This is a genomic window from Mycobacterium marseillense (genome assembly GCF_010731675.1).
Taxonomy (GTDB): Bacteria; Actinomycetota; Actinomycetes; order Mycobacteriales; family Mycobacteriaceae; genus Mycobacterium; species Mycobacterium marseillense.
Window position 1 is genome coordinate 458,140 of the sequence record NZ_AP022584.1, and the last position, 461,373, is coordinate 919,512.

General features: G+C 67.4%; 407 protein-coding genes, 1 tRNA gene, 1 other RNA gene and 12 pseudogenes (1 of these 421 only partly in view). 251 read left to right on the forward strand and 170 right to left on the reverse strand.

Going from position 1 to position 461,373, the window contains the following annotated elements; translation table 11 throughout:
* The first annotated feature begins 308 nt into the window (after positions 1–308).
* A complete protein-coding gene (locus tag G6N26_RS02035; protein WP_083019952.1) occupies positions 309–1,100 on the forward strand; it encodes a DUF732 domain-containing protein in 792 nt (263 codons plus the stop codon).
* A 26-nt stretch (positions 1,101–1,126) separates the two neighbouring features.
* Here the strand turns inward: G6N26_RS02035 and G6N26_RS02040 are convergent, their stop codons facing one another.
* Positions 1,127–1,864 carry an adenosylcobinamide amidohydrolase gene (locus tag G6N26_RS02040; protein WP_083019950.1) on the reverse strand — a complete coding sequence of 246 codons (738 nt, stop codon included), beginning with the start codon at positions 1,862–1,864 and terminating at the stop codon, positions 1,127–1,129.
* An 83-nt stretch (positions 1,865–1,947) separates the two neighbouring features.
* Here G6N26_RS02040 and G6N26_RS02045 point away from each other — a divergent pair, with 83 nt between their 5' ends.
* Both G6N26_RS02045 and G6N26_RS02050 read left to right on the forward strand, forming a co-directional pair.
* Positions 1,948–2,577, forward strand: a complete 630-nt coding sequence (locus G6N26_RS02045; protein WP_083019948.1) for a nitroreductase family protein — start codon at positions 1,948–1,950, stop codon at positions 2,575–2,577.
* A gap of 28 nt (positions 2,578–2,605) precedes the next feature.
* Entirely contained in the window at positions 2,606–3,724 is a 1,119-nt protein-coding gene (locus G6N26_RS02050) for an epoxide hydrolase family protein (protein WP_067172541.1), read from the forward strand.
* A gap of 5 nt (positions 3,725–3,729) precedes the next feature.
* On the opposite strand, the gene G6N26_RS02055 is transcribed toward G6N26_RS02050, so the two are convergent.
* The gene (locus G6N26_RS02055) at positions 3,730–4,125 is read right to left on the reverse strand and encodes a VOC family protein (RefSeq protein WP_083019946.1); all 396 of its coding nucleotides are present in this window, start codon (positions 4,123–4,125) and stop codon (positions 3,730–3,732) included.
* Between the two features lie 187 nt (positions 4,126–4,312).
* Between G6N26_RS02055 and G6N26_RS02060 the strand changes: the two genes are divergently transcribed.
* Both G6N26_RS02060 and G6N26_RS02065 read left to right on the forward strand, forming a co-directional pair.
* Positions 4,313–4,516, forward strand: a complete 204-nt coding sequence (locus G6N26_RS02060; protein WP_131813340.1) for a hypothetical protein — start codon at positions 4,313–4,315, stop codon at positions 4,514–4,516.
* Positions 4,517–4,556: 40 nt separating this feature from the next.
* Positions 4,557–5,504 carry a cobalamin biosynthesis protein gene (locus tag G6N26_RS02065; RefSeq protein WP_083019945.1) on the forward strand — a complete coding sequence of 316 codons (948 nt, stop codon included), beginning with the start codon at positions 4,557–4,559 and terminating at the stop codon, positions 5,502–5,504.
* Here the strand turns inward: G6N26_RS02065 and G6N26_RS02070 are convergent.
* From G6N26_RS02070 to G6N26_RS02080, 3 genes are read right to left on the reverse strand one after another with little or no spacing between them, the layout of a single operon-like run.
* Positions 5,486–6,316: an SURF1 family cytochrome oxidase biogenesis protein gene (locus G6N26_RS02070; protein ID WP_083019943.1), complete on the reverse strand. Its 831-nt coding sequence runs from the start codon at positions 6,314–6,316 to the stop codon at positions 5,486–5,488. The two genes, G6N26_RS02065 and G6N26_RS02070, sit on opposite strands and share 19 nt — an antisense overlap.
* Positions 6,316–6,750 (reverse strand): low molecular weight protein-tyrosine-phosphatase, encoded by a 435-nt coding sequence (locus G6N26_RS02075; protein WP_415621349.1) that lies wholly within the window; start codon positions 6,748–6,750, stop codon positions 6,316–6,318. Before G6N26_RS02075 ends, G6N26_RS02070 begins: the two co-directional genes overlap by 1 nt.
* Before the next feature lie 55 nt (positions 6,751–6,805).
* Positions 6,806–7,489, reverse strand: a complete 684-nt coding sequence (locus tag G6N26_RS02080; protein ID WP_179960275.1) for an HAD-IA family hydrolase — start codon at positions 7,487–7,489, stop codon at positions 6,806–6,808.
* 90 nt (positions 7,490–7,579) lie between these two features.
* On the opposite strand from G6N26_RS02080, the gene cobC reads away from it, so the two are divergent.
* From cobC to G6N26_RS02100, 4 genes are read left to right on the forward strand one after another with little or no spacing between them, the layout of a single operon-like run.
* Positions 7,580–8,608 (forward strand): Rv2231c family pyridoxal phosphate-dependent protein CobC, encoded by a 1,029-nt coding sequence (gene cobC / locus G6N26_RS02085; RefSeq protein ID WP_083019939.1) that lies wholly within the window; start codon positions 7,580–7,582, stop codon positions 8,606–8,608.
* A complete protein-coding gene (locus tag G6N26_RS02090; RefSeq protein WP_083019937.1) occupies positions 8,605–9,753 on the forward strand; it encodes a Nif3-like dinuclear metal center hexameric protein in 1,149 nt (382 codons plus the stop codon). The genes cobC and G6N26_RS02090 overlap by 4 nt, the downstream gene beginning before the upstream one ends.
* Positions 9,750–10,487, forward strand: a complete 738-nt coding sequence (locus tag G6N26_RS02095) for a zinc ribbon domain-containing protein (protein WP_083019935.1) — start codon at positions 9,750–9,752, stop codon at positions 10,485–10,487. The genes G6N26_RS02090 and G6N26_RS02095 overlap by 4 nt, the downstream gene beginning before the upstream one ends.
* The gene (locus tag G6N26_RS02100) at positions 10,484–11,623 is read left to right on the forward strand and encodes a bifunctional RNase H/acid phosphatase (RefSeq protein WP_083019933.1); all 1,140 of its coding nucleotides are present in this window, start codon (positions 10,484–10,486) and stop codon (positions 11,621–11,623) included. Before G6N26_RS02095 ends, G6N26_RS02100 begins: the two co-directional genes overlap by 4 nt.
* 3 nt (positions 11,624–11,626) lie before the next feature.
* Here the strand turns inward: G6N26_RS02100 and G6N26_RS02105 are convergent, their stop codons facing one another.
* The 4 genes from G6N26_RS02105 to G6N26_RS02120 all read right to left on the reverse strand — a co-directional run bounded on the left by G6N26_RS02105 (position 11,627) and on the right by G6N26_RS02120 (position 15,763).
* A complete protein-coding gene (locus G6N26_RS02105) occupies positions 11,627–13,579 on the reverse strand; it encodes an aconitate hydratase (protein WP_083019931.1) in 1,953 nt (650 codons plus the stop codon).
* Between the two features lie 323 nt (positions 13,580–13,902).
* On the reverse strand, positions 13,903–14,307 hold the full coding sequence (locus G6N26_RS02110; RefSeq protein ID WP_067172566.1) for a VOC family protein: 405 nt from the start codon (positions 14,305–14,307) through the stop codon (positions 13,903–13,905).
* A complete protein-coding gene (locus tag G6N26_RS02115) occupies positions 14,261–15,103 on the reverse strand; it encodes an AraC family transcriptional regulator (protein ID WP_083019965.1) in 843 nt (280 codons plus the stop codon). Before G6N26_RS02115 ends, G6N26_RS02110 begins: the two co-directional genes overlap by 47 nt.
* An 84-nt stretch (positions 15,104–15,187) precedes the next feature.
* Positions 15,188–15,763: a helix-turn-helix domain-containing protein gene (locus tag G6N26_RS02120; RefSeq protein WP_067172568.1), complete on the reverse strand. Its 576-nt coding sequence runs from the start codon at positions 15,761–15,763 to the stop codon at positions 15,188–15,190.
* 46 nt (positions 15,764–15,809) lie between these two features.
* On the opposite strand from G6N26_RS02120, the gene G6N26_RS02125 reads away from it, so the two are divergent.
* On the forward strand, positions 15,810–16,439 hold the full coding sequence (locus G6N26_RS02125) for a class I SAM-dependent methyltransferase (RefSeq protein ID WP_083019929.1): 630 nt from the start codon (positions 15,810–15,812) through the stop codon (positions 16,437–16,439).
* 3 nt (positions 16,440–16,442) lie between these two features.
* Here G6N26_RS02125 and G6N26_RS02130 read toward each other — a convergent pair whose 3' ends face one another.
* The gene (locus G6N26_RS02130; RefSeq protein WP_083019927.1) at positions 16,443–17,153 is read right to left on the reverse strand and encodes a 2OG-Fe(II) oxygenase; all 711 of its coding nucleotides are present in this window, start codon (positions 17,151–17,153) and stop codon (positions 16,443–16,445) included.
* An 87-nt stretch (positions 17,154–17,240) separates the two neighbouring features.
* On the opposite strand from G6N26_RS02130, the gene rnpB reads away from it, so the two are divergent.
* Positions 17,241–17,642, forward strand: an RNA gene (rnpB, locus tag G6N26_RS02135) — RNase P RNA component class A.
* Positions 17,643–17,728: 86 nt separating this feature from the next.
* Here the strand turns inward: rnpB and G6N26_RS02140 are convergent.
* From G6N26_RS02140 to G6N26_RS02150, 3 genes are all read right to left on the reverse strand, one after another.
* The gene (locus G6N26_RS02140; protein ID WP_083019963.1) at positions 17,729–19,306 is read right to left on the reverse strand and encodes a CYTH and CHAD domain-containing protein; all 1,578 of its coding nucleotides are present in this window, start codon (positions 19,304–19,306) and stop codon (positions 17,729–17,731) included.
* Positions 19,307–19,397: 91 nt separating this feature from the next.
* Positions 19,398–19,643 carry a hypothetical protein gene (locus G6N26_RS02145; RefSeq protein ID WP_083019925.1) on the reverse strand — a complete coding sequence of 82 codons (246 nt, stop codon included), beginning with the start codon at positions 19,641–19,643 and terminating at the stop codon, positions 19,398–19,400.
* A gap of 91 nt (positions 19,644–19,734) precedes the next feature.
* On the reverse strand, positions 19,735–20,943 hold the full coding sequence (locus G6N26_RS02150) for an FAD-dependent oxidoreductase (protein ID WP_083019923.1): 1,209 nt from the start codon (positions 20,941–20,943) through the stop codon (positions 19,735–19,737).
* Between the two features lie 128 nt (positions 20,944–21,071).
* On the opposite strand from G6N26_RS02150, the gene G6N26_RS02155 reads away from it, so the two are divergent.
* Complete coding sequence (locus G6N26_RS02155; protein ID WP_372460810.1) at positions 21,072–21,455, forward strand: heme-binding protein; 384 nt, start codon at positions 21,072–21,074, stop codon at positions 21,453–21,455.
* Positions 21,456–21,465: 10 nt separating this feature from the next.
* On the opposite strand, the gene G6N26_RS02160 is transcribed toward G6N26_RS02155, so the two are convergent.
* On the reverse strand, positions 21,466–22,647 hold the full coding sequence (locus G6N26_RS02160) for a glycoside hydrolase 5 family protein (protein WP_194164301.1): 1,182 nt from the start codon (positions 22,645–22,647) through the stop codon (positions 21,466–21,468).
* A gap of 212 nt (positions 22,648–22,859) precedes the next feature.
* Positions 22,860–23,705, reverse strand: a complete 846-nt coding sequence (panB, locus tag G6N26_RS02165) for a 3-methyl-2-oxobutanoate hydroxymethyltransferase (RefSeq protein WP_083019961.1) — start codon at positions 23,703–23,705, stop codon at positions 22,860–22,862.
* A gap of 190 nt (positions 23,706–23,895) precedes the next feature.
* Between panB and G6N26_RS02170 the strand changes: the two genes are divergently transcribed.
* From G6N26_RS02170 to G6N26_RS02195, 6 genes are all read left to right on the forward strand, one after another.
* Positions 23,896–25,452, forward strand: a complete 1,557-nt coding sequence (locus G6N26_RS02170; protein WP_083019921.1) for an alpha/beta hydrolase — start codon at positions 23,896–23,898, stop codon at positions 25,450–25,452.
* A gap of 144 nt (positions 25,453–25,596) precedes the next feature.
* Positions 25,597–27,159, forward strand: a complete 1,563-nt coding sequence (locus G6N26_RS02175; RefSeq protein WP_095577025.1) for an alpha/beta hydrolase — start codon at positions 25,597–25,599, stop codon at positions 27,157–27,159.
* Between the two features lie 93 nt (positions 27,160–27,252).
* Positions 27,253–28,596 carry a type I glutamate--ammonia ligase gene (gene glnA / locus G6N26_RS02180; RefSeq protein ID WP_083019920.1) on the forward strand — a complete coding sequence of 448 codons (1,344 nt, stop codon included), beginning with the start codon at positions 27,253–27,255 and terminating at the stop codon, positions 28,594–28,596.
* Positions 28,597–28,657: 61 nt separating this feature from the next.
* Positions 28,658–31,645: a bifunctional [glutamine synthetase] adenylyltransferase/[glutamine synthetase]-adenylyl-L-tyrosine phosphorylase gene (locus G6N26_RS02185; protein ID WP_067172593.1), complete on the forward strand. Its 2,988-nt coding sequence runs from the start codon at positions 28,658–28,660 to the stop codon at positions 31,643–31,645.
* Positions 31,642–32,286 (forward strand): PaaI family thioesterase, encoded by a 645-nt coding sequence (locus G6N26_RS02190; protein WP_067172596.1) that lies wholly within the window; start codon positions 31,642–31,644, stop codon positions 32,284–32,286. Before G6N26_RS02185 ends, G6N26_RS02190 begins: the two co-directional genes overlap by 4 nt.
* Positions 32,283–33,143, forward strand: a complete 861-nt coding sequence (locus G6N26_RS02195) for a TIGR03619 family F420-dependent LLM class oxidoreductase (protein ID WP_067172600.1) — start codon at positions 32,283–32,285, stop codon at positions 33,141–33,143. The genes G6N26_RS02190 and G6N26_RS02195 overlap by 4 nt, the downstream gene beginning before the upstream one ends.
* On the opposite strand, the gene G6N26_RS02200 is transcribed toward G6N26_RS02195, so the two are convergent.
* Positions 33,140–33,415 carry a hypothetical protein gene (locus G6N26_RS02200; protein WP_083019918.1) on the reverse strand — a complete coding sequence of 92 codons (276 nt, stop codon included), beginning with the start codon at positions 33,413–33,415 and terminating at the stop codon, positions 33,140–33,142. The two genes, G6N26_RS02195 and G6N26_RS02200, sit on opposite strands and share 4 nt — an antisense overlap.
* A gap of 510 nt (positions 33,416–33,925) precedes the next feature.
* Between G6N26_RS02200 and G6N26_RS02205 the strand changes: the two genes are divergently transcribed.
* From G6N26_RS02205 to G6N26_RS02220, 4 genes are all read left to right on the forward strand, one after another.
* A complete protein-coding gene (locus tag G6N26_RS02205) occupies positions 33,926–34,396 on the forward strand; it encodes a hypothetical protein (RefSeq protein ID WP_169925538.1) in 471 nt (156 codons plus the stop codon).
* On the forward strand, positions 34,393–34,572 hold the full coding sequence (locus G6N26_RS02210) for a hypothetical protein (protein WP_083019912.1): 180 nt from the start codon (positions 34,393–34,395) through the stop codon (positions 34,570–34,572). The genes G6N26_RS02205 and G6N26_RS02210 overlap by 4 nt, the downstream gene beginning before the upstream one ends.
* A 142-nt stretch (positions 34,573–34,714) precedes the next feature.
* On the forward strand, positions 34,715–35,104 hold the full coding sequence (locus tag G6N26_RS02215) for a hypothetical protein (RefSeq protein ID WP_163648677.1): 390 nt from the start codon (positions 34,715–34,717) through the stop codon (positions 35,102–35,104).
* A gap of 112 nt (positions 35,105–35,216) precedes the next feature.
* Positions 35,217–35,543: a tyrosine-type recombinase/integrase gene (locus tag G6N26_RS02220; RefSeq protein WP_372509297.1), complete on the forward strand. Its 327-nt coding sequence runs from the start codon at positions 35,217–35,219 to the stop codon at positions 35,541–35,543.
* A gap of 6 nt (positions 35,544–35,549) precedes the next feature.
* On the opposite strand, the gene glnA (G6N26_RS02225) is transcribed toward G6N26_RS02220, so the two are convergent.
* The gene (gene glnA / locus G6N26_RS02225; RefSeq protein WP_083019910.1) at positions 35,550–36,986 is read right to left on the reverse strand and encodes a type I glutamate--ammonia ligase; all 1,437 of its coding nucleotides are present in this window, start codon (positions 36,984–36,986) and stop codon (positions 35,550–35,552) included.
* Positions 36,987–37,230: 244 nt separating this feature from the next.
* Between glnA (G6N26_RS02225) and G6N26_RS02230 the strand changes: the two genes are divergently transcribed.
* A complete protein-coding gene (locus G6N26_RS02230) occupies positions 37,231–37,653 on the forward strand; it encodes an RDD family protein (protein ID WP_083019908.1) in 423 nt (140 codons plus the stop codon).
* A 121-nt stretch (positions 37,654–37,774) separates the two neighbouring features.
* Here G6N26_RS02230 and G6N26_RS02235 read toward each other — a convergent pair whose 3' ends face one another.
* The 5 genes from G6N26_RS02235 to sucB are packed head-to-tail and all read right to left on the reverse strand — an operon-like array spanning position 37,775 to position 42,964.
* A complete protein-coding gene (locus G6N26_RS02235; RefSeq protein ID WP_067172613.1) occupies positions 37,775–38,527 on the reverse strand; it encodes a DUF4191 domain-containing protein in 753 nt (250 codons plus the stop codon).
* Positions 38,528–38,565: 38 nt separating this feature from the next.
* Positions 38,566–39,507 (reverse strand): lipoyl synthase, encoded by a 942-nt coding sequence (lipA, locus tag G6N26_RS02240; protein WP_067172616.1) that lies wholly within the window; start codon positions 39,505–39,507, stop codon positions 38,566–38,568.
* Positions 39,504–40,205, reverse strand: coding sequence for a lipoyl(octanoyl) transferase LipB (gene lipB / locus G6N26_RS02245; protein WP_067172619.1), 702 nt, complete (start codon positions 40,203–40,205; stop codon positions 39,504–39,506). Before lipB ends, lipA begins: the two co-directional genes overlap by 4 nt.
* Positions 40,206–40,265: 60 nt before the next feature.
* Complete coding sequence (locus tag G6N26_RS02250) at positions 40,266–41,183, reverse strand: TIGR01777 family oxidoreductase (RefSeq protein WP_083019907.1); 918 nt, start codon at positions 41,181–41,183, stop codon at positions 40,266–40,268.
* An 8-nt stretch (positions 41,184–41,191) separates the two neighbouring features.
* Positions 41,192–42,964 (reverse strand): 2-oxoglutarate dehydrogenase, E2 component, dihydrolipoamide succinyltransferase, encoded by a 1,773-nt coding sequence (gene sucB / locus G6N26_RS02255; RefSeq protein WP_083019906.1) that lies wholly within the window; start codon positions 42,962–42,964, stop codon positions 41,192–41,194.
* A gap of 196 nt (positions 42,965–43,160) precedes the next feature.
* On the opposite strand from sucB, the gene G6N26_RS02260 reads away from it, so the two are divergent.
* Entirely contained in the window at positions 43,161–44,939 is a 1,779-nt protein-coding gene (locus G6N26_RS02260) for an SDR family oxidoreductase (RefSeq protein ID WP_083019905.1), read from the forward strand.
* A 6-nt stretch (positions 44,940–44,945) separates the two neighbouring features.
* Here G6N26_RS02260 and G6N26_RS02265 read toward each other — a convergent pair whose 3' ends face one another.
* Positions 44,946–45,290, reverse strand: coding sequence for an aminopeptidase (locus G6N26_RS02265; RefSeq protein WP_067172633.1), 345 nt, complete (start codon positions 45,288–45,290; stop codon positions 44,946–44,948).
* 151 nt (positions 45,291–45,441) lie between these two features.
* Here G6N26_RS02265 and G6N26_RS02270 point away from each other — a divergent pair, with 151 nt between their 5' ends.
* Positions 45,442–45,891, forward strand: coding sequence for an SRPBCC family protein (locus tag G6N26_RS02270; RefSeq protein WP_083019959.1), 450 nt, complete (start codon positions 45,442–45,444; stop codon positions 45,889–45,891).
* Entirely contained in the window at positions 45,888–47,483 is a 1,596-nt protein-coding gene (locus G6N26_RS02275; RefSeq protein ID WP_163648701.1) for a phytoene desaturase family protein, read from the forward strand. The genes G6N26_RS02270 and G6N26_RS02275 overlap by 4 nt, the downstream gene beginning before the upstream one ends.
* 66 nt (positions 47,484–47,549) lie before the next feature.
* Here G6N26_RS02275 and G6N26_RS02280 read toward each other — a convergent pair whose 3' ends face one another.
* Complete coding sequence (locus G6N26_RS02280; protein WP_083020513.1) at positions 47,550–49,097, reverse strand: leucyl aminopeptidase; 1,548 nt, start codon at positions 49,095–49,097, stop codon at positions 47,550–47,552.
* A 50-nt stretch (positions 49,098–49,147) separates the two neighbouring features.
* Between G6N26_RS02280 and gcvT the strand changes: the two genes are divergently transcribed.
* A complete protein-coding gene (gene gcvT, locus G6N26_RS02285; RefSeq protein ID WP_067172643.1) occupies positions 49,148–50,251 on the forward strand; it encodes a glycine cleavage system aminomethyltransferase GcvT in 1,104 nt (367 codons plus the stop codon).
* Positions 50,252–50,306: 55 nt separating this feature from the next.
* Positions 50,307–51,413 (forward strand): branched-chain amino acid aminotransferase, encoded by a 1,107-nt coding sequence (locus G6N26_RS02290; RefSeq protein WP_067172646.1) that lies wholly within the window; start codon positions 50,307–50,309, stop codon positions 51,411–51,413.
* 76 nt (positions 51,414–51,489) lie between these two features.
* On the opposite strand, the gene G6N26_RS02295 is transcribed toward G6N26_RS02290, so the two are convergent.
* From G6N26_RS02295 to G6N26_RS02310, 4 genes are read right to left on the reverse strand one after another with little or no spacing between them, the layout of a single operon-like run.
* Complete coding sequence (locus tag G6N26_RS02295; protein ID WP_083020514.1) at positions 51,490–52,251, reverse strand: adenosylcobinamide-GDP ribazoletransferase; 762 nt, start codon at positions 52,249–52,251, stop codon at positions 51,490–51,492.
* A complete protein-coding gene (cobT, locus tag G6N26_RS02300; RefSeq protein ID WP_083020515.1) occupies positions 52,248–53,309 on the reverse strand; it encodes a nicotinate-nucleotide--dimethylbenzimidazole phosphoribosyltransferase in 1,062 nt (353 codons plus the stop codon). The genes G6N26_RS02295 and cobT overlap by 4 nt, the downstream gene beginning before the upstream one ends.
* Entirely contained in the window at positions 53,309–53,845 is a 537-nt protein-coding gene (locus G6N26_RS02305; RefSeq protein ID WP_083020516.1) for a bifunctional adenosylcobinamide kinase/adenosylcobinamide-phosphate guanylyltransferase, read from the reverse strand. The genes cobT and G6N26_RS02305 overlap by 1 nt, the downstream gene beginning before the upstream one ends.
* Before the next feature lie 27 nt (positions 53,846–53,872).
* Positions 53,873–54,505, reverse strand: coding sequence for a DUF3043 domain-containing protein (locus G6N26_RS02310; protein WP_232067562.1), 633 nt, complete (start codon positions 54,503–54,505; stop codon positions 53,873–53,875).
* 242 nt (positions 54,506–54,747) lie between these two features.
* Here G6N26_RS02310 and G6N26_RS02315 point away from each other — a divergent pair, with 242 nt between their 5' ends.
* On the forward strand, positions 54,748–55,824 hold the full coding sequence (locus tag G6N26_RS02315; RefSeq protein ID WP_067172704.1) for a glycerate kinase family protein: 1,077 nt from the start codon (positions 54,748–54,750) through the stop codon (positions 55,822–55,824).
* A gap of 96 nt (positions 55,825–55,920) precedes the next feature.
* Positions 55,921–56,277 (forward strand): HesB/IscA family protein, encoded by a 357-nt coding sequence (locus G6N26_RS02320; RefSeq protein WP_067172662.1) that lies wholly within the window; start codon positions 55,921–55,923, stop codon positions 56,275–56,277.
* A 78-nt stretch (positions 56,278–56,355) separates the two neighbouring features.
* Here G6N26_RS02320 and G6N26_RS02325 read toward each other — a convergent pair whose 3' ends face one another.
* Positions 56,356–57,045 (reverse strand): Rv0361 family membrane protein, encoded by a 690-nt coding sequence (locus tag G6N26_RS02325; RefSeq protein ID WP_083020518.1) that lies wholly within the window; start codon positions 57,043–57,045, stop codon positions 56,356–56,358.
* 183 nt (positions 57,046–57,228) lie between these two features.
* On the opposite strand from G6N26_RS02325, the gene G6N26_RS02330 reads away from it, so the two are divergent.
* A complete protein-coding gene (locus G6N26_RS02330; RefSeq protein WP_083020519.1) occupies positions 57,229–58,203 on the forward strand; it encodes a carbohydrate kinase family protein in 975 nt (324 codons plus the stop codon).
* Between the two features lie 140 nt (positions 58,204–58,343).
* On the opposite strand, the gene asnB is transcribed toward G6N26_RS02330, so the two are convergent.
* On the reverse strand, positions 58,344–60,311 hold the full coding sequence (gene asnB, locus G6N26_RS02335) for an asparagine synthase (glutamine-hydrolyzing) (RefSeq protein ID WP_083020520.1): 1,968 nt from the start codon (positions 60,309–60,311) through the stop codon (positions 58,344–58,346).
* 146 nt (positions 60,312–60,457) lie between these two features.
* Here asnB and ctaC point away from each other — a divergent pair, with 146 nt between their 5' ends.
* The 4 genes from ctaC to G6N26_RS02355 all read left to right on the forward strand — a co-directional run bounded on the left by ctaC (position 60,458) and on the right by G6N26_RS02355 (position 63,742).
* Positions 60,458–61,552 carry an aa3-type cytochrome oxidase subunit II gene (gene ctaC, locus G6N26_RS02340; protein WP_082991480.1) on the forward strand — a complete coding sequence of 365 codons (1,095 nt, stop codon included), beginning with the start codon at positions 60,458–60,460 and terminating at the stop codon, positions 61,550–61,552.
* Positions 61,553–61,565: 13 nt separating this feature from the next.
* Complete coding sequence (locus G6N26_RS02345) at positions 61,566–61,985, forward strand: cytochrome c oxidase subunit 4 (RefSeq protein ID WP_067172677.1); 420 nt, start codon at positions 61,566–61,568, stop codon at positions 61,983–61,985.
* Between the two features lie 189 nt (positions 61,986–62,174).
* Entirely contained in the window at positions 62,175–63,098 is a 924-nt protein-coding gene (locus G6N26_RS02350; RefSeq protein ID WP_163648703.1) for an MmpS family transport accessory protein, read from the forward strand.
* The gene (locus tag G6N26_RS02355) at positions 63,098–63,742 is read left to right on the forward strand and encodes a DUF2561 family protein (RefSeq protein ID WP_083018478.1); all 645 of its coding nucleotides are present in this window, start codon (positions 63,098–63,100) and stop codon (positions 63,740–63,742) included. Before G6N26_RS02350 ends, G6N26_RS02355 begins: the two co-directional genes overlap by 1 nt.
* 205 nt (positions 63,743–63,947) lie before the next feature.
* On the opposite strand, the gene qcrB is transcribed toward G6N26_RS02355, so the two are convergent.
* From qcrB to ctaE, 4 genes are read right to left on the reverse strand one after another with little or no spacing between them, the layout of a single operon-like run.
* Positions 63,948–65,636 carry a cytochrome bc1 complex cytochrome b subunit gene (gene qcrB, locus G6N26_RS02360; RefSeq protein ID WP_067173732.1) on the reverse strand — a complete coding sequence of 563 codons (1,689 nt, stop codon included), beginning with the start codon at positions 65,634–65,636 and terminating at the stop codon, positions 63,948–63,950.
* Positions 65,633–66,844, reverse strand: a complete 1,212-nt coding sequence (gene qcrA / locus G6N26_RS02365; RefSeq protein WP_067173729.1) for a cytochrome bc1 complex Rieske iron-sulfur subunit — start codon at positions 66,842–66,844, stop codon at positions 65,633–65,635. Before qcrA ends, qcrB begins: the two co-directional genes overlap by 4 nt.
* Positions 66,841–67,704 carry a cytochrome bc1 complex diheme cytochrome c subunit gene (qcrC, locus tag G6N26_RS02370; protein ID WP_095577043.1) on the reverse strand — a complete coding sequence of 288 codons (864 nt, stop codon included), beginning with the start codon at positions 67,702–67,704 and terminating at the stop codon, positions 66,841–66,843. Before qcrC ends, qcrA begins: the two co-directional genes overlap by 4 nt.
* Positions 67,705–67,733: 29 nt before the next feature.
* Complete coding sequence (ctaE, locus tag G6N26_RS02375) at positions 67,734–68,345, reverse strand: aa3-type cytochrome oxidase subunit III (protein WP_055401014.1); 612 nt, start codon at positions 68,343–68,345, stop codon at positions 67,734–67,736.
* Positions 68,346–68,485: 140 nt separating this feature from the next.
* Here ctaE and trpD point away from each other — a divergent pair, with 140 nt between their 5' ends.
* Entirely contained in the window at positions 68,486–69,577 is a 1,092-nt protein-coding gene (gene trpD / locus G6N26_RS26025) for an anthranilate phosphoribosyltransferase (RefSeq protein WP_163648706.1), read from the forward strand.
* Here trpD and G6N26_RS02385 read toward each other — a convergent pair.
* A pseudogene (locus tag G6N26_RS02385) lies at positions 69,515–71,386 on the reverse strand (DEDD exonuclease domain-containing protein); the annotation flags it as partial. The gene trpD and the pseudogene G6N26_RS02385 sit on opposite strands and share 63 nt — an antisense overlap.
* 106 nt (positions 71,387–71,492) lie before the next feature.
* On the opposite strand from G6N26_RS02385, the gene G6N26_RS02390 reads away from it, so the two are divergent.
* The 4 genes from G6N26_RS02390 (at position 71,493) to pimB (ending at position 75,142) form a co-directional block, all read left to right on the forward strand.
* Complete coding sequence (locus G6N26_RS02390) at positions 71,493–71,747, forward strand: hypothetical protein (protein ID WP_232067525.1); 255 nt, start codon at positions 71,493–71,495, stop codon at positions 71,745–71,747.
* Between the two features lie 181 nt (positions 71,748–71,928).
* Entirely contained in the window at positions 71,929–73,074 is a 1,146-nt protein-coding gene (ripC, locus tag G6N26_RS02395; RefSeq protein WP_067173717.1) for a peptidoglycan hydrolase RipC, read from the forward strand.
* A 58-nt stretch (positions 73,075–73,132) separates the two neighbouring features.
* On the forward strand, positions 73,133–73,948 hold the full coding sequence (locus G6N26_RS02400; protein ID WP_083018470.1) for a hypothetical protein: 816 nt from the start codon (positions 73,133–73,135) through the stop codon (positions 73,946–73,948).
* 63 nt (positions 73,949–74,011) lie between these two features.
* Positions 74,012–75,142 (forward strand): GDP-mannose-dependent alpha-(1-6)-phosphatidylinositol monomannoside mannosyltransferase, encoded by a 1,131-nt coding sequence (pimB, locus tag G6N26_RS02405; protein ID WP_083018467.1) that lies wholly within the window; start codon positions 74,012–74,014, stop codon positions 75,140–75,142.
* Between the two features lie 13 nt (positions 75,143–75,155).
* On the opposite strand, the gene G6N26_RS02410 is transcribed toward pimB, so the two are convergent.
* Complete coding sequence (locus G6N26_RS02410; RefSeq protein WP_083018464.1) at positions 75,156–76,958, reverse strand: AMP-dependent synthetase/ligase; 1,803 nt, start codon at positions 76,956–76,958, stop codon at positions 75,156–75,158.
* A 175-nt stretch (positions 76,959–77,133) separates the two neighbouring features.
* Between G6N26_RS02410 and G6N26_RS02415 the strand changes: the two genes are divergently transcribed.
* The 5 genes from G6N26_RS02415 (at position 77,134) to G6N26_RS02435 (ending at position 80,525) form a co-directional block, all read left to right on the forward strand.
* Positions 77,134–77,523, forward strand: coding sequence for a polyketide cyclase / dehydrase and lipid transport (locus tag G6N26_RS02415; protein WP_083018463.1), 390 nt, complete (start codon positions 77,134–77,136; stop codon positions 77,521–77,523).
* Positions 77,524–77,639: 116 nt separating this feature from the next.
* Positions 77,640–78,077, forward strand: a complete 438-nt coding sequence (locus tag G6N26_RS02420) for an SRPBCC family protein (protein ID WP_083018461.1) — start codon at positions 77,640–77,642, stop codon at positions 78,075–78,077.
* Positions 78,070–79,341: an ArsA family ATPase gene (locus G6N26_RS02425; protein WP_197746766.1), complete on the forward strand. Its 1,272-nt coding sequence runs from the start codon at positions 78,070–78,072 to the stop codon at positions 79,339–79,341. The genes G6N26_RS02420 and G6N26_RS02425 overlap by 8 nt, the downstream gene beginning before the upstream one ends.
* Positions 79,338–79,709: a hypothetical protein gene (locus G6N26_RS02430; protein WP_083018458.1), complete on the forward strand. Its 372-nt coding sequence runs from the start codon at positions 79,338–79,340 to the stop codon at positions 79,707–79,709. Before G6N26_RS02425 ends, G6N26_RS02430 begins: the two co-directional genes overlap by 4 nt.
* Positions 79,710–79,796: 87 nt before the next feature.
* Positions 79,797–80,525: a lysophospholipid acyltransferase family protein gene (locus G6N26_RS02435; RefSeq protein WP_083018456.1), complete on the forward strand. Its 729-nt coding sequence runs from the start codon at positions 79,797–79,799 to the stop codon at positions 80,523–80,525.
* Here G6N26_RS02435 and G6N26_RS02440 read toward each other — a convergent pair.
* Positions 80,522–81,814 carry a glycosyltransferase 87 family protein gene (locus tag G6N26_RS02440; protein WP_179960276.1) on the reverse strand — a complete coding sequence of 431 codons (1,293 nt, stop codon included), beginning with the start codon at positions 81,812–81,814 and terminating at the stop codon, positions 80,522–80,524. The two genes, G6N26_RS02435 and G6N26_RS02440, sit on opposite strands and share 4 nt — an antisense overlap.
* Positions 81,815–81,931: 117 nt before the next feature.
* Between G6N26_RS02440 and G6N26_RS02445 the strand changes: the two genes are divergently transcribed.
* The 3 genes from G6N26_RS02445 (at position 81,932) to G6N26_RS02455 (ending at position 84,760) form a co-directional block, all read left to right on the forward strand.
* Complete coding sequence (locus G6N26_RS02445) at positions 81,932–82,792, forward strand: hypothetical protein (RefSeq protein WP_179960335.1); 861 nt, start codon at positions 81,932–81,934, stop codon at positions 82,790–82,792.
* A gap of 10 nt (positions 82,793–82,802) precedes the next feature.
* Entirely contained in the window at positions 82,803–83,297 is a 495-nt protein-coding gene (locus G6N26_RS02450; protein WP_067173686.1) for a polyadenylate-specific 3'-exoribonuclease AS, read from the forward strand.
* A gap of 74 nt (positions 83,298–83,371) precedes the next feature.
* Positions 83,372–84,760, forward strand: coding sequence for a class II 3-deoxy-7-phosphoheptulonate synthase (locus tag G6N26_RS02455; RefSeq protein ID WP_067173684.1), 1,389 nt, complete (start codon positions 83,372–83,374; stop codon positions 84,758–84,760).
* A gap of 24 nt (positions 84,761–84,784) precedes the next feature.
* On the opposite strand, the gene G6N26_RS02460 is transcribed toward G6N26_RS02455, so the two are convergent.
* The gene (locus G6N26_RS02460; RefSeq protein WP_179960277.1) at positions 84,785–86,068 is read right to left on the reverse strand and encodes a protein kinase domain-containing protein; all 1,284 of its coding nucleotides are present in this window, start codon (positions 86,066–86,068) and stop codon (positions 84,785–84,787) included.
* Between the two features lie 80 nt (positions 86,069–86,148).
* Here G6N26_RS02460 and G6N26_RS02465 point away from each other — a divergent pair, with 80 nt between their 5' ends.
* On the forward strand, positions 86,149–86,553 hold the full coding sequence (locus tag G6N26_RS02465) for an Rv2175c family DNA-binding protein (RefSeq protein WP_067173679.1): 405 nt from the start codon (positions 86,149–86,151) through the stop codon (positions 86,551–86,553).
* 5 nt (positions 86,554–86,558) lie between these two features.
* Here G6N26_RS02465 and G6N26_RS02470 read toward each other — a convergent pair whose 3' ends face one another.
* Positions 86,559–88,100 carry an alpha-(1->6)-mannopyranosyltransferase A gene (locus G6N26_RS02470; RefSeq protein ID WP_083018452.1) on the reverse strand — a complete coding sequence of 514 codons (1,542 nt, stop codon included), beginning with the start codon at positions 88,098–88,100 and terminating at the stop codon, positions 86,559–86,561.
* A gap of 4 nt (positions 88,101–88,104) precedes the next feature.
* Positions 88,105–89,154 carry a bifunctional (2E,6E)-farnesyl/geranyl diphosphate synthase gene (idsA2, locus tag G6N26_RS02475; protein WP_067173675.1) on the reverse strand — a complete coding sequence of 350 codons (1,050 nt, stop codon included), beginning with the start codon at positions 89,152–89,154 and terminating at the stop codon, positions 88,105–88,107.
* 262 nt (positions 89,155–89,416) lie between these two features.
* On the opposite strand from idsA2, the gene G6N26_RS02480 reads away from it, so the two are divergent.
* Positions 89,417–90,313, forward strand: a complete 897-nt coding sequence (locus tag G6N26_RS02480; protein WP_067173672.1) for a mycobacterial-type methylenetetrahydrofolate reductase — start codon at positions 89,417–89,419, stop codon at positions 90,311–90,313.
* Here the strand turns inward: G6N26_RS02480 and lppM are convergent.
* Positions 90,310–90,972, reverse strand: coding sequence for a lipoprotein LppM (gene lppM, locus G6N26_RS02485; RefSeq protein ID WP_139799153.1), 663 nt, complete (start codon positions 90,970–90,972; stop codon positions 90,310–90,312). The two genes, G6N26_RS02480 and lppM, sit on opposite strands and share 4 nt — an antisense overlap.
* A 128-nt stretch (positions 90,973–91,100) precedes the next feature.
* Entirely contained in the window at positions 91,101–91,709 is a 609-nt protein-coding gene (locus tag G6N26_RS02490) for a GNAT family N-acetyltransferase (protein ID WP_067173671.1), read from the reverse strand.
* Between the two features lie 339 nt (positions 91,710–92,048).
* Here G6N26_RS02490 and G6N26_RS02495 point away from each other — a divergent pair, with 339 nt between their 5' ends.
* The 5 genes from G6N26_RS02495 (at position 92,049) to G6N26_RS02515 (ending at position 97,818) form a co-directional block, all read left to right on the forward strand.
* Complete coding sequence (locus tag G6N26_RS02495; protein WP_008256119.1) at positions 92,049–92,453, forward strand: DUF3040 domain-containing protein; 405 nt, start codon at positions 92,049–92,051, stop codon at positions 92,451–92,453.
* Positions 92,454–92,881: 428 nt separating this feature from the next.
* Entirely contained in the window at positions 92,882–93,313 is a 432-nt protein-coding gene (gene mraZ / locus G6N26_RS02500; RefSeq protein ID WP_067173668.1) for a division/cell wall cluster transcriptional repressor MraZ, read from the forward strand.
* A complete protein-coding gene (gene rsmH / locus G6N26_RS02505; protein ID WP_139799152.1) occupies positions 93,288–94,496 on the forward strand; it encodes a 16S rRNA (cytosine(1402)-N(4))-methyltransferase RsmH in 1,209 nt (402 codons plus the stop codon). The genes mraZ and rsmH overlap by 26 nt, the downstream gene beginning before the upstream one ends.
* Positions 94,496–95,746, forward strand: a complete 1,251-nt coding sequence (gene ftsL, locus G6N26_RS02510; protein ID WP_083018450.1) for a cell division protein FtsL — start codon at positions 94,496–94,498, stop codon at positions 95,744–95,746. Before rsmH ends, ftsL begins: the two co-directional genes overlap by 1 nt.
* A gap of 68 nt (positions 95,747–95,814) precedes the next feature.
* Positions 95,815–97,818, forward strand: coding sequence for a peptidoglycan D,D-transpeptidase FtsI family protein (locus G6N26_RS02515; RefSeq protein ID WP_083018488.1), 2,004 nt, complete (start codon positions 95,815–95,817; stop codon positions 97,816–97,818).
* 72 nt (positions 97,819–97,890) lie between these two features.
* On the opposite strand, the gene G6N26_RS02520 is transcribed toward G6N26_RS02515, so the two are convergent.
* Positions 97,891–99,012 (reverse strand): FAD-dependent monooxygenase, encoded by a 1,122-nt coding sequence (locus G6N26_RS02520; RefSeq protein ID WP_067166186.1) that lies wholly within the window; start codon positions 99,010–99,012, stop codon positions 97,891–97,893.
* 73 nt (positions 99,013–99,085) lie between these two features.
* Between G6N26_RS02520 and G6N26_RS02525 the strand changes: the two genes are divergently transcribed.
* The 16 genes from G6N26_RS02525 to G6N26_RS02600 all read left to right on the forward strand — a co-directional run bounded on the left by G6N26_RS02525 (position 99,086) and on the right by G6N26_RS02600 (position 116,429).
* Positions 99,086–99,691 carry a TetR/AcrR family transcriptional regulator gene (locus tag G6N26_RS02525; protein ID WP_197746762.1) on the forward strand — a complete coding sequence of 202 codons (606 nt, stop codon included), beginning with the start codon at positions 99,086–99,088 and terminating at the stop codon, positions 99,689–99,691.
* 65 nt (positions 99,692–99,756) lie between these two features.
* A complete protein-coding gene (locus G6N26_RS02530; protein ID WP_083018486.1) occupies positions 99,757–101,325 on the forward strand; it encodes a UDP-N-acetylmuramoyl-L-alanyl-D-glutamate--2,6-diaminopimelate ligase in 1,569 nt (522 codons plus the stop codon).
* Complete coding sequence (locus G6N26_RS02535; protein WP_083018446.1) at positions 101,322–102,872, forward strand: UDP-N-acetylmuramoyl-tripeptide--D-alanyl-D-alanine ligase; 1,551 nt, start codon at positions 101,322–101,324, stop codon at positions 102,870–102,872. The genes G6N26_RS02530 and G6N26_RS02535 overlap by 4 nt, the downstream gene beginning before the upstream one ends.
* Positions 102,869–103,948, forward strand: a complete 1,080-nt coding sequence (gene mraY, locus G6N26_RS02540; protein ID WP_067166176.1) for a phospho-N-acetylmuramoyl-pentapeptide-transferase — start codon at positions 102,869–102,871, stop codon at positions 103,946–103,948. The genes G6N26_RS02535 and mraY overlap by 4 nt, the downstream gene beginning before the upstream one ends.
* Complete coding sequence (gene murD, locus G6N26_RS02545) at positions 103,948–105,405, forward strand: UDP-N-acetylmuramoyl-L-alanine--D-glutamate ligase (RefSeq protein WP_083018444.1); 1,458 nt, start codon at positions 103,948–103,950, stop codon at positions 105,403–105,405. Before mraY ends, murD begins: the two co-directional genes overlap by 1 nt.
* Positions 105,406–105,412: 7 nt before the next feature.
* Positions 105,413–107,119: a putative lipid II flippase FtsW gene (gene ftsW / locus G6N26_RS02550; protein WP_083018442.1), complete on the forward strand. Its 1,707-nt coding sequence runs from the start codon at positions 105,413–105,415 to the stop codon at positions 107,117–107,119.
* Positions 107,116–108,339: an undecaprenyldiphospho-muramoylpentapeptide beta-N-acetylglucosaminyltransferase gene (gene murG / locus G6N26_RS02555; protein WP_083018440.1), complete on the forward strand. Its 1,224-nt coding sequence runs from the start codon at positions 107,116–107,118 to the stop codon at positions 108,337–108,339. Before ftsW ends, murG begins: the two co-directional genes overlap by 4 nt.
* The gene (gene murC, locus G6N26_RS02560) at positions 108,336–109,817 is read left to right on the forward strand and encodes a UDP-N-acetylmuramate--L-alanine ligase (protein WP_083018438.1); all 1,482 of its coding nucleotides are present in this window, start codon (positions 108,336–108,338) and stop codon (positions 109,815–109,817) included. The genes murG and murC overlap by 4 nt, the downstream gene beginning before the upstream one ends.
* A complete protein-coding gene (locus G6N26_RS02565) occupies positions 109,814–110,764 on the forward strand; it encodes a cell division protein FtsQ/DivIB (protein WP_054585459.1) in 951 nt (316 codons plus the stop codon). Before murC ends, G6N26_RS02565 begins: the two co-directional genes overlap by 4 nt.
* Positions 110,765–111,030: 266 nt before the next feature.
* Positions 111,031–112,188, forward strand: a complete 1,158-nt coding sequence (gene ftsZ / locus G6N26_RS02570; RefSeq protein WP_008256146.1) for a cell division protein FtsZ — start codon at positions 111,031–111,033, stop codon at positions 112,186–112,188.
* 101 nt (positions 112,189–112,289) lie between these two features.
* The gene (gene pgeF / locus G6N26_RS02575; RefSeq protein WP_067171281.1) at positions 112,290–112,997 is read left to right on the forward strand and encodes a peptidoglycan editing factor PgeF; all 708 of its coding nucleotides are present in this window, start codon (positions 112,290–112,292) and stop codon (positions 112,995–112,997) included.
* Positions 112,998–113,002: 5 nt separating this feature from the next.
* Positions 113,003–113,779 carry a YggS family pyridoxal phosphate-dependent enzyme gene (locus G6N26_RS02580; RefSeq protein ID WP_083018484.1) on the forward strand — a complete coding sequence of 259 codons (777 nt, stop codon included), beginning with the start codon at positions 113,003–113,005 and terminating at the stop codon, positions 113,777–113,779.
* A 66-nt stretch (positions 113,780–113,845) separates the two neighbouring features.
* Positions 113,846–114,490: a cell division protein SepF gene (locus G6N26_RS02585; RefSeq protein WP_083018436.1), complete on the forward strand. Its 645-nt coding sequence runs from the start codon at positions 113,846–113,848 to the stop codon at positions 114,488–114,490.
* A gap of 165 nt (positions 114,491–114,655) precedes the next feature.
* Complete coding sequence (locus tag G6N26_RS02590; RefSeq protein WP_003878110.1) at positions 114,656–114,946, forward strand: YggT family protein; 291 nt, start codon at positions 114,656–114,658, stop codon at positions 114,944–114,946.
* A gap of 263 nt (positions 114,947–115,209) precedes the next feature.
* Positions 115,210–116,010, forward strand: a complete 801-nt coding sequence (wag31, locus tag G6N26_RS02595) for a DivIVA-like cell division protein Wag31 (RefSeq protein ID WP_067171278.1) — start codon at positions 115,210–115,212, stop codon at positions 116,008–116,010.
* Between the two features lie 92 nt (positions 116,011–116,102).
* Positions 116,103–116,429 (forward strand): hypothetical protein, encoded by a 327-nt coding sequence (locus G6N26_RS02600; RefSeq protein WP_067171275.1) that lies wholly within the window; start codon positions 116,103–116,105, stop codon positions 116,427–116,429.
* Between the two features lie 3 nt (positions 116,430–116,432).
* Here G6N26_RS02600 and G6N26_RS02605 read toward each other — a convergent pair.
* From G6N26_RS02605 to G6N26_RS02630, 6 genes and pseudogenes are all read right to left on the reverse strand, one after another.
* A pseudogene (locus G6N26_RS02605) lies at positions 116,433–117,116 on the reverse strand (phosphoribosyltransferase); the annotation flags it as partial.
* A gap of 309 nt (positions 117,117–117,425) precedes the next feature.
* Positions 117,426–117,860 carry a type II toxin-antitoxin system VapC family toxin gene (locus G6N26_RS02610; RefSeq protein WP_046286737.1) on the reverse strand — a complete coding sequence of 145 codons (435 nt, stop codon included), beginning with the start codon at positions 117,858–117,860 and terminating at the stop codon, positions 117,426–117,428.
* A gap of 3 nt (positions 117,861–117,863) precedes the next feature.
* Positions 117,864–118,318 (reverse strand): annotated as a pseudogene (locus tag G6N26_RS26030) (type II toxin-antitoxin system Phd/YefM family antitoxin).
* 487 nt (positions 118,319–118,805) lie between these two features.
* A complete protein-coding gene (locus G6N26_RS02620; protein ID WP_036428816.1) occupies positions 118,806–119,384 on the reverse strand; it encodes a carboxymuconolactone decarboxylase family protein in 579 nt (192 codons plus the stop codon).
* Positions 119,381–120,517, reverse strand: coding sequence for a zinc-dependent alcohol dehydrogenase (locus tag G6N26_RS02625; RefSeq protein WP_046286738.1), 1,137 nt, complete (start codon positions 120,515–120,517; stop codon positions 119,381–119,383). Before G6N26_RS02625 ends, G6N26_RS02620 begins: the two co-directional genes overlap by 4 nt.
* Positions 120,514–120,882 (reverse strand): annotated as a pseudogene (locus G6N26_RS02630) (acetyl-CoA acetyltransferase); the annotation flags it as partial. The gene G6N26_RS02625 and the pseudogene G6N26_RS02630, both read right to left, overlap by 4 nt.
* 275 nt (positions 120,883–121,157) lie before the next feature.
* Between G6N26_RS02630 and G6N26_RS02635 the strand changes: the two are divergent.
* The 5 genes and pseudogenes from G6N26_RS02635 to G6N26_RS26035 form a co-directional block, all read left to right on the forward strand.
* On the forward strand, positions 121,158–121,682 hold the full coding sequence (locus G6N26_RS02635; RefSeq protein WP_008256180.1) for a TetR/AcrR family transcriptional regulator: 525 nt from the start codon (positions 121,158–121,160) through the stop codon (positions 121,680–121,682).
* Positions 121,683–121,735: 53 nt separating this feature from the next.
* Positions 121,736–122,173, forward strand: a complete 438-nt coding sequence (locus tag G6N26_RS02640) for a PaaI family thioesterase (RefSeq protein ID WP_046286743.1) — start codon at positions 121,736–121,738, stop codon at positions 122,171–122,173.
* Positions 122,173–123,084 carry an alpha/beta fold hydrolase gene (locus G6N26_RS02645; protein WP_046286740.1) on the forward strand — a complete coding sequence of 304 codons (912 nt, stop codon included), beginning with the start codon at positions 122,173–122,175 and terminating at the stop codon, positions 123,082–123,084. The genes G6N26_RS02640 and G6N26_RS02645 overlap by 1 nt, the downstream gene beginning before the upstream one ends.
* A gap of 92 nt (positions 123,085–123,176) precedes the next feature.
* Complete coding sequence (locus G6N26_RS02650; protein ID WP_174682934.1) at positions 123,177–123,755, forward strand: TetR/AcrR family transcriptional regulator; 579 nt, start codon at positions 123,177–123,179, stop codon at positions 123,753–123,755.
* A gap of 147 nt (positions 123,756–123,902) precedes the next feature.
* Positions 123,903–124,327 (forward strand): annotated as a pseudogene (locus tag G6N26_RS26035) (IS1380 family transposase); the annotation flags it as partial.
* Positions 124,328–124,395: 68 nt separating this feature from the next.
* Here the strand turns inward: G6N26_RS26035 and G6N26_RS02655 are convergent.
* On the reverse strand, positions 124,396–125,361 hold the full coding sequence (locus G6N26_RS02655; RefSeq protein ID WP_059087303.1) for a helix-turn-helix transcriptional regulator: 966 nt from the start codon (positions 125,359–125,361) through the stop codon (positions 124,396–124,398).
* A gap of 162 nt (positions 125,362–125,523) precedes the next feature.
* On the opposite strand from G6N26_RS02655, the gene G6N26_RS02660 reads away from it, so the two are divergent.
* From G6N26_RS02660 to G6N26_RS02690, 7 genes are all read left to right on the forward strand, one after another.
* Positions 125,524–125,844, forward strand: coding sequence for a 2Fe-2S iron-sulfur cluster-binding protein (locus G6N26_RS02660; protein ID WP_012394830.1), 321 nt, complete (start codon positions 125,524–125,526; stop codon positions 125,842–125,844).
* Between the two features lie 71 nt (positions 125,845–125,915).
* Positions 125,916–127,256 carry a cytochrome P450 gene (locus tag G6N26_RS02665; protein WP_046285458.1) on the forward strand — a complete coding sequence of 447 codons (1,341 nt, stop codon included), beginning with the start codon at positions 125,916–125,918 and terminating at the stop codon, positions 127,254–127,256.
* Positions 127,253–128,455, forward strand: a complete 1,203-nt coding sequence (locus G6N26_RS02670; RefSeq protein ID WP_046285459.1) for an NAD(P)/FAD-dependent oxidoreductase — start codon at positions 127,253–127,255, stop codon at positions 128,453–128,455. The genes G6N26_RS02665 and G6N26_RS02670 overlap by 4 nt, the downstream gene beginning before the upstream one ends.
* Positions 128,456–128,716: 261 nt before the next feature.
* Positions 128,717–129,127, forward strand: a complete 411-nt coding sequence (locus tag G6N26_RS02675; protein ID WP_016889191.1) for an SCP2 sterol-binding domain-containing protein — start codon at positions 128,717–128,719, stop codon at positions 129,125–129,127.
* Between the two features lie 48 nt (positions 129,128–129,175).
* Positions 129,176–130,792, forward strand: coding sequence for a fatty acid--CoA ligase (locus tag G6N26_RS02680; protein ID WP_081288818.1), 1,617 nt, complete (start codon positions 129,176–129,178; stop codon positions 130,790–130,792).
* Between the two features lie 46 nt (positions 130,793–130,838).
* Complete coding sequence (locus tag G6N26_RS02685; protein WP_046188899.1) at positions 130,839–131,945, forward strand: NDMA-dependent alcohol dehydrogenase; 1,107 nt, start codon at positions 130,839–130,841, stop codon at positions 131,943–131,945.
* A 277-nt stretch (positions 131,946–132,222) separates the two neighbouring features.
* On the forward strand, positions 132,223–133,323 hold the full coding sequence (locus G6N26_RS02690; protein ID WP_046285460.1) for a BtrH N-terminal domain-containing protein: 1,101 nt from the start codon (positions 132,223–132,225) through the stop codon (positions 133,321–133,323).
* Positions 133,324–133,658: 335 nt separating this feature from the next.
* Here G6N26_RS02690 and G6N26_RS26390 read toward each other — a convergent pair whose 3' ends face one another.
* Entirely contained in the window at positions 133,659–133,940 is a 282-nt protein-coding gene (locus G6N26_RS26390) for a hypothetical protein (RefSeq protein ID WP_163648679.1), read from the reverse strand.
* Between the two features lie 36 nt (positions 133,941–133,976).
* Here G6N26_RS26390 and G6N26_RS26395 point away from each other — a divergent pair, with 36 nt between their 5' ends.
* Positions 133,977–134,285 carry a PaaI family thioesterase gene (locus G6N26_RS26395; RefSeq protein WP_046285462.1) on the forward strand — a complete coding sequence of 103 codons (309 nt, stop codon included), beginning with the start codon at positions 133,977–133,979 and terminating at the stop codon, positions 134,283–134,285.
* Between the two features lie 165 nt (positions 134,286–134,450).
* Here G6N26_RS26395 and G6N26_RS02705 read toward each other — a convergent pair whose 3' ends face one another.
* Positions 134,451–135,137, reverse strand: a complete 687-nt coding sequence (locus tag G6N26_RS02705; protein ID WP_046285463.1) for a TetR/AcrR family transcriptional regulator — start codon at positions 135,135–135,137, stop codon at positions 134,451–134,453.
* 73 nt (positions 135,138–135,210) lie between these two features.
* On the opposite strand from G6N26_RS02705, the gene G6N26_RS02710 reads away from it, so the two are divergent.
* Positions 135,211–136,080 carry a metal-dependent hydrolase gene (locus G6N26_RS02710; protein ID WP_046285464.1) on the forward strand — a complete coding sequence of 290 codons (870 nt, stop codon included), beginning with the start codon at positions 135,211–135,213 and terminating at the stop codon, positions 136,078–136,080.
* Between the two features lie 166 nt (positions 136,081–136,246).
* Here the strand turns inward: G6N26_RS02710 and G6N26_RS02715 are convergent, their stop codons facing one another.
* Entirely contained in the window at positions 136,247–136,879 is a 633-nt protein-coding gene (locus G6N26_RS02715) for a TetR/AcrR family transcriptional regulator (protein ID WP_095562669.1), read from the reverse strand.
* A 128-nt stretch (positions 136,880–137,007) separates the two neighbouring features.
* On the opposite strand from G6N26_RS02715, the gene G6N26_RS02720 reads away from it, so the two are divergent.
* The 10 genes from G6N26_RS02720 to G6N26_RS02765 all read left to right on the forward strand — a co-directional run bounded on the left by G6N26_RS02720 (position 137,008) and on the right by G6N26_RS02765 (position 149,470).
* Positions 137,008–137,874, forward strand: coding sequence for an SDR family NAD(P)-dependent oxidoreductase (locus tag G6N26_RS02720; RefSeq protein ID WP_046285465.1), 867 nt, complete (start codon positions 137,008–137,010; stop codon positions 137,872–137,874).
* A gap of 1 nt (position 137,875) precedes the next feature.
* Positions 137,876–138,799: a hypothetical protein gene (locus G6N26_RS02725; RefSeq protein ID WP_046285466.1), complete on the forward strand. Its 924-nt coding sequence runs from the start codon at positions 137,876–137,878 to the stop codon at positions 138,797–138,799.
* Positions 138,796–140,295, forward strand: coding sequence for a flavin-containing monooxygenase (locus G6N26_RS02730; RefSeq protein ID WP_046285467.1), 1,500 nt, complete (start codon positions 138,796–138,798; stop codon positions 140,293–140,295). Before G6N26_RS02725 ends, G6N26_RS02730 begins: the two co-directional genes overlap by 4 nt.
* 47 nt (positions 140,296–140,342) lie before the next feature.
* Positions 140,343–141,860 carry a flavin-containing monooxygenase gene (locus G6N26_RS02735; RefSeq protein WP_046285468.1) on the forward strand — a complete coding sequence of 506 codons (1,518 nt, stop codon included), beginning with the start codon at positions 140,343–140,345 and terminating at the stop codon, positions 141,858–141,860.
* On the forward strand, positions 141,857–142,822 hold the full coding sequence (locus tag G6N26_RS02740; RefSeq protein WP_046285469.1) for an alpha/beta hydrolase: 966 nt from the start codon (positions 141,857–141,859) through the stop codon (positions 142,820–142,822). The genes G6N26_RS02735 and G6N26_RS02740 overlap by 4 nt, the downstream gene beginning before the upstream one ends.
* Positions 142,823–142,883: 61 nt before the next feature.
* On the forward strand, positions 142,884–144,419 hold the full coding sequence (locus G6N26_RS02745) for a flavin-containing monooxygenase (protein ID WP_046285470.1): 1,536 nt from the start codon (positions 142,884–142,886) through the stop codon (positions 144,417–144,419).
* Positions 144,420–144,534: 115 nt separating this feature from the next.
* On the forward strand, positions 144,535–145,992 hold the full coding sequence (locus tag G6N26_RS02750; protein WP_047037865.1) for a cytochrome P450: 1,458 nt from the start codon (positions 144,535–144,537) through the stop codon (positions 145,990–145,992).
* The gene (locus tag G6N26_RS02755) at positions 145,989–146,642 is read left to right on the forward strand and encodes a transglutaminase-like domain-containing protein (RefSeq protein WP_012394811.1); all 654 of its coding nucleotides are present in this window, start codon (positions 145,989–145,991) and stop codon (positions 146,640–146,642) included. The genes G6N26_RS02750 and G6N26_RS02755 overlap by 4 nt, the downstream gene beginning before the upstream one ends.
* 14 nt (positions 146,643–146,656) lie before the next feature.
* Positions 146,657–148,282 (forward strand): fatty acid--CoA ligase, encoded by a 1,626-nt coding sequence (locus tag G6N26_RS02760; protein WP_046286959.1) that lies wholly within the window; start codon positions 146,657–146,659, stop codon positions 148,280–148,282.
* 66 nt (positions 148,283–148,348) lie between these two features.
* Positions 148,349–149,470, forward strand: coding sequence for an acyl-CoA dehydrogenase family protein (locus G6N26_RS02765; RefSeq protein ID WP_179960279.1), 1,122 nt, complete (start codon positions 148,349–148,351; stop codon positions 149,468–149,470).
* Positions 149,471–149,605: 135 nt separating this feature from the next.
* On the opposite strand, the gene G6N26_RS26040 is transcribed toward G6N26_RS02765, so the two are convergent.
* Positions 149,606–150,085: a transposase gene (locus G6N26_RS26040; RefSeq protein WP_081288816.1), complete on the reverse strand. Its 480-nt coding sequence runs from the start codon at positions 150,083–150,085 to the stop codon at positions 149,606–149,608.
* A 356-nt stretch (positions 150,086–150,441) separates the two neighbouring features.
* Here G6N26_RS26040 and G6N26_RS02775 point away from each other — a divergent pair, with 356 nt between their 5' ends.
* Positions 150,442–150,978: an HD domain-containing protein gene (locus tag G6N26_RS02775; RefSeq protein ID WP_012394808.1), complete on the forward strand. Its 537-nt coding sequence runs from the start codon at positions 150,442–150,444 to the stop codon at positions 150,976–150,978.
* A 10-nt stretch (positions 150,979–150,988) separates the two neighbouring features.
* On the opposite strand, the gene G6N26_RS02780 is transcribed toward G6N26_RS02775, so the two are convergent.
* Both G6N26_RS02780 and G6N26_RS02785 read right to left on the reverse strand, forming a co-directional pair.
* Positions 150,989–151,456: an NUDIX hydrolase gene (locus G6N26_RS02780; RefSeq protein WP_012394807.1), complete on the reverse strand. Its 468-nt coding sequence runs from the start codon at positions 151,454–151,456 to the stop codon at positions 150,989–150,991.
* Positions 151,457–151,461: 5 nt separating this feature from the next.
* Positions 151,462–152,280, reverse strand: coding sequence for a hypothetical protein (locus G6N26_RS02785; protein ID WP_012394806.1), 819 nt, complete (start codon positions 152,278–152,280; stop codon positions 151,462–151,464).
* A gap of 240 nt (positions 152,281–152,520) precedes the next feature.
* Here G6N26_RS02785 and G6N26_RS02790 point away from each other — a divergent pair, with 240 nt between their 5' ends.
* From G6N26_RS02790 to G6N26_RS02805, 4 genes are all read left to right on the forward strand, one after another.
* A complete protein-coding gene (locus G6N26_RS02790) occupies positions 152,521–152,865 on the forward strand; it encodes an SCO3933 family regulatory protein (RefSeq protein WP_011893911.1) in 345 nt (114 codons plus the stop codon).
* A gap of 89 nt (positions 152,866–152,954) precedes the next feature.
* Entirely contained in the window at positions 152,955–154,388 is a 1,434-nt protein-coding gene (locus G6N26_RS02795) for an FtsK/SpoIIIE domain-containing protein (protein WP_046284113.1), read from the forward strand.
* Positions 154,385–155,914, forward strand: a complete 1,530-nt coding sequence (locus G6N26_RS02800; protein WP_095562670.1) for a replication initiator — start codon at positions 154,385–154,387, stop codon at positions 155,912–155,914. The genes G6N26_RS02795 and G6N26_RS02800 overlap by 4 nt, the downstream gene beginning before the upstream one ends.
* Before the next feature lie 186 nt (positions 155,915–156,100).
* Positions 156,101–157,747, forward strand: coding sequence for a recombinase family protein (locus tag G6N26_RS02805; RefSeq protein WP_012394803.1), 1,647 nt, complete (start codon positions 156,101–156,103; stop codon positions 157,745–157,747).
* On the opposite strand, the gene G6N26_RS02810 is transcribed toward G6N26_RS02805, so the two are convergent.
* Positions 157,729–157,814: transfer RNA gene (locus G6N26_RS02810), tRNA-Leu, on the reverse strand. The two genes, G6N26_RS02805 and G6N26_RS02810, sit on opposite strands and share 19 nt — an antisense overlap.
* Positions 157,815–157,926: 112 nt before the next feature.
* Between G6N26_RS02810 and G6N26_RS02815 the strand changes: the two genes are divergently transcribed.
* Both G6N26_RS02815 and G6N26_RS02820 read left to right on the forward strand, forming a co-directional pair.
* On the forward strand, positions 157,927–159,300 hold the full coding sequence (locus G6N26_RS02815; RefSeq protein WP_067169293.1) for a M20/M25/M40 family metallo-hydrolase: 1,374 nt from the start codon (positions 157,927–157,929) through the stop codon (positions 159,298–159,300).
* A 36-nt stretch (positions 159,301–159,336) separates the two neighbouring features.
* Positions 159,337–159,867, forward strand: coding sequence for a YbhB/YbcL family Raf kinase inhibitor-like protein (locus G6N26_RS02820; protein ID WP_083018432.1), 531 nt, complete (start codon positions 159,337–159,339; stop codon positions 159,865–159,867).
* A gap of 94 nt (positions 159,868–159,961) precedes the next feature.
* On the opposite strand, the gene G6N26_RS02825 is transcribed toward G6N26_RS02820, so the two are convergent.
* The 3 genes from G6N26_RS02825 to G6N26_RS02835 are packed head-to-tail and all read right to left on the reverse strand — an operon-like array spanning position 159,962 to position 162,365.
* A complete protein-coding gene (locus G6N26_RS02825) occupies positions 159,962–161,023 on the reverse strand; it encodes a quinone-dependent dihydroorotate dehydrogenase (RefSeq protein WP_163648877.1) in 1,062 nt (353 codons plus the stop codon).
* A gap of 29 nt (positions 161,024–161,052) precedes the next feature.
* Positions 161,053–161,322, reverse strand: coding sequence for a DUF5703 family protein (locus G6N26_RS02830; RefSeq protein WP_067169302.1), 270 nt, complete (start codon positions 161,320–161,322; stop codon positions 161,053–161,055).
* Entirely contained in the window at positions 161,319–162,365 is a 1,047-nt protein-coding gene (locus G6N26_RS02835) for a YncE family protein (RefSeq protein ID WP_139799151.1), read from the reverse strand. Before G6N26_RS02835 ends, G6N26_RS02830 begins: the two co-directional genes overlap by 4 nt.
* 110 nt (positions 162,366–162,475) lie before the next feature.
* Between G6N26_RS02835 and G6N26_RS02840 the strand changes: the two genes are divergently transcribed.
* The 18 genes and pseudogenes from G6N26_RS02840 (at position 162,476) to G6N26_RS02930 (ending at position 206,240) form a co-directional block, all read left to right on the forward strand.
* A complete protein-coding gene (locus G6N26_RS02840; RefSeq protein ID WP_067169308.1) occupies positions 162,476–162,778 on the forward strand; it encodes a hypothetical protein in 303 nt (100 codons plus the stop codon).
* A gap of 117 nt (positions 162,779–162,895) precedes the next feature.
* Positions 162,896–163,648 (forward strand): histidine phosphatase family protein, encoded by a 753-nt coding sequence (locus G6N26_RS02845; RefSeq protein WP_067169310.1) that lies wholly within the window; start codon positions 162,896–162,898, stop codon positions 163,646–163,648.
* Between the two features lie 61 nt (positions 163,649–163,709).
* Entirely contained in the window at positions 163,710–164,297 is a 588-nt protein-coding gene (locus G6N26_RS02850; RefSeq protein WP_064937468.1) for a DUF3090 domain-containing protein, read from the forward strand.
* On the forward strand, positions 164,281–165,096 hold the full coding sequence (locus G6N26_RS02855) for an SCO1664 family protein (RefSeq protein ID WP_263643884.1): 816 nt from the start codon (positions 164,281–164,283) through the stop codon (positions 165,094–165,096). The genes G6N26_RS02850 and G6N26_RS02855 overlap by 17 nt, the downstream gene beginning before the upstream one ends.
* 88 nt (positions 165,097–165,184) lie before the next feature.
* A complete protein-coding gene (locus tag G6N26_RS02860; RefSeq protein ID WP_082991404.1) occupies positions 165,185–165,952 on the forward strand; it encodes a 3'(2'),5'-bisphosphate nucleotidase CysQ in 768 nt (255 codons plus the stop codon).
* Positions 165,953–165,996: 44 nt separating this feature from the next.
* Positions 165,997–167,232: a cysteine--1-D-myo-inosityl 2-amino-2-deoxy-alpha-D-glucopyranoside ligase gene (mshC, locus tag G6N26_RS02865; protein WP_083018426.1), complete on the forward strand. Its 1,236-nt coding sequence runs from the start codon at positions 165,997–165,999 to the stop codon at positions 167,230–167,232.
* 544 nt (positions 167,233–167,776) lie between these two features.
* Positions 167,777–170,434 (forward strand): helix-turn-helix transcriptional regulator, encoded by a 2,658-nt coding sequence (locus tag G6N26_RS02870; protein ID WP_083018480.1) that lies wholly within the window; start codon positions 167,777–167,779, stop codon positions 170,432–170,434.
* Positions 170,435–170,551: 117 nt separating this feature from the next.
* Positions 170,552–170,734, forward strand: coding sequence for a hypothetical protein (locus tag G6N26_RS02875; RefSeq protein WP_083018424.1), 183 nt, complete (start codon positions 170,552–170,554; stop codon positions 170,732–170,734).
* A 130-nt stretch (positions 170,735–170,864) separates the two neighbouring features.
* Positions 170,865–173,531, forward strand: coding sequence for a helix-turn-helix transcriptional regulator (locus tag G6N26_RS02880; protein WP_232067526.1), 2,667 nt, complete (start codon positions 170,865–170,867; stop codon positions 173,529–173,531).
* A 319-nt stretch (positions 173,532–173,850) separates the two neighbouring features.
* On the forward strand, positions 173,851–174,084 hold the full coding sequence (locus tag G6N26_RS02885) for an MbtH family protein (RefSeq protein WP_067169325.1): 234 nt from the start codon (positions 173,851–173,853) through the stop codon (positions 174,082–174,084).
* A gap of 17 nt (positions 174,085–174,101) precedes the next feature.
* A pseudogene (locus G6N26_RS02890) lies at positions 174,102–192,005 on the forward strand (amino acid adenylation domain-containing protein).
* Positions 191,996–193,474 (forward strand): MFS transporter, encoded by a 1,479-nt coding sequence (locus G6N26_RS02895; RefSeq protein WP_083018775.1) that lies wholly within the window; start codon positions 191,996–191,998, stop codon positions 193,472–193,474. Before G6N26_RS02890 ends, G6N26_RS02895 begins: the two are co-directional and overlap by 10 nt.
* Positions 193,475–193,920: 446 nt before the next feature.
* A complete protein-coding gene (gene pks2 / locus G6N26_RS02900) occupies positions 193,921–200,283 on the forward strand; it encodes a sulfolipid-1 biosynthesis phthioceranic/hydroxyphthioceranic acid synthase (protein ID WP_083018777.1) in 6,363 nt (2,120 codons plus the stop codon).
* Between the two features lie 54 nt (positions 200,284–200,337).
* Positions 200,338–201,615 carry a cytochrome P450 gene (locus G6N26_RS02905; protein ID WP_083018779.1) on the forward strand — a complete coding sequence of 426 codons (1,278 nt, stop codon included), beginning with the start codon at positions 200,338–200,340 and terminating at the stop codon, positions 201,613–201,615.
* The gene (locus G6N26_RS02910; protein WP_067172332.1) at positions 201,597–201,935 is read left to right on the forward strand and encodes a hemophore-related protein; all 339 of its coding nucleotides are present in this window, start codon (positions 201,597–201,599) and stop codon (positions 201,933–201,935) included. The genes G6N26_RS02905 and G6N26_RS02910 overlap by 19 nt, the downstream gene beginning before the upstream one ends.
* A 16-nt stretch (positions 201,936–201,951) precedes the next feature.
* Positions 201,952–202,719 carry a siderophore-interacting protein gene (locus G6N26_RS02915; RefSeq protein ID WP_083018781.1) on the forward strand — a complete coding sequence of 256 codons (768 nt, stop codon included), beginning with the start codon at positions 201,952–201,954 and terminating at the stop codon, positions 202,717–202,719.
* A 2-nt stretch (positions 202,720–202,721) separates the two neighbouring features.
* Complete coding sequence (locus G6N26_RS02920) at positions 202,722–204,461, forward strand: AMP-binding protein (protein ID WP_083018783.1); 1,740 nt, start codon at positions 202,722–202,724, stop codon at positions 204,459–204,461.
* 900 nt (positions 204,462–205,361) lie between these two features.
* Complete coding sequence (locus tag G6N26_RS02930) at positions 205,362–206,240, forward strand: SDR family oxidoreductase (protein ID WP_067172340.1); 879 nt, start codon at positions 205,362–205,364, stop codon at positions 206,238–206,240.
* Here G6N26_RS02930 and G6N26_RS02935 read toward each other — a convergent pair.
* Entirely contained in the window at positions 206,237–207,682 is a 1,446-nt protein-coding gene (locus G6N26_RS02935) for an amino acid permease (protein WP_067172342.1), read from the reverse strand. The genes G6N26_RS02930 and G6N26_RS02935 overlap by 4 nt on opposite strands.
* A gap of 81 nt (positions 207,683–207,763) precedes the next feature.
* On the reverse strand, positions 207,764–208,666 hold the full coding sequence (locus tag G6N26_RS02940; protein ID WP_179960280.1) for a PAC2 family protein: 903 nt from the start codon (positions 208,664–208,666) through the stop codon (positions 207,764–207,766).
* Positions 208,667–209,087: 421 nt separating this feature from the next.
* Here G6N26_RS02940 and metH point away from each other — a divergent pair, with 421 nt between their 5' ends.
* Positions 209,088–212,867, forward strand: coding sequence for a methionine synthase (gene metH / locus G6N26_RS02945; RefSeq protein ID WP_083018786.1), 3,780 nt, complete (start codon positions 209,088–209,090; stop codon positions 212,865–212,867).
* 5 nt (positions 212,868–212,872) lie between these two features.
* On the opposite strand, the gene G6N26_RS02950 is transcribed toward metH, so the two are convergent.
* Positions 212,873–213,583: a TetR/AcrR family transcriptional regulator gene (locus G6N26_RS02950; RefSeq protein ID WP_082991468.1), complete on the reverse strand. Its 711-nt coding sequence runs from the start codon at positions 213,581–213,583 to the stop codon at positions 212,873–212,875.
* A gap of 94 nt (positions 213,584–213,677) precedes the next feature.
* Here G6N26_RS02950 and G6N26_RS02955 point away from each other — a divergent pair, with 94 nt between their 5' ends.
* Positions 213,678–214,127 carry a hypothetical protein gene (locus tag G6N26_RS02955; RefSeq protein WP_067172350.1) on the forward strand — a complete coding sequence of 150 codons (450 nt, stop codon included), beginning with the start codon at positions 213,678–213,680 and terminating at the stop codon, positions 214,125–214,127.
* Between the two features lie 16 nt (positions 214,128–214,143).
* Here G6N26_RS02955 and G6N26_RS02960 read toward each other — a convergent pair whose 3' ends face one another.
* From G6N26_RS02960 to G6N26_RS03005, 10 genes are read right to left on the reverse strand one after another with little or no spacing between them, the layout of a single operon-like run.
* Positions 214,144–214,908 carry a mannan-binding family protein gene (locus tag G6N26_RS02960; protein ID WP_169925531.1) on the reverse strand — a complete coding sequence of 255 codons (765 nt, stop codon included), beginning with the start codon at positions 214,906–214,908 and terminating at the stop codon, positions 214,144–214,146.
* On the reverse strand, positions 214,908–215,585 hold the full coding sequence (locus G6N26_RS02965; RefSeq protein WP_083018790.1) for a tetratricopeptide repeat protein: 678 nt from the start codon (positions 215,583–215,585) through the stop codon (positions 214,908–214,910). The genes G6N26_RS02960 and G6N26_RS02965 overlap by 1 nt, the downstream gene beginning before the upstream one ends.
* 31 nt (positions 215,586–215,616) lie before the next feature.
* Entirely contained in the window at positions 215,617–216,876 is a 1,260-nt protein-coding gene (locus G6N26_RS02970) for an MlaD family protein (RefSeq protein ID WP_083018792.1), read from the reverse strand.
* A complete protein-coding gene (locus G6N26_RS02975; RefSeq protein ID WP_083018794.1) occupies positions 216,873–218,093 on the reverse strand; it encodes an MlaD family protein in 1,221 nt (406 codons plus the stop codon). Before G6N26_RS02975 ends, G6N26_RS02970 begins: the two co-directional genes overlap by 4 nt.
* Positions 218,090–219,229, reverse strand: a complete 1,140-nt coding sequence (locus tag G6N26_RS02980; RefSeq protein WP_083018796.1) for an MlaD family protein — start codon at positions 219,227–219,229, stop codon at positions 218,090–218,092. The genes G6N26_RS02975 and G6N26_RS02980 overlap by 4 nt, the downstream gene beginning before the upstream one ends.
* Complete coding sequence (locus G6N26_RS02985; protein ID WP_083018798.1) at positions 219,226–220,281, reverse strand: MlaD family protein; 1,056 nt, start codon at positions 220,279–220,281, stop codon at positions 219,226–219,228. Before G6N26_RS02985 ends, G6N26_RS02980 begins: the two co-directional genes overlap by 4 nt.
* Positions 220,274–221,329: an MlaD family protein gene (locus tag G6N26_RS02990; protein ID WP_067168466.1), complete on the reverse strand. Its 1,056-nt coding sequence runs from the start codon at positions 221,327–221,329 to the stop codon at positions 220,274–220,276. The genes G6N26_RS02985 and G6N26_RS02990 overlap by 8 nt, the downstream gene beginning before the upstream one ends.
* Positions 221,326–222,909 carry an MlaD family protein gene (locus G6N26_RS02995; RefSeq protein ID WP_083018800.1) on the reverse strand — a complete coding sequence of 528 codons (1,584 nt, stop codon included), beginning with the start codon at positions 222,907–222,909 and terminating at the stop codon, positions 221,326–221,328. Before G6N26_RS02995 ends, G6N26_RS02990 begins: the two co-directional genes overlap by 4 nt.
* Positions 222,910–222,932: 23 nt before the next feature.
* Complete coding sequence (locus G6N26_RS03000; RefSeq protein ID WP_067168464.1) at positions 222,933–223,796, reverse strand: ABC transporter permease; 864 nt, start codon at positions 223,794–223,796, stop codon at positions 222,933–222,935.
* A 1-nt stretch (position 223,797) separates the two neighbouring features.
* Complete coding sequence (locus G6N26_RS03005; protein WP_067168463.1) at positions 223,798–224,637, reverse strand: MlaE family ABC transporter permease; 840 nt, start codon at positions 224,635–224,637, stop codon at positions 223,798–223,800.
* Between the two features lie 304 nt (positions 224,638–224,941).
* On the opposite strand from G6N26_RS03005, the gene G6N26_RS03010 reads away from it, so the two are divergent.
* From G6N26_RS03010 to G6N26_RS03030, 5 genes are all read left to right on the forward strand, one after another.
* Positions 224,942–225,544, forward strand: a complete 603-nt coding sequence (locus G6N26_RS03010; protein WP_083018802.1) for a TetR family transcriptional regulator — start codon at positions 224,942–224,944, stop codon at positions 225,542–225,544.
* Positions 225,545–225,601: 57 nt separating this feature from the next.
* The gene (locus tag G6N26_RS03015; RefSeq protein WP_067168461.1) at positions 225,602–225,883 is read left to right on the forward strand and encodes a phosphoribosyl-ATP diphosphatase; all 282 of its coding nucleotides are present in this window, start codon (positions 225,602–225,604) and stop codon (positions 225,881–225,883) included.
* 2 nt (positions 225,884–225,885) lie between these two features.
* Positions 225,886–226,740 (forward strand): ATP phosphoribosyltransferase, encoded by an 855-nt coding sequence (gene hisG / locus G6N26_RS03020; protein ID WP_067168460.1) that lies wholly within the window; start codon positions 225,886–225,888, stop codon positions 226,738–226,740.
* Positions 226,741–226,859: 119 nt separating this feature from the next.
* A complete protein-coding gene (locus G6N26_RS03025) occupies positions 226,860–227,378 on the forward strand; it encodes a DUF4126 domain-containing protein (protein ID WP_179960281.1) in 519 nt (172 codons plus the stop codon).
* On the forward strand, positions 227,375–228,745 hold the full coding sequence (locus G6N26_RS03030) for an FAD-containing oxidoreductase (protein ID WP_083018806.1): 1,371 nt from the start codon (positions 227,375–227,377) through the stop codon (positions 228,743–228,745). The genes G6N26_RS03025 and G6N26_RS03030 overlap by 4 nt, the downstream gene beginning before the upstream one ends.
* An 18-nt stretch (positions 228,746–228,763) precedes the next feature.
* On the opposite strand, the gene G6N26_RS03035 is transcribed toward G6N26_RS03030, so the two are convergent.
* Complete coding sequence (locus tag G6N26_RS03035) at positions 228,764–229,660, reverse strand: RecB family exonuclease (RefSeq protein ID WP_067168457.1); 897 nt, start codon at positions 229,658–229,660, stop codon at positions 228,764–228,766.
* A 74-nt stretch (positions 229,661–229,734) separates the two neighbouring features.
* On the opposite strand from G6N26_RS03035, the gene trmI reads away from it, so the two are divergent.
* On the forward strand, positions 229,735–230,580 hold the full coding sequence (gene trmI / locus G6N26_RS03040) for a tRNA (adenine(58)-N(1))-methyltransferase TrmI (protein WP_067168456.1): 846 nt from the start codon (positions 229,735–229,737) through the stop codon (positions 230,578–230,580).
* Here the strand turns inward: trmI and G6N26_RS03045 are convergent.
* Positions 230,577–230,876 (reverse strand): DUF503 domain-containing protein, encoded by a 300-nt coding sequence (locus G6N26_RS03045; protein WP_067168455.1) that lies wholly within the window; start codon positions 230,874–230,876, stop codon positions 230,577–230,579. The genes trmI and G6N26_RS03045 overlap by 4 nt on opposite strands.
* Before the next feature lie 8 nt (positions 230,877–230,884).
* Positions 230,885–231,514, reverse strand: a complete 630-nt coding sequence (gene lppK, locus G6N26_RS03050; RefSeq protein WP_067168454.1) for a lipoprotein LppK — start codon at positions 231,512–231,514, stop codon at positions 230,885–230,887.
* Positions 231,515–231,823: 309 nt separating this feature from the next.
* Here lppK and arc point away from each other — a divergent pair, with 309 nt between their 5' ends.
* Both arc and G6N26_RS03060 read left to right on the forward strand, forming a co-directional pair.
* Positions 231,824–233,653, forward strand: a complete 1,830-nt coding sequence (arc, locus tag G6N26_RS03055; RefSeq protein WP_083018863.1) for a proteasome ATPase — start codon at positions 231,824–231,826, stop codon at positions 233,651–233,653.
* Between the two features lie 34 nt (positions 233,654–233,687).
* Positions 233,688–235,493: a hypothetical protein gene (locus G6N26_RS03060; protein WP_083018808.1), complete on the forward strand. Its 1,806-nt coding sequence runs from the start codon at positions 233,688–233,690 to the stop codon at positions 235,491–235,493.
* A 7-nt stretch (positions 235,494–235,500) separates the two neighbouring features.
* Here the strand turns inward: G6N26_RS03060 and G6N26_RS03065 are convergent, their stop codons facing one another.
* Positions 235,501–236,106 (reverse strand): hypothetical protein, encoded by a 606-nt coding sequence (locus G6N26_RS03065; protein ID WP_083018810.1) that lies wholly within the window; start codon positions 236,104–236,106, stop codon positions 235,501–235,503.
* Positions 236,107–236,229: 123 nt separating this feature from the next.
* Here G6N26_RS03065 and dop point away from each other — a divergent pair, with 123 nt between their 5' ends.
* The 11 genes from dop to G6N26_RS03125 all read left to right on the forward strand — a co-directional run bounded on the left by dop (position 236,230) and on the right by G6N26_RS03125 (position 248,410).
* Positions 236,230–237,738, forward strand: a complete 1,509-nt coding sequence (gene dop, locus G6N26_RS03075; protein ID WP_083018812.1) for a pup deamidase/depupylase — start codon at positions 236,230–236,232, stop codon at positions 237,736–237,738.
* Positions 237,739–237,867: 129 nt separating this feature from the next.
* Positions 237,868–238,062 carry a ubiquitin-like protein Pup gene (locus tag G6N26_RS03080; protein ID WP_067168450.1) on the forward strand — a complete coding sequence of 65 codons (195 nt, stop codon included), beginning with the start codon at positions 237,868–237,870 and terminating at the stop codon, positions 238,060–238,062.
* Positions 238,059–238,934, forward strand: a complete 876-nt coding sequence (prcB, locus tag G6N26_RS03085; protein WP_067168449.1) for a proteasome subunit beta — start codon at positions 238,059–238,061, stop codon at positions 238,932–238,934. The genes G6N26_RS03080 and prcB overlap by 4 nt, the downstream gene beginning before the upstream one ends.
* On the forward strand, positions 238,931–239,704 hold the full coding sequence (gene prcA, locus G6N26_RS03090; protein WP_067168448.1) for a proteasome subunit alpha: 774 nt from the start codon (positions 238,931–238,933) through the stop codon (positions 239,702–239,704). The genes prcB and prcA overlap by 4 nt, the downstream gene beginning before the upstream one ends.
* A 221-nt stretch (positions 239,705–239,925) precedes the next feature.
* Entirely contained in the window at positions 239,926–241,284 is a 1,359-nt protein-coding gene (gene pafA, locus G6N26_RS03095) for a Pup--protein ligase (protein WP_095577084.1), read from the forward strand.
* Between the two features lie 147 nt (positions 241,285–241,431).
* Positions 241,432–242,430 carry a helix-turn-helix transcriptional regulator gene (locus tag G6N26_RS03100; RefSeq protein ID WP_083018814.1) on the forward strand — a complete coding sequence of 333 codons (999 nt, stop codon included), beginning with the start codon at positions 241,432–241,434 and terminating at the stop codon, positions 242,428–242,430.
* Positions 242,427–243,398, forward strand: coding sequence for a helix-turn-helix transcriptional regulator (locus tag G6N26_RS03105; protein ID WP_083018816.1), 972 nt, complete (start codon positions 242,427–242,429; stop codon positions 243,396–243,398). Before G6N26_RS03100 ends, G6N26_RS03105 begins: the two co-directional genes overlap by 4 nt.
* A 94-nt stretch (positions 243,399–243,492) precedes the next feature.
* A complete protein-coding gene (tatA, locus tag G6N26_RS03110) occupies positions 243,493–243,771 on the forward strand; it encodes a Sec-independent protein translocase subunit TatA (RefSeq protein WP_083018818.1) in 279 nt (92 codons plus the stop codon).
* 55 nt (positions 243,772–243,826) lie between these two features.
* Positions 243,827–244,783, forward strand: a complete 957-nt coding sequence (gene tatC / locus G6N26_RS03115) for a twin-arginine translocase subunit TatC (protein ID WP_139799165.1) — start codon at positions 243,827–243,829, stop codon at positions 244,781–244,783.
* A gap of 19 nt (positions 244,784–244,802) precedes the next feature.
* Positions 244,803–247,583 carry a DEAD/DEAH box helicase gene (locus G6N26_RS03120; RefSeq protein WP_083018822.1) on the forward strand — a complete coding sequence of 927 codons (2,781 nt, stop codon included), beginning with the start codon at positions 244,803–244,805 and terminating at the stop codon, positions 247,581–247,583.
* A gap of 65 nt (positions 247,584–247,648) precedes the next feature.
* Positions 247,649–248,410, forward strand: coding sequence for a DUF4333 domain-containing protein (locus G6N26_RS03125; RefSeq protein WP_067168442.1), 762 nt, complete (start codon positions 247,649–247,651; stop codon positions 248,408–248,410).
* 7 nt (positions 248,411–248,417) lie between these two features.
* Here the strand turns inward: G6N26_RS03125 and G6N26_RS03130 are convergent, their stop codons facing one another.
* A complete protein-coding gene (locus tag G6N26_RS03130) occupies positions 248,418–249,374 on the reverse strand; it encodes a 5'-3' exonuclease (protein WP_083018824.1) in 957 nt (318 codons plus the stop codon).
* 119 nt (positions 249,375–249,493) lie between these two features.
* Between G6N26_RS03130 and G6N26_RS03135 the strand changes: the two genes are divergently transcribed.
* Entirely contained in the window at positions 249,494–250,621 is a 1,128-nt protein-coding gene (locus G6N26_RS03135) for a M24 family metallopeptidase (RefSeq protein ID WP_083018826.1), read from the forward strand.
* 118 nt (positions 250,622–250,739) lie between these two features.
* Here the strand turns inward: G6N26_RS03135 and G6N26_RS03140 are convergent, their stop codons facing one another.
* Positions 250,740–251,150: a F420-dependent biliverdin reductase gene (locus tag G6N26_RS03140; protein WP_067168439.1), complete on the reverse strand. Its 411-nt coding sequence runs from the start codon at positions 251,148–251,150 to the stop codon at positions 250,740–250,742.
* 35 nt (positions 251,151–251,185) lie between these two features.
* Here G6N26_RS03140 and G6N26_RS03145 point away from each other — a divergent pair, with 35 nt between their 5' ends.
* From G6N26_RS03145 to G6N26_RS03160, 4 genes are read left to right on the forward strand one after another with little or no spacing between them, the layout of a single operon-like run.
* Complete coding sequence (locus G6N26_RS03145; RefSeq protein WP_083018827.1) at positions 251,186–251,935, forward strand: SDR family NAD(P)-dependent oxidoreductase; 750 nt, start codon at positions 251,186–251,188, stop codon at positions 251,933–251,935.
* Positions 251,936–251,954: 19 nt separating this feature from the next.
* On the forward strand, positions 251,955–253,127 hold the full coding sequence (gene cbiE, locus G6N26_RS03150) for a precorrin-6y C5,15-methyltransferase (decarboxylating) subunit CbiE (RefSeq protein ID WP_083018829.1): 1,173 nt from the start codon (positions 251,955–251,957) through the stop codon (positions 253,125–253,127).
* Complete coding sequence (gene cobM / locus G6N26_RS03155; RefSeq protein WP_067168436.1) at positions 253,124–253,879, forward strand: precorrin-4 C(11)-methyltransferase; 756 nt, start codon at positions 253,124–253,126, stop codon at positions 253,877–253,879. Before cbiE ends, cobM begins: the two co-directional genes overlap by 4 nt.
* Complete coding sequence (locus G6N26_RS03160) at positions 253,879–254,607, forward strand: cobalt-precorrin-6A reductase (RefSeq protein WP_083018831.1); 729 nt, start codon at positions 253,879–253,881, stop codon at positions 254,605–254,607. Before cobM ends, G6N26_RS03160 begins: the two co-directional genes overlap by 1 nt.
* Here the strand turns inward: G6N26_RS03160 and sigC are convergent.
* Together sigC and G6N26_RS26050 are read right to left on the reverse strand one after the other, a co-directional pair.
* Positions 254,596–255,150: an RNA polymerase sigma factor SigC gene (gene sigC / locus G6N26_RS26045; RefSeq protein WP_225323297.1), complete on the reverse strand. Its 555-nt coding sequence runs from the start codon at positions 255,148–255,150 to the stop codon at positions 254,596–254,598. The genes G6N26_RS03160 and sigC overlap by 12 nt on opposite strands.
* Positions 255,151–255,387: 237 nt before the next feature.
* Positions 255,388–255,957 (reverse strand): annotated as a pseudogene (locus tag G6N26_RS26050) (DUF2275 domain-containing protein); the annotation flags it as partial.
* A 174-nt stretch (positions 255,958–256,131) separates the two neighbouring features.
* On the opposite strand from G6N26_RS26050, the gene G6N26_RS03170 reads away from it, so the two are divergent.
* A complete protein-coding gene (locus G6N26_RS03170; RefSeq protein ID WP_083018833.1) occupies positions 256,132–257,784 on the forward strand; it encodes a PPE family protein in 1,653 nt (550 codons plus the stop codon).
* 64 nt (positions 257,785–257,848) lie between these two features.
* Here the strand turns inward: G6N26_RS03170 and G6N26_RS03175 are convergent, their stop codons facing one another.
* Genes G6N26_RS03175 through cobG form a run of 3 tightly spaced genes read right to left on the reverse strand, consistent with a single transcriptional unit; the run spans position 257,849 to position 261,115 of the window.
* Positions 257,849–259,363 (reverse strand): precorrin-2 C(20)-methyltransferase, encoded by a 1,515-nt coding sequence (locus G6N26_RS03175; RefSeq protein WP_083018835.1) that lies wholly within the window; start codon positions 259,361–259,363, stop codon positions 257,849–257,851.
* Positions 259,360–259,986, reverse strand: coding sequence for a precorrin-8X methylmutase (locus G6N26_RS03180; protein ID WP_083018837.1), 627 nt, complete (start codon positions 259,984–259,986; stop codon positions 259,360–259,362). The genes G6N26_RS03175 and G6N26_RS03180 overlap by 4 nt, the downstream gene beginning before the upstream one ends.
* Positions 259,987–260,005: 19 nt before the next feature.
* Positions 260,006–261,115: a precorrin-3B synthase gene (cobG, locus tag G6N26_RS03185; RefSeq protein WP_083018865.1), complete on the reverse strand. Its 1,110-nt coding sequence runs from the start codon at positions 261,113–261,115 to the stop codon at positions 260,006–260,008.
* A gap of 102 nt (positions 261,116–261,217) precedes the next feature.
* On the opposite strand from cobG, the gene G6N26_RS03190 reads away from it, so the two are divergent.
* From G6N26_RS03190 to G6N26_RS03205, 4 genes are all read left to right on the forward strand, one after another.
* Positions 261,218–262,045, forward strand: a complete 828-nt coding sequence (locus G6N26_RS03190; protein WP_083018839.1) for an ABC transporter permease — start codon at positions 261,218–261,220, stop codon at positions 262,043–262,045.
* 11 nt (positions 262,046–262,056) lie between these two features.
* Positions 262,057–262,818: an ABC transporter ATP-binding protein gene (locus tag G6N26_RS03195; protein WP_083018840.1), complete on the forward strand. Its 762-nt coding sequence runs from the start codon at positions 262,057–262,059 to the stop codon at positions 262,816–262,818.
* Between the two features lie 98 nt (positions 262,819–262,916).
* Complete coding sequence (locus G6N26_RS03200) at positions 262,917–263,591, forward strand: alpha/beta hydrolase family protein (protein ID WP_169925532.1); 675 nt, start codon at positions 262,917–262,919, stop codon at positions 263,589–263,591.
* Positions 263,592–263,767: 176 nt separating this feature from the next.
* The gene (locus tag G6N26_RS03205) at positions 263,768–265,282 is read left to right on the forward strand and encodes a molybdopterin-dependent oxidoreductase (protein WP_179960336.1); all 1,515 of its coding nucleotides are present in this window, start codon (positions 263,768–263,770) and stop codon (positions 265,280–265,282) included.
* A 4-nt stretch (positions 265,283–265,286) separates the two neighbouring features.
* Here G6N26_RS03205 and G6N26_RS03210 read toward each other — a convergent pair whose 3' ends face one another.
* On the reverse strand, positions 265,287–265,487 hold the full coding sequence (locus G6N26_RS03210) for a hypothetical protein (RefSeq protein ID WP_009953345.1): 201 nt from the start codon (positions 265,485–265,487) through the stop codon (positions 265,287–265,289).
* A gap of 56 nt (positions 265,488–265,543) precedes the next feature.
* Here G6N26_RS03210 and cobN point away from each other — a divergent pair, with 56 nt between their 5' ends.
* Positions 265,544–269,119 (forward strand): cobaltochelatase subunit CobN, encoded by a 3,576-nt coding sequence (gene cobN, locus G6N26_RS03215; protein WP_083018846.1) that lies wholly within the window; start codon positions 265,544–265,546, stop codon positions 269,117–269,119.
* A gap of 84 nt (positions 269,120–269,203) precedes the next feature.
* Here cobN and G6N26_RS03220 read toward each other — a convergent pair whose 3' ends face one another.
* Positions 269,204–270,007, reverse strand: a complete 804-nt coding sequence (locus G6N26_RS03220; protein ID WP_083018848.1) for an SDR family NAD(P)-dependent oxidoreductase — start codon at positions 270,005–270,007, stop codon at positions 269,204–269,206.
* Positions 270,008–270,023: 16 nt separating this feature from the next.
* Positions 270,024–270,671 carry a TetR/AcrR family transcriptional regulator gene (locus tag G6N26_RS03225; protein WP_083018850.1) on the reverse strand — a complete coding sequence of 216 codons (648 nt, stop codon included), beginning with the start codon at positions 270,669–270,671 and terminating at the stop codon, positions 270,024–270,026.
* Positions 270,672–270,798: 127 nt separating this feature from the next.
* Between G6N26_RS03225 and G6N26_RS03230 the strand changes: the two genes are divergently transcribed.
* A complete protein-coding gene (locus G6N26_RS03230) occupies positions 270,799–271,179 on the forward strand; it encodes a PPOX class F420-dependent oxidoreductase (RefSeq protein WP_083018852.1) in 381 nt (126 codons plus the stop codon).
* A gap of 3 nt (positions 271,180–271,182) precedes the next feature.
* Here G6N26_RS03230 and G6N26_RS03235 read toward each other — a convergent pair whose 3' ends face one another.
* Complete coding sequence (locus tag G6N26_RS03235) at positions 271,183–271,890, reverse strand: dienelactone hydrolase family protein (protein WP_083018854.1); 708 nt, start codon at positions 271,888–271,890, stop codon at positions 271,183–271,185.
* Between the two features lie 73 nt (positions 271,891–271,963).
* On the opposite strand from G6N26_RS03235, the gene G6N26_RS03240 reads away from it, so the two are divergent.
* The 3 genes and pseudogenes from G6N26_RS03240 to lnt all read left to right on the forward strand — a co-directional run bounded on the left by G6N26_RS03240 (position 271,964) and on the right by lnt (position 277,079).
* On the forward strand, positions 271,964–272,476 hold the full coding sequence (locus tag G6N26_RS03240; protein WP_083018856.1) for an FxsA family protein: 513 nt from the start codon (positions 271,964–271,966) through the stop codon (positions 272,474–272,476).
* A 200-nt stretch (positions 272,477–272,676) separates the two neighbouring features.
* Complete coding sequence (locus G6N26_RS03245) at positions 272,677–274,209, forward strand: amidohydrolase (protein ID WP_139799167.1); 1,533 nt, start codon at positions 272,677–272,679, stop codon at positions 274,207–274,209.
* Positions 274,202–277,079 (forward strand): annotated as a pseudogene (lnt, locus tag G6N26_RS03250) (apolipoprotein N-acyltransferase). The gene G6N26_RS03245 and the pseudogene lnt overlap by 8 nt, the downstream one beginning before the upstream one ends.
* A 9-nt stretch (positions 277,080–277,088) precedes the next feature.
* Here lnt and G6N26_RS03260 read toward each other — a convergent pair.
* Positions 277,089–277,424 carry an RNA polymerase-binding protein RbpA gene (locus G6N26_RS03260; protein WP_007770897.1) on the reverse strand — a complete coding sequence of 112 codons (336 nt, stop codon included), beginning with the start codon at positions 277,422–277,424 and terminating at the stop codon, positions 277,089–277,091.
* A 173-nt stretch (positions 277,425–277,597) separates the two neighbouring features.
* On the opposite strand from G6N26_RS03260, the gene G6N26_RS25885 reads away from it, so the two are divergent.
* From G6N26_RS25885 to G6N26_RS03275, 3 genes are all read left to right on the forward strand, one after another.
* Entirely contained in the window at positions 277,598–277,948 is a 351-nt protein-coding gene (locus G6N26_RS25885; protein ID WP_179960282.1) for a hypothetical protein, read from the forward strand.
* Between the two features lie 427 nt (positions 277,949–278,375).
* Positions 278,376–290,924, forward strand: a complete 12,549-nt coding sequence (locus G6N26_RS03270; RefSeq protein WP_163648710.1) for a type I polyketide synthase — start codon at positions 278,376–278,378, stop codon at positions 290,922–290,924.
* Between the two features lie 29 nt (positions 290,925–290,953).
* Complete coding sequence (locus G6N26_RS03275; RefSeq protein ID WP_083017080.1) at positions 290,954–293,563, forward strand: sugar epimerase family protein; 2,610 nt, start codon at positions 290,954–290,956, stop codon at positions 293,561–293,563.
* Here the strand turns inward: G6N26_RS03275 and G6N26_RS03280 are convergent.
* The 10 genes from G6N26_RS03280 to G6N26_RS03320 all read right to left on the reverse strand — a co-directional run bounded on the left by G6N26_RS03280 (position 293,560) and on the right by G6N26_RS03320 (position 302,002).
* Positions 293,560–294,786, reverse strand: coding sequence for a cytochrome P450 (locus tag G6N26_RS03280; protein WP_083017082.1), 1,227 nt, complete (start codon positions 294,784–294,786; stop codon positions 293,560–293,562). The two genes, G6N26_RS03275 and G6N26_RS03280, sit on opposite strands and share 4 nt — an antisense overlap.
* Positions 294,787–294,802: 16 nt before the next feature.
* The gene (locus G6N26_RS03285) at positions 294,803–295,984 is read right to left on the reverse strand and encodes a cytochrome P450 (protein ID WP_083017084.1); all 1,182 of its coding nucleotides are present in this window, start codon (positions 295,982–295,984) and stop codon (positions 294,803–294,805) included.
* Positions 295,985–295,995: 11 nt separating this feature from the next.
* Positions 295,996–296,418 carry a VOC family protein gene (locus tag G6N26_RS03290; protein ID WP_083017086.1) on the reverse strand — a complete coding sequence of 141 codons (423 nt, stop codon included), beginning with the start codon at positions 296,416–296,418 and terminating at the stop codon, positions 295,996–295,998.
* Positions 296,415–297,464 carry an NAD(P)H-dependent amine dehydrogenase family protein gene (locus tag G6N26_RS03295; RefSeq protein ID WP_083017088.1) on the reverse strand — a complete coding sequence of 350 codons (1,050 nt, stop codon included), beginning with the start codon at positions 297,462–297,464 and terminating at the stop codon, positions 296,415–296,417. The genes G6N26_RS03290 and G6N26_RS03295 overlap by 4 nt, the downstream gene beginning before the upstream one ends.
* A 13-nt stretch (positions 297,465–297,477) precedes the next feature.
* Positions 297,478–297,909 carry a hypothetical protein gene (locus tag G6N26_RS03300; RefSeq protein WP_064940975.1) on the reverse strand — a complete coding sequence of 144 codons (432 nt, stop codon included), beginning with the start codon at positions 297,907–297,909 and terminating at the stop codon, positions 297,478–297,480.
* A gap of 12 nt (positions 297,910–297,921) precedes the next feature.
* Positions 297,922–298,647: a hypothetical protein gene (locus G6N26_RS03305; protein ID WP_067169939.1), complete on the reverse strand. Its 726-nt coding sequence runs from the start codon at positions 298,645–298,647 to the stop codon at positions 297,922–297,924.
* Positions 298,644–298,772: a hypothetical protein gene (locus tag G6N26_RS26320; RefSeq protein ID WP_007770904.1), complete on the reverse strand. Its 129-nt coding sequence runs from the start codon at positions 298,770–298,772 to the stop codon at positions 298,644–298,646. Before G6N26_RS26320 ends, G6N26_RS03305 begins: the two co-directional genes overlap by 4 nt.
* A gap of 17 nt (positions 298,773–298,789) precedes the next feature.
* Entirely contained in the window at positions 298,790–299,584 is a 795-nt protein-coding gene (locus tag G6N26_RS03310; protein WP_083017090.1) for a CbbQ/NirQ/NorQ/GpvN family protein, read from the reverse strand.
* 24 nt (positions 299,585–299,608) lie between these two features.
* Positions 299,609–301,135, reverse strand: coding sequence for a nitric oxide reductase activation protein NorD (locus G6N26_RS03315; RefSeq protein ID WP_083017092.1), 1,527 nt, complete (start codon positions 301,133–301,135; stop codon positions 299,609–299,611).
* A 219-nt stretch (positions 301,136–301,354) separates the two neighbouring features.
* Positions 301,355–302,002, reverse strand: coding sequence for a hypothetical protein (locus tag G6N26_RS03320; protein ID WP_095532428.1), 648 nt, complete (start codon positions 302,000–302,002; stop codon positions 301,355–301,357).
* A gap of 390 nt (positions 302,003–302,392) precedes the next feature.
* On the opposite strand from G6N26_RS03320, the gene G6N26_RS03325 reads away from it, so the two are divergent.
* Entirely contained in the window at positions 302,393–303,496 is a 1,104-nt protein-coding gene (locus G6N26_RS03325; protein ID WP_083017094.1) for an NAD(P)H-dependent amine dehydrogenase family protein, read from the forward strand.
* Between the two features lie 7 nt (positions 303,497–303,503).
* Here G6N26_RS03325 and G6N26_RS03330 read toward each other — a convergent pair whose 3' ends face one another.
* Positions 303,504–304,103 (reverse strand): TetR/AcrR family transcriptional regulator, encoded by a 600-nt coding sequence (locus G6N26_RS03330; protein ID WP_067169924.1) that lies wholly within the window; start codon positions 304,101–304,103, stop codon positions 303,504–303,506.
* A 209-nt stretch (positions 304,104–304,312) separates the two neighbouring features.
* Here G6N26_RS03330 and G6N26_RS03335 point away from each other — a divergent pair, with 209 nt between their 5' ends.
* From G6N26_RS03335 to G6N26_RS03350, 4 genes are all read left to right on the forward strand, one after another.
* Positions 304,313–305,101 (forward strand): SDR family NAD(P)-dependent oxidoreductase, encoded by a 789-nt coding sequence (locus tag G6N26_RS03335; RefSeq protein ID WP_067169996.1) that lies wholly within the window; start codon positions 304,313–304,315, stop codon positions 305,099–305,101.
* A gap of 62 nt (positions 305,102–305,163) precedes the next feature.
* Positions 305,164–306,246 carry an NAD(P)H-dependent amine dehydrogenase family protein gene (locus G6N26_RS03340; RefSeq protein WP_083017096.1) on the forward strand — a complete coding sequence of 361 codons (1,083 nt, stop codon included), beginning with the start codon at positions 305,164–305,166 and terminating at the stop codon, positions 306,244–306,246.
* Positions 306,247–306,313: 67 nt separating this feature from the next.
* Positions 306,314–307,066: a mycofactocin-coupled SDR family oxidoreductase gene (locus tag G6N26_RS03345; RefSeq protein ID WP_232067527.1), complete on the forward strand. Its 753-nt coding sequence runs from the start codon at positions 306,314–306,316 to the stop codon at positions 307,064–307,066.
* Positions 307,067–307,210: 144 nt separating this feature from the next.
* Positions 307,211–307,831 carry a hypothetical protein gene (locus G6N26_RS03350; protein ID WP_083017099.1) on the forward strand — a complete coding sequence of 207 codons (621 nt, stop codon included), beginning with the start codon at positions 307,211–307,213 and terminating at the stop codon, positions 307,829–307,831.
* Between the two features lie 12 nt (positions 307,832–307,843).
* Here G6N26_RS03350 and G6N26_RS03355 read toward each other — a convergent pair whose 3' ends face one another.
* Positions 307,844–308,473: a TetR/AcrR family transcriptional regulator gene (locus tag G6N26_RS03355; RefSeq protein ID WP_067169911.1), complete on the reverse strand. Its 630-nt coding sequence runs from the start codon at positions 308,471–308,473 to the stop codon at positions 307,844–307,846.
* Positions 308,474–308,565: 92 nt separating this feature from the next.
* On the opposite strand from G6N26_RS03355, the gene G6N26_RS03360 reads away from it, so the two are divergent.
* Positions 308,566–309,789 (forward strand): cytochrome P450, encoded by a 1,224-nt coding sequence (locus G6N26_RS03360; protein ID WP_169925514.1) that lies wholly within the window; start codon positions 308,566–308,568, stop codon positions 309,787–309,789.
* Positions 309,789–310,772 carry an SDR family NAD(P)-dependent oxidoreductase gene (locus G6N26_RS03365; RefSeq protein ID WP_225323291.1) on the forward strand — a complete coding sequence of 328 codons (984 nt, stop codon included), beginning with the start codon at positions 309,789–309,791 and terminating at the stop codon, positions 310,770–310,772. Before G6N26_RS03360 ends, G6N26_RS03365 begins: the two co-directional genes overlap by 1 nt.
* On the opposite strand, the gene G6N26_RS03370 is transcribed toward G6N26_RS03365, so the two are convergent.
* The gene (locus tag G6N26_RS03370) at positions 310,762–311,442 is read right to left on the reverse strand and encodes a hypothetical protein (protein ID WP_179960283.1); all 681 of its coding nucleotides are present in this window, start codon (positions 311,440–311,442) and stop codon (positions 310,762–310,764) included. The genes G6N26_RS03365 and G6N26_RS03370 overlap by 11 nt on opposite strands.
* Positions 311,443–311,521: 79 nt before the next feature.
* Between G6N26_RS03370 and G6N26_RS03375 the strand changes: the two genes are divergently transcribed.
* The 5 genes from G6N26_RS03375 (at position 311,522) to G6N26_RS03395 (ending at position 316,623) form a co-directional block, all read left to right on the forward strand.
* Positions 311,522–313,039 (forward strand): carboxylesterase/lipase family protein, encoded by a 1,518-nt coding sequence (locus tag G6N26_RS03375; RefSeq protein WP_067169904.1) that lies wholly within the window; start codon positions 311,522–311,524, stop codon positions 313,037–313,039.
* A gap of 18 nt (positions 313,040–313,057) precedes the next feature.
* On the forward strand, positions 313,058–315,070 hold the full coding sequence (locus G6N26_RS03380; protein WP_083017105.1) for a DUF7064 domain-containing protein: 2,013 nt from the start codon (positions 313,058–313,060) through the stop codon (positions 315,068–315,070).
* Positions 315,067–315,561: a gluconokinase gene (locus tag G6N26_RS03385; RefSeq protein WP_067169898.1), complete on the forward strand. Its 495-nt coding sequence runs from the start codon at positions 315,067–315,069 to the stop codon at positions 315,559–315,561. Before G6N26_RS03380 ends, G6N26_RS03385 begins: the two co-directional genes overlap by 4 nt.
* A gap of 69 nt (positions 315,562–315,630) precedes the next feature.
* Positions 315,631–316,020: a TA system antitoxin ParD family protein gene (locus tag G6N26_RS03390; protein ID WP_067169894.1), complete on the forward strand. Its 390-nt coding sequence runs from the start codon at positions 315,631–315,633 to the stop codon at positions 316,018–316,020.
* Between the two features lie 24 nt (positions 316,021–316,044).
* Complete coding sequence (locus G6N26_RS03395) at positions 316,045–316,623, forward strand: AAA family ATPase (protein ID WP_067169891.1); 579 nt, start codon at positions 316,045–316,047, stop codon at positions 316,621–316,623.
* A 76-nt stretch (positions 316,624–316,699) separates the two neighbouring features.
* On the opposite strand, the gene G6N26_RS03400 is transcribed toward G6N26_RS03395, so the two are convergent.
* Complete coding sequence (locus G6N26_RS03400) at positions 316,700–317,767, reverse strand: DoxX family protein (RefSeq protein ID WP_067169888.1); 1,068 nt, start codon at positions 317,765–317,767, stop codon at positions 316,700–316,702.
* Between the two features lie 95 nt (positions 317,768–317,862).
* Between G6N26_RS03400 and pncA the strand changes: the two genes are divergently transcribed.
* Both pncA and G6N26_RS03410 read left to right on the forward strand, forming a co-directional pair.
* On the forward strand, positions 317,863–318,423 hold the full coding sequence (gene pncA / locus G6N26_RS03405) for a pyrazinamidase PncA (RefSeq protein WP_155524097.1): 561 nt from the start codon (positions 317,863–317,865) through the stop codon (positions 318,421–318,423).
* Complete coding sequence (locus G6N26_RS03410; RefSeq protein ID WP_083017109.1) at positions 318,423–319,223, forward strand: ketosteroid isomerase family protein; 801 nt, start codon at positions 318,423–318,425, stop codon at positions 319,221–319,223. The genes pncA and G6N26_RS03410 overlap by 1 nt, the downstream gene beginning before the upstream one ends.
* An 11-nt stretch (positions 319,224–319,234) precedes the next feature.
* Here G6N26_RS03410 and G6N26_RS03415 read toward each other — a convergent pair whose 3' ends face one another.
* Entirely contained in the window at positions 319,235–319,585 is a 351-nt protein-coding gene (locus tag G6N26_RS03415) for a DoxX family protein (RefSeq protein ID WP_067169877.1), read from the reverse strand.
* Positions 319,586–319,750: 165 nt separating this feature from the next.
* Between G6N26_RS03415 and G6N26_RS03420 the strand changes: the two are divergent.
* The 6 genes and pseudogenes from G6N26_RS03420 to G6N26_RS03445 form a co-directional block, all read left to right on the forward strand.
* Positions 319,751–320,666: pseudogene (locus G6N26_RS03420) on the forward strand (sigma-70 family RNA polymerase sigma factor); the annotation flags it as partial.
* Positions 320,667–320,734: 68 nt separating this feature from the next.
* Positions 320,735–322,060: an ABC transporter substrate-binding protein gene (locus G6N26_RS03425; protein WP_083017112.1), complete on the forward strand. Its 1,326-nt coding sequence runs from the start codon at positions 320,735–320,737 to the stop codon at positions 322,058–322,060.
* A 5-nt stretch (positions 322,061–322,065) separates the two neighbouring features.
* Positions 322,066–323,025: a carbohydrate ABC transporter permease gene (locus G6N26_RS03430; RefSeq protein ID WP_232067564.1), complete on the forward strand. Its 960-nt coding sequence runs from the start codon at positions 322,066–322,068 to the stop codon at positions 323,023–323,025.
* A gap of 22 nt (positions 323,026–323,047) precedes the next feature.
* Positions 323,048–323,854, forward strand: a complete 807-nt coding sequence (locus G6N26_RS03435; RefSeq protein WP_263644002.1) for a carbohydrate ABC transporter permease — start codon at positions 323,048–323,050, stop codon at positions 323,852–323,854.
* Between the two features lie 2 nt (positions 323,855–323,856).
* A complete protein-coding gene (locus tag G6N26_RS03440) occupies positions 323,857–324,927 on the forward strand; it encodes an ABC transporter ATP-binding protein (RefSeq protein ID WP_083017251.1) in 1,071 nt (356 codons plus the stop codon).
* 66 nt (positions 324,928–324,993) lie between these two features.
* Positions 324,994–325,959 carry a patatin-like phospholipase family protein gene (locus G6N26_RS03445; protein ID WP_067169860.1) on the forward strand — a complete coding sequence of 322 codons (966 nt, stop codon included), beginning with the start codon at positions 324,994–324,996 and terminating at the stop codon, positions 325,957–325,959.
* A 21-nt stretch (positions 325,960–325,980) separates the two neighbouring features.
* Here the strand turns inward: G6N26_RS03445 and G6N26_RS03450 are convergent, their stop codons facing one another.
* Positions 325,981–326,268: a DUF3349 domain-containing protein gene (locus G6N26_RS03450; protein ID WP_083017114.1), complete on the reverse strand. Its 288-nt coding sequence runs from the start codon at positions 326,266–326,268 to the stop codon at positions 325,981–325,983.
* Between the two features lie 222 nt (positions 326,269–326,490).
* Between G6N26_RS03450 and G6N26_RS03455 the strand changes: the two genes are divergently transcribed.
* The 11 genes from G6N26_RS03455 (at position 326,491) to G6N26_RS03505 (ending at position 336,617) form a co-directional block, all read left to right on the forward strand.
* Positions 326,491–327,324 carry a DUF3097 family protein gene (locus tag G6N26_RS03455; protein WP_083017116.1) on the forward strand — a complete coding sequence of 278 codons (834 nt, stop codon included), beginning with the start codon at positions 326,491–326,493 and terminating at the stop codon, positions 327,322–327,324.
* Between the two features lie 73 nt (positions 327,325–327,397).
* Positions 327,398–329,017: an iron uptake transporter permease EfeU gene (gene efeU, locus G6N26_RS03460; protein ID WP_083017118.1), complete on the forward strand. Its 1,620-nt coding sequence runs from the start codon at positions 327,398–327,400 to the stop codon at positions 329,015–329,017.
* Positions 329,018–329,054: 37 nt separating this feature from the next.
* A complete protein-coding gene (gene efeO / locus G6N26_RS03465) occupies positions 329,055–330,239 on the forward strand; it encodes an iron uptake system protein EfeO (RefSeq protein WP_179960337.1) in 1,185 nt (394 codons plus the stop codon).
* Positions 330,240–330,241: 2 nt separating this feature from the next.
* Positions 330,242–331,558 (forward strand): iron uptake transporter deferrochelatase/peroxidase subunit, encoded by a 1,317-nt coding sequence (gene efeB, locus G6N26_RS03470; protein ID WP_083017120.1) that lies wholly within the window; start codon positions 330,242–330,244, stop codon positions 331,556–331,558.
* A 163-nt stretch (positions 331,559–331,721) separates the two neighbouring features.
* Positions 331,722–332,246 carry an OsmC family protein gene (locus tag G6N26_RS03475; RefSeq protein WP_083017122.1) on the forward strand — a complete coding sequence of 175 codons (525 nt, stop codon included), beginning with the start codon at positions 331,722–331,724 and terminating at the stop codon, positions 332,244–332,246.
* A 5-nt stretch (positions 332,247–332,251) separates the two neighbouring features.
* The gene (gene cynS, locus G6N26_RS03480) at positions 332,252–332,755 is read left to right on the forward strand and encodes a cyanase (RefSeq protein ID WP_083017254.1); all 504 of its coding nucleotides are present in this window, start codon (positions 332,252–332,254) and stop codon (positions 332,753–332,755) included.
* Entirely contained in the window at positions 332,752–333,819 is a 1,068-nt protein-coding gene (locus G6N26_RS03485; protein WP_083017123.1) for an acyl-CoA dehydrogenase family protein, read from the forward strand. Before cynS ends, G6N26_RS03485 begins: the two co-directional genes overlap by 4 nt.
* Before the next feature lie 10 nt (positions 333,820–333,829).
* The gene (locus tag G6N26_RS03490; protein ID WP_083017125.1) at positions 333,830–334,450 is read left to right on the forward strand and encodes an RNA polymerase sigma factor; all 621 of its coding nucleotides are present in this window, start codon (positions 333,830–333,832) and stop codon (positions 334,448–334,450) included.
* Positions 334,447–334,716: a hypothetical protein gene (locus G6N26_RS03495; RefSeq protein WP_083017127.1), complete on the forward strand. Its 270-nt coding sequence runs from the start codon at positions 334,447–334,449 to the stop codon at positions 334,714–334,716. Before G6N26_RS03490 ends, G6N26_RS03495 begins: the two co-directional genes overlap by 4 nt.
* On the forward strand, positions 334,713–335,627 hold the full coding sequence (locus G6N26_RS03500; protein WP_083017129.1) for a formate/nitrite transporter family protein: 915 nt from the start codon (positions 334,713–334,715) through the stop codon (positions 335,625–335,627). Before G6N26_RS03495 ends, G6N26_RS03500 begins: the two co-directional genes overlap by 4 nt.
* Positions 335,628–335,726: 99 nt before the next feature.
* Entirely contained in the window at positions 335,727–336,617 is an 891-nt protein-coding gene (locus G6N26_RS03505) for a universal stress protein (RefSeq protein WP_083017131.1), read from the forward strand.
* 5 nt (positions 336,618–336,622) lie between these two features.
* On the opposite strand, the gene G6N26_RS03510 is transcribed toward G6N26_RS03505, so the two are convergent.
* Complete coding sequence (locus G6N26_RS03510) at positions 336,623–337,918, reverse strand: acyltransferase family protein (RefSeq protein ID WP_083017133.1); 1,296 nt, start codon at positions 337,916–337,918, stop codon at positions 336,623–336,625.
* Positions 337,919–338,015: 97 nt separating this feature from the next.
* On the opposite strand from G6N26_RS03510, the gene G6N26_RS03515 reads away from it, so the two are divergent.
* Entirely contained in the window at positions 338,016–338,987 is a 972-nt protein-coding gene (locus G6N26_RS03515) for an aldo/keto reductase (RefSeq protein ID WP_083017135.1), read from the forward strand.
* On the forward strand, positions 338,987–339,964 hold the full coding sequence (locus G6N26_RS03520; protein ID WP_139799118.1) for an NAD-dependent epimerase/dehydratase family protein: 978 nt from the start codon (positions 338,987–338,989) through the stop codon (positions 339,962–339,964). The genes G6N26_RS03515 and G6N26_RS03520 overlap by 1 nt, the downstream gene beginning before the upstream one ends.
* Here the strand turns inward: G6N26_RS03520 and G6N26_RS03525 are convergent.
* From G6N26_RS03525 to G6N26_RS03535, 3 genes are all read right to left on the reverse strand, one after another.
* Positions 339,961–341,061: an NAD-dependent epimerase/dehydratase family protein gene (locus tag G6N26_RS03525; protein ID WP_083017139.1), complete on the reverse strand. Its 1,101-nt coding sequence runs from the start codon at positions 341,059–341,061 to the stop codon at positions 339,961–339,963. The genes G6N26_RS03520 and G6N26_RS03525 overlap by 4 nt on opposite strands.
* A gap of 7 nt (positions 341,062–341,068) precedes the next feature.
* Complete coding sequence (locus tag G6N26_RS03530) at positions 341,069–341,587, reverse strand: nuclear transport factor 2 family protein (RefSeq protein WP_083017141.1); 519 nt, start codon at positions 341,585–341,587, stop codon at positions 341,069–341,071.
* Between the two features lie 62 nt (positions 341,588–341,649).
* Positions 341,650–342,456, reverse strand: a complete 807-nt coding sequence (locus tag G6N26_RS03535) for an acyl-CoA thioesterase (RefSeq protein ID WP_067169826.1) — start codon at positions 342,454–342,456, stop codon at positions 341,650–341,652.
* A 125-nt stretch (positions 342,457–342,581) separates the two neighbouring features.
* Here G6N26_RS03535 and G6N26_RS03540 point away from each other — a divergent pair, with 125 nt between their 5' ends.
* From G6N26_RS03540 to G6N26_RS03560, 5 genes are all read left to right on the forward strand, one after another.
* Positions 342,582–342,971, forward strand: a complete 390-nt coding sequence (locus G6N26_RS03540; protein WP_067169823.1) for a DUF1801 domain-containing protein — start codon at positions 342,582–342,584, stop codon at positions 342,969–342,971.
* Between the two features lie 80 nt (positions 342,972–343,051).
* On the forward strand, positions 343,052–344,299 hold the full coding sequence (locus tag G6N26_RS03545; RefSeq protein ID WP_083017143.1) for an acyl-CoA dehydrogenase family protein: 1,248 nt from the start codon (positions 343,052–343,054) through the stop codon (positions 344,297–344,299).
* Positions 344,296–345,162, forward strand: coding sequence for a hypothetical protein (locus G6N26_RS03550; RefSeq protein ID WP_083017145.1), 867 nt, complete (start codon positions 344,296–344,298; stop codon positions 345,160–345,162). The genes G6N26_RS03545 and G6N26_RS03550 overlap by 4 nt, the downstream gene beginning before the upstream one ends.
* Before the next feature lie 91 nt (positions 345,163–345,253).
* Entirely contained in the window at positions 345,254–346,177 is a 924-nt protein-coding gene (locus G6N26_RS03555; RefSeq protein WP_083017147.1) for a TIGR03564 family F420-dependent LLM class oxidoreductase, read from the forward strand.
* Between the two features lie 80 nt (positions 346,178–346,257).
* Positions 346,258–347,040, forward strand: coding sequence for an SDR family oxidoreductase (locus tag G6N26_RS03560; protein ID WP_067169812.1), 783 nt, complete (start codon positions 346,258–346,260; stop codon positions 347,038–347,040).
* Positions 347,041–347,119: 79 nt separating this feature from the next.
* Here G6N26_RS03560 and G6N26_RS03565 read toward each other — a convergent pair whose 3' ends face one another.
* From G6N26_RS03565 to G6N26_RS03595, 7 genes are all read right to left on the reverse strand, one after another.
* Positions 347,120–350,023: an MMPL/RND family transporter gene (locus tag G6N26_RS03565; RefSeq protein ID WP_083017149.1), complete on the reverse strand. Its 2,904-nt coding sequence runs from the start codon at positions 350,021–350,023 to the stop codon at positions 347,120–347,122.
* A complete protein-coding gene (locus G6N26_RS03570; protein WP_269475017.1) occupies positions 350,020–350,454 on the reverse strand; it encodes an MmpS family transport accessory protein in 435 nt (144 codons plus the stop codon). The genes G6N26_RS03565 and G6N26_RS03570 overlap by 4 nt, the downstream gene beginning before the upstream one ends.
* Before the next feature lie 301 nt (positions 350,455–350,755).
* Positions 350,756–351,364, reverse strand: a complete 609-nt coding sequence (locus G6N26_RS03575; RefSeq protein WP_067169804.1) for a TetR family transcriptional regulator — start codon at positions 351,362–351,364, stop codon at positions 350,756–350,758.
* A gap of 191 nt (positions 351,365–351,555) precedes the next feature.
* Positions 351,556–352,482: an alpha/beta hydrolase gene (locus G6N26_RS03580; protein ID WP_083017151.1), complete on the reverse strand. Its 927-nt coding sequence runs from the start codon at positions 352,480–352,482 to the stop codon at positions 351,556–351,558.
* Positions 352,483–352,602: 120 nt separating this feature from the next.
* Positions 352,603–353,274 (reverse strand): enoyl-CoA hydratase-related protein, encoded by a 672-nt coding sequence (locus tag G6N26_RS03585; protein WP_083017154.1) that lies wholly within the window; start codon positions 353,272–353,274, stop codon positions 352,603–352,605.
* Between the two features lie 28 nt (positions 353,275–353,302).
* A complete protein-coding gene (locus tag G6N26_RS03590; RefSeq protein WP_083017155.1) occupies positions 353,303–353,941 on the reverse strand; it encodes a TetR/AcrR family transcriptional regulator in 639 nt (212 codons plus the stop codon).
* A 54-nt stretch (positions 353,942–353,995) separates the two neighbouring features.
* Positions 353,996–355,630 carry a PPE domain-containing protein gene (locus tag G6N26_RS03595; protein ID WP_083017158.1) on the reverse strand — a complete coding sequence of 545 codons (1,635 nt, stop codon included), beginning with the start codon at positions 355,628–355,630 and terminating at the stop codon, positions 353,996–353,998.
* Between the two features lie 466 nt (positions 355,631–356,096).
* On the opposite strand from G6N26_RS03595, the gene G6N26_RS03600 reads away from it, so the two are divergent.
* From G6N26_RS03600 to G6N26_RS03625, 6 genes are all read left to right on the forward strand, one after another.
* Positions 356,097–357,122 (forward strand): CobW family GTP-binding protein, encoded by a 1,026-nt coding sequence (locus G6N26_RS03600; protein WP_083017160.1) that lies wholly within the window; start codon positions 356,097–356,099, stop codon positions 357,120–357,122.
* A 26-nt stretch (positions 357,123–357,148) separates the two neighbouring features.
* Positions 357,149–357,976, forward strand: coding sequence for an acyl-CoA thioesterase (locus tag G6N26_RS03605; RefSeq protein ID WP_067169793.1), 828 nt, complete (start codon positions 357,149–357,151; stop codon positions 357,974–357,976).
* A 240-nt stretch (positions 357,977–358,216) separates the two neighbouring features.
* A complete protein-coding gene (locus G6N26_RS03610; RefSeq protein ID WP_095577121.1) occupies positions 358,217–358,447 on the forward strand; it encodes a DUF6400 family protein in 231 nt (76 codons plus the stop codon).
* A gap of 880 nt (positions 358,448–359,327) precedes the next feature.
* A complete protein-coding gene (locus tag G6N26_RS03615) occupies positions 359,328–360,254 on the forward strand; it encodes a tyrosine-type recombinase/integrase (protein WP_232067530.1) in 927 nt (308 codons plus the stop codon).
* Complete coding sequence (locus G6N26_RS03620) at positions 360,251–360,598, forward strand: helix-turn-helix domain-containing protein (RefSeq protein ID WP_020729198.1); 348 nt, start codon at positions 360,251–360,253, stop codon at positions 360,596–360,598. Before G6N26_RS03615 ends, G6N26_RS03620 begins: the two co-directional genes overlap by 4 nt.
* 76 nt (positions 360,599–360,674) lie before the next feature.
* Complete coding sequence (locus G6N26_RS03625) at positions 360,675–362,081, forward strand: hypothetical protein (protein ID WP_169925515.1); 1,407 nt, start codon at positions 360,675–360,677, stop codon at positions 362,079–362,081.
* Positions 362,082–362,103: 22 nt separating this feature from the next.
* On the opposite strand, the gene G6N26_RS03630 is transcribed toward G6N26_RS03625, so the two are convergent.
* Positions 362,104–362,418, reverse strand: coding sequence for a type II toxin-antitoxin system Phd/YefM family antitoxin (locus G6N26_RS03630; protein ID WP_083017162.1), 315 nt, complete (start codon positions 362,416–362,418; stop codon positions 362,104–362,106).
* A gap of 109 nt (positions 362,419–362,527) precedes the next feature.
* On the reverse strand, positions 362,528–365,884 hold the full coding sequence (locus G6N26_RS03635) for an NACHT domain-containing protein (RefSeq protein ID WP_083017164.1): 3,357 nt from the start codon (positions 365,882–365,884) through the stop codon (positions 362,528–362,530).
* A 271-nt stretch (positions 365,885–366,155) separates the two neighbouring features.
* Here G6N26_RS03635 and G6N26_RS03640 point away from each other — a divergent pair, with 271 nt between their 5' ends.
* Both G6N26_RS03640 and G6N26_RS03645 read left to right on the forward strand, forming a co-directional pair.
* Positions 366,156–367,568: a HEPN domain-containing protein gene (locus G6N26_RS03640; RefSeq protein WP_232067531.1), complete on the forward strand. Its 1,413-nt coding sequence runs from the start codon at positions 366,156–366,158 to the stop codon at positions 367,566–367,568.
* A 231-nt stretch (positions 367,569–367,799) separates the two neighbouring features.
* Positions 367,800–368,585 (forward strand): hypothetical protein, encoded by a 786-nt coding sequence (locus G6N26_RS03645; RefSeq protein ID WP_020729194.1) that lies wholly within the window; start codon positions 367,800–367,802, stop codon positions 368,583–368,585.
* Between the two features lie 550 nt (positions 368,586–369,135).
* On the opposite strand, the gene G6N26_RS25890 is transcribed toward G6N26_RS03645, so the two are convergent.
* Positions 369,136–369,819 carry a hypothetical protein gene (locus tag G6N26_RS25890; RefSeq protein ID WP_179960284.1) on the reverse strand — a complete coding sequence of 228 codons (684 nt, stop codon included), beginning with the start codon at positions 369,817–369,819 and terminating at the stop codon, positions 369,136–369,138.
* A gap of 38 nt (positions 369,820–369,857) precedes the next feature.
* Positions 369,858–370,529, reverse strand: a complete 672-nt coding sequence (locus G6N26_RS03655) for a hypothetical protein (protein WP_083017168.1) — start codon at positions 370,527–370,529, stop codon at positions 369,858–369,860.
* A gap of 493 nt (positions 370,530–371,022) precedes the next feature.
* On the opposite strand from G6N26_RS03655, the gene G6N26_RS03660 reads away from it, so the two are divergent.
* The gene (locus tag G6N26_RS03660) at positions 371,023–371,841 is read left to right on the forward strand and encodes an alpha/beta fold hydrolase (RefSeq protein ID WP_067169788.1); all 819 of its coding nucleotides are present in this window, start codon (positions 371,023–371,025) and stop codon (positions 371,839–371,841) included.
* An 88-nt stretch (positions 371,842–371,929) separates the two neighbouring features.
* Here the strand turns inward: G6N26_RS03660 and G6N26_RS03665 are convergent, their stop codons facing one another.
* Positions 371,930–372,538 (reverse strand): LGFP repeat-containing protein, encoded by a 609-nt coding sequence (locus G6N26_RS03665; RefSeq protein WP_083017170.1) that lies wholly within the window; start codon positions 372,536–372,538, stop codon positions 371,930–371,932.
* Positions 372,539–372,983: 445 nt separating this feature from the next.
* Between G6N26_RS03665 and G6N26_RS03670 the strand changes: the two genes are divergently transcribed.
* On the forward strand, positions 372,984–373,466 hold the full coding sequence (locus tag G6N26_RS03670) for an SRPBCC family protein (RefSeq protein WP_083017172.1): 483 nt from the start codon (positions 372,984–372,986) through the stop codon (positions 373,464–373,466).
* A gap of 48 nt (positions 373,467–373,514) precedes the next feature.
* Here the strand turns inward: G6N26_RS03670 and G6N26_RS03675 are convergent, their stop codons facing one another.
* Positions 373,515–374,417, reverse strand: coding sequence for an alpha/beta fold hydrolase (locus G6N26_RS03675; protein ID WP_372509283.1), 903 nt, complete (start codon positions 374,415–374,417; stop codon positions 373,515–373,517).
* 53 nt (positions 374,418–374,470) lie between these two features.
* Between G6N26_RS03675 and G6N26_RS26055 the strand changes: the two genes are divergently transcribed.
* Positions 374,471–375,085 (forward strand): TetR/AcrR family transcriptional regulator, encoded by a 615-nt coding sequence (locus G6N26_RS26055; RefSeq protein ID WP_036458997.1) that lies wholly within the window; start codon positions 374,471–374,473, stop codon positions 375,083–375,085.
* 165 nt (positions 375,086–375,250) lie between these two features.
* On the opposite strand, the pseudogene G6N26_RS26490 reads toward G6N26_RS26055, so the two are convergent.
* The 4 genes and pseudogenes from G6N26_RS26490 to G6N26_RS03700 form a co-directional block, all read right to left on the reverse strand.
* Positions 375,251–375,592: pseudogene (locus G6N26_RS26490) on the reverse strand (pyridoxal-phosphate dependent enzyme); the annotation flags it as partial.
* A 217-nt stretch (positions 375,593–375,809) separates the two neighbouring features.
* Entirely contained in the window at positions 375,810–376,238 is a 429-nt protein-coding gene (locus G6N26_RS03690) for a cellulose-binding domain-containing protein (RefSeq protein WP_082991412.1), read from the reverse strand.
* A gap of 131 nt (positions 376,239–376,369) precedes the next feature.
* Positions 376,370–377,155, reverse strand: coding sequence for a 2-keto-4-pentenoate hydratase (locus G6N26_RS03695; RefSeq protein WP_083017258.1), 786 nt, complete (start codon positions 377,153–377,155; stop codon positions 376,370–376,372).
* A gap of 182 nt (positions 377,156–377,337) precedes the next feature.
* Entirely contained in the window at positions 377,338–377,919 is a 582-nt protein-coding gene (locus G6N26_RS03700; RefSeq protein ID WP_083017176.1) for a dihydrofolate reductase family protein, read from the reverse strand.
* A gap of 258 nt (positions 377,920–378,177) precedes the next feature.
* On the opposite strand from G6N26_RS03700, the gene G6N26_RS03705 reads away from it, so the two are divergent.
* Positions 378,178–378,888, forward strand: coding sequence for a cutinase family protein (locus tag G6N26_RS03705; RefSeq protein ID WP_036459000.1), 711 nt, complete (start codon positions 378,178–378,180; stop codon positions 378,886–378,888).
* Between the two features lie 134 nt (positions 378,889–379,022).
* Here the strand turns inward: G6N26_RS03705 and G6N26_RS03710 are convergent, their stop codons facing one another.
* From G6N26_RS03710 to G6N26_RS03725, 4 genes are all read right to left on the reverse strand, one after another.
* Entirely contained in the window at positions 379,023–379,847 is an 825-nt protein-coding gene (locus tag G6N26_RS03710; RefSeq protein ID WP_083017178.1) for a PPOX class F420-dependent oxidoreductase, read from the reverse strand.
* Between the two features lie 181 nt (positions 379,848–380,028).
* Entirely contained in the window at positions 380,029–380,337 is a 309-nt protein-coding gene (locus G6N26_RS03715; protein ID WP_036459002.1) for a hypothetical protein, read from the reverse strand.
* Between the two features lie 113 nt (positions 380,338–380,450).
* Positions 380,451–381,104: a zeta toxin family protein gene (locus tag G6N26_RS03720; protein WP_036459004.1), complete on the reverse strand. Its 654-nt coding sequence runs from the start codon at positions 381,102–381,104 to the stop codon at positions 380,451–380,453.
* Between the two features lie 13 nt (positions 381,105–381,117).
* Positions 381,118–381,474: a type II toxin-antitoxin system prevent-host-death family antitoxin gene (locus G6N26_RS03725; RefSeq protein WP_036459101.1), complete on the reverse strand. Its 357-nt coding sequence runs from the start codon at positions 381,472–381,474 to the stop codon at positions 381,118–381,120.
* Between the two features lie 214 nt (positions 381,475–381,688).
* Between G6N26_RS03725 and G6N26_RS03730 the strand changes: the two genes are divergently transcribed.
* Complete coding sequence (locus G6N26_RS03730; RefSeq protein ID WP_263644008.1) at positions 381,689–382,231, forward strand: FKBP-type peptidyl-prolyl cis-trans isomerase; 543 nt, start codon at positions 381,689–381,691, stop codon at positions 382,229–382,231.
* 29 nt (positions 382,232–382,260) lie between these two features.
* Here G6N26_RS03730 and G6N26_RS03735 read toward each other — a convergent pair whose 3' ends face one another.
* Positions 382,261–382,704 (reverse strand): limonene-1,2-epoxide hydrolase family protein, encoded by a 444-nt coding sequence (locus G6N26_RS03735; protein ID WP_036459006.1) that lies wholly within the window; start codon positions 382,702–382,704, stop codon positions 382,261–382,263.
* Positions 382,705–382,923: 219 nt separating this feature from the next.
* Between G6N26_RS03735 and G6N26_RS03740 the strand changes: the two genes are divergently transcribed.
* A complete protein-coding gene (locus G6N26_RS03740) occupies positions 382,924–383,538 on the forward strand; it encodes a hypothetical protein (RefSeq protein WP_067169768.1) in 615 nt (204 codons plus the stop codon).
* Positions 383,539–383,568: 30 nt separating this feature from the next.
* On the opposite strand, the gene G6N26_RS03745 is transcribed toward G6N26_RS03740, so the two are convergent.
* Positions 383,569–384,330, reverse strand: coding sequence for an SDR family NAD(P)-dependent oxidoreductase (locus G6N26_RS03745; RefSeq protein WP_067169766.1), 762 nt, complete (start codon positions 384,328–384,330; stop codon positions 383,569–383,571).
* A 64-nt stretch (positions 384,331–384,394) separates the two neighbouring features.
* Entirely contained in the window at positions 384,395–384,862 is a 468-nt protein-coding gene (locus G6N26_RS03750; protein ID WP_067169965.1) for a lipocalin-like domain-containing protein, read from the reverse strand.
* 263 nt (positions 384,863–385,125) lie between these two features.
* Here G6N26_RS03750 and G6N26_RS03755 point away from each other — a divergent pair, with 263 nt between their 5' ends.
* The gene (locus G6N26_RS03755; RefSeq protein ID WP_036459011.1) at positions 385,126–385,809 is read left to right on the forward strand and encodes a GAP family protein; all 684 of its coding nucleotides are present in this window, start codon (positions 385,126–385,128) and stop codon (positions 385,807–385,809) included.
* A 51-nt stretch (positions 385,810–385,860) separates the two neighbouring features.
* On the forward strand, positions 385,861–386,628 hold the full coding sequence (locus G6N26_RS03760) for a class I SAM-dependent methyltransferase (protein ID WP_067169758.1): 768 nt from the start codon (positions 385,861–385,863) through the stop codon (positions 386,626–386,628).
* Here the strand turns inward: G6N26_RS03760 and G6N26_RS03765 are convergent.
* The gene (locus tag G6N26_RS03765) at positions 386,625–387,860 is read right to left on the reverse strand and encodes an osmoprotectant NAGGN system M42 family peptidase (RefSeq protein ID WP_067169755.1); all 1,236 of its coding nucleotides are present in this window, start codon (positions 387,858–387,860) and stop codon (positions 386,625–386,627) included. The genes G6N26_RS03760 and G6N26_RS03765 overlap by 4 nt on opposite strands.
* Positions 387,861–387,942: 82 nt before the next feature.
* Positions 387,943–388,824: an HpcH/HpaI aldolase/citrate lyase family protein gene (locus G6N26_RS03770; protein WP_067169752.1), complete on the reverse strand. Its 882-nt coding sequence runs from the start codon at positions 388,822–388,824 to the stop codon at positions 387,943–387,945.
* A 179-nt stretch (positions 388,825–389,003) separates the two neighbouring features.
* Between G6N26_RS03770 and G6N26_RS03775 the strand changes: the two genes are divergently transcribed.
* Complete coding sequence (locus G6N26_RS03775; RefSeq protein WP_067169749.1) at positions 389,004–389,927, forward strand: class I SAM-dependent methyltransferase; 924 nt, start codon at positions 389,004–389,006, stop codon at positions 389,925–389,927.
* Between the two features lie 8 nt (positions 389,928–389,935).
* On the opposite strand, the gene zwf is transcribed toward G6N26_RS03775, so the two are convergent.
* On the reverse strand, positions 389,936–391,435 hold the full coding sequence (gene zwf / locus G6N26_RS03780) for a glucose-6-phosphate dehydrogenase (RefSeq protein ID WP_067169746.1): 1,500 nt from the start codon (positions 391,433–391,435) through the stop codon (positions 389,936–389,938).
* Between the two features lie 143 nt (positions 391,436–391,578).
* Here zwf and G6N26_RS25705 point away from each other — a divergent pair, with 143 nt between their 5' ends.
* On the forward strand, positions 391,579–391,749 hold the full coding sequence (locus tag G6N26_RS25705; RefSeq protein ID WP_165605056.1) for a hypothetical protein: 171 nt from the start codon (positions 391,579–391,581) through the stop codon (positions 391,747–391,749).
* 4 nt (positions 391,750–391,753) lie between these two features.
* Here the strand turns inward: G6N26_RS25705 and G6N26_RS03785 are convergent, their stop codons facing one another.
* The 3 genes and pseudogenes from G6N26_RS03785 to hrpA form a co-directional block, all read right to left on the reverse strand.
* Positions 391,754–392,731, reverse strand: a complete 978-nt coding sequence (locus G6N26_RS03785) for a DUF1444 domain-containing protein (RefSeq protein ID WP_083017180.1) — start codon at positions 392,729–392,731, stop codon at positions 391,754–391,756.
* Positions 392,732–392,826: 95 nt separating this feature from the next.
* Positions 392,827–394,253 (reverse strand): annotated as a pseudogene (locus G6N26_RS03790) (FAD-dependent monooxygenase).
* 199 nt (positions 394,254–394,452) lie between these two features.
* On the reverse strand, positions 394,453–398,373 hold the full coding sequence (gene hrpA / locus G6N26_RS03795; RefSeq protein ID WP_083017181.1) for an ATP-dependent RNA helicase HrpA: 3,921 nt from the start codon (positions 398,371–398,373) through the stop codon (positions 394,453–394,455).
* 138 nt (positions 398,374–398,511) lie between these two features.
* Here hrpA and G6N26_RS03800 point away from each other — a divergent pair, with 138 nt between their 5' ends.
* From G6N26_RS03800 to G6N26_RS03810, 3 genes are all read left to right on the forward strand, one after another.
* Positions 398,512–399,534 carry a YihY/virulence factor BrkB family protein gene (locus tag G6N26_RS03800; protein ID WP_083017183.1) on the forward strand — a complete coding sequence of 341 codons (1,023 nt, stop codon included), beginning with the start codon at positions 398,512–398,514 and terminating at the stop codon, positions 399,532–399,534.
* Positions 399,535–399,592: 58 nt separating this feature from the next.
* Positions 399,593–400,366, forward strand: coding sequence for an enoyl-CoA hydratase/isomerase family protein (locus G6N26_RS03805; protein WP_083017185.1), 774 nt, complete (start codon positions 399,593–399,595; stop codon positions 400,364–400,366).
* A 67-nt stretch (positions 400,367–400,433) separates the two neighbouring features.
* Positions 400,434–401,096, forward strand: a complete 663-nt coding sequence (locus G6N26_RS03810; RefSeq protein ID WP_165605055.1) for a cutinase family protein — start codon at positions 400,434–400,436, stop codon at positions 401,094–401,096.
* A 6-nt stretch (positions 401,097–401,102) separates the two neighbouring features.
* Here the strand turns inward: G6N26_RS03810 and G6N26_RS03815 are convergent, their stop codons facing one another.
* Together G6N26_RS03815 and G6N26_RS03820 are read right to left on the reverse strand one after the other, a co-directional pair.
* Positions 401,103–401,777 (reverse strand): IF2 family translation initiation factor, encoded by a 675-nt coding sequence (locus G6N26_RS03815; RefSeq protein ID WP_067169727.1) that lies wholly within the window; start codon positions 401,775–401,777, stop codon positions 401,103–401,105.
* 26 nt (positions 401,778–401,803) lie between these two features.
* Positions 401,804–402,361 carry a general stress protein CsbD gene (locus G6N26_RS03820; protein ID WP_067169724.1) on the reverse strand — a complete coding sequence of 186 codons (558 nt, stop codon included), beginning with the start codon at positions 402,359–402,361 and terminating at the stop codon, positions 401,804–401,806.
* A 306-nt stretch (positions 402,362–402,667) separates the two neighbouring features.
* Here G6N26_RS03820 and G6N26_RS03825 point away from each other — a divergent pair, with 306 nt between their 5' ends.
* The 4 genes from G6N26_RS03825 (at position 402,668) to G6N26_RS03840 (ending at position 404,647) form a co-directional block, all read left to right on the forward strand.
* Positions 402,668–403,684: a zinc-dependent alcohol dehydrogenase family protein gene (locus G6N26_RS03825; RefSeq protein ID WP_067169721.1), complete on the forward strand. Its 1,017-nt coding sequence runs from the start codon at positions 402,668–402,670 to the stop codon at positions 403,682–403,684.
* A gap of 44 nt (positions 403,685–403,728) precedes the next feature.
* Positions 403,729–403,983 carry a hypothetical protein gene (locus G6N26_RS03830; protein ID WP_067169718.1) on the forward strand — a complete coding sequence of 85 codons (255 nt, stop codon included), beginning with the start codon at positions 403,729–403,731 and terminating at the stop codon, positions 403,981–403,983.
* Positions 403,984–404,186: 203 nt separating this feature from the next.
* Positions 404,187–404,402, forward strand: coding sequence for a DUF3072 domain-containing protein (locus G6N26_RS03835; protein WP_067169715.1), 216 nt, complete (start codon positions 404,187–404,189; stop codon positions 404,400–404,402).
* The gene (locus G6N26_RS03840; RefSeq protein WP_083017187.1) at positions 404,399–404,647 is read left to right on the forward strand and encodes a hypothetical protein; all 249 of its coding nucleotides are present in this window, start codon (positions 404,399–404,401) and stop codon (positions 404,645–404,647) included. The genes G6N26_RS03835 and G6N26_RS03840 overlap by 4 nt, the downstream gene beginning before the upstream one ends.
* 8 nt (positions 404,648–404,655) lie before the next feature.
* Here the strand turns inward: G6N26_RS03840 and G6N26_RS03845 are convergent, their stop codons facing one another.
* Positions 404,656–405,501, reverse strand: a complete 846-nt coding sequence (locus G6N26_RS03845; RefSeq protein ID WP_083017188.1) for an MOSC domain-containing protein — start codon at positions 405,499–405,501, stop codon at positions 404,656–404,658.
* 101 nt (positions 405,502–405,602) lie between these two features.
* Positions 405,603–406,988, reverse strand: coding sequence for a PPE family protein, SVP subgroup (locus G6N26_RS03850; protein WP_083017190.1), 1,386 nt, complete (start codon positions 406,986–406,988; stop codon positions 405,603–405,605).
* Positions 406,989–407,478: 490 nt separating this feature from the next.
* On the opposite strand from G6N26_RS03850, the gene G6N26_RS03855 reads away from it, so the two are divergent.
* Complete coding sequence (locus tag G6N26_RS03855; RefSeq protein WP_067169707.1) at positions 407,479–408,525, forward strand: class I SAM-dependent methyltransferase; 1,047 nt, start codon at positions 407,479–407,481, stop codon at positions 408,523–408,525.
* 16 nt (positions 408,526–408,541) lie between these two features.
* On the opposite strand, the gene G6N26_RS03860 is transcribed toward G6N26_RS03855, so the two are convergent.
* Together G6N26_RS03860 and G6N26_RS03865 are read right to left on the reverse strand one after the other, a co-directional pair.
* Positions 408,542–410,032 (reverse strand): FAD-dependent oxidoreductase, encoded by a 1,491-nt coding sequence (locus G6N26_RS03860; protein ID WP_083017192.1) that lies wholly within the window; start codon positions 410,030–410,032, stop codon positions 408,542–408,544.
* A 61-nt stretch (positions 410,033–410,093) separates the two neighbouring features.
* Positions 410,094–410,846, reverse strand: a complete 753-nt coding sequence (locus G6N26_RS03865; RefSeq protein WP_083017194.1) for a hypothetical protein — start codon at positions 410,844–410,846, stop codon at positions 410,094–410,096.
* A 138-nt stretch (positions 410,847–410,984) separates the two neighbouring features.
* On the opposite strand from G6N26_RS03865, the gene G6N26_RS03870 reads away from it, so the two are divergent.
* The 3 genes from G6N26_RS03870 (at position 410,985) to katG (ending at position 415,057) form a co-directional block, all read left to right on the forward strand.
* Positions 410,985–412,214 carry a L,D-transpeptidase gene (locus G6N26_RS03870; protein ID WP_083017262.1) on the forward strand — a complete coding sequence of 410 codons (1,230 nt, stop codon included), beginning with the start codon at positions 410,985–410,987 and terminating at the stop codon, positions 412,212–412,214.
* A gap of 111 nt (positions 412,215–412,325) precedes the next feature.
* Positions 412,326–412,766, forward strand: a complete 441-nt coding sequence (locus tag G6N26_RS03875) for a Fur family transcriptional regulator (protein WP_067169696.1) — start codon at positions 412,326–412,328, stop codon at positions 412,764–412,766.
* 50 nt (positions 412,767–412,816) lie between these two features.
* A complete protein-coding gene (gene katG, locus G6N26_RS03880) occupies positions 412,817–415,057 on the forward strand; it encodes a catalase/peroxidase HPI (protein ID WP_067169693.1) in 2,241 nt (746 codons plus the stop codon).
* An 88-nt stretch (positions 415,058–415,145) separates the two neighbouring features.
* Here katG and G6N26_RS03885 read toward each other — a convergent pair whose 3' ends face one another.
* Positions 415,146–415,943, reverse strand: a complete 798-nt coding sequence (locus G6N26_RS03885; RefSeq protein ID WP_083017196.1) for a DUF1906 domain-containing protein — start codon at positions 415,941–415,943, stop codon at positions 415,146–415,148.
* Positions 415,944–416,233: 290 nt separating this feature from the next.
* Here G6N26_RS03885 and G6N26_RS03890 point away from each other — a divergent pair, with 290 nt between their 5' ends.
* The 3 genes from G6N26_RS03890 to G6N26_RS03900 are packed head-to-tail and all read left to right on the forward strand — an operon-like array spanning position 416,234 to position 419,299.
* Complete coding sequence (locus tag G6N26_RS03890) at positions 416,234–417,484, forward strand: glycosyltransferase family 4 protein (RefSeq protein WP_083017198.1); 1,251 nt, start codon at positions 416,234–416,236, stop codon at positions 417,482–417,484.
* Positions 417,478–418,236 (forward strand): class I SAM-dependent methyltransferase, encoded by a 759-nt coding sequence (locus G6N26_RS03895; RefSeq protein WP_067169683.1) that lies wholly within the window; start codon positions 417,478–417,480, stop codon positions 418,234–418,236. Before G6N26_RS03890 ends, G6N26_RS03895 begins: the two co-directional genes overlap by 7 nt.
* Positions 418,223–419,299, forward strand: a complete 1,077-nt coding sequence (locus tag G6N26_RS03900) for a prenyltransferase (protein ID WP_083017201.1) — start codon at positions 418,223–418,225, stop codon at positions 419,297–419,299. Before G6N26_RS03895 ends, G6N26_RS03900 begins: the two co-directional genes overlap by 14 nt.
* Before the next feature lie 16 nt (positions 419,300–419,315).
* On the opposite strand, the gene G6N26_RS03905 is transcribed toward G6N26_RS03900, so the two are convergent.
* A complete protein-coding gene (locus G6N26_RS03905; RefSeq protein WP_083017203.1) occupies positions 419,316–419,978 on the reverse strand; it encodes a class I SAM-dependent methyltransferase in 663 nt (220 codons plus the stop codon).
* Positions 419,979–420,097: 119 nt separating this feature from the next.
* Between G6N26_RS03905 and G6N26_RS03910 the strand changes: the two genes are divergently transcribed.
* A complete protein-coding gene (locus G6N26_RS03910) occupies positions 420,098–420,793 on the forward strand; it encodes a cutinase family protein (RefSeq protein WP_095577129.1) in 696 nt (231 codons plus the stop codon).
* A 22-nt stretch (positions 420,794–420,815) separates the two neighbouring features.
* On the opposite strand, the gene G6N26_RS03915 is transcribed toward G6N26_RS03910, so the two are convergent.
* Positions 420,816–421,967 carry an LLM class flavin-dependent oxidoreductase gene (locus G6N26_RS03915; protein WP_067169668.1) on the reverse strand — a complete coding sequence of 384 codons (1,152 nt, stop codon included), beginning with the start codon at positions 421,965–421,967 and terminating at the stop codon, positions 420,816–420,818.
* Positions 421,968–422,031: 64 nt separating this feature from the next.
* Here G6N26_RS03915 and G6N26_RS03920 point away from each other — a divergent pair, with 64 nt between their 5' ends.
* The 5 genes from G6N26_RS03920 (at position 422,032) to G6N26_RS03940 (ending at position 425,823) form a co-directional block, all read left to right on the forward strand.
* Positions 422,032–422,805, forward strand: a complete 774-nt coding sequence (locus G6N26_RS03920; protein ID WP_067169663.1) for an enoyl-CoA hydratase/isomerase family protein — start codon at positions 422,032–422,034, stop codon at positions 422,803–422,805.
* Between the two features lie 130 nt (positions 422,806–422,935).
* Positions 422,936–423,592: a TetR/AcrR family transcriptional regulator gene (locus G6N26_RS03925; protein WP_179960286.1), complete on the forward strand. Its 657-nt coding sequence runs from the start codon at positions 422,936–422,938 to the stop codon at positions 423,590–423,592.
* 125 nt (positions 423,593–423,717) lie between these two features.
* Positions 423,718–424,359: a carboxymuconolactone decarboxylase family protein gene (locus G6N26_RS03930; protein ID WP_067169661.1), complete on the forward strand. Its 642-nt coding sequence runs from the start codon at positions 423,718–423,720 to the stop codon at positions 424,357–424,359.
* 1 nt (position 424,360) lies between these two features.
* Positions 424,361–425,056 (forward strand): GntR family transcriptional regulator, encoded by a 696-nt coding sequence (locus G6N26_RS03935; protein ID WP_067169656.1) that lies wholly within the window; start codon positions 424,361–424,363, stop codon positions 425,054–425,056.
* On the forward strand, positions 425,053–425,823 hold the full coding sequence (locus G6N26_RS03940) for an SDR family NAD(P)-dependent oxidoreductase (protein ID WP_083017207.1): 771 nt from the start codon (positions 425,053–425,055) through the stop codon (positions 425,821–425,823). The genes G6N26_RS03935 and G6N26_RS03940 overlap by 4 nt, the downstream gene beginning before the upstream one ends.
* Here G6N26_RS03940 and G6N26_RS03945 read toward each other — a convergent pair.
* The 5 genes from G6N26_RS03945 to G6N26_RS26060 all read right to left on the reverse strand — a co-directional run bounded on the left by G6N26_RS03945 (position 425,770) and on the right by G6N26_RS26060 (position 432,291).
* The gene (locus G6N26_RS03945; RefSeq protein WP_163648715.1) at positions 425,770–426,711 is read right to left on the reverse strand and encodes an LLM class flavin-dependent oxidoreductase; all 942 of its coding nucleotides are present in this window, start codon (positions 426,709–426,711) and stop codon (positions 425,770–425,772) included. The two genes, G6N26_RS03940 and G6N26_RS03945, sit on opposite strands and share 54 nt — an antisense overlap.
* Entirely contained in the window at positions 426,708–427,907 is a 1,200-nt protein-coding gene (locus G6N26_RS03950; RefSeq protein ID WP_083017212.1) for an LLM class flavin-dependent oxidoreductase, read from the reverse strand. Before G6N26_RS03950 ends, G6N26_RS03945 begins: the two co-directional genes overlap by 4 nt.
* A gap of 108 nt (positions 427,908–428,015) precedes the next feature.
* Positions 428,016–429,389 (reverse strand): 4-hydroxyphenylacetate 3-hydroxylase N-terminal domain-containing protein, encoded by a 1,374-nt coding sequence (locus G6N26_RS03955; protein WP_083017214.1) that lies wholly within the window; start codon positions 429,387–429,389, stop codon positions 428,016–428,018.
* A gap of 17 nt (positions 429,390–429,406) precedes the next feature.
* The gene (locus G6N26_RS03960) at positions 429,407–431,719 is read right to left on the reverse strand and encodes an acyl-CoA dehydrogenase (protein ID WP_083017216.1); all 2,313 of its coding nucleotides are present in this window, start codon (positions 431,717–431,719) and stop codon (positions 429,407–429,409) included.
* 119 nt (positions 431,720–431,838) lie between these two features.
* The gene (locus G6N26_RS26060; RefSeq protein ID WP_232067533.1) at positions 431,839–432,291 is read right to left on the reverse strand and encodes a hypothetical protein; all 453 of its coding nucleotides are present in this window, start codon (positions 432,289–432,291) and stop codon (positions 431,839–431,841) included.
* A gap of 387 nt (positions 432,292–432,678) precedes the next feature.
* Between G6N26_RS26060 and G6N26_RS03970 the strand changes: the two genes are divergently transcribed.
* On the forward strand, positions 432,679–432,978 hold the full coding sequence (locus G6N26_RS03970; protein ID WP_083017218.1) for a PE family protein: 300 nt from the start codon (positions 432,679–432,681) through the stop codon (positions 432,976–432,978).
* 408 nt (positions 432,979–433,386) lie between these two features.
* Here G6N26_RS03970 and G6N26_RS03975 read toward each other — a convergent pair whose 3' ends face one another.
* The gene (locus G6N26_RS03975) at positions 433,387–433,593 is read right to left on the reverse strand and encodes a hypothetical protein (RefSeq protein WP_131813321.1); all 207 of its coding nucleotides are present in this window, start codon (positions 433,591–433,593) and stop codon (positions 433,387–433,389) included.
* A 253-nt stretch (positions 433,594–433,846) separates the two neighbouring features.
* Between G6N26_RS03975 and G6N26_RS03980 the strand changes: the two genes are divergently transcribed.
* Positions 433,847–434,695 (forward strand): glycoside hydrolase family 16 protein, encoded by an 849-nt coding sequence (locus tag G6N26_RS03980; protein WP_083017220.1) that lies wholly within the window; start codon positions 433,847–433,849, stop codon positions 434,693–434,695.
* A gap of 10 nt (positions 434,696–434,705) precedes the next feature.
* Here G6N26_RS03980 and G6N26_RS03985 read toward each other — a convergent pair whose 3' ends face one another.
* The 6 genes from G6N26_RS03985 to G6N26_RS04010 all read right to left on the reverse strand — a co-directional run bounded on the left by G6N26_RS03985 (position 434,706) and on the right by G6N26_RS04010 (position 440,317).
* Positions 434,706–435,551: a class I SAM-dependent methyltransferase gene (locus G6N26_RS03985; RefSeq protein WP_083017222.1), complete on the reverse strand. Its 846-nt coding sequence runs from the start codon at positions 435,549–435,551 to the stop codon at positions 434,706–434,708.
* A 157-nt stretch (positions 435,552–435,708) separates the two neighbouring features.
* On the reverse strand, positions 435,709–437,163 hold the full coding sequence (locus G6N26_RS03990; protein ID WP_083017224.1) for an aldehyde dehydrogenase family protein: 1,455 nt from the start codon (positions 437,161–437,163) through the stop codon (positions 435,709–435,711).
* Between the two features lie 111 nt (positions 437,164–437,274).
* Positions 437,275–437,685 carry a VOC family protein gene (locus G6N26_RS03995; RefSeq protein ID WP_083017226.1) on the reverse strand — a complete coding sequence of 137 codons (411 nt, stop codon included), beginning with the start codon at positions 437,683–437,685 and terminating at the stop codon, positions 437,275–437,277.
* A gap of 4 nt (positions 437,686–437,689) precedes the next feature.
* Entirely contained in the window at positions 437,690–438,142 is a 453-nt protein-coding gene (locus tag G6N26_RS04000; RefSeq protein WP_083017228.1) for a helix-turn-helix transcriptional regulator, read from the reverse strand.
* A gap of 16 nt (positions 438,143–438,158) precedes the next feature.
* Positions 438,159–439,061, reverse strand: a complete 903-nt coding sequence (locus G6N26_RS04005) for an NAD-dependent epimerase/dehydratase family protein (protein ID WP_067169621.1) — start codon at positions 439,059–439,061, stop codon at positions 438,159–438,161.
* A 71-nt stretch (positions 439,062–439,132) separates the two neighbouring features.
* Complete coding sequence (locus G6N26_RS04010; protein ID WP_067169618.1) at positions 439,133–440,317, reverse strand: acyl-CoA dehydrogenase family protein; 1,185 nt, start codon at positions 440,315–440,317, stop codon at positions 439,133–439,135.
* A gap of 76 nt (positions 440,318–440,393) precedes the next feature.
* Here G6N26_RS04010 and G6N26_RS04015 point away from each other — a divergent pair, with 76 nt between their 5' ends.
* Together G6N26_RS04015 and G6N26_RS04020 are read left to right on the forward strand one after the other, a co-directional pair.
* Entirely contained in the window at positions 440,394–440,774 is a 381-nt protein-coding gene (locus G6N26_RS04015) for an NYN domain-containing protein (RefSeq protein WP_083017266.1), read from the forward strand.
* A 77-nt stretch (positions 440,775–440,851) separates the two neighbouring features.
* Positions 440,852–441,745: an NAD(P)H-dependent flavin oxidoreductase gene (locus G6N26_RS04020; RefSeq protein WP_232067565.1), complete on the forward strand. Its 894-nt coding sequence runs from the start codon at positions 440,852–440,854 to the stop codon at positions 441,743–441,745.
* Positions 441,746–441,757: 12 nt separating this feature from the next.
* Here G6N26_RS04020 and tpx read toward each other — a convergent pair whose 3' ends face one another.
* Positions 441,758–442,252 carry a thiol peroxidase gene (gene tpx, locus G6N26_RS04025; RefSeq protein WP_067169612.1) on the reverse strand — a complete coding sequence of 165 codons (495 nt, stop codon included), beginning with the start codon at positions 442,250–442,252 and terminating at the stop codon, positions 441,758–441,760.
* Between the two features lie 119 nt (positions 442,253–442,371).
* Between tpx and G6N26_RS04030 the strand changes: the two genes are divergently transcribed.
* Positions 442,372–443,322, forward strand: coding sequence for a GlxA family transcriptional regulator (locus tag G6N26_RS04030; protein WP_067169948.1), 951 nt, complete (start codon positions 442,372–442,374; stop codon positions 443,320–443,322).
* Between the two features lie 18 nt (positions 443,323–443,340).
* Positions 443,341–444,108 (forward strand): DJ-1/PfpI family protein, encoded by a 768-nt coding sequence (locus G6N26_RS04035; RefSeq protein WP_083017232.1) that lies wholly within the window; start codon positions 443,341–443,343, stop codon positions 444,106–444,108.
* A gap of 33 nt (positions 444,109–444,141) precedes the next feature.
* Here the strand turns inward: G6N26_RS04035 and G6N26_RS04040 are convergent, their stop codons facing one another.
* Positions 444,142–444,618: a nuclear transport factor 2 family protein gene (locus tag G6N26_RS04040; protein WP_067169606.1), complete on the reverse strand. Its 477-nt coding sequence runs from the start codon at positions 444,616–444,618 to the stop codon at positions 444,142–444,144.
* A 59-nt stretch (positions 444,619–444,677) separates the two neighbouring features.
* Between G6N26_RS04040 and G6N26_RS04045 the strand changes: the two genes are divergently transcribed.
* Entirely contained in the window at positions 444,678–445,457 is a 780-nt protein-coding gene (locus tag G6N26_RS04045; protein WP_067169602.1) for an SDR family oxidoreductase, read from the forward strand.
* 7 nt (positions 445,458–445,464) lie between these two features.
* On the opposite strand, the gene G6N26_RS04050 is transcribed toward G6N26_RS04045, so the two are convergent.
* Positions 445,465–446,139: a hypothetical protein gene (locus tag G6N26_RS04050; protein WP_067169600.1), complete on the reverse strand. Its 675-nt coding sequence runs from the start codon at positions 446,137–446,139 to the stop codon at positions 445,465–445,467.
* A 39-nt stretch (positions 446,140–446,178) separates the two neighbouring features.
* Positions 446,179–448,023 carry a fatty acyl-AMP ligase gene (locus G6N26_RS04055; protein WP_067169597.1) on the reverse strand — a complete coding sequence of 615 codons (1,845 nt, stop codon included), beginning with the start codon at positions 448,021–448,023 and terminating at the stop codon, positions 446,179–446,181.
* A 212-nt stretch (positions 448,024–448,235) separates the two neighbouring features.
* On the opposite strand from G6N26_RS04055, the gene G6N26_RS04060 reads away from it, so the two are divergent.
* On the forward strand, positions 448,236–448,703 hold the full coding sequence (locus G6N26_RS04060; protein ID WP_067169594.1) for an SRPBCC family protein: 468 nt from the start codon (positions 448,236–448,238) through the stop codon (positions 448,701–448,703).
* A 60-nt stretch (positions 448,704–448,763) separates the two neighbouring features.
* On the opposite strand, the gene G6N26_RS04065 is transcribed toward G6N26_RS04060, so the two are convergent.
* The 4 genes from G6N26_RS04065 to G6N26_RS04080 form a co-directional block, all read right to left on the reverse strand.
* Positions 448,764–449,927, reverse strand: a complete 1,164-nt coding sequence (locus G6N26_RS04065; protein WP_067169590.1) for an LLM class flavin-dependent oxidoreductase — start codon at positions 449,925–449,927, stop codon at positions 448,764–448,766.
* Positions 449,928–450,099: 172 nt separating this feature from the next.
* A complete protein-coding gene (locus tag G6N26_RS25895) occupies positions 450,100–450,510 on the reverse strand; it encodes a hypothetical protein (RefSeq protein WP_067169587.1) in 411 nt (136 codons plus the stop codon).
* 408 nt (positions 450,511–450,918) lie between these two features.
* Entirely contained in the window at positions 450,919–453,207 is a 2,289-nt protein-coding gene (aceA, locus tag G6N26_RS04075; protein ID WP_067169584.1) for an isocitrate lyase ICL2, read from the reverse strand.
* Between the two features lie 131 nt (positions 453,208–453,338).
* Complete coding sequence (locus G6N26_RS04080; RefSeq protein WP_083017236.1) at positions 453,339–454,058, reverse strand: MBL fold metallo-hydrolase; 720 nt, start codon at positions 454,056–454,058, stop codon at positions 453,339–453,341.
* Positions 454,059–454,143: 85 nt separating this feature from the next.
* On the opposite strand from G6N26_RS04080, the gene G6N26_RS04085 reads away from it, so the two are divergent.
* Positions 454,144–454,590 carry an SRPBCC family protein gene (locus G6N26_RS04085; RefSeq protein ID WP_067169944.1) on the forward strand — a complete coding sequence of 149 codons (447 nt, stop codon included), beginning with the start codon at positions 454,144–454,146 and terminating at the stop codon, positions 454,588–454,590.
* 62 nt (positions 454,591–454,652) lie between these two features.
* Complete coding sequence (locus G6N26_RS04090; protein ID WP_067169579.1) at positions 454,653–455,255, forward strand: YbhB/YbcL family Raf kinase inhibitor-like protein; 603 nt, start codon at positions 454,653–454,655, stop codon at positions 455,253–455,255.
* A 10-nt stretch (positions 455,256–455,265) separates the two neighbouring features.
* Here G6N26_RS04090 and G6N26_RS04095 read toward each other — a convergent pair whose 3' ends face one another.
* A complete protein-coding gene (locus G6N26_RS04095; RefSeq protein WP_083017238.1) occupies positions 455,266–456,834 on the reverse strand; it encodes a phytoene desaturase family protein in 1,569 nt (522 codons plus the stop codon).
* A 104-nt stretch (positions 456,835–456,938) separates the two neighbouring features.
* Between G6N26_RS04095 and G6N26_RS04100 the strand changes: the two genes are divergently transcribed.
* From G6N26_RS04100 to G6N26_RS04115, 4 genes are all read left to right on the forward strand, one after another.
* The gene (locus G6N26_RS04100) at positions 456,939–457,538 is read left to right on the forward strand and encodes a TetR/AcrR family transcriptional regulator (protein ID WP_067169576.1); all 600 of its coding nucleotides are present in this window, start codon (positions 456,939–456,941) and stop codon (positions 457,536–457,538) included.
* Between the two features lie 80 nt (positions 457,539–457,618).
* A complete protein-coding gene (locus tag G6N26_RS04105) occupies positions 457,619–458,590 on the forward strand; it encodes an NAD(P)H-dependent flavin oxidoreductase (protein ID WP_169925517.1) in 972 nt (323 codons plus the stop codon).
* A 78-nt stretch (positions 458,591–458,668) separates the two neighbouring features.
* Positions 458,669–459,298, forward strand: a complete 630-nt coding sequence (locus G6N26_RS04110; RefSeq protein ID WP_067169570.1) for a nitroreductase family protein — start codon at positions 458,669–458,671, stop codon at positions 459,296–459,298.
* Positions 459,298–459,792, forward strand: a complete 495-nt coding sequence (locus G6N26_RS04115; protein ID WP_067169568.1) for an SRPBCC family protein — start codon at positions 459,298–459,300, stop codon at positions 459,790–459,792. The genes G6N26_RS04110 and G6N26_RS04115 overlap by 1 nt, the downstream gene beginning before the upstream one ends.
* A gap of 84 nt (positions 459,793–459,876) precedes the next feature.
* Here G6N26_RS04115 and G6N26_RS26495 read toward each other — a convergent pair whose 3' ends face one another.
* Positions 459,877–460,104 (reverse strand): hypothetical protein, encoded by a 228-nt coding sequence (locus G6N26_RS26495; RefSeq protein ID WP_232067637.1) that lies wholly within the window; start codon positions 460,102–460,104, stop codon positions 459,877–459,879.
* On the opposite strand from G6N26_RS26495, the pseudogene G6N26_RS26405 reads away from it, so the two are divergent.
* Positions 460,020–460,454: pseudogene (locus G6N26_RS26405) on the forward strand (hypothetical protein); the annotation flags it as partial. The gene G6N26_RS26495 and the pseudogene G6N26_RS26405 overlap by 85 nt on opposite strands.
* A gap of 235 nt (positions 460,455–460,689) precedes the next feature.
* Positions 460,690–461,373: the 5' portion of an FAD-dependent oxidoreductase gene (locus G6N26_RS04125; protein WP_083017245.1), read on the forward strand. Its footprint extends 279 nt past the window's final position; 684 of the gene's 963 nt are visible here — the first part of the coding sequence; its start codon is at positions 460,690–460,692; the stop codon falls past the right edge of the window.

A 461,373-nucleotide genomic window follows, 5' to 3' on the forward strand; every position in this document is an offset into this window, starting at 1 on the left:
CGGGACTTCGGAATAGCGCGCAGGATCGGCGGAAGCAGCGCGCTCGCCGCTACGAACCTGAGCACGGCGACGTTTCCTTGCACCGCCTTCCAAGCGCCAGCCGACGAACGGATCGACCACCGCGCCGATCAGCAAGCGGTGGCGACCCCAGAACGACCGGCGCCGGCGCCGGTATGGGCGCCAGTTCTGCCGCGCCCCGGTTCGCGCATCCGCTCACGCCGCTACCCCCTCAGCTACCCACACCCGTGGCGTAGATCAATATCCAATGCCCGTCAGCTGACGGGCCCTAGCAGAACGGAAACAATGCCATGTTTACGGGCACCACCAGCCACGCCGGCGCTCTGGTCACTGCCGTCCTGGCGCTGACCGGCACTGCGATTCTGCGCGGTGGCGCAGCAGCGGCCGACCCAAACCAAGACGACCAATTTCTGGCACTACTCGATAGTGCGGGCATCCCGGCCCTCGAGGGCGTACCGAGCCTGATCGACACCGCCCATAAGGTCTGTCGCGCAATAGATGCTGGCTCTTCGGCGGAAGCCGTGGTGGATGCGATGGTGCGGTATGCCTACAGCCAGGACCCGCCCGAGCGCCTCTACGCGCCCGGCCGCCTGGCGCGCACCGAGGCCAAATTCGTCACCGCGGCAGTAGGGGCCTACTGCCCGTATAACCGCGGCAAGGTAGCTTCCATCACGGCCAATCCAGCGTCGAACTGGAAGGAGCCGACGCACCGGGGGGCCGTGCATACGGCCGGCGCGGTCACCTCGGCGGGCGCCGCGCCCGGCTCGCGGAGCGGGGCGGTTCCCACCGGAGACATTTTCCAGCCGAACCCGCCGGCGCTTCCGACGCCGCCGCCGGTCGCGGATCTGCGCACGCCACCCCAGCCGATCGCGACGCCGCCCCGACCGCGGCAGTTGGCTCCTCGACCGCTGCAGCCGGCGCCCCGACCGCAGCAGCCGGCGCCGCCACCGCAGCAGCCGGCGCCGCCACCGCAGCAGCCGGCGCCGCCACCGGAACTCGCGCCGCCTCTACCGCCGGAACTGCCGCCGCCTCCACCGCCGGCGCCACCGATGCCGCCGGGATTTGTCAGACTCGCACCGTGAGACCCCCGTGCCGGGCGGCTTGAGCCCTACTCGGTGGGCCGGTACTCGGGCCCCGAAATCCAGGACCGGGCGCCGGCGAGCACCGCCGCGTGCACCGCCCGGGCGATGCGCGCGCCGAACACCGAGCGCGGCCCGCCGTAGGTCTCCTCGGCCCCGTCCGTCGGGCAGTGCACGACGACCGCATCCGAGGCGGTTCCGGTGGCGCGCACCCCGACCTCGTGCAACGCCTGCGTCTTGGCCTCCGTGGCGGTGGCCACGGCGTTGACCAGGGCCGCCCCGGACAGCCGCACCGGCACCGCGACCACGATGTTGATGGTCCCCACCCGGTACCCGTCGCCGTCGGTGAGCGGCCGGTACTCGACGATCTCGTACTCCGTGAACACCCGCGTGCGCAGGCCGGCCGGCACCTCCCGGCGGAAGTGCCGGTCGGGCGCGGCCGCCCAGGCGGGGCTGGACAGCCCGACCGTCGCGGTGGTGTGCACGTCGCCGTCGGAGGCGAGGTGGTGACGAGTCACGTCGACCGCGGTCAGCAGCCCGCATCCGGTGCCGACCAGCCCGAGCGCGGCGCCGATCTCGGTCAGGTGCCGGTCCGGATCGGTCCGGCCGTAATCGAGGGGGACCGTCGCGTTGACCAACCAATCGCGGGCGCCGATGCCACCGCCGAGCGGGCCCGACGAGATGCACAGTCGCGGTTCGCCGAATTGCCAGACGAGCAACGGGATCGATCGTGTGTGTTCGACCCGCGCGGTCAGCCTGGGATCCATGCTCACATCCTCGCGTGCGGCGAGTCAGCTATGACGCGCGGCCGTGTTGAATCGTGGGCATGACCCCACGAGCACCCCTGAGCATGCCCCTCGAAGAGGCGATGCGGACCCAGCGCGCGATCCGTCGCCTCAAGCCCGACCCGGTGGACGACGCCCTCGTGCTGCATCTTCTCGAACTCGCGATGAAGGCGCCGACCGGTTCGAACGCGCAGAACTGGGAGTTCATCGTCGTCAAGGACCGCGAAGTAGTCGCGAAACTGGGCCGCTTGAACCGCAGAGCCATGAACGCCTTCGGGCCCCTGTACAGGAGGACCCTGCAGCGCCGCGGGGACGACAAGATGCTGCGGGTATTGAAAGCCGTGCGATGGCAGGCGGACCACTTCGACGACACCCCAGTGGTCGTGGTGGCGTGCCTCAAGGGCGTGGTTTGGGCGTGGCCCCCGATAGGCGCGAGCAGTGCCTACGGTTCCATCTATCCCGCGATACAGAACCTACTGCTGGCGGCGCGTGCGGCGGGGTTGGGTGCCGCACTGATCACCATGCCGCTGTGGAGCACGCTCTTGGCCAGGCGCGCTTTGGGTTTGCCGCGCAGTGTGACTCCGTGCGCGGTGATTCCGCTGGGCTGGCCGATGGGCAAATACGGTCCCACCACGCGTCGGCCGGTCGGAGAACTCGTTTCGCTGGACCGATACGGGAACCGGGCGTTCCTATAGTCGCGTCGAGCGTGCATAGAGTGAGCGGGTGAAACCGTTTCGAATCGATGTCTCCGATGATGTTTTGAACGATTTGCGCGCGCGGCTCGCCCGAACCCGTTGGCCCGAGGCCGAATGCGTGGACGACTGGAGCCAGGGGATGCCGCTCGCCTACACCCGCGAACTGGCCGAGTATTGGGCCAACGATTACGACTGGCGGGCGCGGGAGGCCGCACTCAATCGCTTCGACCACTTCATCACCGAGATCGACGGGCTCGACATCCATTTCATCCATCAGCGCTCGCCCCACGAGGGCGCGTTCCCGTTGGTCATCACTCATGGCTGGCCGGGCTCGATCGTGGAGTTTCACAAGGTGATCGAGCCGCTGACCAACCCCGCGTCGGGTCGCGCCGAGGACGCCTTCCACGTGGTGTGCCCGTCGCTGCCGGGCTACGGGTTCTCCGGCAAACCCACCGGCACGGGGTGGGGCGTGGAAAAGATCGCCCAGGCGTGGGAAACGCTGATGCTGCGCCTCGGCTACGAGCGCTATGGCGCCCAGGGCGGCGACTGGGGCGCCGCGGTGACCACCCAAATCGGTCGCAATCGCGGCCATTGCGCGGGCATTCACCTGAACATGCCGGTCGGTAGGCCCACCAAGGAGGCGCTGTCGAATCCCACCGACGAGGAGCGCCAAGCCATGGCCGGGCTGGCCAATCACCGCAAATGGGGCACCGGCTATTCCAAGCAGCAGTCCACCCGGCCGCAAACGCTGGGCTACGGGCTGGCCGATTCCCCGGTGGGCCAGCTGGCGTGGATCGTCGAAAAGTTCTGGGACTGGGCGGATTGCGACGGGCACCCCGAGAACGCCGTCAGCCGCGACGAACTGCTCGACAACGTGATGGTCTATTGGGTGACCAACACGGCCGCGTCGTCGGCCCGCCTGTACTGGGAGAGCTTCGCGGTCTGGGGTGGGGGAGACCGCGTCGAATTGCCCACGGGCGTCGCGGCTTTCCCCGGCGAGCTGTTGAAGGCGCCGCGCAGCTGGTGCGAGCCGATTTACAACATCACCCACTGGACCGACATGCCGCGCGGTGGGCATTTCGCGGCGTTCGAGGAACCGGACCTGTTCGTCGAGGATCTGCGCGCCTTTTTCGCGACGCTGCGCTGAGCGAATCAGCCTGGCGGGGCGAAGAACTCGAGCGCGATGCCGTCGGGGTCGCGGAAGCTGAGCCCCGAGCCGTAGGGTGCATCCACGATGCCGCCGTGGTCGATGCCCAGTTCGCCCAGCCGGGTGACCCAGTACTCCAGCTCGGCGCGGCCGGCGCAGCCGAAGCCGATGTGGTCCAGGCCGACGCGGTGTTCGCTGAACTGTTCGTCGGGGGCCGCGTGGTCGTGCTGGTGAATGCCGAAGACGGTGCCGCCGTCAAGCATCCACACCTGGTGCCGGAAGCCGGCGTCGGCGTGCTCATCGAGGATCGGGTCGGCGCCGAGCAGGTTGCGATACCACGGGCCGCTGACTGCGATGTTACGCACTGTGATTGCCACGTGGTTGAGCGCTGGAAAAGCCATAGTGACGACTCTAGCCCTCGACGACCCGGCGGGCCCTGCGTGCCCGAGACCTACTGCTGCACAAATGGATTCGATCAACGCAGGCCCGCGGTGAGCCGGGCCGCGGAATTCGCGGTCGCCACCGCCGGCTCGAGACAATCGACGATCTCGACGTGATATCCGCCGAGAAATGGGCACGCGCTGACTGATGAGCACTGAACCTGGCAATGCAAGCCCCCCGCCGCCTGACCCGCCGAACCTGTCACCGGGCGGCAAATGGGGCGTCGCCCCGTCCAGCAGGCCGCAGATGACCCGCGCCGGCGACAGGTTCAAATACGGCCTAGGCCCGTGGTGGGCGCTGGCCGTCCTGATCGTGATGGTCATCGTCGTGGTGGTCGTGGCGCTGGCCTAGCGGACATCGCCGCCGACCTCCGGTGTGAGACGCTGCCGAGGTGTTTGCAACGCACCCCCGCGTGGTTGGCGTGCTGGTCGGCTACCTGGCCGATCGCGCGCTGGGCGACCCGCGACGCGGCCATCCCGTCGCCGCGTTCGGCACGGGCGCCGCCGCGCTGGAGAACCTGACCTACCGCGAGAGCAGGGCGGCCGGCGCAGTCCACGTGGGCGTGCTGATCGGGTCGTTGGGCCTGCTCGGCGCGGCGGCGCAACGGGCCGCCGGGCGCGGCGGGCGGCCGTGGTCGATCGCGGTGACCGCCGCGGCCACCTGGGTCGCGCTGGGGGGAACGTCGTTGGCGCGCACCGGGCTGGCCATGTCCGAGCTGCTGGAGCGCGGCGACGTCGAGGGCGCACGTGGGCTTTTGCCCTCGTTGTGCGGGCGGGACCCCGCGTCGTTGGGCGTCGCGGGCCTGACCCGGGCGTCGCTGGAATCGATCGCCGAGAACACCTCCGACGCCCAGGTGGCGCCGCTGCTCTACGCGGCGGCCGGCGGTGTGCCCGCGGTGCTGGCGTATCGCGGCATCAACACCCTGGACGCCATGGTCGGTTACCGCTCGCCGCGCTACCTCCGATTCGGTTGGGCCGCAGCGCGATTGGACGACGTGGCCAACTACATCGCCGCGCGGGTGACCGCGTCGTTGGCGGTGGTGCTGGCGCCCCTGGTCGGCGGCTCAGCGTCGGGCGCGGCGCGCGCATGGCGGCGCGACGCCGGCCGCCATCCCAGCCCCAACGCCGGCGCCGTCGAGGCGGCGTTCGCCGGGGCCCTGGGTGTGCGCCTGGGCGGGCCCACCCAATACCGTCACGAGCTGCAGATCCGGCCCACGCTCGGCGACGGCCCCGAACCCACGGTGGCCGACCTGCGGCGGGCGGTCACGCTGTCGTCGCTGGTGCAAGCGGGTGCCGCGCTGCTGGCCGGAGTGCTGTCGGGTTACCGGCGGCGTCCGTAGCGGTCGGCGAGTTTGTCCTCCACGGTCTGCGGCGCCTCGGGGGCGGGCGCCGACTCCGCGGCGGCTGACTGCGTTTCCTGGCGGCGGACGCGAATCTCGGAATACACGAAGTAGCCCAGCCCGATCGGGGCGAGGATGCCGAACGCGATCCACTGGATCCCGTAGGACAGGAACGGCCCGGCGTCGAGCTGGGGCACGCCGACCACGCCGAGCCCACCGGGCTGACCGTCGATCAACTGCAGATAGGACCCGGCCAGCGGGACCTTCGTCAGCACCGCGACCTGCTCGGTGTCGATCGAATACACCTGCTGCACACCGTCTCCCACGAAGGGATCCTTGCCCGCCACGGCGGGCTCGGAGTTGCGCAGCCGCGCCGTGATGGTCACCGTGTCGGCGGGCGGGCCGGGGATCGGCGGAACGCGAGATCCCTCCAACGGGCGCACGTAACCGCGGTCGACCAGCACGGTGGGCCCACCATCGACGGCGAAGGGCGCCAGCACCTCGAAGGCCGGCTTGGAGTCGATCACCCGCAGCCGGGCCAGCACCTGGACGTCGGGCAGGTAATGCCCGGTCGCGGTGACCTGGCGCCACTGATCCCCCGGGGCCGCCGAGTTCTGCTGCGGCAGCAGGGTTTTCACCGGGACGGGCGCGGTGTTCAGGGAATGCTCGATCTGGTGGTTCTCCCGCGAGGTCCGGCTGTGTTTTCCCAGCTGCCAGGGCGCGAGCACCGTGAAGCACAGATAAGCGAACGCGACGACCACCAGCGCCAGCACGATCCAGCCCGGCCGCAGCACAAACTCCAGCCTGCGCATCACCCCGAGCCGTTCTGCGCGAGGCGTTCGTCGACCCAGTCGTGCAGGCCGGGCAGCGCGGCGTCGATGACGGTGTAGACGCGTTCGAAGTCGCTGGTGTCGCCGTAGTAGGGGTCGTCGACGTCGGGGGTGTGGGCGCCGGTGCGCGGATCGAAAGACCGCAGCATCTTGACGCGGTCCTCGTCGGCGCCCAGGTGCCGAAGCATGCGGGCGTGGTTGCGGTCCAGGGCTACCACCAGATCGGCCGCCAGGTGCTCGGCGTCGACCTGCGCGGCGCGGTGGTCGCAGGCGTAGCCGTGGGCGCGCAGCACGCCGACGGCCCGCTCGTCGGCGCACTCGCCGACATGCCAGTTGCCGGTGCCGGCGCTGCTCACCCGCACCGCGTCGGCCAGACCGCGGCGGCGCAGCTGGTCGGCGAACATTTTCTCGGCCATCACCGACCGGCAGATGTTGCCGGTGCAGACGAAGGTGATGTGCAGGGGTTCGCGGTCAGACACCCAGCGCCCTCCGCAACTCGTCCATGCTCGCGGCGTGCGTGACGCCGTCGAGACCCGCGGCCCCGTCGGGGAAGTCGGCCCGGCCGTAACCCCAGCCGACCACCACGGTGTCGATACCGTGCGCGGCCGCGCCATGCGCGTCGTGGCTGCGGTCACCGACCATCAGCACCCGCTCGGGCAGGGGCGTCAGCTGCGAAAGCGCGTGGGCCAGCACCTCGACCTTGGCCTTGCGGGAGCCGTCGGGGCTGGCCCCGGCGATGACCTCGAAATGCTGGTCGAGCCCGAAATGGGCGAGGATGCGCCGCGCGGTCGGTTCCAACTTGGAGGTGGCCACGGCCAGCCGGACGCCGGCCGCGCGCAGATCGACCAGCAGCGCCTCGATCCCGTCGAAGAGCGCGTTCATCGCCCACCCCCGGGTGCCGTACTCCGCGCGGAAGGCCGCGATCGCCTCCTCGGCGTCGTCGCCCAGCTCCATGGACCGGAAGGTGTCGTCCATCGGCGGGCCCACGATCTGGGCGACGAGGTCGCCGGGGGGCACGGGTGCGCCGATGTGGTTGAGCGCATGCAGGAAGCTGGCCACGATGCCCTCCGCGGAGTCGGTCAGCGTGCCGTCGAGATCGAAGATCACCAGCTGCGCCCCCGGGGCGCGGGGATCGGCTGACGTTGTGCCTGTCACCTCACCATTGTCCTCGATGGGCGCGGCCGGCTGCGACGGTGTTGCCGGTGTACGTCCGGCCGGTCCACGCGGCGCACTAGTGTTTCACGGATGGCGAGTCTGAACCTGAGCCCGCCTGCGGCGCGCTACCACGGTGATCAGGCCGTCGCGCCCGGGATGCTGGACTTCGCCGTCAACGTCCGGCACGGCCAGCCTCCGGACTGGCTGCTGCGACGGCTGGCCGCGCGGCTGCCCGACCTGGCGCGCTACCCGAGCCTCGACGACATCCACGCGGCGCAGGACGCGGCCGCCCGGCGGCACGGCCGGGCCCGCGACGAGGTGCTGCCGCTCGCCGGGGCGGCCGAGGGATTCGCCCTGCTGGCCAACCTGCGCCCGGCGCTGGCGGCGATCATCGCGCCGGCGTTCACCGAGCCGCAGGCGGCGCTGAGTGCCGCCGGTGTGCCGGTGCACCACGTAGTGCTGCCGGCGCCCTTCGGCCTCGCGGGTGCGGTTGTCCCCGAGGACGCCGACCTTGTCGTCGTGGGCAATCCCACCAATCCGACCTCGGTGCTGCACGGCCGCGAGGAGTTGCTCGCGTTGCGCCGGCCCGGCCGGATCCTGGTGGTCGACGAGGCCTTCGCCGACTCGATTCCCGGCGAGCCGGAATCGCTGGCCGGTGACGCGCTGCCCGACGTGCTGGTGCTGCGCAGCCTGACCAAGACCTGGGCGCTGGCCGGACTGCGGGTGGGTTACGCGCTGGGATCGCCGGAGGTGTTGGCGCGGTTGACCGCTCAGCGGGCGCACTGGCCGGTGGGCACGCTGCAGCTGACGGCCATTGCGGCGTGTTGCGCACCGGAGGCGGTTGCCGAGGCGGCGACCGGGGCGGCGCGACTGGAGCAGCTGCGCGCCGAGATGGTCGCCGGGCTGGCGTCGGTGGGCGCCGACGTGGTCGACGGCCGGGCCCCGTTCGTGTTGTTCGGCACGCCGGAGGCGGTTGCACTGCGAAAACGACTGCATGACAGGGGAATTGCCATCCGTCGCTGTGATACTTTCGTCGGGCTGGATGACCGGTACTTGCGGGCCGCGGTGCGCCGCGAGTGGCCGCTGCTGGTGCAAGCGATCGCGGAGGCCCATCGGTGAGCGTCACGCTGGCCGATGTCATCGCGGTGCTTGATGAGGCCTATCCGCCGCGGCTCGCCGAATCATGGGATTCGGTGGGCCTGGTGTGCGGTGACCCCGACGACGCGCTGGAGTCGGTCACCGTCGCGGTCGACGCGACACCCGCCGTCGTCGACGAAGTTCCCGACGCCGGGCTGCTGCTCGCCCATCACCCGCTCCTGTTGCGGGGGGTGGACACCGTCGCTGCCAGCACGCCCAAGGGCGCGCTCGTACACCGGCTGATCCGGACCGGGCGTTCACTGTTCACCGCGCACACCAACGCCGACTCGGCCAATCCGGGCGTGTCCGACGCGCTGGCCGCCGCCCTCGGGCTCCGGGTCGAGGCCGCGCTGGAGCCGGCGACGGGTGCGCCCGGCCTGGACAAGTGGGTCATCTACGTGCCTCAGGAGAACGCAGAAGCGGTGCGGGCGGCGGTGTTTGAGGCCGGGGCCGGTCACATCGGCGACTACTCGCACTGCAGCTGGAGCGTCACCGGCATCGGCCAGTTCCTGCCGCACGAAGGCGCCTCGCCCGCGGTGGGCAGCGTCGGCAACGTCGAGCGGGTCACCGAAGACCGGATCGAGGTCGTCGCGCCCGCGCGGGCCCGGGCTGCGGTGCTGGCGGCCCTGCGCGCCGCTCATCCCTACGAGGAGCCCGCGTTCGACATCTTCGCGATGGTCCCACCGCCCGGCGACGCCGGGCTGGGCCGCATCGGCACGCTGGCCCGCCCGGAACCGTTGCGCGACTTCGTCTCCCGCGTGCACGTGGCGTTGCCGCGGACATCCTGGGGGGTGCGGGCGGCGGGCGACCCCGACCTGCCGGTGTCACGGGTCGCCGTCTGCGGCGGCGCGGGCGATTCGCTGCTGGCCGCCGCGGCCGGGGCCGGGGTGCAGGCCTACGTCACGGCCGATCTGCGGCATCACCCGGCCGACGAGCACCGCCGGGCCTCGGATGTGGCCCTGATCGATGTGGCACATTGGGCAAGTGAATTCCCGTGGTGCGAACAGGCCGCCGAGTTGCTGCGGTCGCGTTTCGGTGCGGAGCTTGCGGTGCGGGTGAGCTCGATTCGCACCGACCCTTGGAATGTCGAGCACGCTGACAACGAGTCCGGGGGAGAAGAGTCATGAAGGCCGAAGTGGCACAGCAACGTTCGCTGCTCGAGTTGTCGAAACTGGATGCCGAGCTGTCCCGCCTCACGCATCGGGCCGCGCACCTGCCGGAGCAGGAGGCGTGCCGGCGCATGCAGGAGGAATACGACACCGCCGGCGATCGGCAGGGCGCGGTGCGGATTGCCCTGGAAGACATCGACGCTCACGTCAAGCGCCTCGAATCCGAGATCGATGCGGTGCGCCAGCGCGAAGATCGAGACCGGGCGCTGCTGCAGTCAGGAGCGACCGACGCCAAGCAACTGGCGGACCTTCAGCACGAGCTGGAGACCCTGCAGCGTCGCCAGACCAGCCTGGAGGATTCCCTGCTGGAGGTGATGGAACGTCGTGAGGAGCTGCAGGCCCAGCTGGACACCGAGCAGAAGGCCCTTGAGACCCTGGAGGTCGACATGGCCGGCGCGCGGCAGGCACTCGACGCCGCGCTTGCCGAGATCACCGAAGCCCGCGAGCTGCATTCGTCACGACGCGATTCGCTGAGCGCCACGCTGGACCCGGCCCTGTCCGCCCTCTACGAACGGCAGCGCGCCGGAGGAGGGCCGGGCGCTGGGCAGCTGCTGGGAAAGCGGTGCGGGGCCTGCCGGCTCGAGATCGACCGCGGCGAACTGTCCCGCATTTCGGCCGCCGCCGAAGACGACGTGGTGCGATGCCCGGAATGCGGCGCGATCCTGCTGCGGGTCAAGGGGTTCGATCAGTGAAAGTTGTCATCGAGGCCGACGGTGGTTCGCGCGGCAACCCGGGGCCGGCCGGCTATGGCGCCGTGGTGTGGACCGAGGACCGCACGACCGTGTTGGCCGAGAACAAGCAGGCCATCGGCCGCGCCACGAACAACGTGGCCGAATACCGCGGGCTGATAGCCGGTTTGGACGACGCCCTGAAGCTGGGCGCCCGCGAGGCGGCGGTGTATCTGGATTCCAAGCTGTTGGTGGAGCAGATGTCCGGGCGCTGGAAGGTCAAGCATCCCGACCTGATCGAGCTGAATGCGCAGGCCCGACGGTTGGCGGCGCGGTTCGACAGGATCGGTTACTCGTGGATTCCGCGGGAGCGTAATTCGCACGCCGACCGGTTGGCCAACGAGGCGATGGACGCCGCGGCTGGGGCCAACGGCGCGGCGGAAAACCCCGAGCCGGCCGAAAAGCCCGAGCCCTCCGGTGCTGAGGCGGTGAAAACCGTTGCGGCGCCGGCGCCGGCGCCGACGGCGCCGGGCTGGACGGGTGCGCGCGGCACCCCCACCCGGTTGTTGCTGCTGCGCCACGGGCAGACGGAGCTGTCGGTGCAGCGCCGCTATTCCGGGCGCGGTAACCCGGCGCTGACCGAAGTGGGGCGACGGCAGGCCGACGCGGCGGCGCGGTATCTGGCTCAGCGCGGCGGGATTTCGGCGGTCTTCGCTTCCCCGCTGCAACGGGCCTACGACACCGCGGCGGCGGCGGCCAAGGCCCTGGGCCTGGATGTGACCGTCGACGACGACCTGATAGAGACCGATTTCGGTGCCTGGGAGGGGTTGACGTTCGCCGAGGCCGCCGAGCGCGACCCGGAGCTGCACCGCCGTTGGCTGCGTGACACCAGCACCGCCCCACCGGGCGGCGAGAGCTTCGATACGGTCGCCGATCGGGTGTTGCGGGACCGGGAACGGATTGTCGCCGCACACCAGGGCACCACGGTGCTGGTGGTGTCGCACGTGACGCCGATCAAGATGCTGTTGCGGGAGGCGCTGGACGCCGGGCCCGGCATCTTGTACCGGCTACACCTCGACCTGGCGTCGCTGAGCATCGCCGAGTTCTATTCCGACGGAGCCTCTTCGGTGCGGTTGGTCAACCAGACGGCTTACCTGTAAACGTCACTTTTGCTCTTGGTTGAGTCGAGGGATCAGGCCGCCGGCCAAGACGTCCTTGACCTGTCGTGGCGAGAGCCGATGCCGCACAGAGAATGACGATCCCTTGCTGACATTCTCGACCTGCAGGGCATCCCCTTGGTCCAGCGCGGTCAGATTCTGGATGCGGAGGGTGTCGTCTTGGTCGATCGAATCGTAGTCACCGGGATTGTCGAATTCGAGCGCCAAAATTCCATAGTTGGCCAGGTTCTGCCAGTGGATGCGTGCGAAGGACTTGGCGATGACGACGCGCAACCCGAGGTAGCGCGGTGCGATCGCGGCGTGCTCACGCGACGAGCCCTGGCCGTAGTTGTCCCCAGCGACGATGATGTGCCCGCCGTCGCCGGCCTGTTGAGCCCGCTCGGGGTAGGAGTCGTCGACCCGGGTGAAGCTGAACAGTGCGAGCTTCGGGATGTTGGACCGAAGCGGAAGAGCCTGCACGCCGGCCGGTGAGATTTCGTCGGTGGAGATGTTGTCGCCGACCTTGAGCAACACCGGCGCCTCGACTTCGTCCGGCAGCGGCGACAACTCGGGCAGGCTCGAGATGTTGGGCCCCTTCACGGGCTCGACACGTTGTGCCTCCTCGGCGTCCGGCGGAGGCACCAGCATTGCGGTGTTGACGGAGTTGCACTCGGGCAGATCAAGTTTCGGGTACTCCATCTGCTCCTCTTTGGCCCAGTCCCGCGGATCCGTGATCACTCCCGTCAGCGCCGATGCCGCGGCCGTCTCGGGCGAACACAGCCACACCGCGTCCTCCTTGGTGCCAGACCGGCCGGGGAAGTTGCGGGGCATCGTGCGCAGCGAGTTGCGACCGACCGCGGGAGCCTGACCCATGCCGATGCACCCCATGCAGCCCGCCTGGTGAATGCGCGCGCCGGCCACCACCAGATCCAGCGTCGCGCCCATCTTGGTCAGGTCGGCCAAGATCTCGCGCGACGTCGGGTTGATGTCGAAGCTGACCTGCGGGGCCGTCTGGCGTCCCGCCACCATCGCGGCCGCGATCGCGAAATCCCGCAGCCCGGGGTTGGCGCTCGAACCGATCACCGCCTGGGCGACGCCCTCGCCGGCCACCTCGCGGACCGGTACCACGTTGCCCGGTGACGACGGTTTGGCGATCAGCGGCTCGATCTGCGACAAGTCGATCGTGTCCTCGACGTCGTAGCCCGCGTCATCGTCGGCCAGCAACTCAACCCAGTCGTCCTCGCGCCCCTCGGCGCGCAGGAATTCGCGAACGGCCTCGTCGCTGGGAAACACCGTCGTGGTGGCCCCGAGTTCGGCGCCCATGTTGGCGATGACGTGGCGGTCCATCGCCGTCAGCTTCGCCAAACCGGGACCGTGATACTCGATGATCCGGTTCACCCCGCCCTTTACGTCGTGGCGGCGCAACATCTCCAAGATCACGTCTTTGGCTGAACACCACTGGGGCAGCTCACCCTCGAGCCGCACACCCCATACCTCGGGCATCCGGATGTGCAGTGGTCGCCCGGTGATCGCGAGCGCCACCTCGAGACCACCGACGCCGATCGCGAGCATGCCCAGCGATCCCGCCGCCGGAGTGTGAGAATCGGAGCCCACCATCGTCTTGCCGGGGATGCCGAAGCGCTGCATGTGAGTTGGGTGCGAGACCCCATTGCCCGGTTTGGAGAACCACAGGCCGAAGCGTTGCGCCGCGGTGCGCAGGTACTCGTGATCCTCGGCGTTCTTCTCGTCGCCCTGCAGCAGGTTGTGGTCGACGTACTGCACACTCACCTCGGTGCGGGCGCGATCGAGCCCGAGCGCCTCGAGTTCCTGCATCACCAGCGTGCCGGTCGCATCCTGGGTCAGCGTCTGGTCGATCCGGATCGCGATCTCTTGCCCCGGGGTCATCTCCCCGGATTCCAGATGAGAGCTGATCAGCTTGTGAGCGACGTTCATGGCCATACTTCGTTGCCTCCTACGCCATGCGTGATGACCTCACGCTGTGGAGTACCCCGAAGCGGTTGTTTTAGTGCGATTAGTGCGCGGCGGCGGTCGCCGGCTCGGCCACACGGTAGCTTCGCTGCGTGCGGCCAACTCAGGCAGCAGGGCCGGGCTATTTCGTCGGGCCAACGGTCACGGCGTTCGCAGTCGTTGTGCACTCTTGAAATTCACGCAATCCCAGGCGCAGTTCCATGCGGTTGCATCTCGACCTGGAGATCGTTGAGCATCGCCGAGTTCTATTCCGGCGGAGCATCTTCGGTGCGGTTGGTGAACCAGACGCGTATCTAGGCGGCTGAGGGCGACGCGCCGCCGTAGTCGCCGAAGGACCACAGGTTGCCTTCGGGATCGCGGACGGTGAATTCGCGTGCGCCGTAATCGGTTTCGTCGAGCGGGCGCACGATCTCGGCCTTACGCTGCAGCACCCGTTCGTAGAGCGCGTCGGGATCGGTCGTGACGACGTAACCGCCGGCGGTGCCCGGTTCGCGGCACCATTGCGCGTCGGGCTTGTAGGTGCCCAGCATGATCCCGCCGGAGCCGTGCGGCCAGTTCAGTTGCGCATGATCGACGGTCTCGCCCTGGCCGTAGCGCGCCGCGAGGACGAAGCCGAATGTGTCGATGTAGTAATCGATCAGCTTGGGCGCGTCATGGGCCTGCAATGTCAACCAGACGGTCGGATTCGAAGCGGTCATGGTCCCACTGTGCGCCGAACGAATGGCCGCCGTCTTGAATGTTTCGGAACTCGTCGGCCAGCCAGCGTCGCGGCGGCACACCGGCGAACCGGACGAATTCGCGGGTCATGTGCGCCTGGTCGCTGTACCCCGTGGCGGCCGCGACCGCCGCCAGGTCGACGCGTCCGTACCGGCGCGCCGACGCGGCGATGCGCGCCGTCGCGTGCTGGAACCGCATGAGCATCGCCACCGTCTTGGGCGAGCGGCCGACCTCCTGACCGAACAGCGTCGTCAGATACCGGGTGGTCACGCCGACCGTATCCGCCAAGGTGGCCACCGGTATCCGGCCCCGGCTGCGTTCCAGCAGGTGCCAGGCGTACGCGACCTCGGGACGCACGCTCGCGCTCTCGCGACGCCGCCGCGCCTCGATGAGGTAGTGGGCCACCAGGGCGAACACGTCCGGCCAGCCGTCCGCCTCGCTGACGCGGTCATGCAATTCGTGCCCGCCGCGATCCAACACCGCGGTCGCGTCGTACTCGGCGACGGGAAGCTCGGCGCTCGGCACGCCGAACAGCGCGCGTGAGGCCAGCGGATGCACCGCCAGCTGCACGCCGGCCTGGCCGCGGCGCTGTCGCACGTGGCTGGCCTGCACGTGCAGGCCGCTCAGCAGCAGCGGGTTGGGGCGCGCGACGGCCAGTGCGCCGGCAGTGGCGCCGGCTTCCACCCCGTCGTCGAGGCTGACGATGAAGGTCAACGTCGAGGACGGCATGCCGCGGTGCACCGTCTCGGGAACGTCGAGGGTCCGGTATCCGACCATGGACGTCACGCCCGGCGCACTGCGCGGCGCCGCCACGTGGTATTCCGAGCCCCGGTCCACCACACCACGCTAACGCCGCAGCGGTCAGCTGTGCAGGTGCAGCCGCTCGCCGTGCGGGCCGAAGATCACGATGGCCTCCACCGGCCCGTCCACCACGCCGAACCAGTGCGGCGTCCACGTCGAGAATTCGACGGCCTGGCCCGGGTCGATGGTGAAGTCACGGTCGCCGAGGATGAGCCGCATCCGGCCGGACAGCACGTACATCCAGTCCTGACCCTCATGCACGGGCAGGTCGGCGGGCGGATTGCGGCGGCGGGCGCTGACGCGAACCTTGAACGCGTGCAGGCCACCGGCCGGGCCCTGGCGGGTCAGCGGCCAGTAGGTGACGCCGTGGTGGGTGTGCGCGGCGCCACGCACCCGCGGGTCCGGCGCCGGCGAGGTCTGCAGCAACTCGTCGGTGCTCACCGACAGGGCCCGGGCCAGCCGCGGCAGATGATCCAGCGCCAAGCGCCGTTTGCCGGACTCGAGGCGGCTCAGCGTCGAGACGTCGATGCCCGCCCGCTCGCCGACCTCCTGCAGCGTCATGCCGCGCTGCGCGCGCAGCTCCCGGAGCCGCCGCCGCACCACGAGGTCGATATCGGGAGTGGTTTTTGCCTGCATGGCAATCCAGCTTGGCAAAACGATCGGGGGTGGGCAAGCTCGCGGTATGGACAGTTCGTGCAAACCCGATGATGCCCAGCAGTTCTGGGAAGAGCGCTACCGGTCGATCGAGCGGGTGTGGAGCGGACGGGTCAACGCCCGGCTCGCCGAGGTGGCCGCAGACCTGCCGCCCGGCCGCGCCCTGGACCTGGGCTGCGGGGAGGGGGCCGACGCGCTGTGGCTCGCCGACCGCGGCTGGCGGGTGGTGGCCGTCGACGTCTCCGACACCGCGCTGCAACGCGCCCGCGCGGCCGCCTCGGAGCGGAATATACTGGCCCGCATCGACTTTGAGCGCCACAACCTCAACGAGAGCTTCCCGCAAGGGATGTTCGACCTGATCTCCGCCCAGTATTTTCATTCACCGGCCCGCCTGGATCGCGAAGACGTGTTGCGGCACGCCGCCGACCGGGTGAGTCCCGGCGGCGTGCTGCTGATCGTGGACCACGGGGCGGTGCCGCCGTGGGCGCAGCACCACGATCACTCCTTCCTCGGTATCGAGGAGGTGATCGCCTCGTTGCGGCTGGACACCGCCGCGTGGACGCGGTTGCGCGCCGACGCCGTCGAGCGCGAGATGACCGTCAACGGGGAAACGGCCAGGGTGCCCGACAACGTGATCGCGTTGCGGCGAGACCGATAACCCCTACGCCGCGTCGTGAAAGATCAATCCCATGGCGTAGCGCTGCCCACTGCGAACCACAGACACGCCGTGGCGCACCGGCGCCGCGGACCAACCGCGCGCCGAGCGCACCGGCCGTTCCCGCGTAGTGAAGACGTAGCCGTGCCCCTGCGGCAATTGTGTTGCCGTGCCGCGGGATTGCGCCCGCAGTCGCTGTTCGACCAGCAGGAATTCACCGCCGGTGTAGTCGGTGGCCGGGTCGCTGAGATTGATCACCACCTGCAGGGGGAACACCAGCTCCCCGTAGAGGTCCCGATGCAGCGCATTCCAGTCGCCCGCACCGTACTTCAGCATCAGGGCGGTGGATCGGGTCTGGCCGGCGGCGTGGCAGGCCGCCAGCCAATCGTCGAGGCGGTCCGGCCAGGGCGTGTCCCGGCCGAGCCTGCCCCACCAGTCGCGGGCGATCGGCAGCAGCCGGGGATAGAGCGCCTGTTTGAGTTCCTCGATCGGTTCGGGATAGGGCGCGTGGAAATAGCGGTACTGCCCGGACCCATAGCGTTTGGGCGCCATGTCGATCGTGGAGCGGAACAGGGCGTCGTCGGCATAGAGCTTGCGCAGCCGCGCCGCCTCGCTGGAGGTGACCAGTCGCGGCAGCAGTGCCCCGCCGTGCTCGTCGACCGCGGCGGCGATGGCCTCCCAATCACCCGAGTCGACGCGGCTTCTCCATCGGGACATCCGCGTCCTTCCGATTCGTGATCCGAGTCCACGGTAAACGGTTGCTGGCCCCGGCATCGCGCAGGTAGTACCGTTTATCGTCGCGGACGAGTTGGCCGGGCGGCCGCGGACCGTCGCAAGGCGGTTCGAGGAAAGTCCGGACTTCACAGAGCAGGGTGATTGCTAACGGCAATCCGAGGTGACTCGCGGGAAAGTGCCACAGAAAACAGACCGCCACCCTCGCGGTGGTAAGGGTGAAACGGTGCGGTAAGAGCGCACCAGCATCCCGGGTGACCGGGGTGGCTCGGCAAACCCCACCCGAAGCAAGGCCAAGAAGGCCGCACCTCTGGTGCGGCCGCGCAGGCGTTTGAGGGCTGCTCGCCCGAGCCTGCGGGTAGGCCGCTCGAGGCACCCGGTGACGGTGTGTCCAGATGGATGGTCGCCGCCGCACCGCCGTTGCTCACGCGCGGCGGTGGGGAACAGAATCCGGCTTACAGGTCAACTCGTCCGCCCGCCCCCCGCGAAACTGCAACTAGCGACCCATTCGCCGAGTGGAGGTGTCGGTAGTTGCAGTCTCGCGACCCGGCACACGCGCGCTAGTGCCCCGCCTTGCGTACCGCTTTGGCGAGTTTGCGTAGGGCGCCGTCGAGGTCTGCGCGGCACCGCTGCGCCAAGTCGGCCTCCCGCTGATACAGCAGGCCGTAGGTGAAGGTGTCTTCGCCGGCGGCGTGGGCGATTTCCGCCTCCTGGCGCAGGTGCTCCCGGCTGACCACGCTGTCTTGATGATCACCGAGCAGCGACTGCACGGCCTTGGCCTGCTCGGACACCTTGTCCGCGCCGGTGGCGGCCGCGGTGTATCGAAGTCGCTTGGCGCGCTTGCGGATTCGGTGTATCGCCTCGTCGCGGTGGTGGTGGTCGTCGGGCTGTTCCCGGTCGACCTGGGCGGCGGCCTTCGCGGCCTTGCGGACCTTCTTGTAGGCGGCGTCGATCGTCACCGGAGCCTGTTCCTCGGCAGTGGCGGCGCCGGGGGTCGCGGCCGCGATCGCGTCCAGGGAGTCGAGCAACCGGAAGTAGCGCTGCGAGCGCATTGCGATCAACGACCGGCGCAGCCCGGTCTGGTAGCGACGCTGGGCGCCCCCGACCAGGCGTTCGCGCACCGGGCCGCGCACCAATTCCGGTGTGAGCCCGTCCAAGTCACGTTCGTAGCGCTCGGCGAGCACCTCGGCGTCGCGCGCTATCCCCAGAATCCCGGCGAGCTCACGCAGCTCGTCGAGGACCCATCCCTCGTCGGGCAACCCGAACGAATCCTGGTAATCGCGCAGCAGGCTGCGCAGCTTGCGGGTGGTCACCCGCATCTGGTGGATGGAGTCATACGCGTCGGCGCGCACCGCGCGATCCCACACCAGCAACTCGCGGACCTGCTCGGCGATGGCGCGTTGCAACGGATCCTCGGACGGCTGCGCGCCGTCCAGCGGTGGCGGGGTGCCCAGCACCCGCGCCAGCTTGGAGCCGTGGCCGGCGGGTGCGGCGCCGGCGTCCAGCAGCCGGTTGCTCAACCGGTTCAGCAGCTCGGTGGCGGCGGCGCCGTTGGATCGGTTGCCCGCCTCGAGCAGCTCCAACTCCCACTCCCGCCATTCCAGCTCGGTGGGCGCTGCACCGGTTTCGTCGATGGTGTCGGCAGGGCTGTCCTCGGGGCCCCGCGTCGACCACGCGGTGACGTGGTCGTTGCTGAACTCGGCCAGCGCGACGCCCGCGGCGTCGTACAGCACCTGGCTCTCGCGCTCGGTGGTGATGCGCGCGACCGGCTGCAGCGGCCGGTCGCGGACGATGGCCAGCACGACGTCCGTCAGCTCGGTGGGCACCGTGTTGTTGCCGTCGGGTCCCGAGGCGTCCAGCGGGGTGCGAATCTCGGTGCGCGCGTCGGGCCCGGCCGGCAGCTTCAAATGCCAGCCCGCGTCGGAGCCGCCGGTGCGGCGACGCAGCGTGATCTTGTTGCGCGCGAGGTCATGTGCGGGCGTGTCGAAGTACGTCGCATCCAGGGTTTGCGTCGGCGACTTCTCGACGTGGGCGACCGCGGCGATCCCTTCGAACGACGGCGACACGGTGGACTCGACGACGTCGAACTTGCGCTCTACCTCCAGGTGACGCGAGGTCTGCGGCGTTTTTGCAGGCATCTTCGGCTCCGTTGACGGCGCGTCGCCGCGGCCTTGAACGTGGTGGACGGTGGGGATGAGACCCATAGCCTGCCATACGGAGGTGACGACGTTATGGCGGCGGAGGAGGGGCCGTCGTCTCGTCCTCCGGCAGCGGCGCATAGACCGCGGGCGGCGGGGCGTAGCGGGCGATGTTGTCGGCGATGTTGGTACAGCCACTCACCGAGATGCGTCGGCCCGCGCCCACGCACACGGTCGCCTCCACCCGATCGGCGGACGGCACCGCGGTAAGGATCGCGGGGACGGCAACCACGCCCGAGAACACCAGCAATGCGGCAAGCCCGCGGCGGCGATTCATCTGCAATCTCCTTCCGACCCTCAGTGCATTGTGCCGTCGTGCGGCCCCTGGCGGGCCGAGATTCTGAATATCGACGCCGCCGCCGGACCGGTCAGGCGGTGTGCATGTCCGGAGTGCGGACGTGTTCGGGCCGCAGGCCGCGTCCGAAGGCGATCGGCGGGATGGATTGCAGCGGGCCGCGACCCACGATCGCGGGAATGGGGATGGGGGACAGGTCGCCGTTCAAGTTGGGGGCGATCGCCCGGTCCTGGGCGACCACCTGAATGGCCTGGATGACCCGGGCTGGCAGCTCGCGGCGGCGCTGCACCTTGGCGAGGTCGGTGTCGCGCAGCCGGCCTTCGCGCAGCGGGGCGCTCAGGATGTTGGCCGCCGCCACCGCGTCGGCGACGGCGAGGTTGATCCCGACGCCACCGATCGGTGACATGGCATGGGCCGCATCGCCGATGCAGAGCAGGCCGGTGCGCCACCACGTCTTGAGCCGGTCCACCCGCACGTCGAGCTGACTGGTCTCGTCCCAGGAGCGAAGGTCGTTGACGTGTTCGCGTAGCTGAGGCCGTGCCGTCACGATGCGCTCTTTGAATGCCTCGAGCGATCCGTCGCGGGGGTTCGATCCCTTCGGCATTAGATGGGCGATCTGCCAGTAGTCGCCCCGGTAGATCAGGGCCATGATGAAGCCTTTGCGGGCCACGCCGTACAGCTCCTGCGGATCGCCGGGACGCCAGTTCAGCCGGAACCACAGCACGTCCATCGGCGAGTGCGCCCGGGCGACCTCCAGCCCGGCCGCGGCCCGGACCGCCGATTTGCGCCCGTCCGCGCCGACCACCAGGTCGCAGCGCACCTCGAGCTCGGGCGTGCGCACCCCGACCACCCGGCCGCCGTCGAAGATCAGGTCTTTGACCTCGGCGTTGCGGATCAGCGTGAATTCCGGGTAGGCGGAAGCTTTTTCGGCGAGAAAGTCGAGGAAGTCCCACTGCGGCATCAACGCGATGTAGGGCTGCTTGAAACCCAGCCGTTTGAGCACACCGAAGTTGCCGAAGGTGCGAATGGACCCGTCGGTGTCAAACGCGACCCGGTCGACTTTGGTGTGCGGCAGCCGCAGCAGCTCGTCGACCAACCCGAGCTCGTCCATGATCCGCAGGGTGCTCGGATGCACCGTGTCGCCGCGGAAGTCGCGCAGGAAGTCATTGTGTTTCTCCAAAACCACAACCCGAATTCCGGCGCGGGCGAGCAAGAGCGCGTGAACCAGGCCGGCGGGGCCCCCACCGGCGACACATACCTGGGTCTGAAGGACTTCCGCCACGGCCCGACCCTACCGCGCGCCCGCAATTGTTTGCCGTCTGATTCGCGCGTGTGCGCCGCCGAAACCCCTTATGGTGTGCGGTACGAATACCGCTCGCCTTGCGCGATGGTCGACGAAGGAGCGTGTGCATGGGGTCTTTTGTTCGCCCGGCAGCCCGGGCCGTTGCCGGCGGCATGGCGGCCTGCGCGGCCAGTGTGGCAATGCTTTTCCCGGCGGCCGGTTCGGCAGCGGCGGACGTGCCGATGGACGATCCGGAGCCGGCCCCCGTGTCGTCGCTGCCCAATTGCACGGCGGCCGATCTGGCCCAGGTTTCGGCGGGCGTCGCCGCGGCCACGTCGGCCTACCTGTTCACGCATCCGGACGTCAACGCGTACTTCACCAGTTTGAAGGGCCAACCGCGCAGCGACATGCGTGATCAGTTGAAGCAGTACATGGATGCCAACCCCCAGACCCATACCGACCTCGAGGGCATTCGCCAGCCGCTGACGGACTTCCAGAATCGGTGCCGCTGACGCATCGCGGTCAGCCGGCCGGCGGCGGCTGCAGATGCATCGCCAGGTCGCTCAACTCGAGGATCGTCTGAATCTCGGTGTCGCGGAACGGCCGTCCGTCGGGGCCGAGCAGGTCGTGAAACCATTCCTGCGGCATCGCCGGATCCGGGTTCGGCTGGTCCCAGGAGTCCCAGGGAAAGTACGTCTGGGTCTTGCCGGCCACGAATCCCCAATTGAATGCGCCGACGCCGGCGCGCTTGGCGATCGGCAGGATGTTTTGCACCGTGCTGCCCAGCGGCCGGGCCATGTACTCGGTGCACAGGATCGGCCGCCCGAGCGGGACGAGCTGGTCGATGCGCCTCTCGAACTCCGCCGGTTCGCCGTAGCAGTGGAAGGTGATGACGTCGGAGTTGTCGAGCTGGATGCCGGCGATGACGCTGCGGCTTGCCGGGTCGGCCCACTCGCCGTGCCAGACGCCGCTCGTCAACGGCTGGCGCGGATCGACCAGCCGCGCCCACTCGAACACCTGAGGGAGCAGGTTGGCGACCAGGTCGAGCTTGTCCTTGCGCTCCACCGACGCGTAGGTGTCCGCGGGATTGTCCGGTTCGTTCCACAGGTCCCAGCCCAAAATGCGGTCGTCATTGCGGAATTGGGTCAGGACGCCGGTGACATACCCGCGCAGGGTGCGGACGTAGCCGCGGTCGTCGAGGCGCGCGGCGCCCGGGCTCTGCACCCAACCGGAGTTGTGGATACCGGGCCGGGGCGCGCGCTGCGGACCCGGCTGCGGGAACGGATCCCAACACGAATCGAACAAGACGAACAGCGGTTTGATGCCGTGGTGGGCCGCGATGTCGACGAACCGCGCGAGACGGCCCTGGAACCCGCGGTGGTCCTGCGCCCAGAGCAGGTCGTGCAGGAAGACCCGCACCGCGTTGAAGCCGTTGGACTGGGCCCAGCCCAATTCGGTGTCGATGCGCCGGGGATCGAACGTGTCGGCCTGAAACATCTCCAGCTGGTTGATGGCGTTGGACGTGATGTAGTTCGCGCCCACCGGCCAACCCTGCGCTTGATACCAGCGGTTGGCCCGCTCGGGCGACCAGCGGCTGGCCTGCGGTGAGGTGCGCGGGGGCTGCGCTGACGCATGTGGTGCGCGGGCCAAAGCAATGCCTCCTGCCGCTAACAGCGGCAACTTCAACACCATTCGACGGTGCACGAAGTCACCTCGGTTCCCCCGGTCGATGTGGTTCACCCTTGCTCGTAGAGTATGGATCGTTTCTCTAAAGCAATCGTACATCCCTGTCACACAACGCATTTCGGCGGTTTCATAGTGACTGGGATAACGCCGTCAACCAGCCGGGACCCTCAGATCGGCGGTCTGAGAGCGCGGCGCAGCGCGCCGACTATTCTTCAATCCTACGCGGCCAATCAGAAGCAGTGTTCGTCGGCCGGGAAAACCCCGCCGGCCACCTCGTGCGCATATTGCGTTGCGGCCCGGCGCAATTCCCCGCCGATGTCGGCGAAGCGCTTGACGAAACGGGCGGCCTTGCCGCTGCTCATGCCGGCCATGTCCTGCCACACCAGGACCTGCCCGTCGCAGTTCGGTCCGGCGCCGATCCCGATGGTCGGGATGGTCAGCTTGCCGGTGATCTGCGTGGCCAACTCGGCCGGCACCATCTCCATCACCACCGAGAACGCCCCGGCCTCGGCGACGGCGATCGCGTCCGCGACGGTCTGTTCGGCCGCGTCGCCGCGGCCCTGGACCCGGAAGCCGCCCAGGCTGTTCACGCTCTGCGGGGTGAACCCGATGTGCGCCATCACCGGGATGCCCGCGGCGGTCAGGCAGGCGATCTGCTCGGCGACCCGTTCGCCGCCCTCGAGCTTCACCGCGTGCGCGCCGCCCTCTTTCATGAACCGCGTAGCGGCGGCCAGCGCGGCGGCGGGCCCGGCCTCGTAGCTGCCGAACGGCAGGTCCGCGACGACCATGGCGTGCTGGGCGCCGCGCACCACGCCGCGGACCAACGGGATCAGTTCGTCGATCGACACCGGCACGGTGGTGTCGTAGCCGTAGACGACGTTGGCCGCGGAGTCGCCGACCAGCAGGACCGGGATGCCCGCCTCGTCGAAAATGCGGGCGGTCGAATAGTCGTAGGCCGTGAGCATGGCCCACTTGTGCCCTTCGGCCTTCATCTTCTGCAGGTGGTGGGTGCGAATCTTGGTGAGCGGCTGCGCGGGCGCAGACGAGTTGGCACCGTAAACGTTGTGCTCAGACATCATTGTCCCTAATGGGTGGTCGGGTCGATCCTCGTGGCCCAATGCGGGTCCCCGGGTTCGTCTGACGGGTGTCATTCTGCCATTTCTTCGGCGCGGTTGAAACGGCGCGACAGTGTGAGACAGGCCATGCTCCGGGCGCGGCGGTGCCGCTGATCAGGATCTCCGGTTTCCTCTGGCAGCATATGTTGGCATGGGTTTGTCTCGCCGCGGTATGAGCGCGCGCACGCTGCTGATCTGGACGTCGATCGCTGCCGTTGCGCTGCTTGTGGCGGGCTGCGAGCGCGTGGTGGTGGGCCGCGCCGTCATGTCCGAGCCCAAGCTGGGGCAGGCGGTGGAGTGGACGCCGTGCCGGGCCGCGAACCCGAAGATCAAGCTGCCGGCCGGCGCGTTGTGCGGCAAGCTGGCGGTGCCGGTCGACTACGACAACCTCGACGGCGACGACGCCACGCTGGCGATGATTCGTTTTCCCGCGACCGGGGACAAGATCGGTTCGTTGGTGATCAACCCCGGCGGGCCGGGGGAGTCCGGCATCGAAGCGGCGCTCGGCGTCGTCCAGTCGTTGCCGAAGCGGGTCCGCGAACGCTTCGACCTCGTCGGCTTCGATCCCCGCGGGGTGGGCGCGTCGCGACCGGCGGTCTGGTGCAACTCCGACGCCGACAACGACCGGCTGCGCACCGAGCCGAACGTGGACTACAGCCCGGCCGGTGTGGCCCACATCGAGGACGAGACCAAGCAGTTCGTCGGTCGCTGCGTCGACAAGATGGGCAAGGGCTTTCTGGCCAACATCGGCACGGTCAACGTCGCCCGGGACCTCGATGCCATCCGGGCGGCGCTGGGCGATGACAAGCTGACCTACCTCGGCTACTCCTATGGCACCCGGATCGGCTCGGCGTATGCCGAGGCCTACCCGAACAAGGTGCGCGCGATGATTCTCGACGGCGCCGTCGACCCCAACGCCGATCCCATCGAAGCCGATCTGCGGCAGGCCAAGGGATTCCAGGACGCGTTCAACAACTATGCCGCCGACTGCGCGAAGCAACCGACGTGCCCGCTGGGCACCGACCCGGCCAAGGCCGTCGACGTCTACCACAGCCTGGTCGACCCGATGGTCGACCCCGACAACCCCATGATCGGCCGGCCGGTCCCGACCAACGACCCGCGCGGACTGAGCTACAGCGACGCCATCGTCGGCACCATCATGGCGCTGTACTCACCCAACTTGTGGCACCACCTGACCGACGGCCTGTCCGAACTCGTCGACCACCACGGCGACACCCTGCTCGCCCTGGCCGACATGTACATGCGCCGCGACGTGCACGGCCACTACACCAACGCCACCGACGCGCGGGTGGCCGTCAACTGCGTGGACCAGCCGCCGATTACCGACCGGGCCAAGGTGATTGACGAAGACCGCCGCTCCCGGGAGATCGCACCGTTCATGAGCTACGGGCAGTTCACCGGCCACGCCCCGCTGGGCACCTGCGCGTTCTGGCCCGTGCCGCCGACGAGCAAGCCGCACACGATCTCCGCGCCCGGGCTGGCGCCGACGGTGGTGGTGTCGACCACCCACGACCCGGCGACCCCCTACAAGGCCGGCGTGGATTTGGCCAACCAGCTGCGCAGCTCGCTGCTGACCTACGACGGAACCCAGCACACGGTCGTCTTCCAGGGCGACGGGTGCATCGACAACTATGTGACGGCCTATCTGGTCGGCGGCACCACCCCGCCCAGCGGCGCCAAGTGCTGAGCCGCGCGATCATTTCCGCGCCGAACGTGCACTCACGGCGGGATTTTCGTCGATTCGTCGCCGTGAGCGCACGCTCGGCGAGCGAGGCAGCCGAGACCAAGGCGTAATCATTTCGCGCCGCCACGGGTACCCGCGGCTGCAACGATGACAGCCATGTCGCGCCTGAGATCCGTGAGCTCGGCGCTGCTTTCATTCGGTCTGGTGCTCACCGGCTGCGCCGGACTGCCGGTGGCCGGCGCGACGCCCGAACCCGGGGCCGGGCAAACCCCGGCCCCCAACCCGCCGGCGGCCGCGGTTCCGCAGGGCTGGGGAAGCTGCGACCAATTCGTCTCGGACACAAGCGATATCCCCGCCGCGCGATGCACCACGGTGTCGGTCCCGATCGACTACAACAACCCCGGCGGCGCCCAGGCCAAACTGGCGGTCATCCGCGTGCCCGCGACCGGACAACGGATGGGATCGCTGCTCGTCAATCCCGGCGGACCCGGCGGCTCGGCGGTCGACATGGTGGCCGCGATGGCGCCGGACCTGGAGAACTCGGCGATCCGGCGCAACTTCGACCTGGTCGGCTTCGACCCACGCGGGGTGGGCCACTCCACCCCGCCGCTGCGCTGCCGCACCGACGCCGAGTTCGACGCGTATCGGCAAGAACCGATGGTCGACTACAGCCCGGCCGGCGTCGCGCACATCGAGCAGCTCTACCGGCAGCTGGCCCAGCAGTGCGTCAACCGGATGGGCGCCGCGTTTTTGGCCAACACCGGCACCGCGTCCGTCGCGCGTGACATGGACGCGGTGCGCCAGGCGCTGGGCGACGAACAGATCAACTACCTGGGATACAGCTACGGCACCGAGCTGGGCACCGCCTACCTGGAGAAGTTCAGCAACCACGTGCGGGCGATGGTGCTCGACGGTGCCATCGACCCGACGGTCGGGCCCATCGACGAGAACGTCAACCAAATGGCCGGATTCCAAACCGCTTTCAACGACTACGCCACCGACTGCGCCCGCTCGCCGGGCTGCCCGCTGGGCACCGACCCGTCCCAATTCGTCGCCCGCTACCACGCCCTGGTCGACCCGCTGGCCACCAAGCCGGGCCGCACCGCGGACCCGCGCGGGCTGAGTTACGCCGACGCGACCACCGGCACCGTCAACGCGCTCTACACGCCGACGCACTGGAAATACCTGACCAGCGGCCTGCTCGGCCTGGCGCGCGGCACCGACGCCGGCGACCTGCTGCTGCTCGCCGACGACTATCAGGGGCGAGACCGCACCGGGCATTACTCCAACGACCAGGACGCGTTCAACGCGATCCGCTGCGTCGACGCCCCGAATCCGACCGACCAGGCCAGCTGGGTGACCGCGGATCAGCGGATCCGCCAGGCCGCGCCCTTCCTGAGCTACGGACCGTTCACCGGAAACGCTCCCCGCGATTTGTGCGCGCTGTGGCCCGTCCCGCCGACGTCGGCGCCGCACGCCGCGCCGCCCATGGCGCCGGGCAAGGTCGTCGTCGTCTCCACCACGCACGACCCGGCGACCCCGTATCAGGCCGGGGTGAACCTCGCCCGCCAGTTGGGCGGACCGCTGATCACCTACGACGGCACGCAGCACACCGCGGTCTTCAATGGCGACCAGTGCGTGGACAACGCCGTGGTGCGCTACCTGGTCGCGGGCGCGCCGCCGCCGGCGTCCTACCGCTGCGGCTCCTGACCAGCCCTGGGCGGCCCCGCGCGCGACCATCGCAACGCTTCTGAGCGGGCATCGGTAACACAGAATTAACAGCCGTTGCATACTGTTCGAGTTATGGATCGCCAGAAGGAATTCGTGCTGCGCACGCTCGAGGAACGAGACATCCGCTTCGTTCGGCTGTGGTTCACCGATGTGCTCGGCTTCCTCAAGTCGGTCGCCATCGCCCCGGCCGAACTCGAAGGCGCCTTCGAGGAGGGCATCGGCTTCGACGGCTCCTCGATCGAGGGCTTCTCGCGGGTCTCGGAATCCGACACCGTGGCCAACCCCGACCCGTCCACCTTCCAGGTGCTGCCGTGGGCCTCGCCCAGCGGCCACCACCACTCGGCGCGGATGTTCTGCGACATCACCATGCCGGACGGCTCACCGTCCTGGGCGGACCCGCGGCACGTGCTGCGACGCCAGCTGCAGAAGGCCAACGACCTGGGCTTCTCCTGCTACGTGCACCCCGAGATCGAATTCTTTCTGTTGAAGCCCGGTCCCGATGACGGATCGGTGCCGCCCGTTCCCGTCGACACCGCCGGCTACTTCGACCAAGCCGTCCACGACTCCGCCTCCAACTTCCGCCGCCACGCGATCGAGGCGCTGGAGTTCATGGGCATCTCGGTGGAATTCAGCCACCACGAGGGCGCGCCCGGCCAGCAGGAGATCGACCTGCGCTTCGCCGACGCCCTGTCGATGGCCGACAACGTGATGACGTTCCGCTACGTCATCAAAGAGGTGGCGATCGAAAACGGCGCCCGCGCGTCGTTCATGCCCAAGCCGTTCGGGCAACACCCCGGCTCCGCGATGCACACCCACATGAGCCTGTTCGAAGGTGACGTCAACGCCTTCCACAGCCCCGACGACCCGCTGCAGCTCTCCGATGTGGGCAAGTCCTTCATCGCCGGGGTCCTCGAGCACGCCTCGGAGATCAGCGCCGTCACCAACCAATGGGTCAACTCCTACAAGCGACTGGTGGGCGGTGGCGAGGCGCCGACCGCCGCGTCGTGGGGTGCGGCAAACCGCTCCGCGCTGGTGCGAGTGCCGATGTACACCCCGCACAAGACGTCGTCGCGGCGCGTCGAGGTCCGCAGCCCCGACTCGGCCTGCAACCCGTACCTGACGTTCGCCGTGCTGCTGGCCGCCGGGCTGCGCGGGGTGGAAAAGGGCTACGTGCTGGGGCCGCAGGCCGAGGACAACGTGTGGGACCTGACCCCCGCCGAGCGCCAGGCGATGGGATACCGCGAGCTGCCCACAAGCCTGGACAGCGCGCTACGTGCCATGGAGTCCTCCGAGCTGGTCGCGGAAACCTTGGGGGAGCACGTCTTTGACTTCTTCCTGCGCAACAAGCGCACCGAGTGGGCGAACTACCGCAGCCACGTCACCCCGTACGAACTGAGCACCTACCTGTCCCTGTAGCGCAATTCCCGTTCCGGGATGCGCCGCCCGTGCCTGAAGATCGGCCGGTTGCGCTACGGTCGTGGTCGTGACCAAACCCGCGACGCAGCGCCCTCGGCTGCCCAGTGTGGGCCGGCTCGGGTTGGTCGATCCGCAAGCGGCCGAACGCATAGCGCAGCTGGGCTGGCACGAGCACGACGACCAGGCACACGTCGACCTGCTGTGGTCGCTGTCGCGCGCCGCGGACCCCGACGCCGCCCTGCTGGCCCTGGTTCGGCTGGCCGAAAACCCCGACGCCGGATGGAACGAGCTCAATGCCGCCCTGCTGGCCGAACGCCCCCTGCGCGGGCGGCTGTTCGGTGTGCTCGGCGCGTCGCTGGCCCTCGGTGATCACCTGATCGCCCAGCCGCAGTCCTGGAAACTCTTGCGCGGCAACGTCACACTGCCCACCCACGATCAGCTGTGCGCGACGTTCACCGAGTGCGTCGAGGAGGCGCTGGCCGACCCCGGTTCGGCGATGGTGCGCCTTCGCACCCTGTACCGCGATCAGCTGCTGGTGCTGGCCGGGCTCGACCTGGCCGCCACGGTCGAGGACGAACCGGTGGTCCCGTTCACCGTGGTGGCCGCCCACCTGTCGGACCTCGCCGACGCCGCGCTTGCCGCCGCGTTGCGGGTGGCCGAGACCACCGTGTGCGGCGACAAGACGCCGCCACGCCTGGCGGTCATCGCGATGGGCAAATGCGGTGCCCGCGAACTGAACTACGTCAGCGACGTCGACGTCATCTTCGTCGCCGAGCACGCCGACACCGTCACCACCCGGGTGGCCGGCGAGATGATGCGGCTGGCCTCGGACGCGTTCTTTCAGGTCGACGCCGGGCTGCGACCGGAGGGCCGCAGCGGCGAGCTGGTCCGCACCGTCGAGTCACACGTCGCCTACTACCAGCGATGGGCGAAAACCTGGGAGTTCCAGGCGCTGCTGAAGGCGCGGGCGGCGGTGGGCGACGCGGAGCTCGGACAGCGTTACCTGGCCGCGCTGATGCCGATGGTCTGGGTCGCCTGCGAGCGCGAGGACTTCGTGGTCGAAGTGCAGGCGATGCGGCGGCGCGTCGAGCAGTTGGTGCCCGCCGAGGTCCGCGGCCGCGAGATCAAGCTCGGCAGTGGCGGACTGCGCGACGTCGAATTCGCCGTGCAGCTCCTGCAATTGGTGCACGGGCGCGGCGACGAGTCGCTGCACGTGGCGTCGACGGTCGACGCGCTGGCCGCGCTCGGACAGGGCGGCTACATCGGGCGTGAGGACGCGGCGAACCTCACCGCCTCCTACGAGTTCCTCCGGTTGCTCGAGCACCGGTTGCAGCTGCAGCGGCTCAAGCGCACCCACCTGCTGCCCGAGCCCGACGACGAGGAGGCGGTGCGCTGGCTGGCGCGGGCCGCCCACGTCCGGCCCGACGGCCGCCACGACGCGGCCGGGGTGCTGCGCGAGGAGCTGCGCCACCAGAACCTGCGGGTGTCGCAGCTGCACGCCAAGCTCTTCTACCAACCGCTGCTGGAATCGATCGGCCCGGCGGGCCTGGAGATGGCGCAGGGCATGACCTCCGAGGCCGCCGAGCGTCAGCTGGCCGCCCTGGGCTACGAGGGCCCGCAGTCCGCGCTGAAGCACATGTCGGCGCTGGTCAACCTGAGCGGCCGGCGCGGCCGGGTGCAGTCGGTGCTGCTGCCCAGGCTGCTGAACTGGATGTCGTACACGCCCGACCCCGACGGCGGTCTGTTGGCCTACCGGCGACTCTCCGAGGCGCTGTCGGGGGAAAGTTGGTACCTGGCCACGCTGCGGGACAAGCCCGCGGTCGCCCGTCGGCTCATGCACGTGCTGGGCACCTCGGCGTACGTGCCGGACCTGTTGATGCGCGCGCCCCGGGTGATCCAGGACTATGGCGACGGGCCCGGCGGCCCGCGGCTGCTGGAGGCCGACCCCGCCGCGGTGGCCCGCGCGCTGGTGGCCTCGGCCGCCCGCTACTCCGACCCCGTGCGGGCGATCGCGGGCGCACGCACTCTGCGGCGCCGCGAGCTGGCCCGGGTGGCGTCGGCCGACCTGCTCGGCATGCTCGAGGTCGTCGACGTGTGCAAGGCGCTGACGTCGGTGTGGGTGGCGGTGCTGCAGGCCGCGATGGACGCGATGATCCGGGCCAACCTTCCCCGCGATGGCGGTAAGGCGCCGGCGACCATCGCCGTCATCGGCATGGGCCGGCTGGGCGGCGCGGAACTGGGCTACGGCTCCGACGCCGATGTGATGTTCGTGTGCGAGCCGGCGCCCGGGGTCGAGGATTCGGTGGCCGTGCGCTGGGCGACGACGGTCGCCGAACAGGTCCGCACGCTGTTGGGGACCCCGAGCGTCGACCCGCCGCTGGAGGTCGACGCCAATTTGCGGCCCGAGGGCCGTAACGGCCCGCTGGTGCGCACCCTGGCCTCCTACGCCGCCTACTACGAGCAGTGGGCGCAGCCCTGGGAGATTCAGGCGCTGCTGCGCGCGCACGCCGTCGCCGGCGACGCCGAGCTGGGGCAGCGGTTCCTGCTGATGGCCGACAAGACGCGCTACCCACCCCACGGGGTGTCCTCGGACGCGATGCGCGAGATCCGCCGCATCAAGGCCCGCGTGGAGTCCGAGCGGTTGCCGCGCGGCGCCGACCCCAACACGCACACCAAGCTGGGCCGCGGGGGACTGGCCGACATCGAATGGACCGTGCAGCTGCTGCAACTGCGGCATGCCCACGAGATCCCCGCCCTGCACACCACGTCGACGCTGGAGTGCCTGGACGCCATCGCCGAGGCCGAGCTGGTGCCCGCCGACGAGGTGGAGCTGCTGCGACAAGCCTGGCTGACCGCCACCCGCGCCCGCAACGCGCTGGTGCTGGTCCGGGGTAAACCCACCGACCAGCTGCCTGGCCCCGGACGCCAGCTGAACGCGGTCGCCGTGGCCGCGGGCTGGCCGACCGACGAGGGCGGCGAATTCTTGGACAACTATTTACGGGTGACGCGACGCGCAAAAGCGGTCGTGCGCAAGGTGTTTGGAAGTTGAGTCAGGAGGCCGGCGCGTTGGACGCCATATTCGAGGTGCTCAGCGCGACGGAAGCCGATCGCGTGACCGCGCTGTATGCGCCGCTGGCCGATGCGGTTCGCGAGCTCGTCGACGCGACCATCCGGACCGAAGCCGACGACGACGTCGTCGCCGACGCGCGGTCGGCGATCGAGGCCGTCACCGCGTCGTTGCGGCAACGCACCCGCCCGATGGGGGTGAGCTACCGCGTCGACGGCCGCCCGCTTCCGCTGGGCAACGCCGCGATCGGCGTGTGCAACCCCATCGCCCCGCCGATCGTCGTGCACCACGAGGGCGAGGGGCGCTGCTGGAGCGAGTTCGTCCTCGGCTCGGCCTACGAGGGACCGCCCAAGCTGGTGCACGGCGGCGTGAGCGCCCTGGTGCTCGACCACATGCTCGGCGAGGCCGCCAGCGAGGGCTTGTCCAAGGCGCGGTTCACCGGGACCATCACCGTGAAGTATCTGCGCGGCACCCCGCTGGGCCCGCTTCGCTGTGAGGCGTGGGTCGACGGCAAGGAGGGCCGCAAAGTCTTTGCGCGCGGCACCATTTCGGATTCCGAAGGCGTCACCGTCGAGGCCGACGGTGTGTTCATCGAGCCGGCCTGGGCGGCGGAGGAGCAGTGAAGTTCTACATCAGCAGCGCCTTCCTGAACACCCGCGAGATCATCGAACTCGCCAAGGCAGCCGACGAACTGGGCTACGACGGGATCGGCATCCCCGACCACGTCGTCAACCTCGAGACGCTGGACACGCCGTATCCCTATACCAAGGACGGGGAACGGCGCTGGCAGCCTTTCACCGACTGGCCCGATCCCTGGGTCCTCGTCGGGGCGCTCGCCCAAATCACCACGCGGTTGCGGTTCGTCAACACCGTCTACATTCCCGCGATGCGCAACCCGTACTCGGCAGCGAAAGCCATTGGCACCGCGGCGGTTTTGGCGTCGGGCCGGGTGGAGCTTGGCATCGGCGTGGGCTGGTGCCGCGAGGAATTCGCCTTGATGGGTGAGCGATTCGAGGCCCGCGGCAAACGCACCGACGAAATGATCGAGCTGATGCGGGCGCTGTGGTCGCCGGGCTGGACGGAGTTCGAGGGTGAGTTCTATTCCGCGCCGCGCCTCGAGATGCAGCCCACCCCGCCGCCGATCCCGGTGTACGTCGGCGGGCTCAGCGAGATCGCGCTGCGCCGAGCCGCCCGCAACGACGGCTGGATCGGCGATTTGATCAACACCGAGCGGGCGCTCGAGGCCATCGGTCGGCTGCGGGAGATGCGGGCCGAAAACGGGTTGTCCATGGAAGATTTCACCGTTCTCACCCCGTTGACCGACGCGTTCACCACGGCCGACTATCAGCGGGCGGAGGCGGGCGGCATCACCGGGATCATCACGATGCCGTGGATGTTCTACGCCGGGCCCGACGCCAGCCTGGACGACAAGATCGACGGCATGCAGCGCTTCCGCAAGGATCTCGCGCTCGACGGCTAACCCATCGTCAAGATCGCCGATGCGGCCAGCGCCATGATGACCGTCAAGGCTACAAAGATCACCGCGATCGCTGCTCGCACGATTTCGTCTTCGCTGGCCGGCCAGCGAAGAGTACGGGAGTTCACGACAGCCCCGTTGCTCATGCCAGATCCATGCCGCGACCCGAGCCTGACTTGCGCGACCGCAGCGGTTGCGATCGTCCAATCAGCCATCGCGAGGCCCGCGGTCGGCCACAACGGCTCAGTTGCAGGCGAAGGCTCGAGGCTTGTCATGTAGTCAACGATACGAAGTGAGCGTAACTAGATCAGCCACAGTTGAGACAAAGCTGGCTAACGGTACGAGCACGGAATGATATCCAGCACAAGACTCTTGGTGCGGCTGCCAGCGCGCTCCTTCGAGACCGGATGGGCCGCAAGATCCAGCGCGGTCAATGACCTTGTCAGCCTGTCCCGGTGGGGGCACAACGGACCGACAATCTTGGGGCAAGAGCCGCGCGCGTCGCCGGCCCGGCTCCGGGTCAGCGCTCGAATCGCTCAATACCTTCGACGTCTTCGCGCCCTAAACTCCTGACTTCGTCATAGGTGAGCACACCGGCGGCGGCGGAGGGGGTGGCGGCTGACCGCGATCAAAGGCGCTATCGGCGGTGCTATAGGTGGCGGGGTGATCACCCCGGAAATCGGCGGCGCTGGTGCAATACCTGGGGCTGTCCTAGGCTTTGTCGGCGGCTTCGCGAAAGGGCTTTTGGAAGCGCCGGTTAAAGCCGCAGTTGAGGGCGCGGTGGAATGCGTCGTCGATCCGATCCCAGGGGTGCCATGATCAACTTGAAGCGGGCGGTTCTTTTTCTGCCGCTGTATGTCGCGGCCATGATCACCGTGGACATTGTGTTCAAATCAGCCCACGTAAGCCCCACCAAACCTCTGCCGGTCTGGATCGTGGTCGGCTTTATCGCCTCCGCGATTGTCGTTGTCGCCGTTGGGGTCTGGTACTTCACGCAACGGAGCGCCGGGAAGGTCACACCGAAACGCGAACACGCCTACATCGCCATCATGGTCGGGGTGATGGTGTCCGGCTTCGTCGGTGACACACTGAGCGGCATAGCTGGGATCTTCATGGGCGGAAAATCACTGTGGGTCATGGCACCTAGCTACGCACTCGCCTACGTCGTCCTCCTGTGGACGATCGCGTTCACGGCGAAAACGCTGGACAACCGCGCCGGCAACATCGATGACCATAGCGGCTCCCCACGCGCGTGAAGACCAATTCCCTGTACAGCCCGGTGTTCTTCGCAGTAATGGCCGCGCTATTCCTGACCCTGTTTGTTTTAAACGTCATCCACGCCACGTGGCTGGGCTTGATCAGTACCGGAGGCCTCGCCGTGTTGATGGGCTACCGGGCCTGGTCCGGCAAGCGCCGCACGAACCAGCAATAGACCCACAAGCAACGTAGCTGCGTTCGCAACCTCGTCCGACGCTTTCTGTGGCATTTCTATGAGGGCGAACAATTCCGGCCCGCACCTCGGGCCGCGGTTGTTACCGTAGGCCGCTTTCCATGGCCCACCGAAGGTGACGCAAATGCTGTCCGAATCAGAGCGTGCGAGCGCGCTCGACCAGGAGTTGATGGCGGCGGTGGCACGCGGCGGCCGCATCGAGGCACGCATGCCGACGTCGGCGGTCGTGGCCACGGGCAAGCCGGTCAATCACGTTCTGCACCTGCTGGTAACCGTTCTCTTGTTTGGTCTATGGCTGCCGGTGTGGATCATCTTGGCGATCGACGGTGGCGAGAAGCGCACCACGGTCAGCGTCGACGAAAGCGGCCACGTGCGACGCACAAAAGGAGCACCTGCGTCGCCGACCGCGAACTGGCTCGGTCGGATGTCGGAGAACCAGGCAACGCTGGTCGTCATTGGCGCACTGGTCGGCGGCTGCATGCTTGTCGGCTTCATCGTGAGCCTATTCCACTGACCCAATCACACCCGATTCCGCAGGATCTCGCGCTGCTGTTGTCGGCGTCGGTACAGAAGTACCCGACCGAGATGATGGTGACCAACGGACTCGGCACGGATCGGTGTGGGCCGTGGATGATCGAGCGGGCCATCCGCGATGTACGCGGCGGGATCCCGGCCTACCCGAAGGGTTCTCGTTTCACGACTTGCGCCACTACCTTGCGTCGCTGCTGATCGCTCGAGGCTGCGACGTGAAGACGGTGCAGGCGCGGCTCCGGCACAGCTCGGCCAAGACAACGCTGGACACCTACAGCCATCTATGGCCGGACGCCGACGAGTCCACCCGCTCGGCGATCGGAGCTGTGCTCGCCGAGCGGGTGGACTCTGGTGAAACTACTGCGGACGAACTGCGGACGACGCGGCCCAGCCGCGGGCGTCGGCGCAGGTCAGGAGGTTAGCTGGGCCTACACGTCGTAGTACAGCGCGAATTCGTAAGGGTGCGGCCGGATCTGGACCGGCAGGATCTCGTTCTCGCGCTTGAAGCTGATCCACGTCTCGATGAGGTCGGGCGTGAAAACGCCGCCCTCGGTGAGGTATTCGTGGTCTTCTTCGAGCCGGTCGATCACCGCGGACAGCTGGGTGGGCGCCTGCGGGATGTTGGCGGCCTCTTCGGGCGGCAGCTCGTAGAGGTCCTTGTCGACCGGCGCCTGCGGCTCGATCTTGTTCTTGATGCCGTCCAGGCCGGCCATCAGCATGGCCGAGAACGCCAGGTACGGGTTGCCCGAGGAGTCGGGGCAACGGAACTCGAGCCGCTTGGCCTTCGGGTTGGTGCCGGTGATCGGGATCCGGACACAGGCCGAGCGGTTGCGTTGGCTGTAGACCAGGTTGATCGGGGCCTCGTAGCCGGGCACCAGACGCTTGTAGGAGTTCACCGTGGGGTTGGTGAACGCCAGCAGCGACGGCGCGTGGTGCAGCAGACCGCCGATGTAGTGCCGCGCGGTGTCCGACAGGCCGGCGTAACCGGTCTCGTCGTACATCAGCGGAGTGCCGTCCTTCCACAGCGACTGGTGGGTGTGCATGCCGGAGCCGTTGTCACCGAACAGCGGCTTGGGCATGAACGTCACGGTCTTGCCGTTCTGCCAGGCCGTGTTCTTGACGATGTACTTGTAAAGCATCATGTCGTCGGCCGCGTGCAGCAAGGTGTTGAACTTGTAGTTGATCTCGGCCTGGCCGCCGGTGCCCACCTCGTGGTGGCCCTTTTCCAGGCTGAAGCCGGCCGTGATCAGGTTGGTCAGCATCTTGTCGCGCAGGTCGACGTAGTGGTCGACGGGGGCGACGGGGAAGTAGCCACCCTTGGGGCGGACCTTGTAGCCGCGGTTGGGGCTGCCGTCGAGCTCGTTGGGCGCGCCGGTGTTCCACCACCCCGAGATCGCGTCGATCTCGTAGAACGAGCCGTTGGTGCGCGAATCGAAGGTCACCGAATCGAAGATGTAGAACTCGGCCTCGGCGCCGAAGTACGCGGTGTCGGCCACGCCGGTGCTGATCAGGTAGTTCTCGGCCTTACGCGCGATGTTGCGGGGGTCGCGCGAGTAGGGCTCGAGGGTGAAGGGGTCGTGCACGAAGAAGTTCAGATTCAGCGTCTTGGCTTCGCGGAAGAGGTCGATCTGCGCCGTCGCGGGGTCGGGCAGGAGCAACATGTCGGATTCATGAATGGACTGGAATCCGCGAATGGACGAGCCGTCGAAAGCCAAGCCGTCCTCAAAAACGCTCTCGTCGAAAAACGAAATCGGAATGGTGAAGTGCTGCATGATGCCGGGCAAATCACAGAACCGCACGTCGACAAACTCGACGTTCTCGTCCTTCGCGAGTTTGAAGACGTCGTCGGGCGTCTTTTCCGTCACAGAGTGCTCCTTTACTTGGTGAGATCCGCGGCCTGACGCTAGGGAGCAGATGTTGCCCGTCAGTCAACCCGATGTTGCGCGCACGTTACGTGACCATGCCACACGCAAAAAGTGGCCGCTTTGGCGGCGGGTTCTATTGTGGGGCCATGGATCGCAAGATCGTATCTTTTCTGGTGACAGAGCGCACCGGCCGCCCACCGTTCCGGGCCGGGCCCACCATTTATTCGGACCCCGGTCCGCGCCGATGATGCCGGAATCGCGATCCGCATACCCCGGCGAAAAGCTGGGATTGCCCGAGAATGGGTCGGGCTCGCTGGCGCGGATGGGACGCCGGCTGGGCGCCCTGACGATCGACTGGCTGATCGCGTTGGGCCTGGCGGCGCTGGTCATGCGTTTCGGGTTGATCCCCCAAGGGGCGCTGGCCACCGCCGAGCTGGTGATCTGGTTCATGTTGGGCGTGGTCTCGCTGCGCTTGTTCGGCTTCACGCCCGGCCAGCTGGCGCTGGGCCTGCGGGTGGTGACGGTGGACGGGCGCGGGCAGGTCGGCACAGGTCGCGCGGTGGTGCGCGGCCTGCTCGTCGGGATGGTGGTCCCGGCGCTGTTCACCGACTGGGACGGGCGCGGGCTGCAGGATCGGCTGACCGCGACGGCCGTGGTGAGGCGCTGACGTTTCTCGGTGGCGGCGACCCGCTACGCCCGGCTAATCCTGTAGCGGCGACCCGCTGCGCCCGGCTACGCCGCGCTTGCGATCGCCACCGCCTCGCTTGCGATCGCCGCGGAGCCGGCGACTACTTGCGGCGCACGGTGCGCTGCACGCCACGCATCTTGCCGGCGTTGGGCAGCGGACCCTTGGGCATGATGGCGGCCCCGGCACGCGTCCCCAGCGCGGCCAACCGGGACTCCAGCGTGTCCATCTGCTTGACGGTGATGTTGGCCGGCAACCGGGTGAGATGGCGCTCCAGCTTGGCCAGCGGGACCTCGTCCTCGCCGTTGCCGACGATGATGTCGTAGATCGGCACGTCCCCGATCAGGCGGGCGGTGCGCTTCTTCTCCTGCGCCAGCAGCGGGCGCACCCGAGTGGCCGACCCCTCGCCGACCAGGATCACGCCGGGCCGGCCGATGACGCGGTGAACGGCGTCGAAGTGACCGGTCGCGGCCACGCCCGGGGTCACTCGCCACTTACCGCGCAGGTTGTCCAATGCCCATGCCGCCGCCCCGGTTTGGCCTTCGGCCTTGCGGTAGACCGATTTCTGGGCGCGGCGCCCGAAGACGATGAATGCGACCAGCCCGCCCAGCACCACACCGAGCGGGATCAAGGTGATCATCGTCAGGCCGCCGGCCCAGAGCCCGACGCCCACCGAGATGCCCACGATCAGCACGAAGGCGCCGATCATGTACGGCAGCAGGCGCTTGTCCTCCTGGCGCTGCAGGTTGAACGCCTGCCACAACTGGGTGCGGCGCTCCCGCGCGGCGGCCTTGCGGGCAGCCTGCGCCTGCGCTCGGGCGGCCTTGTTCTCAGCGGCAGTGCGGGTTTTAGCCATAGTCAAAGGATACGTAGGGCCGCGCCAGGCAAACTCCGCTACCGTGCCCCGGCGTCCGAGGCGCGGGCGGCGGCCGCCTGCTGATAGAGCCGCCCCGCGCGATAGGAGGAGCGGACCAGCGGTCCGGACAACACCCCGGAGAAACCGAGCTGCTCGGCGTGCTGTGCGAACTCGACGAACTCCTCGGGCTTCACCCACCGCTCGACGGGGTGGTGCCGCGCCGACGGGCGCAGGTACTGGGTGATGGTGATGATGTCGCAGCCGGCGTGGCGCAGGTCGGCCAAGGCGGTGCGCACCTCGTCGGGGGTTTCGCCCAGACCGAGAATGAGGTTGCTCTTGGTGACCAGCCCGAAATCGCGCGCCGCGGTGAGCACGTCGAGGCTGCGCTGGTAGGTGAAGGCGGGCCGGATGCGCTTGAAGATGCGCGGCACCGTTTCGACGTTGTGCGCCAACACTTCCGGGCGTGACTCGAAGACCTCGGCCAGTCGGCCGGGCTCGCCGTTGAAGTCGGGGATCAACAGCTCGACGCCGGTCGACGGGTTGAGCTCCTTGATGGCGCGCACCGTCTCGGCGTAGAGCCACGCGCCGCCGTCGGGCAGGTCGTCGCGGGCCACCCCGGTGACCGTGGCGTAGCGCAGTCCCATCGTGCGCACGCTGTCGGCCACCCGCCGGGGCTCGTCGCGGTCCAGCTCGGCGGGCTTGCCGGTGTCGATCTGGCAGAAGTCGCAGCGACGGGTGCACTGGTCGCCGCCGATCAGGAAGGTGGCCTCGCGGTCTTCCCAGCATTCGAAGATGTTGGGGCAGCCGGCCTCTTCGCAGACCGTGTGCAGCCCCTCGCGCCGGACCAGGCTCTTGAGCTCGGTGTATTCCGGGCCCATCCGGGCCCGCACCCTGATCCACGGCGGCTTGCGCTCGATCGGGGTTTCGGCGTTGCGCACTTCCAGGCGCAGGAGTTTGCGTCCCTCGGGTGCGACAGTCACATCGCTGATGCTACGCGGGCGGCAGGTGCGTGGTCTTGCACCGGCAGGACCCCGTCCAAGGCGTCGCACACCGCGTCGGCGACGGTGGTGCGTATGTCGTCGACGGTCACCGGGCGGCGCAATTCGGCCGACATGGACGTCACCCCGGCGTCGCCGATGCCGCACGGCACGATGGCGTTGAACGCGCTCAGGTCGCAGTCACAGTTGAGCGCGAACCCGTGCAGGGTGGTGGCGCGCGATACCCGCACGCCGATGGCGGCGACCTTGCGGTCGGGCCGGCCCTCGTCGCCCGGCACCCACACCCCGGACCGGCCCGGGACGCGCACCGTGTCCAGGCCCAGGTCGGCGCACACCTTGATCAGCGCTTCCTCGAGCCGTCGCACGTAGTTCACCACGTCGAGCGGTTCGGCCAGGCCGATGATCGGATATCCCACCAGTTGGCCGGGACCGTGCCAGGTGATCTTGCCGCCGCGATCAGTGTCGACCACGGTGGTACCGTCCATCGGCCGCTCGTGCGGTTCGGTGCGCCGGCCCGCGGTGTAGACCGCCGGGTGCTCCAGCAACAGCAATGTGTCGCTGCCGCCCGCGACGCGGGCGTCGGCCAGCTCGCGCTGCTGCTGCCAGGCCACGCGGTAGTCGACGGTGCCGAGCTGGCGGACGTCGATCAGGGACCGGCTGGACCGGATGGAATCGATCACGTTCGCGACGGTACTCGGCTTGCGCGCGCCAGGCCCAATCCGGTCGACGCGCGGCTGTGGCTAGTCGTGCTCGCGCCGGGCCGTCGCGTAGCCGAGCGCCTCGCCAATGGTGTTGTGGTGGAACACAAAACCGGCGCGCTCCAGCACCGACGGGATCGCCCGCTGCCCCGTCAGCAGGCCTTCGTCGGCGAACTCTCCCAGTCCGGCCCGCACGGCGAAACCGGGCAGCATCAACGGCGTCGGGCGGTTGACCGCCCGCCCGAACGCGGTGGTGAATTCGGCGTTGGTGACCGGCGCGGGCCCGGTCATGTTCACCGGCCCCGACAGCGCGGTGTTCGATATCGCGAACAGCAGCGCCCGCACTTCGTCTTCGAGCGTGATCCACGACATGTATTGCCGCCCGCTGCCCAGCCGGGCCCCCAGGCCCGCCCGGAACAGCGGCCGCAACCGGCCCAGCGCGCCGCCGGCGGGGGAGAACACCAGCCCGGTGCGGGCCAGCACCACCCGGGCGCCGCCGTATTGCGCCGGCAGCGTGGCGGCTTCCCACTCCTCACAGAGCCGGGCGAGGAAACCGCTTCCGGCACGGTCGTTTTCGTCGACCACGCGGTCCTTGGTGTTTCCGTAGAAGCCCACCGCGCTGGCGTTGATCAGGGTTGCCACCCCGGCGTCGGCGACGGCGTGCGCCAGGACTTCGGTGGGGGCGATGCGGCTGTCCCGCAGGCTCTGCTTGAAGGCGCCAGACCACCGGCGCTTGCCGATGTTGACGCCGCACAGATTGACGACGGCGTCGACGTCGCCGAGCGTGTCGGGGTCGAGGTCGCCGCTCTCGGGGTTCCAGTGCACCTCGTCGGCGTTGCTCGGGGCGCGGCGCACGATGCGCAGCACCCGGTGATCGGCGGCCCGCAGGGCCGCGGTGAGGGCGGAGCCGATCAGGCCGGACGACCCCGCGACCGCGACGACGAACTTTTGACCGGCCACGTTCGCGCTCAGAGGCCGAGGTCGGCCTCGAACGCTCCCTCTTCGAGCCGATGCTTGATCGTGGTCAGGAACCGCCCGGCGTCCGCGCCGTCGATGAGCCGGTGGTCATAGGTCAGCGGCAGGTAGCAGATCGAGCGGACACCGATCGATTCGTTACCGAACTCGTCGACGATCACCCGCGGACGCTTGACGATCGCGCCGGTGCCCAGCATCGCGGCCTGCGGCGGAACCAGGATCGGGGTGTCGAACAGCGCGCCCTGGCTGCCGATGTTGGTGATCGTGAAGGTGCCGCCCGAGAGCTCGTCGGGTTTGAGGTTGCCCGACCGGGCGCGCGCGGCGATGTCGGCGATCGCCCGGGCCAGCCCGGCCAGCGACAGGTCGCCGGCGTTGTGCACGACGGGGGAGAGCAAACCCTGTTCGGTGTCGACCGCGAAGCCGAGGTGCTCGGCGTCGTAGTAGGTGATCTCCTTGGTTTCCTCGTTGTAACTCGCGTTCACGTTCGGGTGGATCTTCAGGGCGTCGATCACCGCGCGGGCGATGAACGGCAAGAAGGTCAGGTTCACGCCTTCGCGTTCGGCGAACGCCGTCTTGGCCCTGGTCCTCAACCCGACCAGCCTGGTCATGTCGACCTCGTGGGTCTGGGTGAGTTGGGCTGTGGCCTGCAGGGATTCGCGCGTCTTGTTGGCGGTGATCTGGCGGATCCGGCTGGCCTTCTGAGTGGTGCCCCGCAGGTGCGCCAGCGCCGGCGCCGGGGTGGGCGCGGGAGCGGCCTTGCGGGCCTCGGCGGGCGCGGCGGCCGGCGCCGCCGCGGGGGCCTTGTCGGCCTGCTGCTTGCGCTCGGCGGCCGCCAGCACGTCTTGCTTGCGGATGCGACCGCCCACCCCGGTGCCGGTGACCGAGGTCAGGTCGATGTTGTTCTCGGCGGCCAGTTTTCGCACCAGCGGCGTCACATAGGGGGTGCCGTCGCCGCTCGCGTCCGCCGGCTGCGCCTGTGCCGGTTGGGCTTTCGGCTCGGGCGCGGCCTTCGGCTGCGGCGCGGGGGCCGGGGTGGGTTCGGGCTTCGGCTGCGCCTGGGGCTGGGGTGTGGGTTCCGGCTTGGGTTCGGCTCTGGGCGCGGGCGGCGGCTGCGGCGCGGCGGGGGCCGCGGGCGCGGCGGCGTCGGAGCCGGTGCCGATGCGGGCCAGCTCGCCGCCGACGGGCACGGTGGCGTCTTCCTCGGCGGTGATGCTGATCAGCACACCGGCCACCGGTGACGGGATCTCCGTGTCCACCTTGTCGGTGGACACTTCGACCAGCGCATCGTCGACCTGGACCGAATCGCCGACCTTCTTGAGCCAGCGGGTCACGGTGCCCTCGGCCACCGACTCACCGAGTTCGGGCATCAACACCGGGGTCGCGTCGCCGCCACCGGAGCTCTGCTGGGCGGGTTGGGGCTCCGGCTGGGCCTGCGGCTGCGGCTCGGGTTCGGGTTCGGGCTGCGCGGGGGCTGCGGGCTGCGCCTGCGGCTCGGGCTGGCTCGGCGCCTGGGACCCGCCGTCCTCGGCACCGTCGCCGATCACGGCCAGCTCGCCGCCGACCTCGACGGTGTCGTCTTCCTGGGCGACGATCTTGGTCAGCACACCCGCGGCCGGCGACGGGATCTCGGTGTCGACCTTGTCGGTCGACACCTCGACGAGCGGCTCGTCGAGTTCAACCGTGTCGCCTTCCTGTTTGAGCCAGCGGGTGACCGTCCCCTCGGTGACGCTCTCACCGAGTGCCGGCATCTGGACGGAGAAGGCCATCTTTTTTGACTCCTCGATCGCTCGTGGGTCGGGGCGGGTCGTTCAGCTCGCGTGTGGAAGGCGAAGTAGCAATCCAAAACTATCCTGTCACTGCGCCTTCGTCGGCACACATCCAGGGCAGACAGCGCGCGCTGGCCGGGTGACACCGATCACGCTTGCTACCGTGTGGCCACTGCAGCCAGAGCGGGGAGGTCCGATGCCGCCATCACCACAGCTACCCCAACATTTCGTCGACAGCGCCGACGGCGCGCGCATCGCCGTCTACGAAGAGGGCAACCCCGACGGCCCCACGGTGGTCTTGGTGCACGGCTTCCCCGACTCGCATGTGCTCTGGGACGGGGTCGTGCCGCTGCTCGCCGAGCGGTTCCGGATCCTGCGCTACGACAACCGCGGGGTCGGCCTGTCCTCGGTGCCCAAGCCGGTGTCGGCCTACAGCATGGACCGCTTCGCCGACGACTTCGCCGCGGTGACCGCCGAACTGAGCCCGGGCAAGCCCGTGCATGTGCTGGCCCACGACTGGGGCTCGGTGGGGCTGTGGCACTACCTCAAGCGCCCCGGCGCGGGTGACCGGGTGGCCACGTGCACGTCGGTGTCCGGACCCAGCCAAGACCAGCTGGTCGACTACATCTTCACCGGTCTGCGGGCGCCGTGGCGTCCCCGCACCTTCGCCCGGGCGATCAGCCAGGCGCTGCGGTTCACCTACATGCTGCTGTTCTCGATCCCGGTGCTGGCCCCGTTGTTCCTGCGGCTGACGCTGTCGGTCCCGGCGCTGCGCCGCAACGCGGTCGACAACATTCCCGTCGAGCAGATCCACCATTCCGACAAGCTCGCGCGAGACGCCGCCCAATCGGTAAAAACCTATCCCGCCAACTACTTTCGCTCGTTCACCGGTCGCAAGGAGGGCGTCGCGGTCATCGACGTGCCCGTGCAGCTGATCGTCAACACCGAGGACAAGTACGTGCGGCCGTACGGATACGACCACACCCCGCGCTTCGTGCCGCGGCTGTGGCGCCGCGACATCCGGGCCGGTCACTTCTCCCCGATGTCGCACCCGCAGGTGATGGCGGCGGCGGTGCACGACTTCGCCGACCTGGCCGAGGGCAAGCCGCCCGGCCGCGCGCTGCTGCGCGCCCAGGTGGGGCGCCCCCGCGGGGCGTTCGGCGACACCCTGGTGTCGGTCACCGGCGCCGGCAGCGGGATCGGGCGCGCGACCGCGTTCGCGTTCGCCCGCGAGGGCGCCGAGCTGGTGATCAGCGATATCGACGAAGCGGCCGTCAAGGCCACGGCCGCCGAGATCGCCACCCGGGGCGGCGTCGCGCACGCCTACGTGCTCGACGTGTCCGACGCGCAGGCAGTGGAGGGGTTCGCCGAGCGGGTCAGCGCCGAGCACGGCGTGCCTGACATCGTCGTCAACAACGCCGGCATCGGGCAGGCGGGCGGGTTCCTGGACACCCCGGCCGAGCAGTTCGACCGGGTGCTCGACGTCAACCTCGGCGGGGTGGTGAACGGCTGCCGCTCCTTCGGGCGGCGACTGGTGGAGCGCGGCACCGGCGGCTACATCGTCAACGTGTCGTCGATGGCCGCCTACGCCCCGCTGCAGTCGCTGAGCGCCTATTGCACGTCCAAGGCGGCGACGTACATGTTCTCGGACTGCCTGCGCGCCGAACTCGACGCCGCCGGCGTGGGGCTGAGCACGATCTGTCCCGGCGTCATCGACACCAACATCATCAGCACCACCCGGTTCGACGCGCCCGCGGGAAAGCAGGCCGACGCCGTCGACGGGCGCCGCGGGCAGCTCGGCAAGATGTTCACGCTGCGGCATTACGGCCCCGACAAGGTCGCCGACGCCATCCTGTCGTCGGTCAAGAAGAAGAAACCGATCCGTCCCGTAGCGCCGGAAGCCTATGCGCTGTACGGGCTTTCGCGGGTGGCGCCGCAGGGCCTGCGTAACGCGGCGCGGATACGGGTGATCTAAGCCGGGCTAGGCACGGGGTCCGGCCGCCCCGCGGCGCCCGGTCAGCAACGTCGCGCCGATCCCGATGACCCCGAGCACCGCCAGCGGGATGGCCCACGCGCGGCGGCCGCCCACCGACGACTGGCACTGCGCGACAAAGTCGGTGTGCGGGACGATTTGGTTGAGGATCGGGATATTCGCGCCATTGCTGTTGTTCGCGCTTCTGGCCTCGGAAAGATCAGTCGCGACCGCGTTCCCGCAGCCCACCGAATGGCCATTGCTGTCGGTCACCGACACCGGCGCCAACAAACCGATGACCCCGGCCAACAGCAGTACCGCGCCCACACCGATGATCAACCGTCGCGCCGTCATGGTTTGCCTTTCGCGCCTTTTCCTGCCCGGGATTACGACCGCTAGCAGATTAACCGGAGCGCAGCGCCGGTAAACCCGGACGGATACAGCGCCGGTTGGTGGGTATCCCGCCGCGGTGGCCCAAACGGACCCAGGAGGGAAGGGACTTGTGGTGATCACTGCAACGCGAGAGGTGCCTGTCCCGTGCGAGCGCGTCTGGGAGGTGCTTGCACAGGGCTGGACCTACACCCAGTGGGTGGTCGGCAACAGCCGCATGCGTGCCGTGGATCCGAACTGGCCGGCGCCCGGCTCCTCGATCAGGCATTCCATCGGGATCTGGCCGCTGGTGATCAACGACGCCACGATCGTGGAGGAGAGCGAACCGCCGCACAGGCTGGTGTTGTGCGCCCGCTTGGGGCCGATGGGCGCCGCGCGGATCACGATGCTGCTGCACGAGATCCCGCAGGGGTGCCGGATCGAAATGATCGAGGTGCCGGTCGAAGGCCCGATGGGGCTGGTCCCCGATGCGATCGCGTTGGCCGCCGCGTACCCGCGCAACGTGGAATGCCTGCTGCGACTGGCAGCCCTGGCGGAACGCCTGGAGCCGAGCCAGGTGAAGTGACGGTGCGTGACACCGCCGACGCGGTCGTCATCGGGGCGGGGCACCACGGGCTGGTCGCCGCCGCGATGCTGGCCGACGCCGGGTGGGACGTGCTGGTGCTCGAAGCCCAGCCGGAACCCGGTGGCGCGGTGCGCAGCGCCGAGCTGACGCCGGGCTACATCACCGACCTGTTCAGCTCGTACTACCCGATGACGGTGGCTTCGCCCGCGATTGCGGCGCTGCAGCTCGAGGACCACGGCCTGCGGTGGTCACACGCGCCGGCGGTGGTCGGCCATCCCCGCGCGGGCGCCGACGACGACCCGCCCATCATCTACCGTGACCCGGCGCGCACGGCCGCGGAATTCGCGCGCCGCGAGCCCGCCGACGGCGAAAACTGGTGGCGCGTCGTGAAGTTGTGGGAAGACATCAAGTCGCCGCTGCTCGACGCCATGCTGGCCCCCTTCCCGCCCGTGCGCCCGCTGCTACGGCTGCTGACGAAACTCGGTACGTCGGACGCGATCCGGGTCGCGCGGCTGCTGGTCCAGCCCGCCAACACCATGGTGAGTGAGCTGTTCGCCGGTGAGGCGCCGCGAGTGTTGTTGTTGGGCAACGCCATGCATGCCGACGCCCCGCCCGACGCCCCCATCAGCGGCGCCATGGGGTTTCTGATGACCATGCTGGCCCAGGACTGCGGCTGGCCGGTACCGGTCGGGGGTTCGGGCCAATTGACGGCCGCGCTGGTCAACCGTGCCCGCTCGGCGGGGGCGCGAATCGAGTGCAACGAGAACGTTTCTCGCATCGAGGTGCGGGGCGGGCGGGCGGTCGGGGTGACGACGGCCGGGGGGCGCACGGTGTGGGCGCGCCGCGCGGTCGTGGCCGACGTGACGGCACCACGACTGTTCTGCGACATGCTGCCCACCGACGCGGTGCCGCCCAAGGTGCGCCGCGACCTCGAGCACTTCATCTGGGATCCGCCAGTGGTCAAGGTCAACTACGCGCTGCGCGGGCCGGTGCCGTGGCGGGCGCAACGGCTGCGCGAGGTGGGCACCGTCCACCTCGGGGCCGACGGCGACGGGCTGGTGCGCTGGATGGCCGACCTGAACACCAAGACGGTGCCCGAGCATCCCTTCATGCTGTTGGGGCAGACCACCACCGCAGATCCCACCCGGTCGCCGGCGGGCACCGAAAGCGTCTGGGCCTACACGCATTTGCCGCGCAACATCGCCGACGACGCCTCGGCCGAACGGCTCGCTGAATCGGTGGACCGGGTCATCGAGGAGCACGCGCCGGGCTTCGGCGCGGCGGTGATCGACCGGTTCGTGCAACGCCCGTCGGACCTGGAGGCCAGCGACGCCAACCTGCACCTGGGCGCGCTCAACGGCGGCACGGCGCAGCTTCACCAGATGCTGATCTTTCGCCCCGCCGCCGGAATGGGCCGGGCCGAAACCCCGGTCGAGGGGCTGTATTTGGGCAGTGCCTCGGCCACCCCGGGCGGTTCCGTGCACGGCGCCTGCGGGCGCAACGCGGCCAACGCCGCGCTGGCCGCCAACGGGATCAGCGGCTGGCCGCGGCGCCGGTTGACCCGCGCCGCGATGTCGCTGCTGACGAAGTAGTGCGCGCTTTCTCTCGGTCGCTGACCGTCACGCCGCCGTGACGCTCGGCGAGCACGCAGCCCCTTGCTAGCCGTTTTCGCAGATGTCCTCGAGCACCGCGAACATGGTGCGGACCGGCACACCCGTGGCGCCCTTGGGCGAATACCCCCACGGTCCGCCGGTGTTGTAGGCCGGCCCGGCCACGTCGATGTGTGCCCACCCCACGCCGTCGGCGACGAACTCGCGCAGGAACACGCCCGCGACCAGCATGCCGGCGAAGCGCTGCCCGCTGATGTTCGACAGGTCGGCCACCGTGGACTTCAGGTCTTCCTTGAGTTCGTCGGGAAGCGGCATCGGCCAACCGTTTTCGCCCACCCGCTGCGAGATCGCGGCCACGCGGTCGCGGAACTCGTCGCTGCCCATCACGCCGGGAATCCGGCTGCCCAGCGCCACCGTCTGCGCGCCGGTCAGCGTGGACGTCTCGATCAGATAGTCCGGGTCGTCCTCGCACGCGCGCACGATGGCGTCGGCCAGAATCAGCCGGCCCTCGGCGTCGGTGTTCTGCACCTCGACGGTGATGCCGCCGTACTGCGTCAGCACGTCACCGGGGCGCTGGGCCGTCGCCGAGGGCATGTTTTCGGCCATCGGCACGGTCGCGATCACGTCGATGGGCAGCTGCAACTGCGCGGCCAGCGCGACGGTCGCGATAACCGCCGCGGCCCCGCCCATATCCGAGGTCATATGGTGCATCCCGGCCGCCGGCTTGATCGAGATGCCGCCGGTGTCGAACGTGACGCCCTTGCCCACCAGGGCGACTCGCTTCGCCTGCTTGGACCGCTTGGCCAGCTTCGAACCCCGATGGGTCAGCCGCACCAGCCGCGGCGGCCGCGACGACCCCTGGCCGACACCGATGATCCCGCCGTAGCCGCCCTTCTGCAGCGCCTTGTCGTCGAGCACCTCCACCTCGAGGCCCACCGACTCGCCCAAAGCCCTTGCGCGCTTGGCGAATTCGTCAGGAAACAGGTGGCTCGGCGGGGTGTTGACGAAGTCGCGCGCGGTGGCGACGGCCGTTGCGACGGCCGCACCGTGCGCGGCGTCCTTCTTGGCGTCCTTAGCGGTCGCGAGCACCGTGATCTTGCCCAGCCCTTTATCTTTGGGCGCGGTCTTGGGGCTGCGGAAATCGGTGAATCGGTAGCTGCCCAGGATCAGGCCTTCGACGGCGGCCGAGGCGACGCCCTCCCCGGGCAGCTCGCCGAGCGTGGTGAGCACGGCCGCGGTGTTGCCGAGCGAGCGCGCGGCCACACCGGCGGCGCGGCGGACCGTGTCGGCCGGCCACTCAGGTCGCGGCTTGCCCAGGCCGATCGTCAGCACGCTGGACACCGGCAGCGACGGCACCACCAGCCGGTGCACCTGGTCGGCGCCGCCGGTGGCCTCCAGGGCGCGCAGCCCGGATTCGATCTCGGCGATCGCGCCCGAGGACAGGAACGGCTCGGCCGAAGCGACGGCCGCGCCCGGCTTGTCGTCGTCGCCCGTGGAGACGACGGGCACGATCAGCACGGTGGACGCGGTGGCGCGCCGGGGCAGCGAGGAGGCGACACTGACAGCGGGGGAGGCGTAACCGGGTTCGTTGCTCATCCGCATCACCCTAACGGGCCGCCCGGCGCGGCCCCTTAGGGTGAAGAGTCGTGAGCAACGAAGCCGACCTTCTGCACGGACCGTTAGAAGACCGTCACCGCGACCTGGGCGCCAGCTTCGCCGAGTTCGGCGGCTGGCTGATGCCGGTGTCGTATGCGGGCACGGTCAGCGAGCACACCGCGACGCGCAACGCCGTCGGCCTGTTCGACGTCAGCCACCTGGGCAAGGCGTTGGTGCGCGGGCCGGGCGCCGCGCGGTTCGTCAACGCCGCGCTCACCAACGACCTCAACCGGATCGGGCCCGGCAAGGCGCAATACACCCTGTGCTGCACCGAATCCGGCGGCGTGGTCGACGACCTGATCGCCTACTACGTCGACGACGACGAGATCTTTCTGGTGCCCAACGCCGCCAACACCGCCGCGGTGGTCGAGGCGCTGCAGGCCGCCGCGCCCTCCGAACTGACCATCACCAACCTGCACCGCTCCTATGCGGTGCTGGCCGTGCAGGGCCCGCGCTCGGCCGACGTGCTCGGCGAGCTGGGCCTGCCGACCGACATGGATTACATGGCCTATGCCGACACCGAGTTCTCGAGCGTGCCGGTGCGGGTCTGCCGTACCGGCTACACCGGCGAGCACGGCTACGAGCTGCTGCCGCCCTGGGAGTCCGCCGGTGTGGTGTTCGACGCCCTGGCCGCCGCGGTCAAGGCGGCCGGCGGCGAGCCGGCCGGCCTGGGCGCCCGCGACACGCTGCGCACCGAGATGGGCTACCCGCTGCACGGGCACGAACTGTCGCTCGACATTTCCCCGCTGCAGGCCCGCTGCGGCTGGGCGGTCGGCTGGAAGAAGGAGGCGTTCTTCGGCCGCGACGCCCTGCTGGCCGAGAAAAAGGCCGGGCCGCGGCGGCTGCTGCGCGGGCTGCGGATGACCGGACGTGGGGTGCTGCGCGCCGGGCAGACGGTGCTGGCCGGCGACACCCCGGTCGGGGTTACCACCTCGGGCACCTTCTCCCCGACGCTGCAGGCCGGCATCGCACTGGCGCTCCTCGACGCCGACGCCGGGGTCGAGGACGGCCAGGAAATCACCGTCGACGTCCGCGGCCGCCCGGCCGCCTGCGAAGTCGTGCGCCCGCCCTTCGTCACGGTGAAAACCCGCTAGCCGCGCCGCTTGCGCGGGCGAAATCCGATTCGGCAGGCGGATATACAATCAGCGGATGACCAGTGGCTCCCTCGAGTTCACGGTTTCGCGCTCGACACGTCCGGCGACCGACAGCGAACGCGAAACCATCCTGGCCGAGCCGGGTTTCGGCAAATACTTCACCGACCACATGGTGGCGATCGAGTACGACGACGGCCGGGGCTGGCACGACGCGCGCGTTATCCCCTACGGCCCGATCCAATTGGACCCGTCGGCGCTCGTGCTGCACTACGCCCAGGAAATCTTCGAAGGCCTCAAGGCGTACCGCTGGGCGGACGGCTCCATCGTGTCGTTTCGCGCCGAGGCCAACGCCGCCCGGCTGCAGTCGTCGGCGCGACGGCTGGCGATTCCCGAACTGCCCGAAGAGCTGTTCATGGAATCCCTGCGCCAGCTCATCGCGGTCGACAGCGCCTGGGTCCCGGCCGCCGGCGGGGAAGAGGCGCTGTATCTGCGCCCGTTCGTCATCGCCACCGAGCCCGGACTGGGCGTGCGGCCCTCTCGGCAATACCGCTACCTGCTGATCGCCTCGCCGGCCGGTGCCTACTTCAAGGGCGGCGTCAGCCCTGTCACGGTCTGGGTGTCGACGGAGTACGTGCGGGCCAGTCCCGGCGGCACCGGCGCGGCCAAGTTCGGCGGCAACTACGCCGCCTCGCTGTCCGCCCAGGCCGAAGCGGCGGCCAACGATTGCGACCAGGTGGTGTGGCTGGACGCCGTCGAGCGACGCTTCGTCGAGGAGATGGGCGGGATGAACATCTTCTTCGTGTTCGGCAGCGGCGGGTCGGCGCGGCTGGTCACCCCGGAGTTGTCGGGCTCGCTGCTACCGGGGATCACGCGAAATTCGTTGCTGCAGTTGGCGATTGATGCCGGTTTCTCCGTCGAGGAACGCAAGATCGACATCGACGAGTGGCAGAAGAAGGCCGCCGCCGGCGAGATCACCGAGGTGTTCGCCTGCGGCACCGCCGCGGTCATCACACCCGTCGCGCACGTGAAGTACGGCGACGCCGAGTTCACCATCGCCGACGGCCAGCCCGGCGAGGTGACGATGGCGTTGCGCGACACGTTGACCGGGATTCAGCGGGGTACCTTCGCCGACACTCACGGCTGGATGGCGAGGCTGGGGTAGCGCGGCGTTGCCGCCACCGTGACTGTGCAGTCACGGTCGGCGGCGAACGTGACTGCACCGTCACGTTCGCGGCGCGCTAGAACCGCACCAGGCCCGCGAGCGCCACCGCGCACACCGTCGTCGTCAGTTCGATCGCGGCGCCCAGCACGTCGCCGGTGATGCCGCCGAAGCGGCGCGCGCAGTGCCGCACCAGCACCGCGCCGCAGCCCAGGCCCAGCAGCACCGCCGCCGGGCCATGCCACGGTCGCGGCCCAGCCGTCAGCGACGCCGCCAGCAGCACCGCGACCCAGGCCGCCACCACGGCCGTCGGCTGGCTTCCGGCCACCGCGGCGCCCAGCGCGCTACCCTCGGCCGCCGGCACCGAGCGGTGGCCGGCCAGCACCGCGGCGACCCGGCCGGCGAAGACCGCCACGGCGATCCCGACGACACCGTGCGCCCCGGCGCCCGCTCCCAGCGCCGAGAACGCCAGCGCCTGCAACGCCACCACGACGACGACGGCGGCCACCCCGAACGGCCCGGTCGATCCCTCTCGCATCACCGTCAGCGCCCGCTCGGGCGGCCCGTAGCAGCCCAGGCCGTCGGCGGTGTCGGCGACGCCGTCGACGTGCAGGCCGCGTGTGATCAGCAGCAGCACCACGACCGCGAGCAGCCCGGCCAGCGGGCTGGACCGGCCGAACGCCAGCTCCCCGCTCCAGGTCACGGCCGCGGCCAGCGCCCCCAGGGCCGCGCCCACCACGGGCAGCGCGGTCATGGCGCCGCGGCCCATCGGCGCGGACCGGGCACCAGGGACGGGCAGCACCGTCCCGAACGCGAAAGCCGTTGCCAGCGAACGGATCACGATGGGGGAGCAGCTTGGTCGGGTCGGTTGGCCACGCCGGCCTCGGTGAACGTCGCCATCGACGACAGGGTGGCCACCGCGGCGCGCAGGACCGGCAGCGCCAGCGCGGCACCGGTTCCCTCGCCCAGCCGCATGCGCAGGTCGAGGATCGGCTCCAAATCCAGTGCCGTGAGCGCCAACGCGTGGCCCGGCTCGGTGGACCGGTGACCGGCCTGCCACCACATCCGGGCGCCCGGAGCCAGGTGCTCGGCCACCAGCGCCGCCGCCGTCACCGCCATGCCGTCGAGCAGCAGCGGCGTGCGCCGGACCGCGGCCTGCGCGCAAAAGCCCGCCATCGCCGCCAGATCCGCGCCGCCCGCGCAGCGCAGCAGCGCGACCGGATCCGGCAGCACCTGGCGCGCGCGGAACAGGGCGTCGCGCACCGCGGCGGTCTTGCGTCCCCACCCTGCGTCGCTGATCCCGGTGCCGAAGCCCACCACCACGACCGGCTCGGCGTTGGTCAACGCGGCCACTAAAACCGCTGCGGCCGTGGTGTTTCCGATGCCCATGTCGCCGGCGATCAGCAGATCCGCGCCCGCATCGACCTCCTCGTCGGCGATGGCCGCGCCGGACGCGAGCGCCCGCGCGGTCTCGTCGTCGCTCAACGCGTCCTGCTCGCTGATGTCGCCGCTGCCGCGCCGCACCTTGTGGGCGCCGATCGACGGGCTCAGCGGGTCGGCGTCGACCGCCAGATCCGCGACGCGCACGCCCGCCCCGGCGATCCCGGTCAGCGCGTTGATCGCGGCCCCGCCGGCGTCGATGTTGGCGACCATCTGGGCGGTCACCTCCGGCGGGTACGCCGACACCCCCGACCGGGCGACGCCGTGGTCACCGGCGAACACCACCACCCGGGCGCGCTCGAACTGTCGCGGGGGGCACTGCCCCTGGCACGCCGCGACCCACACCGAGAGATCCTCGAGGCGGCCCAGCGCGCCGTGGGGCTTGGTGAGGGTGTCCTGGCGGGCGCGGGCGGCGGCGGCGACGCCCGCGTCGGGCGGCGACACGGCGGCGAATTCCATTAGGCCCCCGACGGTTTGATCGGCACCGCTTGGCCGGCCACCACCAGCACCACGCGTTCGCACACCCCGGCGAGGCGTTGGTTGAGGTTGCCGAGCTCGTCGGCGAATCGGCGCCCGGACGCGGTGGCCGGCACGACGCTCAGCCCGACCTCGGGACTGACCAGCATCAGCGTCGAGGCGAAGTCGTCGACCGCGGACACCACCTCGTCGACCGAGGCCGCCACCGAGCCGCCCTCCCACGCGTGGCCGCGGTCCATCGCGCCGGTCAGCCAGGTGCCGAGATCGTCGACCAGGGTGGGGGTGTCCGTGGCTTGGCGCAATTGGGTTGCGATGTCCTCGGTTTCGATCGTCGACCAATGCGCGGGCCGACGGTCACGATGCGCGGCGACCCGGTGCGCCCAGTCCGCATCGTCGTCACCGGCCGGCCCCGCGGCCAGATAATGAACCGGCCGGCCGGGCGGCAATCCCGCGGCGATGGCGTCCTCCGCCCACCGTGACTTGCCCGACCTGATCCCGCCGAGCACCAGGGTGCGCACCGGCGTCAGCCGGCCTTCGGGCGAGGATTACTCGACACTGGCGCCATGCTTGACCTGAGGCCGCGGCGCCCGCAACCGGCGCATCTGGGAGGCGCGGCCGGCGGCGTAAAGGCCTAGCTTCCAACGGCTTTCGGTGTTATTCGGAAACTTCGCGTCGACCAGCTTGCTGATCTTGCGGCCCAGGATCAGGCCGTCGACGCTCATCACCGCCATCAGCACCAGCATCGCCGGAGACACCCAGAGCTGCAGCTGCGGGACGCCGAACATGACAAACATCAAAAAAAGGGTCGACGGCATGAACAGGCCCAGCAGGTTGCGCCGGGAATCCACCACGTCACGCACGTAGCGCCGGACGGGGCCCTGGTCGCGCGGCAGCAGGTAGCCCTCCTCGCCGGCCATCATGCGATTTCGGCGCTCCGACATGCGCGCGCGGTTGGCGGTCTTGTCGGCGCGGCGCTCCTCGCGGCTGAGCTTGGGGCCGGCCAGCGTTCTGCGCCGGGCCCGGGCCTCCGAGGAGGTCATGGGTGCGGGTGCGACGGGGCCCTTCTTCGCGTTCCGTCGTGCCTCGTTGCGTTTGGGCGTGGGGCGGCCTTTGGGCCCGGTCCGGTGGGGTGTGGCGCCGGCGGCGCCAGCAACGTCGGAGGCGGCCGACGCGGCCACGTTTTCGTCGAGGTCGGTGTCCTGGCCCTTCTTGCGACCCAAAAGCTTCACAGGGGCCAGGTTACTTCGCGGATGACGCGCGCCGGAATTCGCCTGGAATGCCTTGCTATTAGACCTGCGTTAGTGCCGCCCTTGGCCCTACTCTTACACGTGATGAATGGCTGCCTTTGATGGACGACGGGTCGATGGCCTCGGATGATGCTGCCCCCGGCCTGGCACCCGGCCGTCTTCAGCTACCCGCGATGCAAGTTCTGGTGGCCCCGGACTGTTACGCCGACAGCATGTCGGCCCTGGAAGCCTCGGCCGCCATCGCGACCGGCTGGACCCGGTCGCGGCCGGGCGACCGGTTCATCGTCGCGCCGCAGTCCGACGGCGGGCCCGGCTTCGTCGAAGTACTGGCCAGCAGGCTGGGGGAGATGCGGCGCTTGCGGGTGTCGGGGCCGCTAAAAGCCATGGTGGAAGCCGAATGGGTCTTCGATCCCGGGTCGGCGACCGCCTACCTGGAGTGCGCCCAAGCCTGCGGCCTGGCGCTGCTCGGCGGTCCGCCCACCCCGGAGACCGCGATGGCGGCCCACAGCAAAGGCGTCGGACAGCTGATCGCCGAGGCGCTGCGGGTGGGGGCGACGCGGATCGTCGTCGGCTTGGGTGGCAGCGCGTGCACCGACGGCGGCCAAGGCATGATCGCCGAGCTGGGCGGCCTGGACACCGCGCGCCGCCAACTGGGCAACGTGGAGCTGATCGCCGCGTCCGACACCGAATACCCGATGCTGGGTCCGTGGGGAGCGGCCCGAGTGTTCGGGCCGCAGAAGGGTGCCGACACGGCCACCGTCGCGGCCCTGGAAGTTCGGCTGCAGGCGTGGGCGCTCATCTTGGAGGCGGTGGCCGGGCGCGACGTGAGCGCCGAGCCGGGCGCGGGGGCCGCCGGCGGCATCGGCGCCGGCCTGCTCGCGCTCGGCGGGCGGTGCGAGTCCGGCGCCGCCATCATCGCCGAACACACTCGGTTGTCCGACGACCTCGACACGGCCGAGTTGATCGTCACCGGTGAGGGCCGCTTCGACGAGCAGTCCCTGCACGGCAAAGTGGTCGGCTTTCTGGCCGACGCGGCCCGGCCCCGCGGGATCCCGGTGGTGGTGCTGGCCGGCCAGGTCGACCTGGACAACGCGACGGTGCGCTCGTCGGGCATCATGGCCGCGCTGTCGATTGCTGAGCATGCCGGATCGGTGCGGCTGGCCCAGGCCGACGCGGCCAATCAGCTCATGGGTCTGGCCTCCGTTGTGGCGGCGCGACTCGGGAATAGCGGTCCTGCAAGGTACCGTTGATGGTGTGGACTTCCCGGCAGCCCGGGCCGCGCGGCGCAAGCCGGCGGCGTCGGGCCTGATCGGTCCCACTCAACAATGAGGCATGTAGGAGAAGCAATGACGGTGCAAAACGAGTCGAACGCCAAGACCCACGGCGTGATCCTGACTGAGGCCGCCGCCACCAAGGCCAAGTCGCTGCTGGACCAGGAGGGTCGCGACGACCTGGCGCTGCGCATCGCGGTCCAGCCGGGTGGGTGCGCTGGGCTGCGCTACAACCTCTTCTTCGACGACCGGTCGCTGGATGGCGACCTGATCGCGGAGTTCGGGGGTGTGACCCTGACGGTGGACCGGATGAGCGCGCCCTACGTCGACGGCGCGTCCATCGACTTCGTGGACACCATCGAAAAGCAGGGGTTCACCATCGACAACCCGAACGCCGGCGGGTCGTGCGCCTGCGGCGATTCGTTCAACTGATTTCACGCGAGACCGCAACTACCGACGCGTTCCCCGAGTAGGGCCGTCGGCAGTTGCAGTCTGGCGGCACGAAAAGCTCTAGTACGAGCCGCCGGTGCGCAGCACGTACGAGCACACCATGATCTGGCCGCGCTGGAAGAGCAGCTGCGCGATGCCCTGCACCTGCCCGCGCATGGGACCCCCGCTCACCGGTGACACCCGCATGGTGAACAACGCCTGAGCCTGGTACTGCGACAGGTACACGATCTTGTCGATCGAGGTGATCTCCACATCGGAGAATTGCTTGCGGAATGCGTCGCTGCTGAGCTTGGCCAACGCCTGGTCGGACCGCTTGTCCTGGACGCCGTCGTAGAGGCCGCACAGCGCGTTGCGGGCGATCTCGTTGATGTCGCGGTGCTCGAGCGCGTCCAGGTACCCCTGAATCGCCGTCTTCGCCGCGCCCTCGGAGAACGTGGTGCCGGTATTGGCCCCGTTGGTGCGCACGCCATAGACGATGGCCACCGTCATCACCGCGACGAGCGCGATCGCCAGCGCCACGCCGACGATCAGCCGCCGCTTGGAGCGGGGCGGCGGGTACGGCGCCGGTCCGGGCGGCGGCCCGGCATAATTGGCCGCAAGGGGTCCTGCCTGGGGAGCTGGGGTGAAGCCCACGCCGCCCGGGTTGGGGTCGTCGTCGGGGAACTCGAGTGGCGCCGATTCGCTGGGGGAGTCATGTCCGCTCGGTCCGTTGCCGCCGACAGCGTGGTTCGGCGAGTGCGGGCCTGCCATCGTGGTTCTCCTACGGTGGTAGACGGGACTGCAAGCGGGTTGCGGCCCAAGCATTGTGATCCCGGCGACTTGAGTGAGTTCCCTAGGGAGGCTAGCGCAGACCTCGCGGCGACCGTGCACGCAACGACGGCCGCAGGCGCCTGAGTAAGCTAGATAACCTTACTAACGAAGGATGGAGATTTCGTGACGATCGCGGTGACAGGTTCGATTGCGACCGACAACCTGATGCGGTTCCCCGGCCGATTTTCCGAGCACCTGCTGGCCGAGCACCTGCAGAAGGTGTCCCTGAGCTTCCTGGTCGACGACTTGGTGATTCACCGCGGCGGGGTGGCGGGCAATATCGCGTTCGCCATCGGTGTGCTGGGCGGCGACGTGGCGCTGGTCGGCGCGGCCGGTGACGACTTCGGCGAGTACCGCGACTGGCTGCAGTCCCACGGCGTCAACTGCGACCACGTGCTGATCTCGACGACCGCGCACACCGCGCGCTTCGTGTGCACCACCGACGAGGACATGGCCCAGATCGCGTCGTTCTATCCCGGCGCGATGTCCGAGGCCCGCAACATCAAGCTCGCCGACCTGGTGTCGGCGCAGGGCAAGCCGGACCTGGTGATCGTCGGGGCCAACGACCCGGACGCGATGGTGGTGCACACCGAGGAGTGCCGCAAGCTCGGCCTGCCGTTCGCAGCCGACCCGTCCCAGCAGCTGCCCCGCCTGTCCGGGGACGAGATCGACAAGCTGGTCGACGGTGCGGCCTACCTGTTCACCAACGACTACGAGTGGGAGCTGTTGCGCTCCAAGACCGGCTGGTCCGAGGCCGATGTGCAACAGAAGGTGGACCTGCGGGTCACGACGCTGGGCGCCAAGGGCGTCGACATCGTCGAGCGCGACGGGACCACCACCCACGTCGGCGTGGTGCCCGAGACCAGCCAGACCGACCCCACCGGCGTCGGCGACGCGTTCCGGGCCGGCTTCCTCACCGGGCGCAGCGCCGGGCTGAACCTCGAGCGTTCGGCGCAGCTCGGCTCGCTGGTGGCGGTGCTGGTGCTGGAATCGACCGGAACCCAGGAGTGGGCGTGGGACCGCGAGGTCGCCAAGACCCGGTTGGCCGACGCCTACGGCGACGTGGCGGCCGCCGAGATCGCGGCGGTGCTCGCCTAAAGCCATTTCCCGCCCGGGCCGCATCGAGTGTGGACCCAGGGCGTCGAGTGTGAGCCGGCGGCGGCGACACGCCGACAAGTCGCGCCCCGTGTGCACACTGAAAGCGCGGGATTCACATTCGAACCCGGGGTGGACCAGGCCTAGAGCTGCACCGGGTACGCGGGCTCGCTGATCTGGGGTACCACGCTGCCCTCGACGAAGATCGCGTGCCAGAGCATGAAGATCAGCAGCGTCCACAGCCGGCGGCTGTGATCGGCGGCGCCGCTGCGGTGCTCGTCGAGCATCCTGCGCACGGCATCCAGGTCGACGAAGTTGACCACCGAACTGGCCTGCGCCGACGCCACCAGCTCGTAGGCCCACTCCAGCAGCTCGCCGGCGCGCAGCCAGTGCCGGATCGGCACCGGGAACCCGAGCTTGGGCCGGTGCAACACGTGCGCGGGGACGATCGGCTCCAGCGCGCGGCGCAACGCGTACTTGGTGGTCGTGCGGGTGATCTTGGCCTCCACGGGCAACCGCGAGGCCACGGCGAACACTTCGGGATCCAGGAACGGCACCCGCAGCTCCAGGGAGTTGGCCATGGTCATCTTGTCGGCCTTGACCAGGATGTCGCCGCGCAGCCAGGTGAACAGGTCGATGTGCTGCATGCGGGCCACCGGGTCCCAGCCCGCCGATTCGGCGTACAGCGGCGCGGTCACGTCGGTATGGGTCCACTCCGGGCGGAAGCCGGGCAGCACGTCGCGCAGCTGCGCGTCGGAGAAGCTGCGGGCATTGCCGTAGTAGCGCTCTTCGAGCGTCAGCGAGCCCCGGTGCAGCAGGCTCTTGCCCCGCATCCCCTCCGGGAGGGGGCGCGACACCTTGCCCATCGACCGCCGCAGCGGGCGGGGCAGATAGTCGAAAGGCTTCAGCGACAACGGCTCCCGGTAGATCGTGTAGCCGCCGAACAATTCGTCGGCGCCCTCGCCGGATAGGACCACCTTGACGTGCTTGCGGGCCTCGCGGGCCACGAAGAACAGCGGCACCAGCGCCGGGTCGGCGACCGGCTCGTCGAGGTACCAGACGATCTCGGGCAGGGCGGCGACGAACTCGTCGGGCGTGACGACCTTGGCGATGTGGCGCGCGCCGATGGCCTCCGCCGAGGCCACCGCGACGTCGATCTCGGAGAATCCCTCCCGCTCGAAGCCGGTGGTGAAGGTGATCAGCCGCGGGTTGTGCCGGATGGCCAGCGCCGCGATGGCGGTGGAGTCGATCCCCCCGGACAGGAATGACCCGACGGTCACGTCGGCGCGCATGTGCTTGGCCACCGAGTCCTCGAGCACCGCGGTGATCTCGTCGTACCGGGCCTGTTCGCCGCCGCGGATGATCGGGGTGGCGGCGAAGCGCGGCGCGAAGTACCGGGTGACCTGCGGTTGCAGGTGGTCGGGTCGGATCCGCGCGTAGCAGCCCGATTCCAGCCGGCGCACCCCGCGATGCAACGTCTCGGGCTCGGGCACGTACTGCAGGACGGTGTAGTGCTGCACGGCCCGTTCATCGATGCGGGAGTCGAAGCCGATCAGCTCGGCCAGATCCAGCAGGCACTTTTTCTCGCTGGCCACGGCGGTACCGCCGGCGCCGGTCGCCATGAACAGCGGTTTGATGCCGAAAGGGTCTCGGGCGCAGAACAATTCGCGGGTAGCGGTGTCCCACAGCGCGAACGCGAACATGCCGCGCAACCGGGTCAGGACATCGGTGCCCCAGTAGTGATAACCCGCGACGACGGCCTCGCCGTCGCCGTCGGTGGCGAAGACGGCCCCGTGGGAGGTGGACAGTTCGTCGCGCAGCTCCAGGTAGTTGTAGATCTCGCCGTTGAACACCAGCACGTAGCGGTCGGGCGCCTCCGGCGGCCCCCAGCGCAGCGGCTGGTGCGAGTGCGCGATGTCGATGATGGACAACCGGTTGAAGCCGAACACGACCGAACCGTCGGTGTCTGGGTCCACCCAGGTGCCCGGCTCGTCGGGCCCGCGATGGCGCATCGAGTGCGACGCGCGCGCGATCGCATCGTCGGCGCGGGCGGCCGCCGCCTCCTTGTCCCCATCCTCGGGGGCGGCAACGAACGCCAGCAGACCACACACGGCGCCCCAGTATGCCGCACTTTCCAGACCGCTGGTGGATGCCGCACGCGGCACGGCGCGACACTGGCGGGCCGGGGTTTCGTCGCCCGGCTCAGACGCGTGGTCTACGCTGCGTAGTATTCGATATCCGAGCAGGAGGCGCCAACGTGACCCCTCGCGAGCAGGACCGTTCGCAATCTTTGTCGCAGGGTAGGTTTCAGCGCCGTCCTCAAGGCTCTGCCAAGGGTGTTTCCCGCCGTCTACGGCCGCTGGCGCTGGCTCTGTCGCTGGGTGTGCTGGCGATTTTCCTGAGCGGTTGCAGCAGCTGGGCCGACGCGCTGGCCCTGGGCTGGCCGAGGGGCATCACGCCGCAGGCGCACCTCAACCGCGAGCTGTGGATCGGCGCGGTGATCGCCTCGCTGGTCGTCGGCGCCATCGTCTACGGCCTGATCTTCTGGTCCTCGGCCTTCCACCGCAAGAAGGCGACCGACACCGAGCTGCCCCGCCAGTTCGGCTACAACATGCCCCTGGAGCTCGCGCTCACGGTGACGCCGTTCCTCATCATCTCGGTGCTGTTCTACTTCACCGTGGTGGTGCAGGAAAAGATGCTGCACATCGCCAAGGATCCCGAGGTCGTGATCGACGTCACCGCCTTCCAGTGGAACTGGAAGTTCGGGTATCAGCGCGTGGCGTTCAAAGACGGCACGCTGACCTACGACGGCACGGACCAGGCGCGCAAGAAGGCGATGGTGTCCAAGCCGGAAGGTAAGGACGAGCACGGCGAAGAGCTGGTCGGCCCCGTCCGCGGGCTCAACACCTCGGACCGCACCTACCTGAACTTCGACAAGGTCGAGACCCTGGGAACCAGCAACGAGATCCCGGTGCTGGTGCTGCCGACCGGCAAGCGCATCGAATTCGATCTGGCGTCCGCCGATGTCGTCCACACGTTCTGGGTTCCGGAGTTCTTGTTCAAGCGCGACGTCATCCCGAACGCCGACGCGAACAACTCCGTGCACGTCTTCCAGGTCGAAGAGATCAACACGCCCGGGGCGTTCGTCGGCCACTGCGCCGAGTTCTGTGGCACCTACCACTCGATGATGAACTTCGAGGTTCGCGTGGTGTCGCCCAACGACTTCAAGGCCTATCTGCAGCAGCGGATGGATGGCAAGAGCAACGCCGCGGCGCTGCAGGCGATCGGACAACCGCCGGCCGCGGTGACCACGCACCCGTTCGACACCCGCCGCGGTCAGCTGAGCCAGTAGGTTAGGAAACCAAATGCATATCGAAGCCAGGCTATTCGAGTTCATCGCCGGGTTCTTCTTTGTGGTTGCGGTGCTCTACGGGGTTTTGACCGCGTTGTTCGCCACCGGCGGTGAGGAGTGGGCGGGCACAACCGCGCTGGCGCTGACGGGCGGCCTGGCGCTGATCGTGGCCACCTTCTTCCGGTTCGTGGCGCGCCGGCTCGACACTCGGCCCGAGGACTACGAAGGCGCCGAGATCAGCGACGGAGCAGGGGAATTGGGCTTCTTCAGCCCACACAGCTGGTGGCCGATCCTGATCGCGCTATCGGGCTCGGTGGTGGCGGTGGGCATCGGGCTGTGGCTGCCGTGGCTGATCTTCGCTGGGGTGATGTTCGTCCTGACGTCGGTGGCCGGACTGGTCTTCGAGTACTACCTGGGTCCTGAGAAGCACTGATTCGCGGCATAAAGGTCACAATCCGATCACGTGATCGCTTGCGCCGTTCGCCACGGCGGCTCTGCCTGTTTTGGGTTCGGTAGTGTTTCGCGCAGGCAATGAGAAGTTTCCCAGCGCGCCCGGCAACGAGGTGATTGCGGAGTTTTACGCGCAGGTGATGCAGTCGAACAGGGTAGGCAAAGGGCAGAGATGAGCGGGTCGAAACCCCCGGGATGGGAACCTGACGAACCCGATCCTGTCGACCCGATCAGCCCCCAAGCGGACGCCGATGACGGCGCGGACGCCGGCGGCGACCACGACGTCGAGGGCACGGCGGAACCCTTCGACGACAGCGCCGAAATGGCCGCTGCGGACGAGACGGACGCCTACTCACGCGCCTACTCGGCCCCGGAGTCCGAGCACTTCACCAGCGGCCCCTACATGCCCGCCGATCTGCGGCTCTACGACTACGAGGACTACGAGGAGTCCGAGGACGACGACGAGCGCAGCACCGCACGCTGGCCGTGGGTGGTGGGGATCGCCGCCATCCTGGCCGCGATTGCGCTCGTCGTATCGGTGTCGCTGTTGTTCGCCCGCACCGACACCACCAAGCTGGCCAACCCCAACACCACCACCGCCCCGTCCACGCCGCCGCTGCAGGACGAGATCACGACCACCAAACCGCCGCCCCCACCGCCTCCACCGCCGCCCACGACCGAACCGCCGCCGCCCCCGACAGCAACGGAGACACAGACTGTGACGGTGACGCCTTCCCCGGCACCGCCGCCCCCGCCCGCACCCGCTCCGGCGCCCCCGGCGACCTCCACGGCCGCAGCGCCCCCGCCGCCCACGACACCCACCGGGCCGCGGCAGGTCACCTACTCGGTGACCGGCACCAAGGCCCCGGGCGACATCATCTCGGTGACCTACGTCGACGCGTCCGGCCGGCGGCGCACCCAGCACAACGTGTACATCCCCTGGTCGATGACCGTCACCCCGATCTCGCAGTCGGACGTGGGCTCGGTGGAGGCCTCCAGCCTGTTCCGGGTCAGCAGGCTCAACTGCTCGATCACGACGAGCGACGGAACCGTGCTGTCGTCGAACAGCAACGACTCGCCGCAGACGAGCTGCTGATGGTCAGCAGATATTCGGCATATCGGCGCGGGGTGGGCGACGACACCATTTCGCCCGAGGTGATCGACCGCATCCTGCTCGGCGCGTGCGCCGCGATCTACCTGGTGCTGTTGGGCGTCAGCGTGGCCGCGGCCGTCGCGCTCACCGACCTGGGCAGGGGATTTCACAAATCGGCCAGCAGCCCGCACACGACCTGGGTGTTGTACGCGGTCATCATCGTTTCCGCGCTGATCATCGCCGGCGCCATCCCCATCCTGTTGCGGGCCCGGCGGATGTCGCAGTCCGAGCCGGCCGGCCGTGCGATGACCGCGCCGAACCGGCCGCCGGTGCGCCTGATGTCCCAGGCGCCGCGCACGTCGGCCGAGCGGGCGCGACAGGCCACGGTGCAGGCCGCGCCGCCGAAAACCGACGCGGAATGGTCAGGGGAGACGGTCGACCGAGTCTGGTTGCGCGGCACGGTCATCCTGACCGGCACCATGGGTGCGGCGCTGATCGCGGTCGCGACCGCGACCTACCTGATGGCGGTCGGCCACGACGGCGCGTCCTGGACGGCGTATGTCTTCGCCGGCGCCATCACCGCCGCGATGCCTGCGGTCGAGTGGCTGCACATCCGGCAGCTGCGCCGCGTAGTCGACGAGCACTAAGCCGCCCGTCTCCCGGTGGCCGCGCCGGTCGCGTGGCCGAGCCCGCCGCGACACGCCAACGATGCACACGACCCCACCGAGACGCGTGCCCCCGCTTCGCATTTCGCGGGGGAGCGGGAGCAGCGGGGGAGCGGGCGCAGCCGCTAACGCGAACGGCTCGCGGCGGGCTCCCTGCGGAGCCGCCGCGAGCCGTCACAGAGCCGCGCTAGTGCTTGCCGGACTCGCCGTTCGTCGAACCGTTGAGGCCGTCCTGGTGTTCGCGCAGTGCGGTCAGGGCACGCTGCTCGGAGCTGTGCGCCGCCTCCCGCAGGGCCGTGTCCTCGGACACCGGATCGGCGAACATGAAGCTGCCGCTGCCTGGCGACCCGGCCGAGCCCAGCTTGTTCATCTTCTTGGGCAGCGCCGATCCCTGGTATTCGAGCGGCAACGGGTGGCCGTGGTCGTCGACCGGGCCCAACGGCTGGTGCAGCTCGACGTAGGCACCGTGCGGCAGCCGCTTGATGATGCCGGTCTCGATGCCGTGCTCGAGCACCGCGCGGTCGCTGCGCTGCAGGCCGATGCACCACCGGTAGGTGACGAAGTAGACGATCGGCGGCAGGATCACCATGCCGATGCGCCCGATCCACGTCGTCGCGTTGAGCGAGATGTCGAACTTGAACGCGATGATGTCGTTCATGGCCGCCAGCGTCAGCAACATGTAGAACGAGATCGCCATCGCGCCGATCGACGTGCGCACCGGCACGTCGCGCGGACGCTGCAGCAGGTTGTGGTGCGCGTTGTCACCGCTGAACCGCTTCTCCAGGAACGGGTAGATGATCAGCAGGACGAAGATTCCGCCCATGATCAGCGCCACCCAGACCGCGGCCGGAATGGTGTGGTGCCAGAAGTAGAACTCCCACGGCGGCCAGATACGGGCCAGGCCCTCGGTCCACATCATGTAGAAGTCCGGCTGCGAGCCCGCCGAGACGTGAGATGGCTTGTAGGGCCCCAGGTTCCAGATCGGGTTGATCTGCAGCAGACCGCCCAGCAGGCCCAGCACGCCGACGATCGCGGCGAAGAACGCGCCGGACTTGACCGCGAACACCGGCATCACGCGCACCCCGACCACGTTGTGCTCGGTGCGGCCCGGTCCGGGGAACTGGGTGTGCTTCTGGAACCACACCATGGCAAGGTGCAGGCCGATCAGCGCCAGGATGATGCCGGGCAGCAGCAGGATGTGCAGAGAGTACATGCGGGGGATGATGTAACCCGCTGTGGCGCATTCGTTTCCGACGCCGCCGCAGGGGAAGTCGCCACCGAACAGGGCCCAGTGCAGCCAGGTGCCGATCACCGGCATGCCCAACGTGATCGACGACAGCGCGGCGCGCAACCCGATGCCCGACAACAGGTCGTCGGGCAGCGAGTAGCCGAAGTAGCCCTCGAACATGGCCAGGATCAGCAGCAGCGAACCGATGACCCAGTTCGCTTCACGCGGCCGGCGGAACGCGCCGGTGAAGAAGATGCGGGCGAGGTGGACCATGATCGACGCCGAGAAGATCAGCGCCGCCCAGTGGTGGACCTGACGAACGAAGAGGCCGCCGCGGACCTCGAAGGAGATGTCGAGGGTCGACGCGAAGGCCTTCGACATGTCCACACCGCGCAGCGGCTGGTAGGCGCCGTTGTAGGTGACCTCGCCCATGGACGGGTCGAAGAACAGCGTCAGGTACACCCCGGTGAGCAGCAACACGATGAAGCTGTACATCGCGATCTCGCCCAGCAGGAACGACCAGTGGGTGGGGAACACCTTGTTGAGCTGTCTGCGCACGGCAGCCGACGGGTGGTAGCGCGTGTCGATGTCCTCGCCTTGACGGGCCAGGACGTCGCCGATCTTTGGGGGACTCAGTTTGGGACTCATGATGTCGTCCTCTCCCAGAATGCCGGTCCGACGGGCTCGATGAAGTCACCGTTGGCGACCAAATACCCGTTGGTGTCGATGGTGATCGGCAGTTGCGCCAACGCACGCGCCGCCGGCCCGAAGATCGGCTTGGCGAAGTGCAGCGCGTCGAACTGCGACTGGTGGCAAGGGCACAAGATTCGGTAGGACTGCTCCTCGAACAGCGACGCCGGGCAACCCAGATGCGAGCAGACCTTCGTGTAGGCGAACAGCTCGCCGAAGTTGAAGCTCTCCTGGCCCTGCCGCTTGACCACGCGGTGCATGTCGGTGGGGCGAATCCGGATGAGCATCACGGGATTACGCACACCCTGGTTGATCGCCCGCAGCTTCTCCTGCGACTCCGGGGTGGTGCCGTCGCCGTCGGACTCCCGCCACGGGAAGACGGTTTCCATGCCGCCGGCGTCGAGGTCCTCGGGCCGCATCTTGACGAACGGCGACCCGGCGAAGCTGCCGGTGGCGCGCGCGAGGTAGATGGTCTCGCCGTGGTAGCGCGGGGTCCAGTCGGAGGTGAACAGCACCGCCTTCTTGCCGTTGGCGGTCTGCACCACCGGCTTCCACGGGTTCTTGATCAGGCCGCCGGCAAACGCCACCAGGGTGGACAGGCCGAACGCGCCCAGGCCCACGCCCAGCGACAGCCCGACCAGCTTGCGCCGCCCGATGCTGGAGCCGTTATAGGCGTCCGCCAGGTTCGCCACCACGGTCTTGCGGTCGACGTCGCGGGACGCCCCGTCGTGCCGGTCTTGAATCGAAATCTCTTCGGGGATAAAGCGCTTCTGGTACAGGATGGTGCCGATCCCGATCGACAGGATCGACATCCCGAAGGTCAGGCCGTACAGCGGAGTGGTCAGTGTGTAGAGCCAGCTGCCCGCGGCCTCCTTGGGCTTGTACTCCCATGGCCAGAACAGGAAGATCAGCAGCAGCGCCAGTCCGAAGCCGCCGCCCAGCAAAAGCCAGAGGGCGACGCCGCGCTCGGCGCGCTTCTCGGCCTTGGTGCCCTCGACCGGCCAGCGGTTTTCCTTGAACACGGTCTCGACGCCGTCGAGCCTGCCGCCGAGGGCCACCAGTTCCTGCTGCGACATCGCGGCCAGCGCCGCATCGTCGGGTTCCCTCTCGCCGGTGCCCTGCGGGCTCCCGCCCGTGTCAGAGCCGCGAACGTCTTGGTCGCTCATGCTCGTGCCCCAATCCACAGTGCCAGCCCGATCGCCGCGACCATCCCGATGATCCAGGCGGCCATACCCTCGGGTGCGGGCCCGAATCCGCCCAGGCCGTAGCCGCCCGGCTGACGCTCTTCGGTCACCGCCTTGATGTAGCCGATGATGTCCTTCTTGGCCTCGAAAGACAGCTGGCGGTCGGAGAACTTCGGCATGTTCTGCGGACCGGTCCGCATGGCCGCCAGGATCTGCTGCTCGTTGGCGGGCTCGAGGTCCGGCGCGTACTTGCCGGACGACAGCGCCCCGCCCTTGCCGGTGAAGTTGTGGCACGACGAGCAGTTGAGCCGGAACAGGTCGCCACCGCGGCCGAGGTCCTCGCCGCGCAGCGAGTGCATCGCCAGGCTGCCGTCGGGGTTGCGCACGGTCGTCGGGCCGCCGCCGTTGGCCTGCACGTAGGCGCCCAGCGCGTCGATCTGGCCCGCGTCGAAGATCGGTTCCTTGCGGGGCGCCTGCGCCTCGCCGGTCATCGCCGGCATCCGGCCGGTGGACACCTGGAAGTAGACGGCCTCTTCGCCGACACCGATCAGGCTCGGCCCACGGTCGGGCACACCCTGCAGGTTGGCGCCGTGACAAGACACGCACGACGTGTCGAAGAGCTGCTTTCCATTCCGCAGCAGCGCCGAGTTCGACTCATCGGCGACGGCCACCTGCGGACGGGGGGTCAGGATGGCGGCCAGACCACCGGCGATGGTCAGCGCGATCAGCAGCAGCAATCCGCCCGACAACCGGCGGCGCAGCCGCCGTCGCGAACGGTCACGCTGCCCTTGTTGCGACTGAGTAAGCCGCGAACCGGATCGGGTAGACCCCAGTTTCTTCAACCGAGCACTCCTGTTCGTCCAGCGCCTGCTCATCGGATGAAATAGATCACGGTGAACAGCGCGATCCACACGATGTCGACGAAATGCCAGTAGTACGAGACGACGATGCTGGCCGTAGCCTGCGCCGGCGTGAACTTGCTCATCGCGGTGCGGGCCAGCAAGAAGATGAAGGCGATCAGTCCGCCGGTCACGTGCAGGCCGTGGAACCCGGTGGCCAGATAGAACACGCTGCCGTAGGCGCTGCCGGGGATGGTGGTGCCGTGGGTCGCCAGGTGGAAGTACTCATAGCCCTGCCCGCAAACGAAGAACAGACCCATCAGGAAGGTGATGACGTACCAGCGGCGCAGCCCGAACACGTCGCCGCGCTCGGCCGCGAACACCCCCATCTGGCAGGTGAACGACGACGCGATCAGCACCAATGTCACGGGGACGGCCTGGTACAGATTCAGCTCGGTGGGCGGCGGCGGCCATTTCCCACCGGACTGGGCACGCGCGGTGAAGTACATCGCGAACAGGCCGGCAAAGAACATCAGCTCGCTGGAGAGCCAGACGATGGTGCCGACACTGACCATGTTGGGTCGATTCAGCGAATGAACCCGCGACGTAATTGCAGTACCTGAGGTCCCGACAGCGCTGGTCACATCCGCAAGTATGACGCTTTGTAGTTGTTGATCTCCACCCGGGGCGCAATTTGATGTCTGGCGCGTCGCGCGCGCGTGGGGGCCGGGCCGCTCGCGGTCGGCGGTTGGGGCCGGTGTGGTCCCCGTGGGACCATCGGCGCGTGGCTTTGTCATCTGAGGTTTCGCCGTCCGGCGGGTCCGCAACGTCGTGGCCGCGGGTCCTGGGCCGGCTGACGGGCGGTCAGGACCTGACCCGCGGCCAGGCCGCCTGGGCCATGGATCAGATCATGACCGGCGAGGCGAGCGCCGCCCAGATCGCGGCCTTCGCGGTGGCGATGCAGGTGAAGGTGCCGACGTCGGCCGAGGTGATCGAGCTGGCCGAGGTCATGCTCGGCCACGCGCTGCCGATGCCCGACAGCGCATCGCGCCAGGAAGTCGGAGATACCGTCGACATCGTCGGAACCGGCGGCGACGGCGTCAACACCGTGAACCTGTCCACGATGGCCGCGATCGTGACGGCGGCCGCGGGTGTGCCGGTGGTCAAACACGGCAACCGGGCGGCCTCGTCGTTGTCCGGTGGCGCCGACACGCTTGAGGCGCTCGGCATCCGCATCGACCTCGGACCCGACGAGGTGGCGCGCAGCCTCGCCGAGGTCGGCATCGGGTTCTGCTTCGCGCCGCTGTTCCACCCGTCGTACCGGCACACCTCGGCGGTGCGCCGCGAGCTTGGCGTGCCGACGGTGTTCAATCTCCTTGGGCCGCTTACCAATCCGGCCCGGCCCCGGGCCGGATTGATCGGCTGCGCGTTCGCCGACCTGGCCGAGGTGATGGCGGGGGTGTTCGCCGCCCGCCGCTCCAGCGTGCTGGTGGTGCACGGCGACGACGGGCTCGACGAGTTGACCACCACGACCACCAGCACGATCTGGCGGGTGCAGGCCGGCACAGTGGACAGGCTGACGTTCGATCCGGCCGGGTTCGGGTTCCCCCGCGCCGACCTCGACGACTTGCTGGGCGGCGACGCGCAGGCCAACGCCGCGGAGGTGCGCGCGGTGCTGGCCGGGGGCAAGGGCCCGGTGCGCGACGCCGTCGTGCTCAACGCCGCCGGCGCGATCGTGGCCTACGCCGGGCTATCCAGTCGCGCCGAATGGTTGCCGGCGTGGGAGGACGGGTTGGCCCGCGCCAGCAAGGCCATCGATTCCGGCGCGGCCGAACAGCTGCTCGCGCGTTGGGTGCGGTTCGGCCAGCAGGTCTGAATCGCGCAGGGCTTGCTCGGCGGCCACCCGCGCCGAGCGCGCCGCCTCCGCCCAGGCCGCCCACCCGCCGGCGGATCGCAGCGGGGACGCCCAGCCCGCGCCCTCCCCGGTTCCCTCGACCCGCACGATGCGCACGCCGGGCGCGCCCAGCCAGCGCGCGATCAGTGCGGTCTCCTCGACCAGCGCCCCGCCCAGCGGGGCCGGCACGGGCAGAATCGCTTGTGCCCCAGCGGTAATCGCGTCGACGACCGGCATCGGCGGCACCCCCCGTCGGGCGTTGCCGGCCGCGGCGAGTTGGCCGTGGCGGATGACGACGAGGTGATAGCCGCCCTGGCCGTCGGGGGCGGCGGCGATCAGTTCGGGCAGCGCGGCCAGGGCGCGCAACCGCTGACCGCGCCACAGCGTCTCGACGGCGGCGGCGGTGCGGTCGCGCAGCCGCGCGGCGCTTTCGAAGTGACTCCGCTCGGCGAGGGCGGCGACCTGGGCCACGGCGGCCGTCAGGGCGGTGTTGTCCGCGCCGTCGACCAACGAAGCCATGTGCGCGACGGCCGCGGCGTATTGCGTGGCGGTGACGTCGCGCGCGGCCGGGCACGGTGACACCTCCGCCTCGGCGCACAGCGGCCCGTGTAATGCCGAGCGGCCTAACCGGTTCGTGCAGGTGCGCAGCCCGGTGAACCTGGCCAGCAGGGCGGCGGTGTCGGCGGCGTCGGCGCGTGCCCGGAACGGTCCGACGGCGCGGTCGTGGCGCGGGGCGCGCACCACCGCCAGGCGGGGGAACGCCTCCTCGGTCAGCGCCACCCACCACCACCGCTGCGGGAACCTGGATCGGCGGTTGTACGGCGGGGCATGCGCGGCCAGCAGCCGCAGTTCGCGCACACCGGCCTCCAGCGCGTGGGCGCACTCGACGTGGTCGACCGCGCCGGCCAGTGTGACCATCTCTTTCATGCGGCCGCGGGGATCGGCTCCGGTGAAGTACTGCGAGACCCGCCTGCGCAGGTCGACGGCGGTGCCGATGTAGAGCACCTCGCCCGACGGCCCGCGAAACAGGTACACCCCCGGCCGGTGCGGGAGCCCGTCGGCGAGCACGCGTTTGCGGCGCTGGGCCGGTGTCACGTCGGGCAGATAGGAGCGCAGGTCGGCGTAGGTGTGCACGCCCTGGTTGCCCACCCGCTCGATGAGGGCGTGCAGCACGTCGACGGTCGCGCGGGCGTCGTCGAGCGCGCGGTGGGTGGGTTGGGTGACCCCTCCGAGCCGGTTGGCGAACAGCCGCGCCAGGGAGGCCAGCCGCACACTGGGGGCCTCCTCGCGGCTGAGCACCCGGCGGGCCAGCCGCACGGTGCACAGCACCTGCGGCCGCGGCCAGGCGATGTCGCACTGCTGGGCGGCGGCGCGCAGGAAGCCGATGTCGAAGCCGGCGTTGTGCGCGACCAGCACCGCGTCGCGGGAGAACTCCAAAAACATCGGCAGCACGGCGTCGATGGTCGGCGCGTCGGACACCATCGCCGTGGTGATGCCGGTCAGCTGCACGATCTGGGGCGGGATGCTGCGCTGCGGATCGATCAGGGTGGCGAACTCGCCGAGCACCACGCCGCCGCGCACCTTGACCGCCCCGATTTCAGTGATGGCGTCCGGCTGCGCCCCCGCGGTGGCTTTGGTGCGTCCGCCGGTGGTCTCGAGGTCAACCACGACGAAGGTGGTATCGCGCAGCGAGAGCTCATCGGGCGTGCAGGGTGACCCCACGTCGGCGAAGCTCAGCTGAGTCGCGCCACGTGCAGCCACGGGGGTGACGTTAGGCACGGCGACCGACATCGGCGGCGTCCCACGCCGCGGCCGGGAAGAGATGTCGGTGCCCGCGGTTAGCGTTCGGGCTGACCGGCGTGATGTTCGTCGGAGCCAGACCGAGAGGACGATCCCGATGGCACCAAGAACTGGACCCACCAACGTCGCGATGCCGCCGCCGGAGCCGGGCGCGCCGGTGGTGATCGACTGTGACGACTGCGCGGTGCGCGGCCCCGGCTGCCGCGACTGTGTGGTCAGCGTGATACTCGGGGTCCCGGATACTTTATTGCAGGACGAACGAGCGGCATTGGAAGTTCTCGCCGAGGTCGGCTTGGCGCCGCGGCTTCGGCTAGTCCCGATTCGTCGGGACCGTGGATCTGGGGTAGCCTAAATGCCTTGTCCGCCAAAGGCCCTCGACCCAGGCGGAATGGATCACATGAAAATGACAGAATTCTTTCTAATTTCTTAACCGCCCGCTTTGGACAAACGCCGATATCGTTTCGTAACCTGTTTGAGACCTAAACCCGCTCGACGACCAGCATTCGTCGATGGCCGTTTAAGGAAGCAAAATCTTGAGGCTTGACTCTAGGTACCCGGTTGCGCGTGTCCTGACACGTTCGGTCCTGGGGACGCTAGCTGGCTTCGCGATTCTGTTCGGCGTGGTGACCGCCCCCTCATTGGCGGATCCGGCCGAAGACGCCATGGCAAAACTCAACGAGCTGTCGCGTCAGGCCGAGCAAACCACCGAGGCGATGCACAGCGCCCAGCTCGACCTGAACGACAAGGTGGCCGCCCAGCGCGCCGCCGACAAGAAGCACAACGACGACCAGGCCGCCGTCGACGCGACGAAGGCCCACTTGGCGTCGTTCCAGAACTCCGTCAACAACCTAGCCGCCGCCACCTACATGGGCGGTCACGTCGACGGCATGGAAGCCATCCTGACCGCCGGCTCGCCGCAGGGGCTCATCGACAAGCTCGCGGTGCAGCGGGTGATGGCCACGCAGATGGCCAGCCAGATGAAGAGCTACCGGATCGCCGGCGAGCAGGCCGCCAAGGCCGAGCGCGAGTCCGCGAAGTCCGCCGCCGACGCCAAGAGCGCGGCCGAGCAGGCCGCCGCGGTGCGGGCCAGCTTGCAGTCCAAGCAAAGTCAGCTGCAGGTGCAGATCGCGGTGGTCAAGTCGCAGTACATGTCGCTGACCGCCGACCAGCGCACCGCCCTCGCCAATCCCGCGCCGGCGGTGCCCGCGGCGGCGCCGGCTCCCGGCGCCCCGGCTCCGGAAGCGGCACCCCCGGGGCCCGGCCAGGCGCCCGGTGAGGCTCCGCCTCCGGGCGGGATGCCCGGGATGGCTCCCGGCGGCGGGGTCGGCGGCGGTGACCGCGCCACCGTCGTGCAGGCCGCGCTGACCCAGGTGGGTTCGTCCTATGTGTGGGGCGGCGCCGCGCCCGGCGGCTTCGACTGCTCCGGACTGGTGATGTGGGCGTTCCAGCAGGCCGGCATCTCGTTGCCGCACTCCAGCCAGGCGATGGCCCACGGCGGTCAACCCGTGTCGCTGTCGGACCTGCAGCCCGGTGACGTGCTCACCTTCTACTCCGACGCCTCGCACGCCGGCCTCTACATCGGTGACGGCATGATGATCCATTCCTCCACCTACGGTGTGCCGGTACAGGTCGTGCCGATGAACTCTTCAGGCCCGATCTACGACGCCCGCCGTTACTAGACATCTCGCGCTGCGCCGGCGGCTTCCGATCCTGCTGGCCTGGGTTTTCGTCGTCGAACTGATCGTGGCCGCGGCCGTGCCGTTCGACGCCGTGCGGAACAGCCGGCTCCGGCCCCCGCAGCTGATCACGCCCGCGCGCAGCCAGGTCAGCGCCTCGACGAAGTCGATCGTCGTCGGCGACCGTACCGTCCGGCTGCTGGGCCTCGGCGGCGCGTCGAGTGAGCGCCTGTTGTCGCGGGTGGCCTCGGACATGGGCGCCGCGATCAACGCCGTGGAGGCGTTCTGGGGCGCCGACTGGCCACGCGAAATCTCGGTGGTCGCGGCCGGCACGGACGAGGAATTTCGCGCCGCCGCCGGCGGGGGACCGGCGGCGCAATGGGCCGACATCGCCGCCGCCACGGTCTCCGACCGGATCGACCCCGCTCGCCGGGTCGCCCTCGGCCAGCGCATCGTGTTCGCGCCGGGCGCCGCCACCATCAGTGCAACGTCCCTGCGAATCGTGTTGACCCACGAGCTTTTTCACTACGCCTCGCGCGCGGACACCGTTGCGGACGCACCCCGCTGGCTCACCGAGGGCGTCGCCGACTTCGTCGGCCGCCCCCCAACGCCGGTGCCCAGGGAGGGGATGCTGCCCATGACGCTGCCCTCGGATGCCGACCTGGACGTGCCGGGCGCGCCGCGCTCGCTGGCCTATGACCGCGCCTGGTGGTTCGCCCGGTTCGTGGCCGACACCTTTGGCGCGCCGAAGCTGCACGACCTCTACCTGGCGACCTGCGGCGTCAGGCGCGCCGACATGGCGACGGCGGCCCACGACGTGCTGGACACCAGCGAGGCGGGCCTGCTCACCGGTTGGCGCCAGTGGCTGACCCATTAGGGCGCACCGCCGGGCTCAGGCCGTGTGCACGGACCGCATCGCCGTCACGCTAGCCTGTCGCAGGTGAGTCGGGTCCTGCTGGTAACCAACGACTTTCCGCCCCGCCCGGGCGGCATCCAGTCGTACCTCGGTGAGTTCGTCGGTCGACTCGCCGAGGCCACGTCGCATTCGGTGACGGTGTATGCGCCGCAGTGGAAGGGCGCCGAGGCCCACGACGAGGCGGCCGGCTACCGCGTGGTGCGCCATCCGGGAACCCTGATGCTGCCCGGCCGGGCGGTCGATGCCCGGATGCGGCGGCTGATCGGCGACCGGGGCATCGAGACCGTCTGGTTCGGGGCGGCCGCGCCGTTGGCCCTGCTGGCCCGACGAGCTCGTGGGGCGGGGGCGAAGCGGGTGGTGGCCAGCACGCACGGCCACGAGGTTGGCTGGTCGATGCTGCCGGTCGCGCGGTCCGTGCTGCGTCGCATCGGTGACGACACCGACATCGTCACGTTCGTCAGCCGCTATACGCGGTCCCGGTTCGCGCCGGCGTTCGGTCCCAAGGCGTCGCTGGAATACCTGCCCTCCGGGGTGGACACCGACAAGTTCCGGCCCGATCCGGCCGGGCGCGCCGAGCTGCGCCGGCGCTACGGGTTGGGCGAACGGCCCACCGTGGTGTGCGTGTCGCGGCTGGTGCCCCGCAAGGGCCAGGACATGCTCATCAGGGCGCTGCCGTCGATCCGGCGACGCGTCGACGGGGCCGCCCTGGTCATCGTCGGCGGCGGACCCTACCTGGAATCGCTGCGGGCCCTGGCCCGCGACTGCGGGGTGGCCGACGAGGTCATCTTTACCGGGGGCGTGCCGGCCGCCGAACTGCCCACGCACCACGCGCTGGCGGACGTGTTCGCGATGCCGTGCCGCACCCGCGGCGCCGGGCTGGACGTCGAGGGGCTGGGCATCGTCTTCCTGGAGGCCTCGGCGAGTGCGGTGCCCGTCGTCGCCGGAAAATCCGGGGGAGCCCCGGAAACGGTGCGGCACAACGAAACCGGGCTCGTCGTCGACGGGGGCTCGGTCACCGAAATCGCCGACGCCGTCGCCGAGTTGCTGAGCGATCGGGACAGGGCGGCCGCGATGGGCGCGGCCGGGCGCGAATGGGTGACGGCCCAGTGGCGCTGGGACACCCTGGCGGCGAGGCTGGCCGGGCTGCTCGGCTAGCGGCGCCGAGCGGTCAGTCCTTTTGGTAGATGGCCTCGATGTCGGAGGCGAACTTTTCGGCCACCACGTTGCGCTTGACCTTCATCGTCGGGGTCAGCTCGCCGGTGTCCTCGGTGAAATCGACCGGCAGGATGCGGAACTTGCGGATCGACTCGGCGTGCGACACCGCCAGATTGGCGTCCTTGATGGCCGCGTCCACCTCGGCGACGAGGTCGGGATCGGTGGCCAGGTCGGCCACCGAGGTGCCGGATCCCTTCTGGTTGCGCTGTTTCCAGCCGTCGAACGCCTCGGGGTCGATGGTGATCAGCGCGGCGATGAACGGCTTGTTGTCGCCGACGACCATGGCCTGACTGATCAGCGGATGCGCCCGCAGCCGGTCCTCGAGCACGGCGGGCGCGACGTTCTTGCCGCCCGCGGTGACGATGATTTCCTTCTTGCGTCCGGTGATCTTCAAGAAGCCGTCCTCGTCGAGCACGCCCAGATCGCCGGTCCTGAACCACCCGTCGGTGAACGCGTCGGCGGTGGCCTGCTCGTTGCGCCAGTAGCCGCTGAACACCACGCCGCCGCGCACCAGCAGCTCGCCGTCGTCGGCGATGCGCATGCTGTTGCCGGGCAACAACGTTCCGACCGTGCCGATCTTGACGTTGCCGACCTGGTTGACCGTGATCGCGGAGCTGGTCTCGGTCAGGCCGTAGCCCTCATGGATGGTCAGGCCGACGCCCCGGTAGAAGTGCCCCAGCCGCGACCCCAGCGGCGCGCCGCCCGACACGGACGCATGGCAGTCGCCGCCCAGCGCCCCGCGCAACTTGCGGTAGACCAGCCGGTCGAACAGCGCGTGCTTGGCGCGCAGCAGCGGCCCCCGCCGGCCGCGGTCGGAGGCCTCGCTCCAGTCGACGGCGGTTTGCACGGCCATGGCGAAGATCCGGCCCTTGCCGTCGTTCGCCGCGTTTTGCTCGGCCGTGTTGTAGACCTTTTCGAACACCCGCGGGACCGACACCACCACGGTCGGTTTGAACACCGCGAACATCGGCACCAGGTTCTTGATGTCGCTGGTGAACCCGACCGTCACCTTGTTGGCGAAGGCGGACAACGTCAGCGAGCGCGCCAGCACGTGCGCCAGCGGCAAGAAGATCAGCAGCCGCTGGCCCTCGTCGAGCAGCGTCGGCAGGCTCTCCTTGGCGCCGCGGGTCTCATACAGCAGGTTCGAATGCGTCAGCTGGCAGCCCTTGGGCCGCCCGGTGGTGCCCGAGGTATAGATCAATGTCGCGGGGTCCCCGGCCCGCAGGGCCTCCAGGCGTGCGGTCAGCTCGGCCGGCTCCACCGACTCGCCGGCCTCGACGAGTTGGTCGAGCGCCTTGGGGCCCGAACCGTCGATGTGCAGCACCCGGCGCAGGGCGGGCAGTTCGGCGGTCAGTTCGGTGACCATGGCCGCGTGTTCGTCGGTTTCGGCGAAGGCCAGCACCGCCTCGGAGTCCTGCAGCACCCAGCGCACCTGTTCGGCCGACGACGTCTCGTAGATCGGCACGGTGACCGCGCCGATCGACAAGATCGCCAGGTCGAGGATCGCCCATTCGTAGCAGGTGGCACAGAAGATCGACACCCGGTCGCCGGCCTGCACCCCGAGTGCGATCAAACCCAGTGCGGCGGAGCGGATCTGGCCGGCCGCCTCGGCGCAGGTGACGTCGGTCCACTCGCCGTCGACCTGACGCTGGTAGATGACAAAGTTCGGGTCGTCGCGCTCGTGTTCGAAGACCATCGCGGCGATGTTGTCGTCATCGTCGACCGGAAAGCGGGCGGGGACGCTGTACTCACGCACTCTTATGACCTCAATTGACCTCGTGACGTTTCCCGGCAGCCGGGGTTGCTGTCGACCAGCCTAATCCGAGCATCGAACCAGCACGGCGATAGTCGCTGCGGCGGGGGCCGCGATTGCCCCGCCGCGATGCCCGCCCTCGGCGGGACGCCGCGGGCCGGTGTGTGAAGCTGTGGGCATGAGCAGCATCCAGATCGCGGATGAGACGTTTGTCGCCGCCGACGGCGCACGGGTGGGCGCCGCGGTCGCGGATCGGGCGAGTTGGCGTCGCTGGTGGCCCGACCTGCGGCTGCAGGTCGTCGAGGACCGCGCCGACAAGGGCATCCGGTGGTCGGTCACCGGCGCGCTGACCGGGACCATGGAGGTCTGGCTGGAACCGTCGCTGGACGGGGTCGTGCTGCACTACTTCCTGCACGCCGAGCCCACCGGGGTGGCGGCCTGGCAGCTGGCCAAGCTCAACCTGGCGAAAATGACACACCGCCGCCGGGTGGCGGGCAAAAAAATGGCCTTCGAGGTCAAGACGACACTGGAACGGTCACGTCCGGTCGGAGTTTCTCCGGTAGTTTAGCCGGGTCGGGTCCGCGCAGAGAGTACCGTTTCGGACCGAGACCCGCGGGGGTCCCCGCACGGCAGGTTCGAAGCAGCCGGGGCCGATCCGCGTGCGGGAGAGAGGGCAGCAACCAGGTGGCGGAGAAGACGACGCAAACCATCTACATCGAAGCCGACCCGGGCACCGTGATGCAGGTGATCGCCGATATCGATTCCTACCCGCAGTGGATCTCGGAGTACAAGGAAGCCGAGGTCCAGGAGAAGGACGCGGACGGCTACCCGAAGGTGGCCCGGATCGTCATGGACGCCACCGTCCTCAAGGACACCATGGTGATGTCCTACCAATGGCACAAGGATCGCCAATCGGTTAGCTGGACGCTGGTATCGAGCTCGCTGCTGCGCTCCCTCGAGGGCTCGTACCGGTTGGCGCCCAAGGGATCTGGCACCGAAGTCACCTACGAACTCTCCGTTGACCTGGCCATGCCGATGATCGGACTGCTCAAGCGCAAGGCCGAGCGGCGGTTGACCGACACCGCGTTGAAGGATCTGAAGAAACGAGTCGAGGCTGAGTGAGACGGCTGCGCCCGCCCCGGCCCGGATCAGTCTCTTCGTTGGCAAAGGCGGGGTAGGGAAATCCACCCTGGCTTGCGCCACCGCGGTCAGTTCCGCCAGCGCGGGGCAGCGGGTGCTGGTGGTGTCCACCGACCAGGCGCACTCGCTCGGTGACGTGCTGGGCATACCCGTCCCGCCCAGCCAGGACGAACTGGTGCGGGTGTCCGCCGATCTCGAAACCGGGCGAGCGGAGGCCGGCGGCGGGTTTCTCGATGCGCTGGCCCTGGACACCCTCGCCCTGCTCGAGGTCCGGTGGCGCGACGTCGTCGCCACCCTGGACCGGCGGTTCCCCAACTCCGAATTGAGCACCATTGCGCCCGAAGAGCTTTCGGCGTTGCCCGGCGTTCAGGAGGTGCTCGGCCTGCATGCCGTCGGCGAGCTGGCCGGCTCCGGGCGATGGGACCGCGTGGTGGTCGATTGCGCGTCGACCGCCGACGCCCTGCGGATGTTGACGTTGCCCGCCACCTTCGGGCTGTACGTCGAGCGGGCGTGGCCGCGGCATCGCCGGCTGTCCGTCACCGCCGACGACGCCCGCTCGGCGGCGGTGGTCGAGTTGCTCGAGCGCATCAGTGCCAGCGTGGAGACGCTCGGCGCGCTACTCACCGATGGCGAGCTGGTCGGTGCGCATCTGGTGCTGACCCCTGAGCGGGTCGTCGCCGCGGAGGCGGCCCGCACGCTGGGGTCGCTGGCCTTGATGGGTGTGCGCGTCGAAGAGCTGATCGTGAACCAGGTTCTGCTGCAAGATGACTCGTACGAATACCGCAATCTGCCCGAGCATCCGGCCTTCTACTGGTACACCGAACGCATCGCCGAGCAGCAGGGCGTGCTCGACGAACTCGACGCCACCATCGGTGAGGTCGCCCTCGTGATGACCCCACACCTGTCCGGCGAGCCGATCGGCGCCAAGGCGCTGGGCGCGCTGCTCGATGCCGCCCGCCGCCGGGGAGGCACCGCGCCGCCGGGCCCCTTGCGGCCCACCGTCGACCTCGAATCCGGGACGGGACTTGGGTCCGTCTACCGGATGCGGCTAGCGTTGCCGCAACTCGATCCGTCGGCGCTGACCTTGGGGCGGGTCGATGACGACCTCATCATCAGCGCCGGCGGACTGCGGCGCAGGGTGAGGTTGGCGTCCGTGCTTCGGCGCTGCACGGTGCTGGACGCACGCCTGCGGGGTAGTGAGTTGACGGTGCGTTTTCGACCAGATCCGGAGGTGTGGCCTAAGTGAGTGGGGCTCATCCCGAAATCGGTCCGGAGCTACGCAGGCTCGCACAGTCGATTCTGGACGGCATCGATCCCGCGGTGCGCGCGGCGGCGGCGCTGACGGCGGGTGCGGGACCCGGCACCGGCAAGTGCCAGCAGGTGTGGTGCCCGGTGTGCGCGCTGGCGGCGTTGGCGACCGGCGACCAACACCCCTTGCTCACGGCGATCGCCGACCACAGCATCGCCCTGCTTCAGGTGATCCGCGACATCGTCGACGACATCGACCGCGCGTCCACGCCCCCGACCGAACCGCCGCCCGACGGTCCGCCCGACCCCGGCGACGGTGCCCCGCGGACCCGTTATCAGCCCATCCCGGTCACGCTGGACGAGTGAGGTGCCTGCGTCGCAGGTGGTCCCTTCTCGTGGGGATAGGTACAGTTGGCGCAGAACATCAGCGGGGTGTAGCCGAGAGGGAGGGCCATGTGGTACTGGCTGTTCAAGTACGTACTCCTCGGCCCGCTGCTGTCTCTGCTGGGGCGGCCGAAAGTTGAAGGCTTAGAACACGTTCCGAGCTCCGGACCGGTGATACTGGCAAGCAACCACCTGGCCGTGATGGACAGCTTCTATCTTCCGTTGGTGGTGCGCCGCCGAATCACCTTCCTGGCGAAGTCGGAATATTTCACCGGCACCGGTGTGAAGGGGTGGTTCCAGCGGTGGTTCTTCACCGCCGTCGGGCAGGTGCCCATCGACCGGACCGATGCCGACAGCGCCCGGGCCGCGCTGACCACCGCCCAACAGGTGCTGAGCCAGGGCAAGCTGCTGGGCATGTATCCCGAAGGCACGCGATCCCCGGACGGCCGGCTCTACAAGGGCAAGACGGGGCTGGCGCGGCTCGCCCTGGAGACCGGGGTCCCGGTGATCCCGGTCGCGATGATCGGCACCAATGTCGTCAACCCGCCCGGAACCAACATGTTGCGGTTCGGGCGGGTCACCGTTCGCTTCGGCAAGCCGATGGACTTCTCGCGCTTCGACGGGTTGGCGGGCAACCGCTTCATCGAGCGGGCCGTCACCGACGAAGTGATCTACGAGCTGATGGGGCTCTCCGGCCAGGAGTACGTCGACATCTACGCGGCCAGCCTAAAAATGGGCGGCAGCGGTGACGAGGGCGACGGCGAGGCCGTGCGGATCCCCGAGACCGCTGCCGGTTAGCCGACCGCGGTAACCGGCGCGAGCGGCTCCGGTGCGATCTCCCGCGACACCGCGCGGGCGGCGACGGTGCAGCCGGCCGCGAGGATGACCGCCAGCGCCCACCACACGTAGGACATCCCGGCAAGCTGGCGCCACCAGGCCGCGCTCGCCTCGTGATGCTTGGGCAGCAAGTCGATCGGCGTCCACCTCATCAGCGCGACGCCGACGGCGCTGAGCACCATCAGCGGCGCGTTGCGGCGCCGCCAGCCCAAGACCGCCGTCACCAGCACCGCGGGCAGCACCCACACCCAGTGGTGTGACCAGGACACCGGCGACACCACCAGCCCGAACAGCGCGACGCAGACCAGCGCGAGCGTGGGTTCGTCGGCGCGCAGCACCCGCCGCATCGCCCACACCGTCAGCGCCAACACCAGCAGGGACGCGCCCACCCACAGCAGGAAGCGCTCCTGTTGTCCCAGTCCCAGCCGGGCCAGCGCGCCGGCGATGTTCTGGTCGGTGTTCAACGACGCGGAACCGATCCGGTCGGTGTGGTGCACGGTGTGCGTCCAGTACTCCCACGAGTCGTTCCAGGCCAGGGCGAAACCCAGCAGCGTCGCCCCCACGAACGACGCCAGCGCGGTCAGCGTCGCCCGGTGATCGCGGCGCAGCAGGAAATAGAGCAGAAACACCGCCGGCGTCAGCTTCAGCGCCATGCCCAGCCCCAGCAGCAGGCCGCGCGGCCACGGCGTGCGGCGCGGCACGCAGTCGGCGATCACCAGCGTCATCAGCACCACGTTGATCTGACCGAAGGCGAAGTTCGAGCTGATCGGTTCCAGCCAGATCGTCGCGGCCGCGGCGGCGACGATCGCCAGCCACCACCGGCGCAGCCAGGCAGGGCCGGGCAGTACGGCCGACGCGCTCCAGACGTCGAGCCGGGTCAGCACGATCACGGTGGACACGACCAGCAGCACCAGCGTCAGGGCGGTGATCGCGACGCTGGCTATCGGCATGTGCATCCATGCGAACGGGCAGAACACGATGGCGGCCAGCGGCGGATAGGTGAACGGCAGGTCCACGATCGGCGTGTGGAACAACACGTCACCGCGGTACAGCGGGCGCCCGTCCATCCAGGCCTGGGCGCCCATCTGATAGACGTCGATGTCGATGCGGTACGGGATGTGCCCGAACAGCTGCCAGGCCGCGTAACCCAGCCCCGCGGCGGCCGCCAGCCACGCCAGTCCCCACACCAGCGCCCGCTCGGGGCCACGCTTACCTGCCAAGCCCGCCCCGGGCGCCTGCCGTGTACTCATGTCGCACAACAGCGTAATGGGTGCCCGCGCCCGGACATCCCTGGTGCAGCGCGGCTCCCACGGCCCCGGCGCGCGAAGGCGTAGGTTTCAAGAGTGCTCCACTCGTTCGTGGACGAGATGTCCCGATGGTTCGAACATGACATTCACGCCCGGGGCCACCTGCCACTGTTGTGCTGCCTGGTGGCCTTCATCCTGACGTTCTTCGTCACGCGGACGTTCGTGCGCTTCATCCGTCACCGGGTCGACAACGGCCGGCCCACTAAGTGGTGGCACCCGCGCAACGTCCACGTCGGGGGCGTGCACATCCACCACGTGACGTTCGGGGTGGTCCTCACGCTGCTCTCCGGGCTGACGCTGGTCACGCTGTCCATCGACGGGCACGAGCCCGAGTTCATGGTTGCCGCCACCTTTTTCGGGATCGGGGCCGCCCTGGTCCTCGACGAGTACGCGTTGATCCTGCACCTGTCCGACGTCTACTGGTCCGAGGACGGCCGCACGTCGGTCGACGCGGTGTTCGCCGCCGTCGCGGTGGCCGGGCTGTTGATCATGGGCCTGCACCCACTGATGTTCTTCCTGCCGATCTGGCACGACGCCAATTCGGTGGCGCTGCGCGCCGTGGTGGGCGGCGCCATGGCGTTGACGCTGCCGTTGGCCGTCGTGGTGGTGCTCAAGGGCAAGGTCTGGACCGGCCTGCTGGGCATGTTCCTGGTCATCCTGCTGGTGATCGGGGCGGTCCGGCTGTCGCGCCCGCACGCGCCCTGGGCCCGCTGGCGGTACTCCACGCAGCCGGACAAGATGCGCCGCGCACTGCAGCGCGAAAGGCGGCTGCGCCGCCCGGTGGTGCGGGCCAAGCTGTATCTGCAGTGCGCGATCGCCGGCACGCCCCGGTTCCCGGACCAACATGCGGTGGACGCCCAACTCGACGACGAGATCCATCCCGCCCCGGCCCCCACCGGTCCCATCCTGATCGGCCGATAATCTCTGTTTGGTGCGGTACTTCTACGACACCGAATTCATCGAGGACGGCCGCACCATCGAACTCATCTCGATCGGGGTGGCCGCCGAAGACGGCCGCGAGTACTACGCGGTGTCCACCGAATTCGATCCCGAGCGCGCCGGGCCATGGGTGCGCGCCAACGTGCTGCCCAAGCTGCCGCCCCCGGCGTCGCAGTTGTGGCGCTCACGCCGGCGCATCCGCGAGGACCTGGAAGAGTTCTTCGGCCTGAATTCCGGGCGGGCGGCCGCCGAGCCGATCGAGCTGTGGGCGTGGGTGGCGGCCTACGACCACGTCGCCCTGTGCCAGTTGTGGGGCCAAATGCCCGATCTGCCGCGGGCCATCCCGCGTTTCACCCGGGAGCTGCGGCAATTGTGGGAGGACCGGGGCAGCCCGCGGATGCCGCCGCGGTCACCGGATGCCCACGACGCGTTGGTCGACGCCCGCGATCAGCTCCGCCGGTTCCGGTTGATCACGGCGGCGGACTGAGACCGGGCGGATCGACCGCGTTCACGCTGATCAACCCTGACCAGGGGTGTCCTCGACCCGGTTACGATGGACCGATGAACTGGACCGTCGACATACCGATCGACCAGCTGCCGCCGCTGCCGCCGCTGCCGACCGATCTGCGTGCGCGGCTGGACGCCGCCCTGGCCAAGCCGGCCGCCCAGCAGCCCAGCTGGCCCGCCGATCAGGCATCGGCGATGCGCACGGTCCTCGAGAGCGTGCCGCCGGTCACCGTGCCGATGGAGATCGTGCGGTTGCAGGAGCAGCTCGCCCAGGTGGCCAGGGGTGAGGCGTTCCTGCTGCAGGGTGGTGACTGCGCGGAGACGTTCACCGAGAACACCGAACCCCACATCCGCGGCAACGTGCGCACCCTGCTGCAGATGGCCGTGGTGCTGACCTACGGCTCGAGCATGCCCGTGGTCAAGGTGGCCCGCATCGCGGGGCAGTACGCCAAACCGCGATCGGCGGACCTCGACGCGCTGGGGTTGAAGTCCTACCGGGGCGACATGGTCAACGGCTTCGCCCCGGACGCCGCGGTGCGCGAGCATGATCCGTCGCGGTTGGTGCGCGCCTACGCCAATGCCAGCGCGGCGATGAATCTGGTGCGGGCGCTGACGTCGTCGGGGTTGGCCTCGCTGCATCTGGTCCACGACTGGAACCGGGAATTCGTCCGGACCTCACCCGCCGGCGCCCGCTACACGGCCCTGGCCACCGAGATCGATCGCGGCCTGCGCTTCATGAGCGCCTGCGGGGTGGCCGACCGGAACCTGCAGACCGCCGAAATCTACGCCAGCCACGAGGCTTTGGTGCTCGACTACGAACGGTCGATGCTGCGCCTGTCCGAAAGCGATACCGGCGAGCCCCAGCTGTATGACCTGTCGGCGCACACCGTGTGGATCGGCGAGCGGACCCGCCAGCTCGACGGGGCGCACGTCGCCTTCGCGGAGGTGATCGCCAACCCGATCGGCGTCAAGATCGGCCCGACCATCACCCCCGAGCTGGCCGTCGAATACGTCGAGCGGCTCGACCCGCACAACAAACCCGGCCGGCTGACGCTGGTGAGCAGGATGGGCAACAACAAGGTGCGCGATCTGCTGCCACCGATCGTGGAGAAGGTCCAGGCCACCGGTCACCAGGTGATCTGGCAGTGCGACCCCATGCACGGCAACACCCACGAATCGTCCAACGGCTACAAGACCCGCCACTTCGACCGCATCGTCGACGAGGTGCAGGGCTTCTTCGAGGTCCACCGCGCGCTGGGCACCCATCCCGGCGGCATCCACGTCGAGATCACCGGCGAGAACGTCACCGAGTGTCTTGGTGGGGCGCAAGACATTTCGGACACCGACCTGGTCGGCCGCTACGAGACCGCGTGCGACCCGCGGCTGAACACCCAGCAGTCGCTGGAGCTGGCCTTCCTGGTCGCCGAGATGCTGCGCGACTGAGTTCTGCTCGCCGCCAGTGGGCGGCTACAACAGCCCGTCGAGGTTGCTGCCGATGGTCCAGGCCGCGGTCGCGACCAGCCCGGTGAACGCCAGCACCAGCGCCACCCACACCAGCACCATGCGCCGGTTGTGCTGGCGCGTCCACACGAATTCGCTGATCGGGATGCCCGCGAATTCGCCTGTGACGGGCTCGTATTCGTAGTCCTCGTCGTCGACCTCGTCGACCTCGGCGTCGGTTTGCGCCGGAGGCGGCTCCGGCCAATCCTCGGGACCCCGGGTGAGTTGGCGCGTGGGCCGGCGCACCGGGGCGGGCTGCTGCGGGGCGCCCGGGTGCGCGTCGGTCCGGCTGTGGTGCAGCGCGGCCGAGCGGTGCTGCGCGGAGTTGCGCGGCGCCGGCACCCGAAAGTCCGGCAGCGCAAGCTCGTCCGCGATCGCGTCGAGATCGGCGCCCATCTCGGACGCGTCGGCGTACCGCTCGGCCGGGTCGCGGGCGGTCGCCCGCTCCACGAACTGGTCGAACTGCACGGGCACGCCGTCGATGGACGCGCTCGGCGGCGGCACGTCGGTGTCCAGCCGCTGGTAGGCGATCGACAACGCCGAGTCGCCGGTGAAAGGGGTGTGCCCGGTCAACAGCTCATAGGCGAGGATGCCCGCGGAGTAGACGTCGCTGCGCGGGCTGGCGTCGCCGTCGCGCACCTGCTCGGGCGACAGATACGCCGCGGTGCCCAAAATCACACTGGTAGAAGTGATTCCGGCTGCCGCGACGGCGCGGACCAACCCGAAGTCGGCGATCTTCACCTCGCCGTCGTCGGAGATCAACACGTTCTCCGGTTTGACGTCGCGGTGCACCAGTCCGGCCCGGTGCGCCGCGGCCAACCCGCCGAGCACCGGACGCAGCACCGCCGCCACGGCGTAGGGGGGCATGGGGCCGCGCTCGCCCAGCAGCTCGCGCAGGGTGCCGCCCTCGATCAGCTCCATCACCAAAAACGGGTGCCGCGCGTCGGCGCCCTGGTCGTAGACCGCGACCAGACCCGGATCCTTCAGCCGCGCGACGGTGCGGGCCTCGCGCTGGAAGCGGGTGAGGAACTGTTCGTCGCCGGCGTAGCGAGAGTCCATCACCTTCACGGCGACCGGACGGTCGAGCCGGGTGTCGAGACCGCGGTACACGGTCGAGGTGCCGCCGCTGGCGATCTTCGCCTGGATCAGATAGCGGCCGTCCAGCAACGCGTTGTCCAACGGGTCCGCCGTCCCCGCCTCGGCCCGCGGACGACGCGGACCGGCCCGGCCGGGCGGATGAGCTTGGGCCACGGGGCCATCGTAGGTGCGGCGCCATGATTGGGCGGTAGAACACGGGCTCAAGGCGCGTATCAAGGCTTACACTTGCGCGGATGAGCAGTATTCCTGCCGGCGACGATGTGCTCGATCCCGACGAGCCGATCTACGACCTGCCGCGGGTCGCCGAATTGCTCGGAGTCCCGGTTACCAAGGTGCACCAACAACTCCGGGAGGGCCATCTGGTCGCGGTCCGGCGCGGCGAGGGCGTGGTGGTGCCGCAGGTGTTCTTCACCCAGTCCGGTGAGGTGGTCAAGAGCCTGCCGGGATTGTTGACGATCCTGCACGACGGCGGCTACCACGACACCGAGATCGTGCGCTGGTTGTTCACCCGGGACCCGTCGCTGACGGTGACCCGCGACGGCAGCCGCGACGCCCTCAGCAATGCCCGCCCCGTCGATGCGCTGCACGCCCACCAAGCCCGGGAAGTCGTGCGCCGGGCGCAGGCGATGGCCTACTGAGCCGATTACCCGGCGGTGGCTTCGGCCTGCTCGACAGAGGGCCGGGGCGTGCGGTACACGCTGTACCAGGCGATCAGAGCGACGGCGGTGGCCAACGAGAAGTGCAGCCACGAGTACATGCCATGCGAGCCATCGGGTTTGAAGATCACCATCACCCAGGTCGACACGCCGCCGATCACCGCCACCGCCCGTCGTGACTGGGCCAGGGGAGCCACGATCGCCAACGGCCACGAGTAGTACCACGGCAACGCGGCCGGGACGAACAGCACCACAATCAGCATCGAGTACGCGATGCCGGTCAGCGCGGCCCGGTCGTCGCGGCGGAACCGCCACCACAACAGCGGCAGCGACACCGCAATGATCGCGATGCCGACCAGCCGGGTGACCCGAAGGAGCGGATAGAAGCTCACCGGAAACAACCCGCTGCCGATCGCATGGATCAGGTTGGCCGCCGCGGTCGGCACGGTCAGCCAGTTGATGATCTTCACCGAACCGGCCAGCGCGGTCAGCCATCCCAGCCCCACGCCGGCCACCGCGGACAGGACCGCGAACACCACCGCGAAAACCAGCAGCGACGCCGCCGTGGCCGCGAGAAGCGCTCGCGCGGACCCATATCCCCGCCGGTTGCGCAGATCCCGCGCCCACACCCACACCAGGAAGGGCAGCGCGATGCCGGCGGTGGCCTTGACCGCGATCGCGACCGTGATCAGCGCGGTGCCCGCGACGTGACGGCCGCCGAACGTCAGCGCGACGCCGGCGGCCATCAGGCCGACCATCAGCATCTCGTTGTGCACCCCGCCCATCAGATGGATGAGCACCAACGGGTTGAGGACGCAGATCCACAGCGCGGTCGGGGGATCGCCGCCCAGGTGACGCGCCACCCGGGGCGTCGCCCAGATCAGCAGCGCCAAACCGGGCAGCATGCACAGCCGCAGCAACATCGTGCCCGCCACCACGTTGTTGCCGACGAGGACGGTGATGAGCTTCGCCACCAGAATGAACGCCGGACCGTAGGGGGCGGTCGTGATCGACCAGATGGGACTGACGTTGTCCAACAAGGTGTTTGGATTGGCGACCGGGCCGACGGCGTAGGGATCCAGGCCGTCGCGCAGCAGCGCGCCCTGCGCCAGATACGAATAGGTGTCCCGGCTGAAGACGGGCACCGACACCAGCAGCGGCGCCAGCCAGAAGCCGGTGGTGGCCTTCATGACGAACTCGGTCGCTTCGCCGGCCAGCACCCGGCGGCCCAGGCCCAGCCACGCGATCAGCATGAGGCCCACGCCCGTCCACAACACGATCGACGACAGCACCAGGCCGTGACCAAAACGCAGCCAGGACATGTGAATCGACTCCAGCAGCGGGTCGTGCTGGCGGGTGCTGCCCGCACCCAACCCGCCCATGGTGATCAGCACCGATCCCAGCAGGCCGAGTTTCGCGGGCCGGGAGTCGTCGGAAGCGACGAATGCCTTCAGTTGCGAAAACCGTTCGCCGCGAGCGGGTTTCGCTGCCGGTGAGTCGTCGGCCGGGGTGTCGGTCGGTGTCGTCATCGGTTCAGGCGGACCGGTTCGTGGCGATCTTGGCCAATTCGGACAGCCCCGCTTTGGCGGCGGTGTTGATGGGGGCGGCGGCCAGCGTCGCCAGCGCCCGCTGGGTCAGCGTGGCGATCCGCTGTTCGGCCGCGGCCAGGGCGCCCACCGACTCGATGACGTCGCGCAGCTGGTCCACTTGCGCGTCGGTCAGCTGGGCACCGATCGAGCTGCGTAACAGGTTGGCCGCCACCGGGTCCGACTTCTCCGCCAACTCCACCGCCTCGGCAAGCAACACGGTGCGCTTGCCCGATCGCAGGTCGTCCCCGGACGGCTTGCCGGTCACCGCGGGGTCACCGAAGACGCCCAGGACGTCGTCGCGCAGTTGAAACGCGACCCCGAGATCGGTCCCGAACTGGCTGAAGATGTCGTGGACGTCGGGCCTGTCGGCGGCGGCGGCCACGCCGAGCTGCAGCGGTCGCGACACGGTGTAGCAGGCGGTTTTGAAGGTGTCGACGTTCATCGCCGACGCGATCGAGGCGGCCGCGCTGGCCTCGGCGACGATGTCGAGGTACTGACCGCCGAGCACCTCGGTGCGGATGTTGGCCCACACGCGGCGGACGCGCCGATGGGCCTGCGGCGTCAGGTCGACACCGAAGACGATGTCGTCGGCCCAGGCCAGGGCGAGGTCGCCGAGCAAGATAGCAGCCGACATGCCGAACCGCTCCGGCGAGCCCTGCCAGCGCCGCTCGCGATGCAGCGTCGCGAACTGGACGTGGGTGGTCGGCCGTCCGCGCCGGGTGGAGGAGTCGTCGATCACGTCGTCGTGCACCAGCGCGCAGGCGTGCAGCAGCTCGAGCGCGGAAAACAGCAGCAGCACTTGCTCATCGGGCTCGTCGGTGGCCACCGCGCGCCAGCCCCAGTAGGCGAAGGCAGGACGCAGCCGCTTACCGCCACCCAGCACGAAATCTTCCAGCGCGGCGATCAGGCCGTTGTAGTCGTCGCCGATGTAGGCGGTCTCGGCGCGCCGCTCGTCCAAATACCGCCGCAATTGTTCGGTGATGGCGCCGGTCAACTCGACGGTTGCCGCCGCTGCTGTGGCTTTGACGCTCAGCGCGGCGCCCCTTTCTGCTCGGCTGGCTGGGTATTCCAGGCCCGACCAGTGTATTCGTCGCGCGAGTCGGGGTGGGTCCCGCGTGACGTCGCCGCGTGCACCCAGTTGCTTCGACTGCCTCACTAACCCGCCCCTATGCTGGCGGGTGCGCTGGGGCTCGCGCGGATGCTGCGCGGCCAAGAGACGCCCCGGGCCCATAGTTCGTCGGACGGAGAGAAGCCGCGTGACCCTCAACACCATTGCGCTCGAGCTGGTGCCACCGAACGCCGACGAAGGTCGGGAGCGGGCACTCGAAGAGGCGCAGAAAGTGGTGCGGCATTCGGCCGACTCGGGTCTGGACGGCCGGATCCGGCACGTGATGATCCCCGGGATCATCGCCGAGGACGACGACCGTCCCGTTCCGATGAAGCCCAAGCTGGACGTGCTCGACTTCTGGTCGGTCGTCAAACCGGAACTGACCGGCATGAAGGGCTTGTGCACGCAGGTCACCGCCTTCATGGACGAGCCGTCGCTGCGGGGCCGGCTCACCGAATTGTCCTCCGCCGGAATGGAAGGCGTGGTGTTCGTCGGCGTACCGCGCACCATGAACGACGGCGAGGGATCCGGCGTCGCCCCGACCGACGCCCTGTCGATCTATCGCGAGCTGGTGACCAACCGGGGCGTGATCCTGATCCCCACTCGCGACGGCGAACAGGGTCGGTTCAACTTCAAGTGCGACCAGGGCGCCACCTACGGCATGACCCAGCTGCTGTACTCCGACGCGATCGTGGGCTTTCTGACCGAGTTCGCCAAGGAAACCGATCACCGGCCCGAGATCCTGCTGTCCTTCGGCTTCGTGCCGAAGATGGAAAGCCGCGTCGGACTGATCAACTGGCTCATCCAGGACCCGGGCAACGCCGCGGTGGCCGCTGAGCAGGAGTTCGTCCGCAACCTCGCCGCCTGCGAGCCGCCGCAGAAGCGCCAGCTGATGGTCGACCTCTACAAGCGCGTCATCGACGGGGTGGCCGACCTCGGCTTCCCGCTGAGCATCCATCTGGAGGCGACCTACGGGATTTCCGGTCCGGCGTTCCAGACCTTCGCGGAGATGCTCGCGTACTGGTCACCCACCCCGCAGGGCTAAGTGGGTGGCGGCTGGTCGCGCGGCGCGGTGAGCCGCGGTGACCGATCCCGGCCGACCCACGCCAGCAGCCCCACCACGCCGGCCGCCGCGAAGGAGGCGATGCCCAGCCACACGACGGCGCCGGTGAAGGACCGGGTGTTGGGGTCGGTGTAGCGGGCCTGGGCGGTCATGGTGCTCACGACACCCGGCTTGAGCTTCCAGGACACCACGTCGGGCTCGACCCGGTCGCCGTTGGTGGAGGTCACCACGCCGGGGAAGGCGACCGTCAGCTCGACGTCGGCCTCCGAATCGGTCAGCGACGTCAGATCCGCCCGGCCCTCGAGCAGCACCAGGTTGCCGTTGCGGCGCAGCGACAGGTTGACGCCGGAGGCGTCGGGGTTCATGTTGGCCAGCTGCGGTAGCTCGGCGAACGTCAGATCGGAGAACACCGCCTGGGAGCCGACGTAGCCGTCGCTGTCGTAGTTCGACACCGCCACCTTCTGGCTGAACGGCAGGTTGTTGCTGTCCAGCTGCGGGCCGGTGTCCTTGGGGGTCTTGGGTTTCGCGGCGGCGACGATCTCCCCGGAGACCAGGTCGTCGGGAGACACGGTGAGCGAGGCCCGGACCCGCAGGCATCCGCTGGCCAGGGGCACCAGCAGCAGCAACATCGCGATGACCATCACACGGCGCCGTCGAAGCCGGAGGGCTTTCAAGCGAGGAGAGCTGGCGCGCACCAGGTCATCGTGCCAGATCCGATGTGCCACTTGAAGAAGTGCCACACCGAGTGCGGGCGCCCGGTCGCGCGGTGTCACAGCGGGAGTTCGCGGCCCAGGATCGCGAACGCCCGCGGGTCGCCGGCGAAGTGGTAGCGGCGGATGACGTCGGTGAAGCCCAGCCGCCGGTACAACCGCCAGGCGCGGTTGGGCTCGCCGTTGGTTTCCGGCGTCGAGAGCAGCACGTTCTTTTCGGCGCGCCCGGCCAGCAGTCGCCGAGCCAACGCCTCGCCGAGGCCGCGGCCCTGGGCTCGGGGATGAATGTGCAGCTCGGTCAACTCGAAATAGCTGTTCATCAGCCGGGCAATCTCCTGGGGCGGCGAGCCGCCGCGCTGCATGCCCAGCACGACTTGCTGTTGCCACCATTGGCCCGGCGCCCCCGGATAGCCATAGGCCACGCCCAGCAGGGGGGCGCTGGCCAGATCCTGCGCCGAGGGCGTCGGCGCGTTCTCGTCGTCGGCCGCCTCGACTTCGACGACGCCGGCGCCTTGCCAGCCCTGGCGGCGGATGTGCTCGAGCCACATCGCGGCGCGCTGCTGCTCGGTGCCGCGCGGGTAGCGCATCGCATCGACGTACACGGTCAGGGCGTCGGTGAGGCGACGCTCCATATCGTGGGGGAGCAGATCGATGAGGAATATCGCCAACTCGCGGTGCCCTCCTCATCGGGTGATCAGACGGATTCGATGCTTCGGCGTGCTGTGGTCGCCGGGGACCAGGCTGCTATCGATCATTATCGGACCCCCACGCGGCGGGGCGACGAGCGGTCGTGGCACCGAACCGGCGGACGGCCCCGGTCGGGGAAGCCGGTTGTAGCGCACGGGGGTTCCGGTCTGGCGGGATGGCGCGATCCGGCCGGGATAGAATCGGCACGGAACCAGTGGTATGGGGCAGATTGACCTCGTATCATTCAATTAGTTGCCCGCGCAACGGGCATCCGCGTGCTATCGATAGTCACGTGCCACACTGTCGGCAAGGAGGGACGAATGCCACTCTCCGATCATGAGCAGCGAATGCTCGATCAGATCGAGAGCGCTCTCTACGCCGAAGATCCCAAGTTCGCGTCAAGCGTCCGGGGCGGAGGTTTCCGCGCGCCCACGGCCCGCCGGCGGCTGCAGGGTGTGGCACTGTTCGTCGTCGGCCTGGCGATGCTGGTTTCCGGGGTGGCGTTCAAGGCCACGTGGATCGGCGGCAGCGTCCCCATTCTCAGCATTTTCGGATTCATCGTCATGTTCGGCGGAGTGGTGTTCGGCATCACCGGTCCCCGGTTGTCAGGCAGGCCAGACCATTCCGGCTCGGCGCCTACCTCGCTGCGCCAGCGCCGCAACAAAGGTGGCGGGTCCTTCACCAGCCGCATGGAGGATCGGTTCCGCCGCCGCTTCGACGACTAGCGCCGACTCACCACGCGCGGGGTAGCCACCGGCTGCCCCGTTTTGCATTTCTTTCAGGCCCGCAGCGCGCGCGGCTGCCAGCATCACAGTTCGGGCGGCCCCGACTGACGTCCGCAACCGTCGATGCCGTTTTGCGACTTAATCGAGCCCTGACCGCGGCGCGGCGCGGCGAGTAAGCCCCACCGGGCCCCACTAAAGTTCCCCACTACGCCCCACGCGCGGCATTTCGGCTGGTAGCTGCGCCGGTTCGGAGGGTCGCGATCGTGGTCTGAGACGTGCCCGACACGCCCCCGATGTGGCGTTGACGAGCCCGTGACGACGGATAACCCGGAAAACGCCACGGCGACACTTCATGAATGGGGCGAAGTGGGGGATTGTGGGGTATGGTGGCTGCAGTGTTTGGGTGACCTCGAACGGGAGGTGAGCTGGTGTTTCTTGGCACCTACACGCCCAAACTCGACGACAAGGGGCGGCTGACGTTGCCCGCCAAGTTTCGTGACGCGCTGGCAGGGGGGTTGATGGTCACCAAGAGCCAGGACCACAGCCTCGCCGTCTACCCGCGGGCGGAATTCGAGCAGCTGGCCCGCCGGGCCAGCAAGGCCTCGCGGAGCAACCCGGACGCCAGGGCCTTCCTGCGTAACCTCGCCGCCGGCACCGACGAGCAGCACCCCGACGCCCAGGGCCGCATCACGCTGTCGGCCGACCACCGTCGTTACGCGACCCTGTCCAAGGACTGCGTGGTGATCGGCGCGGTCGATTACCTGGAAATCTGGGATGCGCAGGCCTGGCAGGACTACCAGCAAACCCACGAAGAGAACTTCTCCGCGGCCAGCGATGAAGCACTCGGCGACATCATCTGAGGCGCATGCCCGTGCAACGTGGCCTCTGCCCGAACCGACCCTGGCGTACTTCCCCAACGCCAGGTTCGCGCCTTCGGACAGGGACCTCGATGCAGGGGCGCCACACCTTTTCCGGCACGCCCGTGCGGTACAGACCCGCGCGGCCGACGGGTGGCGGCAGATCCGGGGAGGCGTTGCGGTGGCTGACATTTCAGATTTCGGGCACGTGCCCGTCCTGCTGGAGCGTTGCGTCGCGCTGCTCACGCCCGCATTGACCCGCCACCACCCGGACGGGACGGGGGCGACACTGGTCGATGCCACCGTCGGCGCGGGCGGGCACGCGGAGCGCTTCTTGACCGAACTGCCAGGCCTGCGCCTGATCGGGCTCGACCGCGACCCCAGCGCCCTGGACATCACCCGATCACGGTTGGCGCGATTCTCCGACCGGGTCACGCTGGTGCGCACCCGCTACGACGGCGTCGCCGCGGCCCTGGCCGAATCCGGCTATGCCGCAACAGAATCGGTCGACGGAATGCTGTTCGACCTCGGTGTGTCGTCGATGCAGCTCGACCGCGCCGACCGGGGCTTTGCCTACGCCCAGGACGCGCCGCTGGACATGCGGATGGACCCCGACGCGCCGCTGACCGCGGCGGACATCCTCAACACCTACGACGAGGCCGACCTGGCGCACATCTTGCACCGCTACGGCGAGGAGCGGTTCGCGCGGCGCATCGCCGCGCACGTCGTGCGCCGGCGGGCCCGCCAGCCGTTCACGTCGACCGCGGACCTGGTGGCCCTGCTCTACGACGCGATTCCGGCCGCGGCCCGGCGCACCGGTGGGCATCCGGCCAAGCGCACCTTCCAGGCGCTGCGGGTCGCGGTCAACGACGAGTTGGAGTCGCTGCGGGCCGCGCTCCCGGCTGCCTTGGACGCGCTCGCCGTCGGCGGGCGCATCGTGGTGATGGCGTACCAATCGCTCGAGGACCGGATCGTCAAGCGGTTGTTCGCCCAGGCGGTCGCGTCCCGCACCCCGGTGGACCTGCCGGTCGAGCTTCCCGGTCACCAGCCGCGATTCCGCGCCCTGACACAGGGCGCCGGACGCGCCGACGCCACTGAGATCGAACGCAATCCGCGCAGCGCCGCGGTGCGGCTACGGGCTCTGCAGCGCATGGAATCACAGCAGGCAACCGGGAAAGGCGATTGATGAAAGCGGACCGCGAGACGTCGAAACGACGCGGTGGCAGCGACCGCCGGGGCGCCCGCGACGGTTCTGCCCGGCGGGGCAGGCGTGCGGCGCCCGAACCCGGCGCCGCGCGGCGCACGCGCGGTGCCCGGACCACGGCGCCCGCCCGCGAATCCCGCGCACCCAAGGCCGGTCCGCAGAGCAGCCCTGTCGCCCGTCCGGTCGAGCGATCGGCCCGTCCCAAGAACGCCAGCCAGGCCAAGGCACGTGCCAAGGCCCGGAAAGCCAAGGCGCCCAAGGTCGTCCGTCCCAAGCTCACCGAGCGTCTGGCCACCCGGCTGGCGTCGATCGACCTGCGCCCGCGGACCCTTGCGAGCAAGGTTCCCTTCGTCGTGTTGGTCATCGGTGCGCTCGGCGTCGGGCTAGGGCTCACGCTGTGGTTGTCCACCGACTCCGCCGAACGCTCCTACAAGTTGAGCCACGCCCGCGAGCGGACCCGGCTGCTGCAGCAGCAGAAGGAAGCGCTGGAGCGCGACGTGCGTGAGGCCGAAGCCGCGCCCGCGCTCGCCGAGGCCGCCCGCAAGCAGGGCATGATCCCCAGCCGCGACACCGCGCACCTGGTCCAGGATCCGTCCGGGAACTGGGTGGTGGTGGGCGACCCCAAGCCGGCCGACGGCGTTCCGCCGCCGCCGCTGAACACCAAGCTGCCCGACGAAGCGCCGCAGCCCCCGAAGCCGGCGGCGCCGGCCGCGGAGGTCCCGATGCGGCTCGAGCCGGTCCCCGGTGGTCCCGCCCCGGCCCGGTCGGGACCCGAAGCGCTGCTGCGCGCACCCGATGGCGCCTCGACGGTGGGCGGTCAGCACTTCCCGCCGGCAGTTCCGCCGGTGCCCGGCGCGCCTGGCGCGCCCGGGGTCCCCGCGGCCGGTACGCTGCCCGGCATGCCAGGCGGGCCCGTGACCGGTGCGCTGCCCGGCATGCCCGGTGGGCCGGTCACCGGTGCGCTGCCGACGCCGGGCCTGCCGATGCCGGCCAGGCCCGCGACTCCTCCGGTGCCCGCCGAGGTCCCGATTCCGTTGGGCGGGCTGCCCATTCCGGCTCCCGGCCAGCTGCCCGCACCCCTGTCGCCGGAGGTTCCCGTCCCGGTGCAGCTGGGCCGGCCGGGCGGCCCCCAGCCGACCGCTCCCGCCGCTCCGGCGCCCGCCCCGATGCCGCAACCGGGTACCGGCGCCCTGCCCGGGCCCCCCGGCGCGGTGCCAGGTGCTCCCAGGTGAGCCGCGGCGAAACCCCCCGGGCACGCCGGTCGCAGGCCGCACGCCCGACGCGCGGTCCCCGTAAGGACATCGCGGACAATGGCGGCCGCCAACCCAAGCGCCGCGCGAAAGCCCAGCAGGCCGACCTGGGCCGCGACGTTCGGGAACCGAAGCGACTCCGAAAAGCCAAGCAGCCCAAGGAGGGCCGCACCGCACAGCGCCCCGAGCCGGTGGGGGCCGGGCATTCGGCGCGGGAACGGCGCACCCGTCAGATCGCCCAAATGGCCGGCCGCGGTGGATCGTTCGTTTTCCGGCATCGCGCCGGCAACGTGGTCATCCTGGTGCTGATGCTGGTGGCCGCCGCGCAGCTGTTCGTCCTGCAGGTGACCAAGGCCCCGACGCTGCGCGCCCAGGCCGCCGGACAGCTCAAGGTCACCGACGTGCAAAAGGCGGTGCGAGGCAGCATCATCGACCGCCACAAGGACCAGCTGGCCTTCACCATCGAATCGCGTGCGCTGACGTTTCAGCCGAAACGCATCCACAAGCAGTTGGAGGAGGCCAAGGCCAAGAATTCGGCCGCCCCCGACCCGCAGCAGCGGTTGCGCGATATCGCCAAGGACGTCTCGAGTCGCCTGGGCAACAAGCCCGACTCGGCGGCCCTGCTGAAGAAGCTGCAAAGCGACGAGAATTTCGTCTATCTCGCGCGCGCCGTCGATCCCGCTGTCGCCAGCGCGATCTCGGACAAGTTCCCCGAGGTCGGTTCCGAACGCCAGGATTTGCGCCAGTACCCGGGCGGATCGCTGGCGGCCAACATCGTGGGCGGCATCGACTGGGACGGTCACGGGCTGCTGGGGCTGGAAGAGGCCATGGATTCCGTGCTGTCCGGAACGGACGGCTCGGTCACCTATGACCGCGGATCCGACGGCGTGGTCATTCCGGGCAGTTATCGCAACCGGCATCGGGCGGTGAACGGCTCGATGGTGCAGCTGACCCTCGACGATGACATCCAGTTCTACGTGCAGCAGCAGGTTCAGCAGGCCAAGAACGTGTCTGGCGCGCACAATGTTTCGGCCGTGGTGCTCGACGCGAAGTCCGGCGAAGTGCTGGCGATGGCCAACGACAACACGTTCGACCCCTCCCAGGACATCGGGCGTCAGGGCGACAAACAGCTGGGCAACCTGGCGGTGTCCTCGCCGTTCGAGCCCGGCTCGGTGAACAAAGTGATCACCGCGTCGTCGGTTATCGAGTACGGCCTGTCCAATCCCGATGAGGTGCTGCAGGTTCCCGGCACGATCCAGATGGGCGGGGTCTCGATCCACGACGCGTGGGACCACGGCGTGATGCCCTACACGACCACCGGCGTGTTCGGAAAGTCCTCGAACGTCGGCACGTTGATGCTCGCGCAGCGGGTGGGACCGGAGCGCTTCTATGACATGGTGCGCAAGTTCGGGCTCGGGCAGCGCACCAACGTGGGCCTGCCCGGTGAGAGCGCCGGGCTGGTGCCGCCGATCGACCAATGGTCGGGCAGCACCTTCTCCAACCTGCCGATCGGGCAAGGTCTTTCGATGACGCTGCTGCAGATGACCGGCATGTACCAGACGATCGCCAACGACGGGGTACGGATGCCGCCGCGAATCATCAAGGCCACGATCGCGCCCGACGGCACCCGCACCGAAGAACCCCGTCCGGACGGCGTGCGGGTGGTGTCGGCGCAGACGGCCCAGACCGTGCGCAACATGCTGCGCGCCGTCGTGCAGCACGACCCGATGGGCTATCAGCAGGGCACCGGTCCCGCCGCCGCGGTGACGGGCTACCAGATGGCCGGCAAGACCGGTACCGCCCAGCAGATCAACCCGGCCTGCGGCTGCTACTTCGACAACGTCTACTGGATCACGTTCGCCGGCATGGCCACCGTCGACAACCCCCGCTACGTCATCGGCATCATGATGGACAACCCGGAGCGCAATGCCGACGGCACGCCGGGCCACTCGGCGGCCCCGCTGTTCCACAACATCGCCGGCTGGCTCATGCAGCGGGAGAACGTGCCGCTGTCGCCGGACCCGGGCCCGCCGCTGACCCTGCAGGCCACCTAGCGACGATCGCCAGCGCGGCCGCGGCGATCGCCAGCGCGGCGTAGCCGGGCGCAGCGGGTCGTCGCCGCCAGGCTAGGCCTCCCGGCCCCTGCCGGATGCGACGGTGAAATCGCGGTTGCGCGCGTCGATTTGACCTTGGGTGGCCGGAATCAGGTAATCGCCCCCGGGCGCCGCCGTGGCCTGGCAGCGAATGGCGTGCGGTCGCTGGTCGCGTTCGTATTGTTCCCACGCGTGGCCGAGGTCGCCGGGATGATCGCGCAGCGCTCGAGCGAGAAACCACGCGCCGGTCAGGGCCAGGGCGGTGCCACGGCCCGACAGACTCGAGGCGCAGTGCGCCGCGTCCCCGACGAGGGCGACGCGGCCACGGTGCCACCTGGGCATGTGAATCTGGCTGACGGAATCGAAGTACAGTTCCGGGTCGGCGACCGCGGCGTCGACCAGTTCGGGTACCCGCCACTCGCTGTGGCCGGCGAATGCGTCGACGAGTATCCGCTTCTGGGCAGCGAGGTCGTGGTAGTCGTAGTCGATCCAGGGCGATCGAAACATGAAGACCGCCAAGGCTTTGTCGTTATAGGCCGCGATGCCGGCCAGGTGCCCGGGGAAGTTGTACATCGGGTTGTCGCGCCCGGACGGCGTGTAGCCGGGCAATTCGGCCAGTGCGACATAGAAGCCGAGATGGCGCAGAAACTGTTGCTCGGGACCGAATGTCAGCCGACGCACGGCCGAGTGCATCCCGTCGGCACCGACAACCAGGTCATAGCGCCCGCGATCGCCCGAATTGAAACGCACCTCGACCCGACGATCATCGTCATCGAGTTCACTGATGGATTCGTTGAACCGCAGCTCTACCGACGACCCCAGATGGTTGCGCAGGATGGTGGTGAGGTCTTCGCGCGGGATTTCGATGTCGTCGGCGGAGTCGTTGAACTCGTCGAGTGGCGGTTCGGCCACCACGGTGCCGTTTGCATCGACGAACTGCACGCGTTCGGTCATGTCGACCCGGCGAGCGCGGATCTGCGCAAGCACGCCCATCTTGTCGGCGACACCGATGGAGTCCCCCCGAACGTCGATCGGGGAGCCGTTCACCCGCAAGTGGTTGGCGCGTTCGACCACGGTGACGTCGTGCCCGTCGGCGCCCAGATTTATCGCCGCGCTCAGGCCGGCGATCCCGGCACCGGAGACGAGAATGCGCATTCGAGTCCACCCCTGTTCGTCATAAGATACGGTCTGTATCCAAAGAACATAAACCCGAACAATAGGAAACGCAATGTCTCTTAACTCGGCCGGTGTGAGCCGGCGGCGCCGGGGCCCCGCATTGGAGGAGGCCTTGCTGGATGCGGCGTGGACAGAGCTGACCGAACGCGGGTACGACGAGCTCACGATCGACGCCGTCGCCGTGCGGGCGGGTACCAGTCGCGCGGTGCTCTACCGGCGCTGGCCGAACAAGCAGGAACTCGCGCTCGCCGCGGTGGCACATGAGGTGGCCAAAGATGTCGTGGTCGCGCCCGACACCGGCAGCCTGCGCGGTGACGTGATCGCACTGCTGCGGCAAGCGAACAAAGTCAGGGTGGGGGTGGTGGTCCCGTTGCTGACCCGGCTCGGCGGCTTCTACCAGCAGACCGGCAGCAGCCTGGCCGACCTCGAAACGCGGGTGCGCGGACGCCGCGACGACGCGTTGGAGCAGGCGATCCAGCGCGCCGTCGATCGCGGTGAAATCGAGCGCGACCAATTGACCGAGCGCATCGCGCGCCTGCCCGTGGATCTGTTTCGCTACGAGGTCCTCATGACCCTGCGGCCCCTGCCCGACGAAGCCATCGAGGAGATCGTCGATACCGTCTGGCTTCCCCTCCTCGAACGGCGCAAAGCGCGGTAACGCCGCTGCCCGGGCGCGGGAACGTTCGTCGGCCGGTGCTCCTAGGTAGGGTGTCATGGCCGATCATGGCTGACGGAGGTGGTGAAGGGGTGTCGGTGCCCAGTGCGCTGCGGCCCAGCGCCGCAGCGGGCGTGCGATTGCCGGCGTTGGCGGCCGATATCGGAGCCGCGCCGGTCGGCGATCGGGCCGTCCCGGACCTCCTGGTCGCCGGCGTCACGCTGCGTGCTCAGGAGGTGCGGCCAGGTGACCTCTTCGCGGCCCTGCCGGGCGCGCTCACTCACGGCGCGCGTTATGCGGGCGACGCGATCGAACGCGGCGCGGTCGCGGTGCTCACCGATGCGGCCGGGGTGACCGAGATGGGCGCCCTAGCCCAGAGCGTGCCCACCCTGGTGCACCCGGACCCGCGCGGCGCGCTCGGCGGGCTGGCCGCGACCGTGTACGGCAACCCGTCCGAGCGAGTGAACGTCGTCGGCATCACCGGCACGTCCGGCAAGACCACCACGACCTATCTGGTCGAATCCGCCCTGCGCGCCGCCGGCCGCGCGGTCGGGCTGATCGGCACCATCGGGGTTCGCGTCGACGGCGCCGACATTCCCAGCGCGCTGACCACCCCGGAGGCCCCCGCCCTGCAGGCGATGCTGGCGGCGATGGCCGAACAGGGCGTGGACACCGTCGTCATGGAGGTCTCCAGCCACGCCCTGGCGCTGGGCCGCGTGGACGGAACCGGGTTCGCCGTCGGCGGTTTCACCAACCTCTCGCGCGATCACCTCGACTTCCACCCGACCATGGCCGACTACTTCGAGGCCAAGGCGTTGCTTTTCGACCCGAACTCGCCGCTGCGGGCCCGGCGCGCCGTCGTCTGCGTCGACGACGAGGCCGGACGCGCCATGGCGGCCCGCGCCGGCGACGCGATCACCGTCAGCGCCGAGGACCAACCCGCCCACTGGCGCGCCATCGACATCGCTCCGATGGGTGCCGGGGGCCAACGGTTCACCGCCATCGACCCCGCCGGCGCGCGCCATCAGCTGGGCATTCGGTTGCCCGGCCACTACAACGTCGCCAATTGCCTTGTGGCACTGGCTCTTTTGGATGCCGTTGGGGTGTCTCCGGACCAGGCGGCGGCGGGGCTGCTGCAGGCCCGCGTGCCCGGGCGCATGGAGGAGGTCGACGCCGGCCAGGATTTTTTGGCGCTGGTCGACTACGCCCACAAGCCGGGCGCGTTGCGCGCGGTGCTGACCACCCTGGCGCGTCCGGAGCGCCGGCTGGCGGTGGTGTTCGGCGCCGGCGGCGAACGCGATCCGGGCAAACGCGCGCCGATGGGCGCGACCGCGGCCGAGCTGGCCGATCTGGTCGTCGTCACCGACGACAATCCGCGCGGCGAGGACCCGGCGTCGATTCGTCGCGAAATCCTGGCCGGAGCGACCGAAAGCGGTTGCGCGGCAGACATTGTCGAGATCGCCGACCGGCGCGACGCGATCAGGCACGCCGTCGCCTGGGCGGGTCCGAACGACGTCGTGCTGATCGCCGGCAAGGGCCACGAAACCGGCCAGAGTGCCGGCGGGCACACCCGCCCCTTCGACGACCGGGTCGAGCTGGCGCAGGCGCTGCGCGACCTCGACGGGGCGCAGCGATGATCGAGTTGACCGTCGCCCAGATCGCCGACATCGTCGGCGGCACCCTCGCCGACATCTCGCCGGAGGATGCCGCGGGGCGCCGCGTCACCGGCACGGTGGAATTCGACTCGCGCGCAGTCGGTTCCGGCGGACTCTTCCTGGCGCTGCCGGGCGCGCGCTCGGACGGCCACGACCACGCGGGCGCGGCGGTCGCCGCCGGTGCGGTGGCGGTGTTGGCCGCCCGGCCGGTCGGGGTCCCCGCCGTCGTCGTCGCCCCCGAGGGGGCGTCGGGATCACGCGCCGGGGTGCTCGAGCACGACCCGGACGGCTCCGGCGCGGCGGTGCTGGCGGCGCTGGCCAAACTGGCCCAGGCGGTGGCCGCCGAACTGGTGGCCGGGGGGCTCACCATCGTCGGGATCACCGGATCCTCGGGAAAGACGTCGACCAAGGACCTGGTGGCGGCCGTGCTGGAGCCGCTGGGCGAGGTCGTCGCCCCGCCGGGATCGTTCAACAACGAGCTGGGGCATCCGTGGACGGTGCTGCGCGCGACGCCCGACACCGACTACTTGGTCCTCGAGATGTCGGCACGCCACCCCGGCAACATCGCCGAACTGGCCGAGATCGCCCCGCCGGCGATCGGGGTGGTCCTCAACGTCGGCACCGCGCACCTGGGTGAGTTCGGCTCGCGCGAGGCCATCGCGCGAACGAAATCCGAGCTGCCACAATCTGTTCCGGCCTCCGGGGTGGTGATCCTCAACGTTGACGACCGGGCCGTGGCGGCCATGGCCGGGGTGACCGCGGCGCGGGTGGTGCGGGTCAGCCGCGCCGAGCACACCGGCGCGGGTCCCAGCCAGCTGTGGGCCGGGCCGGTGTCGCTCGACGAGTTGGCCAGGCCGTTCTTCACGCTGCACCACCGCGACGACTCCAGGATCCGGCAGGCGCAGGTGCGGCTCGGGGTCTACGGCGACCATCAGGTCACCAACGCGCTGTGTGCCGCGGCGGTCGCGCTGGAATGCGGCGCCGACGTCGACCAGGTGGCGGCCGCACTCGCCGGGGCCGGCCCGGTGTCACGGCACCGCATGCACGTCACCACCCGCGCCGACGGCGTCACCGTGATCGACGACGCCTACAACGCCAACCCCGATTCGATGCGCGCCGGGCTGCAGGCGCTGGCCTGGATCGCCCACGGGGGCGAGGGCGGCGGGCAGCGCCCCGCCGAAAAGCGCAGGAGTTGGGCGGTGCTCGGCGAGATGGCCGAACTCGGCGAGGACACGATCGCCGAGCATGATCGCATCGGCCGGCTGGCCGTGCGCTTAGATGTGTCTCGACTCGTTGTCGTGGGAAGTGGGAGGTCGATGAGCGCCATGCACCACGGAGCGGTCATGGAGGGTTCGTGGGGATCGGCCGATAAGGGGGCGGTCAACGTGGCGGACAGCGCCGCTGCCCTGGCGTTGCTGCGGGCCGAGCTGCAACCCGGCGACGTCGTCCTGGTCAAGGCCTCCAACGCGGCCGGACTGGGTGCGCTGGCCGACGCCCTGGCGCGTGACGATCGCGGGGACCGCCCATGAGGCAGATCCTCATCGCGGTCGCCGTCGCGCTGACCGTGTCGATCCTGTTGACCCCGGCGCTGATCCGGCTGTTCACCCGGCAGGGATTCGGCCACCACACCCGTGAGGACGGCCCACCGACCCACCACGCCAAGCGCGGCACGCCGTCGATGGGTGGCGTCGCCATTGTGGCCGGCATCTGGGCCGGCTACCTCGGAACCCACCTGGCCGGGCTGGCGTTCAACGGCGAGGGCGTCTCCGCATCGGGACTGCTGGTGCTCGGCCTGGCCACCGTCCTGGGCGGCGTCGGCTTTCTCGACGACCTGATCAAGATCCGCCGGTCGCGCAATCTCGGACTGAACAAGACCGCCAAGACGGTCGGACAAATCACCGCCGCGGTCCTGTTCGGCGTGCTGGTGCTGGGATTCCACAATGCCAACGGGCTGACACCGGGCAGCCCCGATCTGTCCTACGTACGCGAGATCGCCACGGTCACACTGACTCCGGCGCTGTTCGTGCTGTTTTGCGTGATCATCGTCAGTTCCTGGTCCAACGCGGTCAACTTCACCGACGGCCTCGACGGGCTGGCCGCGGGCACCATGGCGATGGTCACCGCGGCCTACGTGCTGATCACCTTCTGGCAGTACCGCAACGCGTGCGTCACCGCGCCCGGGCTGGGCTGCTACAACGTGCGCGACCCGCTGGACCTGGCGATCGTCGCCGCCGCCACCGCGGGTGCCTGCATCGGCTTTTTGTGGTGGAACGCCGCGCCCGCCAAGATCTTCATGGGCGACACCGGCTCGCTGGCGTTGGGCGGCATCATCGCCGGCATCTCGGTCACCAGCCGCACCGAAATCCTTGCGGTGGTGCTGGGTTCGCTGTTCGTCGCCGAGGCCGGCTCGGTGGTGTTGCAAATCCTGACTTTCCGCACCACCGGGCGCCGGGTGTTCCGGATGGCGCCGTTTCACCATCACTTCGAACTGGCCGGCTGGGCCGAAACCACGGTCATTATCCGTTTCTGGTTGCTCACCGCGATCGCCTGCGGGCTGGGCGTGGCCCTTTTCTACGGTGAGTGGCTGGCCGCGATCGGTGCCTGATGAGCGGTCTTGACCCCTTGGCGCCGGGCGCGGCGGTGCTGGTGGCCGGCGGTGGGGTGACGGGCAAGGCGGTGCTGGCGGCCCTGACCCGCTTCGGCGCGGTGCCGACCCTGTGCGACGACGACCCGGCCACCCTGCGCGGGTACGCCGACGCGGGGGTGGCGACCGCGCCGACGGCCGCGGCCGCCGAGCAGATTTCCCGCTACGCCCTAGTGGTGACCAGCCCCGGCTTCTCGCCGACCACGCCGCTGCTTGTCGCCGCCGCGGCGGCGGGCGTGCCCGTCTGGGGTGATGTCGAGCTGGCCTGGCGGCTGGACGCCGCGGGTCACTACGGAACGCCGCGCCGCTGGCTGGTGGTGACCGGGACGAACGGCAAGACGACGACGACGTCGATGCTGCACGCCATGCTGACCGCCGCGGGGCGGCCAAACCTGTTGTGCGGCAACATCGGCAGCCCGGTGCTCGACGTTCTGGACCGACCCGCCGAGCTGCTGGCCGTCGAATTGTCCAGCTTCCAGCTGCACTGGGCGCCCTCGCTGCGGCCCGAGGGCGGCGCGGTCCTCAACATCGCCGAGGACCACCTGGACTGGCATGGCACCCTGGCCGACTACGCCGCGGCCAAATCCCGGGTGCTCGACGGCCGGGTGGCCGTCGTCGGCCTGGACGACGCCCGGGCCGCGGCACTGCTGGGCACCGCACGCGCCCCGGTGCGCGCCGGCTTCCGGCTGGGCGAGCCGGCCGTGGGGGAACTCGGCGTGCGCGACGGCCACCTGATCGACCGCGCCTTCGCCGACGACCTGACGCTGGCGCCCGTCGCGTCGATACCGGTCCCCGGCCCCGTCGGCGTGCTCGACGCCCTCGCCGCCGCCGCGCTGGCCCGCAGCGTCGGGGTGCCGGCCGAGGCCATCGCGTCCGCGCTCGCGACCTTCCAAGTGGGCCGGCACCGAGCCGAGGTCGTGGCCGTCGCCGACGGCGTCACCTACGTCGACGACTCCAAGGCCACCAATCCGCACGCCGCCGAGGCGTCCGTGCTGGCCTACCCCCGGGTCGTCTGGATCGCCGGCGGCCTGCTGAAGGGCGCATCGGTCGACGCCGAGGTCGCCAGGATCGCGTCACGGCTGGTCGGGGCGGTGCTCATCGGCCGAGATCGGCAAGAGGTTGCAGAGGCGTTATCGCGACACGCGCCGGATGTCCCCGTCCTCCACGTTGTGACAGGCGAGGATGCTGGTATGGATGCGACTGCTGTGGTTTTTGGGGCAGATGTGACAGAAGTGAAACATTTGGGCGGGGATCTCGGCACTGCGGTCATGAACGCGGCGGTGGCCGCCGCTCGTGGCCTGGCCGCGGCCGGCGACACGGTCCTGCTGGCACCGGCGGGCGCATCGTTCGACCAGTTCGCAGGGTACGCCGACCGGGGCGACGCGTTCGCGGCCGCCGTGCGCGCGGCGCTCCGGTAGGGCGGGCGTGGGTAACGCACTGACCCGGCTCCTGGGCCGGGGTAAAGCGACCGGCGGGACCGAGCAAGGGCCCGTGGAGAACGCCGAGCCGGTGGTGGAGGCCACCGACGCGTCCCCGGACGACGCCGACCAGGCCGACAAGGCCGACAAGCCCCCCAAAGCCCCGAAGGCACCCAAGGCGATAAAGGACAAGGCCGCCGGCAGCGACGGCGGGTCGCACAACCGGTTCGGCGCCTGGCTCAGCCGGCCCATGACCTCGTTTCACCTGATCATCGCCATCGCCGGCTTGCTGACGACGCTCGGGCTGATCATGGTGCTCTCGGCGTCGGGCGTGCGGTCCTACGACGCCGACGGGTCGGCCTGGATCATCTTCGGCAAGCAGGTCCTGTGGACGGTGATCGGGCTCATCGCCTGCTACACTGCGTTGCGGACGTCGGTGCGGTTCATCCGCCGCGTCGCGTTCACCGGCTACGTCATCACCGTCATCCTGCTGGTCTTGGTCCTCGTTCCCGGCATCGGCAACCTGGCCAACGGGTCCCGCAAGTGGTTCGTGGTCGCGGGCTTTTCCATGCAGCCCTCCGAGCTGGCCAAGATCGCCTTCGCCATCTGGGGCGCGCACATGCTGGCGGCCCGCCGCCTCGAGCGCGCCACCCTGCGCGAACTGCTGATCCCGCTGGTGCCGGCGGCGGTGATCGCGCTGGCGTTGATCGTCGCGCAGCCCGACCTCGGGCAGACGGTGTCGCTGGGCATCATCCTGCTCGCCCTGCTGTGGTACGCCGGCCTGCCGCTGCGCGTCTTCGGCACCTCGCTGCTGGCGGTGTTCATGGCCGGTTCGGTCCTGGCGATGTCGGCCGGCTACCGGTCCGAGCGGGTGCGGTCCTGGATCAACCCCGAGAACGACCCGCAGGACACCGGCTACCAGGCCCGGCAGGCGAAATTCGCGCTGGCCCACGGCGGCATCTTCGGCGACGGCCTGGGCCAGGGCACCGCCAAATGGAACTACCTGCCCAACGCCCACAACGACTTCATCTTCGCGATCATCGGCGAGGAGCTCGGTTTCATCGGCGCGTTCGGGCTGCTGGTCCTGTTCGGGCTGTTCGCCTACACCGGGATGCGGATCGCCCGCCGGTCGGCCGACCCGTTCCTGCGGCTGCTGACCGCCACCACGACGATGTGGGTGCTGGGCCAGGCCTTCATCAACATCGGCTATGTCATCGGCATCCTCCCGGTGACGGGCATCCAGCTTCCGCTCATCTCCGCCGGTGGAACCTCCACCGCGGCAACACTTTTCATGATCGGGATCATGGCCAACGCGGCCCGCCACGAGCCCGAGGCGGTGGCCGCGCTGCGGGCCGGTCGCGACGACAAGGTGAACCGGCTGCTGCGGCTGCCGCCGCCCGAGCCCTATTCGCCGACGCGCCTGGAAGCGTTCCGCGACCGCAAGCAGTCGCGCCCGCAATCGGCCTCGTCATCGGCGTCGCGCAAGGGCGCGGGGTCGCCCGGACGCAAGGCGCCCCGCAACGGCGAGGCACCGCTGCGCCCGACGCCCCCGCGCGCGGCCGGCCGCGCGGTCCGCCAGTCTGCAGGAAACGCCCGCTCACGGGCGAGGCATCATGGATCTGGCCAGCGCTATGCGAACCTGGGAGCCAATCAGGCCGCCGGCCGGCGCCAGCAACGGCGCACACGCGCATTGGAAGGTCAGCGTTACGGGTGAACGACACGGTCAACGAGCCGACCGGCGGGCGGGGGGCAGACCCTCTGCCCGCCGGTGCCGCGTTGTCGGCTTTTAAGCCCTTGTCGGTCGTGCTGGCCGGCGGGGGAACCGCCGGCCACGTCGAGCCGGCAATGGCCGTCGCCGACGCGCTGAGCGCGCTCGACCCGAAGGTCCGGATCACCGCGCTGGGCACGGCGCGGGGGCTCGAGACCCGGCTGGTGCCCGCGCGCGGCTACAACCTCGAGCTGATCACACCCGTGCCGCTGCCGCGCAAGCCCAGCGGCGACCTGGCCCGCCTGCCCTCGCGGGTGTGGCGGGCCGTCCGGGAAACCCGCGCCGTGCTGACCGCGGTCGACGCCGACGTGGTGATCGGCTTCGGCGGATACGTGGCGCTCCCGGCCTATCTCGCCGCCCGTGGCCTGCCCGGCGGGTACCGGAAGCGACGGGTCCCGGTGGTGATCCACGAAGCCAACGCCAGCGCCGGGCTGGCCAACCGGGTCGGTGCCCGCAGCGCCGCGCGGGTCCTCTCCGCGGTGCCCGATTGCGGCCTCCCGGGCGCCCAGGTGGTCGGGGTGCCGGTGCGCGAGGCCATCACCTCGCTGGACCGCCCGGCGCTGCGCGCCGAAGCGCGCCGCCACTTCGGTTTCGCCGACGACGCCCGGGTGCTGCTGGTGTTCGGCGGCTCGCAGGGTGCGGCCTCGCTGAACCGGGCCGTCTCCGGGGCGGCCGCGGGGCTGGCCGCCGCGGGCGTGGCCGTGCTGCACGCGCACGGCCCCAAGAACACGCTCGACCTGCGCGAACCAGGGCCGGGCGACCCGCCGTACGTGGCAGTGCCCTACCTCGACCGGATGGATCTGGCCTACGCCGCCGCCGACCTGGTGATCTGCCGGTCCGGGGCGATGACGGTTGCCGAGGTCTCGGCGGTGGGCCTGCCGGCGATCTACGTGCCCCTGCCGATCGGCAACGGCGAACAGCGGCTCAACGCGCTGCCGGTGGTCAACGCGGGCGGCGGCATGGTGGTCGCCGATGCGGACCTGACCCCCGAGCTGGTCGCCCGGGAGGTGGCCGCGCTGGTGGGCGACCCGCCGCGGCTGGCGGCGATGACGACGGCCGCCGCGCGCGTGGGACATCCCGACGCGGCCCGCCAAGTGGCCCAGGCGGCCCTCGACATCGCCAGGAAGGCGCAGCTCGGCCGCTTGTCGGCCGGAGGAAAGCCATGACCACCGAGCAGCTGCCGCCCGAGCTGCAGCGGGTGCACATGGTCGGCATCGGGGGAGCCGGCATGTCGGGCATCGCCCGCATCCTGCTCGACCGCGGCGGGCTGGTCTCCGGCTCGGATGCCAAGGAGTCACGCGGCATCCACGCGCTGCGAGCCCGCGGCGCCCAGATCACCATCGGCCACGACGCGGCGTCACTGGACCTGCTGCCCGGCGGCGCCAGCGCGGTCATCACCACGCATGCCGCCATCCCGAAAACCAACCCCGAGCTCGTCGAGGCCCGGCGGCGCGGCATCCCGGTCATCCTGCGGCCGGCCGTGCTGGCCAAGCTGATGAACGGGCGCACGACGTTGATGGTCACCGGCACGCACGGCAAAACGACGACGACGTCGATGCTGATCGTGGCGCTGCAGCACTGCGGGCGCGACCCGTCGTTCGCCGTCGGGGGCGAGATGGGGGAGGCCGGGACCAACGCCCACCACGGCAGCGGCGACTGCTTCGTCGCCGAGGCCGACGAGAGCGACGGGTCACTACTCGAGTACACGCCCAACGTCGCGGTTGTCACCAACATCGAGACCGATCACCTGGACTTCTACGGCAGCGCCGACGCCTACGTCGGCGTATTCGACTCCTTCGTGGACCGGCTCGCTCCCGGCGGCGCGCTGGTGGTGTGCGTCGATGACCCGGGCGCGGCGGCGCTGGCACGGCGCACGGCCGAACTGGGGATTCGGGTCCTGCGCTACGGATCGGGGGCCTCGTTATCCGGCGAGCCCCTGGCCGCCACCTTGTTGTCGTGGCAGCAGCAGGGCACCGAAGCGGTCGCGCAGATCCAATTGGCGCCCGACTTGGACCCCGAGCAGCACCCGCGGGTGATGCGGCTGTCGGTGCCCGGACGCCACATGGCGCTCAACGCGATGGGCGCACTGCTGGCGGCCCTCGAGATCGGAGCCCCGGCCGACGCGGTGCTGGACGGGCTGGCCGGCTTCGAGGGGGTGCGCCGCCGATTCGAGCTGGTCGGCACCGCGGGCAACGGGCAGCCGGTGCGCGTGTTCGACGACTATGCCCATCACCCCACGGAGATCGTCGCCACGCTGGCCGCGGTGCGAACCCTGCTCGAGCAGAGCGGCGACGGCCGCAGCATCGCGGTGTTCCAGCCCCATTTGTATTCGCGGACAAAGGCTTTCGCTGAGGAGTTCGGTCACGCCCTCGACGCCGCCGACGAGGTGTTCGTGCTCGACGTCTACGGTGCGCGCGAACAACCGCTGGCCGGTGTCAGCGGGGCCAGCGTCGCCGAGCATGTCAGCGTCCCGGTGCGCTACCTGCCGAACTTCTCCGCCGCCGCCGAGCAGGTGGCCGCGGTCGCCGGACCCGGCGATGTCATCGTCACGATGGGGGCCGGCGACGTGACCCTGCTGGGACCCGAGATCGTCACGGCGCTGCGGGTGCGGGCCAACCGTGGCGCACCGGGGGCGCTGCGATGACCCAGCCGCCGCCCGAACCGACCGTCGGCGATCAGGCCGACAACCCGGTCCCGGACGACGCCGCCACCGAACCGCTGGTCACCGGGGCGGGCGACCAGGCGGCCGCCGATCAAACGCCCGATCCCGCGGAGGTCGAGGGGCCGCGCCGGCGCGCCCGGCGGGAGCGCGCCGAACGCCGCGCCGCCCAGGCCCGCGCCACCGCCATCGAAGAGGCGCGCCGCGAAGCCAAGCGCCGGGCCACCGGACGGCCGGTCCACGAGCCCAAACCCGTTGCGCGCGGCGTCGTTCGGGGGCTCAAGATGCTGTTGGTCACCATCCTGCTGGTGATCGTCGGCGTCGGGCTGGCATTGGTCCTCTATTTCACGCCGGCCATGTCGGCCCGCAACATCGTCGTCATCGGAACCGGCGCGGTGACCCGGGAAGAGGTCCTGGACGCGGCCCGGGTGCGGCCCGGCACCCCGCTGCTGCAGATCAACACCAGCCAGGTCGCCGACCGGGTGGCGGCGATCCGCCGAGTGGCCAGCGCGCGCGTGCAGCGCCAGTACCCGTCCGCGCTGCGGATCACCATCGTCGAGCGAGTCCCGGTGGCGGTCAAAGACTTTCCCGACGGCCCACACCTGTTCGACCGCGACGGCGTGGACTTCGCAACCGGCCCGCCGCCACCCGCTTTGCCCTACCTCGACGTCGCCGATCCGGGGCCCAACGACCCGGCCACCAAGGCCGCCCTGCAGGTGCTCACCGCGCTGCGTCCCGAGGTCTCCGACCAGGTCGGCCGGGTCGCGGCCCCCTCGGTGGCCTCGATCACCCTGACGCTGGGCGACGGCCGGGTGGTGATCTGGGGGACCACCGACCGCACCGACGAGAAGGCCGAGAAGCTGTCCGCGCTGTTGACCCAGCCCGGCAAGGTCTACGACGTATCCAGCCCGGACCTGCCGACGGTCAAGTAGCGATCTTCGTCACGTCGCGCCCGCCGCGGCGCCGCCGAACAGCGCGCACGCCCGCTCAGCCGCGGAAAAATGCCCAAAATTTGCGGGACGCGTGTCGGCGCGCCTGCGGGGTTAGCGCGCGCCATGCCCATACCGTTCTGGTTGCGCGGAACTACTTGACATAACTCTAACTCTATGGTTGAGGTTGAGGGTTTGCCAGGGAGGACCGCGACCGTCCGGAGGAGCACCACCGGGAGAGCCGAGCCCATCAGGGAGGAAGACGAATGATGACCCCCCCGCACAACTACCTGGCCGTGATCAAGGTCGTGGGTATCGGTGGCGGCGGCGTCAACGCCGTCAACCGAATGATCGAACAGGGCCTCAAGGGCGTCGAGTTCATCGCGATCAACACGGACGCGCAGGCGCTGTTGATGAGCGATGCGGACGTCAAACTCGACGTGGGGCGCGACTCCACCCGCGGCCTGGGCGCCGGCGCCGACCCGGAGGTCGGGCGCAGGGCCGCCGAGGACGCCAAGGACGAGATCGAGGAGCTGCTGCGCGGGGCGGACATGGTGTTCGTCACCGCCGGTGAGGGCGGCGGCACCGGCACCGGCGGGGCCCCCGTCGTCGCCAGCATCGCCCGCAAGTTGGGCGCACTGACCGTCGGTGTGGTCACCCGGCCGTTCTCGTTCGAGGGCAAGCGGCGCGGCAACCAGGCCGAGAGTGGTATCGCGGCGCTGCGCGAGAGCTGCGACACCCTGATCGTGATCCCCAACGACCGGCTGCTGCAGATGGGCGACGCCGCGGTGTCGCTCATGGACGCCTTCCGCAGCGCCGACGAGGTGCTGCTCAACGGTGTCCAGGGCATCACCGACCTGATCACCACCCCGGGTCTGATCAACGTCGACTTCGCCGACGTGAAGGGCATCATGTCCGGCGCCGGCACCGCGCTGATGGGTATCGGCTCGGCGCGCGGTGAGGGCCGCTCGCTCAAGGCCGCCGAGATCGCCATCAACTCGCCGCTGCTGGAGGCGTCGATGGAGGGTGCGCAGGGCGTGCTGATGTCGATCGCCGGTGGCAGCGACCTCGGCCTGTTCGAGATCAACGAGGCGGCCTCGCTGGTGCAGGACGCCGCGCACCAGGACGCCAACATCATCTTCGGTACCGTCATCGACGACTCGCTGGGCGACGAGGTGCGCGTCACCGTCATCGCGGCGGGCTTCGACGCCACCGGCCCCGGCCGCAAACCCGTCATCGGGGGCAATGCCGACAAGGAAGAGAAGGTCGGGGCGCACCGCATCGAGTCGGCGAAGGCCGGCAAGCTCACCTCGACGTTGTTCGAACCGGTCGACGCGGTCAGCGTGCCGGTGCACACGAATGGTTCGACCTTGAATATTGGTGGCGATGACGACGACGTCGACGTGCCGCCGTTCATGCGCCGCTGAGGTCTCAATTTGCTTGCCACTGCGCGACAAACCGGCCTCGAAACATAGAGGGCCCTACGTCGATGCAGCCTGGCGGGCAACGGCTTCCGGATACTGGTCACGTGAGCGTGCGCATCCGGCGGGTGACCACCACCCGCGCCGGTGGTGTCTCGAAGCCGCCCTTCGACACCTTCAATCTGGGCGACCACGTCGGGGATGATCCGGCGGCGGTCGCCGAAAACCGGTCCCGGTTGGCGGCGGGCATCGGCCTGCGCGCCGGCCGCGTGGTGTGGATGAACCAGGTCCACGGTGATCGGGTCGAGGTGGTCGACGGGCCGCGGGAGGCCGCGGTGGACGACACCGATGCGCTGGTGACCCGCACCGCGCGACTGGCGCTGGCGGTGGTGACCGCCGACTGCGTTCCGGTGTTGATGGCGGACGCGCGCGCCGGGGTGGCCGCGGCGGTGCACGCCGGCCGGGTCGGGGCCCAGCGCGGCGTGGTGGCGCGCACGGTGGAAGCCATGCTCGAACTGGGAGCGCGGCCCCACGACATTTCGGCCCTGCTGGGTCCGGCGGTCAGCGGCCTCAACTACGAGGTGCCGGCGGCGATGGCCGACGAGGTCGAAGCGGCCCTGCCGGGCAGCCGCACCACCACCGGAGCCGGAACCCCCGGGCTCGACCTGCGGGCCGGAATCGCTTGCCAGCTCCAGGGTTTGGGCGTCACCGCGATCGATATCGATCCGCGGTGCACGGTGGGCGACCCGACGTTGTTCAGCCATCGCCGGGACGCACCCACCGGGCGGCTGGCCTCGCTGGTCTGGATGGAGTGACCGCGATGGCGGTGGAGATATCCAATGGGGGAGACCGCGAATCGGAATTGACCCACGCATTGGCGGCGGTGCGGTCCCGCCTCGCCGCGGCGGCAGAAGCGGCGGGCCGGAATGTGGCGGAAATCGAAGTTTTGCCGATTACCAAATTTTTTCCAGCAACCGACGTCGTGACTTTGTCCCGATTGGGTTGCCGCGCCGTCGGCGAATCGCGGGACCAGGAAGCGACGGCCAAAGTGGCCGAAGTCACTCGGCTGCTGGCGGCCCCGGAACGGGCGGGCGTGGGAAATCCGCGCTGGCACATGGTCGGTCATATCCAGCGGAACAAGGCCCGGTCGGTGGCCGGTTGGGCCCACACCGCCCACTCGGTCGACAGCGCCCACCTGGTGACCGCGCTGGACCGGGGAGTGGCGGCGGCGCTGGCCGAAGGCCGCCGCACCGACCCGATGCGGATCTACGTCCAGGTCAGCCTCGACGGCGACGAGTCGCGCGGCGGCGTGGACATTTCCCGGCCGGGGGCCGTCGACCAGATGTGTGACCAGGTCGAGGGGTCGACCAACCTGGCTCTGGCCGGCTTGATGGCCATCCCGCCGCTGGACTCCGATCCCGACGAGGCCTTTGACCGGCTCCAATCCGAACATCGACGGGTCCTCGAGTCGCACCGGAACGCGGTCGGGTTGTCCGCCGGCATGTCCAACGACTTCGAAATTGCCGTCAAACACGGATCGACATGTGTGCGTGTCGGTACCGCCCTATTGGGCCGACGGAGGTTACCGTCACCGTAAGTAGTCACTGCAGTAACAGCTTTATCACTAACACCAGGAATCCCAGGGGCTAGAAGGGTCAACGCAATGAGCACACTGCACAAAGTCAAGGCCTATTTCGGTATGGCCCCAATGGACGACTACGAAGACGAGTATTACGACGACCGTGCGCCTTCCCGCGGTTTCCCGCGCCCCCGATTTGACGACGGCTATGGCCGCTACGACGGCGACGACTACGACGACCCGCGCCGCGAGCCCGCCGACTACCCGCCGCCCGCCGGCTACCGCGGCGGCTACGCCGAGGAACCGCGCTACGGCTCCGTGCACCCCCGCGAGTTCGACCGGGGCGAGAGGGGCGGACCGCGCTTCGGTTCGTGGTTGCGCAATTCCACCCGCGGCGCGCTGGCGATGGACCCCCGCCGGATGGCGATGATGTTCGAAGAGGGTCACCCGCTGTCGAAGATCACCACGTTGCGGCCCAAGGACTACAGCGAGGCCCGCACCATCGGCGAGCGCTTCCGCGACGGCACCCCGGTCATCATGGACCTGGTGTCAATGGACAACGCCGACGCGAAGCGGCTCGTCGACTTCGCGGCCGGCCTGGCCTTCGCGCTGCGCGGCTCCTTCGACAAGGTGGCGACCAAGGTGTTCCTGCTGTCGCCCGCCGACGTCGACGTGTCCCCCGAGGAGCGGCGCCGGATCGCCGAAACCGGTTTCTACGCATACCAATAGACGCGCCCGCCGCGCTCGGCGGCGAGAGCTGATCGCACCGTCGAACCGTTGAACGACGCCCCGGGCCACGTGAGGTGGGGCCGGTAACCCGGAGTCGGTAGGCTGGCAGGCGCCGCGCACGCCCGCGGCGCTTGGCATCTCATCGATAAGGTCGGGGCACTTCAGTTGGTGTTGTTCTTTCAGATCCTTGGGTTTGCGCTGTTCATCTTCTGGCTGCTGCTCATCGCCCGGGTCGTCGTCGAGTTCATCCGCTCGTTCAGCCGGGATTGGCACCCCACCGGGATCACCGTGGTGGTGCTGGAGATCATCATGTCGATCACCGATCCGCCCGTGAAACTGCTCCGCCGGCTGATCCCCCAACTCACCATCGGAGCGGTCCGCTTCGACCTGTCGATCATGGTGCTGTTGCTGGTCGCGTTCATCGGGATGCAGCTGGCGTTCGGCGCCGCGGCGTGACCCGATTGCGGCCCGCGGACTTCAGGCGCCGTTCCGGCCCGGAGACGGTTCGGACACGTTTTAGCGTCGGTTTGGTTCGTCCGATTTAAAATTTCTAAGGTTTCGGATTTTATTGGCCTCAATGTTTGAAATTGGCTCTTATTTATTGGGCTAATCAGCAACCGTCGCGCCTGGTGTGACAGGATGGACGGCAGTTGCACTACGGCTACCACTGCGTTCTACACTTTCCAGAACGTTCGACAGGAACTTGAGGGGACGAAACAATGCCGCTTACACCAGCCGACGTCCACAATGTGGCGTTCAGTAAGCCACCGATCGGCAAGCGGGGCTACAACGAAGACGAGGTGGATGCCTTCCTCGATCTGGTGGAAGCCGAGCTGACGCGACTCATCGAAGAGAACAGCGATCTGCGCCAACGGATTGAAGAGCTCGACCAGGAGCTGGCATCCGGCGGCGGGACCGCCGCCCCGGCCGCGGCCGCCGCGCCCACGCAGGCCATTCCTGTCCGCGAGCCCGAGCCGGAGCCCGTCAAGGCCGCCGCCGCCGCGCCGGCCGCGGCGGTCAACAACGAGGAACAGGCCATGAAGGCCGCTCGGGTGTTGAGCCTGGCCCAAGACACCGCCGACCGGCTCACCAGCACCGCGCAGGCCGAGTCGGAGAAGATGCTGTCCGACGCCCGCGCCAACGCCGACCAGATTCTCAGCGAGGCCCGCAGCACCGCCGAGACCACGGTCACCGAGGCCCGGCAGCGCGCCGACGCGATGTTGGCGGACGCGCAGACCCGCTCCGAAACCCAGTTGCGCCAGGCCCAGGAGAAGGCCGACGCCCTGCAGGCCGACGCCGAACGCAAGCACTCCGAGATCATGGGCACCATCAACCAGCAGCGCACGGTCCTGGAGGGTCGCCTCGAGCAGCTCCGCACCTTCGAGCGTGAATACCGCACCCGGCTCAAGACCTACCTGGAGTCTCAGCTCGAGGAACTCGGTCAGCGCGGGTCGGCGGCCCCCGTCGACTCCAGCGCGGAGGCCGGCGGGTTCGACCAGTTCAACCGCGGCAACAACTAGCCTTTTCGCTGGGCCGGCCGCTCGCCGAGCTTCGGGGTTGGCACACTAGGTCCTGAACACCGCAGTCCCGCTCGTCGCCTGGAGGATGCCCGATGCTCGTCATTGCGCTGGTATTGGCCCTGATCGGGCTCGTCGCGTTGGTGTTCGCCGTCGTCACGAGCAACGAGCTGGTCGCCTGGATGTGCATCGCCGCCAGCGTGGTCGGTGTGGTCCTGTTGATCCTCGACGCCTTGCGGGAGCGCCAGCACCGCGAGGCCGGGGTCGCCGAAGATCAGGATGCGGGCGAGACAGCTTCCGACGAGGACGACTACGTCGACTACCCCGAGGAAGTTCCCGCCGAGGGCGAACCCGAGGCGACCGAACCGACCGAGGAATCCAGCGTCGCGGCCGAGGGTCGCGGCGACGAGTCCGCCAAGTAACGCTCAGGCGGTCGGCGTGGCGAGCAGTTCGCGCACCTCGTCGTCGCTGACCTGGTGAAAGTCGTCGTAGACCTGCCCGACCGCCTCGAATCCGGGCGGCGTCGTCACGCACACCACGTCATCGGCCTCGCGTGCAAGGCCGCGGCAGGTCGAGTCGGGCCCCACCGGGACCGCGACGGTCACCGATTTCGGGCCTGAGCCGCGCACCGCTCGCACGGCGGCCAGCATGCTGGCGCCGGTGGCGATCCCGTCGTCGGCCAGGATCACGACCCGGTCGCGCAAGTCGGCGATCGGCCGGTCGCCCCGGTAGGCGTGTTCGCGCCGCAGCAGTTCGGCCGTCTCGCTGTCGATCACCTCGCGCACCTGCTCGTCGGTGACGCGCACGCTGGCCACGACGTCGTCGTTCATCACCAGGCCGCCGCCGCTGGCCAGGGCGCCCATCGCCAGCTCCGACCAGTTCGGCACCCCCAGCTTGCGCACCAGGAACACGTCCAGCGGGGCGTGCAGGGCGGCGGCGATCTCCCAGGCCACCGGCACGCCGCCGCGCGCCAGCCCGAACACCAGCACGTCGTCGCGGCCGCGGTAGGCCGTCAGCTCCTCGGCCACCGCGCGACCCGCCTCGCGGCGATCACGAAAAGTGCGTGTCGCCGTTCGCCGGAGAAAGCCGTTCGGTCGGTTCATGGGTCGCCTACCAGCCTACGTGTGAATGCCCAGGCGCGAAGTGTGTGCTCGGTTCGATTGCCGGTGCAGGCCCAATACGGTTGCGCGGGAAGGTGATTGGGTGTGGGCGACCGTAGCAGTGTGGGTGTGTTCGCGGCTTCGCCGCTCAACACGTTCCATCGGCTCGGAAGTAAATGCGAGCATTCATTTCGCTCGCCTCAGTTGAGTGTCCGAGGGGGGACTTGGCCACTTACGACACGGGTTCTGACCTGGCGAATCGGTACCTGATCGTCATCCATGCCGGGGTCGACCCACCTCTGACGTCGAGCGGTCGGATTAGCGGTCGAGTTGGGCGGGGGCGAGTCGGCACCCGGCGGCTTGGGCTCCGGCGTGCAGGCGTCGGTCCCAAACGGCGACGATCAGGCCGGGGTCGCCGACTGCCAACGCGCTGGCCAGATGGACAGCGTCGGCTCCGCGCAAGGCATGGGCGCGGGCGAGGCGGCCGGCGTGCTGTTCAATTGTCGCGGTGAGTTCGACTGGGCGGGTGGCGGCCCAGAAGTCCTCCCAGTCACGCTCGGCAGCGGCGAGCTCGGATTCAGTTAGGTCGTGATTGCGGGCTGCTGCAGCGAGTGCGGCGCGGACTTCGGGGTAGGCCAGACGGCTGGACAATGCGGCGTCGCAGCCGTCCCATAGCGCGGACGCCAGCGAGCTCCCTGTCTCGGTGGTGAGAAGTTTGACGAAGGCGCTGGCGTCGAAGTAGACGAGCGGCACCGGTCAGCGCCGCTGGTCGCTGACCTGGTCAGACAACGGCCGCCGCGGCCTGGGCCGGGACCGTCCCGCAGCGACGGGCCGCTGCGCGGTGGCCCTGCCAATCACGCCTTCGGCCGTGAGACGCTCCAAGGTGCCTGCGCTGTCCAGCGCAGCGAGTCGCGCGACCGGAATCCCGCGGTCGGTGATGACGACCTCACCACCAGCCCGAACTCGATCGAGCCAATCGCTAAGGTGCGCGCGCAACTCGGTCACGGATACCTCCACACCGTGAACTGTACACTCGCTGAACCGTGATTTGTACATGTCACTCCTGAGTGTGGCAACGACGACCTGAGAGATTGACCTGCGCAAGCCGGAGGCGAGGTGGCAACGGGCCGGTACACCGATTCGTCCGCGGTGCTGGCGACGCCGAGACGGTCGATATCATGGTGGCTGGTGGCCTTCCGTCCAAGCTGCATCCGAAGGTGTTGCGGCGGAAGGTGTTTGCCGTCCCCGGTGGGACTTCGGCGCAGCTGGCGTTCGTGGTCAGCTGCATGGAGGCGGCAGCGCCTCGGTGTCGGACGCCGGGTCTAGCTTGCAGCAGCGGGCTCTTGAATTCTCTGCTTGAGGTGCTGTGTGCGGTGACTGCTGGCGATCGCCTTCATTGGCGTTCTGTTGCCAGCGACCCGATTGAACGACTCTCCCAGTAGTAACAGTTGGCCTGAGTCGCGAAGAACCTCGACATGCCTTGGATCGTATTCGTATGACGGAGCGTGCTTCAAGCTGGTGTAGGCGTCCCAGAACAGTTGGCTCCACATGTTTAGTTGGTGGCATTACCCCGAGACCGTGGCTATGAGACCGAAATCACAACTACCCGTTTGAAATTCAATAGCCCACAACTGACTAGGAACATAAGGGGTAACCGAGCTTCAACTTGGGTGCGATTGCTGAACAACCGGTTTTTACTCAATCGTCACGTCGAGGGGCTCGCCCATCGGGCGGCCAGGAGTCGGTACCCGACTCAAGCGGAATATTCAAGGATCGAAGCAGGATCGAAAAGAGCCGCCAATTGGCGATCGCTCCGACAAGTTCGACCAAAACCGCGTGATCGCCATTGAATGCCTTGTGGCACGCGGCCCAGTTTTCCTCGGCAATGACCCCGTCACGTACCACATCATCGGTCGCCGCCAGGACTGCACGCTCGGCATGGCCCAGACGATTGGAACTTTGCCAGTCACGCACCGCCAGAAGGTCATCCGAAGCCACACCGAGCAGCGTCGCGATTCGCCAATGCTGTGTCCACTCATATACCGACCCCGTTACCCAGCCGATGCGCATGATGATCAATTCGCGTAGCCGGGCGTCGAGCACACCGTTAAATAGCAGCGCCTCGAGCATTCCGTACAGGGCCACTGCGAGGCTCGGCTGGTGAAGTGCCACGCGAAATACTGACAGTTCTGCCATCTCTTCGGGCAGCCCACACTCGGCAGCCCGCAGCCGGGCCTGCTCAAGGTCGAGCATCGGTACGCGTTCCGTCCTCGTCACGTGACCTTTCTCTGTTGAAGCTCCGCATGCTGTGAGGGCGTGGGCACGAAGACGTTGTGCAGGGCCGCACTCGATTTGGCATTTTCATCTGCAAGCGAACTGAGCAGCGGCGCGAGACCAGCGAATCCGGTTGATTCTCTTGTGATCCGGTCGAACGGCCAGCGGCGCGTGGCCAGAATCTCGAGGGCTGCCCGGTAGGCGGGATACTCCACGCCGAGTGCACCGGAGATGTGTAATTCCTTATACACCAGCGTGTCTGGTTCAAAGCCGGGCGCGCCGCCTCCGCCGCGGGTGCCGGCAACCACGACCGTGCCGCCAGGCCTGGCAAGGGCGACGGCGTCGGCGAACGCGGAGGGTGCTTTGGCGGTGACATCGACGACCACGTCGGCAAGCTGTCCGCCTGTCTCACGCTGGAGCGCTGTCACTGCATCGTCCTGCGATACGTCGATGGGCAGGTCGACACCGAATGATCTGGCTATGGCCAGTCGCTGATCGTCGCGTGGACCGATGCCGGTCATCGCGACGAAAGCGGCTCCCGCCTCTTTCGCCGCCACCGCCGCGCAGATCCCGCGGATGCCCGGTCCCAGTATCGCTACGATACCCCCCGCCTTGGTGTCGGGAAGAGTTTTCCCCCATTGGATACCGGCCCCGAGAGGGTTGAACAACGTGGCGAGAACGGGGTCCATGTCTTCGGCAATCGGGAGTAGCATCGCGTCCCACGGAAGCTCCACATGGGTGGCGTATCCGCCCCATAACCCGGCGCCGATCTCCACGTCGACGAACCCGAACATGGTGGCGATGCCGTTCACCGCACATCGCCGGTATTCGCCGCGGCGACACTCCGGGCAGTCTCGGCAGGACCGGAACACCTCGACGGCCACGCGCTGGCCGGCCTGGACGCACAAGCGTTCGCTGGCCGCATTGCCGACATGTTCGACGATGCCGACGATTTCGTGACCTGGAACGAATGAGAAGCCGGCAGGCAGGTGTCCGGTGAATTGTTCGTGATCTGTACCGCATAGACCACATGCTTCAACTCGCAGGATCGCACCGCGGTCACCGACGTCGGGGATGGTCATCTGGCGCCGCTCCAGATTCCGCGGTCCGGTCAACACCATGGCCTCGGCGATCATGGAAGCTCGAATCCCGTGGACGACCCTGTGTTTCGGAGGCAAACCGTTCTGCCAACGTACATCTCGCCCGCCATCGCCTCGGCAATCTGCGGATCGTCGCTGCGTGCGACGACTCTTCGCCCGTCGGACAGGTGCGCGATGATCGGTGTCCATCGAGGTCGCCCGTCTCGGTCGTATTCGACCGTGTACCCGTCCACTGTCGCGCGACCGGTCGCCTCGTCGACGCCTGCGACGGCCAGCCGCGATGAATCGATCTGAGCTTGTTCGTCTGCCGTGTCGATCAGTCGCCACCCGGTTGGTGGAGGGGTGGCCGACCACACACCGACCGAATGTTTCGTCGAATACCAACCGAGGCCGGTGACGACGTCGTCCCCGCGATGGGTTACTTCGCCTACGCCGACCACCACCGGAGTACGCGCTTCTACCGACAATCGATCACTCGCTCAGGGCCACGGGCTGTTGTGAGACACGAATGCGATGGTGTCATATCTGCAGTCAAGCCACAATGGTGTGCGCCCGCGGCATACTGGCTGTTGTGTCGACGAAGTTGGTGCGATGGGGTGCCGCCGCGCCGTCAGATCGTGGTTCCGCTCGCGACCGATTGCTAGATGCTGCCGAGCGGTGCCTAGAGAGTTGCGGCGTGGTAGGCACGACCATGGAGGACATCGGCAGAACAGCGGGTGTCTCCAGGGCAACGGTGTATCGCTACTTCCCTAATCGGGAGGCGGTGATGTCGGGCGTCATCATTCGCGCCGCCGAGCGCTATCTCGATCGCATCAACCCCCGGATCGCGGAGCACACCGATCTGGGCTCCGCTCTCGTCGATTTCGTGGAATACACAGTTGAGGCCGCGCGCCGCGAAGAGATCATCGGATTGTTGTTCGGCAGCGACGAGGAACTCGCCGGCGTTGGCCTCGCGGCGGGGACCTCGACGTCACTCTTCGAACTCGTCACCGAGTTTCTCCGTCCCATCTTCAGGAGACACTGGAGTTACGTAGAACCGGGCGTCTCCGTCGACGACGCCGCCGAGTGGGTTCTCCGCACGATACTGAGCCTGCTGACTGTTCGAGGACCGCGGGAGCGCAGTCGTGACGGGCTCCGGACATTTCTTTCAAGGTTTCTCCTTCCCGCAATCCTGGCGAGCGACCATTGTCGACCGATGTGACAGACAAGGCGTAATGTCTCAACCACAGCTGAGGTAGGAGGCCGGACATGTCTGTGCAGTTCACCACGTTCAACCAGCAGGTCGCTGAACAACTGCAGAGCGCAGCAGAAACCACGGGCGGGTTGGCCGGTTACCTCGGCTTCCGGCACACTGACTTCACTGCTGGACGGCTCGTCGCGGAGATGGACGCACGCGACGACCTGAAGACGCCTTTCGGCAACTTGCATGGCGGCTGCTTGTCGGCCATGGTCGACCATTGCCTTGGAGTGGTGTTTTATCCCGTGATTCCGATGGGATCCTGGGTCGCGACGACGGAGTTCAAACTGAATTTGCTTCGTCCAGTTTCCAGCGGAACCTGTGTAGCCACGGCTGAGATCATCTCGCTGGGCAGAACCAGCGGTGTGGCACGTATCGACATCTGCAACGACGGCAGAGCGGTGTGTGCGGCGCAGGGCACCGTCACCGTCGTCGCACCGAAGGCCATCTCTTGATGTCTGCAAACAGAGCACATGATTTGTCCGCTCCTGTCGTCGAGCGCGTGCCCACGGTGGATGGGCTCTCGCTGGCGGTCGACTTCTACCGCTGTGACGGACCGCGGGCGGTCGTGTTGCTCCTTCACGGCGGTGGTCAGAGCCGGCACGCCTGGGATGTCACCGCCCAACGATTGCATCAGCGGGGCTACACCGTTGCCGCCTACGACGCAAGGGGACATGGTGACAGCGACTGGGATCCAGACGGACGCTATGACATCGAACGGCTGGGGTCCGACCTGTTGGCCGTGCGCGCGTACGCCGGCTCCGCCCGCCCAGTTGCCGCGATCGGGGCATCGTTGGGCGGTTTGACCATCCTCGGCACGCACTTGCTCGCCCCATCGGAGCTATGGCAGGCCGTCGTCCTGGTTGACATCACTCCGCGAATGCAGATGCACGGCGCCCGCCGAGTCCTATCGTTCATGTCGGCCCATCCCGAAGGTTTCGACAGCCTAGAGTCGGCCGCTGACGTGATCGCCGCCTACAACCCGCACCGCCCTCGCCCCGAAAACGTCGACGGCCTTCAAAAAGTCCTCCGCCGACGTGGAGACGGTCGCTGGGCCTGGCGATGGGATCCGGCGTTTGCGACGTCGAATTTTCAGTTCCTGCAGAGTGATTCAGACGACGGCGCAGAGGAGTTCGAGATGATGAGCGCATTCCTTGTCGATGGCGCGCGACAGGTGTCCGCGCCGGCGCTGCTGGTCCGCGGCCTGCTGTCGGACATAGTCTCCGAAGAGACAGTGAAGGATTTCCTCACCTTGGTTCCCCACGCGCAAACCGTTGACGTGTCAGGCGCGGGCCACATGGTTGCTGGCGACAACAACGACGCATTCTCGACGGCGGTCGTCGACTTTCTCGACCGTACCGTTTGACGCCAGTCGTCGGGCTGCGCGGGAGATCCCAGTTCGCCACCTATTCTGCTCGTATGCCAACTGATTCGGCGCGGATGTCGTTTCGCCGACATATCCGCGAGCAGGTCTTGAGGGCGACACGGGAACTCACCATTGAGAAGGGCTGGGAACAAGTCCGAGTGAGTGAGGTCGCCGAACTTGTCGGCGTCTCCCGACCGACGCTATACAAGGAGTTCGGCGATAAGCAGGGACTTGGTGACGCGCTCGTGGTGGCCGAGGGTCAGCGCTTCCTGGAGGGTATCCACGCCATTCTCGCCGAACACACCGGCGACGTTCAGGGCGGCATCACCGCAGCGGTGCGGTTCACCCTGCGTGAAGCAGAAGCCAGTCCGCTCCTGAAGTCGGTGCTGACGTCCAACCACTCAGGGGATGATCGCGCCGGTGCGCCGACGACGGGCGTTCTTCCTCTCCTGCCGACATCGGCGTCCCTGCTCCAGCTCTCCTCCGCGGCTTTGGTCGCGTGGTTTCACGACCACTTCGCCGATCTCGACTCCGAAGACGTCGAGGAGGTCGCAGACGTTCTGGTGCGGCTCACCGTGAGTCACGTCGTTCTTCCCTCCGCGGACATCGCCACCACGGGTGCGCGGATCTCGCGGGTGGCGCTCCGCTACCTCGGCGTTGGCTATAGATAGCTGTGACTTGAGCGGTCTTGGCCTCGATCCACTGACAATGGACTGTTTGTCGGGGTGTCGGGATAAGGAAAGTGCGTTCTGAGCTGGGAAGATTGATATTGTTCAGGCAACAATCGGTCCAGTTCGAGAACGGCACTTCCGGCGCGAGTGTCCCACACGTTCACCCCGCGGTCCGATGTGTTCGATGAGGATATCTGGTGTCGTGCGCGGGCCTGGTGCCGGTGATGGCGCTGGCTGAGCAGGCAGGCCTATCGGAGTTGTTGGCCAACAAGATTCACATCGCAGCTCCCAGGGTCAAGTCGAGGTCGGCCAATCCGGCTCCGAAACTGGCCACCCTGATCGCGAGCATGTAAGCGGGCGCGGATTACATCGATGATGTCGACCTGGTCCGCGCTGGCGGCATAAATCCCTTTTTCCGCCGGGTGTATCCCCCGTCAACGATGGGAACGCTGTTGCGGGAGTTCACTTTCGGTCATGCCCGCCAATTGGATTCGGTGCTGGCCGAGCATCTGGCCGGCTTGTGTGACCGGGTGAATCTGCTGCCCGGCGCGCAGGCTCGGGCCTCCATCGAACACCCGGGGAGAGGCGACGCTGCAGAAAGACGCCGCAAAGGTCGGATCTCCGGACCCGCCGGGACAGCTCAATGTGGTGAGAGCCGGAACTCGCTCGGAGAGCGGCCGGTCCATCGCTTGAAGGCGTGTGAGAAGTTGGCGAGGTCGCTGTATCCGAGATCCGTGGCTATCTCACTCACCGATAGGGATCGGTCGAGTAGCTGCAGCATCGCGCGCTCGCGCAGGAATGCTTGGCGCAACTCGCGAAAGGTGGTCTCCTCTTCGGAGAGGCGCCGCTTGAGTGTGCTGGTGGACATTGACAGCTCATGTGCGAACCAATGTTTACTTCGGCGTCCGGGCTCCTTCTGCAGCAGCCGTCTCACCTTCTCCGAGAACGACGTGGTTTCGCTCCGCTGGTCGAGAGTTCGCTGCAGATCGACGATGGCGAGTCGGTATGCGACGGGATCGGAGAACCGGCACACCTCGTTGAGCGTGTCCGCGGGAACATGGAGGAAGGACATCGGAGCGTCGAAGAACAGGCGCCCGGCGGTAAGGTCGTCCTCGCGATCTTTCAAGGCGGCGGGCGCTGGCCAACTCAAGTGGAGTGTGAGGGTCGGCGCCGCACGGACGAGCATGTCCAGCAGTCGCAACAACGCCAACCCGGCGTACGTGACGGCGAGGCAGTCCAGGGCCCGATCGCTGGTGTGTCCCCAGAGCCCGACGGTGAGGCCTTGGTCATCTGGATGAAACTGTGCTTTGACAGCCGTCGTGATCAACGGCAGATAAGTCAGCAGCTCTACGATCTCGGCCACTGAGCCCGCGCTGACCAGCGGAACACTCAGCGGGCCGAAGGACGTCAACTGTGCCTGTTCGGCTAACGCAAATCCGAGCAGCGTTGCCTGATCGATGTCTAGACCGGGGTACGCCTCACGAAACCACCGTAACGGGGCCTGGACATCACGCTGAATCAGCGTCGCCTCGTCGGTTCCTTCGCGAGCCATGATGTTGCGAAGCCGCGCGACGGCGTCTGGGTCAAACGCCGGGCTCTCGAGCATTTGCACGAATGCGAGTGGGGGCACACCCGCGTCATTGGGGTTCACTGACCATGGCCCCTTTGAGCCGAAATCACAAGTTTCTGACTCCGGCGAACATAGCCGCAGCGCTCATCTGGCGCAAGACTTGTGTCAAGTAACTGAGGACACGCAAGGAGCCTGGCTATGGCAGTTGTCACATTTGTCTCCCACGGCGGCGAGAAGTATGAGGCGCCTCTCGAGGAAGGTCAGTCACTGATGCGGGTCGCGACCAACAATGCGGTGCCCGGCATCGACGGCGACTGCGGAGGCGAAGCCGCGTGCGGCACCTGCCATGTGATCGTCGATCCGCAATGGTCCGATCGGGTCGGCCTCTCCGGGGCCAATGAAGAGGAGATGCTCGCGATGAACCCCGAGCGTCAGCCGACCTCCCGGCTGTCCTGCCAGATGCAGGTCTCTGAGGCGTGGGACGGTTTGATCGTCCATCTGCCCGAGTTCCAACTGTGATGACGAAAGAGAGGTGAGACGTGAGCAATATTCGCGAGGCAGTCACTGCCAAGGCTCAGGCAACAATTCCGATGGACCGAATAATCCAGGGCGCCCACCTCTACGACAGAACGCGGCGCTGGGTCACCGGCACCAACGGTGAAAAAATCTTCATCGAGCGACCGATCCCGCCGGCTGACGAGGTTGAACTGACCGACATCGACCTTAGCAATCCTTTCCTCTATCGTCAGGGTCGCTGGAAGTCCTATTACGAGCGCCTACGCAACGAGGCTCCCGTGCACTATCAGGCCCACAGCGCGTTCGGCCCGTTCTGGTCGGTGACGCGGCATGCCGACATCGTGGCCGTCGACAAGAACCACGAGGTCTTCTCCTCCGAGCCGTTCATCGTCATCGGGAGCCCGCCGCGCTTCCTCGACATTGCGATGTTCATCGCGATGGACCCCCCGAAACACGACCGGCAACGGCAGGCTGTCCAGGGTGTGGTCGCACCGAAGAACCTGCGTGAGATGGAGGGCCTCATCCGCGAGCGGGTGGTAGACGTGCTCGACGCTCTGCCGCTTGGCGAACCGTTCAACTGGGTGCAGCACGTCTCGATCGAGCTAACCGCGCGCATGCTGGCCACGCTGCTGGACTTCCCGTACGAGCAGCGGCGCAAGCTCGTCCAATGGTCCGATCTCGCCACCTCCATGGAGCAAGCCAACGGTGGGCCCTCGGACAACGACGAGATATTTCGCGGCATGGTCGATATGGCTAGAGGTCTCAGCGCTCACTGGCGGGACAAGGCAGCCCGGAAAGCTGCCGGAGAGCTGCCCGGCTTCGATCTGATCACCATGTTGCAGAGCGACGAGAGCACCAAGGACCTGATCGATCGCCCGATGGAGTTCTTGGGCAACTTGGTATTGCTGATCGTGGGTGGCAACGATACGACCCGCAATTCCATGAGCGGTGGTGTTCTGGCGCTGAACGAGTTCCCTGACCAGTTTGAGAAGCTGAAGGCGAACCCCGAGCTGATCCCCAACATGGTCTCGGAGATCATCCGGTGGCAAACCCCGCTCGCGCATATGCGCCGGATCGCCAAGGCCGACACTGTGCTCAACGGGCAGTTCATCCGCAAGGGCGATAAGGTCCTGATGTGGTACGCCTCGGGCAACCGCGACGAGCGCGTGTTCGATCGGCCCGATGACCTGATTATCGACCGGGCCAACGCCCGTAACCACATCTCCTTCGGTTTCGGCGTGCACCGCTGTATGGGTAACCGGCTGGCCGAGATGCAGTTGCGGATCCTGTGGGAGGAGCTGCTTCCGCGGTTCGAGAACATCGAGGTCGTCGGTGAGCCCGAGTACGTGCAGTCCAACTTCGTGAGGGGGATCAGTAAGCTGATGGTCCGCCTCATCCCGAAAGGTGGCGCATGACCGTGCAGCGAGCGGTCATCGCGGGGGCCAGCCACGCGGGCACCCAGCTCGCCGCCAGTCTTCGCCGAGAAGGGTGGGACGGCGAGATCGTCCTCGTCGGCGATGAGTCGGCGTTGCCCTACCAGCGGCCCCCGCTGTCCAAGTCGTACCTGGCCGACAAATGCGAACTGGCCGAACTCGCGATCCGCAACTCGGATTTCTACGCCAAGCAGCGGATCCGACTCCTGGATGCGACGGTGGCGGCGATCGACCGCTCGGCTGGTCATGTCGTGCTGAGTACCGGCGACGCACTGCCCTACGACAAGCTCGCGCTGTGCACTGGCGCCCGGCCTCGTCGGCTCCCCACCCCGGGAGCGGACCTGGCCGGAGTCTTCTACCTACGCACCGCCGCGGACGGCGAGATGATCCGAGAGGCCGCCGGCCCCGGGCGTCGGGCGGTGATCGTGGGCGGCGGCTACATCGGACTGGAGACAGCCGCCTCGTTGCGTGCACTGGGTCTGGAGGTCACCCTGCTCGAGGCGACCGGGCGCGTCCTTGAACGGGTCACCGCCCCGGAGGTATCGGAGTTCTTCGACCGGATCCACCGGGAGGAGGGCGTCAACATCCGGACGGGCACGCTGGTCGAGGCTCTGTCCGGCGACGGCAGGGTCCGCGAAGTAATCCTGGCCAGTGGCGAATCAATTCCCGCCGACCTCGTCATTGTCGGCATCGGCGTGGAGCCGAACACCGAGCTCGCCGCCACCGCGGGCCTGGTCGTCGACAACGGCGTCGTGATCGACGATCGGGCCCGGACTAGCGACCCCGACATCGTGGCCGCCGGGGACTGCGCCAGCCACGACATGGCCCGTTACGGCCGTCGCATCCGCCTGGAGTCCGTGCCGAGCGCGGCCGAGCAGGCCAAGGTCGCCGCCGCGACCGTCTGTGGGAAGTCCAAGAAGATTGCGGCCCTTCCATGGTTCTGGTCAGATCAATACGACCTCAAGCTCCAGATCGCCGGTCTCAACACCGGGTACGACGAGGTCGTCCTCAGCGGCGACCCGACCCGGGACCGCGACTTCACCTGCTTCTACCTCCGTGCCGGCGAGCTCATTGCCGCCGACTGCATCAACCGTCCCCGCGACTTCATGTTCAGCAAGCGGGTCATCACGCAGCAAGTCGCCGTCGAACGGGCCGAACTGGTGCTCGCCGGCTCGGACTGAGGTGCCGGCGGTGCGTAGGCGGTGGGAACGACGACGGCGGATGCGACGCGTGTCTTGGAGAGGTACTTCAGTGACAATTGCCATCCAGCCCCGCTGGCAAAGGAACGCTAGCGGCTGCCCGGCGGTCGCCTTGGCGCAGCGCATCAGGACCTAGTGGGGTTTCCCAACGAGCATGACGATTCTTTCCGGAGGAGCAGCGTCAGAAGTCGGTGCCTGTTCTGTTCTGTTCTGTTCTGACAATGAGGTTAGTTGAGGTTGACGGTGGCGGTATTTAGGGACGAGGACGAGGTCTATGCCTTCCTGGGCGGGATCTTTCGGCGGGGTTTGGAGAAGGAAGGTCTGGCGGACAAGCTCGCGAATTCGGGTGTGGTGTTGCGGGTGCATTACACAGATCCGGATGCGGTTGTGACGGTGGACATGCCGAACAAGGTGGTGGAGACCGGAGCGGCCAGTACCGCGGTGCCCAACGTGGAGTTGTTCATGTCGGCAGACACGGGGAACAAGTTCTGGTTGGGGAAGGTGAACTTGACGATGGCGATGGCCAAGGGAACGGTACGTGCGAAAGGTCCGGTGCCGAAGTTGATCAAGTTGATCCCGCAGGCCAAGAACCTGTTCCCCGAGTACCGGTTGATGCTGGAGAGCCAGAATCGGCAGGACCTCATCGATGCGTGACCCTCGCCTCACCGCGGGCTGTAGGGCGGGTGTGCGATGAGGAGCACGATGCAGGACGTTGCGTTGACTGTGCCCGCGATCGTGGCCCATGCTTCGGCAGTTCATGGCGATCGCGAGGTGCTGACTGCGCGCGGACCCCGGCAGATCTCTGGGGTGTCCTATCGCGAGGTGGGTGAGCGTGCGGCACGGTTGGCAAATGCTCTGCGCCAGATCGGCATCCGTGGAGATGAGCGTGTCGCGACGTTACAGTGGAGCAACCAGGAGCATCTGGACTGTTACGCGGCGGTGCCGTCGATGGGCGCGGTGCTGCATACGTTGAACCTGCGGCTGCCGCCGGAACAGCTGACGTGGATCGCCAATCATGCCGAGGATCGGGTGATCATCGTCGACAGTACGGTGCTGGCCCTTTTGGCGGCGGCGTTGCCGTCGATGACCTCGGTGCGCACGGTGCTAGTGACCGGAACCGGCGATCTTGCCGCGGTCGAGGGGTGCGGAAAGGACGTCCTACGGTACGACGATGTGGTGGCCGCCCAGTCGAGTACGTTCGACTGGCCCGACGTCGACGAGCAGTCGGCCGCAGCGATGTGCTATACGAGCGGTACCACCGGGCATCCGAAAGGTGTTGTCTACAGCCATCGTTCGACGTGGTTGCACTCGCAGGCGGCGTGCACTTCGAATGCCTTGGGCATCGGTCATGACGACACGGTGTTGGCGATCGTTCCGATGTTCCACGCCAACGCGTGGGGGTTGCCGTATGCGGCGATGATGGCCGGCGCGCAGCTTCTGCTGCCTGACCGTTTCCTGCAGGCGGGGCCTCTAGTGGAGATGATCGAGGCGGTGCGACCGACGATGGCGGGGGCGGTGCCGACGATCTGGACCGATGTTCTGCACTACCTGCGCGACAATCCCGGCCATGACGTGAGTTCGCTGAAGATGGTGGCCTGCGGTGGTTCGGCGGTTCCGCGGTCGTTGATGACCGCCTATGACGAGCTGGGCATCCGCATTGTGCAGGCTTGGGGGATGACTGAGACTTCCCCGCTGGCCTCGGTCGCTCTGCCGCGGAGTTCTGATACCCCGGAGAGGTCGCTTCACCTGCGCGCAACCCAGGGCCGGGTGGTGGCCGGTGTGCAGGCCCGCATCGTCGATGACAGCGGTGCAGAACAACCGTGGGACGGAAAATCGGTGGGGGAGATTCAAGTCCGCGGCCCGTGGATCACTCAGTCGTATTACGAGAATGACAGTCCGGCGGCGTCGCCGGACGGGTGGTTGCGTACCGGGGACGTCGGGACGATCAGCGCGGACGCGTTCATCGCGCTGACCGACCGCTCCAAGGATGTCATCAAGTCCGGGGGCGAATGGATCTCCTCGGTGGAATTGGAGAACGAGTTGGCCGCTCACCCTGCGGTGCGCACCGCCACGGTGATTGGAGTGCCCGACGACAAGTGGCAGGAACGGCCGCTGGCGGTGGTCGTCCTGGCTGCCGACCGCACCGCCACCGCGGCGGAGCTGACCGAATTTCTGCGTGCGCGGGTGGCCAAGTGGTGGCTACCGGAACGGTGGGCGTTCGTCACCGACATTCCGCTGACTTCCACTGGCAAGTTCGACAAGAAGAAGCTGCGCCGCCAGTTCGGCGACGGTGACCTCATCATCGAGACGCTGGCGTGAATCATCAATCCACTGCGACCGAAACACTGACGTTAAGGAGACACATATGAAGACACGTGCTGCAGTGCTGTGGGGCCTAGGAGAAAAGTGGGAAGTCGAGGACATCGAGTTGGATCCTCCCGGCCCCGATGAAGTGCTCGTCCAGCTGACCGCGACCGGGTTGTGCCATTCCGACGAACACCTCGTGACCGGCGACCTGCCCATTCCGCTGCCCGTCGTCGGTGGCCACGAGGGTGCCGGCACCGTGGTCGAAGTGGGTGCGGGTGTCGAGAACGTCGCCGAGGGCGATTCGGTGATCCTGACGTTCCTGCCGTCGTGTGGGCACTGTTCCTATTGCGCGCGGGGGATGGGGAACATGTGCGACTTGGGTGCCGCGCTCATGATGGGACCCCAGATCGACGGCACTTACCGTTTCCATGCCCGGGGTGAGGACGTCGGCCAGATGTGCCTGCTGGGCACGTTCTCGGAATACACCGTGGTCCCCAAGGCGTCTCTGGTCAAAATCGACCAGGGGACACCGCTGGACAAGGCGGCGTTGATCGGGTGTGGTGTGACGACCGGGTACGGGTCGGCGGTGCGCACCGGTGAGGTGCGTGCCGGGGATACCGTGGTAGTGATCGGAGCCGGTGGCATCGGCATGAATGCGATTCAGGGTGCCCGCATCGCGGGCGCGTTGAACATCGTGGCTGTCGATCCGGTGGCGTTCAAGCGTGAACAAGCCGGCGGTTTCGGTGCGACGCATGCCGTTGCCACGATCGACGAGGCCTGGTCACTGATCAGTGACATCACCCGCGGCAAACTCGCCGATGTCTGCGTCTTGACCACCGATGTCGCCGAAGGGTCCTACATCGGCGAGGCGCTGTCCTTGGTCGGTAAACGCGGCCGTGTGGTCGTTACCGCGATCGGGCACCCCGAAGACACCTCGATGTCGGGTTCACTGCTGGAATTGACGCTGTATGAAAAGCAGATCCGCGGCGCTCTGTACGGTTCGTCGAACGCCGCCCACGACATCCCGCGGCTCGTCGAGCTCTACAACGCCGGACACCTCAAGCTGGATGAGCTGATCACCCGTGAGTACACCCTCGATCAGATCAACGAAGGCTACGCGGATATGCGATCGGGCCGCAACATCCGAGGACTCATCCGATTCTGATAAAGCAGCCGAAGCGCGGGAGCGCGACCACGGGAGCAAGCGAGCTGAGTACAACGGTTGAGTGCTGCGCGTCTGTGGCTCTTACCGTTGACGTGTTGATGCAGGACTAGCGATCGAAAGTCAATGTGCCCCATCGCCATAGGCGGTCGAGATGCGCGGCTGAGGTTGGCTGCGGTCACGCGTGTTGGTGTTGGCACCTACTGTCAGCCGGGAAGCCGTGATGAAACGTAGCTTTTGACGAGTCTCAACAGTGCTACTGACAAGAGAGGAAGCGGCGATGACGAGGATTCAAATTCCCTATCCCCATAGGAGGGGAGGGCACTGTGGTTCCGGTGCGCTTCGTGACCTTACTGAATGGGCCCAACTCGGATGGGGGACAGAAGCACTCAGTGAAGGATTGGTCTTCACCCTCGGCGGAGCCTTGGACTTCTCGTACGTCCGCTCTACGCAGTTGTTCCCCCAGGTGTACCTGGTAGGACGAGGAAGCGACCTGGAACAAGATTACCTCTCCCGGGTTGGCGCAAAGTTCGTCGTGCGATCGACCGATGACCCGGACGTGGGATGGGCATTTGTGACCGACGAAATCGACAAAGGTCGACCCGTCATGGTCTGGGCTGACATCGGCGAACTTCCTTACCTGCGCGTCCGATTGCACATGAGCCGTCACGACATTGTCATCACCGGATACGATGACGAACAACGGGTCGCCTATGTGGTCGATAATGACCGCGAGACAACCCAGACGGTGGCCTACGACGACCTACGCCGGGCGCGGTCCTCGGTCGGGTTTCCCACACCTACCCGGCACACCACATATCACGTCGACTGGCCAGAGCGAGTGCCAGACCTTGGGCCGATCGCGGCCGCTTCACTCGCCGCGAGCGCAGCGTTCATGCGCGGCGGTGCCGTAGGTGCGCCGCTACTGCGCATCGAGGCAGCTGAAGTCGAATCTTCCGGTTTGAAGGGTGTGCAGGACTTCGCCGATGACGTAGGGCATTGGCCAACGCTGTTCGATGACGATGCCCTGACCGCGGCATTGTTCGGGCTCGGGGCGTTCATCGAGAAAGCCGGTACCGGCGGCGGGCTCTTTCGTACGCTGCAGGCACACGGTTGCCAGAACATCGCCGATCTCCTAGATGACGCCGCCACTGCCGAAGCGGCTGCCGCGGCCCGACATGCTTCCAAAGCGTGGTCTACGCTTGCGGCCGCAGCCACGGATGCCGGCACATCGCTACGGAGTCGTAGTCTAGCTGCGGCCAAAGTCGCCGCGACGATCCCGGACGCCGAAACGCGCCTCGTCGAAGCCCTCGAAACGGCCAGTCGATCCGTTGGCACTGTCGATACCGGCATCGAAGCTCATCTGAAAGGCTATCTGTGAGTGGCACTTCAAACCAATCGAGTTTCCTGGAGACTACTGGTTTCTCGATTGGCAGCATGACGATGTTCAGCGCTTCGCCCAGAACGCGGTCGGTGACGTTCGTGACCCTTGTGCAGAAGGCGAGGTTGACCGTCACCGCTGTGGGGGACAGGATTTGGTATGACCCCTATAGCACCGACGACGACCCCGAGCATTATCGGGCGAGCTATGCGGCGACAGCGTCGAGGGCGTATTGCGGGGCAGGACCAAATGGCTGATAGTGACCGAACTGGAAGGTGTACCGCAGCGATGATCTCGGCGGGCTAACGAGTCCTTTACATACTGTCTTCCGGCGATCAGCCCAGCCGACGTCGGCGCAGTTCTTCAGTCGCATGGTGGTCCATGCACTGCGTGGTCCTATTTAGGAGGATTTCGTCATCGACGAGCAAGCAGAAGATTCGGCCATCGCGTGGTGGCATAACTTTCAGAATCGTGTTATCGCCGCCGACGGCGACTACCTCGATGCGCACCATCCGTGGTGCCTTGGTTGCGGCACAGACAATCCGCACGGTCATCGCCTGCGAGCGCGTCGGCGTGGCGACGGGGTGGGCGCCAGGCATATCTTCGACGGCCGACATCGCGGCGCACCCGGGATCGCACATGGCGGCGCAGTCATGACGGTTCTTGACGACACGGTGGGCATGCTGCTCTACGTCGTCGGTGAGATGGCCGTCACCCGTAAGCTCGACACCGAGTTCTTCGCGCCGGTATTGCTGGGGGTTCCCTACGAGGTCAGCGCGGAGCTCGTGTCCAGAACCGGCCGGAAACTCGAAGTGCGGGCAGAATTGCGCGAGGAAGCCACCGGCCAGCTGGTCGCGTCCGCGTCCGGGTTATTCGTCGTCGTCACGCTGGATCACTTCACTAGCTCCATACAGAAGGCGTCGTCAATACGCTGCACTGCGCGACCACCCTGGGAGGGATGACGCAACCCGTAAATCTGCTCATTTTTCAACCGGCGCAGGCTGCTCGGATTAAACCGGGGCCGACAGGCGGGTTTGCTAAGCAAACGCGTACTCGACCACATCGTGGTGTACCAGCCTTCGGTAGCGTGACGCCGCAGCGTGTCGGCGAAAAGACCGCCGGTCTCATCAGCTGTGGCCCGCAGGGGAGTTGATATCGACCTGGATGTGCGAAGCGGCCGGGTCAGGTTTCTGGCCGAGGGTATACAGGCCAAGACTGCCGAGAAAACCCGCACAATGCTCGATAAGCACTTCGGTCGATAGGTTTAGTTGTCCGTCTATCCAGCGACGGAGAATCTCGAACAGGCCCCCGACACCGTAGGTAGCGGCGAGATCTGCGACCTGAATCACCTCGCTGGGTATATCGAGATGCAGGCGGGCCTCTCTGAGGACGAGCTCCGCAAATTCGGACATCAGTTCGCTTCGCAGCTGCCGAAGCAGGGGTTCAGCGCCCGATTCGACAAACAATATGCGGGCCATGCTGGGATCGTTCTCGATCATCTGAACCAGGGCCTTTATCGGAGCGTAAGCGAGTTCTTGAGGAGCAACGGTGTCATCCGGTATCGCCTTGGTGATCACGGCTTGGAAGGTGGTGGAGATCTTGGTGAACATCGCACGCAGGAGCGCGTCTCTGTCGCGAAACTGCTGGTAGAAGTACCGGCTCGTCACTCCTGACTCCGTACACACAGCGGTCACGGTGCACGCGGCGGCTCCCTGCTTGCCCATGAGCGCGACCGCGGCGTCAATCAGCAGTGCGCGGCGCTGCGCATCGCGTTGAGTTGCGGACAGCCCGCCATAAACACGTGCTGGACTCATGCCCTACATTCTGGCAGTCTCATGTGACAAGGCCTAAAGTCAGATCAGACTACGGAGGAAGGACCCCGTCAAGATGCCGGAAGATCGAGCCTCGACCAAGAGCCGTGTATTGCCAAAACCCCGGCGCGTTCGTTTCCCCATGCCCACCTCCACGAAGCGGCAACACTTCGTGGATGGCGACCTGGTGATGAGCCATTTCATCTCGGTGCTTTCTGCGACCTTCCCGGAAGGGGAAGACTTCTTCATCCGCTCGGTCAAGTATTTCCAGAGTTCCATCGACGATCCCCAATTGCTGACAGCGGTCAAGGGTTTCATCGGACAAGAGGCCACACACCGACACCAGCATCGGCTCCTCAACGAACGGCTCCAGGCCATGGGTTATCCGACCGCGCGGATCGACCGCCACGTCGCACGCCTGATCAAGCTATTGGAGCGGCGCTTTTCGCCAGAAATGCGGCTGTCGATGACCTCTGCATTGGAGCACTACACCGCGACGCTCGCTGAAATCATTCTCACCAGCGATGACGCCCAGAAGCTCATCGGACAGACAGAGGTTCGACCGATTCTGCTGTGGCATGCGTTCGAGGAGTCGGAGCACAAAGCCGTCGCCTTCGACGCCTATCGGCTGATTGGAGGCACCGAGCGCACCCGCGTACGGGGCATGCGGATCGCCTCTGCAATTCTGTTCGGCGAACTCATTCTGCAGACTGCGCTTTCGATGGCCTCTGACAAGGCCTCGTATAACCCGGTCACGTTGGTGCGTAGCCTACATCGCTTCAGTCGCACCCCGATGTTCACCGCCGATGCGCTGCAGCGATTCCGTTCGTACAACCGCCCCGGCTTCCACCCTGATGATTGGGACAGTGCCGCGGTCCTGGAGCGATGGAGCAAGGAACTGTTCGACCAAGACGGCTCACAGAAGGTCATCGCTCAGCCTGGGTAGCAAAAGTGCGTGAGGAGGGCGACGCAGAAAGACACTGTTTCTGCGTCGTTCCTCCAAACAAACGACAGCGCGCCTGTCGTCACGGATTGGATGCCCGGTGGCGGGTCAAGGCGACAGTCATACAGACAAATGCAGTCGGCCTCGAAACTCACGGAAAGGTTAAGCCTCAGCCGCTGACGACGTAGCGTTGAGCCAAGGTTTCAGCCAGTCGGCTAGTGTGCGCGACCACTTCCTTTTCGGTCACCGCAAGCAAACCGGAGTGCCAGGCCGTGATGACTTCGACGAACCCCCCCACCGCAACCAAAGTGTCCATACGAAGGGCCGTCTCGTCGGCGTCTTCTCTGAGATGTGGCCGGCTTGCCTCGACGACCAACTGCGTTGCCTCCTGCAGCGCCACAGCGCGGCGATCTTGCAGCGGTGAGCTACCTACATGCTGAGCGAGGAGGATGTGCGCCCGGCCAGGATCGCGTGCGATCCGGTCAACCACGATGGCGATCGCCGCGGTGATGGTTTCGATCGGCGGCCGATCCACACGCTCGTCGAAGAGCGCGGAAACCTCGCCGAGCATGTCATTGCGAACGCCATCCCACGCTGCGACGAGAAGATCCTCGCGCGTCTTGAAGTCCTCGTAGAAGTATCGATCGTTGAGCCCTGTCCGGGCGCAAACGCCGCGCATAGTCACTGCGGCCCAACCGCTCTCACTCCAAATCTCGGTCGCAGCCTCGATCAATTGCTGCCGTCGCTCTGCTCGACGCTCAGCACCGGTCCGACCACCCCAGACCTTGCTTCTCGACCTCACCTCACCATCTTGACAAAACGTCGGGCTCACGCCCAAACTGGTGGCATGCGACCCCAATGGTGGCTGATGCCCCCAAATGAATATCCTCCCGCACCGGAAATCAGTGTCGCGATCCAAAGGGCAAGCAGATGAGGTTCTTGCCGTTCGGTAATTCACCAGGTAGAACCCACCGCGCCCACGCAGTAGTCACAGGCGCAGGGAGCGGTATCGGCCGCGCGTTCGCCGTTGAGCTTGCTCGCAGAGGTGGACGTGTTGTGTGTGCGGACAAAGACCCCATCACTGCGAAGGAGTCGGCCGAGATGGTGAGGCAGGCCGGCGGCGAGGGTTTCGACGTCGTATGCGACGTCACCGAACTTGAGCAGGTCCGTAACCTCGCTGATGCCAGTGAAGACTGGTTCGGCAAGGCGGCGAGTCTGGTGATCAACAACGCCGGAATCGGTGCCGGCGGCAATCGCATCGGCGATACGTCGGTCGAGGACTGGAACGCTGCGATTTCTGTCAACCTTTGGGGTGTTATCTACGGTTGCGAGACTTTTGTTCCTCGCCTCCGGAGCAACGGCCGGGGCGGAGTGATCAATGTGGCGTCCGCCGCAAGTTTCGGCTCGGCGCCCCGAATGGGCGCATACAACGTGAGTAAGGCCGGCGTGCTCGCTCTGTCCGAGACATTGGCGGCCGAACTCAGCGGTACCAACGTCAACGTCACAGTGCTTTGCCCCACCTTCGTCAAGACGAACATCGCCAATAATCCTCAGATTGAGGAGTCGGCGGCGAGACTCGCGACCAACCTGATGAGGTGGACCGGCATTTCGCCGGATCAAGTGGCTCGAACGACTCTGAACGCGCACGATCGCGGACAAATCTATGTCGTGCCCCAACTGGACGCGAAAATTTTGTGGCAACTGAAAAGAGCTTTACCCGGTCCGTTTACGCGCGCGTTGGGGCTGGTGGAGCGCATGGCCTCGTGGAACGATCCAGCCGACCAGAGGGAGCAGTGAAATGGCGTTCGCATATAGCGACATGCTCGAGACGATCAAGAACAAGCAATGGGCTCTCGCCGATATCGATTGGGACGCCCCTGGTGCGGAGTTGATCACCGACGAACAGCGTCCCAAACTCAAGCAATTCATGTCCGACGTGGTGTGGATTGAGCATGTCGGAGCGCGCGCCTTTGCTGCGATGGCCCCGAAGGCGCCCTTCGAAGCGCTCGGAGACATTTACCGTTACTTTCACGCCGAGGAGCAGCGTCACGCCAACGCCGAACTTGCTCTGATGCGTCGCTGGGGCATGATCGAGGAAGGCGAAAAGCCTGTACCGAATAAGAACATCCGTCTCGTGATCGAGTGGCTAGATCGGTACGCTGAGGCTCTTCCCCTGACTGTCATCGGCGCCGCGATTCCCGCACTGGAGACCGCGCTGGACGGGGCCCTGCTGAAATTTCTCCTTGATGAGGTCGACGACCCAATTTGCGGGGAAGTATTCAATAAGGTCAACAGCGACGAATCGCGGCACCTTGCAGTAGGTTTTCAAGTCCTGAATGACCTCGGCGCCAGTCCCATGCGAATCCATGCAATCCAAACGGTCGGCGCTGTGATGGACCCCCGTATTCTCACTGGCGCGTTGCTGTATATACCGCTTCTCACGCGCATGTTGATGAATCTCAACGCGATGGGGCTATCCGAAGAGAAGCTGTACAACGCGGTGACGCGATATGGCAATGTCGGGGACCGCAGTGAGCACACGCGGAGGGTGCCTGGATATCACATCTTGAAGGCCCACATGTCCTCCTCGATCAAGCGGTCCCAACCCCTTCACTTCGTTTCCCAGCGCTTAGGCAATGCGATCGACATCTTCCCCGTGCAAGTACTCGGGCGACCGCCTTCATGGACGGATGAACTGACCTATGAACCGGTCGCTAAATGACGGACACGGTAACGACTTTGATCGTCGGCGCCGGCTTCGCGGGTATCGGTACGGCGATGAGAATGCTTCAAGCGGGCATTAACGACTTTGTCATCTTGGAGCGATCACATCGCATCGGGGGCACCTGGCGTGACAACACTTACCCCGGCGCCGCCTGCGACATTCCGTCATTGCTGTACTCCTACTCGTTCGAGCCGAACCCAGGCTGGACTCGCGCATACTCGGGGAGCGCAGAGATCCTCGCCTATATCGACGCGATTGTCGCGAAATACGATCTTGGGAGGTTCATTCATTTCGGTGCGGACGTGAGTGCACTGGAATTCGACGAGGATGCCGGAGAGTGGGTTGTCGACACGACCGGCGGCAGGCGGTATAGGGGCCGTTCAGTCGTGATGGCTAGCGGACCACTTGCTGACGCCAGTTTCCCGGATATTCGTGGCATCGAGTCGTACGAGGGGAAAAAGATTCACAGTGCTCGGTGGGACCACTCCTATGACATGAGCGGTAAGAGGGTGGCGGTTATCGGGACCGGGGCGAGCGCTGTGCAGATCGTTCCCGAATTGGTCCAGTTGGCGGCGTCGGTCAAGGTGTTTCAGAGGACGCCCGGCTGGGTCCTACCGAGGGTGAATTTCCGGCATCCGGCCTGGGCGCGTTCGACTTTCAAGCGCATGCCGGCAACCGAACAGGCCCTACGAGGTGCGTGGTTCTGGGCGCATGAGGTCATGGCCGTGGGCATGGTTTGGGATACCGCTGCCACATCTGTCATCCAAGCGGCCGCGAAGGCGAATCTGCGTCGGCAGGTGAAGGATACCTGGTTGAGACGTCAGCTAACACCGCAGTTCAGACCTGGGTGCAAACGCATGCTTATGACTAACGACTATTACCCTGCTCTCCAGGCCGATAACTGCAAACTCGTCAGCTGGCCGATCGCCACACTGGCTCCGAACGGAATTCGAACCGCCGACGGCATCGAGCATGAGGTGGACTGCATAGTATTCGCGACAGGCTTCGATGTGTGTAAACGCGGTACGCCATTTCCGATCCGAGGGCGCGACGGACGAAAACTCGAAGACGCGTGGTCTGAGGGGAGATTTGCCTACAAGAGCGTGAGTGTGGCCGGCTATCCGAATTTGTTCTTCACTTTCGGGCCTAATTCCGGTCCTGGCCACAACTCTGCCCTTCTATATATGGAGGCAGCAATCGATTACATCGTAAAAGCGATCGAGCTCTTGCGCGACGAAGGTAACGGAGTCCATACCCTGGATGTGAAAGAGGGTAGCCAAAACGCGTACCACTCCAATATTCAGCGGCGGTTACGACGCACGACATGGAACTCGGGTTGCAGCAGCTGGTATTTAACGGAGGACGGCTATAACGGCACGATGTATCCGGGCTTTGCGACTCAGTTCACCAGGGAACTGTCCCGTCTGGATATGCGGGATTACGACATCACTCGGCGTGACGATGCTGACCTGAAGTTGACACAAACACGCTGAACTGCAGCAGCGGATAGGGTAAACATCAAAGCGCACGTGAGGAAGTAATGGGTTCTGAGTCTGGGCAGCACTACAAAATTGTAATAGTCGGAGCCGGGTTTTCTGGGATTGGTACAGCCATCAGCCTGTTGAAGGCCGGATTTGCGGACTTTCTTATAGTCGATGACGCCGATGGCGTCGGCGGCACATGGCACTGGAATACGTATCCGGGAATAGCGGTCGATATTCCGTCCTATAGTTACCAGTTCTCTTATGAGATGCGAACATCCTGGTCACGTACTTACGCTCACGGGGATGAGTTGAAGGCTTATGCAGAGCGGTGTGTAGAAAAATACGGACTCCAAAATTACATCCGGTTCAACACGACTGTGGACGAAGCCTGTTTCGACGAAGGCGCCGCACTATGGCGGCTGAGCTGCTCCTCTGGTCAGAATCTGACCGCGCGTTTTGTGATAAATTGCTCTGGCGTTCTCAGTCGGCCGAAGTGGCCTGATATTCCAGGAGTGCGCGACTTCGCCGGCGTGACGCTGCATACGGCCAGATGGGACCACACGAAAGATCTCACCGGTAAGCGGGTGGCGGTGATCGGGACTGGGGCATCTGCGGTGCAGCTGATTCCCGAAATCGCGAAGATCGCATCAAGTCTGACGGTCTTCCAGCGAACGCCGATTTACTGCTTGCCGAAGCCGGATTTCTCCATACCGAGCTGGGCCGCGACAGTGATGCGGTTGGTGCCAGGGGCACAACTGATGACGCGCACTGCGAGTCAGGCGTTCGTCGAGTTCACATTTCCAATCGCAGCTCATTTTCACTCGTTGATCCCTGTGTCGGACCTCATGGAAGAGGCGGCGAAACGCTATATGCGTCGGGCGGTCGACGATCCGGTGACTCGAGACCAACTCATTCCTCGCTATTCGTTGGGTTGTAAGCGACCGAGTTTCCACAATTCCTATCTCGCAACGTACAACCGTCGCAATGTTTCGCTCGAGACCAGCGGCATCACCCATGTCGACCATGCCTCGGTTCACACGGAAGATGGCAAGAGTTATCCGATCGATGTCATGGTCTTGGCCACCGGGTTCAAAGTGATGGAGTCGGGCAATATGCCGACTTATGTGCTGAAGGGACGCGGTGGAGTGGAGCAGTCTGCCTGGTGGGATGAGCACCGCCTCCAAGCCTTCGAGGGTGTGAGCGTCCCAGGGTTCCCGAATCACTTCAATATCTTCGGTCCCTATGGTTACAACGGCTCCTCCTACTTCACACTCATCGAGGCGCAAAGTCGGCATATCGTCCGCTGTCTTCGTCGTGCGCGCACGCTGAAGGCTGATTACGTAGAGGTCAGACAGCAGGCGAACGACCGCTACTTCGCTGACATGGTTAACCGCCGACATCGACAGGTTTTCTGGCAGCCGAGCTGTTCCAATGCCAACAGTTACTATTTCGACAAACACGGCGATGTTCCGTTGCGTCCGTCAACGACCCTGGAGACTTACTGGCGTAGCCGCACCTTCCGGCTCTCCGATTACCGATTTGAACGTCGCGCAGAATCCGTGGGCGCACGGTGACCGACACTGATGCGACGGACCGGCGCCCCAGTCTTGCAAGTCATTTCGTGGCAATGACTTCGCGAAACACACTGCGTCCGCTGTCGCAACTCATCCCGTCGAACGCCCACGGCCTCGCGGTGATGGATCGCGTACTCCGGATGGCGCTTGTGGGATCGCGGCCCCGCCGAAGCGTGGCGGTTCGCACAATAGATACCGAGTTCGCCGGGAATCAGATACGCGGGGATTGGATCACTTCTCCTGCAGTCGATCCACACGCGGTTCCGTTGCTCTACATTCATGGCGGCGCCTACTCCATGTGCTCACCGGCTACCCACCGCGGCCTGCTCGGTGAACTTGCCTCCGCGAGCGGTCGGCCCATCTTTGCGGTGAGGTATCGGCTAGCTCCACGCTATCCCTTTCCCGCTGCCGCCGACGATGCACTGAACGCATACCGCTGGCTCGTCACAGGGCAGCCTTCGGCTTCCGGCGAACGCGGTGTTGCGGTGGCCGGGGACTCGGCGGGCGGCCAGCTCACGATGGCCACCGCCCTTGGCGCACGTAGTGACGGACTTCCGCTGCCGGATTCGATGCTTCTCATGTCTCCGGTCCTGGATCTGACATGTGAACTCGCGAGGGCACGCGAACTTCGCCGCCGTGATCCTTTCGCCTCTGCTCGGTCCGCGGCCCGCGCTCTTGACCTGTACGTGGCTGGTGCAGATCACCGCAATGAGCGAATCAGCGTGCTCGACGCAGACCTCAGGTCCATGCCACCGATCCTGATTCAGGTAGGCGGAAGAGAAATGTTGATCGATGACTCGAGGCATCTTGCCGACCGCCTCCGATCGGCCGGATCAAGCGTTGAGATACAGGTGTACCGGGGACAGATCCACGTGTTCCAAGCCATGTTCCGAATCCTGCCCGAGGCTCGTGAGGCGATCCACCGCGCTGGAAACTTCCTGAAAGCTTCGGCCCACCGGTGAAAGTGTTGGGACCGTGGATGCTCCACTGCCACCGCGCCATCAACTGCTTCTTAGCTGTCTCATGACAGGCGGCTTTGCGAGGGATCCTCGAGGACACGATCCGTCGATAGTGATCATCGGGGCCGGCGTCGCGGGTATCGCCATGGCCCATCAGCTGAAGAGGGACGGATTCACCAACTTCACCATGGTGGAAAAGGCTGCAGACATCGGCGGCGTCTGGCGCGACAACACCTATCCAGGAGCGGCTTGCGACGTGCCGTCAGCGTTGTACTCACTCTCGGACAAGCCCAACACTCGTTGGTCGAGACGTTATGCAGAACAGCCCGAGATACTCCAATATCTTCGCCGACTCGTCCTGGCCGACGGAATGGACCTGCAGCTGCGCACGCGGACCGAAGTCGTCGAGATGACCTTCGATGAACAGGCCGGCCGTTGGCGTTTGGTGACCGAATCCAGCGAGACGATCTGGTGCGATGTCGTGATTTCGGCCGTGGGGCAGCTCTCGCGACCTCATACGCCGAATATTGCCGGCGAAGACACCTTCGAGGGGCCGCGTTTTCATTCGGCGCGTTGGGACCATTCGGTATCGCTGCGCGGCAAGGAAGTAGCCGTCATCGGGACAGGCGCAAGCGCGATACAGTTTGTGCCATGGATCGCACACGAGGCACAGCGCGTAACGCTGTATCAGCGCACGGCGCCTTGGATTTTGCCGAAGTGGGACAGCAGGTACGGACGTCTTCACCAACAGCTGATTAAGGTTCTGCCGCTGTGGCCGCGTCTTGAGCGTTTCGCGGTATGGCTGATTTTTGAAGTGCTCGCAGTGACGTTGGTCGACGCGAAGCCCTTGTCACGCATTCTCGGCGCGGTCGCCCGCTACCACCTCCATCGGCAGGTTGCCGATCCAATGCTGCGCCGGCAACTCACGCCATCAGATGCGCCGGGGTGCAAGCGGGTGTTGTTCTCGAATGATTACTACCCCGCGATTGCCAACGGTGAAGTCTCGTTGGTGACCAACGCGGTTGCGAAGCTTTGCGACAAGGGAGTCGTGACCGACGATGGCGTACTCCACCACGCGGACGTCGTCATTTACGGAACAGGTTTCCGCGCTACCGACTTCCTCGCCCCGATGCGTGTTCGCGGCTGGGGCGGAGTGACTCTGGACGAGGTGTGGGGGACGCAGGCGCACGCATACCTGGGCATTACAGTCCCGATGTTCCCGAATCTCTTTCTCCTCTATGGCCCGAACACGAACGTCGGTTCCGGGTCGATCATTTACATGATCGAGTCTCAGGTCCGCTATGTCGGTGCCCTCATCAAGATTTTGGCGAGTGCCCCAGGGCGTACGGTCGACGTCAGGCCAGACATCGAGCAAAGCTACAACACACGATTGGGCCGGCGGCTGCGAAGGTCGGTGTGGGCGCTTTGCGCGAGCTGGTACACGACCTCGAGTGGCGCGATCCCGACGAACTGGCCTGGGCCTACATTTGCCTACCGGATCCTCACCCGCAAACCACGCAATCACGATTATCTATTCAGGCACGTTGAACGCCTTCAGTTAGACGGCCCGAGTGAGAACGGCGCGAGGCTGCGCAGATGATCCGGGTCGCAGGCGGTGTCTAACATTTCACTGTTCATTGTTCGAATATTGACATTCAGCACATCTATGTAAACTGTTACCAGATACCCGTGCAGCAGAGCGCCCAGGAGGCATCGTGGCTAATCAGCTTCTCGCACTCACGCGTCACCCCAAGGAGCGGTTGACGTCTGTCCTGTTGGCGCCCGCCCCCCGCGTCGTCGATGACAAATGGCGACAGTGGAGTCGGGACTGGAGAGTCCGGGAACTTGCGCTGGCCCCCGCCGGATCTGGGCTGAGAGCCGTCCTAGGGGACGCTGGACTCCCGTTGCTGGGGCACACTGTCGACTACATCCGATTTGGTTCAGAATTCAGTCGGGAGCGTTACGAACGTTTGGGCTCGGTGTCGTGGATGGGCGCATTCGGTACCAAAATGGTGGTCATCGCCGGTCCAGACGCAACGCGTGAGGCGTTCACAAGCGAAGCCAAGGCCTTTTCTCAGGATGGCTGGTCCTTCTTGATCGATGCTTTCTTCCATCGCGGGTTGATGCTCATGAGCTTCGACGAACATTTGATGCACCGGCGCATCATGCAGGAGGCGTTCACGCGTCCTCGCCTGACCGGATATGTCGGGCAGGTGGCCCCGTGCGTTCGCGCAGCCGTGCCCGCGTGGCCGACCGGTCCGTCGGTCCGGATCTACCCGTTGTTGAAGAATCTCACCCTCGATATTGCCACGGATGTCTTCATGGGTGGCCGCGGCAAGGACGAGAGCGCTGCTGTCAACGAGGCGTTCATTTCCACTGTTCGCGCGGCGAGTTCCTTTGTGCGAGTTCCACTCCCGGGCACCAGGTTCCGCGCCGGCGTGCATGGGCGGCGCGTGTTGGAGGACTACTTCTCCCGACACCTGCCGGCCGCGCGTGCAGGCGAGACCGACGATCTATTCGCCGCCCTATGCCAGGCGACCACGGAAGACGGTGAACGATTCTCCGACGAGGATGTGATCAACCACATGATCTTTCTCATGATGGCCGCCCATGATACCTCCACGATCACCACCACTGCTGTGACCTACTTCCTCGCTAAACATCCTGAGTGGCAGGAGAAGGCAGCGGCGGAGGCGCGGTCCTTCGGTGACGATTCGCCAGATATCGACGAACTGGAGCAGATGACGGTCCTCGATCTGATCCTCAAAGAAGCTCTGCGTCTGCTGGCGCCCGTTCCGCTGGTGATGCGCAAGACCGTCCGCGATGTCGCCATCGACGGCTATCACATCCCCCGTGAAACCTTGTGCGCAATCACACCCGCCGTAAATCACTTCGACCGCAGAATATGGAGCGACCCGGACCGTTTCGATCCGTCGCGCTTCGATGAGCCCCGGCGCGAGGACCAACAGCACCGATTCGCCTGGGTGCCGTTCGGCGGGGGGGCGCACAAATGCATTGGGATGCAGTTCGGCACACTCGAGGTGAAGGCAATCCTGCACCAGATGTTGCGTACCTACACTTGGACGGTCCCAAACGACTATCACGTGCGTTGGGACAACACCTCGCTGCCCATTCCCGTGGACGGACTGCCTGTGACGTTGCGGCACCGATGAGCGGTGAGAACTCGCCTTACCTGGAGCCCACGGAGTTCCTCGATTGGCAACATGAATCGGTACGCGACTTCGTTGCATCGGCGACCCGCGGCGCGGTCGACGACACCACGAAGGCCATAGCCATCTTCACTGCGGTCCGCGACTCGATTTGGTATGACCCCTACACCGTGACCGATGACCCGCATGCGTATCGCGCCAGCACCATCGCAACTGCAGACCGCGCTTACTGCGTCCCGAAGGCGGTGCTCTTGACGGCGGCCTGCCGAGCAGCAGGCATCCCAGCGCGGCTGGGGTTCGCCGATGTCCGAAACCACCTTCAGACCGAGACATTGCGTGAGCGGATGGGCGGTACCGACGTATTCGTCTACCACGGATACAGCCTCATGCATCTCTGCGGTGTCTGGGTCAAGGCAACTCCGGCGTTCAATCGCGAGCTATGCGCACGGTTCGGCGTCCCGCCAATTGATTTCGACGGGCGCACAGACGCCCTGCTGCACGGGTTCGCCGGTGACGGCACACAACACATGGAATATCTGAGGGATCGAGGCGCCTTCGACGATCTACCGCTGGCAGAGATCCTGCAAGCGCTCAGAACCCACTACGGGACGCTCATAGGCGATGCGAGTCGCCATCCAGACCTGTTCGCCTGAAGGGCCGATGCGAAATGCACAGCACGATGCAAGACGTCCAGCTCACAATCTCGGCAATTGTCCGCCATGCCGCCTCCATTCACGGAAACAGCGAGGTGATCACCCCCGACGGAACTGGATGCCGAAGTATGTCCTACCGTAGCGTCCTGGGGCGAGCGGGCCGACTTGCCAATGCGTTGCGCGGGCTGGGAATAACGGCAGATCAACGGGTGGCCACTTTTCAGTGGAGTAACCAAGAGCATCTCGAGGCCTACTGCGCGGTTCCCTCCATGGGCGCGGTGCTGCACACCCTCAACATTCGTTTGGCTCCAGAGCAACTCGCGTACATCGCCAACCATGCCAGCGATCAGATCATCCTGGTGGATGCGTCGGTTGCGCCATTGTTGGCTAGTGCGCTACCAGCGATGGAGTCGGTGCATACGGTCATCGCCACCGGGGGCGGCGACCTCGCTCCGCTGCAGCGATGCGGGAAGACGGTGTTGCGTTACGAGGAGATCCTGGCGCAGCAACCGGAGACTTTCGATTGGCCCGAGATCGATGAGCGTTCCGCCGCGGCCATGTGCTACACCAGCGGGACTACTGGAAATCCCAAAGGTGTTGTCTACAGCCACCGTTCGACCTACCTACATGCACTGACCGCCTGCACGTCGAACGCCCTGGCAGTGAGCGAGGCCGACCGTATCCTGGCCATTGTCCCGATGTTTCACGCCAATGCGTGGGGACTGATCTACGCGGCGTTGATGTCTGGTGCGGACTTGGTATTACCCGATCGCCATCTGCAGGCCGCGCCGCTGGTGTCGATCATCGAAGAGACTCAGCCGACTATCGCCGGTGCAGTGCCGACGATCTGGAACGATGTCGATCGATACCTGGAATCGAATCCCGCCCGGGATATCTCCTCACTTCGGCTGGTTGCCTGCGGGGGATCGGCAGTCCCCGTCTCGCTGATGCGGGCATTCGAAGACAAGTACAACGTGCCTATCGTGCAGGCATGGGGCATGACCGAAACCTCGCCGCTGGCTACCGTCGCACGCGCAGCGCACGGAGTAGGCGAGACCCGTGCGTGGGAGATGCGCGAAAGCCAGGGTCGGCCGATGTGCGGTGTCGAGATCCGGTTGCGTGACGACCATAAGAAGACCGTGCCGTGGGACGGTCGATCAGTGGGTGAAATACAGGCGCGGGGCCCGTGGATCACCGGCGCCTACTTCGGCGAAAATGATCCGGACAAGTTCGACGGAGGGTGGCTGCGCACCGGCGACGTCGGCCGGATCGACCCAGACGGGTATCTCACGCTGACCGATCGTGCGAAGGACGTCATCAAGTCAGGTGGAGAATGGATCTCCTCAGTCGAGCTGGAAAACACGCTGATTGGTCACCCGGCGATCTACGAGGCTGCGGTGGTGGCAGTTCCCGACGACAAATGGCAGGAAAGACCGCTCGCCCTGGTCGTGGTTCACCGTGGAGCCGAGGTCGACATCGACCGACTGCGCGCGTTTCTGTTGGACAAGGTCGCCAAGTGGTGGATCCCGGAGCGGTGGAGCTTCGTGTCTGAGATTCCCCGAACAAGCGTCGGAAAATACGACAAGAAGGCCATACGCGCGCGTCACTCCGCCGGCGAGTATCAGATCGAAACGTCCTAAGAAATCAAACCCATTGATATTGAACAGCCGAGAGGGAATCCTGTGACAGCATCAATTTCTCCCTGGATGAGCGCCGAATTGCTCGAGCTTCGTGACCTTGCCGCGAAGTTCTTCTCGACCGAATTGGCACCACATGCGCAACGTTTCGCAGACCAGCACCAAGTTGACCGAGAATTGTGGCACAAAGCCGGCGAACTAGGCCTGCTCTGCATGTCCATACCCGAAGAATACGGCGGGGGAGGCGGCACATTCGCGCACGAAGCCGTCGTACTCGAAGAGCAAGCCCGAGTCGGGGACAGCTCATGGGGCGCAGGGCTGCACAGCGGAATCGTCGCGCACTACATCCTCCAGTATGCGGCCGAAGAACTACGGAGGCAGTGGCTGCCCAAGATGGCCTCAGGCGAAATGATCGGTGCTATCGCCATGACGGAGCCAGGGACCGGTTCTGATCTGCAGAGTGTCAAGACCAAAGCAATTCTTGACGGTGACGAGTACGTGATCACCGGCGCAAAGACCTTCATCACCAACGGTCAGCAAGCCGACCTGATCATCGTCGTCGCCAAGACAGATCCAAGTCAGGGCGCCGCCGGCATCTCGCTGATCGTCGCCGAAGCCGATCGACCCGGATTCCGGCGCGGCAAGGTCCTCGACAAAATCGGCCAACGCGGACAAGACACCTCCGAGTTGTTCTTCGACGACGTAAGAGTTCCCCGCTCGCACCTCCTGGGCGAGACCGAGGGTCAGGGTTTCATTCAGCTGATGACGCAGCTACCTCAAGAGCGGCTCATCGTCGCGGTTGGGGCGGTCGCGGCGATGGAACTTGCCGTGGAGCAGACACTCAAATACACCCGTGAGCGGGAAGCGTTCGGACGGCCCGTCTTCGGCTTCCAGAACACGAAATTCATCTTGGCCGAAGCTGCAACCGAAAATCGCATCGCACGAGTATTTTTGGACTACTGCATCGACCTACACCTCGCGGGCCAACTCGACGTCCAGACCGTCGCCATGGCGAAATGGTGGACCACTGAGCGAGCGATGAAGGTGCTCGATGACTGTTTGCAGCTCCACGGCGGATATGGGTACATGACCGAGTATCCCATCTCGAGATTGTGGGTGGACCAGCGCGTGCAGAAAATCTACGCCGGCACAAATGAGGTGATGAAGGAAATCATCTCGCGTTCCCTATGACCCTGAACGATTTGCCACCTGCACATTACTCACCTGTGAGGGTGATGGCATCGACAGTGGTGCCGTATCGCCACGAAATGGGTGGACATTGCGGATCGGGTGCCCTTCGGGAGTTGATACCAGATGCTCCTATCTTCAGGCAATGAGTTCTTCAGGCAATGAGTTCGTTGGTTCTTCTGCTGGGTTGGCGGAGGGCGTGGTAGATCTCGCGGGCGATGTACGCTTGATGCAGCGCATGATCTCGTTCTTGGTTTTGCCTTCGGCCAGGCGGTGAACGAAGTAGTCGCGGGTGGGCTGGTGACGGTGCATGCGCACCACCAGGATGACGTGCAGGGCACGGTTGGCGTCGCGATTGCCTCCCCAATTGAGCCGGTGGCGGATCGTTTTGCCGCTGGAGGCTTCCAGTGGGCTGACCCCGCAGAGTTTGGCGAAAGCGGCGTCGCTGCCGATCCGAGCGGGGTTGTCGCCGAGGGCGGTCAGCAGGGTGGCAGCGGTGTCGGGCCCGACGCTGTAGCTCGGGTGCGGCGGTGGCGGTGATGGTGTCGACGTGGCGTTCGAGTCGGGCGGCTGCGGTGTCGAGCTGGTGGCAACGTGCCGCCATCGACTTGATAGCAGTAAAGAAAGTTCTCACATCGCAGGCCAGCGGCGGTCAGGCGGGCGTTGGTCGCGCCTGCTGCCCGCGCCGTCTCGATGCGGCGAGGAGCGAGGACAGTCCTGGCTTGTCGTGGTGCCAGGATGCCGTGGCCGTTGAGATGTACAGCGCTCGTCGTCGTGTGCAAGCTTGTGTGGCGGCGGACGGAGGGCGAAGCGTAGCGAGCGGCGCGGACGGGAGCGCCAGCGGACGGGAGCAGAGGGAGCGTAGCGAAGCCCGCAGGTAGCCGCCGGTTCCTCGCGGGCTATGGCGGCCCGGGCTCCGCTGAGCATCAGTTGCGGGTCTGCGCCATGGCGATGGGACTCGTAGGATGGCGGTTGTGAGCGGGATGCTGGCGCAGCGTGCACGGCGAGAGGCCGAGACGCGACTGGTGGGGCAGCTGCGGCGGTTGGCGCATGTGCGGGGTGTCGCGACGACTGCCGAGCGGCTGAGTCGGCGGTTCGATGCCCAGACAGCGGACTCTTTGGTGGCAGCGGCGTGGCTGCACGATATCGGCTACGCACCGTCGTTGCGCCGGACCGGGTTTCATCCGCTCGATGGCGCAGAGTTTGCCCGGGCGGCGGGTTTTCGGGAGCTGGTCGCCTCCCTGGTGGCGTTCCATACTGGGGCGCACGCGGAAGCTGCCGAGCGCGGCTTGTCAGGTTTAGCGGCGTTCAGCGATCCGCCCAGCGATGTTCTGGATGTGTTGACCTTTTGCGATCTGACGACCGGGCCGGACGGGGCGCCGGTATCACCGCGAGATCGATTGATCGAGGTGTTGGGCCGCTATGGACCCGAGGACCCGGTGCACCGCGCGGTCGACGCGGGGCGCGACGAACTGTTGGCGGCGGTCCGACGGGTACGCGATTGGCTGTAAACCCAGCCGGTTAGCCGAGGTAGGGGCTGTCGCGGTGTTGCAGGTAGTGCTCGATGCGCAGTCGCATCGACGGGTGCATGTCCAGATTGGGGATGTCGTCGGGATCGGTCCAGGCGATGTCGGTGCTTTCGTGATCGATGGCCAGGGTACCGCCGAGCACCTTGGTGGTGAAGGACAGAGAGAACTGTTGGCGGACTTCGCCATCGGTGAACGCGACGACATGCTGCGGGTTGGTGTAGACACCGACAAGGCCGGTGACTTCAATGTCGAGCCCGGTTTCCTCTTTGACTTCCCGGACGGCGGTGTCGGCAATCGTTTCGCCGATGTCGTGTCCGCCGCCGGGTAGCGCCCACAGGGTGTTGTCGCGGCGTTTGATCAGCAGGATACGACCCTGTTCGTCGGTGACGATGGCCGAGGCTGACGGAACGACGCTGTTGGGCAGCGGGGCGTTGGGGTCGTTGTAGTAGTCGGTTCGCATAGGGTTCAGCCTTTCGCGCTGAGCGGTCTGGCGCGATCCCAGACCTGGGTGAAAGCGTCTTCGAGGGTGGCCCAGAGCCGTGGTTCGTGGTGGCGCGACAGCACAAGCACGGGGTTGTTGCGCCCGGGTGAGCCGTAGATGTGGAAGTTGACGATCATGGCGTCGTCGACCCGGAAGATCGACGTGTAGAGCGTGGTGTCGTGGGTGCGGATATCCAGCCCCGGGGTATCGGCATGCGGGGCGAGCAACTCCACGGACGTGCGGCAGCGGGCGATGACGGCCTCGCCGATGCCTTCCTCCTTGCCGCGCAGGATCGTGGTGGCAGTGTCAGGATCCCCGACGAGAAACCGCACCGCCACACCGCGGGCGGCGGCGTCGAGCAGAATGTCGAGGAAGCCGTCGAGGGTGTCAAACAGGAACGTGGCCGCCAGGACGAGGATGTCGATGCCGGTGGTGGCGTCGCCGAAATGCTGCTGCCACGTCGTGATCGGCAGCTGGGTGCGGCTGGCATACAGCGTCGCGGTGAACGGACCACCCAGCGACGTCGTCGCCAGCGCGCTCGCGGTAGGGGCAGGATACTGGTTGGGCCACAGGTTGTGCGGTGTGCAGCCAAGCAGCTTAGCGGCGCGGCGGGCGTTGTCCTCGCGGACGTTGTAGTCGATGTTGGCCAGCCAGCGGCGCACCGTCTTGATATCCACGCCCACCGCAGTGGCGAACCTCTGTGGGGAGAGTCCCTTGGCGTGCAGCCGTTGGGTGAGGCGATCGTTGGGGATCGTGGCGGCCTCGGCGTCGCCGTCCTGATCGCCCGTCGTCTCAGCGCACATCTTTCCGTGTCATCCCTGTCCATCCTCAGCGCGTGGTTCCTAGTTTGCCATGCGACTGCCGCCGCCCCGCGGCGGTGATGCCCGTCCGATGCCCACGGGCATGTCCCTGTCGTGTCCGAAATGTCTGCGGCAGTGTCGGCAATGCCTGCCAACGTCCCTCGCTACGTCCGCGATGTCCACGTGAACTGAGCCCAGCGCCGCAACGGGGCGCAAACAGATCACGAAAGGAACAGCGGGACAATGCGTTTAAGAATCGACACATCAGGCACACGGTTCATCGTCACCCGAGCGGCCGAGCCGCGGCTGAACTTCGAGACCGGCAGCCCAAAAGTGGACACCGCCACCGGCGTGCCACTGTATGCCGCGCAGCTGTTGGCGTTGGATGACACCGGTGGTGAAGTGCTCAACGTCACCGTCGCCGGGGATCCGAAAGTGACAGTCACCCAACCTGTTTCAGTCGCGGGTCTGGTTGCTATCCCTTGGGCTCAAGGTGATCGCAGCGGCGTGGCGTTCCGTGCCGACGCCATCACCCCCACCAACCCCGCGGCTGCGCCGAGCGATCAAGCGTCCCGCGCGCAGAAATAACCCCATTTGCTGGGGCGCGGCGCTCGTGGGTGTCGCGCCCCAGCACGTGAGCTGCTATCGACCATTCACTCACCAGAGGGACGCTTGTCATGGCATCAAACTACAAAAACAGCAAGAACTCTCAATCCAACGACGACGACTGGATCACCGACCTCATCCTCTCACTGTTCAAAGCGGCCGGGTATCTGCTGTGGTGGGCGGTCCTGTTCCCGGCCATCAGCATCCCGATCATCGCCAGCGTGGCGATGGCCATTACCCATGGCTCACGCGCGGGTCTGATCATCGGTATTGCTTTCGCTGCCGCGTATGCGGGCTGGGCGTGGCTGGACCCGCGATCGTTTCACGGATGGGTCACCGAGCCGGTGCGGCGGCGCTGGTTGACCTGGTCGCGCTACACCCGCACCTGGCAATCGGTGTGCACCCTGCACGGCCTGACCGCCACACTTGGCGAACGCACCTTGGTGCCGACCTTGCAGTCGGTGCGCATCGGCAAGACGACCGACGTCCTGGCGCTGCGAGTGGTCACCGGCCACTCCCTGGCTGATTGGCACAAGCAATCCGAGGCGCTAGCCGCCGCCTGGCGTGCCGACCGGATCGCCATCCGCGCGACCGCGCCCGGAGAGCTACGCATCACCCTGATGCGCGGCGACGTGCTGGCCGACCCGATTGCCCTGCCCATGCCCACGACGGCGACTGCGGTGGATGTGGGGTCGCTGCGGGTCGGGATCACCGAAACCCGCCACTGGTGGCACCTACCTCTGCTTGGCCACCACCTGCTCGTGGCTGGCGCGACCGGCGCGGGGAAAGGTTCAGTGTTGTGGTCACTGATCGCTGGCCTCGCCCCCGCCGTGAAAACCGGACAAGTGCGGCTCTGCGTCATCGACCCGAAAGGCGGCATGGAACTGGGCGCCGGAGCACCCATGTTCACGGTGTTCACCCACGACGCCACTGGCACCACCCTGTACCTGCTGCGGCAACTAGTGGAGGTGATGCACGCCCGCGCCAATCGGTTACGGGGCAAGACGCGCATGCACACCCCGACTCCGACTGAGCCGTTATTCGTGGTGGTGATCGATGAGATCGCCGCGCTGACTGCGTATGTGACCGACCGCAAGGTGCGCAGCGAAATTGAACAGCTGTTGGGCCTGCTGCTCTCCCAAGGCCGGGCCGTCGGCATTTCGGTGGTGGCAGCGGTGCAAGATCCGGCCAAAGACACCCTGCCGATGCGGCAGCTGTTTACCGTGCGAATCGGGTTGCGGTTGACCGAAGCCACCCAAACCACCATGGTTTTGGGCCAGGGCGCCCGCGACGCGGGGGCCGACTGCGATCACATCCCCGACACCACTCCCGGTGTGGGCTACATGATGATCGATGGCACGGCCCAACCGGTGCGGGTACGGGCATTTCACGTCGCCGACCACGACATCGCCACTCTGGCAGCACGATTCCGGCCACCTCGTGCCGCGACCCGAACCAACCAGTCCAACAGCGGGCGCACCGACACCGCCCGGGGTCAACGGTGACTACTGCAACGACAGCCCCCACGCTGGTGTTGCCCGGGGTTCCCGGCTCGATCGACACCAATGCGGTGGTGGATCAGATGGTGCGCCGCGCGTCCTCGACGGGGTTCGAATCGTGGTGGCGGCGCGCGGAATCTGTTGGCTTCTGCGCCCACCCCATCCAACTCAGAGGTACCGACGAGATAGGCCGCGATCGGGTGGTGTGGACACGGTGCAACAACCGCCGCGCACAGGTATGCCCATCGTGCTCAGACCTGTACGCCCGCGACACGTGGCAGCTCGTGCACGCTGGCACCGCCGGCGGCCACCACAACATCCCCGCAGCAGTGGCCGATCGTCCGCAGGTGTTCGTCACCCTCACCGCACCTAGCTACGGGCCTGTTCACGCCGCCGCGCGTGCAGGCGACAAGAAGCAGCGTGTGTGTCGCGACCACCACCACACTGGCGGCTACCGCCGATGCCCGCATGGGAAACCACTGTGGTGCAGCACAACCCACGGCGAAGGTGATATCTATGCGGGACAGCCGATCTGCGCGGACTGCTACGACTACACCGGGCATGTCCTGTTCACATGGCACCTGCCCGAACTGTGGCGACGCTTCACCATCACCCTGCGACGCACACTGCGCCGAGAGCTACGTGCTTCGGGCGCCGACCCGGATGCGGTGCAGGTCAGCTTCATCAAAGTCGTCGAACTGCAAGCCCGGCTCATCCCGCACATTCATGCCCTGATCCGCCTCGACCCGCCCGACAGCGATGACTCTGGCGGTCATGACTGGCATGCGCCCCTTGCGGCAACCGAACTGGCCACCATCATCCAACAGGCCGTTCGAACCGTGGCCGTGACGGTCACCGACTCATCCTCAAATACAGCGACACGCTCATCCTCAAATACAGCGACACGGGTGATCAGGTTCGGCACACAAGTCGACACCCAACCCATCGACAACCGGCACGCCGGCACGGACGGCTCTGCTGTGCAGGAGGATTCACCACACGGCGGGGTTCTTCCAGGCCGCCGCGTAGCTCGCTACCTCGCGAAATACGTCACCAAATCCTTAGCTGACGTCGGGATCAGCGCGCGACGCATCTCCACCGAGGCCATCGCTGACCTCGATGTCTGCGACCACGTTCGGGCGATCCTGACCGCCATCAGCCAACTCGCCGATAAGGGACTGGCCGGTGTCGGTCGGTGGCTGCACACCCTGGGCTACCGGGGCCACATCACCAGCAAATCCCGCCGCTATTCCACCACGATGACCGCGCTGCGCGAACGTCGCGCGGCCTGGACCCGTGAACAACGTTTAAAAAGCACTGCGCACCAACATGATCTCGGCCTCGACTCCACCGATGGCGATGATCTGGTGGCATGGGAATTCGATCGTGCCGGCCCCACCAGCCTCGGCGACCGGACCCTCATCTACTCCGCGGCCGTCCAACACATCCACACCCGCCGCATCGGACTGATCGAAGTCCGTGGCCAAGCCCGCAATCAACAATGGGATCCGCCAGGGGGAAGCGATGGCTGACAGGTCCCGAGCAGCACGTGCTCGCTCCGGGTGTGACGCTCGTCCCGATGCGCCGACGGTGTCAGAGGGGGGTGTTGAAATTGTTGTGCCCAACCAATATCGACTTCCGTCCGAGGCCAACCGCGCGCTGGTACACGTGATAATGGCTGTGCGGGACCGGATGCTTGGATCAGGGAGGGGAGTGGCGTGAGCCTGAGGTTCGCCTTCTATGGCCGAGTGAGCACGGAGGACGCTCAAGACCCGGAGGCGAGCCGCAGCTGGCAGAAGCGGCGTGCCATGGACCTGATCACTCCGCACGGCGGATTCATCGCCGCCGACTACTTCGATGTGGGACAGAGCCGTTCACTGCCGTGGAAGCGCAGGCCAGAGGCGTCACGTCTGCTTGCTGATGTCGCTTGTCGGGACCGTAGCTTTGATGCCGTAGTGATTGGGGAACCCGCCCGTGCGTTCTACGGGCCGCAGTTCGCGCTCACCTTCCCTGTCCTCACGCACTACGGAGTTGGCCTGTGGGTACCCGAGGTCGGCGGAGCGGTCGATCCCGGCTCCGAGGCACACGACCTGGTGATGACTCTGTTCGGCGGCATGAGCAAGGGAGAGCGCGCTCGAATCCAGATGCGCGTCCGTACGGCGATGTCAGCACTCGCGCACGACACCGCCAGATATCTCGGTGGTCGACCACCCTACGGTTACCGGCTCGTCGATGCCGGCCCGCATCCAAACCCTGCCAAGGCCAATCTTGGGCAGCGGCTTCACCGCCTCGAACCCGACCCCGCGACATCTTCGGTCGTCGAGCGGATCTACCGCATGTACGCCGACGGAGCGGGCCTGCGCTATATCGCGCAACGGCTCACCGACGATGGTGTACCGTCACCGAGCCAGTACGACCCGGCACGGAATCGGCATCGTGACCCACGAGGATGGTCCCATTCGGCGATCCGCGCGATACTCGACAACCCGGCGTACCGCGGTATCCGTGTTTGGGGCAAGCAGGAGAAATACGAGGTTCTGGTCAACCCCGATGATGTCGCTGCGGGGTATGAGACTCGTATGCGGTGGCGTGATGAGGCCGACTGGATCGCACCAGAACGCCGCACGCATGAAGCGCTGATCCGTGACGAACTAGCGCAGGCTGTTCGTCTTCGGATGCAGGCGCGGCGGGGTCCCGGTCTTGTTTGCAGCAGAGAGTCAACAGTGCCATATGCACTGCGTGGGCTGCTGTTCTGTGCCGCATGTGGACGGCGGATGCAGGGCGCTGCCCGCGCCGGGAAGCGAACAACACGCATCCTCTACCGTTGTGAGCTCGGTAAGTCGCGTTCGGTACCCGCGGACCTGAGTGATCACCCGCGCACCGTCTACCTCCGTGAAGATGAGGTGACTGCGCGACTTGACGAATGGATCGCCACCCTGGCCGATCCGGCCGACTTGGCACGCGGGCAAGACGCGGACCCGGTAGCAGGGGCTGGCTACGCGGCCTTGCGGCGCCAGCTCAGCGAGGCGAATGCGAAGGTTGCTGCTCTGGTTACCGCCGTGGAGTCTGGTGTGGCCGTTGAGGATTTGACTGTTGCATTGCGCCGCCGCACCGCCGAGCGCGACGAGCTGAAGGTCCGTCTTGAGCAAGCGGAGCGACCTCGCGTCATGACTGCCGCACAAATCAGCGAGTTGGTTGAGGAATTGGGCGGGCTGTCAGCAGTGCTTGGTGAGGCAACCGGGGCGGAACGCGCTCAGGTATACGCAAGCCTGGGCCTGCGCCTCGACTACGACCCGCATCTTCAGCGAGTCACGGCGACTGCCGACTTAAGTCGTGTCGCCGGACGTGTCCGAGGGGGGACTTGAACCCCCACGCCCATTAGTAGGGCACTAGCACCTCAAGCTAGCGCGTCTGCCATTCCGCCACTCGGACAAGACCAAACCAGCATGGGTTGGCAGCTAAGGCTATCGGATTGCTCGCCGCGAACCCAATCCAGCTCCCCGGGACGTCGCGATGCTCGGCATCGAGCCGTCCGGCCGTGGCAATGGTAGGAAAGGGGGTTGTGACCATTCAGAGCGGGACGACCGAGGCGCCGACCAACCGCAGCGACGACGTGGTCGAGGTGGTCAGCAAGCTGATCCGGTTCGACACCACCAACACCGGTGAACCGGAGACCACCAAGGGCGAGGCCGACTGCGCCCAATGGGTCGCCGAGCAACTCGCCGAGGTCGGCTACGCCCCGCAGTATGTCGAATCCGGCGCCCCGGGCCGCGGCAACGTCTTCGTCCGCCTGCCGGGCGCCGACTCCTCGCGCGGCGGGCTGCTCATCCACGGGCACCTCGATGTGGTGCCGGCCGAGCCGACCGAGTGGAGCGTGCACCCGTTTTCCGGCGCCATCAAAGACGGCTTCGTCTGGGGCCGCGGGGCGATCGACATGAAGGACATGGTCGGCATGATGATCGTGGTGGCCCGGCAGTTGAAGCGGGCCGGCATCGTGCCCCCGCGCGACCTGGTGTTCGCGTTCATCGCCGACGAAGAGCACGGCGGCACATTCGGGGCGCAGTGGCTGGTCGACAACCGGCCGGACCTGTTCGACGGGGTCACCGAGGCGATCGGCGAGGTGGGCGGGTTCTCGCTGACCGTGCCGCGCCGCGACGGGGGCGAACGCCGGCTCTATCTGATAGAGACGGCCGAGAAGGGGCTGTCGTGGATGCGGCTCACCGCCCGCGGCCCGGCCGGCCACGGATCGATGGTGCACGACCAGAACGCCGTCACCGCCGTCGCCGAGGCCGTCGCCCGCCTGGGCCGGCACCAGTTTCCCCTGGTGCTGACCGACACGGTCGCGCAGTTCCTCGAGGCCGTCAGCGAAGAAACCGGGCTGACCTTCGACACCGACTCGGGCGACCTGCGGGGAGCGGTCGAGAAGCTGGGGCCGATGGCCCGCATGCTCAAGGCCGTGCTGCACGACACCGCCAACCCCACGATGCTCAAGGCCGGGTACAAGGCCAACGTTGTCCCCGCGATCGCCGAGGCGGTGGTGGACTGCCGGATCCTGCCCGGGCGCAAGGAGGCGTTCGAGGCCGAGATCGACGAGCTGCTCGGACCGGACGTGACCCGCGAGTGGATCAAGGACTTCTCGTCCTATGAGACCAGCTTTGACGGTGACCTGGTCGACGCGATGAACGAGGCCGTGCTGGCGCTGGACCCGGACGCCCGGACCGTGCCGTATATGCTCTCCGGTGGTACCGACGCGAAATCCTTCGCGCGCTTGGGTATTCGCTGTTTCGGTTTCAGCCCGCTGCGGTTGCCGCCGGACCTGGATTTCACCGCGCTGTTCCATGGCGTCGATGAACGGGTACCCATCGACGCGTTGCGGTTCGGCACCGATGTGCTGACCCACTTCCTGACCCACTGCTAGTTGACGAACGCACGCCGATCATTCGAGAGGACCGTTATGAGCACTGCGCCCGACCCGTACGCATCGCTGCCCCAGCTGCCGACGTTCACGTTGACCTCGCAATCGGTCACCGACGGTCAGTCGCTGGCCAAGCCCCAGGTCAGTGGGATCATGGGCGCCGGTGGTGAAGACGTCAGCCCCCAGCTGAGCTGGTCGGGATTCCCGGACGGGACCCGCAGCTTCGCCGTCACCGTCTATGACCCCGACGCGCCGACGGCCTCCGGGTTCTGGCACTGGGCGGTGGCCAACCTGCCCGCCGACGTCACCGAGCTGGCCGAGGGCGCGGGCGACGGCAGCAACCTGCCCGGCGACGCGCTGACGCTGGTCAATGACGCCGGGCTGCGCCGCTACCTGGGCGCCGCGCCGCCGGCCGGGCACGGCCCGCATCGCTACTACATCGCCGTGCACGCGGTGGACACCGACAAGCTGGATCTGCCCGAGGACGCCAGCCCGGCGTTTCTTGGGTTCAACCTGTTCCAGCACGCCATCGCCCGCGCGGTCATCCACGCCACCTACGAACAGAAGTAGGACAGGCGGCTCGCCGGCTCAGCGAGCCGCGAAAGTGCAACCTACCGACGCGTGTACTCGCGAAAACGCGTCGCCCACTGCACTCCCGCGCGGCTCAATGAGCCGCTGAGCCGACCGCGTCACTCACCGAGGTGAACCCGCGGTCGCGCAGCCGCCGCGCGATGCCGTCGTGAATCTGCTTGGCCCACAAGCCGCCTCCGTAGATGAAGCCGGTGTAGCCCTGCAGCAGCGAGGCGCCCGCGGTGATCCGCTCCCAGGCGTCGTCGGCGTTCTCGATGCCGCCCACGCTGATCAGCACCAGGCGGTCACCGACCCGGCCGTGCAGCCGGCGTAGCACCTCGACCGCGCGGCGCGCCACCGGCGGCCCGGAGATGCCGCCCGCGCCCAGCGCCTCGACGCCCGGCGTGGTCAGGCCGTCGCGCGACACCGTGGTGTTGGTGGCGACGATGCCGGCCAGGCCCAGTTCGACCGCCAGGTCGGCGATGGCGTCCACGTCGGAGTCGGAGAGGTCCGGCGCGATCTTCACCAGCACCGGCTTGGTCGTTTCGGCCAGGACGGCCGCCAGGATCGGCCGCAGCGACTCGACCGCCTGCAGGTCACGCAAACCGGGGGTGTTCGGCGAGCTGACGTTGACCACCAGGTAGGACGCCAGCGGGCCCAGCAGCCGGGCGCTGGCCCGATAGTCGTCGACGGCCTGCTCGGCCGGCGTGGCCTTCGTCTTGCCGATGTTGACCCCGATCGGCACCTCCGGGCGCTGGCGGGCGAGCCGCAGCGCCAGCGCGCCGGCGCCGAGGTTGTTGAAGCCCATCCGGTTGAGCAGGGCCCGATCTGCGGGCAGCCGGAACATGCGGGGGGCCGGGTTGCCGGGCTGCGGGTTGGCGGTAACCGTCCCGACCTCGGCATGCCCGAAACCCAGTGCGCCCCAGGTGAGTACGCCCAGACCGTCCTTGTCGAAGCCGGCCGCTAGGCCCAGCGGACCCGGGAAACGCACCCCGAATACGGTGCTGGCCAGCGCCGGATCCCTCGGGGCCAGCAGCCGGCGCAAGGCCCGGCGCGTCCACGCGGCGGACGTGAGGCCGCGCAGAAAGCCGAAAATCAGCGTGTGAATGCGCTCGGGCGGGATCACGAAAAACAGCTGTCGCAGCAGGCCGTACAGCCGGTGGCCCTCGCGTGGCCGGTCGGGTGTCACAGTTCCGGCTGGTCGGGCCGTCGCCCCTCGTAGCCGGCACCGTCCAAGCGAGACTTCTTGCGGCGCAACAACACTCGCCTGCTTCCGTCGGTGTAAAGGCGCACCCGGGTCAGCTCCCAGCCGCGGTATTCGGCCTCGATGGACAATCGGGTCGACGCGCTGACCCGGGTCACCTCCGGGGGCAGGCGCAGCGGCACCCATTCGTATTCGTCGGACATCTCGGTGTCCCAGCCCGCGGGGAGGCGGCTGTGCCGCGCCGCGGTCAACGCCTACCCGCCGCGTGGTCGACGACCTGAACTCCCGCACCGGATCCCGACACCACGTACAAGGTGTCTGACGCCTCGTCGAAGGCCAGTGAGTTGGGTTGCTGCACGGTCGGGTAACGCACCTTTTCGACGGGAATTCCGGTGGACAGGTCGTAACCAATGACGATATTGGAAACGGTCTGCGAAACCCAGGCTAACGCGCGGGAACCGGCCAGGCCGTAGGGCGCCTGGTCGACCGGGTAGGCCTGCCGCAGGATCAGCGGGTCCACGCCGTACACCAGCAGCTGGCCGCCGCGGGTGTCGGCGACCAGAACCCGGCCCAGCGCGTCGGCGGCCATGGTGGTGGCGCCCCTGCCGGCACGCAGGGCCTGCTGGACGTGGCCGTCGGCGTCGATCGTCGTCACCGACGTCTGCCCGCGGTCCAGAACCACGGTCGTATTGCCTTGTGTGGCAAGACAATCGACGCGCGCGAAGATCTTGTTGCGATCGGTGACGCTCGCGCTGCTCACCGCGTTCGGCGTCGGGGAGGTGAGGGTATAGACGGCGCCGTCGGCGCTGCCCAGCACGAGCCTGCCGTCGGCGCGTTGGGCCACCGCGGTGAATTCGGTTTGGGCCGCGTCGGTGACGCTCACCCGTGCCGTGTGGCCGCTGGACAGGTCGACCGCGAAGTAGCCGCCGCGCGCCGCGGCGTAGACGGTTCCGTGGCCGTCGTCGGTCAACGCGGTGGCCGGTCCCGGCAGGTCGACGACGCGCGGCGGGGCCTGCGGGTCATCGAAAACGGTGAGGCCGCCCGGCGCCAGGACCGCCAGGTGGCGGGTGCCGGCGTCGAACACCGCCGCGGTGGCGTGGCCGGCCAGCGGGTGTACGGCGCCGGCCGGCGGTTGCGACGCCGGCGGCGACACGGCCGCCGCCGCGGGTTCGATGGTGCGCGGCGCGCCGGCGAGCGGATTCGACGAACAACCCACCGTCGCGGCGAGCAAAACCGCAACGCCCAACAAACCGCGTTGAGCTGCCAACTTGTGGCGCCCGGGTGGTGACAGCAATTGTTTTCCCTCTTGGTGCGGCGGTGGAACACAAATTCTAAGGAACGCGGTCGCGCCCAACAGGGCCATGCTGCCCGCCTCTCGCCATACCGGCGAGGTATCGTCGGCTCATGGCCGTCACCGCTGACCGTCATATGACGCAGAAAGAGTTTGCTGTCGAAGACATGTCGACAGGTATTTTCGCTAGCGGATACGGACAAGTCGGTGATGGGCGAAGTTTTTCGTTCCATATCGAGAACGGATCCCTAGTCGTCGAGGTTTACCGGCCGCGCCTGGCCGGGCCCGTTCCGCAGGCCGACGAGGTGGTCGCCACCGCCGTCCGCGGCCTGGTCGATATCGACCTCACCGACGAGCGCAGCCTGAGCGCGGCGGTGCGCGACTCCGTGGCGCACGCGGCGCCGGTTTCGCGCTAGGCGGCCGCCCGCGTCGCGCCAGTGATGATCGCAAGCGCGGCGTAGCCGGGTGCAGCGGGTCGCCACCATCGGACCAGTCATTCGCGGACCCGCGCACCGGGTAGCGTCGTGGTCGACATGACCGTCATTCTGTTGCGACACGGCCGATCCAGTTCGAACACCGCGGGCATTCTCGCCGGTCGTTCGGAGGGCGTCGACCTCGACGACAAGGGCCGTGAGCAAGCCGCCGGCCTGATCGACCGGATCGGTGATCTGCCGATCCGGGAATTGATCACCTCGCCGCTGTTGCGCTGCCGTCGCACCCTCGAGCCGCTGGCCGACGCGCTGTGTCTCACGCCGCTCGTCGAAGACCGGCTCGCCGAAGTGGACTACGGGGATTGGACCGGCCGCAAGATCGGCGAGCTGGTGAGCGAGCCGTTGTGGAAGGTCGTGCAGGCCCACCCCAGCGCTGCGGTGTTTCCCGGCGGCGAGGGCCTGGCGCAGGTGCAGGCACGGGCGGTGGCCGCCGTCCGCGAGCACGACCGCCGGCTGGCCTCCGAGCACGGTGGCGACGCGCTGTGGGTCGCTTGCACGCACGGTGATGTCATCAAGGCGGTCATCGCCGACGCGTACGGCATCCACCTGGACGGCTTCCAGCGCGTCACCGCCGACCCAGCGTCGGTGAGTGTGATCCGGTACACCGAACTGCGCCCGTTTGTGTTGCACGTCAACCACACCGGCGCGCGGCTGTCCGCCGCGCTGCGGGCCGGGCCGACCCCGAAGGAAGAGGCAAAGGCGGAAACGGACGGGCAGTCCAACGGCGAGCCGCAGGCACCACCGGCCGCCGGGGTGCCGTCCAGCGACGCCGTGGTCGGCGGTTCGACGGATTAATTCGGCTGCCACCACTATCGGATCGCACGGCGACGGCAACAGCCGGTATTTTGGAGGTGCCATGTCCCGCGCAATTCACGTCTTCCGCACGCCCGACCGCTTCGTGGCCGGGACCGTTGGCCAGCCCGGAAATCGCACGTTCTACATCCAGGCGGTGCACGATGCCCGTGTGGTGTCCGTGATCTTGGAGAAGCAGCAGGTTGCCGTGCTGGCCGAACGCATCGGCGCGCTGTTGCTCGAGGTGAACCGCCGGTTCGGCACGCCGGTTCCGCCCGAGCCCGCCGAGGTCGAGGACCTCAAACCGCTGATCACGCCCGTGGATGCCGAGTTTCGGGTCGGGACCATGGGCCTGGGCTGGGATTCGGAGGCCCAGACCGTGGTGGTCGAGCTGCTGGCCGTCACCGATGCCGAGTTCGATGCGTCGGTGGTGCTCGACGACACCGAGGAGGGTCCCGACGCGGTGCGGGTGTTCTTGACGCCGGAGTCGGCGCGGCAGTTCGCCACCCGCTCCAACCGGGTGATCTCGGCGGGGCGCCCGCCGTGCCCGCTGTGCGACGAACCGTTGGACCCGGAGGGACATATCTGCGCACGCGCCAACGGCTATCGGCGCAACGCGCTGCTCGGGTCTGACGATGACCCCGAGGTGTGACGACCATGAGGTGTTGCGGAACGGCGAGCTGACGGTCATCGGACGGATCCGCTCGGCCAGCAACGCCACGTTTCTGTGCGAATCGACGCTCGACGAGCGCGCCGTGCATTGCGTTTACAAGCCGGTTGCCGGCGAGGCGCCGCTGTGGGACTTTCCGGACGGAACGCTGGCCGGCCGCGAGCGGGGCGCCTACCTGGTGTCGGCGCAATTGGGCTGGAACATCGTGCCCTACACCATCATTCGCCACGGGCCGGCCGGGCCGGGCATGCTGCAACAGTGGGTGCAGCAGCCCGGCGACACCGTGGACACCGATCCGCGGCCGGGCCCGGATCTGGTCGACCTGTTTCCCGCGGGCAAGGCCCAGCCCGGCTATCTGCCGGTGTTGCGCGCCCACGACTACGCCGGCGACGAGGTCGTGTTGATGCATGCCGACGACATCCGCCTGTGGCGGATGGCGGTGTTCGACGTGCTGGTCAACAACGCCGACCGCAAGGGCGGCCACGTGCTGCGCGACCTGGACGGCCACATCTTCGGGGTGGACCACGGCGTGTGCTTGCACGTGGAGAACAAGCTGCGGACCGTGCTGTGGGGATGGGCCGGCAAGCCGATCGACGGTCCCACCCTGACGGCCGTCGCCGGCCTGGCCGAGGCCCTCACCGGCTCGTTCTGCGACGAACTGGCCGAGCACATCACGTCCGCGGAGATCGCCGCGCTGCGCATGCGCGCCCAGGCGCTGCTGGACAATCCCGTGATGCCCGGACCCAACCGGCATCGCCCGATCCCGTGGCCGGCTTTCTAGGGACGGTCGCGGCGATCGGTGAAGGCCGCGGCGCGGCGTCGGCGATACTGAACCGGTGAGCCATGCCCCCGACGACGAGTCGGACGAGATGACCGATGCCGCGCTGGCCGCCGATCTCGCCGCCGAAGCGGGGGAGTTGTTGCTCAAAGTCCGCGACGAAGTCGGCTTCGGCTATCCGTGGGCGCTGGGCGACGCGGGTGACAGCCTGGCGAACGACCTGATCCTGCGGCGGCTGCGCGTCGAGCGGCCCGGCGACGCGGTGCTGAGCGAGGAGGCCTACGACGACGGGGCCCGGCTGCAGCACGACCGGGTGTGGATCATCGACCCGCTGGACGGCACCCGCGAGTTCTCCACGCCGGGCCGCGACGACTGGGCGGTCCACATTGCGCTGTGGCAGCGTCCCAGCGACGGTCGGCGCGAGATCACCGACGCGGCGGTGTCGTTGCCCGCCCGCGGCAACATCGTCTACCGCAGCGACACCGTGACCGCCGGCACCGCGCGCGTCGGCGTCACCGACACCATTCGCATCGCCGTCAGCGCCACCCGCCCGCCGGCGGTCCTGCACCGGATGCGGCAGGCGCTGCCCATTCAACCCGTCGCGATCGGCTCGGCGGGCGCCAAAGCGATGGCCATCATCGACGGCGACGTCGACGCCTACGTGCACGCCGGCGGCCAGTGGGAGTGGGACTCGGCCGCCCCGGCCGGGGTGGTGATGGCCGCCGGGATGCACGCCTCGCGGCTCGATGGGTCACCGATGCGCTACAACCAGCTCGACCCGTACCTGCCCGACTTCGTGATGTGCCGCGCCGAGCTGGCACCGATCCTGCTGGGCGCCATTCGCGACGCGTGGCGCTAAGGGCGATTCCGGGCCGCATCGTCCTCGCGCTTAGGCTGATTGCCATGCAGTCGTGGTCTTCCCCACAGGTTCCCGCGGTGCCGGGACGCGGCCCGGAGCTTCGGCTGTATGACACCTCTGACCGGCAGGTGCGTCCCGTGGCGGCCGGATCGACCGCCACGATGTATGTCTGCGGCATCACCCCGTACGACGCGACCCACCTCGGCCACGCCGCAACCTATCTGGCATTCGATCTCGTCTACCGCCAGTGGCTGGATCTGGGCCACGACGTCCACTACGTCCAAAACGTCACCGACGTCGACGACCCGCTGCTGGAGCGGGCCGAGCGCGACGGCATCGACTGGCGCGAGCTGGCCGAGCGCGAGGTGTCGCTGTTCCGCGAGGACATGGCGGCGCTGCGCATGCTGGCGCCCCGGGACTACGTCGGGGCCACCGAGGCGATCGCCGAGGTCGTCGAGTTGGTCGAGAAGATGCTGGCGTCCGGGGCGGCGTATGTCGTCGAGGGCGACTACCCGGACATCTACTACCGCGCCGACGCCACGCCCCAGTTCGGCTACGAGTCGGGCTATGACCGCGACACCATGCTGCGTCTGTTCTCCGAGCGCGGCGGTGACCCGCAGCGGCCCGGTAAGACCGATCAGCTCGACGCGTTGCTGTGGCGGGCGGCGCGCCCCGGGGAGCCCAGCTGGCCATCGCCGTTCGGCGAGGGCCGGCCCGGCTGGCACGTCGAGTGCGCCGCGATCGCGCTCAGCCGCATCGGCAGCGGCCTGGACATTCAGGGCGGGGGCAGCGACCTGATCTTCCCGCATCACGAATTCACCGCCGCGCACGCCGAATGTGTCCGCGGCGAAAGGAGATTCGCGCGCCACTACGTGCACGCCGGGATGATCGGCTGGGACGGACACAAGATGTCCAAGAGCCGCGGCAACCTGGTGCTGGTGTCGACGTTGCGCGCCCAAGGCGTCGAGCCCGCGGCCATCCGGCTGGGGCTGCTGGCCGGGCATTACCGCGGCGATCGCTATTGGAGCGAACAGGTGCTCGACGAGGCCGTCGCGCGGCTGCAGCGCTGGCGCACCGCGACCGCGCTTCCGGCCGGCCCGGACGCCGCCGATGTGATTGCGCGGGTGCGCCAATATCTGGCCGACGACCTCGACACCCCTAAAGCGCTTGCCGCACTTGATGGTTGGACAACCGATGCGCTCGAATACGGTGGCCACGACACCGAGGCGCCCCGGCTGGTGGCCGCCGCGATCGACGCGCTCCTGGGAGTGGCCCTGTAATCGCGGCGGCATCTCCCCGTGATGCCGGCAACCGGCCCGTCGCACTGCCGCGACGTGTTTGCTGCAGCTCTGGGGCACGTGCGACCGTACTTAAATGTTTGCTGACCAACCTTAAATATTTGCCGTGGTCCTCCTATGAAACAGCTGTATAACCAGCAAGAAAAATTTACATATGCGTCGAATTCCACTGGCTGAACTCCTTTGCTGAAGTTGTGAAATCGGCGTATATTTTTTGGCAACGACTGGACCAGAGAAGGAGTGAGGTCCGGTGCATACGAGGAGCCGAGCAGCGCAGCCGTCAGCGGGCCTTCTGCTGCGTCGATTGGCAACTCGTGACCGTAGTGAGCCGCATAGGCGTGGTGTAGCTGCTACCGCTGGGTCGATCGGCCCAACTAAGCAATGAGACGTCACCGCAACGGGATGTGGCTTTATGAACGCAACTTTTCTCAACCTCAGGGCACCGATACGCCCTTGCCAGAGCTAGGGCTTTCACGTGTCGGGGGAGGTCCGGTCGACCTGGCCCATCGTCGGGCGAGATCTAGAGCTGCGGCGGTCGCTGGCGGCGTTGAGCAGCGACGAATTTCACGGGGTGGCGCTGGTCGGCGACAGTGGGGTAGGTAAGTCGACGCTGGCGCGCATGCTGGCAAAAACCGTTGAGTCCGCGGGACGTACGGTGCGATTCGCCTTGGGCACCCAAACCGGTCACGCTGTGCCGCTGGGTGCGTTTTCCCGGGTGGTGAGCCTCGGGGTGGCACACGAGCCGGCAATCATGCTGGCCGCTGCGCATAACACTTTGGGTCAAGACAAGAACTTGGTCGTGGTGGTCGACGACGCCCAGTTGCTCGATCCGTTGTCCGCCACCTTGGTTAATCAACTTGCCGCCGGCGGCGGAGCTCGGTTGATCGTGACGATCCGGTCGGGTGAGCCGGTGCTGGATGCGGTGACCGCGTTGTTGAAAGAGCGCCTGTTGCTGACGGTTCACGTCGATCCGTTCACCCCTGAGCAGACCGCCCTGCTGGCGGGTGCGGTTCTAGGTGGGCCGGTCGATTTTCGTTTGGTTGATGAGCTGTTCAAGGGCAGTGCGGGAAATCCATTGCTACTGCGTGGTTTTCTGATCGCGGGCCGGGAAAGCGGGGCCTTGGTTCTCACCGAGGAGGGCTGGCAACTTCGGGGTCCGTTGCGTGCCGATCGTGAACTTCGTGATGTTTTGGAGTTTCGGTTATTGTCGCTGAGCCCAGAGGAGTTGGAGGTGGTGGAGATCTTGGCCACCGCCCAGCGGCTGAGGTGGGAGATCCTGCGTGATATCTGCGATGCCGACGCGGTGGCCGCTCTGGAGCGCCGCGGTCTGATCCAGTTGGTTGCCGATGGGTCCCACACCGTCGCGCAGTTGAATCACCCCACGCTCGGTGAAGCGGCGACCCGCCATTCCGGGATGGTGCGGTCTCGGCAACTCAACGGCAAATTGGCACGAGCCCTCCAAAAACATGAGCGGGCGGAGGGCCGACTACACAAGTTGCGCGGCCCGGAGGGCCGAATCCGGTTGGCTCAGTTCATGATGCGAAGCGACGTGAGGCCCGACCTCAACCTGGTCGCCGAAGCAGCGTCGGACGCGCTGGCGATGTCGAGCGTCGCGCTGGGCGAGGAGTTGGCACGGTTCGCGGTCGATCGTGGTGGTGGCTTGCCGGCCGCGTTGGTGCTTGCCGAGGCGGTGAGTTGGCAGGGACGCGCCGAAGAAGCCGATTCCGTGCTTGTCGACGCCGAACCCAGCGGCGACGACGAGTGGCTGATGGCGCGATGGGGATGCTTGCGCGCCGCCAACTTGGCATGGGGCTGCGGAGACGTTGAAGCCGCCACCCGGGCGCTCGATGACGTGAAGAAGCGGGTGGCGTCCGAGGCCGGCACCCAGCTAATCAACGCGCTCGAGGTATCCATGGGCTACTTCCGCGGCGACGTTGAGACGACTATCGAACTCGGGCTGGGTTTGTGTGAGTCCGATTTGTTGCCGATAGCGGCCGTGTGGGCGGCATTCCCCACATGCGGTGCCCTGGCGGCGGCGGGCCGGTTTGCCGACGTCAGCCGCATAGCCGACCTCGGGCTACGTGCGGCGCCGCTGTGCGGCCTCGGGCCGCATCAATTCAACATCGGGATGATGGAGGTCATGGCCGCGACCGCCGCCGGCGATGGCCGTGCGGCAGAGCGGATCTATAAGCGTTATGCCGCAATGGCCGTCGGCCTTCCTGAAGCGAAGGCCATGGTCGATGCGATGCTCGGGCTCGTGCAGGTTGCGCGTGGTGAGCTCGCGTCAGCGTGCGCCGCATTCGTCGACTCGGTTGCGGTGTTCGCTCAGGGTTTTCCGTCGCCGTGGTTGGCCCTGGTGGCCGCCCGCCATGCCCAGGCGGAGGGCGAGCGGGGAGACAGCCTGGCGGCCGCTGCGGCCTTGTGCCGTGCGGACAAGGCCTACGGACCGCATGTCGCGGTGTTCTTGCCCGAGCTGGAGCTCGCCCGGGCCTGGGAGCGCGCGTCTGTCGGCGACACGGCGACCGCCCAGACGCATGCGGTTCAAGCCGCGCAAATCGCGGAGGCAGCCAGGATGCACGCGGTCGAGCTGCGGGCACGCCATGCGGCTGTGCGGTTCGGCGATCGTTCGCAGGCCAGGCGCTTGGAGCGGCTTGCCCGCATCCTGAGCACCGCCCTGGCCGAGGCGGTTGTCGACCATGCGCGCGGGCTGGCGCAGTATGACGGCGGTCTGCTCGATTCCGCCGCACAGCAATTCGCTGATCTCGGCGCCTTGACGTTCGCCGCCGACGCATCAGCGCAGGCGGCCGGCGAGTATGCCCGCAGAGGTGAACGCGGTGAGAAGTTCGAGTCGTCGACGTGGGCGCACGCGCTGGCCAGCCAATGCGGGTCGCGTACGCCGGCGGTGGTAGCGGCGGCGTCCCCGCTCCCGTTCAGTGGCCGTGAGCGCCAGATCGTGATGCTGGTCGCCGCCGGATTGTCCAACCGTGAGATCGCCAACCGACTGGTGATTTCGGTGCGCACGGTGGAAGGGCACCTCTACCGGATCTTCGCCAAACTGGGCATCAACACCCGCGACCAACTCGTCTGCCTGACACGCAAAGAGCCGTCCACGCGACGGGAGTTGTCAGTGCTCGGTGACGACTCGCTGGGTTACCGGAGCCTCGATCACCCTCGGACTGGCTGAGTTTTCGCTGACGGCTCTTGCGGTTCTACGCGCCCACACTCTATCTGCGCGCGCGTACCACTCCACTTGGATGTGGTTGCCGACGATGCCCGCTTCAGGGGCCATACGCTCCCGCACATGAGAGGCAGTCAAAAGCGCATGGTCGCGATCGTCGACCACCATGTCGACCCGTCGGGATCCGCAGTGGCGGCCGCGCCGATCCTCGAGGACCGGCTCACCTTGTGCCGCACGGGTAGGACCTCGGCTTCGTCTGATTTCTTCCGGCTTTATCTGGCGGCAGCGAGCTCAGGCTTTATGTAGCGGCGGCGAACTCACAATGTCTCGTCCGGCAGATGAGAACGGCACCGGCTCGTTGCGGACGGCAAGAGGACCGGAGCCACTTCTCCGACCTTGCCGGAACCTCGGGGGGAGTAGAGAGGTGCGTCATCCGATGCAGCGCTTGAATGGCTCGACGTGGCCCATGGTGGCGCGCGATGACGAGTTCCGGCGCGCGGTGGCGGCACTGAACAATGGAGAGTTCGTCGGGGTGGCCCTGGTCGGCGAGAGTGGGGTGGGCAAGTCGACGCTGGCGCGCATGCTGGCGAAGGCGGTCGAGTCAGCGGGCCGTACGGTGCGATTCGCGTTGGGCACTCAGACGGGTTGTGCCGTTCCGTTGGGCGCGTTTTCGCGGGTGGTGAGCCTTGGGGTGGGACATGAGCCGGCGGTGATGCTGGCCGCTGCGCATAACACGTTGGGTCAGGACAAGAACCTGGTCGTGGTGGTCGATGACGCGCAGTTGCTCGATCCGTTGTCGGCGACGCTGGTCAACCAGCTCGCGGCCAGCCGCAGTGCGCGGTTGATCGTGACGATCCGATCCGGTGAGCCGGTGCTGGATGCGGTGACTGCGTTGTTGAAAGAACGCATGTTGTTGACCGTGCGCATCGATCCGTTCACCCGCGAGCAGACGGCGTTATTGGCCGGCGCCGTTTTGGGCGGCCCCGTCGACGCGGGCTTGGTCGACGAGTTGTTCGAGCGAAGTGCCGGAAATTTGTTGCTACTGCGCGGTTTTCTCACCGCCGGGCGGGAAAACGGGACGTTGGTCTGTACGGACGAGGGGTGGCAACTTCGGGGTCCGCTGCATGCGGATCGCGAACTTCGCGACGTGTTGGAGTTTCGGCTGCAATCGCTCAGCCCGGAGGAGCTCGAGGTGGTAGAGGTCCTCGCCGTCGCCGAGTTGCTCGACTGGGAGAACTTGAGTGATATCTGCGATGCCGAGGCGATGGCAACTTTGGAGCGCCGCGGACTCATTCAATTGGTGGCAGACGGATCCCACACGCTGGCGCAGTTGAATCACCCCATGCTCGGTGAAGCGGCGATCCGGTATGCGGGAACGGTGCGGGTCCGGCAACTCAACGGCCTATTGGCGAAAACCCTGAGAAGACATCTGCGTGGACCACCGCGGCGGTCGCAGTTGTCAGACCTGCGGAGCCGGATTCGGCTGGCCCAGTTCATGATGCGAAGCGACTTGGATCCCGACCTCGATGTGGTCGTGAAGGCGGCGGCAGGCGCGCTGGCGATGTCGAATGTGGTGCTGGGCGAACAGTTGGCGAGGTTCGCGTTCGATCGTGGCGGTGGTCTGCCCGCCGCACTGGTGCTGGCCGAGGCGCTGAGTTGGCAGGGCCGCGGCGAGGACGCCGAGGCCATCCTTCTCGACGTCGACATCGATGACGTCGACCAGTCGATGATCGCGCGGTGGGGCTGCCTGCGCGCTGCCAACCTGGCATGGGGATGCGGTGATGTCGAAACCGCTACGCGCGTACTGGCCGAGGTAAAGGCGAGTGTTTCAGCCGAGGCGGCCGTCTGCCTGATCGATGCGTTACAGCTGTCAATCGGGTTCTTCTCCGGCGACGTTGAGACGACGATCGAACTTGGACCGCACCTGTGCGATTCGGACGCAGTGCCGATGGCGACGGTGTGGGTGGCGATCGCGACGTGCGGCGCTCTGGTGGCGGTGGGGCGGTTTTCCGACGTCCGCCGCATAGCCGATGCCGGGCTACGCGCGGCCACGCTCTGCAAAGCGGGATCGCAGCGGTTCGCTATCGGGCTGGCCGAGGTCATGGTCGCGACGGCCGCCGGTGATTATTCGGCGGCCGACCGGATCGCCAGCCGTTACGCCGCGATGGCCGCGGGTCTCCCCGCGGCCGAGGCCATGGTCGACGCGATGCTCGGGCTGGTGCACGTCACCCGCGGTGAGCTGTCGTCGGCGTGCGCCGCTTTGGGGCGGTCGATCTCTCAACTGTCCCAAGGCTTTCCGTCGCCGTGGTTGGTGGTGGTGGCCGCGCTGCATGCCCAGGCCGAGGGCGCGCGGGGCGACAGCGAAGCGGCCGCTGCGGCGTTGAGACGTGCGGAGGAGGCCTATGGGCCCCACGTTGCGGTGTTCTTGCCCGAGCTGGAGCTCGCCCGGGCCTGGGAGCGAGCAGCCGCGGGTGACACCACGGCCGCCCAGACGCACGCGATGCGGGCGGCGCAAATCGCCCAAGCCGCCGGGATGCACGTCGCGGAAATGCGGGCACGCCATGCATCCATTCGTTTCGGGGATTGTGGGCAGGCCGCGCGAGTCGAGGAACTCGTCGGAATCATGAACACCGCATCGGCACAGGCGGTCGCCGACCATGCCCGCGGTCTGGCGCAACGCGACCCCGCCCTGCTCGACGCCGCGGCACATGAGTTCGCTGATCTGGGCGCACTGGGTTTCGCCGCCGATGCGTCGGCGCATGCGGCCAGCGAACATGCCCGCCAGGGCAACCGCCGCAAGGAGATCGAGTCGTCGACGTGGGCGCACGCCCTGGCCGGGCAATGCGAATTGCGCACACCGGCGCTCGAGGCCGCAGCGCGCCCGCTTCCCTTCAGTGCTCGTGAGCGTCAGATCGTGCTGCTGGTCGCGGCCGGGTTGTCCAACCGTCAGATCGCCGACCGGCTGGTGATTTCGGTGCGCACGGTGGAAGGGCATCTGTACCGCCTGTTCACCAAACTCGGCGTCAACCATCGCGACCAGCTCGTTCAGCTCCTCAACCTGGATCTGGCGGGGGCCCGGGACGACAACCCCAACGCGTCCTGACGGAAGCGTAAACGCCGAATCTAGAAGCCTCGACGAAAAACGCTGTTGTGGAATGCAATCGGCGCCAACGCACCCATTTTCGGTGAGTATCTCGCTGTCGCCGAACGAGGCACCACTCGGCGGGCCCACGCCGACCACTCTATGTGCAGGCTCTGACTACGCTACCGACTTGATAAGCCTGACAACAGGATTGAAACCCACGACGCTCTGGATCATGCACTTCGCCTAGGCCGTTTCGGCGCCCAGCCCTAGAGCGCCGGTCAAAAAAGTTAGTGCACTGAACTGTTCGGCTCGTGCGACAGCGAATTTTGGAGGACTCGTGAGTATCAATCCGTTCGACGACGACAATGGCACCTTTTTCGTCTTGATCAACGACGAAGAGCAACACAGCCTGTGGCCGGCTTTCGCCGAGATTCCAGATGGCTGGCGGATGGTTTACGGCGAAGCGGATCGCGCGGCGTGCCTGGAGTACATCGAACAGAGCTGGCCCGATATCCGGCCGAAGTCTCTACGGAACAGGCTGGCGGCAGCGCACTCGGGTACGGGCAAGTAAGCCGCAAAGGGAATCCGATGACGATTGAGGACCGGGCGCTGCCGGTTGGGCGCGAACAACTGACGGAGCTTGATGGCGGGCCATTCCCGCTGACGCGCGGACAGCTGGATATCTGGCTTGCGCAGGAAACGGATCGCCACGGTGCGCGGTGGCAGCTGGGCTATCTGCTGCGAATCGAGGGCACGGTCGACCCTTGGTTGCTCGAGCACACGATCCGTCAAGTGGTGCGCGAGGCCGAACCACTAAGAGCCGCCTTTTTCCAGGTGGATGGCCAGATTTTTCAAAAGGCGGTTGATTACCCGTATGTGGAGCTTGCTCGCTATGAGCGCATGGGCTCGAAAGATCCTGTCCAGGAAGCCTATCGGCTGGCATCCTCGATTCAGCGCACGGCGATGCCGCTCAGTGGTCCGCTGTTTAAATTCGCGTTGTTGCAAACGCGGGCCGATGAATTTTATCTTTTCGTGTGCTGCCATCACATAGTGGCGGACGGAATCGGCCTTGCTCTCCTTTGCCACCGGATCGGAGACGTCTATAGCGCCCTGGCCTCGGGCGCGCCGATTCCCCCGGTCTTTTTTGGATCGCTGAGTGATCTAATTGCTTGCGAGTCAGAATACGAAGCGTCCACCGATTATCTCGACGATCGAGATTATTGGACCAAGAACCTGCCGTCGGGAAACGAACTGCGTTATCGGTCGGCACCCCCCGCGGACAGGCGTGATCCATATGAATCTTCTCCACCGGTTGAATTGGACCCTGTCGTCGTCGCCGGGATCCAGGAGTTGTCGCAGACGTTGGGGGTGCGGCGCTCGTCGGTGATCGCTGCGGCGTGCGCGCTGCTGGTCGGCGGGTGCGACGTCGAGAGCTCGGAGGTGGTGTTCGAATTTCCGGTGAGCAGGCGGGTGCGCCCGGAGGCACAGATGGTGCCCGGAATGGTTACCGGGTTCGTCCCCCTGGTCTTGAAAGCTTCGCCGGAGTCCGCGGTTGCCAGTTTTTGTGAACATGTCGACACACGACTGCGAGAAGCGCTGCACCATCAGCGGTTCCCGGTACACGTTCTCGAGAACAAGCACCTCCGGGGTTCCACGACGTCGAATCGCATAATCCTCAATTTCATTCCGACCACAAATCTCGCGAATATTGCCGGCGCTACGGTTTCAGGGACCCTCACCCACACCAATCTCGTCGATCAGCTTGGACTGGACTTTTTTAGTGACCATGATCGGCTTTTTCTCGGCATGCAGCCTGGCGCGACGACGAGTGGCTTCGGGGGCGCTGGGCAATGGCTTTCTGGTTGTGACGTCCGCGATTTGATCGGGCGGTTGGAGCGGGTGTTGGTGGCGATGACCGCCGACCCCACCCGGCAACTCTCTTCGGTGGATGTGCTCGGCGCGGGTGAGCGCGCCCGGCTGGAAGAGCTTGGTAATAGAGCGGTTTTAGCCAGCCCGCAAAGCGTTCCGGCATCGATTCCGGCGTTGTTCGCCACCCATGTGGCCCGGATTCCGGATGAGGTGGCGGTGGTGTGCGAGGGCTTGTCGGTGACTTACCGTGAGCTCGATGAGGCCTCGAATCGGTTGGCGCAGTTGTTGGCCGGTCATGGGGCGGGGCCGGGACGGACTGTGGCGCTGGTGTTTTCGCGGTCGGTCGAGGCGGTCGCGGCGATCTTGGGGGTGCTTAAGACCGGGGCGGCGTATCTGCCGATCGATCCGGGGCTGCCCGATGAGCGGATCGGGTTCGTGTTGGCCGACGCCGCGCCGATCGCTGCGGTGACCATTGGTGCGTTGGCCGAGCGGCTCGACGGCCATGACGTGGTGGTCATCGATGTCAGCGATCCCGCGGTGAATACCCAGCCCAGCACGGCTTTGGTCGGGCCGGCGCCTGCGCCGGCGGATATTGCTTATGTGATTTACACCTCGGGCACCACCGGGACGCCCAAAGGTGTGGCGATCACCCATCACAACGTGACCCAGTTGTTGGGGTCGCTTCAGGCCGACCTGCCGGATGCGGGCGTGTGGGCGCTGTGTCACTCGTTGACGTTTGACGTGTCGGTGTGGAGATCTTTGGTGCGCTGTTGCGCGGCGGGCGTTTGGTGGTCGTGCCCGAGTCGGTGACTGCTTCCCCGCACGAGCTGCACCGCGTGCTGGTCGATGGACGGGTCGATGTGCTCACTCAGACGCCGTCGGCGGTGGCGGCGTTGCCGGTCGAGGGCCTCGAGTCGGTGGCCTTGGCGGTCGTTGGTGAGGCGTGTGCGGCTGAGGTGGTGGATCGGTGGGCGCCGGGACGAGTGATGGTCAACGCCTATGGTCCGACCGAGACCACGATGTGTGTGGCGATCAGCGCCCCGCTGACGCAAGGATGCGGGACGCCCCCGATCGGTGTGCCGGTGGGCGGGGCGGCGTTGTTCGTCCTCGATAGCTGGTTGCGCCCGGTGCCCGCGGGGGTGGTCGGGGAGTTGTATGTGGCCGGTCACGGCGTGGCCTGTGGGTATGTGGGCCGGCCTTCGTTGACCGCCTCGCGGTTTGTGGCCTGCCCATTCGGCGGTCCGGAAGCGCCGGGACAACGCATGTATCGGACCGGGGATTTGGTGCGCTGGCGCGCCGATGGGCAGCTGGAGTATCTGGGGCGTGCTGATGAGCAGGTCAAGATCCGCGGCTATCGCATCGAGCTCGGGGAGATTCAGAGCGCACTGACCGCACTGGATGGGGTGGCACAGGCGGCGGTGATCGCCCGTGAGGACCGGCCCGGCGACAAGCGCCTGGTCGGCTATGTCACCGAATCAAGCACCGGGACAGTCGATCCGGGCGAGCTGCGTAGCGTGCTGGCCCAGCGGCTGCCCGAATACATGGTGCCCACCGCGCTGGTCGTGTTGGATGCGCTGCCGCTCACGGTCAACGGCAAACTCGATACCCGCGCCCTGCCGGCACCCGAATTCCAGAATGCCGGTTATCGCGCTCCGGCTAGCCCAATCGAGGAAATCCTCGCCGGCATCTACGCCGAGGTGCTGGGATTGGACCGAGTCGGCGTCGACGACTCCTTCTTCGATTTGGGTGGGGATTCGCTGCTCGCCACGCGCCTCGTCGCCGCAATCAACACCAGCCTGGATGCCGATCTCTCGGTACCCGCCTTGTTCGAGGCACGCACAGTGGCCCAGTTGGCGCTCCGTGTCAGTGCCGGCGCAGGTCGGCTTGAGCCGTTGGTGGCGGTGGAGCGGCCCGCGGCGGTTCCGTTATCGTTTGCGCAGCAACGGTTGTGGTTTATCGACCAGTTGCAGGGGCCTTCACCGATCTACAACATACCGGCGGTGTTGCAGCTCAGTGGGCGGCTGGATGGAGAGGCATTGGGGGCGGCCCTCGCGGATGTGGTGGGCCGCCACGAGAGCCTCCGAACGCTGTTTGCGGCACCCAACGGAACACCGCAGCAAGTGGTTATCCCAAGGGAACAAGTCGATTTCGGCTGGCAGATCATTGATGCCACCGGCTGGTCGGAAAGCCGGTTGAGTGAGGCCGTTAACGCCGCGGCGCGCTACACGTTCGATCTGGCCGCCGAGATCCCGTTGCACGCAAAGCTTTTCCGGGTCGGCGACGACGAGCACGTGCTGGTGGCAGTGGCGCACCACATCGCTTCGGATGGCTGGTCGATCACCGCGCTGGTACGTGATTTGGGACTGGCGTATGCGAGCCGGTGCGCGGGCCACGCCCCCGGTTGGGCGCCGCTGCCAGTGCAGTATGCCGATTACACGCTCTGGCAGCGTGCGCAGTTAGGTGATGTGGCCGATGCCGACAGTCCGATCGCTGCGCAGCTCGCCTATTGGGAGCAGGAGCTGGCGGGTCTTCCCGAGCGGCTGGCGTTGCCCACGGATCGGCCCTATCCGCCGGTGGCCGATTACCGCGGCGCCAGTGTGATGGTGGACTGGCCGGCCGAGCTGCAGCAGCAGGTTACTCGGGTGGCCCGCGAGCACAACGCGACCAAGTTCATGGTGATCCAGGCCGCCCTGGCAGTGCTGCTGGCCAAGCTCAGCGCCAGCAGCGACGTGGCGGTCGGCTTCGCGATCGCCGGCCGGCGCGACCCGGCGCTGGATGAGCTGGTGGGATTTTTCATCAACACCCTGGTGCTGCGGGTCGATCTGGCCGGGGATCCCACCGTGGCCGAGTTGCTGGCCCAGGTGCGGGCGCGCAGCGTGGCCGCCTACGAGCACCAAGACGTGCCCTTCGAGGTGCTGGTGGAGCGGCTCAACCCGACCCGAAGCCTGGCCCATCACCCGCTGGTGCAGGTCGTGTTGGCCTGGCAGAACTTTCCCGGGCACACCAGCGACCCCGCCGCCGGGCTGGCCTTGGAGGACCTGCAGGTCACGCGCTTACCGGCGGACACTCAGTCGGCGCGCATGGATCTGACATTCACCCTGGCCGAACGCTGGAACTCCGCCGGTGAGCCTGCCGGGATCGTTGGGGACGTGGAGTTTCGCACCGATGTGTTCGACGCGGCGACCATCCAGGCGCTGATCGAGCGGTTGCGGCGAGTGTTGGCGGCCATGACCGCCGATCCCAGCCAGCGGTTGTCGTCGGTCGACCTGTTGGATGCCGACGAGCACGCCCACCTGGACAAGACCGGTAACCGGGCGGTGTTGGCCCGGACGGTGCCCACAACGGCATCCATCCCGGCGGTGTTCGCCGCTCAGGTGGCGCGCACGCCGGAGGCGCCGGCGATCACCTTCGAAAGCCAGTCGATGACCTACCGGGAGATCGACGAGGCGTCGAACCGGTTGGCGCATTTGTTGGCCGCCCTGGGCGCCGGCCCGGGAAAGTGCGTGGCGCTGCTGTTGCCACGGTCGGGCGAGGCGGTCCTGGCGGTAATGGCGGTGCTCAAGACGGGAGCCGCGTATCTGGCGATTGATCCGGCGCATCCGACCGCGCGAATGGAGTTCATGGTTGCCGATGCCGGACCGATCGCGGCGATCACCACCACCAAGCTGGTCGACCGGTTCGACGGCCATGGGCTGCCGGTTGTCGATGTCGGCGACCCCCGCATCCTCGGCTGCCCGTGCACGGACTTGCCGGTGCCGGCCCCTGAGGAGATCGCTTACCTGATTTACACCTCGGGCACGACCGGGGTTCCCAAGGGCGTGGCCATCCCCCACCACAACGTGACCCGGCTGCTGAGGGCACTTAATGCCGACCTGGAACTGTCGCCGGGGCAGGTGTGGACGCAGTGCCATTCGCTGGCCTTCGACTACTCGGTGTGGGAGATCTTCGGTGCGCTGTTGCACGGCGGGCGGCTGGTGGTGGTACCGGAGTCCGTGACACGCTCGCCGGAAGACCTGCACGCGCTGCTGATCGCCGAACAGGTCAGCGTATTGAGTCAGACGCCGTCGGCGTTTTATGCGCTGCAAACCGCTGATGCGCGGGCACCCGAGCTGGGATCTCAGCTGACGCTGGAGACGGTGGTGTTCGGCGGCGAGGCGTTAGAACCCCAGCGTCTTGCAACCTGGTTGGACCACCACCGGCGCTCACCGCGGCTTATCAACATGTATGGCATCACCGAGACGACGGTGCATGCCTCGTTCCGCGAGATCAGCGTGGCCGACGTCGACAACAGTGTCAGCCCCGTCGGGGTGCCGTTGGTGCATCTTGGCTTTTTTGTGCTGGATCAGTGGCTGCGTCCGGTGCCGGCCGGGGTCGTCGGTGAGTTGTACGTGGCCGGCGGCGGGCTGGCGTACGGATACTTGGGCCGGGCAGCTTTGACCGCATCGAGGTTCGTGGCGTGCCCATTCGGCGGCGCGGGAGCGCCTGGACAACGCATGTATCGCACCGGGGATCTGGTGCGGTGGGGCCCCGATGGGCAGCTGGACTATCTGGGGCGGGCCGACGAGCAGGTCAAGATCCGCGGATACCGCATCGAACTCGGTGAGATCCGTGCGGCGCTGGCCGCACTGGATGGGGTGGAGCAGGCGGCGGTGATCGCCCGCGAGGACCGCCCGGGTGACAAGCGCCTGATCGGCTATATCACCGGAGCCGCTGACCCGACCGATGTTCGGGCCCGGTTGGGTCAGCGGCTCCCCGCCCATATGGTTCCGGCGGCGGTGGTGGTGCTCGACGCGCTGCCGTTGACGGTCAACGGCAAACTGGACACCCGCGCCTTGCCGGCACCCGAATACAGCGAGGGCGACCGCTACCGCGCCCCCGAGACCCCCACCGAAGAGATCGTGGCCGGCATCTACGCCCAGATACTCGGCCTCGAGCGGGTCGGCGTCGACGATTCGTTCTTCGACTTGGGTGGGGATTCGTTGTCGGCGATGCGGGTGATCGCCGCGATCAACAGCGCCCTGGATGCTCAGGTCGCGGTGCGCACCGTCTTCGAGTCGCCCACGGTCGCACAGTTGGCTCCCCGCATCGGCGGGGACGGATGCGGACGAAAGCCGTTGGCGGCCAGCGCGCGGCCAGCGGTGGTGCCGTTGTCGTTTGCGCAGAGCCGGTTGTGGTTCCTCGACCGCTTCGAGGGCGGGGTGGCGACCTACAACATGCCGACCGCGTTTCGGATCAGCGGGGCGCTGGATGTCGAGGCCTTGACGACGGCTATCGATGATGTGATCGCCCGCCACGAGGCGCTGCGCACCATATTTCCCGATATCGACGGTGTGCCGTTTCAGAAGGTGCTGCCGGCCGAGGCGGGTATGTGGCGTCGCGGTGGCCAGGCCGTCGTGTCGTTGCCGGAGCAGGATGTGGTCGGCGAGCTGGTGGCGCTGGCGGGCCATCGGTTTGATCTGGCAACCGAGATCCCGATTCGTGCGCAGATCTATGCGGTGGCCCCCGAGCAGCATGTCGTGGGAATCGTGGTGCACCACATCGCATTTGACGGGTGGTCACTGGCGCCGATGGCCAGAGATATCAGCGAGGCCTATCGGGCGCGGCGGCAGGCCCAGGCGCTGCGGTTGGCGCCGTTGCCGGTGCAGTATGCCGATTACACGCTCTGGCAACGGGATTGGTTGGGCATCGAGTCTGATCCCGACAGTGTGATCGCGGGGCAGTTGGCGTATTGGCGGCAGGAGTTGGCCGATCTGCCCGAGGTGGCGTCGCTGCCGGCGGACCGGGCGCGCCCGCCGGTGCCCACATACCGAGGTGATGCGGTGGACATGCACCTCGACGCGCAGCTGTGGGCCGGAATCAAGGCGTTGGCGGCGGCGCACAACGCGACCGCCTCGATGGTGTTGCAGGCGGCCATGGCGGTGGTGTTGCACCGGGCCGGGGCCGGCGAGGACATCGCGATGGGCACCCCGATCGCCGGGCGGACGGATGCGGCGCTCGATGAGCTGGTCGGGTTCTTCGTCAACAGCTGGGTCTTGCGGGTGGGGGTGACACCTGCGAACCGGTTCAGCGAGGTGCTTGAGCGCGTGCGTCAGAAGGCGCTGGACGCCTACAGCAACCAGGATTTGCCCTTCGAGCGGCTGGTCGAGCAGCTCAACCCGGTGCGCTCCACGGCGCATCACCCGCTGTTCCAGGTGGCCTTGGCCTTCCAAAACAATGTGCGCCCCGAGGTGGCGCTCGACGGGGTCAGCGTTGAGCCACTGGCGTTGGACAGCCGCACCGCCAAGTTCGACCTGGATTTCGATCTGCGGGAGGTGCCCTCCGAGGACCCGACCGCGCCGATGGCGGCCGGGGTCGTCACCTATGCCACTGATCTGTATGACCGGGTCACCATCGAGCGGTTCGTTACCTGGTTTGAGCGGGTGATCGAAGCGGTCGTAGCGGACGCGTCGGTGGTGGTGGGCGACCTGGCGTTGCTGGATCGCGACGAGCGTGATCTGGTGCTGTCGCGGTGGTCTGGCGCTGGAGTCGAGGCACCGACAGGGATCGCGCCGGAGTTGTTGGCCGCGGCAGTAGCCGCCGACCCGGACGCGGTGGCGGTTGTCGATCGTGCCCGGAACGTGTCCTATCGCGAGCTCGACCAGTGGTCGACGCGGCTGGCGCGGGTGCTGATCGAGGCGGGGGTGGGTCCGGAACGCGCCGTCGGCGTGGCGATACGCCGGTCCACGGAGCTGGTGGTGGCGTGGTGGGCGGTACAGAAAGCCGGCGGTGTGTATGTGCCGGTCGATCCCACTCACCCCGTCGAGCGGATCGTCACGGTGCTGGACGCGGTGGACGCGGTGTGCGTCCTGACTCGCGACGCCGACACCGTGGCCGGGGCCGGGACACGGCCGGTGCTGCGTGTCGACGGCCTGGACCTGTCCGGCCGGTGCGCCGAGGCGATCACCGACGCCGACCGTCTGGCGCCGTTGGGACCGGATAACACCGCCTATGTGATCTTCACGTCGGGGTCCACCGGCACCCCCAAGGGCGTGGCGGTCACCCACGGCGGTCTGCCCGGTGCAGCCGCGGCGCACCGCGAGGTGTTTGGGATGGACGCGGACACCCGGATGCTGGCGGTGCTCTCCCCGACATTTGACGCCGCGCTCGGCGAGCTATTGCTCGCGGTGGGAGCGCGAGGGGCGTTAGTGGTCGCGCCGCCGGAGGTGGTTGCCGGCGAGGCGTTGACCGCATTGCTGCAGGAGCAACGGGTCAACGCGGCGGTGATGACCCCGACATTGCTCTCGACACTGGACCGGTCCCGGCTTGATGGGTTGTCCACCCTGATCGTCGGCGGTGAGGCCTGCGCGGACGAGCTGGTGACCGCATGGGCGCCAGGGCGGTGCATGTTCAACGGCTACGGGCCCACCGAGGCCACTATCTGGGCCACCACCGCGCCGCTGCTGGCGGGACAGCCGGTCCGTATCGGCACCCCGCTTCCCGGGATGCGCGCACTGGTGCTCGACGCGCGGCTGAACGCCGCCCCGATCGGGGTGGTCGGTGACCTATATCTGGGCGGACCGGCGGTGGCGTGCGGCTATCTGGGCCGGGCGGAGTTGACTGCGGAACGGTTCGTGGCAGATCCCTACGGGCCTGCGGGCGCGCGGCTGTATCGCACCGGCGACCTGGTGCGCTGGGCTCCCGATGGAACCTTGGACTATCTCGGCCGTGCCGACGCACAGATCAAGCTGCGTGGGCACCGCATCGAACTGGGCGAAATCGAAAACACTTTGCTGGGCTGCCCACAGGTTGCCCGCGCGGCCGCGACCGTGCACCAGAGCAAAACCGGTTCGCATCTGGTCGCCTATGTCACCCTCGAGCAGACCACCACCGCCGAGCACGACGCCGAAACCGTCGACGCGTGGCAACAGTTGTATGACGAGGCGTATGGCGCCGACGTGGAGGCGCCGGACTTCAGCATGGACTTCCGCGGCTGGAACAGCAGCTACACCGCCGACCCGATTCCGCTGGAGGAGATGGAAGAGTGGCGTTCGGCCACGGTGGATCGGATCCTTCAGTTGCATCCCGCTCGGGTGCTGGAAATCGGCGTGGGTTCGGGACTCTTGCTTTCCCAGGTGGCCCCGGCGTGTTCCGAGTATTGGGCGACGGACTTCTCCGCGCCGACGATCCAGCGGCTGCAGGCCGCGGTGGCCGGGCAGCCGTGGGGGGATCGGGTGCGGTTGCAGGTGCAGCCCGCCGATGTCGCCGATGGGTTGCCGGAGGGCCACTTCGATGTGGTGGTGCTCAACTCGGTGGTCCAGTACTTCCCGAGCGCGCGGTATCTGACCGATGTGCTGGCGGTCGCGATGCGATTGCTGGCACCGGGCGGGGCACTGTTTATCGGCGATGTGCGCCACCACAATCTGCAGGGTGCGTTCCAAACCGGCGTTGCGATCGCCCGCACCACCAGCAACACCGCCGACGCCGACGATATTCGCCAACGAGTTCACCACGCCGTGCTCGGTGAAGCCGAATTGCTGCTGGCCCCAGAGTTTTTCACCACCTGGGCTGCGCGCCATGTGTCCGCGGCCGGGCTGGATATTGAGGTCAAGCGCGGGATGGCCGACAACGAACTCAACCGGTATCGCTACGACCTCGTCGTCTACAAATCCCCGGCGCCGGTGCGCTCACTGGCTTGCGCGGACAGCTGGGCGTGGGCCCAGTGCGCGGGCTTGGACGGGCTGTGCCACCGGTTGGTATCCCAGCGTCCCAACACTATTCGCGTCACCGAGATACCCCGCGCCGGAGTGATCAGCGACGTCCGCGTCGAGCACGCCCTCGACGGCGGGCTGCCGCTGGCCGACGCACTGGCTCTGGCCGAGAGCGCGGATGCCGTTGTCCCCGAACAACTCCACCGCCTTGGTGAGACAGCCGGATATCGCGTCGCGGTCACCTGGGGCGCCCAACCGGGCACCGTGGATGCGGTGTTCATCACCGCAGCGGACGCTGAGCAGCCCCCGGCGCTGACCGATCTGTATCTGCCGCCTGCCGGGCCCCACCGAGTCACTAGTCACGCCAATGACCCGCAGACCAACACCAAGGTCGGCGCGGTGCGGCAGCAGTTGAGTGCGTGGCTGCCCGAGTACATGGTGCCGACGCACATCGTGGTGCTCAAGGAGTTCCCGATGACGTCCTCGGGCAAGATCGACCGAAAGGCCTTGCCGGCACCGGTCTTTGCCACCACCGCCTTCCGGGCGCCGCAGACCCAGACCGAAAAAATCGTTGCCGGCCTGTTCGCCGAGGTGCTGGCGATCGACAAGGTCGGGGCCGACGACTCGTTCTTCGATCTGGGTGGGGATTCGCTGTCAGCGATGCGGCTGATCGCCGCGGTCAACACCGTTCTGGATGCCGACCTGTCGGTGCGTGCGGTGTTCGAGGCTCCCACGGTTGCCCAGTTGGCGCCCCGGATCGGTCAGGGTGGGGGCCTGGAGCCGCTGATGCCGGTGGAGCGGCCGGCGGTGATTCCGTTGTCGTTTGCTCAGAGTCGGTTGTGGTTTATTGACCAATTGCAAGGACCTTCACCGCTTTACAACGTGGTGGTGCCGTTGCGGCTGAGTGGTCGGCTTGATGTGGATGCGCTGGGTGCGGCCTTGGCCGATGTGGTGGGCCGTCACGAAAGCCTGCGCACCCTGTTCCGGGCGGTCGACGGGATACCGCAGCAGCTGGTGCTACCCGCCGCGCAGGCCGATTTCGGCTGGGACGTCGTGGATGCCACCGGGTGGCCGGCGCGTCGGCTGGAGGACGCCATCGGCTCCGTCGTGCGCTACGGGTTTGACCTGTCCACCGAGATCCCGTTGCGGGCACGGCTTTTCCGGGTCGCCGCCGATGAACACGTGATGGTGGCCGTGCTGCACGAAATCGCCGCCGATGGTTGGTCGACGACCCGTCTGGTGCGAGACATGAGTTTGGCCTATGCGAGCCGGTGCGCGGGCCGCGCCCCCGACTGGGCGCCATTGCCGGTGCAGTATGTCGATTACACGCTGTGGCAGCGCGCACAGTTCGGTGATCTCGATGACGGTGAAAGCCGCATCGCCGCGCAGCTGGCCTATTGGGAGCAGACGCTGGCCGGCATGCCTGAGCGGCTGCAGCTGCCGACCGATCGGCCCTACCCGCCGGTGGCCGATCAGCGTGGCGCCAGGGTGGCCCTCGAATGGCCGGCGTTGCTACAGCAGCAGATTGCTCGGATGGCCCGCGAACACAACGCGACTGGATTCATGGTGATGCAGGCCGCCTTGGCGGTGCTGCTGTCGAAGCTCAGCGCCAGCAGCGATGTGGCGGTGGGTTTCGCCATCGCGGGGCGCCGCGATCCCGCGCTGGACGAGCTGGTGGGGTTCTTCGTCAACACCTTGGTGCTGCGCGTCGATCTGGCCGGCGATCCCAGCGTGGCCGAGCTGCTGGCCCAGGTTCGATCGCGCGGCCTGGCCGCCTACGAGCACCAAGACGTGCCCTTCGAGGTGCTCGTCGAGCGGCTCAACCCCACCCGGTCGTTGGCCCACCACCCGCTGGTCCAGGTGATGTTGGGCTGGAACAACTTCCCCGGGCAGGTCAGCGTCCCCTCGACCGGGCTGAGCCTGGGCGATTTGCAGGTCACGCCGCTGCTCGGGGACACCCAGACCGCGAAAATGGATCTGGTCTTCTTCCTCAAGGAATGCTGGACCGACGCCGGTGAGCCCGCCGGCATTTCCGGGCAGGTGGAATTTCGCACCGACGTCTTCGAGGCGGACACCATCCAGGCACTGATCGGGCGGTTGGAGCGGGTGTTGGTGGCGATGACCGCCGACCCCACCCGGCAACTCTCTTCGGTGGATGTGCTCGGCGCGGGTGAGCGCGCCCGGCTGGAAGAGCTTGGTAATAGAGCGGTTTTAGCCAGCCCGCAAAGCGTTCCGGCATCGATTCCGGCGTTGTTCGCCACCCATGTGGCCCGGATTCCGGATGAGGTGGCGGTGGTGTGCGAGGGCTTGTCGGTGACTTACCGTGAGCTCGATGAGGCCTCGAATCGGTTGGCGCAGTTGTTGGCCGGTCATGGGGCGGGGCCGGGACGGACTGTGGCGCTGGTGTTTTCGCGGTCGGTCGAGGCGGTCGCGGCGATCTTGGGGGTGCTTAAGACGGGGGCGGCGTATCTGCCGATCGATCCGGGGCTGCCCGATGAGCGGATCGGGTTCGTGTTGGCCGACGCCGCGCCGATCGCTGCGGTGACCATTGGTGCGTTGGCCGAGCGGCTCGACGGCCATGACGTGGTGGTCATCGATGTCAGCGATCCCGCGGTGAATACCCAGCCCAGCACGGCTTTGGTCGGGCCGGCGCCTGCGCCGGCGGATATTGCTTATGTGATTTACACCTCGGGCACCACCGGGACGCCCAAAGGTGTGGCGATCACCCATCACAACGTGACCCAGTTGTTGGGGTCGCTTCAGGCCGACCTGCCGGATGCGGGCGTGTGGGCGCTGTGTCACTCGTTGACGTTTGACGTGTCGGTGTGGGAGATCTTTGGTGCGCTGTTGCGCGGCGGGCGTTTGGTGGTCGTGCCCGAGTCGGTGACTGCTTCCCCGCACGAGCTGCACCGCGTGCTGGTCGATGGACGGGTCGATGTGCTCACTCAGACGCCGTCGGCGGTGGCGGCGTTGCCGGTCGAGGGCCTCGAGTCGGTGGCCTTGGCGGTCGTTGGTGAGGCGTGTGCGGCTGAGGTGGTGGATCGGTGGGCGCCGGGACGAGTGATGGTCAACGCCTATGGTCCGACCGAGACCACGATGTGTGTGGCGATCAGCGCCCCCGCTGACGCAAGGATGCGGGACGCCCCCGATCGGTGTGCCGGTGGGCGGGGCGGCGTTGTTCGTCCTCGATAGCTGGTTGCGCCCGGTGCCCGCGGGGGTGGTCGGGGAGTTGTATGTGGCCGGTCACGGCGTGGCCTGTGGGTATGTGGGCCGGCCTTCGTTGACCGGATTACGATTCGTGGCGTGCCCGTTCGCCGGTGCGTTGGGGCAGCGGATGTATCGGACCGGGGATTTGGTGCGCTGGCGCGCCGATGGGCAGCTGGAGTATCTGGGGCGTGCTGATGAGCAGGTCAAGATCCGCGGCTATCGCATCGAGCTCGGGGAGATTCAGAGCGCACTGACCGCACTGGATGGGGTGGCACAGGCGGCGGTGATCGCCCGTGAGGACCGGCCCGGCGACAAGCGCCTGGTCGGCTATGTCACCGAATCAAGCACCGGGACAGTCGATCCGGGCGAGCTGCGTAGCGTGCTGGCCCAGCGGCTGCCCGAATACATGGTGCCCACCGCGCTGGTCGTGTTGGATGCGCTGCCGCTCACGGTCAACGGCAAACTCGATACCCGCGCCCTGCCGGCACCCGAATTCCAGAATGCCGGTTATCGCGCTCCGGCTAGCCCAATCGAGGAAATCCTCGCCGGCGTATTCGCCGAGGTGCTGGGATTGGACCGGGTCGGCGTCGACGACTCCTTCTTCGATTTGGGTGGGGATTCGCTGCTGGCGATGCGGGTGATCGCAGCGATCGAGACCAGTCTGAATGCCGATCTTTCCGTGCGCACCGTGTTCGAGGCGCCAACAGTTACCCAGTTGGCGCTCCGCGTCGGTGGCGATGGGTCGCGGCGTCAGCCGTTGGTGGCGGTGGAGCGGCCGACGGTGGTGCCGTTGTCGTTTGCCCAGCAGCGGTTGTGGTTTATCGACCAGTTGCTGGGGCCTTCACCGATCTACAACATGGCGGCGGCGTTGCGGCTGAGTGGGCGGCTGGATGCTGAGGCATTGGGGGCGGCGCTGGCCGACGTGGTGGCCCGTCAGGAGAGCTTGCGCACCCTTTTCCCGGTGGTCGAGGGGATACCGGAGCAGGTGGTCATCCCGGTGGAGCGGGCCGACTTCGGTTGGCAGGTCGTCGATGCTACCGGCTGGACGCCGGCCCGGCTGCAGGAGGCCATCGACCCGGTGGTGCGCTACACGTTCGATCTGGCCGCCGAGATCCCGTTGCGCGCAAGGCTTTTCCGCGTCGCCGACGACGAGCACGTGCTAGTGGCCGTGATGCACCATATCGCGGCCGACGGCTTGTCGATGTCCCCCCTGGTGGCTGATCTGGCGGTGGCCTATGCCAGCCGGTGTGCGGGTCACGCTCCCGGTTGGGCGCCGTTGCCGGTGCAGTATGTCGATTACACGTTGTGGCAGCGTGCGCAGTTGGGGGATGTGGCCGATAGCGAGAGCCCGATTGCTGCGCAATTGGGTTATTGGGAGCAGGAGCTTTCCGGGCTGCCCGAGCGGCTGGCGTTGCCCACGGATCGGCCCTATCCGCCGGTGGCCGATTACCGCGGCGCCAGTGTGATGGTGGACTGGCCGGCCGAGCTGCAGCAGGGGGTCCGCACGGTGGCCCGCGAGCACAGCGCGACCAGCTTCATGGTGATCCAGGCCGCCCTGGCAGTACTGCTGGCCAAGCTCAGCGCCAGCAGCGACGTCGCGGTCGGCTTCGCGATCGCCGGCCGTGATGATCCCGCACTGGATGCGTTGGTGGGCTTTTTCGTCAACACTTTGGTGTTGCGGGTCGACCTGGCCGGCGACCCCAGCTTCACCGAATCGCTGGATCAGGTGCGGGCGCGCAGCTTGGCCGCCTACGAGCACCAAGACGTGCCGTTCGAGGTGCTGGTGGAGCGGCTCAACCCGACCCGAAGCCTGGCCCATCACCCGCTGGTGCAGGTGGTGTTGGCCTGGCAGAACTTCGCGCGGGAGGACGGGGTCCCCGCCGGGTTGGCCTTGGGTGATCTGCAGGTCACACCGCTTGCGGCGGACACCCAGGTCGCCCGCATGGACCTGACATTCACCTTGGGCGAGCGCTGGAACTCCGCCGGGCAGCCCGCCGGAATCGGCGGGTCGGTGGAGTTTCGCACCGATGTGTTCGACGCGGCCAGCATCGAGGCGCTGATCGAGCGGCTGGAGCGGGTGTTGGTGGCCATGACCGCCGATCCCAGCCAGCGGTTGTCGTCGGTCGACCTGTTGGATGCCGACGAGCACGCCCACCTGGACAAGACCGGAAACCGGGAGGCGTTGACCGAGCCGGCGACGGGGCTGTCGATTCCGGCGGTGTTCGCCGCGCAGGTCACCCGTGCCCCGCGGGCGGTGGCGATCAGCTGCGACGGTCGCTCGATGACCTACCGAGAGCTCGATGAGGCGTCGAACCTGCTCGCGCATCTGCTGACCACTCAAGGGGCGGGCCCGGGACAGTGCGTGGCGCTGCTGTTCAACCGTTGCGCCGAGGCGGTCGTAGCGATGTTGGCGGTGCTCAAGACCGGGGCCGCGTATCTGCCGATCGACCCCGCGCATCCGGCGGAGCGGATCGGGTTCGTGGTGGCCGATGCCGCGCCGATCGCCGCGATCACCACGGCGGCGCTGGCCGAGCGGCTGGATGGGTGCGATCTAACGGTCATCGATGTGGCCGACCCCCGCATTGACGGCTTCCCGGACACGGCTCTGCCGGTGCCGGATCCGGACGACATCGCCTATGTGATCTACACCTCGGGTACCACCGGGGTGCCCAAAGGCGTGGCGATTACCCACCGCAACGTCACCGAGCTGCTGGGGACTCTTGACTCGAGTTTGGCCGCGCCCGGGCGGGTGTGGTCGCAGTGGCACTCCTACAGCTTCGACATCTCGGGCTGGGAGATCTACGGCGCCCTGCTGCACGGTGGGCGCTTAGTGGTGGTGTCCGAGTCGGTGGCGGCCTCACCAAAAGACTTCCACGCCTTGCTGATCGAGGAAAAGGTCAGCGTCCTCTGTCAAACCCCCTCGGCCGCGGGGACGCTGTCGCCGGAGGGGCTGGAGTCGGTGGCCCTGCTGGTGGGCGGCGAGGCCTGCCCGGCCGAGTTGGTCGAGCGGTGGGGACCCGGGCGCGTGATGATCAACGAATACGGCCCGACCGAGACGACGATGTGGGTCGCGCTCAGCGCGCCATTAACAGCGGGGTCGTCGGGATCGGATGCCGTGCCGATCGGCTCGCCCGTGCCCGGTGCGGCATTCTTCGTGCTGGATCAGTGGCTGCGTCCGGTGCCGGCCGGGGTGGTCGGGGAGTTGTATGTGGCCGGTACCGGGGTCGGGGTCGGATACGTGCGCCGGGCGGGGTTGACGGCCTCACGGTTTGTGGCGTGCCCGTTCGGCGGCGCGGGAGCGCCGGGACAACGCATGTATCGCACCGGGGATCTGGTGAGCTGGGGCCGCGATGGTCAGTTGCGGTATCTGGGGCGGGCCGATGAGCAGGTCAAGATCCGCGGATACCGCATCGAGCTGGGTGAGATCCGTGCGGCGCTGGCCGGATTGGCTGGGGTGGAGCAGGCGGCGGTGATCGCCCGCGAGGACCGCCCCGGTGACAAGCGGCTAGTGGGTTATGTCACCGGAACCGTTGACCCGGCCGACGTTCGGGCCCGGTTGGGTCAGCGGCTTCCGGCCTACCTGGTGCCGGCGGCGGTGGTGGTGCTCGACGCGCTGCCGTTGACGGTCAACGGCAAACTGGACACCCGGGCCTTGCCGGCGCCCGAATACACCGAGGGCGATCGCTACCGCCCGCCGACCACTCCGACCGAAGAGATCGTGGCCGGCATCTACGCGGAGGTACTCGGGCTCGAGCGGGTCGGCGTCGACGATTCGTTCTTCGACTTGGGTGGGGATTCGTTGTCGGCGATGCGGGTGATCGCCGCGATCAACAAGTCCTTGGATGCCGGCCTCGCGGTGCGCACGCTATTCCACGCGCCGTCCGTCAGCAGCTTGAGCCAAAAATTGGGGCAAGCTGGCGGCGAGGTGGACGTGGTGCCCGTTGAGTTCCTCAAGGAGGGCACGGGCGTTCCCCTGTTCTGCGTTCATCCCGCGAGTGGGCTGAGTTGGCCGTATCACGCTCTCGGAAATTACTTGGGCTGCCCGATCATTGGGATTCAGCAAGTCCCGCAAAACGGCGAGGCCGAACCTACGTCAATCCGCGAAATGGCGAAAACCTATGCCGACCGGATCCAGGGGGTTGATCCGACCGGGCCCTACAACCTTCTCGGCTGGTCTTTTGGGGGCGTCGTCGCCCAGGAAATCGCCGTCGAGCTTCAGCGACGCGGGTGCTCCGTTTCGCGCCTCATCCTTCTCGACGCGCTACTCATCGTCCCGAGCGGGGACGTCCTGACTAGCGATGTCCTGGCCGAGAAGGCGCTGGAAGAAGTTTTGCGGTTCTGCGGCATAGTCGTTGCCGATCACGACGAGCCGCTTACCTACGAGCGGGCCGAAGAACTGCTTCGCGAACGAGGAATCGTCGAATTGTCGCGATACCGGCCGTTACTCGATTCGATCGTCCGCAACGACGAGACCAATCTGGCGTTGGCGCGAGACCACGAACCAAGTGTTTTCAACGGCGATGTCGAGATCTTCTCCGCCGCGACGGATGAGGACGACCAGGGTTCGTCTCCGATGCGAAGTTGGCGACAGTATGTTGCCGGCGAAATCAACAGCTACCCGGTCGACTGTGCGCATCAGGAAATGATGAGTACCGAATCGCTTGTCCAATACGGCCAACAACTCAAAGTCTTACTAGAAGCCGAGGGTGGCGGTTGTAGATGTCTGTAGAATCGATCACGCCGCTGCGGTCCCGCCAGTTTGTCGCCGTGATCGTCGCGATCGGCGGCATGCAGCTGATGGTGGCCATGGACGGGCCGGTCGCGATCTTTGCGCTTCCCAAGATCCAGAACGAGCTGGGCCTGTCGGACGCCGCGCGGAGCTGGGTGATCACCGCCTACATGCTGACCTTTGGTGGCCTCATGTTGTTGGGTGGCAGGCTGGGGGACACCATCGGCCGCAAGCGCGCTTTCATCGTCGGGGTCGCGCTATTCACTTTCGCCTCGGGCTTGTGCGGCATCGCTTGGGCCGGGGGCACGTTGATAGCGGCACGGCTGCTGCACGGCGCGGCCGCCGCAATCATCGCGCCGACCAATTTGGCGCTGATAGCGACCACCTTTCCGACGGGATCGGCGCGTAACGCCGCGACGGCGGTGTTCGGCGCGATGACCGGTCTCGGCGGGGTGCTGGGCCTGGTGGTAGGCGGGGCCCTCACCGACGTGTCGTGGCGGCTGGCGTTTCTGGTGAACGTGCCTATCGGACTGGCGGTGATCTACCTGATCGTCCGCACGCGGCAGGAAACCCAGAAGGAGCGGATGAAGCTCGACGTCACCGGAGCCGTGCTGGCGACGTTGACCGGAACAGCCGCGGTGTTCGGACTCTCGATGGGCCCGGAGCAGGGGTGGCTGTCGCCCATCACGATCAGTTCGGTCGTGGTGGCTCTGGCCGCTTTCGTGGCGTTCGTCGCGGTGGAGCGCACCGCCGAAAACCCCATCGTGCCGTTCACCCTGTTCTTCGACCGCAGCCGCTTGGCGGCGTTCGCGGCCATGTTCCTTGCCGGCGGGGTATTTTTCACCCTCACCGTGCTGGTCGGTCTGTATGTGCAGACCATCATGGGCTACAGTCCGCTGCGCGCCGGTGTTGCCTTCATCCCGTTCGGCATTGCGATGGCCATTGGGGTGGGCGTGGCGTCGAAGCTAGTGACATGGCTCCCGCCACGGGTGGTGGTGATCGCCAGTGGCGGCCTGATTCTGGGCGCGACGCTGTACGGTTCGACCTTCAACCGCGGCATGCCGTACTTCCCGAATCTTGTTCTACCGCTCATCGTTTGCGCTATTGGTATCGGCGCCGTCTTCGTGACGCTCACGCTATCGGTGATCGCCAGCGTCGGCGTCGACCGGATCGGGCCGACCTCGGCGATTGCGGTGATGCTGCAGACCCTGGGCGGACCGCTGGTGCTGGTCATCGTCCAGGTCGCCATCACCTCGCACACGCTGCGCTTGGGCGGCACCCTCGGTCCGGTGAAGTTCATGACCACCGCCCAGTTGCATGCGCTGGACCGCGGCTACACCTACGGCCTGCTGTGGCTGGCGGGGATAGTCGTGCTGCTCGGTGGGGTGGCGCTGCTGATCGGATACACCGCCGCGCAGGTGGCCCGCGCCCAGGAAGTCAAGAAAGCGGTCGACGCCGGGCAGCTGTAGCCGTCGCCGGCGGCTACAGCTACCAACGCCGAGCGGGGTCGCGGACCGCCGTCTCGGGCGGCCGGGTCGTCACGTAAGGGCGAATCCCGCAGGTCAACGAAAACCACTGTCGCAGAATCTAATCCGTGCAATCTAGCTCATTTTCGGCTGCGTAATTTACTGTCCCCGCCGCAGCCACCACTCTGTGGGCCCGCGTCTACCACTCTATGTGCGGGTTCTGACTACGCTACCGACTTGATAAGCCTGACAACAGGATTGAAACCCACGACGCTCAGGGGCATGCACTTCGTCGAGGCCTTCCGGGCCCAGCTCTAGCGCGCCCGGTCAGAAGCAGCGAGTGCACCGATCCGTTCGGCTCATGTCAAACCGAAATTTGGAGGACTGGTGAGTATCACCCCGTTCGACCACGACACCGACGGCACCCGCGCGACTGATGAGGAGGCGAAATGACGGCCCACTTGATCGACGACGCTATGCAGCGCTCGCCTTCGACCGATTCTTCCGCCCCGATCGCCAGCACGCCTGTCACTCCTATTGCTGTGATCGGGATGGCGTGCCGGCTCCCCGGGGCCATCGACTCCCCGGAGCAGTTGTGGGACGCGTTGTTGCGCGGTGACGACCTGGTTACCGAAATTCCGGCCGACCGCTGGGACGCCGACGAATACTACGATCCCGAGCCGGGTGTGCCGGGCCGGTCCGTATCGCGGTGGGGCGCATTCATCGACGACGTCGCCGGGTTCGATCCCGAGTTCTTCGGGATCAACGAGCGGGAGGCGATCGCGATGGATCCGCAGCACCGGTTGCTTTTGGAGACCTCGTGGGAGGCCATGGAACACGCCGGTCTCACGCGGGAACGAATCGCCGACTCGTTGACCGGTGTGTTCATGGGATTGACCCACGGCGACTACCAGTTACTGGCCGCCGACACCCACTCCGTGGAAGGGGCGTACGGCTTTTCCGGCAGCAACTTCAGCCTGGCTTCCGGGCGCATCGCCTACGCCCTGGGTGTCCACGGTCCCGCATTGACGGTGGACACCGCGTGTTCGTCCGGTCTGACCGCGATCCACCTGGCCTGCCGCAGCCTGCACGAGGGCGAAAGCGACCTTGCCCTGGCGGGGGGCGCCACGCTGGCGTTGGATCCGCGGAAGTTCGCCGCGGGGTCGGCCGAGGGCATGCTGTCGCCGACCGGACGCTGCCACGCCTTTGACGTCGCGGCCGACGGGTTCGTGGGCGGCGAGGGCAGCGTCATGCTGCTACTCAAACGGCTGTCCGACGCGCTACGAGATGGTGATCGGATTCTGGCTGTGGTGCGCGGGACCGCCGCCAACCAGGACGGTCATACGGTGAATATCGCGACACCGTCGAAGACCGCGCAGACCGCGGTGTATCGGGCGGCGTTAGCCGCCGCGGGTGTGGATGCCCGCACGGTCGGCATGGTCGAGGCCCACGGGCCCGGCACCCCGGTGGGGGACCCGATCGAATACGCCAGCCTGGCCGACGTCTACGGCGTCGACGGCCGCTGCGCGCTGGCGTCCGTGAAGACCAACTTCGGCCATGCGCAGGCGGCTTCCGGAGCACTCGGACTGATGAAGGCGATCCTCGCGCTGCAGCATGGTGTGGTTCCCCAGAATCTGCACTTCACCCGACTGCCCGATAACCTCGCCCAGATCGATACCAAACTGTTTGTGCCGCAAGAGAATACACCGTGGGTCACCAACGGTCATCACCCGCGCAGGGCGGCGGTCTCCTCGTATGGGCTGTCGGGAACCAACGTGCACGCCATCGTGGAACAAGCGCCCGAAGAGGAACTGAAAGCCGCTGTGCCCGAATCCATCTCGGCTGAATCGTCGACGACGGTACCGCTGATTTTCCCACTGTCGTCCACCTCGGCGGACGAGCTCCGCCGCACCGCCAGGCGGTTGGCCGACTGGGTGCGAGCCCATGATGACCTGGCGTTGCCCGACCTGGCTTACACCCTGGCGCGCCGGCGCGTGCACCGCCCGGTACGCACCGCGGTCATCGCGGGTGACCAACCCCAGCTCATCGAGGCACTGCGCGATATCGCCGACGGTGATAACCCGTATCCGGCCGCGGTCGGACAGGACGACCGGGGACCGGTATGGGTGTTCTCCGGGCAGGGTTCGCAATGGGCGGCGATGGGCGCGGACCTGCTGATGGCCGAACCCGTGTTTGCCGCCACCGTCGCGCAAGCCGAGCCGCTGATCGCCCGGGAGTCCGGGTTCTCGGTGACCGCGGCGATGTCGGCGCCGCAGACCGTGACCGGTCAGGACCGCGTCCAGCCGACCCTGTTCGCCATGCAGGTCGCGCTGGCCGCCACGATGAAAGCCTATGGAGTGCGTCCGGGTGCGGTCATCGGGCACTCCCTCGGCGAGGCCGCGGCAGCGGTCGTCGCGGGTGCGATATCGCTGGAAGACGGGGTGCGTGTCATCTGCCGCCGCTCGCGGCTGATGTCTCGCGTCGCAGGTGCCGGAGCCACGGCCTCGGTGGAATTGCCAGCCCAGCAAGTGCTTTCGGAACTGACGGCACGCGGCATCAACGACGTCGTGGTGGCTGTGGTGGCCTCGCCGCAGTCCACGGTGATTGCCGGCGCCGCGCAAACGGTTCGCGATCTGGTCGCGGGCTGGGAGCAGCGTGATGTGATGGCCCGCGAGGTCCCCACCGACGTCGCCTTCCATTCGCCTCAAGTCGATCCGATCATGGACGAGCTGACCGAGATACTCGCAGAGATCAGCCCGATGACGCCGGGCGTTCCCTTCTACTCGGCGACCCTGTTCGACCCGCGCGAACAGCCGGTGTGCGATGCCCGCTACTGGACGAACAATATGCGCCGTATGGTGCGGTTCGCGACGGCCGTGCAGGCCGCGTTGGAGGACGGCTACCGGGTCTTCGCCGAGCTGGCGCCACACCCGCTTCTGATCCGCGCGCTCGAGCAGACCGCCCGCGGTCGCGAGATGCCGATGGCCGCTCTGGCCGGTATGCGCCGCGCGCAAGCGCTTCCGCACGGGCTGCGCGGCTTTGTGGCGGATCTACACAGTGCGGGCGCCGCGGTCGATTTCTCCGTGCTCTACCCGAATGGTCGGCTGCTGGACGCGCCGCTGCCGACCTGGACGCACCGCCGGCTGTGGCTGAGCGGCGACGGTCAGGAATCCCCGGGCCATGGTGGTAGCACCGTGTCGGTACATCCACTGCTGGGCTCGCACGTGCACCTGCAGGAGGAACCGGAGCGCCACCTCTGGCAAGGTGAGGTCGGCACCGCCGCCCAGCCGTGGCTCGCCGACCACCAGATCCGCAATGCGGTTGTGCTGCCGGGAGCCGCGTACTGCGAGATGGCGCTAGCGGCGGCGCGTATCGTGCTGGGCGACACGGCGGAAATTCGTGACGTCCGCTTCGAGCAGGCCCTCCTGCTAGACGAACGGACCACGATCGACGCCTCGGCGTCGTTGTCATCGCCGGACGCCGCCGACTTCACCGTGGAGTCACATCAGGGCGGCGAACCGGCGCGGCACGCCGCGGCAATCCTGCATGCCGCCGAGGACGAGCAGCCACCCGCGTACGACATATCCGCGCTACTCGCCGCGCATGCGAGTCGCGATGACGGCGCCGCGGTGCGCACGTGCATGGACCGACGTGGCGTTCAGTACGGTCCCGCGTTCTGCGGTCTTGGCGCCGTCCACACCGGCGGGGACGCGACGGGCACCGTCCTGGCCGAGGTCGCGCTGCCCCGCCAAATCCGTTCGCAACAAGCCGCTTACGGTGTGCACCCGGCACTGCTGGATGCCTGTTTTCAGTCCGTTGAAGCTCATCCGGACGTCCAGGCCCTGGGCGAAGGCGCGCTCGGATTGGTATTGGGGATCCGTCGACTCCGCGCCTACAGCGCTGCCCGCAACGTCCACTATTGCTACACACGGGTGACCAAAGCCGACACCTCCGGGGTCGAGGCCGACATCGACCTGCTCGACGAGCACGGGGCGGTCGTGCTCACCGTGCAGGGGCTGCGAGTCGGCGCCAGCGCATCCGAGAGCGGCGCCAAAGATCGCGTGATGGGCGAACGGCTGTTGGCCATCGAATGGCGCCAACGAGAATTGCCCGAGCTGGACCACACCGACGCCGGAAGCTGGCTGCTGATCGGCACCACCACCACCGCCGATGTGGCGGCCAGCACATTGGCCGACGCCCTGAAAAGCCATGGTGTGCAGTGCACCACGATGTACTGGCCCCAGCAGGCTGACCACACCTCAAACGCCGAACAGCTGGGAAACCGTTTGCGCGCCGGTGAATTCGCCGGCGTGGTGATCCTCACCGGACCCAAAAACGGCGACGCTGACGAGGGGAGTATGCAGCTGGGCCGGGACTATGTGCAACATCTGGTGCGCATTGCCCGCGAGTTGGCGGACCTGCCGGGCGAACCGCCGCGCTTGTATGTCCTGACCCGTAACGCCCAAACCGTGGTGTCCAACGACGTGGCCAACCTCGAGCAGGCCGGGCTGCGCGGCCTGGTCCGGGTAATCGGCATGGAGCACCCACACCTGGGCGCCAGCCAGGTCGACGTGGACGAGGCCACCGACGCCGACCAGCTGGCACGCCAACTGCTCGCCGGGCTGGAGGAGGACGAGACCGCCTGGCGAAATGGGGTGTGGTATGCCGCGCGGTTGTGCCCCGCTCCACTGCTCCCCGAGGAGCGGCAAACCGCCGTCGCCAACCGCGAGCGTGACGGGATGCGTCTGCAGATCCGTAGGCCCGGTGACCTGGAGTCACTCGAACTCGTTGCCTGCGATCGCGTTCCGCCGGGACCGGGACAGATCGAGGTCGCGGTCAGCGCGTCCAGCATCAACTTCGCCGACGTGCTCGTCGCGTTCGGCCGTTACCCCGCCTTCGAGGGGCGGCTACCGCAGCTGGGCACCGACTTCGCCGGCGTCGTGACCGCCGTCGGGCCAGACGTGACCGACCACAAGGTGGGCGATCATGTCGGGGGACTGAGCGCCAACGGCTGTTGGGGCACCTTCCTCACCTGCGACGCGCGCCTGGCTGTCACACTGCCGGCCGGCCTGGCCGACGGCCGGGCGGCCGCGGTGACCACCGCGCACGCCACCGCCTATTACGGCCTGCACGAGCTGGCCCGAATCAACGCCGGTGACCGGGTGCTGATCCACTCGGCGACCGGTGGGGTCGGACAGGCGGCAATCGCCATCGCCCGGGCCGCGGAGGCCGAGATCTTCGCCACGGCCGGCAGCGAGCAACGCCGACAATTACTGCGCGAGATGGGCATCGAGCACGTTTACGACTCCCGAAGCGTCGAGTTCGCCGACCTGATACGCCGGGACACCGATGGTTATGGCGTGGACATCGTGCTCAACTCGGTCGTCGGCGCCGGCCAGCGCGCGGGCGTCGAATTGCTCGCGTTCGGCGGACGATTCGTCGAGATCGGCAAACGCGACATCTACGGCGACACCCGGCTGGGACTCTTCCCGTTCCGGCGCAACCTGACGTTCTACGCCCTCGACCTGGCATTGATGTCATTCAGCCATCCGGACAGGCTGCGAGACTTGCTGGACACGGTCTACCGGCTGACCGCGGACGGCGCGTTGCCGATGCCGGAAAGCACGCACTACCCACTTGCCGACGCCGCCACCGCTATTCGGGTGATGAGCGGCGCGCAGCACACCGGCAAACTCGTGCTCGATATCGCGCACACCGGCCGCAGCCGCGTGGTGGTGCCGCCGACGCAGGTCGAAGTCTTCCGCAGCGACGGCGCTTACATCGTTACCGGTGGACTGGGCGGCCTGGGGCTGTTTTTGGCCGAGAAGATGGCTTCTCCTGGTTCGGGGGCCGGCTGCGGACGCATCGTGTTGTCCTCGCGCTCGCAACCGACGCCGGCGGCGCTGGAAATGATCGAGCGCCTCCGCGCGCTCGGTGCCGACGTCGTGGTGGAGTGCGGCGACGTAGCGGAGGCCGGCACGGCGCGACGGTTGGTGGCCACGGCGACGGCCACCGGACTTCCGGTGCGCGGTGTGCTGCATCTGGCGGCCGTGATCGAGGATGCCACACTGGCCAACATCACCGACGAGCTCATCGAGCACGACTGGGCGCCAAAGGTTTACGGTGCATGGAATCTGCACACGGCCACCGCCGAGCAGCCGTTGGACTGGTTCTGCTCGTTCTCCTCGGCCGCCGCGCTGGTGGGGTCGCCTGGACAGGGTGCCTATGCCGCGGCCAACAGCTGGCTGGACGCATTCACCCGCTGGCGCCGGGCCCGGGGTTTGCCAGCCACCGCGATCGCCTGGGGTGCCTGGGCGCAGATAGGACGCGCCAGCGCCCTGGCCGAAGGCGCCGACGAGGCCATAGCTCCCGACGAAGGCGCGTACGCGTTCGAAGCGCTACTGCGCCACGACCGCGCCTGCACCGGCTATGCCCCGATAACGGGCACGCCGTGGTTGACCGCTTTCGCCCAACGCAGCCCCTTCGCCGAGGCGTTCCGCTCTAACGGGCAAAGCGCAACGGGCACAAGCAAACTGCGTGCCGAGCTCGACGAGCTGGCACCGGACGAGTGGCCTACCCGGCTGCGGCGCCTGATCTCCGACCAGGTCAGCCTGATCCTGCGCCGCAACGTCGATCCCGACCGTCCGCTGTCCGAGTACGGCCTCGACTCGCTGGGCGGCCTCGAACTACTTACTCGCATCCAGACCGAAACGGGCGTACGCGTGACGCCCGCCGACATCGCCTCCATCGGCACCATTCGCGGTCTGGCCGAACTGCTGTGCGGAAAGCTGGCGCCCGCGGGCGTCGCCTGAGGCTGAAAGTCGAACCATGATAGCTGACGTGAATTGCACTGCGAGGGAAACGAAATGAGCGGATCTGAGAAACTCGACTTCTTCACCGACAAGTCGATCGTCGACGACCCCTATGACTACTACGACGCGATCCGTCGCTGCCCGGTATGGCGTGAACCGGCCCACGGCGTGGTGATGGTCTCGGGATACGACGAAGCCCTCGCGGTGCAACGCGACACCGACCATGCCCTATCGGTATGCAATATCGTCAGCGGACCATGGTCGGGGATTCCGGCCAAAACCGGCAGCGATGACATCTCGGATCTGATCGAGCGGCACCGCCAGCGGGTGACGTTCGGCGATTACTTCATCACCTTTGATCCGCCGAAGCACACCGCGCATCGCTCGCTGTTGAGCCGGTTGTTCACGCCGAAGCAGCTCAAGAACAACGAGGACTTCCTGTGGCGCCTTGCCGACGAGCAACTCAACCGCTTCGTCGCGAAGGGCAAGTGCGAGATCGTCATTGACTACAATTTCCCGTTCACGCTCGACGCGATCACCGACCTGCTGGACGTACCCGACGCTGACCGGGAGCGATTCCGCCATGCCGCGATAGCCAGCAGGCTTGACGGCGACCGTAGCGGCTTCGTGGGCGTGAAAGAGGAGTGGTTCGTCGAGTACGTCGAAGAACGGCGGCGCAATCCGCGCGACGACGTCCTCACCGAGCTTGCGCTGGCAAAGTTTCCCGACGGCACGACGCCCGAAGCGATCGATGTCGCCCGCGTTGCCACGTTCATGTTCGCCGCCGGCCACGGCACGACCATCGACCTGCTGAGTCTCTCGATGCTCACGCTGGCGGAGCGACCGGACTTGCAAGAGCAACTGCGCAAGGACAACTCGAAGATCCCCGCCTTCATCGAGGAGATGCTGCGCATCGAAAGCCCGATCAAATCGAACTTCCGCTTGGCGCGGCGCACCACCAGGATCGGCGACCTCGATGTGCCGGCCGGTACCAGCGTCCTGGTGATGAACGGCGCGGCAAACCGCGATCCACGGCGGTTCGACGAGCCCAACGAGTTCCGCCTCGACCGCCCGAACATCTTGCATCACATGGCGTTCGGCCGAGGTATTCACACGTGCCCCGGCGCCCCGATCGCCCGCGCCGAAGTGCGGGTGAGCTTGGAACGCATTCTTAACCGAATGGCCGACATTCGGCTGTCAGAGGCCGAGCACGGCCCGGCGGGCGCTCGCCGGCTCAAATGGGACAGCACCCTGTTGTTCCGGCGCCTCAAGGAATTACACCTCGAGTTCACTCCGGTTCAGGAGGTGTCCGAATGCCCATACAATCGTTGACCACATTGGCTGTCGGGGCGTGCGGCATGGCGTTGTGGATGACCGCTGGGTCCGGGCTCGCGTCGGCCGATCGGGATCTCAGTCCGTTTGTCAACACAACCTGCAATTACGGACAGGTGATATCGGCGCTGCAGGCGTCAGATCCCCAAGCGGCCGCACAATTCAACTCTTCGCCGGAGAGCGTCTCCTTCTTGCGTCAGTTCCTTGCCTCCCCGCCGAGCCAACGCCAGCAGATGGCCGAGCTGCTGGCGAGCCAGCCGGGGGCGGACGAGCAGTTCGGACTTGTCCAGCGCGTCTTCAGCACCTGCAACAACTACTGAGCGGTCGGAGTTCTTCATGGCTACCCTCATCGAAGGTTTTCCGCTCATCAGCACGCTGCGCGACGCAGTGTTCCTCTCGGCAACGCTCAGCGAGATCGAAAGGCTGACACCAAGAATGCGTCGCATTCGGTTCAGCGGCCCGCGACTCCGCGGACTGACGTGGACGCCCGGTCAGCATGTCCGGCTGCAGGTCGAGAGTCTGCGTGAAGCGGTTCTACGGCTGCACCCATACCCCGTGCTGCGCACGTATTCCATCTACGACGCCGACCCCGACCTCGGCGCGCTCGATATCGTGATGGTCGACCACGACGGCGGCCGGCAGGGCATGACACCCGCCAGGCGCTGGGCGATGGCCACCGCTATCGGCGATGGCGTCCACTTCACCCGTCCGCAGGGCAAATTCGTCATCCGCGACGACGCGCCCTATCACGTGTTCGCCGGCGAAGAAACCGCGTCGGTCGCGTTCGCCGCGATGCTTCGATCTATGCGGCCGACCGCGGAGGTGTACGGAGTGATCGAGGCCGCGACCGACACCGACCACCTTCCCTTGAGCGCACCCCTAATCCGGGTCGAGCGCGGCGGCGCCCCAGCCGCGAATTCTGCCGTGCTCGCCGACGCCCTACGCAGCCTTCCGCTGCCCGACTATCCCGGCACCGCCTACCTCGCCGGCGAGGCCCGCACCATACAAACCTTACGCAAGATACTGACCACCGAACGTGGCTGGGACCGACGCCAGATACGCACCAAACCCTTCTGGACCCCCGGTCGCGCCGGCATGGAGTAATCATGGTTGAGACGTCTATTTCGAACCTGCTGTGCGAACGCGCCAGCCTGCAGCCCAATGACACGGCGTTCACCTTCATCGATTACGAGCAGGACTGGAACGGGATTGCGGAAAGTCTGACGTGGGCTCAGCTGCATCGGCGAACGGTGAACCTGGCACGGCGACTACGCAATTGCGGGTCAACGGGTGACCGCGCCGTCATCATGGCCCCGCAGGGGCTGGATTACATCGTGGCGTTTCTCGGTGCATTGCAGGCGGGTCAGATAGCGGTTCCGCTTTCAGTGCCGCTCGGTGGCGTCAGCGACGAGCGCGTCAGCTCGGTGCTGCGCGACGCATCGCCGACGGTCGTTCTCACCACGTCCCCTGAAGCGGAAACCGTTGCGGAGTACGTCCAGTCGGAATCCGGCGGGGCCATTCCATCGCTGGTTGAGGTCGACCTGCTCGACCTGGACGCGCGGACAGGATCCGGGGCCGGCAGCGAAAATGACCGAGATCTGGCGTATTTGCAATACACGTCCGGGTCGACCCGCCGACCGGCCGGGGTCATGGTCTCGCATCGGAATCTACTGGCCAATTTCGGGCAGATCATGTCCGACTTCTGCGCGGAGCACGGGGGCGTCGCTCCACCGGACACGACCATTGTGTCGTGGCTGCCGCTTTATCACGATATGGGTTTGATTCTGGGAGTGTGCGCGCCGGTGCTGGGCGGAATCCGCACGGTGCTGATGAGTCCGGTGTCGTTCCTGCAGCGGCCGGCCCGGTGGATGCGGTTGCTGGCCAAGGAAAGTCACGCGTTTTCGGCGGCGCCGAACTTCGCTTTCGAGTTGGCGGCACGCAAAACATCAGACGAGGACCTGGCCGGACTGGACCTGCGCGAGGTGCTGGTCATCCTCAACGGTAGTGAACGCGTGCATCCCGCGACGCTGCGGCGCTTCACCGACCGGTTCGCGCGGTTCAATCTCCCCGACGACGCGGTACGGCCGAGCTATGGGCTCGCAGAGGCGACGGTCTACGCGTTGAGCCGCACACCGGCGCAACCACCCAAAATCGCCCACTTCGACTCCGAGAAGATGGCCACCGGCACCGCGGAACGCTGCGAAAGTGCGACCGGCACACCGCTGGTCAGTTACGGGGTGCCGCGGTCACCGACGATTCGTGTCGTTGATCCCGACACCAGGATTGAGTGCCCCCAGGGAACGGTCGGTGAGATCTGGGTGCATGGTGACAACGTCGCCATGGGCTATTGGCACAAGCCACAAGAGACCGAGCGGACGTTCGGCGATCGGCTCGTCGTCCCGTCGGCCGGCACCCCCGAAGCGCCGTGGTTGCGCACCGGGGACTCGGGATTCTTCTTCGAGGGCGAGCTGTTCATCATCGGCCGCATCAAGGACCTGCTGATCGTCTACGGGCGTAACCACTCGCCCGACGACATCGAAGCGACGGTCCAGGAGATCACCCGGGGTCGGTGCGCGGCGATAGCGGTCCCGCATAAGGACATGGAAAAGCTCGTCGTGATCGTCGAAGTCAAGGACAAGACCGCGTCCCACAGAGAGGGGGCGGACAAGCTCGCCGTAGTCGAGCGGGAAGTCACCTCTGCGGTCTCCAACTCGCACGGCGTCGGCGTGGCGGATCTGGTTGTGGTGGCACCCGGATCGATACCGATCACCACAAGCGGCAAGGTGCGGCGATCGGCGTGCGTGGAGCAGTATCGGCAAGGTCAGTTTGCCCGGTTGAACGCGTAGGCGTCCTGCGGGGCAGGTTTCGCCGGGGATTGCGGCTGTGTCGTCCGTCGCCGCCGATCGAGACTGAAGTTGAAATTCATGTTCAGCGGGCTAGTTCGGTTACGCCCGTGATTCTGCGTCGTTTTTCCGGGTTGCTCGATTCCAAGTTCTTCCCACCGGGCGCCAGCAGAATAGGTTGCTGCCCTGACGATGCCAGAGATAGGTGTCAAGGTCACCCAAGCTGGCGTGGGACACAAATTTCCATGTGGGAAAATTAGGTGGACCCGATTTTTTGTGCATCATCCCTCCCGTATTAGAACGAAGCCGACTAGTCCGAAGGGGCTGATCCCGGTCGCAACCGCGGGTCGCGACAGCTTCCGCAAAACAAACTTGAAAACGTCGGCGACGAAATCGAGGTCGGTGGTGGATAACACCGGGAGTGGCTCGTTACCTGGGCAAGGAGAGCGCAATGGCTGCGTTGTCGAGTCCGGCGCGCGGTGGCTGGGTTGGCGGAGCCACCGCGCGCCGGCGGCCTATCGGAAATAGCCGAATTCGACATGCCGGGAGCCTATGGCCGGCTCTGCTGTCGGCGGGCAAGATGCGAGGCAAATAGAGTAGTCCGCGTGTCCAGTTAGGGTAGTGCTAACACAGAAAACTGCCGCCGAGGCCGATCCAGCGCAGCGCATCACTTGACAAAGAGTGGCGTCGGGGCGGGCGGGGATAAACCAATTTTGTAAGACGCGCGCTGAATAGCGCTCGCTTTCGACGATGTCAATTGCAATGGCGCGCTAATTGCCTTCGTGAACAATTCAGCCGGCTGCTGATCCACCGCAGGCAGGCGGGTCGCGCGCGCAACTCCGCCGGCCCCGCCCGCCTGCGGGCGCCTTCACTCGGATCCGTCGCGCCGGTACGTTGTCGGCCATGACATCGCTGCGTGACCAAGTCGTCTTCATCACCGGTGGCGCCCGGGGGATCGGCGCTGAGGTCGCGCGCCGGCTGGCCGCCAAGGGCGCCAAGCTCGTGCTCACCGATCTCAACGACGCCGACCTGAAGGCGCTCGCCGCCGAACTCGGCGAAGACCGGGTGCTGACCGCGGTGGCCGACGTGCGCGACCTGCCGGCGATGCAGGCGGCCGCCACCCGCGCCGTCGAGCGATTCGGCGGCATCGACGTGGTGGTGGCCAATGCGGGCATCATGAGTTACGGGTCGGTGGCCCAGGTCGATCCCGACGCCTTCAAACGCGTGCTCGATATCAACGTGCTCGGCGTCTTTCACACCGTGCGCGCCACCTTGCCCGCGGTGATCGAGCGCCGCGGCTATGTGCTGATCGTGTCCTCGCTGGCCGCGTACACCGCGGCTCCCGGCCTCGCGCCCTACAACGCCTCCAAGGCCGGCGTCGAGATGTTCGCCAATGCGCTGCGGTTAGAGGTGGCCCACCACGGCGTGAGCGTCGGCTCGGCGCACATGTCCTGGATCAACACCGCTTTGGTCCGCGATACCCAGACCGACCTGTCCGCGTTCAATCAACTGCTGGCCAGCTTCCCGTGGCCGATGAACAAAACCACAACCGTCGACAAATGCGCGGCCGCCTTCGTCAAGGGCATCGAGCGCCGCCGCACCCGCGTTTACCGGCCGGGCTGGGTGGCCCTGCTCCGTTGGGTCAAGCCGGTGCTGTCCACCCGGGTCGGCGAAGCGCCCCTGCACAAATCCACCGCCGAGCTGCTACCCCAACTGGACGCCCAGGTCGCCGCGCTCGGCCGTTCCACCAGCGCCTATAACCAAGACCTCGGCAAGTCCTAGCCGGTCTGGGCCGCGCGCTGCGACGCGACCGCCGCCACCCGCTTGCGCACCAGGAGCCATCCGGCACCCAGCGCCGGGATGACGACCACTACCGTGCCGATGGTCCACCTGCCGGTTTGTTTGTCGAACGCCATCATCACCAGGACGACGGCCAGGAACGCCAGGGTGAGATAGCCCGAATAGGGCGCGAACGGCATGCGAAACCGCGGTCGTTGCAGAAGGCCCGCCTTGGCCAGCCGGTAGGCGCGCAGCTGACACACCACGATGGTCGCCCAGCACGCGATGATGCCCGGCGCCACGATGTTGAGCACAATCTCGAAGGCTTCGCCGGGGTTGGCCGCGTTCAGGGCGATGCCGAACAGGCAGATGGCGGCCGCCATCGTGATGCCGACATACGGCACCCCGTTTTTCGACATCCGGGTCGCGAACCTGGGAGCGCTGCCACTCGCGGCCATCGAGTGCATGATGCGGCCGGTGGAATACAGCCCCGCATTCAGGCTCGACAGGGCGGCGGTGAGCACCACCACGTTCATCAAGTCCCCGGCCCCGTGAAAGCCGATCGCGGAAAAGAAAGTGACAAAAGGGCTTTCGGTGGCCTTGTAGGAGGTGTACGGCAGCAGCAACGCCAGCAGCGCCACCGATCCGACGTAAAAGATGGCGATGCGAGCGATCACCGAATTGATCGCGCGCGGCATGACCTTTTCCGGTTCGGCGGTCTCTCCGGCGGCCGTGCCCACCAATTCGACTGCGGCATAGGCGAACACCACGCCCGAGGTAGTCAGCAGCATCGCCAGCACGCCGGAGGGAAACAGACCGCCGTGGTCGGCCCACACGCTGAGCCCGGTGCTGTGGCCGTCGACCCGGTAGCGCCCCGCCAAAAAGACGATTCCCACCACCAGGAAGGCGATGAGCGCGAACACCTTGATCAGCGCCGCCCAGAACTCGAGCTCACCGAACCACTCCACCGAGATCAGGTTCATCGACAGCACGACGATGAGGGCGAGCAGCGCCAACACCCACTGGGGGATCGATTCGAAGGTCGTCCACCGCCGCAGATAGGTGGCGATCGCGGTGGTGTCGACGATCGCCGTCATCGACCAGCCCAGGAAATACATCCAGCCGATGGCGTAGGCGGCCTTTTCGCCGAAGAATTCCCGCGCGTACGACACGAACGAGCCCGACGACGGACGATGCAGGACCAGCTCGCCCAGCGCTCGCAGGATGAGGAAGACGAAGATCCCACACACCGCGTACACCAGGAACATCCCGGGGCCGCCCTTGGCGAGCCGGCCGCCCGCGCCCAGGAACAGCCCGGAGCCGATCGCGCCGCCGATGCCGATCATTTGCACTTGTCGGGGCTTGAGTCCCTTGCGGTAGCCGGCGTCCTCGCCGAAGTCATCGGCTAGGAGGCTGGGGTTGCCATCATCGGGCAACGCGGGCATGAATCGTCCAATCGGTGGGTCGCGAAGCGATGCTTCCGTAGTTGATCGGTCACCGGCAAGTTCGGCAGCGACCGCTCGAGATCAGCGCCCGAAGCCGGGGCGGCGACGGCGCAGGTAGCGCTCGAACTCGGCGGCCAGGGCGTCGCCGTCGATCTTGCCCAGCGCGTCGTTCATGTCGACCTCGGCGTCGCCGCGCTGCTCCAGCGACTGCACGTATTCCGCGAGATCCTCGTCCTCGGCGGTCATCTCGGTGACCGCCTGCTCCCATTCCTCGGCGTCGGTCGGCAAGTCCGCCAGCGGAACCTCGATGTCGAGCACGTCTTCGACGCGGCGCAGCAGGGCCACGGTCGCCTTCGGGTTCGGTGGTTGCGACACGTAATGCGGCACGGCAGCCCAGAACGTCACGGCCGGGATTCCGGCGGCCACACAGGCGTCCTGAAACACCCCGGCGATGCCGGTGGGGCCCTCGTATCGGCTCTCCTCGAGGCCGAAACGCTTCGCCGACGCGGGGGAGTAGGCCGCGCCCGACACCGGAACCGGCCGGGTATGCGGGGTATCGGCCAGCAGGGCGCCCAGGATCACCACGGTGTCCACGTTGAGCTTGTCGGCGATGGCCACCAACTCCGCGCAGAAAGTGCGCCAGCGCATGTTGGGCTCGACGCCGTGCATCAGCACGACGTCGCGGTCGCTGCCCGGGGGCCGGCAGTGCGAGATCCGCATCGCCGGCCACACCAGCTCGCGGGTCACCCCGTCCACCTGCCGGATCACCGGGCGATTCACCTGGTAGTCGTAGTACGCCTCGTCATCGATCTCCAGGATCGGGTCGGCTTCCCAGATGGCCTCGAGGTGTTCGAGCGCGTCGCTGGCCGCGTCGCCGGCGTCGTTCCAGCCCTCGAACGCGGCCACGACGACGGTCTGGTGCAATTCGGGCAAAGCGGCCTTACCACTAGGGAGGCCAAAAGGAGGGCCGTCGGGCGGGGTCACAGAATTAGCGTACGGCCTTCGGCCCCGATCTTCGGGGCACGGTGGCCGTGAATTGGCGCCCGCCGAGCGGTTTACCGGGGGCTTTACATAGGGCGACTATCCTTATGGCGTGACTGCCGCCGACGAACACCGCGCCGCGGACCTGGTCCTGGACGATCGCCACGACGGCGTCGCCGCGATCAGGGCGAAATACGGGCGGCGGCAATCTCGTTAACCTTGGTAACTACTCCATTGCCGACAAGACCCGCGAGCTGGCGAGCCAGGGCAGCGCGGGCCGGGTCGAGCCAGGGCGTCCAGACGTCGGGTGACGACGTAGACTTTTCTGGTCGAGAGGCGTTGCAACGGTTTCTGGAGGGGCCCGGTCCCCGCCCGGTGACCGCCACGCTCGGCAGAGTCAAGGACGCCTTCCGCTACGGAAGGAATGCACGTGACCGCCGTTGAGAACAAGGCTTCCGCGACGAACACCTTCGCGCCGAACATCCGCCCCGACTGCACCGACGAACTGACGGCGGCTCTGCGCCAACGGATCATGGTGATCGACGGCGCGATGGGCACGGCGATCCAGCGCGACCGGCCCGACGAGGCCGGCTACCGCGGCGACCGGTTCACGGAGTGGCCGACCGCTCTGCAGGGCAACAACGACCTGCTCAACCTGACGCAGCCGCAGATCATCGAGGGGATCCACCGCGAGTACCTCGAGGCGGGCGCCGACATCCTGGAAACCAACACGTTCAACGCGAACGCGATCTCGCTGTCGGACTACGACATGGCGGATCTGGCCTACGAACTGAACTACGCCGGCGCCGCCCTGGCCCGCAAAGCGGCCGACGAGTACAGCACCTCGGAGAAGCCTCGCTACGTGGCCGGCGCCATCGGGCCGACGACGCGGACCGCGTCGATTTCGCCCGACGTCAACGACCCCGGCGCCCGCAACGTCTCCTACGACCAACTGGTCGCCGCCTACCTCGAAGCCGCCAACGGCCTGGTCGACGGCGGTGCCGACCTGCTCATCATCGAGACGATCTTCGACTCGCTGAACGCCAAGGCGGCGGTGTTCGCCGTCGAGACGCTGTTCGAGGACCGCGGCCGCCGCTGGCCGGTGATCATCTCGGGCACCATCACCGATGCCTCCGGGCGGACGCTGTCCGGTCAGGTCACCGAAGCGTTCTGGAACGCGATCAGGCACGCGAAGCCGATCGCGGTGGGTCTCAACTGCGCCCTGGGCGCGCCGGAGATGCGACCCTACATCGCCGAGATGGCGCGGATCGCGGACACCTTCGTCTCGTGCTACCCGAACGCCGGCCTGCCCAATGCGTTCGGCGAGTACGACGAGACTCCGGAGCGTCAGGCCGGCTACATCGCCGACTTCGCCGAGGCCGGCCTGGTCAACCTGGTCGGTGGTTGCTGCGGCACGGCGCCGCCCCACATCGCGGAGATCGCCAAGATCGTCGAGGGCAAAGCGCCGCGCGAGCTGCCGGAAATCGAGGTGGCTACCCGGCTCTCGGGCCTCGAGCCGCTCAATATCACCGACGACTCCCTGTTCGTGAACATCGGTGAGCGCACCAACATCACCGGCTCCGCCCGGTTCCGCAACCTGATCAAGGCCGAGGACTACGACACCGCGCTGTCGGTCGCCCTGCAGCAGGTCGAGGTCGGTGCGCAGGTCATCGACATCAACATGGACGAAGGCATGATCGACGGCGTCGCCGCGATGGACCGGTTCACCAAGCTGATCGCGGCCGAGCCGGACATCAGCCGCGTCCCGGTGATGATCGACTCCTCCAAGTGGGAGGTCATCGAGGCGGGCCTGAAGAACGTGCAGGGCAAGCCGATCGTCAACTCGATCTCCATGAAGGAGGGCGAGGAGAAGTTCATCCGCGAGGCGCGGTTGTGCCGCAAGTACGGCGCCGCCGTCGTCGTGATGGCCTTCGACGAAACCGGACAGGCCGACAACCTGGAGCGCCGCAAGGAGATCTGCGGGCGCGCCTACCGGATCCTGACCGAGGAAGTCGGCTTTCCGGCCGAGGACATCATCTTCGACCCGAACTGCTTCGCGCTGGCGACCGGAATCGAGGAGCACGCGACGTACGGGATCGACTTCATCGAGGCCTGCGCCTGGATCAAGGAGAACCTCCCCGGGGTGCACATCTCCGGCGGCATCTCGAACGTGTCGTTCTCGTTCCGCGGCAACAACCCCGTGCGCGAGGCGATCCACGCGGTGTTCCTGTTCCACGCCATCAAGGCCGGACTGGACATGGGCATCGTCAACGCCGGCGCGCTGGTGCCCTACGACTCGATCGATCCCGAGCTGCGGGACCGCATCGAGGACGTCGTCCTGAACCGCCGCGAGGACGCGGCCGAACGGCTGCTGGAGATCGCCGAGCGGTTCAACAAGTCGGAGAAATCTGAAGATCCCGCCGCGGCCGAGTGGCGCAGCCTTCCGGTCCGGGAGCGGATCACGCACGCTTTGGTCAAGGGCATCGACGCCCACGTCGATGAAGACACCGAGGAGTTGCGGGCCGAGATCGACGCCGCGGGGGGCCGCCCGATCGAGGTGATCGAGGGCCCGCTGATGGACGGCATGAACGTCGTCGGTGACCTTTTCGGCTCGGGCAAGATGTTCTTGCCCCAGGTGGTGAAGTCCGCCCGGGTGATGAAGAAGGCCGTCGCGTACCTGCTGCCGTTCATCGAGAAGGAGAAGGAAGAGTCCGGCGCCGGGGCGGGTAAAGACACCAACGGCACGATCGTGATGGCGACGGTGAAGGGCGACGTCCACGACATCGGCAAGAACATCGTCGGGGTCGTCTTGCAGTGCAACAACTTTGAGGTGATCGACCTCGGTGTGATGGTGCCCGCGCAGAAGATCCTGGACGCGGCCAGGGAGCATGACGCCGACATCATCGGGCTGTCCGGACTGATCACTCCGTCGCTGGACGAGATGTCGAACTTCGCCGTCGAGATGGAACGCGAGGGTCTCGAGATCCCGCTGCTGATCGGTGGCGCAACCACCTCGCGCGCCCACACGGCCGTGAAGATTTCGCCGCGTCGCAGCGGTCCGGTGGTCTGGGTCAAGGACGCCTCCCGCTCGGTGCCGGTCGCCGCCGCGCTCCTCGACGACAAACAGCGGCCGGGCCTGCTGGAGGCGACCGAGAAGGACTACGCATCGCTGCGCGAGCGGCACGCTCAGAAGAACGAGCGGCCGATGCTGACGCTGGAGAAGGCTCGCGCCAACCGGACGCCGATCGAGTGGGACGGCTACACGCCGCCGGTGCCCGCCCAGGGACTCGGCGTGCGGGAATTCCTGGACTACGACCTCGCCGAGTTGCGCGAGTACATCGACTGGCAGCCGTTTTTCAACGCGTGGGAGATGAAGGGTCGCTTCCCCGACATCCTCAACAACCCGGCCACCGGCGAGGCGGCCCGCAAACTGTACGACGATGCCCAGGAGATGCTCGACACCCTGATCAAGGAGAAGTGGCTGACCGCCAACGGGGTCATCGGGTTCTTCCCGGCCAACGCGGTCGGCTCGGGTGTTGAAGACGTCGAGGTCTACACCGACGACACCCGCACCGAGGTGCTGACCACGCTGCACCACCTGCGTCAGCAGGGCGCGCACCGGGAGGGCATCCCGAACCGGTCGTTGGGCGACTACATCGCGCCCAAGGACACCGGCCTGGCCGACTACATCGGCGCCTTCGCCGTCACCGCCGGGCTCGGCAGCGGAGAAAAGATCGCGGAGTTCAAGGCAGCCCTGGACGACTACAGCGCGATCCTGCTGGAGTCGCTCGCCGACCGGCTGGCGGAGGCGTTCGCCGAACGGATGCACCAGCGGGTCCGCAAGGAGTTCTGGGGATTTCAGCCCGATGAGCACTTGGACAACGACGCCCTCATCGCCGAGAAGTACCAGGGAATCCGCCCGGCCCCGGGCTATCCCGCCTGCCCGGAGCACACCGAGAAGGCGACGCTCTGGAAGTTGATGGACGTCCACGAGCGCACCGGCATCGAGCTGACCGAGTCGATGGCGATGTGGCCGGGCGCCGCCGTCAGCGGCTGGTATTTCTCGCACCCGCAGTCGCAGTACTTCGTGGTCGGCCGGATGGCCCAGGACCAGGTCGCCGACTACGCGAGGCGCAAGGGCTGGACCCTGAAGGAAGGTGAGCGCTGGCTCAGCTCCAACCTCGCCTACAACCCGGAGGACTGAGGCCTCTATTTCACCTCATGGCTGGACGGGGCGGCGGCGTCCTGTCCCCGAGGAGCGCGCGCGTTGATCGCGGCGGCCAGGGAGCGTTCCGCGCGCCGGCGCGTGTCGCCGAGGCCCACCATCAAGTTGACCGCCATCGGGATCATCACGTCCTGCAGCCCTTGGGAGCCGATGAATCCGGTCATTGCCAGCAGAACGAATCCATGCGTGGCACTGAGGATTTGGGTGGCCGCGGGTGTCGGCTCCTGCGGTCGGATCCGCCCGCTTTCGATGACCCGCTCGACCGCGGTGACCAACACAGACAGCGCGTCGACCCCTTCGGCGAGATCCCAGGGCGTGGTCCCATCCGCTAAGGGTTTGCAGACTCCACCAAAATCGTTGAGGCCGAACAGCAACCGATACAGCTGCGGATTTCGCATTGCGAACTCGCCGTAGGCCAGCCCGCCCGCGATGAGGTCAGCCATCGGGTCGTCGGTGTGGGGCACCGCGCGAGTGTGCTCGGCAAAGCGCGCAAGTCCTTCACGCAGCACCGCTTCGATGAGCGTGGGCATGCCACCGAAGTGCGTGTACACCGCCATGGTGGACGCGCCGATCTCGTTGGCAACCGTGCGCGCTTGGACCGCCGCCGGTCCGTCTCTCTCGAGCACGGCCAGCGCGGCGGCTACCAGGCGGTCTCGGGTGCTCACGGCGGCGTCGGGCGAAGGCATCATTGACATCTTGCCATAACAAGCGTTATGTGGACCTGACGAGGGATAACAATTGTTATCGCCACGCGGGCGGGTCGCCCGCCCCTTTCACGGGAGGACCGACATGGCAGCGACAACACCCATCTACCGCCGGCTGGTCGCCGGCGTCGGCGGCGCATGCTTGATAGTGACGCTCTTTTTGCCGTGGGCCGGGGTTGACGGCGTCAACCGCACCGGGTGGGACTTCAACACGGTGGCGGCCGTGCTCTTCCTGGTCGCCGGCGTGTTCGGGATCCTCACGGCGATCACCGGTGGGCAATTCGGCGCGGGCCGCCCCGATCTATCGCTCATCGCCGCAACCGACTTGCTCAACACCACCTCGATGTTGTTGCTCGCCTGGTTGATTCCCTTCGAGTTCCCCGAACACGCCACCCGTCAGCCGGGCGCGTTCGGCGCGCTGATCTCGGCGGCCGCAACGGCCTTCGCGGTCGCGGATTACCGCCCCCTGCGGGGAGCGCCGTGGTTCCCGCGCATCGAAACCGGCGAGCCCACCCGCGTGAGCATCCCCGGTTAGCCCGCGACGAAAGTGCCTAGATGCGCAGCACGGGCGCCAAGGCGGACAGCGGGATATGCGCCTGCACGGTGCCGCCGTCCATGTACCACTGCATGACGCCGGGTGTGAAGTTGATCGGGCTGTCGTGGCCGACCGGGTAGTCCGGCATGTAAAGGATCAGCTCGTCGGGCGTCACCGCCCAGGCCTTGTACGCCCCGGAGTAGACCTTGTCCGGGGTCCAGCGGTCGACGGTGAACGGGTAGCTGCCCGGGTCGTGCGGCGGCGGCGCCTGATCGAGCGCGGTTTCGATAAACGGTTGAGCCAGTGGGGGAATGGCGGTCAGCGGATCCGACGTCGTCAGGTCCGCCAGCTGCACGCGCCTGCCGCTTGCCATGTCGAACGTGAAGGTCCGGTAGGCATTGTTGGGCTTGGGCCCGTCGGCGTGATAATCCTCGTGAAACACCGCGCTGAGCAGGTTGGCGTGCCGGAAGACTTCGAAGTTCTCCTCGCCGTAGCTGTCGGCGGCCATGCTGGAGTTGGCGCTGCGCCAGTTGTCGACCAGGGTGTGCAGGTAGTCGCGGATCACCGGGCCCGTGGTCGGATTGTCGACCAATTCCTCGGGCACCGCGACCTTGATGTCGCGCACGGCGTTGCGCTCCGACGTCACCGAGGTGTGGCAGTACTGGCCGTCCCAGTCTCCGCCGAGTTCGCCGCAGAACGACGGGGCCGAGGCGTGCGCGTGGGCAGCGGTGGGAAGCGTTGCGGCGGCGACGAATACGGAGGCCGCGATGAGGCGGCGCATCACAGCAGCTGCACTTTGCTTGCCCGCCAGCGACCGTCGACCTTTTCCATGGTCATCTTGATCCTGCTGCGGTCGATACGCGGGTCGGGCGCGGCCGTGTTGGTGACGGTCTGGTCGATGAACACCAGCACGACGACCTTGTTCGTGGATGCGGACTGGATGGCCGAGTCCACCACCACGCCGTGCGCGGTCGCCTTGTTGTCGATCAGCAGCTGGCGAAGTTTGACGCTGGATTGGGTGTACATGTCCTTGAATTCGCCGGTCGCGCCGTCGAGGACCTGCCGGAAGTTCTCGTCGACCCGGTTCGAGTCGATGCTCGTGAGCACCTGCGCGTAGGCGATGGCCGCCTGCTGGGCCTGTTCGCCGGCCAGCTTGACCTGATGGTCTTGCCACTGCCGCCAGCCCAGAAATCCCGAAACGGCAAGTGAGGCAACGAGTAACAGCGGCAGTATGCTGCGGCGCAGGTATTGCTTCAGGTCCTGTTTCCGAGGCCGCTTACCGCGTTCGGTGTCGGGACGCTTGCGTGTGAGCCGACCGCCCTTGTCGTCGTGCTCCTCGGCCTCGCCGGTGGTCACCTCCTCGACATCGTCGGACGCCGCTTCCGTCGATTCGGCATCCGGTTCCGTTTTGACGGCCTCGGACTTCGGATTCTTTTGCGAGGTCACGATCACGGTTATCTCCTAGGGATCGGCTCGGGTGGTTCAGAGCCTAGTGCGGTGGTTCGATCGGCAGTTGCGGGCCGCCGTAGGGGGTGGGAATGGTGAAGCGCCCCTTGGGGGTCGGATCGGTCCGGCGGCCCAGGTTGGCCCCCATCGGCGGGCCGGCGGTGTCGTCACCGCCCGGGCGGGGCGCGTTCTTGGCCCCGCGGATCGAGACCGCGGGGTCGTCATCGCGGCAGTAGGTGTACATGAACGGCTCGTAGTAGTCGGCGGCCGACGGCGGGTGCGACGGCGTCCCATAGTCACACACGTAGCGGGGGTACAGGTCGGCGATCGCCCAAACCCCGTTGTCGTGAAAGGCGCTCGTCACCGCGTCCAGCACCGACCCGCGGTAGTCCGGGAACAGCGCGTTGAGCGCCGGGACCCGCAGATACAGCAGCTGCGACATGGTGGCCATGCTGCCCAGCAGCTGCACCATCGTGTCGGAATTGTCGGCGAACAGATTGTCGACCGCCGACAGGGTGCGCGGCGTCTGCTCAGTCAACCGGCGATAGCCGGCCTGCATCCTGGCCACGCCGGTCAGCGTTTGGTTGAGTTCAGTTGCGGCAGCGCCTAAACCGGAGTTTTTGTCGCTGGCCAGGGTGAGCACGACGCGGCTGGTCTTGATGATGCTGGTGGTTTGCGGCAGCACCGAATCAAGGGTCGACAGCAAGAAGGTGCCGCCGTCGACGATGGCGGTCAGCTTCGCCGGGCCCTCCTTGCTCAGGCTCAATTCCTTTTTGATCAACTCGATCTTGTGGGGATCGACCTGGGACAGCAGCCCGTCGGCGTCGCCCAGCAGCTGCGCCAGGCTGACGGGAACGGTGGTGTGGTCCAGGGCGATACGGCTGCCGTCGTGCAGGTACGGTCCGGCGTCGGAAGCGGCCTCGAAATTGATGTACTGTTCGCCGGCCGGTGAGAGCGCCGACACGTGCACGACGGCGTTCGCCGGGATCCGCACCTTCGACGTGATGCTGGCGACGGCGTTCACCCCGTCGTCAGTGATCTGCAGCGACTCGACCCGGCCGATGCGCACCCCGCGCAGCGCGACATCCTGATTGGGCAGTAGCCCGCCGGATTCCGGCAACTGCACGGTGACGCGGTAGGACGAGGCGAAGGGCTGCACGCGCAACGCGCCGATGAGCAGGTACGCAATCGCGACGACCAGGACGAGCACCAAACCGGCCACCGACAGCCACACCTGTTGCCGGTGGCCCGTGCGCACCACGCGGACAACGACATTCGCGAAGTTGGCGATGGCGCGGATCATGGTCGCGGTCCCGGCGGCGGTGCGGGTGGCCCCGGTGGGGGCCCGGGGGCGACGTCGATCTGGCCAGGGACGGTCGGGTCCGGGATGACGGGAACCTGCGGCGAATCGGGGCCTCGGCCCACGACGCGCTCCTGCAGCCGCCACAGGGTGTACTTGAGGGTGCCGACGAGCAGGTTCACGTTGTAGTGGTGTGGGCCGTGCAGCCCGATGTCACCGGGGAATCCGATGTCGGGGATCGATCCGAGCAGGATCTTGTCCACGCTGACGTTCACCGAAATCGAGTTCCCCGCCGTCGATTTGATCAACGGGGGGATCAGGCGATTCACCGACAGCCAGCTGGTGTCCGGGCTCATCGCGACGTCGTTGGCGGCCCCGGCGACCGTGTTCAGGTCGCGGATCAGGCTGCGCCCGCTGGTGTCGGTGCCGCCGATCGAGGGGAACCTGGCCAGCAGCCGCGAGGTGTCGCCCACCTGCACTGCCAGATTGGAAAGCTGGGCGGTGTTGTCGGCCAGGGCCGACGTGGCGGGACGGGCGGCCGCCATCAGGTCGCTGATGGTGTGATTCTTGGCGTCGAGTTGGTCGGCCAGCTGCGACAACTGGGTCAACGCGTTCTTGATCTGATCGGACCGCGAATCCAGCGTCCCGAGCAGCTCGTTGGATTTGCGGATCATGTCTCCGAACGCCTGGCCCTGATCACCGGTCGCCTTGCCGAAACCGTTGATGATGTTGGTGAAATTGCGGACCGCCCCGCCGTTGACCAGAATCGCCGCGGAGCTCAGCACCGACTCGACGGTCGCGGCGGCCGCCGTGGAATCCAGGCCGATGGTGTCGCCGTCGCGCAGCAGCGGTCCCTCCGCATCCCCGGCGGCCGGTGGCTTCAGCGCGACGAACACGTCGCCCAGTGGTGTCGCGGTGCGCAATTCGGCGGTGCTGCCCCGGGGCAGTTGCACCCCGTCCCTGATCCGCAGCCGGGTGAGCGCGGTGTAGTTGCGCGCGACCATCGATTCGAGCTGCCCGACGTCGGCGCCGGCGAGTTTGACCTTGGCGTTCATCGGCAGGTTGAGCGCGTTGGAGAACACCGCGTTGAGCGAATAGCCGCCCGAACCCAGCCCCGGCGCCGGAAGGGGCAGGCTGGCAAGGCCGTTCGTGGCGCATCCCGCGGTCACCATGGCCGCGGCCAGCGCCGCCGGTATGCCCCGCCTGCCCGCGATCGTCATTTCTGCCCCATGGCGGCCATGCCGTCGAGCACATAGGTCAGCCCGAAGTCGGGCCCGAAGTCCTGGATGGTCCCGGTGCTGCATCCCAGCTGCCGAAGACCCATCAGGTTGCAGATCTCCTTGGTGTACTGGCTGTCGAAAATCAAGCGGTCGGTGAGGAATCGGGCCCGCACGGCGCCGTTGGCCCGGTCGATCATGTTGTAGGCGTTGTCGGCCAGCAGCGGGGCCACATCCAGGAGCTCCGCCAGGTCGCGCCGCTGGTCGGCCACCGTCTTCAGCGCGGCATTGCCGTTGCCGACGGTCTGCTTGACGTTGTCGCGGTTGGCGTCGAGCAGGTCGCCCGCCCGCTGGATCAGGTGGTCGAGCTTGCGGCCGGTGCTGCCGGTGCCCAGGTCCTCGTCCGCCATGATCTGGCTGACTTGGTGGATGGTGGAGGCGAATTCGCGCAATTTCGTGTCGTTGGCGGCGACGGCGTCGAACAACGTGCTGATGTTTTTGACGATCGTGGTGATCTGCTCGCGGGTCGTTGCGCCGCCGTCGCTGGACAGGCGCAGCGCCTTGGACAGCTCGCCGAGAGCGGCTTTGATCTTTTCGCCGTTGCCGCTGACCACCGCGGTGCCGCCGCCCAGCACGTCGGCGATCGGCCCGCCGCCGTGGCCGTCGCCCTCGAGCGACTTGGTCACCTTGTCCAACACGTTGAGGACGCTGCTGAATTCGATTGGTGTCTTGGTGCGAGGCAACCCGATGGTGTCGTGGTTCCGCAGGATCGGCCCGTCGCGATAGGGCGGGGTGAGTTCGATCTGCCGGTCGGTGAGGATCGAGGTCGACACGGTCACGGCCTGCGCGGTGGCGGGAATCTTGACGTGGCGGTCGACGGTGAAGTCGACTTCGACGTAGCCGCCCTTGGGATTGATTTTGGTGACTTTGCCCACCGGCATGCCCAGCACCGCCACCACGTTTCCCTCGTAAAGGCCCGAGGCGCTGTCGAATTGGGCGGTCACCGTGATCGTGTCCTCGTCGGAGCGCAGGTACCACCAACCTGTGCCGGCGACCGCAGCGATCGCCGCGACGGCGGCGATGACGGCCACCACCTTGACGGCGAGCGTGGCTCCGGCCTTGTTCGAGTGGTCCTTCACTTGCAGTCCTTGAAGTACTGGATCATGCCGAACTGCTTCGCGCGGCCACTGATCGCGCACATCCACGAGTCGATCAATGGAACGTTGGGTGCGTTGAAGTTGACCGCGTTGCCCTCGCCCGTGAGGTTGGCCGCCTCGCGGAAGAATATCGGGCTGATCTGCAGCATGCTGTGCAGCAGGTCGTCGTGCGCGGACATCAAGTTTGTGAAGTCCCGCATGTCTTTAATCAACGCGTCCAGCCCCGCCCGGTCATTGACCACGACCTGATTCATGGTGTCGACGAGACTGGTCAGGGATTGCATCATCGCGTGGAACACGGCGCGCCGCGCCACGAATTGGCCCAGCAGGTCTTGGCCCTGGTTGACCAGATTGCCGATTCCGGCCTGCTGGCGCCGCAGCGTGTTCGTCACCTGCTCGGTGCTGCGCAGCAGCTGTCCCAACTGGTCACGGCGCACAGCGATGATCGACGACAGTGTGTTGATGTTCGTGATCGCCTGCGGCACAACCGCGGGCAAACCCTCGAGCTGCTTGCCCAGCACCGCCAGCGACTGCGCGAACCTGTCGGAGTCGACCTGCTCGAACGTGGTGGTGGCGTCCTGCAGCGCGGCTTGCAGGTCGTAGGGCACCTCGGTGTGCGCCAGGTCGAAGGTGTTGTGGGGCAGGCGTGCCGGGCCGCGGGGTTCCAGCGCGAGGTAGCGTGAGCCCAGGATGGTGGTGACCTTGATCCGGGCGCGGGAATCCTTGCCCAGCGCGATGTTGTCCCGAACCTTGAGTCCCGCCTCGACATGGTCGCCGACGAGTTTCATGCTCGTGACGTTGCCCACCGGGATGCCCGCGACCACAATCGGGTTGCCGGCCCGCAACGAGGCGGCCTGCAGGAACTCCGCGGTGTAGTGCCGGTAGCCGGCGCCGAGGGCATGCACCAGCAGCATGACGCCGATCAGCACCGCGACCACCGCCACCGCGATGAATCCGAGCCACGTCTTGTTATAGCTTTCCAGCGGGCGTTGCTTCATTCCCGAAAGCCGCTGTCGCACAGTCTTGTCAGCCATCGACGGTGCTCCTGCATCGCGGGGTGTGCCACGCCCTGTTCCCCGGTGTGGCCGCGTTGATGATGATCGGCACCACATCGTTGAGTCCGGGGAAGAACCCCAAGAAGTTGACGTCACACACATACGCGTTGCCATAGGCGCCCTGATTGCCGACCCGGACCAGTCCCTTCAACAGCAGCGGGATGTTGTCGCCGAAGAACGCCACCTGCGGTTCGACGTCCATGATGTGTCTGGCCACGCCGGGCTGACGATCGATGAATTCGCGTAGCGCCGGATACACGTCGGACGCCGAGGTCGACAGCCGGCCGGTCACCCGCGCCAGCGATCCCACGGAGGCGACCAGGTCGGGGCGCCGCCGGTCGAGCTCGCCGACGACGCTGCGGGTCTGGGTGATGACGCCGTCGAGGTCGTCGTTCTGCGCCGCGAGGTTGCCCACCACTTTGTTGAGGTTGGTGATCACGTTGCCGAGGGCCTGATCCCGGCCCGCGAATGTCTCTGTGAGCGTGGACGTCTGGCCGACCAGTGTGGCCAGCGATGACGTGTCGCCCTGCAGCGAGGCGATGATGCCCTTGGTGAGGTTGTCGGCATCGTGGGGGTTCAGCAGGCTGAACAAGGGCTCGTAGCCGTTGAGCAACGTGGTGACGTCGAACGACGGGTCGGTGCGTTCCACCGGGATGGTGCTGCCCGGGGGCAGCAGCTTCGGACTGCCTTCCTTGCCCAGCGACAGTCCGAGGTAACGCTGGCCGACGATGTTCTGGTAGGTCACCGACGCGAGGGTGTTTCCGTACAACCGCTGTTCTTGCTGCACGACGAACGAAACTTTCGCCAGTGTCCCGTCGAGCTCGACCTTTTCGACGCGGCCGACCCGCACCCCGGCCATGCGGACGTCGTCACCCTCGCGAAGCCCGTACACGTCGGTGAACACCGCCGAATACCGTGCGGTGTCGCCGGCCACGTCCCGGCGCAGGCTCACATACACCAGCCAGGTCAGCGTCAGCGAGATGACCATGAACAGGGCCAACGCGATGAGTGGGCCGCGAAACTTCATGGGGCCTCCCCGGTCGGATGGGCCAGCGACACCGTGCTGCCGCGGGCGACTGGACCGAGCAACAGCTCGGTGGCCGGCGTGGCGGGCGCTCCGGTGATCACTCCCAACATGTTTCGTTCGTACTGGCTCCCAACGGGTCCCACGTTCCCCCCGAAATGAGCGCTCCCGAACGCGGCCTGCGGAATCCACGGCGCCTTGGGCGCCACCGGCGCCACCCACGGTTGGTGTGGTTGCGGCGTCGCCGGCGCCCCCGGCGACGGGTTGTCGGGATTCGCGCTCCCGGGCACGGGTGGGGACGGCGTAATCCCCGGGGCCAGCGGGGGATTGGGGTCGGTCAGATTGGGAGTCGGGTTGATCAGCGGCGGGCCCACCGCGACCAGGTTTCCGTCCGGCCCGATCACGGTCCCCGGCGGGGGCGCGAGATCCTTGGGCGGATGATAGTTCTGCGGCAGCAGCACTTCGGGCAGATCGGGCCGCACCGGAATCAGCGGCGCGGTAAAGCAGCTGGGCCCCTTGAGTTCGCCGTAGTGCGGACAGTCGGCGCGCGTGTAGGTGGAACTGGGCGTGAACGTCAGCATCGCGTGCATGTTGCCCAGGTTCTTCTCCGGGTTCCAGACCTGCTCCATGAACTGGTTGGCCAGGTTGTCCAACTTGGTCACCGCGGGCACGAAGTTGTTCGACTTTTGCGCCAGCACGCCGAGCACCGGCGTGAATTCGGTGGTGATGCGGATGAGTTGGTCGATGTGGTTATCGAACGACTGGCGCGTGGTGCCGACCGTGTAGTCGGCGCCCGACAGCAGCGAGGCCAGCTGTCCGCGCGTCTCGGCGAAGGTCTGCATCGGCTCGACGGCCCGATGCAACGCGTCGAGAAGATCGGGGGCCGTCTGCGCGAGCCCCGTCGTCGCGTCCAGCAGCGCGGACACCGTCGACGGGCCGGTGTCGGTGCTGACAATCGAATTGAGCTGGTCGAGAAGGCGATTCAATTGCGCGCCGGCGTTGAGCAGGCTGACGCGGCGATGGTCGGTGGCCGCACCGAGCGCGGCCAAGATCCCCACCGACCTGTCGTCACGGTCGCGCCCCGCGGCGGCCAGCAGATCGCGCAGCTTGCTGACGGTGGTCTGGAACAACACCGTCGGCAACCGCTTGTCCTCCGGAATATGGGCGCCCTGGCGGATTTTCGCCCCCGGGCCCGTTTGGTTTGGGGAGCCCACCAACTGCACCGAGGACACGGCGAACACATTGCTCGGCACCACGCGTGCGGTGACGGCGGCCGGAATCGACTTGGCGTATTCGGGCTTGAGGTCGATGTGGACATAGTTGGGTTTGCTATGCGCTGCCGGGACGACGTCCTTGACCATTCCGACGAGCACACCGTGATATTTGACGTCCGATTTCTGCGGAAGACCATCGCCCACGTTGACCAGATCGGCAACCACCCGCACGTAATCATTCAGCCTGCCAGTGGATTTGACCAACATCGCGGCGGTGACCAGGGCGCTGACCACCACCACGGCGATGCCGACGCCGAACAGCTGGCGCTCGGAGGGGCCGCGGCCATCCTGCTCAAGGGAACGAGGCATCTTCCACCGACCTAGCCATGGGCCTAACCGCCGAACCTGGCGCCGGAGTCGACGCCCCACAGCGCCATGGTGAGCAGCATGTTCACAATGATCACGACCGTGATGCTGGCCCGCATGCCGTGCCCCGCGGCGACCCCGACGCCTTCCGGTCCGCCGCTGGCGTAATACCCGTAGTAGCACTGGATTGTGGAGGCGATCCACACGAAGATGACGGCCTTGATCAACGAATAGACGATGTCCTGGCCGGCCAGCATCAGTGTGAAGTAGTGCAGGTAGGACCCCGTCGAACCGCCGCTGCCGATCCCCACCACCACCTGCGTGCTCAGGTAGCCGATCGCCAGGCACGCCGCGTACAGCGGGATGATCGCCACCACCGAGGCGATCAGCCGGGTGGTCACCAGGTAGGGGATCGGCCGGATCGCGATCGACTCCAGCGCGTCGATCTCCTCGGCGATGCGCATGGAGCCCAGCTGGGCGGTGAAGCGGCAGCCACCCTGCATGGCGAAAGCGAGCGATGCCATCAGCGGAGCCAGCTCGCGGGTGTTGACCAACGAGGAGACGAACCCGGTGGCGGGCCCGAGGCCGAGCAGCTCGAGGAAGTTGTAGCCCTCGATGCCGACGAGCGCGCCGACCGTCATGCCGAGCACCACCGCCACCCCGGCGGTGCCGCCACCGACCACGATCGAGCCGTTGCCCCAGGTGATGTTCGACAGCAGTCGCAAGAACTCGCCGCTGTACTGGCGCACGGCCAGCGGCACGGCGACCGCCGCCCGGACGAAGAACACCAGCAGATGGCCGAGCTGGATGATCGGTTCTTTGCCCCTGCGGTAGAGCCGGACGAGCGGCGTGGAAATCGGTGCGAAAGGCTCATACGCCGAGGCCGTCACGTCACAGCCCCGTCCGGGGCGACAACAGGATGTAGAGCTGGCTGATGGCGACGTTGACGATCATCAACAAAAGGATCGCCTCGACGACGGCGGCGTTGACGGAGTTCGCGACGCCCGTCGGTCCGCCCTTGGTGGACAAGCCTTTTTGGCTAGACACGACGGCCACGATGGCGCCGAACACGATCGCCTTCAGCAGCGCCAGCACCATGTCACCGGTCGTCGCGAACGACGCGAACGTCGACACGAAGCTGCCCGGCGCGCCGTTCTGGAAGTACACGTTGAACATGTAGCTCGCGAAAAAGCCGGCGAAGCACACGACGCCGGTGAGGGCCACGCCGATCATCACCGCCGCGGCCAGGCGGGGGACGACCAGGCGCCGGATCACCGAAACGCCCATCACCTCCATCGCGTCGGTTTCCTCGCGCATGGTGCGCGACCCCAGGTCGGCGGTGATGGCCGACCCGACCGCCGACGCCATGAGCACCGCCGCCACCAACGACGCGCCCTGTCGAATGACCGCGAGTCCGCTGGCCGCGCCGGCCAGAGAGGTGGCGCCGACCTGGCCGGCCAGCAGCGCGAACTGGATGGACAAGGTGACGCTGATCGGCAGCGAGACCAGGATCGTCGGCAGCACGGCGGTGCCGGCCATGAACGCGCCCTGCCGGACGAATTCGTGCCATTGGAATCGCCCGGTGACCAGGTCGAAGAAGAAATATTGCACGGCGCGCACGCCCAGGACGAACTGTTCGCCCACCGTCGTCAGTGAGGCGACCGGGTGACGTTTGACGTACCCGACGGACCAGTCCCGGATGGCGACGACGCCGTCAACTTGGGTCGTCACAGCCGCCGGACCTGGCGCCCGTGTAGCAAACCTGTGGCGCGGCTCATTGCGCGCCAGCTACCGCAATCATCGGCCCTCTTCCCACCCCTAAGCATGAGTGCCGAGCAGAAGACGTTGAGCGGCCATCGGACACGATCTTATTAAACTTGGATCGACCGCCCGCACGACTTCGCAGTTCATTGATGTGTGCTGCATCACACTAACCTACTTGATAGGGACTTTCAATAGTGTAGAGTCACTCATCTGAGTTCGTCGCTGGACAGAACCGCCCGAGTTCAAACGTCGGATTGACGAAGGTGATGGCATGCCCTCAGCAAACACCGGCTCGCTGCGGGACCGGCGCCGGGCCGAGCTGCTCTCCCAGATCCAGCAGACCGCCCACCAGCTGTTCGCCGAACGCGGATTCGGGGCGGTGACCACCGAGGACATCGCCGAAGCCGCCGGGATTTCGATCAGCACCTATTTCCGGTACGCGCCCACCAAGGAGGGCCTGCTCGTCGATCCCGTCCGGGAGGCGGCGGCCGAGATCGTGGGCTCCTACAGCGCGAGGCCGCCGCACGAGTCGCCCGTCGAGGCCCTGATCCAGCTGTTCGTCACGCACGCCAGGGATGTCAGCGAGGTTGACAACCTCGACACCTGGCGTCTCGCCGTGGCCACCGCGCCCCACCTGCTGAGTAAATCCGTGCTGATCAGCGAAACCGACCACGGCAACCTGATCGAGCAGGTCGCGCACCGGATGGGCGTCGATGCGAGAGTCGACATCCGGCCCGCGTTGTTGGTCCACACCAGTTTGGCCACAGTCCAATTCGTCCTCGACGGGTGGCTGACCTCGGACATCGGCGAAAGCCCGCCCTTTCATGAGCAGTTGGAACGAGCGCTGCGGCTGACCCTCGCCGGATTCGACTGACCGAGGCGCCGAGAATCCCCGCCGGGGTTAAACCGCCGTGACTTTGCCGACCGCCGCGTGACACAATCGCTGGCCGTGAAGACCTTCGAGGATCTGTTCGCCGAACTGGGCGAGCGTGCCCGCACCCGGCCGGCCGGCAGCGCGACCGTCGCCGCGCTCGACGGCGGCGTCCACGGGCTGGGTAAGAAGATCCTCGAGGAAGCCGGCGAGGTGTGGCTGGCCGCCGAACACGAACCTGACGACGCGCTGGCCGAGGAGATCAGCCAGTTGCTCTACTGGACGCAGGTGCTGATGGTCGCCCGCGGGCTGTCCCTCGACGACGTGTATCGGAGGCTGTGACCATGCTGCGGGTCGCGGTTCCCAACAAGGGCACGCTCAGCGAGCCGGCCACCGAGATCTTGGCGGAGGCCGGCTACCGGCGCCGCACCGACTCCAAGGACCTGACCGTCATCGATCCGGCGAACCAGGTCGAGTTCTTCTTCCTGCGGCCCAAAGACATTGCCATTTATGTGGGTTCGGGCGAGCTGGATTTCGGCATCACCGGGCGCGACCTGGTGGGCGATTCCGACGCCCCCGTGCGGGAACGTCTGGCGCTGGGATTCGGGTCGTCGAGCTTTCGCTACGCCGCACCGGCCGGGCGTGACTGGAAGATCGCCGATCTGGCCGGCAAGCGGGTCGCTACGGCGTATCCCAACCTGGTCCGAAAAGACTTGGCGGGCCGCGGTATTGAGGCGACCGTCATCCGGCTCGACGGCGCGGTGGAGATCTCGGTGCAACTCGGCGTCGCCGACGCCATCGCCGACGTGGTCGGGTCCGGGCGCACCCTGAGCCTGCACAACCTGGTGGCCTTCGGTGATCCGCTGTGCGATTCGGAGGCCGTGCTGATCGAAAGCGACCAAAGCAGCCGGTCCGGGACGCAGACGGCGCGCGATCAGTTGGTGGCGCGCATCCAGGGTGTGGTGTTCGGCCAGCAGTATCTGATGCTCGATTACGACTGCCCCCGCTCGGTGCTCGACAAGGCCACCGCGATCACGCCGGGGCTCGAGTCGCCGACCATTGCGCCCCTGGCCGATCCGGATTGGGTTGCCATCCGCGCGCTCGTACCGCGCCGGGGTGTGAACGAAATCATGGATGAGCTGGCCGCTATCGGCGCCAAGGCGATCCTGGCGTCCGATATCAGGTTTTGCCGGTTCTGATTGCACGCGCGGTGCGAACGCCGCGGCTGTGTTAGCGTCCGCCTCGGGGGACTGCCCGGGTTGGCGTATGGGCCGTCCCTGAAAAGGTCGCCAGTCGTTTCGTCCTCCAGGAGGTCTTCGTGACTCATGCGCTTGTTGTGTTGCTGGCTTTGTTGATTGGTGTCGTCGCCGGGTTGCGTTCGCTGACGGCGCCCGCGGTCGTCGCGTGGGCCGCCGCCCCCGCTCTGCTGGGTTGGATCGATCTGCACGGCACGTGGGCGTCCTGGATGGCCAGCATCATCGCGGTCGTCGTCTTCACCGTGCTCGCCGTCGGTGAATTGATCAACGACAAGCTGCCCAAGACCCCGCCCCGCACGGCGGCACCGATCTTCGCGGCCCGCATCGTCATGGGTGGCCTCGCGGGCGCGTCGCTGGGGGCCTGGCCGCACTGGACCTTCACCGCGCTCGGCGCCGGTGTCATCGGCGCGGTGCTCGGCACGCTCGGCGGCTACCAGGCGCGCAAACGGCTGGCCGCGGCGGCGGGCAGGGACCTGCCCATCGCGCTGCTCGAGGACGCGGTCGCGATCGTCGGCGGATTCGTCATTGTGGCGGTAACGGGCCACGTGTTGACGGAGTACCTGCTGACGGCCATTAAGTGACAGAACATTTCGACGCGATCATCATCGGTGCGGGCCAGGCCGGCCCGCCGTTGGCTGGCCGGCTGACGACAGCCGGGCAGCGCGTCGCGATCGTCGAACGCAAACTGGTCGGCGGCACCTGCGTCAACACCGGATGCATCCCCACCAAGACGCTGGTGGCCTCCGCGCATGCCGCGCACCTGGCGCGGCGCGGCGCGGACTACGGCGTCGGCACCGGCGAGATCACCGTGGACATGGCAAAAGTCAAGGCCCGCAAGGACAAGATCATGCTCGACGACCGCAAGGGCGTCGAAGATTGGCTCGACGGCATGGACGGCTGCACCGTCGTCCGCGGGCACGCCGTGTTCGAGGATCCGCACACGGTGCGGGTCGGTGACGACGTGCTGCGCGCCGACCGGATCTTCCTCAACGTCGGCGGCCGCGCCGTGGTGCCCGACATTCCGGGCCTGGACGAGGTCGAGTTCCTCACCAACACGTCGATCCTCGAACTCGACACGGTGCCAACGCATCTCGTCATCGTGGGGGGCAGCTACATCGCGGTGGAGTTCGCGCAGATGTACCGGCGTTTCGGGGCCCGGGTGACGGTGGTGGAGCGCGGTCCGCGGCTAGCGTCACGCGAAGACGAGGATGTCTCGGCCACCATCGAGGACATCCTGCGGGCCGAGGGCATCGACATCGTCCTCGGTGCTGACGACGTGCGAGTGACCAAGAATGGCGACGGATTTGAGCTGACACCTCGCGACGGCGCGACGCCCATCCCGGGGAGCCATCTGCTGCTGGCGGTGGGCCGGCGCCCTAACACCGAAGACCTGGGCCTGTCGGCCGCCGGTGTGCAGACCGACGCCCGCGGCTACATCGTCGTCGACGATCAGCTCAAGACCAGCGTCGAGCACATCTGGGCGATGGGCGACTGCAACGGCAAGGGCGCGTTCACCCACACGTCCTACAACGACTTCGAGATCGTCGCCGCCAATCTGCTCGATGACGACCCGCGCCGGGTCAGCGACCGCGTCAGCACCTACGCGCTCTACATCGATCCGCCGCTGGGCCGCGCCGGGCTGACCGTCGAGCAGGTCCGCGCGTCGGGACGCAAGGCGCTGGTCGGTAAGCGACCGATGACCAGGGTCGGCCGTGCGGTGGAAAAGGGTGAGACACAAGGCTTCATGAAAGTCGTGGTCGACGCCGAAACCCAGGAGATCCTGGGCGCCGCCGTCTTCGGAGTCGGCGGTGACGAGGCGATTCACTGCATCCTGGACGTCATGTCGGCCAAGGCGCCCTACACCACGCTCTCGCGCACCATGCACATCCATCCCACCGTCAGCGAGCTCATTCCGACGGTCCTGCAGGAGATGTCGCCGCTCGACTAACCGCGATCGGGCCAGCGCTTAGGCCGCCGGCTCGTTCGAATGCGAATCACTTTGCGCGTCAAGGGCTTCCGGCCAACCGGGGTAAGGCGGCGGTGTCCCACCGAAAAGCGGGCAGTGCTGTTGGTGGGGACACCAGTCGCACAGTCGCGACTGGGTGGGACGGAAATCGCCCGTCTGGCCGGCGGATTGGATGGCGCGCCAGATCGCGATCAGGGTCTTTTCGAAGCGCAGCAGCTCGTCGTGATCCGGCGAATAGTCCAGCACCTGGCCGTCGGCCAGATAGATCAGCCGCAGCCGGGTGGGCGGCACACCGCGCGACCGCAACAGCGCCACCGCGTAGAACTTCATCTGGAACATGGCCTTGAACTCGGCCAGGGCCCGCGCGGCCGGTGGCGCCTTGCCCGTCTTGTAGTCGACCACCCGGAGTTCGCCGGTGGCGGCGACGTCGATGCGGTCGATGAACCCCCGCAGCAGCGTGCCGTCGGCGAGTTCGACCTCCACGCGTTCTTCACAGCACTGCGGGTCGAAACGGGTCGGGTCTTCCAGGCGGTAGTAGCCGGCGAGCAGCGCCTGGGCCTCGGTCATCAGCTGGGTGCGCTGGGCAGGGTCCAGGTCGGCGGTGAGCTCCGGCGTCGCGGCCATCACCTGCTCCCAGGCGGGCTGCACCAGCGACATGGCGGTGTCGGGGCCGCGCTGCGCGGCGGGCAGGCCGTAAAGCTGCTGCAGGGTGGCGTGAACCAGAGACCCGCGCAGCTGCGCCTGCGACGGCGCCTCGGGCAGGCGGTCGATGGCCCGGAACCGGTACAGCAGCGGGCATTGCTTGAAGTCCGCCGCCCGCGACGGTGACAGCGCCGGGCGTGACACTTGCCTCGCCGGCGCCGTCACCGCCTGCGGCGCTTCCGGCTGGACGATCATGTGGGAAGCCTATGACCGGGCGCCGACAACCCCCAAGCACCCGCTGCGGTGAGTCGGCTGGCACGCTAGACCGCGTGTCCGTAACCGGCCCATTCACCGCGGGCGAGCGTGTTCAGCTCACCGACGCCAAGGGTCGGCACTACACGATGGTGCTCGCCGAGGGTGCCGAGTTCCACACCCATCGCGGGTCGATCCCGCACGACGCGGTGATCGGGCTCGAGCAGGGCAGCGTGATCAAGTCCAGCAACGGCGCCGTGTATTTGGTGCTGCGGCCCTTGCTGATCGACTACGTGATGTCGATGCCGCGCGGGCCGCAGGTGATCTACCCGAAGGACGCGGCGCAGATCGTCCACGAGGGAGACATCTTCCCCGGGGCCCGGGTGCTCGAGGCCGGGGCCGGTTCGGGCGCGCTGACCTGTTCGCTGCTGCGCGCGGTCGGGCCCGACGGGCGGGTGGTCTCCTACGAGCAGCGCGCCGACCACGCCGAACACGCCCAGCGCAATGTGTCGGTGTTCGCCGGCGGCGACGTCCCGGACAACTGGGAATTGATCGTCAGCGATGTGGCCGACTCCCAGCTGCCGGACGGATCCTTCGATCGCGCGGTGCTCGACATGCTCGCGCCGTGGGACGTGCTGGAGTCGGTCGCGCGGCTGCTGATCCCCGGTGGCGTGCTGATGATCTATGTGGCCACCGTCACCCAGCTGTCGCGCACCGTCGAGGCGCTGCGGGCGCAGCAGTGCTGGACCGAGCCGCGGTCCTGGGAGACGTTGCAACGCGGCTGGAATGTCGTGGGGCTCGCGGTGCGGCCGCAGCATTCGATGCGCGGGCACACGGCGTTCCTGATCTTCACGCGCCGGCTCGCTCCCGGCGTGGTTGCGCCCGCGCCACTGGGTCGCAAGCGCGAAGGCCGCGACGGCTAATCGATATCGTCGCCGCGCAGCAGCGAGCGGCGCACCGACAGCAGCTCGAACTCGGGATGCGCGGCCACCAGCCGCTCGGCCGCATCGAGGACGTCGACCGCGTGGCCGCGGTCACCGGAGACCAGGGCGACCCCGATGCCGGCCCGCCGATACAACTCGTGCGAACCCGTCTCGGCCGCCGAGACGCTGAACCTGCGCTGCAATTCCGCGACGACGGGGCGGATGACCGAACGCTTCTGTTTGAGGGAGCGAACGTCGCCCAGCAACACGTCGAACTCGAGCCAGCCGATCCACATCCGGCGAATCAGCCCGGCGGGGTTGGGGACGGCGGGGGTTCGGGAGCCGGCGGCGGTGGTGGCGCAGGGGATTCCGGCGGCGGCGCGGGTTCGGGCGGGCTCGCGGGAGCCCCGGACGACGGCGCCGTCGGCGCCTTGCCCAGGGCCAGCAGCATCTCTGCGGTGTGCCGGGAGAGCTGCCAACCGCCTTGGAAGGGAGCGAATTCCATCGGGAAGGTGAAGTTCGCATTGTTGGCCTGGGCGGTGTGGACGGCGATGCTGGCCTTCACATTCGACGGGTTCTTGTCCGACCATGCGATGTCGTTCGCGGCGAACGTCATCGGCAGGTAGCCGTTGTCCCGCAAGGCGTTGGTGAACTTGTCCAGGGTGGGCGCGCTCTCCGGGGTCGCGCCTTCCACCAGGCTCACCTTGGCGTCGCCGGGGACGTTCGGATCGGCCAGCCGGCTCAGGACGTCGGTGAGGGCCTCGGGCGGTGGCAGGGGAGCCGTGACGGGAGCAGCAATCGGGCTGGACGTGGCCGGCGGCAGCGAAGAGACGGTCGACGCCTCGCTTGCCGGGTGCTTGGCCGAACACGCCGCGAGTCCGACCACCGCCAGGGCGGTGGCGGTGCTGAGCGCGACGGAAAGTGGTCGGTGCATCCAGTCGGTCGGCCGGCTAGGCGGCTCTGGCCGCTTCGGGTGGGAACGATGTCGCTAAGGTCGGGCCGATGGGTGCAACTGAGGTCACACCGGCGGTGACTGCCACGAGAGCCGAGCCGGTGGCGAGGCTTTTTGCGGTCACTCTGCCACCTCCCACGGCCGTTTCGATCATCACGATTAGTGGCCGAGATTACCAGCGTGACGAAAATCTTAACTTTTCGTGGGTATTTGACTACCCACATCAATCGTCAATCGCCGGTAGCTTTGAAGTATCCGCCGCGCCAATTCGGTGTGGGAAAGGAGCGCAACATGGGTAGCTCAGATCGTTCTGAAGCTTTCGGAACGTCCCACGAATCAGACATGTCCAGCGGCGACGAGGCCGAGTTGGAGCAGCTGCGCCGCGAGGCGTCGATGCTGCGCGAGCAACTCGAGCACGCGGTCGGCACGCAAGGCGGCGCCCGCTCCGCGCGCGATGTGCATCAGCTCGAAGCGCGCATCGATTCCCTCGCGTCCCGGAACTCGAAGTTGATGGAGACCCTCAAAGAGGCCCGCCAGCAACTGCTGGCGCTGCGCGAGGAAGTCGACCGGCTGGGGCAGCCGCCCAGCGGTTACGGCGTCCTGCTCGGCACGCACGAAGACGACACCGTCGACGTGTTCACGTCCGGCCGCAAGATGCGCCTGACGTGCTCGCCGAACATCGAAGTCGCGGTGCTGCGCAAGGGCCAGACGGTTCGCCTCAACGAGGCCCTGACCGTCGTGGAAGCGGGCACGTTCGAGTCGGTCGGCGAGATCTCCACGCTGCGTGAGCTCTTGGCCGATGGACACCGCGCACTCGTTGTCGGTCACGCCGACGAGGAACGCATCGTCTGGCTCGCCGAGCCACTGGTCGCCGAGAACCTGCCGGACGGCCATCCCGACGCTCTCAACGACGACACCCGGCCCCGCAAGCTGCGGCCCGGCGACTCGTTGCTGGTCGACACCAAGGCCGGCTACGCGTTTGAGCGCATCCCCAAGGCCGAGGTCGAGGACCTCGTGCTGGAAGAGGTGCCCGACGTCAGCTACCTGGACATCGGTGGCCTGACCCGCCAGATCGAGCAGATCCGCGATGCCGTGGAGCTGCCGTTCCTGCACAAGGAGCTGTACCGGGAGTACGCGCTGCGTCCGCCCAAAGGTGTGCTGCTCTACGGTCCGCCCGGGTGCGGTAAGACGCTGATCGCCAAGGCGGTGGCGAACTCGTTGGCCAAGAAGATGGCCGAGGTCCGCGGCGACGACGCCCGCGAGGCCAAGTCGTACTTCTTGAACATCAAGGGCCCCGAGCTGCTGAACAAGTTCGTCGGCGAGACCGAGCGTCACATCCGGCTGATCTTCCAGCGCGCCCGCGAGAAGGCGTCGGAAGGCACACCGGTGATCGTGTTCTTCGACGAGATGGACTCGATCTTCCGCACCCGTGGCACCGGGGTGTCCTCGGACGTCGAGACGACCGTGGTCCCGCAGCTGCTCAGTGAGATCGACGGTGTGGAGGGACTCGAGAACGTCATCGTGATCGGCGCCTCCAACCGCGAGGACATGATCGACCCCGCCATCTTGCGGCCCGGGCGCCTCGACGTGAAGATCAAGATTGAGCGCCCGGATGCCGAAGCGGCGCAAGACATCTTCTCGAAGTACCTGACCGAGGCGCTGCCGCTGCACGCCGACGACCTGGCCGAGTTCGGTGGCGACCGGACCACCTGCATCAAGGCGATGATCGAAAAGGTCGTCGAGCGGATGTACGCCGAGATCGACGACAACCGGTTCCTGGAGGTCACCTACGCCAACGGTGACAAGGAAGTCATGTACTTCAAGGACTTCAACTCCGGGGCGATGATCCAGAACGTCGTCGACCGCGCGAAGAAGAACGCGATCAAGTCGGTGTTGGAAACGGGCCAACCGGGTCTGCGCATACAGCATCTGCTGGACTCGATCGTCGACGAGTTCGCCGAGAACGAGGACCTGCCCAACACCACCAACCCCGATGACTGGGCGCGGATTTCGGGCAAGAAGGGCGAGCGGATCGTTTACATCCGCACGCTGGTCACCGGCAAGAGCTCGAGCGCATCGCGGGCCATCGACACCGAGTCGAACCTGGGTCAGTACTTGTAAACATTTGTCGGCGTCACCGACTAGCGTCGCACCCGTGCGGCTCCGCTTTGACGCTCCCGGCGACGACGACGCCTACCACCAGGCTCGTGGTGTGCTGTTGGATGAGCTCGACGGTTGGTGGGCCGGAGTCGACTCGGATCGGGAGGCGGTCGTCTCCGACGTCGCCGTCTTCCTGGACTGGCGTTACTTCGACTCCACCGGTGTTCTCGACGATTTCGCGGCCGGCGATATCGCGGAATTTTTGCTGGAGTGGTGTCCGCGGCGGTTCGAAGGCCGGCCGGACGACGCCGTCAGTCTGTGCTTCGCGGTCGGCGTATACGTCGACTTCATGGAGGCGACGGGGCGTCTGGTCGGCGGTGCCGACCGCGCCGCCAGATTGCGCAGGCTGGCCGACGACCTCGCGCCGACCCTGCTGGCCGAAGCACGCGACCCTACCGTTGTCGAGGATCTTCCGGACCCGGGCGAGGCGCCGGAGCCCTTCGAACTGCCGTTCCTCTACGTCCCGCCGTCCGCGACCGACCTGGCGGCCGCCGCGACGGCGGTCCCGCTGCTCGCCAAACTCGATGCCTTGCGCGACTATCTCGGGCCGGACGGCAAGCCGCTCACCGACAAGGGCGAACTCGAACTGGCCGATGGTCGCGCGCTGGTCGAACGCCTCGACACCGGCGACGTGTTGGATTTCGCGTTGGGCGAGCGGAAATATCCGGCGCGGTCGACGGCGGCACTGCGGCGCCTGAATTTCCTCGTCGAAGTGGCCATCGAGGCGGGCGCGGTGGACGTGCATCGCCACCGGGTGCTGTCGGGGCAGGAGTGGGGGACACGCTCGCCGGTGGAGCAGGCGGAGGCGCTGTTTGCGGCGATCCTTTTGTCGCGCCCGCTGCGGTCCTTGCATTCGTCGCAGCTCTACCCCGAGCAGAACGTCATGCACGACCTGCTCGACGACGGGATCGCGTGTTGGCTGGCGCCGCTGCTACAACTCGACGCGGAACTTCCCTTCGACACCTTGCTGGAGTGGGTGCACGCGCTGGTTGCCGCGCAACGGCGGTCGCACCGCTGGTATGGCGACGAGGAGGACACGCTCGAGGCGTACGTCGAGGACGACATGGGCCGCCTCCTCGACGTTCTGCGGCTGGCCGGTGTGGTGCGCTGGACCGACGCCGTCGAACGGCCGCAGCCGCTCGGGCCCAGCGATTGGACCGGTGGCACCCTGGCGCTGACCGCGCTGGGGCGCCGCGTCGTGCCGGAATACCTGGAGGACGCCGGATTCGCGCTGCGCCGCCTCGACCGAATCAACGACTGGGACGCGACGGACCTCATCGGCGCAATGTTGTTGGTGGGCAACGACACTCATGCGCCGTTGATAGCAAACTGGCGGCCTGATCGGCCGGCCGCCGAGCGGGTGCGGATGGTCACCGAGGCGGCCGCGGCCATGGACACCGCGGCCGGCCGGACGATGTGCTTCGTCGCGCTGAACGAGTTCGACATCGAGGTGGCCGAACCCTTCGTCCGTCAGCTGCTGGACAGCCCGGTCGCCGGGCACGCTGCGCTGTGGCTGATACAGCGGGACCGCGCCGACGCCGAGACACTGGCGAGCTTTGTCGACGTTGCGGTGATCGTCGACGTCCTCGCGGAGTCGTTGGAATCGCCCGAGGAGTTGTGCGGCCTCTTCGCCGGGTTATCGGATCCGTCCCAGCTGTTGGACGACATCTGGCGCCATCCGGCGCCGGAGACCGCGCTGGTTCTCGACGCGCTCGGCCGTCATTTGCCCGACCGCGCGCTCGCCAAAGCCGCGCGCAAAGCCGCGGTGCGCCACCAGAGCTGGATGGCGAATCGCCTCTGAGGCGGTGTCAGTCCAACTGGAGCGAGTAGCTGTTCGTCAGCTCGTCCTGGGTGACGTGGGCGGGACGGGTCCGGGTGTCCACCCGCAGCGCCTCGGTCAGCACGCGCGCGTGGTAGGCCCACCGGTGCGGCAGGTTGAGCCGGGCGGCCAAGCCGGGCAGGTCGCGGCGCGACAGCGTCGGATCAGCCACCTGGCTCCAGGTTTGCATCACCCAGCGCTGCCCGCCGGGATCGACAAGTTCGTAGACCTCTTCACCCGGATTGAAGACGAAGACCGTGTGACGATTGACCTGATTGGCGGTGTAGGGCGTGGGATTCATCGACGACAGCAGGACCGTGGCCTGCTGAATCATCTCGATCCCGCCGAAGGTCTTGGTGATCTGCGGCCCTTGCCGGTACTTCTCGATGGCGTTCATCAGCCAGTAGCGCGGACCGTTGAGCAGAGCGGTGGCCGCCCCGTGTTCCTTGGCGATGGCCTGGGCGTCGAGCTGCGACCACAGCTCGGCCGGACAGTCGTTGAGCGGGAAGCTGTTGTAAACCGTGGCCTGCGGTCCCGCCTCCCCGGGGGTCACGAGAAGCACTTCGCCGTAACGCTTCCCGGATAGGTCGGTCATCCCGTGAAGCTAGTCACCGCCGTCAGCGCCGTCAACAGCAGACGCGGTCACCGATGACCAGCGGCTCCAGGGCGCCGACGCCCGGGAGAAGGTCAATTCCGCACCTCGCCTAGTCTTTGAAGCATGCAAAGGATTATCGGGACGGAGGTCGAATACGGCATTTCCTCGCCATCGGACCCGACGGCCAACCCGATCCTCACGTCGACGCAGGCGGTTTTGGCGTACGCGGCCGCGGCGGGCATCCAGCGCGCCAAGCGGACCCGTTGGGACTACGAGGTGGAATCCCCGCTGCGGGACGCCCGCGGCTTCGACCTGAGCCGCTCGGCCGGTCCGCCCCCGGTGGTCGACGCCGACGAGGTCGGCGCGGCCAACATGATCCTGACCAACGGGGCACGGCTCTATGTCGACCACGCGCACCCCGAATACTCCGCCCCCGAATGCACCGACCCGCTCGACGCCGTGATCTGGGACAAGGCCGGCGAACGGGTGATGGAGGCCGCCGCCCGGCACGTCGCCAGCGTGCCCGGGGCGGCGAAATTGCAGCTCTACAAGAACAACGTCGACGGCAAGGGCGCGTCCTACGGGTCGCACGAGAACTATCTGATGTCGCGGCAAACGCCGTTCTCGGCGATCATCGCCGGGCTGACCCCCTTTCTGGTCTCGCGCCAGGTGGTCACCGGGTCGGGACGCGTGGGTATCGGCCCCTCCGGTGACGAGCCCGGCTTTCAGCTGTCGCAGCGCTCGGACTACATCGAGGTCGAGGTCGGCCTGGAGACCACCCTCAAGCGCGGCATCATCAACACCCGTGACGAGCCGCACGCCGACGCCGATCGGTACCGGCGGCTGCACGTCATCATCGGCGACGCGAACCTCGCCGAGACGTCGACCTACCTGAAGCTGGGCACCACGGCGCTGGTGCTGGACCTGATCGAGGAAGGCCCGGCACACGGCATCGACCTGAGCGACCTGGCGCTGGCGCGGCCGGTGCATGCGGTCCACGCGATCAGCCGCGACCCGTCGCTGCGCGCCGTTGTGGCGCTGGCCGACGGCCGCGAGCTGACCGGTCTTGCGCTGCAACGGGTTTACCTCGACCGGGTGGCCAAGCTGGTCGACAGCCGCGATCCCGATCCGCGCGCCTCCGACGTCGTCGAAACGTGGGCGCACGTGCTCGACCAACTCGAGCGCGACCCGATGGAATGCGCCGAAATACTCGACTGGCCGGCCAAACTGCGCCTGCTCGAAGGGTTCCGGCAGCGCGAAAACCTGAGCTGGTCGGCGCCGCGCCTGCACCTGGTGGACCTGCAGTATTCCGACGTCCGGCTCGACAAGGGGCTGTACAACCGGCTCGTCGCGCGGGGCTCGATGAAGCGCCTGGTATCCGAACACCAGGTGCTCGAAGCGGTGGACAGCCCGCCGACCGACACCCGCGCCTACTTCCGCGGGGAATGCCTGCGCCGGTTCGGCGCCGACATCGCCGCGGCCAGTTGGGACTCCGTGATCTTCGACCTGGGCGGCGATTCCCTGGTCCGCATTCCGACGCTGGAGCCGCTGCGAGGCAGCAAAGCGCACGTGGGAGCGCTGTTGGACTCGGTGGATAGTGCCGCGGAACTGGTGGAACAACTCACCAGCTAGACGCCGGTTCAGCCGGGGAACGTCGGGGTTGACCGGTAGGGTAGGAAAGACCAACGGGCAAGCGTGGCCTGACATTGGCGTCGACAATGAAAAGCCATTCAACAAGCCCAGACAAAGCAGGAGGCGGCGATGGCTCAGGAGCAGACCAAGCGTGGCGGTGGTGGCGACGACGAGGACGACTTCGCCGGCAGCACGGCCGCGGGCCAGGAGCGCCGGGAGAAGCTGGCCGAGGAGACGGACGATTTGCTCGACGAGATTGATGACGTTCTCGAGGAGAACGCCGAGGACTTCGTGCGGGCATACGTCCAAAAGGGCGGCCAGTGACCTGGCAGTTCTCTGATCGTCTACCCACCAACTCCGCACTTCCGGGAAATCCCGCTGTAGATCTGTCGTCGTTCGCCGACTTCCTGCGCCGTCAGGCGCCGGAGTTGCTGCCGACCAGTTTCGGGGCAGCCCAGCCGGAAAGCGCTGGGGCGCAGCTGCCCCACGGAACCACCATCGTCGCGCTGAAGTACCCCGGCGGCGTGGTGCTTGCCGGTGACCGGCGCTCGACGCAAGGCAACATGATCGCCGGGCGCGACGTGAAGAAGGTGTACATCACCGACGACTACACCGCGACCGGCATCGCCGGAACCGCCGCGATCGCCGTGGAATTCGCCCGCCTTTACGCCGTGGAGCTCGAGCACTACGAGAAGCTCGAGGGCGTGCCGCTGACGTTTGCCGGCAAGGTGAACCGGCTGGCGATCATGGTGCGCGGCAACCTCGCCGCCGCCATGCAGGGTCTGGTGGCGCTGCCGCTGCTGGTGGGCTACGACATCGACGCGGCCGACCCGGAGGGCGCCGGGCGCATCGTGTCGTTCGACGCGGCCGGGGGCTGGAACCTGGAGGAGGAGGGCTACCAGTCGGTGGGCTCGGGATCGATCTTCGCCAAGTCGTCGATGAAGAAGTTGTACTCCCAGGTCACCGACGCGGATTCCGCGGTGCGGGTCGCGATCGAGGCGCTCTACGACGCGGCCGACGACGACTCCGCGACCGGCGGGCCGGACCTGGTCCGCGGCATCTATCCCACGGCGGTCACCATCGGCGCCGAGGGCGCGCTGGAAGTGCCGGAGGGCCGCATCGCCGAGTTGGCTCGCGAGGTGATCCAAAGCCGTTCGCGTGCTGACACTTTCGGCCCCGATGGTGGTGAGAAGTGAGCTTCCCGTATTTCATCTCGCCTGAACAGGCGATGCGCGAGCGCAGCGAGCTCGCGCGCAAGGGCATCGCGCGCGGCAAGAGCGTAGTCGCCCTGGTCTACGCCGGCGGCGTGCTCTTCGTCGCGGAGAACCCGTCGCGGTCGCTGCAGAAGATCAGCGAACTCTACGATCGCGTGGGTTTTGCCGCCGCGGGCAAGTTCAACGAGTTCGACAATTTGCGCCGTGGCGGAATCCAATTCGCCGACACCCGCGGCTACGCCTACGACCGTCGCGACGTCACCGGCCGCCAACTGGCCAACGTCTACGCGCAGACCCTGGGCACCATCTTCACCGAACAGGCCAAGCCCTATGAGGTGGAATTGTGCGTCGCCGAGGTGGCGCACTACGGCGAGACGAAACCGCCTGAGTTGTACCGGATTACCTATGACGGGTCGATCGCCGACGAGCCGCATTTCGTGGTGATGGGTGGCACCACCGAGCCGATCACCACCGCGCTCAAGGAGTCCTACGCCGAGAACGCCAACCTGCGCGAGGCCACGCGCATCGCCGTGAAGGCGTTGCGGGCCGGTAGCGAATCCTCCAACGGCGACCAGTCCACCCTGGACGTGGGCAGCCTGGAGGTCGCCATCTTGGACGTCAACCGCCCGCGCCGGGCGTTTCGGCGGATCAACCGGGCCACCCTGGAAAATCTGCTGCGCGAGCTGGATTCGAACGGGTCCGCCGACGGCGACGGCGACGAGGGCGATTCGAACGGCGAATCGTCCGACTAGACCGGACCCCAAACGCCTGGGTGGGCCCTTCTCGCCGATACCGGTGTGGCCTCTGGTGCGCAAGGTGCTGGTGAGACCGCGCATCGCCACGGCGTGCGCCGGCCCCGCGTGATCGCGAGCGGGCCACGCGCGCCCGGAAAAACGGGCGCGCGAAAAACTTCGTCGATCCGTAGGCGCGGCTTGCTCACCGCCGCGCTCGGACAACCAGTACGCTCGATTATGTGCAGCGGCGAATCATGGGCATCGAGACCGAGTTCGGGGTCACCTGCACATTCCACGGCCATCGACGGCTCAGCCCGGATGAGGTGGCCCGCTACCTGTTCCGGCGCGTCGTGTCGTGGGGCCGCAGCTCCAACGTCTTCCTGCGTAACGGCGCCCGGCTCTACCTCGACGTGGGCAGCCACCCCGAGTACGCCACCGCCGAATGCGACAGCCTGGTGCAGCTGGTCACCCACGACCGCGCCGGGGAATGGGTGCTGGAAGACCTGCTCGTCGACGCCGAGCAGCGGCTCGCCGACGAGGGCATCGGCGGCGACATCTACCTGTTCAAGAACAACACCGATTCGGCGGGCAACTCCTACGGGTGTCACGAGAACTACCTGATCGTGCGGGCCGGCGAATTCTCCCGGATCTCCGACGTCCTGCTGCCGTTCCTGGTCACCCGCCAGCTGATCTGCGGGGCCGGCAAGGTGCTGCAGACGCCCAAGGCCGCCACGTTCTGCCTTTCCCAACGCGCCGAGCACATTTGGGAGGGCGTCTCCTCGGCCACCACCCGCAGCCGCCCGATCATCAACACCCGCGACGAGCCGCACGCCGACGCCGAGAAGTACCGGCGCCTGCACGTGATCGTCGGCGACTCCAACATGTGCGAGACCACCACCATGCTCAAGGTGGGTACCGCGGCGCTGGTGCTGGAGATGATCGAGGCCGGCGTCCCGTTCCGCGACTTCTCGCTGGACAACCCGATCCGCGCCATCCGCGAGGTCAGCCACGACGTCACCGGCCGGCGGCCGGTCCGGCTGGCCGGTGGCCGTCAGGCCAGCGCCCTGGACATCCAGCGCGAGTACTACAGCCGCGCCGTCGAACACCTGCAGACCCGCGAGCCCAACGCCCAGATCGAGCAGATCGTCGACCTGTGGGGCCGCCAGCTCGACGCCGTCGAGAGCCAGGACTTCGCAAAGGTCGACACCGAGATCGACTGGGTGATCAAGCGCAAGCTGTTCCAGCGCTACCAGGACCGCTACAACATGGAGCTGTCCGACCCGAAGATCGCCCAGCTGGACCTGGCCTACCACGACATCAAGCGCGGACGCGGCGTCTTTGATCTGCTGCAGCGCAAGGGGCTTGCGGCCCGCGTCACCACCGACGAGGACATCGCCGAGGCGGTCGACAATCCGCCGCAGACCACCCGGGCGCGGCTGCGTGGCGAGTTCATCAGCGCCGCCCAGGCCGCCGGCCGCGACTTCACCGTCGACTGGGTGCACCTCAAGCTCAACGACCAGGCGCAGCGGACGGTGCTGTGCAAAGACCCCTTCCGTGCCGTCGACGAGCGGGTCAAGCGGCTGATCGCCAGCATGTAGCCGCCGGCGGCTCAGCTGTCACGTCAACCACACCGGCACCTCCGTGGCTGGTCGCTACCGACGCGGACTGATGTGGCAATTGGGAATCCTGCGACGCGGTGCGCCGGTGGAAGCGCCGGGTGCCGACCATCGAATAATCTGGTCCCGATGGCGACGTCAAAAGTCGAACGGTTGGTGAACCTGGTCATCGCCCTGCTGTCCACCCGCGGGTACATCACGGCGGAAAAGGTCAGGTCGAGCGTGGCGGGTTATTCGGAGAGCGCGAGCGGCGAGGCGTTCTCCCGCATGTTCGAGCGCGACAAGAACGAGCTGCGTGACCTCGGCATCCCGCTCGAGGTCGGCAGGGTCTCGGCCATGGACCCCACCGAGGGCTACCGGATCAACCGCGACGCCTATGCGCTGGCGCCGGTCGATCTGACCCCGGACGAGGCGGCCGCGGTGGCCGTCGCGACCCAGCTGTGGGAGTCGCCCGAACTCATCACCGCCACCCAGGGCGCGCTGCTCAAACTGCGTGCCGCCGGCGTCGATGTCGATCCGGACGCACCGGTCGCCATCGCGTCGCCGGTCGGGGTGCCGGGCCTGCGTGGCTCGGAGGATATTCTCGGAATCCTGTTGTCCGCCATCGACTCCCGACAGGCCGTCCAGTTTCCGCACCGGCCGTCGCGGGCCGAGCCCTACGCCACCCGCACCGTCGAGCCCTGGGGCGTCGTCACCGAGAAGGGTCGCTGGTATCTGGTCGGCCACGACCGCGACCGCGACGCCACCCGCACCTTCCGGCTCTCCCGGATCGGTCCCGACATCACGCCCGTCGGCCCGGCGGGCGCGGTCACCGTGCCGGACGGAATCGACCTGCGCCGGATCGTGGCCCAGACGGTCACGGACGTTTCCGCGACGCCGGCCGGCGGGCTGGCCCGGGTCTGGGTGGCCACCGGGCGGGCCACCGCGCTGCGCCGGGCCGGCAGGTCCGCGGGCGAGCGGCGAGTGGGTGAGCGCGACGGCACGGTGATCGAACTCGACATCCGGTCCACCGACCAGCTGGCCCGTGACATCGCCGGCTACGGCCCCGACGCCCTGGTGCTCGAGCCGCAATCGCTGCGCGACGACGTGCTGGCCCGGCTGCGGGGTCATGCGGGCGTGTCCGCATGACCCCCATCTCCACGCGCCTGGTCCGGCTGCTGAACATGGTCCCGTACTTCCAGGCCAACCCGCGCGTCACCCGGGCCAAGGCCGCCGCCGACCTCGGGGTCTCGGCCAAGCAACTCGAAGACGACCTCAACCAGCTCTGGATGTGCGGCCTGCCCGGCTATTTCCCGGGTGATCTCATCGATTTCCAGTTCTCCGGGGACACCATCGAGGTGACGTTCTCCGCCGGCATCGACCGCCCGCTCAAGCTCACCTCGCCGGAAGCCACCGGCCTGCTGGTGGCGCTGCGGGCGCTGGCCGACATCCCCGGCGTCGTCGACCCCGAAGCCGCGCGCAGTGCGATCGCCAAGATCGAGGATGCCGCCGGCGCGCTGGGCCACGACGCCACACACGCGGCGACGGCCGTCGACGAGCCCGCACCGGTGGAAAGCCGCGCCGCCGCCGCGGTGCGCGCGGCCGTGCAGTCGCGACACGCGCTGGCCATCGATTACTACTCGGCCTCACACGACACCCTCACCAGCCGGGTCGTCGACCCCATCCGGGTGCTGCTGATCGGGGGGCACAGCTACCTGGAGGCCTGGTCACGGGAGTCCGAAGGGGTCCGGCTGTTCCGCTTCGACCGGATCGTGGAGGCCGGCGAACTCGATGAGCCCGCGGCGCCGCCCGAGCCAGTGCTGCACGCCCCGCCCGACACCTCGCTGTTCGACGGCGATCCCTCGCTTCCGTCCGCCAAACTTCTGGTGGCTCCCGCGGCGTCCTGGATGTTCGAGTACTACCCGATGCGCGACGTGCGCGAGTTGGCCGACGGATCCTGCGAGGCGGTGATGACCTACGCCTCCGAGGACTGGATGACGCGGCTGGTGCTCGGCCTGGGGCCCGCCGTGCGGGTGCTGGAACCGGAGTCGCTGGCGCAGCGGGTGCGGGACGCGGCGTCGGCCGCCGTGGCGTCCTATGACGCCCTGAGCTCATAAAAGTCCAGGCAACGTGGCTCCGCCGACCGGCGCGGGCCCACCGCCGCCGAGCGCTACTGCGGTAGCATCGGGTCAACGTCTGGAGGTAATCAAAGTGGGCAGTCTTAGTCCGTGGCACTGGGCGATCCTCGCGGTCGTGGTGATCTTGCTGTTCGGTGCCAAGAAGCTCCCCGATGCGGCGCGTTCGTTGGGCAAGTCGATGCGGATCTTCAAGTCCGAGATCCGGGAGATGCAGAGCGAGAACAAGCCGGAGACCTCGGCTTTGGGGACCCAAAGCGACGCCTCCACGGCCAATCCCACGCCCGTGCAGTCGCAGCGGGTCGACGCTCCGGCGCCCAACGAGCAGGGGCACAGCGAAGCACGCCCGGCCTAGCCGCCGTCATCGTCGCGGTGCCCGAGCGCCCCTGACCGAGCCCTAGACGAGCATCGTGAAAGCACTCAAGGTTTCAGCGCGCACGTCCGGCCTGCTGAAGCGCCTCAACCCGCGCAATCGACGCAGTCGCACCAACCCGGATGCGACCATGTCGCTGGTCGACCACCTCACCGAACTGCGCAGGCGGCTGCTGATTTCCCTGGCCGCGATCGTGCTGACGACGATCTTCGGGTTCGTCTGGTACTCGCATTCGATGTTCGGGCTGGAAAGCCTGGGCGAGTGGCTGCGTCATCCGTACTGTTCGCTGCCGCCGTCGGCGCGCGCGGAGATCAGCGCCAACGGGCAATGCCGGCTGCTGGCCACCGCGCCGTTCGACCAGTTCATGCTGCGGCTCAAGGTGGGGCTGACGGCCGGGGTGATACTGGCCTGCCCCGTGTGGTTCTACCAGCTCTGGGCGTTCATCACCCCCGGGCTCTACCAGAAGGAGCGCCGCTTCGCGGTCGCGTTCGTGGTGCCGGCCGTGGTGCTGTTCGGCGCCGGCGCGGCGCTGGCCTACTTCGTGCTGTCCAAGGCACTGGGCTTCCTGTTGACCGTCGGCAGCGACGTGCAGGTGACCGCCCTGTCCGGCGACCGCTATTTCGGGTTCCTGATCAATCTGCTGGTGGTGTTCGGCGTCAGCTTCGAATTCCCGCTGCTGATCGTCATGCTCAACACGGTGGGACTGCTGACCTACCAGCGACTCAAGTCCTGGCGGCGCGGCCTGATCTTCGCGATGTTCGTGTTCGCGGCGGTATTCACGCCCGGCTCGGATCCGTTTTCGATGACCGCGCTCGGATTGGCGCTGTCCGTGCTCCTCGAATTCGCCATCCAGATCGCCCGCGTCCACGACAAGCGCAAGGCCAAACGCGAAGCCCATGCGGAGCTCCCCGATGACGAAGGATCGGTCATCGATCGGCCCACCGCGATACCGGAGCCGTCGGTCACCGCCGGGCAACACGACGATGTCACCTGAGCCGCCGGCGCCCCATGAGGTGGCGGAGCTCGTCGAGCTCACCCGGTTCGCCGCGGACCTCCCGTTTGCGCTTGACGGCTTTCAGCACCGGGGATGCGCGGCGCTCGAACGCGGCCACGGCGTGCTGGTCTGCGCGCCGACCGGCGCCGGCAAGACGGTCGTCGGCGAATTCGCGGTGCACCTGGCGCTGGCGGCGGGCGGCAAGTGCTTCTACACCACGCCCCTCAAAGCGCTGAGCAACCAAAAGCACACCGACCTGACCGCGCGCTACGGCCGCGACCGCATCGGCCTGCTCACCGGCGACATGTCCGTCAACGCCGACGCGCCCGTGGTCGTCATGACGACTGAAGTGCTGCGCAACATGCTCTACGCGGATTCGCCCGCACTGCAAGGGCTTTCCTACGTGGTGATGGACGAAGTGCATTTCTTGGCCGACCGGATGCGGGGCCCGGTGTGGGAAGAGGTGATCCTGCACTTGCCGGACGAGGTCCGCGTGGTCAGCCTGTCGGCGACGGTGAGCAACGCCGAGGAGTTCGGCGGCTGGATCCAAACCGTGCGCGGCGATACGACCGTCGTGGTCGATGAGCACCGGCCGGTCCCGCTCTGGCAACACGTGTTGGTGGGCAGGCGGCTTTTCGACCTCTTCGACTACCGGCATGCGGATGCCCTCGAGCAGCCCGGCACCCCGCGCGAGGCGCGGGTCAACCCGGATCTGTTGCGGCACATCACCCATCGCCGTGAGGCGGATCGGATGTCGGACTGGCAGCCGCGGCGAAGCGGCGGCCGCGGACGTCCACCGGCGCGGTCGGGCCGGCCCCGCCTCTACCGCACGCCGGCGCGCGCGGACGTGATCGCGACCCTGGATGCCGAGGGGCTGCTGCCGGCGATCACGTTCGTGTTCTCGCGGGCCGGCTGTGACGCCGCCGTCCAGCAATGCCTGCGTTCGCCCCTGCAGTTGACCACTCAGGAGGAGCGCGCGCAGATCGCCGAGGTGATCGAGCACCGCTGCGGCGATCTCGCCGACGCCGACCTGGCCGTGCTGGGCTACTACGAGTGGCGGGAGGGGCTGCTGCGCGGGCTGGCCGCCCATCACGCCGGCATGTTGCCCGCGTTCCGGCACACGGTCGAAGAGCTCTTCACGGCCGGGCTCGTCAGGGCGGTGTTCGCCACCGAGACGTTGGCGCTCGGGATCAACATGCCCGCCCGCACCGTGGTGCTCGAGCGGCTGGTCAAGTTCAACGGCGAGCAGCACGTCGCGTTGACGCCGGGGGAGTACACCCAGTTGACCGGGCGCGCCGGGCGCCGCGGCATCGATGTCGAGGGCCACGCGGTGGTGCTCTGGAATCCCACCGACGAAACCACCGAACCCTCCGCGGTGGCCGGGCTGGCCTCGACGCGCACCTTCCCGTTGCGCAGTTCGTTCGCTCCGTCGTACAACATGACCATCAACCTCGTCCAGCAGATGGGCCCCGAGCAGGCCCACCGGTTGCTCGAGCAGTCCTTTGCGCAGTACCAGGCCGACCGTTCCGTCGTCGGGCTGGTGCGCGGCATCGAGCGGGGCGACGTGATGCTGGGCGAGATCGCTGCCGAGCTGGGCGGGCCCAAGGCGCCGATCCTCGAGTACGCCCGGATGCGCGCGCGCATCTCCGAGATGGAACGCGCGCAGTCGCGGGCCTCGCGACTGCAACGCCGGCAGGCGGCCACGGACGCGCTGGCCGCGCTGCGCCGGGGCGACATCATCAACATCACCCACGGCCGGCGCGGTGGCCTGGCCGTGGTGCTGGAATCGGCCCGCGACAGCTCCGACCCGCGACCGTTGGTGCTGACCGAAAACCGTTGGGCGGGAAGGATTTCCTCGGCTGACTATTCGGGTGCATCAGCGCCCGTGGGTTCGATGCCGCTGCCGAAGCGCGTCGAGCACCGACAGCCTCGCGTCCGCCGTGATCTGGCGTCGGCGCTGCGGTCGGCCGCCGCCGGGCTGGCCATCCCGGCGAAGCGCCGCGGCCGCGGGGACGTCGACGGCGAATTTCACGACCCGGAGCTGGCATCGCTGCGCGAACAGCTGCGCCGGCACCCGTCGCACAACACGCCCGGCCTCGAGGAACGGGTCCGGCAGGCCGAGCGCTACCTGCGAATCGAACGCGACAACGCGCAATTGGAGAAGAAGGTTGCGGCAGCGACCAATTCGCTGGCCCGAACCTTCGATCGCATCGTCGGGCTGCTCACCGAGCGTGGCTTCATCGAAGGCCGCGACGGCGATCCGCGCGTCACCGACGACGGGCGGCTGCTGGCGCGCATCTACAGCGAGAGCGATCTGCTGGTCGCCGAATGCCTGCGCACCGGCGCGTGGTCCGGGTTGAAGTCGGCCGAGCTGGCCGCGGTGGTCTCGTCGGTGCTCTATGAGCGCCGCGGCGGGGACGGGCCGGGCGCGGCGTTTGCCGCGGACGCGCCCACGCAGCCGCTGCGCCAGGCGCTGCAGCAGACGTCGAGGCTGTCGATGGCGCTGCGCGCCGACGAGCAGACGCACCGGATCGCCCCGAGCCGCGAACCCGACGACGGCTTCGTCAACGTCATCTACCGTTGGGCGCGGACCGGTGATCTGGCCGCGGCGCTGGCGGCCGCCGACCCGGCGGGCACTGGCTCGCCGCTTTTGGCGGGCGACTTCGTGCGCTGGTGTCGGCAGGTGCTTGACCTGCTGGATCAGGTGCGCAACGCTGCCCCGGACGCCGAGGTGCGGGCGACCGCGAAGCGGGCCATCAACGACATTCGGCGCGGCGTCGTCGCAGTTGACGCCGGGTAGGCTAGGCCGGAGCTACCGTTAAACGCCGATAGTTGACGCCGAGACACAAGGGGCTGAGGAGAAAGATGAGCGGACCGCAGGGATCGGACCAGCAGTGGCAACCGCCCGGCCAAGGTCAAGGCAGCGACCACTCGTCGGACCCGACCCAGGTGGCGCCGACCTGGCAGGACCAGTCGACTCAGGAGGCCTCGTGGCAGGCACCCGCCTACACGCCGCCCGCCGAATACCCGCAGTACCAGCAGCCGGCTGAACAGGCCTACCCGCAGCAGTACCCCCAGCAGCCGGGCTACGCCCCGCCCGGGCAGTACGGGCAGCCTGGGCAATACGCCCAGCCGGGCCAGTACGGCCAGCCCGGGCAGTACCCGCCGCCCGGGCAGTACGCTCAGCCGGGCCAGTACCCGCCGCCGGGTCAATACGGCCAGTACGGCCAGTACGGCCAGCCGGGCCAGTACCCGCAGCAGTACCCGCCGTACGAGCAGCCCGGCAAGAAGCGGTCGGTCGGGCTGATCGCCGGCGTGGGCGGCGGGATCGCGTTGCTGCTCGTCGTGGTGATCCTGGTGCTGGGGTTCTGGCAACCGGGCTTCTTCGTCACCACCAAGCTCGACGTCAGCAAGGCACAGTCCGGGGTCCAGCAGGTCCTCAGCGACGAAACCAACGGCTACGGCGCCAAGAACGTCAAAGACGTCAAGTGCAACCACGGCCAGAACCCGACCGTGAAGAAGGGCGCCACGTTCGACTGCGATGTCAGCATCGACGGCGCGCCCAAGCACGTGACGGTGACCTTTCAAGACAACAAGGGCACCTACGAGGTCGGCCGCCCGCAGTAGCGGTCCGTCAGGTCGGCAGCGCGTCGAGCGCCTTTTGCAAGCGGGCGATCGACGAGCCGACGCCCAGCTCGGTCGCCAGCGTGGCGGTGCGGTGCGGATCGGCGGCGACCAGCGGTAGTTCGTCGCTGGCGGTCGACAACGTGACGTGGGCGTCGGTAGCCACCCGCACCACGTGGCCGGCGGCCTCGATGTAGTCCAGGGCGCCCAGCAGTTTCGCCCGCAGGCCCTTGGCCATCTTCGACTTCGGGTCGTGGGCGGCGGCCAGGATCTGTTCCAGCGAACCGTGCTGGGCCAGCAGCGACGCCGCGGTCTTCTCACCGACGCCCGGGACGCCCGGCAGGCCGTCGGACGGGTCCCCGCGCAGCAGCGCGAGTTCGGCGTAGGCGGGCCCGGCTCGCTCGACCGGCACGCCGTAGCGTTCGGCCACCTCGGCGGGCCCGAACAGCGTGGCTTTGCTCAGCCCGCGGCCCAGGTAGAGCACCCGCACCGGGACGGGATCGTCGGACACCACCTGCATCAGGTCGCGGTCACCGCTGACCACCACGACCGGGTCGTCGCGTTCCCGCGCGGCCAGCGTGCCCAGCACGTCATCGGCCTCGAAGCCCTCCGCGCCCGCCGTCGGAATCCCGAAGGCGTCAAGCAGTTCGGCGATCATGTCGATCTGGGGCGTGAGGTCGTCGGGCACCGCCTCGACGTCCGGTTCCCCCTGCGGTTCCTCTTCGGCCACGCGGTGGGCCTTGTAGGACGGCACCAGGTCGACCCGGAACTGCGGCCGCCAATCCAGGTCCAGGCAGACCACCAGCCGGCGGGGGCGCTGCTGGGTGATCACGAACGCGACGGAATCGATGAATCCGCGAACGGCGTTGACGGGCCGGCCGTCTGGGGCGGTGATCGAGGACGGGACCCCGAAATACGAACGGAACCACATGCTGGCGCCATCGAGCAGCACTAGTGGTGCGGGCATGCGGGCTATCTTGTCATGGCGCCGAACGTCTCACGCCGCCGAACGTCGAGTCGTTGTGGACCCACCGGCGAAATCGGCGCAACAAGTCGACGTTCGGCCGGCGGGTTAGCCTGGCTGCCATGGAGTCACACCGCTTCGAGGCAGCCGTGTATGCCCGCCGACTGGCCGCGGCCGCCGCCGCGGCCGCCGATGCGGGTCTGGCCGGACTGGTCATCACACCCGGGTATGACCTGCGTTACCTGGTGGGGTCGCGCGCCCAGACCTTGGAGCGATTCACCGCGCTGGTGTTGCCCGCGTCCGGTGATCCGACGGTGGTGGTGCCGCGGCTGGAGCTGGCCTCGCTCAAGGGGTCGGCCATCGCCGAACTCGGCCTGGCGGTGCGCGATTGGGTCGACGGCGACAGTCCCTACGATCTGGTGGGCGCCGCACTGGGCTGTGCCCCCGCCGCGACCGCCGTGACCGATTCCATGCCCGCACTGCATCTTTTGCCGCTGGCCGCTGTGCTCGGCGCGCTGCCGGTGCTGGCCACCGACGTGTTGCGCACGCTGCGAATGGTCAAGGAGGAGTGCGAAGTCGACGCGTTGCGCAAAGCCGGCGCGGCCATCGATCGGGTGCACGCCCGGGTGCCGGAGTTTTTGGTGCCCGGCCGCACCGAGGCCGACGTCGCCGCTGACATCGCGGACGCCATTGTGGCCGAAGGGCATTCGGAGGTGGCGTTCATCATCGTCGGATCCGGGCCGCACGGCGCCGACCCGCACCACGGCTACTCGGATCGCGAACTGCAGGAGGGCGACATCGTCGTCGTCGACATCGGGGGTGCCTATGAACCCGGTTACAACTCCGACTCGACGCGCACCTACAGTATCGGTGCTCCGAATCCCGAAGTGGCTGAGCAATATTCGGTGCTGCAGCGCGCGCAGCGCGCCGCGTACGAGGCCGTCCGTCCGGGTGTGACGGCCGAGCAGGTCGATGCGGCCGCCCGCGACGTGCTGGCCGCCGCAGGGCTCGCCGAATACTTCGTGCACCGCACCGGGCACGGCATCGGACTGTCGGTGCACGAAGAGCCCTACATCGTCGCCGGCAACGATCTGCCGCTGACCGCGGGCATGGCGTTTTCCATCGAGCCGGGCATCTATTTCCCGGGCCGGTGGGGCGCACGCATCGAGGACATCGTCGTCGTGACCGAGGACGGCGCCCTGGCTGTCAACAACCGTCCGCACGACCTGATCGTCGTTCCGGTGTCCTGACGGTGTGGACGTGTGAGTTGTGGCGGCTCGGGAGCGCGGCTAGCTTGGCGGCAGCGATTTAGAGGGAAAGCCGCTTTTCGAGCGTCGATAGTGCGCGGTAATCGAGCGTGGCCGCGGACTACGCGCCCCGGTCCAACAAATCCGACGACCCGAGCACCCGCTCCACCTGAACCTCGATGACCACCCGCCGCGGGTTGGGGCGCGGCGTGCGGTAGCGCTGGGCGTAGCGCAACTCGGCGTCGCGCACGGCGTCCACGTCACTGTTCACCTTGGACCGGCCCTCCAGCGACAGCCACCGCGCGCCGTCGACCTGGCTCAGCACGGCCAGGCCGCCGCGATCGGCGTTGACCGCCTTCTGGGAACCGCCGGTGGTGATGACCCGCGCGATGTGCGTCTTGGGATCGAAGGTGAACCCGACCGCCACCACGTGCGGCGAATTGTCGGCTCGCAGCGTGGTGAGCATGGCCAGATGGCGTTCCGACAGAAACGCGAGGGCCTCGTCGGTGAGCCGGGTAGTGGTATTCGCCATCACCGCTCACGCTAGCGCAGGTAATAATCGCAGCCGTGGACGACACGGGCGCGGGTCCGGTACTAATCCTGGGCGGACGCAGCGAAATCGGGGTCGAGCTGGCACGGCGCCTCGCTCCCGGGGCGACGGTGGTGCTGGCCGCGCGCAACGCCGATCAGCTCGCCGACCAGGTCAGCGCGCTCAAGGCCGCCGGCGCCGCCGCGGTCGAGACCAGGGAATTCGATGCCGACGACCTGGCCTCGCACGCCCCGCTGGTCGCCTCGGTCATCGCCGATCACGGGCCCATCGGCACCGCGGTGCTGGCCTTCGGAATCCTGGGCGATCAGGCTCGCGCCGAGACCGACGCCGCGCACGCGGTCGCCGTCGTGCACACCGACTACGTGGCCCAGGTCAGCACGCTCACCCACCTGGCCGCCGCCATGCGCAACGCCGGCAGAGGCCAGCTGGTGGTGTTCTCCTCGATCGCCGGTGCGCGGGTGCGGCGCGCCAACTACGTCTACGGCTCGGCCAAGGCCGGCCTGGACGGCTTCGCCAACGGGTTGGCCGACGCGCTGCACGGCACCGGGGTGCGGCTGCTGATCGCCCGCCCCGGATTTGTCATCGGGCGTATGACGGAAGGCATGACGCCCGCGCCACTGCCCAGCACGCCCGCGCAGGTGGCGGCCGCGACCGCACGGGCACTGGCCAAAGGCCGGCGCACCGTGTGGATCCCGTGGGCGCTGGGACCCGCGGCCGCCGTGATGCGGCTGCTGCCCCGATTCGTCTGGCGCAGGATGCCGCGATGATCCGCGAACAGGGGCGCTCATGATCGTCGTGGTCGGTATCGGCGCCGACGGCATGGCCGGGCTCGCCGAAGCATCGCGATCCGAATTACATAGGGCCGCAGTGATTTACGGATCAGCACGCCAACTTGACCTGCTCGACGACACGGTGTCCGCGCGTCGGCGGCCGTGGCCCTCACCCATGCTGCCCGCCCTGCAAACCCTGCTCGACGACCACGCGGGCGACATCCACGTGGTGGCCAGCGGCGACCCGCTCCTGCACGGCATCGGCGGCACCCTGATCCGCCTGTACGGGCCCGAGAAGGTGCGGGTGCTGCCGCACGTGTCCTCGGTGACGCTGGCGTGCGCGCGGATGGGCTGGAACGTCCACGACACCGAGGTGATCAGCCTGGTCACCGCGCGGCCGCAGACCGCCGTGCGCCGCGGCGGCCAGGCGATCGTGCTGTCGCAAGGCAAATCCACACCGGCCGAACTCGCCGCCTTGCTCAACGCGCATGGCCGCGGCGATTCGCAGCTCACCGTGCTCGAAAGGCTCGGCGGCCCAGACGAACACCGCCGCGACGGCACCGCCCGGGACTGGGCCGAGGGCGCCCCGGGACACGTCGACGACCTCAACGTGATCGCCGTGCGCTACCTGCCCGACGAACGCGTCTCACCCCTGTCCGACGACGCATTCACCCACGACGGCCAGATCACCAAACTGGGCATCCGCGCGGTGACGCTGGCGGCCCTGGCGCCGCGCCCGGGCGAGCGACTATGGGACGTCGGCGCGGCCTCGGGCAGCATCAGCGTCCAATGGTGCCTGAGCGGACCGGGTTGCGGGGCAGTCGCGTTCGAGCGCGACGAACGGCGCCGCCACAATCTCCAAAGCAATGCCGAGGCTTTCGGCGTCGGCATCGAGGTCCGCGGCGATGCCCCCGGCACATTCGACGGTGCCACGCCGCCGTCGGCGATCTTCATCGGCGGCGGGCTGACTCAGCCCGGCCTGCTCGACGCCTGCCTCGACCACCTGCCCACCGGGGGGCGGCTGGTCGCCAACGTGGTCACCACCGAGTCGGAAGCCGCTGTCACGCAGGCATATACGCGCCTCGGCGGTGAGCTGCGGCGCTTCCAGCACTATCACGGCAAGGCGCTGGGCGCCTTCACGGGCTGGCAGCCGCACTACCCGGTCACCCAGTGGGCGATGACCAAATGACCGTGTATTTCATCGGCGCCGGCCCGGGCGCCGCCGACCTGATCACCGTCCGTGGTCAACGGCTCCTGAAAACCTGCCGCGTGTGCCTGTACGCGGGATCGATCATGCCCGACGACCTGCTCGCGCTCTGCCCGGAGAGCGCGAAAATCGTTGACACCGGACCGTTGACGCTGGAGCAGATCATCGCCGAGCTTCGCGAGGCGCACGCTGCGGGACACGACGTGGCGCGGCTGCACTCCGGTGACCCGTCGCTGTACAGCGCGCTGGCCGAGCAGTGCCGCCAGCTCGACGCGCTGGGCATCGACTACGAAATCGTGCCGGGCGTACCGTCTTTCGCCGCCGCCGCGGCCGCCCTCAAGCGCGAGCTCACCGTCCCCGGGGTTGCGCAGACGGTGACACTGTCCCGGGTGGCCACCCTGTCAACGGCCATGCCACCCGGTGAAGACCTGACGACGCTCGCCCGGTCGGGCGCCACCCTGGTCCTGCATCTGGCGGCCGCCCAGATCGACGCCATCGTTCCCCAACTGCTCGACGGCGGCTACCGCCCCGAAACACCCGCCGCCGTCGTGGCATTCGCGAGCTGGCCGCAGGAGACGGTGCTGCGCGGCACCCTTGCCGACCTCGCCGCCCAGATGCACGAAGCCAACATCACCAAGACCGCGGTCATCATCGTCGGCGACGCGCTGACCGCCGGCGAATTCATCGACAGCTATCTGTATTCGACCGGGCGGGCCCGGGGGAGCAGGCATTGATGCGCGTCTTGCTGCTCGGCGGCACCGGCGAGGCGCGCGCACTGGCCAAAGCCCTGCATCCACACGTCGACGTCATCAGTTCCCTGGCGGGCCGGGTACCTGACCCGGCGTTGCCCGTCGGCCCCGTGCGCATCGGCGGCTTCGGTGGCGTGGACGGCCTGCGGTGCTGGCTGCGCGACGAAAACATCGACGCCGTCGTCGACGCCACCCATCCGTTCGCGGCCACCATGACGGCGCACGCCGCCACCGCCTGCGGCGCATTGCGGGTGCCTCATCTGATCCTGGCGCGCCCCGCCTGGGATCCCGGCGAGGCGCTTGTCGTCGCGTCGGACACACATGCGGCGCAAACGGTTGCTCGGCAAGGCTATTCGCGCATCTTCCTCACCACGGGTCGTTCCGGCGTCCACGCCTTCGCCGGAAGCGACGCGTGGTTTTTGATCCGGGCGGTCACCGAACCGGACAGCACCTCGCTGCCGCGTCATCACCGGCTGGTGCTCTCGCGTGGCCCGTACCGCTACGACGACGAAGTCGCGCTGTTGCGCGAGCACCGCATCAACGCGCTGGTCACCAAGAACAGCGGCGGGCAGATGACGCGGGCGAAGCTTGATGCCGCCGCGGCGCTCGATGTACCCGTGGTGATGGTGGCGCGCCCGCCGCTGCCGGAGGGCGTGTCCGCCGTCGGCACCGTGGCCGAGGCCGCCGAATGGGTTGGCGCGCTAGCCGGTTAGGTCGCTGCGCTCGCCGTCGGCGAGCAGCGCATCGCGGGCGCGCGCGACGCGGGACCGGATGGTGCCCACCGGGCAACCGCACACCGCGGCGGCGTCGGCGTAGGGCAGACCCAGCAACTGGGTAAGCAAAAGCGCTTCGCGCTGTTCGGGATTGAGGCCGGCGATCATCGTCGTCACCTCGACGAGGTCTTCGAATCCGCGGGCGTGGCGGTCGCCGCGCACCACGTGTTCGGGATCGGCGCCCAGCGCGGCGCGCGGCCGAGACTGCAGCTGGCGGATGTGATCGGCCACGACCCGGCGCGCGATGGACAGCAGCCACGTCCGGGCGCTCGAGCGCCCTGAAAACCGCTCGATGGCGCCGATGGCGCGCAGGAACGTCTCTTGGGTCAGATCGTCGGCGTTGCCGGCGTCGGAAAGGTAGGCGACGAACCGCCATACGTCTTGTTGGGTGGCTTTGATGAACGCCTCGAGCGCTCGCGCGTTTCCGCGCGCGGCTGACAACGCAAGCTCGGTTACCGCCTCGTCGTCGCTCGGCGCGATCATGCTCAACCACCTTAGTTGCGCGGGTTTTCCGATCCTACGACGGGTCGTCGTAGAGGGCGCGGCGTGGTCGGGGGCGGCGTGGTTGATCGGCCGCAGGTGCCCGCGCCGTCGATTGCTGGAAGGGTCGGCCGCCGAGGCGGAATAGTCGGCGTCGACCGAGCCATCGGAGCCGTGCCGCCGATGTGAGCCCACACGTTCCCGCGCCACCAACAATGCGAATGCCAGGCCCAACAAAAGCGGCATGTGGCTGGCGATCCGGGTGGCCGTGACCTGTCCGTCGACGGCGTCGACGATCACATAGCCAAGCAGCGCAACGGAATACACACCGGTGATCGCCGCCACCCCCGACGCGGAGGCGGGCCAGATGCCGGCGGCGACCATCGCCAAACCCAACGCCAGCAACCACGCCGTGGACTCGTGCATCAGGTGCTCACCCGACATCGCGCCGTGCATGTGACCGGACACCATGCCGAAATCGACCCCACTGATCTGGGCGGCGGCGATCGCCACCTGGAACAGGCCCACCGCGATCAACCCCCAGCGTCGGTAGTGCGACCGCAACCAGCGCATCCACGTCGGGTGTCCGGAGGCCTGCTCGTCGATGCTGGCCATGATCTTGTCGACCAGGTCGGGCCCCTCGCCGGGCGGCACCGAGGCGAACCGGCGGGTCTGCGCCGCCGCCCCGATCAGCCAGGAGCGGCAACTGCGGCACGATTCGAGATGGGCGTCGACCTGTTGCGCGAGCACCTGGGGGCGCTCGCCATCCAATCGAGCCGACAGCGCTTCACGCGCAACGTCACACCGCATCCCTGCATCGTTGCAGCATGGCCGGTCCGGGCGCAAAGACTCCCGGAATTTGGCGCCGAACGAAATGGCGGGGAACTAAACGGCCGCGGCAACCGACCTCTGGTCGTACGCATCGCCAGCCCATCCACGAGATTCCGAAGAGGTATTCGTGTTCCTGCCTGAAGGCCCTAGACGATGACCGCCCCCATCTGGGCGGCGTTTCCGCCCGAAGTGCACTCGACCTTGCTCAGCAGCGGCCCCGGGCCCGCCCCGCTGCTGGCCGCGGCGACGGCATGGTCGTCGATGAGCACCGACTACGCGAACGCGGCGGCCGAACTCACCGGGTTGCTGGGCACCGTGCAGGCCGGCGCGTGGGACGGGCCCAGCGCCGACCAGTACGTGGCCGCGCACGTCCCCTACCAGACGTGGCTGGTGGAGAGCGCCGCCAAGAGCGCGACCGCGGCCAGCCTGCACGAGACCGCCGCCACCGCCTACACCGCCGCGCTGGCCGCCATGCCCACCATGGGCGAACTCACGGCCAATCACGCGGTGCACGGGGCGTTGGTCGCCACGAACTTCTTCGGCATCAACACCATCCCGATCGCGGTGAACGAAGCCGACTACGCGCGCATGTGGGTGCAGGCCGCGACGACCATGACCACCTATCAGGCTGTCAGCGCATCCGCGCTGGCCGCGGTCCCGCCGACCACACCCGCGCCGCCGATCGTCGTCCCGGGCGCCGAGGCGGGCACCGCCGGCGCCGCGGCGATGCAAGCGGCCGCGGTGGCGCCGGCGACGAATTCCGGCTCCAACCTCAACAACGCCGACACCTCGAGCGCCCAGCAGCAGGCCACCACCACGACGCAGTACCCGTCCTGGATGGACCAGCTGACCAAGTGGCTGCAGCAGTACACCCAGAACTTCGCGTGGCCGGTGTCTAAGGATCTCAACCCCGGCGGGTGGCCGTTCCCGCCGGTGCCGTGGGTCAACAGTCTGGCGTCGTTCTTCGGCCAGCTGGGACTGTCCCCGGCCCTATCGACGGCGCTGGGCTGGGCCATCTTCCACACCCTGATGATCTTCTGGCCGTTCATTCAGCTGGCGATCCAGATGGCCGTGGTGCTGGCACCCGTCGTCGTTGCCGCCATCGGCGCGGCCGCGGCGGGTGGGGCGGCGGCCGCAGTCACCGCGATCAGCGTCGGGATCCCGCTCGCGTCTGCCCCGCCCCTGCCGGCCGTCGCGGCGGCGCCCGCACCGGTGATTGCTCCGGCGCCGACGATTGCCACCGCGCCCGCCAGTGTCAGCCACGTGTCGGCGCCGTCCACTGCCCCCGCGACGACGGTCGCCAGCTCGGCCGGCGGCGGCCCGGTCGGTGGCGGACCCGGGGTGGGCTTCGGTCCGACGGCGACCGACGGAATCGGCGCGGGCCTGTCCAACGCCCTGTATGCGGTGGGGCTGTCGGGACTGTCGGCGCGCGGCAGCGCGAGCAGCCGGTCACGGCGGAAGTCGGAGGAGCCGTCGTCGGACGACGTCGAGGCGCCCGCGGGTGCCGCCGCGGCCGCCGCGGCCAAGAAGAAGGCCCGGGCCCGTCGGCGCCGCGGCGGAACCGCCACCGAGCGCGCCTACCGCTACGAGTTCATGGACCTGGACCAGGATGGGGACCCGGGCGTCGATAGCGGGGACCCATTCGCCGCACGGCCCTCCGAGGACAGTGCGGGGCCGCTCGGATTCGCCGGTGCCGCAGCCAAATCCGACGCCGCCCGGGCCGCCGGATTGGCGACGCTGACCCGGGACGGGTTCAGCGATGGTCCCAGCGTGCCGATGATGCCGAGCACCTGGGACCGCGACTAGCCCTACGACGATGCAGCCCGCGTAGCGGGCTGAGGAGGAGTGGAGCAATCAGGCTGAGCGCGTCTTACGCCTGATAGCGCCGGGGAGTGAAGACCCGGTCGCTGGAATCGGCTGAATACCACTGGGTTTGCGACGAGCCGACGATCAGCAGGCAGCGCATGTCGATCTCGGCCGGGTTGAGATCGGCCAGCCGGACCACGCGGACGTCCTCGTCGTCGCCGGACACGCTGCGGCCGATCACCACCGGCGTGCCGGGCTCGCGGTGAGCCAAAAGGATGTCACGCATCGCGCCGACCTGCCAGGTCCGCGTCTTCGACGCCGGGTTGTAGATCGCCAGCACCAGGTCGGCGGCCGCGGCGGCCTCAAGCCGCGCGGAGATCACGTCCCACGGCTTGAGCCGATCGGACAACGAGATCACCGCGTAGTCGTGGCCCAGGGGCGCGCCCACCCGGCTGGCCACCGCCTGGGCTGCGGTCATCGCCGGAATCACCCGAATCTGCACCCCCGGCCATTGTTTGGCCTCTTCGAGCACCGCGGTCGCCATCGCGAACACCCCTGGGTCGCCCGACGACACCACCGCCACGGCCCGGCCCTGCTCGGCCAGCGCGCAGGCCAGCCGGGCGCGCTCGGGTTCGTCGCGGTTGTCGCTGGGGTGACGCTGCTGGCCCTCGCGAACCGGGACGCGGTCCAGGTAGCCGCCGTAGCCGATGAGGTCGGTCGCCGCGGCCAACTCCCGCCGGCTTTGCGGCGTCATCCAGTCCACATCGCCGGGGCCGAGGCCCACCACCGCGACGCTGCCCGCCGCCTGCCTATCGGGGGAGCGCCGGTGCAGCCGGCGGCCGCCCGGGAGCATGGCCAGCGAGAAGTACGGCACGCCGGTCTCGTCGACGTCGGCCGCGGGCAGGATGCGCTGTCCGGCGCTGCTGGCGCGTTCCACGTAAAACGTGTCGTCGAGCTGTCCGGACGCCGAAAGCGCTTCCCGCACAGCGTGATACGAGCGTCCCAACTTGAGGACCACGGCCGCGTCGGCGTCGGCGAGTCGGCGGGTCAGTTCGGCGACCGGCAGCGTGCCCGGCAGCACCGACAGCACCTCGTCGCCGGCCACCAAGGGCGTCGCCAGGGCCGCCGAGGCCGCGCTCACCGACGTGACCCCCGGAACGATCACCGCGTTGAACCGCTCGGTCAGCCGCGTGTGTAGATGCATGTACGAGCTGTAGAACAGCGGGTCGCCCTCGGCCAGCAGGGCCACGTTGCGTCCGGCGTCCAGGTGCGCGGCGATGCGTTCGGTGGCCTCGACGTAGAAGTCTTCGAGCGCGCCGGCATAGCCCCCCGGATGGTCGGTGACCTCGGTCGTCACCGGGTAGACGAGGTGCTCCTCGATCTGGCCGGGCCGCAGATACCGTTCGGCGATGCCGCGCGCGATGCTGCGACCGTGCCGGGCGCTGTGATAGGCGACGACGTCGGCCTCGCCGATTACGCGGGCGGCCTTGACGGTCACCAACTCCGGGTCGCCGGGTCCCAGCCCGACGCCCCACAGTGTGCCCCTTCGGGCGCTTCGCGCGGTGCCTTGCGCGGTCATTCGGCGTCGCTCGCGATCGCGTTGACGGCGGCGGCGGCCATGGCGCTGCCGCCACGGCGGCCCTGCACCACCAGATACGACATTCCGCGCGGACGGTCGACGAGCTCCTGCTTGGACTGCGCCGACCCGACGAATCCCACCGGACCGCCCAGCACCCCGGCCGGCGGCGCAAGCCCGTCGTCGAGCAGCTCGAGCAACCGGAACAGGGCCGTCGGTGCGTTGCCGATGGCCAACACGGCGCCGTCGAGCCGGTCGGCCCACAGCTCGACCCCGGCCGCCGAACGGGTGGTCTGCCGGCGCGCGGCCAGCTCGGCCGCCCGCGGGTCGGCGACCAGCGAGACGACCTCGTTGTCGGCGGGCAGCCGGGCGGTGGTGATCCCGGCGGCCACCATCGACGAATCGCACAACACCGGGGCGCCGCCCCGCAGGGCCGCGCCGACGCGCTCGACGACGTCGTCGGTGAAGGCGACGTGCTCGGCGACGTCGACCTGGCCGCAGGTGTGGATCAACCGGACGACGACCCGGGCCACGTCGGCGGGGAATCGGGCCAGGTCGGCCTCGGCGCGGATGGTCGCGAACGACTGGCGATAGATCTCCGCGGCATCGCGGATGTAGTCGAGCACCCGCTCACCCTAAGGCTTGTCAGGTGCGAAGCATCCGGTATCCGTCGCCTGTGGCGACCAGCACCTGACCGGCCGGGGGGCTGCCGCACGCGCGTTCGCAGCCCACGAAGTGGCGGCGCCTCCCCGCATCCGCGTCCCCTGCGTCCAACGCCTGCGCGGCGTCGGCCCGCACGTCGGCGGCCGAGTGCGCGCACCCGGGGCTGCCGGTGCAGGCGCTGACGGTCAGCCAGGGGGAGCTCTCGTCGAACACCAACCCCAACGGGGCCAGCACGCGCAGCGCGGTGTCGGCGACGGATTCGTCGAGATCGCAGACCAGCACCGAGCGCCACGGGGTGATCACCAGCGGCGCCTCGATTGCGGCCAGGTAGTCCGCGAGCCGCGCGGGCAGAACACCCAGCGGTACCGCCGCGCCCAGCGCCACCCGGCCGTCGTCCTGATTGATCCAGCCCACCGGGGCCTTGGTGACAACGGGAAAAGGTGTCCCGCCCGGCCTGGCGTTGGGCAGTAGCCGACGGACGTCGTCCAATTCCTGTACACGCCAAGCGGTTTCGCGGATGTCCACGAACCGCGTCGCGAGAGTGACCAGGGTCTCGACCAGCTCGCCGGCGGCCAGCCGGATCCCGGTGTCCCGTCCGGCGAGCAGCAACGCGCACCCGTCCGGGGACGCGTGCACGCCGATGTCGGCGCGCAGCCCGGACACGTCGGCGCGGCCGTCGTCGAGGCTGAACCAGAACCGGCCGCCCAGGTCCGCGAGTCGCGGCGTCGCGCAGATCGCGGCGTCCAGTTCGCCGACCCAGCCGCGCACGTCGACGTCGCCCCCGGCCCGCCCTGACAGTGGTGACGCGACGATGTTGCGGACGCGCTCATGCGTGGTCGACGGCAGCAGGCCGGCGGCCGCCAGCGTCTCGGCGACCGCGGTCACGTCGGTGAGCCCGCGCAACTGCACGTTGCCCCGCGCGGTGAGTTCGAGCGTTCCCGAGCCCGACTGCGTGGCGGCGGCGCTCAACGCCGCCAGCTGGGCGGCCGTTAGCATGCCCCCGGGTAACCGCACGCGGGCGAGGGCGCCGTCGGCGGCCTGGTGCACCTGCAGCGCACCCGGGCAAGCGTCCGTGTCACGCGTCCTGGCCACCCGTCCACGGTACGGCCACTGGCTGAACACCGTGGCCGACATTGCCTTCAGGCAGACGTAAACCCTTACCCAAGGCAACGGAGGCGCCCTAGCGTCGGCACGGTGAGCATTGCCACCGCGCTCGACGCTGCGCCGAAACACCCTGGGAGCGCCCGAGCCTGCGTACCGGGCGGGTTATGGGCGCGCCGCAAATGGGAGATCGTGCGCATCGTTTCCCCGCTGGCGTTGCTGGCCTGGTGGCAGCTGGGCAGCGCGGTCGGTGTCATCGCGCAGGACGTGCTGCCGGCGCCCTCGCTGATCGTCGAGGCCGGAGTCGAGTTGATCCGCAACGGCCAACTCGCCGACGCGCTGCAGGTCTCCACCGTCCGGGTCGTCGAGGGGTTGGTCCTGGGCGGGGTGATCGGGGTCGCCGCGGGCGCGGCGGTCGGGTTGTCCCGCTGGCTCGAGGCCATCGCGGACCCACCCATGCAGATGATCCGCGCGCTGCCGCATCTGGGCCTGATCCCGTTGTTCATCCTGTGGTTCGGGATCGGCGAGTTGCCCAAGGTCCTGCTGGTGGCGCTGGGGTTGGTCTTCCCGCTCTACCTGAACACCTTCTCCGCGATCCGCCAGGTCGATCCCACAATGGTGGAAACCGCTCAGGTGCTGGGTTTTTCGTTCGCCCAGCGGGTCACCCGGATCCTTGTGCCCAGCACCGCGCCGCAGGTGCTCGTCGGCGTCCGGCAGTCGCTGGCGATCGCGTGGCTGACATTGATCGTCGCCGAGCAGATCAACGCGGACAAGGGAATCGGCTTCCTGATCAACAACGCCCGAGATTTTCTGCGGATCGACATCATCATCTTCGGGCTGACCATCTATGCGCTGCTGGGCATCGTCACCGACGCGATCGTCCGCCTCATCGAACGCCGCGCCCTGCGCTACCGACACTGAAAGGGCCACGGGTGACACTGATCGCAGAATCCGACGCCCACGCGCGGGCACGGACCGAGGTCGCGGCAGAGCTGCGCCACGTCGACAAGTGGTATGGGAATCGCCATATCCTCAAAGACGTTTCGGTGCGGGTGCGCGGCGGTGAGATCGTCGCGCTGGTGGGGCGCAGCGGCTCGGGCAAGTCGACGGTGCTGCGGGTGCTGGCCGGACTCTCGCGCGACCACAGCGGCGAGCGCGTGGTGGCCGGCGCTCCGGCCCTGGCTTTCCAGGAGCCGCGGCTGTTTCCGTGGCGCGACGTGCGCACCAATGTCGGATACGGCCTCACCCGCAGGGGGCTCCCGCGGCTGCAGGTGCGACAACGCGCCGAGCGTGCGCTGGCCGACGTCGGGCTCACCGACCACGCCGGGTCCTGGCCATTGACGCTGTCGGGCGGTCAGGCGCAACGCGTTTCGCTCGCGCGGGCGTTGGTCGCCGAGCCGCGGCTGCTGCTGCTCGACGAACCTTTCGGGGCGCTGGACGCGCTGACCCGGTTGACGATGCACGCCTTGCTGCTGGATCTGTGGCGCCGGCACGGCTTCGGGGTGTTGCTGATCACCCACGACGTCGACGAGGCGGTGGCGCTGGCCGATCGCGTGCTGGTGCTCGAGGAGGGCCGCATCATTCACACGCTGACGATCGACGAGCCGCGGCGCGCACCCGGTGATCCCGGCCCGCATACCGAGCAGCATCGCGCGGAGCTGCTGGATCGGCTTGGCGTGCAATCGTCAACCTAGAAACTGGCCGATCTTCGTGGCGTCGCATTGACCTCCACCGCAAGCGCATCGCCTGACTCGCCGTTTGGGATCACGGCCCCCGGGGCACACTCGTGGCCGTGGAAACGGTGGAATACGCCCCCGGACGCCTCGCCGACGTCTTCGGCGACTCCCGGCGACCCGCCGTCCTGCTGTGGCATGGCATGCAGACCGATGCCCGCGCGGCGTTCAGACCCCTGGCCGGCATGCTCAGCGGCCGCGGTGCGGCCGTGGTGGCGCCGGACTGGAATTCCCACGCCGACGACGGCGGCCGGGCGGATCTGTTGGGATCGCTCGACTTCGCCCGCGACTTCGCGGGCCCGGGCAACGGCATCGTGCTCGTCGGGTGGTCCATGGGCGGTTGCGCCGCAGCGGGTCTGACGCTCAACGCGGCGCGATTCGATGTCACCCTCGTCCACACCGTCTGCCTGGCCGGCGCGTTCATGGTGCCCGATCCGCTCTCCGGTCAGGCGCCGACCGACGCGCTGTCACCCGGCCGCGCCGGCACGCCGTTCACGCTGCTGCACGGGCTGGCCGACGACGCCGTCCCCGTGAGCGCCAGCAGGGATTTCGCCGCCGCCCTGAAACGGGTTGGCTGGCCGGTCGAGTTGCTGGAGCTCGACGCCGACCACGGTTCCATCGCCGGCGCCGACTACGACCCGGTGGCGGATCGCTACGAACCCGGGACGAGCGAGGAGGCGCTGCGGGTCGCGGGGGAGGTCGCCGCCCGGATCGCGGCTCTGATCGGTCGCTGACCGACGCGAATCACCCGCCGGCGGGGCTCGAACGCGGCGCGGGACGCTACCCAGTTGGCGTACTCAGCCCTTGCGGGCCGCTTGTGCCACCAGCACTGTGCCGCAAGAGTTTTGCGACGTTGAAAAAAAGCGCGAGTAATGTGACTCCGGTGGCCGTGGCTTCGTCGAATGACCGGATGATCGCCGGGGTCGCCGCTGCCTCCGTCGCGCTCGGTGTCGCCCAACTGGCCAGCATCCCCTTCGGTGCGCGGGCCGATGCCCGCGCGGCCGTGGGTTCTGCGGTTATCGACCTGACACCCGGCCCCGTCAAAGAGTGGGCCATCCAAACGCTCGGTCCGCTGGACAAACCCTTCCTGGCCGTCGTCGTACTCGTGGTGATCGCGACGACCGCCGCGATCGCCGGGACCCTCGAGACGCGGCGCCGCCCGTTCGGCAGCGCGGTGATCGCCGCGGCGGGCGTCCTCGGCTGCATTGCCGTGCTGTCGCGACCGGGCGGGACGGCACTCGACACGCTGCCCACCGTCGTCGGCGCCGCGTGTGGCGTCGGGGTGCTGCGGATGCTCACCCGACGGTTCTCGCCCGAGCCGGACGACGACGCAGACGACCGGGAGCAGCCAGATCCCGGCCGGCGCAGGTTGGTCGTGTACGGGTTGCTCGGACTGGGCGTCGTCAGTGGGGTAGTCGGGGCGTTCGGCACCCGGCTGGCGCATTCGGTGGAAGCCGACCGTAAGACGTTCGCCCTACCCAGGCCACGATCCCCGGCGCGCCCGATACCCGCCGCGGTGCAGCCGAAAGGCGTTGCGTTGCCAAGCTTTATCACTTCAAGTGCTGACTTCTACCGGGTCGACACCGCGCTGAGCGTTCCCCAGCTCAGCCGCGGCGACTGGCGCCTGCGCATCCACGGGATGGTGGACCGCGAGATCACCTTGAGCTTCGACGACCTCGCCCGCTTCGACATCGTCGAGACGGTGACCACGTTGACGTGTGTATCCAATCCCGTTGGCGGAGACCTTATTTCAACGGGCATCTGGACGGGATACCGGCTGGCGGACCTACTGGCGGCGGCCGGTGTGCATCGCGATGCCGACATGGTGCTCTCCACCTCGATCGAGGGATTCACCGTCGGTACCCCCGTGCAGGCTGTCACGGACGGTCGTGACGCGCTGCTGGCGGTCGGCCTCAACGGTCAACCGCTGCCGGCCGAGCACGGCTATCCGGCCCGCATGGTGGTGCCGGGGCTCTATGGCTACGTGTCGGCCACCAAGTGGGTGGTGGATTTGGAGTTGACCCGGTTCGACCGGGCCAAGGCCTACTGGACGCGGCAGGGCTGGGCGGCGCAGGCGCCCATCAAGACGGAGTCGCGGATCGACGTGCCCAGGGGCGGCCAGACGGTGCCGGTGGGGCCGGTGGTGTTCGGCGGCGTTGCGTGGGCACAAAATCGTGGCGTGCGGGCGGTCGAAGTCCGCATCGGCAACGGCGGTTGGCAACCGGCCGAACTGGGCGCGAGTTATTCCAATGAGACATGGCGATTGTGGAGCTTCCCGTGGCAGGCGAAAAGCCCCGGGCGAGAAACCATCACCGTGCGAGCCATCGACAACACCGGTGCCGTCCAGACCGAAGAGCGCGCCAATCCCGTCCCCGACGGCGCCACCGGCTGGCACACGGTGAACTTCGCCGTCGTGCCGCGGTAGCAACCTATTTCGACGAGAGCTTCCGCCAACTGATCACCGCGATCGCTATCCCGACAAGCGCGGTGATCGGCCCGATGACGGACCAGGTGGTGGTGTTGCTCATCGGGCTGCCGCCGAGCACCCCGAACCCTTGCAATGCCCAGATCACACCGAACAACGCGACGATCAGCCCGACCGCGAAAGTGACGACGAATCCTCTGCTCATAGGGGGACCCTACGTGCCGATTCGGCCGTCCGAAGCCGCTGCGGTACGAATGACGGGTGGCTGAACCGAGCATCCTGCTGCTGTCGACCTCCGACACGGACCTGATCAGCGCCCGTTCCAGCGGGAAAAACTACCGGTGGGCCAACCCGTCGCGGCTGTCGGAGGACGAACTGCCCGACCTGGTGGCCGGCGTCGCCATCGTGGTGGTGCGGATCCTCGGCGGTTACCGGGCCTGGCAGAGCGGGATCGACACGGTGATCGCCAGCGGTGTGCCCACGGTGTTGGTCAGCGGCGAGCAGGCCGCCGACGCGGAGCTGACCGGGCTGTCGACCCTGGCGGCCGGCATCGCGGTCCAGGCGCACATCTATTTGGCCCACGGCGGGGTGGACAACCTGCGCCAGCTACACGCCTTCCTCTCGGACACCGTGCTGATGACCGGGTTCGGGTTCACCCCGCCGGTCGTGACGCCGACGTGGGGCGAGTTGCCGCGAGCGGATGCCGGGGATGTCGATGGCCCGACGATCGCCGTGCTGTACTACCGCGCTCAGCATCTAGCCGGCAACACCGGTTACGTCGAGTCGCTGTGTGAAGCCATCGAGGACGCCGGTGCACGGCCGATGCCGGTCTACTGCGCCTCGCTGCGCACCGCCGAACCCGAACTGCTGCAACGGCTGAGCGCTGCCGACGCGATGGTCGTGACGGTCCTGGCCGCCGGGGGACTCAAACCGGCCGCAGCGTCCGCGGGCGGCGATGACGACAGCTGGAACGTCGAACACCTTGCCGCGCTCGATATTCCGATCCTGCAGGGATTGTGTCTGACCAGCCCGCGCGCCCAGTGGTGCGAAAACGACGACGGCCTGAGCCCGCTCGACGTGGCCAGTCAGGTGGCCGTGCCCGAGTTCGACGGTCGCATCATCACGGTGCCGTTCTCCTTCAAAGAGATTGACGAGGACGGGCTGATCTCCTATGTCGCGGATTCGGAGCGCTGCGCCCGGGTCGCGGGGCTGGCGGTGCGGCACGCGCAGCTGCGCCGTGTCGCCCCGCCCGACAAACGGGTCGCCCTGGTCTTTTCGGCCTATCCCACCAAGCACGCCCGCATCGGCAACGCGGTGGGGCTGGACACGCCCGCGAGCGCCGTCGCGCTGCTGCAGGCGATGCGCGATCACGGGTACCAGGTCGGTGACCTGCCCGGTGTCGAGGCGAACGACGGCGACGCCCTGATCCACGCGCTGATCGAGCGGGGCGGGCAGGACCCCGACTGGCTCACCGAGGGGCAATTGGCGGGCAACCCGATCCGGGTGTCCGCCAAGGACTACCGCGCGTGGTTCGCGACCCTGCCCGCCGAATTCACCGACGCGGTTGTCCAGCATTGGGGACCGCCGCCGGGGGAACTGTTCGTCGATCGCAGTAACGATTCCGACGGCGAAATCGTCATCGCGGCAATCCAATCGGACAATGTGGTGCTGATGGTGCAGCCGCCCCGGGGCTTCGGCGAGAATCCGGTCGCCATCTACCACGACCCGGACCTGTCGCCCAGCCACCACTACCTCGCCGCCTACCGCTGGCTGGACACGGGATTCGGGGCGCACGCGGTGGTGCATCTGGGCAAACACGGCAACCTGGAATGGCTGCCGGGCAAGACCCTGGGCATGTCCGCGGGCTGCGCACCCGACGCCGCGCTGGGCAGCCTGCCGCTGATCTACCCCTTCCTGGTCAACGACCCCGGCGAGGGCACCCAGGCCAAGCGGCGCGCGCACGCGGTGCTCGTCGACCATCTCATCCCGCCGATGGCCCGCGCCGAAACCTACGGCGACATCGCCCGTTTGGAACAGCTGCTCGACGAGCACGCCAACGTCGCGGCGCTGGATCCCGGCAAGCTTCCCGCCATCCGTCAGCAGATCTGGACCCTCATCCGGGCCGCGAAGATGGACCACGATCTCGGCCTTACCGAACGTCCGGCCGAGGACACGTTCGACGACATGCTGCTGCACGTCGACGGTTGGCTGTGTGAGATCAAGGATGTCCAGATCCGCGACGGCCTGCACATCTTGGGCCAAAAGCCCACCGGGGAGCCCGAACTGGACCTCGTGCTGGCGATCCTGCGGGCCCGCCAGTTGTTCGGCGGCGAGCACGCCATCCCCGGCCTGCGCCAGGCGTTGGGTCTGGCCGAGGACGGCACCGACGAACGCGCCAGTGTGGACGCGACCGAGGCCGCGGCACGGGAGTTGGTCGCGGCGCTGCAGGCCTGCGGCTGGGATCCCGACGCGGCCGAACGGCTCAGCGACAATCCTGATGTGGCACGAGTGCTCCGGTTCGCCGCCACCGAGGTGGTGCCCCGGCTGGCCGGCACTTCCGCCGAAATCGAGCAGGTGCTGCGCGCCCTGGATGGGCGATTCATCCCGGCCGGCCCCTCGGGGTCCCCGCTGCGTGGCCTGGTCAACGTGCTGCCCACCGGGCGCAACTTTTACTCCGTCGACCCCAAGGCCGTGCCGTCCCGACTGGCCTGGGAAGCCGGTGTGGCACTAGCGGATTCGTTGCTCGCCCGCTACCGCGACGACCACGGTCGATGGCCGCAATCGGTGGGGCTGTCGGTGTGGGGGACCTCGGCGATGCGCACGGCCGGCGACGACATCGCCGAAGTGCTCGCGCTGCTGGGCGTTCGGCCCGTGTGGGATGACGCGTCGCGGCGCGTTGTCGACCTCGCTCCGATACCCCTGGCCGAGCTCGGGCGGCCGCGCATCGACGTGACTGTGCGGATCTCCGGCTTCTTCCGGGACGCCTTCCCGCACGTGGTGACGATGCTCGACGACGCGGTGCGGCTGGTCGCCGACCTCGACGAACCCGCCGACGACAACTTCGTGCGGGCTCACGCCCAGGCCGATCTCGCTCAGCACGGCGATCAACGCCGTTCGACCACAAGGATTTTCGGCTCCAAGCCGGGCACCTACGGTGCCGGGCTGCTGCAGCTCATCGACAGCCGCAACTGGCGTGACGACGCCGACCTTGCCGCGGTGTACACCGCGTGGGGCGGGTTCGCCTACGGACGGGACCTGGACGGCCGCGAGGCGGTCGACGACATGAACCGGCAATATCGGCGTATCGCGGTGGCGGCCAAGAACACCGACACCCGAGAACACGACATCGCCGACTCCGACGACTACTTCCAGTACCACGGCGGCATGGTGGCCACGGTGCGGGCGCTGACCGGGCAGGCGCCGGCGGCCTACATCGGCGACAACACCCGCCCCGACGCGATCCGCACCCGCACCCTGTCGGAGGAGACGACGCGGGTGTTCCGGGCCCGGGTCGTGAATCCGCGGTGGATGGCGGCGATGCGCCGGCACGGCTACAAGGGCGCGTTCGAGATGGCGGCGACCGTGGACTACCTGTTCGGCTACGACGCGACCGCCCAGGTGATGGCCGACTGGATGTACGAACAGCTCACCGAGCGCTACGTTTTGGACCCGGAGAACCGAAAGTTCATGGCCGAGTCGAATCCCTGGGCGCTGCACGGCATGGCGGAACGGTTACTCGAGGCGGCCGGGCGCGGCATGTGGGCGCAGCCGCAACCGGAAACCCTCGACGGCCTGCGCCGGGCGCTGCTGGAAACCGAGGGCGATCTGGAGGGCTAGCCATCCCCGCGACTGTGCGGCTGGCCGCACACTCGGCACCCAATGTGCGGCTGGCGGCACACTCGACCCGAGCCGGCGGAGCCGTCAGACGAAGTCCGACCCGCCGTCCACGTTGACCGTCGCGCCGGTGACATAGCCATTGCGCCGCGAGGCCAGGTAGGCGGTGATGGACGCGACTTCTTCGGGAAGGCCGGCCCGGCCGAGGTCGCAGGGCTGGTGAAAGTTGTTGTCGATCCAGGTCATGACGTCGACCGGATCGGTGGCGTCGAGACCGTCGGCGGCGAGGATGTCTTTGAGGTTTTCGGTGAAGCTGGCGGTCACGATGGTCCCGGGACACACACAGTTGACCAGAATGCCGTCCTTGGCAAGGCTTTTCGACAGATTCTTGGTGACGCTGGCCAGCGCCGCCTTCGATGCCGTGTAGGCGACGATCCGCGGATTCTGGCGCTGAATCGAGTGCGCCGAGAACGTCACCACCCGGGCCCACTCCGCGGCGCGCAGCAGCGGCAACGCGGCACGGACCGAGCGCACCGCCGACATCGTGCCGAGGCTGAACGCCTCGTCCCACTGGGCGTCGTCCATCTGCTCGAAATAGCCGTCGCCGGGCCCGATCGTGTGGACCAGGCTGTTGAGGTGTCCCCAGCGGGTGGCGACGGCCGCGAAACCCGCGGCGATGGAGGTCGGATCGGCCATATCCACACTGATCCCCACGGCGTCCGGGGCGCCGGCCTCGCGCAGCGACGCCACCGCGGCATCGAGCGCAGCCTGACTCCTGGCCATCACCGCCACCCTGGCCCCTTCGGCCGCAAGGGTTTCGGCGACAGCCAATCCCATCCCCTTGCTGCCGCCCGTGACCACGGCCGTCGATCCCGCAAGACCCAGGTCCATCGCTAGTTCCTTTCCCTCAGGTCGAACACACCTGTTCGATTGCCCCGCGCGCGACGCCGAGCCCGCGCAGGCAGAACAGTTGAACGCGCCGGCGCAGGTCGTCGCGAGCACCGGCGCCCTTCGCCCAGTGCTGGTCGATTCCCGCCCACACCACTCCGTGGATGAACTGGGCGTCGGCCACCGGATCGACCCCGTGGAAGACACCGTCCCGTTGGCCGCGCCCGATTGACTCGCTGAGCGGTGCGAGCACTTCCGCATAGGCCGGCTGGACCACACCGCGGGCCGAGACGATCTGCGATTGAGCCTCCAACGACAGTCGCCGCAGATCGTTTTCGAGCCGTTCGTCGAATGCCAGGTCGAGTCGCGCGTCGATCCAGGCCGCGACGGCCTCGATTTCGGTTGCGGCATGGGACATTCGACGCTTCAGCCGCCGCCTTTCGGCGTGCGCGCCCTCCAGGAAGACCGCGGTGATCAGCTCGTCCTTCGATCCGAAATGCCGATAGAACGCCCGTGTGCTCAACGCGGCCCGCTGCAGGACGGCGGCGACGCTGAGCCCGTCGACTCCGTGCTCGCGCACCGTTGTCGTCGCCGCGTCCAGGATCTGGCGGCGAACCGCCGGATCAGGGCCCAGTTTCTCGCGTTGCCGCGTGCGGGGAGCGTTCACGATTGCCTGCTCTTCTCGGGACCGGCCACTTAAATGAAAATGCTGTTTTCGTTTAAGGCCTTAGAACTATCGCAGCGCAGCGGTACGGATGTCAACGGTGAATCGCCGGCAGCGGTAGGTTGGCAGCGTGACACCGACCTTCGCCGATCTCGCCAAGGCGCAATACATCCTGCTCACCACGTTCACCAAAGACGGCAGGCCCAAGCCGACGCCGATCTGGGCCGCCCTGGATCAAGACCGGCTCCTGGTCATCACCGGAGAAAAGTCGTGGAAGGTCAAGCGGATCCGCAACACCCCGCGTGTCACGCTGGCCACCTGCACGATGAACGGCCGCCCGACCAGTGTAGCCGTCGAGGGGACCGCCGTCATCCTCGACAAGTCCCAAACCGCCGCGGTCTACGACGCGATCGGCAAGCGCTACGGCATCGTGGGCAGGGTGTTCAACCTCTTCAGCAAGTTGCGCGGCGGCATGGAAAACAATGTGGGGCTCGAGCTGAAAGTGGTGTGAACGCTAGGCCGTTGCCCCGGTCGCCAGGTGTTCGCCGAAGAACGCGAAGACGCGGCGCCAGGCGTCCTCGGTGGCGGCCTCGTCGTAGCCGAAACCGGTGATCCGAAGCAGACCCTGGGCGGGCAGCTCGTTGGCGAAGCTGTGCCCGGCGCCGGGATAGACCTTCACATCGGCGGTGATGTTCTTGTCGGCGATCGTCTTGCGCAACTTCTCCGGCGCGCCCCGTCCCAACGGGTCGCGGCCGCCCAAGCTGGCCACGATCGGGCACGCCCCGTCGAGTGTCTTGTCGAGATTGCGGGGCAGGGGAGTGCTGTAGAAGGGCGCGGCGGCGCCAAACCCCTTGGGCGACATCACAAGTGCGAACTGACCACCCATGCAGAAGCCCGCGACGCCCACCTGGCCGGAACATTCCGGCATCGCTTTCAGGTGATCGCGAGCGGCCGAGATGTCGTCGAGGGCTCGGCCGCGCTGCGTCTGCAGCTCCTTCATGACCCGCGTGATGCAGCGGATGCGGCCGCCGCGGGCGTACAGGTTCGGGGTGAGCGCGAGGTAACCCGCCCGGGCGATGCGGTCGTTGATCGACTGCTTGTCCCGGCCGTAGCCGATCGCATCGTGGATCACCACCACGCCCGGCCAGGGGCCCTGTCCCGATGGCGTGCTCAGTAACGCATCGATCGGTCCGTCGGGGGTATCGATCTGAATCGTCGTCATAGCGTCATCTAACTGCAATCGCGAGGGAGAGCACCATGGGAACTCCGGCGCGGTCCGCAGACGTTGCCCTGACATGGTGTCGCGGCTGTTGCTCGTCTACGCCGTCGTCGAACTGGCGGCGATCTTCGCGCTGGTGTCGACGACCGGATGGGGTTGGACCCTGCTGGTGCTGTTGGCGACGTTCCTGCTCGGGTGGGGCATCGTCGCCCCGATGGCAGGGTCCCACCTCATCCGTCGCATCGGGCGATTGCGCTCCGGGCTGGCCGGCTCACGCGACGCCGCCGGCGACGGCGCGGTGACCAGTCTGGCGACGCTCCTCGTTCTCATTCCCGGACTCGTCAGCACGGCCCTCGGTCTGGTGCTGCTCATTCCGCCGGTCCGGTCGGCCGCAGGCCCCGGGCTGGGCGCCATGGCGGTGCGCACGCTGCGGCGCCGAGTGCCCGGCACCAGTTACGCCACCACCTTTCGCGCGGATCCCTATCCTTACCCGGGTGACGCCCGCGGCCACGGCGACTACATCGACGGCGAGGTCATCGACGTCAAAGACGTCGAGCCGGCGCGGACCCCGCGCTTCGACGGGCGCTGAGCCGGGGAAAGCGCGCTCGCGCTGATCGTTATCGACACGCGAGCGGTTGCACGTAGTTTTGGCGTGTGGTTGATAGCCCCGTTCCGCCTCAGGCCGTTTCACGGCCTGCATCGTCACGGGATGAGGTCGATAGACCCAGCCCGGTGACCCTGCTCGTCAACGGCCGGGTGCACAGCCCGGCGCACCCCGACGCGACCGCGATGGCGGTCCGCGGCGGTGTCATCGCCTGGCTGGGCAGCGACGAGGTCGGCCGCGACATGTTCCCCGACGCCGAGATCGAAGACGTCGACGGCGGTTTCGTGGCGCCGGGATTCGTCGACAGCCACATCCATCTGACCGCTACCGGCCTGACGCTGAGCGGGCTGGACCTGCGCCAGGCCGGCTCGCGCGCGCAGTGCGTGCAGATGGTCGCCGACTACGCCGCCGCCCACCCGGGTCAACTGGTGTGGGGGCACGGGTGGGATGAAACATCGTGGCCGGACAACACCCCGCTCGCCACCAGTGACCTCGACGCCGTCCTCGGCGACCGCCCCGCCTACCTGGCCCGCGTGGACGTGCACTCGGCGGCGGTCTCGACGGGCCTGCGACGGCTCGTCGCGGAACTCCCGTCGGCGGCCGGCTTCAGCGCGGAGCGGCCACTCGCCGGCGACGCCCACCATCTCGTGCGCGCCGTCGCCCGCGACCTGCTGACCCCGGGGCAGCTCACCGCGGCCCGCGCGGCAGCGCTCAACGCCGCCGCGGCGGCGGGCATCGTCGCCGTGCACGAATGCGCCGGACCCCAGATCGGCGGGATCGACGACTGGCTGCAGCTGCGGGACCTCGACCACGGCGTCGAAGTGATCGGCTTCTGGGGTGAGCCGGTGCGCACCGCCGCGCAGGCCCGGGAGCTGATGGCCGCGACCGGGGCACGTGGGCTGGCCGGAGATCTGTTCGTCGACGGCGCGATCGGGTCGCGCACTGCCTGGCTGCACGAGCCCTACACCGACGCGCCGGACCGCACGGGCACCTGCTATCTGGACGCCGACGCGGTGAGAGCCCACGTGCGGGCGTGCACCGAGGCCGAGATCACCGCCGGGTTCCACGTCATCGGAGACGCCGCCGTCGCCACCGTGGTGGACGCCTTCGAGCGAGTCGCCGCGGACCTCGGACCGGTCGCGGTCGCCCGCTGCGGACATCGCCTCGAGCACGTCGAGATGGTCACCGCCGAGCAAGCCACCAAACTGGGGCACTGGGGCGTCATCGCCAGCGTGCAGCCCAATTTCGATGCGCTCTGGGGCGGTCCCGACGGCATGTACGCGCGGCGGCTCGGCGCCGAGCGAGGCAGTCGGCTCAACCCGTTTGCGCTGTTAGCATCCCAAGGCGTGCCCCTCGCGCTAGGTTCCGACGCCCCGGTGACGGGTTTCGACCCGTGGCTGAGCGTGCGCGCGGCCGTCAACCATCGCACCGCGGGCAGCGCGGTCTCGGCGCGGGCCGCGTTCGCTGCCGCCACCCGCGGCGGCTGGCGGGCCGCCGGTGTCCGCGACGGCAGCGCAGGCACCTTGACGCCGGGTGCGCCCGCGTCGTACGCCATCTGGGATGCGGGGGCGCTGGAGGTACACGCACCGCGCGACACTGTGCAGCGCTGGTCAACCGATCCGCGCTCCCGCGTACCCGCGTTGCCGCGGCTGGACCCGAACGATGCCCTGCCGCGGTGCCGGCGAACCGTGCATCGGGGCGCTGTCATCCATGGCTAGGGACTGGCCCGGCGGCGAAGCGCCGGACCCAGCTGAACCCCCGGAGCACACCGCGGCGACCGACCCGGTGGACGAGCAGGCCGACCCGATCAGCGACGAGGCCGAATCCGAACGCGACGACGAGCCCGCCGACGTGCACCCCCCGCCACCCAAACAGCCCGGCGGGCGCGCGCGGCTGACCGAACGACTGGGGGCCATGGCCCGCCGGACGGCGACCGGGCTGGTGACCGCGGTGATCGCCAGGCTGCCCGCCGCCCAGGCCGCGCTGCTGCCCCGCCTGACCCGGTTGATCTGCGCCGTGGTCGGCGGCCTGCTGCTGTGCGCCAGTTTCCCGACGCTGAACTGGTGGTGGGGCGCCGTCGTCGCCGCGGCGCTGCTGGCGTGGGTGCTGACCCACCCCGCGACGACGCCGGCGGGCGGGCTGGGCTACGCGTTCCTCTTCGGCTTGGCGCTCTACCTGCCGCTGCTGCCGTGGGTGGGGCTGCTGGTCGGGTCCGTCCCGTGGGTCGCGCTGTCGGCCGTATCGGCGCTATTTCCCGCCACCTTCGGCCTGTGCGCGGTCATCGTGCGCCGGCTGCCCGCCTGGCCCATCTGGTTCGCGCTGCTGTGGGCCGCTCAGGAGTGGGTGAAGTCGGTTTTCCCGTTCGGCGGCTTCCCCTGGGGTTCGGTGGCCTTCGGCCAAACGCATGGGCCGTTCCTGCCGCTGGTTCAGCTCGGCGGTGTCGCGCTGCTGTCCCTGGCCATCATGCTGGTGGGTTTCAGCGTGACCGCGATCGCGCTGGAGATCGTGAAGTGGTGGCGCGCGGGCCACCCGGTGCGCGGCGCGGCCGACGGGGCCGAAACCGAGCCGCCGCCGCCCGCGGTGGTGCTCCCCGGCGTCTGCATCTGCCTGGTGCTGTTCGCGTCGGTCATGGTCTGGCCCCAGGTGCGGCACGCCGGCACCGGCTCGGGAGGCGAACCGTCGGTGACCGTCGCGGTGGTGCAGGGCAACGTGCCGCGGCTGGGTTTCGAGTTCAACGAGCAACGACGGGCGGTCCTGGACAACCACGTCCGCGAGACGCTGGCCCTGGCCGACGACGTGCGCGCCGGGGCCGCGCCGCAACCCCAGTTCGTGATCTGGCCGGAAGATTCATCCGACATCGACCCGCTGGTCAACCCGGACGCCGCGCTGGAGATATCGCAGGCCGCGGCCGCGATCGGCGCCCCGATCCTGATCGGCAGCGTGCTCGAAGTTCCCGGCCGCCCGCCGGCGGATCCGCACTACACGAACACCATGATCGTGTGGAACCCGGCCACCGGCCCGGCCGAACGCCACGACAAGGAGATTGTGCAGCCGTTCGGGGAGTACCTGCCGATGCCGTGGCTCTTCAAGCATCTGTCCGGGTACGCCGGCCGCGCCGGGAGCATGGTGCCGCGGCCGGGTAGTGACGTCGTGCACATGGCGGCGGTTCCGGTCGGGGTCGCGACGTGCTGGGAAGTGATCTTCGACCGCGTCCCTCGGCACGCGGTCCTCGGCGGCGCCCAGCTGCTGGCGGTGCCGGCCAACAACGCCACCTTCAACAAGACGATGAGCGAACAGCAGCTGGCGTTCGCGAAGGTCAGGGCCGTCGAGCACGACCGCTACGTGGTGGTCGCGGGCACGACGGGGATCAGCGCCGTGATCGCCCCGGACGGCGGCGAGTTGGCGCGGACCGACTTCTTTCAGCCCGCCTACCTGGACATGCCGGTGCGCCTCAAGACCAAGTTGACGCCGGCGACCCGCTGGGCGCCGCTGCTGCAGTGGGTCATGGTGGCAGCGGCCGGGGCGGTCATTTTGGCCGGGATACGGCACAATGGATGGTTCCCGCGTCCGATTCGTCTCAGGCCAAGGTCCTCGGGCCGATCGGCACGTCTTTCCAAAACGGCCGGTACGACCCCGGGCGCACACCCGCCCGACGAGCACGACTCAGACACCGCGCCCGGCGAGGGCGGGGATCGCACGCCGGCAGACGACGGCGGGTGACGACACTCCGTCCCACCGGGGACGGCCGACTTTCTTGCGATTTCGGGCGACACAGAGGAGCTACATGACCACCGGCCAGCCGGCGCCCCACGCCCCGGGCAATCGTCCCAGCCAGCGCGTCTTGGTGATCATCCCGACCTACAACGAGCTGGAGAACCTGCCGGTGATCCACCGGCGGCTCAAGGACGCGTGCCCGCACGTGCACCTGCTCATCGTGGACGACAGCAGCCCGGACGGCACCGGCCGGCTGGCCGAGGAACTGGCCGCGGCCGACCCCGGTCGCACCCACGTCATGCACCGCACCGCCAAGGATGGCCTGGGCGCGGCGTACCTGGCGGGCTTCGCCTGGGGCTTGAGCCGCGACTACTCGGTGCTCGTCGAAATGGACGCCGACGGCAGCCACGCGCCCGAACAGCTGCACCGCCTGCTGGACGCGGTCGACAACGGTGCCGATCTGGCCATCGGCTCGCGCTACGTCGACGGCGGGACGGTGCGCAACTGGCCGTGGCGGCGCTGGGCGCTGTCCTGGACCGCCAACACCTATGCGCGGCTGGCGTTGGGCATCGGGGTGCACGACATCACCGCCGGCTACCGCGCCTACCGCCGCGAGGTCCTCGAGGCGATCGACCTCGACGGCGTGGACTCCAAGGGCTACTGCTTCCAGATCGACCTGACGTGGCGCACGATCTGCAACGGCTTCACCATCGTCGAGGCGCCGATCACGTTTACCGAGCGCGAACTCGGAGTGTCCAAGATGAGCGGATCCAACATCCGCGAAGCCCTGGTCAAAGTCACCCGATGGGGCGTCCAGGGCCGCCGGTCGGGCGCGCGCGCCACGCCGGCCACCGGGGCCGACAACCGCGCCTAGACCGCGGGCTCAGCCCCGCCGACGGGTCTTGATGATCTCGAGGCGCTCCTTGAGCAGCTCTTCGAGTTCTTCGACCGAGCGGCGCTCCAGCAGCATGTCCCAGTGCGTGCGCGGCGGCTTGACCTTCTTCGGCTCGGGCAGATCACCCTCGATCAGGGTGCCTTCCAGACCGTTGCGACACAGCCAGGTGCCGGGGATTTCGGCGTCGTCGGCGAAGGGAACCTCGAACTCCTCGCCATTCTCGGTGCGGTACTTCGCGAGCTGGCGCGGTGCCAGGTCATGGTTGCGGTCGGTCTCGTAGCTCACGGCTCCGAGGCGACTGCCCCTCAATACGCGATCAGCCATGGGTGCTACTCCTTAGAAGTCGTTTCGGAGCTCTTGGGCTCCTGTAGTGCAATTCTCTCTCGATTAGCAACGCTGCGGCGATCTGCGCAGTTCCCCGGCGCACAGCCGGCATACGCGACGCGACCATCAATGATACCGGGATCACCAAACAATCCCGACTAAAGTCGGCAGGCGTGAGCCGCCGTACCCACCCGCAGCCCTGCCGCTGGTGCGGTCGAGACGTCACCGACGCGGGAATGGGCCGCCGCCGCCAGTACTGCCGGCAGTCCTGCCGGCAGCGGGCCTACGAGCAACGGGCCTCGTTGAACCGGCACGGCGCAGCCGCCGTGCCCGACGACGCGGTGGTGCTGTCGGCCGACGACGCGGCCGACCTCTCCGATCGCGTCTACCAGGTGCGCTGCGCCGCAGAAGACGTCGCCACCGCCCTCGAGGAAGGCGCCGAGGCCACCGAACTGCGCCAGTTGTGCGACACGCTGATCCACGCCGCCCGGGCCGCCGACGGTTGGCGCCGAGCGGGTGTCTGACGGCTGTCTGGAGTCGCCGCCGCGCCCGTGCCGCCGGGACCGGACGTGGCGTCGAACCCTCCGCGACACGCACCTGACCACCGACGATGGCTAGACAGGTACAGTCTCGCCATGAACCACAGGCCACGTCTAGCGCCGGCCGTCGTCCAGCGAGCTCACCGGGCTCCCCGCGGCGCAGCTCGCCCGAGCGGGGCTTCGCAGCAGTCCAAGCCGGTCCTCCTGTAGCAACCGGGAGTAGCGGACGTTTTGAAATCCAGTCGGAGTTGGCCATACTCACCAGCAACATTCTTGGGTCGGAGAGCAGCACGACGCTGGTCGAACGAAACGCGGCGTCGCCTCGTGCAGCAAATCCCGTGAATCGGCGACAACCGCTGCCGGCGGGACAAGACGGCCAGACATTAGGTGAGGGTTAGGGCGAGGTTTAGTGATGGTGGACCAACTCCAGCATGCGACCGAAGCGCTGCGGAAAGCGCTGGTCCAGGTTGAACGCCTGAAGCGCACCAACCGCGCGCTGCTGGAGCGGTCCAGCGAGCCGATCGCGATCGTCGGAATGTCCTGCCGCTTCCCCGGCGGCGTCGACAGCCCCGAGTCGCTCTGGCAAATGGTCGCCGACGGCCGCGACGTGATCTCGGAGTTTCCCGCCGACCGCGGCTGGGACCTCGGGGCGCTGTACGACCCCGACCCCGACGCCCGCCACAAGTGCTATGTGAACACCGGAGGTTTCGTCGACGGCGTCGCGGACTTCGACCCGGCCTTCTTCGGCATCGCGCCCAGCGAAGCCCTGGCGATGGATCCCCAGCACCGGATGCTGCTGGAACTGTCGTGGGAAGCGTTGGAGCGGGCCGGGATTGACCCCAGCGGCCTGCGCGGCAGCGCCACCGGCGTGTTCGCGGGACTGATCGTCCAGGGCTACGGAATGCTCGCCGAGGAGATCGAGGGCTACCGGCTGACCGGCATGACATCCAGCGTCGCCTCGGGCCGGGTGTCGTATGTGCTCGGTCTGGAGGGCCCGGCGGTGTCGGTGGACACGGCGTGCTCGTCGTCGTTGGTGGCGCTGCACATGGCGGTGCAATCACTGCGCTCGGGGGAGTGCGATCTGGCCCTGGCCGGCGGCGCGACGGTCAACGCCACGCCGACCGTTTTCGTGGAATTCAGCCGGCACCGAGGATTGGCCCCCGACGGCCGGTGCAAGGCGTACGCGGGCGCGGCCGACGGCGTCGGCTGGTCCGAGGGCGGGGCGATCCTGGTCGTCGAGCGCCTGTCGGATGCGCAGCGGTTGGGTCATCCGGTGCTGGCGGTGGTGCGGGGTTCGGCGGTCAATCAGGACGGTGCCTCCAATGGGTTGACGGCGCCCAATGGTCCGTCGCAGCAGCGGGTGGTGCGCGCGGCGTTGGCCAACGCGGGGTTGGCGGCGTCGGAGGTGGACGTGGTCGAAGGCCACGGCACTGGGACCACGTTGGGTGATCCGATTGAGGCGCAGGCGTTGTTGGCGACTTATGGGCAGGATCGGGGTTCGGGCGGGCCGTTGTGGTTGGGGTCGGTCAAGTCGAACATGGGCCATACGCAGGCGGCGGCGGGGGTTGCCGGTGTGATCAAGATGGTGCAGGCGATGCGCCATGAGATGTTGCCGGCGACATTGCATGTCGATGAGCCCAGCCCGCATGTCGATTGGTCGGCGGGTGCGGTGTCGTTGCTTACCGAGGCCCAGCCGTGGGGTGCGGAGCGTCCGCGCCGGGCGGGGGTGTCGTCGTTCGGCATCAGTGGCACCAACGCCCATGTGATCATCGAGGCCGTGCCGGCCCAGCCGACGCGGGAAGCCGGTCCGGCACAGCCCGTGGTGCCGTGGGTGGTGTCGGCGAAGTCGGCCACGGCGCTGGCCGCGCAGGCGGCGCGGCTGGCCGAATATCTGCGCGCCCGTGACGAATTGGACGTCGCCGACGTGGGATGGACGCTGGCCGGCCGCGCGACGTTCGAGCATCGGGCCGTCGTGGTGGCCACTGACCGGGACCGCTTGCTGGCCGGGCTGGACGAGCTGGCCAACGACGACCCGGCCGGGACCATCCTGCGGGGCACCGCGACGCCGGCAGGCAAGACCGTGTTCGTCTTCCCCGGCCAGGGCTCCCAATGGCTGGGCATGGGCATCGAATTGCTGGATTCCGCACCGGTGTTCGCGCAGCAGATCCGGGCGTGCGACGAAGCGTTCTCGGAGTTCGTCGACTGGTCGCTGACTGACGTGCTGCGCGGCGCTGCCGGCGCCCCGGGAATGGACCGCGTCGACGTGGTGCAGCCGGTGCTGTTCGCGGTGATGGTGTCGCTGGCCGAACTATGGAAGTCGGTCGGGGTGAACCCGGACGCGGTGATCGGCCACTCACAAGGCGAAATCGCCGCGGCCTACATCGCCGGCGCCTTGTCGTTGCGAGACGCCGCCCGGGTGGTCACGCTGCGCAGCAAGCTGCTGCGCTCGCTGGCCGGCCCCGGGGGCATGCTGTCGATCGCCTGCAGCACCGAGCGGGCCCGGGAGCTGTTGGCGCCCTACGGCAATCGGGTCAGCATCGCCGCCGTCAACGGCCGGTCGGCCGTCGTGGTGTCGGGCGACGTGGCCGCCCTCGACGAGCTCGTCGGGTTCTGCGCCGATCTCGAACTGCGGACCCGGCGGATCGACGTGGACTACGCCTCGCACTCGGTGGAGGTCGAGGCGATCCGCGACGACCTCGCCGAGGCGCTGTCCGGTGTCGAGCCCCGTTCCTCGCGCATCGCGTTCTTTTCCACCGTGACCGGAAGCCGCTTGGACACAGCTGGATTGGACGCCGACTACTGGTACCGCAACATCCGGCAGACCGTGCAGTTCGATCAGGCCGTACGCAGCGCGAGCGAGCACGGATACCGGACTTTCATCGAATCCAGCCCGCATCCGGCCCTGCTCGCCGGCATCGAGGACACCGCCAACCATCAGGCCGGCCGCGACGCCGAGGCCACGGTCATTCCCACCCTGGGCCGCGACGACGGCGGACTCGACCGATTCCTGACGTCGGCTGCCACCGCGTTCGTCGCGGGAGTGGGCGTGCAGTGGCGCGGTGTGCTGGACGGGGCCGGCTTTGTGGAGCTGCCTACGTATGCCTTTGACCGCCGGCGGTTTTGGCTGTCCGGCGAAGGTGTGGGGGCCGACGCCACCGGCCTGGGCCTGGGAGCCAGCGAGCACCCGCTGCTGCACGCGGTCGTCGAGCTGCCGTCCTCGGGCGGGGTCGTGCTGACCGGCCGCCTGTCGCCCAGCCAGCAGGGGTGGCTGACCGATCACGCGGTCTCCGGTGCGGTCGTGTTCCCGGGTGCCGGGTTCGTGGAGCTGGCGATCCGCGCCGGCGACGAAGTCGGATGTTCGACGGTCGACGAACTGACTTTGCAAGCGCCGTTGATGTTGCCGGTCAAGGACTCCGGGGCGGGATCGGTGGCCGTACAGGTCGTGGTGGGCCCGGCCGCGGAAACCGGTCAGCGCGTCGTGTCGATCTTCTCGCGCCCCGACACCGGCTCGGGCTGGGTGTGCCACGCCGAGGGAACGTTGAGTACCGGCGCGGTGGAGCCGGGCGCGGATTTGTCGGCGTGGCCGCCGGTGGGCGCCGTCGCGGTGGACGCGGCGGACGGTTACGAGCAATTGGCCGCGCGCGGTTACGGTTACGGCCCGGCGTTCAGGGGCCTGACCGCGGCTTGGGTGCGCGGCGACGAGGTGTTCGCCGAGGTACGACTGCCCGACGCCGCCGGCAGTGTCAACGGATACGGCGTACATCCCGCGCTGCTCGACGCGGCCATGCACGCGCTGGTCATCGGCCACCAAATCGCTGATCACACCGACGAAGTGGTGCTGCCGTTCTCCTGGCAGGGCGTGTCGCTGCATGCCGCGGGCGCGTCGGCGGTGCGCGCGCGCATCGCGCCGGCGGGAACTAGTGCGGTGTCGATCGAGCTGGCCGACGGCCTGGGATTGCCGGTGCTGTCGGTGCGCGCGATGGTGGCGCGCTCGGTGAGCGAGCGGCAGCTGCGCGCGGCGGTGTCGGCCTCGGGCCCGGACCGGCTCTTCGAGGTGGAGTGGTCGCCGGCGACCGCCGGCACCGCCGACACGCCCGCGCACGAGGTCTTCGAATCCCTTGCGGCCGAAGAAGATCCAGTCACTGGATCGTATCGCCGCACCCATGAGGCCCTGGCTGCCGTGCAGTCGTGGCTGGCCGCGCATGACTCCGGGGTGCTGGTTGTCGCGACGCGCGGCGCGGTGGGACTCGCGGGGGAGGATGTCCCCGATCTGGCCGGCGCGGCGGTGTGGGGACTGGTGCGGTCGGCGCAGACCGAGCATCCCGGCCGGATCGTGCTGGTCGATTCCGATGCCGCGCTGGACAATAGCGCGATAGCGACCGTTCTCGCCGTCGGCGAACCTCAGGTGCTGCTGCGCGACGGTACGGCCCACACCGCCCGGGTGCGCGGCAGCCGCGCGGTCGACGGAATCATGACGCCGCCGGAAAGCGGCCCCTGGCGGCTGGGCATCAGCAGCGCGGGCACCTTCGAAAACCTGCAACTCGAGCCGGTACCCAACGCCGACGCTCCGCTGGAGCCGGGTCAGGTTCGGGTGGCCCTGCGCGCGATCGCCACCAACTTCCGCGACGTCATGATCACCCTGGGCATGTTCACCCACGAGGCCCTGCTCGGCGGCGAAGGCGCCGGCGTCGTCGTCGAGGTCGGGCCGGGAGTCACCGAATTCGAGGTCGGCGACTCGGTATACGGCTTCTTCCCCGACGGCAGCGGCACCCTGGTGCCCGGCGACGTCCGTCTGCTGCAGCACAAGCCCGCCGACTGGTCCTACGCCGAAGCCGCGGGCATCTCAGCGGTTTTCACCACCGCGTACATGGCGTTCATTCACCTGGCCGAGGTCAGGCCCGGCCAGCGGGTGTTGGTGCATGCCGCCGCCGGCGGCGTCGGGATGGCCGCCGTTCAACTCGCCCGGCACCTGGGTCTGGAGGTGTTCGCCACCGCCAGCCGCGGCAAATGGGACACCTTGCGGGCCATGGGCTTTGACGACGACCACATCTCGGATTCCCGCAGTCTCGACTTCGAGGACAAGTTCCGCTCGATCACCGCCGGCCGCGGCTTCGACGTGGTGCTGGACTCGCTGGCCGGCGACTTCGTCGACGCCTCGCTGCGCCTGGTCGCCCCGGGCGGCATTTTCCTGGAAATGGGCAAGACCGACATCCGCGACCCGGGCGCGGTGGCCCAGGAATATCCGAGCGTCCGGTACCGCGCCTTCGACCTGTTCGAGCCCGGCCGTCCCCGCATGCATCAGTGGATGCTCGAACTCGCCGGTCTGTTCGACGCCGGGGTCCTGAAACCGTTGCCGGTGACCACCTTTGACGTACGGCGCGGCCGCGCGGCGTTGCGGTACCTCAGCCAGGCCCGCCACATCGGCAAGGTCGTCATGACTCTACCTTCGGGGCCTGGTCCCGGCCGGTTGGCCTCGGGCACGGTACTGATCACCGGCGGGACCGGCATGGCGGGCTCGACGCTGGCGCGCCACCTGGTGGCGCACCACGGCGTCGAGGACCTGGCGCTGCTGAGCCGGCGCGGACCGGATGCACCCGGAGCCGCCGAGCTGATCTCAGAGCTGGAAGCGGCCGGCGCCCGGGCGCGAGTGATCGCCTGCGACGCGGCCGACCGGCCCGCACTGGCCGCGGTGATCACCGAACTCGCGGCTACTCGGCCCCTGTCCGGCGTGATCCACGCGGCCGGCGTCCTCGACGACGCGATGGTCACCTCACTGACACCGGAGCGGGTCGACGCGGTGCTGGCGGCCAAGATCGACGCGGCCTGGAACCTGCACGAGCTGACCCGCGACCTGAATCTGTCGGCGTTCGTGATGTTTTCCTCGATGGCCGGGCTGGTGGGCTCGTCGGGCCAGGGCAACTACGGGGCGGCGAACTCGTTCCTCGACGGGCTGGCCGCGCATCGGCGCGCACACGGGCTGCCGGCGATCTCGTTGGGCTGGGGGCTGTGGGACCAGGCCAGCGCCATGACCGGCGGGCTCGACGCCGCCGACCGCGCCCGGCTGGGCCGCGACGGGATCTTGGCGCTGTCCTCGGACGAGGCCATGGAACTGTTCGACACGGCATTGATTGTCGACCAACCATTCCTGGCGCCCGCCCGCATCGACCTCGGCGCGCTGCGCGCCCATGCGGTCGCGGTGCCACCGATGTTCGCCGACCTCGTCAACGCGCCGACACGGCGCCGGGTCGACGACTCACTGGCCGCCGCGAAGTCGAAATCGGCTCTGGCGCATCGCCTCGAAGGCCTGTCCGAGGCCGAGCAGCACGCCGTGCTGCTGGACCTGGTGCGCTCGCACATCGCCACCGTGCTGGGCAACACCTCCGCCGAGGCGATCGACCCGGACAAGGCGTTCCAGGAGCTGGGCTTTGACTCGCTGACCGCGGTCGAAATGCGCAACCGGCTCAAAACCGCGACCGGACTGTCGCTTTCGCCCACCCTGATCTTCGACTACCCGACACCCAACGGCCTGGCCGGCTACATCCGCGCCGAGCTCGCCGGGGCCCCGCAAGAGATCAAGCACGCCCCGGTCGCGCGCGCCACCGAGGACGATCCAATCGTCATCGTCGGAATGTCCTGCCGTTACCCGGGCGGGGTGAACTCCCCCGAGGATCTGTGGCAGATGCTCACCGAGGGCCGCGATGTCCTCTCCGAATTTCCGACCGACCGCGGCTGGGACCTGGCCGGCGTGTACAACCCGGATCCCGACGTCCCCGGCACCTGCTACACCCGGACCGGTGGTTTCGTCGACGGCGTCGCGGACTTCGACCCGGCCTTCTTCGGCATCGCGCCCAGCGAGGCGCTCGCGATGGACCCGCAGCAACGCATGTTCCTCGAGCTCTCCTGGGAAGCCTTGGAGCGGGCGGGAATCGAACCCGGCGCGCTGCGCGGCAGCGCCACCGGCATGTTTGCCGGGGTCTACACGCAGGGCTACGGTATCGACGCCGCGCCCACCGCGGAAGGCTTCCGCCTGACCGGCCAGTCCTCGAGTGTGGCGTCGGGCCGGGTGTCGTATGTGCTCGGTCTGGAGGGCCCGGCGGTGTCGGTGGACACGGCGTGCTCGTCGTCGTTGGTGGCGCTGCACATGGCGGTGCAATCACTGCGCTCGGGGGAGTGCGATCTGGCCCTGGCCGGCGGCGTCACGGTCAACGCCACGCCCGACATCTTCGTCGAGTTCAGCCGCATGCGCGGGTTGTCCGTGGACGGCCGGTGCAAGGCGTACGCGGGCGCGGCCGACGGCACCGGATTCTCCGAAGGCGGCGGCATGCTCGTGGTGGAGCGCCTGTCGGATGCGCAGCGGTTGGGTCATCCGGTGCTGGCGGTGGTGCGGGGTTCGGCGGTCAATCAGGACGGTGCCTCCAATGGGTTGACGGCGCCCAATGGTCCGTCGCAGCAGCGGGTGGTGCGCGCGGCGTTGGCCAACGCGGGGTTGGCGGCGTCGGAGGTGGACGTGGTCGAAGGCCACGGCACTGGGACCACGTTGGGTGATCCGATTGAGGCGCAGGCGTTGTTGGCGACTTATGGGCAGGATCGGGGTTCGGGCGGGCCGTTGTGGTTGGGGTCGGTCAAGTCGAACATGGGCCATACGCAGGCGGCGGCGGGGGTTGCCGGTGTGATCAAGATGGTGCAGGCGATGCGCCATGAGATGTTGCCGGCGACATTGCATGTCGATGAGCCCAGCCCGCATGTCGATTGGTCGGCGGGTGCGGTGTCGTTGCTTACCGAGGCCCAGCCGTGGGGTGCGGAGCGTCCGCGCCGGGCGGGGGTGTCGTCGTTCGGCATCAGTGGCACCAACGCCCATGTGATCATCGAGGCCGTCCCATCTGAGACCCGCCCGAGCCCTGTCCAGGTGACCGAGCGCCCCGCGGTGCCGGTCCTGCCGTGGGTGGTGTCCGCGAAATCGCCGTCGGCGTTGAAATCTCAGGCCGCCCGGTTGGCGACCCACCTACGCGACCAGCCGGATCTGGACGTCGCAGATGTGGCCTGGACGCTGGCCGGCCGGTCGACCTTCGAACAGCGGGCCGTCATCGTCGGCGACGACCGCGACCGCCTGCTGGCCGGGCTGGACGAGTTGGCCGCCGACGAGCTGGCCCCGTCGATCGTTCGCGGCACGGCAGCCCCCGGCGGCAAGACCGTGTTCGTCTTCCCCGGTCAGGGCTCCCAGCTGCTCGGCATGGGCAGGGGGTTGCACGGCGCGTACCCGATTTTCGCCGAGGCCTTCGACGCCGTCCTGGCCGAACTGGATCAGCACCTGCTGCGTCCCCTGCGCGACGTTATGTGGGGCAACGACGAAAGCCTGCTGAATACCACCGAATTCGCGCAGCCGGCGCTGTTCGCGGTGGAAGTCGCCCTGTTCCGGCTGCTCGAATCCTGGGGCATCCACCCCGATTTCGTGATGGGCCACTCGATCGGCGAACTGTCCGCCGCCCACGCCGCCGGTGTCCTGTCGCTGAAGAACGCCGCGGTCCTCGTGGCCGCCCGCGGCCGATTCATGCAGGCGCTGCCGGCGGGCGGGGCGATGATCGCCGTGCAGGCCACCGAAGACGAGGTGCGGCCGCTGCTCGTGTCCTCCGAAGAAGCCGGCGTGGGCATCGCGGCCGTCAACGGGCCCGCCTCGGTGGTGATCTCGGGCGCTGAAGGCGCGGTGACCGCGATCGCCGACCGACTCCGCGCCGACGGCCGCCGCGTCCACCAACTCGCCGTCTCGCACGCGTTCCACTCCCCATTGATGGACGCGATGATCGACGAATTCGGCACCGTCGCAGCGGGACTCACCGTCGGCAAGCCGACCATCCCGATCGTGTCCAACGTGACCGGGCAGCTGGCCGCCGATGACTTCGGCACAGCGGCGTACTGGAAGCGACACGTGCGCGACGCGGTGCGATTCGCTGACAGCGTCCGATTCGTCCATGCGGCCGGTGGCAACCGATTCCTCGAAGTCGGGCCGAGCAGCGGCCTGACGGCCTCAATCGAGGAAACGCTGGCCGACAACGCGGTGGCGGAGATCTCTGCGATGTCCGCGCTGCGCAAGGACCGCCCGGAGCCGGTCGCCTTGGTCAACACCGTCGCGCAGGGGTTCGTCGCCGGGATGGCGGTGGACTGGCGCGGCGCCATCGGCGCGGCGAATCTCGTCGAGTTGCCCACGTATGCCTTTGACCGGCGACGCTTTTGGCTCGCGCGCGACGACGCCCCGGCCGACGCTGTGGGCCTGGGCCTGGCCCCCGGCGAGCACGCCCTGCTGGGCGCGGTGGTCGAACTGCCGGCGTCGGGCGGGGTGGTGTTGACCGGCCGGTTGTCGCCGGGCACGCAGGGCTGGCTGTCCGATCATGCCGTCGGCGGTGTCGTGCTGTTCCCGGGAGCTGGATTCGTCGAGTTGGCGATCCGCGCCGGCGACGAGGTGGGTTGCGGAATCGTCGACGAATTGAATCTGGCGGCGCCGCTGGTCTTGCCGGCCGGCACCTCGGTCGCGGTTCAGGTCGTGGTCGGCGGCCCGGACGACTCGGGTGCGCGTGCGGTGTCGGTGTTCTCGCGGGGTGAGGCGGGCTCGGGGTGGTCGCTGCACGCCGAGGGCGTGCTGCGCGCGGGATCGGTGCAGCCGGGCACCGATCTGTCGGCGTGGCCACCGGTGGGTGCGGTCCCGGTGGAGGTCGGCGACGGTTATGACCAACTGGCCGAGCGTGGTTACGGGTACGGGCCCGCGTTCCGTGGCTTGACGTCGATGTGGCGGCGCGGCGACGAAATCTTCGCCGAAGTGACCCTGCCCTCCGACGCGGGGGTGTCGGTGACCGGGTTCGGTGTCCACCCGGTGATGCTCGACGCGGCGTTGCACGCGGTCATCTTGGCGTCCGACGGTGATGAGCACGCCCCGGGCTCGATCCTGGTGCCGTTCTCCTGGCAGCAGGTGTCATTGCACGCCGCGGGGGCGGCGGCGGTGCGCGCGCGGATCGCGCGGGTGAGCCCCTCGGCGGTGTCGATCGAATTGGCCGACGGGCTTGGGCTCCCGGTGCTCTCGGTCGCCTCGATGGTGGCCCGTCCGGTGACCGATCAGCAGCTCCTGGCCGCGGTGTCGAATGCGGGGCCGGACCGGCTCTTCGAGCTGATCTGGTCCGCTCAGCCGTCGTCGGCGGTGCAGCCGGTGTCGGTAAGTGCTTGGGGCACCCCGGCATCCGGTGAGACCCAGGAGGGCGAGGCCGAGCGATCGGTGGTGCTGTTCGAATCGCAGCCGGTGCCCGGCGACGTGATCACCGAGGTGTACGCGGCGACGCGAGCCGTGCTGCCCGTGCTGCAATCCTGGTTGTCCCGCGACGGCGCCGGAACGCTGATAGTGGCGACCCGCGGCGCGATGACGTTGCCGGGGGAGGACGTCACCGATCTGGCCGGCGCGGCGGTGTGGGGACTGGTGCGCTCGGCGCAAACCGAACACCCCGGCCGGATCGTGCTCGTCGACACGGATGCGCCACTGGATCCCGACGCGATCGCCGCCGTGTTGGCGGTCGGTGAGCCGCAGGCATTGCTGCGCAACGGGATGGTCCACACCGCGCGGGTGCTCGGCAGCCGCGCCGTCGGCGCCCTGCTGACGCCGCCCGAGGACGGCCCGTGGCGGCTGGGCATGAGCAGCTACGGCACGATCGAAAATCTGCGGATAGAGCGGATTCCCGACGCCGATGCGCCCTTGGGGCCGGGCCAGGTGCGGGTTGCGCTGTCAGCCATCGCCGCCAACTTCCGTGACGTCATGATCGCCTTGGGCCTTTATCCCGATCCGGACGCGATCATGGGCATCGAGGCAGCCGGCGTGATCACCGAAACCGCCTTGCAGAACGGGCGTTTCGCGGTCGGTGACCGCGTCATGGGACTGTTCCCGGACGGCACCGGAACGATTGCCAGGACCGACGAGCGACTGCTCGTCAAGGTGCCGGCGGGATGGTCACACACCGCCGCTGCGACGGCTTCGGTGGTGTTCGCCACGGCGCGCTACGCCCTGGTGGACCTGGCCGCCGCCAAGCCCGGTCAGCGGATGCTCGTGCACGCCGCCGCCGGCGGGGTGGGAATGGCCGCGGTCCAGCTGGCGCGCCAGATCGGCCTGGAGGTGTTCGCGACGGCCAGCCGTGGCAAGTGGGACACATTGCGGGCCATGGGGTTCGACGACGACCACATCGCCGATTCGCGCAGCCTGGAATTCGAGGACAAGTTCCGGGCCGTCACCGGCCGGACCGGCGTGGCCGGGATGGACATCGTGCTCGACTCGCTGTCCGGCGACTTCGTGGACGCCTCCCTGCGGCTGGTCGCGCCCGGCGGGGTCTTCCTGGAAATGGGCAAGACCGACATCCGCGATCCCCAGGTCGTCGCCCGCGACCACTCCGGGGTGCGCTACCGCGCCTTCGACCTCTTCGAAGCCGGACCGGACCGCATTGCGCAGATGCTCGACGAACTGGCCGCCATGTTCGCCGAAGACGTGCTGCGGCCGCTCCCGGTGACCCGATTCGACGTGCGCCGTGCCCCCGCCGCGCTGCGCTATCTGAGCCAGGCCCGCCACGTCGGCAAGGTCGTCATGACCATGCCCGACGCGTGGACGACGGGCACCGTGTTGATCACGGGCGCCACCGGGATGGCCGGTTCGGCGGTCGCGCGGCACGTCGTGACCCGCCACGGCGCGCGCAACGTCGTGTTGGTCAGCCGCCGCGGTCTTGATGCGCCGGGTGCCGCGGAGCTGGTGGCCGAGCTGACTGCGGCCGGTGCCCACGCGGAGGCAGTGGCCTGCGATGCCGCCGACCGCGAGGCATTGGCCAAGGTGATCGCCGACATCCCGATGCAGCGCCCGCTGACCGGCGTGATTCATGCCGCCGGCGTCTTGGACGACGCGGTGGTGACGTCCTTGAATCCCGAGCGGATGGGTGCCGTGCTGCGGTCCAAGGTCGATGCGGCATGGAACTTGCACGACTTGACCCGCGACCTGGATGTGTCGGCCTTCGTGATGTTTTCGTCGATCGCCGGCCTGGCGGGCGCCTCGGGTCAGGCCAACTACGCCGCCGGCAACTCATTCCTCGACGGGCTGGCCGCGCACCGCCGCGCCCACGGCCTGCCGGCGATCTCGCTGGGTTGGGGGCTGTGGGATCAGGCCAGCGCCATGACCGGCGCGCTGGGCGCTGCCGACCTCGCCCGCTTCGGGCGGGACGGGATCGTCGCGATGTCCTCAGGCGAGGCGCTGGAATTGATGGACACCGCGCTCATCGTCGACGAGCCGTTCATGCTGCCCGCCCACATCGACCTCGCGGCGCTGCGGGTCAAGTTCGACTCGGGCACCTTGCCGCCGATGTTCGTCGACCTGATCAATGCGCCGACGCGACGCCAGGTCGACGACTCGCTGGCCGCCGCCAAGTCGAAATCCGCTCTGCTGCAACGCCTCGAAGGGCTCCCCGAGGACGAGCAGCAGGCGATCCTGCTGGACTTGGTGCGTTCGCACATCGCCACCGTGCTCGGCAGCTCCAGCCCCGAGGCCATCCATCCGGACCGGGCGTTCCAGGAGCTCGGCTTCGACTCCCTGACCGCAGTCGAAATGCGCAACCGGCTCAAAGCCGCGACCGGGCTGGCGCTTTCACCGACGCTCATCTTCGACTACCCGAACTCCGCGGCGCTGGCCGGCTACATGCACCGAGAACTCCTCGGAGCATCGGAACACACCACGGCGGCCCCGGCCCCGGGCGAAGCCGAGATCCAGCGCGTTGTCGGGTCGATTCCGGTCAAGCGGCTCCGGCAGGCGGGCGTATTGGAACTGCTGCTGGCGTTGGCCGACGAATCCAGCGGCAACGGGCAGGCCGCGGCGCCCGCGACCACGGAGAAGAACATCGCCGACATGGACCTCGACGATCTGGTCAACGCGGCGCTGCTGGACGACGATGACGAATAGTCATGAACGCAATTGAGTGAGGGCACTCAGTGAGAATTGCTGTCACCGGGGCCAGCGGAGTGCTCGGCCGCGGCCTGGCCATGCGGCTGCTCACCCAGGGCCACGATGTCGTCGGGATCGCCCGCCACCGCCCCGAAAGCTGGCCGAGCGCAGCCGACTTCGTCGGCGCCGATATCCGTGACGCGGCCGCGGTCAAACGCGCCCTGGCCGGTGCGGATGTGGTCGCGCACTGCGCGTGGGCGAACAGTCCCGGGCCCGACGAACGCATCAGCCACCAGGTCAACATCGACGGCAGCCGCAACGTGCTCGACGCCATGGCCGAGGCCGGGTCCAGGCGAATCGTTTTCGCGTCGACCGCGCACGTGTACGGGGGGAGCGGCGCGCCGAAGACCGAACACGACGCCTTGACCCCGGTCAGTGCCGACGGTCAATTCAACGCGCGGGTCGAACGCATGCTTGCGGAATCGGGCACGGAATGGATCGCAATCCGCTCCGCGCTGATCCTCGGCCGAAGCGTCGACAACTGGGCGCGCCGGGTGTTGGCACTACCGGTGTTCCCCGCCCGATCAAGCGATCGCCGCATACAGGTCGTCCACCTCGACGACGCGCTTCGGCTGTTCAACTGCGCGATCGTGGACGATGGAATCGACAGCGGCGCAGTCAATCTCGCTGCTCCCGGGGAGGTGACCATCCGGCGGATCGCCGCCGCGCTGCGCCGCCCGGTCGTGCGGCTGGGCTTCGAGCCGGCGGAATTGCAACGGGCACAGGGTGCTCCACTCATGGACCTCTCGCGGCTCCGCGACAAGTGGGGATTCCGGCCCGCATGGGAATCCGGCGAATGTATCGACGATTTCGCGCTGGCCGTGCGCGGCCGGGTCACCGTGGGCAAGCGGGTGATATCGCTGCCCTGGCGGTTGGCCAACATCCAGGACCTACCGTCGGTCGACGCACCTAGCGACGACGGCGTCAAACCCAATTTGGCGGGCGCAGCGGGGGATAACGGGGAATTCGATACACCGATCGACCCCCGCTTTCCCACGTTCCTGGCCACGAACCTGTCGGAGGCGCTGCCCGGCCCGTTCTCGCCGGCATCGGCGTCGGCGACGGTCCGGGGACTGCGGGCCAGCGCTGTATGCGTTGCCGAGCGATTGCGGCCCGGGGGCACGATCCAGCGCGAAATCGCGATGCGCATGGTCGCGGTGTTCGCCCACCGCCTGTACGGCGCGATTACGACCGCGCACTTCATGGCCGAGACGGTGCCTTTCGTGAAGCCCACGACGGTGGTGAGCAACAGCGGATTCTTCGGCCCCAGCATGGCCGCTCTGCCGATCTTCGGCGAGGAACATCCGCATTCCGACACCGGCCGAATCCGCAAGCAACTGCGCACCGTCCGCAACATCGGGGTATTCGGCGTCAACCTGATCGGCCTGTCGGCCGGTGCGGCCATGGACACCCGCGAGTTCGTTGCCGACGTCGATCGTCTCGAGCGCTTGACCGACGGCGATCTCGCCGGAATCGACGAGCGTCGGCTGCTGAGCCTGATCTCGTTGGCGCGGGACCAGGTGGTGCACGGCTGGGTGCTGGCGGCGGGTTCGTTCCTGCTGTGCGCGGCGTTCAACGTGTTGCTGCGCGGGTTGTGCGGGCGGGACATCGCCGCGCCCGGCGGGCCGGAATTGGTCAGCGCGCGTTCGGTCGAGGCGATGCAGCGGTTGGTGGTTGCCGCGCAGCGCGATCCCAAAGTGGCAGCGCTGCTGACAGAACCGGGGGACCGGCTGGACAAGCTCGCCGTCGAGGCACCGGAATTCCACGCCGCGCTGTTCGACGAGCTGGCACTGATCGGGCACCGTGGCCCGGCCGAGCTCGAGATGCTGTCCACCAGCTACGCCGACGACCCCGAGCTGCTGGTCCGGATGGTGACCAGAGCGATGAGCGCACCGTCCGCGTCGCAGCCGCAGCGTCCTCAGATTCCGTTGCATGCCAAGCCAATTGCGGTGCTGGCCACCCAGCAGCTGCGCGACCGTGAGGTCCGCCGCGACAAGGTGGTGCGCGCGAACTGGGTGCTGCGCACGCTGCTGCGCGAGTACGGGCGCCGGGCGGTCGAGGCCGGGGTCTTCGCTGCCGGCGATGACGTGTTCTACCTGCTCGTCGACGAACTGGATGCCTTACCGGCGGATGTGGGCGCGCTGGTGGCCCTGCGCCGGGCCGAACAACGCCGACTGGCCGCGGTGGCGCCGCCGACGGTCTTCAGCGGAAGTTGGCAGCCGACCGTTACCTCGTCGGCGGCCCTGGCCAGCGGGGGCACCATGCGCGGTGTCGGCGTGTGCGGGGGACGGGTGCGCGGCCGGGTGCGCATCGTGCGTCCCGAGACGATTGACGACCTGCAGCCCGGTGAGATCCTCGTCGCCGAGGTCACCGACGTCGGATACACGGCGGCGTTCTGCTACGCCGCCGCAGTCGTGACCGAACTGGGCGGCCCGATGTCCCACGCCGCGGTGGTGGCCCGCGAATTCGGCTTCCCCTGTGTCGTCGACGTTCAGGGGGCGACCAAGTCGTTGCCGCCGGGTGCCCTGGTCGAGGTCGATGGCGCGACGGGCGAAATCCACGTTCTGGAGCTCGCCCCGGACGACGCGCTGAGCTAGTCGAACTCCATCTCCAGATTGACCGGCCCGCTCAGCCCCAGCATCGGTTTCCACTGTGCCGTCGCCACGCGGCGCGGGTTGGTCATGCGCCGGGCCAGGACTTTGAGCGCCCCGGCGAGTTCGGTTCGGGCGAGGTTCGCGCCCAGGCAATAGTGCGCTCCGCCACCGAACGTCAGAATGGGCGGTGGGTCCTCGCGGGTGATGTCGAACCGGCTCGGGTCGGGATAGACCCCCGGATCGCAGTTGGCGGCAAAGGTATTCACCGAAATGAAGGTACCGGCCGGGAAGGTGTAATCGGCGAAGGTGACGTCGTCGAGAACGGTGCGCAGGGTGGTACAGACCGCGGGCGAATGGCGCATGCATTCCTCGACGGACGGCATCGCGAGGTCGGGGTTGTCGCGGAGCATCGCCACCTGGTCGGGGTGATCGCACAGCGCGTGCATGCACGCGGCCAGCTGATTGCGGGTGGTGTCGGTGCCGGCGCTGAGGATGCTGAACGCCAGCATGCGCATCTCCGCGTTGCTCAGCCGGTCGCCGTCGTCCTGCGCGCGGATCAGTTCGGAGATCAAGTCGTCGGTCAACCGGCTCCGTCGTTCGGCGATCATGTCGTCGATGTAGGCGTCGAATTCGTCCCACGCCCGCATCACGATGTGCTGCTCGTTCGCCAGGTCGGAGTCGAACCGCACGATTTTGAAAATGTCCTCCGCCCAAAGGGAAAACTGCTCCCAGTCCTCGGGTGGGGCGCCCAACAACGCGCAGATGATCGGGATGGGGTAGGGCCGTGCGATGTCGGTGACGAAATCGCAGCGGCCGGCCTCGGCGACCTGATCGATCAGCTCGTTGATCACCGTGTCGACGGTGTCTTCCATGCGCGCGGACGCCCGCGGCGTGAAGGCCTTGGACACCAGACCGCGCAGCCGCCGATGTTCCTCGCCTTCCATGCCGAGGATGGTGCCCAGCACCCGGTCATAGAGCGGGCCGGAGGTGATCCCGCGAGCCGTCATGTGCATGCCGGGCGGGAAGACGAACCGGGGATCGCGAAGTATCCCTCGGGCGAGTTCGTAGCCGAGCACCTCGGGTCCCAACGGCCCGAGGGCGATCGGAGAACGCTTGCGCGCCTCGTGGATCTGGGGGGCGACCTGGTGCACGGTGTCGGTGATGTCGTAGTGCAGCGTGGGGAGGCCGGCGTCGAAGACGCTGGGTGCTGCGGTGTCGACGGTCATGGTGTCTCCTTGTCGGTCATGACCTGTCCGGGGCGAGAATCCGCAGCGGTAAACGCGGCAGGGTGCAGGTCGGGGACGGCCACGTGATCTCGGGCCGGTGGCCGGGCGACAGCTCGAAATAGGGGATCCGTCTCAACCACTCGGTCACGACGACGTTCATCTCCATGCGGGCCAGGTGCGAACCCACGCAGCGGTGCGGACCGCCACCGAAGCCCCAGTGCTTGTGCACCTTGCCGTCCATCACTAGGTCGTCACCGCATATCGCATCGCCACCGTCCCGGTTGATGGCGCCGAGGCACAGCCGCACCCGGGACCCGGCGGGCAGCGTAATGCCGGCGACTGTGACCTCTTCGGTTGTCACCCGTGGAACGACCGGAGCCGAGGACTCCAGCCGGACGATCTCCTCGACGAAAACGCGTATCTGGTCCGGCGTTTCGCGTAGCGTGGCGCGTAGCTCCGGACGCCGTGCCAATTCGAGCATCGCGGCGCCGATGGCCGAGGTGACGGTGTCCAGGCCGGCGAGGACGAAGAAGAAGGCCATTCCGAGGGCCTCGTCATCGGTGAGCGCGTCCTCGCCCACGAGCACCTGGGACAGGACGTCGTCACCCGGGTTTGCTCGATGCTCGGCCACGGCCTCGGTGAGGTAGGCGAACAGCTCGAGCGCCGGTGTCAGATCGGGGGTTTCGCCGGCGTCGTTGGGCAGGCTCAACTCGATGATGGCGTCTTTCCACCCGATCAGGCGTTCGCGGTCCTGCAGCGGCAGGCCGAACAGCGTCAGGAAGACCTGCGAGGGATAGGGAGTCGCGAGATCGGCCATCACCTCGCACTCGCCTTGTCCCGCAAGGGAGTCGATGATGTCGATCGCCTGCGCCTGTATCGACGGCAGGATCGCGGCGAGCGCATGGGGGCCGAAGAACGGGTGCAGGATGCGGCGAAACCGGGTGTGCTCCGGAGGGTCGAACGCGGCGGGCACCAGTGGAAGCGGACTCCCGACCACCTCGAACGCCTTCTTGGAGGAGAACACGTTCGGGTTGCGCAGCGCCGCGAGGACGTCCTCGCGACGGGTCAGCGCGTACCAGCCGTCGCTCAACACCACCGGGCCGGCGTCCCGCAGCGCCGCCCAGCCGACGCCGCGGTCGAGCGCCATCGGCAGATCGTCCAAATCGAGTCTGGGAATGTCGCGGGCGTCGGGAGCCATGCCGTCTCCTATCACGGAATATTGGTCGCCAGGAAGGTCAGTGGCAGGCCCAGGATCGACACGTCGTTTTCGTCGAGGAAGGTGCCCTCGCCCTCCATGCGTTGCCGGAAGCGCGTTGTCGCGCCGTAGCGTTCGGCGACGGCGTCGGCCGTGGCGGCTTCCGGGACTCCGATGACCACGGTGAACACGCCGTCGCCGTGGCGCTCGAGGAACTCGGTCACCGAGACGGCGACCTCCCCGGTCGATCCCGGGATCGGGCTGATCAGCTCGATGCCCCGATTCCAGTCGAGGTGGATGTCCAGGCCGAGCTCGGCCAGCTGCAGCGGCTCGAAGACGAACCCCAGATCGCTGAACATCTGGGTCACGGCCGCATGCCGGTCCGGTGCCACGGCGAACACGACGTGGTGGAGCGAGGGTTCTTGTGCTGTCGTCATGGTGCCAGGACTCCACGGGGAAGTAGCAGGGGCAGGTCGTTGTAGGTGACGATGCCAGGGGGTGCGGCGACAACGGCGGGTATCGCGGTGATCGCCGGCACGGCGGTGATCGTGAGGCCCAACATGATGTAGTCGTCCAGGGTCGTGCCCTCGAAGTCCGGCGGTGGCAGGAAACTCAGCGTGGTCTTGATCGTCGGCCGGCCCTGCACCTCGACGGTGTAGCCCATGTCCAGCGGCCAATCCGGTTCCAGCGCTTGTCCCTTGCGCCACTGCCCGCCGATTTCGATGACCTCTCGGCCGGCCACAATCCCTTTCCAGCGAACGTGGATGCCCGCGACGCAGCCCGTCGCGATGGTCCAGTCCCCGGGCAGGTGCAGATCCTCGGTGGTTTGGGCGTACTCGGCTTCGCAACGGACCTCGTCGAGCTCGACGCCGAGGGCGTCGGCGAGCAGCAACACGCCGTCGCGGAAGATGCCGGATCCTTTCGCGGTGACAGCCGGTAGGTCCGGATGTTCGATGGGATAGCCGAAGCCCATGGGGATTTCGGTCGCCGGCGAGTTGTAGATCGTGGTATCGAAGGACTCCAGCACCGACACCTTGTCCACCCGGTCCGAGAGCCCCGCCGACACGATGGTGAATAGTTGGATGAAGCCGGGGTTGATGCCGGTGCCGAAGATGCTCGACCCGCCCGCCTCGCAGGCCTGGGCGATGCGCTCGCGTCCCGCGCCGAGGAAGTGGCCGGTGATGAACTCGGCGGTGCCCACCACGTTGATGCCCGCCTCGAGGATGCGGGCCAGCTCGTCGACGTCGGCGAACATCGGGTTGTAGACCACGCAGTCCGGCTTGAGCGCGAGCAGGGCCTCGATGTCGTTGGTGGCCTTGACATTCAGCGGCTCGATACCGCACAGCTCGCCGACGTCACGCCCGGCCTTCTCCGGCGAGAAGGCATAGCATCCGACGAGCTCCAGCGTGGCGTTCGCGGCGATCGCCCGGACCGAACTCTTGCCGACGTTACCGGTCGTCCACTGGACGACCCGATAGGTCACCGGGCCGGCCCCGTCATGGATGCGTCGCCGCCTGCGCTTGGCGGGCGAGGCGTTCGTCGTGGATCTTGACGAGCTCGCGGAACCCCAGCCGGTGGTACTTCGGTATCGGCTGGATGCCCCAGACGTCCTGCGCGGTGGCCTTGCCCTCGGCGCCCTCCGGGGGCCCGAACGGCGGGTAGGGGTACTTGCACTCCAAGGTGTCGTTGGAGTACCGGATCTTCAGTAGCTCACTGCAGATCTGCGTGAGGCTCAGCGTCGGGTACCCGTAGTAGACCGCCATGAACGGCAACGTGAAGGCGCCCTCGATCACCAGCGCCACCAGGCACACCAACACGGCGCGCTTGATCCAGGTGTGCATGCGGGCGTAGTACGGCGTTGTCCCCGGCTCGAGATCGGCGGCCGGGTCCTTGTCTTCGGTGGCGGACGGTACGGACGGACTAGTCATGGCACTGCTCCTTTAGTCGGAGAAGATTTCGCGATTGACGGTGTGCAGATAGGGGATGGCCAGGAACGGGGTGATGTAGAAGATGTCGTAGAGCCACCAGCCGATGACTGGGAACACGACGCCGGCGTAGCGCACGTCGGCGAACATGGTCATGTTGAACACGTAGGCGGACCAGATCACCACGCCCATCCAGCAGGTGACGACCATCCACTGATGACCCCACCGCTTCATCTGTAAAAACCCGATCGCCGCGGCCACCCGCATCGAGAAGACCGTGAGGATCAGGCCCGCCACATAGGCTTTCTCGCCCGGGCCCGCCGCGCCCCCGATCCACAGCTCGTTGTAATGCCAGAAGTAGCCGGCGTCGAACATGTTGCCCCACCCGACCATCAGCACCCTGTTGATCAACGTATGGTTGGCGACCAGGTCCAGCGCCCAGCCCAGACTGTTGAGCATCCCGTCGATCAGGACCAGGTAGCCGATGAGGGTCACGATCATGGGCCGGACCGACAGCCCGGCGCGCAGCGCCTGGCGCTGCAGCCATACCCCGCGCATGAAGATGGGGAAGCCGATCAGGCCGGGCGCCCACATGCCCATCAGGGCGGCGCCGACGATCATCCACTTGTCGGCGTGGCGCTGGGCCCGCCGGGATTCGTCGTGGTGATCCTCGAGGCTGAGCGACCCGTCGGCACGGTCCGGTCCGGCCCCCGAATTCCGTTTCAGCAGCGGTACATTCACAGATCCCACCACCCCCGCGCGAACGACATGTATAGCTGGACGCCGAACATCGCCAGCAGATAGCCGTAGATGAAGATCTGGAAGATGATCAGCGCCCTTTTGCGCTTCTCCTCCTGTCGGTCCATGCCGGTTGCTCCTTTCCCTAAGGCGAACTGTTCGAGGTGGCCAGGCTGGCTGCCGCGACTTCGCGCAGACCGTCGGTGACCGCGCCGTCGGTGCTCAGCGGCGCGAGTATGCACGCGTCGGCGGCGTCCATTTCGGTTGCGCCGGCCGCGATCAGCTGTGCGGCGGTGACCAGCACCCTGGTCGACGGCGGCTCGAAGTGGAAGGCGTCGTCGGCGGTGCGGATCGCCACCGCGCACCCCACCAACCGCGCGGCGGTGGCCAGGGGGATTCCGGATTCGGCGACGATCACGTCGGCCTCGCGGTCGGGCGGCAAATACCGCATCGCCAGCGTGACGAACCGTTGGCGGAACGAGGGTTTGAGTTCTTTCAGTGAGCTGCGATAGGCCGGGTTGTACGAACACACCAGCATGAACTCGTCGGGGGCCTTCACCACCTCGCCGGCGCGGTCGAGGTACAACGACCGGCGGTGATCGGTGAGCGAATGCAGGATCGCCAAGGAGTCGTGGCGAGCCTCGACGACCTCGTCGAGATAGCAGATCGCGCCGGCCTTGACGGCCCGGGTGAGCGGACCGTCGGTCCAGACGACATCGCCGCCGGTCACCATGAAGCGGCCGACCAGATCGGAGCTGGTGAGGTCGTCGTGGCAACTGATCGTCACCACCGGCCGCTGCAGCAGTGAGCCCATGTGCTCGACGAACCGGGTTTTGCCGCACCCGGTGGGACCGGTCAGCATCACCGGCAGACGCCGTAGGAAGGCCTGCTCGAACAGCTGAACTTCGTTGGCGTTGGCGAAATATGTGTCGGTGGTCATTATCTTCCCTCAGGTGGTCGGCGGTCAGGCTGCGACCAGTTCGCGATGGACATGGGCCAATACCCGGGGCAATTCCTCGATGCGCCGGATCCGTTGCGACCGGCGCGGCCCGAAAACCTCCGGAAGGGGGTCGACCCGGGTCGGGCCGACGCCCACGTAGTACATCGACACCCCAGCCTCGTTGGCCTCCTCGACGGCGTGCGCGGCATCGGCCCAGGCGTAGCGGCCTTCGTAGCCCTCATCGGAGATCAACCCGTCACCGATGACGATCAGCAGGCGGCGCTCGGAGGCCTGCGCCAGCAGGCGACTGGTCAAATGGCGCAGTGGCGCACCGAGTCTGGTGTAACCGCGGGTGGACAGGCCCAGCCCGCTCGGCGGCACGAACCGGCGGTCTTCGAAATCCCTCAGGCAACGCACTTCGACCCGGTGCCGGGTGTTGCCGGTGAACACGAAAACTCCATGGCGCTCACGCGCCAGCGTCATGGCACGCGAAAGTGCGTCGGCACAAGCCAATTCGAGCTGGAAGACGCGGCCGCCGTGCACCCCCAACGACGAGCTGCCGTCGAGCAGCACCGCGGTGGTGACGTCGCGGCTGCTGGGCAGCAGGTCGCGGAACACCCTCGGCTCCTTGGCCTCGCCGGTCGTCAGGTCGATGTAGTGGTTGACGTATTGGTCGACGTCGAGGTCGGAGCCGTCTTCGAGTCGATTGGTCATCGCACGGTGGGTGTGTTCTTCGAACCACTTGCGGACGTCGACGGCCACCGGCACGGGCGGGCGGAGGTGTCGGCCGTCGGCGTGTTCTATCACGGCGACGTGGTCGTGCATGAATCGCTGTGTCCACATGTTCCATTCGGGATAGGGGATCCCGGGCCGGTGCTGGGGTGTGACGTCGAGATCGTTGTCCTGCGGCCGGCTCGGCGGCGGCAGGTTCGGATTGCGAACGCCCCCATCACCGCCGACCGGAACCGAGTACGGCCGCGGAAGGCGCTTTTGCGTGGTGGTCCACGGCATCCGGCCAAAGCTGCGTCGTAGCTTGTCGGTCAATCCCTGCGGTGCCGTGTAGGCCGACGGCAAGGTGCCCAGTAGCGGAGGGACCGTCAATTCCTGGCCGGTGGCCGCCAATGCGATTGCCCGGTCGAGCATCTGGGTGCCGTCCATGTCAGCGGCCTCGGCGTGGACGTGGAGGAGTAGCCCTTGGACATCGGGGAGCAGGCCGGGCCACCGCGACGCGATCCACCCGAGGGCGACGCCACCTTCGACGAGCGCGAGCGCGCGCAGTTCACGGGCGGACAGCTCGCCCAGACGGTAGTCGGTGACGCGCTCCTTCGATGGCGAACATTGCAGGGCCACGCCGCACGTCAGGGTTCTGCGCGTCCACTCGGCGGCGGGGTAGGGGACGTGGACGAACGTGAGCGTCGCGTTCAGGCCGAAACCTCGGCGCTCACCGGTGATGAGCCGCACGCCTTCGCGGCGCTGCTCGCTCAGCGCGACCGCCGTCACCGCGCAACTGCGTTCCAGCGCCATGGCATGGCCGTCGGAATGCTCAGTCATCGGTCCAATCCCGCGCTCCCCGGACCCCGGCTCAGAACGTGCCGATGTTGGAGAACAGCCAGTACCAGAACCAGATGATCAGTCCGGTGCCGCCCCACGCGGCGACATAGCGAAGGATCTCCCACAGATAGCCCACGATGTGACCTCCTCGGTGACGTGGTCAGTTGATGCGTGCTGAGTTGTCGAGAACTCTCGCGAACCGAAGGCGCGTAGAGCATTTCAGTCGGAGAAGAGTTCGCGGTTGACGGTGTGCAGATAGGGGATGGCCAGGAACGGGGTGATGTAGAAGATGTCGTAGAGCCACCAGCCGACGACCGGCAGCACGACGCCGGCAAAGCGCACATCGGCGAACATGGTCATGTTGAACACGTAGGTAATCCAGATGACCACGCCCATCCAGCAGGTGATCACCATCCACTGGTGGCCCCACCGTTTCATCTGCAGAAAGCCGATGGCGGCGGCGATCCGCATGGTGAAAACGGTCAGGATCAGGCCGACCTCCAAGGCCTTTTCGCCGGGGCCCGCCGCGCCCCCGACCCACAGCTCGTTGTAGTGCCAGAAGTAGCCGGCATCGAACATGTTGCCCCAGCCGTTGAGTAGTACGCGGGCCAGAATGGTGTGGTTGGCCACCAGGTCGAGCGCCCACCCGACGGTGTTGATCGCGGCGTCGATGATCACGAGGTAACCGAGCAGCGTGACGAGCATCGGCCGCACCGAGAGGCCGTCACGCTGGGCGCGGCGCAGCAACCGCACGCCCCACAAGAACAGCGGCAGACCGAAGATGCCAAGGGCAGCGGTGCCGATCAGCAGGCTGCCGGAGATGAGCCATTTGTCGGCCCGGCGCTGCGCGAGCTGTGAGCGTTCCATGTGCTCGTCGATGGCCAGACCCGGCGGGGCGGAGCCCGGTGATCGCGTGGCTGCACCTATCCCCGAATCGCGCTGATGCAGCTTCGGCGAATTCACGAACCCTCCCCGCCATCGACACTGTTTGGATCGGCGAATGCACTATAACAGGCTGACTGCAGTCAGCAGAAGTCGGCGGTCGTGTCGAAAGTGCCCCACGCGGGGAGCTTCGTGCGGATTCCCGCAGATAATGCGCGCCACAGGGGGAATACTCGCCGTCCACGCCGCTCGGGCACGCCGGGCCGGCGGCGTGATTGCACTGACGGAAGTCAGCTGGACGTCGTTGACACACGCGTCGTCAGATGCCTACGCTCAGCGAGCGCTCAGGCGTTCTGGCCATGCAAAGGAGTAGCGATGACGCTCAAGCCGACGGCCGAGAAGAAGTATCGCGTAATCCAATGGGGCGTCGGCAATGTCGGGACGATAGCGCTGCGCCATTTCGTGCACAACCCGGCCTACGAACTGGTCGGAGTCCTGTGCAATCGTCCGGAAAAGGTCGGCAAGGACGCCGGTGAGCTCTGCGGCAAACCGCCGACCGGCGTGCGGGCCACCACTGACAAGGCTGCCATCGAGGCACTCGACGCCGACTGCGTGTTCTATGCGCCGTTGTGGTCCGACCCCGACGAGGTGTGCCGCTTACTGCGCGGCGGTAAGAATGTCGTCGCGTCGGGTGGGGCGTGGTGGTATCGGACCGAGCACAGTCAGGCGGACATCGACAAGATCGACGCCGCGTGCCACGAGGGTGGCACGTCGTTTCATGCCGGTGGGGTGAACCCGGGGTTCGCCGGGGACCTGCTCGTCCTGACGCTGGCCCGAATCGTCAGTCAGATCGACACGATTCACATCTACGAGGTGGTGAACTTCGGGCGCGACACCCTGAAGTACCTGTTCGAGATGGGAATGGGAAGCGATCCGGTCGGGTTTGAGGATGGCCCGAATCTGTTGGGGCAGGCGTGGCCGTTGTTCGCCCAGTCGATGGCAATGGTCGTGGAGGGGATGGGTAAAACGGTCGAGAAGTACACGACCGAGGTGGAACTCGGGACTGCCACGCGCGACATCCCCTTCGAGGGAGGGGAGACCAGCGACATGCCGGGCTTCAAGGGTGTGATCAAAAAGGGAACTGTCGCTCGGCAGCACCACAAGTGGACGGCATGGATGGACGGCAGGCCCCTCATCGTCTTTCACGAGATCTACACGATGGACACCTTCGACGCCATTGAACCGCAGGAGGATTGGCCCCAGCATTACCACTACCGGATCGTGATCGAGGGCGATTCCTCCACGGAGCTGATCCTGCAGGGCGCACAGGACCCCGACGGCGGCTACGCGCTGCCCGGATACACCTGGACCGCGATGGGCCCCGCGAACGCCATTCCCGCGGTCTGCGACGCCCCACCCGGGTTCATGTCCCACCGGGAACTCGGACTGATGCCGCTGCGCGGCGTCATACGGCCCTAGTGGCCCGTCAGAGTTTCAAACTACGCAGCGTCCTCGCGACGTAGTCCTCCAGCAGGGTGTGTCCGGTCGGCCAGTGGTTGGTGGTGATCAACAGCGCGTAAAGACCCAGCAGGAAGAACACGGCGCTGTTCATGGGATTGACGTGCGGATCCGTCTCACCGCGCTCCTGCGCCTGCGCGATTTCCTGGGCGACCAAGACGATCAACGGGTGATCCCTGCCGTCCTCGGCCTGCGGGCGGGTCTGGGAGAAGTGCAGCGCGAGAAAGTCATTGAAGAGCCGATCGCCCAGCCGCCGTTCCAGCCCGACCACCAGGCGGACCGCCTCATTCAATGCGGAAGAGAGGTCGTGCCTGGACTTCAAGAATTGGGCGAACTGCTTGGCGATGCGATCCTCTTCTCGGCGCTCGAGCTCCAGCAGGACATGCTCCTTGGTGGGGAAGTGGAAGAAGAAGGTCCCGTGCGCGACCCCCGCGGCGGCCACGATCGCACCGACGTCCGCCTCGGCCATGCCGGCGCGGGCGAACTCCGCGATCGCGGCGCCCATCAAACGCTCCCTCGTCTGCAGGCGCTTTGCTTCTCGTGCCGACAGCCGGTCCGTCACAGCCATGTGCTTCCTCACAGTTGACCCGACTCGTACGAGAGTTCCGGGGCTCAACGGCCCATTATGCCGCGTGTGGGCCAGAAACGCTTGCACAACTTGATCATTCTCGGACAATCGGCGGCCATGCGGACGGCGATCCTGCAGATTCATTGACTTTAGTCAGCAAGCTTCATAGATTGAACGGCGCACCCCACGCGCGATCGAAGGAGCTCGGGATGGCGTTGGAACAGTTCCAGCTGGATGGGCAGGTCGCGATCGTCACGGGCGCCGGGAAGGGCGTCGGGGCGGGCATCGCCCGGGTGTTGGCGGAGGCCGGTGCCACGGTGGTCGGGACCGCCCGCACCGAGGCGGATATCGTTGGCACGATTGAAAGTATCGAGGCCGCGGGCGGCAAAGGCCTGGCGCTCGTCGCCGACGCGATGAGTCGTGCTGATTCAGAGCGCGTCGTCAGCACCGCGATGGAACGGTTCGGCCGCATCGACATTCTCGTCAACAATGTCGGCGGCTCCACCTACGCACGGTTCCTGGACATCACCGACGAAGACTTCCGGCACACCTTCGATTGGTGCGTGACATCCGCGTTCATCATGAGCCAACTCGTCGCCCCGCACATGCTCAGCGCCGGACGCGGATCCATCGTCAACATCTCGTCGGGTTCCGCAAGGTTCGGCATCCGCGCGTTGACCGCCTACTGCGTCGCCAAGGGCGGCCTCGAGGCGCTCACCCGCGCCATGGCGCAGGAACTCGCGCCGAAGATCCGCGTCAACGCCATTGCGCTGGGTTCGTTCGCCACCGACGGGCTGCGGGGCAGCCTGGACTTGATGCCCGGGTCGCTGGAGAAAATGCAGGAGGCCACCCCGCTGCACCGGCTGGGTGACGTCGAGGATCTCGGGCGGCTCACGGTGTACCTGAGCACGCAAGACTGCTACGCGACGAACGCGATCTTCCACGTCGACGGCGGCATCGACTCCAACAATTCGCCGTTGCCAATCCCCGATTACTGACCTGGGCCGCGAAGCAACGCGTCATGATGGGTCATCGCCCGCGGTCGGAAGGATGAGGGTCAGTGCGCAGAGTCATACAGTTCTCCACCGGAAATGTGGGCCGGCATTCGTTGCGGGCCATCATCGGCCGACCGGATCTGGAACTGGTCGGCGTGCACGCCGCCAGCGCGGACAAGATCGGCAAGGACGCGGCGCAGCTCTGCGGGCTGGACGAACCGACCGGCATCATCGCCACCGACGATATCGACGCGCTGCTCAACCTCGGTGCCGATTGCGTCGTCTACACCTCGCAGGGTGAGACGCGGCCCATGGAGGCCATCGAACAGATGGCCAACTTCCTCGCGGCGGGCATCAACGTCGTTGGCACGTCGATGGTTTGGCTGGTGACGCCCCGCCACGCCGACGACTGGTTGCGGGAACCGTTGGAGCGCGCCTGCGCGGCCGGCAATACCTCGCTGTACGTCAACGGCATCGATCCCGGCTTCTCCGGCGATACGCTGGTGCACTCGGCGGCCAGCCTGACCACGCGAATCTCGTCGGTCACCGTGCAGGAAATATTCGATTACGGAAACTACGACGACGCCGAGTTCACAGGTGCCGCAATGGGATTCGGGACTACGCCGGACGACGACTCGCCGATGATGTTTCTGCCCGGGGTGATCGTGGCGATGTGGGGCGGTCAGGTTCGCAGTCTGGCCGACCATCTCGACATCAAGCTCGACGACGTGCGCCAGCGCTGCGAACCCTGGTACACGCCTGAACGCATCGAATGCACGATGATGACGGTCGAGCCGGGGCAGATGGCCGCCGTCCGATTCGCTACCGAGGGCGTACGCGCCGGCAAGCCGGTCATCACCCTCGAGCACGTCACCAGGCTCACCCCGGCCGCGGCTCCCGACTGGGAATTCCCGCCCGAGGGCCACACCGGCGTGCACCGGGTCGTCGTCGAGGGTGAACCGCGGGTGGAGATCAACACCCACGTGTCCCACCCTCTCTACGATTCCACCGATGCGGGCTGCATCTCGACCGCCGGCCGGGCCGTCAACGCGATCGACTGGGTGTGCAGTGCGCCCACGGGGCTGGTCGGTGTCGAGGACATCCCGCTCTCGGCGACGATGCGCGGGCTGATGTGGAACGAGCAGTGAACTGACGACCTCAGCGCCAGGACGCGTTGCCGGTAAACGCATTCTGATCACCGGCGCCGCTCGCGGCATGGGGCGCGGCCATGCGCTGCGGCTGGCGCAGGAGGGTGCCGACCTCATCCTCGTCGACATCTGCCAATCCTTGCCCCAGATCGAGTATGCCTTGGCCACGGAGGATGACCTGGCCGAAACAGTAAGGCTGGTACGGGATCTCGGCCGTCGCTGTGTGAGTCGCGTCGTGGACGTCCGCGACGAGGTGCAACTGCGGTTCGCGGTCGACGACGGAGTCCGCGAGCTGGGAGGGCTGGACGGCGCGGTCGCCAACGCCGGTGTGTTGACGGTGGCGTCGTGGGACAAAACCACCGCCGAGCAGTGGCGAACCGTGGTCGACGTGAACCTGATCGGAGTGTGGAACACCTGCGCGGCCGCGATACCGCATCTGCTCGAACAGGGCGGAGGCAGCCTGGTCAACGTCAGTTCCGCGGGCGCGATCAAGGGTTTTCCGTTGCAGACGCCATACACGGCGGCCAAGCATGGCGTCGTCGGCTTGACGCTGGCCTTGGCGAACGAGCTGGCGGCACAGAACGTGCGTGTCAATACCGTGCTTCCCACCGGCGTCCCCACCGGGATGGTTCCGCCGTCGTTCGGGCCTCTCCTGGGCGAGCAGCGCTCCGATCTCATTCCGATCTTCGTCAATGCGATGCCCACGCCGGCTGTCGAACCCGCCGACGTCAGCAGCGCAGTGCTGTTCCTGCTGTCCGACGAGTCCAGATACGTCACGGGGCTCGAGTTCAAAGTCGACGCGGGCGTGACCATCAACTGAAGCGAAATTCCGCGTGCCGCCAAAACGGCCTATCGGAGGGACGTCCCGATGACGATTTGCCCGGCGGCCCACAAAGTTTGCGTGTTCATGCTGCGGGGGGTCGGGGTACGGGATACAAATAGCTGACCTCACAAAGGAGGGCTCATGACAAAAGTCCGGACTTCCGCGGTCGGTGTGGCGGCGACTGCGATGCTGCTCAGCGCCGCGATGGCGGGCTGCGGTGAGGACAAGAACTCGACGGCGTCATCGGGCTCGGCCTCGTCGTCGAGCGCGGCTGTGCCGTCGAGCGCTCCGTCCTCACCCGGGGCGCCGGCGAATTACAGCTCCCTGCTGATCAAGCCCGCCGATGTCGGCCCCCGTGCCACCGCCGACGGGCCGCCCAGCCAGAACCCGGGCGGCATCGTCGGCGTCGGCCAGATCTTCAAGAACCCCGATGGCAAGCGCACGATCATCGACACGATCGCGGTCTTTCCCGATGCGGGGACGGCCGACAAGACGGCGGCGAACATGCGGGACGTCGTGGGTAAGAAGGTCAGCGGCGAGCAGCAGCCCATCGACGTCGGCACCAACGGATTCATGGTGATCGGGCAGAGCACCGACCCGGCCAACCCGATGGAGATCTCCGAGGCGGTATTCGTCCAGGGCAAGGCGATGGTCGACCTGGAATTCGACTGTGTCATAGGCAATCCCACGCCGGCCGACGTCCTGCTCGATCTCGCTCGCAAACAGGATGCCGCGATCCAGGCCGGCCTGCCGGCTAGCTGAGCGGGCGTCGCGTCACAGCGGCCAGCCGTCCGGTTCCAGCGTGTAGCGCAGTTCGGCCGCCGGGGGCAATGGCCGTCGCTCGTCGACCGATATCGCGTCGACGACAAGAGCGACGTAGCGTCGCCACCCGTCGCTGTCCGAATCCATCGTCGACAGCACGCTGAAGAGCATCGCGACCAGGCGGGGCAGGTCGTCGCTGACCAGATCGGGGCGGATCCTGCCGAGCCGCTGTCCTTCGCGCGCGAGCTCGCCGAGCGCGGCGTTGAGCGACACCGAGATGTCCGACGTGAGGGACCCGGCCCGGCGCGCGGCGGCCAGCAGGCTGTGCTCGCGGGCGCCGAGCGAGATCGCCGCTTCGATCAGTTGGGTCAGGCCGTGCAGTGGGTCCTTGGCGCGGCGGGCGCCGTCGATCACCGGGGTGAGATCCTCGGCGATGCTTTGTTCGAGCGCCGCCAGCACGAGGTCCGCCTTGGTCGGGAACCTGCGGTAGAGGGTTCGTTCACCGACACCGGCCCGGCGTGCGACCGTTTCCATCGGGGCGTCGGGGCCCAACTCGCCATAGACCTCGCGCGCCGCGCGCAGGATGCGCTCGACGTTGCGCGCCGCGTCCGCCCGTAACGGCCGGTCTTCCACCGCGGTCATTGTGACAGCGTAACTGACAGTTGACTACCGACGACGGCCGCTTTACGCTCGACAACTGGCAGACAACTGACACTTAGTGGGAAATGCGGCTTATGTCAATATCTTTCGAGACGTCCGACTCGCGCTCGGACGCCGGGCTCCCTTCACTGCCCGTGCCGCGTCCGGCGCGGTGTCCGCTCGCGGCGCCGGCGGAGTTCGCGAGCTGGCGGCAGGAGCCCGGGTTACGACAGGCGATGTTCCACGGCAACCCGGTCTGGGTGGTGAGCCGCTACCAGGACATCAGGGCCGCGCTGGTCGATCCGCGCCTGTCCGCGAAGACCATTCCGGACTCGATCATGCCCACCGACGCCGACAACAAGATCCCGGTGATGTTCGCGCGCACCGACGACCCCGAGCATCACCGGATCCGGCGGATGATGACCAGCAATTTCACGTTCCGGCGTTGCGAATCGATGCGGCCGGAAATCCAGGAGATGGTCGACCACTTTCTCGACCAAATGATGGCCGTCGGCCCACCGGCGGACCTCGTTCGTGAATTCGCCTTGCCGGTGCCATCATTGGTGATCGCGCTGCTGCTGGGAGTGCCGCCCGAAGACCTCGAGCTCTTCCAACACAACACCACCGCGGGGCTCGACCAGAAGACGACCGACGCGGAAAAGGGCCAGGCCTTCGGGGCGATGTACGCCTATATACAGGAGTTGGTGCAACGCAAGGAACGCGAACCCGGCGACGATCTGATCAGCCGGCTGATCACCGACTACGTCGCGACGGGCCAACTCGATCACGCGACCACGGCGATGAACAGCGTGATCATGATGCAGGCGGGTCACGAGACCACCGCGAACATGATCGCGCTGGGAACGGTTGCGCTGCTGCAACATCCACGCGCCTTTGCACGACTTGGCCAGACCGACGATCCCGCGGTCGTCGCGAACATGGTCGAAGAACTGATGCGCTATCTGAGCATCGTGCATAGCCAGGTCGACCGCGTGGCGACCGAAGACCTGGTGATCGGCGGTCAACTGATCCGCGCCGGCGAATTCGTGATGATGAACCTGCCCGCCGGGAACTGGGACACCGAATTCGTCGAGAACCCAGAGAGTTTCGATATCGATCGCAACACCCGCGGGCACTTGGGCTTCGGCTACGGCGTGCACCAATGCATCGGGGCCAACTTGGCCCGCGTGGAGATGCAGGTCGCCTTCGCCACCCTCGCGCGGCGGCTGCCCGGACTGAAGCTGGCCGTTCCGCCGGAGGAGTTGCGCTTCAAGGAGGCCGACATCTACGGCATGAAAGAGCTTCCGGTCACCTGGTGATGGCGACCATGCCGCTGCGGTTCGATCACCAGGTGGCCGTGATCACGGGCGCCGCCGGGGGATTGGGCAGGGAGTACGCGCTGCTTCTCGCGTCGCGTGGGGCGCGCGTCGTGGTCAACGATACGGGCGGGTCGGTGACCGGGGACGGCTCGAACGCCGAGGCGGCGGGCGCCGTCGTAGAGGAGATCCGACGGTGCGGCGGTGAGGCGATCGCCGATGGCCACAGCGTCACGAATCCCGATGGTGCGCAAGCGATCATCGATACCGCCCTGCGCGCCTGGGGGCGCGTCGACATCGTGATCAACAATGCGGGAATCGTCGGTGACGCGCCATTCGAGGACATGACCGCCGAGCGGCTCGACCCGCTGGTGGACGTGCATCTCAAGGGCGCGTTCTACGTGACACGCCCCGCGTGGAAGGCCATGCGGGAGCAACGGTACGGTCGCGTGCTCAACACCTGCTCGGCCGCGGGAATCCTTGGCGCCGAACGCATGAGCAACTATGGCGCGGCGAAGACCGGATTGGTGGGCCTGACGCGTGTGCTCGCGGCCGAAGGGGCCGCGCACGGCATCAAGGTCAATGCCATTTCCCCGATCGCTTACACGCGGATGCTGACGCAATCGCTCGACGCGGCCACCGGCCAGCTGGCCGTCGACAATGATCCGGCATCCCAGGCGGTGCTGAATGATCTTGTCGGCCAGTATCTTCAGAAGCTGGATCCCGGACAGGTCGCGCCCGTGGCGGCGTTCCTCACCCACCGGGATTGCCCGGTTTCCGGTGAGATCTACACGGTGGGCGCGGGCCACGTCGCGCGGTTCTTCATCGGCAGGACAAGGGGTTTCTACCGGCCCGGCCTATCGGTCGAGGACGTGCGCGATCACCTCGACGAGATCCGCGACGAGGCCGGATACACCGTTCCGGGCGGTCCCGGCGACGAGATGAGCGAGCTCTTCGCGAGCATCATGGGCGGGCTCAGCAGCTGAACGCCGCGCCGACTCCGTCCGGCGGCGGCACCGACTTCAGGCAGCCGAAGGGCTGAATGCCGGCGGGCGCGAAGCGCGCCGCCGACTGATGCGCGTAGTTCACGCAATACAGGCCGGCCTGGTCGGCGCGGCACCGGTAGTCGCCGAACGACAGCGAGTCCCCGTTCGCCAGCTCCGGTCCGTTGCCGTTGACGAAGGGGCCGGGATCGGCCCGGGCGGCTCCCACCTGCAGGTGCACGCCGTCGAAGGTGACCCAACCGCCTTGCCATTCGCCATAGGCCGTTGCGGGTGCCGGCGCTGGAGCAGTCAGGTTCACCAGGCAATTCAGGGCGCCCCCGGTGTGTGGGGCGTCCGTCATGCAGGAGACTTTGCCGCCCGCACCCGAAAGCGCGACGTCGTCACCCAGCGGCGTGGCCACACCGTCGCGGGTGGCCGTGTGGTAGCGGCCCGGATCGGCGGGGTGGGCCGCCTCTATCCAGGCGATGACGTCGGAAACCGCGGCGCCGGCGGCCGGTGCCGCGGCCGCTGCGGGCGATGTGTTTCCCGACGGGCCCGTAGTGGGCCCGGCGGATGTCGGGGCGGCGCCGGGCGTCGACTCCGAGTGGCTGCCCGTGGTGTGTGAGCACCCGGCGACCAGTAACGACGCGGCGATCATCGCAGCTATCCGCATGCAGTCAGGCTAGCCGCCGCGCCGCGCAAATAACGCGCTGCGCGCGCGTTACGGCGGTCATGTCGGTTACCGTCGGGTTATGCATGACCGGACTGTCCGCGCACGCACGGCCACCGGCACCGTCGAGGGTTTCACCCGCGACGGGGTCCATCGGTGGCGCTCCATCCCGTATGCCCGTCCACCGGTGGGAGACCTGCGCTTCCGGGCGCCGCAGCCGGCGGCGTCGTGGTCGGGGGTGCGGCACTGCCATGGCTTCGCCAATTGCGCGCCGCAGGAGCGCCGTTACACCCTGCTCGGTTTGTCGGGCTTGGGCGGCCGCTATCAGCCGATGAGCGAGGACTGCCTCACCCTCAACGTCGTGGCACCCGAGGACGGCGCGGAGGGGCCGCTACCGGTGATGGTCTTCATCCACGGCGGCGGCTACTTCCTGGGCAGCTCGGCGACACCGCTCTACGACGGCGCGGCGCTGGCGCGCCGGGGATGCGTGTACGTGTCGGTGAATTACCGGCTCGGCGCGCTGGGATGCGTGGACTTCTCGTCGCTGTCGACGCCCGATATCACCATTGACAGCAACCTGTATCTGCGCGATCTGGTGCTCGCGCTGCAGTGGGTGCGCGACAACATCGCCGGATTCGGCGGTGACCCGGACAATGTGACGATCTTCGGCGAGAGCGCCGGCGCGTGCATCACCGCGTCCCTGCTGGCGGTGCCGTCCGCCAAAGGCCTGTTCGCCCGGGCGATTTCGGAAAGTCCCGCTTCGGGCCTGACGCGCTCGAAAGAGGTTGCCGCCGAGTTCGCTGATCGCTTCGCCGCCCTGCTGGGCGTGCGCAGGCAGGACGCTGCCGACGCGCTGATGCGGGTGTCCGCGGCCCAACTGGTGAAGACCCAGCACGCATTGATCGACGAGGGCATGCAGAACAGGCTGGGCGCCTTCCCGATTGGCCCGGTCGTCGGGGACGACATGCTGCCGACGGATCCCGTCGAGGCGATGCGGCGCGGTGACGCGCATCCGGTACCGCTGATCGTGGGCACCAACGCCGAAGAGGGTCGGCTGTTCACCCGGTTCCTCGCGATGTTGCCGACCAACGAATCGATGGTCGAAGAACTGCTGGCCGAAGCGGAACCCGCTATCCGCGAACGCATTACCGCCGCATACCCGGAATACCCTGAGCGGGCGGCGTGCATCCAACTCGGGGGTGACTTCGCATTCGGTTCGGCGGCCTGGCAGATCGCCGAAGCCCACGCCACGCACGCGCCGACCTACCTCTACCGGTATGACTACGCCCCGCGCACGCTGCGCTGGTCGGGTTTCGGCGCCACCCATGCCACCGAGTTGCTGGCGGTCTTCGATGTCTACCGCACCAGATTCGGGGCGCTGCTGACCGCGGCGGTGGACCGGCGGGCCGCGTTGCGGGTCAGCAACCAGGTGCAACGGCGGTGGCGCGCCTTCAGCCGCACCGGTGTCCCGGGCGAGGATTGGCCCCGTTACGACGCCGCCGACCGCGCCGTGATGGTGTTCGACCGCAAATCGCGGGTCGAGTTCGATCCACACCCGGATCGCCGGATGGCATGGGACGGCTTCTCACTCGCGCATTGACCTGGCACGCTAACCCTCATGCACGCCGAGACCGAGCAAGTCATCGAAACCCCGAGTGACCTCACCGCCTCCTGGTTGGCCGCGGTGATCGGCACCGGACCCATCGCCGATTTCTCGGTCGAGCGCATCGGCACCGGCCAGATGAGTGAGTGCTACCGCATCCGGCTCGACTACGCCGAGCCCGGCGGCGGGCCCGAGTCGGTGGTGCTCAAGGTCGCGGCCACCGACCCCGTGAGCCGGCAGACCGGGCTGGCGCTGGGACTCTACGAGCGGGAGGTCCGCTTCTACGGCGACATCGCGCCACGGCTGGGCGGGCCGATCGCGCCCTGCTACCACGCGGCGGTCGACGCCTCGACGGGCGTGTTCGACCTGTTGCTGGGCGACGCGGGCCCGGCCGTGACCGGCGATGAAATCGCCGGCGCCACAGCCGAACAGGCCCGCCTCGGTGCCGTCGAGTTGGGACGGCTGCATGGGCCGCTGCTCGGCGACGTCTCGCTGGCCGAAGCGCCGTGGCTCAACCGCGAGTCACCCCTGAACCAGGCCATGATCGCCCCGCTGTACGCGGGATTCGTCGACCGCTACGGCGACCAGATCGCGCCGGAGCACCGGGTGGTGTGCGAGCGGCTGGTGGCCACGTTCGACGGCTACCTCGCGCAAGAGGCCCAGGCCGCCGAACAGGGGCGCGTCCAGGGCCTGGTGCACGGCGACTACCGATTGGACAACATGTTGTTCGGCACCGCCGGTGCCGACCGCGCGCTGACGGTGGTCGACTGGCAAACCGTGTCGTGGGGCCCGGCGCTGACCGACCTGTCCTACTTCCTCGGGTGCGCGCTGCCCACCGAGGACCGTCGGGAGCACTACGACGCGCTGCTGCGGGCATACCACGAGGCGCTGGGCCCCGGCGCGCCCCTCAGCCTGGCCGACGTCGCCGACGGTGTGCGCCGGCAGAGCTTTTTCGGCGTGATGATGGCGATCGTCTCCTCGATGCTGGTGGAGCGCACCGACCGCGGCGACCAGATGTTCATGACGATGCTGCGCCGGCACTGCGATCACGTCCTGGACACGGACGCGCTGGCGACGCTGCCCGCCGCGGTGGCACCCGAGCCGTTGCAACCCTCGCCCGAGGACGAACTCGCCCACGATCCCACCGCCGAACCGTTGTGGAGCGAGAGCTGGTACGCCGACTTTGCCGACACCGCACAGGGATTGGGGGGCTGGTTTCGCCTCGGTCTGGTCGCCAACGAGCAGACCGCGTGGGTTCACGTGCTGCTGTGCGGCCCCGACATGCCGACCGTCGCCGTCGACGCGCAGGTTCGGCTGCCGGCGGACCCTTGGACGGTGCGCACCGACGAGTTCGAGCTCGGCCATTCCGCCGGCACGCCATTGCGGAGCTATCGCGTCGACGTGCGCGCGCGGGGTCAGGCGTACTCCGACCCGGCGGCGCTGTTGCGCGGGGAATCCGGCACGCCCGTCGACATGACCATGAACCTGGTGTGGGACACCGACGGCACCCCGTACAAGTACGGGCTGACGACGCGGTATGAGATTCCGTGCACCGTCTCGGGCACCGTCAGCATCGACGGGACCGATTACCGCCTCGACGCGGTGCCCGGCCAACGCGATCACTCCTGGGGAGTGCGCGATTGGTGGAGCATGGATTGGATTTGGAGCGCGCTGCACCTGGACGACGGCACCCATCTGCACGGCGTCAACATCCGCATTCCCGGCGCGCCCGCGTTCAGCATCGGCTATACCCAGGGCGCCGACGGCCGGGTCACCGAGCTGCAAGCCGTCGACTCGCGGGAGTCCTTCGCCGACAACGGCTTACCGTTGGACGCGACGGTCACGCTCAACCCGGGGGAGATCACCGCCACCGTGGACGTGCGCGGCCAGGCACCGGTTCGGCTCGTCGCCGCGGACGGGCGGGTCAGCCACTTCCCGCGCGTCTGGGCCACGATCACCACCGCCGACGGGCGCAACGGCGTCGGTTGGCTGGAATGGAACCGCAACCTCGGCGAACACACCGGGTGAGCGGATCGGCCCCCGTCGTGGTGATGGGCGTATCCGGATCGGGCAAGTCGACGGTCGGGGCGGCGCTCGCGCGACGTATGCGGGTTCCCTTCGTCGACGCCGACACCTTGCACCCGGCCGCCAACGTCGCCAAGATGGCGGCCGGCCACCCGCTCGACGACGACGACCGCCATCCCTGGCTGGACACGGTCGGCGAATGGCTCTCCGCTCACCGCGACGGCGGGGTGGCGAGTTGTTCGGCGCTGAAACGGACCTATCGCGACCAGTTGCGCGCGCACTGCCCGGGCGTCGAGTTCCTGCATCTGTCCGGTTCGGCGGACCTGATCGCCGACCGGATGGCGGCCCGGACCGACCACTTCATGCCGGCCGCGCTGCTGCGCTCGCAATTGGACACGCTGGAGGCCCTCGGCCCCGACGAGGCCGGCATGACCGTCGATGCCGGGCGCGACGTCGACGCGATCGTCGACGCCGTGCTGACGCAGCGCCGCTAGCAGGGCCAAATGCGTTCGTGTAGCATTTTGCTACAGAACGTAACCAGATGCTGCATCCAGGAGGAAGTCATGCCCGACGCTCCCGATCGCGTCACCCGGGTGGCGTCCGACCTGATGGACAGCGCGGCGGCCGAGGGCGCCCGCCAGAGCCGGTCGGCCAAGCAGCAACTCGACCACTGGGCGCGGGTCGGGCGGGCGGTGTCCAGCCAGCACACCGCCTCGCGGCGGCGGGTTGAGGCCGCGCTCGCCGGCCAGCTGCCGACCGGCGAACTGACCGTCGAGGAGGGCGTGGTGTTCAACGCCGAGATCTCCGCGGCCATCGAAGAAAGCCTGGCGCACACCAACTACGGGGCGACGCTGGCGGGGCAGGGAGTCACCACGGTCGCCCTCAACGACGACGGCGACATCGTCGAGCACCGGCCCGACGGCGCCGCCGTGGTGCTGGCGCGCGGACGCTGACCCGGCGTCCGTCGGCCCGGCCCGATGCAGCGACTTGACCTGGTGGTCGGGCCGAACGGTGCCGGCAAGTCGACCTTCATCGCGTTCACCCTGGCGCGACTGCTGCCCGGCAGCCTGGTGGTCAACGCCGACGAAATCGCTAGGCAGCGCTGGCCGGAGGAGCCGGCGGGGCACGCCTACGACGCCGCGCGAATCGCCGCCGAGACCCGCGCGAAGCTGATCGACCTGGGGCGGTCGCTCATCGCGGAGACCGTGTTCTCCCACCCGTCGAAGCTCGACCTCATCCACTCCGCCCGCCGCGCGGGCTTCAGCGTCATCGTGCACGCATTGCTCATCCCGGAAGACCTCGCCGTCGAACGTGTCCGGCACCGCGTGCGCGCCGGCGGCCATGACGTACCGGAAACCAAGGTCCGCGAGCGCCATCGCCGCTTATGGACACCGGTCACCGAGGCCGTCGCGCTGGCCGACATCGCCACCGTCTACGACAACAGCCGCCTGCGCGGGCCGCGCATCGTCGCCCGCCTCAGCGGCGGCATGACGGTCGGTCGCCCCGACTGGCCGGCGTGGACGCCAGGGACCCTGGGGTCACGCTGGACGGACTAGGTCTGATGGCCCGGCTCCCCACTCGCGCCGTTGCGGCGCTCGCCGTCATCGGACTAGGTCCACCAGCCCGACGCAATTACCAGGCCAGCTTGCGGCGGCCGGTCTCGACCTGCCCGCCGACGCGCTCGCGCGCGGTGTCGGCGAGGTGGCTGCCGCGCTTGCGCGCGGTTTCGGCGAGTTCCTCGGAGCGTGCCCGCGCCGTGTCGGCCAGCTTCTCACTGCGCTTGCGTGCCTTCTTGGCCAGCTTCTCACTGCGCTTGCGTGCCTTCTTGGCCAGTGGCGCGGCGCGGTCGGCGGCCTCGTCGGCCAGCTCTTCGCCGCGCTTGCGTGCCTTCTCGGCCAGATAGGCGGCGCGGTCGGCGGCCTCGTCGGCCCATTCCTCGCCGCGCTTGCGTGCCTTCTTCGCCAGCGGCCTGCTTCGCTCGGCCGCGGTGCTGGCCAATTCGCGGCCGCGTTCCAGCGCGGTCTCGGCATACGGTGCACCGCGGTGCGCTGCCGTGCTGGCCAATTCGCGGCCGCGTTCCAGCGCGGCTTCGGCATAGGGCGCACCCCGTTCCGCGGCGGTGCTGGCCAATTCGCGGCCACGTTCGGCACCGACCTGCAAGCCGTGCGCGATCCGGTCGCCCAGCTCCGAAAAATCTGCGTCGAAGGTCGAATCGTCGGATCCGGGCCACGCCGACGACACCCGGTCCGAGAGCCGTTCGGCCGCCCGGCGTCCGCGCCACCCCAGCGACGGCTTGCCCGCGGTGTCGGCGGAGGCGATCAACAAGCCGCCCAACAGGCTGAGGTCGGTCAGAAACTGCTGACGTTTCTGCGCTTTGGCCGCGGGATCGCTTTCGTTCCAGAACGAGTGCGCCCCGATGTTGGCGGGCAACACCGTCACCGCCAGCGCGGCCGACGCGATGCGGGGAAGCTTGCCGGTGGCAAGGAGCAGGCCGCCACCGATCTGGACGGCCGCGGTGATTTGGGCGACCGTTTCGGGGTCGCTCGGAATGTTGCCGCTCACCGAATCTGGCAACGCCTGGAGGCCATCCACCGCCGGCGCCGCCGCCTGGGCCGCCGATTTGGGATTGAGTAGTGAATTGACTCCTTGCCCGATGAACGCGACTGACAACAGGGGTCGCGCGATTCTCCTGATCACCATGGCCCGTGTATTACCCGACTGCCTATCGAGCAAACCGCGACGCCGATTTGCGCAGCTAGGGCGGCGCCGCGGCCCGCCCGGATAGTCTGGAGCCCGTGCGAGCGTTGATCATCGTCGACGTGCAAAACGATTTCTGCGAGGGTGGCGCCGTGCCGGTGACCGGCGGCGCCGCCGTGGCGCCCGCCATCAACACCTACCTGGCCGGCTCGCCGGGCTATCGCCACGTGGTGGCGACCCAGGACTTCCACATCGACCCGGGCGAGCACTTCTCCGACCGGCCGGACTATTCCTCGACCTGGCCCCCGCACTGCGTCGCCGGCAGCGTGGGCGCGGAACTTCGCCCCGACTTGGACACCACGCCCATCGACGCCGTCTTTCGCAAAGGCGCGTACTCCGCGGGGTACAGCGGCTTCGACGGCGCCGACCAGAACGGCACGCCCCTCCTGGAGTGGTTGCGGCAGCGCGGCGTTGACGACGTCGACGTGGTCGGCATCGCCACCGACCATTGCGTCCGGCGGACCGCCGAGGACGCGGCCCGGGCCGGTCTGAGGACCCGGGTGATCGTGGACCTGACCGCGGCCACGGCACCGGACTCCGCCGCCCAGGCGCTGGCGGACATGGAATCCGTTGGCGTCGAATTGGTGGGGGGACCCTGATGGTGGTGCCGCTGGACCGGGAACGTCTGCTCGCGGCGGTGGAGCGCTCGCCGCAGGCGGCCGCCGCGCACGATCGCACCGGATGGGTGGGGCTGTTCACCGGCGACGCCCGCGTCCAGGACCCGGTGGGTTCGCGGCCCCACGTGGGGCATGAGCAGATCGGCCGCTTCTACGACACGTTCATCGGCCCGCGCGACATCAAATTCCATCGCGATCTCGACATCGTCTTCGGCACGGCGGTGCTGCGCGATCTCGAGCTCGAGGTCGCCATGGGTCCCGCCGTGACCATGTACATTCCCGCGTTGCTGCGCTACGACCTCCGAGAAGCCAACGGCGACTGGCTGATCGGCCAACTACGGGCGTATTGGGAGCTGCCCGCCATGATGGCGCAGTTCCTGCGCGCCGGGCCGGGCGCGGTGAGCCCCGCGCTGCACCTGTCCAAAGGCCTGCTGACCAATCAGGGATGGCAGGGGACCGCCGGATTCATGGCCGGATTCCGGCGCGTGGGTGCGCGCCACCAACGGCTGGTGCGCAGTTTTGTGGCGGCCGCCGCGCGAGGAGACACGTTCGTCGCGGCGCGGACGCTGTCACCAAGGGCCACAATAACTTTGGGTGATCGCGACCCGCTCGAACCGGCCGAACTGGTGGAACAACTGAACGGGGCCGGTGCGACCAAGGTGATCAGCGCCGGCCCGACGGTCGCGGTCTCGATCAACTCCGACCACGGGCGCGCCATCCTGTTCGCCGATGTGGCGTGGCGCCGCAACGCCATCAACCGGATCCGGTACTTTCCCGGCTGATCCGGCGATGTTCAGCGGGCGACCATCAGCGCCAGCGACGTCGCGGACAGGCACAAGTAGGCCGCCGGGAACGCGATGTTGTACAGGACGCGCGCCTTCACGTGCGTCAACACCGCGCCGACGAAAAACAGAACCAGGCCCGCGGCGGCCGCGATGCCCAATTGGCGTGGACCCAACAGCCCGACCACGATCCCGGCGGCCCCGGCCAGCTTCACCGCGCCCAGCGCCGGTAACCAGGAACGGGGCACGCCGACTTGGGCGGAGTTCGCCAGCACGAATCGAGCCGGAACGAAATCGGCGATGGCGATTGCGGCGGTGACGGCCGCGGTCGACAGCGTGATCACGACAAGTGCGGTGTTCATCTGGATCAATCCCTTGTCGCGCAGCGAATTCCGCCACGAATTGTCTGGTTGGTGAGCGCGCCGCGGCGCACAATCGGTAGGGTCATGGTGTTGGTCTCCTTCGCGACAGGAAGTCCGGTGGACGCGGTCATCTCCTTGACGATTTCCGTGCAGAAAAGGTGACCCATGAGCGCAACAACGGATTTGGTGGCTCTCGCACAGCGCTTCGACGCGGACCGGCGCCACCTGCGATCGGTCGCGTTCCAGCTTTTGGGCTCGGTGGCCGACGCGGACGACGCGGTGCAGTCGGCGTGGCTGAAGGCCAGCCGCGCGGACTTTCACGCCGTCGACAACCTCTCCGGTTGGTTCACGACGATCACTGCCCGTGAGGCGCTGGACCAGCTGCGGGCGCGCAAGCGGCGGGCCGAGCAGCCCCTCGCCGAACCCGACGAGCTGGACCGGCTGGCTGAGGCGGCGTCGGCCCCTGCCGACGAGGACGCGCTGCTGGCCGAGTCGGTGAGCAGCGCCCTGCTCGTCGTGCTCGACCGCCTCTCACCGGCACAGCGCGTCGCTTTCGTGCTGCACGACGTGTTCGCCATGCCATTCGAGACGATCGCCGCGTTGTTGCACCGGTCGCCGGATGCCGCGAAGAAACTCGCCAGCCGGGCCCGCGGCCGCCTGCATGCCGCCCCGCCCGCCGCACCCCGCGGCACCCCCGACCACCTCGAGGTGGTCGAGGCGTTTTTGGCGGCCTGCCGCGGCGGCGACATCGCCGGTCTGCTCGAGCTGCTGGCTCCCGACGTTGTGCGCACGGTCGACCGGGCCCTGGTGCCCGCCGACGTGCCCACCACGGTGCGCGGCGCCAGGCAGGTCGCCGAGGAGACCCGCCGTTTCACCCGGCGGGCGCGCGCCGGTGCTGTCATGCTCATCGACGGGACACCGGGCATCGTGATCGCCACCCACGGGCGCGCTCAAATTCTGCTGGTGATCGGCATCGGGGCCGACGGTCGCATCCACACGATCGACATCACCGGCGACGCCGAGCGCATCCGACGGGCGGCGCTGACGTTGCCACGCCGGCCGATCCAGGAACATCACAACCTCATCGGGTACCAAGGACGTCAGAGGGAGCCGGCCGACGGCCGGGACCACGGCTAGACCGGGAGAGCCATGCTCGATAAGCCGTTCGGACGGCGCAGCCTGCTGCGGGGCGCCGGCGCGCTGTCCGCCGCCGCGCTGGCGCCGTGGTCCGCCGGATGCGCTCCCGACGACGACGCGCTGACCTTCTTTTTCGCGGCCAATCCGGACGAGCGTGAGGCGAGGATGCGCATCGTCGACGAGTTCGCGCGCCGCCATCCCGACATCAAGGTGCGTGCGGTGTTGTCCGGGCCGGGCGTCATGCAACAGCTTTCGACGTTTTGTGTCGGCGGCAAATGCCCCGACGTGCTGATGACGTGGGAACTTTCTTACGCTGAACTCGCCGACCGCGGCGTGCTGCTGGATCTCGACGACCTGTTGGCGCGGGACAAAGCGTTCGCCCAGCAGCTCAAAGCGGACAGTATTCCGGCGCTGTATGAAACGTTCAGGTTCAACGGAAGACAGTTCGCGCTCCCCGAACAGTGGTCGGGAAACTACCTGTTCTACAACAAGCGGTTGTTCGCCGACGCCGGGGTACCGGCCCCGCCCAGCACGTGGGAACGGCCTTGGGATTTCAGCGAATTCCTGGACACCGCACGCGCGCTGACCAAGCGCGACGCCTCCGGGCGGGCTGCGCAGTACGGCTTCGTCAACACCTGGGTGTCGACCTACTCGGCGGGATTGTTCGCGATGAACAACGGCGTCCCGTGGTCCCACCCGCGGGTGAATCCGACCCACCTCAATTTCGACGACGCCGCCTTCCAGGAGGCGGTGCAGTTCTACGCCGACCTGGCCAACGAACATCGGGTCGCGCCGAACGCATCGGAGACGCAGTCGATGTCCACCCCCAACCTGTTCGCGGTGGGGCGGGCGGCGATCGCGCTGGGTGGGCACTGGCGCTACCAAACCTACCTGCGCGCCGAGGACCTCGATTTCGACGTCGCGCCGTTGCCGGTCGGTCCGGCGCTGGCCAACCGAGGAGCCGCGTGTTCGGACGTCGGCGCCACCGGGCTGGGCATCTCGTCGACCAGTCCACGCAAGGAACAGGCCTGGGAGTTCGTGAAATTCGCGACGGGTCCCATCGGCCAGGCGCTGATCGGTGAATCCTGCCTGTTCGTTCCCGTCCTGCGGTCGGCCCTCAATTCGGAAGGTTTCGCCAACGCCCATCGAAGGATCGGCAATCTGAGCGTGCTCACCGAAGGCCCGGCGTTTTCGCAAGGCTTGCCGATCACGCCGGCGTGGGAGAAGGTGAACGCCTTGATGGACCGCAACTTTGGCCCCATCCTGCGGGGGCGCGAACCGGCGACGTCGTTGGCAGGCCTGTCCCGCTCCGTCGACGAAGTGCTGCGCAGCCCATGACCGCGATGCACTCGGGTGGCGCGACCGCTCCAGCGCGGAAGGCGCGCGGAAAAGCTCAGGACAACCCGAGCCCATGGCGCCGGCGCGCCTGGGCGGGCCGGCTGTTCGTCGCGCCCAACCTGGTTGCGGTCGCCGTGTTCATGCTCTTTCCGCTGGGCTTCTCGCTCTACATGAGCTTCCAGCGGTGGGACGTGTTCACCCCGCCGAAATTCGTGGGACTGAAGAACTTCGGGGAACTGTTCACCTCGGATCCGCTGTTCCTGATCGCGATCCGCAACACGGTGATCTTCACCCTGGGGACGGTGGTGCCCACCGTGGTCATCAGTTTGGCCGTCGCCGGTGTGCTGAACCAGAAAGTCAGGGGCATCAGCGTTTTCCGCACCATTGTCTTTCTCCCCTTGGCGATCTCGTCGGTGGTCATGGCCGTGGTGTGGCAGTTCGTTTTCAATACCGACAATGGCTTGCTCAACATCATGCTGGGCTGGTTTGGGCTCGGCCCCGTCCCGTGGTTGGTCGAACCGCGCTGGGCCATGGTCTCGCTGTGCATCGTCAGCGTGTGGCGCAGCGTGCCGTTCGCCGCGGTCGTCTTGTTGGCCGCGATGCAGGGTGTGCCGGGGACGGTGTACGAGGCGGCCAAGATCGACGGAGCCGGCGAGATAAGGCAATTCGTCTCGATCACGGTCCCGTTGATCCGGGGGTCGATCTCGTTTGTGGTCATCATCTCGGTCATCCACGCCTTCCAGGCGTTTGACATGGTCTACGTCCTCACCGGCGCCAACGGCGGACCGGAATCGGCGACCTACGTCCTGGGCATCATGCTGTTCCAGCACGCGTTTTCGTTCCTCGAGTTCGGCTACGCATCCGCGCTGGCGTGGGTGATGTTCGCGGTCCTGCTGGTGCTGACCGTGGTGCAGTTGAAAGTCAGCCATCGACGTTCTTTGGAGACTTCGCGTGGGCTTAAGTGAGGGTGTCATCAGGCGGACCGCGATGCGCGGCGGCATGGTCTATGCCGCGCTGCTCGCCATCGCTTGGTGCGCGCTGTTCCCGATCGCCTGGGCGGTGTCGGGCTCGCTGAAAACCGAGGGCGAGGTCAGCGAGCCCACCCTGCTGCCGGCGCACCCGCGGTGGTCCAACTACACCGAAGTGTTCGCGCTGCTGCCGTTCGGGCGGATGTTCTTCAACACCGTGCTGTACGCGGGCTGTGTCACCGCGGGGCACGTGTTCTTTTGCTCGCTGGCCGGATATGCGTTCGCGCGACTGGATTTCCGCGGCCGCGACGCGCTGTTCGTGGTGTATTTGGGCACGCTGATGGTACCGCTGACGGTGACGGTGATCCCGCAGTTCCTCGTCATGCGGGCGCTGGGATGGGTCGACACTCCCTGGGCGATGATCGTACCGGGTTTCTTCGGCAGTGCGTTCGGCACGTACCTGATGCGGCAATTCTTCCGGACCCTGCCCACCGATCTGGAGGAAGCGGCGATCCTCGACGGCTGTTCGCCGTGGCAGGTCTATTGGCGAATCCTGCTGCCCCACGCCAGGCCGGCGGTGATGGTGCTCGCGGTGCTCACCTGGGTCAACGTCTGGAACGATTTTCTCTGGCCGCTGTTGATGATTCAGCGCAACAGTCTGGCCACTCTGACGCTGGGGCTGGTCCGGATGAAGGGTGAATACGTTGCCCGATGGCCGGTCCTGATGGCGACCTCGATCCTCATCATGCTGCCGCTGGTCGTCATCTACGCGTTCGCGCAGCGCTCGTTCGTTCGCGGCATCGCGGTCACCGGGATGGGTGGGTGATCATGGCCTCGGTGAGCTTCGAGCAGGCAACGCGACGCTATCCCGGGGCGGATCGGCCGGCCCTGGACAACCTGGATCTCGTTGTCGGCGACGGGGAATTCGTCGTTCTGGTGGGGCCATCCGGATGCGGCAAGACCACCTCGCTGCGGATGGTGGCCGGACTGGAAACCGTGGACTCCGGACGCATCCGGATCGGCGACCGGGACGTCACCCATGTCGATCCCAAAAACCGGGACGTCGCGATGGTCTTTCAGAACTATGCGCTCTACCCCCACATGACGGTGGCCGAAAACATGGGCTTCGCCATGAAAATCGCCAAAATCCCGAAGGCGCAGATCCGTGAACGCGTGTTGGATGCGGCGAAATTGCTCGACCTACAGCCGTATCTCGATCGCAAACCGAAGGACCTGTCCGGTGGTCAGCGCCAGCGCGTGGCGATGGGTCGCGCGATCGTGCGCCGCCCCCAGGTGTTCCTGATGGATGAACCGTTGTCCAATCTCGACGCCAAACTGCGGGTGCAGACCCGCAACCAGATCGCGGCATTGCAACGCCGGCTGGGCACGACCACCGTCTATGTCACCCACGATCAGGTGGAGGCGATGACCATGGGGGACCGCGTCGCCGTGCTGTGCGACGGCGTGCTGCAGCAATTCGCCCCGCCCCGCGAGCTCTACCGAAACCCGGCCAACGTCTTCGTGGCGGGTTTCATCGGGTCGCCGGCAATGAACCTGTTCACCCTGCCCGTCGCGGATTCGGCTATGGCGCTTGGCGATTGGTCCGTCCCGGTGCCGCGGGAGATCGCCGGCGCCGCGGGCGAGGTCGTCGTCGGGGTCCGTCCCGAACATTTCGAGCTGGGCGGCCATGGTGTCGAGATGGAGGTCGACGTGGTGGAGGAGCTCGGCGCGGACGCCTACCTCTACGGGCGAATCACCGGTTCCGGCAAGGTAATCGATGCGCCGATCGTGGCACGCGCCGACGGACGCAATCCACCGGCGCGGGGCAGCCGGGTGCGGCTGCATCCGCGGCCGGGACACCTGCATTTCTTCGGCGCGGATGGCCGCCGGCTGTGTTGATCGTGCTCCCGGTTTTCGGCGCGCCGCGCGGGCGCGGCCCGGCCCGGTCCGGCTAGGCTGGTGGCAGTGAGTGACGTGCGTGCCGACCTGGTATGTGAAGGCGGCGGTGTCCGGGGGATCGGGCTGGTGGGAGCGGTGGATGCGCTCGACCAGGCCGGGTACCGGTTTCCCCGCGTCGCGGGAAGCAGCGCGGGCGCCATCGTCGCGTCGCTGGTGGCCGCCCTGCAGGTCGCCGGTGAGCCGATCAGCCGGTTGGCCGACATCATGCGGGCCATCGATTACCGGAAGTTCCTCGACCGCAACCTGATCGGGCGGGTTCCGCTGATCGGTGGGGCGTTGTCGTTGCTGACGTCGGATGGTGTGTATCGGGGGGCCTACCTCGAAGAGTTGCTCGCCGGTCTGCTCGGTGATCTGGGCGTGCGGACGTTCGGCGATCTGCGCACGGGTGAACACCCCGAACAGTTCGCGTGGTCGCTCGTGGTGACCGCCAGCGACCTGTCCCGCCGCCGACTGGTGCGAATCCCGTGGGACCTCAGCACGTATGGCCTCGACCCCGATGAATTTTCGGTCGCGCGCGCGGTGCATGCGTCGTCGGCCATTCCGTACGTGTTCGAGCCCGTTCGGGTCGCGGGCGCGACGTGGGTGGACGGCGGATTGCTGTCGGACTTTCCGGTCCAGTTGTTCGACCGGCCGGACGCCCAGCCGCGGTGGCCCACCTTCGGAATCCGGCTGTCTGCGCGTCCCGGCATCCCGCCCACGCATCCCGTCCACGGTCCGGTGTCGTTGGGGCTCGCGGCGATAGAGACGCTGGTGAGCAACCAGGACAACGCCTACATCGACGATCCCTGCACCGTCCGGCGCACTATCTTCGTGGATGCCGACGAAGTCAGCCCGATCGACTTCGACATCACCGCGCAGCAGCGTGAAGCCCTCTACCACCGGGGATTGCAAGCGGGCCAACAGTTTCTGCGGACGTGGAGCTACGCGGACTATCTCGCAGCGTGCGCCGGCCCGGTGCCCAAATCGCCGTGACGGCGGCGAAGCCGCCGGGTGCTATCCGCGCGAGCAGCGGATCACATGAACGCGACGCTGGACACGCTCGACGTCATCCGGCGTCGGCAGCTGGTTGGTGATCCGGGTGATCTCCACGCCGATGTCGATGGGGCTGATCGGCCAGACGCGACGCGCGACGAGATCGCTTGCAATGGCGGTGATGTCGTGGCCACAGAGTCGTCGGCGCGTCAAAGCCACCAGTGGCACGTGACCGGGGGCCGGCATGCCGGTGGGGTAGCCGGCCCGCACAAACGCCACAATGCTTGTCACCCAATGCGACAAGTCCATTCGTCCACCTCGCTAACCGCCGCCGATTGCGCATGAGCGGCAGTGCTTGCCTTAGCTAGCAACGTACCATCGGCGACGTCATCAGCCAGGTAACGCCACACAGTTAAACGCATCTTTTTGCGGCTTGCCCGCGTTGGCGCGCCGAGAGTGATCTTGCCGACCATCGCCACGCCGTGGCGCGCCGTAACGCCGTTTGGCCGAAAGGCTTTCTAGGATTGCCGCGTGGTGGATCGCTATGGAGCCGATGTGCTGGCCGCGGGACGATGCAAGCCCCGCTCGACCGAACACCCGGCCGAACTGGGCCTGGTCGTCGAGGACGTCGAAACCGGCTACGTCGGCGCGGTGGTGCGTGTCGAATACGGTCGGGTGGACCTGGAAGATCGGCGGGGCCATGTGCGCGGCTTTCCTTTAGGCCCTGGCTATTTGCTTGAGGGGCGCCCCGTCATCCTCACCGCGCCGCGGCGGGCCGCCCCCGCCGCGGCGACCAGGACGGCGTCGGGCTCGGTCGCGGTGCCGGGCGTGCGCGCGCGGGTCGCGCGCGCCAGCAGAATCTATGTCGAGGGCCGCCACGACGCCGAACTCATCGCGCAGGTGTGGGGTGAGGACTTGAAGATCGAAGGCGTCGTCGTCGAGCAACTCGGCGGCGTCGACGATTTGGTGGACATCGTCGCCGAGTTCGCGCCCGGCCCGGGTCGGCGCCTCGGAGTGCTCGTCGACCACCTGGTCACCGGCTCCAAGGAAGCCCGCATCGCCGACGCGGTGCGACGCGGCCCGGGCGGCGCCGACACCCTCGTCGTCGGTCACCCCTACGTCGACATCTGGCAGGCCGTGAAGCCGCAGCGGCTGGGTCTGGCGAAATGGCCGGACGTGCCGCGGCAGCTCGACTGGAAGCACGGCGCGTGCCAGGCGCTTCGCCTGCCGCATGCCGATCAGGCCGACATCGCCAGGGCGTGGCGGCATATCCGTTCGCGGGTGCGCGACTGGAACGATCTGGAGCCGGCGCTGATCAGCCGGGTCGAGGAACTCATCGACTTCGTGACGCACCCGGCCGGCTGACGGCCAGGGCCCGGTCGGCTCCTGTCAGGTCGGCTACGCTGAGCCGCAGATCGGCGGGACAGAAATAGGGCGCATGCAGGGCGTATTCGGCGTATACGGTGTTTTCATAGGCACGTTCCTCATCGGCCTGCGCGAAGGCCTCGAGGCTTCGCTCATCGTGAGCATCGTCGGCGCCTTCCTCAAGCGCAACGGCCAGACCATCCGCCCGATGTTCGCCGGTGTGGCCGTGGCCGTGTTGCTCAGTGTCGCGGTGGGTATCGGCCTCGACCTGTTCGCCGCGAGCCTGCCGCAGGTCCAGCAAGAGATGATGGAAACCGTCATCAACGCCATCGCCGTGGTGTTCGTGACGTCGATGATCATCTGGATGAACGGCAACGCCGCGCAGCTCAAGGGCGAACTCGAGCGCGACGCCCGCCAGGCCGTGAACCGTGGCGGCGCGCTGGCGCTGGCCGTGATGGCGTTTCTCGCCGTCCTCAAGGAGGGCTTCGAGACGTCGGTGTTCTTGCTGGCCGCCGCCCAGACGTCGCACGGCAACCGCTGGTTCGCCCTGCTCGGCGGCGCGGTGGGCATCGCAACGGCGATCGGGCTCGGCGTGGGCCTGTACTTCGGTGGCGTGCGGCTCAACCTCGGCCGGTTCTTCCGGGTGACCGGGGTCTTCTTGGTGCTGATCGCCGCCGGGCTGGTGGTGGGTGCCTTGCGCACCGCACACGAGGCGGGCTGGGTGCGCATCGGCCAGCGGCGGGTGCTCGACCTGTCCGGGTGGATACCGAGCAATTCCGTCCTGGGCGCGGTGACCTCGGGCGTGTTCGGCATCCCTGCCGATCCGCGCCTGATCGAGGTGCTGGGCTGGCTGCTGTATGCCGTGTCGGTGCTCATCGTGTTCCTGTGGCCGGCCCGGCTCGCGGCCGCGCCGCGAGCCCGGAGCCGGCTGCTGGCGGCCGCCGCGGCGTTGCTGCTCATCGTGGCGGCGGGGCTGACGATCATGGCGCCGGCCGGGAGCTCGTCGCTGAACGCGCGGGCGCGCACCGTCACCGACCGCGCGGGCCGCACCGCGGCCGTGTCGATAGGGACCGGTCCGCACGGGCGTGAGCTGACCGTGGCCTCGGGGGGCGCCGCGAGCATCCACAGCATCGTGCTTGTCCCGGCGGACCACCAAACCGTGGACGGCTTGCCGGTACAGGTGTGGCAGGCTTCCGAGGCCGCCGGTGCCGACGGCGCGCCGGAAGTCACGCTGGATCAGTTGCTGAGCATGGCGGGGGGCCGGCTACCCGTTGGTCTCGGGGTCGGCCGCACGCCGGGGCCGTTTCAGGGTCAATGGTCGACGACGACCGTCTACACCGTGCTCGCGCAGGGTGATGTCGTGGTGCGCGCGCAAGCGACGAGCAACCGCACGGCGATCTTGACCGGTGGCGGGCTGACGGGGGCGAAGACCGTCAGTCTGGGCGGGCTGGCGACGGACTGGTCCACCTCCGCCGCCGAAGACCACTCGACTGCGGCCGAGATCGCCGCAAGCGGACGCAACCGCGGGGAGCGGCAGCTCTGGACTGTCTGGCTTCCACTGGTAATCGCGGGTTTTGCGTTGGCATGCGCGTTGTCAGCGATAGCCTCGGGGCGCGGGGACCGCGGGCAAACCGACGAGAGGAAATCGATTGATGGTGAATCGCATCGCCGCGGCAGCGTGCCGGCCTCGTGAATTCGTGCTGACTGCAACGGTTCTCGTTGCGGTGGCGGTGCTGCCGGTGGCCGCATGTAGCCATTCGAACGGCCAGTCCGCCCCTTCGAGAGCCGGGCAAGGCGGCCGGCCCGGCGGCACCAGCGCGGTCAAGGTCACCATGGCCAACGACGCCGGCAAGGACGGCTGCGCGCTGGACACCGCCTCCGTGCCCGCCGGGCCGGTGACCTTCACGGTGGCCAACACGAACGCGCCCGGGATCAACGAGGTCGAATTGCTCAGGGACCAGCGGATCATCGGCGAGAAGGAGAACCTTGCACCCGGCCTGGACCCGGTGTCGTTCACCGTCACGCTGGACGGCGGCGCCTACCAGCTTTACTGCCCCGGGGCGAGCACGGAATACCAGACCTTGACGGTGACGGGTACCGCGCCGGCGACGCCGACGGGCACCGTGGCCAGCATCCTGAGCCAGGGCACCAAGGACTACGCGGCCTACGTCGTCAATCAGATCACCCAGCTCAACGACGCTGTGAAAGTCCTCGATGCGGCGGTGCAGTCGGGCAGCCTCAAGGCCGCGAAGACGTCCTACGCCAAAGCCCGGTTGTTCTGGGAGCGTTCGGAGTCCACCGTGGAGGGCTTCGTGCTGCCGGGCTTCGCGGTCGGTGACAACGCCGGCAACCTCGACTATCTGATCGACATGCGGGAGTCCACCCCGGTCGACGCCAAGGTCGGATGGAAGGGATTCCACGCCATCGAGCGTGACCTGTGGCAGGGCGGCGCGATCAGCGCCGCAACGAAGACGTTCAGCACCGAATTGGTCGGCAACGTCGGCAAATTGAACGGCATCGTCACCACTTTGGCCTACAAGCCCGAGGACCTGGCCAACGGTGCCAGCGACCTGATCGAAGAGATCCAAAACACCAAGATCACCGGCGAGGAAGAGGCCTTCAGTCACATTGATCTGATGGACTTTTCGGGGAACGTCGAAGGTGCCCAGCAGGCATACGCGTCGCTGCGGCCGGGCCTGGACAGGATCGACGCCAATCTCGTCACGCAAATCGATCAGCAGTTTCGCGACGTGCTCGCCGTGCTGGACGGGTACCGCGACCCCACCGCCCTGGGTGGCTACCGGACCTACACCCCCGCGCTGAAGGCCAGCGATGCGCCGAAGCTCACCGCGGTCATCCAGCCGCTCCACCAGAGCCTGTCCACCGTTGCCCAAAAAGTCGTCGCGGGCGGCTGATCGTGACCGACGATGAAACCGGTTTCACCACCGACGCTCCGGACGGCGTTGGAGCACAGTCGGATTCGGCCGCGGTGTCGCGCCGGCGCGCGCTCGGCGGCGTCATGCTCGCCGGGCTCAGCGGCGCCGCCCTCGGCGCCGTCGGGGGCGGCCTGGCCGGGCACGCCATGGCGGCCGGACAGCGCGGCGACGACGACGACACCGTCGACCTGCGTCGCAGTTACCCCTTCTACGGGCAAGCTCACCAGGGCGGAATCGACACCCCGCCACAGCGTTACGCAATGTTCATGTCCTTCTCCGTGGCCGCCGGCGCCGGCCGCGCCGAGCTGCAGACCCTGCTGGCTCGATGGTCGGCCGCGGCCGCAATCCTGCAGCAGGGGAAGCCGGTTGGTACCGTGCAGCCGCAGGTCGACGTGCAGCCGCCCGCCGACACGGGAGAGGCCTACGGGTTGAGTCCCGCCAGCCTGACCGTCACCATCGGGTTGGGCCCGGCCCTATTCGGTGACCGATTCGGCCTGGCCGCACGCCGGCCCGCCGGATTCACCGACCTGCCGCCCCTCAACGGGGACAACCTCGATCCCCGCTTGCACGGCGGCGACCTGTCCGTGCAGGCATGCGCCGACGACCCCCAGGTGTGCTACCACGCAGTGCGTAACTTGGCCCGGCTCGGCCGCAACATCGTCTCGCCGTTCTGGGCGGTGCTGGGATTCGGCCGCGCCTCGGCCGGCCCGGGTCAGCACACACCGCGAAACCTGTTGGGATTCAAAGACGGAACCCGCAATGTCGCCACGGACGCGGAGTACCACAATTTCGTGTGGGTCGACAACAGCGACCAGCCCTGGATGAACGGCGGGACCTACCAGGTCGTCCGCAAGATCCGGATGCTGCTGGAAACATGGGATGTCGACCGGATCGGCAACCAGCAGAGGATCTTCGGCCGCACCAAGGACGAAGGCGCACCGCTAAGCGGCAAGACCGAATTCGATACGCCCAACTTCGCCGCCAAGGGCGCCGACGGCAGCCCGCTCATCGATCCGATGTCCCACGTCGGCCTGGCCGCCCGCGAAAACAACGACGGCATCATGATCCGCCGGCGCTCCTACAACTACACCGACGGTCTGGACTCCAACGGCCAACTCAATGCCGGTCTGCTGTTCCTTTCGTATCAAAACGATCCGCAAGATTTTATCCGCCTGCAGAACCGGCTGGGCGCCCACGATCTGCTCAACGAATACATCCGTCACATCGGATCAGCAATCTTCGCGGTGCCTCCCGCGCCGGCTGAAGGGCACTACATCGGCCAAAGCCTGTTCCGCTGAGCAAACGTCGCCGCCCCGCGGTGGCCGCTGAGGGGCGCCGTGTTTCGTCCGTGTGATGTCTTGTGTCGGGGCGGTAAATCAATCCCGCCCGCCGTCACGCATCGGTGCCCGCCGAGCACTAACTCCGTGAAACCGCAGAATCAGCGAGAAACGGAGAACTCACATGACCGACGCGCTCGTAATCGACGCCGAAGGCCTTGACCGGCTGTCCTGTAACGCCAAGGCCAACCCCGAGACCGGCAAGAAGACGCTCAAAGCCACGACGGTGTGTGAGACCGGGTTTCGCAACATGACCTACGTCCGCGACTTGGCGCCGATGCTGGTGGGGGAGCCCCCTGCCCTACTCGGTGATGACTCGGCCCCCAACCCCTCCGAGACCGCCCTGGCCGCGCTGGGCTCGTGCGTCTCCGTGGGGCTGCTGGCCAACGCCACCCACCGCGGCGTGACCCTCACCAAAATCGAGGTCGAGATGGAAGGCGACATCGACATCTCCGCGGTCTGGGGCGTGGGGGACACTCCGGAACGAAAGCGCCTCGGGTTCAGCGACATCCGCTGCACAGTGCGCCTGGCCGGCGACGCCGACGAGGCCACGCTCAAGGAAATCCACGACAACGCCATCGCGTGGTCGCCGGTCGTGAACACGTTTCGCAACCCGGTGAGCGTCGAATCGACTCTGTGCACCGGATGAACGTCATGCCGCAAACCCGAACCACGGCAGAAACATACACCAAATCCGACCTCGCCGAGGCCATCCGGCTGGCCCGCGCCCGGCAAGGACTGAGCTGGGCGGCAATCGCCGAAACCCTTGGCAAGGACCCGGTATGGACGGTCGCCGCGCTGCTCGGGCAGCATCCGCTGTCGGCTGGCGACGCCCGTGCGGTGGCGTCGCTCCTCGGCCTCGACGATGAGGCGGTGGCCGTCCTGCAAATGATGCCGCACCGGGGATCCGATGCGACGATAGCGAAAGATCCAACGATCTACCGGTTCCACGAGGCGCTGGGGGTCTACGGCCCGGCGATCAAAGAACTCATCCATGAAGAATTCGGGGACGGCATCATGAGCGCTATCAACTTTCAGCTCAGCGTGCAGCGCCGTCCGCACCCGCAGGGCGACAGAGTGGTCGTCACATTCGACGGCAAGTTCCTCGATTACGCGTGGCAACACTCCGCCGATCAGACTCAGGAGGCAGCGAAATGACGGCGACCCTGGATCCCGCGGCCAGCAGGCTGGATGTCGCTCTGTTGGAAGACATTCAGGCCCACGCCGCGGCGTTGGACGGTGGCGAGGGCCTTTCCCGTCGCAGCTTCACCGCGCTGGGGCAGGCCCGCCTGCTCGGAATCGGCGCCCCGGGCAACTTCGACGGCCTGCTCCCGGCGATGGCCGAGGTGATCCAGGCGATCTCCGGGACGTGCATGAGCACCGGTTTCTCGCTGTGGGCCCATCGCATGACCGTCGAGTATTTGCTCACGGCGGCAACCCCGTTCAGCGCGCCCGCCGCAGAACGACTACTGTCGGGAACCGTGCTGGGAGTCACCGGCATGGCCGCGGCGTTCAAGGAGGCGGCCGGATGTGGCAGCGTGGAATTGACCGCGACAACGGTGACGGGCGGCTATCGCGTGTCCGGTCCGATCAGATGGGCCAGTAACCTCTACCCCGACTCGACCATGGTGACGGCGGTGCGCACCGATGCCGGTGAGAGATTGATCGTCGCCTTGCCGTTGGACACACCCGGGGTTCTCGTGGGCGAGCACTTCGACCTGCTGGCCATGGGGAGCACGGCCTCGTCGTATCTGAACCTCGATGGCGCTCACGTCCCCGACACGCAGGTGCTGTCACGCGATTTCGAGGGCTTTCTGCAAGCGGTCCGCCCGACTTTCCTTGTGCTGCAGTCGGCTATGTGTCTGGGGCTGGCCAGGACGGCTCTCGAGCAGAGCAGGCGGGGACTGGGCGGCGTCAACGCGGTGTTCGGCGCCGACGTCGACCGCGTCGCGGACAACCTCACCGAGGCCGAGACGACGCTGGCCCGTTTGGCCGAGGCGGTTGGCGGCCCCCGGTCGCCGGCCAAGAAGGAGTTGTTGTCGCTGCGGCTTACCGCGGCCGAACTGTCCAGCGCCAGCGCTGCTTTGGAGATCCGGACCGCCGGCGGCAAGGGATATGCGAGCCGCACGTCGGTAAGCCGGCGCTACCGGGAGGCCGCGTTCATCCCCGTCCAGTCACCGTCCGAAGGCCAACTGCGCTGGGAGTTGGCCCAATGCACCTGAGCATGGATCGATGGTGACTCCAGTGGCGGTGCCGCCGGAGGGCACCCAATCACAACGCCTGGTCGGCGGGGTTCCGCTGGCCAGCCTGGTGCGCGACTACCACCGCCCAATGGTGAATTTCGCCCGAACCATGGTGGATTCGCTGGCGGTGGCCGAAGAAGCCGTGCAGGAGGCGTGGGTGCAGGTACTGCAATCGCCGGATTCTTTCCAGGGGCGCTCCTCGGTGAGCACCTGGCTGTTCGGGATCGTCAAACACACCACCTCACGGCATCGCAGCCGCGAATCGCGAATCCGCCACCACGAGGTGCTGGCCGCCCCGGATGCGGACCCGCTCTCGGGCCGCATGCATCCCGACGGCCACCCCGATGCCGGGCACTGGCGCGAGCCGCCGTCGCGCCGGTTTCTGCCCGAAGATCACACCGTCCAAAGCGAACTCGTCGGCCACGTCCGTGCGGCACTGGATGCCTTGCCCGAGCGGCAACGACAACTGGTCATCCTGCGCGACATCGTCGGCACCCCGGCCGACGAAGCGGCCGAGCTCCTCGACCTGACCGCCGAGGCGCAGCGGGCACTGCTCTACCGCGCCCGGGGAAATCTTCGAAACGAACTGGAAAAGCGGTATCAACGATGACCGTTCACGACAACACCGTCCCCACCCTCGATTGCGTTGACTTCGTCCGCCTGGTCGACGACCTCGTCGACTCCGACCCGCGGCAGTGGGGCCCGATCGTCGCCAAGCACCTCGACGAATGCCCCCCGTGCCTGGTCTATCTGCAGCAGATGCTCGACCTCAAGATCCTGCTGAGCCACGCCTTCGACGGCGAGCGCCTCACCGAGGACCACGTCTCCGGAGTCCTCAACGCGATCAACACCTTACGGAAAGGCGAAGACGGATGACCATCAACGCTCAAGCGCAGTCGCTGCCGAACCCGGTAACGGCGGCGGGCACGGTCACCGCGTTGCCCACCGGCGTCACCACCAACCGCGCCCCCGAGGATCCCTTCGAGCCACTGACCGTGGGAGCCATGGTGGACCGGGTTGCGGCTATGGCGGTGGAAAAGGCCGCGCATCCCTGGGCCTTCCTGATGCGCTCCTTGGTCGGCGGCGCGATGGTGGCGTTCGGCGCGCTGCTGGCCCTGGTGGTCAGTACCGGCGTCAAGACCCCTGGGGTGGCGAGCCTGCTGATGGGCCTGGCGTTCGGCATGTCCTTCGTCCTCATCCTGGTGTCGGGCATGTCCCTGATCACCGCGGACATGGCCGCCGGCTTCCTCGCTGTGCTCAAACGCACGCTGAGCGTCGGAAACTACGCCCTGCTGGTCACCGTCGGCCTCCTCGGAAACATCGTCGGCGCACTGATATTCGTCACCATCTGCGCCGCGGCAGGCGGCCCATACCTGGGCGCCTTCGCCGAGCGCGCGGCGACCGTCGGCACGCTCAAGGCGGGCCAGCCCTTCTGGACCGCGCTGCTGCTCGCCGTCGTCTGCACGTGGTTCCTGCAGACCTCAATGTGCATGTTCTTCAAGGCCCGCAGCGACGTCGCCCGGATGACTTTCGCGTTCTACGGCCCGTTCGCCTTCGTGATCGGCGGCACCCAGCACGTGATCGCCAATGTCGGATTCCTCGGCCTTCCCCTGCTGCTTAACCTCTTCCACCCGACCGCACCCCGCGGCGCGATCGGCTGGGGATTCGGCGCGCAAGGCTTGCTTATTAACATCGGCATCACCACCGTCGGCAACCTCATCGGCGGTACGGTCTTCGTGGCGCTGCCGTTCTGGATCATCGCATGGCTGCAACGCCGCCAGATTTAACCGGCGGCGGTGGTCCGACCACCCGGCAATTGAGGACCTAAGCCCCATGACCGGCAGATCGTCCTCGGGTAGCGTCGTTGATGACAGAGGGAGGACGAAATGCCCGGACCCGTCAAACAACTCGGAGTCGTCGTGGCTGTCGACGGCTCGTCGGTATCAACGGTCGCCGCGCGGTGGGCGGCCCGAGAAGCGGCGATGAGGAGCATCCCGCTGACCGTCGTACACGCGGTGTCGACGCCCGCCGCAACATTCCCGCCAGTCCCGTATCCCGAATCCCTCGTCACCAATCTGGAAGACGAGGGCAAAAAGGCGATCATGCACGCGGTGAAGGTCGCCGAGGAGGCGATGCCGGCGGACCGCAAGGTGCCCATCGGCAGAAAACTGGTGTACTCGACGCCCGCATCGGCGTTGCTCACGATGTCCGATACCGCGGAGATGATCGTCATCGGCAACTCCGGGCGCGGAGTGCTGGCCCGGGGCCTGCTCGGGTCCGTCAGCTCGACCGTGGTCCGTCACGCGAACTGTCCGGTCGCGGTTGTTCGCGACGAAGGTCTACCGGATTCGCCTGACGCCCCGGTCGTTTTGGGGACAGACGGTTCACCGGCTTCCGAACTGGCAACGGAAATCGCGTTCGACGAGGCGTCGCGTCGCGGCGTGGACCTGGTGGCCATCCACGCATGGAGCGACGCCGCGATCGACGAGGTGTTCGCGATCGACTGGCCGGTCATGGAAGGGGAAGCCCAGCGCAGCCTGGCCGAGAGCCTGGCAGGCTGGCAGGAACGCTATCCCGACGTCACCGTGCATCGGTTCATCGCCCGCGATCGAGCGGCGCGGCATCTCATCGACAAATCAGAAACCGCACAACTCGCGGTGGTCGGCAGTCACGGACGGGGTGGGCTGACCAGAATGCTGTTGGGCTCGGTCAGCAATGCGGTGCTGCATTCGGCGCGGGTGCCGGTGATCGTCGCTCGGCCGGCGGCTTCGTCATAGGGCGTTCATGGAACGGCGCGTGGGCGCAACGCCGCGAAGAGCGCCCCGGCGGCGAAAACCACCGCGATCGCCCACGGAAACCGCCCGTCGGGGGCGAAGCCCCGCGCGGCGACCACGGCGAGGGCGTAGGCGGCCATCGCGGCCCCGGCGAGCATCATCGGTTCGGCGCCCCGCTCGGTGAGCGGGACACCGATCAGTGGCAGGGGAGCCGCGAAAATCCTTCGCGCCCACCACAACAGCGCGATCTCGACCGCCGTCACGACGCTGAGGATGGCCACCCACTCCAGCCGGGCCAGCCACCAGGCGGCGCTTCCTTCGGGGGGTTGCGGCAGGAGTCCGGCCGGGTACCCGACGATCGCCACGATGACGACGGGAATCATGTGCCAGAGATAAAGGGCCATGATGTTGTTGTTGGCGATGGACAGGACCCGCTCGACGCGGACGGCGCGCAGCGCGCGGTTGAGGGCGGGCGCGAGCGCCATCACGATGCCGGTCTGCGCACCACCGAAGGCCAACAGCGCCGCGGTGGGCGGTGTCGTGTTGTCGATGGTCTGCCCGGGAACGCCGATCATGCTGACCGGATAGACCCGCAGCCAGACCAACACCGCCAGGACCACCGCCGAGACGGCGGCCAGCAGCCACGGTCTGCGGCCCGTCAACAGCCCACCGCGCCAAGCGATCCCGAGCTGGTACAAGGCGCCCCAACCCAACAGGTAGTTCATCCAGTCGAGATAGTGCACGTGAGTGCTGAGCCTGACGACATCGACGACCGCGACCGCCAACGCCAGCGCACCCGGCGCCAGGAGCCCCCAACGGCGGTGTGCGGCAATCGCAACCGGCGTCAACGACACCACCACCAGATACACGGCCAGGAACCAGAGGTGCATCGCCACCGCCCAGCCCGCGTACTCGAGCACCGAACCGGCAACACCGCAAACGCCCAACACCACCACCGCGACCGACACCAATATCGCGTACGCTGCGGTCGGCCCGAGCACCCGCGCCAGCCGATGCTGCAACCAGGTCCGGCGCGAGACCCCGGCGGTGTCGCGCCGATGCGTCCATGACACCGCACCGGCATAACCCGCCACCAAAAAGAACGTCGGCACCGCCTGGAAGGGCCAGGTCAGCCACTGGGTCCAGGGCATGTCGACGAGCGGGTTCTGCCGGCCGAACTGTCCGTCGTGGTAGGTCACCGACCCGGCCAGCCAGTGTCCCAGCACGATCAGCACCACTCCGGACACGCGGTAATAGTCGACCGCCAGATCGCGGGCCGGGCGCGGGCTGTTTGCGCGGCCCATCAGATCGGGGAAAGCTCGACGCGGGACACAGCGCCACGGTACCGTCCAGCGCTCAGCGAGACCTCGTTAAACCACGGCAAGGACAAGGAGCAGGGCCATGAAACAGGCTCAACTCGGCCAGCTGCGTGTCGGGCGCCTGGGACTGGGCGCGATGGGAATGTCGGTGGCCTATGCCGGCGCCGGCAGCGACGACGCCGAATCGATCCGCACCGTTCATCGCGCCATCGACCTGGGTGTCACCCTGATCGACACCGCCGAGGTCTACGGCCCCTACGTCAACGAGGAACTTCTGGCGCGTGCCCTGCGGGGCCGCCGCGATCAGGTGGTGGTGGCGACCAAGTTCGGTCTCATCTCGCACACCGGCCGCGACGGTCTCGACAGCAGCCCCGCCAATATCCGCCTGGCCGTGGACGGTTCGCTGCGTCGGCTGGAGACCGACCACATCGATCTGTACTACCAGCATCGCCTCGACCGCCAGACCCCGATCGAAGACACGATGTCCGCGCTGGCCGAGGTGGTCGCCGCTGGGAAGATCCGGCACATCGGCCTCTCCGAAGTCGGCGTGGACACCATCCGCCGCGCGCACGCGGTGCATCCCATCACGGCCGTCCAGTCGGAGTATTCGCTGTGGACGCGCGACCAAGAACCGGCGATCCTGCCGTTGCTGCGTGAGCTGGGCATCGGGTTCGTCGCTTACTCGCCGCTGGGCCGCGGCTTCCTCACCGGCACCGTCCGCTCCACCGAGGAGCTTCCCGACAGCGACTACCGCAAGACAAATCCACGGTTCTTCGACGAGAACTTCCAGCACAACCTGCGGTGCGCGGACGAAGTGCGCGACATCAGCGCTGACGTCGGCGCCACGGCGGCCCAGGTCGCGTTGGCGTGGCTGCTCGCGAAAGGCCCCGACATCGTGCCGATTCCGGGCACCAAACGCGTCACCCGTTTGGAGGAAAACGTCGGGGCCGACGCGGTCGAGCTGTCCTCCGAGCAACTGGCCCGGCTCGATCACCTCACCCCACCGGTGGGAGGGCATCACGCGGAGGCACAAATGGCATGGATCGACCGCTAGTGGTCGCCAAGAAGCTGGTGATCGGCGCCAGCGGGTTTCTGGGATCACACGTCACACGGCAGCTGGCGACGGCGGGCGAAGACGTGCGAGTCATGTTGCGCCGCACCAGCTCCACGGCGGGTATCGATGATCTCGACGTCGAGCGATGCTACGGAGACGTGTTCGACGACGCCGCGCTGTGCGCGGCGATGGCGGGCTGCGACGTCGTCTACTACTGCGTCGTCGACGCCAGAATGTGGCTGCGCGATCCCGCGCCGCTGTTTCGCACCAATGTCGAGGGTTTGCGCCACGTTCTGGACGCGGCTTTGGACGCCGACCTGAAGAAGTTCGTATATACCTGCACCGCAGGCGCTTTGGCGATCAGCGACCACAGGCCGGTCACCGAGGAGGATCCGCACAACTGGGATCAGGGCGGCGCCTACATCGAGGCGCGGCTGGCCGGCGAAAATCTGCTGCTGTCGTACGCACGGGACAAAGGTCTGCCGGGCGTGGCGATGTGCATCTCCACCACCTACGGACCGGGGGACTGGGCCCCGACACCGCACGGTTCGCTGCTCGCCCTGGTCGCCAAGGGCCGCTTCCCGTTCTATTTCGATTACTCGTCCGAAGTGGTGGGCATCGAAGACGCTGCCGGCGCAATGCTTCTCGCCGCCGAGCGCGGCCGCGACGGTGAACGCTACATCGTCTCCGACAGGTACATGAGCGTCCGGGAGCTGCACGAGATCGCCGCCACCGCCGTCGGCAGGCGATCGCCGCGCATCGGCATCCCGATGTCGGCGTTGCGGGCCGGGGCACGGGTCAACGACGCGGCGGCCAGGCTGCTGGGCCGCGACCTACCGTTCGCCCATGCGGGAATCCGGATGGCCGAATTGATGTCGCCGCTGGACCACTCCAAGGCCACCCGCGAACTGGGATGGACACCCGAACCCGTCGAGGAGTCGATCCGCAAAGCCGCCGTCTGGTTCGCCTCGCGTTAGTCGACGCTGGCCAATGCGGCTGTGCCGTACTTCTTTTCGATCAATCCCCATGGGTCGGCATAGGGCCCGCGGCCCTCCAGCCGCCGCTGCACCATGAAGACCGCACGCACGATCGGGCGCAACACCGGGCCGAGCAGCCGCAGCACGTTGCGCATGGGGCCCTGCGACTCGGCGAGCCAGGCCACGGTCTGCTGCCAGTCGTGGTCCTGAAACTCGAGTAGCGCCTGCGCTTCGCTGGTGTCGTACCAACCGGTGAAACTCCAGCCGCGGTCGTCGGCCGGGTCGCCCGGCAGGCCGGCCGAGGGGCCGAGCGGACCCAGGCCCGTCGCGGTCATGATGTCGTCCTGCAGACCGTGCTGCAGGAGCACGTACGTTTCGTTGCCGCCGATGAGCAACACCTTGCCGGAGATGGCGGTTTCGCGGTCGACGCCGTTGGCGAAGGCCAGCGCCACGTCCCGCGCGTCCACCGCGTGAATGCGGTTATCGCTCGGCATCGACCGCATCAGGATGAGGTAGTCGCCGTTGATGCTGGCCTGGGTGTCCGGCGAGATGACACCCGCGAGCCGGTAGAGCGCGTAAGGCAGGCCGCTGGCGCGAATCGCCGCCTCGGCGAGCACCTTGTCCTGACCGTATTGATCGATGGGGTTCACCGGGGTGTCCGGGGTGATCCGCTCGGGCTGGCGGAAGGGGTTCCGCGATCCGTACACCGCGGCGCTGGACGCCATGAGGAACAGCGGTGGCCGGGGGAGCGCGGCGCACGCGGCCAACAGATTCTCGGTGCCACCGACGTTGACGCGCCGGGCCAAGCCGGGGTTGCGATACGACGGTGGGGAGACGATGGCGGCCAAGTGGATGATCGCTCCGGGCCGGTGCGCGGCGACCAGATCGCGCACCGCGTCGGCGTCCAGCAGATCGGTGTAGGCGGGAATCAGCGTCCCGGGGTGGTCCGCGGCGGTCAGTTGTCTCTCGATGGCCACGGTGTTGTCGTTGCGCAGATCCATCGCCACGACGGTGCGCCCCCGGTCGAGCAGGAGCTGCGTGCAGCGCCTACCGACTTGCCCGAATGCACCGGTGACCAGAACGGTGTCGACAGTCACGACGGCGTCACTGATCCATCAGCCGCCCGGCGATTTTGCCGATCGCCGTGCGGATTCGGGGGGACACGTAGATCGAGAACAGCGGAGTCACGATGTCCTCGCGGAGCCGAGTTAGCTTGGAGCTCTTGATAAGCCATCGCCCCGCGACGTTTTCATAGGTCTCGTGGTAGTGGCCGTAGCCGACCAGGGTTGCCCCGGGCCCGAAACGGACGACGTCTTGCAGCGCCCATATCCCGCGCGCGGTGGTCGGGGATGTGAGTTCGATTTCGGGGGTGTGCACTTGGTGCGCGGTGGCCTGCGTGGGGCGGCCCAGGGCCTGGCGGGTGAAGGCGACGAAGTCATCGGCGCCGGCGATCACCCTGCCGCCCGCTTCGGAGGTGTCACTGACGAAGTCGTCGGCGAAGATCGTCCGCCAGGCCGCCCAGTCCTTGGTGTCCAGGTAGCGGCAGTAGCGCGCTTTGAGCTGCTTGATGGACTCGATCGCCGGCAGGCTATCGGCGACCAGGCTTTCCGCGCGCTCTGTCATTGCGGCTCGATTCTGTCCGTAAAAGTCATGGCGTGACGTTTCACTGGCGAAGTGTAAACCTGTCAGCCTTTGAAGTAGACGATCTGATGCGTGGTGGCCAGGAGTCCGCCCGCCCGGGTCCATACCTGAGCGCTCTGGTCGAAGTATCCGTTCGCGAAGCGGTTGGCGTGGGCGGTGGCCAGCACGAAGTCGTCACCCAGCGCGTCGAGTTGCTGCCGATCGGCGTGAAAGTAGGTCGTCAGCGAGATCGTCCCGGACGGCAGGAAGGCGCCGCGCCGCAGGAACACCCGCGGGTAGAAGATGTCGCACAGCGCGGCGAGTGCCGGATAGTCGACACGGCGACGCGCGCGGTCGCGCACCCACAGCGTGGAGGTCGAGGAGGTGCTGGGGTCCTCGCCTTTGCCGGGCATGGCCCCCTCGACGTATCGAGTGTCGTAGAGGCCGGTCCATCGCACGAGGCCCGGGTCGACGGCGGGCAACTGCTCCGGGGCCGGCGCGCTCGGCGGCGGCGTCTCCGTGTCGGCCCAGCTCTCGCGCCGGACCGCGAAGATGGCGGTCGCCGTGGTCTTGACCACCCCATCCTGGCTGAGCTCGACGATCCAATGCTGGTTGGTGCGGTTGGTGCGCGCGGCCCGAAGCTCGATGTCGAAGTCGCCGTCGGCGATCGGTGCGGCGAAGTTGACCGTCAGGGCGAGCGGTTCCCCGATGCGGTCGGGGTGTCCTTCGACGGCGGCCAGCAGGACCGCGGCCGTGATTCCGCCGAATGGCCCGACCATGTTGGCCCACTCGGGGTGCGTGCGACCGCGTCTGACGTCCGCGCCGATCGTGTCGAGGCGGACGGCTTCATCGAAGGGATGTGTGTCGGTCATGTTGGTCGACGGCAGACTACTTGCGGTCGAGCTTGCCGCTGGACACGGGGTCGTTGCACCCGACCGGCGAATCACCTCCCCTGATACGGTCCGGCGAGCGACAGCCTGAACGAAAGCGAGCCGCGATGCCCAACTCCAAGCACGAAGCCGTTACGAAATCTCCCGCCGAGCTGATCGATGCCAGGATCGAGGAATTGGGGGATTGGCGCGGCGAGACGCTCGCCCGGATCAGGCAACTGATCAAGAAGGCCGTCCCCGGGGTGGTCGAAGAGTGGAAGTGGCGTGGCGTTCCGGTCTGGTACCACGACGGGATGATCTGTACCGGCGAGACGTACAAGAACGTCGTGAAGATGACCTTCGCGAAGGGCGCGTCGCTGCAGGATCCGGCGGGCCTGTTCAACTCCAGCCTCGACGGCAACACCCGACGCGCAATCGATTTCCACGAGGGCGACAAGATCGACGACAAGGCGTTGACGGCGCTCATTCGCGCCGCGGTGGACCTGAACAGGTCGTAGGGCGCCAACCTATACAGTCGCGTCGCCGTTGCTGTACAGTCGCCCAGCACAAGGTCGACGCTCGAGTGAGAGGCCATCCGGTGACGTCCGAATCGGTCGAGGAATTTCGGAGCCGGGCCCGGGCGTGGCTGGCCGCGAACATGCCGCCACTCGATCCGGCCAAGGCGGCGCTGCTGGAGCGGGATCAGCCGCCGGCGTGGCACCGGGCTCGCGAATTGCAGAAGCTCCTGTGGGAGGGCGGATTCGCCGGGATCTGCTTCCCGCGCGAGTATGGCGGACTCGGGCTGAGCTACGAATACAAGAAGGCCTTCGATGCCGAGTCCCAGGCCTATGAGACGCCGCTGCTGCTCAACGTCCCGTCCTTCGGTATCTGCTGCGCGACGATTCTCGATACGGGCAGCGAGGAGCAAAAGCGCACCCACATCCCGGCCGCGCTCCGCGGCGACGAGGTACTGGTGCAGTTGCTCTCGGAGCCCAGCGGGGGATCGGATCTGGCGGGCGTCATCACCCGCGCCGAACGCCGGGACGCGCGATGGATCATCAACGGCGCCAAGACCTGGAGCACCTGGGCATTCGCCGCCGACTACGGCCTGTGCCTGGCCCGCACCAACTGGGATGTGCCCAAACACGACGGGCTCACGATGTTCCTAGTGCCGCTGCGGCATCCCGGCATCACGGTCAACCGTGTCGAACAGGTCAACGGGTCGATCGAGTTCTGCGAAGAATTCTTCGACGACGTCGACGTAGGCGATGACGCCGTCGTCGGCGAGCCGGGCAAAGGCTGGGAGGTCGCGTCGCGCCAGCTTTACCACGAGCGTCGCTGTATGGGCGACGGTTCGGAGTACACCAGCGGACCGGGAATCGCTGAGGCCGAGGATGTTTCGGTTGACCTGCTGGCGTTGGTCGACAAGACTCACCAGCACGACAGCGAACGGGTGCGGGAGATGATCGGGCGCGCGTTGGTTCACCGCACGGTCCACGGTCAGCTCAGCGAGCACGTCTTTCATGCCGTCGCCGGCGGCGCCCTGCCGCCGGCCGCGGGATCGATCATCCGGCTGTCCATGGCCGCGGTGCACGACGTCGAAACCGATACCGCCCTTGCCGTGTCGGGCACGTCGGCCGTGGTCGAGGACGACGGCGGACTGCTCGACATCGGGGTGCGCTATCTGGGCCGGCAGACGGCCAGCATCGGCGGCGGCACCACCGAGATGGCGCGCAACGTGATCGGTGAGCGGGTGCTGAACTTTCCGCGCGAGCGTGCCGACGACCGCGGGGTGCCGTTCAATCAGGTACGGCGCGGCAAAAGTCCGGGAGGCGAACGGAATTGAGCGATCGGCTTCGTGACATCCGAGAGTTGGCGGGGGATTCCGACGCCTACCGCGACGAACTGTACAGACGCTGGACGGGCCTGCTCAGCTACCGCTACATCGGCCGCAAACACTCGTCGATGGATCTCGGCGAGACCGATGACACGGTCATCATTCGCCGGGACATGCGCAACGAAGCCGGCGGAATCATGGTGGCGCCGTTGGCCATTTCGTCCCCGGAGGGCTGCCAGACCGACATGGTCGCCGTGCCCAACCCGGTCATCGCGTCGGTGCAGATCGCCGACCCCGGCTACGACGTGACACGGGTCGAGATCGTCGGGTCGGGCATCGTGCACCAGGGCCGCACCATGGGCTACGGGCGGTGCACCATCGTCGACGCCGACAACCCGCAGCGGGTGATCGCGTTCAACGAGGGCCAGGGCGCGATCATCGGCATCCCGCCCGAAGGCCTGGGCAGGATGGATGTTTCGGGCACGGAGCTGGTGATCGAGGACTCTCCGGATCTGCCGCCGCTGTGGCAGGCCTTCGGCGCCAGTCGCCGCGGCGACGGCCATTGGGTACTGCCCGAACTCAGCACCGAACTCGCGTCACCGGATGCGGCGCTGCACATCGGGCCCCAGCATGTCGTTCTCGAGACCGCCGCAATCGATTTGGCTGCCGAGGTCGCCGGAACCAGAAAGCTGCAGGTCGTCAGCTGGCATGTGATGTTCATGTCGCGGGGCAAGGTGGGTCCCTTCCGGGTCGAGGGCACCGCGCATCCCGGCCGGCCCGGGCGCGTCGGCGTGCGCATGCTGCTGCACGACGAGGGCAACGCCGACAAGGCCGTCACGTCCGCCGCGGCCGTCTTCGACATCGTCGGCTGAGCCGGGTCCCGCGCCTCGCTGCAGAGCTGGTTGGTGTCGCTCCGGCGGAGGGCGCTACCCTTCCCGGGGGCGACAAAGGAGCGTGACGACCATGCAGATTTCTCTGTTCGGGCAACTCAGCGGGTCGGGCGGTCAATCGCCGATCGACGCGACAATCGCCAACCTCGCGATGCTGCGCGACGAGGGCTTCTCACGGGTGTGGATGAGCCAATTGCCCTATGAGCCAGACCTTCTCACGATCCTGGGCATCGCCTTGCACGAGGTCGACACGATCGAGGTAGCCAGCGGTGTGGTGCCGATCCAAAACCTGCATCCGATGCTCATGGCGCAGCGCGCCCTGACGTTGAGTCTCGCCTCGGGCGGGCGGTTCACGCTCGGGCTCGGCATGACCCATCAGGCCGTCACCGAGGGGATGTGGGGCATCCCGTGGGACAAGCCGGTGCGCAGGCTGAACGAGTACCTCGACGGGCTGTTGCCCCTGCTGGCCGGTGAACCCGCGGCAGCGGCGGGGGAGACGGTGACCACCCGCGGTGCGCTGATGATCTCCGGGGCGCCGAGGCCCGACGTGTACATCGCAGCCCTGGGTCCGCAGCTGCTCAAGATTGCCGGGCGACGCACGTCGGGCACCTGCACCTGGATGACCGGGCCCAAGACGCTGGCCGAGCACGTCGGCCCGACGCTGCGCCAGGCGGCCGCCGATGCCGGCCGCGAGGCCGACGTGCGCGTCGCCGCGTCGTTGCCCGTCAGCGTCACCGACGACGTCGACGCCGCCCGCAAGCACGCGGCCGAACAGTTCGCCATCTACGGCCAGTTGCCGTCGTACCGTGCGATGCTCGACCGCGAGGGCTACGCGGGTCCGCAGGATGCCGTCATCATCGGCGACGAGGACATCGTCCGCGGCCGGCTCGACGAACTGCGCGCCGCAGGCGTCGACGAGTACGTCGCCGCGACATTCGATCCGTCGCCGGAGGGCCGGGCCCGCACGCGAGCGCTGCTGCGCGCGTATGACTCCTGACCGGGGGTGTTTGGCTATGGCCATACATCGCCTCCGGTACGTATGGTGCATAGACGAGCTCACACGACAGGAGAAGCGCAGTGGCAGAACGGTTGGCGGGAAAGGTCGCCCTCATCAGTGGCGGCGCCCGGGGAATGGGCGCATCGCACGTGCGGTCGCTGGTTGCCGAGGGTGCCAAGGTGGTGTTCGGTGACATCCTCGACGACGAGGGCAAGGCCGTGGCCGCGGAGGTCGGCGATGCGGTCCGCTACCTGCACCTCGACGTGACCAAGCCCGAGGATTGGGATGCGGCGGTGACCACCGCCCTGAGCGAGTTCGGCCGCATCGACGTACTGGTCAACAACGCGGGCATCATCAACATCGGCACGCTGGAGGACTACGCGCTCTCGGAGTGGCAGCGCATTCTCGACATCAACCTGACGGGAGTGTTTCTCGGCATCCGCGCCGTGGTGAAGCCGATGAAGGAAGCGGGCCGGGGATCGATCATCAACATCTCGTCGATCGAGGGGATGGCCGGCACCATCGCCTGCCACGGCTATACCGCAACCAAATTCGCGGTGCGAGGGCTGACGAAGTCGGCAGCACTGGAACTGGGGCCGAGCGGAATCCGGGTGAACTCAATCCATCCCGGCCTCATCAAGACCCCGATGACCGATTGGGTCCCCGACGACATCTTCCAGACGGCGCTGGGCCGGGCCGCCCAACCCGTGGAGGTCTCCAACCTCGTGGTCTATCTGGCCAGCGACGAGTCCAGCTACTCCACCGGCTCGGAGTTCGTCGTCGACGGCGGCACCACCGCCGGGCTGGGACACAAGGACTTCTCCAACGTCGAGACCGACGCGCAACCCGACTGGGTCACGTAGTCATTTGCCGCGAGACTGTAACTGGCGACGCATTTCCCGAGAGGCGGCGTCGGCAGTTACAGTCTCGCGACGAAATGGGTTACGTAGCGGCGGTTACCGATTCGCGCTCTTTGGCGGCGGGCTGGGGCCACTGCGAGGGGACCGGCCGCTGACGCACGTGTTGTGGCCACCAGAACCACTTGCCCAGCAGCGCCGCAATCGATGGCGTCATCAGCGACCGCACGATCAGGGTGTCGAACAACAGACCGAGCCCGATCGTGGTACCCACCTGGCCGATGACCGTCAATTCGCTGACCGCCATCGTCATCATCGTGAAGGCGAAGACCAGGCCCGCTGAGGTGACCACCGAGCCGGTCCCGCCCATCGAGCGGATGATGCCGGTGTTCAGGCCGGCGTGGATCTCCTCTTTGAACCGCGCCACCAACAGCAGGTTGTAGTCGGCGCCCACGGCCAGCAGGATGATCACCGACATCGCGAGCACCATCCAGTGCAGCTCGATGCCGATGAGGTGCTGCCAGATCAGCACCGACAGCCCGAAGGATGCGCCCAGCGACAGCAAGACCGTTCCCACGATGACCGCCGAGGCCACCACGCCGCGGGTGATGAGCAGCATGATGATGAAAATCAGGCACAGCGAAGCGATTCCGGCGATCAACAGATCGTAGGTGTTGCCGTCGCTGAGGTCCTTGTAGATCGACGCGGTGCCGGCAAGGTAGATCTTGGAGCCCTCCAGCGGGGTGCCCTTGAGCGCCTCATACGCGGCCTTCTTGATCGCCCCGATGTGCGAAATGCCTTCCTGCGACATCGGATCGCCGTCATGGCTGATGATGAAGCGCACGGCGTGCCCGTCGGGGGAGATGAAGTTCTTCATGCCCTTCTTGAACTCTTTGTTGTTGAAGGTCTCCGGGGGCAGATAGAACGAGTCGTCGTTCTTGGAGGCATCGAACGCCTTACCCATGGCGCTGGAGTTCTTCTGCGCCTCCTTCTGCTGATCCTGCAGACCCTTCTGGGTCGAATACATGGTCAGCATCGTCGTTTTCATGGCCTTCATGTTTTCGATCATGGATGGCATCAGCGCCACCATCTGCGGCATCAGCGTGTCGAGATGATCCATGACCGGCAGCAGGCTCTGGATGTCATCGGTCATCGTGTCGATGCCGTCGAGGCCGTCGAAGACCGAGCGAAGCGACCAGCACACCGGGATGTCATAGCAGTGCTTTTCCCAGTAGAAGTAGCTGCGGACCGGGCGGAAGAAGTCCTCGAAATCGGCCATGTGGTCGCGCAATTCGTTGATGTCGATGGTCATGTCGTGCATCTTCTTGACCATGACGTGCATGTCGTTGGCCATCTGCACGGTGATGCTGGACATCTTTTCCATGCTGTCGATGGTCGTCTGCATCATGTCGGCCTGGTGCAGCATGTCGGCCATCTGATCTTCTTGATACTTCTGGCTCATCTGCTGGCTGACGCCCTGCATGCTGATCTGGAAGGGAATCGACGTGTGCTCGATCGGCGTGCCCTGCGGACGGGTGATGGCCTGCACGCGGCTGATGCCGGGCACCCGGAAGACCGTCTTGGCGATCTTGTCGATCACCAGAAAGTCCGCCGAATTCCGCAAATCGTGGTCGCTTTCGATCATCAGCACCTCGGGGTTCATCCGCGCCTGCGAGAAGTGCCGATCCGCGGCCGCATACCCTTCGTTGGCAGGCAGATCCGTCGGTAGATAGTTGCGGTCGTTGTAGTTGGTCCGGTATCCGGGCAGCGTCAGCAGACCCACCAGCGCCACCCCGATGGTGACGACCAGGATCGGGCCGGGCCAGCGCACGACGAGCGCACCGACCTTGCGCCACCCGCGAATCCGTTGCGTGCGCTTGGGTTCGAGCGTCTTCCCGAAACGCACCACCACCGAGATGACCGCGGGCCCCAACGTCAACGCCGCCGCGACGACGACCACCATCCCGATCGCCAGGGGGATACCCAGCGTCTGGAAGTACGGCAGGTTGGTGAAGTGCAGGCAGAAGGTGGCGCCGGCGATGGTCAAGCCCGACCCGAGCACCACGTGCGCGGTGCCCTTGTACATCGTGTAGTACGCATCTTCGCGGGACTCGCCGATAGAGCGGGCTTCCTGATACCGGCCGATCAAGAAGATCGCGTAGTCGGTGGCGGCCGCGATCCCCAACGTGACCAACAAGTTCGTCGCGAACGTCGAGAGCCCGATGAGCTTGAAATAGCCGAGGAATGCGACCATTCCGCGCGCGGCCGACAGCTCGAGCACCACCATCACGAGTGTGAGCAACACCGTGATGATCGACCGATAGACCAACAGCAGCATCGCGATGATGACGGTGAACGTTGCCCCCGTGATGAGCTGCATGCTGCGGTCGCCGGCCTCGTGCTGGTCCGCCGACAACGCCGCGGGACCGGTGACGTAGGCCTTGACCCCCTTGGGCGGCTGCACACTCTTGACGATCTTCTGGACGGATTCCACCGACTCGTTGGCCAGCGCCTCGCCCTGGTTACCGGCGAGGTAGACCTGGACGTAGGCGGCCTTGCCGTCGTTGCTCTGCGCGCCGGCCCCGGTCAGAGGATCGCTCCACATGTCCTGAACGTGCTCAACGTGTTTGGTGTCGGCGTCGAGCTTCTTGACGACCTCGTCGTAGTAGGCGTGCGCGTCCGCGCCCAGCGGATTCTGGCCCTCGAGGACGATCATCACCGAGCTGTTGGACTTGTACTCGTCGAACACCGCGCCCATGCGCTTGGTCGCGACCACCGACTGCGCATCGTCCGGTGCCATGGACACCGAACGCATCTTGCCGACCTCCTCGAGCTGGGGGACGGAGACGTTGAGCACCGCGATGATCGCGATCCAGCCCAGGATGATCGGCACGGCGAACGTCCGGATGAGCCGGGGGATCTTGTCCCGCACGGGTTCGTTGACGACGGGGATGGTGTCGGTGCGGGTGTCGTTGAACGTTGTGCTCATGCGGATTTCACCATGCAGAAGGTCAGGGCGTGTACGCCGTGGGTGATGTTCTCGTCCTTGACTTCGTCATCGATGGTGATGCGGCAACCGAGAGAGTTGCCGTCGCTTTGTGCCGAAAGGTTCGGGAAGACGGAAGGGGCTGTGGTGGACAGCACCAGCGTCCACGGCAGCGGTGCGCCATCGATCCGCTTCGGGTCGGCGGACAGATCCAGGTAGTTCACGTTGGCCTGGCTAGCCGAGCCGAAGACCTCGTATTTGACGACCTTGGGCTTGAACGGCTTGGACTCATCGAGCCGCGGACTGGTCATGACGCCGGTGTCGTGGGCGCCGAAGAACGACTTGACCCGGGTGACGGCGAACCCTCCGACCAGCACCACCGCCACGATCAACAGCGGCAGCCAGGCGTTGCGCACAAGTCTCGATATCTGCACCTAGGTGATCCCTTCCTCATCACGCGGACGTGACGCGGATCAGCGTTTGCGCGACTGGAGGTCGTGGACAGGCGAGTGCCCACAAGTCGCACCGATCAACAACGAGTTACGTCGATTGCTTTGGTTCGCGCGCGCGGGACCGCCGAACACGGTGAAAGTTGCCTAACCCCACTGCTGACGTCCCCGGCACCGACACCCGGCTCACCTTGTTGCTGAAGCCTCCCCGGGTACCGCCACCAGCGCATAGTACATGATGTGCATATCTTGCAGTGTATGCAACATTTGCTGGTGGTGTTTCAGGTCACTTCGAGAAGATGCTGTTCACCAGCGCGGCGGCACGCTCAACATAGGGCATCGGCGTGTCGGCGGTTTCACTCGCCTCGCCGCTGGCCCACCGTTCGAGGCCCGACCGCACCGCCGTCAACGCCAGCGCGGAAATCAGCGCGGCCATCTCGTCGTCGGGCTTCATGGCCTGCCGTCGGACGATGATGTCGGTCAGCTGATTCTGGAACCGTTCCAAATCGGCGAGGAACGCCGCCAGGACCGCGGGGGAAGTCTTGGCGAGTTCGAGCATGTGGGCGGCGTGTTCGCGCTGCGGGGGAACGTCGCGCAGGTGATGGGCCGCCAGGGTGATCAGCTCTGCCAGAACGACCGAGTACGGGGCGGGCCCGGCGGCGACGAAATCCTCGGCCAGCTCGGCGGGTATGTCCGAGGGGCCGTAGGCGAGCGCGGACTCCTTGTTGGGGAAGTAGTTGAAGAACGTGCGGGTCGAGACGCCGGCTTCGGCGCAGATTTCGTCGACCGTGACCTTGTCGAATCCCCGTTCCAACGTGAGGCGCACGGCGGCGTCGCGGATGTCGGCGCTCGTCTGGCGGCGACGGCGCTCGCGCAGCCCTAAGGGATTGGCCATACCCATATAGTTGCACGTTGTGCACAGTTTGCAGTCAAAAGGTGCGATGTTGGCGGTCGGGGAGCAAGGCCGGCCGGGGCTGTCCGGTGCGAGGGGGCTGTGTTTCTGGCTGTCGGCGGATCGCGCTATAACTGTTTTGGCACAACATCATTCATCCAGCCAGGGGATTGCAAAGACCGGATGCCGGGGGGTCATCCGCTGGGGGTCAGGGCGCCCCGCAAATAGTCGCATTGACTTTCGAAGAACTTCGCCGATATAGGCGCCTTGTCGGCGATCTGGTCGAACGCGTGAAACGCACCCGGCACGATCTCCTCCTGCACCGGAACGCCCGCCTCTCGCAGCCGTCGCGCGTACTCCAGACTCTCGGAGTAAAAGAGATCCAGCGTTCCCACGCCGATCCACGCCGGCGGCAAGCCCGACAGATCCTTCCGGCGAGCCGGTGCGGCCTCTGCGGGGTCGGCCCCGTTGAGGTACCACTGCCAGGCCAGTTGGTTGTCGGATTCGGTCCACATGATCCGCCTGGGGCCGTCGCGCCGGGCGCCGGTACGGTCGTCGAGCTGCGGATATACCAGCATTTGGAAGGTAATTTTGACGTCGGCACGGTCGTGTGCCCGCTGCGCCACCGCGGCGGCGAAATGGCCGCCGGCGCTGGCGCCGCCGATGGCGACTCGATCCGGATCCACCCATGGCTGGCGCGCCAGCCAGAGCAGGGCCGCGTAGCAGTCCTCGACCGGTATCGGGTAGGGGTGTTCGGGCGCCAGCCGGTGTTCCACTGCCGCGATCGCGACACCGGTGCGCTGAGACAGCTGGCGCAGGTACTTGTCGTCCTGCGCGGCGTGGCCCATGATCGTGCCGCCGCCGTGGATCCACAGCAACGCCGGTGCGGGGTCGGGAAGGCCGGCCGGACGGTGCAGACGGACGCTGACGTGTTCGTTGACCGCGGCCACCGGCACGGTGCGGATGCGGCCGGCATTGCCCATCAGGTTCATGATGGCGCGCTGCAGCTTCAGGCCCCGGTGTAAGGCGTAGCCCCGGGGCACGAATCGCGCCACCTTGCGAAGACCGGGATCCAAGACGTGGGGGGACGTGAAGGCGTTGTCGGGGAGCCTATTTGCCATCGAAGCCCTCTGTTCCCTTGCGCCGGCAGACATGCTGACCATACAGGACGGACGTAGTGTCTCGCGTTAATCACGCTGGCATCGGACTGCCGGTGCATTAGCCAAGTGGCGCAGCCCGTTTCAGAGCGTCTCGTCCTCGCCGTCGGTCAGTGCGTGCACGACGTGTCCGAACATCGTTTGTTTGATCGCTCCGAGCGTGCCCGGATCCTTGCCGCCCAATGGGCGCAGCTGGTCGACGGCCGTGTCGGTGACCGCGTCCGCCGGACAGGCGACGTCGACGATGCCGAACTGTTCTGCCTCGGGGCCGCTGAAGCGCCGGCCCGTCGTCATCGAGGCCACCGCCGCGCGAGGAGTGAGTTTGGCTTGGATGAGCGCGGCCATGCCGGGGTTGAAGGGGATGCGGATGTCGACCTCGGGAAAGCAGAAGTACCCGCGATCGTCGCGCATCGCCCGGAAGTCGTGCGCAATCGCCAGCATTGCTCCGGCGCCGAACGCGTGGCCGACCACCGCGGCGGCTGTGGGCATCGACAGGGTCAGCACGCGCGCCAGCAGTTGGTGCACCCGATTGATGTACCACTGGCCCTGGTCGGTGTGGGAGCTCAGCCAGTCCAAATCCAGCCCGTTGGAGTAGAACTTTCCGCCGGCGGTGGTGACGAGTCCCTGGGCGCCGTCCGAGATGGTTTGGTCGAGCGCATCATCAATGTCATCCAGAAATGCAGGGGAGAAACGGTTCTCGGCGTCGCCCAGGCGGATGATGGCGATCTTGTCATCGTAGTCCAGTTTCACAGCCATGTGTTTCCTTAACTCCATTCGTATTTCGTCAGCGCGGTGAGCCGCGTCGTTGCCGCTGAGGGGGAGGCCCGATCTCCAGCACGGCGCGAACGGCCGCGCGTAGATGCGCTCGCGCCGTGGTGCTTCCGAGGCGGTCTCGCCGGAGCAGCAGCGCGGTGGGCAGGTCGACGACGCAGCTGGTTATCGTGTCCACCGCTGCCGCGTCCTTGCGCTCCCACACCGTGATCGCAAGCCGCACCATCAAATCGACGAGAAGTTTGTCGAGGCGGCGCAATTGATCGGCGACATCGTCGGGAACATCGTTGGCGAGCACTTCCTCGCGGCGCACGCGCAACAGCAGCGTCGATGAGCTGGGATATCGCTCAGTGAAGACCACGGGCGCGTCGGCGGCGGCCACCACGGCTTCGACGGGACCGCCCGGGTTGGTACCGGCCCCGGCGTCGTCGACGAGCGCCGTCTGCACCGCCAGAAATCGCCGGCCCGCCCGCAACCACGCCTGGCCCATTAGCCCGCCGCGGGATGTGAACGTGTGGTAGACAGCGCCGTTGGAGACGCCCACGGCCGCGCCGACCGCCCGGATGGTCACCGCGCTCGGACCCGACCGCGCCACCAGGTCCTCGACGGCGTCGAGCACGGCGTCGGGATCGTGCACACGGGGCCGCGGCATGCGGTCACTATAACAGAGCATATGCTCTATTAGCGGCCGACGGGTGCCGGGACGTCAGTCGGTGCTGAGCCGCCAGTTGCTGGGCGTCATGGGCGCGGTGAGCGCGCCGCCGTACGTGTCATCGGCCAACCTCGTCAATCCCGCTGCCCGCTGCGTAGTGCCCGTTGCCGTGGTGGCGCCCAGCGAACCGGCTGTCAGATCAGAGCCCATCGCCGAATTTGTCTGTCCAGGAACACTTGACGAGGCCACACCCACCAATTCGGCATCTAACTCCGGATCTAGGAATTCGTAGCGGTAGCCGCGGTCGATACGAGTCGAAGTTTTCCGTCGGCGTCGCTGAGCGCCTTGCTTTTTCCCGGCGGGTGCCGTCGCGGTCGTGCCGGCTGCGGCGTCAGCTCCGGCGGGCTTTTGCGCTCTGGCGGCCTGCTTCGATTCGGCTGGCGTGCCAAGCGCACCGACCAAGTATGGGGAAATGAAATTCTGTGCGGCCATTGTGGTTTCGGGACCCATGACCGGCGGCGGCGGCGCAGGCCCCGCCGGGGACGCAGGAGCTGCCGGTGTGGCCACGGGCGCCGGGCTGGGAGCCGAGGTGGATAAGGGCGCAGAGCTGATGGTCGGCGCGACGCCCGCGGCCGGCACCGTGGGCACGTTGACGACGGGTATCGGCGCACCCGCGACCGGGACGGGAGCAACCGGTGTGGGAATTGCCGCCAGCCCCGCCAACCCGGCTAGTCCGCCCGCCGCTCCCATGGGCACGGCCACCAAGGGCGCGGTCAACGCCAGGGTATAGATCGGGTTGCTGAGGGCAAATCCGATCAACCCCACCGGATTGAACAGAATGAGCCAGATCAAGTACAGGGTTCGGTGAACGACAAACTGGGTGCCGAGCAGGATGACCGCCTGGAGGAACTGCACCGGGTTGCTCGCGTAACCGGCCAGCATGGCCTCTGCCCGCGGTAAGAAGGTTGCCAAACTGGGCACCATGTTCTGAAAAGAGTTGGGTGAAAAGGGATTAAATATCCCCGGAAAGATAGCCTGCCACCACTGCTCGGGGGTGGTGGGCAAGGTGGTCCCCATGCCGGGCATGTTGCCCATGCCGCCACCGTTCACGCCGCCCCCACCGTTCATGCCGCCGCCGTTCCCCATGTCCCCGTTCATGATTTGCGGAGCCACGGTGGTCTGCGGGGATGCGGCAACCGCCGTCGTCGAGACGGACTCATAGATAGTCATGGTGGTAGCGGCTTGGACCCACATGCGCGAGTAGTCGGCCTCGTTGAGGGCGATCGGGATCGTGTTGACGCCGAAGAAGTTCGTCGACACCAGCACCGCATGCATGGCGTGGTTGGCGGCCAGCTCACCGAGGGTCGGCATCGCGGCCAGCGCCGCCGCATACGCGGTCGCGGTGGTCTCCTGCGCGGTCGCGATTGTGGCGCTGTCGGCGCTGGCCTGCAGCATCCAGGCGACGTACGGCGCGTGGGCGGCCACATATTGAGCGGAGCTGGGCCCCTCCCATGCGCCGGACTGAACCCGTCCGAGTAGGGCAGCGAGCTCGTCAGCTGATGATGCGTATTCGGCGCTCAACGAGTTCCATGCGGCCGCCGCGGCGAGTAGCGGGCCGGGTCCCGGCCCGCTGGACAGCAGCGCCGAGTGAATCTCCGGAGGGAAAGCCATCCAGACCGGCGCGGTCATCGCCGGTCTGTCCGGTCGGGCGAACCTTTCGGCCAAATCTCGTCGCGGAGGGGAAGCACCGCTGGCTCCTTTCGACTGGAGCCCACCGCCACACCGAAGCTGCATGAACAATGCGGACACAGGGCTGAGAGGTGAGCCGCAACCCAAGTCTAGGACGACATCGTCCGCAAATGCGGATAAAATGCTGGCAAATTGCTGTAAATACGGAAAGTGACCCCAGCTGGCGACGGGCTCCAGCGGGTCGTGAGGTCGGATGGCGTCGCGCGCATCCGACACACATCCCGGCAAAGCGAACCGGGAATCCAGCTGCGCCACAACAGCATCCGCAACCGTGATGAATCGTGACAGCGGTTAGCTGTGTGGAGGGAGCGGGGCTGCGATGGGCCGATGCCCACGCGCGGGCTGTGAATGCTGTGCCGGTTAGCATCGAGCGGTCCGGATGTCGATGAGCGGAGGGGCTAGGGCGTTGGCTGCGATACCCGTCATCGCGCTCACCGGCCACCTCGGAGCCGGCAAGACGACGCTCCTCAACCACCTGCTACGCCATCCCGGCACACGAATCGGCGTCGTGGTCAACGACTTCGGTGACATCAACATCGATGCCGGTTTGGTGGCCGGCCAGGTCGACGAGCCGGCCTCGATCGCCGGCGGATGCATCTGCTGTCTGCCCGACGGAGGTGGGCTCGATGAGGCGCTGACCAAGCTCGCGGACCCGGCTCGGCGCCTAGATGCCATCGTCGTCGAAGCCAGCGGCCTGGCCGACCCCGTGGCGATCGCGCGCATCATCGGCTTCAGCGAGATCCGCGGGGTCCGCGCCGGCGGGCTTGTCGATGTCGTCGACGCGGTGAACCACTTCGACACCGTCGACTGCGGCACACTGCCGCCGGTGCGTTATGGCGCGGCGTCCCTGATTGTGGTCAACAAGCTTGATCAGGTGCCCGAGGAGGAGCGCTCTGCTGTGGTGCAGCGCGTCATCCAGCGTGCGGGGCAACGTAACCCGCGCATACACGTCGTGGGCACATCGGGTGGCCGGATCGACCCGGGGTTACTTTTCGACGCGGCGGCCCCGTCCGCACAAGTTGGGCAGCTCTCGTTTCTGGATTTGGTACCCGAGCATGATCACGACCACGACCACGATCACGACCACGACCACGCCGATGCCGTCACCGTGACCGGCGCTGGTTGTGTCGATCCCGATGCCCTGCTCGACCTTCTCGAACAGCCGCCCCCGCAGGTGTTCAGGATGAAAGGCATTGTGGCCGTGCGGGACCGCGCGACCGTCCGCGACTACGTCATCAACCTGGTGGGTAACGCCATCCACATCGCGAAGGCACCGTCGGGGGCCATGGCCAACTGCCTCGTGGCGATCGGGATGCATCTCGACATCCCCGCCGTACGCACGCGGCTCGATGACGCGCTGCAGCCTGCCTCGGGATCGGCGTCGGCGCCGGCATTGCGGCGGCTTCAGCGGTACCGGCGTCTCAGCGTGTGAGCGGTCATCCGGCAAGATACGTCGTGATGTCATCTTCGCTCGGCGACGTGCTCGCCACCTTGGAGCTCGACCGAGTCGACCAGTGGCTCTTCGTCGGGCAGCAACTTCCCGCGCCCGCCAACCATATTCTCGGTGGGCATATCTCGGCTCAGGCGTTGTTGGCGGCGAGCCACACCGCGCCGGGCCGAGTACCGCACAGTGTCCACACGTATTTTTTGCGGCCCGGCGACTCGCGTCGGCCAGTTGATTTCGACGTTGTCGACCTCCAAGAAGGACGGACGTTTTCGGCTCGACGGGTCACGGCACGCCAAGACGGCAAGATTCTGATGGAAGCCATGTCGTCGTTCAAAATCGCCGATTCCGCGCCCGCCCCGGGCGTCTACCAGCCGCCGATGCCAGAGGCTTCCAGCCCAGAATCCCTGCCGTGGGTTGCCCCGCATTTCGCGGAGTCCGACGAGAGCGCCCAGGGTCAGTGGGCGAGCCTACGTTGGTTCGAGCGCCGGATCATCGACACCGAGGTTGCCCCACCCGCACGCGCGTCCATGTGGTGGCGACCTGACGGGCAAGTTCCCGATGACCCGGCGCTGGCTGCCAGCCTGGTGGCCTACCTGTCGGCGGTGACGTTGACCGAACCGGCATATGCCGCGCGCGGCGGTGTCGGGGCTTCGGCGCAGCGTGACCATTCGGTATGGTTCCACGCTCCGGCGGTGTTGTCGGATTGGCTTCTCTACGACCGGTCCTCGCCGAGTAGCGCCGGTTCGCTGGCGCTGGCGAGTGGGACGATGTTCAACCGCACGGGCGAACTGGTGTGCACGGTGAAACAAGAGATGTACTTCCCGCCGCAGACAGCCTGATGCCGGATCGGATTCAATATCCGTGCGCAGCAAGGATATTCGTCACGGTGACGTTTCAGTCGCGGTAAGGTCGGCCGGGAGGAGCAAGGGGGCGCGCCGGGTCGGGGCATGCGGCAGTCCACCGCGTAGGCGCCAAGTGTGACGAACGTTAATCGGCAACAGTGACGGCGGTCATAGCATGGGTGACGGCAGAAGGGTCATCCTAACCGTTCGTTTGCGTATCTAATGGCTGGGAGTGCGATGGCCAACCTCGACTTTGCCTATGACCTGACCCTCGACGAGGCGCGTAGGCGCAGCGCAGTGCTCGACGCGATCGGAGACGACTGGGATCCCATCGCGGTGCTCGGCGAAGAACAAAAGGCCTACGACATGCTGTACTCGAATCTGAATGAGGAGCAGCAACGGGTCTACGACGAGTTGGTGCGCGCCGGCGTTCTGCCCGAACGGACGGCCGATCGTGCTGCCGATTGATCCGAGCGCCGACCGCGGTCGCCGTGCATGGCTACCTTGCCCATGCTGCGATCACGGCGCCACATGTGGCGATTGCCGAAGCAGTCGGAACTGCGATACACACTGGCAGTATCTCCTGAGCAACAAGGGCACGCTCGTGCACCTGCAGTGCTCAGATTGCGGCCATCTCTGGTCGACCGACACCCATCGGCGTACCCGCCCGACGCGGTGGGGGTTCAAAGCGAACTAGTGCCTGGGGTGCGCCTGCATCTCAATAGCCCTGTGCCGCAGTGTGATTCGTCACAGTGACGTATTCGCGGCGATAGGCGGGAAGGCGGGGGATGGGGTTCGCGGGGCCCGGCTCGGGTTATTCGCCGGGGCGCAGTCAGGTAAGTCGTCTTGCTGGCGAAGTGGATCGGTGAAGCACGGCGTGCTCGACGCGTGGACGTGGGTGGCCCTCGGCGACAGGGAACGGCGGCAGGGGTTGGGCCCGTACGGCAGACCGAAAGCGGCAGTGCTCCATATCAATTCGTCACTGTGACGTATTCGTGCTTGCGTCCGCCCGTGAAAGGCGGGCGGGTAAGCGACGGCCCGTTGCGCGCACCCGGCCCATGTGATGAGGGGTGCCACGTCGATCGCGTGCCACCGGCATGGCGCCGTGTTGTCCGGACGGTGGGTATCCGCGCGATCGTAGGGCGGGGCTGAGCCGAGGTGCCGCCGACGGCATAGACCCTGTTGTCACTGCTCAGTGGCTCGAACTCGGTATTAGCGTTTGCCGATAAGCAACATTATGTCAGATAAGGTACGCCGTTTTCATCTGATGAATCACGGCCGTTCCGAGCGGCCCTCACCCGCAGCTCTGGGTCGAGTCGCCCAAAGCGCCTCGACGCCAACGGGTTTAGTGGATTGCGCCACGTGGTCGTGGACGCCGGCCATCGTCGAGGAATTCTTCGCCGACCTCCGCGGCATCAAAGGGCGCGCGCAGTCGACGATCCGCGGGTATCAGAACGGCCTGAGGCTGTTCTGCTCCTACATCGCCGACCCCGACTACGGCTGGGACCGAGTCTGCGAGCAACGTTTCGGCACACACCCAGCGCAGGTGTTCTTCGCCTGGAACACCGCCCCCCACGTTCAGGACAACGAACAGAGTCCTGAGAAGCGCCCGTTCACCAAACAAGAGCTTCAGGACTTCTTCGACCACGCCGACGATCAGGTGACGCTGATCGCCAACACCAAGAAGAAGGGCTGGCTGCCGGCCTACCGCGATGCCGTGATGTTCAAGGTCGCCTACTCCTACGGAGTGCGATTCAACGAGCTGCGGCACCTGCAGACCGTCGACTTCTCCCGCAACCCGCACGCACCGGAGTTCGGCCGCTACGGCGTGGTGAAGGTCCGCTACGGCAAGGCCAAGAAGGGCTCCCCACCCAAACGCCGCACCGTGCTCACGGTCTTCGACTGGACACCAGACATCATCAGTGACTGGCTCACTCACGGGCAGCCCTACCTCGACGACGGCATCGACCTGTTCCCCAGTGAGCGCGGCGCCCTGGTCGCAGAACGAACCCTGCTGCGCAGATTCCGGCGGTACTGCAACGACCTCGAGCTGTCTTCAGGCCTGGATCTGCACTCGTTCCGGCGTTCCTACATCACCCACCTCATCGAAGACGGCTGGGACGCCAAGTTCGTCCAAGACCAGGCCGGCCACGAATACGCCAGCACCACATCGCTCTATACCGGCGTCTCGAGCGACTTCCGCACCCGCACCCTGCGCCGCGTCCTGGACCGGACCATCAAAGATGCCCTCTCCTTCGGAGAGGAGACCTCGTGAAACGCGACGTCGACTACACCTGGCGCCTCGCCGAGCTGATGGCCGCGCACGGCATGCACAACAGCACCGACCTCATCCCCCGTCTTGCTGAACGCGGAATACAGCTGTCCCGGCCCCAGGTCTACCGCATCGTGCACCAACGCCCCGAACGCGTCGCCCTGCAGTTGATGGCGGCACTGTGCGACATCCTCGGCTGCGGCGTCGAAGACCTAGTCACCGTCACGGCCACCGACGCTCGCAAGAAGAAGACCGCGTCGGGCACAACTGCACCACCCAACGTCGTCGAACTCAACAAGTCCATCCGACCCCGACGAGCACGAGTCATCACCGATGGCAACGATTAACCCCACACCGCGATCCATCACCCGCGGGCGACCACGCGTCACTACCGGCGCCCTCGAATGCAGCCGATGCCACCGCATGGCCAACAAGCTGCGGGTCTACTGGCCCGGAGATCAGCTCTGCCACAGCTGCTTCTACACCGCGATGCGCACCCACGGCATCTGTCCCATCTGTGGACACGATGGCGTCTTACCCGGCCGCTGCGACCGGATCGACTCTCGCCCGGTCTGCCTGACTTGCGCCGGTATCCCTGGCAACTTCACTTGCAAAACGTGCCAGGGCGAAGGCGAGATCTACCGCTCCGGCCAGTGCGCCCGCTGCGCCCTGCGCGAGGACCTGTGCAAAATTCTGCTGCACCATCCCGCCGACCTCGCCGCCATGCAAACGCTGATCGAAGTGCTCTGTGGCGTTGACCGACCCGAAAGCATCCTGACCTGGAAACGCAATATCCAAGTACTGGAGTTGCTCGGCGGGATCACCTCCGGCGCAATACCGCTGACCCACGACGGCCTGACCGCTGCAGGATCCGGCCGCCATATCGATCACCTGCGCAGCCTGCTGCAACACCACGGACTGCTCCCACAACGCGACGAACACCTGGCCCGCTTCGAAATCTGGCTAGCCGACAAACTCGAAACTATCGACTCCCCCGCTGTTCGCGCCCCGGTCGAACAGTTCGCGACCTGGCACCATCTCCGACGGCTCCGCAGCGAATCGAAACCCGGCCAATCCTCGGATGGGCCAAAGCGTTCCGCGAAACAAGAAATCACCGAGACCATTAAGTTTCTCACCTGGCTAGAACAGACCCACCTGCGCACCATCGCCAACTGCACACAACAAGACGTCGATGAATACCTCGCATCAGGCCCGACCACCCGCCACCTGATCCGAACATTCTTCATCTGGGCCAAGAAAAGCAAGCTCAACGTCGCGGTGCAGGTCGGCTTCCGAGAGGCGAGAACGACCCACACAATCACGCAGGATCAACGACTGGCCTGGCTCAAAGAACTGCTCACCGGCGACTCCGAAAGTCTGCCCTACCGCGTCGCCGGCGTGCTGCTCCTGCTCTACGCCCAACCACTCACCAAGGTCGCCGCGCTGCAGACCACGGCGATCTCCCAAGCTGACGGAGAGACCCGCATCGCGTTGGGCAAAGACCCCGTCCCCGTCCCGGAACCATTCGCCTCCCAGCTCAACTACCACCTTCGCCACCGCCCCAACCTGCGCACCGGCGGTGGAGCCATCGGATCGCCCTGGCTCTTCACCAGCAGCCGACCCGGCCGACACATTGACCCGCAGGCCATCATGCAGCGGCTGCGACGGCTCGGCATCAACCTGCAGGGGGCACGAAACACTGCCCTGCAGATGCTTGTTTCCGAAATCCCCGCACCGCTTGTCGCTGAAATGCTCGGCTATAGTGACCAAGTCACCCAGAAACACGCGGCCGAAGCCGGCAACACCTGGGCCAAATACGTTCAGCCCTAAACCTGTTATTTGCTAACAACATTCACGGCGTTCGCTTACTCCTTGATCCCTGACGTTTCGGTTTGCGTTCGGGAAGCCCATACCGCACGCGGAGCTCTTCCCCACTGATGGTCCGGCCCGCTGCATAATCTCTATCGGCCTGTGCCAGTTCCTCTACAAGCCCGGGCTGCGTCAACGCATGCAACGTCTCTTGCAACGACTCGAGTTCGTCGACAGGCATCAGAATGGCCTTTGCCCCGCCCGGCGTCGAGATCATCACCGGCTCCCCCGAGTCTCGCACCTGATCGACCAGCCGACCCAAGCTCTGCGCGGCGACGCGAACATCAATTGAGAGCATTGCTCCCCTTCCTGCAGTCCGCTATCCCGTCTTCTGGGCGGTACGCCCTGAGCAATTGTCTAGCCATGGGAACTTGTCTGCAATGACAAGCCACGGGGCGTTACCTCGATCAGCGGTAAGTGGCCGCCGTGTCCACCTTGAGCCACCGTTCTGAGCGGGCGACGCTGAGAAGCGAAGGCAAAGCTGTCTGACCACCCGTGCCTAAACTGTCTACTGGGTTCGACTGTGGTGCCTGCGCCCGAAGGCGATTGAGTGCATCCAGCGCGGCGTCGGTGGTATCGCCGGTCACTGGGCGCCTCTCCAGCCATCCGAAGCGTGCGATCTGCTCTGCCGCGCGTAGGACAATCCGCCGCCGCAAGCCCGGGAGCTGTCCGAGGACCTCGGTGAGTTCGGGCAACAGCTCGGATACGACCGAGCCGGACGCGACGCACCACAGTGCCAACGCCCATTCCGCTCGGCCGAGGTCATCGTCGATGGTCTCCAACTGCTCGCGCCACCAGCCGGCGTTCCCGCTACCTGCCCGTGTCCGAGCAAGAAGCTCGGACGGGTGACCTGTGGACCCGAATGCCGTTGCCTCCGCGTGCTTGCTGTATGCGAGCCCGAACGGTGAGGCAGCGCCGATGATCGCGATCTCCGAGGAGATCCAACACCGTCCGACGCGCTCGTGGATAGCGGCGGCGGTATCCGCCCACGGGAACGTGCTGTTTTTGTAGCCGGACCTGAACGCGCGTTTCTTAGCGACCTCCTCCCACGGTGAACGTGCCTTCCTGAGTTGGTTGACCGCCTCAGCTCGACGACGCTTCGGCCGGTCGTCGCCGGAGATGAACCCAGTCGTGGAACGGGTGAAGAACTCACCAGGCGCCAGAGCCACGGCGACTTGCGCCGGCATGGAGCAGGTCGAGGTGACGCACGGGCACTCGCCGTTCAATACCGCGGTGAGCAGCGCCTCCTCGAAGGAACCTCCGGGCTCCGGAGTCAGGCCCGTGCTGAGGAACAGTTCCGCGGCGCCGTCGGACAGGTCCATGTTGTTGAAGTCCGCGGTGGTCCCTGCGCCGGCCTCGCAGCAGGCCCCGATCGCCAGCCACGCGTTCTGCTGATCTGTGCCGATCGCTGCTGTGAGCTCCTCGTACCACCAGTTCCCGAACTCACTGCGCTGGTTGAGAAGCTCTCGAAGCACCCGCACGCGCTGCGGGTTGGCGCTGTCACCGGGGTTCTTTCTGATCAATGTCGTCAGCCGCGACCAAGTCGGGTCGGCACCGGCGCCCGTCGGGTTGGGCAGCTCCGGCAGAGGCGTGATATCACGGCGGTCGAGCGCAGAAAGGAGGACGCCCACTCCCGGATCCGAGCAGAGTGCCGTCAGCACCTTGCGCGCCTCATGCGGCCGGCGCTGGAATACACCGTCGGTCAGCAGTGCCCACGCGGCGAGGTACGACGCGGAGGCCGACGTGTGCGACAGCTCCTCTTCGACGCCAGCGGCCAGTACGTAGACGTCGCTGCCCTTCGCGTTGCCGCCGTAGAACCTGGCGGTGTTCAGCCAGTACGGGCGGCGTAGGAGCTCCCGCAAGACCGTTGTGCTGTCGAAGTGCGGGTTGTCCTCGCCGGCGTTGTGGTACAGGAATCGGGCGGCGAAGTACTCACGGAGCGAGAGCACCTCGAACTCGTAGGTGCCGTCCACCTGGCTGGTCAGGGCCCACAGGCGGTCGCTGACGCCCTCAAAGAGCTCGTCGACGATCGATTCTTGGTTGCCGTAGGTGCGCTGGAAGTGGCGCATCGCCGCCTTCAAGTCGTTGATGCTCATGCGACCGTTGATCTGCGACTCCTCGGTGTGCGCGTGCAGGTACCAGCCGAGGAACGGGATGATCTCGAGCAGCTCCTCCTTGTGGTCCTTCACGGCCTTGGGGTGCTTGTTCGCCTCGCGGGCGAGGAGGAGGTCGACGTACGTGTCGTAGAGGTCGGTCCGCTGCGTGGGTGTGGCTGCGCCCTGCTGGTGGAGAAGATCCAGCAAAATCGTCAGCTGCATCGGGTTCCCTGCAAGTTCGCGGATGTACGGCTCGCGGCTCTTCTCTTGGAAGCTCCTGCGCAGCGCGCGGCCGTCCTTACTCCTGATCCCTCGGACGGCGCACCACTTGCGCAAGTAGTCGGCTCGTTGTTCGCCGGTGAGCTGGTTCAGCGTGATGATCTCGAACCTGTCCGGCGCAGGCTCCGGAAGCTCACCGGCACTGGGGCGCGTGGTGACGACCACCTTGAGTGGCTCGGTGTACGCCTTCCCCCGGCTGGCGAACGCGTTGATCTCGTTGACGATCCGACGCCGGATGTTGGCACTTCCAACCTCATCGAGTCCGTCGAGCACGACGAGACTGGGAACTCGCTCGAAGATCCCCTGCACCGTGTCGGCGGTGGCGGTGATACCGCCGCTCTCGTGCGTCATCAGGTCGGCGATGAAGCACTCGACGGTTGCCTTCTCGCCCTTGCGCGCCTTCTCCCTCTTGGGTTTGCGTTCGTCGGAGTTATCCCACACGTCATTGCCGGAGAGCCACAGCGCGTAGTCACTCAAGTCCAACCGGATCGGAAACCGCGGCTCTTCCAACGCAGGCAGCGTCTTCGGCCGCTCCGACTCGGGCACGAACGCGCTGCGGTGCACCTGGCAGATGTACTGGCTGAGGGTGGACTTGCCCTGCCCGGGGGCGCCTCGCACCAAGGTGAAGGGCGCTGGCGTTTGTAGCAGGTGATGCGCAGCGCCGCCGAGTTCGGTCGATGAGAGTGATCGCACTCGGGTTCTCTCCGGCGAGTGCACCAACTCCGCGGTGACATCGACGAAGAGGTCCACCATCCTCTTCCGGTCCACCTCAGCTTGGCTGAACTTGACCCGCTGGTCGTCGTCCCACTGCGACGCGGCGACCTGCCGGATCAGCTTGCGGTCCGCCTGGTTCTTGGTGGCTCCGACCTGTTCGGCGACGAGGAACCGGATGAGATCCCACCCGGCGAGCATGTCGGCGTAGGCCCACTTGATCGAGTCCTCGGAGTTGTCGAGCCATGAGTTGAGCGCCTCGCGCCAGATGCACGTGATCTCGTCGAAGCCGAGTTCCTTGGCGTACGCATCCAGCTTGTTGTTCAGTTGGGCGAAGGTACCGGTCCCGGGCTTGGCGGTGCTCGGCACGTTGGTCACCAGGACGTAGTGCCGCACACCTTCCTCCGACAGTCTCCGGAGGTTGTCCAGCTCCTTTTTCACGACGGCGTCCAGCCAGCTGACGGGGTTCTTTTCCGAGCCGGACACGGACCACTTGACCTGATAAATCAACACCGTCGACGGGTCGAGCTTGCGCTGCCCATCAATGCCGCCGTCGGCCTGGCGTAGCGCCATCGGGGTGAAGTTGGGGAACTGGGCGGCGAGCAGGGCGTTAACGAGCTGCTGGAAGTCGTGGTCGCCCAGGCGCTCGTAGAGGTAGCGGTGTCGGCTCTCGGGCATGGGCTGACTCCTCTGCTTCACCCCGATCGTGCCGGTACTGCCGTCGGGACTCCGAACACTCAATGCCTATTGAACCCGGAGACACCGGTTCGATTCGGCAACTCAACGCGCGTGCATGTCGTACCGCAATTTGAGTGCCGAGATCGTCAGAGCCCAAGCTTCACCGTGCACGCGTCGTACCGTGCGGTCGCGACTGCTTCGAAAGCGCGACCAATACGGTCGTTGGCGGCTGAGAGCTCAAGACCACGGGGTGTGTCGGCTCGGTCATGTGTTGACGGCGCAAACTAAAGGGATGCAGTCAGCAAAGACGGGGCCTGTAGACGGGACGTTCTGGCAGATCGACACGCCCGAGCGCCAGGTTCGGGGCCAACTAACGATTGCGCCGACACCCGTAATGGAGACGCTAGGACCGATCTTCCAAGAACGTGCTTACCGCGTCGAAGTGTCCCAGCACGGTGGAACCACCGTCATCCACAGCGGCGACTCGGACGATCACGTGGCCGACTGGTCCCCGCGCGACATTCACGGGGTGCTCGACAACGGGCAGCGGGTATCGCTGGTCGGCGCGCAGGGCGGGATGAGAGATCCCAGTGGCACCTTTCCACCGCAGTACCGCCAACGGTTCGGCACAATCCGACACGCCATCCTCGACGTACACGTTGGCCGCGAGCAGGAATTCTCTACCTGCAGATTTCGCCTCACCGGCCCTAATTGGCTGCGGCACCGCGACGGACGCGCCGAGACACTCGGAGGCGGCCATCTCATTTCCGTGACCGAGGGCAGCAATCACTGGATTGAGTTCATTCCCGCCGAGCCGATGAGCGTCCTGGACTACGACCGGTCGGTCCTGCACCCCATCGAGACGCTGGCGACTCTCGTCACCTCCAACCCTGCCGACACCGTGGAACTATCGGTTCGACAGTCCACCGACAGCCCCTGGCTCCGGGTGCACCGACACGAGGAGCCGACGCCAACCGGACACCATGAACTATTCGATGCCTCGTACCTCACCCCCGAGCGCGGCGCCCTCTGGATCGACTTTCGACAACGCAGCAACGGGCTCGACGCCGTCGTCGTCGACGACTTCAGCGGAGTGGCCGTACAGACCGCCGTGCTCACCCTCGCGTCCGTCGCCGAGGGCCTACACCGCCGAATCTATCGAGACAAACGACGCATACCCGCACTGTCCAAATCCGACCTCAGAGCAGCACGAAAGGCAGCGCGCGCCGCAGCTCTAGAGTCGGTTCGTACCGCCGATCGCGGCGACCGTTTCGCGCTGACGGCGGCGGACCTCACGGCGTTCGGCGAAGCTATGGACAGCGCGTTCGGTCACATCAACGAGTCCACGTTTCGCACCATGATGGACGACCTGGTGGACACCGCCGTCGCCGCGGTACCGGGCATCGTCGCCGAGTTCGCAGACTGGCCGGCCGCGATCCACTCCGTGCGCAACATCCTTGCCCACCGGGGCACCCACGACGATCGTGACGCTCACGATCAATTCATCAACGCCCTGATAGCCGCGAGTTACTCGCTGCAATGGGTACTGCGCACCGTTCTACTCCTTCAAGCGCAAGTCGATGCGAGCGATATCGGCGAAGCCTATCGGCGGTCGTCGGCATACAACCACCATCAGACCAACGTCCGCGAATTCCTGAAGGGAACCGCATATGCACGACGATAGGCGCGCGCCACTAACGGCCGCACCGCCCGCTAACAAGGGCACGATTCGCCCGTGGTGAAGCCTTTCACTCCCGCGGTGCGACCAGTGCCGTTCCATCACGATGGAAGTACCGCCGCATGGTGTAACGCACTGTGTCCCTGCGAATCTGGCCTGCCATCGGAAGACTGTCACCTCCACCGACCGACTGGAAAGTGGCGCCTACCCTCCTATCAGCCACGCCTGTCCGGACCCGTGACCGGATTCGGCCATCGCCGCTGCTATGCCGCCAGCACCAACGACTGCGACGCCAGACTGACCCTTGAGCACCCGCTAAGTAAGGGCATTCTCAAAGACATCGGCGACGGCACTACCGTGACAGCCAGCAATACCTACTGGCAACAGGGCTCTCCGACGCCAACTAGCCTTCCGATCACCACGATGGGCTCGAAGATGTTGTGTAACAGACACAATAACGCCCTGCATAAGTTCGACGACGCCGCGCTCGAGGTCTATCGGACGCTTGAGCGCTTCCAACTCGCACAGATTCGTCCCCCCGACCCTCACGGCAACGAATTCAACCTCGTCAGCGGCGAGCTCTTCGAACGATGGATGCTCAAGGCTCTGTGGGGCATGACCACCGGGGCCAAGACTGCACCCACCAGCATGCGAGACAAGCGCGAACAAAAGATGTTCATGCATTATCTCTTTCGGGACGGACTACTACCTCGGGGGTGGGGCCTGTACATTCGGAGCCTCACGAAAAGCTTCGTACGTCAGTACACGACGGCCATGGAAACCAAAATCGAGGTTCGAGACGACACCTTCCTCACCGGAGACATGACGCTCGGAGCATTTACATTCACGTTCGCTGCCGGAAAACTTGAAGCGGGCAACGGCGCGGTGGCCCACCACCGACCCGATGGAATACGGATGTTCTCCCAGTTCGAGAATACCTGCAAGACTCTCGCATTCGCGTGGGACCACCAACGCCACGCGCCGGCAAACTTCGTCGATATCAATTTTCGCGGCAACCGATAGCCCAGCAGTTCAGGGCCAGCCGCGAAGCCACCAGTAGTTCTGTACCAATCGCCCCGTGCCCATGCAAGACCTGTGCGAACCTTTCAGAAGCCGCGGATCTATGCGGTATCCCGACCAAGTTTCTAAAAATGATGGCGCCTGACGGCCTAATCCCCGATGCCCATTCAGGCCGCATAGCGGGAGGACACGACGGGACGGAAATGGCGGGTATACCAGTACGCGCCTAGTACGGTGTTCAACACGCATTGCGCTCATTTCGAGCAACCCTCCCCTGGTGCGCCCGATCTCTCGACGCCAACGTCTTACGGCACTTTCGATAGTCCACCGTCGCTTCTCATCAGATGAATCACGACGGTGCCGTGCGACTCTCGCCTAACGCCTCGGCAAGTTTGGGCGAAAATCCCTCGGCAGCAGCAGCTTTGGGTGGATGGCACCCAATGTACTCAAACCCATCCTTGTCAGGTGCCGGTTCAATCGAGTGTCTTTCGACGTTTCGGCTGCTTGGTTGCCCGCCGCCACTACCCATTACCCGTGGGCGGGAACCCAAAGGTCAATCGGCGATAAGCTCCCGGAACAGGGTGCATTCGACCGCGTGCCACTCACGGACCAGGATCTCGTTGGTCTGCGGGTCGGTGACCACTTCGGCACGCCAGGGAAGGCATTCCGGGCAGGCCACGATCTCATATGCCTCGCCGACTTCGTTGAAGGCGCGCAGGTCGACCGGCGCAATCGGCGCGTGAAAGGTTATGTCTGGCCGCGGAGGTCGCGGGTGTTCTCGTCTTTGTCGTAGTCGGGGCGACGTCGGACGGCGGGCCTGTTCGGCGCGTTCGTCGTCGGCGAAGTCGTCGGGAGTCAGGGCCCGGCCCAGTCGCCCCTCGAGGCAACCGATGCACAGAAACCCGCTGGGGTGCCCGGCAGTGGCCCACAAAACCTCGTCGACCTTGTAGGTCTCGTCCCAGGTATCTGCGCCGCAGTCTTCGCAACGGCATTCGAGCGCGACGACGACCCACGTGAAGGACAGCGCCGCCCCATGGGTCATGGTGACGTCACGCCGGCCGTCGCCGCCACGAACCAGCGACACGGTCACGCCATGCTCACGGCAGTAGCCGTCGACCGCGTCGTCGACAGCGTCTTCTACTTCGCTCAGCGTCTGGAGTTCGTCGTCGAGGACGGCGCCGTCCCGACTGAGCTGCCACACGTGGTGCACACCTGCCGTCAGCCGGTATTCGAACACCTGATCCTCCCCGGGTCACGAGAAAATACAATGCTGCGCTACGCGCCAGCGGCTTTCAGATTGTCCAGCGTCTCGATCACGTGGTCCACCAAAATCGGCATGACCACAGTGACCGACTTCTGCTCGGCCACTGTGGGGAGTTCGATGTTTTCGGTGTACCCGAACTCAACGTTCAGAGGCACCGATACATCGGCGGGTGAATCGCCCGGCTTCCGCAAGGGACGGCGGAGGGTCACAGAAGCGACCAGCGCCCCATCCGTCATCTCGCGCGGCTTGTTATCGACCCTTTCGACGTCGCCAGTCGTGCTAGTGATGTCGAAAGCTTCGTTGCTGTAGCTGACCACACGCACTTGGCGGTGCTTGTCACGGTTGACCAGTCCGTTGAGCAGAGCGAACGAATGCCAATCGGGTTTCTGCGCCTTAAATGGTTGGGAGTCTTCGATGACCTGCAGCACAGCCGGTTCCGTGAGCGGTGCGAGCTTGGCCTGAGCACCTGCCCATTCGGAAGCCTTCGCGATCAGTGGATACTGCAGCGCACGCTCCTGCGCCGCGGTCAACGTTTGCCTGGCTGATGCGTGGCCAAACAGGGCGTGGTCGAGCGCTGCTCGAAGGTTGGTCAGGATGTCGCCAACAATGAGTCCCCAGTTCTCCGGGGGTGGCTGCTTGACTTTCACCCGAAAGTTGACGACCACCAGCTCAGGCTGAAACATGTGATCGACAACCTCCCGCACGAATTCGTGGGGTTCGGACGCTCGGTACTCGTCTACCGACGCTCGCAGTATGGCGAGGTGTTCCTGCGCCCGTCTCGCCTTTGCATACGCACTATCCAGTGATCCCACGCGAATATGCTGCAGAACCCACCGAGTCGGGTCAAGGGATCTCGCGGGCCGGTGGTAGCAAACATTCCCCAGTCCCGATCTAGAGTGGCCGTGGCGGCATCTGCACTGCAAACGGGGCCCGAACCTCCCTCGGTGCATCCGGAGCGATTGCGGCCGGCATCGGTGCTGAATACGACGGAATCGAATACGGCGGGTTACCAGTAAAAAGGACCGCGCATTGGATCGATGATCTGATCGCTCCTCCGTTTCGCCTGCGGCCGAGATGGTCGCCGCGGAGCTCGCAGGAAAAAACGTGTGGTTTGCGGTTGACTGTCATTCGACGCGAGCAGCGCTCGCGAGGGGGCCAACCGCGAGAGGAACGACTATGCCTGCCATCACTACGTCGGATGGTGCCGAGATCTTCTACAAGGACTGGGGCTCTGGTCAGCCGATCGTTTTCAGTCATGGCTGGCCGCTGACGGCCGACGACTGGGACGCGCAGATGATGTTCTTCTTGCACCACGGCTATCGGGTGATCGCTCACGACCGGCGCGGTCACGGCCGATCCGAGCAGACCGGGAACGGCAATGACATGGAGCACTGGGTAGCCGACCTGGCCTCGTTGACCGAGCAGCTCGACCTGCACGACGCCATCCATATAGGGCACTCCACCGGCGGCGCTGAGGTGGCCTGCTACGTGGCGCGCCACCAGGAGCGGGTCGCCAAGGCGGTGTTGGTGTCCTCCCCTACACCGAGCATGGCGCAGACCGAGAACAATCCGGGCGGCCAACCCCAGGAGTGGTTCGAAGCGGTGCAGGCCGGTGTCTTGGGAAATCGATCGGAGTTCTTCCGCGCCGTGCCGGAGGGCCCGTTCTACGGATTCAACCGATCAGGGGTGGAGCCGTCTGAGGCGGTGATCGCGAACTGGTGGCGACAGGGCATGTCCGGTAGCGCCCACGCTCACTACGAGACAGTGTTTTCCTGGCTGCACGATTACACCGAGGATCTGCGCGCGATCACCGTTCCGGTCCTGGTGATGCACGGTGACGACGATCAAATCGTTCCGTTTGCCAGTTCGGTCCCCCGAGCGGTCGACCTACTCCAGAATGGCGCGTTGAAGACCTATGCCGGCTACCCGCACGGCATGCTGACCACGCACGCGGATGTCCTCAACCCGGATCTGCTCGCATTCATCGCGCCTTGACGGTGCCCCGACGCTCTCCTTGACGGAATCCACCGACTGTCTTTGTCGTTCGACGAGTTCGGCAGATTGAGTCGATTCCTGATTCGGGCTATAGCCCGGACGGGACGACCTTGCCGTTCACCGTCACATTGACCTGGTCGGTCGTCGGGTTGTACTCGATCTTGCCGTGCTCGAAGGTCGACACCTGCAAATCGCCGACGGCGTTCACGTCGCTGGTGGGAAAGCCCAGCGGACCCGCCGAACCGTTACTGCCGGTGACCGCGGGCGTGCCGTCGGGGGCGCGCGGGATATTCCAGGCATCACGGATCTTGCCCAGGGTGATATACGCAGGCGTGCCGGCCGCGTCGTTCTTGGCGGTGCTCACGCCGCCCTGAAACTGCTGGAACACTAGGCCGCTGTCCCGCTTTCCCGCGTTACGGTCACCCGTCAACGGTTTGCCGAGAGCCTGCCGCTGCTCCTCGGTCGCCGACGAGTACTTGGCAGCGATCGGGCCGGTCAGAGTCACCTCGACGTCGCGCTCCCCTCTGAGCTTCACCTCGGGGGGCTGCGCCGGCGTGTTAGACACGGAGCTGGCGTTCACGCTGGTCTGAGGTGGCGACGACGCGTCGACGCTCTTGCCATTGCTGCAGCCCGCAGCGAACAGCGCGACTGCGGCCAGGCCGACGAATGCCGCGTGACGGTATGCGATCGTTCTCATGCGTTCCTCTCGCGTCTCCCTATGGTGTCGGTCAAGATGCCGCGGACCTCCTCGCCGGGCCGGGACCATAACCCAACTACTCGAGTGGCGCAGGCGATCGCGGTCTAGGTAGCTTCGAACGAACTTACGCCTCGGTCATAGACCGCGAGCCAAAGCACCTGAGTAACGATCACCGGTGCTCGATGAAATCCACCATGGGCTTGGCGGGCGAGTTCCATGACATCCCATCGATGTCCGGCACGGCGCAGTACGCAGAAGTTGAATCTGCAGAGTTACCAGTAATCCGAAGGATTCTGCTATCGCACGCTGCGGCCCTTGGCCGCTACGACCAAAGTGCGTACATCTACGACGAAACTGGGTATTGTCGATAGCCGGGCAGATCGATCTGTAATATCAACGCGCCCAGCAAATTTCGCGGTATCGAGAGCTGCGGTATTGTCTAGTCATGCACGGCTTTGCGACGATCGATATGAACGCTTCACCGCAGGCCGTGTGGTCGTTGATCAGTGACGTAACACAGATTGGGCGGTTTAGCCCAGAGACGTTCGAGGCCCAGTGGCTTAACGGGGCTGTCGGTCCTGCAGTGGGTGCGAAGTTCCGCGGGCACGTGAAGCGCAACGAGAAGGGCCCGACCTACTGGACTGCCTGCACCGTGACTGAGTGTGATCCGGGACGGGTATTCGCGTTCGCCGTGCGGTCACGACCGTTGGGGCTTCCGATTGCGCCGAGCAACACGGTACAGGTCACGTGGCGCTTCAGTCTGAGCCCGACCAGCGGCGGAGGTACCTCGGTAACCGAGTCGTTTGAGTTGAGAGACATCCCGGCGATGCGGCTCTACTGGCGGGCTCTCGGCTGGTTGCGCGGTCCACGGTTGATGGAGGACATGAAGCGGACACTGCGCGCGATCAAAGACGCGGTCGAACAGTAGCAGCACTGCCTGTTTTCTCGCAGTGTGTACGCCTGTCACGTCCTCGGATCAAGAGCTGTGCTGCGCCCAATGTTGTTGCAGTGCTGGGATGAATTCATCGGCGCGATAGTCCGGGAAATGCATCCGCGCGCCGTGGACGGTGGTGATTCCTACGGTGCCGGGGATTAGATCGGCAAGGCGTCGAGCCCATTTCAGCCGAAAGAACACGTCACCGGTCCCCCACACGATCAGGGTTGGCACCATTAGCGCGCCGAGTTCGGACCGTACCGCGGCCAGATCGGTTGAGGATATGGCCGTGACCAGACGTGCGAAGGCGCGCGAGGATTCTGGTGTCCCGAAGACGGGGTCGTAGTAGGCATCGACGACTTCCGCGGGGAGTCGGCCCGGGTGCGGACAGCCTGCGGTCAGCCCGCTCAGCTTGAGCCGGCGACTTGCGGCAACACGGGGTCCGATCCGGGCAAGCAGCCCCAGGCGGGCAGCGACGGCAACGGGTTTGAACAACGTCGGCGGGGTGTTTCCCTCGGTGTCGCAATTGGTCAGCGTGAACGTCGATAATCGCCGGCCCACATGTGCGGCGACGATTTGTGCCACTGCCCCGCCAGTATCGTTGCCCACCAAGTCAAACCGATCCAAGCCCAAGTGCTCGCAAAGCTCGACGACGCGACGCGCCAGCCCCGTCAAGGTCACGTCGGCGTTGGCCGGCGCCGGTGGTGTGTGCCCATGACCGGGAAGGTCCACCACGATGCAGCGCCGCCGGTCGCCGGCCATTGCGGCGATGACGTGCCGCCACAGCAAGCTGTTGGCGAGGATGCCATGAATGAACACCGCGGGACGACCGGAGCCGACGTCGAGGTAGCTGATGGGACCGGAAGGGGTGCTGGCGTAACGGCGATGGTCTTCTAGCGTGCAAATGTTCATGCCCGTGCCTTCAAATTTGGATACTGCCGCCATGTCGCATACCTTAGGTATGTCAGGCCACGTAAGGGCGACTATTCTCTTTGGGTGTGGAGGGTGTCAAGAGCCGCCGTGCCGAGTACGCCGAGCAGACGCGCGCGGCGATACTCGCTGCCGCGGCTGGCGCGTTCGCCGAGCAGGGATTCACCGCCACATCGATCACGCGAATCGCCGAGGTGGCACGCGTCACCAAAGGCGCTGTCTATCACCACTTTGCCGGCAAGCAAAGCCTTTTCGAAGCGGTGATCAACCACTACAACGAGGTCGCACAACAGAAGGTCTACCAAGCGATCGCGGGTCACGTCGATGATATCTGGGGTGCCGCGACCGCGGCTCTGGACGCAACCCTGGATGTGTGCGCTGACCCCATCGCAGGCCGCCTGATCTACCTGGAAGGGCCAATAGGCCTGGGCTGGAAACGCTGGCGAGAATCCGAACGGCAATACACCCACCGCAACGTGCACTACCTGCTGTTACAGGGGATCCAAGCCGGAATCTTTCCCGCCGACGCCCCCACCGCCGCGATGACCGACATTTTGGCCGGCATGATCACTCACGCCGGAATCGCGCTCGCCGAAGCCCCCGCGCACCGTCGCAAACGCATCCGGCGCGATCTCCAACTGGCCATACACCGAGTCCTTCAAGGTCTCAGAACCGACTCCTAACTCGAGACTGCGGCCTGGGGAGCACCCCGAGCTTTGGTGATTTGTTATAGCCGTTTTGTACCGAGCAATTGTCACGTCTCGCGTGGGGCGCGAGCGCCGCCGACCCAGCCGATGCCGTGTCCACAACTCGAGGCCGATGGTCGCTGCGCGCTCGCAAGTCTCGATATCCAGGCGGTCTTCGACCAGTCGGATGCCCTCGCCGCGTGCTACGGCGGATGCCCTCTCGCGCGCCATATCGAAGTCGCCGTCCACCAATTCCAACCTGGCATTTAACGCGCGAATGCGATCAAGCTTGACTGCCGGTGTGAAGCGCGATGCCACGACGGTAACGTCGATCCCCCTGCCGTGGCAGGACCAAGCGAGGGCTTGGCCAAGGCTGCCGGCACTGGCGCAAACCACGGTACGAGAACCGTTGTCGGCGAGGAGACTTGCAACTACTTCGGCACGGCGGGCCCTAAAGCTGCGGACCGGATTCGCCGTTTCGAGCTTAATGCTCGCGATGCACACCCCAAAGCCGTCTCGAGCGCCGCGCAGCGATACAGCGGGGTGTCGAGGAAATCGGGTCGATTAGCCCGCCAGCCGCTACGACCCGAGTCATGTCAAGGCGCGTCCCCTGCATAATAAGCAGCGTAGCGGTGCCTGCTCGCCCCTCACCGCAACGTTGATGCAACAAATGAATCAGCTCAATGTCGACGTGTCACTGCGTAATCCAACGGCAGCCCCGCTAGGTGCAAGGATATTGGCGGTTGAGCACACAATTCGACGGTGGCGAGTAGGTACCACTCAGCACACCCCTTAGACCGCCGGTGGCCGAACCGCCGGGGGCAATGACGCGATTCCAATTCGCGGGCGTGAGCACATAGTGCGTGCCGGATTGGGTGATGGTGCTATTCCACGTGTGCGAGACGGATTGCCCCGCCGGCATGTCGAATTCAAGCTTCCAATCGGAGAGCGGTGCCATGCTCGAGTTGGTAACGGTGAAGTTGGCAATGAAACCCGTCTGCCACGTATGTGCGACCGACAACGTCGCCGTGGCCGCAGCCGCATGAGCTACGGGGCTGATGGCCAGTCCGATGATCGCAACCATCAATGCCGACACGGCTACGTGAAGCGCTGTGCGCCAGCGCTTCACGTAATCATTCAGTCGGGCCATGGTGCCGACATTAGATCCAAACAGGCAATGGCGGTCGTCGCCTCGCGGGTGGGCTGCAGTACCTTTGCTCAACTGAAACCGTTCTGAAATGAATCAACTAGCAGCCGCATCGGATTGCGAACTCACTGGACTCATTCGAACGACAAGCGGACCGAGCCGAGACCCGAGAACTCGGCCACGAACTCGTCGCCGGGGCGCGCGTCAATCGCCCGCGTGCACGATCCGGGTAAGACGATGTCCCCCTTCCGCAGTCGCACGCCGAAACTTTCGACCTTGCGGGCCAACCACGCCACCGCCGTGACCGGGTTGCCCAGTACGGCGTCGCCACGGCCCTCGGCGACCACCTCGCCGTTGCGCGTCAACACCGCATCGATAGCTTTGGCGTCGAGATCGCGCGGCGGCACCCGCGCCTCCCCCAGCACGAAGCCCGCGGAGGAGGCGTTGTCGGCGATGGTGTCGCATAGGGCGATCTTCCAGTCGGTGATGCGTGTGTCAATCAACTCGATAGACGGGGCCAGGGCCGCGGTGGCCGCCACGACGTCGTCCTCGGTGCAGCCGGCGCCGGGTAGGTCCTCGGACAGGATGAAACCCACCTCAACCTCGACCCGCGGATACAGGTAATGCGCCGCCTCGACCGGGACATCCTCGAACACCTGCATCTCGTCGAGTAAATGGCCGTAGTCCGGCTCGTCGACCGCCATCATCTGCTGCATCGCCAGCGACGAGAGTCCCACCTTGTGGCCCACCACCCGCGCACCTTCGGCCACCCGCTGGCGGATGTTGATCAGCTGGATCTCGTAGGCGTCGACGACGTCGATGTCCGGGTAGGCGACGATCAAAGGAGCGATTGGCGCTCGACTGCGTTCGGCGTGGGCGAGGTCGGCCGCCAACTCGTCTCGGATCGCAACACTGAGCATGGCGTAGTCCCCCATCCGTCTGACCGGGCAGACACGTCGTCATAAGACCAAGGCCGCGCGAAGCTCAGATGCGCGAATACCAACCGAGCACCACAACCGTCAACACGATCCTTGGTCCCCGAGGGTTCAACGGTCGTCCCGCTCGGGCGCCCGACGCGGTGGCTTGGACCCACCTGCCGAACTCAGAAGTGCAGCGTCGGCCGGTAGACAAGCTCTTGGATATTGCGGTCCAGCGTCCGGGTTTCGATCAGCTCGAGGTCGAAGTCCGCCGCACCGTCGAAGATCCGGTCGTCGCCGGTCTGACCGGTGATCACCGGGAAGATCGTCACCTGGACGCGGTCGACCAGACCCACGGCCATCAGCGCTCGATTCATCGACAGGCTGCCGTGCGACCGCAACGGCACCTCAGACTCCTCCTTGAGCCGCGCGACGATGTCGACGGCGTCGCCGCACGCGACGGTCGCGGCAGGCCAGTCGAGAGGTCCGTCCAGCGTGCTTGACACCACCGTCGCCGGCAGGTGCCTCATCCGGGTAACCCACGGATCGTGCACCTCGGAATCCTCGGTGCTCTGGGCCAGCATTTGCGCGAATAGCCGATATGTGTTGGCACCGAGCACCATTCGCTGCTTCTTGCCGTACAGCGCGAGGCGGTGGTCGAGTAGTTCCGGGCCTTGCTTGCCCCAGTAGCCGCCCCAGTCGCCGCCGCTGACCCCGCCGAAGCCGTCGAGGCTGGAAAAGATGTCGAAGGTATAGGTGGTAGTCATTGATGTTGTCCTCCAGCGCGTTGATCCGTGTTGGAGATACAGACTCGAAGCGATGGCGGAACTGATCGTCCTTGGACTCTTGGACTCCTAGACTCCTGGACTGCAGCCGCCCGGCTTCGGCCCGTGCTCAAGAACTGGGCGAGTGCGAAGAAAGCGCCACGCTCATCGACACGTCGTAGTACTGGTCCCAGACGGGCTCCATCGGCCACGGCCAAAAACCTCGGTTTCGACTAGCTGACGGCTGGGCATTCGCAGGCAATGAGCTTACGAACATTTGCCCGTATTGTCGCTACCGCCGCGGTGGTGGCCGGGGCGTCGATGGGAACCATGCCCGCGCCGCCGGCCTCCGCCGAGCCGTGTCCCGACGTCGACGTGGTCTTTGCCCGCGGTACCGGCGAACCACCCGGGGTCGGCGGGGTCGGGCAGGCGTTCGTTGATGCGCTCAGGTCACGAGTCGGCGGCAAGTCGGTGGGCGTCTATCCGGTCAACTACGAGGCGAGCGGCGATTTCAACGGAGGCATCGAGTTCGCCAGAACTTTCGTCGACGGAATTAGGGACGCCGGGAGTCACGTCGAGTCCACGGCGTCGAACTGCCCCAACACCAAAGTGGTGCTCGGTGGGTATTCCCAAGGCGCCGCCGTGGCCGGCTTCGTCACCTCCCCGGTGGTGCCCAAGGAAGTGCCACAGGAATTCGTGTCCTACGTGCCGCAGCCGCTGCCGCAGTCGGTCGCCAATCACGTGGCCGCGGTGGTCCTGTTCGGGACCCCGTCCAATGAGTTCCTGCGCGGTGCCGGTGCGCCGCCCATTACGATCGGTCCGTTGTACGCGCCCAAGACTATTCAGTTGTGCGCCTCCGACGACACGATTTGCAATGGCGCTCCCCCGGGGCCGCCCGGGATCGCTCACACCCTGTACGCGGCGAACGGCATGGTTGACCAGGGTGCTGATTTCGCTGCGAGTCACCTTTAACCGCCGCGAGATCGCCCGCGATCTGCTGTCAATGAAGCGTGCGTCATTGTCCTAGCCTGTGCACCAGAAGTTTTCATACATGAGCGATCCGATCGGGTCGAATACGGAGGGCCGGCCGGTCTTCCTCCGTCGAGTCACTCAGGCTCTGTAGCAAGGGGACCAGAGCACGGGATCAGCTCGGCATGGATGGTGCGGCCGTACTTGGATCGCATGGCGCGATGTGCCAACGGTACCAACACGCCGTGGAGCAACGGATACTTCTGCCGCAGCAGATATCCCGCCTTGGAATACTCGGCCCCGTCAAGTAGCCGCACGGTGCCAGACAGTGTCGATCCCGTCGGTTTGCCCGACGCCGTCGCCGCCCCGAATTCGACGTTCGGGTTGCGCCGAATCCGGCGCACTTTGACGGCCCGCTCGAAACTCCGAACGTAGGCGCGATCCCCCTCCACCACGATGCTGACCGGGCTGGAACCTGGAGTGCCATCCTTACGAAAGGTGGTGAGCGAGATCGTTTTCTGCCGCACGAAAGGGGCCAATGCCGAATTCGTCGCCGTGCCAATGGCGCCCAGCACATAGCCGAGTTGACGCAACCGCAAGGCGAACGCCACAACCAGTACCACTGACACCGCACCGAGCACCCACGCTTGCTCGGGCGAACCACCAACGTCGAGGTCGATCACGTGGTTCACCGTGTGCACCGTATTCGCCACGATGAATCCGGCGAGCGCGGTAGCCAACGCGTCGGCCCATATGAGCGCGAGAAGCACTGTGACACCTAGACTTAGCTGGAAAGCGCCGACGTCGTGCAAGAAGTGCCGATGCGCTTCGAATCCGACGGAACCGGCGAAGGAATTCGGATCGATCAGGCACCAGATCCCAATCCCAGCGGTGACGATCCCGACTACCGCTGCCGTGGTGACTACGAAGATCCGCGCCGGCGTACTTAAGCGATTCATCATGCTGCCCTTTCGACAAAACCCTTTTCTCGTCCTTGATCGCTAGACGGAATTGGGCGTCGATACGTGACAGCGGCTCCACAGCACCGGCGTGTCCATGCGGCAGACATCTACCGAAGCCCCGTGCCGTACTGCGCTTCCCGATCGGATGAATGACCGCACTGCCCCGAAGCCGATGTTGCTATCAGCCGGCCGGCGGGCGGCATTCGTTGGCGCCCGGGTCCCACCACCAGCCGTTGTCGCATGCCAGCGGCTGTGGGCCGACGCCGAGCGGTCGGCAGACGTTGGCGGTTGGATCCCACCACTGGCCCGGGTCGCATGCCAGCGGTTGTGGGCCGACGCCGAGCGGTCGGCAGACCTTGCCCGTCGGATCCCACCACTCGCCGTCGGCACAGTCGGCCTTGCTGACCGCGGGCGTCGCGATCGTCACGGTTGCCATCGACGCCAACGCCACCAAGATGGCGGGACCAAGACGGCGAACGAATCCCTTCATTTGCGGACCCTTCCCTCGTGGGTATGAGCATTATCGAACCGAGCCGGGAGGCGGGGGTCAAGACCGTCCTGGCAAATCGCGAACAGTTAGCGGTCCGAAATCCAGGTTCCCGCTCACGATCTCCGCGCGAGGTCCAAGGCCGCCGCGACGACGGGCTTGGCCCAAGCGGGCGTGGAGCTCAAATCAGGCGGTCCGACGATGCGGCCGCGGTCCATGTGCAACACCAAGACGGGCCTCGGTGCCTGCCCAATGGCGGGATCGGCGCTCGCGGAGTTGTCATACACCCGCAACCCGGTGAGCACCGGTAGCAATTTCACGAGATTGATCAGGCTGTGGCGGTAGCGGCGACGAATGTCGGCATCGGAAATGTCATGCCCGCCGGCGCGGACCCGTTGTCGCACTCGCTCGATGCAGGTGTCGGCGCTGTCGAGCCCCACATAGAAAACGTGGACCTGGAGGCCGCGCTTGGCGGCCTCGGCCAGCAGTGCCGGCATCGTGTTGCCGCCGAGTGTGGTTTCAAAGGTGAAGTCGAGGCCTTCATCGATCGCGCGCTGCAGCAGCCGTCGGCCCTGTTCCCATGCGGCGGCGTTGGCCTCGGCCTGGCCCAAGCCAGGGTTGGCCGCGACGATGTCTCGCGCGGCCTCGTCGGGGTTGTAGTACTGGCCGCCCTTATCGCGGATCGTCGCGCCGACGACGCTGCTCTTGCCGGCGCCGTTGACGCCCGCCAATACGTGGATCTGCGCCGGTTGCGTTTTCGTGCGAGCCATGGGCCGCGCGGGATCAGCGCGACGGCGCAGTGCGTGCCGCCTTCACCGCGGCGGCGCCCAGTTCCTCCGGCGTGGCGTCGAACGCCGCGGCGACGCCGGCTTTGGCCTTCGACCTCTGCATGGTCGCCAACAGCTCGTCGAAGCGCTCACTGAGCTCGTCGAGCGCGGGTGCTGCCGTTGCGGCCAACGCCTCGAATTCGGCGTACGAGAGCAGCACGGCCCTGGGCGTGTTGTGCTTGGTGATCACCACCGCCCCGCTGACCGCGGCCTCGTCGAAGACGGTGCCGAACTCGTTTTTGAGGCGGCTGGCGGTCACCGAGGGAACATCGACAAGCTTGCCGTCGCGGTTGCGGAACGAGACGGTGGACATGACGCTTCCCTGCTTGGTCTGCACGTCCGCCATTTTAGCGATTTTGTCTATTTTGTGCGAACAAGACATTTTGTGCAGGCCTACGCGCCGCCGTGCCCGAGGCGCGTCCCCGCTACAACAACGACGGCAGCCGTCATGACGGGCCGGCCAACCCGGGCTACGGGCGAGGGGCGCGATCGGTCGCTGTAGCGTGACCGCCGTGAACTCGTTTCGGATGTATTCGTCTGTGGCGCTCGCGGCCTGCGCCGCGGCAACCGTTCTCCTGCTCGCTGGATCGGGCACGGCAAACGCGGCCGGCTCGTGCCCAACCGCGGCACCGCAAAATGGTGGAGCGCCCGACTGGACCCTGGCCGGGAACACGGGGAGCGTCGCGGTCACCGGGTCCACCGATACGACGGCCCCGCGGGTGACTGTGACGGCACCGTTTGCCGTGACCCAGACCCAGGTGCATACGCTGCACGCCGGAGATGGGCCCGTAGTGTCGAGCACCGCCAAGGTCTCGGTCTGCTATATGGGCGTCAATGGACGTGACGGGTCGGTGTTCGACAGCAGCTACGAACGCGGCGCCGCCGTTGACTTCCCGCTCACCGGAGTCGTGCCGGGCTTCCAGAAGGCCATCGCGGGACAAAAGGTCGGATCCACGGTCGCCGTCGCGATGGTCCCCGCGGACGGCTACCCGCAAGGTCAGCCCAGCGCCGGGATCCGGCCGGGCGACACGCTGGTTTTCGCGATCAAGATCCTCAGCGCATCGGGCTAGCCGGCCCGCCAAATACCCTGCGCCGCCGATTAATTACCCAACGGCGCGAACATCAGCGCGGGATCGATGCCGAGTTGCTGCGCGACGTGGGCGGTGTCCCAATACTCCCGCCAATGGGTGATCGCACCGTCGCGAACCTCGAAAATCGCTGTGACATAGAACGTGACGGTCACGCCATTCATCGAGTTCACGTCGACTCGCTCGACGATGACGGTGTCGCCGTCCGACACGATCGTGCGGATCTCACTGCCCTCGACCATGCCGGTTGACAGCGTGTTGTGCTTCTCGAGTTCCGCGCGCGCCGCGTTACGCCCCCGGACGACCGGAGACAGCGGAACGTGGAGTTGCCACGCGAAGTCGTCGGCCATGAGCGCGGTCATCGCGTCGATGTCCATGCTCTCGCCGTAAGCAGCATGTATAAAATCGACCACGATCTTCTCGTTGTCATTCTTGGTTGCAACACTTTTCGTCATCTCATCGTCCTTTAGGGGGGATTGCAGTTCGCTATTGGTCGAACTGTAGATGGCCGCGCCCGTCGGCGTTCCCGCTTCGCGCGATTCGCGAAGGTATACGAAGCGCTTAACGCGCCGACTCGTCGCCGTCCCGTAACGCGCCGCTGCGGGCTACGCTGCGGTGAGTACCTATCGATGAAGGCGCTCGCCTGGCATCGACTGCCAGAAAGGACAGATCCTTTGGCGGAGATCTTCAACAGGACCGTTTCCCGCCGCGCATTCGTGCGTGGTGTTGGTTTGTCGGTGCCCGTCGTCGGTATCGTTGCGTTCGCCGCACCGCAGGCGCTGGCGTCGCCTCCGGGCTGCGACGATCCGTCCGGAATGGTCGACAATTGCGCGGTCCAACTGCCGGAAGAGTTCACTTCGACCAGTTTCAGCACGACGGCCATAGCCGGTGGGACAAACTACTCGATTCTGTTCAGCACGAAGATCTCGTCCGGGCCGCTGGTGCCGAAGGGCGCCACTGGGTACAGGATTCGCAGCACCAGCGTGGCGGGCCAAAAGCAGGATGGCACCCCGTTCTCCCTCAAGCCGGCGATCGGTGAGGCAGGACCGCGGGTCCTCGGCGCCCGCTCCGCCTCTTCTTTGGGGTTTAGCCTGGATGTGGTGTGGAGCGGGGGTCAGTTGGTGCGGAGCTTCGATTACACCTACGACGTCGCTTTCCTGAACGGTCTCACCGAGATCCAGACGTGCACGTACATGACGACGATGACGCTCGCCGACAACGGCCTGACGCTGGGCGGCGTCGGCTCGGTCACGTTCTCCCCGCCGAGGCTCACCGTCTGCGCCGGCTGAGCGGGGCGCTGGCCGCGGGCCGGGGCGCGTTCAGACCTGGTTGAATCCGCCGTCGGCGGTCAGCGTGGACCCGGTGGTGAAGCTGGACAGATCGCTCGCCAAAAAGACTGCGGCATTGGCGATCTCGACGGGATCGGCGAAGCGGCCCAACGGGATGGTGGCGATGCGGCCGGCGCGGAACTCGTCGATCGAGGCGTCTGGGTCGGTTTGCGCGGCCAGCGTATCGCTTCCCGGCGTGGCGGTGGAGCCGGCGACGATGACGTTGACCCGGATGTTGCGGCCGGCAAGCTCGTTGGCCCAGGCGCGGGCCAGCGACCGGACGGCGGCCTTGGTGGCGGCGTAGATGCTCAGTCCGGCGCGGCCGCGGTCGGCGGTGGTGGAGCCCGTCAGGATGACGGAGGCGCCGTCGTTGAGCAGCGGCAGCGCCTTCTGGACGGTGTACACGACCCCCTTGACGTTGGTGGTCAGCAGTGCGTCGAGGTCATCGTCGGTAATCTCCCCCAGCGGCGCCACCCTGGTCGACCCGGCGTTGGCCATGACGATGTCGAGGCCCTGACCGGCGGACGCGACTCGCGCGTAGAGCCGATCCAGGTCCTTCGGCGTCCCGACGTCGCCGGCCACGGCGATTGCCCTCGACCCCAATTCCCTTGCCGCGGTGTCCAGTTCGGCTTGACGACGGCCGGTGATGAACACCCGTTCGGCGCCTTCGGCGAGGAAGCGCTCGGCGATGGCCAGCCCGATCCCGGAATTGGCGCCGGTGATGACCGCGGTCTTGTGGTCGAGTAGTCCCATTCAGTTCTCCTGATATCGGCGAGGCGTCGGTGGGCCAAGCGCTCGAGTTCTTTTGGGAGTCATGTCATTCGGGGTTCTTGGCTCGCTGCCAGAGCAAGCGGCCGTGGCGCGGTCTTCCCTTGATGACGACGGGCTCGGCGGGGCTCAGTTCCAGGCGCCCGTCGCCGGCCTTGGCGGCGCGGTATTGCGTCCCGCCGACCCAGTTCGGCAAGAGGCTGACGTCGACGTGGTGCGCGATCACCCCGTTGTCGAGCACGCTGTACGGTCCGGCGTATGCCAGATATCCCTTAGCCGCCGCGACCAATTCGCTGGCGTCGGCTATCTGGAGGTCACCACGCGTGAACGGCGCGCGGTCCGCGCGCATGATCTGGGCGGACATGTATCCGTCGGCGGTGTACATGATGATGCCGCGGGCGTCGGGACCCAACGGGTAGCGCGGGTTCGAGCCGTCCGGATCAGAGCTTTGGTAAGACTCCAACGCCCAAGCCCCGACGAGGTATTCGCGAAGCTCCTGCGGTGTCAGCGTGGTCATCGGTGGCGCACCTCCGGATTCGATGTCTGAATGCGTCAGCCGCATCGCCGACACCTCGATAATGCCTCTCATCCCACGCGCTGAGGCCATCGCCCCTGCGTGATCATGGCTCAGCGCGCGCAACGGCGGCCTCGGCCGACCCCCGCTTCCGTCTGACTCGTATTGTCTGCAGCATGATCGCCGCTTTGATCGTGTCGTCCTGGTCAGTGCCCAGACGCTTCCAAGCACCCGGCGATTCCGCACGCTAGGCCCGGTACAGCCGCGTGGCAGCCCTGATACTTGCCCTTGCGGGCCTGGCGTTCCTCGATTCGCTCAACGTGCTCAACGTGGGTGTTGTCTCGGCGGTCATCTTCGACAGTCGACTCGGCCGCCGCTCCCCCATCCCGGGCGCCTTGAGCTTCGTCGCGGGCGTGTTTGCCGTGACGACCACCTTCGGCCTGTGCACGGTGCTGGGCATCAGCTTCATCACCCAGGCACTCGATTTCCACATCACGCCGGCCATCCGGTTTCGTGGCGAACTGCTCCTGGGAATCGTGCTGATCGGCTTGGCGTATTTCCCGCTGACCGCGCAATCGTCGGCTCCCGGCTGGGCGATGGCGGCCATGCGCAAACGCCCGTGGCTACTCGGATTCCTCGGGCTGGCGGTGGGAAGCGGACAAGCGCCGACGGCGGTGCCCTACCTCACCGGCCTGGCCATGCTGGCCGCCCTGCATCCGCGGCCACCGCTGTGGCCGCTGATCATCATCGCCTACTGCGCCATCGCGATAACGCCGCCGCTGGCGATCCTGGCGCTGTCGATGCGACGAACGGTGCGGGCCATGCGCATTCAGCGGGGACTGGTACGCGTGCTCACCCGCTACGGTCCGATGTCGGTGCGGCTGTTGTTTCTCGTTTTCGGAGTCGGCCTCATCGCCGACGCGTTCGTCAATCACAGCGCCCTCTGGTGAGTGCAGTCCTTTCTCACGTTCTGCATAGCGAGCTGGATTACCTTGTCGCGTGTGACTGATCGTCAAGCGCGCGCAATGTCGTTCGGATCGATCGCCGAGGACTACGACAGCCTGCGGCCGCAGGCGCCGCAGCAGGCGGTGGACTGGTTGATGCCGTCTGGGTGTGAGGTGGCCGTCGACCTGGGCGCGGGCACGGGCCTGTTCACTCGCACACTCGTCGGCAGGGCGGCGCACGTCATCGCCGTCGAGCCCGACGCCCGGATGCGCGCTGTCCTGGCCGACCGGTCCCCCGGCGTCCGCGTCCTGGAGGGCAGCGGTGAGTCGATCCCACTCCCCGACCGTGCCGCGGATGCGGTGTTCGTCTCGGCGGCGTGGCACTGGATGGACCCCGAGCGGGCGGTTCCGGAAATCGGGCGGGTGCTTCGCGACGGCGGACGGTTCGGGCTCATTTGGACCAGCCGAGATCGCGACGTGGACTGGATCCGCGACCTCGACCTGTTGCCCGGCGACGATGCGACCGAGGCGGATGCTCCCGCCCGGTTCCGCCGGCTCCACGAAGACGTCGCGCTGCCCGATCCGCAGATCTTTCACCACGTTGCCCGCGAGGCGTTCAGGTTCGTGCGCACGATGCGGGTCGACGACGTCGTCGCGATGCTGGGCACCTACAGCAGGATCATCACCGCATCTCCCGATGACCGCGAACGCCGGCTCGCCAATGCCCGCGCCGCGCTGCGCGAGCGCTTCGGAGCGGCGGACGCGATCGACGTCCCCATGCAGTCCCGCTGCTGGCGCGCCGACCGGATGGCCCGCGGCTCTTAGGCCTGGGGTCCCTCCGAGGGTGGCCAGGGTGTCCCGGGTGACGCCTCGCCGGGGCTTTCGTAATCGCCGCGAGACAGCGGCACCCACCGCTCGCTGGGTGCGGGCTGCTTCGACGAGGGAAAGTCGCGCAGACGGCCCGTCGGCTTGGCGTCCCACTTGGCGAACGTCAACGGCGTCTGCAGCCAGCAGTGCAAGAGGTTGTAGGCGGCTTCCAGCGAATCGATGTGGGTGCGTTCCCAGCCGTGGCTGCCGTCGAGCCCGAAGCCGACGAGTGCCGCGCGGGTGTTCGCGCCCGCCTCGATCGCCGCGGCGGCATCGGAGCGGTAGTAGCGAAAGATGTCGCGGGCGAACGGGATTCCCTGCTCCTGGGCGAGCCGGCAGAGCTTCCGGGTCAGGTGGTAGTCGAACGGCCCGTGCATGTCGGCCATGGGGATCGTCACGCCGTCCTCGAGCGAGTGCTGCCCGGGTGCGCACACCGCGTTGTCCACCGACACCAACTCGGCGACATCGGCGGGCAGCCCGTGGCTCGCCCCGTGGCCGACCTCCTCGGTGATGGTGACCAGGATCGTGGTGCGGTGCGGCAGCACCACCTTGTTCTCGGAGAAGTTCTTGGCCAGTGCCAGTGCGATCGCTACACCCGCCTTTCCGTCCAGATGACGGGAGACGATGAAGCCGTCGGCGGTGAGTTCGGGGCTGGTGATCAACGCCACGAAATCACCGACCTGCAGGCCGAGCCGAACCAGGTCGTCGCGCGTCGACACCCTGCGGTCGATGCGAACCTCGACGTGTTCCCAGTCGGTGGGTTGGGTGTCGATCTCGTCGCCGAACGCATGACCGCTGGACTTGAGCGGCATGACCGTGCCGGTGATGAACTCGTCGGGGTCGTCGATGAAGATGCGAACGCGCGCCCCCGCGGCGAACCGGGCCGAGAAGGTGCCGACCGGGACCAGTTCCAGGCGGCCATTGTCCTTGAGGTTGCGGATCATGCAGCCGATGGTGTCCGAGTGAACCACCAGCGCCCGGTCGGTGGTCGCCGACTCCCCCGGCAGTTCCGCGGTCAGTGCCCCGCGCCGGGTCAGCGTAAATGGCACGCCGAAGTCGTCGAGGATGTCGCCGATCACCTGCATCACCGCGTCCGTGCGCCCCGACGGACTCGGGGTCTGCAGCAGCGCGAGCAACGTGTCGATCATCCACGTGCGGTCGGCCTCGGCCATGGCCGCGGTCTGGCCCACCTGGTCTCCTCTCGAGTCGTCGGGAATCGCGTACAACCTACCGTGTGGCCCACCCCGATCGTCCGGCCCGGGCTAATCCGAGCTAGGAAGCGGTTTCCATCTTCGCGATCAAATCGGCCAGGGCGAGAATGCGCTGGGCGTCGCGCACGTGCAGGCTCTCGATCATCCGGCCGTCGACCGTGATGACGCTGGTGCCCGCGGCCTGCGCCTCCTCGTAGGCCGACACGACCTTGCGGGCGTCGTCCAGCTCCCTCTGCGACGGGCCGAACAGCTCGTTCGCCGGCGCGATCTGGGACGGGTGGATCAGGGTCTTGCCGTCGAATCCCATTTCGCGGCCGTGCTGGGCCTCGGCCCGGAAGCCGCCCTCATCGGTGATGTCGTTGAACACGCCATCCAAGATGACCTTTCCGGCCGCCCTCGCGCCCAGCAGGGCCATGCCTAGCGCGGGGACGACGGGCGCGCGGCCGGGGACGTGCAGGCCGTGCAGCTCGTTGACGAGGTCGTTGGTGCCGACCACCAGTCCGGCCAGCCGATCGCTGGCCGACGCGACCTCCTCGGCCCGCAGAAATGCTCGCGGCGTTTCGATCATCACCCACAGCTGCAACGACTTCGGCGCCCCCAGCGTGTCGAGCGCGCCGGCCAGCGCCTGAACTTGTTGGCCCGTCTCGACTTTCGGCACCAGCACCCCGTCGGCGGCCGATCCGGCCACCGCGGCCAAATCGTCGCCGTGCCATTCGGTGTCCAACCCGTTGATGCGCACCACGACCTCACGCGGCCGGTAGCTCTCCGACGAGATGGCCTCGCACACCGTCGCGCGCGATTCGGCCTTCGCGTCCGGACCGACGGCGTCTTCGAGGTCGAAGATCAGTACGTCCGCGGGTAGCGATTTACCCTTTTCCAGCGCTCGGGGCTTGTTGCCGGGCAGGTACAGGGCGGATCGGCGTGGGCGCAGGGTCGGTGCCATCAGGCGATTCACTTCCTGTCGTCGAGTCGTGCGGGAAACGGGGTCACCCGCATGTGGCGCGTGGTGACCGCGGCATAGCAGAAAGTACTCTTCGGTAGCGGTGGTCTAGTCGCGGGTGGCGGCCGCCCCGAGGGCCCGATCGGCCGGCGCGGCGGCCGAATCTTGGAAGGGGAAAGCGGATGTCATCGATTGATTCGGCGCGGAGCGAGGGCGATAGCTGGGACCTGGCCTCCAGCGTGGGGGCGACCGCGACGATGGTGGCGGCCTCCCGGGCGCTTGCTTCCCGCGAGCCGGAGCCGCTACTCGACGATCGGTTCGCCGAGCCGCTGGTGCGGGCGGTCGGGCATCCTTTCTTCGTCCGGATGTTGGACGGCCAAATCCCGCTCGACACCGATGACTCGCCGATGACACTGCAACAGCGGCGCGAGCAGATGACGGTGCGGACCAGGTTCTTCGACGATTTCTTGCGCGCGGCGACGGCGGCCGGCGCACGCCAAGCCGTCATCCTGGCCGCCGGGCTCGATGCCCGGGCCTACCGGTTGTCGTGGCCCGCGGGCACCGTGGTTTTCGAGGTCGACCAGCCCGAGGTCATCGCCTTCAAGACCGACACGCTCGCCCAAATCGGTGCGGAACCTACCGCCGAGCGCCGCACCGTCGCTATCGATTTACGCGATGATTGGCCAACCGCCCTGCGCGGCAGCGGGTTTGACACCGACACCCCCACCGCCTGGATCGCCGAAGGCCTACTGCCCTATCTGCCGCCGGAAGCCCAAGACAGGTTGCTGGACAACATCACCGCGCTCAGCGCCCCGGGCAGCCGGTTGGCCACCGAGAACATCACCGACATGAGCGTGTTCACCGACGAGCGGGCCCGGGCGATGCGCAACAACTGGCGTCAGCACGGGCTCGACATCGACGTCGCCGAACTTGTCTGGCTCGGGGAGCGCCGTCCGGCCGCCGAGCACCTGTCCGCCACCGGGTGGAACGTCACCCGCCACCCCACCGAACAGGTTTATGCCGACTACGGTTTCGTGCTGCCCGACAACGAAATCCTCAAGCAATTCCGCCACGCCATCAGTTACCTCAGCGCCGAGCTGAGGTGAGCCCTGTGTCAGGGTCGGGCGTCGCGCCACTCCCGCTCGAACGGCAACCGCCAGGCATTGGGCGCGATCAACTGGTGAATGGCGTTGGGCCCCCACGTCCCCGGCTGGTACAGCTTGGCCGTGGGCGGATCGGTGAGCAGCTCTTCCGAACGCTCCCATAGGGATTCGATGCCTTCGGCGGTGTTGAACAGCGTGTGATCGCCCCGCATCGCGTCGAGGATAAGTCGCTCGTAGGCCTCCAGCACGTCCACGACCGTCTCGATCTCCTGCGAGGAAAATTGCATGGACAGCTTGTCCAGCTTCATGCCGGGGCCGGGCCGCTTGCCGTAGAACGACAGCGACACCTTCGAGTTGTCGGCGAGGTCGAACGTGAGGTGGTCGGGACCCTGGGTTCCCACCCCGGATCCGGGCGGGAACATCGTGCGCGGGGCCTCCTTGAACGCGATCGAGATGATGCGGATGCCCTCGGCCATCTTCTTGCCGGTCCGCAAATAGATGGGCACCCCGGCCCACCTCCAGTTGTCGATGCCGACCTTGAGGGCGATGAACGTCTCGGTGTCGGAATCCCTTGCCACCCCGGCTTCGTCGCGGTAGCCGTGGTACTGACCGCGAACCACGTTCGAGGGCTTGACCGGAAGCATGGAGCGGAACACCTTGTTCTTCTCTTCGCTGATGGCAAACGGTTCGAGTGCCGTCGGCGGCTCCATCACCACGAACGCCATCACCTGGAACAGGTGGGTGACCACCATGTCCTTGTACGCGCCGGTTTCTTCGTAGAAACTCGCCCGTTGATCCAGGCCCAGGGCTTCGGGGATATCGATCTGGATGTGGTCGATGAAATTGCGGTTCCAGATCGGTTCGAACAGACCGTTGGCGAAGCGGAACGCCAAGATGTTCTGGGCGGCTTCTTTGCCCAGGAAGTGGTCGATACGGAAAATCTGGGATTCCTCGAAGGTTTCGTGCACGAAGTCGTTGAGCGCCACCGCACTGGCCAGATCGGTGCCGAACGGTTTCTCCATCACCACCCGTGAACGTTCGACGAGTTTCGCGTCGCGCAACATGGTGATCACCGCGCGCGCGGCCTTGGGCGGCACCGACAGGTAATGCAATCGCCGGGTGTTGGTGCCCAGGTTGGCCTCCGCCTCGGCCACGGCGGCGGCCAGCGCTTCGGGTCCGGCCCCCTGCGGGACGTAGGTGAGGAGGTTCGCGAAGTTCGCCCATTGGTCGGGCGTGAGCTTGTGCGTCCCGAACGAGTCGATCGCGGTCTTGGCGAGGTCGCGAAATTCGTCGTCGGTCAAATCTTCCAGCGACGTGGCGACGATGTGAATGTTGGGCGCCAGTTCGGACTGGTCCAGGTACGCCAGGCCGGGCAGCAGCTTTCGCTTGGCCAGATCTCCCGTCGCCCCGAACAGGACGATGACATGGGGGTCCAGCGCATCGGAGTGGTGACGACGCGGGCGTGCGTCGGGCGCCGGGTACGAGATCGTCTGAGGTTTCGCGGTGGCCACTCCTGCGATACTTCCACCGCCGCGGCGCTGTGTCGCCCCTGTTCTCCGGTTGCGACCGGTTAGCGATCGCACGATCGGGTATGGAATAGCGGCGGGCTCCCGCCATCGGGGTTCGCCTCCCCACCAAGCCAACGGAAAGCGACATGACAAGACCCGACAAAGACCCCCTGAGCCGCGCTCAGGAGCTGGAGAACATCGTCGATCGGCTCGAGGAGAAGGTCGCCGAGGACCGCGAAGCCGAAGACGTCCCGGGCAAGCCCAGCGACCGGGAGCATGCCGCTGTCCGAGGATCGGACAACGAGCCGCCGGACTAGCGAGTCATCCGCTTGGCAGATCGACGGAGTGAGCTTTCAGCGTCGCCAGCGCCTCCGGTGCCGGCCAGTCGTTGGCGCGGTAGCGCGCCGGGGTGATCCCCGAGACGGGAAGGATGCCCACCACGTCGACCACCGTGGCGAACGGCACGGTGAACTTGTCCGACACGTTCGACGGGTCGCCGACAAGAAACGTCACGTAATCGGTGTGCGGCAGTTCCCAGGCCGGGCCCTGCCCCCACACCGTTGTGGTGCGCCGCCCCCACGGGGTGTCGATCACCTGCGCGTCGCCGACGAACTGCGGGAATAGTTCGCGCTCGTAATGCGCCCGCAGATAGTCGGTCTGATGTTGGTATTCCCTTGCGGCCAAAAGGCTTCGAGCCGCGAGGCCAAACCCGCGCAGCGGGTGCGGTCCGGCCTGATCGAACGGCACGATGACGGCACCCGCAACGGTGTAGCCCTGCGGGGAGACGGGTTGTTCGGCTTCGAGGTACAGCTGCTCGGCGACCTCGAAGAGTTCGGCCACCTGGTCGGGGTCGTCGGTGCCCAGCACCAGCGCGCCGTCGCCGGGGAAGAACACCAGCGGTCGCGGGCCGCCCGCTACCGCCAGCGAACCCAGCCACCCGGTGGCCAAGATCATCGAGTCGACGTAGCTGGCGCCGTCGGCGTCCTTCAACAGATATTTCTCACCCGGCGTGAAGGACTGCTGACGTGCGGTCAGATTCTCCCGGGCCACCGCGAACGCCTGGTCGCCGGTGATGCCCCACGCGCCGGTTTCGGCCGGTGTCACCATGGCCCGCACCGTGGGCAGGTCGACCACGACCATCTCGTTGATGTATGGGAACACCGGGCGGACCCAGGGCTGCGCCCCCGTGTTGACCAGCTGATTGGCGTAGCTCTGCGGCCGCAGCACCGGCCTCAGCAAGGGTTGGGCTTCGCCCCAATCCAGCGACGGTGTCGACGCTTGGTCGCTTGCCATGTCCACGGTGCGTGCTTCCTGCTCATGATCAGGGAACACGCACGATACACCGTGCGCCCGGCAACACAAGTCACCCATTTGTCGGCTCGCGACCCCGCCTATCACCCGTCTGGTGGCCCGAACCACGCGCCGAGGGCGTTACGCAGTGCCGGGTCGGCGCCTTCACCGGCCCAGGCCACATGTCCGTCCGGCCGGATCAACACCGCGTCCGGCGCGCTCACCGCCCCCAGCGCCGGAAGTTCCCAATCCCCATCGTGTTTCGCGTCGACCACCCGCACCCGTCCGGCCCAGGACCCGATGTCGATGCACCCGGCCCGGCCGAAATTGAGCAGAACCGGCCGGCCGCCGCGCAACAGGGCAAACACCCGCAGCGGGCCGTCAGCGGTGATCAGGTCCAGATCGGGCATGCGGCGCCCCAGCAGCGGGTGCCCCTCCCCTAGGTCGTAGCGGATGTCCAGCCCGGACATCATCGCTGCGAACCGCTTCCGCGGTTCCTCCATGCCCAGCAGCTCGCCCACGGCGTCGCGCAGGGCCTCGGTGCCGTCGTCCGCGCGAAGAAGCGCCAGCTGCGCGATCGAGTTGCGCAGCACCCGCGCGGCGATCGGGTGCCGTTCGGTGTGATAGGTGTCCAGGAGGCTGTCGGATGACGTCTTGTTGACCACTTGGGCCAGCTTCCACCCCAGATTCACCGCATCCTGGACGCCGGTGTTCAGCCCCTGCCCGCCCACCGGGTGATGGACGTGCGCGGCGTCGCCGGCCACCAGCACCCGTCGGTTCCGATAGGACGCGGCCTGCCGGGCGGCATCGGTGAAGCGGGAAAGCCAACGAGGACTGTGGATTCCGTAATCCGTCCCGTAGACGGTGACGAGCGCCCGGCTCAGCTCGTCCACCGTGGGTTCGCCGGCGGTCCGAAGGTGCTCTTCGGTGACCATGATCCGCACGGGCCCGCCCTCCTCGGCGGTGGACAGGGCGTGGACGCCCAGCGCGTCCCGGCGGATGCCCCACGGCGGCGGTTGGTCGTCGCCGTAGTCCATCTCGGCCTCGGCCAGCAGATAACTTGTCGTGGCATTCCACCCCGGAAATTCGATGCCGGCCGCTTTGCGGACCGCACTGCGCCCGCCGTCGCATCCGACGAGATATCCCGCCCGCATCACCCGGCCATCGGACAGGGCGACGTCGACGCCCGTGTCGTCCTGGGTGAAGGTCGCCACCTCGCGGCCGCGGTGGATGCGCACACCGAGCTCGCCGACCCACTCAGCCAGAAGGCGTTCGATCTGGTTCTGCCACAGCGCCAGTCCGTACGGGTGGCGGGTGGGAAAGTCGCTGATGTCCAGCCGGATCTGGGCGAAACCCGCGACCTGCGCCACCTGCCCCTGCGCCAAGAACCGGTCGGCGATGCCGCGCTGATCGAGTAGTTCGATGGTGCGGGCGTGCAGACCGCCCGCGCGCGCACCGATCAAGTCCTGATTGGCACGCCGCTCGACAATCGCGACGTCGACCCCGCCACACCCAGTTCACCCGCCAACATCAACCCCGTGGGGCCGCCGCCAGCGATGAGCACCGCATGCTCGCCCTTGCCGCGCGACTGTTCTGACCGCCGCGAAACACCCACGTCGCCACCCCCGATCTCCCGAATTTCGGTTTCGGACAGCGATTTTGCGCCACTACCCGGGCCTTGCGGCAAGCCCCCGGGTGCGCTATAGGTTGAAAGTGGCGGGGAAAAACACTCAGCGACGATCGCGCACCGCGTCGATGGCGCGGTAGATCCGCTGCTCGCTGACCGGCCGTGGCGTGCCGAGTTGCTGGGCCCACAGGCTCACCCTGAGTTCCTCGAGCTGGCGGGCGATATCGCGGACGTCGGCCGCCGCCGTTGCCGCTCGTGGCAGCTCGCGTAGCAGTTCGTCGTAGGCGTCCTGCACGCTGTGCACCCGGGCCATCCGCTCCCGGTCGGCCTGCACGCCGTGTGCCAGCCCGTCGAGGCGGCGACGGATCGCGACCAGATAGCGGGTGAGATCGGCGAGGTGCGCTCGGCCGGTTGCGGTGACGAAGCCCGGTGGCAACAGCCGGTCCAGCTGGCCGCGCACGTCGGCGACGGCCTCGGACTGCGCGGGCGATGGGGTGGCGGGCAGCAGGAGCTGCACCTCCTGGGCGGTGGCCAGCACCCGCTCGACCCCGCGCACAATCTCGGTGGTCATGGGCCCCAAGGTCTTTCCCAGCCGTTCTCGCAGCGCGACGAACTCCCCGCGCGTCCACACCGGCGCCGGGATGAGCGCGTCGGCTGCGGCGTCGGCACAGTCCTCCAGCAACGCGGGCAGGTCGCCGTCGGGGTTGGCGCCGAGTGTCAGACGGGTGTGCGGATCAAGTTGACGTGCAATGGCTTTCACCGGGGACGCGACGCCGAACCGCACCAGCCGCCGCAGGCCGGGGCCGATCGCCTGGCTCTGCTCGTCCGGCGTCGCGAACACGCGTAGGTCGACGGCGCTGCCGGTGTCGACGAACGCGGGGAACCCCCGCACGGTGCGCCCCTGCACGGTGCGTTCGACGATGCGCGGCAATTCGTCGAGATCGCCGGGCCAGTCGCGCAGCCCGGTGCGTTCGAGCTCGGCCGCGACCGTGTGCGCGACCGCTTGCCGGGCCGGCGCCGTGAGGCGCTCTTGCAGCGCCTGCAGGTCCTTGCCGCGGGCAAGCTCGGCGCCGTCGGCGGATTCCACCGCGAAGGTCACCCGCAGGTGCGGCGGCAGCTTCTCCAGGCCGAACGCCTCGACCGGCACTAAAACCCCGGTGCGGCGGCGTAATTCGCGCTGCAACGCGGGCAGCAGCGGCTCGCCGGCCGGGTCGATGGCGGCCAGCACCGCGCGGGCCGTGTCGGGGGCGGGAACGAAGTTGCGGCGCAGGTCTTTCGGCAGCGAACGGATGAGCGCGGTCACCAGCTCCTCGCGCAGCGCGGGGACCTGCCAGGCGAACTCGTCGCCCCCCAGGCGCGCCAGCACGTCGATCGGCACGTGCACCGTGACCCCGTCGTCGGCGGCCCCCGGCTCGAACCGGTAGGTCAGCGGCAGCGCGGCATCGCCCGTCCGCCAGGTGGTCGGGCGATCGGCGCCGGCGTGGTCGTCGGTGCGCAGCAGGTCAGCGCGGCTGAAGGTCAGCAGCTCGGGTGTCTTGTGCCGCTGGCGTTTCCACCACGCATCGAAATGCCGCGCCGAGACGACCTCGGCGGGGACACGGGCGTCGTAGAGCGCGTAGACGTCGTCGTCGCCGACCAGCAGGTCGCGGCGGCGGGCGCGCTCCTCGAGCTCCTCGAGTTCTTCCCGCAGCCGGGCGTTGTCGCGGAAGAAGTGATGCCGGGTCTGCCACTCCCCTTCGACCAGGGCGTGGCGGATGAACAGCTCGCGCGCCACCCCTGGCTCGATGCGGGCGTACCCGACGCGGCGGTGCGCCACCAGTGGAAGGCCGTACAGCGTCACCCGCTCGTAGGCCAGCACCTCGCCGCGCGTGGCGTCCCAATGCGGCTCGCTGTAGGTGCGCTGCACCAGGTCGCCGGCGACCTGCTCGACGACCTCCGGCCGGATGCGCGCAGCCGTGCGGCCGTACAGCCGGCTGGTCTCGACCAGCTCCGCCACGACGACCCAGCGCGGCAGCCGTTTGGTGAGCGCCGAGCCGGGCGCCAGCACGAAGTTCGCGTTACGCGCGCCCAGATACTCGCGGGTGTCCTCGCGGCGCATGCCCAGATGAGACAGCAACCCGGCGACCAGCGCCGCGTGCACGCGGGCCGGATCGGCGGGCTCGCCGGACTCGGTGTCCTCGACGATGCCCAGGTCGCGGGCGATGCTGCGGAGTTGGCCGACCAGGTCCTGCCATTCGCGGATGCGCAGATAGTGTAGGAATTCTAAGCGGCACATCCGCCGAAACGCACTGCCGGACAACGTCTTACGTTGTTCGCGAAGGTAGCGCCACAGCTTGAGGTACGACATGAAGTCGGAGTGCTCGTCAGCGAACCGGGCATGCTTTGCGCGGGCGGCCTCCTCGCGGTCGCTCGGGCGCTCCCGCGGGTCCGGGATGGTGAGCGCCGCGGCCAGCACCAGCATCTCCCGCACGCAGCCCTCGGTCTCGGACTGCAAGATCATCCGGCCCAGCCGCGGGTCCACGGGCAGCCGGGCGAGGCGGCGGCCGAGGTCGGTGATCGCGCCCTGCCCGTCGAACGCGCCGAGTTCCTGCAGCAGCGCGACGCCGTCACGGACGCTGCGCCGGTCCGGCGGATCCAGGAACGGGAACTTTTCGATGTCGCCGAGCTGCAGCGCCGCCATCTGCAGCAGCACGGCGGCGAGGTTGGTCCGCAGGATCTCCGGCTCGGTGTAGCGCGGCCGGGCCGCGAAGTCCTGCTCGGAGTACAACCGGATGCACACGCCGGGGGCGACCCGGCCGCACCGGCCGGCTCGCTGCGCGGCGGAGGCCTGCGAGATCGGCTCGATCGGCAGGCGCTGCACCTTCAGGCGGCGGCTGTAGCGCGAAATCCGGGCATTGCCCGGGTCGATGACGTAGCGGATTCCCGGCACGGTCAACGACGTCTCGGCGACGTTGGTCGCCAGCACGACGCGCCGGCCGGTATGCGGGGCGAACACCTTCTGTTGCTCGGCGGTGGGCAGCCGGGCGTACAGCGGGAGCACCTCGGTGTAGCTTGGACCGCCCGCCAAAGATGTCAAAGCTTCTGCGGTGTCGCGGATTTCGCGTTCGCCCGAGAGGAAGACGAGGACGTCGCCGGGCGGCTCGGCCTCGAGTTCACCGACGGCGTCGACGATCGCCTCGACCTCGTCGCGGGTCTCGGTGCGGACGATCTCGTGATCCGGGTCGTCGGGATCGTCACCGCATGCGGAAGCCACGGCGACCTCTAGCGGCCGGTAGCGGACCTCGACCGGATAGGTCCGCCCCGACACTTCGACGATCGGCGCACCCCCGAAGTGCGCGGCGAAGCGCTGCGGCTCGATGGTCGCCGAAGTGATGATCACCTTCAGGTCGGGCCGGCGCGGCAGCAATTCGCGCAGATAGCCGAGCAGGAAATCGATGTTCAGGCTCCGCTCGTGGGCCTCGTCCAGGATCAGGGTGTCGTAGCGCAGCAGGCGGCGATCGCGCTGGATCTCGGCGAGCAGGATGCCGTCGGTCATCAGCTTGATCAGCGTCTGGTCGCTGACCCGGTCGGTGAACCGCACGCTGTAGCCGACGGCCTCCCCGAGCGGGCTGCCCAGCTCGTCGGCGATGCGCTGGGCGACGGTGCGCGCGGCCAGCCGGCGGGGCTGCGTGTGCCCGATGGTTCCGCGGATGCCACGGCCGGTTTCGAGGCAGATCTTGGGCAGCTGGGTGGTTTTGCCCGACCCGGTCTCCCCCGCGATCACCACCACCTGATGCGCCCGGATCGCGTCGGCGATCTCCTGCCGCCGTTCGCTGACCGGCAGGTCGGGATAGGCGATGGAAGGCACGGCGGCCCGCCGGGCCGCGACGATCGGCTGCGCGGCCGCGATCTCGTCGGCGAGGCGCCGCAGCTTCTCGGGCGTGGCGGAGCGGAGGTTCTTCAGGCGCCTGCCCAGGCGGGCGGCGTCGCGCAACGTCAGGCCGTCGAGCTGTCTGCGCAACTGCGCTGCGGATGGTTCGGCCACCCCGCACAGAATAGGCACCCGGTCGGGCGGCGCCCCAAAGCCCCGCAGCGCCCGCGCGATTGACGCCAGCCGAATTCGGGTATGACCTCGCGAACGCATCGACTTGGATGTGAGCTTGTGCGGGGGACGTGATCGGCGATGGTCGGTTGGTTAGACGGGCTGCAGCGACGGAATCGGACCGTGGGCGTGATCGTCGCCGTCATCTACAAATACAACGACGACCAAGGCGGGTACCTCGCCGCCCTGATCACCTACTACGCGCTGGTGTCCGTGTTTCCGCTGCTGCTGCTGCTGACCACCGCGCTGGGAGTGGTGCTGGCCGGCCGGCCCGATCTGCAGGCGCAGGTGCTGCACAGCACGCTGAGCCAGTTCCCGGTCCTCGGCAGCCAGTTGCATCACCCCGAGGGGCTCAGCGGAGGCACGGTGGGCGTGGTCGTGGGTCTGCTCGGAGCGCTCTACGGCGGTCTGGGCGTGGGACAGGCGCTGCAGAACGCGATGGATTCCATCTGGGCGGTGCCGAAGCACAACCGGCCCAACCCCATTCGGTCACGGCTGCGGAGCTTGCTGTTGCTCTTGGTGCTGGGCTCGGCGGCCATCGCGGCCACCGTGCTGGCCGCGATCGGACACGCCGCCGGTGCGATCGGCATCGTCGAAACAGTCGGCCTCGCGCTCGCCGCCGTCGCGATCAACGCGCTGATCTGCTTGGTGGCGTTCCGCGTGACGACCGCGCGTGCCCTGACGTACCGGCAGGTGTTGCCGGGGGCGGTCGCCGCGGCCTTCATTTGGCAGATGCTGCAGTGGTTCGGGGCGGGCTACGTTGCGCACATCGTGAAGCGGGCCAGCGCCACCAACAGTGTGTTCGCACTGGTGTTAGGCGCGTTGGCCTTTCTCTTCCTCGCGTCGGTGGCGCTGGTGATGTGCGCCGAGATCAACGTCGTCCTCGTGGAAAAGCTGTACCCCCGCGCGCTGCTCGGCGCGTTCACCGACGACGCAGAACTCACGACGGCCGACCGCAGGACCTACACCAAGAAAGTCAAAGCAGAACGCGTCAAGGCCTTCGAGCGTGTCAGCGTGCGCTTCGACGACGTCCGGCGGCTGCCCGCGAAAGCCATTGGGCGCCTTGGTATTTTCGACGATTCCCGCCGCTCCCGCATGCCATGAGGAAGGTCCGCCCCGGCTTATGGGACGGTGGTCGGGCCCGGCGCAATAGTCTGCACTCATGAGTCTGGTCACCTATGAGCTGCACGATCACGTCGCCACCATCACTTTGAATCGCCCGGAAGCACGCAACGCCATCAACGGCGCGCTGCGCCAGGACCTCAACGCCGCCTGGGATCGTTTCCGCGACGACCTGGACGCCTGGGTCGGGATCCTGACCGCCAACGGCAGCGTGTTCTGCGCCGGAGGCGACCTCAAGGACGGCGAAGGCTCCGTCGGCACGTTCGGCGGCACGTTCTGGGAGAAACCGACCATCAACTCGTTCGAGAGCGGCATGGAGCTGTTCAAGCCGACCATCGCGGCCGTGCACGGACCCTGCATCGGCTACGGGGTGACCGGGATTTTGTTCTGCGACTTCGTCATCGCCAGCACCGAGGCCACGTTCTGTTTCCCCGAGGTCTCCATCGGGGTGCCCACGATCGTCGGGGCGATCCGGCTGCCGCAGCGGGTGGGCTGGGCCAACGCCATGGAACTGCTGTTGACCGGCAAGCCGATGAGCGCGGAGCGGGCCAAAGAGGTCGGCCTGGTGTGGAAGCTCGTCGAGCCCGACCAACTGCAGGCCGAGGCCCAGGCCTGGGCACGCACTCTCACCGAGGCCGCCCCGTTGGCCCAGCGGGCGACCAAGGAGGTGGCGTGGCGGACCGCGGACATGGGCTGGGTCGAGTCGGTGCGCTTCGGCGAGACGATGCGCAAGGTGGCCGGCGCGACCGAGGACGTGGCCGAAGGTCTTCGGGCGTGGGGGGAGAAACGCAAGCCGCAGTGGCGTGGCCGCTGAGGTGTCACGGTTGACGCAGAATCGGCCACCGCCACCGTCGCGGGAGAGCATGTGTCAGGATTCGGGGATGAATGCACGCAGACTTGCTCGCTTCGTTGGTATCTCGGTCGTGACGGCGTGGGCGCTGCTCAGTGCACCCATCGGTGCTCCCACCGCGGCCGCCGATCCCTGCTCGGACGTCTCGGTGGTGTTCGCCCGCGGAACCCATCAGGAGCCCGGCCTCGGCAACATCGGTCAGGCTTTCGTCGACTCGCTCACGTCGCAGCTCGGCGGGCGATCCGTCGACGTCTACGCCGTCAACTACCCGGCCAACGACGACTACCACAACAGCGCGAACGCCGGGTCCGCTGACGCGGCCGCCCACATCCAGGACACGGTGGCCAGCTGCCCGAACTCGCGGATCGTGCTCGGCGGGTATTCGCAGGGTTCGACGGTGATCGACCTCGCCACCAACGCACTGCCCGCCTCGGCGGCCGACCATGTCTCCGCCGTCGCGCTCTTCGGCGAGCCGTCCAGCGGCTTCTCCACCATGCTGTGGGGCGGCCAACCGCTCCCGACGATCAACGGGGCCTATGGCGCCAAGACCATCAGCCTGTGCGCCCCCGACGACCCGATCTGCTCGGGTGGCGGCAACATCATGGCGCACGTGTCCTACATCGACGCCGGGATGACCGCCCAGGCCGCGACGTTCGCGGCCGACAAAATCAACCAAGCCGCGCCCCGCGCCTGAGCTGCGTCAGTCGTTCGCTCGACGCTCTTGCCGTTGCCGCTTTTCGGCGGCCGCCAGCTCCGCAATCCGGTCGGCTTCGGCGCGCTTGCGGGCAGCCTCGCTCAGCTTGTCTTCGGCGTCGTCGATTTTGGCTGCGGAAGCCTTGGATGCGGCGCGCTCAGCGGCTTGAGTCCGGTCCTGCACTCGCCGGTTTGCCGTCTTGACCGCTTCCTTCTGCTGCGCCGCCACGTCGTCGATGCGCCGCTTCGCCGAGGCGCTCTTCTGCTGTGCCGACTGTGCTGCTTGCCGCTTGCGGTCCTCGGCGGCGTTGCGTGCCTCCGCGACCTCCCGCGCTGTCGCCGCCTGCGCTTCCTGCCGCTCCTCGATCGCCGCGTCTTGAGCGCCTGTCAACTTTGCGTCGGCCTGTTTCTTCCTGGCCGCAGCGGTCGCGTCCAGCTGTGCGGCGCGTCCTAAGGCGTCGCTGCGCTCGACCAGCGCAGCCCCGCGCTCGGCCAGCTGAGGGTCGCCCAACGCATTCCCGACGGTGCTGTCAAGCATGCCGAGCGAGCGCTCATAGAGCAGTCGCGCACGCGCTTCCGCCGGAATGCGGGTGACAACCCGGTCCTCGATCAACTGCAGTGGGAATCGGGCGAGCTGGTAGTGAAACCGCAGTACCACCAATGGGGCGTCGGATATCTTCATCGTCTTCTCCTGTACGCGGCCCGCCCTCAGGGCAGGTCGCCTTCGTCGGTCGCGTTGCGGGCCTGCTGGCGCAGGCGGTCAGCCTCCGCCTTTTCGTTGGCGGCCACTTGCACCGAGGTTTGATGCTGGGCAACGGCATCGACGACTTCCTCCGTCGCACTACCGATTTCCTCGCGTTCATCGGCCTTGGCCCGCTGGACCTGGTTTTGGGCGTCGAGCTCGGCGCGAGTCTGTTCCGCCGCGGCGGTCTGCCGTGCGGCCTGCTCGGTCGCGCGCTTTCGGGCGGACCGTTGAGCTTCGATCGAATCCTCCTCGGCCACCGCGTGGGAATTCGCCGCCAGGCGTTGTTGGGCCCCTTTGACCTTGGCTTCAGTCGCGTCGTCGCGCGCCTGGTCGGCCTGGGCCTCGGCGACGGCCTCGGTTGCGTTCGCTTCTTTTCGCGCATGTGCCTGGGTTTGCTCGAGCTGGCCCTCGGCGGTGAGCGAATCCTTGCCCGTAATGGCGCCAACGACTTCTTTGGCCTTGCCCTTGACCGCATCGATCAGGCCTCGGCGCGCTTCCCGAGCCTTGTTTTGCTCACTCATTGAAATACTCCTCGATGCATTGGCCACAAACGTTCGTTGGTGTCATGTCCGGGGGTTCCACGGACTCGGCCGATCAAACACGGACGTGAACTGCGTCACCGACTACACTGACACACTGTTGCGTTCGTTGGACATGAATTGGCAACGGCCTCAATGTATTTCGCTCAGCCGGCCCGTACCGTAGGCGAAAACGACTGATGGGGCTATACCCTGGGAGCCGAGTCCGAAGTTCCTGGATAAAGGGCGTTGCGGCACGGTTGAAATCCCCGATTCGGGGTAGCGGCCTACCGTGGGAGGGAAGGCATCATGCGAGGAGCTGTCATTTACGGCGCCGGCGATGTCCGTTTCGAGGACATTCCGGACCCCGAGATCGTCGCCCCCACCGATGCGATCGTCCGCACCACCGCCACGTGCGTGTGCGGTTCAGATCTTTGGGATTACCGCGGCATCAACCCCGTTCCCGAGCCCAAGCCGTTCGGTCACGAATACTGCGGTGTCGTCGAAGCCGTTGGCAGTGAGGTCACCTCGGTCAAGCCCGGCCAGTTCGTCATCGGATCCTTTTTCGCTTCCGACGGCACATGTCCCAACTGCCGCAACGGAGTTCAGACCTCGTGTGTACACGGGGTGCTGATGAACGGCTGCCAAGCGGAGGTCATCCGCATTCCGTGGGCAGACGGCAGCCTGGTGGCGCTCCCCGACCAACCCGACAGCGAATCGATTCCGGATCTGCTGACCCTGTCGGACGTGATGGGGACCGGGTGGTTCGCCGCGGAGGCGGCCAACGTCGTTCCCGGCATGACGGTGGCCGTCGTGGGCGACGGCGCGGTCGGTCTGTGCGCGGTGCTGGCCGCCCGCGAGAAGGGCGCCGAGCGGATCATCGCGATGAGCCGCCACGAACCCCGGCAAAAGCTGGCGCGCGAGTTCGGCGCCACCGACATCGTCACCGAGCGCGGCGACGACGGCGTCGCCGTCATCAAGGACATGACCGAAGGCGTCGGTGCCGACGCCGTGCTCGAGTGTGTGGGCACCGGACAATCCATGCAACAAGCAATCAAATCCGCCCGCCCCGGCGCGTTCGTCGGGTTCGTGGGTGTCCCCCACGACGTCAGCATCACCGGCGAGCAACTCTTCAGGACCCAGGTCGGGCTCCGCGGTGGACCCGCCCCGGTCCGGCACTTCCTGCCCGATCTGATCGAGTCGGTGCTCGACGGGCGAATCAATCCCGGCAAGGTGTTCGACCTGCACCTGCCGCTCGACGAAGTCGCCGAGGCCTATCGGGCCATGGATGAGCGACGCGCCATCAAGGCGTTCCTGCAGCCCTGACCGGCCTCGGCGGCGACGGGCGTGCATCGGCTACGGTCGACGGTATGTCCAAAGCCTCCGGTAACGACCTCATCGACGACGTCACCCCTGGCGACATCATCGCCGTCGACCGCGGCTCCGGCGCCCAGCCCTACAAGGTCGTGTTCAAAGACCCCACCGATGCGGGATATCTCGTCACGCTGGAAAGCGACGGCGGGGAGACCTTTCAGCTCGACCTGGCCGCCGGCACCACGGTGGAGAGGTCGCTCGAGGCGAAGTGGGAATCCGCGCAAAGCCCCACCCCCAACTCGGAGAACTAAGGGCGCCGGCGACTTCGACCCCGTGAACGCGGCGGCCCGATCGGAAAGTGTTGGCCCGCCGCCCATTCAGTGACCCACGCAGCCGACAAGGTCCCGACGCGCGCGTTCCGACCACTGCCTCCGGGTGGCGATGCGGCCGGTCGGCTAGCGGACCGCGAGTCCGACCTGATTACATCGCCCCGATAGCGGGCATAGCCACATGCATGGTCGACGATGCCGCGCAGGCGCCACGGGAGAATCCGGAGAAAGATCGGTCGCAATGGGTGACCGGCGACGAGCCCATGACCGGTCCGCAGCGCAGCTACCTGAGCACTTTGGCGCAAGAAGCGGGCGAAGAGATCCCGGAGAAGCTCACCAAGGCGGAGGCCTCAAACTTGATCGATCAGCTGCAGCAGCGCACCGGGCGGGGCAGCTCATGACGATCGGTGCCGATGACGTTCGTCGACTGCTCGCCAGCCAAGAAGATGCTGCGCTCGTGGTGGTCGAGGGGCGCGCCGCGGTCGTCACACCTGAAGAGCTGAACTCTGCCGAATATCGGGGTGCGCTGCAGATCGCCACGCGCCAGGAATTGGTGCAGCGAATCGGGCGGACGGAGTTATCCGATCGCGAGCTGGCCGAGCAGGCCGAAGACCTCGACACGGCCGTGCGCAACCTGGGCGGCTGACGCCACGGCTAGGATCCGATGCTGACCGGATCGCCCACGCGGATAACGCCTTTGGTCACCACGGAGAGGTAGGCCCCCGCACAGGCCTGCGCCCCGTGACCGCCGGTGTTCAACCGGTTTTCCGCCGCGGGGATGCGAAGCGCTTGCGGGGCGCGCGGCAGCGGACCGTGCTCGAGGGTCGGAACCACGCACCGTGACGTGGCGGTCAGCACACGCAGCCGCGCCTCGCCGACGGTGATTTCGCTTCCGACCCAGTCGTTTTCGGCGTACGGCGGATAGTCCGGCGGTGTGGAGATCACCAGATTCGGCCGGTAGCGCAGCGCCTCCACCCCGATGTGCTCGAGGGTTGCCGTCGTGATCGCGTGCAGCGGGGCTTCGTCGGTGAACGAGTCGCCCGGGGTGGCCTGGGCGATCCGCAGAATGCGCCCGTCAACCTCGGCGTCGAGGCCGAGCTCGAGCAGTTTCTCCGGATCGGGGCGGACCAGCGTCGCCCCGTCGGGGCGCTGCGCCACGAGTTGGACCGGTCGTCCGGTCAATTTGGAGATCAGGTCGTCGACACCGGGGTCGTCGAAGGCCACGTTCGTCCCGTCGGGCAGCCTGATGCTGACGCCCTCGGCGCCCGCGTGGGCGGTGCAGGTCAAAAGGTTCCGCCACAGCCGTGGATTCTTGGCACTGGCCACGTGGCCGGTTTCGCCGTCTACGAGTGCCAGCCGTCGATCGCCCTCGGCGCCACGCTCGTCGACCGACAGGACATCCAGGGTTTCGCCGAGCATGGACTTGACCGGGTAGCGAAGCAACGCCGCCACCCGCATCTGCACGGCACCGGGGCCGCGGCCCGCCGACGACTTCTCCATAGGCACTTTCACTCGAGCGTCACTGCCCACTGTGCCCCAAACCGGAACGCGTCACCACTGGTCTACAAGCGCGGGGGCGGCAGGGGCGATGGTCGGCTGGATCAGCCGGGAAGCAGGCGCTTTTTCTGCTCTTCGAATTCCTGCTGCGTCAGGATTCCGGCGTCGCGCAACGATGCCAGCTCGCGCAGCTCGGCGGCGATGCTCGTGATCGGTCCCCCCGGCGGAGCCGGTGGGGTCGTTGCGGACTCGTCCGTCTTGTCCTTCTTGTTCGGGTCGCGCGGGGACTTCGCCGTCTCGGCCCGGCTTCGCTCCCGACCCAACGCGCTCGTGCCGGCCATCGCGCGCCCGGCCATGCTCGCCACCGCCATCTCGCCGAACAGACTCCCAGTGCCGCTGGGTGCGGCTGCGGCAGCGGCTTCCGCGGCGGCGCCGACGCTGGTCGCCGGCAACGCCAAGGCGGCCGGTCTGATCGCCGGGGCGGCGGCCGTCCACCCAGGCGGCACCGACAGGCTGCCGACGGTGTTGGCCTCCCCCAGCCCCGCTGACGCCAAAGTTCCGAATCCACCCGCCGGGTTCGTGATGACCGGGAAAGGCGACGGCGGCACCGCGCCCGTCCCCGGAAAGGACTGCACCCCTGCCCAGCCGCTGACGATGTCATCGGTGTGGAAACCGGTCAGGGCACCGGCGATGTCGTAGGGAAGGGCAATCGTTGCCGCGGGTGCGTCGACAAAAAACGTGACCAAGCTGCCCGGTGCGTCCAGAAAATACGTGATGAGGTCGGCACCCAAGTCCAGCCCGTCCAGCGCCGAAGGGTCAACGGCATCCAAGGCGGTCGGGTTCACTGCGGCTCTGGTCAGCGTGTTGGGGACCGCCGAGAGTGATTGCTGCGTAACGGCATTGCGCGTGCTACCGGCGGCGGTGCCGGTGGCCTGTGCGACGGCTCCGGATTGATCGGCACCGGAGTCGGTGGTCTGATCCGGCTCGACAAACGGTGTCAGCGTGGTCGCCGACGCCGTAGCACCCGCGTAGCCGAACATCGCCCCGGTGTCACGCGCCCACATCTCGGCATACTCGGTCTCGGTCGTGGCGATCGCCGGCGTGTTCTGCCCGAGAAAGTTGGTCGCGACGAGGGAGGCCAGCAGGGTGCGGTTAGCCGTGATCACCGGGGGCGGCACCGTCTCCGCAAAGGCCGTCTCGTAGGCGAAGGCCGCGGCCCGGGCCTTGGTGGCGGCTTCCTCGGCCTGGGCTCCGGTGGTCCGCATCCACTCGAGATAGGGGGCGATCGCCGCGGTCATGGCCGCGGCCGACGGGCCAACCCACGGCCCGGAAGTCAGGGCGGTGATCTCCGCCTGGTAGGAGTCCGCCGTCGACTGCAGCGCGGCGGCCAATTCGTCCCAGGCCATGGCGGCGGCCAGCATCGGTCCCGAGCCCGGACCGGCGTACATCCGCGCGGAGTTAATCTCCGGCGGTAGTACTGCGAAGTCCACGTTCTCCTCCGATCGCTTTCATGGCCGCGAGGGCATCGACGGCTCCGGTGCGCGTCGTATGGGATAGCCAGCCGAGCAGCAAACAAATCGCGATCCTTCGGGCAGTGCCGGTACCACGAAGGAAGGCGACCTAATGAGACCGTCCCGACTGCTGGGGGGACGGCCTCACACGTTTGCAGGTGTGGCCCAACGTTAACGAATACAGCGAAATTGTTGCGATGGGTTAACGATAGGTTACCGGCACATGACACAGGAAACTCACAAGGGTTTGGCGCGTGCCGCGCAAATCTTGTTCAGCCCGTTCTCAGCGGGACGCTGAGGGTTCCGTCCGTCGACCCGGGGGCGGTCGGTATCGCCGAGCGGTGTCAAAAGCGGTGATCAGGTCCGCGCGATCGCCCATCACAGCGGTGCGGGCCGACCGTGGCGGGACTGATCCGCGGCAGCCGGCGAGGTGGTGGTGCAAAGCCGGGCGGTCGTGTAGAAGGTTCTGGTGCAGGAACCGCCGAATGGATCAGCCGATCCGTCGATGCTGCGCGAAGCGCTCATCAGGCGGATGTATCGGCGTTCGGCGGCCGAGGGTCAGATCAGGGTGCCGGCGGTGCCGGGCCTGATCGACGAGTACGTGCAGCTGTGCGGCAACGTCTGTGCCACCCTGGGCGTCTGGCACACCCCGGAGCAGTCCGCGCAGCTACGGGCCGCGCTGGAAGTCGAGTTGGCCAAGGCGTTCAAGGCCTCGCCGCGCTCCGACGTGGTCATCGCGTATCACTCCCCGTTCGGGTCGGCCGGGGTGAACTTCCGCGTCCAGGCCGACGCGCGGACTATCGAGGCCGACTACGAGCAGTGGGTTGCCGTGCGCCCCCCACCGCTATTCGGTACCGAGCCGGACGCGCGCGTGCTGGATCTCGCCGCGCAAGCGACCGACCCGGCCGCGTTCCGGGTGCTCGATGTCGGAGCGGGAACCGGGCGCAACGCCCTGGCCCTGGCCCGGCGCGGCCATCCGGTCGACGCGGTGGAGATGACCGCGAAGTTCGCCGAAGTCATGCGCGCCGAAGCTGACAACGAAGCGCTGCGCGTGAACGTCATCCAAAGCGATGTGTTCACGGCGATGGAGGGTGCGCACGCGCAGTACCAGCTGATGGTGCTCTCGGAGGTGGTGCCCGACTTCCGGACCCCGCACGAGTTGCGCGGCATGTTCGAGCTCGCGGCGCAGTGTCTGGCCCCGGGCGGGCGCCTGGTCTTCAACATCTTTCTGGCCCGCGACGGCTACGTGCCCGACGACGCCGCGGTTCAACTCAGTCAGCAGTGCAACAGCATGATCTTCACCCGCGAAGAGGTGACGGGCGCGGCGGCCGGCCTGCCGCTCGAGCCCGTCGCCGACGACTCCGCCTACGACTACGAGAAGGCGCGGTTGCCCGCCGAGGCGTGGCCGCCCACCGCGTGGTTCGAGGGGTGGGCCACCGGCATCGACGTGTTCGACGTCGAGCGCGAGGATTGCCCGATCGAGTTGCGCTGGCTCGTGTTCGAGAAGACGGGCTGAACCCGTCTCGGCCCGCCTAGGCGGTCAGATCGCGGGTAGCCGGCCCTTCCAACAGGGTGCCGTCGGGCGCGAAGCGCGACCCGTGCAGCGGGCATTCCCACGCCTTGTCGGCGTCGTTCCAGTTCACGATCCCGCCGAGGTGCGGGCACACCGGTGAGACGCGGTGCTCGACGCCGTCGACGCGGCAGCGCGCCTCCAGGTGCCACGGCGGACCGCTCACCACGCCGCCCTCCCCGTCGACGGGGTTGCGACGGCCGATGCGGGCCGCCGGGGTGATCCAGCCCTTGGTCAAATTGACGCCGACCTCGAGGTTGGCCTGCAGGGCCGTCGCCAAACCCGTCAGCTCGTGCGGACTCCAGCTGGCGAACGCGCGGGCCCAGTCCATCCGCCCGCCCAGCATCCGGCTCGACAGCGCCAAGGCCGCCGCGGCGCCGTTGGTCATGCCCCATTTGTTGAAACCCGTTGCGACGAAGATGCTTTCGTTGTTCGGCAGGATGGGGCCCACGTAGGGCAGGTGGTCGATGGGCGTGTAGTCCTGCGCGGACCAGAAATGCGTTTGCTCGGCGCCCGGATAGTGCTTGCGCGTCCACGTCGCCAGCTCGTCCAGCGCTTCCGACGGGCTCTTCTCGCGACCCACGGTGTGGCCCGCTCCGCCCACGATCAGCCTCTCGCCGTCCGCGACCGGCGCGTAGCGCACCGAACGTGTCGGCGAGTCGCTGCTGATCATCATCGGCCGAGTGATGGTGCCGGGCACCTTGAAGGCCAGGCAGTACGACCGGCTGGGCTTGACCCGCGCGAAGTAGCCGCCGCGATCCAGGATCGGGATGCCGGTGGCGAGCACCAGCTGATCAGCCGCAAGTTCGACGTCCTGCTGGGCGGCGTCGTTGACGTGCACGCGCACGCCCTTGCCGCGCGAGGAGACTCGTCGCACCCGGCTGTGCTCGGCCAGTCGCCCACCGCGGTCGAGCAGCTCGACGGCCAACGAGTCGAGGAAGGGCATCGGGTCGAACTGGGCCTGGTCGGCCAGCCGCACGCCGCCGTGATACTCGAACGGCACGTCGGCGTCGTCTTCCCAGACCGCCGGCAGGCCGGCCGCCTGACACGCCTTGAGTTCGGCCCGCGCCGATGGCACGCCCCGCGCCGACTGGGCGTATGTGTAGGCATCCTCGCGCTGCACCGCCACCCCGTGTGCCTCGCAGTGGCCCAACACCCATTCCTGTCCCTCGCGATTGCCGTCGACGTACGCGCGGGCCACGTCCTTGCCGTGCCGCGGCAACACCTTCGAAAGCTGGCTACCTTGCAGCAGGCTGATTTTGGCGGTCGTGTTTCCCGTCGCGCAGGCACCCACCGTGCGCGCCTCCAGCACCAGCACGTCCTTTCCCGCGCGGGCCAGCAGAACCGCCGTCATCAGGCCGGTGATGCCGGCGCCCACGACGATGACATCGGCGGATGCGGGGCCCTGGTCAAGGGGGGTTGCAGCCCAAGGCCGTTCGGTTCGGTCGGTCATCCACAAAGAAGTCACGGCTGTGCTGATACCCCAACCGGGCACGCGGAAACGCCGCGCGGGTTCACCCCCGCTTCAACCGGGCTTTCGCCTCCTTGAGCGAGTCGGCGGCGGCTCGGCTGGCTTCCTTGGCCCGGTCGTAGTCCCGTTCGGCGCTGCCGAGTTCGCGCTCGGCCGCCCGCACCGCCCTCGCCGTCTCGTCGCGGCGCCGCCGGGCCTCGTCGCGTTCGGCTTCCCGCTCGGACAACCGGTCGTCGGCGTCGGCTTTGGCCTGCTCGGCGGCGGCGACGGCCGCGCTGAGCTTCTCGCCGCGCCGGCTCGGCGGTTTCTCGGGCGCCGACTCCGGCGCGGTCTCACCGAAGGCCCCGAAACCCGACCACTGCTCGGGCCTGCTCAGTCGGCCCAGCCGCGCCCTCACCTGCGGGTCGGCGATCGCGGCTTGCAGCGTGCTGGTCAGATCTTCGCGCACGGACGCCGACGGCTGTTTGACATCGGCGGCTTTCAGCGCGTCCCGAGTGAGTTCGTCGATGAGCTTGTGTTGTTCGGCCGACAAGTCGCGGATGCGTGCGCCGTCCATCGCGGCGTGCGCGGCGCGCAGCCGCTCACCGAGGTCGGTCAACCGTGCGCGGGTGTCCTTGCGCCGCAGGGCCAGCCGGTTGACGATCCATGCCGCCGTCGTCGGTTTGGTAGCCGCCGAGATACGTTTGGCGGTGTCGTCGTCACCGCGCTTCTTGGCCGCGGCGACCAACCTGGCGCGTTCGGCGGTGAACTCCTTGGGCGCCACGCCATACAGGTCGTCAAGTTCGTCGTCGGCCATGAAGCCATGATCCCTCGCGGGTCCCGGCGACGGCCTGAATTCTTTGCGCGGAGCGGGCACTCACGGCGAGGATTCGCGCGTTCGGCGCAGGGCACGCCACGTTTACGGGGGTGCGCGGCGGGTTATCAGGTGTGCAACATGACAATCAGTTGGTCCCGCCCGGTTTTGCTGGCCGTGTTCGTTGTCGTCGGCGTGGTCGGCGCGATCCAGATCGCATCGCAGGGGCATCACCCCGGCACCGTTGCGACGTCGCCGCCCGGGCCGGCGCACGTGACGTTCACCCCCGGACCCGGCGCGCATGACGTCGACCCAGTCGCCCCGGTGATGGTCAAAGCCGAGGTGGGCACCCTGGCCGGTGTTGACATGGTCAACGAGGCCGGCACTTCGGTCCAGGGCGTCCTGACCCCGGACAACCTGGTGTGGAAGCCCACCGTCCCGTTGGGCTACGGGCGCACCTACACGTTGACGGTCACCAGTCGCGGCACCAATGGCGTTGCAGCCAAACAAGTCTCGACGTTCACGACGTTGCGGCCGTCCAATCAGACCAAGGTGTCGTTCACTACGACGGCGGAGGCCCCGCTGCGCGACGGCGGCACCTACGGCGTCGGAACGGTCATCGTCGCGCACTTCGACGAGCAGATCGCCGACCGGGCCGCCGCCGAGCGGCGCCTGGCCGTGACCACCACCCCGCAGGTCCAGGGCTCATGGTTCTGGGTCGACGGCCAAAACGCGCATTGGCGCCCGGAGCACTACTACGCCCCGGGCACGCAGGTCACCGCCGAGGCGCAGATCTACGGAATCGCGTTGGGCGACGGGCTATTCGGGCAAGACGACACCCGGGTCGCGTTCCGGATCGGGGACGCGCACGTCTCCATCGCCGACGACGCCACCAAACAGGTCAGCGTCTTCGACAACGGAGCGCTGGTGCGCACGATGCCCACCAGCATGGGGATGGGCGGCACCGAAGACGTCGGCGGGCGCAAGATCTCGCTGTGGACCCCGCCGGGCGTCTACACCGTGCTCGACAAGGGCAACCCGGTGGTCATGGACTCCTCGACGTTCGGGTTGCCCAAGAACTCCCGGCTCGGGTATCGCGAAACCATCAACTACGCCACCAAGATCAGCACCGACGGCATCTACCTGCATGAGCTCGAGGCGACGGTGTGGGCCCAGGGGCACCGCGACACGTCCCACGGGTGCTTGAACCTCAACGCCGACAACGCGAAATGGTTCTACGACTTCTCGGTGCCCGGCGACGTGGTCGAGGTGCGCAACAGCGGCGGGCCGCCGCTGGCGCTCGAGCAGAACGGTGATTGGACGCTCAGCTGGGACCAGTGGCGTGAGGGCAGCGCGCTCAAGCCCGCGTGACGTTGGCCCGGCGCGGCCGGAAAGTGACGCAGCCCATTCGTCACCCGGAATTGTGCCCCACTTCACAAGAAACTCTTGACTCGTTCCAGATAAGTGCGTCATATTGGTGCGGTGTCATCGACGGCCGATTACGCGGACAGGTTGCGGATGGCCGATCTGCGGGTGACCCGCCCCCGGGTCGCCGTACTCGAAGTCGTGGACGCCAATCCGCACGCCGACACCGAGACGATCTTCTCGGCGGTCCGGAGGGGCCTGCCCGATGTGTCCCGCCAAGCCGTCTACGACGTGCTGAACGCGCTGACCACGGTCGGCCTGGTCCGGCGCATCCAGCCGTTGGGCATGGTCGCGCGCTATGAGTCGCGGGTCGGCGACAACCATCACCACGTCGTGTGCCGGTCCTGCGGGATCATCGGCGACATCGACTGCGCCGTCGGCGAGGCGCCGTGCCTGACACCGTCCGACGACGACAACGTTCTTGATGGCTTCGTTCTCGACGAGGCCGAAGTCATCTACTGGGGTCTGTGCGCCGATTGCTCGACTGCAGGCTCCTAGATCACAGCCCGTGATCGCAGCCCGATTCACCCACCCTCGAAAGGAACGCTGTGTCATCTGATACATCCGGTAGCCGCCCACCCCAACCAGACAGCGGGACGGCTAGCACCAGCGAGAGCGAAAACCCGGCCATCCCGTCCCCCACGCCGAAGGCCCACGCTCCACTGACCAACCAGGACTGGTGGCCCGACCAGGTCGACGTCTCGAGGCTGCACCCGCACTCGCCCCAGTCCAACCCGCTCGGCGATGACTTCGACTACGCCGCGGAGTTCGCCAAGCTCGACGTCGACGCCCTCAAGGCCGACATGATCTCGCTGATGACCACCTCGCAGGACTGGTGGCCGGCCGACTACGGCCACTACGGCGGCCTGTTCATCCGCATGAGCTGGCACGCCGCGGGCACCTACCGCATCCACGACGGCCGCGGCGGCGCCGGCCAGGGCATGCAGCGGTTCGCCCCGCTGAACAGCTGGCCGGACAACGCGAGCCTGGACAAAGCCCGCCGGCTGCTGTGGCCGATCAAGAAGAAGTACGGCAACAAGCTGTCCTGGGCGGACTTGATCACCTACGCCGGCAACGTGGCCCTGGAGTCGATGGGATTCAAGACCTTCGGCTTCGCCTTCGGCCGCGAGGACGTCTGGGAGCCCGAGGAGATCCTCTGGGGCGAAGAGGGCGAATGGTTGGGCACCGACAAGCGCTACTCCGGTGAGCGTGACCTCGCGCAACCCTACGGCGCCACCACCATGGGTCTGATCTACGTCAACCCCGAAGGCCCGGAGGGCAAGCCGGATCCGGTCGCGGCGGCGATCGACATCCGGGAGACCTTCGGCCGCATGGCGATGAACGACGAGGAGACCGCCGCGCTGATCGTCGGCGGGCACAGCTTCGGCAAGACCCACGGCGCCGGTGACGCCGAATTGGTCGGCCCCGAGCCCGAGGCCGCCCCGATCGAGCAGCAGGGACTCGGCTGGAAGAGCTCGTATGCCAGCGGGTCGGGCAAGGACGCGATCACCAGCGGCCTCGAGGTCGTCTGGACGCCCACGCCGACGAAGTGGGACAACTCCTTCCTGGAGACGTTGTACGGCTACGAGTGGGAGCTGACCAAGAGCCCCGCCGGCGCGTGGCAGTTCACCGCCAAGGACGGCGCGGGTGCGGGCACGATTCCGGACCCGTTCGGCGGCGCGGGCCGCGCCCCGACGATGCTGGTCACCGACATCTCGTTGCGGGAGTCCCCGATCTACGCCGACATCACGCGGCGCTGGTTGGACCACCCCGAGGAGCTGGCCGACGCGTTCGCCAAGGCGTGGTACAAGCTGCTGCACCGCGACATGGGCCCGATCAGCCGCTACCTGGGGCCATGGGTCGGCGAGCCGCAGCTGTGGCAGGACCCCGTTCCCGCCGTCGACCACGAGCTGGTCGACGACCAGGACGTCGCGGCGCTGAAGAAGAAGGTGCTCGACTCCGGGCTGTCGATTTCGCAGCTGGTCAAGACGGCCTGGGCGGCGGCGGCGAGCTATCGCAACACCGACAAGCGCGGCGGGGCGAACGGCGGGCGGCTGCGCCTGCAGCCGCAGCGCAACTGGGAGGCCAACGAACCCTCCGAGCTCGACAAGGTGCTGCCGGTGCTGGAAAAGATCCAGCAGGACTTCAACGGCTCGGCATCGGGCGGCAAGAAGATCTCGCTGGCCGACCTGATCGTGCTGGCGGGCTCGGCGGCCGTCGAGAAGGCGGCCAAGGACGCCGGTTACGAGATCTCGGTGCACTTCGCGCCGGGCCGGACGGATGCCTCGCAGGAGAGCACCGACGTGGAGTCGTTCGCGGTGCTCGAACCGCGGGCCGACGGGTTCCGCAATTACACCCGCCCTGGCGAGAAGGCGCCGCTCGAGCAGCTGCTGCTGGAACGGGCCTACCTGCTCGGCGTGACCGGTCCGGAGCTGACCGTGCTCGTCGGCGGCCTGCGTGCCCTCGGCGCCAACCACGGCAGCAGCAAGCACGGGGTGTTCACCGACAGGCCGGGCACGTTGACCAACGACTTCTTCGTCAACCTGCTCGACATGGGCACCGAGTGGAAGGCGTCGGAGACCGCGGAGAACGTCTACGAAGGGCACGACCGGGCTTCCGGCGCGCTCAAGTGGACCGCGACCGCGAATGACCTTGTCTTCGGCTCCAACTCGGTGCTGCGTGGGCTGGTCGAGGTCTACGCCCAAGATGACGCCCACGGGAAGTTCGTCGAGGACTTCGTCGCGGCGTGGGTGAAGGTCATGAACAACGACCGGTTCGACCTCAAGTAAAAGCCGGATAGCGAGCGACACCCCGCGGGCCGTCGGCTCGCGGGGTGTCGTTTCGAATGTGGGGGTTAGGCACGAATCGGTCCGCGGCTCAGCGGGCCAAATCCCACTGCCCGTAGTCGGGCGCGAGGACGTCGTCGACGTCCACGTTGATCCCGCCGAGCAGGGGGCCCGGGTTCGACGGGCTGTTGACGACGGCCTGGTAGAGCACCGCCGACGGTTCGCGCTCCCCGTGCGACCACGACCGCGTCTGCCACGCCCACCGGTGACCCGGCGTGCTGGAGTCCCCGATGACACCGTCGCGGATGGCCCACCCGCAGGCCCTGGCATGCCCGTAGATGCCGGTGCGGCCGACGCCCAGCACCGAATTGATCCCCCGAAACCAGTCAACGGCAACGCCATTCCAGGTGTTGTCGTCGATGTCGTCGTCGACGCTGAAGAAGATGGGCGCGGAGTCCGGTCCCCCGGCCGCGGCGTGCAGCCGCATCGCCGTCTGGGCGTCGGCGACGCCGCCGTCGTGCCCGCGGGTGCAGTCCGACGGGTCGGGCCAGCCCGGCTTGCCGTACTGGAAATTGCTGACGATCTGCAGGCCCGCCGCGCGCAGCGAGTCCGCGTACGCGCGGGTGATGGGCTTCGCCTCGAAGTTTGCGCCCGGGCGCGACTCCGACACGTAATTGATCACCCCGCCGTATCCCGCGGCCTTGATCTCTTCCGGGGCGATCCGCTTCTCGGCGAAATCGATCAGCGTCAGCCCGGCCGCCGACGCCGTCGGCCCGTCGGCGATCGCGGCCCCCAGGCCGAGAACGGCCGGGGCGAACGCGTACTTCAGGACGTCGCGTCTGGAAACAGAACGCGGCGCATGTACCGCCGGTGCAGCCGAATCCCGCACCGCGCGATGGTAACAAAGCGCCCGAGCCGATCATTGTCGCCGGTCAGCGCCCGGAACACCCCGGCCGGAAAGCCGGCGCCCGCCCGCCAGTGGCATGATCTTTGCGTGTCGGACATCCCGGGGGCCGTCTTCGCGCGAGACGGTGGGCGTCGGGCTCGTTGCGCTCGCTTAGGTGATCGAACTATAGTCTGGACACATGTCCAGTTTGCTGTCACGGAGTTCGGGAGCCCGTTGACCGCGATGGATTCGGCGCCTTTCCGCGGTCATTTTCCAGCAAAGAAGAGTTGAGTATGCGAATTGCCCTGCTGTCCTACCGTAGTAAGACCCATTGCGGCGGACAGGGCGTCTACGTGCGCCATCTCAGCCACGGTCTGGTGGAACTCGGTCACGACGTCGAGGTGTTCTCCGGGCAGCCGTATCCCGACCTGCTGGACCCTCGCGTCCGGCTCACCGAGGTGCCGAGCCTTGATCTGTATCGGGAACCCGACCCGTTCCGGGTGCCGCGGCCGAGCGAAATTCGCGACTCCATCGACCTTTTGGAATTGCTGACCACGTGGACCGCGGGCTTTCCCGAACCGCGGACGTTCACGATGCGCGCCGCGCGGTTACTGGCCGAGCGGGCAGGCGATTTCGACGTCGTCCACGACAACCAGAGCCTGGGCACCGGGCTGCTCAGCATCGCGGACGCGGGCCTGCCGGTGGTGGCCACCGTGCACCACCCGATCACCCGCGACCGGGTGCTGGATCTGGCCGCGGCGCGATGGTGGCGAAAACCGTTGGTGCGCCGCTGGTATGGCTTCTTGGACATGCAGCAGGAGGTGGCCCGCCACGTCCCCGACCTGTTGACTGTCTCGTCGTCGTCGGCCGACGACATCATCAGCGACTTCGGTGTCTCGCCGGACCAGCTGCACGTGGTGCCGCTCGGGGTGAACACCGAGCTGTTCAAACCCGGCTCCGGGCCGCGGGAGCCGGGTCGCATCATCGCGATCGCCAGCGCCGACACCCCACTGAAGGGTGTCCGCACCCTCCTGCACGCGGTCGCGAAGCTGCGGACCGTCCGCGATCTCGAGCTGCGGCTGGTCGCCAAGGTCGAACCCAACGGCCCGACCCACAAGCTCATCGCCGAACTCGGCGTCTCCGACATCGTGCACATCACCAGCGGGCTCTCCGATGCTGAGCTCGCGGCGTTGTTCGCGTCCGCGGAGGTGGCCTGCATCCCGTCACTCTACGAAGGCTTTTCGCTGCCCGCCGTGGAAGCCATGGCCAGCGGAACCCCGATCGTCGCCAGCCGGGTGGGCGCCCTGCCGGAAGTCCTTGGGACGGACGGCGCTTGCGCGGAGCTGGTACCGCCCGCCGACGTGGACGCCCTGACCCACGCCCTCGGTGAACTGCTGGATTCTCCGGAAAAGCGCCGCAGCCTCGGCAAGGCGGGACGGACACGCGCGGTCGACGTCTTCAGCTGGGAAGCCGTTGCCGCCCAGACCGTTCGGGTCTACGAGCGGGCGATCGCCCGCACCGCGCGAGGCGAGGCGACATGCTGACCGTCGATTTCGACCGACTCGGGGTCGGCCCGTCGAGCAAGGTCATCGACGTGGGGTGCGGCGCGGGCCGGCACGCCTTCGAAGCGTATCGGCGCGGTGCCGACGTTGTCGCCTTCGACCGCGACGAGGACGAACTACGGTCTGTTGACAGTATTTTGCGCGCGATGGCCGACAACGGCGAGGCGCCCGCCGGAGCGTCAGCGAAGGTGGTGGTCGGGGATGCGCTCAAGTTGCCCTATGCCGATCAGACATTCGACTGTGTCATCGCCTCGGAGATCCTGGAGCATGTACCGCAGGACGACATCGCGATCGCCGAACTGATCAGGGTGCTCAAAGTCGGTGGCACGCTGGCGGTCAGCGTGCCGCGCTGGCTGCCCGAACGGGTGTGCTGGTTGCTGTCCGACGAATACCACGCCAACGAAGGTGGCCACGTGCGTATCTACCGGGCCAACGAATTGCGCGGCAAGATCCTCGGTGGCGGAATGGAATTGACGCATACTCATCACGCGCACGCACTGCACTCGCCCTTCTGGTGGCTGAAATGCGCTGTGGGCGTCTCGAACACCGACCACCCGGCGGTGACGGCGTATCACAAGCTTTTGGTCTGGGATCTGATGCAACGCCCCAAGCTCACCCAGCTGGCCGAGTCGCTGCTCAATCCGTTGGTGGGCAAGAGCGTGGCGATGTACTTCGTCAAGCAGCAGCAGGCCGGCAGCCAAGCGAGCGCAGGATATTCAGTTGCATCGGTCTAACCTGCCCGCGGTCGCGGGGGTGCTCACTCCCGAACAATGCCGACAGACCGCGCTGTCGATTGCCGCCGCCCAGGAATCCTCGGGGGCCATCCCCTGGTTCGAGGGCGGCCATACCGATCCGTGGGACCACGTGGAGTGCGCGATGGCACTGACCACCGCCGGACTGCTGGAGCCGGCGCGGGCGGCCTTCGAGTGGAGCCGGCGCACCCAGCGGCCCGATGGCTCGTGGCCCCTCCAGTTTCGGGCGGGGGCGATCGAAGACGCCAACAGCGACAGCAACTTTTGCGCCTACATCGCCGCCGGCGTGTGGCACCACGTACTGATCACGGGCGACGCGTCCTTCGCGGCCCAGATGTGGCCGGTGGTGCACAAGGCGATCGATTTCGTCATCGACATGCAGGTCGGTAGCGGCGAAATCGCTTGGGCGCGAAGCGAAGCCGGACTGTTGCCGGAAGCCTTGCTGACCGGGTGCTCGAGCGTGTATCACAGCATCCGCTGCGCGCTCGCGCTGGCGGCCTTCGTTGAGGATCCACAGCCGGAGTGGGAACTGGCGCTGGGCAGACTGGGCCACGCCATCACCGACCATCCGGAGGCGTTCACCGAAAAAGAGCGCTACTCGATGGACTGGTACTACCCCATCCTCGGCAGCGCCCTGCGGGGTCCGGCCGCAGCGGCGCGCATCAAGCAGCGCTGGGATGACTTCGTGGTCGACGGACTGGGCATCCGATGCGTCGGCGATCGCCCCTGGGTGACCGGTGCCGAGACCTGCGAGCTGGTGATGGCGCTGGATGCCCTCGGCCAGCGCGCCGACGCTCACCGCCAGTTCGCCGCGATGCAGCACCTTCGCGAGGACGACGGATCCTATTGGACGGGCCTGGTTTTCGCGGACGGAAAACGGTGGCCCGAGGAGCGCACCACCTGGACCGGCGCCGCCATGATCCTGGCGGCAGACGCCTTGTCGGACGCGACGCCCGGCGCGGGGATCTTCCGGGGCGACGCGCTGCCGATGGGTCTGCAGACCGAGTTCGACTGCGAATGCGTCGCGGCCGGGCCCGGCCGGTAACCGGAGACCCGCTGCGCTACACCGGCTCCCCGGGCTGGCCGCTGACACGTTCGAGCACGCGTAGCGACCCGATGGCCGACACCTCCCGGAACTGTCCGGAATCGATTGCGCGGCAGTAGATGTGATACGGCGGTCGCCCGCCGTCCTTGGGGTCGGGGAACACGTCGTGGATGACCAGCGCCCCGCCGGCCGCGACCCACTTGGCCCACCCGTCGAAGTCCTGGTTCGCGGCGTCCTCGCTGTGACCACCGTCGATGAACAGGAACTGCAACGGCGCCCGCCACGCCCGCGCCACCAGCGGTGACTTGCCGACGATCGTGACGACGTGTTCGTCCAACTGGGCGGTGTCCAGGGTGCGACGAAACGTGGGCAGGGTGTCGAACAGGCCCGTGACCTCATCCACCAACGAGGCGTCGTGGTATTCCCAGCCGGCCTGGTGCTCCTCGGAGCCGTGGTGGTGGTCGATCGTGTAGAGCACGGCCGCGGTCTGCTGCGCGGCCGCGCCCAGCAACAGGGTGGATTTGCCGCAGTACGTGCCGATCTCGACGCCGGTGCCGCCATCGAGATAACGCAGCGCGGCGTCATACAGCGCGTGCCCTTCGTCGGCCGGCATGAAACCTTGTACCTGTTCGGCCAGGGCGAACAAGCGCTCGGGCGCACCCGCGTCGACGTGATCCATCAGCTGAACTTATCGCCTGGATCGGCGCCGCCGTCACCGTGGTCGGTGTTCGCGCTGAGCGATCACGCGAGGTCCGCGGGCCGGGTGGCCAGCGCGCGCCGCCAGATCGCTTTACCATCATGGGCGTGCGCGCCTTGCCCCTCTCTAGATTCGGTGCCGTCGGCCTCGCCGCGGTCACCGCCGCGGCCGCCCTTCTGCTGGCCGCCGCCGCCCTTCCGCCCGCGTCGCCGCTCGCGGCGCCGGTGGCCGCCGCCGCCTGCCCGCCGGTGCAGGTCGTGTTCGCCCGCGGCCGCAACGAATCACCCGGAGCGGGCGTGCTCGGCAACGCGTTCATCAGCGCCCTGCGATCCAAGGTGTCCAGGACCGTCGACGCCTATGCCGTGCGATACCCCGCCGACACCGAGGTCGCCCAGGGCGCCAACGACATGAGCCACCACATCCAGGACACGGTCAACAATTGCCCCGACACCCGGCTGGTGCTGGGCGGCTACTCGCTGGGCGCGGCGGTCACCGACGTCGTGCTGGCCGCGCCCATCGGCGCCTTCGGTTTCGACAGCCCCCTGCCGCCCGGTGTCGATCAGCACATCGCCGCGGTCGCGTTGTTCGGCAACGGAAGCCAATGGGTGGGTCCGATCACCAACTTCAACCCGACCTACAACGACCGGACCATCGAGTTGTGCCACGGCGCCGACCCGATCTGCAACCCGGCCGATCCGAACACCTGGAAGCAGAACTGGCCGCAACATCTCGCCGGCGCCTACATCGACGCGGGCATGGCCAATCAGGCCGCCGATTTCGTCGCGGGCAAGCTCTGATCGCTGCGCCGACCGTCCACGCCTAGCGCAGGTTGGTGGGGTTGAGATCCTCGGGCATCTGCTGTCCGGCGTCCTCGTAGGCCTGCTTGATCGCGGCCATCGCCGGGGCGCCGTAGTCGCGCTTTTTCGCCACCACCGTGTCGTAGCTGGCCCGCAGCGGGTCCAAATGCCCACGGAATTCCGGGATCACGTAGCGCCCCATCAGTTCATAGCTGCGCAGCGTGGTCTCGCGGTCGGCCCAGTCGCCGGCCAGCACCAGGAAGCCGCCGAACCCGCCGGTGATGTTCTGTAGCCGGTGCAACGCCTCGATCATGTCGTCGGGCGTGCCGACGATCGCGGCGTCCTCCTCGATCTCTTGCTCCAGCGTGTAGTCGTTCTTCAGCCCGGCGACCCGCTTGAAGTACCCGATGCGTTCGGCCTCGCGACCCTCGCGGACCTCGGCCTTGGCCTGTTCCCGTGTGGGCGCCAGGTGCGCGCGGATCACCAGGCGCCACTCCTCGCGCCGCAGTTGCTTGCCGCTCTCCGCGGCGGCCTTCTCCCCCAGCGCCCAGTGCGCGGCCAGATCCTTCTTCCCGCCGATCAGCCCGGCGCCGAGCGACAGCACCCCGACCCCGTGCGTACCCGCCGCCGTCATGCCCGACGGCGAAGTGCTCGACGCGACGGCGATCGGCATCGAACCGTTCACCGGAAGCAGTTGCAGCCGAGCCTCTTCCAACGTGAACCAGTCGCTGTGGTGGGTGACGGTCTCACCGGCCAGCAGCCGAATGATCACCCCGAGCGCTTCGTTCATCCGCGGCCGCTGGGTCACCGGGTCGATGCCCATCATCGTCGCGTCGGAGATCAGCGCGCCCGGACCAACTCCCAGCATCGCCCGGCCGTGGGTCAGGTAGTCGAGTTGCACGAACCGGTCGGCCACCATCATCGGGTGGTGGTACGGCAGGCTGACCACCCCGGAACCCAGCCGGATCCGCCGGGTCCGTTGCCCGGCGACCGCCAGGAACATCGCGGGATCGGCGATGTTCTCCCACGCAGCAGAGTGATGCTCGCCGACCCACGCCTCGTCGAATCCCCAGCGGTCACACCACTCGATCAGTTCGAGGTCGCGCTCATAGGTGGTCAGCGGGCTTTCGCGCACGGGGTGGTAGGGCGCGATGAAGGTTCCAAAGCTCAGCATGCCGTCCAGCTCCTATAATCTACGTCAACGTTCATGTTCAAGTAATGCTGTGAGGGGGCGTCCGATGCTCGATTCCGCCGCGTACCGCACCATCGACGTCGCGGTCGACGACGCGACCGCCGTGGCGGTGCTGACGTTGAACCGCCCCGACAAGGCCAATGCCGTTGACGACGTGATGCATTCGGAGCTGTCCCGGGTGTTCGCGGCAGCCCAGGACGACGCCCGCGTGCGTGCCGTGGTGCTGACCGGTGCGGGCCGGACCTTTTCCGCCGGCGGCGACGAATCCAGCGATCGCCAGTACGCGACCGCCTCGGGGCGCACCCCGATCGAGGAGGCGCGCCACATCGTCGACGACATCGTCGGGCTGGCCAAGCCCCTCGTCGCCGCGGTCAACGGCCACGCGATCGGACTCGGCGCGGTGCTGGCGACCCTGGCCGACGTCTCCTACATGGCCGAATCGGCGAAGCTTGGTGATCTGCACGTGCACGCCGCGCTGCCCGCCGGCAACGGCGCGGCGGTGATCTGGCCGCTGCTCGTCGGGCTCAACCGCGCCAAGCACCTGCTGATGACGGGCGAAATCCTCACCGCCGCAGAGGCCGAACGCTTCGGGCTGATCACCCGCGCTGTCCCGCCCGGCGAGGTGTTGCCGTCCGCCATGGCGATGGCGCACCGGCTCGCGACGCTGGCACCCCAAGCCGTCCAGGGCACCAAGGCGGCGGTGAATCGGCTGCTCGCGATGGCCTCCGGCGCGGTGCTGCCCTACTCCCTCGCCCTCGAGGCGGCCGCCATGGAGCACGACGACTTTCGCGCCGCGATGGCAAGGCTGGGCCGCGGGTGAGGCTTGCATCAGTAGGGACGCTAAAACGCCGCCCGACATTTGTCAACGTCAACGTTCACGTTGATAACTGCGTTAATCCTCAGGTCAGCTCGCCTGATGGCGTATTTTTGTCAGGGCGACAGCTCGTCACATGAGGAGGCCGACGATTCCAGCCGCACGCCAGCAGAGCGACAACGCTCGGCGCCGCCATGAGCGGCGAAACGCCGACCGCCGCGCGTCCAACGAGCGGTGGCAGACCATTCTCAAGGGCGCAACGGAGGTCTTTCTCCGTGAAGGGTTCGCCCGGGCGCGGCTCGAGGACGTCGCCATCGAGGTGGGCATCAATCGTGCCTCGCTGTACTACTACGTGGGCACCAAAGAGGAATTGCTTGTCGCGCTCATCGAACAGCCGGCCTACGAGATGACCCGGCATTGCCGCGAAGCGCTCGAGTCGGGCGCCGCGCCGGACGAGAAATTGCGCCGCGCGCTGGGCGCCTACATCAGCGACCTCGCCGCCTATCCCGAGCTTTTCCTGCTGTTCGGCGAATCCCAGCACATCGCAACCATTCCGGAGGCGCAGGGCATCGTCGCCAACGCCGACGCCTATGGCAAGACGCTGCTGGCGATCATCGAGGAGGGCGTCGCGGGTGGGGTGTTCCGCTCGGATCTGGACCCGCGGCTGGCGATGCTCGGCATCCTGGGCATGCACAACTGGATTCACCGTTGGTATGTGCCCGGGGGCCGCAATTCGCTGACCGAGATCGGCGACGCCTTCGCCGCCATGGTGCTCTCCGGCCTGCGCCCCTGACCCCGGACTGTACGCAATCTCGCCGGTTGGTCCGCAGCGAGCTGCGTTGACGGGCGGGCGGGACCTGAGATTGAATGCAATCTGCAGCGCTGCCCGATTCAATCCGCCACCCGAGAGGAGCCGCCATGCCGCGTCTGGAGCCGATCCCCCGGGGCGATGTCACCGACGAGTTCACGCGCAAGATGTACGACTTCATGTTCGGCGATCGCGATCCGGTCGCCGAGCCGGGCACCGTCGGCGGCACCCCCGGCAACTGGTGGACGGTCATGGCGCAGTCCCCCGCCGCACTGCGGCACGCCGTGCGCGGCTTCCGCCTGTACCGCGAAGAGGTGACCATCCGCGCGGATCATCGTGAGCTGGGCCAGATCCGGGCGGGCTGGGTGGTCGGCAGCCAGTTCGTCTTCTCGCAACACTGCAAGGCGTGCCGGTCGGCCGGACTGTCCGAGGAGAAGATCGCGGCCATCCCGTCCTGGCCGACCGCCGACTGCTTCGACCGGACCGAGCGGCTGTTGCTGGCCTACACGGATTGCCTTGCCGGACAGCATGGCCGGGTGCCCGAACGGCTGATGGATCAGCTGCGGGAGGTCTTCACCGACACCGAGATCCTCGAATTCACTTACACCACCACGATGTACGTGATGCACGCGATCATGTCCCGGGCGCTGCGGCTGGAGTTCGACGACGTCGACGACCCGACCGTGGAGGTGGTCGACCCGGATGGCGGCGGTGTGCTCGACATCGGCGCCGCGACCTCCGGGCGTGACTGACATGACCAAGATGGACGGCCGGTCGGAGCTGGCGTACCGGCTGATCAGGCGCGCCATCGCCGAGGGCGAGTTCGAACCGGGTTCGCGGTTGGTCGAACAGCGCATCGGCGAGATGTTCGACCTGTCCCGCACCCCGGTGCGGGAAGCGTTGCGGGCCTTGGCCGCCGACGGCCTGGTCACCATCGAACGCAACCGCGGTGCCATCGTCGCGACGATGTCCGACACCGACATCCGCGACCAGTATGAGCTGCGCGCCCGGCTGGAGTCGCTGGCCGCCGAGCGCGCGGCGACGCGGATGGGTGCTGACGGCGTCGCGGCCCTCGACGCCGCGATCGCCGAGTTTGACGAGGGTATCGAACTGATGTCCGGCGGTTCGCCCGACGCCGGCCTGCGCCGTATCACCGCCGCCAACAGCGCCTTTCACCAGGCGATCGTCGCGGGCGCGCAGCATCGGCGGCTGTCCGCGCTGCTTGAGCACGCCGTCGATATCCCCTTGGTGTACCAGGTGTTTCGGCATCAAACGCGGCAGGAACGCGAGCGGTCCAACCTGTTCCACCGCATGGTGCGCGACGCGATCGCGGACGGCGAGTCGCAGCGCGCCGGCGCCTTGATGGCCGAGCACATCCTGCAGGGTCGCGATTCCCTGCTGATGCTGCGGTCGCAGCAGGGACGCGAGACCGAAACGCACGCTTCGTGACTGCCGGAGTCGGCGAGCGTTTCCGGCTGGACGGGCGTGTCGCCGTGGTGACCGGCGCGACGTCCGAGCTGGGTCTGGCGATCGCACGGGCGCTCGGCGCGGCGGGCGCGCGAATCGCCCTGGCGGGCCGGCGACTCGGCGACATCGAAACCAGTTGCGCCGCGTTGCGCGATGGCGGCATCGACGCCGCCGCCTTCCAGGTCGACGTGGCCGACCCCGAATCCTGCACGTCCGCAACGGGTCAGGTCGTCGACCGGTTCGGCGCCGTGGACGTGCTGGTCAACAACGCCGGCGTGGGCACAGCCGCGCCCGCGACTCGCGAAGACCCCGACCAGTTCCGGCGCACTCTGGAGGTGAACCTCATGGGTGCCTACTGGATGAGCCAGGCCTGCGGGCGGTTGATGCCGCCCGGCTCGGCGGTGGTGATGATCAGCAGCATCCTGGGGCTGACGACGACCTCGCTACCGCAGGCCGGCTACGTGTCGAGCAAGGCGGGGCTGCTGGGCCTGACCCGGGATTTGGCCCGGCAGTGGACCGGCCGCAAGGGGATTCGGGTCAACGCCGTGGCGCCCGGCTTCCTGTCGACGGGCCTGACCGCATACACCCCGGACGGCTTCAACGACGAATTCGTCGCCACTCGCGTGCCCGCGGCGCGGCTGGGTGAACCCGACGAGGTCGCCGCCGCAGTCCTGTTCCTGGCGAGCCCGGCCTCCTCATTCGTCAGCGGCGCCGTGCTGCCCGTCGACGGTGGCGCCCTGATCACCTGAGCGACGCGCGAATAGCAGGCCCCGCAGGTGTTCGGTGACGGCGGGGTCGATCAGGTCAGGTTCGTAGAGCAGTTCGGGCGGGAAATACAGCACGATCTCGTCGATGCCTACCTGGTGCCAACCGGCCACCCATTCGTCGAACGCCCGCACCGACGACCAGATGGGATCCGGTGTGGTCGCGGGATTGCCGGCCAACAGTTGGCGCCGGATGGTCGAGGGGTCACGGCCCGATTCGGCGCAGTATTCGTCGAGGGCGGCCGACCGCCGTGTGGTGATGTCCAGCAGCCGCCGCGACGACAGGCCCCAGCCGCCGAACGAGCTCCAGATGTCCCCGAAGCGGGCGACCAACCGCAGGCTTGAATCGTCGTGTGCGGCAATGCAGATCGGCGGCCGTGGCCGCTGCAGCGGCGCGGGCCGTAATCGCAGGCCGTCAGCCCGGTAGTAGGCGCCGTCGAAGTCGACCGGTTCGGCGCGCAGCAGCCCGTCGATCAGCTCGACCGCCTCGGCGAACCGCGCCGCGCGCTCGTCGCGCGACCAGGGTTCGGTGCCGACCAGTTCGTGATCCGTCGGCGCGTAACCGGCGCCGATCCCCAACTGCAGCCGCCCGCCCGACATGTTTTCGACCGTGGCGGCCTGGCGGGCCAGCACCGCCGGGTGGCGCAGGATGACATTGGAGACCAAGGGGCCCAGCAGGATGTGTCGGGTGCAGTTGGCCAGGCCGGCCAGCGTGGTAAACGCCTCGAACCAATTCGACCTGGGCGCTTGGGGATTGGCTCCATGATCATCGATCCACAGGCTGCGGAAGCCCAGCTCTTCGGCGCGTTCGCAGCGGTCCACCAGCGTGGGCCAGGCGACGTTGGGAAACAGCAGCGCCCCGAAGTCGGTCACCGGCTCGCGTGCAGCGATTCGGTCCGGGCGTCGTTCTCGGCGCGGCGGCGAGCCTCCCGCTCCTCCAGAAATTGTTGTGTGGCACCGACGATCGCGTTGGTGATATTGCCCATCAGCGTTTCACGGTGGAAGATCGTCCAGTCGCGGCTGCGCTCGAGTGGTTCGAGCGAGTCCTGGAACACCGGCATGACGTAGCGGCTGAACAGCTCGTAGGAGCGCAGCGTGGCCTCGCGGTTGGCCCACTCGTGCGCCATCAGCAGGTAGGTGCCGAAGCCGCCGGATTGTTTCTCGAGCCGGCGTAGTTGCTCGATCGCCATCTCGGGAGTGCCGATCACTCCGACTCCGGTCTCGTTGACCGCGGCCACGATGTCCTCGCCCGGATCGAAATCTCCCAAAATCGGTATCGCGCCGACATTTTGGAAGTAGTCCACCCACTGTGCCAGGCCCGCCTCGACCTCCTTGCGGGCCTGGTCCTCGGACTCGGCGAGGTGCATCGGTCCGCACATCCGCCAGCCCTGGCGGCTCACGGTGGTGCCGTGCGCGGCGGCGGTTTCGGTTGCGGTGCGCCAATTGCGGGCCAGCGCATCGAAGGCCTTCTTCTGGGTGGCCGCGATCGAGAGCAGCCCGATGCCGAACTTGCCCGCCGCCACCGGGCCGGAGGGCGATGCCGTCACCGCCACGCTGACCTCGATGTTGGGCTTGCTGTACGGGCGCAGCTGCAACCGGGCGTCGCGCAGGGTGAACCAGTCGGTCTCCCGGTTGACCGGCGCCTCGCCGCGCCATAGTTCCAGCACCGCGTCCAGGGACTCGAGCATCATGTCCCGCTGTCGTGTGGTCTCGATGCCCATCATGTACGCGTCCCCGGGCAGCGCGCCCGGCCCGACCCCGACGATCAGGCGCCCCCGCGTGAGGTGGTCGAGTTGCACCATGCGGTCGGCGAACATGAAGGGGTGGTGGTACGGCAGGGAGGCCACGCCGGTGCCCAGTCGGATCCGTTTGGTGCGGGCCGCCGCCGTCGCGATCATCAGGTCCGGCGCTCCGATGATTTCCGTTCCGCCGGAATGGTGTTCGCCGAACCAGGCTTCCTCGTAGCCGAGGTTCTCGACGGCCTCTACTAGTTGCAGGTCACGCTCGAAGGCGAGCGTCGGGTTGTCGCCGACCATGTGGTACGGGGCGATGAAGACACCAAAGCGCATGAGGCGAATCTACGTCTACGTTCACGTTCATGCAAGCCGCGGCCGAGCAGACGCAGGATCGCGTGCTGGGGTGCCCTATCGTGCGATTATGCGTCTGCTCGCGGGGTTTTAGTCCAGGTTCGCCGCGTGCCGTGCCAGGCGCTTGGCGCGTTCCATGTCGTAGTGCTTGCGGGTGACCAGGCGCTGCGCGAACAGGCCGCCCCCGGACTGCACGTTGGTCACCAGATGCCAGCCGCCGTAGGAATCGGCCGTGGTGTCGCGAATCGCATGGAACAGCTTGGCGCGGGCGTCCCCGGACACCTCGGAGGCGCCGGTCAAATACTTGCGCAGCTGGGGGCCGATGTCCGGGTTGTCCAGGTCCGCCATCGACGGCGTCGTGATCACCCCGCCCCCGGCGATGTCGTGCAGATGACGGACCATCAGGTTGAAGTTCGCCGCGCCAAGGTATTTGGTCGCGTTCGTGTACAGGTCGTCGGGATAGTAGTAGCCCTCGGGTGTGGTGTGCGCGTTGCTGATCGCGGCCTCCATGCCCGCCCGCAGGTTGGTGGCATGGATCATCATCTCGTCGATCTTCTCCCGGATATGTGAGACCCGGGCGGTGCCGTTGGCTTCGGCCATTAACTGGGCCAGGCCCACCATCTCGTCGGCCTGTTCGACCATCACCGCGGTGCCGCCGAGGCGCTCCCACAGGCCCAGGGAATGCGCGAAGATCCCGGCCTGCGCGGCGATGCCGTCGAGGAACACGTGCTCGTGGGGGACGAACACATCGTCGAAGATCACGAACCCGTCCGGCATGCTGCGCCGGGCGCTCACCGGGTAGTCGCGCTCGTCGCCGCCGCGGGCCTGCACGGTGCGGCTGATGACGTGCACCCCGGCGGCGCTGACCGGTACCGCGCAGGCGATCGCGTAGTGCTCCTCCCCCGGCTTCATCGACTTCGTCGGCATCACCATCAGGTGATGGGCGAACGGCGCGGCGCTGATGTGCAGTTTGGCGCCGCGGATCACCACTCCATCGTCGCGGCGCTCCACCACCCGCACGTACTGGTCGGCGTCGTCCTGCGCGGACGGCGCTTTGGATCGGTCGCCTTTGGAGTCGGTGATGCATTCGGCGATTCGGATGTCATCCCGGCGTGCCTGTGCGACATAGGCATTGATACGTGCGACGAATTCGGGGTGGGCGTCGGCGAGGCGCGCCGCCGCCACCACGAGTGTCATCAACGACTGGTAGGTGACGTTGAGCAGCAGGTCCATGCTGGTGAGGATCGGTACCCGATCGCGCAGCTCCTCGACGCTGCGCGGCGCCTCCACGAGCGGGTTCACCGCGTCGGAGCCCGGCCGGTAGTACTCGTCGTATCCGGCGGCCACCGCGTCCAGCGCCGGCGCCAGCAGCGCATCGGTGTCCAGGTCGGCGACCAATTTGCCGTCCTGGTAGATGCGCCGTCCGTCGCGGAGTGAGTTCTTGTACTGCTCACCGGTCATCATGGTCGCTGCGTTCTCCTCTATCGACTGGTCCGCTGGTTGAACGGCTTGTCACGGTCGGGATCGGCCTCGCGGGGCAGTCCCAGCACCCGCTCGGCGATGATATTGCGCTGGATCTCCGAGGTGCCACCGGCGATGCAGTACTTCTTCATCTCCAGGAACGACCGTGTGCCCGAGGGCATTTCGGTATCGGCGGGCCAGCCGATCGTCAGCTCGGGCCGCAGATCGATGCGGATGCGCCCGGCCCGCTCGTGCAGGTCCGCGCTGACGAGTTTGCGAACGGAGTCGATGGCTCCCGGGTCGCGGTCCGCGGCGACGCTGGCGCGGAAGCTGGCGCTTTGGAGTGCGCGCTCGTCGACGAGCATGTGCTGCAATCGATCCCGTACATCGGCGTCTTGCCACGCTCCGCTGGCGACGGCCTCGGCGATGAGTTGGTCGGCGACGCCCGGGCCGACGACGGGCGGGCCGGTGAGGCTGTTGCGCTCCTGCATCAACGTGCTGATGCCGACCTTCCAGCCGGCGTTGAGCGGGCCCAGTCGCGCCGAGTCGGACACCACGACGTCGGTGAGGAAGACTTCGTTGAATTCGGCGTCGCCCGTCATCTGCCGCAGCGGGCGTACTTCCACGCCGGGGGTGCGCATGTCGAGCAGGAAATAGGTGATGCCGGCGTGTTTGGGCAGCGCCGGATCGGTGCGGGCCATCAGCAGTCCGAAGTCGGCGGTGTTGGCGAAGGAACTCCAGATCTTCTGCCCGTTGACCAGCCAGCGGTCATCGTCGATACGCACCGCCGAGGTCGATAACGACGCCAGGTCCGACCCGGCGCCGGGCTCACTGAAAAGCTGACACCAGCGGTGTTCCCCGCGGGCCAGGGGTCGCAGGTAGGTATCGCGCTGCTCGTCGGTGCCCCACTGCAGGATGGTCGGACCGGCCAGCCACACGCCGACGAAGTCCTCCTCGGGCCGGTCGACCCCGCGGCGGCGCAACTCTTCCACGGCGGCCCCGCCGTCGTCGCGACCGAGCCCCCGGCCGCCGTATTCGGTCGGCCAGGTCGGCGTGGCCCAGCCGGCCTCGCCGAGACGGCGATACCAATCTTGGCGCTCCGGTGAGTATTTCGCGCCGGGCAGCGGTGCCGTGTGATCGTTGGCGACCTCGTCGGTCAGGTTGTCGGCCAGCCAGCGCCGCAGGTCGTCGAGGGCCGGCGATCCGCCCCGCGTGACGGCCGATACGGTTTCGGTTGCCGTCGAACGGTTTTCGGCCACCGCGGTGCCGAGCCGGTTACGGTGCACTGACGGCGTCCCGAACAAGTACTGGTTGGCCTTGGCGCGGCGCAGGTACAGGTGCGCGAAATGCTCCCACGTGTAGCCGATGCCCCCGTGCAGCTGAATCATTTCGGCCGCGTTCTGCACGGCGGCGTCCCCGCAGGCGGCCGCGGCCACCCTGACGGCGAACTCGGCGTCCGCCGCGCCGCCCGCCAGCTGGCGGATCGCGTACCAGGCGCTGCCGGCGCACAATTCGGCGCGCACCGTGGCATCCGCGAGACGGTGCTTGAGCGCTTGAAACCCCCCGATCTGCCGTCCGAACTGCCGGCGATCCAGCAGATACTGCTTGGTGAGCGCGACGCAGCGCTCGGCCAGCACCGCCTGCTCGGCGGCCAGCAGGGCACTCGCCCGCAGGCGCACCCGGGCCAGGGCCGGGCCGGCCGCTCCGGCCGCACCGACTTGGCGGCCCGGAGCCGAGACGAGCCTGAGGTCGGCGAGTCCGCGGGTGCCGTCCAGGGTGGACAGCCGCTCGCAGTGCACACCATCGGGCCCGGTCACCGCGTAAAGCGTTGGGCCGCCGTCGGTCTCCGCCGCGAGCAGTACCACCTGAGCGTCGGCGCCGTCGGGAACGTGGTGAAAGTCGCCGGTGAGCACCCAGGACTGCCCCCGACGTTCGGCCCGGGCGGTGCCCTCGGCAAGCGTCGCGGTCAGCTCACCGGCGACGAGCCCGGGCAGCAGCTCCGCGCACACGGCGTCGTCGCCGGAGGCCAGCAGGGTCTCGGCGCCCAGGCAGACGGTGGGAAGAAACGGCATCGCCCCGAGCTCCCGCGCGAGTTCCTCGCAGACGACGGCCTGCTCGGCCAATCCGGCGCCACTGCCGCCGTACTGCTCGGGAACCGCGATGCCGAGCAGACCCAGTTCCGCGAGCGTTGCCCAACCCGTTTGTCGTGCCGAGGCCGGATCGGCATCGCGCATCTGGTCCAGGGGAAGGTGCTTGGCGACGACGTTGCGCACCATGTTGCGAAGTTCGTCGAGTTCGGAGGCAGACGACAACGCGTCGAGCGAGACGGCCATTTTGTATACAGTAAAGCCGATTTGACGGGTGTCAATGATCTTTCGGCGGCCGTTTACGGCGATAGGTCTCTCGTTGTATGCAATCTTGCTGTAACGACGCCCGGGCCGGCGACAAGCAGCTAGACGACTTCGCGAGGGCGGGCGGGCGGTTCGACGTCCGCGCGGCGCGGCGCTCGCAGCCCCACGAAGCCGAGGATCAGCCCGGCCCCGATTTCACCGACGGCGGTCAGCCAGGAGAACCAGTTGACATTGATCCGCGGTCCCGCGGTGAAGCTGTCTTGGTAGTCGGGAAGAAACGTCGGCAGCACGTGCGCGTAGACGAACAGGGTCGCGCTGCCAAATCCGACGACGATGCCGGCCCAGCGCGCCCCGGGGCGACCGCGCAATATCAATACGAGGGCGGTGACCACGATCAGTCCCTGGATTGTTCCGCCGACCATGACCGCCGGCGGCGATGCCGACATCCCACGCCGGAAATGGTCGATCGCGTGCAAGGAAAACGCGGCGACGAAGCCGATCATCGCCGTCGCTACCGAACGCTGTGCCGTCAGCGCGGTTTCGTTGTCGGACATTGCCTGCTCCCCACTAGCGCCTACTACGCACGGTAGTAACTATGGGGACGCGTTGTAAATACCCACCCGTGACTCGCCGGCCGGGCCGCCGTCGCGCGGGCAGACAAACCCTCGAAAGCCGCGGGGTCAATGCCTGAACGGCTATTCAGAGAAGACACATATGCTCACCGGAAATGAATGTTTCCTAGCAAACTCAAAAACTTCTCCGAATGTGTTTATCGAGCCATCGATAGCCCATTTAAAATCAATGAGAGCGGCTGCCAAAAACAAAGTTCAGCCGGCTTCTAGCCACAGCCGCGCGTTGAACGCGCCACTTCCCGATCAATAACGTCTCTGAGCAACCGGGTACGCCGGCGTGTTCGGTCCAGATCGCCGAAGGGAAATCAGATGTCGTTCGTATTCGCCACCCCAGACGAGCCGTCGGTCTCGGCCGCAAACCTCCAGTCGATCGGCGCCGCGCCGAACGCCCAGAACACCGCCTCGGCAAGCTCGGCGGTTGCGGTCGTTCCCGCGGCGGCGGATGAGGTTTCGGTGCTGACGGCCGCACGCTTTGCCGCTCATGCTCAACGGTTCCAGGAGCTGAGTGCGCGCGCGGCCGCGATCCAAGACCTGATGGCGGTGATGCTGGCCGCCAGCGCCGGCTCGTATGCGGCAACGGAGGCGGCCAACAGGTCGTCGACGGACTGAGCGCCCAAAACTCAAAACGCATTGGCGAGCGCACACTCGGGATCCTTTGACACTGCGCGGACATCGGCCGTGCGTTCTACGCTCAAATCAATCGACGACTACATTCCGGAATGCACGACGATCGACGATATGGTCGTGCGGTACAGCAACTTTTTCGGGCCATTTATGCCCGACGGTAACGCGACCGCGCCAAGGCGCCGGCGCCGTTCTTCTATCACGACGTTTCCTGAAAGGTTTGTTACCCACGGCCGCGATAGCCAGGGCGGTAGAGGGCAAAGCTAATGCGCTGGGTGCCGCGCCTGCGCCCGCCTGCCGATGACACCGGCGCGGGCGGCACAGCCTTCCGGGGCATGGATTTCACGGCCGGTCATAATGGCAAGGGCACCGGCCCTGCGAACCAAAAAGGGATCAGGCCGGGGTGTTGGTGCTCGAGTACGCCCTGAAATTGCGGATCAGCGGAATAACCGCATTGCCCGACGCCGCCGCGCGCTGACGGGAACGAAACGAAGGGTGGCGACGCATCGCTTCGCTACGTTCGCGTTCGCGACGTTGGGCGGCAGCCCATACCGGATGGGACTGAAGGAAGATAACCGTGCCTTCTTGGGTATTCGCCACGATCGTCACTCCTCTCAGACCACCCGCAAAAGCTAGGACAGTGGTTATTGGATCGTGATTCCAGAATGCCCGCCGCATCCTGAGACCAAACCATCCGCCAAGATGAGAAAACACCGTGAATTCCTAAAACCTCGTCCGAATGCCGTCACCGTGCCGCCGTCCGTGCTGGCCGACCGCGATTCGAACCATAGCGGCGGGCTCCGACAATTCCCGTTTACCGTCGTGCACCCTCGGCTGCTAGGGTCCCTTGCTTATGCCGGAGATCGATCGCCGCCGCATGATTTTGACAACCGGGATCGGCGTGCTGGCAGCCGCGCTGCCGGCCCCGAACGCCTGGGCCTCGCCGGCCGGACGGGATGCGCCCGCCGGCCGAATACCGGCGCCCGCCGCGCCCAGCGGCCAGGCCGGGACCTACATATTCGCCGACGAATTCGACGGGCCCGCCGGTTCGGCACCCGACGCGTCCAAATGGGTGGTGGCGAAAGCCCGCGAGACGATCAAGGACCCGACCTACTGGGAGCGCCCCGAGAACATCGGCCAGTACCGCGATGATCGCCGGAACGTGTTCGTCGACGGCAAGTCCAATCTGGTCCTGCGCGCCGCCAAGGACGGGCCCACCTACTACAGCGGCAAGGTTCAAAGCGTGTGGCGCGGCGGGGTCGGCCACACCTGGGAGGCCCGGATCAAGCTCAACTGCCTGACCGCGGGCGCCTGGCCCGCCTACTGGCTGGGCAACGAGGACCAGGGCGAAATCGATGTCATGGAGTGGTACGGCAACGGCAACTGGCCGTCGGCCACCACCGTCCACGCCAAGGCCAACGGCGGCGAATGGAAGACCCACAACATCGCGGTAGACAGCGGATGGCACACCTGGCGATGCCAGTGGGACGAGGCCGGCATCCGGTTCTGGAAGGACTACGCCGACGGCGCCCAACCTTACTTCGACGTGCCGGCCAGTTCCCTGCCCGATTGGCCGTTCAACGGGCCGGGTTACACGGCCTATCCGGTGTTCAATCTGGCGGTCGCCGGCTCCGGAGGCGGCGACCCCGGACCCGGCACCTATCCCGCAGACATGCTCATCGACTGGATCCGCGTCTGGTAGACCGGCGCGCTCAGTGCGTCAGCAGGGCGGTCGCGCTCCAGACCCTACCCCCCGGGTGGCGGGGATCCGGCTGCGGCAACCACGCGAGCGGGCGCATCACCAGCGGTAAGCGATGCATCCGGTGGGCGGCCAGGTACAGCGCTTCCACGTCGACGGTGCGCCAGCCGAGGTTTTCGAAGTACGCCAGCCCATTCTCGGGGGCGAACTTGAAGGGCGCGTTCTGCAACATGCCCGCCATCTTCTTGTTCATCATCTTCTTCAAACCGGGACCAGCGAAGTCGAGCATCCACCAGTGGACCTCGGGCCGCTTGATCGCGGCGGAAAGGGCGGTCACGTCGGTGTCGTCCAGATACATCAAGAGGCCCTCGGTCAGCACCAGCGCCTTGGTTGCGCCGTCGAGCGCCTCGTTCAGGAAGGCGCCCCGGGCCTGCGGGTCGGCGAGATCGACGGCGGCCCGCGTCAACCGGCAGCGCGGTACCTGCTCGGCCAGCACCTGCGTCTTTTCCGAGAGCAGCTTCGGCAGATCCGCCTCCACCCAGACGAAGTCGGGCGGCAGGTCCAGCCGATACGGCCGCGTGTCCAGCCCGGCGGCCAGATTCAATACCCGGTCGCAGCCGGCGGCGATCGCCTCGGCGATGGCGTCGTCGATGATCTTGGTCCGTGCGACCAGCCACCATCCGTTGCGGGTCGTGCGGGGGACGTTGTCGACGATCGCGCGGCCGTGCTCACCGGCGAGAAGTCCGGCGAGCGGGTCGCTGAACAACGCGTCGGGACGGGCCGATTCGGTGGCCCGGTGTAACGCCGTCCATCGAGCCGTATCCGAAACATGCGTGATCGTGTGCGCTGGTCCTGACATACGTTGCGTTATAGCAGCATCGTCGTCGCCCGACGGATCGGCCCCGCCCGCGCAGCTTTCGCGCGAGAGCGCGACTACCGACGGTCTCTCTCGGGAAACGTGTCGGCAGTTGCACTCTCGCGCGTCGGGATAGCCCGCGGCGGGGTCCCACTGGGATCTAGAGCTGCGCCCAGACCGACTTCGTCTTGAGGTAGATCTCGAGGCCCTCTTTGCCGAACTCGTGACCCCAGCCCGACTGCTTGTAGCCGCCGAAGGGCACGTCGTGGTCGAAGACCAACTGGCAGTTGACCTGAACGCTGCCGGCCTGCAGCCGCCGCATGATCCGGTGGGCCCGACCGAGGTTCTCCGTCCACGCGGTCGCGGCCAGGCCGTAGGTGGTGTCGTTGGCCAGGGCCACGGCCTCGTCTTCGTCGTCGAACGGCAGGATGGTGACCACCGGGCCGAAGATTTCCTGCTGGTACAGCCGCATCCCCGGGTCGACGTTGGTCAGCACCGTCGGGTGGACGAAGTAGCCCTTGCGGTCCAGGCGGTGGCCGCCGGTGACCACTTCCACGCCGTCCTTCTTGCCTTCGTCGATGAAGCCCATCACCCGGGTCAGCTGCTTCTGGCTGATCAGCGGACCGCTGACGCAGCCCTCCTCGCTGGGGGCGCCCAGCTTGAACGAATTCGCCATCATCGCAATGCCTTCCACGACCCGGTCGTAGACGCCGCGCTGGGCGAAGATGCGCGATCCGCACACGCAGCCCTGGCCGGAGTGCACGAAGATGCCCAGCGACGCCATCATGATCGCGTTGTCCAGATTGGCGTCGTCGAAGATCAGCACCGGGGATTTCCCGCCGAGTTCGAGCGTGACTTTCTTCAGGTTGTCCGCCGAGGCCCGCACGATCTCCTTGCCGACCTCGGTCGAGCCGGTGAAGGCGACCTTCTGGACGTCGGGGTGCGCGGTGATCGCGGCGCCCGCGGTGTGGCCGTAGCCGGTCAGCAGGTTGACGACGCCCTCGGGCACGCCGGCCTCGTGAATGAGCCTGTCCAACAACAGCGCCGACAGCGGCGTCTCCTCGGCGGGCTTGACGAGCAGGCTGCCGCCCGCGGCCAGGGCCGGCGCGAGCTTCGCGCTGGCGTTGAAGATCGGGCCGTTCCACGGGAAGATCAGGCCCACCACGCTGTACGGCTCCTTGAGCGTGTAGGCGTGCATGTTGACGTAGTTGTCGGTCGCGATGCCGTCGGTCTTCACGTCGTAGGCGACGCCGTTGATCTTCGAACACCAACCGGCGTAGTAGCGGAAGAACTCCGAACAGGTGGACATCTGTAACTGGGCCTGCATCAAGGGCATTCCCGTGTTCAAGGAGTCGAGTTGGGCGAACTCTTCGGCGTGTTCGTCGATCAAATCCCCGATCCGCCACAAGATCTTGGCGCGCTCGCGGCCGGGAAGGTCGGACCAGACGCCCGATTCGAACGACGCCTTCGCCCGCGCGGCGGCGTCGTTGACCGCTTCCTGCCCGCAGTCGGTGAATTCGGTGATCGTCTCTTCGGTCGCGGGATCGATGACCGTGATGACGTCACCCGTTCCGGGGCGCTTTCGAATGTCGTCCAGTACCGCCTGCACCGTCATCTGATCCCTTTCGCCTTGCCAGTCATCGCACCCAGCGCCGAATGCGCTCAGTGCTGAGCACTTGCTTAGCATTCTGCACACGGCTGGTCAAGCATTCGCCGGCGGATGGCCTCAGCGCAGTTCTTGGATGCGAATGAGGTTGCCTGCGGGATCGCGGACGGCGCAGTCGCGAAGGCCGTACGGCTGGTCGGTGGGCTCCTGGACGATGTCGACGTCATTGCCCTGCAGCCGTTCGAAGGTGCCGTCCAGGTCCTTGGTGGCCAGCAGCAGTGTGGCGTAGCTGCCCTTGGCCATCATCTCGGCGATGGTGCGGCGCTCGTCGTCGGTGAGGCCCGGGTTGGCGGCCGGGGGGTTCAACACGATGGAGGTGTCCGGCTGGTTCGGTGGGCCGACCGTGATCCAGCGCATCGTGCCCTTGCCGACGTCGAGGCGGACTTCGAAGCCGAGGACGTCGCGATAGAAGGCGAGTGACGATTCCGGATCGTCATGGGGAAGAAAGCTCGAGTGAATAGTGATGTTCATGCGGTCAGGCTAGGTCCGGTGCGACAGCGGCTGCTTCTCGATTCCTGATCGGTCTCGTCACCTGTTTGGCCACGCATGCCGGTATGCCGGCCAGCGCATCGGTCGACTGCCGGCGGAAGGTGCTGGGCGGCACACCGACCAATTCGGTGAATCGACTGCTGAAGGTGCCCAATGAGGAGCAGCCGACCGCGAAGCACACCTCGGTGACGCTCAGGTCGCCGCGGCGAAGCAGCGCCATCGCGCGCTCGATGCGTCGCGTCATCAAGTAGGAGTACGGCGATTCGCCGTAGGCAGACCTGAATTCGCGGCTGAGGTGGCCCGCGGACATGTGCGCGTCACGGGCCAGCGCTTCGACGTTCAACGGCTGCGTGTAGTCCCGGTCGATGCGATCCCGGACACGGCGCAGCAGAACCAGCGTCCGAAGCCGCCGCGCCGTCGCGTCCGATCTGGCGGTCACTCCGGGGTGCAATCGGTTAAACGCCGACAAGTTCGGGGTGGAACTTGGCCGCCATGCGGCGAATGCCCTCCTGCCAGTCGACGGTGGTGCCGCCGATGAGCTCGTGCATGCGGTCGACGGTCGTGGGGTTGCCGCGCAGCGCCTGTTCGCTCGCCTCGAAGACCGGTTCTTTGCCGACCAGCGAGCCGAGGTAGTCACACCACTCCTGCAGGCTCACGGTCTGGTCGCCACACCAGTTGACGGTGGTCGCCGGGACCGACGCGACCTCCAGCAGCTTGGGGATGGTGGCGATGATGTCGTCCTCGTGAATCGGGTTGTAGCGGGCCGGTTCACCGGGCGGGACCGGGATCGGGATGCCGGCCAGCATCATCTCCATGTGGTAGAACGGCCATCCGCCGTTGTCGCCGTAGGGGACGTTGAGCCGGGCGATCGTCGTGGGCAGCCCGATCACCCGCGCCACCGAACGGGCGACCACCTCGCCGGCGATTTTGGAGATGGAATACGTGGGAAACAGCGGCTTGTGGTTGTCACCCAGGGCGGAGCGCTCGCTGCGGGGGTCGTCGCCCGGCGGGTCGTAGACCGCGGCCGACGAGCAATGCAGGAAGGCCTTCGCCTCGCGGCAGTGCGCCATGAGCAGGCCGACCGATTCCGCGTTGGCCGCCAGGTCCTTGTCCCAACTACCGCTTTTGGCTACCGCCAAGTTGAGGACGTAATCGAAATCCTTTGGTAAGCCGTTGAAGTCGCCGGCGGCCAAATTCACCGTCTCGCATCGGATTCCGGCCTCCTCGAGGCCGTGCCGCGCGGCGGGATCGGTGAAGCGGGCGATTCCCCACACTTCGTTGTCGGCCGCCAGCGCCCGGGCGATGGGGGTCGCTATCTGACCGGTCGGACCGGTGATCAGGATCTTCGAGCCGCGCATGGGCGCAATGCTAGCGAGGAGCCGATCGGCCGTCAGTGGATCGGTCAACGTTCTCCGGCCCGGATGGCGAATCACAGCCCGGGCTGGTCGTCGATGATGCCCAGCCATATCTGCGCGACGTCGATGGCCACCTTCTCACTGATGAAGGCGTGCTGGGTTCCGGTGTAGATGTCACGGAAGGCGCGCTCCAGCCGGCTGCCCTCCCGGATGGAGCTGGTCCCGGCGACCAGGTGGGCCCACTCGGCGCAGCCCCGGGCGGTGTCGGTGGCGTAGACGGCGGCCACCCGCATGTCGGCGCGCAGGTCCGGTGTCAGCTCCTCCCCCGACGCCACCGCCGCCTCCGCGGTGGTGAACGCGTCGAGCACCAGCAGACGGGCCGCGCGCCAGGCCGCGCGGTGGTGCGCCAGTCCCTTCTGGAAGGTCGGGCGGCTGGCCAGCGACGCCATGTCGCTCATCCGGAATTTTGTCGCGGCCAGCTCTTGCACATCGTCGAGCATGCTCTTGGCGACCCCCAGCGCCCACGACGCGTGTCCGGCGGCGGTGACGGGCATCAGCCCCATCCGGGTGGCGGGCGACGTGCCGCGGCGGGGCCGCCGCGTGAACAGTTCGAACGTGCGGCCGGCGGGGACGAACACGTCGGTGGCGCTGTAGTCGTAGGAGCCGGTCCCCTTGAGCCCCTGGACAAACCAGCCGTCGTTGAAGCTGATCTCGCAGCGGGGAATGATGGCGACCCGCATCTCGGGGAAACCTTCACTGATCCAGCGCATCTCGCCGTTGTCCATCGGCAGGAATCCGGCCGCGACGTATTGCGAGTGGCCGATGCCCGAACCGAAGTTCCACGCGCCGGTGACGACGTAACCGCCGTCGACGGCAGCTCCCTGCCCGTTGGGAAAGAACTGACCGCCCAGGGTGACGCGGTTGTCGTGGGCGGTGAACACCTCGGCAAAGCCCTCGTCGGGCAGGTAGGCCGCAGCGGCGAAGGACGACGGCAGATTGGCGATCCCCACCCAGCCGAATGACCCGTCCTGCCAAGCCATTTCGATCCAGGTCTCGATCATCTCGGTGAACGACGGCTCGACGCCACCGGCCGCTATCGGGTTGAACGCCGCCATCAACCCGCTAGCCCACATCTCGTCGACGATCGCCGGAGTCAGCGTGCGCATGCGTTCGGATTCGGGGGCTTGTGCAGCAACCAGCTCGCGCATGCCGCGCGCCAGCGCGACAACCCGGTCTTCGGTGTCGGCGATCGAGGTCATGGGGGTGACCGTATCAACCAGTCATGGCTTTGAGAACGAAAATCGGCCGTCGCGGCACGTCGTTTACGGTGTGGTTGTGCGCTGGATCGTCGACGGCATGAATGTGATCGGAAGCCGCCCCGATGGTTGGTGGAAGGACCGCGAGGGTGCGATGGTCACATTGGTGGAAACGCTGAATCGGTGGGCCTCGAGTCAAGGAGAAACGGTGACAGTGGTTTTTGAGCGACCGCCTTCGAGGGCCATCGCGTCGTCGGTGGTCGAGATCGCGCACGCACCCAGGGCGGCCGCGAATTCGGCCGACGATGAGATCGTGCGGCTCGTCGCGGCCGACTCTGCGCCGCACCACATTCGCGTGGTGACGTCCGACCGCGCGCTGACTGAGCGGGTGCGAAACCTGGGCGCCTCCGTCCACCGGTCGGAAGGCTTCCGCGACCTCGTCGATCCGCGGGACCGATGACCGCGGGCGAACCGGGCCCGGCGCCCAACCGGGTGTGCGCACTCGCGCGCATCGACATCCCGATCATGCAGGCGCCGATGACCTACATCGCCGGCGCCCAACTGGCCGCGGCGGTGTCGAACGCCGGCGCGCTGGGCATCATCGAGACCACCTCGGATCAGGGTCGAGCCGACCTGCGGCGCGTACGCGACCTGACCGACGGCGCCGTGGGCGCCAACATCGCGCTGCTGTTCAACCGCGATCCCGCCATGCTGGAATTGCTTGTCGCCAATGACATTCGGTTCGTGACCACCTCGGCCGGGGATCCCTCGCTGTTCACCGACCGGCTGCACGACGCGGGCATCACGGTCTTCCACGTGGTGGGCACCCTGGCCGCGGCGCGCAAGGCCGTCGACGCCGGGGTGGACGGGCTCGTGGTCGAAGGCGTCGAGGGTGGTGGGTTCAAGAACCGCTTCGGGGCGTCCACCATGGTGCTGCTGCCCTTGGTGGCGGCCCACGTCGACGTCCCCATCGTGGCCGCCGGCGGGATCTGCGACGCCCGATCGATGGCGGCCGCGTTCGTCCTCGGCGCCGAGGCGGTACAGATGGGCACGCGGCTACTCGCCTCGGCGGACTCGCCGGTGCACGGCAACCTCAAGCAAGCGGTCGTCGACGCCGACGAGACGGGCACGGTAATGCTCCCCCTCGACGGCAAGCGAATGATGCGGGTCATCCGCACGCCCGCCGCCGAGCGGCTGGACGCCGCGACGTCCGCCGGTGAGGGCGCCGCGGCGCTGCAACGCGTGCAGCGGCTCTACTTCGACGGCGACCTGGACGCCAGCGTCGCCAACACCGGCCAGGTGGCCGGCCGGATCCACGACCTGCCCCCCGCCGCCGAGATCATCCAGCAGATGTGGAAAGGCTGCCGCGAGGCGCTGGCCGCCACCGCCGACCGCCTCGGGACGGTCGGCGATGGCGAAGCCGGCGCCTAGCGCGCCGTGAGATCAGCCCGCCGCGGCCAGTGCGGCGTCGTAGTTGGGCTCCTGCGCGATCTCGGGCACCAACTCGGTGTAGGCGACATTGCCGTCGGCGCCGATCACCACGATGGCCCGCGCAAGCAGCCCGGCCATCGGACCGTCGGTGAGGGTCACCCCGTAGTCCTCGCCGAAGCTGTCCCGGAACGCCGACGCCGTCTTGACGTTCTCGATGCCCTCGGCGCCACAGAAGCGCGCCTGCGCGAACGGCAGATCCTTCGAGACGTTCACGACGGTCGCCCCGCCCCCGGCGGCGCGCTCGTTGAAGGTCCGCACGCTGGTCGCGCACACCGGCGTGTCGATGGACGGAAAGATGTTGAGCACCACGGGCTTACCGCCGAATTGCTCGCTGCTGACCGGGGCCAGATCGCCGCCCGTCAGGCTGAAGCCCGGGGCTTTGGATCCGACGGCAGGCAGCTCGCCGACAGTGTTGATCGGGTTTCCACGCAACGTTATCTGTGCCATGGGCACAGTCTGCCAACACCGCTTCCGACGTCACGGGGCAGGGTGCGCGCAGGCCCGTGTCCTAATTAGTGGGATAGATGGCGTAGACGACACACCCTGCTATGCCCAACACTGGGTTCATGCCTCGCAAGGTGGTCATCGCCGGGTATCCGGGGGTGCAGCCGCTCGACGTGGTCGGACCGCACGACGTGTTCACGACCGCGTCGCTGTTGACGGGCGGCAGCTACGACGTCACCGTGGCCTCGGTCGACGGCCGACCAGTGTCGACGCCCACCGGGCTGGCCTTCGTCGCCACGCCGTTGCCGGATCCGGGCGACCCGATCGACACGGTCGTGCTGCCCGGCGGCGGCGGGATCGACGCGGCGCGCGCCGACGCCGAGCTCGTCGCCTGGGTCAAGGCCGTCGCCGGACATGCCCGGCGCCTGGTGACGGTGTGCACCGGCGCATTCCTCGCCGCGCAGGCGGGGCTGCTGGACGGGCAGCGGGTGACCACGCACTGGGCCTTCGCGGAACGTTTGGCGAGCGAGTTCCCCGCTATCGACGTCGACGCCGACCCGATCTTCGTCCGGAGCTCCGAGACCGTGTGGACCGCGGCGGGGGTCACGGCGGGCATCGACCTCGCGCTCGCGCTGATCGAGGAGGACCACGGCACCGAGGTCGCCCAGACGGTGGCGCGTTGGCTGGTGCTGTATCTGCGCCGCCCCGGCGGGCAGACGCAGTTCGCGGCGCCGGTGTGGATGCCGCGGGCCCGGCGCGACTCGATCCGCGAGGTGCAGGAGACCATCGAGGCCGAACCGGGCGGCCCGCACAGCGTCGACGATCTGGCCCGCCGGGCGGCGATGAGCCCGCGCCACTTCACCCGCGTGTTCACCGCGGAAATCGGCGAGGCGCCCGGCCAATACGTCGAGCGCATCCGCACCGAAGCCGCGCGCCGCCAGTTGGAGGAGACCGACGACACCGTCGTCGCGATCGCCGCCCGGTGCGGGTTCGGTACCGCCGAAACGATGCGCCGCAATTTCCTTCGCCGCGTGGGCATTTCGCCCGATCAGTACCGCAAAGCCTTCGCTTAGCCGGAAAGGACGACACTCATGACCCAAATCGCCATGGTGGCCTATCCAGGATTCACCGCGCTGGACATGATCGGCCCCTATGAGGTGCTGCGCAACCTCCCCGGCGCCGAGGTGCGGTTCGTCTGGCACGAGTCCGGCCCGATCACCGCCGACTCCGGCGTGCTGGTCATCGGCGCCACGCACACCCTGGCCGAAACACCTTCTCCGGACGTCATTCTCGTCCCCGGCGGCCCCTCAACCCCGGTCCATGCGCGCGACGACGCGCTGCTCGACTGGCTGCGCCGCGCGCACCGCACCGCGAGTTGGACGGCGTCGGTGTGTTCGGGCTCAGTGATCCTGGCGGCCGCAGGCCTGCTCGAGGGTCGGCGGGCGACGTCGCACTGGCTGACGATTCCCGCGCTGAAAGCCTTCGGCGCCGTCCCCGTGGCCGACGAACGAATCGTGCACCAGGACGACATTGTCACCAGCGCGGGCGTGTCTGCCGGGCTCGACCTCGCGCTGTGGCTGGCCGGGCAGATCGGCGGCGAAAACCGGGCCAAGGCAATCCAACTCGCGCTCGAATACGACCCGCAGCCGCCGTTCGACTCGGGCCACATGTCGAAGGCGTCGGCCACCACGAAGGCCGCGGCGACTGCGCTGCTGTCCAAGGACGGCGTGAAGCCCGCCAACGTCAAGGCCACGGCCTTGCTGGCCTGGGAGCAGGCGCTGGGCAAGGTGCGGTCGCGGCGGCGGCGGCGGTCGAATTCCAACGCCGAGTGTGCGATTCACGACGCGATACGCCGGTGATGCGTCGCAGACCGCACGCTCGGCGGTAGGACGCTAGGCGTTGGGCTGCAGGATCTCCGTCGTGGCGAGCTGCCCGCCGGCCTGCATCCACGCCGCGACGACACGGGGTGCGTCACGATCGGGGTTGTAGATGTCCTCCTCGCTGGAGAACAGGCCGCCGCCGGCATAGACCAGCCGGGTCCAGTTGGGGAACCAAAACGGTTCGCCCTCCGGATCGGTGGGATGGTCCAGCAGGTTCTTGATCATGACGACGACGGCGTCGTTGTCCTCGTCGTGGGCGATCCAGTCGTTGGGAAAGCGCATGTGCGGAAAGGGCGCCATCACCGCGACGATCCAGTCCCGGACCGCCTCGCGCCCGTGGAAGACGCCGTAGTGATGCTCGGTGTAGACGACGTCTTCGGTGAACAGATCCGCGAACGGGCGCCAGTCGCCCGACGCGCTGCATCCTTCGACGACCTTGGTGTAGTTCTCGACGGCTTTGTCGATTTCTGCCCTGCTGAATTTGCCCATAGCGGACACATTAGAACGTGTTTCGGTTTTGGGTTGCCCGTTGCGAATAGGGTTGTCGAATGAACGTGTGGGAGCAGTTCGACTTGCGCGGCAAGCGGGCGTTGGTGACCGGTGCGTCCAGCGGCATCGGCAAGAACGTGGCCCAGGCGTATCTGCAAGCCGGCGCCCACGTGGCCCTCGCGGCACGGAATTTCGAAGCCTTGCAACGCGTCGCCGGCGAGCTGGCCGCAGACCGCAGCGACGTCCACGGCAAGGTGGTGCCGATCCGTTGTGACGTGACGCAACCGGACCAGGTGGGCGTCATGGTGGACCGGGTGATCGCGGAGTTGGGCGGCATCGATATCGCCGTGTGCAACGCAGGGATCATCTCCGTCACCCCGATGCTGGAGATGTCGCCGGAAGAGTTCCAGCGCATCCAGGACACCAACGTGACCGGAGTCTTTCTCACCGCGCAGGCGGCGGCCCGGGCGATGGTCCGGCAGGGAGAAGGCGGCGCCATCATCACCACGGCCTCGATGTCGGGGCACATCATCAATGTCCCGCAGCAGGTTGGCCATTACTGCGCCTCCAAGGCGGCCGTCATCCACCTGACCAAGGCGATGGCCGTCGAATTCGCCCCACACAACATTCGGGTCAACAGCGTCAGTCCCGGCTACATCCGCACCGAGCTCGTCGAGCCCCTCGAGGAGTACCACCGCGTGTGGGAACCCAAGATTCCGCTCGGACGCATCGGCCGGCCCGAGGAACTCACCGGCCTCTACCTGTATCTGGCCAGTGAGGCGTCCAGCTACATGACCGGTTCGGACCTCGTCATCGACGGCGGCTACAGCTGCCCGTAGCGCGCCATCACCGCTCGATCTCGCCGGAGATCCCGCGCTCGATGTTCGCCCGTGCGCCCGACGGCAGCACCAACACACCGTCGAGTTCGTTACGCGCCAGCTCGTAGGCGCGCTGACGTTCGTGCGCCGCCGCCGCGGGGTCGGCCGCCACCCGCAGCAGGCTTTGGGCGCGCGCAATTCGTTGCTGGTCCGCGCGGGAAAAGTCGTTGCGGCGCCGGCGTATCGCTTCGGCCTCCGCGGCGTTGAACGCGGTCGCGTAATCCTCGACGGCGGCCATGTATTGCGCGGCGGCGTCGCGATCGTCGAGGAGATCTTCGGCCTTGGCGGGCCGCAGAAACTCGGCGCGGAGTTTGGCTTTGTGGAACGCGACCGTCAGCGCATCGCGCATGTCGGTCATGAGCGGGAAGTCCAGCAGCTTGGCGACGTCGAGTTCGTACTCGAGCCAGCGATCGTCGGTGCGCTTGTGCTCGTCGAGGACGCGCCGGATCGCACGCCACTGGGCCGCGTGGTTGTGCGCGCCCGCGCCGGCGGGCGCGTCGGGCAGTGGGGTCCGGTCGGCCTCCCGCGCCTGCTCGTCGGCGCGCCGCCGGTAGGCGCCGAATGCGCGCACCGCGGCGATGATCGCGCCCGTCAGCGGCAGGATGAGGATCAGCAGCTCCGCGAACCGGAATAGCAAGCCCACATGGCCAGGATGCCATCAGGGCCGCCGGCGCCGGCCACCTCAGTGGGCGCCCAAACCGCCGCCGAGGTATTCGGCGCGACATGCCCGACGGGCCAGCTTGCCGCTGGTGGTCCGCGGAATGGCACCGGCCGGCAGCAGGCGCACGTCGGAAACGGTCAGACCGTGCCGCTGCGAGATCGCTTCGCGGATCGCCTCGACCGCCGGCTGCGTGTCCTGACGGCTGGTGCCGGCGGCACGTTCGGCGACGACGACGAGCCGGTCGGCGCCCGGGTTCATTTCGGCCGGTACGGAAAACGCGGTCACGTATCCGCGCCGAACCATCGGGGACGCCTCCGCGACGGTGGCCTCGATGTCGTGGGGATAGTGGTTGCGGCCGTCGATCGTGACCAGGTCCGCCACCCGTCCCGTCACGTATAGCTCGCCGTCGAGGTACACGCCCAGATCACCGGTGCGCAGCCACGAGCGTTGCAGATCGGCACCGTCGGCATGACTGCCGTGGCTCAAGCGCGATCGCAGCTCGGCACCGAACGCCCGCCGCGTCGCCTCGGGAAGACCCCAGTATCCGCGACCAATGTTGTTGCCCTGCAACCAGATTTCGCCCACCTCGCCGTCCGGCAATTCGGCGGCGTCGCCGGGGTCGACGATCACGGCCCATTCGCTGCGCGCCACCTGTCCGCATGACACCTGCGCGACGGCGTTGGAAGCGTCCGCGGGCACGCGCACCGCGCGCCCGGCGCCCAGCAGTTCGCGGTCGAAGTACACCGCCGTGGCCTCGGCCGCAGGGGCGATGGTCGCGACAAGCAGCGTTCCCTCGGCGATGCCGTAGGACGGTTTGAACGCGGTGCGGGGCAACCCATATGGCGCGAACGCCTTGTTGAAGGTCCTGATCGCGTCGATGCTCACCGGTTCGGAGCCGATGATCATCACCACGTTGCGAAGATCGATGTCCTCGCCGCCGGCAGGCAGGCCGCGCTGCGCCGCCCACTCGTAGGCGAAGTTCGGCGCCGCGGTGACGACGTTGCCCTGCCGCGAACCGTCGGACAGCGCCTGGATCCACCGCAGCGGCCGGCGGACGAACGCGGCCGGCGACATCAGTGTGGAATGGCCGCCGTAGACCGCCGGAAAGCCGATCATCGACAAACCCATGTCGTGGTAGAGCGGTAACCAGCTGACGCCGTGGGTGTTTCGGTCCAGCAGGTCGATCGACAGAATCATCTGCACCAGGTTGGTGCCGACCGCGCGGTGGGTGATCTCGACGCCGACCGGCGGCCGGGTGGAACCCGACGTGTACTGCAGGTGCGACACGTCGTCCATGCCGAGCTCGGTCGCCACGAACGACTCCCCCGCCGAATCGGGGATCCGGTCGATGGCGATCACCTCCGCGCGGCCCAGGTGCGGGTGATCGGCCAGGAATTTTTCGACCGCGCCCTGCGCGGTGGTGGTCGTGAGCAGGACCGTGGGCTTCGAGTCGCGCAACGCGGTATCCAGGCGCTCGGCATGCCCGGGCAATTCCGGGGCGAACAACGGGACCGCGATGGTTCCGGCCTTGACCGCCGCGTAGAACCCGGCGACGTAGTCGATGCCCTGCGGCGCGAGGACCGCAACGCGCTCACCACGGCTCGCGACCTGCTGGATGCGCGCGCCGACGGCTTCCAACCGGACACCGAACTGGGTCCATGTCACCTCTTCGGCCTTGCCATCTCCTGGGCCGCTGTAGTCCAGGTAGCGATAGGCCACCGCGTCGCCGACGTTGGCGATGTTGCGGTCGATGAGCGATATCAGGTTGACGCCCGGCGGCAGCGCGATACCCCCGTCGCCGTCCAGGCAGTCCTCGATTCGGAGCAGCCCGGGGACACCGGCGTCGGGCGGGGAACCGTGATCCATGAGCGCAAGTCTAGGCAAGATGCCCAACGGGCTCCGGTTCCCCGATGCGGGCAAACGTCAAGCGGGGCGGCCGCATTCGCAGATCGCGGTAACCGCCCGCGCTTGTCCTGCGCTGCTGCGATCAACCCGATCCGCCCGCCACCCGGCGTGGGCGGTAGCCTACCCGCGAGCGGCGTCGAGGGCCGTTGCGTTCGCTATCACCAGGAGTTGTCATGTCGGGCCGGAAGTTCTCCTTCGAAATCACCCGTACCAGCAGCGCGCCCCCCGCGACGCTGTTCCGGCTCGTCGCCGACGGCGCCAACTGGTCGCAGTGGGCCAAGCCGATCGTGTTGCGCTCGAGTTGGGCCCGCCAGGGCGATCCCGCGCCGGGTGGTATCGGGGCCATCCGCAAGGTGGGCATGTGGCCCGTCTTCGTGCAGGAGGAGACCGTCGCATACGAGCCGGACCGCCGCCACGCCTACAAGTTGGTGGGGCCACCGACCCCGGCCAAGGACTACGCCGGCGAGGTGGTCTTCACGCCGAATGCCGCGGGTGGCACGGACATCCGCTGGACCGGGTCATTCACCGAAGGCGTGCGCGGAACGGGGCCGGTGATGCGCGCCGCGATGGGCGGCGCGGTTCGATTCTTTGCCGGCCGCCTGGTGAAGGCCGCCGAGCGTGAGTCGAACGCCGGGCGCTAGCAGGTCCGAAATACGCGGCCCGCGAAGCCCACTCGCGAGGGTGGTCGGGCAGGCGAGCCGCTACTTGGACTCGATCTCGTCCTGATACTTCTTGGTCATGTGCGCGACGGCGTCGAGCTGTGACTGCGCGAGGCTCTCCCGGGCCTGCCCGGCGCGCGCCGCGGCGTCCAGCGTCGGCTGAGCCTGGCCCTGAAAGTGCGGCATCACCTCGGCGGCGAACAACTCGGCGGATCGCCTGGTGGCCGCCGGGTTCGCCCACTCGTGACCCATCTGCAGCATGCAACCGAACCCGCCGGACTGGTCCCACAGCCGCTGCACCTGCTCGCGCGCCCGCTCGGGCGTGCCGATCACACCCGCGCCGTTGTCGTTGATGACATCGATCATCTCGTCGAGTTGTTCTCCCGGCATCGTCATCTGCGGGAACGCGGCCACCTTCTGGAAGTACCGGAACCATGGCTCGATCCCGAACTTGACCTCTTCGCGGGCCTGCTTTTCGGTCTCGGCGAGATGGAACAGGCCGACCAAGCTCCAGTTCGTGCGGTCGACCTGCGCGCCGAACGCCGCCGCGCGCTCCTCGACGATGTCCCAGTGGTACGACAGCGCGTTGAAGCCCTCAACGGTCAGCGTCGCCCCGATGGACAGCAGGCCGATGCCGTGCTTGCCGGCCAGCCGCGCGCCCGTCGGTGACGCGACGGCGGCGACCGACAGCGGGATCCCGCCGTCGGAGTACGGGGCAAGCTGCAACCGGGCGTCGAACAGCTGATGGGTAGCCGTTTTGGCGCTCACCGTCTCCCCCGCCAGCAGCCGGACGACGATGTCGAGGTTCGTTTCCAGCAGCTCCCGCGTGTCGGTGGGGGTGAGTCCGATCATCGACGAATCGCTGGGCAGCGAGCCCGGCCCGACACCGCCGATGATGCGGCCATGGGTGAGATGGTCCAGCAGCATCAGCCGGTCCGCGACCCACAGCGGATTGTGATACGACAGCGAAATCACCCCGGTGCCGAATCGGATTCGCTTCGCGCGTTCGGCGGCGGCGGCGATGAAAACCTCCGGGGAACTGATGATTTCGCTTCCGGCCGAGTGGTGCTCGCCCAGCCAGACTTCGTCAAAGCCGAGGGCGTCGAGGTGCTCGATGAATGCGAGATCGCGCTGCAGGGCCAGCGTCGGATTGGTGCCCGCGCGATGGAAGGGAGCGATGAAATATCCAAACCTGAGCTTGCCCATGGGGATCCCTTTGCAGTCGAGTCCCCCGAACCATAGCTCAACGGCCGCTGCGGGAAGCCAGAAGAAAAAACCCAGGAGTTATCAGCCGGTGGGGCCAGGTAACCATGGCCCCACCGGCTAGGCAAACAAGTCTGGGACTTCGAACTAGAACAGGCTCAACGACGGTGGCTGATCACGGGTAGCCGCCGCAGACGTTGCCGACGCATCCGCCGCCACCGCCCGGGCCACCGCCGCCACCGCCGACGCCGGGGATGCTGCCGCCCCCACCGCCGGGACCGCCGCCGCCGGTGGGTCCGCCGGGCACGCTGCCGCCGCCGCCACCGGGACCGCCGCCGCCGGTGGGTCCGCCGGGCACGCTGCCGCCGCCGCCACCGGGACCGCCGCCGCCGGTGGGTCCACCGGGCGCATTTCCACCGCCGCCCTCACCGGGTGCCGTGGAGGGTGCGACGCTCGAAGACGGCGTGGTCGTCGGGGTGGTCGTGCTGCTGGGGCCTTCTTTATGACCGCCGCCGCATCCGACCGCCAGTACGAGCATGGCCGCGCCGCCGAACAGGGCGACCGTTGTCCTCGGTCCAGATCCCATCAGATCCCCCAATCTCCACTTGCGCCACATCGCGACGCCCACTGTTTCTTACCCCGGGGCGCGGGCGCGCAAACTATTTCCGCCGTCGCGATCGCAACGGGGAACGGTGGCCGGCGGGGCCATCGCGCAAAAGTGGGGGTGAGCCGATGCCCCGGCGGAGCCGCAGCGGCACAAGGGAATCTGGCCAACGCGGGGGATCCGGCTCATCGAGGCTTTAAGAGCCGATGGCCCATCTCGGGCCTATGGACCATCGGCGATTCAAATCGTATCTGTGTGTGGCCTGTGCCGTACGCGGAATGTTCTGACTCGTAAATTAGAAAATTTCTTATATTCACTAAGTAGACCGTTCGTGAACCGGTCTTATGCGGCCGCGCAAGGCTGTGACCAGGGCCGCAGCCGAAAACGCGGCTATCCCTCCTTGGTGATCAGCTTGCGCAGCGCCACGCGGTCGGGCTTCAGCAGTTCGGCGATGCGGGGCTGGTTCACCTCGGCGACGATGATTTCGCCGACCTCCTGGTAAACCTCGCTGAAGATGCCGTGGGACTTCATCTTCGACGTCTGGTACAGGTTGTCCTCGGTCGGCGTCACGTAGATCACCCCGTCGGCCTTGAAGCGGTGCACCAGCCAGAGGTGGATCAAGGTCATCAGTCGCTTCTGCCGCAGTTTCTCCGCGAAGGTGTTCTGGTCGCGCACCTGAAGGATGCTGCGGCCGTGCCGGTCCTTGATCGGGTCGACGACCACGTTGGCCAGCTGCTCGTCGTCATTGCCGTAGATGCCGAGTTCGAGCACGTCCGAGCCGGCCCGGCGGGGCCGCAGCTGCACCCGCAGTTTCTCGCCGAGGTCGTAGTTCTCGCTCCACATCGCCAGCCACTCCTCGAGCAGCTTCTTGGGCACCTCGGTCTGCACCAGGTGCTGGTGCTGGGTCGAACCTTCGCCCATCGACTTGGTGGTCGCGGTGCGGCCCGAGGAGGCCGTGAGCGCGGCGTCGCTGCGCGGCCCCCCGACCAGGGTTTGCGGTGTGCGGTAAGGGGATTCGACCAGACGCATCTTGCGCTGCAGGCGGGCCAGCGCCAGCATGCCGTCCTGTTGCAGCGAGGTGGCGAACTCCTCGGCGGCGACGCCGTCGATCTGGTGTCCGCCGTAGGTGATGAAGTTGAAGACGAAACCCATCTTGCCCAGTTCCTCGGGGAACTGCTTCATCTGCTCGTCGGTCATGCCGGTGGTGTCCCAGTTGAACGACGGGGACAGGTTGTAGGCCAGCATCTGGTCGGGAAACTTGGCGTGGATGGCGTCGGCGAACTGCCGGGCGTCGTCCAGGTCGGCGGTCTTGGTCTCCATCCACAGCAGGTCGGCGAACGGCGCGGCGGCCAGCGATTTGGCGATGGCGTACGGGATGCCGCCACGGATCTGGTAGTAGCCCTCGGGCGTCTTCGAGAGTTCGCAGTCCCAGCCGGGGTCGACGCCCAGCTCCTTGGCCTTGGCCTTGGCCGAGTAGAGCGAGGCGGTCGCCGCGAACTCCCGCCACTCGTCGGCGCTCATGTCAGCCGGTTCGTCCTCGCTGGCGGCGAAGGCGAGCACGTCGGCGACGGCCTCGCCGTAGGTCATCAGGCCGGCGTCGTCCTCCCAGGCCGCCACGAACCGCGACTCGACCTGGTCGAACAAGTCGTCGATCGACTGTTGACCGTCCTCGCGCCAGGCATTGACGGCATCGGAGACGATGCCCTGGATCCCTTGGCGCTCAAGCCATGCTGTGGCCTCGGCGTACTCCCCTTCGGGCAGCGCGTAGAGAAGGTGGCCATTGAGATCTTTGACGCCCAGCTCGTAGAAGCGACGCACCAGCGCCAGGAAGCACGACTTGTACGACGGGATCTTGAGGTTGGTGGCGCCGAGCAGGAACGGCTGGTCACGCTCGTCGGCGCGGCTGTCCAGCAGGTTGGCGGCCTCGGCGTCGGTGCGCGCGACGATGATGCCCGGCACCTTCATGATGTCGAGTTGGAAGCGCGCGGTGTTGAGGCGTTTGATCTGTTCGTCGGACGGCACCAAGACCTTGCCGCCCTGGTGGCCGCACTTCTTGGTGCCGGGGCGCTGGTCTTCGATGTGGTAGCCGGGCACGCCGACCTCGACGAACCGACGTATCAGGTTGCGCACGTGCGGGTCACCGCCGTGGCCGGTGTCCGCGTCGGCGATGATGAACGGCCGGTAGTCGTAGACCGTGGCCGTGGCGCGCTGCTTCTCGCTCATTTGCAGGCGCTGGTACTGCTGGTTGCGGTCGGCGGTGAGCAGGGCGCGCACCAGTACCGCGGCGTCGTCGGGGACCTGGCTCAGCGGGTAGCTGGCGAGGTCGGGGCCGGGATCCTCGGTGGTGGAACCCTTGGCCGACGTGGCCCAACCGCCCAGGTAGATCCCCTCGATGCCCATCCGCTTCATCGCGACCGCCTGGCCGGGCGAGTACGGGCCGAACGTCGTGATGCTCTTCTTCTGGGCGAACAGCTCACGCAACCGCTCGTAGAAGGCCGCCGCAGCGTTTCGCGCCACGGTGTAGTCGGTCGGGATGGTGCCGCGCTGCTCTGCTACCTGGCGGGCGGTGTACAGGCGGGTGATCCGGGCAAAGCGCGGATCGTCGAAGTATTGCTGCGTGGCAGCGACCTCGTCGTCGAACGATGGCCGGACTTGTGTGTCCTTGTCGATGATCGCCATGTCTTAACGCCCCTCTCCGGCACGACTCCACTGAACGTGAGTCTATCCCCGCGAAGGGCAGTTCAATCAGGAGTCGAAGGACTCAGGCGAAGGTGATCTGAATACGCTGGGGCACAAAATATTTCGAGGCGTCACCCATCACTGACCGCCGCGCGCCGGGCCAGCCAGTCCCGCTGACGACCGACGAACGCGGCGTCGACGACTTTGCCGTGGCCCGGGACGTAGAGGGCGTCGGGGCCACCCACCTCGAGCAGCCGCTCGAGGGTCGCCGGCCAGGCCGCCACGTCGGAGTCGGCGTCGATCGCGGGGTCGGCGGACTCCTCAACCAGGTCACCGGTGAACACCACCACCCTCTCGCCGGCATTGGCTGCTGGGGCGATCACCACCAGGTCGGAAGTGGTGTGGCCGCGCCCGAGGTGCGTGATCGCCACCGCGCGATCCCCCAGCGCGACCGACGCGTCGTAGACACCGCGGCGGGGAGGCCGCAAGGCGGCGATCGCCGCGTCCACCTCGGCTGCGCCGGCGCCGTACCGCAGCGCCTCGGCGCGGATCTGCTCGGTCGCCGACGCGAGGTACCCGACCACCTCGGGCGCGCAATAGATCTCCGCCCGGCCGAACAGCGAGGAGCCCAGGACATGGTCGAAGTGCTTGTGCGTCAAGACGATATGGCTCACCGGTCGCTCGGCGAGCTGACGGACGTCGGCGTCGATAGCGGCCGCCTCGGTCAACGTGGTGCCCGTGTCGACGAGCAGCGTTCCGGTGCGGCCGCGTACCAGGCCGATCGTGACGTCGCAGAACGGGAGCCGGCAACGATGCACCCCGGCGGCCAGCGTCTCCCACGCGAAATGCATACCCGGGAAGGTAACCCCCGGGGGCTTGCTTCCGGGCGCCGAGGCGGCCGGTTTCGAGCGTCACCGCACCGGCTATCTCCCCGAGATGGCTATCACCGATTCCCGCGAGGTCGTCATCGAGGCGACGCCGGACGAAATTCTGGATGTGTTGTTCGACCTCGAGTCGCTGACCGAATGGTCGTCGGCGCACAAGAAGGTCGAGGTGCTCGAGCGGGACGAGCAGAACCACCCGACCAGATCCAGGCAGGTGGTCAAACTCGTCGGCGTCAGCGACGAACAGGAACTCGCCTACACCGTGCACGACGACGGCGTCGGCTGGACCCTGATCAGCTCCAAACAGCAACGCGCTCAGGAGGGCCGGTACACGTTGACACCCGACGGGGACTCCACCCGGGTCCGCTTCGACCTCACCGTCGACCTGGTGGCGCCCGTTCCCGGATTCCTGGTCAAAAAAGGCGCCAAAAGCCTGATGGACACGGCCACCGAGGGATTGCGCAAGCGGGTGCTCGAAGTAGAGAAGCGTGGTAAGTAGCCGCGGTCGTCGCCGGAAAACTTGTGCTTTCGCAGCGCGCGGGCGCGGGTCAGACTGTTTTCATGGACGCGAGGCACGTGGTTCGCCGGATTGCGGCGCTGCTGGGCGCGGCGACGCTGCTGGGGGCGCTGGTCGGCTGCGGCGCAGACGGTGACAGCCAGCCGACGTCGTCTCCGGCGCCGAAGGTCACGACGCTCGGAAAGACGGCGCCCAACGCGCCCGCCGGCGGGCCGTTGACGATCAGCAGCCCGGCGTTTGCCGATGGTGCCCCGATTCCGGTGCAGTACACCTGCAAGGGCGCCGGCGTCGCCCCGCCGTTGGTGTGGTCGGCGCCGCTGGGCGCGGCGCTGGTCCTCGACGACCCCGACGCCCCGGCCGGGTTGTACGTGCACTGGGTGGTGATCGGGATCGCCCCCGGTCCCGGCAGCACGGCGGAAGGTCAGACTCCGGCGGGCGCCATCACCCTGCCGAACACGGCGGGCCAGTCGGCGTATCAGGGTCCCTGTCCCCCGGCCGGAACCGGCACACATCGTTACCGGTTCACGCTCTATCAGCTTCCCAATGACTACCAACTGCCCGGCGGCCTCGCGGGAGTGCAGGCCGCGCAGGCGATCGCCGGCGCCGCGACCGCGCAGGCGCAGCTCGTCGGGGCGTTCGGCGGCTAATCCGTCCCCGTCAGGTCGCGTCCTCGAGCGCCTGATAGCCGGCGTTGTACCCGGGAGTGAAGGTGATGCCCGGTCCGCCATGGCAGCCCGCGCCACCGAGGTAGAGGCCGTCGATCGGGATGGGCAAGTCGAGGAAGCCCTTGGGGCCGGGCCGGTTGGGGCCCATCAGGTCTGGGTGCAACAGCCCGTGGCAGAAGTCGCCGTCGGGTGCACCGAACATCGTGTTCATGTGGTAGGGCGCGAACGTGATGTGGCGTATGACGATGTCCTTGAAGTTCGGTGCGAGTCTGGTGATCTTTTCGATAACCCGTTGGGCCATCTCGTTTTTGAGGTGCCCGTGCTGCCCGCGATCGACCTCGACCGGAAACGCATAGGCGAACGCGCTCGCCGCGTGCTTGCCCGGCGGCGCCATGCCGGGGTCGTGCACCGACGGGATCTGCATGCCCATCGACGGATTGTCCGGGACGATACCCCGCCGGCAGTTTTCCCAGTGCAGCTGTTGGGATTCGGGCGATCCGAAGATGCCGATCGACTGTTGCATACCGTCGTCATTGAGGAACTCGTACGGCGGGGCGAATTCGGGCAGCCCGTCGAGGGCGAAGTGGATCTGCACGAACGAGGCGCGGTGGTCGCGGTCGGATACGCGCGAGACAAGCTCGGCGGGAACGTGTTCGGGTGCGATGAGCTCGGTGAGGGTGACGTCGGGTGACAGGTTGGACACCACGATCGGCGCCGAGATGGTCGACCCGTCGCGCAGCCGCACGCCGGTCACCTTCTGCTTGTCGACCAAAATCTCCTCGGCCTTGGTGCGGAAGCGGATCTCGCCGCCATGGGAGACGAACAGCTCACGCAGGTGCTCGGTGAGCGCGCCGATGCCGCCCTTGAGCTTAGTCATCATCGCGGTGCTGCCGTCGGGGACCGCCAGCGCGAACGCCAAACATGTTGCGCTGCCTGGCGTATACGGGCCACGGTAGGTCGAGTTGACGGCCAGAAATGCCAGCATCCCGCGCATGACCGCGTGCTTTTCCCGGTCGGGCAGATAGCGGTCGATCACGTCCATGGCCGAGCCGAAGAGCATGTCGTGGATGGCCCGGCGTTCGGCGTCGTTGGTCGCGCATGCGTACATTTCGTCGAGGGTCTTGGGCGGTTGGCGGACATCGAAGCGACCGAGCGCCTTCGCCGGGACCTGGCTCCAGCCGATCAATTCGGCCATGCCGGTGACGGCCTCGATGCCGTGCTTCTCGCCCAGGTGCGTCATCAGTTGCATCGGGTCGCGATAGAAGATCATCGGCTCTTCGCCGCGTTCGCCGATGTTGATCGACATCACCTCGGGCTCCACCGCCGGGAGCGTGTCGAGGCCAAGGTCTTTGGTGAGCTGGCTTGCCATGGGGAACTGCACCGAACCGGCGATCTCGTATCGGAAGCCGTCGATCAATTCGACCGTCGCCGCCATGCCCCCCGCATAGGTGTTGGCTTCCAGGCAGACCGTGCGCAGGCCCGCGCGTTGCAGGATGGCTGCCGCGGTCAGCCCGTTATGCCCGGCCCCCACCACGATCGCGTCGTAATCCGTTGTGCTCATGCTCCTCGCCTCCATCGGGTTACCCGAATGCAGAATATGTCAGTACTGACATAATGGGAAGATGTCAGTGTTGACCACTTCGGCTGGGCTACGATCTCCCTGAGATGAGCGCCCCGGGCAACCGTCATGAACAACGACGACGATCGACGCATGAGGCGCTTCGCCGCGCGGCGTTGAAGAGCTTCGCCCGCAAGGGTTTTGCGAATGTCACCGTCACCGAGCTGGCGCGCGAGGCCGGCGTCACCGAGCGCACCTTCTTCCGCCACTTCCCCACCAAGGAAGCCGTCCTGTTCCAGGACTACGAGACGCAGCTGGAATGGCTGGCCGAGGCGCTCGCGCAACGCCCGCCGTCGGAGTCGTTGTTCGATGCGGTGCTGGCGAGCGTCGCCGCATTCCCACACGACCTCGAAGTGGTTCGCCAGGCGGCCACCGCGCGCACGGAGTTGATCAGCGCCGAGCGGATCGCCGGTCACCTACGGGTGGTGCAGTCCTCATTCGCCGGCGTGCTCACCGACTTCGTCCGGAAGCGCAATCCGGAGGTGGCGGACATCGACCTGGCCGCCGAGGTCGCCGGCTCCGCGCTGGCCTCGGCGCTCGTTGCGGCGGTGGAGAATTGGGGCCGCAACGGTTGCGCGGGCGACCTCGGCGCCGACGTCGCCGCAAGCCTTGATCTGGTGCGCACCGGCCTGGCGCGGCTTGCCTGAACAATCGAGGGATTTTCGCGGCCCTAACCTCGGTTGCAGTAGCTGCCCGACCCGCGTTCCCACCCGAAGTGAGTAACACCATGCCATTGCCCACGCGTCTGACGGAGTTCTTCGATATCGAGCACCCCGTCCTGCTCGCGCCGATGGCCCTGGTCTCCGGGGGCCGGCTGGCGGCGGCAGTGACCAGAGCTGGCGGCCTGGGACTGCTTGGCGGCGGCTATGGCGATGCCGAATGGGTGCAGCGCGAATTCGACCGCGCCAACGGCGCCCGGATCGGGTGCGGGTTCATCACTTGGAGCCTGGCCCGCAACCCGCATGTGCTCGACCTCGCGCTGGACCGACAGCCGGCGACGATCATGTTGTCCTTCGGTGACTTACGGCCGTTTGCCGATCGCATCCACGCGGCCGGCGTCCCGCTCACCGCCCAGGTGCAAAACCTCGACCAGGCGCGCCGGGCCGTGGATGCCGGCGCGGAGGTCATCGTGGCGCAGGGCAGCGAAGCGGGCGGCCACGGAATGCGCGGGCGGGCGACCTTCACGTTGGTGCCCGACGTGGTCGATCTCGTGGCCGAGCGCTCGCCCGGCACGTTGGTGGCGGCCGCCGGCGGCGTCGGCGATGGTCGTGGGTTGGCGGCCGCGCTGGCGCTGGGCGCTGACGGCGCGGTCGTGGGGACCAGGTTGTGGGCATCGCCGGAGGCATTGGTGTCACCGCGCGCGCAGCGGCGCGCCGTGGCGGCCGGCGGCGACGACACCGTGCGCACCCGCGTTTATGACGTTGTGCGCCGCCTCGATTGGCCCGCCGGATATGACGCGCGGGCGCTCGGTAACGCGTTCCTCGACACCTGGCACGGTCACGAGGCCGAGCTGTCGGCCCAGCTGCCCCAGGCCGTCGCCGACTACGAAAAGTCCGTAGCTACAGAGGATTTCGATACCGCGGCCATTCTGACCGGTGAAAGCGTGGGACGCGTCCGCGACGTCCGTCCCGCCGCCGACATCGTCGCCGACATGGTCGCCGAGGCGGCGCGCATCCTCAACCGCGCCGCCGGGACCTAGACAGTCGAGCTCAGGGTCTGGTTTGCTCAGCTCGATACCGCATTTGCCCGGCAGGATTCGCCGACACGTAAGGATCCCATGGACATCGCCACCGTCGACGAACTGCTGAGCACCACCCGATCGGTGCGCAAACGGCTCGACCTGACCCGGCCGGTCAGCCGCGAGGTGATCCTGGAGTGCATCCAGCTGGCGATGCAGGCGCCCACGGCGAGCAACACGCAGGACTGGCGTTGGCTGGTGATCACCGACCCGGACAAACGCGCGGCCATCGCCGAGATCTATCGCAGCATCGGTGCCCAGTACCTGGCGTACGCGGCCGACAACGCGACGGATCCGCAGACGCAGCGGGTGTACCGGAGCGCGATGAGCCTGACCGAAACGCTGGGGCAGGTCCCGGTGCACGTCATCCCCTGCCTCAACCAGCGCATCGACACCGCGGAACCGGGCATCGCCGCAGCGGCGTGGGCGTCGATCATCCCGGCCGGCTGGAGCTTTCTGCTGGCCTTGCGCTCGCGCGGGTTGGGATCGGTCTGGACGACGATGCATCTGTTCAAGGAGCGGGAGGTGGCCGAGTTGCTCGGCATTCCCGACACCGTCACGCAGGCCGCGCTGTTTCCCGTCGCGTACACGATCGGCACCGACTTCCGACCGGCCGCCCGGCCACCGGCGGCGACCATCACCTTCTGGGATGGCTGGGAACAAAGCTGATGCAGTCCTACACCGTGCGATTCCACATCGACGCTCCGCCGCGGAAAGTCTGGCGGGTGCTGCATCCACCGGCACCGCCGAACGCCCCGCGCCCTCGGATTCTCACGTGGCCGACCGGGAGCATGGAAATCCTCAACGAGGGCAATGAAGCCGGCGAGGGCCTGGTCCGCACCTGCGTCTTCGAAGTGCCCAAATACCTGCTGACCCGCGGCCGGGCGCGTTCCTGGGAAACCGTGACCGAAGCCGAGCTCAACAAGCTGTCGCGTTACGTGGCCGTCGGCGCCCCGCTGTGGTCGCGCGCCGAGGGGTATCACCAGCTCGAGGAGCAGCCCGACGGAACCACCGTGCTGACGTTCCACGAGACGTATCGCGCCTACAACCCGGTGCTGCGCTTCTTCCTCGAGCGCCCGGTATACGCGAAAATCTCCCGCGACAACCTCGCGACGTACGAACACGCGCTTGGTCACGCGGGCAAGGTCCGGCGGCTCGTCTAGGCGTTTTTTGCTGCCCGGCCCATTTCACAACGACATGAATTAGGCACTTGGCCCCGGTACCCTCGATTTCTATGGGTGGAGTAGCTACTGCGGCACGTGTGGCTGCCGCGGGTTTGATGGCCGCGGGGTGGGCCGCGTCGACCGTCGTTGCCAGCGCCGATCCGGACGAGACACGGGGACCCGCGCCGGGCCCCGCCGCGTCGCCGGCACCGGCCGCGTCGCCGGCACCGGCACCGGCACCAGCACCAGCACCAGCACCAGCCCCTCCGGCGGCACCGGCGCCCGCAGCGTCCCCCGGGGCGCCGCCGGCACCCGCTCCGCCAGGGCCGAAAACCACCATCGACAAGGACGGCATCTACGCCGTGGGGACCGACATCGCCCCGGGCATCTACAGCTCCGGCGGCCCCGTCGACAACGGCACGTGCTACTGGAAACGGACCAGCAACCCCGACGGCGCGCTCATCGACAACGCCATGACCAAAAAGGCGCAGGTCGTTCAGATCGACCCGGGTGACAAATCCTTCAAGACGTCGGGCTGCCAGCCCTGGCAACTGACTCCGGACGCGGTTCCGCCCTCACAAACGCCGCCCGCGGGCGTGCAGGGCACGCTCGGCATCCTCAACGGGTTGTTGGGCGGGAACGCGCAGCGCCCCGCACAACCCTCGCCCGCTCCGCAAGCACCGGCACCTGCACCCGGCGCGGCCGCGCCCGCTGCTCCGGCCGCGCCCGCTGCCCCGGCCGCCCCGCAGGCGCCGGCGGCCGCGCCCGCGACCCCGGTAGCCCCGCAGGCGCCGGCGGCCGCGCCCGCGACCCCGGTAGCCCCGCAGGCGCCGGCGGCCGCGCCCGCGACCCCGGTAGCCCCGCAAGCCGCGCATTCCTAGATCGGCCCGCCACGCCGTGGCCAGTACGCAGCAGGTCGTCGTGGTCGGCGCCGGCGTCAGCGGATTGACGTCGGCCATCTGCCTGGCCGAGGCGGGCTGGCCGGTGCGGGTATGGGCGGACACGATGCCGACGCAGACGACCTCGGCGGTGGCGGGCGCCGTCTGGGCTCCCCCACGCCCCGCGGAACGCGCGGGCGAGACGCTGCGGTGGACCGAGCACTCGCTGCAGGTGTTCCGCGATCTAGCCCGGGATCCCGATTCGGGTGTGTTGCTGGCGCCCGCGCTGGCTGTCGGCGAACTGACCGCCGCCGAGGCGATGTCGTCGGCGGCTTCGCTGATCCCCGACCTGCGACCGGCCGACCCGGCCGACGTCCCGGCGGGTTTCAAAACCGGGTTTCGCGCCACCGTGCCGATGATCGACATGCCGCACTATCTCGACTACCTGACCCGGCGGCTCGCGGCCGCCGGCTGCGAGATCGAAGAACGTCCCGTCCGATCCCTGGCCGAGGCCGCCGACGCAGCCGAGATCGTCGTCAACTGCACCGGCTTGGGCGCGGACACGCTCATCGGCGACCACACTGTGCGGCCGCTCTTCGGTCAGCACGTGGTGCTCACCAACCCCGGTCTGCGGCAACTGTTTCTGGAACTCAACGAAGGCCCCGAGTGGACGTGCTACTTTCCGCATCCACACCGGGTGGTG

Excerpts from the sequence above, each read along its gene's own strand:
- G6N26_RS02035 (WP_083019952.1), top strand. The coding sequence starts at position 309 with ATGTTTACGGGCACCACCAGCCACGCCGGCGCTCTGGTCACTGCCGTC.
- G6N26_RS02040 (WP_083019950.1), bottom strand. The coding sequence starts at position 1,864 with ATGGATCCCAGGCTGACCGCGCGGGTCGAACACACACGATCGATCCCG.
- G6N26_RS02045 (WP_083019948.1), top strand. The coding sequence starts at position 1,948 with ATGCCCCTCGAAGAGGCGATGCGGACCCAGCGCGCGATCCGTCGCCTC.
- G6N26_RS02055 (WP_083019946.1), bottom strand. The coding sequence starts at position 4,125 with ATGGCTTTTCCAGCGCTCAACCACGTGGCAATCACAGTGCGTAACATC.
- G6N26_RS02060 (WP_131813340.1), top strand. The coding sequence starts at position 4,313 with ATGAGCACTGAACCTGGCAATGCAAGCCCCCCGCCGCCTGACCCGCCG.
- G6N26_RS02070 (WP_083019943.1), bottom strand. The coding sequence starts at position 6,316 with ATGCGCAGGCTGGAGTTTGTGCTGCGGCCGGGCTGGATCGTGCTGGCG.
- G6N26_RS02075 (WP_415621349.1), bottom strand. The coding sequence starts at position 6,750 with ATGGCCGAGAAAATGTTCGCCGACCAGCTGCGCCGCCGCGGTCTGGCC.
- cobC (WP_083019939.1), top strand. The coding sequence starts at position 7,580 with ATGGCGAGTCTGAACCTGAGCCCGCCTGCGGCGCGCTACCACGGTGAT.
- G6N26_RS02095 (WP_083019935.1), top strand. The coding sequence starts at position 9,750 with ATGAAGGCCGAAGTGGCACAGCAACGTTCGCTGCTCGAGTTGTCGAAA.
- G6N26_RS02105 (WP_083019931.1), bottom strand. The coding sequence starts at position 13,579 with ATGGCCATGAACGTCGCTCACAAGCTGATCAGCTCTCATCTGGAATCC.
- G6N26_RS02110 (WP_067172566.1), bottom strand. The coding sequence starts at position 14,307 with ATGACCGCTTCGAATCCGACCGTCTGGTTGACATTGCAGGCCCATGAC.
- G6N26_RS02115 (WP_083019965.1), bottom strand. The coding sequence starts at position 15,103 with ATGGTCGGATACCGGACCCTCGACGTTCCCGAGACGGTGCACCGCGGC.
- G6N26_RS02120 (WP_067172568.1), bottom strand. The coding sequence starts at position 15,763 with ATGCAGGCAAAAACCACTCCCGATATCGACCTCGTGGTGCGGCGGCGG.
- G6N26_RS02125 (WP_083019929.1), top strand. The coding sequence starts at position 15,810 with ATGGACAGTTCGTGCAAACCCGATGATGCCCAGCAGTTCTGGGAAGAG.
- G6N26_RS02130 (WP_083019927.1), bottom strand. The coding sequence starts at position 17,153 with ATGTCCCGATGGAGAAGCCGCGTCGACTCGGGTGATTGGGAGGCCATC.
- G6N26_RS02140 (WP_083019963.1), bottom strand. The coding sequence starts at position 19,306 with ATGCCTGCAAAAACGCCGCAGACCTCGCGTCACCTGGAGGTAGAGCGC.
- G6N26_RS02145 (WP_083019925.1), bottom strand. The coding sequence starts at position 19,643 with ATGAATCGCCGCCGCGGGCTTGCCGCATTGCTGGTGTTCTCGGGCGTG.
- G6N26_RS02155 (WP_372460810.1), top strand. The coding sequence starts at position 21,072 with ATGGGGTCTTTTGTTCGCCCGGCAGCCCGGGCCGTTGCCGGCGGCATG.
- panB (WP_083019961.1), bottom strand. The coding sequence starts at position 23,705 with ATGTCTGAGCACAACGTTTACGGTGCCAACTCGTCTGCGCCCGCGCAG.
- G6N26_RS02170 (WP_083019921.1), top strand. The coding sequence starts at position 23,896 with ATGGGTTTGTCTCGCCGCGGTATGAGCGCGCGCACGCTGCTGATCTGG.
- G6N26_RS02175 (WP_095577025.1), top strand. The coding sequence starts at position 25,597 with ATGACAGCCATGTCGCGCCTGAGATCCGTGAGCTCGGCGCTGCTTTCA.
- glnA (WP_083019920.1), top strand. The coding sequence starts at position 27,253 with ATGGATCGCCAGAAGGAATTCGTGCTGCGCACGCTCGAGGAACGAGAC.
- G6N26_RS02200 (WP_083019918.1), bottom strand. The coding sequence starts at position 33,415 with ATGACAAGCCTCGAGCCTTCGCCTGCAACTGAGCCGTTGTGGCCGACC.
- G6N26_RS02205 (WP_169925538.1), top strand. The coding sequence starts at position 33,926 with ATGCGTCGTCGATCCGATCCCAGGGGTGCCATGATCAACTTGAAGCGG.
- G6N26_RS02215 (WP_163648677.1), top strand. The coding sequence starts at position 34,715 with ATGCTGTCCGAATCAGAGCGTGCGAGCGCGCTCGACCAGGAGTTGATG.
- G6N26_RS02230 (WP_083019908.1), top strand. The coding sequence starts at position 37,231 with ATGATGCCGGAATCGCGATCCGCATACCCCGGCGAAAAGCTGGGATTG.
- G6N26_RS02235 (WP_067172613.1), bottom strand. The coding sequence starts at position 38,527 with ATGGCTAAAACCCGCACTGCCGCTGAGAACAAGGCCGCCCGAGCGCAG.
- sucB (WP_083019906.1), bottom strand. The coding sequence starts at position 42,964 with ATGGCCTTCTCCGTCCAGATGCCGGCACTCGGTGAGAGCGTCACCGAG.
- G6N26_RS02260 (WP_083019905.1), top strand. The coding sequence starts at position 43,161 with ATGCCGCCATCACCACAGCTACCCCAACATTTCGTCGACAGCGCCGAC.
- G6N26_RS02265 (WP_067172633.1), bottom strand. The coding sequence starts at position 45,290 with ATGACGGCGCGACGGTTGATCATCGGTGTGGGCGCGGTACTGCTGTTG.
- G6N26_RS02280 (WP_083020513.1), bottom strand. The coding sequence starts at position 49,097 with ATGAGCAACGAACCCGGTTACGCCTCCCCCGCTGTCAGTGTCGCCTCC.
- G6N26_RS02290 (WP_067172646.1), top strand. The coding sequence starts at position 50,307 with ATGACCAGTGGCTCCCTCGAGTTCACGGTTTCGCGCTCGACACGTCCG.
- cobT (WP_083020515.1), bottom strand. The coding sequence starts at position 53,309 with ATGGAATTCGCCGCCGTGTCGCCGCCCGACGCGGGCGTCGCCGCCGCC.
- G6N26_RS02315 (WP_067172704.1), top strand. The coding sequence starts at position 54,748 with ATGCAAGTTCTGGTGGCCCCGGACTGTTACGCCGACAGCATGTCGGCC.
- G6N26_RS02320 (WP_067172662.1), top strand. The coding sequence starts at position 55,921 with ATGACGGTGCAAAACGAGTCGAACGCCAAGACCCACGGCGTGATCCTG.
- G6N26_RS02325 (WP_083020518.1), bottom strand. The coding sequence starts at position 57,045 with ATGGCAGGCCCGCACTCGCCGAACCACGCTGTCGGCGGCAACGGACCG.
- G6N26_RS02345 (WP_067172677.1), top strand. The coding sequence starts at position 61,566 with ATGCATATCGAAGCCAGGCTATTCGAGTTCATCGCCGGGTTCTTCTTT.
- G6N26_RS02350 (WP_163648703.1), top strand. The coding sequence starts at position 62,175 with ATGAGCGGGTCGAAACCCCCGGGATGGGAACCTGACGAACCCGATCCT.
- G6N26_RS02355 (WP_083018478.1), top strand. The coding sequence starts at position 63,098 with ATGGTCAGCAGATATTCGGCATATCGGCGCGGGGTGGGCGACGACACC.
- qcrB (WP_067173732.1), bottom strand. The coding sequence starts at position 65,636 with ATGAGTCCCAAACTGAGTCCCCCAAAGATCGGCGACGTCCTGGCCCGT.
- qcrA (WP_067173729.1), bottom strand. The coding sequence starts at position 66,844 with ATGAGCGACCAAGACGTTCGCGGCTCTGACACGGGCGGGAGCCCGCAG.
- G6N26_RS02390 (WP_232067525.1), top strand. The coding sequence starts at position 71,493 with ATGGCACCAAGAACTGGACCCACCAACGTCGCGATGCCGCCGCCGGAG.
- G6N26_RS02415 (WP_083018463.1), top strand. The coding sequence starts at position 77,134 with ATGAGCAGCATCCAGATCGCGGATGAGACGTTTGTCGCCGCCGACGGC.
- G6N26_RS02435 (WP_083018456.1), top strand. The coding sequence starts at position 79,797 with ATGTGGTACTGGCTGTTCAAGTACGTACTCCTCGGCCCGCTGCTGTCT.
- G6N26_RS02440 (WP_179960276.1), bottom strand. The coding sequence starts at position 81,814 with ATGAGTACACGGCAGGCGCCCGGGGCGGGCTTGGCAGGTAAGCGTGGC.
- G6N26_RS02445 (WP_179960335.1), top strand. The coding sequence starts at position 81,932 with ATGTCCCGATGGTTCGAACATGACATTCACGCCCGGGGCCACCTGCCA.
- G6N26_RS02455 (WP_067173684.1), top strand. The coding sequence starts at position 83,372 with ATGAACTGGACCGTCGACATACCGATCGACCAGCTGCCGCCGCTGCCG.
- G6N26_RS02465 (WP_067173679.1), top strand. The coding sequence starts at position 86,149 with ATGAGCAGTATTCCTGCCGGCGACGATGTGCTCGATCCCGACGAGCCG.
- G6N26_RS02470 (WP_083018452.1), bottom strand. The coding sequence starts at position 88,100 with ATGACGACACCGACCGACACCCCGGCCGACGACTCACCGGCAGCGAAA.
- lppM (WP_139799153.1), bottom strand. The coding sequence starts at position 90,972 with ATGGTCATCGCGATGTTGCTGCTGCTGGTGCCCCTGGCCAGCGGATGC.
- G6N26_RS02495 (WP_008256119.1), top strand. The coding sequence starts at position 92,049 with ATGCCACTCTCCGATCATGAGCAGCGAATGCTCGATCAGATCGAGAGC.
- rsmH (WP_139799152.1), top strand. The coding sequence starts at position 93,288 with ATGAAGCACTCGGCGACATCATCTGAGGCGCATGCCCGTGCAACGTGG.
- ftsL (WP_083018450.1), top strand. The coding sequence starts at position 94,496 with ATGAAAGCGGACCGCGAGACGTCGAAACGACGCGGTGGCAGCGACCGC.
- G6N26_RS02520 (WP_067166186.1), bottom strand. The coding sequence starts at position 99,012 with ATGCGCATTCTCGTCTCCGGTGCCGGGATCGCCGGCCTGAGCGCGGCG.
- G6N26_RS02525 (WP_197746762.1), top strand. The coding sequence starts at position 99,086 with ATGTCTCTTAACTCGGCCGGTGTGAGCCGGCGGCGCCGGGGCCCCGCA.
- G6N26_RS02530 (WP_083018486.1), top strand. The coding sequence starts at position 99,757 with ATGGCTGACGGAGGTGGTGAAGGGGTGTCGGTGCCCAGTGCGCTGCGG.
- G6N26_RS02535 (WP_083018446.1), top strand. The coding sequence starts at position 101,322 with ATGATCGAGTTGACCGTCGCCCAGATCGCCGACATCGTCGGCGGCACC.
- mraY (WP_067166176.1), top strand. The coding sequence starts at position 102,869 with ATGAGGCAGATCCTCATCGCGGTCGCCGTCGCGCTGACCGTGTCGATC.
- murD (WP_083018444.1), top strand. The coding sequence starts at position 103,948 with ATGAGCGGTCTTGACCCCTTGGCGCCGGGCGCGGCGGTGCTGGTGGCC.
- murC (WP_083018438.1), top strand. The coding sequence starts at position 108,336 with ATGACCACCGAGCAGCTGCCGCCCGAGCTGCAGCGGGTGCACATGGTC.
- G6N26_RS02565 (WP_054585459.1), top strand. The coding sequence starts at position 109,814 with ATGACCCAGCCGCCGCCCGAACCGACCGTCGGCGATCAGGCCGACAAC.
- ftsZ (WP_008256146.1), top strand. The coding sequence starts at position 111,031 with ATGACCCCCCCGCACAACTACCTGGCCGTGATCAAGGTCGTGGGTATC.
- G6N26_RS02580 (WP_083018484.1), top strand. The coding sequence starts at position 113,003 with ATGGCGGTGGAGATATCCAATGGGGGAGACCGCGAATCGGAATTGACC.
- G6N26_RS02585 (WP_083018436.1), top strand. The coding sequence starts at position 113,846 with ATGAGCACACTGCACAAAGTCAAGGCCTATTTCGGTATGGCCCCAATG.
- wag31 (WP_067171278.1), top strand. The coding sequence starts at position 115,210 with ATGCCGCTTACACCAGCCGACGTCCACAATGTGGCGTTCAGTAAGCCA.
- G6N26_RS02600 (WP_067171275.1), top strand. The coding sequence starts at position 116,103 with ATGCTCGTCATTGCGCTGGTATTGGCCCTGATCGGGCTCGTCGCGTTG.
- G6N26_RS02625 (WP_046286738.1), bottom strand. The coding sequence starts at position 120,517 with ATGATCGCCGAGGCCATGGTGTTGACCGGACCGCGGAATCTGGAGCGG.
- G6N26_RS02645 (WP_046286740.1), top strand. The coding sequence starts at position 122,173 with ATGTCTGCAAACAGAGCACATGATTTGTCCGCTCCTGTCGTCGAGCGC.
- G6N26_RS02655 (WP_059087303.1), bottom strand. The coding sequence starts at position 125,361 with ATGCTCGAGAGCCCGGCGTTTGACCCAGACGCCGTCGCGCGGCTTCGC.
- G6N26_RS02660 (WP_012394830.1), top strand. The coding sequence starts at position 125,524 with ATGGCAGTTGTCACATTTGTCTCCCACGGCGGCGAGAAGTATGAGGCG.
- G6N26_RS02665 (WP_046285458.1), top strand. The coding sequence starts at position 125,916 with ATGGACCGAATAATCCAGGGCGCCCACCTCTACGACAGAACGCGGCGC.
- G6N26_RS02670 (WP_046285459.1), top strand. The coding sequence starts at position 127,253 with ATGACCGTGCAGCGAGCGGTCATCGCGGGGGCCAGCCACGCGGGCACC.
- G6N26_RS02680 (WP_081288818.1), top strand. The coding sequence starts at position 129,176 with ATGCAGGACGTTGCGTTGACTGTGCCCGCGATCGTGGCCCATGCTTCG.
- G6N26_RS02685 (WP_046188899.1), top strand. The coding sequence starts at position 130,839 with ATGAAGACACGTGCTGCAGTGCTGTGGGGCCTAGGAGAAAAGTGGGAA.
- G6N26_RS02690 (WP_046285460.1), top strand. The coding sequence starts at position 132,223 with ATGACGAGGATTCAAATTCCCTATCCCCATAGGAGGGGAGGGCACTGT.
- G6N26_RS26390 (WP_163648679.1), bottom strand. The coding sequence starts at position 133,940 with ATGTCGGCCGTCGAAGATATGCCTGGCGCCCACCCCGTCGCCACGCCG.
- G6N26_RS26395 (WP_046285462.1), top strand. The coding sequence starts at position 133,977 with ATGACGGTTCTTGACGACACGGTGGGCATGCTGCTCTACGTCGTCGGT.
- G6N26_RS02705 (WP_046285463.1), bottom strand. The coding sequence starts at position 135,137 with ATGAGTCCAGCACGTGTTTATGGCGGGCTGTCCGCAACTCAACGCGAT.
- G6N26_RS02710 (WP_046285464.1), top strand. The coding sequence starts at position 135,211 with ATGCCGGAAGATCGAGCCTCGACCAAGAGCCGTGTATTGCCAAAACCC.
- G6N26_RS02720 (WP_046285465.1), top strand. The coding sequence starts at position 137,008 with ATGAGGTTCTTGCCGTTCGGTAATTCACCAGGTAGAACCCACCGCGCC.
- G6N26_RS02725 (WP_046285466.1), top strand. The coding sequence starts at position 137,876 with ATGGCGTTCGCATATAGCGACATGCTCGAGACGATCAAGAACAAGCAA.
- G6N26_RS02730 (WP_046285467.1), top strand. The coding sequence starts at position 138,796 with ATGACGGACACGGTAACGACTTTGATCGTCGGCGCCGGCTTCGCGGGT.
- G6N26_RS02735 (WP_046285468.1), top strand. The coding sequence starts at position 140,343 with ATGGGTTCTGAGTCTGGGCAGCACTACAAAATTGTAATAGTCGGAGCC.
- G6N26_RS02745 (WP_046285470.1), top strand. The coding sequence starts at position 142,884 with ATGACAGGCGGCTTTGCGAGGGATCCTCGAGGACACGATCCGTCGATA.
- G6N26_RS02755 (WP_012394811.1), top strand. The coding sequence starts at position 145,989 with ATGAGCGGTGAGAACTCGCCTTACCTGGAGCCCACGGAGTTCCTCGAT.
- G6N26_RS02760 (WP_046286959.1), top strand. The coding sequence starts at position 146,657 with ATGCACAGCACGATGCAAGACGTCCAGCTCACAATCTCGGCAATTGTC.
- G6N26_RS02765 (WP_179960279.1), top strand. The coding sequence starts at position 148,349 with ATGAGCGCCGAATTGCTCGAGCTTCGTGACCTTGCCGCGAAGTTCTTC.
- G6N26_RS02780 (WP_012394807.1), bottom strand. The coding sequence starts at position 151,456 with ATGCGAACCGACTACTACAACGACCCCAACGCCCCGCTGCCCAACAGC.
- G6N26_RS02785 (WP_012394806.1), bottom strand. The coding sequence starts at position 152,280 with ATGTGCGCTGAGACGACGGGCGATCAGGACGGCGACGCCGAGGCCGCC.
- G6N26_RS02790 (WP_011893911.1), top strand. The coding sequence starts at position 152,521 with ATGCGTTTAAGAATCGACACATCAGGCACACGGTTCATCGTCACCCGA.
- G6N26_RS02795 (WP_046284113.1), top strand. The coding sequence starts at position 152,955 with ATGGCATCAAACTACAAAAACAGCAAGAACTCTCAATCCAACGACGAC.
- G6N26_RS02815 (WP_067169293.1), top strand. The coding sequence starts at position 157,927 with ATGGTAGGAAAGGGGGTTGTGACCATTCAGAGCGGGACGACCGAGGCG.
- G6N26_RS02820 (WP_083018432.1), top strand. The coding sequence starts at position 159,337 with ATGAGCACTGCGCCCGACCCGTACGCATCGCTGCCCCAGCTGCCGACG.
- G6N26_RS02840 (WP_067169308.1), top strand. The coding sequence starts at position 162,476 with ATGGCCGTCACCGCTGACCGTCATATGACGCAGAAAGAGTTTGCTGTC.
- G6N26_RS02845 (WP_067169310.1), top strand. The coding sequence starts at position 162,896 with ATGACCGTCATTCTGTTGCGACACGGCCGATCCAGTTCGAACACCGCG.
- G6N26_RS02850 (WP_064937468.1), top strand. The coding sequence starts at position 163,710 with ATGTCCCGCGCAATTCACGTCTTCCGCACGCCCGACCGCTTCGTGGCC.
- G6N26_RS02855 (WP_263643884.1), top strand. The coding sequence starts at position 164,281 with ATGACCCCGAGGTGTGACGACCATGAGGTGTTGCGGAACGGCGAGCTG.
- G6N26_RS02860 (WP_082991404.1), top strand. The coding sequence starts at position 165,185 with ATGACCGATGCCGCGCTGGCCGCCGATCTCGCCGCCGAAGCGGGGGAG.
- mshC (WP_083018426.1), top strand. The coding sequence starts at position 165,997 with ATGCAGTCGTGGTCTTCCCCACAGGTTCCCGCGGTGCCGGGACGCGGC.
- G6N26_RS02875 (WP_083018424.1), top strand. The coding sequence starts at position 170,552 with ATGAGAGGCAGTCAAAAGCGCATGGTCGCGATCGTCGACCACCATGTC.
- G6N26_RS02880 (WP_232067526.1), top strand. The coding sequence starts at position 170,865 with ATGCAGCGCTTGAATGGCTCGACGTGGCCCATGGTGGCGCGCGATGAC.
- G6N26_RS02895 (WP_083018775.1), top strand. The coding sequence starts at position 191,996 with ATGTCTGTAGAATCGATCACGCCGCTGCGGTCCCGCCAGTTTGTCGCC.
- pks2 (WP_083018777.1), top strand. The coding sequence starts at position 193,921 with ATGACGGCCCACTTGATCGACGACGCTATGCAGCGCTCGCCTTCGACC.
- G6N26_RS02905 (WP_083018779.1), top strand. The coding sequence starts at position 200,338 with ATGAGCGGATCTGAGAAACTCGACTTCTTCACCGACAAGTCGATCGTC.
- G6N26_RS02910 (WP_067172332.1), top strand. The coding sequence starts at position 201,597 with ATGCCCATACAATCGTTGACCACATTGGCTGTCGGGGCGTGCGGCATG.
- G6N26_RS02915 (WP_083018781.1), top strand. The coding sequence starts at position 201,952 with ATGGCTACCCTCATCGAAGGTTTTCCGCTCATCAGCACGCTGCGCGAC.
- G6N26_RS02920 (WP_083018783.1), top strand. The coding sequence starts at position 202,722 with ATGGTTGAGACGTCTATTTCGAACCTGCTGTGCGAACGCGCCAGCCTG.
- G6N26_RS02930 (WP_067172340.1), top strand. The coding sequence starts at position 205,362 with ATGACATCGCTGCGTGACCAAGTCGTCTTCATCACCGGTGGCGCCCGG.
- G6N26_RS02935 (WP_067172342.1), bottom strand. The coding sequence starts at position 207,682 with ATGCCCGCGTTGCCCGATGATGGCAACCCCAGCCTCCTAGCCGATGAC.
- metH (WP_083018786.1), top strand. The coding sequence starts at position 209,088 with ATGCACGTGACCGCCGTTGAGAACAAGGCTTCCGCGACGAACACCTTC.
- G6N26_RS02950 (WP_082991468.1), bottom strand. The coding sequence starts at position 213,583 with ATGTCAATGATGCCTTCGCCCGACGCCGCCGTGAGCACCCGAGACCGC.
- G6N26_RS02955 (WP_067172350.1), top strand. The coding sequence starts at position 213,678 with ATGGCAGCGACAACACCCATCTACCGCCGGCTGGTCGCCGGCGTCGGC.
- G6N26_RS02960 (WP_169925531.1), bottom strand. The coding sequence starts at position 214,908 with ATGCGCCGCCTCATCGCGGCCTCCGTATTCGTCGCCGCCGCAACGCTT.
- G6N26_RS02970 (WP_083018792.1), bottom strand. The coding sequence starts at position 216,876 with ATGATCCGCGCCATCGCCAACTTCGCGAATGTCGTTGTCCGCGTGGTG.
- G6N26_RS02975 (WP_083018794.1), bottom strand. The coding sequence starts at position 218,093 with ATGACGATCGCGGGCAGGCGGGGCATACCGGCGGCGCTGGCCGCGGCC.
- G6N26_RS02985 (WP_083018798.1), bottom strand. The coding sequence starts at position 220,281 with ATGGCTGACAAGACTGTGCGACAGCGGCTTTCGGGAATGAAGCAACGC.
- G6N26_RS02990 (WP_067168466.1), bottom strand. The coding sequence starts at position 221,329 with ATGAAGTTTCGCGGCCCACTCATCGCGTTGGCCCTGTTCATGGTCATC.
- G6N26_RS02995 (WP_083018800.1), bottom strand. The coding sequence starts at position 222,909 with ATGCCTCGTTCCCTTGAGCAGGATGGCCGCGGCCCCTCCGAGCGCCAG.
- G6N26_RS03010 (WP_083018802.1), top strand. The coding sequence starts at position 224,942 with ATGCCCTCAGCAAACACCGGCTCGCTGCGGGACCGGCGCCGGGCCGAG.
- hisG (WP_067168460.1), top strand. The coding sequence starts at position 225,886 with ATGCTGCGGGTCGCGGTTCCCAACAAGGGCACGCTCAGCGAGCCGGCC.
- G6N26_RS03035 (WP_067168457.1), bottom strand. The coding sequence starts at position 229,660 with ATGATCGTCCAGCCGGAAGCGCCGCAGGCGGTGACGGCGCCGGCGAGG.
- G6N26_RS03045 (WP_067168455.1), bottom strand. The coding sequence starts at position 230,876 with ATGTGGATCGGCTGGCTCGAGTTCGACGTGTTGCTGGGCGACGTTCGC.
- lppK (WP_067168454.1), bottom strand. The coding sequence starts at position 231,514 with ATGCACCGACCACTTTCCGTCGCGCTCAGCACCGCCACCGCCCTGGCG.
- arc (WP_083018863.1), top strand. The coding sequence starts at position 231,824 with ATGGGTAGCTCAGATCGTTCTGAAGCTTTCGGAACGTCCCACGAATCA.
- G6N26_RS03065 (WP_083018810.1), bottom strand. The coding sequence starts at position 236,106 with ATGACCGACCTATCCGGGAAGCGTTACGGCGAAGTGCTTCTCGTGACC.
- dop (WP_083018812.1), top strand. The coding sequence starts at position 236,230 with ATGCAAAGGATTATCGGGACGGAGGTCGAATACGGCATTTCCTCGCCA.
- G6N26_RS03080 (WP_067168450.1), top strand. The coding sequence starts at position 237,868 with ATGGCTCAGGAGCAGACCAAGCGTGGCGGTGGTGGCGACGACGAGGAC.
- G6N26_RS03100 (WP_083018814.1), top strand. The coding sequence starts at position 241,432 with ATGGCGACGTCAAAAGTCGAACGGTTGGTGAACCTGGTCATCGCCCTG.
- G6N26_RS03105 (WP_083018816.1), top strand. The coding sequence starts at position 242,427 with ATGACCCCCATCTCCACGCGCCTGGTCCGGCTGCTGAACATGGTCCCG.
- G6N26_RS03125 (WP_067168442.1), top strand. The coding sequence starts at position 247,649 with ATGAGCGGACCGCAGGGATCGGACCAGCAGTGGCAACCGCCCGGCCAA.
- G6N26_RS03130 (WP_083018824.1), bottom strand. The coding sequence starts at position 249,374 with ATGCCCGCACCACTAGTGCTGCTCGATGGCGCCAGCATGTGGTTCCGT.
- G6N26_RS03135 (WP_083018826.1), top strand. The coding sequence starts at position 249,494 with ATGGAGTCACACCGCTTCGAGGCAGCCGTGTATGCCCGCCGACTGGCC.
- G6N26_RS03140 (WP_067168439.1), bottom strand. The coding sequence starts at position 251,150 with ATGGCGAATACCACTACCCGGCTCACCGACGAGGCCCTCGCGTTTCTG.
- cbiE (WP_083018829.1), top strand. The coding sequence starts at position 251,955 with ATGATCGTCGTGGTCGGTATCGGCGCCGACGGCATGGCCGGGCTCGCC.
- cobM (WP_067168436.1), top strand. The coding sequence starts at position 253,124 with ATGACCGTGTATTTCATCGGCGCCGGCCCGGGCGCCGCCGACCTGATC.
- G6N26_RS03160 (WP_083018831.1), top strand. The coding sequence starts at position 253,879 with ATGCGCGTCTTGCTGCTCGGCGGCACCGGCGAGGCGCGCGCACTGGCC.
- sigC (WP_225323297.1), bottom strand. The coding sequence starts at position 255,150 with ATGATCGCGCCGAGCGACGACGAGGCGGTAACCGAGCTTGCGTTGTCA.
- G6N26_RS03170 (WP_083018833.1), top strand. The coding sequence starts at position 256,132 with ATGACCGCCCCCATCTGGGCGGCGTTTCCGCCCGAAGTGCACTCGACC.
- G6N26_RS03175 (WP_083018835.1), bottom strand. The coding sequence starts at position 259,363 with ATGACCGCGCAAGGCACCGCGCGAAGCGCCCGAAGGGGCACACTGTGG.
- G6N26_RS03205 (WP_179960336.1), top strand. The coding sequence starts at position 263,768 with ATGATCGCCGGGGTCGCCGCTGCCTCCGTCGCGCTCGGTGTCGCCCAA.
- G6N26_RS03210 (WP_009953345.1), bottom strand. The coding sequence starts at position 265,487 with ATGAGCAGAGGATTCGTCGTCACTTTCGCGGTCGGGCTGATCGTCGCG.
- G6N26_RS03220 (WP_083018848.1), bottom strand. The coding sequence starts at position 270,007 with ATGGACCTGGGTCTTGCGGGATCGACGGCCGTGGTCACGGGCGGCAGC.
- G6N26_RS03235 (WP_083018854.1), bottom strand. The coding sequence starts at position 271,890 with ATGACGACGATTCAGATCGATACCCCCGACGGACCGATCGATGCGTTA.
- G6N26_RS03240 (WP_083018856.1), top strand. The coding sequence starts at position 271,964 with ATGGTGTCGCGGCTGTTGCTCGTCTACGCCGTCGTCGAACTGGCGGCG.
- G6N26_RS03245 (WP_139799167.1), top strand. The coding sequence starts at position 272,677 with ATGGCGGTCCGCGGCGGTGTCATCGCCTGGCTGGGCAGCGACGAGGTC.
- G6N26_RS03260 (WP_007770897.1), bottom strand. The coding sequence starts at position 277,424 with ATGGCTGATCGCGTATTGAGGGGCAGTCGCCTCGGAGCCGTGAGCTAC.
- G6N26_RS03270 (WP_163648710.1), top strand. The coding sequence starts at position 278,376 with ATGGTGGACCAACTCCAGCATGCGACCGAAGCGCTGCGGAAAGCGCTG.
- G6N26_RS03280 (WP_083017082.1), bottom strand. The coding sequence starts at position 294,786 with ATGACCGTCGACACCGCAGCACCCAGCGTCTTCGACGCCGGCCTCCCC.
- G6N26_RS03285 (WP_083017084.1), bottom strand. The coding sequence starts at position 295,984 with ATGGCTCCCGACGCCCGCGACATTCCCAGACTCGATTTGGACGATCTG.
- G6N26_RS03290 (WP_083017086.1), bottom strand. The coding sequence starts at position 296,418 with ATGACGACAGCACAAGAACCCTCGCTCCACCACGTCGTGTTCGCCGTG.
- G6N26_RS03300 (WP_064940975.1), bottom strand. The coding sequence starts at position 297,909 with ATGACTAGTCCGTCCGTACCGTCCGCCACCGAAGACAAGGACCCGGCC.
- G6N26_RS26320 (WP_007770904.1), bottom strand. The coding sequence starts at position 298,772 with ATGGACCGACAGGAGGAGAAGCGCAAAAGGGCGCTGATCATCTTCCAG.
- G6N26_RS03310 (WP_083017090.1), bottom strand. The coding sequence starts at position 299,584 with ATGACCACCGACACATATTTCGCCAACGCCAACGAAGTTCAGCTGTTC.
- G6N26_RS03315 (WP_083017092.1), bottom strand. The coding sequence starts at position 301,135 with ATGACTGAGCATTCCGACGGCCATGCCATGGCGCTGGAACGCAGTTGC.
- G6N26_RS03320 (WP_095532428.1), bottom strand. The coding sequence starts at position 302,002 with ATGGAACGCTCACAGCTCGCGCAGCGCCGGGCCGACAAATGGCTCATC.
- G6N26_RS03325 (WP_083017094.1), top strand. The coding sequence starts at position 302,393 with ATGACGCTCAAGCCGACGGCCGAGAAGAAGTATCGCGTAATCCAATGG.
- G6N26_RS03330 (WP_067169924.1), bottom strand. The coding sequence starts at position 304,103 with ATGGCTGTGACGGACCGGCTGTCGGCACGAGAAGCAAAGCGCCTGCAG.
- G6N26_RS03335 (WP_067169996.1), top strand. The coding sequence starts at position 304,313 with ATGGCGTTGGAACAGTTCCAGCTGGATGGGCAGGTCGCGATCGTCACG.
- G6N26_RS03345 (WP_232067527.1), top strand. The coding sequence starts at position 306,314 with ATGGGGCGCGGCCATGCGCTGCGGCTGGCGCAGGAGGGTGCCGACCTC.
- G6N26_RS03350 (WP_083017099.1), top strand. The coding sequence starts at position 307,211 with ATGACAAAAGTCCGGACTTCCGCGGTCGGTGTGGCGGCGACTGCGATG.
- G6N26_RS03355 (WP_067169911.1), bottom strand. The coding sequence starts at position 308,473 with ATGACCGCGGTGGAAGACCGGCCGTTACGGGCGGACGCGGCGCGCAAC.
- G6N26_RS03360 (WP_169925514.1), top strand. The coding sequence starts at position 308,566 with ATGTCAATATCTTTCGAGACGTCCGACTCGCGCTCGGACGCCGGGCTC.
- G6N26_RS03365 (WP_225323291.1), top strand. The coding sequence starts at position 309,789 with ATGGCGACCATGCCGCTGCGGTTCGATCACCAGGTGGCCGTGATCACG.
- G6N26_RS03370 (WP_179960283.1), bottom strand. The coding sequence starts at position 311,442 with ATGCGGATAGCTGCGATGATCGCCGCGTCGTTACTGGTCGCCGGGTGC.
- G6N26_RS03375 (WP_067169904.1), top strand. The coding sequence starts at position 311,522 with ATGCATGACCGGACTGTCCGCGCACGCACGGCCACCGGCACCGTCGAG.
- G6N26_RS03380 (WP_083017105.1), top strand. The coding sequence starts at position 313,058 with ATGCACGCCGAGACCGAGCAAGTCATCGAAACCCCGAGTGACCTCACC.
- G6N26_RS03390 (WP_067169894.1), top strand. The coding sequence starts at position 315,631 with ATGCCCGACGCTCCCGATCGCGTCACCCGGGTGGCGTCCGACCTGATG.
- G6N26_RS03395 (WP_067169891.1), top strand. The coding sequence starts at position 316,045 with ATGCAGCGACTTGACCTGGTGGTCGGGCCGAACGGTGCCGGCAAGTCG.
- G6N26_RS03400 (WP_067169888.1), bottom strand. The coding sequence starts at position 317,767 with ATGGTGATCAGGAGAATCGCGCGACCCCTGTTGTCAGTCGCGTTCATC.
- G6N26_RS03410 (WP_083017109.1), top strand. The coding sequence starts at position 318,423 with ATGGTGGTGCCGCTGGACCGGGAACGTCTGCTCGCGGCGGTGGAGCGC.
- G6N26_RS03415 (WP_067169877.1), bottom strand. The coding sequence starts at position 319,585 with ATGAACACCGCACTTGTCGTGATCACGCTGTCGACCGCGGCCGTCACC.
- G6N26_RS03425 (WP_083017112.1), top strand. The coding sequence starts at position 320,735 with ATGCTCGATAAGCCGTTCGGACGGCGCAGCCTGCTGCGGGGCGCCGGC.
- G6N26_RS03430 (WP_232067564.1), top strand. The coding sequence starts at position 322,066 with ATGCACTCGGGTGGCGCGACCGCTCCAGCGCGGAAGGCGCGCGGAAAA.
- G6N26_RS03435 (WP_263644002.1), top strand. The coding sequence starts at position 323,048 with ATGCGCGGCGGCATGGTCTATGCCGCGCTGCTCGCCATCGCTTGGTGC.
- G6N26_RS03440 (WP_083017251.1), top strand. The coding sequence starts at position 323,857 with ATGGCCTCGGTGAGCTTCGAGCAGGCAACGCGACGCTATCCCGGGGCG.
- G6N26_RS03450 (WP_083017114.1), bottom strand. The coding sequence starts at position 326,268 with ATGGACTTGTCGCATTGGGTGACAAGCATTGTGGCGTTTGTGCGGGCC.
- efeU (WP_083017118.1), top strand. The coding sequence starts at position 327,398 with ATGCAGGGCGTATTCGGCGTATACGGTGTTTTCATAGGCACGTTCCTC.
- G6N26_RS03475 (WP_083017122.1), top strand. The coding sequence starts at position 331,722 with ATGACCGACGCGCTCGTAATCGACGCCGAAGGCCTTGACCGGCTGTCC.
- cynS (WP_083017254.1), top strand. The coding sequence starts at position 332,252 with ATGCCGCAAACCCGAACCACGGCAGAAACATACACCAAATCCGACCTC.
- G6N26_RS03485 (WP_083017123.1), top strand. The coding sequence starts at position 332,752 with ATGACGGCGACCCTGGATCCCGCGGCCAGCAGGCTGGATGTCGCTCTG.
- G6N26_RS03490 (WP_083017125.1), top strand. The coding sequence starts at position 333,830 with ATGGTGACTCCAGTGGCGGTGCCGCCGGAGGGCACCCAATCACAACGC.
- G6N26_RS03495 (WP_083017127.1), top strand. The coding sequence starts at position 334,447 with ATGACCGTTCACGACAACACCGTCCCCACCCTCGATTGCGTTGACTTC.
- G6N26_RS03500 (WP_083017129.1), top strand. The coding sequence starts at position 334,713 with ATGACCATCAACGCTCAAGCGCAGTCGCTGCCGAACCCGGTAACGGCG.
- G6N26_RS03505 (WP_083017131.1), top strand. The coding sequence starts at position 335,727 with ATGCCCGGACCCGTCAAACAACTCGGAGTCGTCGTGGCTGTCGACGGC.
- G6N26_RS03510 (WP_083017133.1), bottom strand. The coding sequence starts at position 337,918 with ATGGGCCGCGCAAACAGCCCGCGCCCGGCCCGCGATCTGGCGGTCGAC.
- G6N26_RS03515 (WP_083017135.1), top strand. The coding sequence starts at position 338,016 with ATGAAACAGGCTCAACTCGGCCAGCTGCGTGTCGGGCGCCTGGGACTG.
- G6N26_RS03530 (WP_083017141.1), bottom strand. The coding sequence starts at position 341,587 with ATGACAGAGCGCGCGGAAAGCCTGGTCGCCGATAGCCTGCCGGCGATC.
- G6N26_RS03535 (WP_067169826.1), bottom strand. The coding sequence starts at position 342,456 with ATGACCGACACACATCCCTTCGATGAAGCCGTCCGCCTCGACACGATC.
- G6N26_RS03540 (WP_067169823.1), top strand. The coding sequence starts at position 342,582 with ATGCCCAACTCCAAGCACGAAGCCGTTACGAAATCTCCCGCCGAGCTG.
- G6N26_RS03555 (WP_083017147.1), top strand. The coding sequence starts at position 345,254 with ATGCAGATTTCTCTGTTCGGGCAACTCAGCGGGTCGGGCGGTCAATCG.
- G6N26_RS03565 (WP_083017149.1), bottom strand. The coding sequence starts at position 350,023 with ATGAGCACAACGTTCAACGACACCCGCACCGACACCATCCCCGTCGTC.
- G6N26_RS03575 (WP_067169804.1), bottom strand. The coding sequence starts at position 351,364 with ATGGCCAATCCCTTAGGGCTGCGCGAGCGCCGTCGCCGCCAGACGAGC.
- G6N26_RS03580 (WP_083017151.1), bottom strand. The coding sequence starts at position 352,482 with ATGGCAAATAGGCTCCCCGACAACGCCTTCACGTCCCCCCACGTCTTG.
- G6N26_RS03585 (WP_083017154.1), bottom strand. The coding sequence starts at position 353,274 with ATGGCTGTGAAACTGGACTACGATGACAAGATCGCCATCATCCGCCTG.
- G6N26_RS03590 (WP_083017155.1), bottom strand. The coding sequence starts at position 353,941 with ATGCCGCGGCCCCGTGTGCACGATCCCGACGCCGTGCTCGACGCCGTC.
- G6N26_RS03595 (WP_083017158.1), bottom strand. The coding sequence starts at position 355,630 with ATGACCGCGCCGGTCTGGATGGCTTTCCCTCCGGAGATTCACTCGGCG.
- G6N26_RS03605 (WP_067169793.1), top strand. The coding sequence starts at position 357,149 with ATGTCATCTTCGCTCGGCGACGTGCTCGCCACCTTGGAGCTCGACCGA.
- G6N26_RS03610 (WP_095577121.1), top strand. The coding sequence starts at position 358,217 with ATGGCCAACCTCGACTTTGCCTATGACCTGACCCTCGACGAGGCGCGT.
- G6N26_RS03625 (WP_169925515.1), top strand. The coding sequence starts at position 360,675 with ATGGCCAACAAGCTGCGGGTCTACTGGCCCGGAGATCAGCTCTGCCAC.
- G6N26_RS03630 (WP_083017162.1), bottom strand. The coding sequence starts at position 362,418 with ATGCTCTCAATTGATGTTCGCGTCGCCGCGCAGAGCTTGGGTCGGCTG.
- G6N26_RS03635 (WP_083017164.1), bottom strand. The coding sequence starts at position 365,884 with ATGCCCGAGAGCCGACACCGCTACCTCTACGAGCGCCTGGGCGACCAC.
- G6N26_RS03655 (WP_083017168.1), bottom strand. The coding sequence starts at position 370,529 with ATGTTTCAGCCTGAGCTGGTGGTCGTCAACTTTCGGGTGAAAGTCAAG.
- G6N26_RS03660 (WP_067169788.1), top strand. The coding sequence starts at position 371,023 with ATGCCTGCCATCACTACGTCGGATGGTGCCGAGATCTTCTACAAGGAC.
- G6N26_RS03665 (WP_083017170.1), bottom strand. The coding sequence starts at position 372,538 with ATGAGAACGATCGCATACCGTCACGCGGCATTCGTCGGCCTGGCCGCA.
- G6N26_RS03670 (WP_083017172.1), top strand. The coding sequence starts at position 372,984 with ATGCACGGCTTTGCGACGATCGATATGAACGCTTCACCGCAGGCCGTG.
- G6N26_RS03675 (WP_372509283.1), bottom strand. The coding sequence starts at position 374,417 with ATGGCGGCAGTATCCAAATTTGAAGGCACGGGCATGAACATTTGCACG.
- G6N26_RS03690 (WP_082991412.1), bottom strand. The coding sequence starts at position 376,238 with ATGGCCCGACTGAATGATTACGTGAAGCGCTGGCGCACAGCGCTTCAC.
- G6N26_RS03695 (WP_083017258.1), bottom strand. The coding sequence starts at position 377,155 with ATGCTCAGTGTTGCGATCCGAGACGAGTTGGCGGCCGACCTCGCCCAC.
- G6N26_RS03700 (WP_083017176.1), bottom strand. The coding sequence starts at position 377,919 with ATGACTACCACCTATACCTTCGACATCTTTTCCAGCCTCGACGGCTTC.
- G6N26_RS03705 (WP_036459000.1), top strand. The coding sequence starts at position 378,178 with ATGAGCTTACGAACATTTGCCCGTATTGTCGCTACCGCCGCGGTGGTG.
- G6N26_RS03710 (WP_083017178.1), bottom strand. The coding sequence starts at position 379,847 with ATGATGAATCGCTTAAGTACGCCGGCGCGGATCTTCGTAGTCACCACG.
- G6N26_RS03715 (WP_036459002.1), bottom strand. The coding sequence starts at position 380,337 with ATGAAGGGATTCGTTCGCCGTCTTGGTCCCGCCATCTTGGTGGCGTTG.
- G6N26_RS03720 (WP_036459004.1), bottom strand. The coding sequence starts at position 381,104 with ATGGCTCGCACGAAAACGCAACCGGCGCAGATCCACGTATTGGCGGGC.
- G6N26_RS03725 (WP_036459101.1), bottom strand. The coding sequence starts at position 381,474 with ATGTCCACCGTCTCGTTCCGCAACCGCGACGGCAAGCTTGTCGATGTT.
- G6N26_RS03730 (WP_263644008.1), top strand. The coding sequence starts at position 381,689 with ATGTATTCGTCTGTGGCGCTCGCGGCCTGCGCCGCGGCAACCGTTCTC.
- G6N26_RS03735 (WP_036459006.1), bottom strand. The coding sequence starts at position 382,704 with ATGACGAAAAGTGTTGCAACCAAGAATGACAACGAGAAGATCGTGGTC.
- G6N26_RS03745 (WP_067169766.1), bottom strand. The coding sequence starts at position 384,330 with ATGGGACTACTCGACCACAAGACCGCGGTCATCACCGGCGCCAATTCC.
- G6N26_RS03750 (WP_067169965.1), bottom strand. The coding sequence starts at position 384,862 with ATGACCACGCTGACACCGCAGGAGCTTCGCGAATACCTCGTCGGGGCT.
- G6N26_RS03770 (WP_067169752.1), bottom strand. The coding sequence starts at position 388,824 with ATGGCACCGACCCTGCGCCCACGCCGATCCGCCCTGTACCTGCCCGGC.
- G6N26_RS03775 (WP_067169749.1), top strand. The coding sequence starts at position 389,004 with ATGTCATCGATTGATTCGGCGCGGAGCGAGGGCGATAGCTGGGACCTG.
- G6N26_RS25705 (WP_165605056.1), top strand. The coding sequence starts at position 391,579 with ATGACAAGACCCGACAAAGACCCCCTGAGCCGCGCTCAGGAGCTGGAG.
- G6N26_RS03800 (WP_083017183.1), top strand. The coding sequence starts at position 398,512 with ATGGTCGGTTGGTTAGACGGGCTGCAGCGACGGAATCGGACCGTGGGC.
- G6N26_RS03805 (WP_083017185.1), top strand. The coding sequence starts at position 399,593 with ATGAGTCTGGTCACCTATGAGCTGCACGATCACGTCGCCACCATCACT.
- G6N26_RS03810 (WP_165605055.1), top strand. The coding sequence starts at position 400,434 with ATGAATGCACGCAGACTTGCTCGCTTCGTTGGTATCTCGGTCGTGACG.
- G6N26_RS03815 (WP_067169727.1), bottom strand. The coding sequence starts at position 401,777 with ATGAAGATATCCGACGCCCCATTGGTGGTACTGCGGTTTCACTACCAG.
- G6N26_RS03820 (WP_067169724.1), bottom strand. The coding sequence starts at position 402,361 with ATGAGTGAGCAAAACAAGGCTCGGGAAGCGCGCCGAGGCCTGATCGAT.
- G6N26_RS03825 (WP_067169721.1), top strand. The coding sequence starts at position 402,668 with ATGCGAGGAGCTGTCATTTACGGCGCCGGCGATGTCCGTTTCGAGGAC.
- G6N26_RS03830 (WP_067169718.1), top strand. The coding sequence starts at position 403,729 with ATGTCCAAAGCCTCCGGTAACGACCTCATCGACGACGTCACCCCTGGC.
- G6N26_RS03835 (WP_067169715.1), top strand. The coding sequence starts at position 404,187 with ATGGTCGACGATGCCGCGCAGGCGCCACGGGAGAATCCGGAGAAAGAT.
- G6N26_RS03840 (WP_083017187.1), top strand. The coding sequence starts at position 404,399 with ATGACGATCGGTGCCGATGACGTTCGTCGACTGCTCGCCAGCCAAGAA.
- G6N26_RS03845 (WP_083017188.1), bottom strand. The coding sequence starts at position 405,501 with ATGGAGAAGTCGTCGGCGGGCCGCGGCCCCGGTGCCGTGCAGATGCGG.
- G6N26_RS03860 (WP_083017192.1), bottom strand. The coding sequence starts at position 410,032 with ATGACCGACCGAACCGAACGGCCTTGGGCTGCAACCCCCCTTGACCAG.
- G6N26_RS03865 (WP_083017194.1), bottom strand. The coding sequence starts at position 410,846 with ATGGCCGACGACGAACTTGACGACCTGTATGGCGTGGCGCCCAAGGAG.
- G6N26_RS03870 (WP_083017262.1), top strand. The coding sequence starts at position 410,985 with ATGACAATCAGTTGGTCCCGCCCGGTTTTGCTGGCCGTGTTCGTTGTC.
- G6N26_RS03890 (WP_083017198.1), top strand. The coding sequence starts at position 416,234 with ATGCGAATTGCCCTGCTGTCCTACCGTAGTAAGACCCATTGCGGCGGA.
- G6N26_RS03895 (WP_067169683.1), top strand. The coding sequence starts at position 417,478 with ATGCTGACCGTCGATTTCGACCGACTCGGGGTCGGCCCGTCGAGCAAG.
- G6N26_RS03905 (WP_083017203.1), bottom strand. The coding sequence starts at position 419,978 with ATGGATCACGTCGACGCGGGTGCGCCCGAGCGCTTGTTCGCCCTGGCC.
- G6N26_RS03910 (WP_095577129.1), top strand. The coding sequence starts at position 420,098 with ATGGGCGTGCGCGCCTTGCCCCTCTCTAGATTCGGTGCCGTCGGCCTC.
- G6N26_RS03915 (WP_067169668.1), bottom strand. The coding sequence starts at position 421,967 with ATGCTGAGCTTTGGAACCTTCATCGCGCCCTACCACCCCGTGCGCGAA.
- G6N26_RS03920 (WP_067169663.1), top strand. The coding sequence starts at position 422,032 with ATGCTCGATTCCGCCGCGTACCGCACCATCGACGTCGCGGTCGACGAC.
- G6N26_RS03925 (WP_179960286.1), top strand. The coding sequence starts at position 422,936 with ATGAGGAGGCCGACGATTCCAGCCGCACGCCAGCAGAGCGACAACGCT.
- G6N26_RS03930 (WP_067169661.1), top strand. The coding sequence starts at position 423,718 with ATGCCGCGTCTGGAGCCGATCCCCCGGGGCGATGTCACCGACGAGTTC.
- G6N26_RS03935 (WP_067169656.1), top strand. The coding sequence starts at position 424,361 with ATGACCAAGATGGACGGCCGGTCGGAGCTGGCGTACCGGCTGATCAGG.
- G6N26_RS03950 (WP_083017212.1), bottom strand. The coding sequence starts at position 427,907 with ATGCGCTTTGGTGTCTTCATCGCCCCGTACCACATGGTCGGCGACAAC.
- G6N26_RS03955 (WP_083017214.1), bottom strand. The coding sequence starts at position 429,389 with ATGATGACCGGTGAGCAGTACAAGAACTCACTCCGCGACGGACGGCGC.
- G6N26_RS03960 (WP_083017216.1), bottom strand. The coding sequence starts at position 431,719 with ATGGCCGTCTCGCTCGACGCGTTGTCGTCTGCCTCCGAACTCGACGAA.
- G6N26_RS26060 (WP_232067533.1), bottom strand. The coding sequence starts at position 432,291 with ATGTCCGACAACGAAACCGCGCTGACGGCACAGCGTTCGGTAGCGACG.
- G6N26_RS03970 (WP_083017218.1), top strand. The coding sequence starts at position 432,679 with ATGTCGTTCGTATTCGCCACCCCAGACGAGCCGTCGGTCTCGGCCGCA.
- G6N26_RS03980 (WP_083017220.1), top strand. The coding sequence starts at position 433,847 with ATGCCGGAGATCGATCGCCGCCGCATGATTTTGACAACCGGGATCGGC.
- G6N26_RS03985 (WP_083017222.1), bottom strand. The coding sequence starts at position 435,551 with ATGTCAGGACCAGCGCACACGATCACGCATGTTTCGGATACGGCTCGA.
- G6N26_RS03990 (WP_083017224.1), bottom strand. The coding sequence starts at position 437,163 with ATGACGGTGCAGGCGGTACTGGACGACATTCGAAAGCGCCCCGGAACG.
- G6N26_RS03995 (WP_083017226.1), bottom strand. The coding sequence starts at position 437,685 with ATGAACATCACTATTCACTCGAGCTTTCTTCCCCATGACGATCCGGAA.
- G6N26_RS04005 (WP_067169621.1), bottom strand. The coding sequence starts at position 439,061 with ATGCGCGGCTCGAAGATCCTGATCACCGGTCCGACCGGTCAGATAGCG.
- G6N26_RS04010 (WP_067169618.1), bottom strand. The coding sequence starts at position 440,317 with ATGACCTCGATCGCCGACACCGAAGACCGGGTTGTCGCGCTGGCGCGC.
- G6N26_RS04020 (WP_232067565.1), top strand. The coding sequence starts at position 440,852 with ATGACCTACATCGCCGGCGCCCAACTGGCCGCGGCGGTGTCGAACGCC.
- tpx (WP_067169612.1), bottom strand. The coding sequence starts at position 442,252 with ATGGCACAGATAACGTTGCGTGGAAACCCGATCAACACTGTCGGCGAG.
- G6N26_RS04030 (WP_067169948.1), top strand. The coding sequence starts at position 442,372 with ATGCCTCGCAAGGTGGTCATCGCCGGGTATCCGGGGGTGCAGCCGCTC.
- G6N26_RS04035 (WP_083017232.1), top strand. The coding sequence starts at position 443,341 with ATGACCCAAATCGCCATGGTGGCCTATCCAGGATTCACCGCGCTGGAC.
- G6N26_RS04040 (WP_067169606.1), bottom strand. The coding sequence starts at position 444,618 with ATGGGCAAATTCAGCAGGGCAGAAATCGACAAAGCCGTCGAGAACTAC.
- G6N26_RS04045 (WP_067169602.1), top strand. The coding sequence starts at position 444,678 with ATGAACGTGTGGGAGCAGTTCGACTTGCGCGGCAAGCGGGCGTTGGTG.
- G6N26_RS04055 (WP_067169597.1), bottom strand. The coding sequence starts at position 448,023 with ATGGATCACGGTTCCCCGCCCGACGCCGGTGTCCCCGGGCTGCTCCGA.
- G6N26_RS04060 (WP_067169594.1), top strand. The coding sequence starts at position 448,236 with ATGTCGGGCCGGAAGTTCTCCTTCGAAATCACCCGTACCAGCAGCGCG.
- G6N26_RS04065 (WP_067169590.1), bottom strand. The coding sequence starts at position 449,927 with ATGGGCAAGCTCAGGTTTGGATATTTCATCGCTCCCTTCCATCGCGCG.
- G6N26_RS25895 (WP_067169587.1), bottom strand. The coding sequence starts at position 450,510 with ATGGGATCTGGACCGAGGACAACGGTCGCCCTGTTCGGCGGCGCGGCC.
- aceA (WP_067169584.1), bottom strand. The coding sequence starts at position 453,207 with ATGGCGATCATCGACAAGGACACACAAGTCCGGCCATCGTTCGACGAC.
- G6N26_RS04080 (WP_083017236.1), bottom strand. The coding sequence starts at position 454,058 with ATGCATTTCGCGTGGGAGACGCTGGCCGCCGGGGTGCATCGTTGCCGG.
- G6N26_RS04085 (WP_067169944.1), top strand. The coding sequence starts at position 454,144 with ATGGCTATCACCGATTCCCGCGAGGTCGTCATCGAGGCGACGCCGGAC.
- G6N26_RS04090 (WP_067169579.1), top strand. The coding sequence starts at position 454,653 with ATGGACGCGAGGCACGTGGTTCGCCGGATTGCGGCGCTGCTGGGCGCG.
- G6N26_RS04095 (WP_083017238.1), bottom strand. The coding sequence starts at position 456,834 with ATGAGCACAACGGATTACGACGCGATCGTGGTGGGGGCCGGGCATAAC.
- G6N26_RS04100 (WP_067169576.1), top strand. The coding sequence starts at position 456,939 with ATGAGCGCCCCGGGCAACCGTCATGAACAACGACGACGATCGACGCAT.
- G6N26_RS04105 (WP_169925517.1), top strand. The coding sequence starts at position 457,619 with ATGCCATTGCCCACGCGTCTGACGGAGTTCTTCGATATCGAGCACCCC.
- G6N26_RS04110 (WP_067169570.1), top strand. The coding sequence starts at position 458,669 with ATGGACATCGCCACCGTCGACGAACTGCTGAGCACCACCCGATCGGTG.
- G6N26_RS04115 (WP_067169568.1), top strand. The coding sequence starts at position 459,298 with ATGCAGTCCTACACCGTGCGATTCCACATCGACGCTCCGCCGCGGAAA.